This window comes from Nocardioides antri, from assembly GCF_008373765.1.
Classification (GTDB): Bacteria; Actinomycetota; Actinomycetes; order Propionibacteriales; family Nocardioidaceae; genus Nocardioides; species Nocardioides antri.
On record NZ_VUJW01000001.1, the window covers coordinates 224,145 to 677,644 of the forward strand.

Sequence of the window (453,500 nt, forward strand, 5' to 3'; positions counted from 1 at the left end):
ATGATCGGCCGCGTCATCGACATCGCGTCGCCGATCGGCAAGGGTCAGCGCGGCCTCATCGTGTCGCCAGCCAAGGCCGGCAAGACGATGATCATGCAGTCGATCGCCAACTCGATCACGACCAATAACCCCGAGTGCCACCTGATGGTGGTGCTGGTCGACGAGCGGCCGGAGGAGGTCACCGACTTCGAGCGCTCGGTCAAGGGCGAGGTCATCTCCTCGACGTTCGACCGGCCGGCCAGCGACCACACGACCGTCGCCGAGCTCGCCATCGAGCGCGCGAAGCGGCTGGTCGAGCTCGGCCACGACGTCGTCGTACTCCTCGACGGCATCACCCGGCTCGGGCGCGCCTACAACCTGGCCGCGCCGGCCAGCGGTCGGATCCTGTCGGGCGGTGTCGACTCGGCGGCGCTCTACCCGCCGAAGAAGTTCTTCGGCGCCGCGCGCAACATCGAGAACGGCGGCTCGCTGACCATCCTCGCCACCGCGCTCATCGACAGCGGCTCGAAGATGGACGAGGTGATCTTCGAGGAGTTCAAGGGCACCGGCAACATGGAGATCCGGCTGCGCCGCGACTTCGCCGACAAGCGCATCTTCCCGGCCATCGACGTCATCCAGTCCGGCACCCGCCGCGAGGAGCTCCTGCTGAGCAAGGAGGAGATGGCGATCATCTGGAAGCTGCGCCGGGTCCTGTCGGCCCTCGACAGCCAGCAGGCGCTCGAGGTGCTGCTGGAGAAGCTGAAGAAGTCGCAGACCAACATCGACTTCCTGATGCAGGTCCAGAAGACCACTCCGAGTCCCGGCACCGACGACTAGCCCGCGGAATAGGCACGCGCTCCCCAGCGCTCCTACACTGATCCGTCGGCACCGGTTCACGTCTGCACGAGGCGGACGACCCGGCGCCTCGAGAGATGAGGACACCATGAAGAAGGACATCCACCCCGACTACGTCGTGACCGAGGTGACCTGCACCTGCGGCAGCACCTTCACGACCCGCAGCACCGCGACCTCCGGCACCATCCACGCCGACGTGTGCTCGCAGTGCCACCCGTTCTACACCGGCAAGCAGAAGATCCTCGACACCGGCGGCCGCGTCGCCCGGTTCGAGGCCCGCTACGCCAAGGCTGCCAAGAAGTAGCTGCCTTCGAGCGCCGACCTTCCCGCTCCGCGGGTCGGTCGGCGCTCGTCATTTTGCTGGGGACGTCGACGAAGGGGACATCGTGTTCGAAGCCGTGGAGGGCATGCTCGCCGAGCACGCCGAGCTCGAGGGCCGGCTCGGGCTGCCCGAGACCCACGCCGACGCGCGGCTGGCCCGCACGCTGAACCGCCGCTACGCCGAGCTCGGCACGATCATCAGCGTCTGGCGCGAGTGGCAGCAGTACGGCGACGACGCCGGTGCCGCGCAGGAGCTGGCCGCCGACGACCCGGCGTTCGCCGAGGAGGTCACCGAGCTGCGCAAGCGGCAGGAGGAGGCCGCCGAGCGGCTCCGCCGGCTGCTGGTGCCGCGGGACCCCGTCGACGACAAGGACGCGATCCTCGAGGTGAAGTCGGGGGAGGGCGGCGAGGAGAGCGCGCTCTTCGCCGGCGACCTGCTCCGGATGTACACCCGCTACGCCGAGCAGCGCGGCTGGAAGGTCGAGGTGCTCGATGCGGCCGAGTCCGACCTCGGCGGCTACAAGTCGGTGACCGTCGCGGTGAAGGGCGGGTCCGCTGCGAGCACGGGGCCCGGCCAGGCGCCGTACGGCCTGCTCAAGTACGAAGGCGGCGTCCACCGCGTCCAGCGGGTCCCGGTGACGGAGTCGCAGGGCCGGATCCACACCAGTGCCGCCGGCGTGCTCGTCGTGCCCGAGGCGGAGGCCGTCGACGTCGAGATCCACGACAGCGACCTGCGGATCGACGTGTTCCGCAGCAGCGGGCCGGGCGGCCAGAGCGTCAACACGACCGACTCCGCGGTCCGGATCACGCATGTGCCGACCGGCATCGTCGTCAGCTGCCAGAACGAGAAGAGCCAGCTGCAGAACAAGGAGCAGGCGCTCCGCATCCTGCGGGCCCGGCTGCTCGCGGCCGCCCAGGAGGCCGCGGACGCCGAGGCCAGTGAGGCGCGCCGCAGCCAGGTCCGCACGGTCGACCGGTCCGAACGGATCCGCACCTACAACTACGCCGAGAACCGGATCGCGGACCACCGCACCGGCTACAAGGCCTACAACCTCGACCAGGTGCTCGACGGCGACCTCCAGCCGGTGCTCGACTCCTGTGCCGAGGCCGACATGGCAGGGCGGCTCGAGGCGCTCGAGCAGTGACCCCACGCGAGGCGATCGCGGGCGCGGTCGAGCGGCTGCGGGACGCAGGTGTCGCGAGCCCCGAGCACGACGCCGCGGCACTGCTCGCCCACGTCCTCGGCATGCCCCGGGGCCGGCTGACGTTGGTCGACAGCGTGCCCGAGCCGGCTGCCGTGGAGTTCGAAGGTCTGGTCCAGCGGCGGGCGTCCCGCGAGCCGCTCCAGCACCTCACCGGCCTGGCGGCCTTCCGGCACGTCGAGCTCGCCGTCGGGCCCGGGGTGTTCGTGCCCCGTCCCGAGACCGAGCTGCTGGCCGGATGGGCCGTCGAGCAGGCGCAGGCGCTCGCGGCGCCGGTCGTCGTCGACCTGTGCACGGGGTCCGGGGCCATCGCCCGGGCGGTCAGGGACGAGTGCCCCGAGGCCGAGGTGCACGCCGTCGAGCTCGGCGACGACGCGTTCCGGTGGGCCCAGGTCAATCTCTCCGGCTGCGACGTCGACCTGAGGCACGGCGACTTCGCGACGGCCTTCGACGACCTTCTCGGCACCGTCGACGTCGTGGTCAGCAACCCGCCGTACATCCCGCTCGAGGCCTGGGAGTCGGTCGCCCGTGAGGCCCGCGACCACGACCCGCACCTCGCGCTCTTCTCGGGTGCCGACGGCCTCGACGCGATCCGGGGGATCGCGGACCGCGCAGCCGCCCTGCTCCGTCCCGGCGGCGTGGTCGGGGTCGAGCACGCCGATGTGCAGGGGGAGTCGGCGCCCGCCGTGTTCGTCGCGCAGGGGAGCTGGGAGGAGGTCCGCGACCACCGCGACCTCAACGACCGGCCGCGGTTCGTCACGGCGCGCCGGACGGTTCGTGGCGCGGAGAACCCGGAGTGACAGGATGGACGCCGTGAGTCAGTCGGGTTCGGCACAGGTCTACGACGCCAGCGGCTCGGGGTCGGACGACGAGCGCGAGACCGCCGTCGCTGCGGCCGCGCTCGCGATCCAACGCGGCCGGCTGGTGGTGTTCCCCACCGACACCGTCTACGGGATCGCCGCCGACGCCTTCGACGCCGAGGCCGTCCAGCGGCTGCTGGACGCCAAGGGACGCGGTCGCGAGATGCCGCCGCCGGTGCTGGTCAGCACCGCGGGCACGCTCGACGCGCTCGCGACCAAGGTGCCGGACTACGCGCGGGTGCTCACCGACGCCTTCTGGCCCGGCCCACTCACCGTGGTCTGCCACGAGCAGCCGTCCCTGCGGTGGGACCTCGGCGAGACGCGGGGGACCGTCGCCGTACGCATGCCCGCCCACGAGCTCGCCCGGGAGATCCTCGACCGCACGGGCCCCCTGGCCGTCAGCTCGGCCAACCTGACGGGCAAGCCTGCGGCGACGACCGCCTCCGAGGCGGTGGCGATGCTCGGGGACCGGGTCGCGGTGATCGTCGACGGTGGCCCCAGCGGAGGTGCCGTGCCGTCGACCATCGTGGACGTGACCGCCGAGCGGCCCCGCCTGCTGCGCCTCGGGGCCATCTCGGTGGAGGAGCTCGACGAGGCCCTGCAGGAGACCGGGCTGACGGTCGACGCCGACGAGGCGACCGAGGCCTGAGCGGTGCGTGAGTACGTCCTCGTCTTCCTGGTCGCCGCGGCGGTCACCTATCTGCTGACGGTCGTCGCCCGGGAGATCGCGGTCCGCACCGGCGCCGTCGCGAAGGTCCGCGACCGCGACGTGCACGCCGAGCCGGTGCCCTACCTCGGTGGCCTGGCGATGCTCGGCGGGCTGTTCGCCGCCTTCGTGGTCGCTCGGGAGCTGCCGTTCCTCTCCGAGAGCAAGCCGTTCGTGTTCGAGGACACGCTCTCCGTCCTGGTCGCGGGCGCTCTCGTCTGCGCCGTCGGCGTCCTCGACGACATCTTCGACCTCGACGCGCTCACCAAGTTCGGCGGCCAGGTCGTCGCGGTGGGCGTCCTCGTCTACTCCGGGATCCAGTTCCGCTACTTCTTCTTCGCCGACGGCTGGCAGTTCGTCCTCGACCCGACCCAGGGGGCGTTGCTCACCGCCGGGATCGTGCTCGCCACCGTCAACGCGGTGAACTTCATCGACGGCCTCGACGGCCTCGCTGCGGGCGTCATCGGGATCAGCGCGCTCGCGTTCTTCGTGTTCTGCTACCAGCTCACGGTGTTCAACGAGGTCGAGCGCGCCACGACCGGAGCGCTGCTGTCGGCCGCGCTCGCGGGTGCGTGCGCCGGGTTCCTGGTCCACAACTTCCACCCCGCGCGGCTGTTCATGGGCGACAGCGGCTCGATGCTGATCGGGCTGGTCCTCTCGGCGACCGCGATCACCGTGACGACCCAGTTCTCGACCATCGACATCGCCCAGGGCGCCGACGGGGCGCGCGCGAGCCTGCTGCCGATGCTGCTCCCGGCCGCGCTGCCGATCCTGATCCTGGTGGTCCCGCTGGCCGACCTGGTGATGGCGGTCGTCCGCCGCACCGCCGCCGGCCGGTCGCCCTTCGCGCCCGACAAGCAGCACCTGCACCACCGGCTCCTCGAGATCGGGCACTCGCACCGGCGCGCGGTCCTCATCATGTGGATGTGGGCGGGCCTGATCGCCTTCGGCACCGTCTTCGTCAGCCTGATCGACGACCCGGCGGTCTGGATCGGCGTGGGAGCCGCGTTCGCGGTCACCGTCGGGCTCACCTTCCTGGTGCCCCTCCTGCCGGGTCGTGGGCACGTCCGCGGGGGGCGGGTCACCCCGGGACCGGACCCCGATTCGGAGACCGCGCAGACTTTGTGATAACTTTCACGAGCGCTCAGGGAGTACTCGGAAAGTGCCTCTGATCGCCCCCTGACCAGCCACGCTGAAGGGCGGCCGCCGATGCTGACGACCACCACCTCCGGACCGCTGGCCGTCGCGGCCGCGGTCACCACGGCGGTGGGCGCGGTCCTCGTTGTCGTGGCGGCTCTCGTGAGCGGCGAGGCAGCGGCGTACGGCGCCCTCCTCGGCACCGCGATCGCTGTGGTCGTCTTCTCGTTCGGCGGGTTCGCGGTGGACGCCGTTGCGCGGCTCATGCCGGTCGCCTCGCTCCTGGTCGCGCTCCTGACCTACACGATGCAGGTCCTGCTGATGCTGATGCTGTTCGTCGGCCTCAACCGGTCCGGTGCGCTCGACGACACCTTGGACCGGGGCTGGCTCGGCGGCGCGACCATCGTGGGGGTCCTGGTGTGGTCCGTGGTGCAGCTGACGGCGTCCGCGAAGGCCCGGATCCCGGCGTTCGAGACCCCCGGCGAACAGTCGGTGAACGGGTCCTCGGAGGGCATCGGTCCGGCAACGGAGGGCGGTGCGCGATGACCTTCACCCCCTGCTATTGTCCGGGGCGCAATGAGTCAGCCCGAGGAGAAGCCGAAGGGCGACCCGTGGCACGCGTTCGGCTACATCGTGGCCGGCGTCGCGTTCTATGGGCTGCTCGGCTGGCTCGCGGACCGTTGGCTCGGCACCGGGTTCCTCGTGGCGGTGGGCATCCTCGCGGGTGCCGCGCTGGGGATCTACATGACAGCCGCACGTTTCCGCGCGGACCCGCACGACAGCCCGAAATCAGACGAGCAGTGAACGCAGAGGAGACCTGGTGATCATGGCAGCCAGCGCCACCATTGCCGCCGAGGGAGGCGGTTTCCCCGCCCCGGGTCCGGGCATCTTCGACCTTCCGCCGGTCTTCGAGATCGCCGGCATCGGCGTGACGAAGCCGATGCTCCAGCTGGTGCTCGCCGCCGCGCTGGTCTTCGGGTTCTTGTACGTCGCCGCCCGCCAGCGGGCGATGGTGCCCGGCAAGCTCCAGTTCGCGGGGGAGGGCGCCTACGGCTTCGTCCGCAACAGCGTCGCCCGCGACATCATCGGCAGCCACGACTTCCAGCGGTTCGTGCCCTACCTGGTCGCGATGTTCTTCTTCATCCTGGTGAACAACCTGTTCGCCAGCATCCCGTTCATCCAGTTCCCGACGTTCAGCCGCGCGAGCATGGCCTACGCGCTGGCCGGGCTCTCCTGGATCATCTACAACGCCGTCGGCATCTGGAAGCACGGCTTCCTCGGCTACCTCAAGCTGCAGAGCGTGCCGTCCGGCGTCAGCCCGGCGATGTACCCGCTGCTGGTCCCGCTGGAGTTCTTCTCCAACATCCTGGTGCGGCCGGTCACGCTGGCCCTCCGTCTCTTCGCCAACATGTTCGCCGGCCACATCCTGCTGGTGCTCTTCGCCACCGGCGGTCTCTACCTCGTCGAGCACGTCGGCGGCATCGGCTACGTCGCCGGCCCGCTGGCGTGGATCCTCGCGGTCGCGGTGGCGTTCCTCGAGATCCTGGTGCAGGTCCTGCAGGCCTACGTCTTCGTCCTGCTGAACGCGATGTACATCCAGGGCGCGCTCGCCGACGAGCACTGACCGTCCGCTCCCGACCACAACCCCACAGTTCTCGCACGAGAAAACAACCCGAAAGGAAAGAAGCCATGGGTGGCTCTCTCAACATGATCGGTTACGGCCTGGCTGCCATCGGCCCGGGCATCGGCATCGGTCTCATCTTCGCCGCTTACATCAACGGCGTCGCCCGCCAGCCCGAGGCGCAGAGCCGCCTGCAGTCGATCGCGATCCTCGGGTTCGCGCTCGCCGAGGCGCTCGCCATCATCGGCATCGCCCTCGCGTTCGTCCTCACCGGCGAAAGCACTCAGTGACGTTCGTCGTCCCTGACGACGTCCGTTAGCTAGCGCACCCTGCGATCGACAAGGTCAGTTCCATGAAATCACTTTTCGTGATCCTCGCCGCCGAGGAAGGCCACGAGCCGAGCCCCCTCGCCGTCGAGTGGATCGAGGTGGTCCTCGCCCTGGTGGTGTTCGGCCTCCTCTTCCTCGCCATCTGGAAGCTCGTCGCTCCGAACTTCGAGAAGACGTTCTCCGAGCGCACGGCGGCGATCGAGGGCGGCCTGGCCGCGGCCGAGACGAAGCAGGCCGAGGCCGACGCCAAGCTGGCCGAGCTCGAGGCCCAGCTCGCCGACGCCCGGCACGAGGCCGCGCGCATCCGTGAGGAGGCGCGCGAGCAGGGAGCGGCGATCATCGCCGAGATGCGGGAGCAGGCCCAGGCCGAGGCCGGCCGCATCGTCGAGCACGGCAAGGCGCAGATCGAGGCGGAGCGCCAGCAGGCGGTCACCTCGCTGCGGGCCGAGGTCGGCTCTCTCGCGACCAGCCTCGCGGGCCGCATCGTGGGCGAGTCCCTCGACGACGACGCCCGCCAGGGCCGGGTCGTCGAGCGCTTCCTCGCCGAGCTCGAGACCGGGACCCCGGGGGCGAACTGATGGTGTCCTCGTTCCGAGGTGCGTCCGCCGACGCCGTCGCCGCGCTGACCGACCAGGTCGGCGACTCGGCAACGGTCGCCGAGGACCTGTTCGCGGCGGCGGCCACCTTCCGCTCCGAGGGCGCGCTCCGGCGGTTCGCCACCGACTCCTCGGTCCCGGTCGACGCCAAGACCGGCCTGGTGTCGCAGCTCTGGCAGGGCAAGGTCGACGCGGCCTCGCTCGAGCTCCTGAAGGACGCGGTCTCCCGTCGTTGGACGCGCACGCGCGACCTGGCCGACGGCCTCGAGCACGTGGGCGTCGTGGCGAGCGTCAACTCCTCGGGAGAGGACGCGGGCCGGCTCGTCGACGAGCTGTTCTCGGTGCGCTCGGTCGTCGCCGACAGCAGCGACCTCCGCAACGCCCTGTCGGACCCCGCCCGCAGCGGGGAGGACAAGGCGGCGCTGGTCGACACGCTGCTGGGAGGCAAGGTGCTCCCGGCCACGGTCACCTTGGTGAAGCAGGCGCTGTCCGGCGGCCACCGCACGATCACGGTGGCACTGGAGGAGTACGAGAAGGTCGCCGCCGACGTCCGGGGACGTGGCGTCGCCACGGTCCGGGTCGCCCGGCCGCTTCCCGAGGGCGACCTGCAGCGGCTGGCTGCGGCCCTGACCGAGCAGTACGGCCGCCCGGTGCACCTCAACGTCGTCGTCGACCCCGATGTCCTCGGCGGCATCAAGGTCGAGATCGGCGACGACGTCATCGACGGCACGATCGCCAGCCGACTCGACGACGCCCGCCGCAAGCTCGCCGGCTGACCGGCACCCACCTACGCCAGGCAACTGGCCAACGAAGACTTTCAGCAGAGAAGAGAGAAGGCGACTTCCGATGACAGAACTCTCCATCCGTCCGGACGAGATCCGCGACGCCCTCGCCAAGTACGTCGCCGACTACCAGCCCTCCGCGGCGGCCAAGGAGGAGGTCGGCACCGTCGCCTCCGCCGGTGACGGCATCGCCCGCGTCAGCGGCCTGCCGTCGGCGATGGCCAACGAGCTGCTCGAGTTCGAGGACGGCACCCGCGGCCTCGCCCTGAACCTCGAGGAGCGCGAGATCGGTGTCGTCATCCTCGGTGACTTCGACAAGATCGAGGAGGGCCAGACGGTCCGCCGTACCGGCGAGGTCCTCTCGGTCCCCGTCGGCAGCGGCTTCCTCGGTCGTGTGATCGACCCGCTCGGCACCCCGATCGACGGCCTCGGCGAGATCGAGGCCGAGGGTCGCCGCATCCTCGAGCTCCAGGCGCCCGGCGTGATGGCGCGGAAGTCGGTGCACGAGCCGCTCGCGACCGGCATCAAGGCGATCGACGCGATGACCCCGATCGGCCGTGGCCAGCGTCAGCTGATCATCGGCGACCGGTCGACCGGCAAGACCACGGTCGCGATCGACACGATCATCAACCAGAAGCAGAACTGGGACTCCGGCGACCCGACGAAGCAGGTGCGCTGCATCTACGTCGCGATCGGCCAGAAGGGCTCGACCATCGCGGCCGTCCGCGGTGCCCTCGAGGAGGCCGGCGCGCTCGAGTACACCACGATCGTCGCCTCGCCCGCGTCCGACAGCGCCGGCTTCAAGTACCTCGCCCCCTACACCGGCTCGGCCATCGGCCAGCACTGGATGTACGACGGCAAGCACGTCCTGATCGTGTTCGACGACCTGACCAAGCAGGCCGAGGCCTACCGCGCCGTGTCGCTGCTGCTGCGCCGTCCGCCGGGCCGTGAGGCCTACCCGGGTGACGTCTTCTACCTGCACTCCCGGCTGCTCGAGCGCTGCGCGAAGCTCTCCGACGACCTCGGCGCCGGATCGATGACCGGTCTGCCGATCATCGAGACCAAGGCCAACGACGTGTCGGCCTACATCCCGACCAACGTCATCTCGATCACCGACGGCCAGATCTTCCTGCAGTCCGACCTGTTCGCCGCCAACCAGCGGCCCGCGATCGACGTCGGCATCTCGGTGTCGCGCGTGGGTGGCTCGGCCATGACGAAGGCGATGAAGGCGGTCACCGGATCGCTGAAGGTCGACCTGGCGCAGTACCGCGCGATGGAGGCGTTCGCGATGTTCGCCTCCGACCTCGACGCGGCCTCGCGCCAGCAGCTCGACCGCGGCCAGCGGCTGATGGCGCTGCTCAAGCAGCCCGCCTACAGCCCCTACCCGCTGCCCGAGATGACCGTGTCGCTCTGGCTCGGCACCAGCGGTCGGCTCGACAAGGTCCCGACCGAGGACGTGCTCCGGTTCGAGCAGGAGTTCCTCGACTACCTCCGTCGCTCGCACGAGGGCCTCCTCGCCGCGATCCGGGAGACCCAGAAGTTCGAGGACGAGGACGGCGTGGCCGCGGCCTACGACAGCTTCCTGGACCAGTTCGAGACCTCCGAGGGCGGCAGCATCCGGGTCGGGCACGAGCCCGAGGCCGAGGCGCTGGCCGACGACGAGCTCGAGCAGGAGCAGATCGTCAAGCAGAAGCGAGGCTGACCCACCATGGCCGTATCGCTGCGGGAGTACCGCGCGCGGATCAAGTCGACAGAGTCGATGAAGAAGATCACGCGCGCCATGGAGCTCATCGCTGCGTCCCGGATCATCAAGGCGCAGCAGCGGGCCCAGCACGCCGCGCCGTACGCCCGGGAGCTCACCCGGGCCGTCTCGGCGGTGGCGACGTTCTCCAACGTCGACCACCCGCTGACCCGCGAGGAGGAGAACCCGAAGCGGGCGGCGGTGCTCGTGATCACGAGCGACCGCGGTCTCGCCGGTGCCTACTCCTCGAGCGTGCTCAAGGAGGTCGAGCGACTCTCGGGCCGGCTGCGTGACGAGGGCAAGGAGATCGACTACTTCCTCGCGGGCCGCAAGGCGGAGGCGTACTTCAAGTTCCGCCAGCGTCCGTTCGTCGACTCCTGGACCGGGTTCTCCGACCAGCCGTCCTACGACATCGCGGCCGAGATCGGCCGCGCGCTGATCGACGCCTTCCTGAAGGAGCAGGGCGAGGAGGGCGATGTGGACGAGGTCCACATCGTCTACACCCGGTTCCGCTCGATGCTGGTCCAGGAGCCGACCGCGGTCCGGCTGCTGCCGCTGGAGGTCGTCGAGGGGGAGGCGCCGCCCGAGGACGACGAGCTGCTGCCGCTCTACGAGTTCGAGCCGTCGGCCTCCCAGGTGCTCGACGGACTGCTGCCGCAGTACGTCCAGAGCCGGATCTTCTACAGCCTCCTCCAGGCGGCCGCCTCCGAGCTGGCCGCACGGCAGAAGGCGATGAAGTCGGCGACGGACAACGCCGAGGAGCTCATCAAGAAGTTCACGCGGATCGCCAACCAGGCCCGGCAGGCCGGCATCACCCAGGAGATCAGCGAGATCGTCGGCGGCGTCAACGCCCTCGCCGACGCCCAGGCCGCAGCGAACGACTGACCACCGACCGACTGACCCACGAAGTAATCGGAGAACACAATGACTGCAACCGCTGAAGAGGCTGTTGAGACTGGGACCACCGGTCGGATCGCCCGGGTCATCGGCCCGGTGGTCGACATCGAGTTCCCGGCCGACGCGATGCCGGAGATCTACAGCAAGCTCGAGGTCGAGGTCACCCTCGCCGGCGAGACCACGACGCTCCCGCTCGAGGTGGCCCAGCACATCGGTGACGGCCTGGTCCGCGCCATCTCGCTCAAGCCGACCGACGGCCTGGTCCGTGGCGCGCAGGTGACCGACACCGGCGGCCCGATCAGCGTCCCGGTGGGCGACGTGACGCTCGGCAAGGTGTTCAACGCCACCGGCGACTGCCTCAACCTGCAGGACGGCGAGACCCTCGAGGTCAAGGAGCGGTGGGGCATCCACCGCAAGGCGCCGGCGTTCGACCAGCTCGAGTCGAAGACCCAGATGTTCGAGACCGGCATCAAGGTCATCGACCTGCTGACGCCGTACGTCCAGGGCGGCAAGATCGGTCTGTTCGGTGGTGCGGGCGTCGGCAAGACCGTGCTCATCCAGGAGATGATCGCCCGCGTCGCGAAGGACCACGGTGGTGTGTCGGTGTTCGCCGGCGTCGGCGAGCGCACCCGTGAGGGCAACGACCTCATCGTCGAGATGGAGGAGGCCGGCGTCATCGGCCAGACCGCCCTCGTCTTCGGCCAGATGGACGAGCCGCCGGGCACCCGCCTCCGGGTCGCGCTGTCCGCGCTGACGATGGCGGAGTACTTCCGCGACGTGCAGAAGCAGGACGTGCTGCTGTTCATCGACAACATCTTCCGGTTCACCCAGGCCGGCTCCGAGGTCTCCACGCTGCTCGGCCGGATGCCGTCCGCGGTGGGTTACCAGCCCAACCTCGCCGACGAGATGGGCACGCTGCAGGAGCGGATCACATCGACCCGCGGTCACTCGATCACCTCGATGCAGGCGATCTACGTGCCGGCGGACGACTACACCGACCCGGCTCCGGCGACGACCTTCGCCCACCTGGACGCCACCACCGAGCTCTCGCGTGAGATCGCGTCGCTCGGTATCTACCCGGCCGTGGACCCGCTGACCTCGACCTCGCGGATCCTCGACCCGCAGTACATCGGTCAGGCGCACTACGACTGCGCGATCCGGATCAAGCAGATCCTGCAGCGCAACAAGGAACTGCAGGACATCATCGCGATCCTCGGTGTCGACGAGCTGTCCGAGGAGGACAAGATCATCGTCAGCCGGGCGCGCCGGATCCAGCGCTTCCTGTCGCAGAACACCTACGTTGCCAAGCAGTTCACCGGCATCGAGGGCTCGACCGTGCCGGTCGCCGACACGATCGAGGCGTTCAACAAGATCGCTGACGGTGAGTACGACCACGTCGCCGAGCAGGCGTTCTTCATGTGCGGCGGTCTCGACGACGTCGAGGCCAAGTGGGCCGAGATCCAGAAGAACCTCTGACATGGCAGACCGAACTGGCGCTGCCGACTCCGAGGCGCTGCACGTCGAGCTCGTCGCAGCGGACCGCACCGTGTGGTCCGGGGACGCGGCGATGGTGATCGCGCGGACGACCGAGGGCGACCTCGGCGTCCTGCGCGACCACGCGCCGGCTCTGTCGCTGCTGTCCGAGGCCGTGGTGGAGATCCAGGTCGACGGCACCGACGACGTGGTCGTCGCAGCGGTCGACGGTGGCTTCCTGTCCGTGGCCAACAACCGGGTCTCGATCCTCTCCGAGCACATCGAGCTCGGCGAGGAGATCCACGTCGACAAGGCGAAGGCCGAGCTCGAGGAGGCCCGCGGACTGATCGGCGCGAACAACGAGGCCGAGCGCCGTGTGCGTCGCGCCGAGGCGCGGCTCCGCGCTGCCGAGAAGGTCTCCTCGGGCGCTAGCCACTAGCGACGTCCTCGATGGCATGGTGGGAGTGGCTGGTCGATGTCGCGGGCATCGCGCTGCTCCTGCTGCTGGCGTACGGCGTCGGCCTGGTCGTCCGGCGCCGGATCCTGGCACGGCACGGCGGGACGTTCGAGCTCAGCCACCGGCTGACCGCTGACACCGACGGCCGCGGCTGGGTGCTCGGCCTCGGCCGCTACTCCGGCGAGAAGCTCGAGTGGTTCCGCATCTTCACGCTGTGGCCCAAGCCGAAACGGGTCTGGTACCGCGAGCAGCTGACGTACGACGGCCGGCGCGAGCCGGTCGGCGCCGAGCAGGCCTCGCTCTACCCCGACCACGTCGTGATCCGGTGCGCCTCTCGCTCCGGGGACGTGGAGCTCGCGATGAGCCTGGCCTCCCTCACCGGGTTCCAGGCCTGGCTCGAGGCCAAGCCGCCGGGGACGGACTGGAACCGCTAGGGAGCCCGCGGGTCACTCGTCGAAGAGCCCGCGGATGTCCTCGGCGTCGATGCCCTGACCCATGGCGCCCTCGCCGTCGATGACCCGGGCGAAGAGCTCGGCCTTGCGGTCCTTGAGCTCCATCACCTTCTCCTCGATGGTGTCGGCGGCGACGAGCCGGTAGACGTGGACGTGAGCGGTCTGCCCGATCCGGTGGGCACGGTCGACCGCCTGGGCCTCGGCCGCGGGGTTCCACCACGGGTCGAGCACGAACACGTAGTCGGCCTCGGTCAGGGTGAGCCCGACCCCGCCCGCCTTGAGGGAGATCAGGAAGACCGGGGCGCCGCCGGACCGGAACTCCTCGATGACGGCCCCGCGGTCGCGCGTCGAGCCGTCGAGGTAGGTCGCGCCGATGCCCTCGGTGGCCAGCCGCGCCCGCACCCGGGTGAGGAACGAGGTGAACTGGCTGAAGACCAGGGCGCGGTGGCCCTCGGCCGTGATCTCCTCGAGGTGCTCGACCAGCAGGTCGAGCTTGGCCGACCCCACCGTGTCGTGGGCGGGGTCGACCAGCGCCGGATCGAGCGCGAGCTGCCGCAGCTTCGTGAGCGCACTGAAGATGGCGACCCGGTTGCGGTCGAAGTCCTCGACCAGCCCCAGGATCCGCTGCCGCTCCTTCGCCAGGTGGGTGTCGTAGATCTTGCGGTGTCTCGGCTCGAGGACGACGTCGAGCACCTGCTCCTGCTTCGGCGGCAGGTCGTCGGCCACCAGCTCCTTGGTCCGGCGCAGCAGGAACGGCCGGATCCGTGCGCGGAACCGGTCGAGCGCAGCCCGGTCGCCACCCCGCTCGACGGGCCGGACCACCCGCTCGTTGAACAGGCGCGGCCAGGGGTAGAGACCCGGCACCGTGATCGAGAGCAGGGCCCAGAGCTCCATGAGCCGGTTCTCGAACGGCGTGCCGGTGACGGCGAGCTTGAACGGCGCGGCCACGGCCCGCGCAGCGGCGTAGGTCTTGCTCTGGTGGTTCTTCACCTGCTGCGCCTCGTCGAGCACGAGGCCGCCCCACGCCACCTCGGCGTAGCGCGCGCGGGCGAGCCGCAGCACGGTGTAGGTCGTCACCACGAGGTCGCTCTCGGCGGCGACCGCCGCGACGTCGTCGGTACGGCGACTGCACACGCCCACCCGCAGCCCGGGCGCATGCTGCGCGGCCTCGTGGACCCAGGCGGTGACGACGCTGGTCGGAGCCACCACGAGGAACGGCCCGGCTTCGGGCCGCCGCTCACGCGCGAGCCTGACCAGCGCGAGGACCTGGAGCGTCTTGCCGAGGCCCATGTCGTCGGCCAGGATCCCGCCCAGGCCGTGCTCCCAGAGGAACGCGAGCCACCAGAGCCCCTCGCGCTGGTAGGAGCGGAGCTCGGTCGCCAGCCCCACCGGCTCCGGCCGCGGGATCTCGACCAGGTCCCGCAGCGCCTGCGCGCGGGCCACCCACTCGGCCGCCTGGGCGTCCACGATCCCGGTCTCGGCGAGCTGCGCCCACAGACCCAGGTCGTGGGTCCCGACGCCGATGCGGTCGCCGTCGCTCTCCCGCAGCTCGGCGGCGGCCGCGACCACCTCCCGGAGGCGGTCGAACTCGGGACGGTCGGTGGTGATGAACAGGCCGCTCGGCAGGACCAGGAACTCGTGTCCGAGGGTGATCGCGGCGATCACGTCGGGCAGCGGGATCCGCTCGCCCTCGACGTTGACGGTCACCGCGAGGTCGAGCCAGTCGGTGTAGCCCTCCTCGGCGTCAGGCTCGACGACGTCGAAGCTGATCTCGGGCGCCGACGTCGCCTCGCGGAAGTCCGGCCGCTGCACCTCGACGACCTCGATGTCCGGCTGCTCCCGCAGGTGGGGGAGGTCGTGGATCGCGAGCGAGAGGGCATCGCCGTCGCGGACGGTCCGGCGGCCCAGGAGCTCTGGCGGCACGGTTGCCCGGACCGCCGCCTCCGCGCGGCGGTCGCGGAGGCCCTCGAGCAGGTCGCGGTCGTCGAGCGCGCAGCGATGGGCGTCGTCGTAGCGCCATTCCCAGGTGAGGTCGGCCTCGGTGGAGCTGCGCCAGCTGACGGTGACGACGAGGGTCGGCCGCACCGGCGCCGGCACCTCGACCGAGCCGTCGGGGGAGCGGACGGTCAGATGCCGCAGCAACGGCGCGACCCGGCCGCGGAAGCTCTCGAGGTCGGCGGCCGGCACCTCCAGCGGACCGTCCTCGATCAGCCGGCGGGCGACGGAGGGGACGTCACGGTCGAGCTCGGCGACCTGGAGACGGCCGTCGTCGAGCAGCGCGACGACCCGGTCGTGGCCGACCAGGATGACCTGCCTGCCCTGCCACATCAGGCCGTCCGCGTCGACGCCGAGGGTCAGCCGCGCCACCTCGCCGTCGCTCGTGATCTCGGCGGCCAGGCTGACGGGCTTCTCGCGGATCGTCACCGAGGTCAGCGGCGCCACCGGGACGAGCTCGACGCCCGCCGCCTCTGCGGCGCGGAGCATGCGCGGCAGGTGGGGGCCGAACTGCGACAGGGACGGAGCGGTGCCGGCGGCCTGGTAGCCGCGGTGCCGTTGGAGCGCGGCGTGGAGAGCACCCACGGCGTCGGCGTGCTCGGGCAGCAGGCTGCGCGCCAGGACGGCGCCCGGGATGTCGGACCAGTCGGCCCCCGACCTGATCCACGCCTGCTTGGCGCCGGGCCGCAGCGGCCGCAGGCCGACCACCGGGCCGTCGTCGCGGTAGGAGTAGATCCGCCGCTCGTCGAGCGTGAACTGCAGCGCGAGCGGGAACTGCTCGACCTCCCGGTCGGCGGTCCGGGAGAGGTCCTCGACCAGCGACCCCAGCTGGCGCTCCCACTCGGGGACCCGCCCCGCCGGCGCATGACCAGAGCGGATGCTCAGCGCGACCGCCGCGCCGTGCTTGCACATGTTGCGCACCGGGCAGGTGCACAGGCTGAAGATCCAGCCAGTCGTCGACGCCCGGCTGCGCCCGCTCGGCCGGCCGACCTCGCAGTGCAGCTGGACGTGGTACGGCGACGCGGCCGTGCCCTGGACGTAGGCGGTCGCCGTCACCGAGCCCGTGCTGAGCTGCTGCAGGTGGGGCGGCCCGTCCAGCCGGTCGAGGTAGCCGTGGGCGCGCTCGATCGTCTCGGGGGCGAAGTGCTCCTCGAGGAAGTCGTCGGTCAGGGCAGCGAGAACGTCCACGGCCCGACCATCGTGGCACGCGACCCGGACATCAGTCGGTCGCTGTCCCCAGGTGCCGTTCAGGGTGCTGCCGGACGTACTGACGCACGGGCACCGGCGCCGTCTCGCGGTAACCGACCGGCAGCCACAGGTCGCCGATGGTCGACACGTAGATGATCTGCCAGTTCACCAGGCTCCGCAGCGTCCGCGGGTCCTGCTCGAGGATGGCCGCGTAGGCGAGGATCCCGTCGACGTACCCCTGGTGGTTGTTGTAGCGGTAGAGGGCGTTCTCGACACCGGGCCCGGAGGTGGTGCCGGTGTCGCCGCCGTTCGCAGCGAGGTAGTTGGCCGCCCCGAGGATGGCGTCGTGCGGGTCGTTGATGTCCCCCTCGCCATAGGCCGCCCAGGTTGAGGGGATGAACTGCATCGGCCCCTGGGCGCCGGCCGTCGAGATGCCGTCGATCTTCCCGAAGCCGGTCTCGACGAGGTTGATCGCGGCGAGGAGCTCCCACGCGACGCCGTGGGTGCGCTCGCCCTCGCGGTAGTAGCGCAGCAGCTCGGCAGTCGGCTCCGGGTCGCGGATCTCCCACGCGGGCAGCTCGTCGGACAGCGTGGAGAGGACGCTGCGCAGCGATTGGCGGGCCTCGATGTGCAGCTCGGCGATCCGGCGGAGCCCGCCCAACCGGCCCAGCACCCGGTCCTGCCACTGCGGCGTGCGGGCGAGCTGGCGGTAGAGGATCTGGGACTCGAACGCCGCCGCTTCCAGCGTCTCGGGATCGGTGGTGTCCGACCGGACCAGCCGCTCGGCGGCGACGAGCCGGGTCGCGAGCTCATCCGGGCTGCCGGCCAGGTCAGTGCTCGGCCGCGGGGCCGTCTCGTCCTGCTCGTCCTGCTCGTTCTTCGGGTCCTTCGGGTCCTGGTCCGGTCGTCCCGGCCTCTCCTCGGAGGTGCGGTCCCCGTCCGGCGGATCGGTTTCGGTGTCGCTGCACCCCGAGAGGAGCAGTGCCACCACTGCGACCGCGACCAGCAGCGGCCTCACTTGCCGCGCTCGCCCCCGGGGACCCAGAGCACGTCGCCGTTCTCGCGGTTCGCGTAGCGGGCGAGGATGAACACCAGGTCGGAGAGCCGGTTGAGGTAGGTGATCGCCGGCTTGTTCATCGTCTCGCCGTGGACGGCGTAGGCCGCCCACGCGGAGCGCTCCGCACGTCGTACGACGGTCCGCGCGACGTGGAGGTGCGCGGCGGCCGGGGTGCCCCCGCTGAGGATGAACGAGCGCAGCTTCGGGAGCTGGTCGTTGTAGTGGTCGCACCAGGCCTCGAGCCGGTCGACGTAGGCCTGCTCGACGCGCAGCGGCGGGTACTCCGGGTTCTCGGTCACCGGGTTGCACAGGTCGGCTCCCACGTCGAACAGGTCGTTCTGCACGTGGACCAGGACCGCGACCACGTCGTCGTCGAGCCCGCCGGTCGCGATCGCGACGCCGAGATGCGCGTTGGCCTCGTCGACGTCGGCGTAGGCCTCGAGCCGCGGGTCCGTCTTCGTGGTCACGCTCATGTCGCCGAGACGGGTCTCGCCGGCGTCACCTGTGCGCGTGTAGATCCGGGTGAGGTTGACCATGCCCAGAGCGTACGGCGAGGGCGTGTGTGACCCACGACACACCGAAAGTGTTAGCGCTCCGCATGCAACCGAATCGGTCTGTCCCGCGTCATGGTGGGTAGAGACACCACCGAACGTCTCGGGCGAACGCACAACAGGCGGAAGGGGGAGGACATGCAGATCATGACCGATGGCCCGATCCTCCTGCTGAGCGGCGACTTCGACGTCCGCAGCACGGGTGAGGTCCGCAATGCGGTCTACGACCACCTGCGCGGCAACGACGAGGGCGCGATCACGATCGACATGACCGAGGTCGAGACGATCGACCTCACGGCGCTCAAGGTGCTCGCGGTCGCCAGTCGGTTCGCCCTCCGCAGGGGCCAGCGGATCGTGCTGCGTGGTACGTGTCCGGCGGTGCGCCGCATGCTCCACCTCAGCCACCTGGTGCGGTTCTTCGAGCTCGAGCGCGAGGCCATCCCCGCGTAGCAGACGTTTCGGCCGTGTCGGAAACCCCACATGTCCGGGGCGTTACCTGGCAGTAGCTCTAGCCCTAGGCTTCGCTGTATGAGCGAGTCGAAGAGCGTTCACCCCCAGAAGGACCGGCCCTGGGTGATGCGCACCTACGCCGGACACTCGACGGCTGAGGCGTCCAACGCGCTGTACCGGACCAACCTGGCGAAGGGCCAGACCGGTCTCTCCGTGGCGTTCGACCTCCCGACCCAGACCGGCTACGACCCCGACAGCCCGCTGGCCCGCGGCGAGGTCGGCAAGGTCGGCGTTCCCGTCCCGCACCTCGGCGAGATGCGCAAGCTCTTCAAGGACATCCCACTCGCCGAGATGAACACCTCGATGACGATCAACGCGACCGCCATGTGGCTGCTCGCGATGTACCAGGTCGTCGCGGAGGAGCAGAACCCCGACCTGTCGCCCGACGAGGTCGCCGCGCAGCTCGCCGGCACCACGCAGAACGACATCATCAAGGAGTACCTCTCGCGGGGCACCTACGTGTTCCCGCCCGAGCACTCGCTGCGGCTGATCGCCGACATGATCGCCTACACGGTCCACCAGATCCCCAAGTGGAACCCCATCAACATCTGCAGCTACCACCTGCAGGAGGCCGGCGCCACGCCCACGCAGGAGCTCGCCTACGCGCTCTGCACCGCGATCGCCGTGCTCGACCAGGTCAGGGACTCCGGCCAGGTGGACGAGGCCGACTTCGAGAAGGTCGTCGGCCGCATCTCGTTCTTCGTCAACGCCGGCGTCCGGTTCGTCGAGGAGACGTGCAAGATGCGCGCCTTCAACCAGCTGTGGGACGAGATCACCCGCGAGCGCTACGGCGTGCAGGACCCGAAGATGCGGCGGTTCCGCTACGGCGTGCAGGTCAACTCGCTCGGCCTGACCGAGGCGCAGCCGGAGAACAACGTGCAGCGCATCGTGCTCGAGATGCTCGGCGTGACCCTGTCCAAGAACGCCCGGGCCCGCGCCGTCCAGCTGCCGGCGTGGAACGAGGCGCTCGGCCTGCCGCGTCCCTGGGACCAGCAGTGGTCGCTGCGGCTGCAGCAGGTGCTGGCGTTCGAGTCCGACCTGCTGGAGTACGACGACATCTTCGACGGCTCCCACGTCATCGAGGCGAAGGTCCAGGAGCTGGTCAAGGGCGCCAAGGCCGAGATCGACCGGGTCCAGGCGATGGGCGGCGCGATCGCGGCCGTCGACTCCGGCTACATGAAGCAGGAGCTGGTCTCGGCCCACGCTGCCCGGCGCGCGCGGATCGAGGCCGGTGACGAGGTCATCGTCGGCGTCAACAAGTTCGAGACCACCGAGCCGAGCCCGCTGACCGCCGACCTCGACGGGGCGATCATGGCCGCCGACCCGGAGGCGGAGAAGTCCGCACTCGCCTCCGTCGAGGCGTGGAAGGAGCAGCGCGACGAGGCCGAGGTCGCCGACGCGCTCGCGAAGCTGGCCGAGGACGCCAAGAGCGGCGTGAACCTGATGACCGCCACCCTCGCCGCCGCCCGGGCGGGCGCGACGACGGGGGAGTGGGCGGGGACCCTGCGCGAGGTGTTCGGCGAGTTCCGGGCCCCGACGGGCGTCACCGGCGCGGTCGGCGTGGCCGAGGCGGGCGCCGAGCTCACCACGGTCCGCGAGGCCGTCAGGAAGACCGGCGAGGAGCTGGCCGGGCACTCCGGCGGCCGACTGCGGCTGCTCGTCGGCAAGCCCGGGCTCGACGGCCACTCCAACGGCGCCGAGCAGGTCGCCGTACGCGCGCGCGACGCGGGGTTCGAGGTCATCTACCAGGGCATCCGGCTGACGCCCGAGCAGATCGTCGCCGCCGCGGTGGCCGAGGACGTCCACTGTGTCGGGCTCTCGATCCTGTCCGGCTCGCACATGGAGCTCGTTCCCAGCGTGCTCGACGGCCTCAAGGAGGCCGGGATGGGCGACGTGCCGGTCATCGTCGGCGGCATCATCCCCGAGTCGGACGGGCGGCGCCTGGTCGAGCTGGGCGTGGCGGCCGTCTACACCCCGAAGGACTACGGCCTGACCGAGATCATGGGGGGCATCGTCCAGGTGATCCGGAAGGCCAACGGGCTCGACTGATCAGCCGGCGTCGATCACCCGGGCCAGCGAGTCCGGGTCGCGACCGACGACGGTGGTCCCGTCCGAGGCGGTGATGATCGGCCGTTGGATCAGCCGCGGCTGGTCGACCATGGCCTCGAGCCACGTGTGGCGGTGCTCGGCGTCCTTCGCCGGCAGCGTGACACCGAGCTTCTTGGCGTCCCCGGTGCGGGCGATGTCCCACGGCTCGAGCCCGAGCCGGGCGAGCACGTCCTCGAGCTCGGCGACGGTCGGCGGCTGCTCCAGGTAGCGCCGTACGACGTACTCCTTGCCCGAGGCCTCCACCTCGCTGACCGCCGTCCGGCACTTGGAGCAGGCGGGGTTCAACCAGATCTCGATCACCACAGCACCTTAGGACCGTCCTGCGATCTGTCACCCACGTGACAACATCCGGCCCCGTCCCGGCAACGGTTCGGTCGCACCGCCCCGGCTGCGCTGTGCTGGGCGAGCGTGCGTGTCGCATCGCTCCTACGCTCCGGAGGCACTAGGGAGCGAGAAGGGGGCCGTGGTGCGCCGACTGTCCGTGCTGACCTGCCTGCTGGCAGCGATGTTCCTCGCGCCGGTTCCGGCGCCCGGGTCGGCGGCCGCGTCCGCCTCGGCGGACTTCTACGTCCCGCCGTCCCCGCTGCCCGCCGGCGAGCACGGCACGCTCGTGCGGCACCAGCCGAGCGTGGTGCCCGCCACGCTGCTCGCGAGCGCCCGCCGGATCATGTACCTCAGCGAGGACGCGCGGGGGAGCGCGATCGCGGTGACCGGCACGGTCATCGTGCCGCTGGCGCCGTGGCTCGGCGGAGGTCAGCGTCCGGTGATCGGGTTCGCTCCCGGGACCCAGGGCCTGGGTGACGCCTGCGCCCCGTCGAAGCTGCTGCAGAGCGGGCTGGAGTACGAGGAGGTGATGATCGCGACCCTCGTCACGGCCGGGTACGCGGTCGTCGTCACCGACTACGAAGGCCTCGGGACGCCCGGGGTCCACACCTACATGAACCGCGCCTCGCAAGCGCACGCGCTGCTCGACGGCGTCCGCGCAGCGCAGGACCTGCCCGCCGTCCCGGACGCCGGACCGGTGGGGCTGTACGGCTACTCCCAGGGTGGCGGCGCGGCCGCTGCCGCGGCAGAGGTCGAGGCGGCGTACACGACCGAGCTGGACGTCCGCGGCGCCGCCATCGGCGCCCCGCCTGCGGACCTGGCCGACGTCGGCCGGTCACTCGACGGGAGCATGGCGGCCGCGTTCCTCGGCTACGCCGTCGTTGGCCTCGAGGCGGCGTACCCCGACCAGGTGAACCTCGACGACTACCTCAACGAGCGGGGAGAGGAGCTCGCCGACGCGGTCGTCGACGAGTGCGTCTGGGAGAGCCTGCCGCGGTACGCCTTCACCCGTAGCAGCACGCTGACCGAGGACGGCCGGCCGGTCGCGGACTACCTGGTGGAGGAGCCGTTCGTGTCGCTGGTCGCCGACCAGCGGATCGGGTCTCGCCCGCCGCAGGTCCCGACGTTCGTCGCGCACAGCCTCCTCGACGACATCGTCCCCTATCCCCAGGGCCGGCAGATGGCGCGCGAGTGGTGTGCGGGCGGTGCGCAGGTGCGGTTCGAGACCATCGGTGCGCCGACCCACGTCCTGGCGATGCCCGAGTTCGGCACCCGTGCCGTGCCCTGGCTCGCCCGGGCCCTCAACGGCCGGCCGGGTGCCGCCAACTGCGGCTTGTTCTGAGCGCACGAGGAACGGCCGCACGTGTGGCGGACCGTACATAGGCAAGCCTCACCTCCGCTGGTTACCCTTTCGTCATGGGCAAGGGCAAGAAGTCGCAGGCGCGCAAGCTGCCGAAGACGAAGTGCTGCGTGTCCAAGTCGAAGTGCGACCGGTGCCCGCTGCGCATGCTCAAGGAGGGCACGCTGCCCGACGGCTACACCGTCAAGAAGCGGGTCCTGGTGCGCGCCAAGGACGGCAAGAAGGTCTCGAAGAAGCACCTTCAGAAGGCGGCATGACGGGCCGATAGGGTTCGGCTCATGGCAGCCACCCGCTTCACCGATCAGCTCAACGTCCAGATCGGCAACGAGTTCGCCGCGCACAACCAGTACCTCGCCTGCGCCGTCTACTACGACGCGCAGACGATGCCGCAGATGGCGGCCTTCTTCTACAACCAGGCGCTCGAGGAGCGCGAGCACGCGATGATGATGGTGCAGTACCTCCTCGACACCGACGCTGCCGTGCAGATCCCGGGCGTGGAGGCGCCGACCTCGGAGTTCGCGGACGTCGTCGCGCCGATCCAGCTGGCGCTGGAGCAGGAGAAGCGGGTGACCGACCAGATCAACAACCTGGTCCGCATCGCGCGCGAGGAGAGCGACTTCGCCTCCGAGCAGTTCATGCAGTGGTTCATCAAGGAGCAGGTCGAAGAAGTCGCCACGATGAGCGACCTCCTCACGGTGGTCACGCGCAGCAAGAACGACGTCAACGACATCGAGGTCTACGTCGCTCGCGAGCAGGGTGCAGCGGGCGCCGACCCGACCGCGCCGCCGGCCGCAGGGGCCTGAGCGCCGGAGCGACGGCATGGCCAGGGTGATCGTCGTCGGAGCCGGCGTCGTCGGCCTGACCAGCGCCGTACGCCTCGCCGAGGCCGGCCACCGGGTCGACGTGGTCGGACGCGACCTCCCGCACGAGACCACCTCGGCCGTCGCCGCCGCGCTCTGGTACCCCTACCTCGCCCTGCCGCAGGAGCGGGTCGCCGCCTGGGGAGCGCAGGCGTACGACGTCTTCACCGGTCTCGCGACGGACCCCGCGACCGGTGTCCGGATGCTCCCCGGCACCGAGGTCTTCCGCACCATCGCCACCGATCCCTGGTGGCGCGGCGCAGTGCCGGCGCTGCGCCGGGTGACTCCCACCGACGGCCTCCCGCCCGGCTACGTCGACGGCTGGGCCTTCGTGGCGCCGGTCGTCGACATGCCGGTCTACCTGGCTTGGCTGGTCGCGCGGCTCGAGGCCCTCGGCGGCACCCTCACCCGGCTCAACCTCGCCGCGCTGCCGACGACCGGAGGCGCGGGCGCCGACGTGGTCGTCGACTGCGCCGGTCTGGGGACCCGGCTGCTCGCCGCGGACCAGACCGTCGTGCCGGTCCGCGGCCAGGTCGTGGTCGTCGAGCAGATCGGCCTCGAGGAGTGGTGGCTGGCCGGCGAGGAGGGGGCGCCGACGTACGTCGTCCCGCGGCGTGACGAGATCATCCTCGGCGGCACGGAGGAGCACGGCGAGTGGAGCCGCACCCCGGATCCCGCCACTGCCCGGCTCATCGTCGAGCGCGCCACCGCGCTGGTGCCGCCCCTCGGTGGGGCCAAGGTGCTGGGGCACAAGGTCGGCCTGCGCCCGGCCCGGCCGTCGGTCCGGCTCGAGCGGGAGGGCGACGTCGTGCACTGCTACGGCCACGGCGGCGCGGGGGTGACGCTCAGCTGGGGCTGCGCGGACGAGGTCGCGGCCCTCGTCGGAGCAGGCTGACTCAGCCGGGCGCGGGCGCGTCCCGGACGGGCACCGGGATCGCCTTCACGACCGCGTCGAGCGCGAGCGGCCCGTAGATGTGGGGAAAGGTCTCCGTCGCCCCCGGAGGCCGCTCCTCGAGGACGGGTACGTCGAGCCGGTCGGTGTCGATCTGGAGCAGCAGCAGCGGCTCGGCCACATCGGCGTAGAAGGCGTCGCGCACCGCCGGCCACTGGTCGCCGCGGCTGGCGTGGATGAAGCCCTCCTGGGCGAGGGTCCGCCCGCGGGTCGAGATCGTGTAGGCGCCGGCCTCCTGGGCAGCCGCCCAGTCCGAGGCGAGGGCGAGGTGGAAGATCGTGGCCATCGTGGACCCATCCTCCTCAGCGGGCGGATCGCCCGGGCCGTCACCTACCTCAGGACGTAGACCATGAAGGCCAGGGAGTGACGGCCGCCGAGCGCCGTGCTGCCCTGCGCATCGCGCTTCTGCGAGTCGTCGTGGAGATAGGCACTGTGGCGGTAGCACGGGTCGGTGTACACGACCCTGACGCCGGCGACGGCGGTGGCCGACCCGGTCGGGATGGCGTCGCAGGGGACGGTCGAGAGCCCGCTGATCAGCTCGCCCCGGGTGGCCATCGCCCACCACTTGGTGCCGCGCACTCCCTGCGGAGCCCGGTTCTTCTGGAGGTTGGCGAGGAATCGTGATCCCGGGGTCATCTCGGCGCACTGGGTGGTCTCCTTGCAGGAGGTGTCCGCCCAGCCCTTGTGGGGGGTCGAGATCGTCAGCACGACGGGCACGTCGATCTTGCCGGGGAAGCGCGGGTCGCCCGCCTGCACCCGGCGCAGCGCCTCCCGGATGACGAGCCCGCCCATGGAGTGGCCCACGGCCCGGACCGGCCGGCCCTTCCGGGTGAACTGGTTGTGGATGAACCACGCCAGGTCCTGGGCGATCCGGGTGATCGGTGTGTCGCTCGAGTGGCCGGCGCGGAGCTTCTGGATGCCGGAGGTCTTCGTGACGGGGTAGTTGGTCCCCGGCCCGGAGCCGGTGATGTCGACGCCCCCTCGGTCACAGCTGTAGTAGCTGACCGGGATGACGTCGGCAGGCGCAACCCCGGCCCGCGAGGTGAGCTGGGTCGTCGCGTTGCCCCAGTAGGTGTCGAGGTTGATGCCCTGGCAGCCGCCCGGGCGGTTGTTGTAGCCGTGGACGAGCATGACCGGTGCGCGGCTCGCAGCGGCGGCCGCAGCCGTGCTCCTCGAGGGGGACAGCTGGTCCGACAGGGAGAGGAGGCTGAACAGCAGGAGCAGTGCGACGGCGCCGGCGGCAGGTCGTCTTCTCGATGTCCTCACACAACCGACAACGCCGGTGTGCCGTCCGCCGTTACGTCCGCTAGAAGAGCCGGTCGGTCGGATCGTCCAGGCCGCGGAGCGCGTCGTAGTCGACGAGGGCGCAGGTGATCCCCCGGTCGCCGGCGAGGACCCGCGCCTGCGGCTTGATCTCCTGGGCGGCGAAGATTCCGCGCACGGGCGCCAGCAATGGGTCGCGGTTGAGCAGCTCGAGGTAGCGGGTCAGCTGCTCGACCCCGTCGATCTCCCCGCGCCGCTTGATCTCGACGGCCACGCTCACGCCGTCGGCGTCGCGGCACATCAGGTCGACCGGGCCGATCGCGGTGGGGTACTCGCGTCGTACCAGCGACAGCCCGGGCATCAGCGTCGCGGGGTGCTCGGCCAGCAGCTCCTGGAGGTGCTTCTCGACACCGTCCTTCTGCAGGCCGGGGTCGACGCCGAGCTCGTGGTTGGAGTCGTGGTGGATCTCCTCGATGAGGATCCGCAGCGTGTCCGGCGCCGCGCCCTTGGGGGCCTTGGCCGTGACGGTCCACTCGACCACGCCGTCCTCGGTGGTGCCCTCCCGGACGGTGCACGGCGGCGACATCCAGTTGAGCGGCTTGTAGGAGCCGCCGTCGGAGTGGACCAGCACCGACCCGTCGGCCTTGATCATCAGCACCCGGGTCGCCATCGGGAGGTGGGCGGTGAGGCGGCCGGCGTAGTCCACCTGGCAGCGCGCGACGACGAGTCTCACGATGGCCCAACCTACCGTGCGGCCGGTCGGGATCGGGCCGGGCCGTCTCGCATAGTTACCGTCGGGTACACGTCGTCCCGCGGTTTGCGACACTGCCTCCATGACCCAGTCCAGTGACCCGGCCAACGAGCAGATCTTCAGCACCCTCGTTCTGCCGTACCTGAACCACGCGGTGCGCATGTACGAGGCGTCGTACGCCACCAGCTCCGACATCGACGCCGCGATGCAGTACGGCTGCGGTTACCCGAAGGGTCCGCTGACCGTCATCGACGAGCTCGGCGCCGCGACCGTCCGCGACCGGCTCGCCGCGCGGTACGCCGAGACCGGCGACCACCTGCACGAGCCCGCCGAGCTCCTGGAGAAGCTCGCGACCGAGGGCCGGACGTTCGCCGAGGAGGCGGCCGGCGGGGAGAGCGCGGAGCCGCAGCTCAAGCTCGACATCCGCAAGGTCGGTGTGGTCGGCACCGGCACCATGGCCTCCGGCATCGTCCAGGTCTTCGCGCAGGCGGGCTACGACGTGGTGTTCGTCGGCCGCGGCGAGGACAAGGTCGCCGGGGTCGTCTCCTCCATCGACAAGGGCCTCTCGAAGCTCGTCGAGAAGGGCAAGCTCGACGAGGACGCGAAGTCCGACGTGCTCGGCCGGCTGACCGGAGCGACCGAGCGCGAGGCGCTCGCCGACGTCGACATCGTGGTCGAGGCCATCGCCGAGGACCTCGAGATCAAGACCCAGCTCTACAAGGACCTCGACCGGATCTGCAAGCCGGGCGCGATCCTCGCGACCACGACGTCGTCGATGCCGATCACCAAGCTGGGCGAGGCGACGTCGCGTCCCGAGTCGGTCATCGGCATGCACTTCTTCAACCCGGCCACGATCATGAAGTTGGTCGAGGTGGTGACGACGGAGGCGACCGCTGCCGACGTCAACGAGACCGTCCTCGCCCTGTGCGCCAAGGTCGGCAAGGTCGCGGTGTCGTGCGGCGACCGCTCGGGCTTCATCGTCAACTGCCTGCTGTTCCCCTACCTCAACGACGCGGTCAAGCTCCTCGAGTCGGGCGCCGCGTCGATGGACGAGATCGACGCCGCCATCAAGGAGGAGGCCGGCTTCCCGATGGGGCCGTTCCAGCTCCTCGACGTCGTCGGCAACGACGTCTCCCTCGCGATCCAGCGGGAGCTCTTCGCGGAGTTCAACGAGCCGGGCTTCGCGCCGGCCGCGACGCTTGAGCAGAAGGTCGCCGAGGGCGCCCTGGGCCGGAAGACCGGCAAGGGCTTCCACGACTACAGCTGAACCGCGTCCGTCGTACGACGAAGCGGCCCCGCACCGATCCGGTCCGGGGCCGTTGTCGTCGTCGGTCAGGTCAGCGGCTGCGCGTGGTGCACAGCCAGAAGGCGATCCGCACCTCACCCGGGCCACGGACCTTCGCCCGGGCCCTGGCCTTCGCGCCGGGCACGCCGTTCCTGGTCTCCGCGTGGTAGGCGTAGCCCGAGGCCCACTCGACGATCGCCTCGTGGTTGACGCGGAAGGCGGTGGCCATGCACTCGTTGCGGGCGAAGCCGACCCGCCTGCACTGACCGGGGAAGCCACCTTCGCGCTCGGAGCGCGTCTTGCAGCTGCGCTGCGCGGCGCTGACCGCCACCGTCCTGCGTCGCCTGTCGTTGGCCCAGCCGAACTGGCCGGTGCGGGTGTTGAGCGAGATCGCCCCGAAGCAGCGCTTGCGACGCCAGGCGCAGCTCGCACGCCGCTCGGCGTCGCCCGCGCGCTCGGCGGCCGGTTCGGACGCCCCCGACGGTGTCGCCGCCGCGGCGGTGGGCGCCGCGGCGAGCAGGGTGACACCCAGGAGTGCCGTGACAGCGAGGGCCAGGACCGACCGCGTCACGGCCGTCGATCGCACGGTCGCGGCCTCAGCCCTTGCGAGGCGGGCAGCTGTAGCCGGAGTCGATCGTGCCTTCGCCGCGGACAGCCGCCCGCGCGCGTCGCTGGGCGACGATCGGCCCGAACGCCTTGCCCTTGGCCCACTCGATCAGGCGGCCGTTGCGCAGGCGCCAGGCGACCGCGACGCATCCACCCTGGTTGAACACCCGGCGCTTGCCGGGCCAGATGCACGCGCGGGCGTGCCCCTCGTTCACGGTCCGCACCCGGCAGTGGTTGTGGGCGGAGGTCATCGCGCGCGTCTTGCTGCCCCACGCGCTCGACTGGGTCCACCCGCTCCGCAGGGTCTCGGGGTTGAACGCGATCGCGGTCCAACAGCGGCTCGGCAGGCAGCCGGGCGCGAGCGCGCTGACCCGGGTCGAGACGCGCTCGGCGGGAGCAGTAGGAGCTGAGGTGGCGGGCACCGTCAGCAGCGTGCCGCCGAGCACGAAGGCGGCGGCGAGCGCCAGAAGGGCGCGGACGAACAGTGCGGATCGCAAGACTTCTCCCCATGGGTCGTGGAAGGGACCTCAGGCTCCATCTTGACTCATTCCGGCCGAGTCCGCAGGAAGAGGGGGTGGTGTGTTAGCTAATGGTCGACGACGTCCTCCCACAGGACCGTCCCCTCGGGGTCCGTCACGCGCCCGATGACCGGTCCCTCCTCCGGGACCGGGAACTCGATGGCGTAGGCACCGCGGTGGGTCGTGGTCTCGGCGATGACCTCCCCGCCCGCAGAGAAGCTGACCACGTAGCCGTCCGGCAGCCCGGGCAGCACGCGCGCCTCGGTGAACGTCCCCGAGCCGAAGCTGGTGGCGACGGCGAGATCGTCGGGGTCGGCAGGGAGGGGGTCGCCGTCCTCGTCGAGGTACGGCTCGGGGTCGATCCGGAGGTCGGACAGCCAGCCTTCGTCCCAGACGGTGCAGGTGGCGACGTAGCCGTTCTCCGACATGGTGAGCGCGACGGTCTCGAACTCGAACGAGCGGACCAGCAGCACCTCCCACCCACGGAGGTCGTAGCCGGTCTGCGCAGAGCACAGCTCGACGACCTGGTCGGCACCGGCGTCCTCGGGGAGTGGGGTGTACAACGCGCCGGGGATCGCGGCCACCAGGTCGGCCTGGGGGATCACGCAGGCCATCTCGCCGACCAACATCTCGCCGTCGCCGTCGCCGCCGCCGTCACCGCCCGCAGAGCCGGACGCGACGGACTGCCTCGGCCCGCCGGCGTCGGAGCGGTACCGCGGCTCGCCTGCCGGCCATCTCTCCCCGACCGGCCTGAGGTACGCCGTCCACCCCTCGCGCGTCTCGACGAAGTGGTCGGCCTCGGTCCCGCTCACGGCCGTACCGTCGGGGGCCCTGCCGGTGACGTACGAGAGGTCGCCGGTGCCGTTGATCCCGTTCAGCACGATGCTGCAGCGGCGCTCGACCTCCTCGACCGGGATCCGCACCTCCTCGTAGGTCGAGCTGTGGTCGCCGGGCCCGTCGACCACGTCGGACGGGTCGGGCCGGTCGTCGCCGGTGGGCAGCCAGGTGACGACCGCGGCCGCGGCGACGACCGCCGCCGCGACGCCCCCGGCGACGGCGGCCCGCCGGTTGCGCACCCTCCTCCTGCCCGACGAGAGGAGCTCGCGAGGGTCGAGACGGTCCCCGTCGCCGGAGTCGGCCGCGTCGCGGAGCAGCTGGTCGAGGTCGTTCATCTCACGCTCCCATCGGGAGGGTCAGGGCCGGCATGCCGAGGGCGGTGAGCTCGCGCTTGAGCGCCGCGATCCCGTGGGACGTCTGGCTCTTGACGTTGCCCTCGGAGCACTTCAGCACGCTCGCGGTCTCGGTGACGGAGAGGTCCTCGAAGTAGCGCAGCACGATGCACGCCCGCTGCCGGTCGGGGACCTTGCGCAGCGCCTGCACGATCAGGGCCCGGTCGGCGCGGTCGCCGGAGCCGTCACCGAGACCCGGCTCGTCGTGGTGGTCGACGAGCACCTCGGGCCGGCGCGCCCGCTTGCGGTGATGGTCGATCGCAGCGGACACCACGGCCCGGCGCGCGTACGACGCCAGGCCGCCCTTGCGCTCCAGCTTCGGCCACGCGACGTACACCTTGATGAGGGCCTCCTGGGTGAGGTCGGCGGCCAGCGCCCAGTCGCTGGTCATCAGGTACGCCGTGCGCCGGAGCCGGTCCTGCACGGCCTCGACGAACTCGACGTACTCCGCGTCGTCCCGAGCCACGCCGCCTCCTTCTGTCCGGTTCCAGTATGGACAACGTCGACTGCGCGTCCGCGGTTGTACGTCGGCGAAGAATCCTCCTCGCGTGCAACCGGAGCGGGGGCCGGCGCCGTTTCCCGGGCATGGACGACGCTCCAGGACCTGCCCCTGAGGACGACGGAGCGCCGCGGCCGCGGATCCTGTGGCGTCCGGCTGCCCGGGTCGGCTCGGCGATCACCGCAGGAGTCGCCACGGTGGTCGACCTGTGGCAGCGGGTCAGCCACCGGGAGCCGCGCCGGCTCACCGACCTCGACCAGGCGCGCCGTGCTCGGGCGGCGCGCCTGATCGGCGGGCGGGGGCGCCTGAGAGACTGACGTCCGTGCCGCTCCACACCACGTCGTACGGCGACCACGGCAGCCGGATCGTCTTCTGCCACGGCCTCTTCGGGCAGGGCCGGAACTGGACCCAGCACGCGAAGGCGCTCGCGGCGCAGCACCGGGTGCTGCTGGTCGACATGCCCGACCACGGTCGGTCGCCGTGGAGCGAGCGGTTCGACTTCCTCGCGGCCGCTGACCAGGTGGCGGAGCTGCTGAGCGCCGACGACCCGGTCGCGCTGGTCGGCCACTCGATGGGCGGCAAGACCGCGATGGTGTTGGCCCTGCGGCACCCCGAGCTGGTCGAGCGGCTGTGCGTGGTCGACGTCGCACCGGTGGCCTACGAGCACGCCGGCGAGTTCGTCCGCTACATCGACGCGATGCTGGCGATCGACCTCACCACCCTGGCCGACCGCGCGCAGGCCGACGCCGCGTTACGCGAGGCGGTCCCGGACGACGGCGTCCGCGGGTTCCTGCTGCAGAACCTCCGCCGCGAGGGGGACGCCTGGCACTGGCAGCCCAACCTGGAGCTGCTGCGGGCCGAGATCGACGAGGTCGGCGGCTGGCCGGCCGCGGCGCTCGACGGGACGGCGTCGTACGACGGACCGGTGCTGTGGGTCGGCGGCGCGAAGTCGCGCTACGTGCTGGACGACTACGCGGCCGCCATGGAGCGCTACTTCCCGCGGGTGCGGCGGGTCACCGTCAAGGACGCCGGCCACTGGGTGCACTCCGAGCAGCCGCGGGTCTTCCTCGAGGTGCTGCGCCGCTTCGTGGACTGAGGATCGATCAGGTCGACGAGGCCTGGCGGGCGCGGTAGGCGGCCACGGCGTTGCGGTTGCCGCACGCCGTCGAGCAGAACCGGCGCGAGCGGTTGCGGGACAGGTCGAGGACCAGGCCCTCGCAGTCGTCGTCGGCGCAGACGCCGAGCCGCGACATCTCGTCGGCGCGGATGACGTCGATCATCGCCATCGCGGTCTCGACGATGATCCGGTCGGCGAGCGGCCGGTCCGGGGCGACCGCGTGGAGGTGCCAGTCGTAGCCGTCGTGGCGCGCGAGCTGGGGGAGTGCCTTGGCGGTGAAGAGCATCTCGTTCACGAGGCCGGCCGCGAGGTCGCGGTCGCTGGTCAGCAGGTCGCGGAGAGCGGGGAGGATCGCCCGGACGGAGTCGACCTCGGCCTGGTCGCCGTCGTGGCGCCCGGTGTAGCCGAAGTCGGAGAGGAACTCGTCGAGCTCGTCGGGCGTCGTCAGCGTGACCGGCTCGAGCTCGGCGTTGACGAGTGTCACGGCGGCCTGGAGCGCCATTGCGGTGTCATGAGCGAAAACCACGTTGACAGGTTACCGCACCGTGAGTACTGTCATGAGTCATGGCGACAATGACTCATGACGCACCGGTGGCGGTCCCGCCCCGGGCCGCGGCAGGGATCACCGTCGCCCTGTTCTCCGCTCTCTCGTTCGCACTGTCCGGCGCCCTGGCGTCGCCGATGCTCGACCACGGCTGGAGTGCCGGCGCCGTCGTGCTGGTGCGGATCGGCCTCGGCGCCCTGGTCGTGCTCCCGTTCGGCGTGGCCGCGCTGCGGGGCCGCTGGCGCCTCCTGCGGCGCAACCTGCCGCTGGTCGTCCTCTACGGCCTGCTCGCGGTCGCAGGCGCGCAGTTCTGCTACTTCTCCGCGGTCCAGCACCTCGAGGTCGGCCCGGCGCTGCTGATCGAGTACACCGCCCCCGCCGCGGTCGTCCTCTGGATGTGGCTGCGTCACGGCCAGCGCCCGGGGCGGCTGACCCTGGCCGGCGCTGCGGTGGCGGCCGTCGGTCTGCTGCTGGTGCTCGACGTGCTCGCCGGCTTCGGGCTGCACGCCGGCGGCGTGGCGTGGGCGCTCGCCGCGATGATCGGCGCTGCGGCGTACTTCGTCATCTCGGCCGACGACACCACCGGCCTCCCGCCGATCACGCTCGCCGCAGGCGGCCTGGTCGTCGGCGCCCTCGCGCTCGGCGCGCTGGCGTTGGTCGGCCTGCTGCCGATGCGCGCCGTTCGCACGTCGGTGACGTACGCCGACGTCGAGGTCGCCTGGTGGGTCCCGCTGGTGGCGCTCGGACTGGTGACGGCAGCGGTCGCCTACGTGGCCGGCATCGCCGCCGCGCGCCTGCTCGGCTCCCGGCTGGCGTCGTTCGTGGCGCTCTCGGAGGTCGTGGCCGGCGTGCTCTGGGCGTGGGTGCTCCTTGGCGAGCTCCCCGGCCCGCTGCAGGCCGTCGGCGGCCTGCTGGTCCTGGCGGGCGTGGTCGGCGTCAAGCTCGGCGAGAAGAAATCTGCGACCGAGGTGCAACAGATCGCCCTATGACGGCGTGTGTCGTGCGTGGATGTGGGGGTGACCGATCGCGCGGCTGACGCCGGGCCCGGCTTCGACGCATGGGTCGAGGCGCGGGTGCCGGCCCTCGTGCGGTTCGCCTACCTCGTGACGGGCTCGCAGGACGACGCCGAGGACGCGGTGCAGTCCGCACTGGCGAACGCCTGCGAGAAGTGGTCCTGGGTCGGCGGGCGCGAGGACCCGGACGCCTACGTGCGGCGGATGGTCGTGAACGCGCACATCTCCGCCTGGCGGCGGTCTGGCCGGCGCGAGTCGCCGGTGGCCGAGGTGCGCGGGACGGAGACCTCCGACCCGGCGGCCACCGTCGTGCGCCACGACGCCGTGTGGCGCACGTGCGCCGGGCTGCCGCCCCAGCAGCGAGCGGCGGTGGTGCTGCGGTTCTACGAGGACCTCGAGTACGCCGAGATCGCCGAGATCCTCGGGGTCGCCGAGGCCACCGTGCGCTCCCACGTCCACCGTGCGCTCGCGGCCCTGCGCCGCGAGCTCGAGGCTGCGGAGCGAGGAGAGGCGTGATGGACGAGCGCGAAGTGGAGCGGGTGTTCCGGGACGGGCTGCAGGCGCGGGCCGAGGATGCCGACGTCGCGGTGCCGGTCGTGGCGCGTGCCCTCGCCGAGGTGCGGCACCGGCGGCACCGGCGCTGGGCGGTGAGTGCCGCTGCCGCGGCCGCGGTGGTGCTCGTCGTCGGTGGTGTGGAGGTCCTGACCAACAGGAGTGACGACCCCGCGTCCCCGCCCGTCGTCGACGACGGGCCGTGGACCGAGGTCCGGCCGCCGACGGAGGACGACAAGTGGCGCACGGAGTACTGGCAGGGGGTCGCGGTCGACGTACCCGTCGAGTGGGGGTACGGCGGCGCGCCGACCGACGGAAGGACCGCCTGCTACCCCGAGGCGATGGTCGGTCCTGACGGCAGCCGCCTCGAGGGGGCGATCGAGCAGGGCTGGGTCGGGCGACCGATCGCGGTGACCGACGTCTGCGCCCTCGTCCCGGACGCGTGGGAGCCGACGGCGCCCTTCGCCTGGCTGGGTGCGGACGTCGAGCCCGGGACCTACGAGTACGCCGACGGCTACGTCCAGGAGACGATCGAGGTGGCCGGCACCACCGTGACCGTCGGCACCGACGACGCGGACCTCCGCGAGGAGATCCTGGCCTCGGCCCGGCCCGGCCACCTGTGCGAGCCGACGCTCGCGAAGATTCCCCGGGCGAGCGCCGGGGCCTCGATCGAGCGACGCGGCGGGTTGATCCTCGCCCAGGTCTGCGCGTACCGGCGCGAGGGACCGGGCGGGTTCGACCTGTCGTACGCGACGGAGCTCTCCCCGGCGGCCGTCGAGACCGCGTTCGCAGCGGCGGAGCGGGCGCCGGCGCCGCCCCCCGTCGACTGCGCCGGCCAGCGGTCCGAGTTCGTGGTCCTCCACGCCACCTACAACGACGAGTTCCCCAACGACGTCCTCGATCGCACCGCGGTCTACGACATGTTCTGTGGCGGGACCGTGGACCTCGGCCCGGGTCCCGGCCTCCGCGCCCTGACGCCCGCGGCGGTGGAGCCCTTGGCCCGCAACGGCATCCCGTCCGTGGTCTACGGCCCGTCCGGCGGCAAGGGCGCGATGATCGACTCGTTCATCGGCCCGCTCGGGTGACCTCCGGACGGGGCGGCGCTCAGCGCTGGTCCTGCTGCTTGACCGCGACCTCCCGGACCACCAGCAGGACCGCGGCCGCTGCCGGGATCGCGAGGAGGGCGCCGACCACGCCGAGCAGGGCGGCGCCGACCAGCGCGGCGATCACGATCACCGCGCCCGGGAGGTCGACCGTCCGGCCCATCACGCGCGGGTAGATGACGTAGTTCTCGATCTGCTGGTAGATCACGTAGAAGATCAGTGCTGCGATGCCGCTCTTGACGTCGGTGGCGAAGGCGATCGAGCACACCACGACGGCGCCGATGGTCGCGCCGATCATCGGGATGACGTCGAGCACGGCGACCACGAACGCGAGGGCGACGGCGTACTCGCGGACCTCGGTGAACCACAGGAAGATGAGCGACGAGATGCCCGCGCAGAGGGCGACGAGGAACGCTCCCGAGACGTAGCCGCCGATGTTGTGGATGATCTTGTCGCCGAGCTTGGTGACCCGATCGCGGCGCGAGTCCGGCGCGAGGCGGTAGATCGCGTGCGTCGTCGTGTTGAGCGACGCCAGGAAGTAGAGCGTCAGGACCAGGATGATGAACGCGTTGAAGAGCGCGGAGACGATCTTGAGCCCGAACCCGAGGGCTCCGCCGAAGAGCGTGGAGATGAAGTCGCCGCCGGTGACGAACTCCTTCGCCTTGTCGACGATCGCGTACTCCTCGTTGAGCCTCTGGACCCGCTTGTTCCGCTGGAGCTCGTCGAGCCACATCGGCGCGTTCTCGGTCAGGGTCCGGATCTGGTCGGCGATGACCGGCACGATCGCAACGATGAACAGCGCGAGCGTGGCGAGGGCGGCCACGATCACCAGCGCACAGGCGAACGAGCGCCGGATGCCGCGGCGCTCCAGGAACTCGACCGACGGGTTGAGCCCCGCCGCGAGGAAGAACGACACCACGACCAGCATCAGCACGGAGCCGATGCTGATCAGCGCTTGGAACAGCCAGTAGGCCAGGAGCGCGCCGAGCGCGCCGACGAAGCCGATGAAGAACGGCGACCGCCGGTCGAACGGCTCACCGGGCTCGCCGTACGGCTGGGACACGGCGGCCGCTTCGGCGCCGCCGGAGTCCTCGCCGCCCGGGTGGCCGGCTGCGGACGTCGCGCCCTCCTCGTGGGCGGCCGTCCGCCGCCGGCCCATTCTCAACCCTGGTCCTCGGTGTCGCCCTTGTCGAAGCCGGCCACGAGCTCGGCGAGCGACGACAGCTGCGCGGTGATCGCAGCCCGTCGCTTCGTCACCCGGTCCAGCTCGGCCCGGGTCGCGGCGAGCTGGCGCTGGGCCTCGGCCTCGCCGCTGGCCGTGATGGCCTCGGCCTGCGTGCGCGCGGACGCGACGATCTGCTCCGCCTCGCGCCGCGCCCGGCTCAGCAGGGCCTCGGACTCGGACTGCGCGGCCGCGCGGTTCTCGGCTGCCTGCCGGGACGCCTCCGCCGCCCGCTGCTCCGCAGCGGCGGCGCGCTCCTCGGCCTCCTCGACGAGCCGGCGCGTCTCGGCGACGGCGGTGTTGTGGTGGTCGGTCGCCTCGCGGGCGAGCCGCTCCTTCTCCACCGCGAGCATGCGGCGAGCCTCCTGGACCTCCCGGTCGGCGGCGGCGCGGGCCTGCTCGACCTCGCGCTGCACGGCGGCACGCTGCTCACCGGCCTCCTGCTGCGCGGCGAGCCGGAGCTGGTCGGCCTCGCGCTTCGCGCTGGCGAGCTCGTCGGCGGCCGTGCTGCGCGCCAGCGCGAGCTCCTGCTCGGCGTCGGCGAGCAGGCGGGTGCGGTTCTCCTCGAGCTCCCGCAGCTGGACGGCGCGCATGTCCTCCGCCTCACGGGCTGCCTCGGCGCGGATCGCCTTGGCGTCGCGCGTGGCCTGGTCGAGGATCTCGGCCGCGTCCCGCTCGGCCACGCCGCGGATCTCCTCGGCCTCCTCCTCGGCCAGCCGCAGCATCGCGCTCGCCCGGCCCCCCAGCCCGGCGTACGACGGGTTGTCCGTCTCGGCGAGCTCGGCCTTGGCGGCCTTCAGCGCGGCCTCGAGCTCGATCACCCGCTGCTCCGACTCGGTCAGGCTCGCCCCCAGTGCGGCCTTCTCGCTCGCCAGCTGCCGGATCTGCGCGTCCACCGCCGCCTGGTCGTAGCCGCCGCGCCGGACCACCGGCAGTGCGGCTGTCGACCCCCCGGGCGCGGGCGCGGGCGTGCGCGGAGGCGCAGGCCGCGGGCTCGCTGGGGGAGCGGAGGTCGTGCTGGTGGGCGTGGTCACGGGCATCACCTGGGTCGTCTCGTTGTCGGTGTGGGGGGTCTTCGCGGCGGGCTCGGGCGGGGCAGCGCCGGGCTCGTTGTCGAAGATGGACAGACCTTGGTCGCTCATGCTGGGGAAGCTCCCTTGCGGTCGAGGTGAACGAGGTCCGGTCCATGATCGCTGATCACCCGGGGAATCCCCACCCCCGACCCACGGAAATGGGCGAGCATTGCGTGTCGTCCGGCTCAGCGCGCAGCCTGGACGAACGGGGGAGCGGTGTCGGGCAGCCCGAGCGCGACCTCCAGGTCGGCGTGGAGCGCGCGCGGCCCGGAGTACCGGCGCGCGGGGTCCTTGCTCAGTGCGAGGCGGAGGACGCGGTTGGTGGCGAGCGTCAACGGCTCGCGCCCCGGCAGTTGGGGGACCGGCTCCCGCTGGTGTGCCTCCCGGACTGCCTCGAGCGTCGGACCGGTGAACGGTGCCCCACCGGTCGCGGCCGTCCAGAGCAGGCAGCCGAGCGCGTAGACGTCGGCCGTGGGCGTCGGGGTCGGGAGCGGCTCGGGCGGCGCGAAGGCAGGGTCGGGGCCGAACGCGCGGGTGGGGGGCGCGAGCAAGGCAGGCGGCGAGGAGCCCTCCGGCCGGATGAGTACGGCGCCCGGACGGATCTCGCCGTGCGCGCCGCCCGCCGGCGGGTGGTCGGCCAGGGCGAGAGCGATCGCGTCGACCGCCTCGACCGCCTTGCGGAGCCGGAGCGGGCCCGTCGCGCGCAGCTGCTGGCCGAGGTCGGTGCCGGTCGGCAGAGCGACGGGAGGCCCGGGCGGCGGTGGTGGTGGGGGAGGCAGGGGCGCCGCCAGCGCTGCGCCGCCGGTGGCCAGAGCCGGCTCCTCTCGGAAGCCGTAGCGCTCCCACCAGCGCCGGAGCGGGCCCGGAGCCCACCAGTTCAGGCGACCGAGGAGCGCCATCGTGGCCGGCACCATCAGGGCACGGACGATCGTCGCGTCGACGATCAGGGCCACGACCATCCCGACGCCGAGCATCTTCATCAGCACGATCTCGCCGGTCGCGAACGCGCCGATGACGACGCCGAGCAGCAGGGCGGCGGACGTGATGATCCGGCCCGTGGACTGGACGCCGCTCGCGACCGAGAGCTCGTGGTCGCCGGTGGCGTCCCACCTCTCCCGCACCCGGGAGAGCAGGAAGACCTCGTAGTCCATCGACAGCCCGAAGAGGATCGCCAGCATCAGGATCGGGTTCGTGGCCTCGAGGAAGCCGGGCGACTCGAAGCCGAGCAGGCCGGAGAGGTGGCCGTCGTTGAAGATCCAGGTGACGACGCCGAACGACGCCGTGATCGAGAAGGCGTTCATGACGACCGCCTTGATCGGCAGCACCAGCGACCCGAACGCGATGAACAGCAGCACCAGCATCACGGCCAGGACGATCCCGCCCATGAGCGGGAGGTGACCGTGGACGGAGTCGATCAGGTCGACCGTGTCGGCGGTGATCCCGCCGACGAGCGCCGACCCGGTCTCCGGCTCGATCTCCCGCAGGTCGGCGACGATCTCCTGGGACGGCTCCGACTGGCTGCCGCCCTCCCATGCGACCCGGACGAGCGCGGCGTCGCCGTCCTGGGCCAGGACCGTGACCTGGTCGACCCCGTCGACGCCCTCCGCCTCGGTCACGTACGACGCGACCGCGCCCGCGTCGACGTCCTGCAGGACCGCTGTGGCGAGCGAGGTCTCCGGGCCGAACGCGAGCAGCTCGTCCGCCGCGATCCTCGACGGGGCGTCCTCGGGAAGGATCCGGTGGTCGATGCCGCCCCATCGGGCGCCGAGGAACGGCGAGGCGATGGCCAGCAGGATCACCGCGGTCACGGCCAGCACCGCGACCGGGTGGCGCATGACGGCGCGGGCGAGGGTGGCCCAGCGGCCGTCGTCGCCGGCCGGCTCCGGCATGTCCCACGACCGCCGCCAGGGCAGCCGGCCGGAGTCGATCCGCCGGCCGAGCAGGACCAGGATCGCCGGGAGCACGGTGATCGCGGCCAGCATCGCGATGAGGACGGCCGCGATGCCGCCGTACCCCATGCTCCGGAGGAAGACCTGCGGGTAGACCAGGAGGCTCGACATCGAGGCGGCGACCACCAGCCCCGAGAACATGACGGTGCGTCCCGCCGTGGCCAGCGTCCGGGCGACGGCGGTGCGCGAGGACGCGGGATCGTCCGGTGGCAGCAGCGCGAGCTCCTCGCGGAACCGGCTCACGATGAACAGCGAGTAGTCGACCGCGAGGCCGATGCCCAGCAGCGAGATGACGTTGATCGAGAACATCGACACGTCGGTGACCAGCGTGAGCAGCCGCATCACCGCGATCGAGGTGAGGAGCGAGACGACGCCGAGCAGCGCCGGCATCGCCGACGCGGTCAGGCTGCCGAAGATGAGCAGCGCCAGCAGCACGACCAGCGGCAGCGAGAGCAGCTCGGCCTGCTTGAGGTCCTCCTCGGTGATGACGTTGACGTCGGCGTGCGCGGGGTAGAGCCCGGCGAGGTCGGTGTCCAGGCCGTCCGCGTGGAGCAGCGGCTCGATCTCGTCGTAGCTGATCAGCTGCTCGTTGAGCGTGTCGCCGGCGAGCGAGATGTGCACCTGCGCCGCGTGGCCGTCCGGGGTGGTGAGGCCCGCTTCCGGCGGGACCGAGTAGTAGGGGACGGTCCGCACGACCTCGGGTACGGCGAGGTCGGCGACCACCGCCTCGACTGCGGCCTGGAACTCGGGCTGGTCGGCGGTGAGCTCCTCGCTGGAGTAGATCGCGACGACGTCGACCTCGTGGTTGCCGAAGATCTCGCGCTCGGCCGTGAGCGCGCGGTAGCCCTCCGCGTCCGGGTCCTCGAACCCGCCCCGGCCGAGGGAGTCGAACACCCCGGCGCCGTAGACCGCCGCGACCGCGACGATCACCGCGGCGGCAGCCAGGACCAGCCGGGCGCGGCGCCCGACCACCTCCGCCCAGCGGTCGATCACCACCGCAATCTAATGCGCAAGAGCCCGCTGCGCGTCCGCCATTGGGCGGAATGCGCAGCGGGCTCTGCTACGAGCTCAGCGGGTGCTCAGACGCCGCGGAACAGGTTGATCTTGTCGATGTGCTGCTCGCGGAGCTCGTTGTCGAGCACGCCGAGGCCCTCCTCGGGGGAGAGGCACAGGACGCCGACCTTGCCCTGGTGGAGGTTGTGGTGGACGTCGAGGGCGGCCTGGCCGGTGTCCTCGAGACGGTAGGTGCGCGAGAGGGTGGGGTGGATCTTGCCCTGGGCGATGAGGCGGTTGGCCTCCCAGGACTCGCGGTAGTTGGCGAAGTGGCTGGAGATGATCCGCTTGAGGTTCATCCACAGGTAGCGGTTGTCGTACTCGTGCATGTAGCCCGAGGTGGACGCGCAGGTGGTGATGGTGCCGCCCTTGCGGGTCACGAACACGCTCGCGCCGAAGGTCTCGCGGCCGGGGTGCTCGAAGACGATGTCGATGTCCTCGCCGCCGGTCAGCTCACGGATGGCCTTGCCGAGGCGCAGCCACTCCTTGGGGTTCTGCTGGGTTCCGTCCTCGTTCCAGAACTTGAAGTCCATCTCGGAGCGGTTGATCACCTTGTCGGCGCCCATGTTGCGCACGATCTGGGCCTTCTCCTCGTTCGAGACCACGCAGATCGGGTTGGCGCCGCCGTTGAGGGCGTACTGGGTGGCGAAGCCGCCGAGGCCGCCGGAGGCGCCCCAGATCAGGACGTTGTCGCCCTGCTTCATGTTGCCACCGTTGGCGGAGACCAGCTGGCGGTAGGCCGTGCAGTTGACCAGGCCGGGGGAGGCGGCCTCCTCCCAGGTGAGGTGCTCGGGCTTGGGCATCAGCTGGTTGGCCTTGACCATCGCGACGTCGGCGAGGCCGCCGAAGTTGGTCTCGAAACCCCAGATCCGCTGCGAGGGGTCCATCATCGCGTCGTTGTGGCCATCGGGCGCCTCGAGCTCCACCGAGAGGCAGTGCGCGACGACGCGGTCGCCGGGCTTCCACTTGTTGACGCCGGGGCCGGTCTTGAGGACGACGCCGGAGAGGTCGGAGCCGACGATGTGGTACGGCAGGTCGTGACGCTTGGCGAGATCGGACTCGCGGCCGTAGCGCTCGAGGAACCCGAAGGTGGAGACCGGCTCGAAGATGGAGGTCCACACGGTGTTGTAGTTGATCGCCGACGCCATCACGGCGACGAACGCCTCACCCGGGCCGAGCTCGGGCAGCGGCACCTCGTCGACGTGCAGCGACTTGCGCGGGTCCTTCTCCTTGGCGGGCATGCCCTCGAACATGTCGACCTCGTCCTTGTGGACGGTGACGGCCCGGTAGGAGTCGGGCAGTTCGAGGTTGGCGAAGTCCTCCGCGGAGGTGCTGCCGGACTCGGCGGCGAGGATGGCGTCGAGGATGTGCTGCACGGTCGTTGTCTCCCTAGTTCCTGGTCGGGCTGGCAATCGAAGTCTGGGCACGGCCGCCGTGAAGATTACCCATGGGTAACCGTCGAGTGGGTGGTTCGTGACGGGCGTCTCACCGACGCACGGTGCGACGACCCGGCACCGTCGTGGGCTCAGCGATGCACTCGATGGGTCACGATATTCCCGTGACGTTGCACCCGGGTCGCCCGTCCACGGACATCAACGCCGACGTGGGGGAGTCGTTCGGCCGCTGGCGGCTGGGTGACGACGAGGCGATGCTCGGGATCGTCACCAGCGCGAACGTCGCCTGCGGGTTCCACGCGGGAGACCCGCTGACCCTGCGTCGTACCTGCATGGCGGCGGTGGAGCGCGGGGTCGCCATCGGCGCCCAGGTGGGCTACCGCGACCTCGCCGGCTTCGGGCGGAGGTTCGTCGACGTGGCGGCTCCGGACCTGACCGCCGACGTCCTCTACCAGCTCGGCGCGCTCGACGGGATCGCCCGCGCGGCTGGCGGCCGGGTCGCCTACCTGAAGCCCCACGGCGCGCTCTACAACGCGATCGTCACCCACGAGGAGCAGGCGCGGGCGATGGTCGAGGCGGTCCTCGCGTTCAACCGGGGGTACGACGCCGCGCTGCCCGTCCTCGGCCTGCCCGGCTCGGCATTCCTGGCGGTCGCCGAGGCGGCCGGGCTCACGGCGGTGCGGGAGGCGTTCGCGGACCGCGCCTACCGCGGGGACGGGACGCTCGTCCCTCGGAGCGAGCCGGGCGCGGTGCTCACCGACCCCGCCGCTGCCGCCGACCAGGCGCTGCGCCTGGTGCAGGCCGGCGGCGTCGACTCCGTCTGCGTCCACGGCGACTCCCCGGACGCCGTCGCCCTGGCGACCGCCGTTCGCACGCGGCTCACCGACGCCGGGTTCGGGCTCGGGGCCTTCACATGACCCCCGCCTGCCTCCCGTACGGCGACCGAGCCCTCCTCCTCGCGGTCCCCGACACCGCTGCCGTCGTCCGGCTCCTCGACGCCCTCCGCGCCGACCCCGCGTTGGCCGACCTGGTCGAGGACCTCGTGCCCGGCGCCCGCACGGTGCTGGTCCAGGCCCGCCCCGGGGTGACCCTCGGCGTGCTCCGGGAACGCCTCGCACCTGACGAGATCGGCGTCGGCGAGGCGGAGCCGGGCCGCGAGCGTCAGGTGCCTGGCGAGGAGATCACGGTCCCCGTCACCTACGACGGGCCCGACCTGGCGGAGGTCGCCCGACTGACCGGGCTCACCGAGGACGAGGTGGTCAGCGCCCACACCGGCAGGCCGTGGCGGGTCGCGTTCGGCGGGTTCGCGCCGGGGTTCGCCTACCTCGTCGGCGGCGACCCACGGCTGCACGTGCCGCGACGGGAGACGCCGCGCACGCGGGTGCCGGCCGGGTCGGTCGGGCTGGCCGGCGAGTTCAGCGGTGTCTACCCCCGGGAGTCGCCGGGCGGCTGGCAGCTGATCGGACGCACCGACCTGCCGATGTGGGACCTCGACCGCGACCCGCCTGCGCTCCTCGCGGCCGGTGCATCCGTCCGATTCGCCGTAGCATGAGCGTCCGCCCCAGGCTCCGCGTGCACCGCACGGGCGGGCCGTGCCTCGTGCAGGACGCCGGCCGTCCGGGGCTGGCGGCGATCGGGGTCGGCCGCTCGGGTGCGGCCGACCGGGCGTCGTACGCGCTGGCGAACCGGCTGGTCGGCAACGCACCCGGGGCCGCCGCGCTCGAGGTGACGCTGGGTGGCCTCGTGGTCGAGGCGGTGGAAGCGACGGTCTGGGTGGCGGTGACCGGTGCGCCGGTGCCCCTCACGGTCGACGGACGCGACGAGCCGACCGGCGCGGTGCTCGCCCTGCGCCCTGGGCGCCGGCTCGCGACCGGCCTGCCGGCGACTGGGCTCCGCTCCTACGTCGCCGTCCGCGGCGGGTTCGGCGTCCCCGCGGTCCTCGGCTCACGCGCGCGGGACACGATGGCGGGGATCGGCCCGGCGCTGGTCGCCGCCGGTGACCTGCTGCCCGTCGGTGACGAGATCGCTGACGACATCAGGGTCGACGCCGTCCCGGCGCAGCAGTACGACGACCGCCCCGTCCTCCGCGTGGTCCGCGGGCCCCGCGACGACTGGGCGCGCGACCTCGGCGTCCTGGTCGGCTCGACCTGGACGGTCGCCCCGGACTCCGACCGGGTCGGCGTGCGGCTGGCCGGCGCCCGGATCGACCTGGTCGACCCTGACCGGCAGCTCCCCAGCGAGGGTGCGCTCCGCGGCGCGATCCAGGTCCCGCCCGGCGGCGAGCCGGTCGTGTTCGGGCCCGACCACCCGGTCACCGGCGGCTACCCGGTGGTGGCGGTCGTCGTCGACGAGGACACGGACCGGCTCGCCCAGCTGCGGCCGGGGGAGCAGGTCCGGTTCGCGTTCGCTCAGTGAGCCTCGGCGGGCTCCACCAGCTCGACGAGCACGCCGCCGGCGTCCTTGGGGTGGATGAAGTTCACCCGGCTGTTCGAGGTGCCGCGCTTCGGCTCGTCGTACAGCAGGCGCAGCCCGCGCTCGCGGAGCGTCGCGGACACGGCGTCGATGTCGGCCACCCGGTAGGCGAGCTGCTGGAGGCCGGGGCCGTTGCGGTCAAGGAACTTGCCGATCGTGGACTCGGGAGAGAGCGGGGCGAGCAGCTGGATCATGGAGTCGGTCTCGCCGACGCGGACCATCGCCTCACGGACGCCCTGCTCCTCGTTCGTCTCCTCGTGTGCCACCGTCATGCCGTAGGTCTCGGTGTAGAACGCGATCGCCTCGTCCAGGTCGGGCACGGCGATGCCCACGTGGTCGATGGCGGTGAAGAGGTGCTGGAGGTCGCTCAGGCTCATGCGCTCATTGTGCCGATGGAGGGCTGTGACGAGCGACTCACCCCGCGCCGACTGAGACCCCTCGCCGGGTCTCGGGGGCCGCGAGTACAGTCACGAAGGTTCACCCGTTTGACTTCACGGAGGAAGAATGTCCGACAACCCCAGCGTCATCGTCGCCGGCGCCCGCACCCCCATCGGCCGTCTCAGCGGCGGTCTCAAGAGCCTCTCCGCCGCGGACCTCGGTGGCGTCGCCATCAAGGGCGCGCTGGAGAAGTCGGGCGTGAGCCCGGACCAGGTCGACTACGTGATCATGGGCCAGGTCATCCAGGCCGGCGCGGGCCAGAACCCCGCCCGCATGGCGGCCCACAAGGGCGGCATCCCGATGAGCGTCCCCTCGATCACCATCAACAAGGTCTGCCTCTCGGGTCTCAACTCGATCGCGGTGGCGGACCAGCTGATCCGCGCGGGCGAGGTCGACGTCGTGGTCGCGGGCGGCATGGAGTCGATGACCAACGCCCCCCACTTCCTGCCGAAGTCCCGTGAGGGCATCAAGTTCGGCGACGTGAGCCTGGTCGACTCGATGGCCTACGACGCCCTGTTCGACCAGTTCACCCAGCAGGCCATGGGCCTCCTCACCGAGGAGTGCAACGTCGCCGCGCAGAACCTCACCCGCGACGAGCAGGACGAGTTCGCGGCCCAGTCGCACCAGAAGGCCGCCGTGGCGTGGAAGAACGGCGTCTTCGACGAGGAGGTCGTTCCCGTCGAGATCCCGCAGCGCAAGGGCGACCCGGTCGTGGTCCGGGAGGACGAGGGCGTGCGGGGCGACACCACCGCCGAGTCCCTCGGCAAGCTGCGCCCGGCGTTCTCCAAGGAGGGCACCATCACCGCCGGCTCCTCCTCCCAGATCTCCGACGGCGCCTGCGCCGTTGTCGTCATGAGCAAGGCCAAGGCCGAGGAGCTCGGTCTCGAGTGGCTCTGTGAGATCGGCGCGCACGGCCAGGTCGCCGGCCCCGACTCGACGCTCCAGCTCCAGCCGGCCGCCGCCACGGCGAAGGCCTGCGAGAAGGAGGGCATCTCCCCGACGGACCTCGACCTGGTCGAGTTCAACGAGGCGTTCGCCGCGGTCGGCATCTCCTCGGCCCGTGAGCTGGGCATCGACAACTCCCTCGTCAACGTCAACGGCGGTGCGATCGCGCTCGGCCACCCGGTCGGCATGTCCGGCGCGCGGGTCGTCCTGCACCTCGCGCTCGAGCTCAAGCGGCGGGGCGGCGGCACCGGCGCGGCCGCGCTGTGTGGCGGCGGCGGCCAGGGCGATGCCCTGATCGTGCGTGTCCCGAAGAACTGAGGCACCTGACGAGCTGGTCGCCCGGGCCCGCGAAGGCGAGGCCCGGGCGATCGGTCGTCTGATCTCCCAGGTGGAGGACGGCTCACCGGTCCTCCGCGAGGTGATGGCCGCCCTGACGCCGTACGCCGGGAGAGCGCACATCGTCGGCCTGACCGGCTCGCCGGGCGTCGGGAAGTCCACCTCGACCAGCGCTCTCGTCGCCGAGCTGCGTCGGCGCGACCTGCGGGTCGGGGTGCTCGCCGTCGACCCGTCCTCGCCGTTCTCCGGAGGCGCCCTCCTCGGCGACCGGATCCGGATGTCCGAGCACGCGACCGACCCCGGCGTGTTCATCCGCTCGATGGCGGCGCGCGGCCACCTCGGCGGGGTCTCGCGGGCGACGCCGCAGGCCCTGCGCGTCCTCGACGCGGCCGGCTGCGACGTGGTCCTCGTCGAGACCGTCGGAGTCGGCCAGAGCGAGGTCGAGATCGCCCGCCTCGCCGACACCACCGTCGTGCTGCTCGCCCCCGGCATGGGCGACGGCATCCAGGCGTTCAAGGCCGGGATCCTCGAGATCGGCGACGTCTTCGCGATCAACAAGGCCGACCGCGACGGCGCCGACCAGGTGCGCCGCGACCTGCGGTCCATGATCTCGCTCGCCGACCGTCCCGAGGGCGCGTGGCGGCCACCGGTGATCAAGACCGTCGCGACCGAGGGGCAGGGGGCGGCCGACCTCGTCGACGCGGTCGACCAGCACCGGGCGTGGGCGGAGGAGAGCGGCGAGCTCGACCGCCGCCGGGTCCGGCGTGCGCGCGACGAGATCGAGGCGATCGCCCTCACCGCCCTGCGCGAGCGGTGGGGAGCGGTCGACGAGGGCAACCGGCTCGACGGGCTGGCGACCGCCGTCGTCTCCGGCGAGTCCGACCCCTACTCCGCCGCCGACGCGCTCCTCCGCGACTAGGTGTACCCGGCCATGAGGTTGGTAACAACTAGGCCCGCCGGGGCTCACGGCAGGGGCGCGGTGATCGTCACCGTCCCTACCCGGCCGACCCGGGCGTTGGCCGCCCGCACCACCTCGACCCGGAACGCCTCGTCCGGCTCCTCGACCGTGTCGGCCCGCACCGTCACCAGCAGCTCGGCGGTCGTCTCACCCGGCGCCAGGACGAACGCCTCGCGGGTGACGACGAAGTCGGTCCCGTCCGCGGTCCCCGCGAAGGTGCGCAGCACGATCCGGACCTCCTTGCCGCTCGGGCGCGCCAAGGTGAACGTCACCGGCACGACGGTGTCCGCTGCCGGCTCCGGTGCGGTCACGTCGGAGCCACGGATCAGGGGAGCGCGGTCGCGGTCGCGGATCCGGGCCATCGCGACGTCGTGCCCCAGCGTGAGACCACGGGGCCGACTGATCCGGACCGCGAACTCCTCGAGGGGCTCGTCGGTGCCGTCGCGCCGGACGTCGATCGGCATCCGGACCGAGAGCCGGCCCGCGGGGATCCGGACCCGCCGGGCGATCCGTACGACGTCGCTGCCGACCCGGGCTGACCGCGACACCGTGCGCACCCGCACCGACGTGGTGCGGCCGGGCGGCCTGGAGAGCGTGATGGTGGCGATGGCGCGGCCACCCTCGGCGGCGTCGGTCGCCGACACCGACACCCGCGGCGTCGGGAAGCCGGGCCGGCCGCTCTCGTCGAGTGCCGTGAAGCAGTAGCCGCGCCGCCGGGCACCTCGTACGACCGCAGGCACGGCGTCGACCGAGATCGGCGACCGGGTGACGCCGTCGTGCTGGAGCACGATGTTGTCACCGGGCCGTAGCCGGTCGAGGATCCGGGCCGCGATCTGGGCGGAGGTCCCGCCGGCCCAGTCCTGCGAGTCGACGTTCCACAGCACCGGGACCATCCCCGCGTCGCGGATCCCTGCCCGCGCGTCAGCGTCGAGCGCGCCGTACGGCGGACGCATCAGGCGGGTCGGGTGCGTGCCCACCCGGCGCAGGGCGCGGTCGGTGGCCCGCAGCGTCTCGGCCACCTGCGCCCGGGTCTGGGTCGTCATCCGCACGTGGGCGTAGGAGTGGTTGGCGATCAGGAACCCCTTGCGCTCCACCGCCCGCGCCAGCCGCGGCGCCGCCGCCACCCGCTGCCCGACCATGAAGAACGTCGCCGGGACCCGCCGCTCCCGGAGGATGTGCAGCAGGTCGTCGGTCGGACCCGCCGCAGGGCCGTCGTCGAAGGTGAGCGCGATCCGGCCGGTGCATCCGCCGCCGGCCCGGGCAGCCGCCGCCACCGACTCCATCCGGGGCGCTTCGAGGAGTGCGAGGAGCAGGGCGATCGCACCTAGGAGAGCGAGGGCGCGGGCGGCGCGGGGCACGGGTCGAGGGTCCCACGTCGGCGGCTGGAAGGATGGGGAACGTGAGAGACGTCGTCATCCTCGGCTCGACCGGGTCGATCGGCACCCAGGCGCTCGACATCGTGCGCGCCAACCAGGACCGGTTCCGGGTCGTGGGGCTGACCGCCGGCGGCAGCAACCCCGAGCTGTTCGAGCGGCAGGTGGCCGAGCTCACCACCCGGTTCCCCGGGCTCTACTCCGGGCTGGGCGAGGAGGCGTCGGTCGAGGCGGCCGAGCTGCCGTGCGACGTCGTGCTCAACGGGATCACGGGGGCCGTCGGGCTCCGGCCGACGCTCGCGGCCCTCGACGCGGGGCGCACGCTCGCGCTGGCCAACAAGGAGTCCCTCATCATCGGCGGGCCGCTCGTGAAGGAGCGGGCGCGGCCGGGCCAGATCGTCCCGGTCGACAGCGAGCACAGCGCGATCGCCCAGAGCCTGCGCGGCGGCCGCGCCGAGGAGGTACGACGCCTGGTGCTCACCGCGAGCGGCGGCCCGTTCCGCGGACGCACCCGGGCCGACCTCGCCGCCGTCACGCCGGAGCAGGCGCTCGCCCACCCCAACTTCGCGATGGGCCGGGTGATCACCACCAACTCCGCCACGCTCGTCAACAAGGGCCTCGAGGTGATCGAGGCGCACCTGCTCTTCGACGTCCCCTTCGACCGGATCGACGTGGTCGTCCACCCCCAGCAGCTGGTCCACTCGATGGTCGAGTTCACCGACGGCGCGGTCGTCGCGCAGATCGGGCTCCCGACGATGCTGGTCCCGATCGCGCTCGGCATGGCCTGGCCGGACCGCGTGGCCGACGCCGAGACCCCGGTCGACTGGACCAAAGCCGCGGACTGGCGGTTCGAGCCGCTGGACGACGTCGCCTTCCCGGCGGTCGTCCTCGCCCGTGAGGCAGGTGTTCGAGGCAGCACCGCGCCGGCGGTCTACAACGCCGCCAACGAGGTGTGCGTCGACGCGTTCCACGACGGCCGGCTGCCGTTCACCGGCATCGTCGACGTCATCGCCAGCGTGCTTGCCGCCCACGACGTACCCTCGGGGGAGAGGCTCACGCTCGAGGACGTCCTCGCGGCTGACGCCTGGGCACGCGAGACCGCCGCTGCCACCATCGACGCCCACTGATCAGAGGACCCGACCACCAGCATGGACGCGTTGCAGTACGCCATCGGCTTCCTGATCTTCTTCCTGCTCATCCTGGTGTCGATCGGGCTCCACGAGTTCGGCCACCTGATCCCGGCGAAGAGGTTCGGCGGGAAGGTGACGCAGTACTTCATCGGCTTCGGGCCCACGGTGTGGAGCAAGCAGATCGGCGAGACCGAGTACGGCCTCAAGGCGATCCCGCTCGGCGGCTACGTCAAGATCGTCGGGATGCTGCCGCCCGAGGCTACGGTGCTCGCCGACGAGATCACCTACGACGCCGAGGGCCGCCAGGTCACCCGGGTGCGCAAGTCCAACACCGGGATGTTCACGCAGCTGATCTCAGACGCGCGCGCCGCGGAGTGGGAGCTGGTCAAGCCCGAGGACACCGACCGGCTCTTCTACAAGATGTCGTGGTGGAAGAAGGTCGTCGTGATGGCCGGCGGCCCGTCGGTCAACATCCTCATCGCGTTCTTCCTGTTCAGCGCCGTCTTCGCCACCTACGGCAACGGCCAGGACCAGCAGACGACGACGACGATCGCCGAGGTCCAGGGATGCATCGTCCCGGCCGAGGAGTCCGGCCGGGTCTGCACCGAGGAGGAGATCCTCGAGCAGCCGACGCCCGCCTACCAGGCAGGCCTGGAGGCCGGCGACCGGATCGTGTCGTTCAACGGCGTCGAGGCCGAGAGCTGGGAGCAGGTCCAGCAGCTGATCCGCGACAACGGCGACGGCCGTGCCGCGATCGTCGTCGAGCGTGACGACAGGCTGTTGACGATCGAGACCAAGACGACGGTGACGCCCCGGATCATCGACGAGGACGCGGACCCCGAGCCGGTCGGCTTCCTCGGCGTCGCGCCGAGGACCTACGCGCCGACCGGCGGCCCGCTCTACACGCTCGAGCAGATGGGCGGGATGACCGTCGACGTCGTCAAGGCGCTGGCGACCCTCCCGGTGAAGGTCTTCGACGTCGCGCAGGCCGTCGTCGGCCTGGAGGAGCGCGACCCGGAGGGGCCGATCAGCATCGTCGGCGGCGGCCGGCTCGCGGGCGAGGTCGCTGCGCACGACGAGTCGACCGTCACCGACAAGGTGGTCTTCTTCACCGGCATGCTGGCGGGCTTCAACTTCTTCATCGGCATGTTCAACTTCCTGCCGCTGCTGCCGCTCGACGGCGGCCACATCGCCAGCGCGCTGTGGGAGGCCCTGCGCCGCGGGCTCGCGCGGCTCCGCGGTCGGCCCGATCCCGGCTACGTCGACGCCGCCAAGCTGCTCCCGGTGGCCTACGTCGTCGCCTCGGCGATGCTGGTCATGGGGGTCGTGCTGATCGTCGGCGACCTCGTGGTGCCGGTGCACCTCGAATCCTGATCCCAGCCGCTCCGGAAGTACCCTGGTCCCATGACCGCTATCGGCCTCGGCATGCCCACTGCACCCCCTCCGGTGCTGGCTCCTCGGCGCAAGACGCGCCAGATCCAGGTCGGCAAGGTCGGGGTCGGCAGCGACCATCCGATCTCGGTCCAGTCGATGACCACCACCCTGACCTCCGACGTCAACAGCACCCTGCAGCAGATCGCCGAGCTCACCGCCGCGGGCTGCGACATCGTGCGGGTCGCGTGCCCGTCGGCCGACGACGCCGAGGCGCTCCCCGAGATCGCCCGGCACAGCCAGATCCCGGTCATCGCCGACATCCACTTCCAGCCGAAGTACGTCTTCGCCGCCATCGACGCAGGCTGCGCCGCCGTACGCGTGAACCCCGGCAACATCAAGAGGTTCGACGACCAGGTCAAGGAGATCGCCCGGGCCGCCAAGGACCGCGGCACCAGCATCCGGATCGGCGTCAACGCGGGCTCGCTCGACAAGCGGCTGCTCGAGAAGTACGGCAAGGCGACCCCCGAGGCGCTCGTCGAGTCAGCGGTCTGGGAGGCCGGCCTCTTCGAGGAGCACGACTTCCACGACTTCAAGATCTCGGTCAAGCACAACGACCCGGTCGTCATGGTCCGGGCCTACGAGCTGCTGGCCGAGCAGGGCGACTGGCCGCTGCACCTCGGCGTCACCGAGGCCGGTCCGGCCTTCCAGGGCACGATCAAGTCGGCGACCGCGTTCGGCGCGCTGCTGTCCCGCGGCATCGGCGACACCATCCGGGTCTCGCTGTCGGCGCCGCCGGTCGAGGAGGTCAAGGTCGGCCTGCAGATCCTGCAGTCGCTGAACCTCCGCGAGCGCAAGCTCGAGATCGTGTCCTGCCCGAGCTGCGGCCGCGCGCAGGTCGACGTCTACACGCTGGCGGAGCAGGTGACCGCGGGCCTCGACGGGCTCGAGGTCCCGCTCCGGGTCGCCGTGATGGGCTGCGTCGTCAACGGTCCGGGGGAGGCCCGCGAGGCCGACCTCGGCGTCGCGTCCGGCAACGGGAAGGGCCAGATCTTCGTCAAGGGCGAGGTGATCAAGACCGTGCCCGAGTCCAAGATCGTGGAGACCCTCATCGAGGAGGCGATGCGGATCGCCGAGTCGATGGAGCCCGCCGACGGTGCCACGCCGTCGGTCACCGTCTCCTGACGGACCGCCCCCTGACGGTCAGCGCCAAGCCTTGGCGTAGTCGACCACCAATGCCGACGGGAACTCCGTCCGGTTGGTGATCCTGGTCTCCCGGTAGTACTGGGTCACTCCCATGTGCAGGATCATGCTGAACGGGTGGTCGAACGGCTGCGGCCGCTCCTGCGGGGGATTCGGCGTCCAGCTCCGCGCGAAGCACTGGCGCCCGTCGATGTAGAAGCGCATGATGTCGGGTCGCCACAGCACCCGGTAGGTGTGGAACCGGGCGACGTCACGGACCTTGCACTGCCGTCCGGAGTCGAACTTCTTGACACGGCCGTCGTAGTGCAGTGAGGGCATGACCAGGTGGGGGTAGCGCGACCACCACTCGGCGACATCGATCTCACCGGACTCCGGCCACTGGCCGTACTTCTTCTCGACCGGGTACATCCAGAACGCAGCCTGGAGGCCGGACTCCTTCGAGGCCGGGAACTTCGCGCGGACCTCGAACCGGCCGTAGGTCTGGGAGAAGTGGCCCTTGGTGCCGATCATGCCGCCGGTGAAGCGGGTGACGAGCGCCTTGTAGGCGCCGCAGACCTTCGTCGGGCCCTTCCGCGTGATCAGTCGGAGCTTCCCGCGGCGGACCTTGATGTTTCTCGTCGAGTCCATGTAGCACGTCAGCCCCGTGTTGAACCGGGACTTCGTGGACTCCTGGACGATCCACTTGTCCCTGTTGAGCTTGCGCCCCTTGAAGTTCTCGACGAAGGAGCACCTCCACCGGTTGCCGTTGGACTTCCTGAGGATCGGCCCGCACCGGTCCCGCGCCACGGCGGTGGCGGCCACCGTCGCCGTGTCGTGCGACGGCGCGGCCGCGGGCATGGGCACGAGGCCCGCCAGGCTGATCATGACGACGACCACCACGAGCCGCCGCACGTTGACGACGAGAGATGCCGGCACGGATCCAACCCCCATGAGCTGTGCGACCGACGTGTTGTCCGACCGCGGTGATCTCGGACGCGTCGTGGACCGAGAGAGTTCACGCTCTGTGAAGAGTAGCCGCTGTGGTGACCGTCGTCACCGCCATGCCTTGACGTGGTCGACCGTGTACGTCGCCGGCAGCTGGGTCGACGACGTGATGGCGTTGGACCCGGTCGGCGTGCCCACGCCCATGTTCAGGATCATGCTGAAGGGGTGGTCGAAGGGCTGCGGCGCGACCAGCGGGCTGTTGGGCACCCAGGACCGCGCGAAGCACAGCTGGCCGTCGATGAAGAATCGCATCTCCGTGGGCAGCCACTCGACGGCGTAGGTGTGGTAGCTGCTGACGTCGGCCACCCGGCAGCTCCAGCCGGAATCGTACCGACCGTCGCGACCGCTGTAGTGGAGGGAAGGGAGCACCAGGGACGGGTCGCTGGACCACCACTCGGCGACGTCGATCTCGCCCGAGGCGGGCCAGGCTCCGTAGGTCTGGCTGAGGGGGTTCATCCAGAACCCGCCGTGCACTCCCGAGGTCCGGGCGGTGGGGTACTTGGCGCGCACCTCGAACCGGCCGTAGGTCTGCGAGAACTTGCCGCGGGTGCCGATCATGCCGCCGGTGTACTTCGTGGTGAAGTCCCCTGAGGGACTGGCGCACACGAAGTTGCCGGGCATCACGCGAGCAGTCAGCTCCAGCACCCCGCGCCGGACCTTGATGCTCTTGTCGGACGCCGTGTAGCAGGTCGACCCGGTCCGGAAGCCGGTCTTCGCGGTCTCCTGGGTGATCCACTTGGTGGTGTTGAGCGACGTCCCGTCGAAGTTGTCGACGAACGAGCAGGTCCAGCTAGAGCCGTCGGACTTGGGCAGCAGCGCGCCGCAGGCGTCGGACGTGGCGGTGGCCGCAGCGGCACCTCCGGCCGGGACGACCGCCTGGAGCGGGACGAGGCCCGCGACCGCGGCGAGCGCGGCGCCCGCGGCGAGACGGCGCAGGGTTCGGACATGACGCAGCACGGTGTTCTCCCCATAGAAGCCCCGCTGTCTGCCGGGCGCACGGACAACGCTAACGAGGCCGGGCCGCGTCGTGACCGGGTGAGCGGTCAAGGGTCGCTTGGCCCTTTCGCACCACCTGGGCCGTCGGTCGGCTATCGCCAGGCCTTGGCGTACTGGACGACGTACCTGCCGGGGAACTGGGTCCGTGAGGTCACCTTGTTCGTGCCGGTGCTGGTGCCGACGCCCATGTTGAGGATCATGCTGAACGGGTGGTCGAACGGCTGCGGGGCAACCAGCGGGCTGTCCGGCGTCCAGGACCGCGAGAAGCACCGCTGGTCGTCGATGAGGAAGCGCATCGTCGTGCGCAGCCACTCGACCGCGTACGTGTGGTAGTTGCTCACGTCGGGGACCCGGCAGCCCCATCCGGAGTCGTGGTTGTGGTCGCGGCCGGTGTAGTGGAGGGACGGGAGGACCAGGGTCGGGTCGGAGGACCACCACTCGGCGACGTCGATCTCCCCCGAGGCGGGCCACGCTCCGTACTTGTGGCTGAGGGGGTACATCCAGAACCCGCCGTGCAGCCCCGAGGTCCGCGCGCCGGGGTATCTGGCGCGGACCTCGAACCGGCCGAACGTCTGCGAGAAGTGGCCGCGAGTGCCGACCATGCCGCCGGTGTAGCGGGTGGCGAAGTTGCGGAGCGGGTTCCTGCAGGTGAACCAGCGTCCCTCGTCGGCGACGAGGTGCAGCTCGCCGTCCCGGACCGAGACGTTCCGCGACGAGGCGGTGTAACAGGTCCGACCCGTCCGGAACCCGGTCCGCGCCGTCTCCTGGACGACCCACCTGTCCGGGTTGAGCGCGTTCCCGCCGAAGTTGTCGACGAACGTGCACGACCATCGGCTGCCGTCGGGCTTCGTCAGCGCGGGACCGCAGGCGTCGGACAGCGCGGTCGCACTGGTCGCCGCTGCGCCCTCGGTGGCCACCGTCTCGAACGGGGCCAGGCCGGCCGCCGCGACGAGCGCGAAACCGGCGAGCAGACGGCGGACATCTCGGTCTCGGAGCAGCATGGGTGATCTCCCGGGGCGAGCGGGCCCGGTCAGGGTGTGACGTCGCCACGTCTGCACGCGGCCAGGCCCGAGTGGCCGCGAGTGGGACAGACCGTACCGGTCAAGCGTCCTGATGCAGCGGGTGCTCAGCAGGTGAGCAACCACGTCTCCGGGTCAGCGCCAGGCCTTCGCGTAGTCGACGGTCAAGGTCGACGGCAGCGCGGTCGCCGCGGTCACGGCGTTGATCCCGCGCGCCGTACCCACGCCGAGGTTGAGGATCATGCTGAAGGGGTGGTCGAACGGCTGGGGCGCCACCAGCGGCGGGGCAGGGGTCCAGGACCGGACGAAGCACGTCTCACCGTCGATGAGGAAGCGCATCTCGGTGGGCAGCCACTCGACCGCGTAGACGTGGAAGGTGCTCACGTCCGCCACCCGGCAGTCCCAGCCGGTGTCGGTGCGCGGGTTGCGACCGTGGAAGTGCAGCGACGGCAGGACCAGGGAGGGCTGGTTGGACCACCACTCGGCGATGTCGATCTCGCCCGAGGCCGGCCATCGTCCGTAGGTCGGGCTGAGCGGGAACATCCAGAACGCCCCGTGCAGGCCGGGCGCCCGGCTGCTCGGCCACTTGGCCCGCACCTCGAACCGGCCGTAGGCCTGGGAGAAGTGGCCGCGGGTGCCCACCAGTCCGCCGGTGTACGGCGTGCGGAACACGCCGTACGGGTTGTCGCAGTTGAGCATCGCGCCCTCGTGGCGCGCCTCGAGCAACAGCGTTCCCGACCGGACCTCGACGTTGCTGGCGCCGCGGTAGCAGGTCAGGCCTGTCCGGAACCCCGTCCGGGCGGTGTCCTGGGTGATCCACTTGTCGGGGTCCAGCCGCGCCTCGTCGAACTCGTCGACGAACGAGCACGCCCAGGTGCCGCCGCCGGGCTTCTCCAGGAGCGGGCCGCAGTCGTCGCTCGGCACGTCCGGGGAGGCAGGGGACAGCGCCAGGGCCGGGAGGACGAGTGCCGCCGCAAGGAGGCGCCGGCCGCGCGGGGGGATCCTGATCATCGCAACGTCCATCCTCGCCGAACCTCGGCCGCGGGCGGACGGAGTCCGCCGAAGAGGGCTCGTACGTCGTAGGCTCGGGCCGTGCTGACGACCCGCCCCGGCGTGCGCGTCCTCGCGGCGGCCGACATGGAGGAGTTCCTGGCGCTTGCCAACCAGGACCCGGTCGTCAACGTGTTCGCCATCCACCGGGCCCGGACCACCAGCCTCGAGCCGCGGTGGCTGGGCGGCGAGATGTGGGGCCGGTTCGACGGTGGCCGGCTCGTCGCCGCGTGCCACGTCGCCGCAAACCTGGTGCCGGTCCAGGCGAGCCGGGAGGACGCGGTCGTCTTCGCGGAGCGTGCGCTCGCCCGGCGTCGTACGGCGTCGACGATCGTCGGCCCCCAGGACGCCGTCGTCCCGTTCTGGAACGCCGTCGCCGACACGTGGGGTAGCCCCCGCGACGCACGGTGGGACCAGCGGCACCTCGTCATCGACACCGACCCCGCGGTGGAGCCGGACCCCGCGGTGCGGCTCACCGCCCGCACCGACCTCGACGCGCTCTACCCGGCCTGCGTCGCGATGTACACCGAGGAGGTCGGGGTCTCGCCCGAGATCGGCGGCGGGTCCGACCTCTACCGGACCCGGGTGGTCCAGCTGATCAGCCGGGGCTGGTCCTTCGCGCGGTTCGACCGGGGCGAGCTCGTCTTCAAGGCGGAGGTCGCGTGCGCGACCCCGGACGCCGCGCAGATCCAGGGCGTCTGGGTGCCGCCGCACCGCCGTGGCGAGGGGCTGGCCATCGGCGGCATGGCCGCAGTCGTCGCCCTCGTGCGGAGCCGGGTCGCGCCCACCGTGTCGCTGTACGTCAACGAGTGGAACGCGCCGGCCCGCCGGGCCTACGAGCGCGTCGGCTTCCGGGAGACCGCCCGGTTCGCCACCGTCATGTTCTAGCCCGGAAGGCATCCCTGTGACCGCAAAGCTCCGACCTGACGCAAAGATCGTCGTCGGCGCGTTCCTCGCCTCGGGCACCGTGCACCTCGTGAAGCCCGACGTGTTCGCCCCGCTGATGCCCTCGTGGGTGCCCGCCCACCGCGAGGTCATCGTCGCCTCCGGGGTCGCCGAGCTCCTGTGCGCGGTGGGCCTGCTCGTTCCCGGCACCCGTCGGGCCGCGGGCGTCGCGAGTGCGGGGCTGCTGCTCGGAGTCTTCCCGGGCAACGTGAAGATGGCGGTCGACGCGCTCCACGGATCCAACCGGACGCTGCAGGCGGTGGCGCTCGCCCGCCTGCCGCTCCAGCTGCCGCTCATCCGCGGCGCCTGGCGCGCCGGCCGCGGCTGAGCGACGCCGTCGGCCGGGCGGGAACTGGTTTCCGGCGCGCGGTGGGCCCCGCCTACCCTGTGCGCATGATCTCCCGGATGTCGACCCTGTTCGTCCGCACCCTGCGCGAGGATCCCGCGGACGCCGAGGTCCCGAGCCACCGGCTGCTGGTCCGCGCCGGCTACATCCGACGCACGGCCCCCGGCATGTACACCTGGCTCCCGCTCGGGCTGCGCGTGCTGCGGAGGATCGAGACGATCATCCGTGAGGAGATGGACGCGATCGGAGCCCAGGAGGTCTCGTTCCCCGCGCTGCTGCCGCGCGAGCCCTACGAGGCGACCAACCGCTGGACGGAGTACGGCCCCAACATCTTCCGGCTCAAAGACCGCAAGGACGCCGACTACCTGCTCGGGCCCACTCACGAGGAGATGTTCACGCTCCTCGTGAAGGACCTGTACTCGTCGTACAAGGACCTGCCGCTCTCGATCTACCAGATCCAGACGAAGTACCGCGACGAGGCACGCCCCCGCGCCGGGCTGCTGCGCGGCCGCGAGTTCACGATGAAGGACTCCTACTCCTTCGACGTCGACGACGCCGGCCTCGACGCCAGCTACCAGGCGCACCGCGAGGCCTACATCCGGATCTTCGACCGGCTCGGGTTCGAGTACGTCATCGTCAAGGCGACCTCCGGCGCCATGGGCGGCTCGAGGTCCGAGGAGTTTCTCGCCAAGGCCGAGGTCGGCGAGGACACCTACGTCCGCTGCACCAACTGCGACTACGCCGCCAACGTCGAGGCCGTCGAAGTGCGCGCTCCCGAGGCCCTGCCGTACGACGATGCGCCTGCCGCACACGCGGAGCCGACCCCGGACACGCCCACCATCGCGACGCTGGTCGACCACCTCAACGAGGCGTACCCGCGATCGGACCGCCCCTGGGAGGCCGGCGACACCCTCAAGAACGTGCTGGTCGTGCTCCTCCACCCCGACGGCACCAAGGAGCCGCTCGCGATCGGCCTGCCCGGCGACCGGGAGGTCGACCTCAAGCGGCTCGGCGGCCAGCTCGAGCCGCTCGAGGTCGAGCCGATGGACGACGACGAGCTCCGGAAGCACCCCGACCTCGTCAAGGGCTACATCGGCCCCGAGGTGCTCGGCACCGAGGGCAAGAGCGGCATCCGCTTCCTCGTCGACCCGCGGGTCGTGACCGGCACCCGCTGGGTCACCGGTGCCAACGTCGACGGCAGCCACGTCATCGACCTGGTCGCCGGCCGGGACTTCACGCCCGACGGAACCATCGAGGCCGCGGACGTCCGCGACGGCGACCCCTGTCCGCGGTGCGAGGACGGCACGCTCGAGTCGGCGCGCGGCATCGAGATGGGCCACATCTTCCAGCTCGGCCGCAAGTACGCCGAGGCGCTCGACCTCAAGGTCCTCGACGAGAACGGCAAGCTGGTCACGGTCACGATGGGCTCCTACGGCATCGGCCCGTCCCGCGGCGTCGCCGCGATCGCGGAGAACACCCTGGACGAGATCGGGCTGTGCTGGCCGCGCAACGTGGCGCCGTACGACGTGCACGTGCTCGCCACTGGCAAGGACGACGCGATCTACGATGCCGCCGAGCGCCTCGCCGCCGACCTGGACCGGCAGGGCGTCGCGGTGCTCTACGACGACCGGCCCAAGGTGAGCCCCGGCGTGAAGTTCAAGGACGCCGAGCTGATCGGCGTGCCGACGATCGTCACCGTCGGTCGCGGACTCGCCGACGGGCTGGTGGAGGTCAAGGACCGCCGCTCCGGAGAGCGCACCGAGGTCGCGGTCGCGGACGCGGCCGCGCACCTGATCGGGGTCGTGCGAGGGTGATCGACGCCGTCATCTTCGACTGGGGCGGCACGCTCACCCGCTGGCACGACGTCGACTTCCATGCCGAATCGCTCGCGCTGGCGGCGGCCGTGGTCGCCACTCCAAACCCGGACGACGACCGCCACCTCCACGCCAAGCGGCTGCACGAGGCCGGCAACACGATCTGGGGGAGGAGCCGCGACCATCAGCAGAGCGCCACCATCGCCGACCTGTTCACGGTGGCTGGCCTCGAGCACGACCCCGACCTGCTGACTGCCTACTACGAGTTCTGGGTGCCGCACACCGAGACCGACCCCGAGGTCCGGCCGCTGTGGGAGTGGCTGCGTGCCGAGGGCATCAAGGTCGGCGTGCTCTCCAACACGGTCTGGCCGCGCGAGTGGCACGTCGGCTTCTTCGAGCGCGACGGCGTCGCCCACCTGATCGACGGCGACGTCTACACCAGCGAGATCCCGTGGACGAAGCCGTCCCCGCGCGCGTTCGCCGCGGCGATGGACGCGGTCGGCGCCCCCGACCCGGCTCGCTGCGTGTACGTCGGCGACCGCCTCTACGACGACGTCTGGGGCGCTCGGAACGCCGGGATGCGGGCGATCCACATCCCGCACTCGGCGATCCCCGCCGACCAGGTCGGGCACACCGAGGGCGAGCCGGACGCCGTCGCCGTACGCCTCTCCGATATCCCGGGCCTCATCGACGACTGGCGCTGACCGAACTCTTTGCCCCGAACTTCTTGCGCAACTGGTCGGCGGGGCCGGAAGATGCACGGGAATCGTCGCCCAACCAGGGCGATCTTGGACTCGGGAGGACGCACCCCGATGCGGACCCAGAAGCTACTCGCCCTCGCGATGGTGGTCGGAGCCACCTCGCTCAACGTCGTCCTCGCCTCGCCGGCACAGGCCCGGCCGGCCGAGGTCGGCACCGGCGCCTGCGTCGAGGGCGAGGGGCACAGCGCCTCGGCCCGCGGGGGCCACGGGGCCGACCACCGCGAGGTCTCGGCCAAGGAGCAGCGGGCCATCGCCCGCGAGACCAAAGCACGCCTGCGCGCGAAGGGCGTGACCAGGGCCGAGCTGAAGTCCCGGAGTGTCTCCGTGCCGGTCTACGTGCACGTGATGGCCGCCTCGGACGGCACCGGTGACGTGACCGACGCCCAGATCCAGGCCCAGATCGACGTCCTCAACACCACGTTCGCGGGCGGGGAGTCCGCGAACGCCGCCGACACCGGCTTCTCCTTCACCCTGGCCGGCACCGACCGCTACTACAACGACGCCTGGCACAAGGACCACTCGAGCTCGAAGTACCGGAAGGAGACCCGCCAGGGCGGCGCCGGTGCCCTCAACATGTGGCTCGTCGACTTCAAGTACCTCGGGATCGCCACGTTCCCCTGGGACTACCAGCGCAACGGCGCCATCGACGGCATCCGCGTCCACTGGGACTCGCTGCCCGGCGGCGGCATCGCCAACTACAACGAGGGCGAGACCGCGACCCACGAGGCCGGCCACTGGTTCGGGCTCTACCACACCTTCCAGGGCGGCTGCACCGAGCTGAACGACGAGGTCCACGACACGCCCGCCCAGGGCAGCCCCACCAACGGCTGCCCCATCGGCCGGGACTCGTGCGCGCTGCCGGGCCTCGACCCGATCCACAACTACATGGACTACAGCTACGACTCCTGCTACACGGAGTTCACCCCGGGCCAGGGCACGCGGGCCCAGTCCATGTGGGCGGCCTACCGCTCCTGAGAAGCGCGAACCTGCAACGGCACCTCCTCCGGGGGTGCCGTTGCAGGTTGTTGCACTGCAGAGATATGAGGATCGCCGGATCGGGCACGCCGACCGCTGTTCGTTGCATGATCGTGCACAGCGGTTCGGAGAGCCCCACCTCTCCGGACGTCACGCGATGACCGTTGTCCCCGGTCAGTGCGGTCCGCGACCCCGAGCTTCGGGGGACGTCTCGGGAGTTCCCCGAGGTCGGAGGTCGCGGACCGCTTTCTCGTTTTCGCGCCGCGATCAGAGGCCCGGCAGCCGCTCCGGCTTCCCGCCGAAGGCCAGCTCGCGCAGGGCGGTGTCGACCAGCGCGCTGATCGCCCACCGGCGCTGGTCGTCGCGGGTGGACGCCACGACGAAGGCGTACGTCGACGCGCACGCCCGCTCCAGCGTCAGCGCCCGGTCGGCGACGGCGACCGGCGTGGACAGGTCGGCCGGCAGGTCGTAGGCGGGCTCGGCCGCGACCGGCTCGCGCCCCTCGGCGGTGATCATCGCGATGAGCTCGTCGCGGCGGTCCCGGTGGGTGACGTAGGCGTCGGTGACCTCGCTCCACAGGGTCGGGTCCGACGACTGCGAGGTCTGGCCGCCCAGGGCGCCGTACACGAAGACGGCGGCGTGCTCGGCAGCGAGCGCGGTCTGCAGCGCGTCGTCCGGGCGGCTCATCGGGCCACCGCCCGCTCCTGGGCGACGGCCGCGGCCATCGACGCGAAGACCTGGGCGAGGGCCCCGCTCTCGGCCTTCAGCGCCGCGCGGGCGAGCCCGGCCTGGAGCCGCTCCTCGGCCCGCAGGAGCCGGGCGCGGGCGGTCGCGGGGCTGCCGGCGACCCTTCCTGCGGAGACGTCGCCGGACTGTCCGAGCTCGTCGAGGTGCGCGCGGTGCAGCGCTGCGAACCGCCGGGTGAGTGGTCGGACCGGGCGGACCGAGGCACCCGTGGAGAGCACGAGCGACAAGGTCTCGGCGAGCTGCTCGGCGACGGAGCTCACCAGGTCGCTGTCCGCGTCGACGGCGGGCGCGGTGGTGTCGACGGCGCCTGCGCTCTGCTCGTCCTCCCGGACCAGTCCGCACCCGGCAGCGGCCGCGGCGAGCGCGGCAGCGCCTGCTGCGGTGGTCCCGGCGAGAACGGCACGGCGCGACGCGGGGGTGGGCACGCGGGTGAGGTTACAACCGCTATCGTTGAAAGACCGCAGCACCACGAGCGGCTTCGCCACAACCAGCTTCGCCACAACAGGACACGGGGGTCTCACCCATGAGCTCGAGCCAGCGCCCCGGGGCAGACGCGACCGTGACGGCCGTGTCGGCAGCCGTGACCGGCCGGCTGGAGGTGCTGGGGCTCGACCTCGAGGCGGTGGAGCTGACCCCGGCGGGCAAGCGCCGGGTGCTTCGGATCGCCGTCGACACGGACGGCGGGGTGACCCTCGACGACGTCGCCGCCGCGACCCGCGCGATCAACGAGGTCATCGACGAGTCCGACGTGATGGGGGAGCAGCCCTACACGCTCGAGGTCACCTCCCGCGGCGTCGACCGGCCGCTGACCCTGCCCCGCCACTGGCGGCGCAACCGGTCGCGGCTGGTCAAGGTCACCCTGGCCGACGGCTCTGTCGTGACCGGCCGGATCGGGGAGTCCGACGACGCTCAGGTGACGCTCGACGTGGAGGGCGCGGACCGGGTGGTGCCGTACTCGGACGTGAAGAAGGCGCTGGTGCAGATCGAGTTCAACCGGAAGGACCGTGACTGATGGACATCGACCTGAGCATCCTGCGCATGCTGGAGCGGGAGAAGGAGATCAAGTTCGAGGTCCTCGTCGAGGCGATCGAGCAGGCGCTCCTGACCGCCTACCACAAGACCCCGGGCGCCCAGGAGCATGCGCGGGTCGAGCTGGACCGCAAGTCCGGGCACGTCACCGTGCTCGCGGCCGAGCTCGACGACGAGGGCAACAAGATCGGGGAGTACGACGACACGCCCGACGGCTTCGGCCGGATCGCGGCGACGACTGCCAAGCAGATCATGCTGCAGCGGCTCCGCGACGCGGAGGACGAGATCAAGTACGGCGAGTTCTCCGGCAAGGAGGGCGACATCATCTCCGGCGTGATCCAGCAGGGGCGCAACCCCGACGACGTGCTCGTCGACCTCGGCAAGATCGAGGCGCACCTGCCGGCGAGCGAGCGGGTCCCGGGTGAGGACTACCGCCACGGCACCCGCATCAAGTGCCTGGTGGTGTCGGTCCGCAAGGGCATGCGCGGGCCGCAGATCACCCTCTCCCGGTCCCACCCGAGCCTGGTGAAGAAGCTCTTCGCCCTCGAGGTCCCCGAGATCGCCGACGGCACGGTCGAGATCGCCGCGATCGCCCGCGAGGCCGGCCACCGCACGAAGATGGCCGTCCGGACGACGGTCGCCGGGGTCAACGCCAAGGGCGCCTGCATCGGCCCGATGGGGCAGCGGGTGCGCGCGGTGATGTCGGAGCTGCACGGCGAGAAGATCGACATCGTCGACTGGTCCGACGACCCGGCCGAGCTCGTGGCGCACGCACTGTCGCCGGCCCAGGTCAGCTCGGTCACCGTCGTCGACGCCGCAGCGAAGTCGGCGCGGGTCGTCGTGCCGGACTTCCAGCTCTCGCTCGCCATCGGCAAGGAGGGCCAGAACGCCCGCCTCGCTGCCCGGCTGACGGGCTGGCGCATCGACATCCACTCCGACGAGGAGTCCCCCGCCAACGGCTGAGGGAACGCCGGGGGCGAGTGCGCCGTCGTAGGAGCATGAAGGCCGCCCTCGCCCCTGTCCTCCTCCTCGCCTGTGGAGTGGTCGCCGGTTGCGGTGACCAGACCTCCGGGGCACCGCCCGGGAGCGCAGGGCCTGCGCGGTGGCAGACCGAGCACCTCAGGGGCGAGCTGTCGGTCGACTTCCCGACGCTCCTCGTGAGCGACGGAGAGGACACGGTGGTGCTGATGCTGTCCGACGAGGGGGTGCTGCAGTCGCACGTGTCGGAGGGCGGGGAGGCGTTCGTGGCGGGCGAGCCGCTCGAGCTCGGTGAGCGGTACGCGGCTCTGGGGGACGTCGTACGGCTCGACGACGGCAGCTGGTTCGCGCTCGGCAACGCCGGGGCGGTCGAGGTCAGGGGCGACACCGAGCCGACCTACGACCCGATGGCCCTCCGCAGCGACGACGGGCTGACATGGGAGCGGGTGGACGTCACCGGCTTCACCGATGCCGTGGAGCTCACCGCCCTGGAGGTCGTGGACGACAGGATCGTCGCGGTCGGGGGCTACCGGACCCTGAAGGACCCGTCGTCGGGCGGTTTCGAGGCTCGGACCTGGACCAGCGACGACGGCCGCGCCTTCGAGGAGGTGCCGCTGCCGGACGTGCCCGACTACCAGGGGTACGACGACGAGTCGTACGCCGGCGACGTCGTCATGGTCGACGGGGACCTGCTCGTGTCCGGTCGCATCGGCGACACCGCGGTGCTGTGGCGCTCCGAGGACGCCGGAGAAACCTGGGCGCGGGTGGAGGAGCGGTTGCTGCGGGACGCGTACTCGATCTCCGGACTGCACGCACGCGGGTCGACCGTCGTCGCGACCGCAGCCACCGACGACGCCCAGGCGATCCGCTCGGACGACGGCGGCTTCACCTGGGAGCCGGTCACGTCGCTGCCGGTCAACGAAGAGGCCGACGGCTGGGCGCCGCTGTGGAGCGGCGCCGGCCGGTTCTTCACTCTCACCGGCGTCGACGACATCTCCTGGTCCACGCCCGAGGTCTGCTACGCCGACCTCGATCAGTGCGGCCGCGACCCAGGTCCTCGGGTCGTCGCGAGTGAGGACGGCGCCGAGTGGACGGCCGTCGACCTCCCAGGGGGCGGTGAGGTCGACGAGATCGTCGGCACCGGCGACGGCCGGCTGCTCGTGATGGCCGCCGAGCAGGACGGGGTCGCAGTGCACACCTGGCCGGCCGGCACGGACCTGCCCGAGGCCGACGAGCCGGCGGTGCCGGAGACCGTCGACCTGGTCACCCTGGCCGACGGGGAGGAGCCCGAGGTCGGGGTCCGCTACCACCTGCCGCTCTACACCCACTGCGGGATCGAGCAGATCTCGTTCGGTGGCGAACCGTGGCGGCGCACGGACGACGGTCCTGGCTACGAGACCGGCGCCGGCGACGCGGCGCCTGAAGGCTGGCCGGTCCCCGAGGGCGGCGGGAACGTCTACGGCTACGCCACCGTGCGGGGCGACGCGACGCTCGAGTACACGGCGGAGGACGGCACGGTTCTGGCGACCTACGAGCGGGGCGGCCGCCCGTTCTGGTGCGACTGACGCCCCGGTTTCGGAAACCAGTGGCCCGAACGGGTAGAGTTGCTCGCTGGTGGCACACCGACGGAACATCTCGACGTCGCCGGACGATCTCCTCCCTGAGGGGCCGGTCCGGACGTGCATCGGATGCCGGAAGCGGGCCGCCAAAAGCGAGTTGTTGCGAGTGATCGCCGGCTCGGACACGACGACCGGGCAACCGGCCGTCTTGCCCGATCCCGACGGCACCGCGCCCGGTCGGGGAGCACACCTGCACCCCACCGCCGGGTGTTACGACCTCGCGGTACGCCGGAATGCCTTCGCTCGTGCCCTGTTCCCCCAGGGACCACGGAGTGCGGGTGGGCTCTCCAGCGCACCGGTGGGCGACTACCTCGACTCGCACCAGCACACGCAGTGACCGACCGACAAGAAACTGGAGCAGCAGCTCATGAGCACTCGATGAGTACTTCGCGATGAGCCAGTTCGACCTGCAGCATCCAACTACGGTCTGAGATCTCCCCCGACAAGGGTCTTGGGCCAGAAGGAGAAACGTGGCCAAGACCCGAGTCCACGAACTCGCCAAGGAGTTCGGAGTCGAGAGCAAGTTCGTTCTCGAGAAATTCAAGGAGATGGGAGAGTTCGTCAAGTCGGCGAGCTCGACCGTGGAGCTCCCTGCGGAGATGCGTTTCCGCAAGGAGTACGGCGAGGCGCTGAAGGCGTCCGCCTCCGCGGCGCCCGCGGCCGAGAAGCCGGCCGCCGAGAAGCCCGCCGCCAAGAAGGCCGCGGCCCCCAAGCCCGGTCCCAAGCCGAAGGCACCGGAGCCGGCCGAGCCCGTCGCCCCGGTCGAGGAGCCTGCCGAGCCGGCTGCTGCCGCGCCCGCGCCGGTCGCTCCCGAGGTGGAGCCGCCGGCCGCGCCCGAGGAGCCTGCCGCTCCGGCCGCGAAGCCGTCCGCTCCCAAGCCTGCCGCCCCCAAGGCACCGACGCCGAAGGCGCCCGCGCCCCGGCCAGTCGGCAAGCCCGGCGGCACCCCGCGTCCCGGCAACAACCCGTTCGCGTCGAGCCAGGGCATGGGACGTCGTCCCTCCGCCCCGCCGCCGCGCGAGGGTGAGGCCGGACCGGGTGGTCCGCGTCCGCCCGCCGGCCCCGGTCGCCCGGGCATGCCGCGCCCCAACCCGGCGATGATGCCGAAGAACCCGGCCACGTTCGGCCAGGGTCCCGGTGGCCGTGGTCCCGGTCGCGGTGGTCCCGGCGGCGGCCCCGGCGGTCCCGGTGGCCGCAGCGGCGCCCCGGGTCGCGGTGGCGCTCCCGGTCGCGGCGGCGTCGGCACCGGTGCTCCCGGTCGCGGTGGCCCCGGTGGTGGCCCCGGCTTCGGTCCCGGTGGCGGTGGCCGCCCCGGTGGCGGTCGCCCCGGCCAGCGTGGTCAGACCCAGGGTGCGTTCGGTCGCCCGGGCGGTCCCGCCCGGCGTGGCCGCAAGTCGAAGCGCGCGCGTCGCCAGGAGTTCGAGGCCATGGAGGCCCCGACGATCGGCGGTATGCGGGTCCGCAAGGGCAACGGCGAGACCATCCGTCTCGCTCGTGGGTCCTCGCTGTCCGACTTCGCCGACAAGGTCGGCGTCGACGCGGCTTCGCTCGTGCAGATGCTCTTCCACCTCGGCGAGATGGTCACCGCGACCCAGTCCGTGGGCGACGAGACCCTGGAGCTGCTCGGTGACGAGCTCAACTACAAGGTCGAGGTCGTCTCGCCCGAGGACGAGGACCGCGAGCTGCTCGAGTCGTTCGACCTCGAGTTCGGTGCCGACGAGGGCGACGAGAGCGATCTCGTCATCCGGCCGCCGGTCGTGACCGTCATGGGTCACGTCGACCACGGCAAGACCAAGCTCCTGGACGCCCTCCGCGACGCCAACGTCGTCGACAAGGAGGCCGGTGGCATCACCCAGCACATCGGTGCCTACCAGGTGCACACCGAGGTCGACGAGAACGACCGCCGGATCACCTTCATCGACACCCCGGGTCACGAGGCGTTCACCGCCATGCGTGCCCGTGGTGCGCAGGCGACCGACATCGCGGTGCTGGTGGTCGCGGCCGACGACGGCGTGATGCCGCAGACGGTCGAGGCGCTCAACCACGCGAAGGCGGCCGGTGTGCCGATCGTGGTCGCGGTCAACAAGATCGACAAGCCGGAGGCGGACCCGACCAAGGTCCGCGGCCAGCTGACCGAGTACGGCCTGGTGCCCGAGGAGTACGGCGGCGACGCGATGTTCGTCGACGTCTCGGCCAAGGCCGGTCTCAACCTCGACAAGCTGCTCGAGGCGATCGTCCTGACCGCCGACGCGTCCCTGGACCTGCGGGCCAACCCGACCCAGGACGCGCAGGGCCTCGTGGTCGAGGCGCACCTGGACCGCGGTCGCGGTCCGGTCGCGACGATCCTCGTCCAGCGCGGCACGCTGCGGGTCGGCGACTCGATCGTCGCCGGTCCGGCCTACGGCCGGGTGCGGGCGATGCTCGACGAGCACGGCGACGAGATGACCGAGGCCGACCCGGCGCGTCCGGCGATGGTCCTGGGTCTGTCGTCCGTGCCCGGTGCCGGTCAGAACTTCATCGTGGTCGAGGACGACCGGGTCGCCCGCCAGATCGCGGAGAAGCGGGAGGCGCGCGAGCGTGCGGCTCTCCAGGCGAAGCGGCGCGTGCGTCGTACCCTCGAGGACTTCATGGCCTCCATGGAGAAGGGCGAGAGCCAGGAGCTCAACCTCATCCTCAAGGGCGACGTGTCCGGTTCGGTCGAGGCGCTCGAGGATGCCCTCGCCGCGCTGGAGGTCGGCGACGAGGTGTCGCTGCGGGTCATCGACCGTGGTGTCGGTGCGATCACCGAGGCGAACGTCAACCTGGCCGCCGCCTCGGACGCGATCATCATCGGCTTCAACGTCCGGGCCCAGGGCAAGGCCGCCGAGCTCGCCGACCGCGAGGGCGTGGAGATCAAGTACTACTCGATCATCTACCAGGCCATCGAGGAGATCGAGGCAGCGCTCAAGGGCATGCTCAAGCCCGAGTTCGAGGAGTCGACCCTCGGTCAGGCGGAGATCCGTGCGATCTTCCGCTCGTCGAAGATCGGCAACATCGCGGGCTGCATGGTCATCGGCGGCGTCATCCGACGCAACGCCAAGGTGCGCGTGCTCCGCGACGGTGCGGTCGTCGCCGACAACCTCGACCTCGCCTCGCTCAAGCGGGAGAAGGACGACGCGTCGGAGGTCAGGGAGGGCTTCGAGTGCGGTCTCGTGCTCAAGAACTTCCAGGACATCAAGGAGGGCGACATCGTCGAGGCCTTCGAGATGAAGGAGATCCCGCGGAGCTAGTTGCTCCGCGCGCTACGCCGCCCGGCCCGGTGAGGGTCGGGCGGCGTAGCCTTCGTACTGATAGGAACTGAGAATGGCCAGCCCCCGCGTGCGCAAGATCGCCGACCGGATCCAGGTGATCGTCGCTGAGATGCTCGAGCGCCGGATCAAGGATCCGCGCCTCGGCTTCGTCACCGTGACCGACGTCCGGCTCACCGGTGACAGCCAGCAGGCGACGATCTACTACACGGTCCTCGGCGCCGAGGGCGACCTCGAGAGCAGCGCAGCCGCGCTGGAGTCCGCCAAGGGCCTGCTGCGCTCGGAGGTCGGCAAGCAGCTCGGCATGCGGCATGTGCCGTCGCTGAGCTTCGAGTACGACGGCATCCCCGAGGGCGCGCGGCACCTCGACGAGGTGCTGGCCAAGGCCCGCGAGGCCGACGCCGCGGTCGCGGCGGCCCGTGAGGGCGCCCGGCCGGCCGGTGAGGCCGACCCCTACAAGAAGCCGCGCGAGATCGTCGACGAAGAGGACGAGGACGACCTCGGATGAGTGCGCCCTCCGGCCTCGTCATCGTCGACAAGCCGGCCGGGATGACGTCGCACGACGTCGTGGCGCGGGTCCGCCGCACCCTCGGCACCCGCAAGGTCGGGCACGCCGGGACGCTGGACCCGATGGCGACCGGCGTGCTGGTCCTCGGCGTCGAGCGCGCCACCCGGCTCCTCGGTCACCTCATGCTCACCGAGAAGACCTACTCCGCCGTCGTCCGACTGGGCGCCGCGACGACGACCGATGACGCGGAGGGCGAGGTCACGGCGACCGCGTCGGCTGCGCAGGTGTCCGAGGAGGACGTCCGCAGCGCGCTCGCTGCCTTCAGGGGCGACATCGAGCAGGTGCCGTCGACCGTCTCGGCGATCAAGGTCGACGGGAAGCGGGCCTATGCGCGGGCTCGGGCCGGCGAGGAGGTCGAGCTCGAGCCGCGGACGGTGACCGTCCACGCCATCGAGGCGGGCGACTTCCGCCGCGAGGGCGACTACCTCGACGTCGAGATCCGGGTGCGCTGCTCCAGCGGGACCTACATCCGCGCGATCGCGCGCGACCTGGGCGCCGCGCTCGGCGTCGGAGGGCACCTCACGTCGTTGCGCCGCCACTCGGTCGGTCCCTACACGCTGGAGAGCGCCAACACCGATCTCGACCACCTCCACTTGATGTCGCTCGCGGACGCGGCGCGGGCGGCGTTCCCGTCGTACGACCTCGAGCCGGAGCAGGCGCAGGCGGTGCGGTACGGCCGCGCGCTGCCGCTCGAGCTGGACGACCTGACCGCCGTGTTCGCGCCGAGCGGCGAGTTCCTCGCGCTCTACCGTCCCGAGGGTGGCCGGGCCCGCCCGGCCGCGGTCTTTGTAGGGTGACCGGCGTGCACGTGTGGCGAGAGTTCGCTGAGGTCCCGGCCGACGACCTGGCAGCGCGCCGCACCGTCGTCACCATCGGCAACTTCGACGGGATGCACCTCGGGCACCAGCACGTCGTGCAGCGCGCCCGCGAGGTGGCGAGCGAGGTCGGCGCCGACACCGTCGTGGCCGTGACCTTCGACCCGCACCCCATCGCCGTGCTCCGGCCCGAGCACGCGCCCCCGACGCTCACCACGATCGACGAGCGGCTCCGGCTGCTCGGCGGAGCCGGCGTCGACGCGGTCCTGGTGGTCCCGTTCTCGCGGGACATCGCCGCCTGGACGCCGCAGGAGTTCATCGACCGGATCCTGGTCGGCGCCCTCCACGCGAAGGCGGTCGTCGTCGGCGCCAACTTCCGGTTCGGCAACCGCGCTGCCGGTGACTGTCAGACGCTGCGTGAGGCGGGCGCCGAGCGGGACTTCGTGGTCGAGGCGGTCCAGCTCGACGGCGGCCCCCAGGTGTGGTCGTCGACGTACGTCCGCACCTGCCTGGCGGCCGGCGACGTGGCCGGTGCCGCCGAGGCGCTCGGTCGCCCGTTCGTCACCCGCGGCACGGTCGTCGAGGGCGACAAGCGCGGACGCGACCTCGGGTTCCCCACGGCCAACGTCCCCGTCGTCCCCGGAGCAGCCGCGCCGGCCGACGGCGTCTACGCAGGCTGGCTGACCAGGCTCGACGGCGCCGACGGGGGAGTGCGGCACCCGGCCGCGATCAGCGTCGGCACCAACCCGACCTTCGACGGCCAGCGAGACCGGAGGGTCGAGGCCTACGTCCTCGACCGCAAGGACCTGGACCTGTACGACGTCGAGGTGGAGATCGAGTTCGTCGACCGGATCCGCGGCATGGTGAGGTTCGACGGCATCGACTCCCTGCTGCTCGCGATCGCCGACGACGTCGAGCGGACCCGAGAGATCCTCGGGGCCTGACCGATGCCCCCGCGCGAGACCCTCGACCCTGCCGAGCACTGGTTCGTCGCGCACGGGCTGCCCTACTTCGTCGACTCGTACCGCGCCACCGTGGCGGCCGGCCTGCGCCGCTCCCGGGTCGCGGCGGTCGTGCTGATCGCTGCCGTCGTCGGCGTCGTGGTCGGCGTCGTCGTCGCGGTGCCGCTCAGTGCGGCGGCAGGGGTCGGCGCGGCGCTCAGTGCGGCCGGGGTCGTCCTGGCGGCGTACGCCGTCGCGACGCTGCGTGCGTGGCTGATCGTCGGCTGGGCGGTGCGCCGTACGTTCCGCTCGCTCGGCCTCCTGGTGCCCCTGGTGACGCGGGCGCTCCCGCTGCTGCTGCTCTTCATCACCTTCCTCTTCATCAACGCCGAGGTGTGGCAGGTCTCGGCCGCGCTCGACGGCGGCGTGCTCTGGGTGACCGTGCTGCTGTTCGCAGCCGTGGCGGTGGGCTTCCTACTCACCCGGCTGCCCGAGGAGCTCGACACCGTCGACGAGGAGGTGGAGTGCCAGCAGCTGCTCGACGCGTGCCGCGGCACGCCGCTGGAGGCGGCCGCCGAGTCCATCGCCGCGCGGGTCGAGCGCGTGGGCGCGGTCGACGCCGAGGTGACCGGCCTGCAGAAGGCCAACCTGGTGCTGGTGCTCCTGGTCACCCAGACGGTGCAGGTGCTCCTGCTCGCGATCGCCGTCTTCGCGTTCTTCATCGTGTTCGGTGTGGTGGCGATGGACCCGGAGGTGGTGGGCTCGTGGACCACCGACGGCGTCGTGCACCCGCTCACCGGTCCCGCCGGCGACTGGATCGGGCTCCGGCTGAGCCAGGAGCTGGTCCGGGTGTCGGTCTTCCTCGCCGCGTTCAGCGGCCTCTACTTCACGGTGTACGCCGTCACCGACGACGTCTACCGCAAGCAGTTCTTCTCCACGGTGACCCGCGAGCTCGAGCGGGCGGTCAGCGCCCGGGTCGCCTACCGCTTCCTGAAGGACGGCGACGTCACGCGACCGTGACCGGCACGCCGGACAGCGCCGCGTTGCCGGAGACGTCCAGCCGCTCGGGGTCGGTGAGGTCGTTGATCGAGACGCCGGGCACCTGGTCCGCGACCCCGAGGCGTACGCCGTCGCGCCCGTGCCCGTAGCCGTGGGGGAGCGACACGACGCCGGGCATCACGTCCTCGGTCGCCTGCACGTCGACCTCCACCGTGCCGACCCGCGACGTCACCTTCACCGTCGCCCCGTCGGCCAGGCCGCGTGCCGCCAGGTCGTCAGGGTGCATGAGCAGCTGGTGGCGCGGCCGGCCCTTGGTGAGCCGCTCCGTGTTGTGCATCCAGGAGTTGCAGTCGCGCTGGTGGCGACGGCCGATGAGGAGCAGCTCGTCGTCGGCCGGCGCTGCCGCCGCGTCGAGACGCGGCAGGTCCTCGAGCACGAGGGCGGGGGCGAGGTCGAGCGACTTGTCCCGGGTGCGGAGGCGGTCGGGCAGCTGGCCTGGACGGAGCGGCCCTAGGTCGACGCCCTCCGGGCTCTTCCTCAGCCGGGTGAGGGTGGCCCCGGAGCCCCCGCGCGCCAGCAGCACCTGGATGAGCCGGGTCGGGCTGAGCGACATCCGGGCACGGAGCTTGAGCCGGTCGACGAGGCGTGCCCGCGGGCGCAGCCGATCGGTGACCCGGAGCGCGAGCTCGCGGTAGATCTGCCAGTCGTGCCGGGCACCGCGCTCCTTCGGGAACACCGCGGGGGTGAACCGCGCGGTGTTGCGCACCGCTAGGAGGTGGAAGACCAGGTCGTAGTGGTCGCGCTCGAGGGCCGTCGTCGGCGGCAGGATCACGTCGGCGTGCCGGGTGGTCTCGTTGATGTAGATGTCGACCGCGGCCATGAACTCGAGGCCGGCCAGGGCTCGGTCGAGCCGGGCGCCGTCGGGCGTGGACAGCACCGGGTTGCCCGACAGTGTGAGCATCGCGCGGATCTGCCCCTCGCCCGGCGTCTCGATCTCCTCGCGGAGCGCCGCGACGGGGAGCTCGTTGGCCGTCTCCGGGAGACCGCGGACCCGGGAGTGCCGGCGACCGTGGCCGCCGCGCCCCACCAGGCCGGTGCCGACGACGTCGATGGCGGGGGAGGTGAACATCGCCCCGCCCTCGCGGTCGAGGTTGCCGGTCAGCACGTTGAGGAGGTTGATCGCCCACTGGCAGACCGACCCGAACTCGTGGGTGGAGACGCCGACCCGCCCGTAGGCCACTCCGCCGTCGGCCGCGGCGAGCTCGCGGGCGATCCGCACGATCTCCCCGGCCGGGACGCCGCTGTGCTGCTCCGCCCGCTCGGGGGTGAACGACGCGACTGCTTCCCGGACGGCATCCACGCCGACGGCGTACGACGGAGCAGCCGCGGTGCCGTCCTCGAAGAGCTGGCGCACCATCGCCAGCAGCACCCACGGGTCCGAGCCGGGGCGCAGGAAGTGGTGCTCGGACGCGACCTTTGCGGTCTCCGTGCGCCGCGGGTCGAACACCACCATCCGCCCGCCGCGCGCCTTGAGCTCACGCAGCCGCGTGGGGAAGTCGGGCACGGTCATCAGGGAGCCGTTGGACGCCATCGGGTTGCCGCCGAACACCAGGAAGTACGACGTCCGATCGATGTCCGGCACCGGGAGCAGCAGCTGGTGGCCGAACATGAGGTGCCCGAGGAGCTGGTGGGGCAGCTGGTCGACCGACGTCGCGCTGAACGTGTTGGGCGTCCGCAGCGCCTTCACCAGCGCGGGGCCGTGGGTCATCGAGCCGAGGCTGTGCACGTTCGGGTTGCCGAGGTACATGCCCAGCGCGTGGCGACCGTGCTCGTTCATCACCCGCGCCAAGCCGTCGGCGACGAGGTCGAACGCCTCGTCCCACTCGATCTCGGTCCACTCGCCGGTCGCGCGGTCGCGCCGCACCGGGCGGCGCAGCCGGTCCGGGTCCGCGTGGACGTCGCCGATCGCGACGCCCTTCGGGCAGATGTGGCCCCGGGAGAGGGGATCCTCGGGGTTGCCCCGCGCACCGGTGACCCGGTCGCCCTCGATGGTCAGGACCAGGCCGCACATGGCCTCGCACAGGTTGCACACGCCTACTCGCTGTTCGACACCGCGCTGCTCCGCCATCTCGCCATCGTGGCAGAACCTAGGGTTCTCGCGTGACCCCGTTGATCCTGGACTGCGACACCGGCACGGACGACGCGGTCGCGATCCTGGTCGCGGCGCTGCACCCGGGTCTCGACCTGCTCGGCGTCACGACCGTCTGGGGCAACCACGACGTCGCGCACACGACCGACAACTCGCTGCGGGTGCTCGACCTGGTGGGCACCGCGGGGACCGGGGTCCATCCGGGCTGCAACCGGCCGGTGCGACCGCGGCTGGAGGAGCTGCCGAGCGGCCGGGCCGACCTGCCGGCCACGCTCCCGCTGCCGCCGCCGACGACCGCGGCCGGGGCGCCCGCGGTCGAGTGGCTGGTCGAGACCCTGCGCGCCGCTACGCAGCCGGTCACGGTCGTCCCGACCGGCCCGCTCACCAACATCGCCGCCGCCGTCGCCGCGGACCCGCGCATCGTCGACGCCGTGGGCGGCCTGGTCGTGCTCGGCGGCTCGCACCGGGAGCGGGGCGTCACGCCGTACGCCGAGCGCAACGCGTGGTGCGACCCCGAGGCGGCCCACGACGTCCTGACCGCCGGCTTCCGCGACGTCCTGCTCGTCACCATGGACGCGACCTTCTCCGCGCCGCTGACCGCGGCCGACACCGCCCGCCTGCGGGACGTCGGGACGGTCGCCGCTGCAACCGCTGCGGACTTCGTCGACGCCCGGATCGAGTGGTACCAGCGCGACCCCGCCATGGCCGCGCTCGGCGCCGCGCCGCTGCACGACCCGCTTGCCGTCGTCTGCCTCCTCGACCCCGGTGTCGTCGCGGTCCGCGAGGCGTCGGTCGGGGTGGAGCGCACCGACCCGACGACGTACGGCGCGACCCGGTTCGCCTTCGCCGACGAGGGTCCGGGCAGGCCCGTCCGGGTCGCGCTGAGCGCCGATCACGACCGCTTCCTGGACCTGTTGACCGAGGCGCTGGGCCGCGGTCCCTCGATTGGGTGATGTTTCCCACCGCTGTTAGCCTTGACCGGTTGCCGTAGAACGGCCGCGGACTCAGAGTGCCCCGGTGGACATGCCCGGGCGCGCCGCGCAACGAACCGGAAGGACCCCGACAAGCATGGCTATTGGTACCGACGCGGAGACCAAGAAGAAGATCATCGCCGAGTACGCCACGACCGAGGGCGACACCGGTTCCCCCGAGGTGCAGATCGCGCTGCTCAGCCACCGGATCAGCCACCTGACCGAGCACCTCAAGCAGCACAAGCACGACCACCACAGCCGCCGTGGCCTCCTGCTCCTCGTGGGTCAGCGCCGCCGGCTGCTGAACTACCTGAAGAAGACCGAGATCGAGCGCTACCGCGCGATCGTGGAGCGCCTCGGCCTCCGCCGCTGATCCTCGCGAAGGGATCCACCACATTGGTGGGTCCCTTCGCTACATTCCAACTGAATATCGAACAATCCACTGGAGCGATCCGCGTCACCACGATCCCGATCCTCGGTAGTGGCACTCAGGGCCTCGCTGACGTCGTTCAGCGTCCTGCATGCCTCGATCGAAGATCGGATTCACACGACGCGGGCGTCGCGGATCGCACCTTGATGCGAGAGAGTCAAAAAGTTGACTGAACCCGTCATTTCCGCCGTAGAGACCGTTATCGACAACGGCAAGTTCGGCACCCGCACCGTCAAGTTCGAGACCGGGCTGCTCGCCCGTCAGGCCGCCGGCTCGGTGACCGCCTACCTCGACGACGACACCATGCTGCTGTCGGCCACCACGGCCGGCAAGCACCCCAAGGACCACTTCGACTTCTTCCCCCTGACGATCGACGTCGAGGAGCGGATGTACGCCGCGGGCCAGATCCCCGGCTCGTTCTTCCGCTCCGAGGGCCGGCCGGGCGAGGACGCGATCCTCACCTGCCGCCTGATCGACCGACCGCTGCGCCCGACCTTCAAGAAGGGCCTGCGCAACGAGGTCCAGGTCGTCATCACGGTGCTGTCGCTCAACCCCGACACGCCCTACGACGTCCTCGCGATCAACGCCGCGTCGATCTCCACCCAGCTGTCCGGCCTGCCGTTCTCCGGCCCGGTCGGCGCCGCGCGCGTCGCCCTCATCGACGGCCAGTGGGTCGCCTTCCCGACCCACAGCCAGCTGGAGAACGCCGTCTTCGACATGGTCGTCGCCGGCCGCGTCACCGACAGCGGCGACGTCGCGATCATGATGGTCGAGGCCGAGGCCACCGAGACGGCGTGGACGCTGATCCAGGACGGCGTCCAGGCGCCGACCGAGGAGGTCGTCGCCGGCGGTCTCGACGCTGCCAAGCCGTTCATCAAGCAGCTGGTCGACGCCCAGGCGGAGCTCGCCAAGGAGGCCGCGAAGCCGGTCCAGGAGTTCCCGATCTTCCTCGACTACGAGGACGACGTCTTCGCCGCTGTCGAGAGCGCGGTCAAGAGCGACCTCGCCGAGGCGATGAAGATCGCCGACAAGCAGGAGCGCAACGACCGCACCGACGAGCTCAAGGACCAGGTCCTCGCACAGCTCGGTGAGCAGTTCGAGGGCCGCGAGAAGGAGATCGGCGCAGCGTTCCGCTCGCTCAACAAGCAGCTCGTGCGCGAGAGCATCCTGCGCGACAAGATCCGCATCGACGGCCGCGGCCTCGCCGACATCCGTCCGCTGCACGCCGAGGTCGGCATCCTGCCGCGGGTCCACGGCTCGGCGCTGTTCGAGCGCGGGGAGACCCAGATCCTGGGCGTCACGACGCTCGACATGCTGAAGATGGAGCAGCAGCTCGACACCCTCTCCCCGGAGAAGGCGCGCCGCTACATGCACAAGTACGTCTTCCCGCCGTTCTCCACCGGTGAGACCGGCCGCGTCGGCTCGCCGAAGCGGCGCGAGGTCGGCCACGGTGCGCTCGCCCGCCGGGCGCTGCTGCCGGTGCTGCCCACCCGCGAGGAGTTCCCCTACGCGATCCGCCAGCTCTCCGAGGCCATGGGCTCCAACGGCTCGACCTCGATGGGCTCGGTCTGCGCCTCGACCATGTCGCTGCTGCAGGCCGGTGTTCCGCTGCGGGCCGCCGTCGCCGGCATCGCGATGGGCCTCGTCTCCGGCGAGGTCGACGGTGAGACGCAGTACGTCGCCCTCACCGACATCCTCGGCGCCGAGGACGCGTTCGGCGACATGGACTTCAAGGTCGCCGGCACCCGCGAGTTCGTGACCGCGCTGCAGCTCGACACGAAGCTCGACGGCATCCCGGCCGAGGTCCTCGGTTCGGCGCTGACCCAGGCCAAGGAGGCGCGGCTCGCGATCCTCGACGTCATGGCCGAGGCCATCGACGAGCCCGAGGAGATGTCGGTCCACGCCCCGCGGATCATCACGATCCGGGTCCCCGTCGACAAGATCGGCGAGGTCATCGGGCCCAAGGGCAAGGTGATCAACCAGATCCAGGACGACACCGGCGCGACGCTGTCCATCGAGGACGACGGCACGGTCTACATCGGTGCGACCAACGGTGAGGCTGCCGAGGCGGCCAAGCAGGCGGTCAACGCGATCGCCAACCCGACGATGCCGGAGGTCGGCGAGCGCTACCTCGGCACCGTCGTGAAGACGACCAACTTCGGCGCGTTCGTCTCGCTCATGCCCGGCAAGGACGGCCTGCTGCACATCAGCAAGCTGCGTGACCTCGCCGGCGGCAAGCGGGTCGAGAACGTCGAGGACGTCGTCTCGGTCGGCCAGAAGATCCAGGTCCAGATCGCGGAGATCGACGACCGCGGCAAGCTGTCGCTGGTCCCCGTGGTCGAGGAGGCGGCCGAAGCTGACTCAGCCGCCGCCGAGGCCTCGGAGTGACCGTTAAGTGAGTGATTCCGTTCCGACGGCCGGCCAGCGCAACGCTGGCCGGCCGTCGGCGCTCCCGAGCTCCGCTGCGGGACGCGCCTCGACCCGCACCCTGGAGACCGTGCGCGACGCGGCCGGCCACGTGACCTCGCAGGTACGCCGGACGGTGCTGCCGTCCGGGCTGCGGATCGTGACCGAGCAGATGGCCGGCGCCCGGTCGGCGTCCATCGGAGTCTGGATCGGCGTCGGCTCGCGCGACGAGACGACGACGACCCACGGAGCCTCCCACTTCCTCGAGCACCTGCTGTTCAAGGGCACCGACGAGCGGTCCGCGCTCGACATCTCGATCGCCCTGGACGCGGTGGGCGGCGAGTTCAACGCCTTCACAGCCAAGGAGTACACCTGCTTCCACGCGCGGGTGCTCGGCGAGGACCTGGCGCTCGCGGTCGACGTCCTCGGCGACATGGTCACCGGGTCGCTGCTCGAGATCCACGACGTCGACGCCGAGCGTGACGTGATCCTCGACGAGATCGCGATGCACGAGGACGACCCCGACGACGTCGTACAGAACCTGCTGTCGGAGCTCGCCTGGGGCGACGGGCCGCTCGGCCGCCCCATCGCGGGCACCACGGCGTCGATCGAGGCGATGACCCGCACCCAGATCCAGCGCTTCTACCGCAAGCACTACCGGCCGGACAACATGGTCGTCTCCGTCGCCGGAGCGGTCGACCACGGCGAGGTGGTCCGGGCGATCCGCAAGTCCTTCCGGCGCCACGACTTCCTCGCGGGCGCCGCGGATCCGGTCGGCCCCCGCGCCGGCAAGCGGCACCCGCGGATCAAGGGCGGCGAGGGTCGCATCTCCCGGCCGTTCGAGCAGGTCAACGTCGTGCTGGGCGCCGAGGGCCTCCCGCGCGACGACGACCGGCGGTTCGCGCTCGGCGTGCTCAACACCGCTCTCGGCGGCGGCACCTCGAGCCGGCTGTTCCAGGAGGTCCGCGAGCACCGCGGCCTCGCCTACTCGGTCTACTCGTTCGCCAGCCACTACGCCGACTCCGGCCTGGTCGGCGTCGCGGTCGGCTGTCTGCCGGACCGGCTCGACGAGGTGCTCGAGGTCGTCCGGGTCGAGCTGTCCCGGATAGCGGCCCACGGCATCACGGCCGAGGAGCTCGCCCGTGGCAAGGGCCAGCTCGTCGGTGGCCTCGTGCTCGGGCTGGAGGACAGCGGCTCCCGGATGATGCGGCTCGGCAAGGCCGAGCTCGTCTATGCCGAGGTGCTGGGGATCGACGAGGTCATGGCGCGGATCGACGCCGTCACCCTCGAGGACGTGCGGGCCATCGCGCAGGACGTCTTCTCACGGCCCGAGCTGCTCGCGGTCGTCGGCCCCTGACGCTCCGGGAAGACCGGTCGCTACCTGCGGCCGATGATCCCGACGACCGGCGGCTTGTCGGACGTCGCGATGTAGACGCGGAACCCGCCCTCGGTTAGGGCCTCGGCGGACTTGGTGATGATCTCCGGGACCTGCTCGGGGCGGCTGGTGTCGAAGAACAGGTTGACCGAGCCTCCGGGGAGGACCCGCTCGTGCAGGAGGGCGACCTCGTCCTTGCAGTCGCGGACCCAGAACAGGTTGACGTCGAACGCGAAGACCTTGGTCAGGCGCTTCACCGGCACCCGGAGCGTGGCGAGGTCGATCTGGCGCACCGTCAGCTTGCCGGCGTCGATGTGAGCGGCGCACCGCTTCTTGGTGCGGTCGACACCGGCCTCCGAGCGGTCGATGGCGAACATCTTGCCGCGGCCCTCGAGACGCCGGCAGATGAGGTCGGCCGCATGACCCGACCCGCAGCCGATCTCCAGGACGTGGTCCTGGGGCTGCACGTCGATGAAGTCCACTGCCCAGCGGATCCGGGCCGGGATCGTCTGCACCGCCATGGGCCCAGCCTGCCAGAAGCCGAGCCCAGAGCGCGGGACCGACAGGGTGACGAGACCACCCAGGCACTAGTTTGGACGTCGTGGACAGCAGTCAGATCCGGGTCGGTGTGCTGGGTGCCCGCGGCAAGGTGGGGTCGGAGGTGTGCCGGGCCGTCGAGGGCGCCGAGGACCTGGCGCTGGTGGCCGCGATCGACCAGGGAGACCCGATCGACGCGCTCGTGTCCGAGGGCGCGCAGGTCGTGGTCGACTTCACGCACCCCGACGTGGTCATGGACAGCCTCGAGTTCTGCATCGACCACGGCATCCACGCCGTCGTCGGCACGACCGGCTTCGACCCGAACCGGCTCGACGTCCTCGGCGGCTGGCTCGGCAGCAGCCCGGCGACCGGCGTGCTGATCGCGCCGAACTTCTCCATCGGCGCGATCCTGATGATGCGCTTCGCCGCAGTCGCGGCGCCGTTCTACGAGTCGGTCGAGATCGTCGAGCTGCACCACCCGGACAAGGCGGACGCACCCAGCGGCACCGCACGACGTACGGCGGAGCTGGTGGCCGCCGCCCGGCGCGAGGCCGGCAGCCCGCCCGTGCCCGACGCGACCTCGACGTCGCTGGAGGGCGCCCGCGGCGCGGTGGTCGACGGCATCCACATCCACGGGCTGCGGATCCGCGGCCTGGTCGCGCACCAGGAGGTCGTCCTCGGCGGCGCGGGAGAGACGCTCACCATCCGCCACGACTCGCTTGACCGGGTGTCGTTCACCCCGGGCGTGCTCACCGGGGTCCGCCAGATCGCCGACCACCCCGGACTCACCGTGGGGCTCGAGCACTTCCTCGACCTGTAGGACACCTGACCCGAATTGCAGGTTCGTGCCGTGCAGGAACCTGCACCGCCGGATCGCTGGCCGTCCCGATGTCCTGGTGCGACAGGGCGACCGTCGCGGCGGCATGGACCGCCGTGAACGTGAGCTGACGACAGGCCTGCACCAGGGGTGCGTCGCCCACGGGCGGCGCACCCCTTCGGCGTACCGGGCCGTCTCAGGCCACGATCACCTCGATGCCGGCCTTCTCGAGCGCGGCGCGGTCCTCGGGGTCGATCCCGTCGTCGGTGACCAGCACGTCGAGCTGGTCGATGGTGGCGAACCGGGTCGGGCTCTCGACGCCGATCTTCGACGAGTCGGCGAGCACGACCACGCGGCGCGCGCTGTGCACCATCGCCCGCTTCACCGCGGCCTCCTCCATGTCGGGGGTGGAGAGGCCGTAGTCGAGGGTCAGGCCGTTGGTGCCGACGACGGCGAGGTCGGCCCGCACCTCGCCGAGCGCGGCGACCGTCCCTGCCCCGACCGCCGCCTGGGTGGTCGGCCGGACCCGGCCGGGCAGCAGGTGGAGGTCGATGGTGCCGCGGGCGGCCAGCCGGGCTGCGACCGGCACCGCATGCGTGATGACCACCAGCGACAGGTCGGACGGGAGCGCCGCCGCGAAGCGGGACGTCGTCGTTCCGGCGTCGAGGAGCACGGACCCGCCGGCGGCGGGCAGCTGGGAGACCGCGGCCTGCGCGATCCGGTCCTTCTCGTCCGCGTGGGCGATGTCCCGCTCACCGATCGCGGTGTCGATCACCGCGAGCCGGTCACCGGCGACCGCACCTCCGTGCACCCGTCGCACGAGCCCGATCCGCTCCAGCGTGGACAGGTCGCGGCGCACGGTCTCGGTGGTGACCCGGAACCGCGACGCGAGGTCGTTGACGGACCAGCGGCCGGTCTCGGTCACCAGCTGGGCGATGGCCTGCTGACGCTCCTCGGCATACACAGACGCTGTCCTATCACGGTGCTCAGGGCTCGACGGTGACCTTGATCGCCGCGCCCTTCTCCACGATGGCGAAAGCGTCGAGCACCCGCTCGAGCGGAACCCGCTCGGTGATCAGGTCGGTGACCGGCACCTGGCCGCTCGCGATGTAGTCGAGCGCGCGCTTGTTGTGCTCGGGAGCGGACCCGTTGGCGCCGTGGATGTGCAACTGGCGGTAGTGGACGACGTTCGAGTCGCAGGTGATCGTCGGGTTGGTCTTCGGCAGCCCGCCGAAGAAGGAGATCCGCCCGTTCCGGGCGGCCATCGCGATCGCCTGCTCCTGGGTGACGTTGGCGGCGGTCGCGGTGATCACGACGTCGGCGCCACGCCCCCCGGTCAGCTCGAGCACCCTCCGGACGACGTCGAGCTGCGACCCGTCGATGACCTCGTCCGGGTGCACCGCCTCGGCCGACATCGCGAGCCGGTCGGCGTTGACGTCGACGAGGTAGACGGCGCCGGCGCGGTGGACACCGCGAGCGAGCCGGATGTGCATGCACCCGATCGGGCCGGCGCCGAAGACGACGACGGTGTCGCCCTCCTCGATCCCGAGGAGCTCCTGGGCGTTGATCGCGCAGGCGAGCGGCTCCGCCGCCGAGGCCTCGGCGAACCCGACGCCGTCGGGGATCCGGTTGAGGCCGTCGACGGCCAGCACCTGGCGGGGGACGATCATGTACTCGGCGAACCCGCCGTCGTACTGGTAGCCGACCGAGGTCTGGTTCTGGCACACGGCCATCCAGCCCTTCCGGCACTCGTAGCACTCGCCGCACGGGACCGCGGCGATGACCTGCGCGCGGTCGCCGACGGTCCAGGAGACGCCGTACGTCGCGTTGACGTCGGCGCCCACCTCGACCACCTCGCCGGCGATCTCGTGGCCGGTGATCCGCGGCGGGGTGAGGTTCTGGTGGCCGTTGTGGAGGATCTTCACGTCAGTCCCGCACGTGGAGCAGTTGCGGACCTTGAGCTTGACCTCGTCCGGGCCGCACACCGGCTCCGGCACCTCCTCGACGCGCACGTCCTCGGGTGCATAGAAGCGAAGTGCCTTCATCGGTGTGCCCTCCTGTGGTGCCCGGATTCCGTTGCCTGCCCGGGCACGATACCGCATTTGTGTGGGTTTGGGCCTTCGAATTTGTGGCCTACGGGGCTTGACGGGCGAAAACGGGCGAGATACAAAGGCATTCACAGATCCTCGTGACGGGCGTCACGTCCGTCCAGCCCGGCAGGGAGCACAGCTATGGCCACGACGACTTCGCAGGCACCGACCCGAGGTGGCGTCCGCGTCCGGATCCAGCGGTTCGGCACCTTCCTGTCGAACATGATCATGCCGAACATCGGGGCGATCATCGCGTGGGGCCTGATCACCGCGTTCTTCATCCCCGACGGGTGGACCCCCAACGAGAAGATCGCGACGCTCGTCGGCCCGACGATCTTCTACCTGCTGCCGATCCTCATCGCCTACACGGGTGGCGTCCTCGTCTACGAGGTGCGCGGAGGCGTCGTCGGCGCGATGGCGACAATGGGCGTGATCATGGGCACCAGCGACCCGATCCTCATCGGTGCGGACGGCAACGCGGCGCCGATGTTCCTGGGCGCCATGATCATGGGCCCGCTGACCGCGCTCGTCATGAAGCGGCTCGACGGGCTGTGGCACCACAAGATCAAGCCGGGCTTCGAGATGCTGGTGAACAACTTCTCCGCCGGCATCCTCGCAGCGGTCATGGCGATCGCCGGCATGTTCGTCCTCGCCCCGGCGCTGCGGGAGGTCACCTCGTGGCTGGGCTCGATGGTCGACTTCCTGGTCGACAACAGCGTGCTCCCGCTGACGTCGCTCCTGATCGAGCCGGCCAAGGTCCTCTTCCTCAACAACGCGATCAACCACGGCGTGCTCACGCCCCTCGGCATCCAGGAGGCTGCCGAGGAGGGCAAGTCGGTCCTGTTCCTGCTCGAGGCCAACCCGGGTCCCGGTCTCGGCCTCCTCCTCGCCTACATGGTCTTCGGGTCCGGAGTTGCGAGGGCTTCGGCACCGGGCGCTGCGATCATCCACTTCTTCGGCGGCATCCACGAGATCTACTTCCCCTACGTGCTCATGAAGCCGAAGCTGATCGTCGCGATGATCGCCGGCGGCATGACCGGCGTGTTCGTCAACGTGGCCTTCGACGTCGGGCTCCGCGCTCCCGCTGCCCCCGGCTCGATCGTGGCGGTCTTCGCGCAGACGGCGAGCGACAGCTACGTCGGCGTGACGCTCTCCGTGCTGCTCTCGGCCCTGGTCACGTTCGCGGTCGCCAGCCTGCTGCTCAAGAGCGAGCGGCGTCCGGCCGGGGACGAGGACCTCGGAGCTGCCACCGCGCGGATGGAGGCGATGAAGGGCAAGCGGTCGCTGGCCTCCTCGGCGCTCGGCGCAAGCCGGGGCGACGGGCCGATCCGGTCGATCGTCTTCGCTTGCGACGCGGGCATGGGGTCCTCGGCGATGGGTGCGTCCGTGCTGCGGAGGAAAGTCCAGGCCGCGGGCTACCCGGACGTCACGGTGGTCAACAAGGCGATCGCCAACCTGACCGACACCTATGACGTGGTGGTCTCGCACGTGGACCTCACCGACCGCGCCCGGCGGCAGACCGGCTCGGCGATCCACGTGTCCGTCGAGAACTTCATGGACAGCCCGGCGTACGACGACATCATCGCGTTGCTCCAGGAGCGGAACTCTCCCGCGGACCCCGGGTCAGTTGGCGAGGCGGAGACCACCACCACCGACCTCGGCAGCACGCTCCTCGCACCTGAGTCGGTCGTCCTCGACCCCGCCTTCGGCTCCCGTGACGATGCCATCACCACCGCCGGTGAGCTGCTCGTGGCGGCTGGGGCCGTCGACGCGTCGTACGTCGCCGCGATGCACGCCCGGGAGAAGTCGGTGTCCACCTTCATGGGCAACGGGCTCGCGCTGCCGCACGGCACGAACGACGCGAAGTCGTCGATCCGGCGGACCGCGGTGTCCTTCGTCCGCTTCCCCGAGGGGATCGACTGGAACGGCAAGGAGGTGCGCTTCGTGGTCGGTGTCGCTGCTGCGGGTGACGACCACCTCAAGCTGCTCGCGCGGATCGCCGAGATCTTCCTGGACAAGGAGCAGGTCGCCCGGCTCGAGGCGGCGTCCTCTCCCGACGAGGTCGTCGCCGTCCTGGGGGCTGCGCAGCCGGCCTGAGGGACCGACCGGGGACCGCGGGCGCGGTCAGGCGATGGCGGTGTGGAGGCGCACCTGCTTGACCGTTCCCGCGCCGGTCTCGTCGGTCAGCTCGCGGCTGGCGCCGTCGGGGGCCCACCCGGCCCCGGTCAGGAAGGCCCGGGTGTCGTCGTCGGTGCTGTCCACCCAGCAGGCCACGCGCGTGAAGCCGTCGGCCTGCAGCGTCTCGACGGCCGCCTGGAGCAGCCGGGAGCCGTGGCCCAGGCGGGTGTGGTCGGGGTCGACCGTGAACTCACCGAGCTCGCCGTCGACGGCCGGGTCGGCGTCGGGGTCGGTGGCCGGGCCGGTCAGCGCGAAGCCCACCACCCGCACCCGCTCGAGCGCGACGAGCGCGCGGTGACGTGCCTCGGGCGGCCGGGCCAGTGTCTGCTGCCAGGCCGCGGCGTGGGTCTCCGGGTCGAGCCCTCGCTCGGCGAGGAGGCCCGGCAGCAGTGCGTCGTACCGCCGCTGCCAGGCACGGAGCTGCACGGCCGCGATGGCGGCGGCGTCCTGGGCCCAGGCCACGCGGACGGAGACGTCGGACGTGGTCATGCGCTCATCCTCGCAGGACCGGTTCGAGCGGCTGGATAGGGTCGGCGACATGGAGATCCGCAACCTCGGTGCGAGTGGCCTGAAGATCTCGGCCATCGCCTACGGCAACTGGCTCACCCACGGCTCCCAGGTGGAGGAGGACGCCGCCCTGGCATGTGTCCGGCAGGCCCTCGAGGAGGGCATCACGACCTTCGACACCGCCGACGTCTACGCCAACACCGCGGCGGAGAGCGTGCTCGGCAAGGCGCTGGCAGGGGAGCGGCGCGAGGGGCTCGAGATCTTCACCAAGGTCTTCTGGCCGACCGGCCCCGGCGCCCACAACGACAAGGGGCTCTCCCGCAAGCACATCATGGAGTCGATCGACGGCTCGCTGCGGAGGCTCGGCACCGACTACGTCGACCTCTACCAGGCGCACCGCTACGACCACGGCACCCCGCTCGAGGAGACGATGGTCGCCTTCGCCGACGTCGTCCGGGCCGGCAAGGCGCTCTACATCGGCGTCTCGGAGTGGCGCGCCGAGGAGATCCGGGCCGCCGCCGAGCTCGCCCGCGAGCTGCGGGTGCCGCTGGTGTCCAACCAGCCGCAGTACTCCATGCTCTGGCGGGTCATCGAGGCCGAGGTGGTGCCGACCAGCCGCGAGCTCGGGATCGGCCAGGTCGTCTGGTCGCCCATCGCGCAGGGCGTGCTGACCGGCAAGTACCTCCCGGGCCAGGCGCCGCCGGCCGGCTCCCGTGCGACCGACGACAAGGGCGGCGCTGACATGATCTCGCGCTGGCTCGAGGACGACGTGCTGGAGAAGGTCCAGCAGCTGCGGCCGATCGCAGACGAGGTCGGGCTCACCCTGGCTCAGCTCGCCGTCGCCTGGGTGCTGCAGAACGACAACGTCGCTGCCGCGATCATCGGCGCCTCGCGCCCCGAGCAGGTCACCGAGAACGTCAAGGCGGCCGGCGTCGTCCTCGACGAGGCGACGATGCGCGCCATCGACGACGTGGTCGGCCCGGTCGTGACCTCCGACCCGGCGCTCACCAGGTCGCCGCGGCTCTAGCGACGCGCTCGCGCCGGTCTAGCGGTAGTCGTCGGGGAGGGTCTGGCCGATCTTGACCTTTGCCTTGGGCATCCGCATGAACTTCATCTGCAGCGACCGCATCACGGCGTAGTAGGTCGTGCCGTTGAGCGGCTCGCCCGGGAACCGGCGGGTGAGCTCCCTCCGCAGCCGGAAGCGGAGGACCACCATGTCGACGATGACGAACAGGAACGTCGCCATCATGATCAGCGTGCTGGCCTGGCGGAGCGTGGGCTGGCCGGAGTAGCCGAGGACCATGCTGATGATGAGCAGCGGGATGAGCAGCTCGACCAGCGAGAACCGGCTGTCGACGTAGTCGCGGATGAACCGGCGGACAGGGCCCTTGTCGCGCGGCAGCAGGTAGCGCTCGTCGCCGGTCTTCATCGCCTGGCGGATCTTGCGGCTGTTCTCCGTCCGGACCTCGCGCTCACGCGCGGCCTGCTCCTTGCGCGTGCGCGGCGTCCGTGCCTTGGCCCGTGCGAGCGCCTCGGCCTCCTTGCGCTTCGGCGTCGGGCGACCCTTGCCGCCCGGCTTGGAGACCTCGGTCCCGACCGGCTCGGGCTCGGACTTGGTACGGCGGAACACGCTCATCGGCCCCTTTGTCAGCGGTCTGGTGTCAGTCGCGGTGGCTCTTGCCGGGCAGGTCCAGCATCCGCTGGAGCGCGACCAGCGCCTCCCGCTCGGTCGTCGGGTCGACCTCGATCCGGTTGACCACGACACCCTCGACCAGCGACTCCATCGCCCACACGAAGTGGGGGAGGTCGATGCGGTTCATCGTCGCGCAGTAGCAGACGTTGCGGTCCAGGAAGACGATGTTCTTGTCCGGGTGGGCGTCGGCCAGCCGCTGGACCAGGTTGAGCTCGGTGCCGATCGCCCAGCTCGAGCCCGCCGGGGCCGCCTCGACGGTCTTGATGATGTATTCGGTCGACCCGACGAAGTCGGCCTTGAGCACCACCTCGTGCTGGCACTCGGGGTGCACGAGCACGTTGAGGTCGGGGATCTTCGCGCGCAGCTCGTCGATCACGTCGGCGGAGAAGCGGCCGTGCACGGAGCAGTGGCCCTTCCACAGGATCATCTTGGCGTCGCGGAGCTCCTCGGCGGTCAGCCCGCCGTTGGGCTTGAAGGGGTTCCAGACGACGCAGTCGTCGAGGCTCAGGCCCAGCTTGAGCACGGCGGTGTTGCGGCCGAGGTGCTGGTCGGGCAGGAACAGGACCTTTGTGCCTGAGTTGTCAGCGCCCTTCTGCTCGAATGCCCAGTCGAGCGCCACCTCGGCGTTCGACGACGTGCAGACGACACCGCCGTTGCGACCGCAGAACGCCTTGATGTCGGCGCTGGAGTTCATGTAGGTGACCGGGACGACCTGGTCCTGGACGCCAGCCGCAGCCATGGCCTCCCAGGCCTTCTCGACCTGTGCGATCCGGGCCATGTCGGCCATGGAGCAGCCGGCCGCGAGGTCGGGGAGGATGACCTGCTGGTGCGGCCCGGTCAGGATGTCGGCGGACTCGGCCATGAAGTGAACGCCGCAGAAGACGATGTACTCCGCCTCCGGCCGGGCCGCCGCGTCGCGGGCCAACTTGAACGAGTCACCGGTCACGTCGGCGAACTGGATCACCTCGTCGCGCTGGTAGTGGTGACCCAGCACGAACACCCTGTCCCCGAGCGCCTCCTTGGCCGCGCGTGCCCGCGCGACGAGGTCGGGGTCGGAGGCCGCCGGCAGGTCGCCCGGGCACTCGACGCCACGCTCGGAGAGCTGGTCGGTGCCGCGGCCGAGCGGCAGCAGCGGGAGGTCGACGGTGGTCATGGTCGAATCCTATTCTGCGCCTGGGCGGGCGCCGATTCGTGGCTGAGCGCTGGGCAGCGCACGCCTAGAGCAGGGCACCGTTGTGAACGTACGGCGTGGGTGGTGCCATTCCGCGTACGCCGAGATAGCCCGACTGGGCGAGCTCGAGGCCGGCGGACATCCCGACGTCGACGGCCCAGAGGTTCGCCCCGGTCACGTGGGGGACCAGGTACTCCTCCCCGGCGCTGGCGAGGCAGGCCCACAGCAGGGAGCGCGCCGTCGCCTCGTCGGTCGCCGCGAGCACGGCGAGCCGGGCGCCGTCGGTGTAGGCGAACCCGCGCCCGCTGCGCGTCTCGGCGACCAGCGGGCGGGCCATCTCGGCCAGCCCCGCGTGGTCGGGGCCGTGGCCCCCGCCGCGCAGGTCGCGGGCGATCGCGTCCATCAGGGCGACGTCGTCAGGTCGGCCGTCGCGGACGCCCTCCGGGGCGGCCAGCCGGCGCCGGTCGACCCTGCCCCGCAGCAGCATCTGCGGGTGGAGCTCGAACCCGGCGCGCCAGTAGCGACGCACGGCGCGCGGGTCGACCGACGCGGAGAGCAGGCCGCCGGCGCAGTGTGCGCCGTAGGCGTCCGCGGCCGCGAGCAGCCGCGCGCCGACGCCCTGCCCCTGCAGGCCGGGGCGCACGGCGTACGTCGCCAGGCACCAGACCTGCTCGCGGACGAACGACGTCGCGAACCCGACCACGCCGGTCTCGTCCTCGGCGACCCAGCAGCCGCCGGGATCGTTCTCCAGGAAGCGGAGGGTCCGCGAGATCCAGCGCCCGGTGTGCTCCGGTGTCCGCCGCTCCGGCGCGGGCCAGTCGCGCGGGTAGGTGCGCGCGTCGAGCTCGTAGAACGCCTCGTCGCTGATCTGCTCCGCCGCCGCGACGTCGTCGGGGAGCATGGGTCGGATCCGCACCTCGGTCACCCGGCGACGCTACGGCTTGGGCAGGATGGCGCGCATGCGGATATTGGTGGCGCCGGACAAGTTCGCCGGGACGCTCAGTGCGGTCGAGGCCGCCGACGCGATCGCGGACGGCTGGCGGCGGCGGGCACCGGAGGACGAGATCGACCTGGCGCCGATGTCCGACGGCGGTCCCGGCTTCGTCGACGTGCTGCACGCCACGCTCGGCGGCGAGCTGCTCGTGACCGCGGTGCCCGGTCCGCTGGGGGCGGAGGTGCCGGCCACGCTGCTCCTGGTCGACGGGACGGCGTACGTCGAGAGCGCCCAGGCGTGCGGGCTCCAGCTCACCGGCGGCGAGGCCGGCGAGCGTGCCACCACGGTGGGGGTCGGCCGGCTGGTGGACGAGGCGGTCGCCGCCGGGGCGCGGCGGGTCGTGGTCGGCCTCGGCGGCTCGGCCTCGACCGACGGGGGCGCCGGCCTGCTGGCCGCGCTCGGCGCCCGCGCGGACGTGCCGCTCGACGGCGGCGGCGTCGCGCTCGAGGGCGTGACCGAGGTGGACCTGGCGCCTGCCCGGGCACGGGTGGACGGAGTCGAGCTGGTGGCAGCGTCCGACGTTGACAGCCCCCTCGCGGGCTTGTTCGGTGCCGCGAAGACCTTCGGCCCGCAGAAGGGCCTGTCCGAGGACCAGATCGCCCGACTCGACGGCCACCTCGAGCACTTGGCGGCGGTGACCGACCGGCGACTCGCGCTGGAGAAGGGAGCCGGCGCCGCCGGCGGGCTCGGCTTCGCGCTGATGCTGCTCGGCGCGGAGCGACGCTCCGGGATCGAGCTGGTCGCGGACGCTGTACGCCTGGCCGAGCGCGCCCGCGCCTCGGACATCGTCGTCACCGGGGAAGGGGCCTTCGACTTCAGCAGTCGCGCCGGGAAGGTGCCGGCCGGCGTCGCGGCGGTCGCCGCCGCGGCGCTGCGGCCGTGCGTCGCGCTCGCCGGCCAGGTGCTCGTGGGGTCCCGCGAGATGCGCGCGCTCGGGATGGACTCGGCGTACTCCCTCGTCGACCTGGTGGGGGAGGAGCGCGCGTTCTCCGACCCCGCAGGGTCGCTGGCCGCGCTCGCCGAGCGGGTCGCCAGGACCTGGTCGCGCTAGGTCGATCGCTAGAACATGTTCTAGATTTGCCCGGTGCAGACGACTGTTCTCCTCGCCGAGGCTCCGTTCACCGGGGCCGACCACCCGTTCACCCTCACCGAGGTCGAGCTCGACGACCCGCGTCCCGACGAGGTGCTGGTCCGGGTCATCGCGACCGGGCTTTGCCACACGGACCTGACGGTGCCGACGATGCTCCCCGCCGAGATGTTCCCGACGGTGATGGGCCACGAGGGGACCGGCGTGGTCGAAGCGGTCGGCGCCGACGTGACCGGCATCGAGGTCGGCGACCACGTCGTCATGAGCTTCCGCTCGTGCCGCGCCTGCTCCACCTGCACGGCCGGAGACGTCGGCTACTGCGAGCAGAGCCTGCTCCTCAACTACATGGGGATGCGCCCGGACGGGTCCACGACCATACGCCGCGGAGGCGAGACCGTGTTCGGGTCGTTCTTCGGTCAGTCCAGCTTCGCCCGGCATGCGCTGGCCTACGCCGACAACTGCGTGGTCGTGCCGAAGGACCTCGACCTCGCGCTCCTGGCCCCCTTCGGCTGCGGCTTCCAGACCGGGGCCGGCACGGTCCTCAACGTGCTGCGAGCGGGGCCTGACGACAGCCTCGTGGTCTACGGCGCCGGGGCCGTCGGGCTCGCGGCCGTCGCGGCCGCCTGCGGTGCCGGGGTGGGGACCGTGATCGCGGTCGACCCGGTGCCGGCGCGCCGCCGCCTCGCCGAGGAGTACGGCGCCCGCGCCCTCGACCCGACCGCGGACGAGCCCGGCACCGCGCCCGTGCCCGACCAGGTCAAGGAGCTGACCGGCGGCGGGGCGTCGTACGCCATCGACACGACGGCCATCCCGGCCGTGGTGCAGCAGGCCCAGCACTCGCTGCGGATGCGCGGGACGCTGGTCGCGCTCGGGCTCGGAGCGCCGGAGTACCCGATCGACGCGATCGACCTGCTCCAGTCCGGCAAGGTGATCCGCTCGTCCGTCGAGGGCGACGCCGACCCGCGGACGATGGTCCCCGAGCTGATCCGCCGGCGCTCGGAGGGGGCGTTCGACGTCGACCACCTGGTCACGAGGTACCCCTTCGAGCGGATCGCCGACGCGATCGAGGACGCGGCCAAGGGCTTGGTGGTCAAGCCGGTCCTCACCTGGTGATCGCCGCAACATGGGGAATAACCACAGATGTGGGACCATTGAGGTGTCGTAACGACCCGAGACTTGTCTGGAGAGAGCATGAGCGACCAGTGCGGATGCGGCGGACACGGCCACAGCCACGGTGCTGAGGGAGCCCCCGCGGCGAGCACGGCCAGCACGGCGACCGCGACGGTTGCCGCGCCGGTGACCGTCGACCGTCGTGAGGACCAGATCAACCTCAGCCCGGTTGCCGCGGCCAAGGTGAAGAGCCTCCTCGAGCAGGAGGGCCGCGACGACCTGTCGCTGCGGATCTCCGTGCAGCCCGGCGGCTGCAGCGGCCTGCGCTACCAGCTGTTCTTCGACGAGCGCTCGCTCGACGGTGACGTGGTCACCGACTTCGACGGCGTTGCCGTCGTCGTCGACCGGATGAGCGTTCCTTACCTCAACGGCGCGGTGATCGACTTCGTCGACACCATCGAGAAGCAGGGCTTCACGATCGACAACCCCAACGCCACGGGCTCGTGCGCGTGTGGAGACAGCTTCCACTGAGCGGTCCCAAGACGTTCGAATGACGAACGCCCCTGCCGCTCGGCAGGGGCGTTCGTCGTTCCGGGATCAGTCGAGGTGCAGGTGCAGCGCGTTGGCCAGCCGCTGCGCTGCCTCGGAGATCTGGATGTCCCGCTTCGGGACCTCGCGGGGGAAGTCGTCGAAGTGGATGCTCGGCGGCGCCTCGGTGACCTTGCGGGCCGCCCGGGCGAGCTGGCCGTTGACGGCCTCGCAGTCGGCCCGGAGCTGGGTGGGGGTGTCGAGCTCCTCGTAAGGGGTCATGTCGTCGACGCTAGGCGCTACTGATAGGTAGACCCAGCCGTACCGGCCGGTAGTGTTCCGTGTCGTGACTGACGCCACTGGCTCCCTCCTCATCGCGGCCTCCATCGCGACCGACCACCTCATGACGTTCGAGGGCAAGTTCGCCGACTCGCTCGTCGTCGAGCAGCTCGACAAGCTCTCGGTGAGCTTCCTGGTCAACGACCTGGAGGTACGCCGCGGCGGCTGCGCCGGCAACATCTCCTTCGGTCTCGGCGTCCTGGGGCTGCGCCCGGTGCTCGTCGGCGCCGTGGGCGAGGACTTCGGCGACTACCAGTCCTGGCTGGAGCGCCACGGTGTCGACTGCGACCACATCCACGTGTCGCCGACCCGTCACACCGCCCGCTTCGTGTGCACCAACGACTCCACGATGGCGCAGATCGCCTCGTTCTACCCCGGCGCGATGACCGAGGCGCGGGAGATCGAGCTCAAGCCGATCGTCGACGCGGTCGGCGAGCCGGCCTACGTCCTGATCGGGCCCGACGACCCCGAGGCCATGCTCCGGCACACCGAGGAGTGCCGCCAGCGCGGCTACCGCTTCGTCGCCGACCCGTCGCAGCAGCTCGCGTTCGGTGACGGCGACCTGATCCGGCAGCTCATCGACGGTGCGGACATCCTGATCACCAACGAGTACGAGTCCCACGTCATCGAGAAGAAGACCGGCTGGACCGGCGACGACGTGCAGGAGCGGGTCCGCCTCCAGGTGACCACGCTGGGCGCCCAGGGCGTCCGCATCCAGGGCACCGACCAGGCCGTGATCGAGGTCCCGGCCGCCAAGGACGTCACGCCCGTCGAGCCCACCGGCGTCGGCGACGCGTTCCGTGCGGGCTTCCTCGCCGCGCTGGGCTGGGGCCTGAGCCTCGAGCGGGCTGCGCAGACCGGCTGCGTGCTGGCGGCGTACGTCGTCGAGACGGTCGGCCCGCAGGAGTACTCCTTCACCGCGGCCGAGTTCGTGGAGCGGCTCCGGGCGTCGTACGGCGACGAGCCGGCCGCCGAGATCGGGAAGTACGTCAGCTGACCCGGCGCACGACGTAGCGGGGGGCGCCGTCGTCGGCCGACTCCTCGCCGACGTACTCCTGGCCGCGCATGCGGCACCAGGCGGGGACGTCGTGGCGCGCGGCGGGGTCGTCGGCGACCACGGCGAGCAGGTCGCCGATCGCGACGCCCGGCAGGGCGCGGGCGAGCTCGATGATGGGGCGCGGGCAGACCTGCCCGCGGCAGTCCAGCTCGGTCATCCGCGGGGTGGTCACAGGCCCGTCCCGGCGCGGATGTCGGAGACGACGTCGGTGAGTGCCGCGCAGAACTCGTCGACCTCGTCGTCGGTCGTGTCGCGACGCAGGGAGACCCGCACGTTGCCGTGGGTGAGTGCGCCCATCGCGGCCAGCACGTGGCTCGGCTCGAGGGTCGACGCCGTGCAGGCCGAGCCGCTGGCGACCCCGAACCCGCGCCGGTCGAGGCCGGTCACCAGCTCGTCGCCGCCCACGTAGAGACAGGAGAACGTCACGAGGTGCGGCAGCCGGTCGACCGGGTCGCCGACCACCTCGGTGTCGGGGAGCGCCGCGGCGGCGGCCCGGATCCGGTCGACGAGGCGGTGCTGCCGGGCAGCGGTCTCCTCCCGCTCGGCGAGCACCGCCTGGAGCGCGGCGGCGGCGGCCAGCGCGGCGGGCACGGCGGCCTCCCCGAGCTGGTCGAGGCCGTCGTCCCCGGGGAACGGGGTCGTCCAGCGCGCCGATCGGCGTACGGCGAGCACGCCCACGCCCGCCGGACCTCCCCACTTGTGCGCCGACGCCGCCAGCGCAGACCACCGGGTGGGCAGCGGGAGCCGGCCGACCGAGGCGGCGGCGTCGACGAAGAGCGGCACGCCGTCGGGCAGGTCGAGCTGGTCGACTGGCTGGACCGTGCCCACCTCCTGGTTGGCCGCCTGGAGCGCGACGACGGCGACGCCCGCCCGCCGTGCGGCGGCGTCGACGGCGGCCGGCTCCACCCGGCCGAGGGCGTCGACCGGGACCACCGCGTGGCCGGGGGAGTCCTGCCAGGCCACCGCGTGGAGCACGGAGGAGTGCTCGACGGCGCCGTGCACGATGCCGGTGGCCGAGCGGGCCCGGACCAGGCCCAGCAGGCCGCGGTGGACGGCGTCGGTGCCCGACGCGGCGAAGCCGACCTCGTCCGCGCGGGCGCCGAGGCACTCCGCGACGACGGCCCGGGCGTTGTCGAGCAGCAGGCGCGCCTCCCGGCCGGCCCGGTGGAGGCGGCGGGGGTCGGCGTACCCCCGTTCGAGCGCCGCGAGCAGGGTCTCCCGGGCGGCGGGATGCAGCGGCTCGGCAGACGCCGAGTCGAGGTAGCCACGGGCGCTGGTCACGCTCACAATGTAGTAGTGCCACGTTTCAGACCCGGCGCTCTGAGGGCGGTCGGGGTCCGCTAGTGTTCGCTGGAGTTGTGACCCTCGAGAGGAAGGCTCGTTCGTGGGCTTGAGGCACCCCGAGCGCACGGGTGGATCGGCCCGGCGCATGCGCCGCGCTGCCGTTCTGGTCGGCGTCGTCGTACTCGCGCTGGGCCTGACCGGCTGTTCGGATGAAACAGAGGCGGGCCGGCTGGCGATGCCCTCTCCGGTGACGGAGGAGGGGCAGCAGATCCTGGACCTGTGGCAGGGGTCGTGGATCGCCGCGCTCGCCACCGGGGTCGTCACCTGGGGGCTGATCCTCGGGGCGGTGGTCTTCTTCCGGCGGCGCAGCGACGACGAGATCCCGATCCAGACGCGCTACAACCTGCCGATCGAGATCTTCTACACGATCTTCCCGATCATCATGGTGATCGTGTTCTTCTCGCACACCGTGCGGGTGCAGAACGTCGCGCTCGAGGTCGAGCCCGACCCGGACGTCGAGGTGCTGGTCGTCGGCCAGAAGTGGCAGTGGACCTTCAACTACCCCGAGTCGGTCGACGCGGCGGAGGGCTCAAACGTCTTCGTGTCCGGCACGGGCGAGGACATGCCCGACCTGGTCCTCCCGGTCGACAGCCGGATCGAGTTCCAGCTCTACAGCCCCGACGTCATCCACGACTTCGGCATCCCGGCGTTCGCCATGCGGATGGACGTCGTCCCCGGTCGCGACAACATGTTCCAGGTCACGACCACCGAGACCGGTGAGTTCGCCGGCAAGTGCTACGAGCTGTGCGGCACCTACCACTCCCGGATGCTGTTCAACGTCAAGGTCGTCTCCCAGGAGGAGTACGACGCCTACCTGGCCGAGCTCGCCGCCGACCCCGACCACGTGAGCGAGGAGCCCGTCGTCGGCGGTGCCTACGCGAACACGCCGGTCCTCGAAGACGTGAACAACAGCGAGGAGGACACCGAGTGACCGCCACCGTCGCGCGTTCCGCGGAGCTCACCGAGCGCAAGCCGCTCGGCCAGATGGTGGTGCGCGTCATGACCACCACCGATCACAAGCTGATCGGCAACCTCTACTTCACGACGTCGCTCGCCTGGTTCATGGCCGGCGGCATCATGGCGCTGCTCATGCGCTCCGAGCTGGCCTACCCGGGCAGCCAGGTGGTGAACGAGGAGACGTTCAACCAGCTGTTCACGATGCACGGCACGATCATGCTGCTGCTGTTCGCGACGCCGCTGTTCTTCGCCTTCGGCAACGCGATCATGCCGCTGCAGATCGGCGCCCCCGACGTCGCGTTCCCGCGGCTCAACATGTTCAGCTACTGGCTCTACCTGTTCGGTGGCCTGATCGCCGCGGCCGGCTTCCTCACCCCGCAGGGCGCGGCGTCGTTCGGCTGGTTCGCCTACACCCCGCTGTCGGACTCGGTGAACAGCCCCGGCGTCGGCGGCGACCTGTGGATCATGGGCCTCTGGATGGCCGGTCTCGGCACCATCCTCGGCGCGGTCAACTTCATCACCACGATCATCTGCATGCGTGCCCCCGGCATGACCATGTTCCGGATGTCGATCTTCACGTGGACGGTGCTGATCACCAGCCTGCTCGTGCTGATCGCGTTCCCGGTGCTCGCCGGCGCGCTGCTCTCGCTCGAGGCCGACCGCCAGCTCGGGGCCCACGTGTTCGACCCGTCCCACGGCGGCGCGATCCTCTGGCAGCACCTGTTCTGGTTCTTCGGGCACCCCGAGGTCTACATCATCGCGCTGCCGTTCTTCGGCATCGTGTCGGAGATCCTGCCGGTCTTCAGCCGCAAGCCGATCTTCGGCTACGTCGGCCTGGTCGGCGCGACCATGGGCATCGCGATCCTGTCGGTGGCGGTGTGGGCGCACCACATGTTCGTCACCGGAGCGGTCAACCTGCCGTTCTTCTCCGGCATGACCTTCCTGATCGCGGTCCCGACCGGTGTGAAGTTCTTCAACTGGATCGGCACCATGTGGGGCGGCTCCGTGCGGATGGACACGCCGATGCTGTGGTCGGTCGGCTTCCTCACGACGTTCCTCTTCGGTGGCCTGACCGGCATCATCCTGGCCAGCCCGCCGCTCGACTTCCACGTCTCCGACTCCTACTTCGTGGTGGCGCACTTCCACTACACGGTGTTCGGCACGGTCGTGTTCGCGATGTTCGCCGGCTTCTACTTCTGGTGGCCCAAGCTCACCGGCAAGATGCTCGACGAGCGGCTCGGCAAGATCCACTTCTGGCTGCTGTTCATCGGCTTCCACACGACGTTCCTGATCCAGCACTGGCTCGGCGTCGAGGGCATGCCGCGGCGCTACGCCGACTACCTGCCGGGTGACGGCTTCACGACGCTCAACCAGATCTCGACGATCGGTGCGTTCATCCTCGCCTCGTCGATGCTGCCGTTCTTCTACAACGTCTGGATCACCCGGAATACGCAGCCCGTCGGCGTCGACGACCCGTGGGGCTGGGGCCGCTCGCTCGAGTGGGCGACCAGCTGCCCGCCGCCGCGCCACAACTTCCACAGCCTGCCCCGGATCCGCTCGGAGTCCCCGGCGTTCGACCTCCACCACCCGGAGATCGCGGCGATCGAGATCGACGCCAACCCGGCCGAGACCACCGGCAAGCTGGTGGACGCACCGGAGGCACGCGGCCGGGGGGAGCACATCGCCCAGCAGCAGGCCAAGAAGGACGCCGGCGACCCCGACAGCCACAGCTACCGTCACGACGCCACGGAGGATGAGGTCTGATGAAGGTCGAGGCATGGCTCTTCGGCATCACCACCGTCTTCCTGGTGCTGGTCACCCCGGCCTACTGGTTCATCACCGAGACCGGTGACACCGGCGCCGACTGGACCGGCACCTCCGCCCTGGTGATGACCACGCTGCTGACGGCGATGGTCACCCTGTACCTCGGGTTCCACGCCCAGCGGATGAACCCCCGGCCCGAGGACCGTACCGACGGTGAGATCGCCGACGGCGCCGGTGAGCTGGGTTTCTTCCCGCCGTACTCCTGGTGGCCGTTCTGGTGCGCCTGCACGCTCGGCATCATCGTGCTCGCCCTCGCCGTCACCGCCTGGTGGCTGGTGGTCCTGGGCTCGGCCCTCGGCGTCCTGGCGCTCTCGGGATTCATCTTCGAGTACTACCGCGGCGAGCACGCGCACTGAGCCACCTCGTCCGAGGGGCGGGTGACAGCATCACACCGGCGCCGGGTTGCCAGCGCGACGCGTGAGATAGGCGACGTGCGAGAAGTCAGGATCGCCTGGGGTGCCGGGTTACCCTTTTGGTCCGGCGACTCCGCCGGCTGACCACCCTCGCAAAGGACATCTCTCGCATGCATGCCCTGTCGACCCGCGCTCGTCGCACCCGCTCCGCGTACCGTCGCGGTCTTGCCGGGCTGGCCGTCACCGCTGTGCTGCTCAGTGGCTGCAGTGCTGCCGAGGATGCCATTTCGGCGGCCGGCGGCGGCGACGACAGCGAGACCACGGCTCCGGCGTCCGCACAGGCGCTGCTGAAGACGAGCGTCAAGAAGGGTGCGACCGACGTCCCCGTCGACACGGAACTGAAGGTGACGGCCAAGGACGCCACGCTGACCAAGGTCACCGTGAGCCAGCCGTCCGGCGAGCTGCCCGGCACGATCTCCGACGACGGCTCTCGCTGGACCGCCGACGACCTCCTCGAGCCGGGCGTCACCTACACCGTGAAGTCCGTGGGCAAGGACGCCGAAGGCGAGACCGTCCGCAGGACGTCCAGCTTCACCACCGAGACGCTCACCCTCGACCAGCAGACCTATCCCTCGGTCGCCCCGCTCGACGGCGAGACCGTCGGCGTCGGCATGCCGGTCGTCGTCACCTTCGACATCCCGGTGACCGACCAGGCGGCCTTCGAGCGCAACATGCACGTCACGACCACCCCGAAGCAGACCGGAATCTGGCGCTGGGTGAGCAGCACCGAGGCGCACTACCGGCCGAAGACCTACTGGCAGGCGGGCACCGAGGTCAGTGTCGACCTCGACATCAACGGTGTCGACGCGGGTGCCGGCATCTACGGCCAGGAGGACCGCCAGGTCGACTTCTCGGTCGGCGACGCCCACGTCTACGAGGTCAACGCGCAGACCCACCAGATGAAGGTCTATTCGAACGGCTCGCTGCTCCGCACGATCCCGATCACCACCGGCAAGGAGGGGTTCACGACCCGGTCCGGCGTGAAGGTGATCATCGAGAAGTTCGACGTGAAGCGGATGAACTCCGAGACGATCGGCATCCCGGCCGGCTCCGCGGAGGCCTACGACATCGACGACGTCCAGTGGGCGATGCGTCTCACCTACTCCGGTGAGTTCATCCACGCCGCCCCGTGGTCGGTGGGCTCCCAGGGCAACGCCAACGTGTCCCACGGCTGCACCGGCATGAGCACGGACAACGCCGCCTGGCTCTACGCCATGACCCTGCGGGGCGACGTGGTCGAGTACACCGGCACCGACCGGCCGATGGAGCCCGACAACGGCTACGGCGACTGGAACATCCCGTGGTCGGAGTACCAGGCGGGCTCCGCGCTCTGACCCGGTAGGGCGGCCTCGTCCGATGGGGCCAGCCCCTGGCAGAGATCATGCCTGCCAGCACGTTCAGGCCGTGCAGGACGGCCGCGTACGGCGTGATGTTCGTCATTCGTGGGAAAGGACGAAGGCCCGCCCCCTCTGGGAGGGAGCGGGCCTTCGGCGTGCCGGCGGGGACCTAGTGGTCCGAGCTCGGGCCGTGCTTGTTCGGGCCGGTCGCGATGTGGTGCTCCAGCTCGTGCAGCTCGTGCTCCGAGTGGTGCTGCGCCTCGTGCAGCTCCTCGGCGGTCGGCTTCTGCACGTTGTCGGCGAACATCAGCGCCGACAGCTTGGCCCGGATCTTCCTGGTCACCTCGGCCCGCTTGCCGCCCGGAGCGGCGACGCCCGTCCCGTCGGCCGAGCCGTTGGGGGAGTAGACCTCCTCCCGGTCGCGAGCGGTGAGGACGTAGGCCTTCGTCTCGTCGATCGGCAGGTGCTTCTCCGCGTAGCCGCCGTCCGGCGAACGGACGATGACACCGGTCTCGTAGCCGTGCAGGAGCTTCTCCTGGTCGTGCCGCTGGAGGGAGATGCACCAGCGGCGGGCGATGATGAACGCCAGGATCGGCCCGATGATGATCGCGGCCCGCAAGAAGTACGTGATCTGGTTGATGCTGAGGTGCATCTTGATCGCGATGATGTCGTTGCCGCCCGCGGCCCAGGCGAGGCCGTAGAAGGTGACCAGCGCGGCCATGACGGCCGTGCGGGTCGGGGCGTTGCGCGGGCGCTGGAGCAGGTGGTGCTCCCGCTTGTCGCCTGTCACCCACGCCTCGATGAACGGCAGCGCCATCAGCACCATGAGCAGCAGCGGCGGCGCGATGAGGATCGGCAGCATGATGTTCCACGAGAGCGTCACGCCCCAGATATGGGTCTCCCACGGCGGGATGATCCGGAGGAGGCCGTCGGGCCAGCCCATGTACCAGTCGGGCTGGGACCCAGCGGTGACCTTGGACGGGTCGTAGGGTCCGAACTTCCACACCGGGTTGAGCGTGAACAGGCCGCCGAGCAGCGCGGTCATGCCGAACACGATGAAGAAGAAGCCACCGGCCTTCGCCATGTAGATCGGCATCAGCGGGGGACCGACGACGTTGTCCTCGGTCTTGCCGGGCCCGGGCCAGTGCGTGTGCTTGTGGTAGACGACCAGGATCAGGTGGGCCGTGATCAGCGCGAGCAGGATGCCGGGGATGAGCAGGATGTGGATCGCGTAGAAGCGCGGGATGATCTGGTCGCCCGGGAACTCGCCACCGAAGAGGAAGAACGACATGTAGGTGCCGATGACGGGGCTGGCCTTCATGAAGCCGTCCGCGGCCCGGACGCCGGTGCCGGACAGCAGGTCGTCGGGGAGCGAGTAGCCGGTGAAGCCCTCGATCGTGCCGAGCAGGAGCAGCAGGCAGCCGATGAGCCAGTTGACCTCACGCGGCTTGCGGAACGCGCCGGTGAGGAAGACCCGCATCAGGTGGATCATCATCGCGGCGATGAAGATCATGGCCGCCCAGTGGTGCATCTGCCGCATCAGCAGGCCGCCGCGGACGTCGAAGGAGATCTCCAGGGTCGACGCCATCGCCCGCGACATGTGGACGCCGCGCAGCGGGTCGTAGGACCCGTTGTACTGGACCTCGGCCATGCTCGGGTCGAAGAACAGCGTGAGGAACACGCCGGTCAGCAGCAGGACCACGAAGCTCCACAGCGCGATCTCGCCGAGCATGAAGGACCAGTGGTCGGGGAAGACCTTGCGCAGGGACATGCCCTTGGTGGCCTTCGCGAGGCCGAGCCGTTCGTCGGCCCAGGTCGCGACGGCACCGGCAGCCTTGGCGCTCCGCTTCGGGGTCGCGGGCTCCGTGCCGTTCGTCGAAGCGACGTCAGCGGTCTTCATCATCAGTCACCTTCCGCAAAGCGGTCGCGTTCGTAGTCACGTTCCCAGTAGCTGGGTCCGACCGGTTCGGTGAAGTCGCTCTGCGCGACCAGGTAGCCCTGCTCGTCGATCTCGATCGGCAGCTGCGGGAGCGGCCGGCCGGCCGGGCCGAAGACGACTCGTCCGGAGTCGGCGAGGTCGAACGTCGACTGGTGGCACGGGCAGAGCAGGTGGTGGGTCGTCCGCTCGTTCAAGGAGATCGGGCAGCCGACGTGGGTGCAGATCTTCGAGTAGGCGACGATGCCGTTGACGTCCCAGTCCTCGCGGCCCTTGCCCGGCTTGATGTCGGCCGGCTCCATCCGGAGGAGGATGAGCGACGCCTTGCTCTTGTGGATCTGGAGCTCGGTGCCCTCGACGTCGGCGTGCTCCAAGTAGTAGCGGCCGGGGTTGAACAGCGCCTCCGGCTGCGCGTTGACGAGGTCGCCGATCTCGAGGTCCGACGCGAGAATCGGGGTGCCGATCGCGTCGCGCGAGATCCGCATCTTCGGGACCTGGACGGTGACTTCCTTGCCGTTCTCGACGATCTTGATCTCGCGGCCGCCCTGGCCCCAGATCGTGTGCTCGAGCTTGTCGCCCGGCAGCGTGCCGAGGTCGCGGAGCATCACCAGCGGGCCGATGCTGACCAGACCGAGTGCGGCGAGCGCGGAGTTGCGGACGAGCGGCCTGCGCGCGATGCCGGTCTCCTCGTAGCCGATCTTGAGGTCCGCGAGGGCCCGCTCCCGGTCCGCCTCCTCGGAGTAGGACGGGTGGCGCGCCTCGACGAGCTCGTGGTCGCCCATCAGCTTGCGCGCCCACTGGATGATCGCGATGCCGATGAAGAGCAGCGCGCCGGCGAGGGTGGCGCCGAGCGCGACGGTGGAGGCGCCGAGCCCACCGATCACGTGCCAGCTGTCGCCGACGTCGTAGGTGAAGTAGGCGACGACGAAGAGGACGGTGCAGAGCGCGGAGAGCCCGAAGAGCGCGGCGATCTGGATCTCGGCCCGCTTCTCCTTCGCCGGGTCGACGTCGGTCGGCCGCGGCTGGTGCACGGGGAGACCGGGGTTCGGGATCGGCTCCTCGGGATCGAGCTGGCCGCCGTGCCCGTGCGGCTCGATGGTGGTCACGCGTCCGCCCCGTCCTTCTTGTTCGTGCGTGTCGTCTGTGCGGCGATCCAGATCGCGAACGCGACCAGGCCGCCGATGCCGATGAACCAGGCGACCATGCCCTCGCTCACCGGGCCGAGGCTGCCGAGCGTGAAGCCGCCGTAATTGGGCTGCTCGTCCAGCGTCTCGAGGTAGGCGATGACGGCCTTCTTGTCGTCCGGCGGGATGTTGCCGTCGGAGAACGTGTCCATCGACTGCGGGCCCGTGAGCATCGCCTCGTAGATGTGCTTCGGCTCAACCCCGCGGATCTTCGGCGCGTAGCCGCCGCGCGGCATCGCGCCGCCGGAGCCCTCGAAGTTGTGGCACGCCGTGCAGTTGGCCAGGAAGATCTGTCCGCCGCGGACGACGTACTCCTCGTACTCCTCCTCCGACAGTGTGCTGGTGTCGTAGAGCTCGGGGTCCGGGATCTCAGGGCCGGTGCCGAGGCTGGCGACGTACGCCGACAGCGCCTCGATCTCCGCGTCGGTGTAGACGACCTCCTTGCGCGGGGCCTGGGCGCCCGGGGCGGCCATCGGCATCCGGCCGGTGCCGACCTGGAAGTCGACCGCCGCGGCGCCGACGTCGGTCAGCGCCGGGCCGTACTGGTCGCCGCCCTGGGTGAGGACGCCCTCACCGTTCTGGCCGTGGCAGAAGGCGCAGCCGACGAGGAAGAGCTCGCGGCCCTCCTTGACGAGCTCCTCCTGGCTCTCGGTGGAGTCGGCCTGCGCGGGCGCGAACGCGGCGTAGAGACCGCCGGTCAGCAGCAGACCGAGCAGGAGTACGACGAGGCCGGCGATCGGTCCGCGGCGGTACCGCGACAGGCGGCCGGCGGAGCGGTTCAGGAGGCGCACATTCAGTCCTTGCAGATCCGGAACGGACAGTTGGTCTTCGTCGGCAGTGTCGTGGGTGTCACGTCGCTCACTTGACGAGGTAGATCGTCGCGAACAGGCCGATCCAGACCACGTCGACGAAGTGCCAGTAGTAGGAGACGACGATCGCGCTGACCGCCTGCTCGTGGGTGAAGCGCTTGGCGAGGTAGGTCCGGCCGAGGACGAACAGGAACGCGATCAGACCGCCCGTCACGTGGATGCCGTGGAACCCGGTGGTCAGGTAGAACATCGTGCCGTAGCCGTCGTGCGGGATGGTGACGCCCTCGTGGATCAGCTCGGCGTACTCCAGCGCCTGGCCGCCGATGAAGATGGCGCCCATGATGTAGGTGAGGATGAACCACTCGCGCAGGCCCCAGCCGCTGACCTTGAGCATGGAGCCGGTGCGTCCCACCTGACCGCGCTCGGCCGCGAACACGCCCAGCTGGCACGTAAAGGACGACAGCACCAGGATCGTGGTGTTGATCGACGCGAACGGCACGTTCAGCAGGGCGGTGTTCTCCGCCCACATGTCGGGGCTCACCGAGCGGATCGTGAAGTACGACGCGAACAGGGCCGCGAAGAACATCAGCTCGCTCGAGAGCCAGATGATGGTGCCGACGGCGACCATGCTGGGTCGGTCGTGCTGGCCGTGCAGTCGCGAGGCCGGGAGAGATGCGGTTGCTGTGGTCGCCACGGGGTCATTATGTCGATACCGGACCCCGACGTCTCCCCGACCCCCTGGAATCGGACGGCCCCCCGCGAGGACGTACCGTCAGTACGTGGATCCGCTCTCCTGGGCGACGCTCGTGACCGAGTGGACGCTCGCCCCGCTGCCCCTGGTGGTGACGGTGTGGTCGGTCGGGCTCTACGCCCTCGGCGTGCTAGTCCTGGCCAAGCGCGGGGACCGGTGGCCGGTCGGGCGGTCGATCGCGTGGGGCGTCGGGATGCTCGCGTTCTACCTGGCGACCTCCTCGGGCCTCGCCGCCTACGACACCGTGCTGCTGAGCGTCCACATGGCGCAGCACATGGTGCTGTCGATGATCGTGCCGCTGTCCCTTGCGCTGGGCGCGCCGGTGACCCTGGCGCTCCGGACCCTGCCGAAGCGCCCCCGCGGCTGGCTGCTCGCGGTGCTCCACTCGCGGGTGGCGAAGGTGCTGTCCTTCCCGCCGCTCACGTTCCTGCTCTACGTGATCTCGCCCTGGGCCCTCTACTTCACCAGCTGGTACGACGCCTCCCTGTCGAACGCCTACGTCCACGAGATGATGCACGTCCACCTGGTGGCGGTCGGCGCCCTCTTCTTCTGGCCGATCGTCGGGGTCGACCCGCTCCCTGGGCGGGTCGCCCACCCGTTCCGGGTGCTGCTCACCGTGCTCACGCTGCCGTTCCACGCCTTCCTCGGGGTCACGATCATGGGTCAGAGCGCGCTCATCGGCGGCGACCACTACCCCGCCCTCCACGACGGCCCGATGGGCGCCTGGCTGCCCGACCCCCGAGCCGACCAGGAGCTGGCCGGCGGGATCCTGTGGGGTGCCGGGGACCTGGTCGGCATCGTCTTCTTCGTCGTTCTCTTCGTCCAGTGGGTGCGGGCCTCGATGAAGGAGGCCGAGCGCGAGGACAGACGCCTCGACCGGCTGGAAGCGCGCTCCGAGTAACATCCCGCACGTGACGGACTCCCAGGCACTCAAGGTCCTCGTCTACAGCGACGACGTGCACACGCGCGAGCAGGTCATCCTGGCGCTGGGGCGCCGCCCCCACCCGGACCTGCCCGAGGTGGAGTACGTCGAGGTAGCGACCGAGCCCGTCGTGATCCAGAACATGGACGCCGGCCACATCGACCTGGCGATCCTCGACGGCGAGGCGGTCCCGGCCGGCGGCATGGGCATCGCCAAGCAGCTCAAGGACGAGATCTACCAGTGCCCGCCGCTGCTGGTCCTGACCGGACGCCCGCAGGACGCCTGGCTCGCCACCTGGTCGCGCGCCGACGCCGCGGTACCGCACCCGATCGACCCGATCCAGCTCGCCGAGGCGGCCATCGCCCTGCTGCGCTCGCGCGTCCCCGCCTGATGGCGTCCGGTCACACCTGGCCGGAGGTCCTCAGCACGCTCGTCGCCGGCGGCGAGCTCACCTCCGCGCAGGTGGCGTGGGCCACGGGCGAGATCCTCGCCGGCGAGGCGACCGACGCCCAGATCGCCGGCTTCGCGGTCGCGCTGCGGGCCAAGGGTGAGACGGTTGCCGAGGTCACCGGCCTGGTCGACGCGATGTACGCCGCCGCGACGCCGATCTCGGTCCCCGGGCGGCTGCTCGACGTGGTCGGCACCGGCGGTGACCGCTCGATGTCGGTCAACATCTCGACGATGGCGGCGATCGTGGCCGCCGGCGCTGGGGCGAAGGTGGTCAAGCACGGCAACGTGTCGGCGAGCTCACAGTCCGGCTCGGCCGACGTGCTCCGCGCCCTCGGGATCCGGCTCGACCTGACGGCGGAGCGGGTGGCGGCCGTCGCCGACGAGGCGGGCATCACGTTCTGCTTCGCCAAGACGTTCCACCCGGCGCTCCGGTTCGCCGGCCCGGCGCGCAGCGAGCTCGGCATCGGCACCACGTTCAACATGCTCGGCCCGCTGACGAACCCCGCTCACGCCCAGGCGCGGGCCGTGGGCTGCGCCGACCCCCGGGTCGCGCCGATCATGGCGGGCGTCCTCGCGGCGCGGGGCATCGATGCCTGGGTCTTCCGCGGCGACGACGGCCTCGACGAGCTGACCACGACCACGACCTCGGCCGTGTGGGTCGCCCACGAGGGGAACGTCTCGACCACCTCGGTCGACCCCGGCCTGCTCGGCCTGCCCCTCGTCGACAGGGACGCGCTGCGCGGCGGGGACGCCGAGCACAACGCGGGCGTCGTACGCCGGCTGCTGGCGGGGGAGACCGGGCCGGTCCGTGACGCCGTCGTCCTCAACGCCGGCGCCGCGCTCGCTGTGTACGACGCACCCGGCGCCGACGTGCAGGAGGCGCTCGCCGCCGGCATGGCCCGCGCCGCCGAGGCGATCGACTCCGGCGCCGCCCGGGCGGCCCTGGACCGCTGGGTCGCCGCCGCCTCGTCCTGAGGCCTGCTGCTGACTAGTCCCAAGGGACTAGCAGGAGTGGCCTCCCGTCCGTCCCGGCGGGCAGCCGACTCCGCATACGGTCGCGGCGGGAGCAGACCCGAGGGACATGTGGCGTCTCCTCCCGGACGTGGGGACATCCATCGGAGGGAATCTCGTGACGACGCATCGACTGGTGCTGCCTGTTCTCGGAGCGGTGATCGGCAGCTCGCTGTCGGTGCTGGGGGTCGCGCCGTCCGCGCACGCCGCTCCGGACCCGACCACTGCGCTCGGTCTGCCAGCCGGCGTCACCGCGGTCACCACCGGCAGCGGGGTGGTGACGAACCGGCTGTTCAACGACTTCCCGTCTCAGGGCGCGGACTACTACGTGTTGTCCACCGGCCTCGCCGGCTCGGTCTTCCCCGCATCCCCGGACCCGGACGCGCAGCTGAGCACCGACCTCGGTGGCGACGGTGAACCGGACTCCTCGTCGATCACGCTGACCGTCGAGCCGTCAGCGGGCGTCCGCTGCCTGTTCGTGGACTTCGCGCTCGGCACCGAGGAGCCGGTGCAGAAGTACACCGAGACCGTGCCGGGGGACCAGCTGACCGTCGTCAACGACGGCGTCGACTACGCGACGAACGCCGGCCGCGGCTACTTCAACCAGGCCGCTTGGCCCGCGGAGCCGAAGCCGTACATGGTCAACGCTGTCAAGTACTGGCACCACCCCGGCGACCCGCTCGACCCCGTCCCGGGCACGGCCGAGGAGCCGTGGCTGCCCGAGGCGACGGCGCTCAACAGCGTCACCACCCGCGACACCGCGCGGGTACCGCTCGACTTCGCCAACGGTGCGGAGACCGTCGAGATCGAGATCGCGGACGCCCTCAACGGCGACCTCGACTCGGTCGCGATGCTCGACGACGTCCGGCTCGGCTCGAGCTGCTCCGCCGGAACCGGCGTCGAGCCCAACCCCGTGCACGATGGCGGCGTGATCGCCGGGATCCGCGGCGTCGGCAATGCGCTGGTCTACGACCCGATCCCGTCGACCGACTCGATCGAGCGCTACGACGACCCCGGCAACGGCTGGCGATCCCCGTCCGGCGTCCCCGTCGAGCTGCGCTTCCGGTGGTACCGCACGAATTCCTTCTACGCGCTCAGCGGTGACATGACCAAGTGGGCGGCGATCCCAGACGCCGATCGCCAGGCCTACGTGCCGACGGCGGGGGACGAGGGCCACGTCCTCATCGTGCTGGTGACCGGGGTCGTCGACGGGCGGCGCTACGAGACGTACCCGTCGACCGGCGAGTCGGCCAGGTGGTACGTCACGACGCCCATCGCCAACGGGACGTTCGTCGAGGGCGAGGCGCCCGTCATCACCGGCCCGTCCGACGGCAGTGCCGCTGCCGGTGACGTGCTCACCGCTCAGATCGGCCACACCGTCCCCCGGGAGGACACCTGGACGTGGCGGTGGTACGCCGACGGCTCGGCGATCTCCGGCGCGAGCGGTCAGTCCTTGACGCTGGCTGCCGGCCACGCGGGAAAGACGATCACGGTCGTCGCGACCGCCAAGCGCCTGAACTTCGACGACAAGGCATGGACGAGCGCGCCGTACGGTCCCATCGAGCTGCAGACGTGGACGTCGACGGGCACGCCGTCCATCGTCGTCGACGGCGTCGCGGAGTACGGCAAGACGCTCGCGGTCGACCCGGGGGTCTGGACACCGACGCCCGAGCGCTACAGCTACCAGTGGCTGCGCAACGGCAGCGTGATCTCCGGCTCGAACTTCGCCAACTACACGATCCGCGCTGAGGACGTCGGCGCACGGATCTCGGTGGCCGTCACCGGCTCGAAGGCAGGCTTTGCTCCTGTCCCGAAGGAGAGCGCCGCGGTCGACATCCTCGGTGCGACGATGGCGGGCGCGACGCCGGTGGTGACGGGCACGCCCAAGGTCGGACAGCGGCTCAACGGCAGCGTGACCGACTGGGACCCCAACGGATCCTCTCTGACGTACTCGTGGTTCGCCGGCACCACGTTGCTCGAAGAGGGCTCCAGCTACCTGACCGTGCCGCCGAGTGCCGTCGGTCAGCCGATCGTCCTCAAGGTCACCGGTCGCCGGCCGGGCTACACGCCTCGGACTGTCGCGAGTGCGCCGACGGCCCCCGTGACGCCCGGCCAGCTCACCGTGGGCCAGCCCTTCATCTCCGGATACGCGAAGGTGGGTGAGACGCTGACGGTCTCGCCCGGCTACTGGGGCCCGGAGGGCGTCAAGCTCAGCTACCGGTGGAAGATCGGCACGAACCGCGTCACCGGGAGGAAGGGTGCACGGTCGACGTTCGTGATCCCCCGCGCTGCGCGAGGCAAGCGGATCACCGTCTCGGTGACCGGCAGCCTCCTGGGTTACGAGACCGTCAAGCGCACCAGCCCACCGACGGCGAGGGTGATCCGCTGAGGGCGGAGCCGGCGAGCCGCCGCTAGTCGAGACCGAGGGAGAACGCGGACTCGAGGTCGTGCCGCGAGTAGGCGCGGAAGGCGATGTGGGTCTCGGTGCCGACGACGCCGGGGACCTTGTTGAGCTGGTCCGCGACGACCGCCGCGACCTCGTCGTGCCGGCGGACCCGAACGAGCGCGATCAGGTCGATCTGACCGGTCACGGAGTAGACCTCGCTGACGCCCTCGAGGGCAGCGATCCCCTCGGCGACCTCAGGGATCCGGGCGACGTCGGCCTTCACGAAGACGATGGCGGTGATCATGGGCCAAGGTTAGGGCGCCCCGCCCCACGGACGGGACAGGTCCACTCGCCATCGACCTCGACGAGCCGGACGCCGGGCAGCTCGAGCCAGCGCAGGATCCGCTCGGACTCCTCGGCGGTGGCCGCGGGGATCGGGCCGACGCTCGGCACGACGGTCTCGGCCGAGACCCGCAGCTGCTCGACGTAGGTCCGGGCGTCGACGTCCTTCGGGATGACGCCGGCGGCCGCGAGACGGCCGTGGCGGACCACGTGGACCTCCCAACGGACTCCGGTCCCTGAGCCTGTCGAAGGGTCCTCGCGGCGGGTGGCCACCACCTCCGGGCACCGGGTGAGCGACGTGAGCCGCTGGGTGCGGGCCGCGGCGCGCACGAACGACGCCAGCCGGTCGCGGTGGACCCCGGCCTCCTCGAACCGCTCCTGCTCGGCGAGCGCGGCCATCTTTTCGTTGACGAGCTCGACGACGTCGTCGGGCTGGCGCAGCAGCGCGTCGCGCAGCTGCCGGACGACGGCCGCGTAGGTGCCCTGGTCGACGCTGCCGTCACAGGGCGAGAGACACCTGCCCAGCTCGGCCAGGACGCACGCGGCGCGGGACGGCCGGCGCCCGAAGCGGTCGGAGCACTGCCGGATCGGGAAGGTCTCGTGCAGGGCCGCCAGGCAGCTCTCCGCGGCGGACCGGGACGAGAACGGCCCGAGGTAGTCGGCGTCGTCGTCGAGGACCCGTTTGACGAGGGAGAGCCGCGGCCACGGCTCGCGGGTCAGCTTGAGGAACGTGACCTTCTCCGGGAACCGGGACCTCCGGTTGTAGCTCGGCTTGTGCTCGGCGATGAGCCGGAGCTCCCGGACCTCGGCCTCCAGCGGGGTGGCGCACTCGATCCCGGTGACCGACGAGGCCAGCTGGACCATCTCGCCCATCCGGGACCGGGTCTCGGAGGCGGTGAAGTAGGAGCGCACCCGCCGGCGCAGGTCCTTGGAGGTGCCGACGTAGAGCACCCGTGACTGCTCGTCGCAGAAGAGGTAGACGCCGGGGGCGTGGGGGAGCCGGTCGGCGAGGTGCCGCTTACGCCGTTGGGCGGCTGCGACCTTCGAGGAGTAGGTCTGGAGCTCCTCGAGGGTGTGGACCCCGACGCTCCCGAGCCGCTCGAGGAGGCCGTGCAGGACGTCGACCGTCGCCCGGGCGTCGGCCAGGGCGCGGTGGTTGGGCGTGGTGCCCGAGCGGAAGACCCGCGCGAGCGACGACAGCTTGTGGTTGGGCGCCTCGTCGCGGGTCACCACCCGGCGGGCGAGCTTGACGGTGTCGACCACCTCGAAGTCGGGCCACGGGAGGTCCTGCTCGCGAGCGAAGTGGCGCAGGAAGCCGACGTCGAAGCCGGCGTTGTGCGCGACCAGCACCGAGCCGCGGGCGAACTCCAGGAACGCTGGGAGCGCGGAGGTGATCGGCGGGGCGTCGGCGACCATGCCGTTGGTGATGCCGGTGAGCACCGCGATGAACGCCGGGATCGAGGTGTGCGGGTTGACCAGGGTCTGGAACTCGCCCATCACCTCGCCGCCGCGGACCTTGACGGCCCCGATCTCGGTGATCATGTCGCCGGCGCCCGGCGAGCCGCCGGTCGTCTCGAGGTCGACCACGCAGAACGTCACGTCCCGGAGCGGGCGGCCGAGCTCGTCGAAGCTCCGCTGCTCCTCCCAGCGGCTGCGGACGGGCGCGGTGGTCATGTTCTGGACGTTAGGGCGCACCCCCGACACGACGCGGGAGGCTCGCTCCTAGACTCGCCGCCGTGATCGCACTCCCGGACTCCAGCCGGCGCTGGCGCTGCGGCGGCTGCGGAAACCTGACCCGGTTCGACGTGACCCGGAGCCGCCGTACGACGGAGTACTGGCACTTCGACCTCGCCGGTGACCACGCGGTCGACGACACCGTCGTCCTCGCGGAGACCGTGGAGTCAGTGCGCTGCCGCTGGTGCGGCCGGGACGACGCGATCGAGCTCGTCGACCGCACCGACGCCTGACGACGACCGTTGTGTCGGGGCCCCCTGTCACCGTCGGGCCATGACGAAGATCGACTGTGACACCTGCCTGGTCCGAGGCCTGGCGTGCCACGACTGCGTGGTCACCGTGCTCCTCGGACCGCCGCCGGAGCTGACGATCGACGACGAGGAGCTGCGGGCGCTCGACGTCCTGGCCGACGAGGGACTGGTGCCGCGGCTGCGGCTCGTGCGCCCCGTCGACGGTCCGGAGGTCGAGTCCGCCTGACACGCATGTGACTTGTGTGACAGTTGTGACACGAAGCGCTCGATCTTGCTCACATCACGGCGAGCCGGGGTTTGGCGTGGCCTGGGAGGCGGTCTAGGCTGCTCGCTCAGGTGTCCGTGGAAGTGGATCGACCGATCCGCGCGGGCACCGCGTCGAGTCCGGTGCCGCACAGCGGCCCCGGAGCCGGGGACCCAACCTTTCTGGGGTGAATCCCGTGCGAGGCGCGATCGTGGGACACGGTCGTGAGGAGCACGGGTAGGGCAAGTCGTGCCCGAACCCGTCAGCTCACCCGGTAGGCGTACGACACCAAGAGGGGACCGCCAGCACGTGCTGAACGGCCGCACACGTTTCACCACCGCGCTGAGCGCGCTCGCGCTCGTCGGCTCCATCGGGCTCATGGCCAGCGCCTCCGGGCCCGCCCAGGCCGAACCCGACATCGACGACGTCCGCGCCCGGGTCGACCGTCTCTTCCTCGAGGCGGAGCAGGCTCAGGAGCGCTACCACGACGCGAAGGTCGAGCTCGACGAGCTCAACGACGAGCTCGACTCGCTCGAGTCCGACGAGGTCCGGCAGGGCGACCAGGTCGCCGAGGTCCGGTCCGACGTCCGCAACGCGGTGATCCGCCAGTTCCAGGGCCAGACCCTCGGGCCGGGCGGACAGCTGCTCAACTCCGACGAGGACGCGTTCCTCAACGAGCTCTCGACGCTCACCACCGTCAGCGACCTCCAGGACTCGCTGCTCGCCGACTACAACGACGAGCTCAAGGCCTACACGATCCGTCGCACCGAGACCGCCGACCGGCGTGACCAGGTCGCCGACCTCGAGGCGGAGCTCCAGGACGAGAAGGAGACGGTCGACGACAAGCTGGCCGAGGCCGAGGGGCTCCTCGAGGAGCTCGAGGCCGAGGAGCGCGCGGCGATCCTCTCCCGCGACGGTGACGTCCGCGCCCCGTCCGACGTGCCGGCCGAGGGTCGCGCCGCGGCCGCGGTGGACTTCCTCATGGCCCAGATCGGCGACGCCTACGTCTACGGCGCCGCCGGGCCCGACGCGTGGGACTGCTCCGGCCTGACGATGATGGCGTGGGCCCAGGCCGGCGTCTCCCTTCCGCACTCGTCCAGCGCGCAGTACAGCAGCGGCACGCGCGTCTCGGAGAGCCAGCTCCAGCCCGGCGACCTGGTGTTCTACTACAGCCCGATCAGCCACGTCGAGATGTACATCGGCAACGGCCTGATCGCCGGCGCTGCCAACCCTGGTGCAGGGGTCCGGGTTGCCGACCTCCACTCGATGCCGTACGTCGGCGCAGTCCGCCCTGGCTGATCTCGCCGTGCCCCGGCGGGTGCGAGACTCCGGACGGCTGCTGCTCGCAGGAGTACTGCTCGCCGTCGGTGTGCTCACCGGATGTGAGTCTGAGGAGCCGTACGTCGCTCCGCCCCCCACGGCGTCGGCGGAGAGCATCGCACCGGCCACCGCCGCCGCGACCCTGGACGAGCTGCAGACGGCGCTGCGCCGCCACGACGACGACGCCGCGGCCGGACTCGGGGCCGACGAGGCTGCGAGCGGTGTCCTCCGCTCGATCGCGGAGACGGCCGCGACGCTCCGGCTCTCGGACGTGACGTTCCGCTACGTCGCGGAGAACGGGCAGGTGCTGTCCGACGGCACCTGGACGGCGGCCGTCGCGACGACGTGGCGGGTGTCCGGCTTCGAGTCGACCTCGGCCCGCGCCGAGGTGCAGTTCGCGTTCGCTGACGGCGGCACCCGGATCCGCGCGGTCGGTGGCGGCATCGGCAGCACGCCGGTGTGGCTCAGCGGCCTGACCGCCGCCCGTCGTACCGACGACACGGCAGTGGTCGTCGCCGGCGACGCCCTGCCGCTCGGGCCGCTGGCCGCCCAGGCCGACACCGCCCTGGCCGTCGCGCGACGGGTGCTCGGCGGACGTGCCGACCGGCTCGTGGTCGAGGTCCCCGCGTCCGCGGACGCGCTCCACGCCGCGCTCGCGCTCGCGCCCGGCACCTACGACGCGGTCGCGGCGGTCACGACCGCGGCCGATGGCGCCAACGTGCCGGGGTCGCCGGTCCACGTCTTCGTCAACCCGGACGTCTTCGGCCGCCTCGGGCCGCTCGCGGCCCAGATCGTGATGAGCCACGAGGCGGTGCACGCGCTCACGTCCGCTCCGACGGTTGCACGGAGCGTCGAGCCGTGGCTGCTCGAGGGCTTCGCCGACTACGTCGCGCTCCGCGACGTGGACCTGCCGCTCACCAAGACCGCCGGCCAGATCGCTGCCCAGGTGCGCGAGGACGGGGTGCCGACGACCCTGCCCGGCAGGCTCGAGCTCGACAGCAGCGCCGAGCACCTCGGCGCGGCCTACGAGGCTGCGTGGCTGGTCTGCGTGACACTGGCCGAGCACGGTGGTGAGGAGGCCCTGGTGAGCTTCTACGACGCGGTCCTGGGCGGCGCCGACCTCGAGGCAGAGCTGCGCACGCAGTTCGCCTGGACGGTCGCCGACCTCACCCGGGCCTGGCAGGACCGGCTCCTCTCGATCGCAGGGACCGACGGTGGCTGAGGCTCTCGAGACCGGCATCGACCGCCGGGTTGCCTACGGCACCACGATCATCGGCGCGGCGGCGTTCGTGCTGATCGCCACCTGGCTGGTGCCGTGGGAGCCGGTGCCCGGCGGGATGCCCGACGCGGTGGCGCCCGACTCGGTGTTCAAACGCGGCCAGATCCAGCGGGCCGAGGACTTCGCCCGCTGGGCGCGGGTCTGGGGCTGGAGCGCGCTCGCGGTCTCGCTGGCGGTGGCGTGCTGGCTGGGCTTCACCGACCGCGGCCGTCGCCTCGTCGACCGGCTGCCCGGCCCCTGGTGGGTGCAGGTGATCCTGACCGTGGCCGCGCTGAGCCTCATCGGCCGCATCGCCACCCTGCCGTTCAGCATCGCGAACCGGCTGCTCGAGCTCGACGTCGGCCTCACCACGTCGTCCTGGCCGGCCTGGGCCCTCGACGTGGTCAAGGGCGAGCTGGTCTCCATCGTGTCGACCTCGATCGCGGTGCTCGTCTTGGTCGGGATCGCGCGACGGTGGCCGCGGAGCTGGACCGCCATCGCGGGTGGAGTGCTGGCGGTCTTCGTGGTGCTCGCCTCGTTCGTCTACCCGGTGCTCGTGGAGCCGCTGTTCAACACCTTCACCCCGCTCGAGAACGGTTCGCTCCGCGCCCAGATCCTGGAGCTCGCCGAGGAGGAGGGCGTGGAGGTCGAGGACGTGCTCGTGGCCGACGCCTCACGCCGTACGACGACGCTGAACGCCTATGTGTCGGGCTTCGGCGGCACGCGGCGGGTGGTGCTCTACGACAACCTGGTCGAGGGCGTCTCCGAGGACCAAGCCCTCTCCGTCGTGGCCCACGAGCTCGCGCACGCCCGCCACGACGACGTCCTGATCGGGACGTCCCTCGGCGCAGCCGGTGCCCTCGTGGGTGTCGGGCTGCTCGGGCTGGCCTTCGGCGCCGCGGAGCGGCGCGGCGGGCGGCGCGTGGGAGACCCCCGCTCGGTGCCGATGGTCCTGGCGCTGGCCGCGCTGGCGACCGTGCTCGTGCTGCCGGTCCAGAACGGCATCAGCCGTCGGATCGAGGCGCGCGCCGACGTCGACGCGCTGGCGGCGACGGAGGACTCGTCGGCGTTCGCTGCTCTGCAGCGTCGCCTCGCGGTCAGGTCGCTCGCCGACCCGACCCCGCCGGAGTGGTCGCACTGGTGGTTCGGCTCCCACCCCACCGTGCTCCAGCGGATCGCCCTTGCTCGATCTGCGAAGGTGCGCTAGAGGACGACGAAGCCTTCCCGCGGGAGACCGGCGGAGGATTCCGCCTTGATCCGAGAATGGCAATGGCCGCGCGTCCGATCGGACGCGCGGCCATCAACCTCTGCTGAAGGTCAGAGACCAGCGGTGACCCTGTCGAACAGGGCGTCGAGCTCGGTGCCGAGAAGGCCGACGGCCACGATGATCGCCAGGGCGATCAGGGACACGAGGAGGCCGTACTCGACGGCGGACGCGCCCCGCTCCTCGTCGCGGCGGGCGTTGAGGAGGATCTGCAGGTACTGGATCATGGAAGTTTCCCCTTGAGTGGATGAATCTGGGTCCCCGGGGGTTTCCCCCGATGACCAGAATCTTGCCGCGAGAGAGGGGGCCGGCGAATCGGGAGTTCGTCTCGATGCCCGTAGTCCCTTCTGACTACCTCGGGGCCACGAAGCGTTGGGTGCTAACGCGCAGACGGCTGGACAGTCGATAGCAGGCCGATCCGCATCGCCGTGACCAGCGCCTGGGCACGGTTGGCGGCGCCGAGCTTCTGGTAGATCCGCGCGATGTGGGACTTCGTCGTGGACTCCGAGAGGTAGAGCTTCGCGCCGATCGCAGCGGCGTTGAGCCCTTCGGCCAGCAGGAGGAGAACGTCGTGCTCCCGCTCGGTGAGAGCGGTGACCTCGCCCGAGCGCCGTCGCATCATCGCCCCCACGAGGCCGGCGCAGACGAACGCCTTGGGAGAAACCGCTGCGTGCCGGGCCGCCTTGATGACCTCGGTCGCCGGAGCGTCCTTGCCCACGAAGCCCGACGCCCCGGCCTGCATCGCGGCGAAGATCTGGTCGTCGCCGGAGTGCATGGTCAGCACGATCAGACCGGTCGTGTCGCTCTGCTTGCGGATCGTCCGCACGATGTCGAGCCCGGTGCCGTCCTGCAGCTGCAGGTCCGCCACCACGACCTGCGGGCGCAGGCGATCGAACTCGGTGATGGCCTCCGCCACGCTGCCGGCCGTGCCCACCACGTCCATGTCGTCCTCGAGATCGAGAACCGCGCCGAGACCACTGCGGATCAGCTCGTGGTCGTCCACCAGCAGAATGGTGATCGTGTCACTCGTCATCGGGTCTCCTTGGTCAGGGTGTGGTCCGGGGCGGGAGCGTGGCCACCGGGAGCACGAAGCGCCACGGAGACGGTGAGTCCACGACTTGCATTGTCGCGCACCGTCAGCTGCGCTCCGATCAGTTTCGCGCGTTCTCGCATGATCTTCAGCCCGTGGGAGTCGGAGCGGCCGCCCTGTAGCCCGATGCCGTCGTCGGCGATCGTGATCCGGGCTTCCGGCGCGTAGACCTGGCAGCGCACGTCGATCGCCGTGGCTCGCGCGTGCTTCACGGCGTTGTTGAGCGCCTCCTGCGCGATCCGGAACAGCTCGGCCTCGATCTCGGGGCGGAGCCGGGTCGGCTGCTCGTCGAGCCGGACCCGGATCGGGATCCCCGAGGCCTCGGACAGGTGCCGCGCGACGGCGCTGATCGCGGCGCCGAGGCTCTCGTTCTCGCCGATGCTGGTGCGCAGGTTCATCACCGAGCGGCGTACCTCGGCGACGACCTTGGTGACCCGGTCCCGGAGCATCGCGAACTGCTTCGCCTGCTTCTCGTCGGCCGGGCGCGCGGCCAGCGCATCGACCAGGTAGCCGAGGGACGCGATGTCCTGGGCGACGCCGTCGTGCATCTCCCGGGCGAGGCGCTGACGCTCGTCGGCGGTGGCGATGTCGCGGAACTGGGAGAAGAGGAGCGCGGTGTCGAACTTGACCACGGTCGGCGCCAGGGCATCCGTCAGCTCGTCGAACGGCGGGGGTGTCTTGGTGCCCGATCCCGGACGGAGGCCTGCGATGATCGCCGCATCGCCGGCACCGAAGGCGAATCCCTGTCCCGCCGTGACCTGCTCCCCGCGAGCCCACGCATCGGTCGCGAGCTTCTCGCACGCGTCCGCGTCCTCCGGCTCCAGGTCCGTGCTCGACGCGACCGGCGTGAGGGCGTCACCCCGGGGCACGTAGAGGGCGAGGGCCCGGCTCGGCACCAGGTCTCCGACCACGCCGAGCATCTCGCCACCGAGGGCGGCGACGTCGAGGCCCGAGCTGAGGTCGCCGGAGAGCTCGATCAGCTGCTTGATCAGGTCCTGCGCCGCGTGGTACGGCGACAGGGCATCGCTGCCGTGGCGGTCGGAGTTGAACGTGAAGCTGGCCACCAGGCTGAGGCCGACCCCGGCCATCGACCAAGTGAAGATGGAGACGCCCTCCTCGGGCGTGATCTCCCGCCACCACATGAGCCCGAGGCTCACGACGGACACGAGCTGGAAGGCGACGGTGCGGATCATCGTGCGCAGCCCGACGAGCGCGGTCGCGAAGAGCGGTGGCACGACGAGCGCCGCCAGGATCGCTGGCGAGGCGTGCATGCTGAGCGCGCAGATCACGCCGACCGCGGCTGCTTCCACGGTGGGGGGCAGCGTGAGCTCGAGGTCACGCCGGGTGAGCGTGACCACCTGGTAGAGCCACACCAGGGTGAGTGCCAGCAGGCCCAGCAGTGCCTGGGCATCGCGGTACCACAGCGCTGGCGCGCCGATCGCGAGGAGGGTGAACAGGCGCGCAGCAGCAACGACGGCGAGAGCCTGGCTACTGGGCATGATCCGTGACCGTATCGGTTCCTTAGGGGGATTCCATGGTACCGATCACGGCAGGTCTCAGATCACGGCGAAGGGGAGAGGCGTATCAGAACGCCTTCAGCATGCTGATCACTGCCGGACCCATGATGACGGCCATGAGACACGGGAGGATGCAGATCACGAGAGGCACCATGATCTTGACCGGCACCTGCTGGGCCTTGGCCTCGGCGTACTGACGCCGCTTCACCCGGATCTCCGACGTCTGGACCCGTAGGACCTGCGCGATCGAGATGCCGAACGCATCTGCCTGGACCATGGCGCCTACGAAGGACTTGAGGTCGGGGACGTTCGACCGCTCGCTCAACGCCTTCAGAGAGTCGGCCCTTCCCTTTCCGAGCTGGATCTCCCGGAGCACCCGGGAGAACTCGTCGGCGAGGGGGCCGTCGGTCTTGCGCGCCACCTGCTGCAGTGCGGCATCGAATCCCAGCCCTGCTTCGACGCTGATGGTCAGGAGGTCGACCGAGTCCGCAAGCGTCCGGCGGATCGCCTCGGACCGCTCGTAGGCTCGCTGGTAGAGGTACAGGTCAGGTGCGAAGAACCCGACCGCGCCGGCGCCCGCTGCGATCAGCAACAGCGTCAGTAGCGACGCTCCGACCATTACGCCGTACGCCACGCCGACCACGGGGAGCATCACTGCGGCCAGCACCTTGAGACCCACCACGCGGTCGACCGACCAGTCGAGGGGGCTGCCGGCGAGATCGAGCTTGTGCCGGATGCGCTCCGCCTTGTCGGCACCGGTCAGCCGCTTCCCGACCTGGAGTGCACGCGCCTGGAGCGGTGCGAGCACGCGGTCGGCGAACGGTTCCTCGGGCTCCTCGACCAGCTCCTGGGAGCCGCGTGGGGACCGCTGCTCGAGGGTGGCGAGGGAGCGGGCGAGCCCCGTCGGTGTCGCGTCCCTCACGAGCCCGCGCCCCAGGACCGCGACCGCTCCGAGGAGGAGGACCAAACCAAGCACCAGCGTCATGTCACACCTCCACCTTCACCATGCGGCTCATCCAGAAGACCCCGATGCTCAGCCACAGAGTCGCACCGACCAGGATCACGATGCCGATCGTCTCCTTGAACAACGGCTCGATGTACTCGCCGTTGGTGAACAGCACGAACACGAAGACGGCAGGAGGCAGCAGCGAGAGGATGAGTGCCGACAGCTTGCCCTCGGCGGCAAGCGCGTTGACCTGGCGCCGGAGATACTCGCGTTCCCGCATGGTCGCCGCGACGGTCGTGAGCAGCTCGGCGAGGTTTCCCCCGACCTGGCGCTGGATCCGGATCGCCATGACGACCCAGGAGAAGTCCTTGCTCCCGAACCGGGCGGCGACGCCCTCGAAGGCATCCTCGAGGGGTACCCCGATCCGCGACTCGATCAGGACGCGCTTGAACTCCGACGCGATCGGCTCCTGCCCCTCGCGGGTGATGGTGTCGACCGCCTGGGTGAGCGACAACCCCGCCGAGAGAGAACCGGACAGGAGCTGCAGCGTGTCCGGCAGGGAGGAGTTGAAGGCCTTGCGGCGTCGGCTCGCCATGAACGAGAGATAGAGCCTCGGAAGGAGGAACCCCGGGATCAAGAACAGGATGCCGAGGATGATGCTGCCGCCTGACACGAGGAAGCCGAGCAGGCCGCTTCCGACCACGATGCCCACGTGGAGCAGGAGCCACTCCGACGGCTTGAAGCTGCTTCCCGCCGCCGTGAGTCGCGTGGCGAGCTTGTCCTCGAGGCCCTTGTTGCGATCGAGGACTCCGGCCGCTGCGGCTTTGGCCTGGTCGAGCATCGGGTCCGATGCAGGCTTCAAGTCGGGCGTCGCTGAGCCGGTGTTCCCGGTATAGGCGGTGAGCCGCTCGGCGATGGTCATCGGCTGTGGCTTCGCCGGGACCAGCAGGACTGCTGCCATCACCAGGCCGACGCCGAACACCACGATGCCGGCGTAGAGCGCCCAGGACGGCAGCTGTCGGCCGTCGTCGGGGTTGACCGGTTCGACCGAGGGCCCGGCGTCGCTCTCGGGTGCGTCCTGGATCTTCGCGAACGCACGGGCGACCAGGTCGCCGGCGGCGGTCGGCAGCGTGACCTCGACGGTCGCCTCCTCCGCGTCGAAGCCGGTCGGGAGGGGAGCGGTGACGAGGATCTGGTGGGCGAGCACGTCGGCCTCGGCGGCGAACGCGTCCGCGAGGGCATCCCCGGTCGACTCGATCACGTCGCCCTGTCCGGCCTCGGCCAGGTCGTTCAGGGCGGCAGTCGCCTTGGGCTTGTTCTCCTGGTCGAGCGACACCACGTCGACGAGCGTCGCGGACTCGTCGACCGCCGCGGTGACATCGGCCAGGTCGGTGTCCTTGCCGGTGTCGGCGCCGTCGGAGAGGACCAGGATCGAGCGCTGCCCGTCCCCGCCTGCGAGGGCCACCGCGGCCAGGACGCCGTCGTACAGCAGGGTGCCCTTGCTGAGCGTGAGCCCGTCGACCACGACCTGGGCGGTGCCGCGGTCCGTGGTCGGCTCGAGCGCCGTGGCCACTTCGCCGTCGAAGGTGACGATGCCGACGGCGACGTCGTCCGGAACGCTCTCGAGGAACGTCAGGGCGGCTGTCTTCGCCGCCGCGAACCGGCCGTTGCGGGCCATGGAGTCGCTGGTGTCGATGGCCAGGATCGTCGTCCGGGCGACCGTGGTGTCGGCCCCGGCCGAGGTCGCCTTCGCGTCGAGCTGGTTATCGTCGAGGGTGCCGGTGACGCCGGCCAGGTTGACCTTCGTGCCCGCGGGGACGCTGACCAGGACGCGCAGGCCGTCGTCGGTCGCCTCGACGTGGGCGATCGAGGGCTCGTCATCGGCGCTCCACGCCGTCGACGGCGAGAGAACGACGACGAGCGCGGCCACGACGGCCGCGAGCGCCGTCATCAGGTAGCGCCTCATTGCAGGTCCATCCGGAAGACCGCCGGGTCGACGGCGACGTTGGCGTAGGCGAGCTTCTCGATGAACTTCGGCCGCAGCCCGGTGCCGCGGAGCCGGCCGAGGACCTTGCCGTTCTCGTCGAAGCCGGGCGAGTTGTCGAACACGAACACGTCCTGGAGAGTGATGACGTCGCCCTCCATCCGCTCGACCTCGGTGATGTGGGTGATCCGCCGGGAGCCGTCCTTGAAGCGGGACTGGTGGACGATCAGGTCGACGGCCGAGGCCACCTGCTCGCGGATGGCGCGGATCGGCAGGTCCATCCCTGCCATCAGCACCATCGTCTCCATCCGGGCCAGCGTGTCCCGCGGGCCGTTGGAGTGGAGCGTGCAGATCGAGCCGTCGTGGCCGGTGTTCATGGCCTGCAGCATGTCCAGCGCCGATGCGTCACGGACCTCGCCGACGACGATCCGGTCGGGGCGCATGCGGAGGCTGTTCTTCACCAGGTCACGGATGGTGACCGCGCCCTTGCCCTCGATGTTCGCCGGGCGGGACTCGAGCCGGACCACGTGGTCCTGGTGCAGCTGCAGCTCGGCGGCATCCTCGATCGTGACGATCCGCTCGTCGGACGGGATGAACGACGACAGCACGTTGAGGGTCGTCGTCTTCCCGGCGCCGGTGCCGCCCGAGACGATGATGTTCAGCCGGCCCCGGACGCACGCGCTGAGGAAGTCCGCGGTCTGCGGGCTCAGTGATCCGAACGCGATCAGGTCGTCGACGGTGAGCGGGTCGGTGGCGAACTTCCGGATCGTGAGCGCCGAACCGTCGATGGCGAGCGGCGGGACGATGGCGTTGACACGGCTGCCGTCGGGCAACCGCGCGTCCACCATCGGGCTCGACTCGTCGACGCGACGGCCGATGCGCGACACGATCTTGTCGATCGTGCGCCGCAGGTGGGCCTCGTCGGCGAAGTGCGCTTCTGCCTTCTGGAGGCGGCCGTTCTTCTCCAGCCACACGTCGTTGTAGCCGTTGACCATGACCTCGGAGACCTCGGAGTCGCGGAGGTACGGGTCGATCGGGCCGTAGCCGAGGATGTCGTCGCTGATCTCCTGCGTGACCCGGACGCGGTCGCTGTTGCTCAGCGGACGGTCCTGGGCGCCCAGCACCTCGGCGAGCACCGTGCGGACGCGCTGGTCGAGCTCGGACTGGTCCATCTCGGCGTCGTACAGGTGCGGACCGAGCTCCCGGAGCAGCTCGGCGTGGACGCTGGCCTTCAGCTCCTCGATCCGGTCGGTCTCCTGGCTGGCCAGCACGCGCCGCTGTGCCGCGCGGTTGTCGGGCGCAGCCACGACTGCGGTGCGCTGTGCCATCGGGCCGGGAGCGACCGTGGCTGCTGGTCCGGCGGCCGGCACGACGTCCTCGGTGGCGCGGGGTGCGGCGGGCCGCGCCAGGTCGGACGGGTCGGGGTCACCGGCGTGCCGGCCTTGGGCCTCCCGGCGAGCGGCCTCGAGACGGTCGGACAGAGTCGACATGATCAGCTCCTCCCACGACGGAACAGGCCACGTGAGCGGCCGTTGCTGTCGGCGGCGTCGGAGAGGACGCCGGCTGCGACGAAGGACTCGCCGGCGACGATGGCTGCCAGCTCGTTGAAAGCACGGCTGGCGGGGTGCGTCGGCTGGGAGGTGACGATCGGCGTGCCGGAGTTGGTCGCGGCGACGATGTCGGTCGCGGTGCGAACCTGCGCCGAGACCGGCATTCCGAGGATGGCCTCCACCTTGTCGACGCCGATGCCGACCTCCTCGTCGGCCCGGTTGAGCAGCAGGTGCCGGTGGCCGCGGGCGATGTTGAGCATGTCCATGGTCTCCAGCGCGACCTTCACGTTCTTCAGCGTCGGTACGTCGAGGGTCGCCACGACCACGCACTCGTCGGTCTCGTCCAGCGCCGTCAGGGTGGCGTCGTCGAACGACGGCGAGGTGTCGACCACGACGTAGTCGAAGCCGTCCCGCAGGGCCCGCAGGATCCGGGAGATGAGCAGCGGGGTGACCCGCTCCCGCACGTCCGGGTGCGCCGGAGCGGCCAGCACGTTGAGCGAGTCCTCGTGGCGGGTGAGCAGTCCCTCGATCATGACCAGGTCGATCGAGTCCTCGGACCCGACGGCCTGCTCGATCGAGTGGGTCGGGAACAGCTGCATGGTGATCGCCACGTCGCCGAAGGCGAGGTCGAGGTCGACCAGGCACACCTTGCGCGCGCCCTTGTCCGCGAGGGCCAGTGCCAGGTTGACCGACCCCGTGGTCTTGCCGACCCCGCCCTTGGGGGAGAACACGGTGATGACCCGGCCCAGCTGGCGGGCGCCGCCCGGGCCGCGCAGGGCCAGATAGAGCTGGTGGGCACGTTCGACCGCCTTGGTGAGCCCCTTCTCGTCGTCGGTCGCGACCACGTCCCGTACCCCGGCGTGCATGGCGCGGGTCAGCGCCTCGGTGTCGAAGACGTCGCGCAGCAGGACCACGGTGACGGTGGGCTTGGCGATCCGGAGGTCCTCGGCGTAGCTGAGCGCGAGGTCCAGCGGGAGCGACGGACCGAGCGCGACGACGTACTCGTCGCTGTGCTGGTCCAGCCAGGCGTACATCCGGTCGGCTGCGCCGACGGCGTGGGAGCCGGCGGGCATCGCCCGCAGCAGGAACGGGACGACCCCGTTGTCGGTCTCGACGAGAACAGGCATCGCGGTTGTCCCTCAGTTCTTGAAGAGGTTGTCGGCGTCGACGCCGTTGTCGGGGTCGACCTCACTGGCGTCGTTCAGCAGCGCGGCCGAGAGCTGACCGGCCTTCTCGGCGAACCGGACCTGCTCGGCTTGACGCTGGGTGACTGCGATCGTCAGCAGCTGCTTGATGCCCGTCTCCGTGCCGTCTTCCTCTTCCTCGCTCGCACTGGTGTCCGTGATCGAGGAGGTGTCTCCCGCGGCCAGCACGGTCACCCGGTCGAGAAGCGTGCGGGTGACGATCGGCTCTTGCGTGAGGCGGTCGATCAGCGTCGAGATCACGGCGACCTCGGCACCGGGCCGGACGAAGTAGCCGACTCGTCCGGCGTCCTCGACCAGGATCGAGATGGCGATCTTGCCCTCCGGGATCGGCAGGGTCACGCCCGCCTCGACCTCCTCGGCTCCGCCGAACTTCGCCGGGATCAGCTGCTCGGACGGGTAGATGGTCGTGAGCGCGACCGTCCCCTCGAAGGGGGCGGACTCGTCGGCCGCGCCCTCGAGCACCTGGGCCTTGGCCACGTCGGTGAGCTTGAACTTCCCGCTCTCGAGGGCGTCGTCGAAGCTTTCGCCGGGCGCGACCTTCTTCGCAGCGACCAGAACCTCGACGGTGTCGAACTTCTCCGCTGCCCGGCTGTCCGCGCCCTTCGCGTAGACGAAGACCAGCGCGACGCCGAGCACCGCGATCACAGCGGCGACGGCCAGCATCAGTTTGCGACGATCCATGTTCTCGAGCCTCCCGCTCCCCATGTGGAGGCGTGCAGCACTGTGCTTCACGCCCCCGAGTTCCTGTCTGCCCTGCGCACCCTCCCTGGCGACACCGAGCAACTCGGACGCTAGCGGGGAACGGGCGCGCTGAGTGAGCGAAAGCGCAGACTCCGACCGAACGTCACGGGGTCCTAGTCACATCGGGTCAGGAGGTGACCCGATCGCACCAGATTTCGAGCTGTCAGACCTCGTAGAGAGCGGCGATCTCGTCCCGGCACTCGCGCATGACGACGTTGCGCTTGAGCTTGAGGCTGGGCGTCAGCTGACCGCCCTCCTCCGTCCAGTCGTAGGGGAGGATCTCGAACTTGCGGATCGACTCGGCCTTCGAGACCGCCTGGTTCGCGGACTCGATGGCCTCCTCGAGGGCGGCACGGACCTCGGGGTCGTTCGCGAGCTCCGCGACGGTGCCCGACTTGCCGTGCTGCTCGGCCCAGGCCGGCAGGGCCTCCTCGTCGAGCGTGACGAGCGCTGCGATGAACGGCTGGCCGTCGCCGACGACGAGGCACTGGCTGACCAGCGCGTGTGCCCGGACGCGGTCCTCGAGCACCGAGGGTGCGACGTTCTTGCCGCCCGCGGTCACCAGGATCTCCTTCTTCCGGCCGGTGATCCGGACGAAGCCCTCGTCGTCCACCTCGCCGACGTCGCCGGTGTGGAACCAGCCCTCGGCGTCGATCGCCTCGGCGGACGCCTCCGGGTTGGCCCAGTAGCCGGTGAAGACCTGACCGCCCTTGAACGCGAGCTCGCCGTCGTCGGTGACGCGCACCGCGGTCCCTGGCAGCGGCCGTCCGACGGTGCCGATCTTGAGGGCGTCGGGGAGGTTGACCGTCAGCGCGGCGGTCGTCTCGGTGAGGCCGTAGCCCTCGAGCACGGTGAGCCCGATGCCGCGATAGAAGTGCCCCAGCCGGTCGCCGAGCGGCGCGCCGCCGGACACCGCGAACTCGCAGCGCCCACCGAGCGCGGCGCGGAGCTTGCCGTAGACCAGCCGCGAGAACACGGCGTGCTGTGCGCGCACGGTGATCGGCACGCGGCCGGCGTCGAGCCCGCGGGAGTAGGCGATCGCCACGTCTGCGGCGCGGTCGAAGATCCGGCCCTTCCCGTCGGCCGTGGCGTTCTGGGAGGCGGTGTTGAAGACCTTCTCGAACACACGCGGGACCGCCAGGATGAACGTCGGCCGGAACGTCTGCAACTGGGGGATCAGGTTCTTGATGTCCGCGCTGTGGCCGAGCCGGGTGCGGGACTTCACCGCGCCGACCTGGATGATCCGGGCGAAGACGTGCGCGAGCGGCAGGAACAGCAGGGTCGACGCGTCCTCAGCGGCGAACAGCTGGTCGAGCTCGGCCACCGCCACGCACAGCTCCGACTGGAAGTTGTCGTGGGTGAGCATGCAGCCCTTGGGCCGCCCGGTCGTGCCTGAGGTGTAGATCAGGGTGGCCAGGTCGTCCGGCTGCGCCGTGGTACGACGCTTCTCGAGCTCGTCGTCATCGACGTCGGCGCCGAGCCGGGTGAGGACGCCGACCGCGTTGTCGGCGAAGGACCACACGTGGTGGAAGTCGGCCAGCTCGCGGCGGACGGCAGTGAGCTTCGCGACGTGGCGGTCGTCCTCGGCGATCGCGGCCTTCGCCCCCGAGTCACCGAGGATCCACGCGATCTGCTCCTCCGACGAGCTCTCGTAGATCGGCACCGTGACGGCGCCGGCGAACCAGATCGCGTAGTCGAGGACGGTCCACTCGTAGCGCGTGCGCGAGACGATGGCGACCCGGTCCCCGGGCTCGATCCCCGCTGCCACCAGGCCCTTCGCGACTGCGCTGACCTCGGCCAGGAACTCCGCCGCGGTCACGTCCGACCAGCCGTCCGACTCCGTCGACGGCCGGCTGAAGACCACGTCGTCGGGCGCCTCGGCGGCGTTGCGGACCACGTCGTCGGTCAGGTTCCCGCTGGTCGGGATGTCGACCGTCGGTGGCGTGGAGTACTCGCGCAAGGTGGTTCCTCCTGGGTTGGACCGCACGGCAGGTTACCGCCGCGCAGGGGTGGCACGCTTCTCCGGTAGCCTGCCGCTCATGGCAGAGCAGACGTCCTCGTCGATCGTCGTCGACGCCCCCGCGGCGGACGTGATGGCCGTGATCGCAGATTTCGCGGCCTACCCGGCCTGGGCCAAGGGCGTGAAGACGGCCGAGGTCAAGGAGACGTTCGACGACGCCGACCCGGCCGCCCGCGGACGCGCGCGCGAGGTCTACTTCGCGCTCGACGTACCTCCCATCAAGGACGAGTACACGCTCGCCTACGAGTGGGACGACGACCGGCAGGTGACCTGGACCCTCGTCGAGGGCAAGATGCTGCGCTCGCTCGACGGCGCCTACGTCCTCGACGAGACGTCGCCCGGCCGGACCGAGGTGACCTACCGGCTGGCCCTGGACGTGTCCATCCCGCTCATCGGCATGCTCAAGCGCAAGGGCGAGAAGATCCTGATCGACACCGCGCTGAAGGGCCTGAAGAAGCGCGTCGAGTCCGGCGCCTGATCACCCTGCGGCAACGACGGAGCTCCGGGGTGCGCATCGTCCTCTTCACCGGCAAGGGCGGTGTCGGCAAGTCGACCGTCGCCGCCGGCACGGCCGCGCTCGCGGCGGCGGGCGGTCTGCGCACCCTGATCCTGTCCACCGACGCGGCCCACTCGCTCGCCGACGCCTACGGCGCGGACTCCTCGGGCCCGACCCCCATCGGCGCCGAGCCGACCGAGATCGCCGACTGCCTCTTCGTGCACCAGGTCGACGCCCAGCTGCGGTTCGAGCAGTCCTGGGCCGACATCCAGCGCTACCTGCTCTCGGTCCTCGACGCCGCCGGGATGGATCCCGTCGCCGCCGAGGAGATGACCGTCATCCCCGGCGCCGAGGAGGTGCTGGCGCTGCTGGAGCTGCGGCTCCACGCCCGCTCGGGCGAGTGGGACGTGATCGTGGTCGACTGCGCCCCCACGGCGGAGACGCTCCGGCTCCTCGCCCTGCCGGAGGCGCTCGGCTGGTACATGGAGCGGCTGCTCCCCATCCAGCGCCGCCTCGTGAAGGCGCTGCGCCCGGTGCTCAACCGCGCGGCCGGGGTGCCGATGCCGGGCGACACCGTCTTCGACGCGATCACGCGGCTCCACGGCGAGCTCGACGAGGTGCAGGCCTTGCTCGCGGGCCCCGACGCCTCGGTGCGGCTGGTCCTCACGCCCGAGAACGTCGTCCTCGCCGAGGCGCGCCGGGCCTACACCAGCCTGTCGCTGTTCGGCTACCGCGTCGACGGCGTCATCGCCAACCGGGTGTTCCCCGCAGGCGACGGCGATGCGTGGCGGGCGGGCTGGGTCGACGCGCAGCAGACCGTGCTCAAGGAGGTCGACCAGTCTTTCTCCGGGCTCCCGGTGTGGCGCTCGGAGTACCAGCCCGGCGAGCCGGTCGGCGTACCCGCGCTGACGGACCTGGCCACCCGGCTGTACGGCGACGACGACCCGCTCGCCCCGCCCGAGGGCGACGGACCTTTCCGGGTGGTCCGGGAGGACAGCGGGGACGCCGTGGTGCACCTGGCGCTGCCGTTCGTGACCCGCGCCGAGGTCGACCTCGCCCGCAACGGCGACGAGCTCGTCGTCACCGTCGGCTCCTCGCGCCGGCTGCTCACCCTCCCGGCCGGGCTCGCGCGGCTGCGCGTCGCCGGTGCCCGGGTGGACGGGGGAGAGCTGCAGGTGCGGTTCCGCGGGCAGGACCCAACGCCCACCACGACGAGCAGGGAGACGGCGACGTGAGCGATCCGAACGAACCCCAGGAGCCGCCCGCAGTGGGCTCCGTCGGTGAGGAGGCGGCGAAGCTGTTCGGCGCGCTGGCCGACCTCGCCCGGCAGCAGGGTGCCGACCTCGGCGGCGGGCTCGGCGGCCTCGCCGACCAGGCCGCCTCGCTGGCGCAGGACGTCAACAGCCACATCGCGACCGGCAGCGCGGAGTGCCGGTACTGCCCCGTCTGCCGGGTCGTGCACGCGGTCCGGGAGACCTCGCCCGAGGTGCGGACCCACCTGCTGACCGCGGCCTCCTCGTTCCTCCAGGCGGCGGCGGGACTGCTCGAGACGGTCCCGCCGGCCGACCAGGGTGCCCCACAGCGGGGCCCCGAGGTGGAGCGCATCGACCTCGACGACGCCGGCGACGACACCACGGACGGTCCCTGGTGACGCCCCAGGTCACGTGCGGCATCGACATCGGCGGCACGAAGATCGCGGGTGCGGTGGTCGACGGTGCCGGCGTCGTGCTCGAGGAGGCGCGTGTCGTGTCGCCCGCGACCGATCCGGAGGCGATCGAGACGGCCGTGGCCGCGCTTGTCGTCGGCCTCGCGGGCCGTCACCCGGTGTCGGCCGTCGGCGTCGGTGCCGCCGGCTACGTCGACGCGTCCCGGGCGAACGTGCTCTTCGCCCCCAACATCGCGTGGCGCGACGAGCCGCTGGCCTCCGAGCTCACCCGGCTCACCGGCCTCCCGGTCGTGATCGAGAACGACGCCAACGCCGCCGCCTGGGGAGAGTTCCGCCACGGCGCCGGCCGCGACGTCGACGACCAGCTGATGGTGACCGTCGGGACCGGGATCGGTGGCGGCGTGATCGTCGGCGGCCGCCTGGTGCGGGGTGCGTTCGGGGTCGCCGGCGAGATCGGGCACCTCGGCCTGGTGCCGGAGGGACGGCAGTGCGGCTGCGGCAACCGCGGCTGCTTCGAGCAGTACGGCTCCGGCTCCGCGCTGGTCCGGGGGACCCGGGAGGCAGCCGCCGGGAGCTCGCTGCTCGCGCGGGACCTGCTCGAGCGGGCCGGAGGCGACCCGATGGCCATCACCGGTCCCCTCGTCACCGAGGCGGCACGCGACGGCGACCGGTTCGCGATCGAGCAGCTCCGCGAGCTCGGCCAGTGGATCGGGTACGGCGTCGCGTCCCTGACCGCCGTGCTCGACCCGGCGGTGATCGTGATCGGCGGCGGCGTGAGCGAGGCCGGCGACCTGCTGCTCGACCCGATCCGCGAGACGTTCGCGCGCCAGCTCCCCGGCCGCGGGTACCGGCCCCAGGCCGAGATCCGCGGTGCGATCCTCGGCAACCGCGCCGGGGTCATCGGCGCCGCCGACCTGGCCCGGACCTAGCAGGCCGGGATGTTCGTCGGGGTCGATGTCGGCGGCACCAAGGTGCTCGCCGTGGAGCTCAACGGTCGCGGCGAGGACCTTGCCGTCGCACGGGCCGCGCAGCTCCCGATGCCGGGCCGGACGGCTGCCGCAGGCGAGGTCGAGGAGGCGGTGGCGCAGGCAGTGCTCGAGGTCGCCGCCGAGCGGCCGCTGACCTGCGTCGGGGTCTCGGCGGCCGGGCTGGTCGACCGGGCGGGTGAGCAGGTCCGGTTCGCCGCGCACCTGCCGTGGCGGGACGCGCCCGTGCGGCTCCGGCTCGAGGAGCGGATCGGCGCGCCGGTCCTGCTCGACAACGACGCCAACTGCGCCGCCCGGGCCGAGCTGGTCGCCGGTGCGCTCCGCGGCGTCGACTCGGCGGTGCTGATCACGGTCGGCACCGGGATCGGTGGAGCCGTCGTCCTCGACGGGCGCGTCGTGCGGGGCGCCAACGGGATGGCCGGCGAGTTCGGGCACGTGCAGGTCGTCCCGGACGGCTTGGAGTGCGAGTGCGGCCTGCGCGGCTGCTGGGAGCAGTACTGCAGCGGTCGCGCCCTCGAGCGGGTCACCCGGGTGACCCTCGGCTCCCACCTCGACGGGCCGGAGGTCGCCGCCCTCGCCCGGGACGGCCACCCGGCCGCCCGGGAGGTGTTCGCCACGATCGGCACCTGGCTCGGCGTCGGGATCGCCGGCCTGGTCTCCGCCTACGACCCCGAGGTCGTCGTCGTCGGCGGCGGGGTCTCCGCCGTCGGCGACCTGCTCCTCGAGCCCGCCCGCCGCGGCCTCCTCGACGCGCTCCAGGCCACCGCGCACCGCGACGTCCCGCGCATCGTGCCGACCCGGTTCGGACCGGAGGCCGGTGCGGTCGGCGCGGCCTTGCATGCGGGCGCATAGGCGCTGCGCTGGGCTGTTCTTGGCTGCGCCGGTCGTGGGTGTCGCGCGTGGTTGGGGCGGTGCCGGGAGGTCGCCGCGGGACAAGAGCGGGGACCCCGCCGCCGGCCCCCTCAGATGGGGCCTGGTGCGACCTGCCCGGTGCGAACCGGGATCTGATGCGTTGAGAGGGGGTTGATGGGTCGGTTCGCCGGCGGCACCCCGATTGCCCCGCGGCGACCTCCCGGCACCGCCTACAGGCAACGCGCGAGACCCACGCGGCTCCGGCTCCTTTCGACGGGCAGCCACACCCAGCCCGCGCAGCGCGCCTGACTGTTAGAGAACGGCCCCGTCGTCCCACGGGGGACGGGGCTCGTCGGACATCTTGACGACGAGGTAGCCGAAGCCGCCGATGAACCCGGCGGCCATCAGGAGGCCGAACCAGGTCGGGACGCTGATCCCGACGACGATGCAGAACAGGACCACGGCCGGGATGCCGAAGACCCCGAACCAGGCCAGGAGCCGGTCGATCGGCGGGCGGGGGATCGGCGGCGGGGTCGGCGGCACGAACTCGTCGTCGGGGTGGATCTGGTCGCGGACCGGCGGGTCGTCGAGGTCCTCGTCCGGGACCTGCGGGCGCACGACGTCGACCTGCGGCTCCTCCTCGGGCTCGAGGACCACCCGTTCGCCGAAGTTCTCGACGATCTGCTGCCACTCCCGCTCGCGCTCGCGCGCCAGGTCGGCGGGCTCCGGGTCGTCGTCGCGGGCCATGCTCCCAGGGTACGGCGGGCCCGATGCGGCTCCTAGGAAGCGGTCACCCGGGCGATGAACTCGGCGGACCGCTCGAAGATGGTCGCAGCGTCGTTGTCGAGCGTGGCGACGTGGTAGGAGTCCGGCAGCCGCACGACCTCGACGTCGGTGGAGGAGATGCGGCCGAGGATGATCGGCTCCGAGGCCTCGTCGACCACGTGGTCATTCGCGGACCGGAAGTACACGAGCGGCGCCTTGACCTGCGGCAGGTCCGCGATCAGCGGCCGCCAGGCCTGGATCAGGGAGTGGATCGCCCGGAGCGGCGTCCGGGTGTAGCCGTGCTCCTCGACGCCCTCCTTCTTGATGTCGTTGGCGATCCCGGGAAGGGAGGCGACCAGGTGCTTCAGCACGGGCAGCGCCTTCACGTCGAGCCGCTTCGTCGCGACGGCGGGGTTCACGACCATCACGCCCGAGATGTCGTCGCCCCGGTCGGCGGTCAGCCGCAGGGCGAGCGCGCCGCCCATCGACAGCCCGCCCACGACCACCGCGTCGTGCTCGGCCACGAGCTCGTCGAAGGCGCGGGTGAGCTCGCCGTACCAGTCGTTCCAGGTCCTGGTGTTGAGGTCCTCCCACGAGGTGGCGTGGCCCGGGAGGAGGGGGATCCGGACGCCGTACCCGAGGTCGCCGAGGTGGCGGCCCCAGGGGCGCATCGAGGCGGGGGAACCGGTGAACCCGTGGCTCAGCAGCACGCCGATCCGGCGGCCGCCGGTCAGCTCGGGACGGGCGGCGACGGTCAGCGGCTCGTACTCCGGGTGACGGCTCATGCCGCGATTGTGCCGCAGTGTCGGTCCGCGCCGAGGAGGCACTAGGCTTTGGGCGTCGGTCGCAGGGGTTAGGGGTGCGTGGGGTGTTCTACTGGTTCCTCAAGTTCATCGCGCTGGGGCCGTTGCTGAAGGTTGTCTTCCGGCCGCGCGCGGAGGGCGTCGAGAACGTCCCGACCGAGGGCCCGGCGATCCTCGCCAGCAACCACCTGTCCTACGCCGACTGGCTGTTCATGCCGCTGGTCGTGCCGCGGAAGGTGAGCTTCGTGGCCAAGGCCGAGTACTTCACGACCCCCGGCGTCAAGGGCTGGCTGCAGAAGACGTTCTTCAGCGGCACCGGCAACATCCCGATCGACCGTGCCGGTGCCGACGCGGCGGCCGGCGCGCTGCTGTCGGCCAAGCGGGTGCTCGGCAACGGTGAGCTCTTCGGCATCTATCCCGAGGGCACCCGGTCCCACGACGGGCGCCTCTACCGCGGCAAGACCGGCATCGCCCGGCTCGCGCTGGAGACCGGCGTCCCGGTCGTCCCGGTCGCCGTCGTCGGCACCGACGTGGTCGCGCCGCCGGGCAAGAAGTTCGGCCGGTGGACCCGACCCCACGTGCGCTTCGGCAAGCCGCTCGACTTCTCGCGCTACGCCGGGATGGAGAACGACCGGTTCATCCTGCGCTCGATCACCGACGAGATCATGTACGAGATCATGCGGCTGTCCGGCCAGGAGTACGTCGACATGTACGCCACCCGCGCGAAGGAGGAGTCCAAGAAGGCGGACTCCGCAAAGGGTGACGAGCAGCGCAAGCCCGCTGCCTAGCCGGATGACCTGACCGATGACCGGTACGTCGGTCCGCGCCGTCGTCGCGGTCGAGAACCGGATGTTCCGCGCGCTCGCGGTGCTGCGGGTCGTCGTGCTCGTCAACGCGGTGGTGCTCGCCGTCTACCGCGACAACTTCGAGCACCCGGTCGCCGGCTGGTCCTGCGTCGCGCTGATGATCGTCTGGACCGGCTACGCGATCCTCACCTACGCCAAGCCGATCCGTCGCACCGTCCGGCTGCTCGTCGCCGATCTCGTCATCGCCGTCGGTCTCCTGGTGGCGACCCCGTTCGTCAAGGGTGAGTGGTTCAGCGCCACGATCCCCGGGTTCTGGATCATGGGCGCGTTGCTGGCCTGGGCGGTGCGCTACGGCTGGCGGGGCGGTCTGGTCGCCTCCGTGATCCTGGGGGGCACCGACCGGCTGATCCGGGCCGACTTCGACCAGGGCAACTACGGCTACGTCTTCCTCATCGTGCTCGGTGGCCCGATCGTCGGCTACCTCGTCGAGTCGCTCCAGCAGATGGCCGCCGACCGCGACCGGGCCGAGCGCGAGGCGGCGGTGGCCGGGGAGCGCGCGCGGCTGGCGCGGGTCGTGCACGACGGCGTGCTGCAGGTGCTGGCGCTGGTGCAGCGCCGCGGCGCCGAGCTGGGCGGTGAGGCGGCGGAGCTCGGCCGGCTGGCGGGTGAGCAGGAGGAGGCGCTGCGGACCCTGATCCGCACCCAGGACCGGGTGACCGGTGACGACCGGGCCGGCACGGAGGACCTGGCGGCCGCGCTGGGGACGCTGGGCCATCGGCCCGGGGTCGAGGTCGTGCTGCCGAGCGGGACCGTCGACCTCCCGGCGGACGTGGTCGCCGAGCTGGTCGCCGTGGTCGGTGCGTGCCTCGACAACGTTGCCCGCCACGTCGGCGAGGGCGCGCCCGCCTGGGTGCTGCTGGAGGACCTCGGTGACCGGGTCGAGGTCTCCGTGCGCGACGAGGGTGACGGCATCCCCGACGGGCGCCTCGAGGCCGCCCGGGCGGACGGCCGTCTCGGGGTGAGCGAGTCGATCAAGGGACGCATCCGCGACCTCGGAGGTACGGCGACGCTCAGCACCGGGTCGTTCGGCACCGAGTGGGAGTTCGTCGTACCCAAGCCCGTGAGTAAGCGGAGTCGATGACGGAGCCGTCGAGGATCGCGATAGACGGCATGCGGCGGACTGTAGGGCGGCAGGGACGTCCTCGGTAGCGGGATGTCCCTTCTCCTACGCTCGTCCTCGTGACGATCCACACCGGCCATCCCTTCGCCGACCCGGACCCCGACCCGGCGCGGCGGCTGCGGGGCCGGGTCGTCGGCGCCGTCACCCTCTGGACCGCCGGCGACCGAGCGGACCGGACAGGCCTCACCGTGACCTCGCTGATGGTCGCGCTGGGCCCGGAGCCCCGGGTGCTGGCGCTGCTGGACCCCGACAGCGACCTGCTCGCCGGCGTACGGGAGACCGGACGAGCCGTCGTCCAGGTGCTGACCTGGGGCGACCGGCAGCTCGCGGAGGCGTTCGCCGGCACCGCGCCCGCGCCGGGCGGGCCCTTCCGGCAGGCGGAGTTCGTGGCGACGTCGTACGGCCCGCGACTGGCCACGACCACCACCTACGCCGACGTCTCGCTCGTCGGCGAGCGCGAGGTCGGCTGGTCGGTCGAGGTCGAGGCGACCCTCGACGCGATCATCGTCGGCGACGACGCCGACCGGCCGCTGCTGCACCGTCGCGGCCGGTTCCACACGATCTGAGGGCCCCACCGACCGGCGTAGGCTGACGCTGAGGTCGCTGGTGCGATGAACGGATGCCTGCAGTCGGGGGCACGGCTGTTCGCGGCTGTGCTCGTGGTGGCTGTCGGTCTCGTCGGCTCCGGAGCGGGCGCCGCGGCGCCGGATGGCGACCGGCCGCGGGTGCTGGTCACGACGCTCGCGACCCCCATCACGCCGGTGGTGGCCGACCACGTCGAGGACGGCTTGCGCGACGCGGCCGAGGGTGGCTACGCGGCGTACGTCATCGAGCTCGACACCCCGGGTGGGTTGGTGGACGCGATGCGCGACATCGTCGCGGACATCCTGGCGAGCCCGGTCCCGGTCGTCGTCCACGTCGCGCCCGACGGCGCCAGGGCGGCGTCCGCCGGGGCAGTGATCACCCTCGCCGCGCACGTAGCCGTGATGGCTCCGGGCACCACGATCGGGGCAGCGACCCCGGTCGGCCTCGAAGGCGAGGAGGTCTCGGACAAGATCGTCAACGACCTGGCCGCGCAGGCCGAGTCCCTGGCCAAGCTCCGCGGTCGCGACCTGGAGTTCGCCTCCTCCATGGTCCGCGACGGCCACGCCGTCGACGTCGACACTGCCGTCGCCGAAGGAGTGGTGGACGCACGGGCGGGGTCGCTGACCGACGCGCTCGCAGCAGCCGACGGGCAGCAGGTGGCCGTCGCGGACGAGCGCACCGTCGTCGTGCGCACGGCCGGCGCTGCCGTGGACCGGCACGAGCTGGGCGCGTTCCGCACCCTGCTGCAGTTCCTGGCCGACCCCAACCTCGCCTTCCTGCTGCTGACCCTCGGCACCCTCGGGCTGATCTACGAGCTCGCCACGCCCGGCGTCGGGTTCGCCGGCGCGACCGGGGTCACCTGCCTCCTGCTCGCGCTCTTCAGCCTGTCGGTCCTGCCCGTCAACGCGGTCGGTCTGCTGCTGCTCGCGGTCGCTGCGGCTCTGTTCGCGGCAGAGGTGCTGGCGCCCGGCCTCGCGGGGTTCGGGTTCGGCGGCGCCGTGGTGCTCGTGCTCTCCGCCGTCTTCCTGTTCGACGACGCCGAGGGTGTCTCGGTCGACGTCTGGGCCGCGATCCCGCTGGCGGTCCTGATGTTCGTCCTGGTGGTCGGCGCCGGCCGGGTCGCGATGCGCACACGGCGGGCGCCGTCGGTCTCGACCGGGACGGATGTGCTGATCGGGCGACTGGTGCCTGTCCGGACGAGCGACGGGACGACGGGGAGCACCTTCACCGCCGGGGCGTGGTGGTCCCTGCGCAGCACCGGCCGCCCGCTGCGGACAGGCTCCGAGGCCCGCGTCGTCGGCGTGGACGGCCTCGTGCTCCTCGTCGACCCGGACGGCAACGAGGACGAAGCACCGGCCGCGCCCGAACGGGACGCGGAGGACGAGGAGAGAGGCGCGTCATGAGTGAAGCAGCACTGATCGGACTGGCCGTGGCACTCATCGCCGTGGTGGCGCTGGTCGCCGCGGCGGTGAAGATCCTGCCCGAGTACGAGCGCGCCGTGATCCTGCGGCTCGGCCGGATCCAGCCGCTCAAGGGCCCCGGTCTGATCCTCATCATCCCGGTCGTCGACCGGCTGATCCGGGTCAACCTGCGCACGCAGACCTACGACATCCCGCCCCAGGACGTCATCACCGAGGACAACGTCACCGTGCGGGTCAACGCGGTGGTGTACTTCAACGTGGTTGATGCGACGAGGTCCGTGCTGTCGATCGACGACTACCGGTTCGGCACCCAGCAGATTGCCCAGACCACGCTCCGCGGCGTGCTCGGCCGGGCACCGCTCGACGACCTGCTCACCAAGCGGGACGAGATCAACCAGCACCTCCAGCAGGTGATCGACCAGGTCACCGACCCGTGGGGCGTGAAGGTCACCCTGGTCGAGGTCAAGGACGTGATCCTGCCGGAGTCGATGCGCCGCGCGATGGCTCGCCAGGCGGAGGCCGAGCGGGACCGGCGCGCCAAGGTGATCCACGCGCTCGGCGAGAAGGAGGCGGCCGCCAACCTCGGTGAGGCGGCGGTGGTGCTGGAGGAGCACCCCGCCGCCATGCAGCTCCGCACGCTCGGCACCCTGCTCGAGCTCGGCGCGGAGAAGAACTCCACGATCGCCTTCCCGGTGCCGATGGAGCTGCTCAGGATGGTGGACAAGGTGGCGGCCGACGCGGCGCGGAGCGAGTGACCCCACCTGCCGGTGCGGGCGGGCACTAGGGTCTCGCCCATGGAGGAGGCTCGGCTGAGGCTGATGGTCGTCGACGACCACCCGATGTGGCGTGACGCCGTGGCCAAGGACCTCGAGGCGGCCGGGTTCGCCGTCGTTGCGACGGCCGCGACCGGCACCGAGGCGATCACGAGGTTCCGGGCCACCCGTCCCCAGGTGATCGTGCTCGACCTCCAGATCCCGGAGCCCGGCGGCGTGGAGGTGACCGGCACCGTCCTGCAGGAGGACCCGTCGGCCCGCGTGCTGATCCTGTCGGCGTCGGGGGAGCAGGACGACGTGCTGGAGGCGGTCAAGGCCGGCGCCACCGGCTACCTGGTCAAGTCGGCCTCGCGCGACGAGCTGATCACCGCCGTACGCCGGGTCAGCGTCGGCGACAGCGTCTTCACGCCCGGCCTGGCGGGCCTCGTGCTGGGGGAGTTCCGCCGGATGGCGCAGGACCCCGGGCCGGCCACGCTGCCGGGCGAGCAGCTCACCGAGCGCGAGACGGAGGTGCTCAAGATGGTCGCCAAGGGGATGTCCTACAAGCAGATCGCCGAGCGGCTCGTCCTCTCCCACCGCACGGTCCAGAACCACGTGCAGAACACGCTCCGCAAGCTCCAGCTCCACAACCGGGTCGAGCTCACCCGCTACGCGATCGAGCAGGGCCTCGATGAGTGAGAGCCTGCTCGAGATCGCCGACGAGCTCTACGCTCTGCCACCGGGCGAGTTCACGGCAGCCCGCGACGCGAAGGCGAAGGAGCTCAAGGGCACCGACCTCGCGGCCCCGGTCAAGGCACTGAAGAAGCCGGGCATCGCGGCCTGGGTCGTCAACCTGCTCGTGCGCCGCGAGACCGGCCAGGTCGACCAGCTGCTCAACGTCGGCGCGGCGCTCCGCGAGGCGCAGGCGGCGATGTCGGCCGGTGAGCTGCGGACGCTGACGAAGCAGCGGCGACAGGTCACCGCCGCAGTCACCCAGCAGGCCCGGCACCTGGCGGCCGAGGCCGGCCACAAGGTCACCCAGTCGGTCGCCGACCAGGTGGAGGCCACACTCACGGCCGCGATGGCCGACGCCGAGTGCGGCCAGGCGGTCCGCAGCGGACTGCTGGTGGCGCCCCTGCAGAGCAACGGGGTGGACCCGGTCGGCGAGGCCGCCCTCGCGGCGGCTCTCGCGGTGCCGGAGGCCCTCGGGTTCAGCGCCACGGCGCGGGAGGCCCCGGAGCCCCGGCCACCGGACCTGCGGGTGGTGCCCGACCCGGACGCTGCGGGCAAGGCGAGGCGAGCAGCCGAGGAGCGGCGCGACCAGGCCGCGGCGGCGTACGACGAGGCGCAGGCCGCCCATGCGGAGGCCGCGGCCGACGTGGACCGCCTGTCCGCCCGGTCCCTCCAGCTGCAGGCCGAGCTCGACGAGCTGCGGCGCAAGGTGGCGGAGCTGGAGTCGGAGCTCGACGAGGTCGACGACGAGCTGGGTGACGCCGAGGACGTCCGCGACGAGGCGTCGGCCGCCCTGCGCACCGCCACGGCCGAGCGCGACGCCGCTCAGGCCGCCCTCGACAAGCTCAGCTGATCTCGTCGGTCTCGCCGCGGACGATCGCGAGGACCCGCTCGTCGATCCAGGCGAGGTCGGGAGCGACCCGCATCTCGTAGTTCTCGTTGCCGACCCACTCGTGGAAGTCCCGGTGGCCGGCCTCGACGGCGAACGTCTCGAGCTCGGCGCGGAGCTCGTCGTCGACCGGCACCCGCTCCTCCTCGTTCGATGCGGTGAGGTAGAGGTCGTTGAGGTCGAGCAGGCGCGCGAGCTCGTCGATCGGGGTGGGGTGGTCGTCGACGCGCAGGTCCACGGCGACGTCGTCGCCGCCGGCGTACCCCGCCCCCTCCCGCACCACCAGGATCGCTGCGGACTGCCGGCCGCGCTTGTCGCCGCCCGCCGCATCGCCGGCGGCCAGCGCCGCGAGCAGCCGGTCGGCGAGCGGTGCCTCGGGGTCGCTGGCGAGCCAGGCCTCCTCCATCGCGTCGACCACCTCGGCGCCCGCGAGGCAGTTGCCCTGGATGGCGTAGCCGTCACCGGTCACGCCGCCCGCCCACGGGATGCACTGCTGGCCGGTGTGGGACGCCGCTCCTCCGTCGAGGTCGACGATGCCGACCTGGCGGTCGGCGCGGCCGTCGTCCTCCTCGAGCAGGCGCTGGAGCGCCACCGAGGCGGTGGCACCCTCGTCGAGGTGGGCCAGCGCGAGCCCCTTGTAGGCCACGTTGGCGTCGGCCTGGGTGGCGACCGCGCCCACCCCGGCCACCGCGGCCGGCACCACCGACCCGACGGCGAGGAACTTCGACGCCACCGCCACTCCCCAGGACTCTCCGTCGGCGGACCTGGCCACGATCGAGAACGTCATGAGGGAACGGTAGCGACCTGAGCCGCCGGGAGTAGGGTCGACTCATGCGCGTCGGTGTGCTCACGGGAGGGGGCGACTGCCCCGGACTCAACGCGGTGATCCGCGCGGTGGTGCGGAAGGGGGTGAAGGAGCACGGCTTCGAGTTCGTCGGATTCCGCGACGGCTGGAAGGGACCGCTCGAGGGCATCACGATGCCGCTCGGCATCGCCGAGTGTCGCGGGATCCTCCCACGCGGCGGCACGATCCTCGGCTCGTCCCGCACCAACCCGTTCAAGGTCGACGACGGGGTGCAGCGGATCAAGGACAACCTCGCGGTGGAAGGGGTCGACGCCCTGGTCGCGATCGGCGGCGAGGACACCCTCGGCGTCGCCACCAAGCTGGCTGACCTCGGGGTGAACGTCGTCGGCGTCCCGAAGACGATCGACAACGACCTGTCGGGCACCGACTTCACGTTCGGCTTCGACACCGCGGTCAACATCGCCACCGAGGCGATCGACCGGCTCCACACGACCGCCGAGTCGCACCACCGGGTGCTCGTCGTCGAGGTCATGGGCCGGCACGCCGGCTGGATCGCGCTCCACTCGGGCATCGCCGGGGGAGCGAGCATCGTCCTCATCCCCGAGCAGCCGTTCGACATCGACGAGGTCTGCGCGCTCGTGAAGAAGCGGTTCGAGTCGAGCTTCGCCCCGATCCTGGTCGTCTCCGAGGGCGCGGTGCCCAAGGACGGCAGCGGGATGACGCTGCAGAGCGGCGAGGTCGACGCGTTCGGCCACGTCCGCCTCGGCGGCATCGGCGACCGCCTCGCCAAGGAGATCGAACAGCGCACCGGCGCGGAGTCCCGCGCGGTCGTCCTCGGACACGTGCAGCGCGGCGGCACGCCCACGGCGTTCGACCGGTGGCTGGCCACCCGGTTCGGGCTGGGGGCGATCGGTGCGGTCGCCGACGGGGACTTCGGCGTCATGGTCGCCCTCCGCGGCAAGGACATCGTCCGGGTGCCGCTCATCGAGGGCACGGGCGAGCTGAAGGTCGTGAGCCCGGAGGAGTACGCCGAGGCGCAGGTCTTCTTCGGCTAGGAGACTCCGTCGAACGACGGATGACAGGCGCGGGCAGGCGGTCCAGACTCGACCCGTGCTCGCCCTTCGCGCCTCCCACGCGTTCGACGGTTCCCGGTTCGTCCCCGGCGGAGCGACCGTGCTGGTCGACGGAGCGCGGATCGTCGGTGTCGAGCCCGGCGACTTCCCCGTGCCCGACGGGTGCGAGGTGACGTCGTACGACGGCACGCTGCTGCCGGGCCTCGTGGACGCGCACGTGCACCTGGTGTCGGACGGCGGCGTCGGCTCGCTGGAGCGGGTCGGCTCGATGGCGGCCGAGGACATCGACGCGGCGATCACCAGGTCGCTGGCCGCGCAGGCGGCGCGCGGAGTGACGACTGTCCGGGACCTGGGGGACCGGGACTTCCGCACCCTCGCCTTCCGGGACCGCCGTGCCCCGGGCCAGCCGCGGATCGTGGCGGCCGGGCCGCCGATCACGGTGCCGGACGGCCACTGCCACTTCCTCGGGTGCACCGCCGCCACGCCCGACGAGCTCCGGCAGGCGGTCGCCGACCACCACGACCGTGGCGTCGACGTGATCAAGGTGATGGCCAGCGGCGGCTTCCTCACCCCCGGCACCGACATGTTCGGCGCGCAGTACGAGGTCGACGTGCTCCGCACCGTGGTCGACGCCGCCCACGAGCGCGGCCTCGAGGTGCTCGCCCACGCCCACTCCGTCCCCGGCATCGAGGCGGCGGTCGCCGCCGGCGTCGACGGCATCGAGCACTTCACCGGGTTCTGCGAGCAGGGCTCGGTGCTCACCGACGACCTGCTCGACCGGGTCGCGGCCGCCGGTATCGCCGTCGATCCCACGATGGGCAACGACTTCTCGCTGCTTGGCACGCTCCCGCCGCCACCGCCCCAGGTCGCCCAGCTCATGGAGAAGCTCGGGCTCGACATGATGCAGTTCTTCGCGCAGCGCTACACCGACACCGGCCGGATGCGCGAGCACGGCGTGCGCGTCGTACCCGGTGTCGACGCCGGTGCGATGCCGCTCAAGGCGCACGGCAACGCCTGGCTCGCCGTCACCGATCTGGTGAAGTGCGGCTACCCGGTCGACGAGGCGCTGGCCGCCGGCACCTCGGGTGCGGCGGACGCGTGCGGCGTCGGCGACGTCACCGGCCGGCTGGCCGTGGGGTACGACGCCGACCTGCTCGTCGTCGCCGGCGACCTCGCGAGCGACCCGGACGCCCTCGGCCGGCCGCAAACGGTCCTGGTCAGGGGACATCGGGTCGGGGCACTCGCGCCGTAGATCCTTCCCAAACCGGAAGACCTGCGGGAAGGTGGCCTTCTTGGGGCGGACCGACCTTCGGAGGATTCTCGGATGACGACCTTGTCGACCTCGACGGAAGAAGCGCCGGCCGGCGGTGAGCCGCACGAGCTCAGGCGGGTGATGGGACCCTGGCTCCTCCTGCTGTTCATCGTCGGCGACATCCTCGGCGCCGGTGTCTACGCGGTCACCGGGCAGATGGCCGGCTACGTCGGCGGCGTGCTGTGGCTCCCGTTCCTCCTCGCCTTCGTGGTCGCCATCATGACCGCGTTCTCCTACCTGGAGCTGGTCACGAAGTACCCCGCAGCGGCAGGTGCCGCGCTCTACACGCACAAGGCGTTCGGGATCCACTTCCTCACCTTCATCGTGACGTTCGCCGTCGCGTGCTCGGGCATCACCAGCGCCTCGACGTCCTCGGCCACCCTCGCCCAGAACTTCTTCGCCGGACTTGAGATCAACGGCTGGATGGACCTACCCGGCACCGGGGTCCAGACGGCGGTCGCGATGGGGTTCATCATCCTGCTCGCGCTGATCAACCTGCGCGGTGTGGGCGAGAGCGTGAAGTTCAACGTGGTGCTGACGGTCGTCGAGATGACCGCGCTGTGCATCGTGATCGGTGTCGGGATCGCCGTGATCGCCCAGGGTGACGCCGACATGGGCGAGCTGGTGCGGTTCGACGACTACCAGGACCTGGGGCTGCTGTTCGCGGTCACGGCGGCGACCTCGATCGCCTTCTTCGCGATGGTCGGCTTCGAGGACTCGGTCAACATGGTGGAGGAGACCAAGGAGCCGGAGCGGATCTTCCCGCGCACCATGTTCATCGGTCTCGGCGTGGCTGCCCTGCTGTACGTCCTGGTCGCCATCTCGGTCGTGAGCGTCCTCTCGGAGTCGCAGCTGGAGAACATCTACAAGTCCGAGGGCGCGGCCCTCGTGGAGGTCGTCCACATCGGCTCTCCCGACTTCCCGATCGACAAGCTCTTCCCCTTCCTCGCCGTCTTCGCGGTCGCCAACACCGCACTCATCAACATGCTGATGGCGAGCCGGCTCATCTACGGGATGGCGAAGCAGCGGGTGCTGCCGAAGCAGCTCGGCGGTGTCCTGGCCGGCAGGCGCACCCCGTGGGCGGCGATCCTGGCGTCGACGCTGCTCGCGCTGCTGCTGATCTGGTATGTCACCAGCGACCCGGACAGCAACATCGTGGCGAACCTCAGCAGCACCACCGCGCTGCTGCTGCTCTGCGTGTTCGCCCTCGTCAATGTCGCCTGCCTCGTCCTGAAGCGGAAGCGGGCCGACCACGACAAGACGTTCTTCACCGCCCCGATGGCGGTGCCGCCCGTGGCGGCCGTCCTGTGCCTCTACCTGGCCGGGCCGTGGGTCGACCGCGACCGGATCGTCTACGAGATCGCCGGTGGGCTGATGGTGATCGGCGTCGCGTTGTGGCTCGTGACCTGGCTGATCAACCTGGTGGCGAACAAGGACGACGAGCCCCCGCGGTTCGCTGACGTCGAGCACATGGACATCGATCCCACGGACGACCCGCGATAGCGCGTCGGCGGCGCGGGCGCCGTACCCTTGTGCGGTGAGCGAGATCCCGTCCCTCGAGCAGTTGCACGCCCTCGGCGCCGCGCAGCAGCCGACCTACGACGACCCGGCCGCTGTCGCGGCCGCCGTCGCCCGGCTGCGGACCATGCCGCCGCTGGTGTTCGCGGGTGAGTGCGACGACCTGAAGGCCAAGATCGCCGCGGCGAGCCGCGGCGAGGCGTTCATCCTCCAGGGCGGCGACTGCGCAGAGACGTTCGTGGGCGCCACGGCCGACAACGTCCGCAACAAGCTCCGGGTGCTCCTGCAGATGGCCGTCGTGCTGACGTACGCCGCCTCCGTGCCGGTCGTGAAGGTGGGCCGGCTCGCGGGCCAGTACGCCAAGCCGCGCTCGTCGGACAAGGAGACGCGCCAGGTCGATGGTGAGAGCGTCACCCTGCCGGCCTACCGCGGCGACGCGGTCAACGGGTTCGACTTCACCCCGGAGTCGCGTCGGCCCGACCCGCAGCGGCTGCTCGAGGTCTACCACGCGTCGGCCTCGACGCTGAACCTCGTGCGCGCGTTCACCACCGGTGGCTACGCCGACCTGCGCCAGGTGCACACCTGGAACTCCGAGTTCGTCCGCAACAGCCCCGTGGGCCAGCACTACGAGGCGATGGCCTCCGAGATCGACCGCGCGCTCACGTTCATGCAGGCGATCGGCGCCGGCGATCCCGACGAGTTCCACCGGGTCGACTTCTACTCCTCGCACGAGGCGCTGCTGCTCGAGTACGAGCACGCGATGACCCGGATCGACTCGCGCACCGAGAACCCCTACAACGTCTCCGGCCACATGGTCTGGATCGGCGAGCGCACGCGTCAGCTCGACGGCGCGCACGTCGAGTACTTCAGCCACATCAGCAACCCGATCGGGTGCAAGCTCGGCCCGACCGCCACCGCCGACGACGCGCTCGCGCTCGCGGCGAAGCTGAACCCGACCAACGAGCCGGGCCGACTGACCTTCATCACCCGGTTCGGTGCCGAGCGGATCCGGGACGGCCTCCCGCACCTGGTCGAGAAGGTCACCGCCGAGGGCGTGGACGTCGCCTGGGTCTGCGACGCCATGCACGGCAACACCTTCGAGACCTCCAACGGCTACAAGACCCGACGGTTCGAGGACGTCCTCGACGAGGTTCAGGGCTTCTTCGACGTGCACCGGGCGCTCGGCACGATCCCCGCCGGCATCCTGGTCGAGAACACCGGCGACGACGTCACCGAGATCATCGGCGGCGGCGAGGAGCTGGACGAGCTCGGCCTCGCCCATCGCTACGAGTCGGTCGTGGACCCGCGCCTCAACCGGGTGCAGTCCCTCGAGCTCGCGTTCCTCGTCGCGGAGATGCTGCGTCGGGCCTGACCGCGGGCCTACGCTGACCTGATGCGCCCCAGCTCGCCGGTCCGTCCCCGTCAGCTCTCGTGATCGACCTCCGCTCCGACACCGTCACCCGGCCGAGCGAGGGGATGCGCGCGGCGATGGCGCGCGCCGACGTCGGCGACGACGTCTACGGCGAGGACCCGACAGTCCGTGAGCTGGAGGAGCGGGTCGCCGGTCTCCTCGGGCACGAGGCGGCGCTGTTCACCCCGACCGGCTCGATGGCCAACGTGCTCGCCGTCGGCCTGCTCGTCGCTCCGGGCCAGGAGGTGCTCTGCGAGTCCCGCGCGCACATCGCCCGGGCCGAGCTCGGCGCGCACGGAGCGGTCAGCGGGCTGACCATGCGCACGTGGTCGCACCCCCGCGGCCAGGTCGACCTGGCCGCGGTCGAGGACCTGTTCGCCCCCGACCTCGGCCCGTTCTTCGTGCGCACCGCGGCGATCTCGGTCGAGAACACCCACAACTTCGCCGGGGGAGCGGTCCTCCCGATCGGCGAACTGCAGGCGCTCCGGGCCTTCGCGTCCGAGCGCGGAGCGGCCGTCCACCTCGACGGCGCTCGGCTCTGGAACGCGCACGTGGCGACCGGTGTCCCGTTCTCGGCGTACGGCGCCACGGCCGACGTCGTGGCGGTCTGCCTGTCCAAGGGGCTGGGCGCGCCGGTCGGCTCGCTGCTCGTGGGCCCCGCTGCCCTCGTCGCCGAGGCACGGGTGCGCCGGAAGCGGCTCGGTGGCGGGATGCGCCAGGTCGGCATCCTGGCCGCAGCCGGCATCTACGCCCTCGACCACCACGTCGAGCGGCTGGCCGACGACCACGCCCACGCCCGGCTCCTCGCCGAGGCCTGCGGCGTCGACCCGGCGACCGTCGACACCAACATCGTCGCCTTCGACCGCCCGGACGCCGTCGCCGTCGTCGAGAAGGCTCGCGCCGACGGCGTGCTCATCGGTGCCGTGGGCGCCCGGACCGTCCGCGTGGTCACGCACCTCGACATCAGCCGCGCCGACGCCGAGGCTGCGGCCCGGGTTCTCGCTGCGCTCTGACCCGGCGGTGCTCGAGGCGCGCCGGGTTCGGGATCAGCGCCAGTCGTCGATGAGCCAGGTGCCAGGGCGGCTGTAGCCCTCGTCGTCGGCCCGGTGCATGGTCACTCCGACCAGTGGTCCCGCCCGGTACCCGCGCGCCAGGACTGCGGCGTAGGCCTCGTGGCGCCCGGCGTTCGTCCCCAGCTCGACGTGATCTGCGTGGTGGTCGACCGCCAGCGCTTCGCACGCGTCGAGGAGCGTCCCGAAGCGCCGCTCAGCACCTGGTCCCGGCCGGGCCAACCCGAACTTGACGTAGCACCCTCGGCTGCCGGCCTCCGTGCCGGCGCCCAGATGACACACGGCCATGCCCGCCAGGCCTGCCGCGTCGTCCAGGAGGACGACCTCGCCGAGGTCCTGGCTCTCCACGGCGCGGATCTCGCGCTCGAGGTCGAGGCCCTCGTACGCCGTGGCGGTCAGATCCCGGCACGCGTCGAGGGCTCGGACCCGCTCGGCAGGCGGGAGCTCGGTGTAGCGGATGGCCTGGGATGACTGCTGCCCGGCTACCGCCGGCTTGGCCATCACCGGGGTCAGGAACCGGGGCCAGAACCCGAACTTCTGGTAGAGCCCGAGGTGCCTGGCGCTGTGGGCAAAGGTGAAGAGCCCCGCGTGTGCCGTGCCCCAGCGTTCGAACATCGCGACGGTGGCCTCCACCAGGCGGCTGGCGATGCCCTGGTCCCACAGCTCCGGGCGCACCGAGAGGGGACCGAAGAAGCCCACGCTTCCCCAGCTGGTGACGAGGTTCGTCCCCACCAGCTGTCCGTCGCGTTCGGCGGCCAACGCGGCGTCGGGATCGGCCAGCCAGCGGGTCCGGACATAGTCCTTGTCCCCGAACAGTGAGGACACGCCGGTGAACGTGTCGAACGCCGAGCGCAAGATGACATCGGCGAGGGAAAGGTCGCTCTCGCGCAGCTCGCGCACGATGAGGTCCGCCCGCTCGGCCGCCTCCAGGGTCCCGGTCTCGGTCATGGCCACTCCTTCGACGAATCGGTGTGGCCATGATTGGCGTCGTGCCCGCGCACCGGCATCGGGCAGGGCCCCATCTTTAGGTCATTCCGGTCCCCCGTGGTGGCGGGCCGCGTAGGCGACCAGCTCGGATCGGCCCCCGACGCCCACCTTGGCGGCCAGGTTGGCGATGTGGCGCTCGACGGTCTTCGGCGAGACATAGAGGCGGGCAGCGATCTCTCTGGTGGGGCGGCCCTCGGCGAGGAGCGCCAGCACCTCCGCCTCCCTCGGGGTGACCCCCAAGGCCGCCATCCGCTCCGGCAGGTCCGGAGCCGGGCGGCGGCGCCGGGGCACCGGTGCGCCAGCCTGGCGGAGCAGCGATCGGCACGCCGACGCCACGGCGGGCGGACCGGACGGGTCGAAGAAGGCCAGCGCGTCTGCCAGCCATCGCGTCGGGTCCCCCCAGCCGTCGGCGATGGCCGCCTCGGCCACCAACCGGCGGGCGTGGTGGCGGAACCAGTCGCACGGGGCGAGATCGGCGTCGGCCCGGATGAAGGCCTCCTCGGCCTCCGCAGTCCGCCCTCGCCGACCGAGGGTCACCGCCTTGGCGTGACCCACCCATCCTCGGATCAGCCAGTAGGTCGTCAGTCCCGACGCCTCCACCTCGGCCACCGCCGCCTCACCATCGCCGACGTCCAGGGCGTGGACGAGGGCCCACAAGCCCCGGCCTGGTGCGGTGACCAGCGTCCCCCGCAACAGCTCCATACCAGCGTCCAGCTCGCGCAGTGCCCGACCGCGGTCCTCCCGGACGACCCACAGCAGCGCCTGGGCCATGAGCAGAGCCACCCCTCGGACCTCGGGGTGGCCTCCCGACGAGGCGACGGCCTTGTCGATGGCCACCTCCATCTCGGCCCGCTGGTCCAGCAGGGCGTGAGCCACCGCCTGCACTGTGAACCCCAGTCCTTCGACGAGGGGGAGCCGCAGCCGCCGCGCCTCCGCGGCGCAGGACCGGCCGGCGTCGATGGTCGCCTCCGGGTCGGCATGGTTGATGAACCATGCGGCCATCTGGAGGCTGGCCGTGGCAGCGGTGGCCAGCGCGCCCGCGTCGAGCGCGGCCTTCCGAGCGTGGGCGAGCCGATCGAGCGGACCGCCGCCCAGCAGGTCGATGGTGCCCAGCTCGTGGAGGGCTCGCACGCGCCACAGGGTCAGGCCGTGCTGCTCGGCCAGGGCCAACGCAGCCGAGAACGCCCGGGCCGCTGAGGTGAGGTCGCGCAGGCGTTCCCGTTGGCCCAGAACCGCGAGGGCCTCGCAGGCGAGCTCGTAGCGCCGACCGGACTCTGCCGACGTCAACGCCCTCCCGGCGAGGGTCACCGCGTCGTCGAGGCGGCCCTCGCCGAGCGCCACCTGAGCCGCCAGGATCTCGAACTCGTTGGCGGCAACGCCACTGCTGGCCGCGAGCTCTCGCGCGTGGTGAAGCTGGTCGAGGGCAGACGCCCAATCGGCGGACACGACGGCTGAGCGAGCCAGCCACAGGTGCACCTGCGCCCTGCGTGCCGGCGGGGCCCCCAACCCTGCCAGCCGAGACAGCAGGCGCTGCCCCACCTCGCCCACCCGCTCGGCGTTGCCGGCCTTGACGAGCACCTCGCAGAGCGCCTCGTCGATCTCGACGGCCAGCTGCCGGTTGTCGCCCACCAGCCGTCGGGCCCGTTCCAGCTTCGCTTCGGAGCTCGTCAGCGCGGTGCTACCGAACGCCCGTCGTCCCGACTCGAGGTGGAACCCAGCGGCCCGCGACGGTTCCCCAGCCTGTTCGGCGAGCTCGGCCGCCAGCTCGCACCACTCTCCCGGAAGTCCCGGATGAGCGGCCTCGACCGCGCGGAGACCGCGTGCGGCGAGGGCTGCTCGCTCCGGCGGAAGAAGCTCCGCAAGGACGGCCTCCCGGGTCAGCGCATGGCGGAATCGGAAGCGTGGCCCGGGATCGGCGGCCTCCACGGACAGCAGCTGGGCATCGACTGCACGGCGCAAGCGCCCGACAACGGTGGCTTCGTCCTGGCCGGTCATGTCCGCCAGCAGTCGCCAGTCGAAGCTCCTGCCTTGGAGTGCCGCCGCGACGAGGACGTCCCGTACGCCCGGGCGTGACGCGAGACGGCGCCACACCGTCTCGGCAAACGTGGCGGGGACGGTCAGTCCCGGTGCCCGGTCGAGGACCCAGCCGTCTGCCGTCCTCTCCAGCTCGCGGGCCCGGACCATCTCCGCCAGCAGCTCCTCGACGAGAAAGGGCAGCCCATCGGCCCTGGCCACGACCACCTCGGCAAGCTCGCGGGGGATCACCGGAGTGTGCAGGCAGGCCGCGGCAACCGACACGGCCTCCTCGTCGCTCAGCCTCCGCAGCGACACCATGGTCGCGGCGCGCCGGGCGGCGAGGTCGTGAGCGCACGACAGGGCCTTGCTCGGTTCCTCGTCACGAAGTGAGATCACACAGAGGACCGGTTCCCCCGCGATGTTGTCGGCGAGGTACTCGACGACCTCGAGAGTCTCGGCGTCCGCCCAGTGCAGGTCCTCGAGCACGAGCACGCAGCCAGGACCGTCACCCACGGCGGCGAGCAGCCTGAGCACGGCTTCGCCCACCACCACGAGCGACTCCTCGCCGGGTGACTCGCCAGGAACGCGCCACTGCGGGACGAGGCGGCCGAGGATGTGCAGAAACGGTGTCAGCTCCGGAACCTGCGGTGGTCCCGACTGACGAAGGTGCGAGAACAGCGCCTCCGCCACCGGCCGGAAGGGGTGGGGGACGTCGCGCTCGACCGCCCGCCCGGTCAGCACCTGCGCCCCCCGACGAACACCTTCGGCGGCGACCTCCGACAACAACCGCGACTTGCCGACCCCCGCCTCGCCCGCAACCACCACTGTCGCGCCGTGTCCGTCGGGCAGGCGATCCAGGGAGCGTCGCAGCTCCTGCCACTCCGGGTCACGGCCGACAACCACGGGGCACCGTAGGTCCGGCACCAGACCAGTATGCCAACAGCACTTCTCGTCAGTGACGGTCAGCAACGACCCACGGTCCTCATTCCGAGTGTCGCAGGATCTCCACGAAGAGCGCCCCGAGCTCGATGCCGACGGCAACCGCGCAGCCGGTCACCACACCCCAGACCAGGCAACGCCGTTGCCCGCTCATGACCGCCGCGAAACTGACAGCGAGTCCCGAGATCACGATCGCCGTGAGCCAACCCCTGATGCCGTCGTTCGGGTAGTCCTCTCCACGGAACGCCCAGAACCACGCGACCACGGCGCACAGGAGATTCGCCCCCGCGCCGACGAGCCCGCCGACGAGGAGGTCCCGACCGCGCGACGGCCCGGCACCACGCAGGTCAGACGCCACGGGCCCAACGGTCGCACAGCCGGGCGACTCGGCAGGTGGATGCTGCCCATGCGGTTCACGACGATCCGCTGACCACCACGTCGCTGATCGCGGTGTAGTCCCGCGAGTCCGGACCGTCGCCGGGCTCGGTGACCTCGAGGATCCGCAGCTCGATCTCCTGGGTCTTGATCGCGTTGACCGGGACGCGCTGGAGCGAAGGTTCCTCGGCGAGGTCCTGGATCACCTCGCTGCCGTCGTCGAACACCCAGGCGACCTCGGTGATGCGGCGGTTGCCGGCGTACCAGTCATGGGGCGGGTCGGTCTTGGCGTACCCGTTGACCAGGCCGACCTCGGTGACCGTGACGGTCTCGTCGAAGGTGAAGGTGACGACTGACCCGGTGCCGTCGCCGGGCATCCGCCAGCAGGTCCGCGGGTCGGCGTCGAGCAGGTTCGCAGCCGTGTAGGTCACCGGGTTGCCGTCCTCGTCGACGCTGGGCGGGGCGATCCCGGGGACGGTGACGTCCGCAGGGTCCAGCTCGTCGACGGCCCCGGCGGGACCGTCATCGCGGCCGCCGTCGACACCCTCCTGCCCGTCGTCCTCGGACGGCCCGAGGAGCAGCAGGAGACCGCCGGTGACGGCGATGAGCAGGATCGCCAGGAGGGCAAGGAGCCACGGCAGGAGGGAGCGCCGCCCGCGACCGCCGCCAGACCGCGCCGCCGCCGGAGGGGGCGTTGCGACCGTGTCGGCGTAGAGCGGGTAGCGCGCCGACGTCGGCGGGGGACCGGGGTCCGGTGGTGGCGGCGGAGCGGCGACCGGGACGGGCGGGATCTCTCCGGCGCGTACGACGGTCGGGTGGTCAGCCTCGGGCTCGGGAGAGTCCGGGCGAATGACCCGGGCACCGCAGTTCGTGCAGTACCGGCCCACGCCGAGCCGGTGACCGCAGTTGGTGCAGTACCTCATGACCGGATCCAACGACTCCCCCCTTTGTCGCGGGCGACCCTAACCCGGGGGAGTGACCGTCGCCGCTTCGGCAGGACCACGGCCGACGAGCGGCGGGATCTGGCGGACGGCCTGCGCGAGCGCCCGGAGGTCCGGTCCGTGGAGGGCCTGCGGCCCGTCGCAGAGCGCGACCTCCGGGTCGGGATGGACGTCGACGATGATCCCGTCGGCGCCCACGGCGATCGCGGCGCGGGAGAGCGGCACGACCAGGTCCTTGCGGCCCGACGCGTGCGAGGGGTCGACGATGACCGGCAGGTGGCTCGCGACCTGGACGACCGGCACGGCCGAGATGTCGAGGGTGTTGCGGGTCGCCGGCTCGAACGTCCGGATGCCGCGCTCGCACAGCACGATGTCGAGGTTGCCGCGCTGGGCGACGTACTCCGCCGCCATCAGCCACTCCTCGATCGTGGCCGTCATCCCGCGCTTGAGCAGCACCGGCTTGCCGGACTCGCCGACCGCCTGCAGCAGCCCGAAGTTGGCCATGTTGCGGGTGCCGATCTGGAGCATGTCGGCCTGCTCGGCGACCTCGGCGACGTCCCGGGCGTCGACCACCTCGGTGACGATCGGCAGGCCGACCGCCGCGCCGACCGAGGCGAGGATGTCCAGACCGCGGCGGCCGAGCCCCTGGAAGGCGTACGGCGACGTCCGCGGCTTGTAGGCGCCGCCGCGGAGCAGGCTCGCGCCGGCGGCCTTGGCCATCGTCGCGGCCTCGAGGGTCTGCTCGGGCGACTCGACGGCGCATGGGCCGGCGACGAAGGTGAACGTCGCGGGGCCGACGGGTACCGTCGCGCCGGGCTTGCCGACCCACACGGTGGAGCGGGCCGGGTGGTGCTGGCGGCTGACGAGCTTGTAGGGGTCGGAGATCCGGTGCACCGCCGCGACGCCGCGCAGCGTGCGCAGGTTCAGGCCGTGGAAGCTGTCGATGTCGCCGACCAGGCCGATGATCGTCCGGTCCACGCCCTGGGACACGAACGCCTTGCCGCCGACCGCTTCGACCTTCTCGACGACGTGGGCGACGTCCTCGGCGGTGGCGTCCGGCGCCATGACCACGACCATGATCATCGAGGGTAGGCGGGGGTTCCTGACCCCAACCTCCGAATTCACGATCCGGACGTGGCGCCGCCGTTCAGCCGGCGAGCGTCCGCCGCTTCACCTCGGCTTCGACGTCGTCGAGGTCGTGCCGCAGCATCCGTCGCGTGCGGTCGTAGCTGAACCCGCCGAAGAAGTTCCAGGCCAGCTTCTCGAGCGCGGTCCGGTCGGTCGCGATCATCCGCGTGGTCATCGCGAGCCGGGTGTGGTCCTGGTCGGTGCCGAGCGGCGTCAGCCGGTACGACGTGCGCACGGTGTCGTGGCCGAGCCGGGTGTCGACGACCGCCCGCCGCGGGGCCTCGCACTCGACGACGTGCAGCTCCTCCTCGCCGTGGTGGCCGAAGAGGGTGCGTTTCTCGCGCCAGACGGTGCCGACGTCGTACGGCCCCTCCGTCAGCAGCTCGCTGCTGGAGACGCTGCGGTAGATCTCGTCCGCACGGTCGACGTCGGTGATCACGTCCCACACCACCTGCGGGGGAGCCGGGAGCGTGACGTTGAGGTAGATGATGTGAGCGGCCATCGGAGTGCCTTTCTTCCCTCCGCTTCCATGGTGCTCCTGCCGGCGCGCAGACGCCAGAGGTGCCGGGTCAGACGGCGAGGTGGGTGACCTCCGCCTCGACCTTCCGGCGCGGCAGGACCTCCACGAGCACCATCGCGCTCAGCACCATCAGCCCGCCGCCGACCATCCGGACCGTGATCGACTCGCCGCCCAGCAGTACCGCGAAGAACGCGGCGAACACCGGCTCCATGCTCATGATGATCGCGCTGCGGGTCGCCGGCAGGTGCGCCTGCGCCCAGGTCTGGGCGAGCATCGCGGCAGCGCCCGCGACGAGGGCCATGTAGACGACCGAGGCCCAGTCCGTGCCGCGCTCGGGCAGGACGACGCCCGTCTCGCCGGAGACCAGGGCGGCGACCAGGCAGATCGCCGCGATCACCAGCACCTGGAGGATGGACATGCCCAACGCATCCCCCGGCGTCGACCACGCACCCAGCCCGACGATGTGGCACGCGTAGAGGATCGCGGCGACCAGCGTGATCGCCTCGCCGTAGCCGATCGAGAAGCCATCGAGGGTGAGCACCCCGAGCCCGGCTGTCGCGAGCAGGACCGCCGCCCACGTCAGCACGCTGATCCGGGTGCGGAGCAGGAGCGCCGCGATCACCGGGGTCGCGACGACGTAGAGCCCGGTGATGAAGCCGCTGACGCTCGCGGGGGTGTGCGCCAGGCCGGCGGTCTGGAGGATCTGGGCGACGCCGTACAGGCCGCCCAGGAGGACGGCGTGGCGCCGGGTCTCGGGCGCCAGCCGGGCGAGCGCGCGCGGCGCCACCAGCAGCATCGCCGCGCCGGCGATCGCGAACCGGACGGCCAGGAAGTCCACGGTCGGCACCCGGTCGAGCAGGTCCTTGATCAGGAAGAACGTGCTGCCCCAGCACGCGGTCATGGCGAGCAGCGCCGCCGCGGCGAGCAGGGAGGTACGACGCCCGCTCACCGGCGCAGCTCCTTGAGCAGGGGGATGCCGGCGTCGTCCACCGACCGCGAGCCCGGCGTCTCGAGGATGAAGGGGACGCCCTCGGTCGCCGGGTGGTGGAGGAGCTCGGCGAACGCGCCGGTGCCGATGTGGCCCTCCCCGATCTTCTCGTGCCGGTCGGTGCAGGAGCCGCGGACGTCCTTGGAGTCGTTGGCGTGCACCAGCCGGAGCCGACCCGGGCCGCCGATCTCCAGGATCCGGTCGACCGTCGCGGTCGCCCCGCCGGGCTCGTCGAGCGGCGCCCCCGCCGCGAACACGTGGCAGGTGTCGAGGCAGATCCCGGCCTTGGGGTGGAAGTCGAGCGCGGTCAGGTAGCCCTCGAGGTCGTCGACGGTCGCGCACAGCGAGCGCCCCTGGCCGGCCGTCGGCTCCAGCAGGAGCCACGGAGCGTCGTCGCCCTCGATCCGCTCGAGCACCGGCAGGAGCGCCTCGCGGACCTGACGGAGGGCGGCCGCGTGCCGGCCGGCCGGGTCGCCGGGGCCACCCGGGTCGACGTACGAGCCGGTGTGCACCACCACGCCCTCGGCGCCGATCTCGACGGCCCGCCGGAGGTTGTGGGCGACCAGGTCGGCCGAGCTCCGGTAGGTGCCCGGCGTGGGGGAGCCGAGGTTGACGAGGTACGGCGTGTGGATCACCACCCGCATGCCGAGCGCGGACGTGCGGTCGCGGAACTCCCGGTCGACGGCCGGGTTCCCCGCGGACCGTGCCCAACCGCGCGGGTTGCCCACGAAGACCTGGACCGCCTCGCAGCCGAGCTCGACCGCGCTGGCCAGCGCACCGGTGACGAGGTTCTTGCCGACCAGGACGTGCGTGCCGATCGGGCGCGAGGGGGAGGCAGCGGGCATGGCCCGGCCACGCTACCGAGCGGACTTCAGACCACGTAAATGATGACGGTGCTGCCCTTCTCGGCGAGGCTGCCCGCCGGCGGGTCGGTGCTCCAGGCGCGGCTGCCGTTGAAGTAGATCTGCGCTCGTTCGGTGCGTACGACGAACCCGAGGTCCTCGAGCTTGTCGACGGCGTCGTCCGTCGGCTCGTTCCACACCGACGGGACCTCGATCAGCTCCGGCCCGTCCGAGACGACGAACTCGACCTCGTCGCCCTTGAAGAGGGTGCCGCTGGCCGGATCCTGGCTGATCACGGCGCCCTCGTCGATCGTGTCGCTGTTCTCCCGGCCGACGATCGTGACGACGAGGCCCTTGCCCTCCAGCCGTTCCTTCGCGGCCTCGAACGACTTGCCGACCCAGTCGCCGACGGCCAGCGGCCTGCGACCCTTGCTCACCACGAGCCGGACCACGGCGTCGACGGGCATGTCCTTGGCCTGCTCGGACCCGAACTCAGGGGTGCTGCTGATCACCCGGCCCTTGCCCACCTTCTCCGAGTAGGCCTCCTCGACCTTGCCGACGACCAGCTTGGCCTCGGCGAGCTCCTCGGTCGCCTGGTCGAGGGTCAGCCCGCGCAGCCGCGGAAGGTCGTGGACCTCCTCGCCGAGGGAGAGGACCAGGGTGATGGTGTCGCCAGGCAGGATCCGGTCGCCGTAGCCGGGGTTGCTCTCGACCACGTGGCCCTTGTCGACCGTCGTCGAGTAGACCGGGTCGCCGAGCTCCACGTCGAAGCCGGCGTCCTCGATCCGCTGCTCCGCCTCTGCTCTCGGCAGGTCGTGGACCGACGGTGCGGTCGTGTAGCGGGCCCACCCGAACCAGTAGGCGCCGCCGCCGACGCCGGCAGCGACGAGCGCAGCCACGAGCAGGAGCACGACGCCGCGCCGGCGCCGGCCCGGCCGCTCCGGCGCGGCGATCCCGCCCGCCGCGCTCGGCGGGGACGGGGGAGTGCGCCGCCGCGGCAGGACCGTCTCCAGGCGGGTGGTGCCCTCGGGAGCGGACGGCTCGGCGAGGTGGTGGGCGACCTCGGCCTCGTCCCAGAGCTCGCTGATCGGCTCGGGCATCGTGTCCGACCGGCTCCGGGTCGGCAGCAGGTCAGCGACGAGGTCGGCGTCCTCGCGCACCCCCTCGTGCAGGGCGTGGGTGACCCGGTGTGCGTGGTGCAGCAGCACGCCCGCATCGGCCGGGCGGAGCGTCCGGTCGCGGGTCGTCGCGCGGGCGACCAGCGCGTCGACGTATGCCGGGATGGTGGGCGCGACCTCCGACGGCGCCGGGACGTCCTCGTGGACGTGCTTGTAGGCGACCTGGATCGGGGACTCGCCGGTGTGGGGCTTCTGCCCCGTGAGCAGCTCGTAGAGGATCACGCCGGCGGCGTAGACGTCGGCCCGCGCGTCGGCCTTGCCGTCGACGACGAGCTCGGGCGCGAGGTAGGAGACGGTGCCGATCAGCACGCCGCCGGTCGCGGTGTGCTGCGTCTCGGCGCTGACCGCGCGGGCGAGGCCGAAGTCGGCGACCTTGATCCGGCCGTCGTCGGCGATGAGGACGTTCTCCGGCTTCACGTCGCGGTGGATCAGGCCGTTGCGGTGGGCCGAGGCCAGGGCGGACAGCACCGGGTCGAGGAGCGCGAGCGCCCGCTCGGGTGACATCGGCGCCTCCTTGGCGATCGTGTCGCGCAGGGTGTGGCCGGGGACCAGCTCCATGGCGAGATAGACAACGGGACCGGCGGCGGTTTCTTCGCGCCCTTGGTCGTAGACCGCCACCACGTTGGGGTGGGAGAGCCGCGCCGCGGCGCGCGCCTCGCGCACGAACCGGGCCGCGAACTCCTCGTCGCCGGACGTCGAGTCGCCGAGGCCGGCGTGCATGATCTTGACCGCGACCGCGCGGTCGAGCCGGATGTCGTGGGCCTCGTAGACGGCCGCCATGCCGCCCCGCGCGATCCTCGCGCCGATCCGGTAGCGGCCGTCGAGCAGTCGACCGATCTGGGGGTCGGAGTCTGCGGTGGCGGGGGTCGCGACACCGCCGCGGCTCCTGCCGCGCGCGTTCGTGTCCTCGTGCACAGCGACCCTCCTGTGCAGTGCGTCGGTGCTCCGGCGGGGAAGATCCGGAGCCCACAGGATACGTGGCCGCGTCCGGCCGCCCCCGCAACCACGCCGGGCCTCGTCGCCGGTCGCGCGGCTGGAATGATGGGTCCTATGAGCGACTCCGCACCCCGGCTGGCCGACCACGACCTGGCGGCCCTGGTCGACGAATGGCTGGACTGGGACGCCGCAGCCGCCCGGCTCGGCGTGACCCCGGCGAAGGTGCGCACGATGGTGCGCGACCACCAGCTGGCGAGTGCCGTCCCCGCTGCCGGCAGGCCGCCGATGGTCCCCGCGCTCTTCATCGACGACGAGGGACTGCCCGTCAAGGGTCTGCCCGGGCTGCTGACCCTGATGCACGACAACGGCTTCGACGACCGGGAGTGCATCGCCTGGATCTTCCTCGACGACGACCTGCCGGGCCGGCCGATCGACGCCCTGCGGGAGAACCGCGGCGCCGAGGTCAAGCGGCGCGCGCAGGCGATGGCGCTCTAGGCGCACGCCGTGGCTCTCCCGGCCTCGGGCAGGCGCACCGCGGCGGTCGCCGCGACCGCCCTGGTCGCCGTGCTGACCGCGGTCGTGTGGTGGCTCCAGGGCGGCACGGACGACGGCGGCTCCGCGGAGGATCCGGCGCCGTCGTACTCCACGAGCGCGCCCGAGATCGACGAGACGAGCGGCCTGCCGTACGTCGCGCTCGAGGACCTGCCACCCGAGGCGGCCGACACCGTTGCGCTCATCGACGCGGGCGGTCCGTTCCCCTACGAGAAGGACGGCAGCACATTCGGCAACTACGAGGGGTTGCTTCCGGACCATGAGGACGGCTATTACCGGGAGTACACGGTGGAGACACCGGGATCGCCCGACCGTGGCGCCCGTCGGATCGTGGGTGGCGCCGAGGGTGAGCTCTACTGGACCGAGGACCATTACGAGTCGTTCGAGGTGATCTGGAGATGACCGACGAAGTTTCGAGGCGGGCATGAGCGGCCTGGCCGCCGTCCTCGCAGGCCGGCACGATGCCGGCGTCCATCTCTGGCACAACGCCCTCCACGTCCCGGACATCCAGCACGCGGTCGAGCACGCGGGCTGGCAGTTCGGGTACGTCGACGGCGTGGCGCTGGAGACCAAGAAGGAGGTCCTCGGCGCGATCGGCGCCGCTCTCGATCTCCCGGAGCACTACGGCGGCAACCTGGACGCGCTCCGCGACTGCCTGCGTGACCTCTCCAAGCCCACCGTGCTCCTCTGGGACGGCTGGGGGAGCCTGGCCCGCGCCGAGCCGGAGGCGTTCCAGAAGGTCTGCCGGGTGCTCGAGCGAAGCGCCGACGACGACACGTCGTTCGAGGTGCTGCTGCGGGGTCCCGGTCCCACCGACGGGCTCGATTCGCTGGACTGAGCGGGTCTCAGAGGACCCGGCGGGTGGCGGAGGCTGCCAGCCCCTCGAGCACCGCACACGCGTGCGGGTCGAGGCCGACTGCCTCCCGCGCGTCGGCGAGCGCGCTCACCGCCTGCTTCGCCAGGTCGTCGATCATCGTCTCGACCTGGGCGTGCGCGCCCGAGCGGTCGATGATGCCGCGCAGCTCGGCGACCTCCCGCTCGTCGAGCGCCGTGCCGAGGGCGGCGTCGAGCCGCTCGGCGTCCGCGGCGGGAGCCGAGTCGAGCGCCAGCGCGACGAGGACCGTCCGCTTGCCCTCCACCAGGTCGTCGCCGGCAGGCTTGCCCGTCGTGGCCGGGTCGCCGAACACCCCGAGCAGGTCGTCGCGGAGCTGGAACGCCTCGCCCAACGGGAGGCCGAAGGCGGTCAGGGCCGCCAGGGTCTCCGGGCCGGCGCCGGCGAGGGCCGCGCCGACGTGGAGCGGCCGCTCGATGGAGTACTTCGCCGACTTGTAGCGCAGCACGGTCATCGCGTCCGCGACCGTTGCGCGGCCGCGGGCCTGCACCGACACGTCGAGGAACTGGCCGGCGATGACCTCGGAGCGGCACAGGTCGAGGACGTCGAGCGCGGGGCCGACCCGGTCCCAGGGGAGGCCGCACCGGCGGAGCAGCTCGTCGGACCAGGACAGCAGGAGGTCGCCGAGCAGGATGGCGGCCGCAGCGCCGTACTGGTCCGGGTCACCGGGCCACGACTGCTCGCCGTGCAGCACCGCGAAGCCCCGGTGCGTCGCCGGCCGGCCACGCCGGGTGTCGGAGGCGTCCATCAGGTCGTCGTGGACCAGCGCGCTGGCGTGGAGCAGCTCCAGCGACGCCGCCGCGCGCAGGACCGCGCGCTCGTCGTGCTCCTCCCGCGCGGCAGCGCGGAAGCCCCACGCGCAGAACGCCGCGCGGAAACGCTTGCCGCCGGTGACCGAGGCACGGCCCTCGGCGACGAGCCTGGAGGCGTCGTCGCCGAGGGGCGCCAGCCGCTCGGCCTGCTCGTCGAGGAAGTCGTCGATCGTCGCCTGGAGCTCGTCGCGGAACCGTTCCTGGTCGTCCTGGTCCCACGCCTGCCCGGTCACGGCCACGACTCTAGAGAGTGCACCGAGATTGGTATCGATCGGGCCTGGGACCGGTCTCGCCCCTAGACTCCCCGGCATGACAACCGGTCGTGGCCGTTCCCTCGGCGAGATCATCCGCGAGGGCGAGCGCTCGTTCTCGTTCGAGTTCTTCCCGCCCAAGGACGACGCGGGCGAGGAGCAGCTCTGGAACGCCATCCGCGCTCTGGAGCCCTACCGCCCCACGTTCGTGTCCGTGACGTACGGCGCCGGCGGCAGCACGCGCGACAAGACGGTCTCCATCACCGGCCGGATCGCCCGGGAGACCTCGCTGGTGCCGATGGCACACCTCACCTGCGTGGGCCACACCCGCGAGGAGCTCGAGGCGATCCTCGACTCCTACGTCGCCGAGGGCGTCTACCACGTGATGGCGCTGCGCGGCGACCCGCGCGAGGGGCCGCGCGCCGAGTGGACCCCCACCGAGGGCGGGCTCAACTACGCGCTCGACCTGGTCGAGCTGGCCCGGTCCCGCGGCGACTTCCGGATCGGCGTCGCCGCCTTCCCGGAGGGCCATCCCAGCGCCGAGTCGCTCGACGCCGACGCCGACGTGCTGGTGGCGAAGGCCAACGCGGGCGCGGAGTTCGCCGTGACCCAGATGTTCTTCCGTGCCTCCGACTACTTCGGGCTGGTCGAGCGCGTGCGGGCGCGTGGGGTCGACATCCCCATCCTCCCCGGCATCATGCCGATCCTGAACCTCAACGCGATCCGGCGGCAGGGCGAGCTGATCGGCACGTCGGTGCCCGACGAGATCGTCGACCGGATCACCGCGGCCGGCCCGGAGCCGGTCGCCGTCCGTGCGGAGGGCATCAAGCTCGCTGCCGAGCTGTGCGAGGAGCTCCTCGCCGGCGGCGCGCCCGGCCTGCACTTCTACACGCTCAACCGGTCCAAGGCGACGCTGGAGATCTTCGAGGCGCTCCGCATCACCGTCTGACGGTCGCTACTTCGCCGGCCCGATCGCCTGGGCGACCAGCGCCGCCGACTGGGTCACGAACGGGACACCGGCGCCGGGCGCCGCATGGGCGCCGGCGGCGTACACCCCCGTGATCGGCGTGGTCGGCCCGAGGCGGTAGCGCACGGTGCCGCGGCCCTGCCACAGCACGCCGCAGGGCGAGCCGTTCCACTGCTCGACCAGCTCCCGCGGGGAGAGGTCGACCCTGGTGACGACCTGCTCCCGGATGTCGATCCGGTGGCGGGCGAGAGCCTCGAGGAGGTCCTCCGCGATCTTGCCGCGGCCGTGGAGGGTCCAGGCCGTGCCTCCCTCGGGGGCACGGCCGCCGGTGCGGATGATCATGAGCGGCTCGGCGTGGAGCACCACCTCGGCCGGCAGGTCCGGGACCGGGCCGACCAGGCCGAGGTGGGAGACCACCGGGGGGATCGCGGGCATCGTCCGCTCGACCAGGGGGGCGAGGACGGGCAGCCGGCGCGGGTCGATCGCGACGACCACCGCGTCGACGTCGATCTCGCCGGTCTCGACCACGACCGCCGCCACCCGCTTGTCGCGGACGACCAGGTCGCGCGCCGCCGTGCCGGTGAGGACGGTGACGCCCCTGGTCTCGAGCCGCTTCTCCAGCAGGTCCACGAGCCGTGCCATCCCGCCGGGCAACCGCCACGCGCCGAAGATCTGCTCGAGGTAGTTGGTGACGCCGACCCAGGCCGGCACGTTGCGCAGGTCGTGGCCCTCGGCCACGGCGCGATGGCCGGCGACCAGCCCCAGCCGGTCGTCGCGGAAGTCGCGGCGCAGCCGCTTGTGCAGGGTCTCCCGGGCGCTGAAGAGCGAGTAGAGGTCCTTCGGCAGGTCCTGCGGGTTCCACGGCACCTCGACGTAGTGACGGCGCAGCACGTCCCACACCGGGGCGTAGGTGTCGACGTGGCGGACCCAGGCCTCGCCGAGGCCGGAGCCCAGCTCGTCGAACGCCTCGATCTGCGCGGCCCGCGACCCGCCCGGCACCCGGACCGAGGTGCGGTCCTCGAACCGGTGCTCGGTGATGACGTCCAGCGGCTCGAGCTCGCCGCCGAGCTCGGCCTCCAACGGCCGCCCGGACTTGCGGAAGAGGTCGCGCAGGGCCGCGGGCACGAGGGTCGACGTCGCCGATCCGTCCCACGTGTAGCCGTCCTGGCTCACGGCGCCGAGGGCGCCGCCCAGGGTCGGCGCGGCTTCGACGAGCACGACCCGGTGGCCGATCTTCGCGAGCCGCGCGGCCGAGGCCAGCCCGGCCAGGCCGCCTCCGATGACGACGATCCTCATGAGGCCACGGTCCTCCGCGTCACTCGACGTCGATCGGCTGCGCGCCGGTGAGGGCCAGGAGCTCGTCGTACGTCGTCGAGAACACGGCTGCCGGATGGCCGGCCGCTGCCCACACGACGTCGTAGCGCTGCAGCCAGGTGTCGAGGTAGGTCGGGACCGGCGCCGGGTGGCCGATCGGCGACACGCCGCCGATCACCTGGCCGGTGTGCTCGCGCACGAACTCGGGAGCCGCGCGGCGCAGCTTCGCGACCCCGACACCGGCCGCCGTCTTGGCGGTGTCGACGCGGTGCGCTCCCGAGGTGAGGATCAGCACCGGCGACCCGTCGGCGTCGAAGAGCAGGCTGTTCGCGATCGCGCCGACCTCGCAGCCGAGCGCCTCGGCGGCGAGTGCGGCGGTGTGGACGGCATCGGGCAGAATGACGATCTCGCCAGCTCCGCCGAGTCGGGCATGCTCGGCGCGGAACCGGCTGATCGAGGGATGGTCGGCCGACATGGGAGTGACCCTAGGGCACCCCGCTCTCGAGGAGGACGAATGGGCAAGCGGCCACCGTCGGTCGACCTGGCGTCGTGGCTGCTGTGGATCATGGTCGCCGCCGGGTTCGTGGTGTCGGTGCTGGTCGTGGTCTTCCGCGAGGACCTCCGGGACGCCTGGTCGCCCGGTCAGAGCGGCGACAGCACCGTCCAGCCGCTGGAGTTCGTCCCCGTCATCCTGGTCCTGTACGGCGTCGTCGCGGTCACGACGCTGACCCTGATCCCGATCATGCGGGCCGGGCACAACTGGGCCCGCCACGCGCTCGCCCTGATCTCGCTGGGCATCCTGCTGTCCACCCTGGCCACGGTGCGCACGATGCCGCCGCCGCTCTTCCGTGGGCTGATCATCGCCGCGGCGGTCGTCAGCGCGGTCAGCCTGGTCTTCCTGTGGCACCCCGACACGCGCCGCCACTGCCGGCTGCCCGACGAGGTCGACGCCTGACCCTCGCCCCTGCGGCGGGTCTTGACCCTCTGTCGGGGGAGAGGTGTACCTTGGTCGTGTTCGAACAGATGTTCGAACACGACCGGCGGGGACGACCTCGACCCCCGTCCCCGCCGGTCCTGGACACCCGACCGAGGAGTCAGCAATGGCCAGCGAGCAGCACCTGCGTCAGCACCCCGACCACCTGCCCGCCACGACCCACTCCTATCTCCTGCGTGCGGCGGAATCCCTCAGTGAGGCCGTCGCCGCGCGCGACGTCCCCGAGCGCTACGCCTGCGCCCACGTCGCCGCCCTGCGGGCGGCAGCGGCGCTGCTCGCGGCGCGGGCGAGGCCGGCCGCTCCCGGCCGCCGTCGCCAGAAGAACGCCTGGGTGCTGCTGACCGACGTGGCCCCCGAATTGGCGGAGTGGGCGGCTTTCTTCGCAGCGGGCGCCGCCAAGCGCGCTGCGGCGGAGACCGGCTCGACCCGGGCCGTGACCGAGCGGGAGGCCGACGACCTGGTCCGCGACGCCGACCGGTTCCTCGCGGTGATCGAGCAGTCGCTCGGGCTCACGCCCCACGTCCCCCTCGGTGACCAGCTCGCCGGCCGCGCCGCGGGCTGAGGATCCGCCCGCAGCACTAGTGTTGGAGCCATGGTCTCCCGTGAGCGGCCCGGCGAACGTCCAGGCTCCGTGCGCACTGCCGTGGTCTGGGACGCGCTCGGCCCGGTCCTGTCGGGGGCGCCCTGCGACGTGGTCGACATCGGTGGCGGGACCGGTGGTTTCGCCGTACGTGTTGCCCAGGCGGGCCACCGGGTCACCGTCGTGGACCCCAGCCCGGACGCGCTCGCCGCGCTGTCGCGGCGGGCCCGCGAGGTCGGGGTGGAGGTCGCCGGCCGCCAGGGCGACGTTTCGGGTCTGCTCGACGTGGTCGGGGAGGACAGCGCCGACCTGGTGCTCTGCCACGGTCTGCTCGAGGTCGTCGATGCGGGGGAGGCCCTCGCCACGATCCGGAAGGTGCTCCGGCCGGGCGGCACGGTCAGCCTCCTGGCCGCGCAGCGCCACGCCGCCGTCGTCGCCCGCGCGATGGCCGGTCATCTCCACCAGGCCCTGGCGCTGCTCGACGGCGACGAGCAGGTCGAGCGCCCGAGCGGACGCGCCACGCGTCCCGCCCGCCGGTTCACCGCCGACGAGCTCACGGCGCTCGCCGGGGAGGCCGGCTTCACCGTCTCTGCGGTCCATGCGGTCCGGGTCTTCACCGACCTCGTCCCCGGGTCGCTGCTCGACCAGGAGCCCGGGGCCGCGGCCGCGCTGGTCGACCTCGAGCGCGCGGTCGCGGAGCGGCCGGAGTACCTCCCGCTCGCCACGCAGATCCACCTGCTCGCCCACTGACCGCAGGCCGGCGCGGTGACCGCGCCGACGCCGCACCTGCTCCATGTCGACATGGACGCCTTCTACGCGTCGGTCGCGATCCGGGACCGCCCGGAGCTCGAGCACGTGCCGGTCGTCGTCGGCGGCGGCCACCGGGGAGTGGTCCTGTCGGCCAACTACCCGGCGCGCCGCTATGGCATCCGCTCCGGCATGTCGGGCGGTGAGGCCCGCCGGTTGTGCCCCCGCCTGGTCGAGGTGCCGCCGGACTTCGGCGTGCTGACGCCGGTGTCGAAGGCGATCATGGAGACGTTCCGCCAGTTCACGCCGGTGGTCGAGGTGATGTCCCTCGACGAGGCGTTCCTCGACGTCGGTGGTGCCGAGCGGCTGTTCGGACCGCCGGAGGTGATCGCCGAGCGGATCCGGTCGCGGGTCCGTGCCGAGCACGGCATCACCTGCTCGGTCGGCATCGCAGCCGCCGTGTCCGTGGCCAAGCTGGCGAGCCGGAGGGCGAAGCCCGACGGCGTGCTCGCCATCCCGCCGGAGCGCTTCGTGGCGATCGTGCACCCGCTCGACGTCGGAGAGCTGTACGGCGTCGGCGAGGCCACCCGGCAGCGTCTCCACCGCCTCGGGCTGGTGACCGTGGGCGACGTCGCTCGGATCCCCGTCGCCGAGCTGCGGCGGATGCTCGGCGGCCACCTCGGCGGCAAGCTCCACGCGCTCGCCTGGGGGGCGGATCGCAGCGAGCTCGCGCCGGGGGGAGCCGGGGCCTTCGGGTACGGGGAGGGCGTGCCGGAGGGCAGCATGGGGGCGCAGCACACCCTGGCTGCCGACACCCGCGACCGCGACCGGCTGGCTCGCGAGCTGCTCCGCCTGTCGGCCCGGGTCACCGCGCGGCTCCGCGCCGCGGACAAGGTCGGGCGCACGGTGGCGATCACGACCCGGTGGAGCGACTTCCGCACGATCTCCCGCTCGCGCACGCTGCCGGAGCCGACCGACGTCACCCACGACGTCTACGAGGCGGCGCTCCTGCTGCTCGACACCGTGTTCCCGCTGCGGCTCGCCGTGCGGCTGGTCGGCGTGCGCGTCGAGGGGCTCCGACCGAGGCGGGAGGGCGGCGGTCGCCAGCTGGCCATCGGGGAGGCCGACCCCGGGTGGCCCGATGCCGACCGTGCCGTCGACCGGGCGACGAGCCGTTTCGGACCCTCCGCGGTGGCCCGGGGAAGTCTTCTTGGAAGTGACTACCGCGCGCGGGGTCTGAGCCGTCTGAAGGATGGGTAGTCCTTCTGTCGACCACTCTTCGTGGTCACCCTGAGGGATTTCCGTGGTCGGCCTACCGGTCGGCGCAGAGGCTGCCTACACTGAAGATTCAGAACATCGACGTCATCGTCGACCGCACGCGTGGAGGATCCGGTGCCACTCTCCGAAGAGGAGCTGCGACTGCTCGAGCAGATGGAGCGCGCTCTCGTCGAGGAGGACCCGAAGTTCGCCTCCACACTTCGTGGCACGACCCTGCGCCAGGCAGCGCGCCGTCGCGCGATGCTCGCCGGTCTGGTGTTCGCCGGCGGGATCGCCGTCCTCATGGGCGGTGCGATCAGCGGCTACTGGCAGATCGGCATCGTCGGCTTCGTCATCATGCTGTTGTCCGCGACCATCGGGCTCAGCGCGCTGCGCGGCCAGAACCTGTCCGGGCAGCAGCGGGGCGCCGAGGCCGCCGCGGCCGCTCACCCCTCGGGCTTCGGTGTCATCGAGGGGGGCCGGGCGCACGGGCGCCGGCACGGTCGTTCCCGCACCTCCGGCTCCTTCATGGAGCGCGTCGAGGAGCGCTGGCGCCGTCGCCGCAACCGCGGCTTCTGACGCTGCTCGCGCGGCGCGCGAGGGCCGTCACACGCCCCCGAGGGCGGGCTTCGTCGCGGTCGACCGCGGTGCCCGCTGCCACACCGACCGCGGCAGCCACTTCGCCCGAAGCGCGGTCCGCCGGGTGACGCCTGCCTCGAGCGACGCGCAGCAGGTGAGCGCATCGTCGCCGAGCCCTGGCGGGGGAACCATCGTGCCCGGGCGCGCGTAGCGCGCGAGCTCCAGCGCGGCGACGAGCCGTTCGAGCGCGGCCGCAGCGTCCGGGTCCGCGTCGGGCCCGGTGCGGGGTCGCTCGGGTGAGTCCTCGTCGATGCGGCTGCCGAGGGCGTTGACCAGCACGCGACCGACCTCCTGGGGAGAGCGGCCCGCCGGCCAGGCCAGGTCGAGGTCGACGGCAGTCGCCCGCAGCTCGTCCCAGATGTCCTCCGGGCTCCCGGCCAGGCGCTGTCGGCGCTGCCGGCGCCGGAGGACCTGCGGCGCGCGGGCCAGGGCGACGAGGACCGCCAGCACCAGGAGGGCCAGGCCGACCCGCAGCACCACGGTGAGCCAGTCGATCCCCTCGTCCCCGCCCGAGCTGCCGCCATCGGCAGACTGGTCCTCCGGGGGAACCGTCGTCGTGACCTCGGTGGTCGCGGTCTCGCTTCGGGGTGGGTCGATGTCGGTCGGGTCGTTCGTCGGCAGCGCCTCGGTGTTGCGCGTGACGGGGACGTTCGTGTAGTCGGGGACGTCCTCCCGGACGCGGGAGTCCGGGGTCGGCTCGAACCTTGCCCACCCCGCGCCCTCGAAGTAGAGCTCCGGCCACGCGTGCAGGTCGTGGGAGCTGTACTCCCACTCGCCGTTGCCGAGGTCGGTCGGCTCGAGGAAGCCCACAGCCACCCGCGCCGGGATGCCGAGCATCCGCGCCATCACCGCCATGGCCGAGGCGAACTGCTCGCAGTAGCCACGGCGGCCGTCCTCCGCGGTGTCGCTGAGGAAGGTCTCGAACGCGTCGGCGCCCATGCCGGAGGGCGCCCGCTCGAGGCTGTAGCGGAACCCGCCCGTCTCGCGGAACCAGTCCTGGAGCAGGAGAGCCGCCTGGTAGTCGGTCCGGGCACCGTTCGTCGCCTCGAGTGCCTGGCTGCGCACGATGGGGGGCAGGCCGTCGGGCACCATCAGCAGCTCGTCGTCGACGGCGTCGATCGCGGAGTCCTGGAAGTACTCGCCGTCCGTCCCGTACTCCAGCTCGAGTCCGGTGACCTGCCAGTCGAGGCCGGCGGCCGTCAGGTCCTCGGGCACGGCGATGAAGTCCATCGCGTTGGGGTCGTAGCCCCAGTTGCCCTCCGCATCGACCGAGGTCGCCGGGAACTGCGTCGGGAGCCACCAGGAGTCGAACTGGTCGGTCGCCTCGAACGCGTAGGTGTACGGCGTACGCGGCACCTCGGGGGAGAGGCCGTCGGGCTCGGGCAGCGTGGTGCCGGTCGGGTAGTCGTCGACCTTGCGGTCGCCACTGCTCCACTCGTCGCCGGTGAACCGGTGGAGGACGGCGACCCGGAGGTAGTCGGGATCGGGATCGTCGGTGCGGACCCGGATCAGCGGCGTGTCGGCCTCCCGCTCGAGGTCCCGGCGGAGGTCGGTGCGGGGGTTGTGGATCTCGATGTCGTTGTCGCCGTCGCCGGGCCCGAAGCCGAGCAGGTCGAGCTCGAGCACCGGGATGAGCGGCGGGAGGAGGAGCGCGCAGACGACGGCGACGGCCCCGATGCGCCCGGTGCCGACCCGCATGGCGTCGGACATCGGGTTTCCGTCGGTCCACGGGTTGTGCTCGTCCGGCCCCAGCGGCCGCCCCCACTTGAGCAGCTGCTCGCGGCTGTCGAGGTGGAGGAGCGCCAGGAAGCCGACCGCGGCGAGGAGGAACGCGACGACGCCCGGCCCGGACTGCACGAGGCCGGCAGGGACCGAGTAGATCGCGAGCAGGCCGAGACCTGCCACCGGCACCCGGCGGAGCGTGCAGGCGAGGAAGTCGACGAGGAGCAGGAAGAACACGCCGCCGACCAGCAGCAGCGGCGCGACCGACGGCACGTTGGGCTCGATCGGCGCCGCGTAGGTGCGGGCCGACTCCATGGCCAGCTCCAGCGACCGCCGGATGTCGTCGCCCGCCGCGCCGAACGGGAGCGGACTGCCGCTCAGCTCGCTGCTCAGCATCGCCACCCCGACGAGGACCTGCGCGGCGACCGTGACGACGGCAGGACTGCCGATCCAGCGGAGGATCGCGCCTGTCGAGGCGATCACGACCGCGATGATCATGAGCGGAGCGAGGTAGTCGCGCGAGTCGGTGAGGAAGCCGCGCCAGGCCATCAGCGCGGCCCAGGTCGTCGCGGCCGCCACGAGCGCGACCAGCAGCGCGTAGCCGAAGGAGGGACGGCTCCTCATCGGTCGGCTCCGGTTGCCTTGAGCGCGGTGGTCACCGCTGCTGCCCGACCGGACGCGCGACCGAGGTCGCGCCAGGCCGAGTCGAGCCGATCCCGCGGGCCGAGGGTCACCGAGCGCCACCCGAGGCCGGCGACCGACGGGGGAGGACCGGCCGGCTGCGCGCTGCGCCCGGCCCACTCGTCGACGTCGAGCACCATCGCCAGGGCGGCGCCGGCATCGTGACGGATCTGCCGGAGCGCCAGCACGTCGGTCCGCTCCAGCCCGCCGAGGACCGCGACCACCAGGCCGCCGCGGGTCTGGTCGCCCGTCCAGCCGACGTCGAGGACCGGCTGCTGGGTGGTCGTCACCAGGGCGAGCCGCTCGAGCACCGCGGTCGACGTCTCGTCCGCGCCGGTGCCGTCGGCGAGCACGAGCCGCACGGCGTAGCCGTGCTGGTCGAGGTGGAGCACCAGCGACGCCGCGGCAACCACGGCGAACTCGAAGCTGGACCCCAGGCCCTGGCCGCGGTGGGCCCGCAACCGGTTGTCCAGCAGGACGGAGGCGCGCGCCTCCCACGGCTGCTCCTCGCGGCGCACCATCAGCTCGCCGACCCGCGCCGAGCTGCGCCAGTGGACCCGCCGGAGCTCGTCGCCGCGACGGTACTCACGGACGCTGACGTCCTCGGCGGAGCCGGCCGCGAAGGCCTGCGGCCGGTGCTCGCCCGAGCCGCTCCAGCCGCCCATCACCGGGATGGGCGGCAGCGTGACGGTCCGGGGCGTGACGACGAGCGGCGCGACCCCGGGGATCGACCGCCGGATCTCGACGAGGCCGAACGGGTCGGCCACCCGGATGGTCAACGGTCCGATCTCGAACCGGCCGCGCACGTCGGACCGGACCTGGTAGCTGACCCGCCGCCGCCACTGGCGCGAGATCCCCTGGAGCACGAACCGGGGCCGGGTGCCCAGCGCGTAGGGCACCTGGTCCTCGACCAGGACCGCGCCGGCGGGGGATCGTCCGTCGTTCGCGAGGTCGAGGTCGATCCGGGCCGGCTGACCGGCGGCGACCAGCCGCGGGTGGACCGAGCGGATCGCCGAGACCGCGTAGCGGCGGCGGCCGATGACGAACGCGGAGACGAGCGGCAGGACGAGGACGAGGACGCCGATGCGGGTGAGGGTCGTCTGGCCCAGGAGCACGGCGCAGCAGATCGCCGTCGTACCGGCGGCGAGGAACGCACGGCCACGAAGGGTGAGGCCGGCCATCCCGTCACGCATCGTCTGCCGCCGTACCGCAGGTCAGGAACGGATCTCGGGCACCGGGACCTGCGCCACGATGCCCTCGAGGATGGCGCTGGTCCCGCGGCCGCTCACCGCCGCCTCGGCGCTGGGGAGCAGCCGGTGGGCGAGGACGGGCTGCACGAGCGCCCGCACGTCGTCGGGGAGGACGTAGTCGCGCTGGTGGAGCGCAGCGAACGCCTTGGCCGCACGCACGAGGTGCAGCGTCGCGCGGGGCGAGGCGCCGAGGAGGACCTCGGGGTTCTCGCGGGTGGCCGACGTCAGGGCGACGGCGTAGCGCTGGACCGCCTCGGACACGTGGACGTGCCCGACGATCGCGCACAGCTTGCGGAGCTCGGCGGCGTCGGTGACCGGCTCGAGGTCGTCGAGCGGGTTGAGCTCGGTGTGCGAGTTGAGCATGGCGATCTCGGCCGCCGGCAGGGGGTAGCCGATCGAGACCCGCGCCATGAAGCGATCGCGCTGCGCCTCGGGCAGGGCGTAGGTGCCCTCCATCTCGACGGGGTTCTGGGTCGCGATGACCATGAACGGTGCGTCGAGGTGGTAGGTGACGTTGTCGACGGTGACCTGCCGCTCCTCCATGCACTCGAGCAGGGCCGACTGCGTCTTGGGGGAGGCGCGGTTGATCTCGTCGCCGATCACGATGTTGGCGAAGACGCCGCCGGGCCGGAACTCGAACTCGCGGGTCTGCTGGTTGTAGACCGAGACGCCGGTGACGTCGGACGGGAGCAGGTCCGGCGTGAACTGGATCCGGCGGACCGTCGAGTCGATGCTGCGGGCGAGCGACTTGCTGAGCATGGTCTTGCCGACCCCGGGGACGTCCTCGAGCAGGAGGTGACCCTCGGCGAGGAGCACGACGAGGGAGGCGGAGACGACCTCGCTCTTGCCCTCGATGACGCGCTCGATGTTGGCGCGGATCCGGCCGGCCACGCGGGCGACCGTCGCGACGTCCGCCCCGGTGGGGTCCGGCGTCTGCTGGGGGGGCGGCGACTCCACGTCCTGGTCTCCCGTCTCTTGCACGCCCATCCAGGTTACGGGCGCGCGATAGGGCAAAGGTACGGCGCCGGAGCAACCTGAGCCGCGGAAAAGCCCCCGAGGTCGCGACGCGGTCACGCAACGCGTCGCCCCGTCGACCGCCGCCGGCGGCCCTTCCTCCACTTTCCCCTCCACTCCGCTCCCCGGGCCCTGGCCTGCGGAAACGCAGGTGGATTGACCCGGAAACACCGGCGAAGGTGGTTGACGGTGGAGCAAAGTGGAGTACTGTGGGGGAAAGTGGAGGAAGCAGGAGGTGCCCGATGCTCTTCATGGGCACCTACACCCCGAAGCTCGACGAGAAGGGGCGCCTGTTCCTCCCGGCGAAGTTCAGGGATCGGCTGGCGGAGGGGCTCGTGGTGACGCAGGGTCAGGAGAACTGCCTCGTCGTCTGGCCTTCCGACGTCTTCGCCGAGGAGGCCGAGCGCGCAGCGTCCCGGCCGATGACCAACAAGGCCGCACGGCGCTACGCACGGGTGCTGTTCGCCGGCGGCGACGAGGGCACGCCGGACAAGCAGGGCCGGATCGGCATCCCGGCCCACCTGCGGGACTACGCCGGACTGGATCGCGACGTCGTCGTGATCGGCGTCCGGGACCGACTGGAGATCTGGAACCCCGACCGCTGGCGGGAGTTCCAGGAGGACGCGATGGGCGACTTCATCGACCTCGACGAGGACGACGACTAGACGCCGACCGGTCCGCGCCGACCAGCACGAGCCAGCACCAGCACAAATCGATAGCGATCCGCAGGACGAGGTCTCTGGCCCGCTCCCGCTGCCTTCTGGGGCACCTTCCCCGGCTCCAGACGGCTTCCGGGAGCGGGCGGGGGACCTGGCCCTGCGGATCGTTCAGCAACAGCCGTTCAGCATTTCGTCTTTCAGGTGGGGGCAGGGGTCGAACCGATGAGCGTGATGAACGCGAGCGCAGCCGGGCAGGCAGGCGCGAGGACAGGCAGCAGGGAGCCGAGGGTCCGTGAGCTGGCCCGCGAGGCCCTGGCCCTGATGGCCTTCTCGGCCGGGGTCTCGATCGCGATGGCCCTGGCGCTCCTGATCGCCTACGGGATCGGTCACTGAGGGCCGACGGGCGATGACCACTCCCCGACACGTCCCGGTGCTCCTCGACCGGGTCGTGGCGCTCCTGACACCTGCGCTCGACCACCCCGGCGCCGTCCTGGTCGACGCGACCCTCGGTCTCGGCGGCCACAGCGAGGCGCTCCTCGAGCGCTGCGAGCTGGCCCGCGTCGTCGGCGTCGACCGCGACCCCAAGGCGCTCGAGCTGAGCCGCGAGCGACTGGCGTCGTACGGCGACCGCTTCACCACCGTCCACGCGGTCTACGACGAGATCCCTGACGTGCTCTCCGACCTCGGGCTGACCGAGGTCGACGGGATCCTCTTCGACCTCGGCGTCTCGTCCATGCAGCTCGACCTCCCCGAGCGCGGCTTCGCGTACGCCGTCGACGCGCCGCTCGACATGCGGATGGACTCCAGCGGCAGGTCGCACCGCCCGACCGCGGCCGACGTGCTCAACACCTACGACGCCGCCGAGCTCACCCGCGTGCTGCGCGACTACGGCGAGGAGCGGTTCGCCCGGCGGATCGCCGACGCGATCGTGCGGGAGCGGGCCAGCGAGCCGTTCACCACCTCCGGGCGCCTGGTCGCCCTCCTGTACGACGTCATCCCGGCGCCGGCCCGACGTACCGGCGGCCACCCGGCCAAGCGCACGTTCCAGGCGCTGCGGATGGAGGTCAACGACGAGCTGCGGGTGCTGGAGCGGGCGATTCCGGCGGCGATCGACGCGATCGGCGTCGGCGGCCGGGTGGTGGTGGAGTCCTACCACTCGCTGGAGGACCGGCTCGTGAAGCGGGCCTTCACGGCAGCGACACGGAGCGACGTGCCCGACGACCTGCCGTTCGTCCCCGAGGGGCACGAGCCCGCGCTCCGCCTGGTGACCCGGGGCGCCGAGCAGGCGAACGCCGACGAGATCGCCGAGAACCCGCGCGCCGCCTCCGTCCGGCTGCGCGCCATCGAACGAGTCCGCCCCCGCGACGGCAAGGGAGCCGCCCGATGAGCAGTACCGCACCCCAGATCCGCTCCCGCCTGCCGAGGATCGCCGAGGTCGCCGTACGGCGAGCGCGGCTCACCGTGGTGCCGCGGCCGCGCACCCGGCCGCGGGCCGCCCGGGTCCCGTTCGTGACGCTGGTGAGCGTCATCCTCCTGGCCGGCGTGATCGGGCTGCTGCTCTTCAACACGTCGATGCAGCAGGCCTCCTTCCGCGCGACGACGCTCGAGCAGCAGGCGGCGGACCTCACCGCGCAGGAAGAGGCCCTCCGGATCGAGCTCCAGCAGCTCCACGACCCGCAGCGGATCGCCGACCTGGCGCAGCGGCGCGGCATGGTGGTGCCGACCGGGGCCTCGTGCGTGCTCTCGCTCGACGGCGGGATCACCGGGTCCTGCGCCCCCGCGCCGCCGGGCAACAAGCTGCCGATGGACCCGCCGGACCCGCAGCGTCCGGCCGCGCTGGACCCGGAGCCGGTCACCGTCTCCGCCGACGGTGCGGAGGGCCGCAATGGCGCCCGCAACGGCGTGCCGGGCCTGGATCGCCGGCGCTAGCCGCCTAGGTTTGAGGGTGTGACCGGACCGACCCGCCCGCGCACGCCGCGGAGCCCGCACCGCGCGTCGCCGCAGCTGCGGCTGCGGATCGGCTTCGTGCTGATCGCGATGGTGCTCTCGGTGTTCGCGGCCAGGCTCGTGCAGCTGCAGGGAGTGGATCCCGAGAACTACGCCGACATGGCCGCCGCGGAGGGATCGGACACCATCCTGCTGCCGGCCACCCGTGGCGACATCGTCGACCGCAGGGGCAACCCGCTCGCGGTGTCGATCGACGGCCGGATGATCGTGGCCGACCCGGCGCTGACCGCCGACGACGCCTCCCAGCTCGCGAGCTTCCTCGCCCGGCGCCTCGACCTCGACTACGTCGAGGTCCTGGAGCGGCTGCGGATGGAGGACAGCCGGTTCCAGTACATCGCGCGCCAGGTGCCCGCCCGGCGGGCGGCCGACGTCATCGCCGACGCCGAGGCGAAGGGCTTCGTCGGGCTGTTCACGCAGCGCGACCCGGTGCGGATCTACCCCTCGGGCGACCTGGCGGCGAACCTGGTCGGCTTCCTCGGCACCCCGCGCAAGGACGGCTCGGCCCGCGCCCTGGCCGGGCTCGAGGACGCGTTCGACGACTTCCTCTCCGGCGCGGACGGCGAGGCGCACTACGAGGTCGGCGCCGGCAACCAGCTCCCGCTCGGCGACCACACCGTCACCCCGGCCGTCGACGGCTCCGACCTCACCCTCACCATCGACCGCGATCTGCAGTTCTTCACCCAGAAGGTCCTCCAGCAGACCGTCGAGGGCGCGCACGGCGAGTCGGGCATCGCAGTCGTGATGGACAGCCGCACCGGCGAGCTGCTCGCCCTGGCCGACTACCCGACCTACGACGCCAGCCAGCCGCAGGAGTGGCCGAAGTCGCGCTACAAGTCCAGTGCCCTCACCGACGTCTACGAGCCGGGCTCGGTCCAGAAGGTCCTCACGCTCAGTGCGGTCATCGACGCGGGGCTCGGCCGGCCGCGGCAGCAGTACGTCGTACCGCCTGTCCTGAACCGGCAGGACCGGCCGATCCACGACCACTGGGTGCACGGGATCGAGCACCTCACCCTCGCCGGCATCCTCGCGAAGTCGTCCAACATCGGCACCGTGCTCGCCGCCGACGAGTTCGCGCCGGGCGTGCTGCGGGAGTACCTCACCGAGTTCGGGCTGGGCCGGCAGACCGACATCGGGCTGCGGGGCGAGACGAAGGGCATCCTCCCCGCAGGCGCGGAGTGGACCGACCAGGTCGACGACCGCATTGCCTTCGGCCAGTCGCTGTCGGTCAACGCCATCCAGATGATCGCCGCCGTCAACGCGATCGCCAACGACGGCGTCCGGATCGACCCGAGCCTGGTCAAGGGCAGCGCGACCCTCGACGACGGCACCGAGATCGGCACCGACCAGGCGGACCGGCGTCGCGTGGTCAGCGCGGAGGCCGCCCGCCAGACCGCGCTCATGATGGAGCGGGTGCTCGACCCCGACGACGGCGTCGCGTCGATCGCGCGGGTCGGCGACTACCGCATCTCGGGCAAGACCGGCACCGCGCAGCGGGTCTCGGACCGCTGCGGCTGCTACGACGGCAGTCGCACGTCGTCGTTCATCGGCTTCGGCCCGACCGACGACCCCCGGTTCACGATCTACGTCGTGGTCCACGACTCGCGGGCGGGCGGCGGCTCTGTGGTCGCCGGCCCTGCGTTCGCCAAGCTGATGGGCTACGCCCTCCGGAGGTACAGCGTGCCCCCGACCGAGACCGAGCCGTCGCGGCTCCCCGTCGAGTGGTGATGAACGCGGACCACTCGGGGGCCACCCGACCCCAGCGCCCGACCGCGTTGTCCTTCGACGACCTCGTCGCACTGGTGCGGGAGCAGGCGGACGCGCGTGCGGTGGGCGCCGGAGCGGCTGACGTCACCGGCATCACCCTCGACTCGCGCCGGGTACTGCCCGGCGACGTCTACGCCGCGCTGCCCGGGTCCCGGGCCCACGGCATCGAGTTCGTCACCCAGGCCGTGACGGCGGGCGCGAGCGCGGTGCTCACGGACGAGGCGGGCGCTGCCGCCGTACCTCCTGGGGTGGCGGCCGTCGTCGTGGAGTCGCCCCGGGCGGTGCTGGGCGCGGTGTCGGCCGGCATCTACGGCCACCCCGCCCGTGCGATGCGGATGATCGGCGTGACCGGCACCCAGGGGAAGACCACCGTCACGCGCGTGCTCGACGGGGGGCTCGGCGCTGCCGGCGTCACGTCCGCCGTGGTCGGCACGGTCGGCACCCGGATCGCCGGCGTCGACGTGAAGACCGCGCTGACGACGCCCGAGGCCCCGGACCTGCACGGCCTCTTCGCGCTGATGCGGGAGCAGGGCGTGACGTGCTGCGCGATGGAGGTGTCGAGCCACGCGCTCGTGCTCGGGCGGGTGGACGGTGTCGTGTTCGACGTCGCCGTCTTCACGAACCTCGGTCGCGACCACCTCGACTTCCACGCCGACGTCGACGACTACTTCGCGGCGAAGGCGATGCTGTTCACGCCCGAGCGCGCGCGGCTCGGGCTGGCCAACATCGACGACGAGCACGGCCGGCGGCTGGTGGAGACCGGGGCGATCCCGTTCCGGACGATGTCGACCCGGGGCGAGGCCGACTGGTCGGTGGCGGACGTCGACCTCGGGCCGGAGGGCTCGACGTTCACGGTCCGCGGGCCGGGTGGCCTGTCGCTCCCGGCCTCGGTCGGGCTGCCGGGCGACTTCAACGTCGCGAACGCGCTCTCGGCGATCGCGGCCGCGGTCGAGGTGGGGTTCGCACCCGACCTGGTGGCGGCGGGCATCGCCGAGCTCGGCGGCGTGCCGGGCCGGCTCGAGCGGGTGACCGGCGGGCGCGGCGGGCCGACCGTCTACGTCGACTACGCCCACAAGCCGGACGCCCTGACCGCTGTCCTGGCGACCCTCCGACCGGTGACCGCGGGCCGGCTCATCGCCGTTGTCGGCGCCGGGGGCGACCGCGACCGCGGGAAGCGGCCGGTCATGGGCGCGATCGCTGCTGCCCAGGCCGACCTCGTGATCATCACCGACGACAACCCCCGCAGCGAGGACCCGGCCGCCATCCGCGCCGAGATCCTCGCCGGCGTGGCCGAGGTCGACGCCGGGCAGCGCGCAGAGGTGCGCGAGATCGGCGACCGGCGCGCGGCGATCGCGGCTGCGATCGCCGATGCGGAGGAGGGCGACGTCGTGCTGGTCGCGGGGAAGGGGCACGAGACCGGCCAGGAGATCGCCGGTGTGGTCCACCCCTTCGACGACCGTGAGGTCGTGCGCGAGCTGCTGGGAGGCGACCGGTGATCCCGATGCGGCTGGACGAGGTCGCGGCGGTCGTCGGCGGTGAGGTGCACGGAGACCCCGCGGTGGTCGTCGCCGGTCCGGCGTACGTCGACAGCCGCTCGCCCGTCGCGGACGGCCTCTTCGTGGCGATCGTGGGGGAGCGGGTCGACGGCCATGCCTACGCCGCCGGCGCGCACGCCGTGCTCGGCAGCCGCCCCACGGACGCGCCGACCGTGGTGGTCGCCGACCCGGTCGTCGCGCTCGGCAGGCTCGCCCGTCACGTCGCCGACCACACGCCGGCGACACTGCTGGCGCTGACCGGCTCGCAGGGCAAGACCGGCACCAAGGACTACCTGGCCAGCGTGCTGGGCCGGCTCGCGGGGACGGGCCGCGTCGTCGCGACCGAGGGCAACGGCAACAACGAGATCGGGGTCCCGCTCACGGTCCTCCGCGCGGGTGCGGACACCGACTTCCTCGTCGTCGAGATGGGCGCCCGGGGGATCGGCCACATCGGCTACCTCTGCGAGATCGCGCCGCCACGGGTCGCGGCCGTGCTCAACGTCGGCACCGCCCACGTCGGCGAGTTCGGTGGCCGCGAGCAGATCGCGCAGGCGAAGGGCGAGATCGTCGAGGCGCTGCCGGCCGACGGGACCGCGGTCCTCAACGCCGACGACCCGCTCGTGGCCGCGATGGCGCCGCGCTCGGCGGCGCCGGTGATGACCTTCGGGAGCACCGGCGACCTGCGCTGGGAGGGCGTCGAGCTCGACGACCTCGGTCGTCCGTCCTTCACCCTTCTCCACGCGGGCGAGGCCCATCCGGTGCGGCTGCTCCAGACCGGGGCCCATCAGGTGCCCAACGCCGCCGCCGCTGCGGCGATGGCCGTCGCCGCGGGGCTTCCGCTCGCCGACGTCGCGGGAGCGCTGTCGGAGGCCGCGGCTGCCTCCCGCTGGCGGATGGAGGTCCACGAGCGCCCGGACGGGCTCGTCGTGGTCAACGACGCCTACAACGCCAACCCCGACTCGGTGCGCGCGGCGCTCGAGGCCCTGGTCGCCATCGGGCGGGCCCGCGGGCGCCGTACCGTCGCCGTGCTCGGACAGATGATGGAGCTCGGCAGCGAGCACGAGGCCGGTCACCGCTCGGTCGGCGCCGCCGCCGCGCGGCTCGGCGTCGACGTCGTCGTCGTGGTCGGCGAGGAGGCCGGCCCGATCGCGGACGCGGCGGGGGACGGGCCCGTCGTGGTCAGGACCGAGGGGCGCGACGAGGCGCTGACGTGGGTGCGGCAGAATGCCGGTCCGGAGGACGTCGTCCTCGTGAAGGCGTCACGGGGGGCGGCGCTCGAATGGGTCGCCGAGCGGCTGCTGGGTGACGCCGAGGACATTGATCGTGCTTGAGAGGACGACGCCGTGCTAGCGATCCTGCTCGGTGGGGGCATCTCCCTGCTGATCTCGCTGCTCGGCACCCGGGTCGCGATCCGCCTCTTCACGAAGTGGGGCTACGGCCAGGAGATCCGCGAGGACGGCCCGACCAGCCACCACACCAAGCGCGGGACGCCCACGATGGGTGGCGTCGTCGTCATCGCCTCCGTCGTGCTCGGCTACTTCCTCGCCAAGCTCCTGACGACCAACGCGCCGAGCGCGTCGGCGCTGCTCCTGCTCTTCCTCTTCGTCGGCATGGGCCTGGTCGGCTTCCTCGACGACTTCATCAAGATCTACAAGCAGCGCAACCTCGGCCTGCGGAGCAAGGCGAAGATGGTCGGCCAGACCCTCATCGCTCTCGTCTTCGGCGTGCTCGCGCTGTCGCCGTGGCTCGAGGACGAGAACGGCCGCACGCCCGGCTCCCACAAGGTCTCCTTCCTCCGGGAGCTCGACTGGTTCGTCCTGCCGACGATCCTCGCGCTGCTGCTGGTCTGGTTGCTCGTCACCGGCTTCAGCAACGCGGTCAACCTCACCGACGGGCTCGACGGCCTCGCCGCCGGCGCGAGCGTGATGGTGTTCGGCGCCTACACGTTGGTGAACATCTGGCAGAACAACCAGTTCTGCCAGGAAGCCCCCAGCGCCAGCTGCTACAACGTCCGAGATCCGCTCGACCTCGCGATCATCGCCGCGGCGCTCACGGGCGCCTGCTTCGGCTTCCTGTGGTGGAACGCCTCGCCGGCCAAGATCTTCATGGGCGACACCGGGTCCCTGTCGCTCGGCGGCGCCCTCGCGGGCTTCGCGATCCTCACCCGCACGGAGCTGCTGCTCGTGATCCTCGGCGGCCTGTTCGTACTCGAGACGGTCTCGGTGATGGCGCAGGTGACCTGGTTCAAGGCGACCAAGAAGTTCACCGGCGTGGGGCGCCGGATCTTCCGGATCGCCCCGATCCACCACCACTTCGAGATGCTCGGCTGGGAGCAGGTCACGGTCGTCATCCGGTTCTGGATCATCACCGGCCTCTTCGTCGCCACCGGGCTCGGGGTCTTCTACGCAGAGTGGGTGGCGCGACTTTGACCGACGTACGCACCCTCGGCCGCAAGGACTCCTGGGAGGGCGTCCGCGCGGTCGTGGCGGGCTTCGGCGCGAGCGGGTACGCCGCCGCCGACAACCTCACCCACCTCGGCGCCTCGGTGACGGTGCTGGCCGAGAACGCCACGGCGGCGCAGCTGGAGCGGGCCGAGCTGCTGGAGATCCTCGGCGCGACCGTCCACCTGCACGCCGGGGCGACGGACCAGCTGCCCGACGACGTCGACCTGGTCGTGACGTCGCCGGGATTCCGCCCGGACGCGCCGTTGCTGGCCCAGGCGGGGGAGCGGGGCGTCCCGGTGTGGGGCGAGGTCGAGCTCGCGTGGCGGCTGCGCGACCCCGACCACCCGGCGCCGTGGTTGTGCGTGACCGGCACCAACGGCAAGACCACCACCGTGCAGATGCTCGACTCGATCCTCCGTGCTGCCGGGCTGCGCAGCGTGGCCGCCGGCAACGTCGGCCTGCCGCTGACCGAGGCCGTTATGGACCCCGAGCCGTACGACGTCCTCGCGGTCGAGCTGTCGAGCTTCCAGCTCCACTACGTGTCGACGATGGCGGCCGAGTCGAGCGCCGTCCTGAACATCGCGGAGGACCACCTCGACTGGTACTCCGGTGAGGCCGGCATGGCCGGCTACGCGCGCGACAAGGGCCGCATCTACGAGGGTGTCGAGCGGGCGTGCGTCTACAACGTCGCGGACCCGGCGACCGAGGAGCTGGTCCGGGAGGCCGACGTCGTCGAGGGTGCACGGGCCATCGGGTTCACGCTCGGCATCCCGTCGGTGGGGATGGTCGGCGTGGTCGACGACATCCTGGTCGACCGGGCCTTCATCGACGAGCGGCAGACCAGCGCCGCCGAGCTGTGCGCCGTCTCCGACCTCGCCTCACCGGCCCCCCACTTCGTCGCCAACGCGCTCGCCGCTGCCGCGCTCGCCCTGGCGCACGGCATCAGCCGGTCCGCCGTACGCGAGGGCCTGCGGGCGTTCCGGCCCGACGGCCACCGGATCGCGGTGGTCGCCGAGCACGAGGGCGTGACCTGGGTCGACGACTCCAAGGCCACCAACCCGCACGCCGCGCAGTCGTCCCTCGCGGCCTACGACCCGGTCGTCTGGGTCGCGGGAGGTCTCGCCAAGGGGGCCACCTTCGACGAGCTCGTGCAGCAGGTGGGCAGCCGGCTGCGTGCCGTCGTGCTCATCGGCCGCGACCGCGCGGTGATCGCGGAGGCGCTTGCGCGACACGCGCCGGATGTGCCGGTGATCCAGGTGACCGCCGGAGAGACTGGCCCGGTAGACGGGGCTGACCTGATGGGTCGCGTCGTCGGGGCGGCGGCCGCGGCTGCCCGTCCCGGGGACACGGTGCTGCTCGCGCCGGGCTGCGCCTCGATGGACCAGTTCACCGACTACGCCGCGCGGGGCGATGCCTTCGCAGCAGCGGTCCGGGCGGCGATCGAGCAGGGCAGGACGCCGCACGACTGATGCCGAGGGAAAGGGGTCGCCATCACCACCGCGCTCCCTGACCGCCGCGAGGGCTCCCGGATCCCGTCGCCGCGCGCCGCTGCTGCTGCGCTCGGCCGGCTGCGGCCCTCGAGCCGGCCGGAAGCGGAGCGGACGTCCTGGCTGGCCGCGCTGCGCGACGCGATGTCGCGCCCGCTGACCAACTACTACCTGCTGCTCGGCTCGATCGCGCTGCTGCTGACGATCGGCCTGCTGATGGTCCTGAGCTCGTCGAGCGTCGATGCCTACCAGAGGTTCGGCGACTCCTACGCCACCGTCAAACGCCAGCTGCTGTGGGTCGTCGTCGGCGTCCCACTGGCGTGGGCGGCGTCGCGCGTCTCGCCGCTGTGGGTCCGCCGGCTGGCCTATCCCGCGTTCTCGGTCTCGCTCGCCCTCCTGCTGCTGACCGCGTTCATCGGCGTGGAGGTCAACGGCAACAAGAACTGGGTCGTGATCGGCCCGCTCCAGATCCAGCCGTCGGAGATCGCGAAGCTGTCGCTGATCATCTGGGCGGCTCACATCTACGCCAACAAGGACCGCCGGCTCCGCAGCCTCCACGAGATGATGGTCCCCGTCGTCCCGGGCATGCTGCTGGCGACCGGCCTGGTCGTCGCCGGGCGTGACCTCGGCACCGCGCTGGTGTTCTTCGCGATCCTCGTCGGCATGCTCTGGGTCGTCGGGGCCCCGGCCCGGCTGTTCGTGCTGTGCCTGAGCGTCGTCAGCGTCGTCGCCCTGGGACTGGCCGCCACCGACCCCGAGCGCCTGGAGCGGATCACGACGTTCGTCGATCCGTTCAAGGACTACCACGGCACGGGCTGGCAGCCCGCGCACGGCCTCTACGCCATGTCGAGTGGCGGCATCTTCGGCCAGGGCATCGGCGCCAGCCAGCAGAAGTGGGGCACCCTTCCCGAGGCCCACACCGACTTCATCTTCGCGGTCCTCGGCGAGGAGCTCGGGCTCGTCGGCACCTTGCTGGTCATCGGGCTCTTCCTCGCGATCGCCTACGCCACGCTGCGGATCGGCCGCGAGACCAAGGACCCGTTCGTCCGCTACTGCAGCTTCGGCATCGTGGTCTGGCTCCTCGGCCAGATGATGATCAACGTGGGCATGGTGCTGGCGCTGCTGCCGGTGATCGGCATCCCCCTGCCGCTGGTCTCGTACGGCGGCTCGAGCCTGCTGCCCACGCTGATCGCGCTCGGCCTGGTGGTCGGCTTCGCCCGCCGCGAACCTGCGGCCGCGCGGGCGCTTGCCCAGCGACGTCGTACCCGCGGCGTCGGTCCCCGCCCCCGCTCCACGGGGCTGTCCGCCCGCCGGTAACGTCCCGTGCCGGGTCACGGATCAGCGGTCGGTCGAGCAGTGCGGAGAAGGGGGACGGGGAGATGAAGGTCTTGTTGGCCGGGGGTGGGACCGCCGGCCACACCTCGCCGCTCCTCGCGACGGCGGACGCCCTGGTGCGGCTCGACCCGGCGACCGAGATCACCTGCCTCGGCACCCCGCGCGGCCTCGAGAGCACCGTCGTGCCGGCCGCCGGCTACCCGCTCGAGCTGATCCCGCCCGTCCCGCTGCCGCGACGACCGAACGGCGACCTGGCGCGGGTGCCGTCCCGGCTGCGGGGCGCGGTCAAGGCGACGCTCGAGGTCATCGACCGCGTGCGGCCGGAGGTGATCGTCGGCTACGGCGGCTACGTCTCGATGCCGGCCTACCTCGCGGCGCGCCGGCGCAGGCTGCCTCTGGTGATCCACGAGCAGAACGCGCTGCCCGGCCTCGCCAACAAGGTGGGCGCGCGGATCGCCGACCGGGTCGCCGTGAGCTTTCCCGACACGCCCCTGAAGAAGGCCGAGTACGTCGGTCTGCCGATCCGGCGGATGATCTCGCAGCTCGACCGCTCCGCGCTCCGCGCGGAGGCGCGGGCGTTCTTCGGGCTCGACCCCGACCTGCCGACGCTCGTCGTGACCGGCGGCTCGCTGGGCGCGTGGAAGCTCAACCGCGCGGTGTCCCGCGCGTCCGCAGCGCTCGGCACCGGCGGGGTCCAGGTGCTCCACGTGATCGGAGCGCGGGGCAAGGAGGACCCGGAGTGGGTCGACCCGGTCGACACCGGGACGCCGTACGTCGTCGTGCCGTTCGTCGAGCGGATGGACTACGCCCTCGCCGCCGCCGACCTGATGGTCTGCCGGGCCGGCGCGTCCAGCGTGGTCGAGGCCGCCGCCACCGGGGTGCCGGCGATCTTCGTGCCGCTCGCGCACGGCAATGGCGAGCAGGTCCACAACGCCCGGCCGGTGGTCGCCGCCGGGGGAGCGCTGATGGTCGAGGAGCCTGCCTTCACCGCCGACTACGTCGCTGACACCGTGCCTGCGCTGGCGACCGACCGCGCCCGGCTGGAGGCGATGGGCGCCGCGGCGGCCGGGCTCGTGCCCGCCGACGCCGACGACCACCTCGCGCGCATCGTCGCCGGGACGGCGGCGCGATGAGGATCCCCGTCCCGGAGGAGATCCCGGCCGCGGAGACCCTCGGCCGGGTGCACTTCGTGGGGATCGGCGGTGCCGGCCTCTCGGCGATCGCGCGCCTCATGCACCAGTCCGGCATCGCGGTCAGCGGGAGCGACGCCAACGACTCGGCCGTCGTGCGGGCCCTGCGGAGCGAGGGGATCACGGTGCACCTCGGCCACGACGCCGCGCACCTCGACGGCATCGACACCGTCATCGCCACGACCGCCGTTCGCGAGGACAACCCGGAGATCGTCGCGGCGACCGCCCGCGGCCTCCGGCTCTGGCCGCGGTCGGCAGGCCTCCAGTCGGTGCTGGTGGGCCGGACGGTGGTCGCCATCGCCGGCACCCACGGCAAGACGACGACCACGGCGATGACGACGGTGGCCCTCCAGGAGGCGGGCTTCGACCTCACGTTCGCGATCGGCGCCGAGGTCGAGTCCCTCGGCACCAACGCGCGGCTCGGCACCGGGACGGTCGCCGTCGTGGAGGCCGACGAGTCCGACGGCGCCTTCCTCGTCTACACCCCGGACGTCGCCGTGGTCACCAACGTCGACGCCGACCACCTCGACCACTGGGGCACCGAGGAGGCCTACGAGGCGGCGTTCGCGGAGTTCGCGCGGCGCGCCCGGGTCACCATCGCGGACCGCAGCGACCTGGCCGTCGTGACGGCGGGGTTCTTCGAGGGCGCCACGATCCGCGGCCGCGACCTGTCGACCGAGAACGGGGGCACCCGGTTCCGGGTCGAGGCCTACGGCGAGGACCTCGGCTGGGTCGAGCTCGCCGTGCCGGGACGGCACTACGCGCAGGACGCGCTGTACGCCCTCGCCGTCGGGCTGGAGCTCGGCGCCGACCCTGACGCTCTGATCCGCGGCCTGGCGCGCCACCGCGGGGCGAAGCGGCGGATGGAGCCCATCGGGGAGGTGGCCGGCGTCCGCGTCTACGACAGCTACGCCCACCACCCGAGCGAGATCCGGGGGGACCTGGAGGCCGCCCGGTCGCTGGTCGGCGACGGGCGGCTGGTGGTCTGCTTCCAGCCGCACCTGGTCTCGCGCACCCGGATCTTCGGCGCCGAGATGGGCGCCGCGCTCGGGGCGGCCGACGAGGTCGTCGTCCTCGACATCTACGTCGCCCGCGAGGACCCCGACCCGGAGGTCACCGGCAGGCTGGTCGCGGACGCCGTACCCCTGCCCGCGGAGCGGGTGGTGTTCGTTGCGGATCGTGAGCAGGCGCTCGACATGCTGCTCGAGCGGGTGCGACCCGGCGACGTCGTGCTCACGCTGGGAGCGGGCGACGTCACGACGCTCGCGCCGCGGCTGGTGACGGCGCTCGAGGAGCGGGCCGGTGGCTGACCGCTCCGTGCAGGACCGCAGCCGCCGCCGGTTCGCGCGGCGCCAGTGGGCCCGCCGGTGGCTGGCCTGGCGCCCGCTGCTCGCCCTGGTGCTGCTCCTCGGCGCGATCGGGTTCGCGGTCTACGGCATCTACTTCTCTCCCTGGTTGCGGGTCGAGGGCGCCGAGGTGACCGGGACGTCACAGCTGGCGGAGGCGGAGGTGCTCGCCGCCGCGGACGTCCCGACGGGGGACGCGCTCGCCCGGGTCGACCTGGCGGTCATCGAGGCCCGGATCGAGGGCAGGCTCACGGCGGTCAGGTCCGTCGACGTGTCCCGGCAGTGGCCCCACGACCTGCGGATCGAGATCGAGGAGTGGCGGCCGCTGGCCGTCGTCGACGGGGACAGCTCCTATGAGTTCCTGGCGCAGAGCGGCGACACGTTCACCTTCCAGGCGATGCCGACGCGCCCGCCGGCCGACCTGCCGCTGGTGCGGGTCGGCTCCGAGGCGGACCTCCGCGCGCTGGAGGAGGCCGCCGCGGTGGTGGCGTCCCTCGACGGGGAGGTGACGAAGCTGGTCGACCACATCGAGGTCGAGACCGCCGACCGGATCGTGCTTGCGCTGAGCGAGGGCCGGACCGTCCAGTGGGGGAGCTCGGCGCAGTCCGACGAGAAGGCCCGGGTTCTGCTCACCCTGCTCGACGAGCGCCCCCAGGCGACGACGTACGACGTCAGCGTGCCGGGTCTCCCCGCGACCCGGTAGCCGATCCGCGGCCACTGCGGCGATCCGACCGTCCTTCTCCGGCGTGTCTGCGGGGACCGGGGTGCCGTCGTACCTAATGTCATGGACACCACGAGGTTGACATAACTATAACCCTCAGGATGAGGGTAAGGGTTCCGGCGGGACAAGCTTTCAGGGGAAGGAAGACGGCGTGGCTGCTGCACAGAACTACCTGGCCATCATCAAGGTCGTAGGCATCGGTGGCGGCGGGGTCAACGCCGTCAACCGGATGATCGAGGTCGGACTCAAGGGCGTCGAGTTCATCGCGATCAACACCGACGCGCAGGCGCTGCTGATGAGCGACGCCGACGTGAAGCTCGACATCGGTCGTGAGCTCACCCGGGGACTCGGCGCAGGCGCCAACCCCGACGTGGGCGGCAGGGCCGCCGAGGACCACGCGGAGGAGATCGAGGAGGTCCTCAAGGGGGCCGACATGGTCTTCGTCACCGCCGGCGAGGGCGGCGGCACGGGCACCGGCGGCGCGCCGGTCGTGGCGCGGATCGCCCGTTCGCTGGGCGCCCTGACCATCGGCGTCGTCACCCGGCCGTTCGTGTTCGAGGGCGCGCGCCGCAAGAAGTCGGCCGACGAGGGCATCGAGCGGCTCCGCGAGGAGGTCGACACCCTCATCGTCATCCCGAACGACCGGCTCCTGCAGATCTCCGACCGCAACGTCTCCGTCATGGACGCGTTCCGGCAGGCCGACCAGGTCCTGCTCCAGGGTGTGTCGGGCATCACCGACCTGATCACCACGCCGGGCCTCATCAACGTCGACTTCGCCGACGTCAAGGCCGTCATGAGCAACGCCGGCTCGGCGCTCATGGGCATCGGCTCGGCCCGGGGCGAGGACCGCGCCGTCGCCGCCGCCGAGATGGCGGTGAGCAGCCCGCTGTTGGAGGCCTCGATCGACGGCGCCCACGGCGTGCTGCTCTCGGTGGCCGGCGGCTCCGACCTCGGCATCTACGAGATCAGCCAGGCAGCGGGGATGGTCCAGGAGGCCGTCCACGCCGACGCCAACATCATCTTCGGCGCGATCATCGACGACGCGCTCGGTGACGAGGTGCGGATCACGGTCATCGCCGCCGGCTTCGACGGTGGCACGCCGCCGAAGAAGCGCGAGGTCGGCAGCGCCCTGCGACGGGACACCCGTCCCCAGCAGACCCAGGAGGAGATGCGCGCCGCCGTCGCGCCTCGTCGCGAGGCCGCGGAGCCGGCCGCCGAGTCGCCCGCCCCGGCCAGGCAGGAGTCGCCGGCCGAGCAGCCGGCCGTTCCGGTGGGGGTGCGGCCCGCCGCGACGCCGATCCACTACGACGACGACGAGCTGGACGTGCCGGACTTCCTGAAGTAGGTCGTGTTCTCCTTCCGCGAAACCTGCAGACCCGACCCGGACTCTCCTGACGGGGTCCGGGTCGAGGTCGCGTTCACCGACGCCACCCTCGACCTCCAGGGGGAGAAGGACGGCTTCGCGCTGGCCCTCGAGGCCGTGGGGGAGGCGACCGGCGTCCCGTTCGCCCGGCTCAGCCAGGTGCACGGCGCCGATGTCGTGACCGTCGTCGACGACCCTCCGGTCGGTCCCTCCGACGACGTGCCGAGCGCCGACGCGTTGGTCACCACCCGACCCGGCACCGGTCTGATGGTCCGCGTGGCCGACTGCGTCCCGGTCGTCCTCGCCGACCCGGCGGCCGGGGTGATCGGCGCCGCCCACGCCGGCCGGCTCGGCATGGCGCTCGACATCGTGGGCAGGACCGTCGAGCGGATGCAGGCGCTGGGCGCTGCGGATGTCCGCGCCTGGATCGGCCCGCACGTGTGCGGCCGCTGCTACGAGGTGCCGGAGTCGATGCGCCGCGAGGTCGGCGCCGTCGTACCCGCCGCGATGTCGGAGACGTCCTGGGGCACGCCCGCCCTCGACCTCGGCGCCGGCGTCGAGGCCCAGCTGGCAGCCGCGGGGGTGACCGCGGTGCGCGTCGACCGCTGTACCCTGGAGGACGAGAGCCTCCACTCCTTCCGCCGCGACGGCGCCGCGGCCGGTCGGTTCGCCGGGCTGGTGTGGATCCGATGAGCTCCTCGCGACGGGCCGAGATCGCCGCCAACCTCGCCGCGGTGCGCGAGCGGATCGCCGTCGCGTGCGCGGCGGCCGCCCGCGACGCCGACGAGGTGACCCTCGTCGTTGTCACCAAGTACTTCCCCGCCTCCGACGTACGGCTGCTCGTCGACCTCGGGGTCGCCGACGTGGGCGAGAACCGCCACCAGGAGGCCGAGGCCAAGCACCGGGAGTGCGCCGACCTGCGCCAACCAGGGGGACCGGTGCTGCGGTGGCACTTCGTCGGTGGCCTGCAGAGCAACAAGGCCGCCGCGGTGGCGGCGTACGCCGACGTCGTGCACTCCGTCGACCGCGCCAAGCTCGTGCAGCGGCTCGACGCCGGGGCGCAGGACCGGCCGGGTCCGATCGACGTGCTCCTCCAGGTCAGCCTCGACCCGCCCGACCGGCCCGGCCGTGCGGGCGCCGACCCTGCCGACCTGCCGGAGCTGGCCGCCCTCGTCGAGGCCGCGAGCAGGCTCCGGCTGCGCGGCCTGATGGCGGTCGCCCCGCTCGGCGAGGACCCGGCGGCGGCGTTCGCCCGGCTCGCCGACGTACGTCGTGACTTCGTCGCTGCCCACCCCGCTGCGGACCGGCTCTCGGCCGGGATGAGTGGTGATCTGGAAGCGGCGATCAGGGCCGGCGCGACACACGTGCGCGTCGGCACCGCGGTCCTCGGATCGAGGCCCTCGGTCCAGTAATGTCCAAATACAAGAGTGCTCCCCGCGTGGGGGCAGACAACTCAGCAGACAGGCGGAGGCAACAGCCATGAGCGGTGCGATGCGCAGGATCGGTGAGTACCTCGGCCTGCTCGAGGACACCGGTTACGACGACTACGACAGCGATGCCTACGACGCCCAGGAGACCGCTCCTGCTCGTGAGGCCCGCGCGGAGCGGCAGGCCCGCGTCCGTCCCGCCCCCGTCGCCGACATCAACGAGCGCCGTCGTCCCGCGCCCGCGCCGGCCGTCGGCGTGGTCGCCGAGCTCTCGCGGATCACGACCCTGCACCCGCGCACCTACAACGAGGCCCGCGCCGTGGGGGAGCAGTACCGTGACGGCACGCCGGTGATCATGAACCTCTCGGAGATGGACGACGCCGACGCGAAGCGCTTGGTCGACTTCGCCGCCGGCCTGATCTTCGCCACCCGGGGCAGCATCGAGCGGGTCACCAACAAGGTCTTCCTGCTGTCGCCCCCCAACGTCACCGTGGCCGCCGCCGACAAGCAGCGCATCGCCGAGGGCGGCTTCTTCAACCAGAGCTGACTTGATTGTCCGAGCGTGTCGCAGACGGTGACCGGAGGCTGACCGGTCAGCCCGGCCGCGGCGGGTTGGGCGGCGCCCCCTAGGATCGCCGCAGCCCCGCCAGCCACCCCGAGGAAGTGTCGTTGTACGTCGCCGGCCAGATCATTCATGGCATCCTCTGGACCTTCATCGGCCTGCTCTGGGTGCGCTTCATCGTCGACTGGGTCCAGGTCTTCGCCCGGTCGTGGGAGCCCCGAGGTGTCCTGCTCGTGCTGCTGGAGATCGTGTACTCGATCACGGACCCGCCGATCAACGCGCTGAGACGGGTGATCAAGCCGATCCGGATCGGCAGTTTCGCCCTCGACCTGAGCTTCATCCTGGTCATGATCCTGGCCTATGTGGCCCTCTGGCTGACGACCGTCATCTTCTTCGCCTGAGTCGCCGAGTCTCGACCGACGCGGGTCAGGCGCTATTGTTCGCGGGACAGCAAGTGTCCGTTTCTAAATAGTTAGGTGAGGTCATGCCGCTGACGCCCGAGGACGTGAGCAACAAGCGCTTTACCCCCGTCCGGCTCCGTGAGGGCTACGACATGGGTGAGGTCGACCAGTTCCTCGATGAGGTTGAGGCCGAGCTCGCCCGTCTGACCGCCGAGAACGACGAGCTGCGCGCCAAGCTGGCCGCGGCCCAGTCCGGCTCCCCGACGACCGACACCTCGCCGGCCCTCGCGGCGGTTCCCGCGACGCCCGCGCCCGAGGTGGTCCCCACCCCCGCTCCCACGCCCGTTGCCGCCGCGCCGGTCACCGGCGAAGTCGCCGGCGGTGTCGAGACCATCCGCGTCGAGACCGTCCCCGAGGCGTCGAACGCCGCGGCCCGGCTGCTCGAGATCGCGACCCGCAACGCCGACGAGCTCGTCGAGGAAGCCAAGAACGAGGCCGACCGCATCGTCGGCGAGGCGCGCACCAAGGCCGAGCGGCTCGAGAACGAGTCGAAGGGCAAGGCGGACCGCCTGGAGTCCGACGCCCGTACCCGCGCCGAGATGCTCGACGCCGAGACCGCCGAGCGCCGTACCCAGCTCTTCGCGGACCTCGAGAAGGAGCGCGACCGTCTCAGCGTCGAGGTGGAGAACCTGCGCTCGTTCGAGCGCGAGTACCGCTCGCGTCTCAAGAGCTACTTCACCCAGCAGCTCGAGTCGCTGCAGACTCCGGGTGACTCCATCGCTCCGACTGACGAGTCGCCCGCGCCGAAGCGGCTGCGGTCGATCCTCGGCGAGGAAGAGCGCTGACCCACCGGTCACCTCTCGGACCAACGCCGGCCGGCCCCGCAGCTGCGGGGCCGGTCGCGTTTTTCGTCATGCTGAATCTCGGTGGGCGGAGTGGCTTCTTGGTGAGCGAGACCACAGCGGCTAACCTCCGTGCAGCCTGCAGCCCCCGCTGCGGGTGAATCCCTCCGGAGGAGGCCCCGCAGCATGGCCGCTACCACGAAGAAGTCGTTGGCCGGGCGCACCGCGTCCGCCGCCGGCAAGATCATCGGTCGGCGCCGTACGGCGGCCTCCGCGGCCGCCGCCGAGAAGGCCGCGGCGAAGAAGGCCGCACCGGCGAAGAAGAACGCGTCGACCGAGAAGAACGCTTCGACGAAGAAGGCCGCCCCGGCGAAGAAGAGCGCTCCGGCGAAGAAGGCCGCCCCGGCGAAGAAGAGCGCTCCGGCGAAGAAGACCTCCCCGGCGAAGAAGAGCGCTCCGGCGAAGAAGACCGCAGCTGCCAAGAAGAGCGCACCGGCCAAGAAGGCCGCTCCGGCCAAGAAGAGCGCTCCGGCGAAGAAGAGCGCTCCGGCCAAGAAGACCGCACCGGCCAAGAAGACCGCACCGGCCACGAAGACCGCTCCCGCCAAGAAGGCCGCTCCCGCCAAGAAGAGCGCACCGGCCAAGAAGACCGCACCGGCCAAGAAGGCTGCACCTGCGTCGCTGGTCGTGCTCGAGGGCGAGGAGGCGTGGTCGAAGGCCGAGCTGTCCGACGTCCTCGCGGAGCTCCACGAGCAGCGCGCCCACAGTGCCGAGATCGTGGCGGCGCAGGAGGAGGACCTCTCCGGGCTGCTGCGCGACGCCGGTGACGGCGCCGGCCAGGACCAGGCGGACATCGGGGCGACGAGCTTCGAGCGCGACCACGAGCTCACCGTGCTCAACCACGAGCGGGAGAAGCTGGCCCAGATCGACCGGGCGATCGCCCGCATCGCCGACGGCTCCTACGGGGTGTGCGAGTCCTGTGGCAACGCGATCGGGAAGATGCGGTTGATGGCCTTTCCGCGTGCCACACTGTGCATGACATGCAAGCAGCGCGAGGAACGTCGGTAGACAGCAGCGACAGCGGATCTGCCGACCGGCGGGGGAGCTTCCTCGCAAGCCGTGCGGCCTGGGTGCTGTTCGCGGTCGTGGCGGCCGTCCTGTACGCCGCCGACCAGCTCTCGAAGCGCGCCGCGGTCGAGCACCTCTCCCGGGGCGAGGACGTCCAGGTCGTCGGCGACCTGCTCCAGCTGCACCTGACCCGCAACCCCGGTGCGGCGTTCTCCCTCGGCACGCAGTTCACCATCGTCCTCACCTGCCTCGCGATCTGCGCGACGGCGGTCGTGCTGTGGGCGAGCCGCAACCTCGTGGACCGGGTGTGGGCGGCGGGGCTCGGTTGCCTCCTCGCCGGCATCACCGGCAACCTCACCGACCGGATGCTCCGCGAGCCCACGCCGTTCCGCGGCCACGTCGTCGACTTCCTCCAGCTGCCGAACTGGCCGATCTTCAACGTCGCCGACATCGCCATCAACGTCGGCGCCGGCCTCATCCTGCTGCAGGTCTTCCGCGGCGTCCGGATGGACGGGACCCGCCACCGGGACGACGAGGACGCCGCATGAACACTGTCGACCACCGGAGCCTGCGGGTTCCGGACGGCCTCGAGGGCGAGCGCGTCGACGTCGCGATGGCGCAGCTGTTCGGGGTCTCCCGCTCCCGCGCCGCGGAGCTCATCGCCGACGGCCGGGTGCGCCTGGACGGCGCCGACGTCAGCAAGAGCGAGCGGGTCCTCCCGGGCGCCGTGCTCGACGTCGAGATCCCGGTGGAGGCGGACCCGCTCGAGGTGGTTCCGGAGATCGTCGAGGGCATCAAGATCATCCACGACGACCCTGCGATCGTCGTGATCGACAAGCCGGTCGGCGTCGCCGTCCATCCGTCACCGGGATGGCGCGGTCCGACGGTCGTCGGCCACCTCGCCGGTGCCGGCTTCCGGATCTCGACGTCCGGCGCCAAGGAGCGCGAGGGCATCGTGCAGCGGCTCGACGTCGGCACCTCGGGCGTGATGGTGATCGCGAAGTCCGAGCACGCCTACTCGATCCTCAAGAACGCCTTCCGCCGGCGCACGGTCGACAAGACGTACCACGCGCTGGTCCAGGGCCACCCCGACCCGCTCTCCGGCACGGTCGACGCCCCGATCGGGCGGCACCCCGGGGCCGACTACAAGTTCGCGGTCATGGACGGCGGCCGGGCCAGCGTCACGCACTACGAGACGCTGGAGGCGCACCGTTTCGCCAGCCTGCTCGAGGTGCACCTCGAGACCGGGCGGACGCACCAGATCCGGGTCCACATGGCGGCGCTGCGCCACCCCTGCTGCGGCGACCTGACGTACGGCGCCGACCCGGTGCTCGCACGCCGGCTCGGCCTCAACCGGCAGTGGCTGCACGCCGTGCGCCTCGGGTTCGAGCACCCGGAGACCGGCGACTACGTCCAGTACGAGTCGACGTACCCCGACGACCTCCAGCACGCGCTCGACGTCATCCGCGACAGCGACTGACAGCGCTCTGGACCCCGCCGCTCCTGGGCTGGAGAATGGCCGCCGGGGACGAGGAGGTGCCCGGATGAGACGGCTGGCGGGCTTCGCGCTCGCACTCGTGGTCAGCTCCTGGTCGCTACCACCGGGACCTGCTGACGGCTCGTCGGTCGCCGGCGCGGGTGCTCCGGCCGAGACCGGCCAGCGCTACCGGGAGTACGTCGCACTCGGCGACTCGTGGACGGCCGGCATCCAGACCTCGACGCCGCCGAGCACGACGGGCCGCACACCGCGCGGCTGCCAGCAGTCCGGCGCCAATTACCCCCGCCAGGTGGCCGACGCCCTCGGCGTCACCAGGTTCCGGGACGCGAGCTGCGTGGGCGCGTCGACCCGCCACCTGCGCCGGCCGCAGTGGGTGGACGGCGAGCGGAACCCGCCTCAGCTCGACCGGCTGCGGCGGACCACCGACCTGGTCACCCTGGGCATTGGTGTCAACAACTCCAGGCTCTTCGCAGCGATCGGGAGGTGCATGACCCGCTTCGCCCTGGGGAGCTGCCGGTCGAACTACGTCCGGGCCGGCGTGGACGAGATGAGCGAGGCCATCGCGGCAACCCTCCCCAGGCTGGCTGCCGCGATCGACGGCATCCGGGCGCGCGCGCCCCGGGCCCGTGTCCTCGTGGTCAACTACCTCAACGGCCTGCCAGCCGACGGCAGCAGCTGCTCCGGGATCTCGCGCTCCGACATGCGGTGGTTCCAAGCACGGTTCCTCCAGCTGAACGGCATGCTGGCCAGGGCCGCACGTCGCAAGGGGGTCGAGCTGGTCGACACCTACAGGCTCTCGCTCGGGCGCGACATGTGCCAAGCGCCCACCGTGCGGTTCGTGGACGGGCTCGTGCCGTTGTCGTCCGGCGGCGTCGGACAGAGGTTCCACCCCAACCAGCGCGGAGCCGATGCCCAGGCACGGATCGTTCTGCGCGCCGTCCGCCGCTGAGCCGGTGACATCCGAAGTGGTGCTGAGGCACGCGACCGAGGAGGACCTCTCGGCGATCGCCGAGGTCTTCCTCGCCGCGCGCGCCGCGTCCTTCCCGGCGATGCCTCCGTCGATCCACCCGCCGGGCGAGGTGCACGCGTTCTACGGAGCCCTCGACCTCGTGTCGGGCGAGCGGGAGACGTGGGTCGCCGAGGACGCCCGGGGGATCGTGGCCTTCGTCGAGCTGAAGGGCGACTGGCTCGACGACCTCTACGTGCTGCCCGAGGCGCAGGGGGAGGGCATCGGCTCGGCGCTCCTCGACCTGGCCAAGTCACTGCGGCCGGACGGCTTCTCGCTGTGGGTGTTCGAGTCCAACACGCCCGCGCGGGCGTTCTACGCCGCACACGGACTGGTCGAGCGGGAGCTCACCGACGGCAGCGGCAACGAGGAGAAGGCGCCTGACATCCGGATGGAGTGGCCGGGCCGATCCGGTGTCGGTGGGTTGCCCTAGTTTCGGTCCCGAGGTCGCGTAGGCTGATGCCCTTCCCCGACCGCATCTCTGTCCAGGACCGCCGTCCACGACCCTTTCGAGGAGCCTTCAGCACCGATGGCAGCTGCCGGGGACTTCGTCCATCTGCACGTCCACACGGAGTACTCCATGCTGGACGGTGCGTCGTTGCTCGACGGCCTCTTCGCCCGGGTGAGCGACCTCGGCATGTCGTCGATCGCGATGACGGACCACGGCAACCTCCACGGTGCCTACGACTTCTACTCCAAGGCGAAGAAGCACGGCATCCGGCCGATCATCGGCATCGAGGCCTACCTCACGCCGCAGACCGACCGCTCCGAGCGGCGCAGGGTCAAGTGGAGCAAGGGCGGCGGTTTCAACGGGGCGGAGGAGGGCGGCGACGACGTTGCCGGTGGCGGTGCCTACACCCACATGACGATGTGGGCCGCGACCACCGAGGGCATGCACAACCTGTTCCGGCTCTCGTCGCGCTCGAGCCTCGAGGGGTTCTTCTACAAGCCGCGGGCCGACCGCGAGCTGCTCAACCAGTACGCCCAGGGTCTGATCGCGACGACCGGGTGCCCGTCGGGCGAGATCCAGACCCGGCTCCGCCTGGGGCAGTACGACGAGGCCCGCCGCTCCGCCGCGGAGTTCCAGGAGATCTTCGGCAAGGAGAACTTCTTCCTGGAGCTGATGGACCACGGTATCGACATCGAGAAGCGGGTCCGCGACGACCTCCTGCGCCTCGGCAAGGAGCTCGGCATCCCGCCGGTCGCCACCAACGACTCCCACTACAACAACCCCGACGACGCCGACGCCCACGACGCCCTCATCTGCGTCGCGTCCGGCAAGCGGCTGTCCGACACCAACCGGCTCAAGTTCGACGGCGGGGGCTACTACATCAAGTCCGCAGCCGAGATGCGTGAGCTGTGGGCCGACCGGTTCGGGATGCCCGAGGCCTGCGACAACACGCTGGCGATCGCGGAGCGGTGCGAGGTCGAGTTCACCGAGTCGACCGGCGGCTACATGGCCCGTGCCGACGTGCCGGCCGGCGAGACCGAGGAGTCCTGGTTCGTCAAGGAGGTCTGGCGCGGGATCGAGTCGCGCTACCCCGGGGACCAGCTGACGCCCGAGGTCAAGCAGCGCGTCGACATGGAGCTCGGCGTCATCGCGTCCAAGGGCTACTGCGGCTACTACCTCGTGGTCGCCGACTTCATCAACTGGGCCAAGGACAACGGGATCCGGGTCGGACCCGGTCGTGGGTCCGGCGCGGGCTCGATCGCGGCGTACGCACTCCGGATCACCGACCTCTGCCCGCTCGAGCACGGCCTGATCTTCGAGCGCTTCCTCAACCCCGAGCGCCCTTCGATGCCCGACTTCGACATCGACTTCGACGAGCGTCGGCGCGGCGAGGTCATCCAGTACGTCAGCGAGAAGTACGGCAGCGAGCGGGTCGCGCAGATCGCCACCTTCGGCCGGCTCAAGGCCAAGGCCGCCATCAAGGACGCCGCCCGGGTGCTCGACTACGGCTTCGCGGTCAGCGACCGGATCACGAAGGCGCTCCCGCCCGACATCATGGGCAAGGGCGTTCCGCTCAAGGAGATCTTCAACCCGGACCACAAGCGCTACGGCGACGGGGCGGAGTTCCGCTCGCTCTACGAGCAGGACACCGACGTCCGCACGATCTACCAGACGGCGGTCGGTCTGGAGGGCCAGATCCGCAACTGGGGCGTGCACGCGGCCGGCGTGATCATGTCGAGCGAGCCGCTGATCGACATCGTGCCGATCATGGCCCGTCCGCAGGACGGCGCGATCATCACCCAGTTCGACTACCCGATGTGCGAGGCGCTCGGGCTGGTCAAGATGGACTTCCTGGGCCTGCGCAACCTGACCGTTCTCGACGACGCGATCGACAACATCCGCGCCAACCGGGGCGAGGAGGTCGTGCTCGAGGAGCTCCCGTTCGACGACCCGGCGACCTACGAGCTCCTGTCAGCGGGCGACACGCTCGGCGTCTTCCAGCTCGACGGCGGCCCGATGCGCGCGCTGCTGCGCAGCATGCGGCCCGACAAGTTCGCCGACATCTCCGCGGTCGGCGCGCTCTACCGGCCGGGCCCGATGGGCGCCGACTCCCACAACAAGTACGCCCGCCGCAAGAACGGCCGGGAGCCGATCGACCCGATCCATCCCGAGCTGGCGACCGCGCTGGAGCCGGTCCTGGGAGAGACCTACGGCCTCATCGTCTACCAGGAGCAGGTGATGGAGATCGCCCAGGTCCTGGCGGGCTTCTCGCTGGGACAGGCGGACAACCTCCGCCGGGCGATGGGCAAGAAGAAGAAGGAGGAGCTGGACAAGCAGTACGCCGGATTCCAGAGCGGCATGCTCGAGCGGGGCTACTCCCAGGCTGCGATCACCGCCCTGTGGAACATCCTGCTCCCGTTCTCCGACTACGCCTTCAACAAGGCGCACTCCGCGGCCTACGGCGTGGTGTCCTACTGGACCGCCTACCTCAAGGCCAATTACACCGCCGAGTACATGGCCGCGCTCCTCACCTCGGTGAAGGACGACAAGGACAAGATGGCGGTCTACCTGGGGGAGTGCCGCCGCCTCAAGATCCAAGTGCTGCCGCCGGACGTCAACGAGTCCGCGAAGAACTTCACTCCGGTCGGCACGGATATCCGGTTCGGCATGACCGCCATCCGCAACGTCGGCGCCAACGTCGTCGAGCAGATCGTCGCCGCGCGGGAGAGCAAGGGCCGCTACGAGTCGTTCAACGACTTTCTCGACAAGGTGCCGGCGCTGGTCTGCAACAAGCGGGTCATCGAGTCCCTCATCAAGGCGGGCGCGTTCGACGACCTCAAGCACAAGCGCCGTGCGCTGGTCGCGATCCACGAGACGGCCGTCGACCAGTACGTCGACATCAAGCGCAACGAGGCGATCGGCCAGGACTCGCTCTTCGCCGGGCTCGACGACCTCGAGGGCGGCGACTTCGGGGTCACCGTGACCATCCCCGAGGTCGAGGAGTGGGACAAGACGACGCTGCTCGGTCACGAGCGCGACATGCTCGGCCTCTACGTCTCCGACCACCCGCTGCTCGGCCTCGAGCACGTCCTCGCCGGCAGTGCCGACTGCACCATCGGCGAGCTGATGACCGACCCCGATGGCACCGCTCGACCTGACGGCGCCACGGTGACCGTGAGCGGGCTGGTCACGGCCGTCCAGCGCAAGATCACCAAGAAGGGCGACCCGTGGGCCATGATCACCCTCGAGGACCTCGAGGGTGCGATCGAGGTGCTGCTCTTCCCGAGCGCCTACCAGCTCGCCAGCCCCCACCTGGTGCCCGACGCGATCATCACGGTCAAGGGCCGGCTCTCGCGGAGCAAGGAGCAGCCGGAGCTGCACGGTCAGGAGATCAGCGTCCCCGACCTCGAGTCGCGCACCGACGGCCCGGTCGTGATCAGCCTGCCGTCGACCCGTTGCACGGGTCCCGTCATCGCGCAGCTGAAGGAGGTGCTCGGCACCCATCCCGGCCTGACCGAGGTGCGGCTCCGGCTGCTGACCCGTGACGCCACCAAGGTCATGCGGCTCGACGACCGGTTGCGGGTCTCACCAAGCCCGGCGCTCTTCGCGGACCTCAAACAGCTGCTGGGTCCCGGGTGCCTGGCAGGATGACGGGGTGACCGAGCAACAGACCGTGCCACCGCCTCCTGCGCCGGCCGACGAACGCCGACGGGTGGCTTGGCGCGACGTCGCGGTCGTCGGCGGAGCGGTGGTCGTCGCCTCGGCAGCGGTCGGCGCCCTCGGGGGCTGGCTCTGGTACCTCTGGTGGGGCCCACCTGCCCCGGGGAAGATCTTCGAGACGGACAGCGGGATCAAGTGGTACCCCGACCCCTGGGACCCCGGACAGCACCAGGTCTTCGCCGGCACCGCCGAGTACGCCCTGATCGGGCTCGCCGGCGGCGTCCTGCTCGGCTTCGGCGCGGTCGTCGTCGGGCGACGACAGGCCTTCGCAGCGCTGGCCGCGCTGGTGGTCGGCAGTGCGCTCGCGGCGTACGTCGCCTTCCTCGTCGGCACCACGCTCAGCCCGCCGGACCCGCAGGGCTACGCGACCGCCGACCACGTCGGCGAGGAGTACCCCGCCGCGATCGAGGTGACCGGGTGGACGCCGTACCTCCTGTGGCCGGCCGGTGCGCTCATCGGGTTCTGCAGTGCGGTCGTGCTCCTCTCCGGTGCGGGCGAGGTGCGGCGCCAGCAGGTCGATCAGCAGCAGGCCGGCAACTGGCTGGAGCCGGTCAAGACCGCCCGATCGGAGCAGTCACCGCAGCCGTGAGGCGGACCAGGTCGCCCGGCGCGAGCTCGACCTCGAGGCCACGTCGGCCGGCAGACACGAAGACCGTCGGGTGCTCGAGCGCCGTCTCGTCCACGACGGTCGGGTGCGCCCGCTTCTGGCCGAGCGGTGAGATGCCGCCGACGACGTAGCCCGTCGCCCGCTCGGCGGCACGCGGCTCGGCCATCGCCGCCTTCCGGCCGTCCACCGCGCGCGCCAGCGTTTTGAGGTCGAGCTGTCTGGCCACCGGCACGACCGCGACCGTCAGGGTGCCGTCGACGTCGGCGAGCAGGGTCTTGAAGACGCGGGCGGGGGAGACGCCGAGTGCGGCGGCTGCCTCCTCGCCGTACGACTGCGACCGCGGGTCGTGGGGGTAGTCGTGCACCGTGAAGGGGACCGACGCGGCGGTCAGCGCAGTGGTGGCCGGCGTGCCGCCAGGACGTTGCTTCCGGGCCATCGGGTCAGTTGGGGGACCACCGGGTGCGGGCGACCTCCGTCGCCGGCAGCGACGTGATCACGTTCATCGCCTGGAGCTCGGTGCGCAGGAGCTCGGTCACGAGCACCAGCCGCTCCTCGGCGTCGGACGCCTCCAGCAGCTGCTGCCGCTCGGCCATCGGCAGCGGCGCGCAGGCGGCGAGCACCCACGACAGGTAGGCCGGGTCCGTCGGCAGCGAGCCACGGTAGGGATCGGCGGAGATCTCGCTGAGTGCCTGGCGGTACGCCGTGAACGTGGCGCGCGCCCGGTGGACCAGCTCCGCCGGCACGGAGACCGTCGGCTCGGGGAGGTCGTCGACCTCGCCGACGGGGAACAGGTCGCCGCGCTCGAGGCGGTCGAGCCGGATCCGGTCGCGGCCGACGGCGACGATGTCGAACGTCCCGTCCTCGTGCGCATCGACCTCGGTCAGCTGCAGCCGGACCCCCACCCGGAACAACGACTGGGCGCCGTGGTCCCCGACCTCGTAGCCCTCCCGGATCGCCACCGACCCGAACACCCGCTCCGCCGGGTCCTCGATCCGCAGCAGGTGGTGCATCAGCGCCCGGTACCGGTCCTCGAACACGCGCAGCGGCACGGTGACCCCCGGGAACACGACGGTGCTCAGCGGGAACATCGGCAGCCGGTCGGTCACGCTCCCAACCTAGCGAGGACGTGTCCAGCCGTCGTCACGACACGGAGCCGGGAGGTCACGACGAATAGAATCGGCCCATGTCCCTCATCCGTCGCATCGACCTGCGCGCGGCCGACCCTGCATCCTCGGGGGCCGACTACCGCGCAGCCGTGCCCCGCGCCGACTTCGACGTCGAAGCCGCGGTGCCTGCAGTGCATGCGATCTGCGAGGAGGTCCGCACCGGCGGGCTGGACGCCATCCGCGACCTGGGCGAGCGTTTCGACGGGGTCCGGGTCGACGACATCCGGGTGCCGGTCGCGACGATGACTGCCGCCCTCGAGCAGCTCGACCCGGCCGTCCTGGCGGGCCTCGAGGAGTCGATCGCGCGGCTCCGCGCGGCGAGCATCAACGAGCTCGAGGCCGACGCCGTCACCGAGCTCGGTCCCGGTGCGACCGTGACCCACCGCAAGGTGCCGGTCGGCCGGGTCGGTCTCTACGTCCCCGGTGGCCTGGCGCCGCTGGTCTCCACCGTGGTCATGAACGTCGTCCCCGCGCAGGTCGCCGGGGTCGAGTCGATCGCTCTCTCGAGCCCGCCCCAGCGGGAGTACGGCGGCCTGCCGCACCCGACGATCCTCGCTGCCTGCGCGCTGCTCGGCGTCGACGAGGTCTACGCCGTCGGCGGTGCCCAGGCGATCGCGATGTTCGCGTACGGCGTGGGCCCCTGTCCCAAGGTGGACCTGGTCACCGGCCCGGGCAACATCTACGTCGTCACCGCGAAGCGGATCCTCAAGGGCCTGGTCGGCATCGACTCCGAGGCAGGTCCGACCGAGGTCGCGATCCTCGCCGACGAGACCGCCGACCCGGTCTACGTCGCGGCCGACCTGGTCGCCGAGGCGGAGCACGACCCGTTGGCGGCCGCCGTCCTGGTGACGACGAGCGAGGAGCTCGCCGACGCCGTCGACGCCGAGCTCGAGACCCAGGTCGCGGCGACCAAGCACAGCGAGCGGGTCCGCACCTCGCTCGGCGGCTCGCAGTCCGCGGTCGTCCTGGTCCGCGACCTCGAGCAGGGACTGGCCGTCGTCGACGCCTACGCGTCGGAGCACCTCGAGATCCACACCGCCGACGCCGCGGCATGGGCGGCGCGGGTCCGCAACGCCGGTGCGATCTTCATCGGCCCGCACGCACCGACCGCCCTCGGCGACTACTGCGCGGGCTCCAACCACGTGCTGCCGACCGGCGGTTGCGCATGCCACTCGTCCGGCCTGTCGGTCCGCGCGTTCATCAAGTCGATCCACGTCGTCGACTACACGCGTGAGGGCCTGGCCGCGGTCAAGGACCACGTGATCACCCTCGCCGAGGCCGAGGACCTCCCCGGTCACGGCGCATCGGTCGCGGTGAGGTTCGAGTGAGCTTTCCGCCGATCCGCCCCGAGCTCGCCGGGATCGAGCCGTACGGGGCGCCGCAGCTGCCTGCCGACGTGGCGCCCGTCCAGCTCAACGTCAACGAGAACCCCTACGGGCCGTCGGACGAGTGCGTCGCCGACATCGCGGCCTCCGCGGCCGAGGCGGCACGCACGCTCAACCGCTACCCCGACCGCGAGTTCGTAGCGCTGCGGACCGCGCTGGCGTCGTACCTCTCGCGGGACGTGCCGGGCGAGATCACGCCCGACCGGGTGTGGGCGGCGAACGGCTCCAACGAGGTCATGCTGCAGCTGCTGCAGGCGTTCGGCGGGCCGGGACGCACGGCGCTGAGCTTCGCGCCGACGTACTCGATGTATCCGGAGTACGCCCGCGACACCATGACCACGTGGGTCGCCGGCCGCCGTGAGGACGACTTCTCGCTCGACCTGGACCGGGCGCGCGCGATGGTCGAGGAGGTCCGGCCGGACGTCGTGCTGCTGCCGAGCCCCAACAACCCGACCGGCACCGCGCTGCCGCCCGAGGCGGTCACGGTCCTCTGCGAGGCGGTGGGCGGCTCCGCCGGCTCCGGCGGAGGCATCGTCGTCGTCGACGAGGCGTACGGCGAGTTCCGCCGGTCCGGCGTACCCAGCGCCCTCGAGCTCCTGCCCGCGCACCGCAACCTGGTGGTCACCCGGACGATGAGCAAGGCCTTCGCGGCCGCCGGGCTGCGACTGGGCTACCTCGCTGCCGACCCGGCGATCTGCGACGCGATCCGGGTGGTACGGCTGCCCTACCACCTGTCCGCGGTGACCCAGGCGACCGCGCTGGCGGCGCTGCGGCACGCCCCGGAGCTGCTCGGCAACGTCGACCAGCTGCGCGCACAGCGCGACAAGACGGTGGCCTGGCTGCGGGACCAGGGACTCGAGGTCGCGGAGAGCGACGCCAATTTCTGCTTGTTCGGCACCTTCGGGGATCGTCATGCTGTCTGGCAGGGACTGCTCGACCGGGGTGTGCTGATCCGGGAGACCGGTCCCGACGGATGGTTGCGGGTGTCCATCGGGACCCCGACGGAGATGGCGGCGTTCGAGGACGCCCTCGTCGCAGTGATGAAGGAGCTCTGAGGATCCGAATGAGCAGAACTGCCCGCATCGAGCGGCAGACGAGCGAGTCCAAGGTGCTCGTCGAGGTCGACCTCGACGGCGCCGGTCGCCACGACGTCTCCACCGGGGTCGGGTTCTACGACCACATGCTCATCTCGTTCGCGCGGCACGCGCTGCTCGACCTCACGGTGCGGACCGAGGGCGACACCCACATCGACGCCCACCACACGGTCGAGGACACCGCGATCGTCCTGGGGCAGGCGCTGCGCGAGGCTCTCGGCGACAAGGTCGGCATCCGTCGCTTCGGCGACGCGACCGTGCCGCTCGACGAGGCGCTCGTCCAGGCGGTCGTCGACGTGTCCGGGCGTCCCTACTGCGTGCACACCGGCGAGCCGGAGGGACAGCAGTACGTCGCGCTCGGCGGGGGCGGTGACAACGTCCCCTACCTCGGCTCGCTGACCCGCCACGTCTTCGAGACGATCGCCTTCCACGCCCACCTCGCGCTCCACGTCCGGGTGCTCGCCGGCCGCGAGCCGCACCACATCGTGGAGACGCAGTTCAAGGCGTTCGCCCGGGCGTTCCGCGACGCGGTCGCCCTCGACCCGCGCGAGACGGGGATCCCCTCCACGAAGGGTGCTCTGTAGAGGTGTCGTCGCCGTCTGTGGTTGTCCTGGACTACGGCTCCGGCAACCTGCGGTCCGCCGTGCGCGCGGTCGAGCGCGCGGGTGCCGCGGTCACCCTGACCTCCGACCTCGACCTGGCGATGGAGGCCGACGGCCTGCTGGTGCCGGGTGTGGGCGCCTACGCCGCCTGCATGCGGGGCCTGCGTGCGATCCGCGGGGAGCGGGTCATCGCGCGCCGCCTGTCCGGCGGCCGCCCGGTGCTCGGCATCTGCGTGGGCATGCAGATCCTGTTCGAGCGAGGCATCGAGCACGGAGTCGAGACCGAGGGCTGCGGCGAGTGGCCGGGTGTCGTCGAGCGGATCCAGGCGCCGATCGTCCCGCACATGGGCTGGAACACCGTCGACGTGCCCGTGGGCACCCGCCTGTTCGCCGGCATCGAGGACGAGCGGTTCTACTTCGTGCACTCGTACGCCGTCCGCGACTGGACCCTCGTCACGAACGACCGCACGCCCGACTCCCACCAGCCGCGGGTGACGTGGGCGGAGCACGGCGGCGACCGGTTCGTCGCGGCGGCCGAGAACGGGCCGCTGTCCGCGACCCAGTTCCACCCCGAGAAGTCCGGCGATGCCGGTGCCGCACTACTGAGGAACTGGGTGAACTCACTTGTCTGACTACCTCGAGCTGCTCCCCGCCGTCGACATCAAGGGCGGGCAGGCTGTCCAGCTCGTCCAAGGTGTCGACGGCTCCGAGAAGCGCTTCGGCGACCCGATCGAGGCTTCCCTGCGCTGGCAGGAGGCCGGCGCCGAGTGGATCCACCTCGTCGACCTCGACGCGGCGTTCGGCCACGGCAACAACCGCGCGCTCCAGGCTCAGATCGTCGGGAAGCTCGACATCAAGGTCGAGATGAGCGGCGGCATCCGCGACGACGAGTCGCTGGAGGCGGCGATGGCGACCGGGTGCCGGAGGGTCAACATCGGGACGGCCGCGCTTGAGCGGCCGGAGTGGTGCGCGAAGGCGATCGCGACGTACGGCGACCGGGTGGCGGTCGGGCTCGACGTCCGCGGCCGCACACTGGCTGCCCGCGGCTGGACCCAGGAGGGCGGCGACCTCTACGAGACGCTCGCCCGGCTCGACTCCGAGGGCTGCGCCCGCTACGTCGTCACCGACGTCAACAAGGACGGGATGCTCCAGGGCCCGAACCTCCAGCTGCTGCGCGACGTCTGCGCCGCGACCGACCGTCCGATCGTCGCGTCCGGCGGCGTGACGACGCTCGACGACATCCGCGCGCTGATGGACCTGGTCCCGCTCGGGGTCGAGGGCGCCATCGCCGGAACCGCCCTCTACACCGGGCAGTTCACGCTCGAGGACGCGCTCGCGCTGACCCGCCCGGACCGCCCATGAGCCTCGCCGTCCGGGTCATCCCGTGCCTCGACGTCGACGCGGGGCGCGTGGTGAAGGGCATCAATTTCAAGGAGCTGCGCGACGCCGGCGACCCGGTCGAGCTCGCCCGGACCTACGACGCCGAGGGGGCCGACGAGCTGACGTTCCTCGACATCTCCGCCTCCCACGAGGGACGGGCAACGACGCTCGAGATCGTCTCCGCGACTGCGGAGCAGGTCTTCATCCCGCTCACCGTCGGCGGCGGCATCCGTAGCGTGGAGGACGTCGACCGCATGCTGCGGGCCGGCGCCGACAAGATCGCCGTCAACACCGCCGCCATCCACCGGCCCGAGCTGGTCGCCGAGATCGCCGACCGGTTCGGCAACCAGGTCCTGGTCCTGTCGGTCGACGCCCGTCGCGCGCCGGGCACGGACTCCGGGTTCGAGGTCACCACGCACGGCGGCCGCAAGTCGGCCGGGCTCGACGCCATCGCCTGGGCCGTGCAGGCGGCCGAGCTCGGATCCGGCGAGATCCTCCTCAACGCGATGGACGCCGACGGCACCGAGGACGGATTCGACCTCGAGCTGATCGAGGCCGTGCGGCGCGAGGTCTCCATCCCCGTCATCGCCTCCGGCGGAGCAGGCGCGGCCGAGCACTTCCCGCCCGCGGTGGAGGCAGGTGCGGACGCCGTCCTCGCCGCGACCATCTTCCACTTCGGCAAGGTGCGGATCGGCGACGTCAAGCAGTCGCTCGGCGACGCGGGCTATCCGGTGCGCTGAGTCCCGTTCGCCGTCGGCCGGGCATGGCTCGGCCGAGACTGAAGCTCGACCGCGCCCATCGTGGGCAGCTTCCCGTCGGCAAAGAGGACGTTGACGTTGCCGAGGAAGCCGTCCTCGGCGTGCGGAGCGGTGACCCACAGGACGATGTTGCTCGCCATCATCTGCTCGAACTGCTCGCGGGACATGCCCATCCGGTCGGTCAGGTCGTCCATGGTCGAGCTGTCGGAGAGTGCCTCCTGCATCTTGTCCCGGTCGAACTCCTCCCAGTCCGACGGGAGGTCGAAGGACACCTCCGCCTCGTCGACGGAGAACGAGCGGGTGTCCTCGGAGGCAGACCCGCCGGCCGACCGCATCGAGCCATCGCCCGAGCAGGCCCCGGCCAATGACAGGACGGCCAGGCACACACCCGTGGCGACGGCTCAGGGAAGGTCATTCACGCGCAGAAACCTGCGGTGCGTGTCCCTAGTCCTCGATCACGGTCTCGCAGTCGGCGGCGACGTCGTCGCGACCACCCTGGCCGTCGCCCCCCGCGTCGATGTAGACGATGTCAGTGCCGTCACCGCACGTGGCGGAGTCCTTCGTGTCGAAACGGTCCCGGTGCTGGAGGTCGATGACGTCGTCACCGGGGCCGCCCCGGACGACGTCGTCGCCGTTCTTGGCCGTGATGCTGTCGTTGCCGTCCCCGCCGGCGAGGACGTCGTCGCCGGTGCCGCCGTGGATGATGTCGTCGCCGTCCCCGCCGGAGACGTGGTCGGCCCTGGCCCCGGCGTCGAAGTGGTCGCCGCCGGCGCCGCCGTCCATGGTGTCGCGACCATGACCACCGTCGAGGGAGTCCCTCCCGCCGCTGCCGCGGAGGAGGTCCTGGCCGGCGCCTCCGACCAGCTGGTCCTGGCCGCTCCCGCCGCGGATGACGTCGTCGCCCTCCTGCCCGGACAGCACGTCGTGCCCACCCCACCCGCAGATGACATCGTCACGGTGGCCACCGCTGATCGTGTCGTCACCAGGTCCACCGGTGAACCGAGGCTGGCACGAGACCCCCGGTCCCGAGACCTCCCCGGCCTGAGCGGTCGCCGGGAAGAGGGACACGGCGAGCACCACGAGTGCGAAGGCGATGAGGTGGCGGCGCGAGTGGGCGCCCCGAGGACGCTGGAAGCGGTCCGACATGACAGGGGCCCTTTCGTCGGGATGTCTGGGCCCACGAAGGGGCAGCGACTGGCCACTACTATGCGCCCACCCCTGCCGGCCTGCGGGCTCTTTGACAGCCCTGCGCCGAGGTTCGTCCCGCTCAGATCCCGAGGCTGGCGTTCCTCAGGTTCGCGACGGCCTCGTCCGGCCCGTCGAACGCCAGGTCGTGAATCTGCTGCCGGCCGTAGAGGAACAAGACGAGCTCCGACGGCAGCCCGGTGACGACGACCGGGTCGTCTCCCCCGCGGAGTGTCGTCTCGGCGCCGGTGTCGGAGCGGCGGGCGACGACGGGCACGCCGGCGGGTCGGATCAGGCCCTTGCCGGACACCCGCACCACCCGCCAGAGGGCGTCCTGCTCGCCGGGCTCGAGGACCCGCGGCTCCCAGCCATCGGCCGCGCGGCGGATGTCCTCGTGGTGGACGTAGTACTCCGCGGTGTTGACCGCCTGGTCGATCCCCGGCAGCGCCAACGGGTTGCGCGCCTTCCGGACCCGGCCTACCAGCTTCTCGAACGACTTCTTGGCGACCCGCTCGGTCTCGCGGTCCGTGACCGACGCCAGCGGGGGCACCACGATGCCGACCGAGAGGGGGCTGTGCTCGCGCACGACCAGGTGCGCGACGAGCTCACGCACCGTCCAGTCGCCGCAGAGGGTGGGAGCGTCCGGACCGGTCTCGAGTGCGAGGTCGCAGAGGCGGAAGCGCTCTGCGCGCGCGAACGACGTCATGAGGGCAGGATGGCACGACGCCGGGGTCCTGGCCTGTCGGCGTCCGGGAATACGCTGCCCCTTCGCCCGGGTTGCGCACGGGGGCAGACAGGAGCAGGACCGAAGTGACGGACGAGCGGCAGAGCGGCGCCGGTACGACGAGCGCCGGCTTCGCCGTACTCTGGGTCGCGATCAAGCGGGAGCCGTGGATCTTCGCCGTGTCGACGGTCGGCAGCCTGCTCTTCGGAGCCCTCACCGTGGCCGACGCCTGGGTCCTGGGCTGGTCCACCGACCACGTCGTGCTGCCAGCGTTCCGCGACGGCGAGATCGGCGCCGGCATGCTCTGGGCGGTGCTCGGCCTGTTCCTCGGCGTCGCCATCCTGCGTGCGGTCGGCATCGTCGCCCGCCGGCTGGGCGCCGGCGTGATGCAGTACCGCATGCAGGCGCGGACCCGGCGCGCGGTCACCCGGCAGTACCTCTCGCTCCCCATGGAGTGGCACCAGCGGCACCCCACCGGTGAGCTGCTGTCCAACGCGAACTCCGACGTCGAGGCGGCCTGGGGGCCGATCGCGCCGCTCCCGATGGCGGTCGGCACGGTCGCGATGATGGTCATCGCCGTGGTCCAGATGCTGTTCGCCGACCTCGTCCTCGCGGTCGTCGGCCTGCTGGTCTTCCCGCTCGTGATCGCGACCAACGTCGTCTACCAGAACCTCGCCCAGGGCTGGGCGACCCGCGCGCAGCAACTCCGGGCGGAGCTCAGCGAGATCGCGCACGAGTCGTTCGACGGCGCCATGGTGGTCAAGACCCTCGGTCGCGAGCCGGAGGAGACCGCCCGGTTCCGCGCGAAGGCGACCGAGCTGCGCGAGACCAACATCAAGGTCGGCCGGATCCGCGCCGCGTTCGACCCCACGCTCGCCGCGCTGCCGAACCTCGCCGTCCTGGTCGTGCTCGTCCTCGGCGTCCACCGGGTGCTGTCCGGCGCCGCCGACGCCGGCGCTGTCGTCACCGTCGCCTACCTGCTCACGATCGTGTCGTTCCCGATCCGGTCGATCGGCTGGCTGCTGGGCGAGTTCCCGCGCAGCGTGGTCGGCTACCGCCGGGTCGACGCCGTCCTGCGCGCCAAGGGCGCGATGGAGTACGGCGACGCGCCCGCCCCGCTGGCGGCCGGCGGCGTGCGGCTCGAGGTCGACGGCCTGCGCTACGGCTACCAGCCGACCAGGCCGCTGCTCCGCGACGTGACGTTCACGGTCGAGCCCGGCCGCACGGTGGCGCTGGTCGGTGCCACCGCGTCCGGCAAGAGCACGCTCACCAACCTGCTGACCCGGCTGGTCGACGTCGACGGCGGCAGCATCCGGGTCGACGGGGTCGACCTGCGGTCGCTCGCCAAGGGCGAGCTGGCCCGGGTGCTGTCCGTCGTGCCGCAGACCGCGTTCCTCTTCGACGACACCGTGCGCGGCAATGTGACGCTGGGCGCGGACGTCCCCGACGAGGAAGTCTGGGCCGCCCTGCGCACCGCCCAGGCCGACGGCTTCGTCGCCGCCCTGCCCGAGGGGCTCGACACCCGGCTGGGTGAGCGCGGCACGTCGCTGTCCGGCGGCCAGCGGCAGCGGATCTCCCTCGCCCGCGCGCTGGTGCGCCGCCCGCGGCTGCTCGTGCTCGACGACGCCACGTCCGCGGTCGACCCCGAGGTCGAGGCGCGGATCCTGGCCGGCCTGAAGGGCGCCGACCGGGACGCGACGCTCGTGGTGGTCGCCTACCGCAAGGCCACGATCGGCCTCGCCGACGAGGTGCTCTTCCTCGCCGACGGCGTGATCGTCGACCGCGGCCCGCACCACGAGCTGGTGGCCCGCAACGATGACTACGCGCGCCTCGTCAACGCCTACGAGCAGCAGGACGCGGTCCTCGGCGAGCCCGAGGAGGTGACGACGTCATGACCACGATCTCCCCGGCCGGCACCCGGATGGTCACCGGCGAGGACATCGGCGCCATGGAGACCATCCGCCGCGGCATCGGTCACTCGCCGGAGCTCGTCGACGGCATCGGCAAGACCCTCACCCTTGCCGTCATCGCCTCGCTGGGCCAGGTCGTCGTGCCGATCGCGGTGCAGCAGACGATCGACCGCGGCCTGCGCGGGCCCGGCGGGCCGGATGCGACCTTCACCACCTGGATGGCGCTGGTCGCGGCCGTCGCGATCGGGCTGACCAGCTGGGCGTCGTACGCCATGACCGCGCGGCTCTTCTCGACCTCCGAGCGCGGGCTCGCGACGCTGCGGGTGAAGGCGTTCCGGCACGTCCACGACCTGCCGCTGCTGACCCAGAACACCGAGCGTCGCGGCGCGCTGGTCTCGCGGGTGACCAGCGACGTCGACCAGGTCAGCCAGTTCCTGGTGTTCGGCGGCCTGCTGTTCATCGTCAGCATCGGCCAGATCCTGGTCGCGACCGTGGTGATGGTCTTCTACAGCTGGCAGCTCGCACTGGTGGTGTGGATCTGCTTCGCGCCGCTGTTCCTCAGCCTGCGCTACTTCCAGCGCAAGCTCTCCGCCGCCTACGCGACCGTACGCCGCCAGGTCGGTGTGCTGCTGTCCGCGATCTCCGAGCCCGTGGTCGGCGCCGCCGTGGTGCGGTCCTACGCGGTCGAGGCGCGGACCCAGGAGCGGATCGACACCGCGGTCGCGACCCACCAGGCGGCGTCGACCCGCGCTCAGGGCTTCACCGCGTTCTCGTTCTCGCTCGGCGGCATCTCGGCCGGCTTGGCCAACGCCGGCGTGCTGATCGTCGGCATCTGGCTGGGCCAGGGCCATCTCTGGGCCGACGACACCACGGCCGGCGAGGTGCTGGCGTTCGCGTTCCTCGTGACGCTCTTCGTCGGCCCGGTGCAGTTCGGCACCCAGGTCCTGACCGACGCGCAGAACGCGATCGCCGGCTGGCGCCGGGTGATCGGCATCCTCGACACCCAGGCCGACCTGGTCGACCCGGGGCCGGACGGCCAGGTGCTGCCGGCCGGGGCTCTGGACGTCACGTTCGAGGGTGTCGGGTTCTCCTACCCCGGCGGGCCGCCGGTGCTGCGCGACATCGACCTGCACATCCCGGCCGGCCGCCGCGTCGCCGTCGTGGGCGAGACCGGCTCGGGCAAGTCGACCCTGGCCAAGCTGCTGACCCGGCTGATGGACCCGACCGCGGGCCGGGTGCTGCTCGACGGGGTCGACGTGCGCGACATCTCCGAGACGTCGCTGCGCTCGAGCGTCGTGCTCGTCCCGCAGGAGGGCTTCCTCTTCGACGACACCCTCGCCGCCAACGCGCGCTACGGCCGACTCGGTGCGACCGACGACGAGATCGCCGCCGCGGCCGCCGAGCTCGGCCTCGGTGACTGGCTCGCCGGGCTGCCCGACGGCCTGGCGACGCGGGTGGGCCAGCGCGGCGAGTCGCTGTCGGCGGGGGAGCGGCAGCTGGTCGCGCTGCTGCGGGCACAGCTCGCCGATCCCGACCTGCTGGTGCTCGACGAGGCCACGAGCGCCGTCGACCCCGAGCTCGAGACCCGGATCGGCCGCGCCCTCGACCGGCTGATGTCCGGCCGCACCTCCGTCACCATCGCCCACCGGCTGTCCACCGCGGAGGCCGCCGACGAGGTGGTCGTCGTCGACCGCGGGGGGATCGTGCAGCGCGGACCCCACGCCGAGCTGGTCCGTCAGGCCGGCTCCGTGTACGCCGGACTGCACGCCTCGTGGGTCGCCCAACAGGGCTGACCACCCCGACCGCGATAATGGCCGGGTGACCTCGCTCGACCCCGCCATCGCCGACCGGCTCTCCCGCAACGACGCGGGGCTGGTCCCTGCGGTCGTCCAGCAGCACGACACCGGTGAGGTGCTGATGCTGGCCTGGATGGACGACGAGGCCCTTCACCGCAGCCTGACGACCGGCCGGGCGACCTACTGGAGCCGCTCCCGGCAGGAGTACTGGGTCAAGGGCGAGACGTCCGGTCAGCGGCAGTGGGTCAAGGAGGTCCGGCTGGACTGCGACGGCGACACCCTGCTGGTCAAGGTCGACCAGGAAGGACCGGCCTGCCACACCGGCACCCGGACCTGCTTCGACGACGGGCTGCTCGCGTGAGCGCCGCGGACCCGGCGAGCCGGCGCCGCCGTACCTTCGTCCCCGTCGTCCTGGTCGGGCTCGGCGCCAGCGTGGTGACCGCCGTCGCCGGACACCAGCCGATGCTGCAGGTGTCGGCCTCCGACCTCTCCCGGTTCGGGATGTCGTCGTTCGCCGGCGAGGAGCAGGCCGAGGCGGGCTTCCCGCTCGCCGGTGCGCTCGCCCTCGTCGCGCTGGCCTGCTGGGGCGTCGTGCTCGTCGCGCGCGGCCGCTTCCGCCAGGTGGTGGCCGTCCTCGCCGCCCTCGCGGCCGGTGGCGTGCTCGCCGTCCAGGTCGTCGGCGGCTTCGTGCAGGACGACGAGGCGGCGGTCGCGATCTCCGAGCAGATCGGCGCCTCTCTGCTCGGCGACCGGCTGCCGCTCGAGTACACCGTGTGGTTCTGGCTCGCGACCGTGGCCTCGGTCGTCGCCGTCGCCGCAGCGGTCGCCGGCGCGCTCTCGTCGCCGGACTGGCCCGAGATGGGCAGTCGGTACGACGCCCCGGCGACCCACGAGCAGAAGGACTCCGAGGCCCCGCCCGAGGAGCGCACCAGCCTCGACCTGTGGAAGTCGATGGACCAGGGCGACGACCCCACGGACCAGTGACCGATCCGGCGACCTCGCCCACTAGACTCGGGGCCGTCAACCGAAGCCCCATCACCGAAGCGAGCGCCTGCATGTCTGACAACCACGGCAACACCCCTGCGGCCTGGACCGCCGTCATCGTGGCGCTGGTCGGCTTCGTGGTGGGCGGTGTCGGGCTCATGCTGAGCCCGGTCAGCATGCCGCTGTTCTGGGTCGGCGTCGTGATCGTGCTCGTCGCCGGTGTGGTGTTCGTGGTGATGGACAAGGCCGGGCTGCACCAGTCCGGCCACTGACCCGAGGAGCTGCCGTGAGCACGTCTGCGCCGATGCGCCCGGGGGACCGGGTGGCGGTTGCCGCGCGGTCGCTTCCCGGCTCGCGCTGGCGGCGGATGGCCCCGCCCGCGCTGGTCGCCGGCACGCTCGCCGCGGCGACGATCGCCCTCCACGTGCGCGACCCGCACGCCGAAGGGTCGTGGGGAGCCTGCCCGACGAAGGCGTTCTTCGGGATCGACTGTCCCGGATGCGGTGGTCTCCGCGCGGTCAACGACCTGACCAACCTCCAGCTCGTCGACGCCGGCTCCAGCAACCTGCTGTTCGTCGCGAGCCTGCCGGTCATCGCCTACGTCTTCGCCAGGTGGAGCATCGGCCGGTGGACCGGGCGCTCCTGGGACCCGTCGCACCAGAGCCTGACCGTCTGGTCCGTGCTGCTGGTCGTGGTGATGATCGCGTTCACCATTCTCCGGAACATGCCAGCGGGGTCATGGCTCGCGCCATGACCCCACTGTCGGAACGCTCGTCTCAGTAGTCGTAGACGCTGACGTTCCAGACGATGTTGAAGATCCAGTAGCCGACGCCGAGCACGAGCCCGACGATGCCCAGGATGAATCCGGCCTGGGCCATGCCCGCGCCGGTCTTCTGGCCGCCGGACTCGGCGATCTCCTTCTTGCCCAGGATGCCGAGCACCAGTGCCGCACCGGACGGGATGAAGCAGCAGCAGGACAGGATGCCGATGATGCCGGCGATCAGGCTGATGAGAGCCATGACCGACTGCTGCGGCTGGGCGCCGAAGCCGGGCTGCTGCCCGCCGTACCCGCCACCGGGCGGCGGCGGGGGAGCGCCGTAGCCGCCGCCACCACCGGGCGGGGGCGGGGGACTGCCGTAGTTAGGGGGTTCGTAGCTCACGCGTGGGGCCCTTCGGACTGGCCCGGGCACCTCCCGGGCGGGGGCAGCGAGACTACCGCTCCGAACCCCCGAATCAGCTGTTGGATGCCAGCAACACGAAGAAGATCAGGTAGACGATGCCGCCGAGCACCGACAGCACGGTGCCGATGATGCCGAGGATCCGCCCGATCTTGACCGTGCTCGTCTCGGCGTACTGCCCGGCGGCGATCTCCGACAACGCCTTGTTGCCCATGATGATCGCGGGGATGCCGGTCCAGAACCCGCAGCAGACGAGGCTGAGGATGCCGAGTACGAGGATCGTGGTGCCCTTCGGGTGCTCGCCCATCTGAGACGTCCTTTCAGTGGCCCGGCCGGATCGCGGGCGGTGCCGCGACCTTATCCGCGTCATGGGACACTGGAAACCCGTCGATCGAACGCAATTCCGCACGGATCGACACAGTTCAACGGAGGCGCAATGTCGGTGCTCGACGACATCGTCGCCGGTGTCCGGGAGGATCTCGCCGTCCGCGAGGCCGCCGTGCCGGCGACGAATCTGCGGGCCCTGCTGGCCGAGGCACCGGCGCCCCGCGACCCGATGCCGCACTTCCGCGCCCCCGGCTCGAGCGTCATCGCGGAGGTCAAGCGGCGCAGCCCCAGCAAGGGCGACCTCGCCGACATCCCCGACCCCGCCGCGCTGGCGCGGGAGTACGCCGCCGGCGGTGCCGCCGCGATCAGCGTGCTCACCGAGCAGCGCCGGTTCGGGGGGAGCCTCGACGACCTCCGCGCGGTCCGGGCTGCTGTCGACGTGCCCCTCCTGCGCAAGGACTTCATCGTCACCGACTACCAGCTGCTGGAGGCTCGCGCCGCGGGCGCCGACGTGGCGCTGCTGATCGTCGCGGCACTCACCGACGACGAGCTGCGCGGCCTCCACGACACCGCCCTCGAGCTCGGGCTGACCGTGCTGGTCGAGGTGCACGACGAGCTCGAGACGGAGCGCGCGGTCGCGCTGGGCGCCGAGCTGATCGGCGTCAACGCGCGCAACCTCAAGACGCTCGCGGTCGACCCGGACACCTTCAGCCGCCTCGCGCCCCTTGTCCCGGACGACCGCGTGCTCGTCGCGGAGTCCGGCATCAGCAGCCCGACCGACGTGAAGCGCTACGTCGGGGAGGGCGCGCGGGCCGTCCTGGTCGGCGAGGCCCTGGTCAAGGACGGCGCCCCCCGCGACGCCGTCGCGGCGATGACGGGAGTGGAGGCATGACGGATCTCGACAAGCTCGATCACCACGGGGCCGACGCACACGGGTGGTACGGCGGATCCGGCAGCTTCGGCGGCCGGTTCATGCCGGAGGCCCTGATCGCCGCCCTGGACGAGCTCGAGGTCGCGTGGCAGAAGGCGATGCTCGACCCGACGTTCCTCCAGGAGTTCGAGTCGATGCTCCAGAACTACGCCGGCGTCCCGAGCATGCTCTACGACGCGCACCGGCTGTCCGAGCACGCCGGCGCCCGGATCCTGCTCAAGCGTGAGGACCTGAACCACACGGGCGCCCACAAGATCCGCAACGTCCTCGGCCAGGCGCTGCTGACGAAGCGGATGGGCAAGACCCGCGTCATCGCCGAGACCGGCGCCGGCCAGCACGGCGTGGCGTCCGCGACGGCGGCGGCCTACCTCGGCCTCGACTGCACCGTCTACATGGGCGAGGTCGACACCGAGCGGCAGGCGCTCAACGTCGCCCGCATGCAGCTCCTCGGCGCCGAGGTCGTCCCGGTCAAGAGCGGCTCGCGCACGCTCAAGGACGCGATCAACGAGGCCCTGCGCGACTGGGTCGCCAGCGTCGACCACACCGCCTACCTCTTCGGCACGGCCGCCGGCCCGCACCCGTTCCCGAGCCTGGTCCTCAGCTTCGTGCGGGGGATCGGCGACGAGGCGCGCCGGCAGTGCCTCGACCTCACCGGGCGGCTGCCCGACGCGATCGCGGCCTGTGTCGGCGGTGGCTCCAACGCGATCGGGCTCTTCGCGGGCTTCCTCGACGATCCCGACGTCGCGATCTACGGGTTCGAGGCGGGCGGCGAGGGCGTCGACTCCGGGCGTCACGCGGCGACGATCTTCGCCGGCAGCATCGGCGTGCTCCACGGCGCGCGCACCTACGTCCTCCAGGACGACGACGGCCAGACCGTCGAGTCCCACTCGATCTCCGCCGGCCTCGACTACCCCGGCGTGGGGCCGCAGCACGCCGCGCTGTCGGCGAGCGGGCGGGCGTCGTACCTCCCGGTGACCGACGAGCAGGCGATGGACGCCATGGCCCTCCTGGCACGCACCGAGGGCATCATCCCGGCGATCGAGTCGGCCCACGCCGTCGCAGGCACCCTGCAGGTCGCGAAGGAGCGGCCGGGGGAGACCCTGCTGGTGAACCTCTCCGGTCGCGGCGACAAGGACATGGGCACGGCGCTGGAGTACTTCGGGCTCGGCAACGCCGAGGCGACGGCGGAGGAGGGCAGATGACCACCAGCGCCGGCGTCGCGTTCGAGAAGGCCCGGACCGACGGCCGGGCAGCGTTGGTCGGCTACCTGCCGGCCGGGTTCCCGACCGTCGACGGCGGCATCGCCGCTCTGTTGACGCTGGTCGAGGCCGGCTGCGACGTGATCGAGATCGGGCTCCCCTACAGCGACCCGGTCATGGACGGACCGACGATCCAGGCAGCCGCCCAGCAGGCCCTGGAGGCCGGCGTCCGCACCACCGACGTCCTGCGCACGGTCGAGGCAGTGGCCGCAACCGGCATCCCGACGCTGGTCATGACCTACTGGAACCCGGTCGAGCGCTACGGCGTCGAGCGCTTCGCGCAGTCGCTCGCCGACGCGGGTGGGGCAGGCCTGATCACCCCCGACCTCACCCCGGACTTCGCCCCGGAGTGGATCGCCGCCGCCGACGGCCGCGACCTCGACAAGGTCTTCCTGGTCGCCCCCTCGTCGACCGACGAGCGGATCGCGCTGACCACGGCCGCCTCCCGCGGGTTCGTCTACGCCACGGCGGTCATGGGCGTCACCGGCGCCCGCGAGTCCACCAGCGAGCTCGGCGGGCCGCTCGTGGCCCGCACGAAGCGGATCGCCGAGCAGACCGCGCCGGGACTGCCGGTCGGGGTCGGCCTCGGCGTCAGCAACGGTGCGCAGGCGGCCGAGGTGGCGTCGTACGCCGACGGCGTGATCGTCGGGTCCGCGTTCGTGCGGGCGCTGCTCGACCACCCCGGCGATCTCGACGCCGGGCGCCGGGCGCTGGCCGCGCTCACCGAGGACCTCGCCCAGGGAGTCCGGTCCTGACCGTGCGTCGCTCTGCCGCCGGCGGCCTCGCCGCCGTCCTGATCTGCCTCCTCTCCGCGTGCGGGGAGGACGAGCCCGCCACCTTCACGGGCGCGCGGCTGGACCAGCCCTACGCCGCGCCGACGGTGGAGCTGACCGACACCGAGGGGGAGCCGTACTCCCTGGCGGAGCACACCGACAAGCCGATGACGCTGGTGTTCTTCGGCTACACGCACTGCCCGGACCTGTGCCCGATGGTGATGAACAACGTCGCCGCCGGCCTCAACCGGCTCGACGAGGACGACCGCGAGCAGGTCGATATGGTCTTCGTCACCACCGATCCGGCCCGTGACGACGAGGCGGCGCTGCGCGGCTACCTCGACCAGTACGGCGAGGGGTACGTCGGGCTCACCGGCGACCTCGACGACATCGTCGCCGCCGGCGACCCGCTCCACCTCTACGTCAACGACGGCAAGCGGCTCCCGAGCGGGGGCTACGATCTCGGCGGGCACTCGACGTACGTTCTCGGGATCGACGAGAACGACGAGGCCGTGGTCGTCTGGAACCAGGAGACATCGGCGGTCGAGTTCGCGACCGACATCCACATCCTGCTGTCCGAGGACTGACCTTGCTCCCTGACCTGATCCCCGCGCTGATCTACACGATCCCGAGCCCGTCCGACGGGGTCTGGAACATCGGCCCGGTACCGATCCGCGGCTACGCGCTGTGCATCATCCTCGGCATCATCGCCGCGATCTGGATCGGCGAGCGCCGCTGGGTCGCCCGCGGCGGCCGCAGCGGCGACGTGCAGGACATCGCGATCTGGGCGGTCCCGTTCGGGATCATCGGAGCGCGGATCTACCACGTGGCCACCGACTGGAACCGCTACTTCGGCGCCGGCGAGAACCCGCTCACCGCGCTCTACATCTGGCGTGGTGGCCTCGGCATCTGGGGCGGTGTCGCGCTGGGTGCCCTCGGGGCCTACCTCGGGTGCCGGGCGAAGGGGATCAAGTTCCTGCCGATGGTCGACGCCCTCGCCCCCGGCTTGCTGGTCGCGCAGGCGATCGGGCGCTGGGGCAACTGGTTCAACCAGGAGCTCTACGGGCGTCCCACCGACCTGCCCTGGGGCCTGGAGATCGACCGTGCCCACTGGCCGACCGAGTGCGACCACCCCTACAACGGGCTCGCCTGTGGCTTCGCGCCCGGCACCACGTTCCACCCCACGTTCCTCTACGAGTGCCTCTGGAACCTCGCTGCGTTCGTCCTCGTGATCTGGCTGGAGCGACGCTTCAAGCTCGGCTACGGCCGGGTGATGGCCGTCTACGTGATGGCCTACACCCTGGGACGGGGCTGGATCGAGTACCTCCGCATCGACGACGTCCAGTACGACGACGTGCTCGGGCTCCGGTTCAACGTGTGGACCTCGATCGTGCTCTTCGTCGCCGCGGCGGTCTTCTTCGTCGTCTCCGCGAGACGGCATCCCGGCCAGGAGGAGGCCGTGTACCGCGAGGGCGCGGAGCCCGACGACGCGGAGCCGAAGGACACGGAGGTGGACGGGGCCGCGGAGGCCGAGGAGGACCGGACCGATGCGGCCGACGAGGCCGATCCGCAGGACGATCCGAGCGGCGACCAGCGCGCCGCCGGGAAGGTGTCCACCGAGGACTGACAAGTGACGTCGCGATGTCACGCGGTGGTAACCTGAAGCCTCCGCCGCGTGGGCCAGTGACGTCCCTTGCGCCCCACCTTCTGTGGACCCTGCCCTCGGCAGGCGCCACGGACGAAGCCGACGGGAGAACTCTGGTGCCCTACTCGCACGCGTTCCCGCCGCCCGAGGGTCTTTACGACCCGCGCAACGAGCACGACGCCTGTGGTGTCGCCTTCGTCGCGACCATGACCGGCGAGGCGAGCCACGACATCGTCGTGAAGGCGCTCACCGCGCTGCGCAACCTCGACCACCGCGGCGCCGCGGGCGCCGAGGTCAACTCGGGTGACGGCGCCGGCATCCTGATGCAGGTCCCGGACGCCTTCCTCCGCGACGTCACGCGCGAGGCGGGCTTCGAGCTGCCCGAGCGGTGGTACTACGCCGTCGGCACGGCCTTCCTGCCCGGCGATGAGGACGAGGTCTCCAAGACCCGGCGGCGCATCGAGGAGATCGCGGTGGAGGAGGGCCTCGTGGTCCTCGGCTGGCGTGACGTCCCGGTCAAGCCGGACATCCTCGGCACCATGGCGGCCAGCGTCATGCCGACGTTCAGCCAGCTCTTCGTCCAGGGCGCCGGCCAGCGCGTCACCGGGATGGCGCTCGAGCGTCGCGCGTTCTGCCTGCGCAAGCGCGCCGAGCGCGAGACCGACGTGTACTTCCCGTCGCTGTCGTCGCGGACCCTGATCTACAAGGGCATGCTGACGACCGACCAGCTCGACAGCTTCTTCCCCGACCTGGTCGACGAGCGGATCGCCTCGGCGCTCGCCGTCGTCCACTCGCGGTTCTCGACCAACACCTTCCCGAGCTGGCCGCTGTCGCACCCGTTCCGCTTCATCGCCCACAACGGCGAGATCAACACCGTCATGGGCAACCGCAACTGGATGCGGGCCCGCGAGGCGCTCCTGGACAGCGACCTGATCCCCGGCGACTTCGAGCGGCTCTACCCGATCTGCACCCCCGGCGCGTCGGACTCGGCGTCGTTCGACGAGGTGCTCGAGCTGCTCCACATGGGCGGCCGCAGCCTGCCCCACTCGGTGCTGATGATGATCCCCGAGGCGTGGGAGAACCACACCGAGATGGACGAGAAGCGACGCGACTTCTACCGCTTCCACTCCGCGCTGATGGAGCCGTGGGACGGCCCCGCGTGCGTGGTCTTCACCGACGGCTCCCAGATCGGCGCGGTCCTCGACCGCAACGGCCTGCGCCCCTCCCGGTTCTGGGTCACCGACAACGGCCTCGTCGTCCTGGCGTCCGAGGTCGGCGTGCTCGACCTCGACCCCGCCACGGTGGTCCGCAAGGGACGCCTCCAGCCCGGGAAGATGTTCCTCGTCGACACCGACGAGCACCGGATCATCGAGGACGAGGAGATCAAGGCGGAGCTCGCTGCCGAGCACCCCTACGGCGAGTGGCTGCACGCCGGCTTGATCCACCTCGACGACATCCCCGACCGGGAGCACATCGTCCATACCCACGCGTCGGTCACCCGACGCCAGCAGGTGTTCGGCTACACCGAGGAGGAGCTGCGCATCCTCCTCACGCCGATGGCCAACACCGGGGGCGAGGCGCTCGGCTCGATGGGCACGGACACGCCCATCGCCGCGCTGAGCGACCGGCCACGGCTGCTGTTCGACTACTTCAGCCAGCTGTTCGCCCAGGTCACCAACCCGCCGCTCGACGCGATCCGCGAAGAGCTCGTCACGAGCCTCAACGGCACCATCGGCCCCGAGGCCAACCTGCTCGAGCCGACGCCCGCGTCGTGCCGCCAGGTCGTGCTGCCGTTCCCGGTCATCTCCAACGACGACCTGGCCAAGATCCGCCACATCAACCGCGACGGCGACATGCCGGGCTTCATCACCCACGTGTCCCGCGGCCTCTACCCCGTCGAGGGCGGGGGAGCGGCGATGGCGCAGCGGCTCGACGAGATCTGCCAGGAGGTCAGCGAGGCGATCGCCGGCGGCGCCCGGATCATCGTGCTCTCCGACCGGCACTCGACGGCCGACCTGGCCCCGATCCCGTCGCTGCTCCTGACCGGTGCGGTCCACCACCACCTGGTGCGCGAGAAGACCCGCACCCAGGTCGGCCTGCTGGTCGAGGCCGGCGACGTCCGCGAGGTGCACCACGTCGCCCTGCTCGTCGGCTACGGCGCGGCCGCGGTGAATCCCTACCTCGCGATGGAGTCCGTCGAGGACCTCGCGCGGGAGGGCTATTTCGTCAAGACCGACCCCGAGCAGGCCGTCACCAACCTGATCAAGGCGCTCGGCAAGGGCGTCGTGAAGGTGATGAGCAAGATCGGCGTCTCGACGGTCGCGTCCTACACCGGCGCCCAGATCTTCGAGTGCGTCGGCCTGTCGCAGACCGTGGTCGACAGGTACTTCACCGGCACCACCTCGAAGCTCGGCGGCATCGAGCTCGACACGATCGCAGAGGAGGTCGCCCGGCGCCACGCCTCGGCGTACCCCCGCGGCGGCATCGCGCCCGCCCACCGGGAGCTCGAGATCGGCGGCGAGTATCAATGGCGGCGCCCCGGTGTTGGTGGAGACGCCGAGCCTCACCTCTTCAACCCGGAGACGGTGTTCCGCCTGCAGCACGCCACCCGCACGGGTCGCTACGACATCTTCAAGCAGTACACCCAGGCGGTCGACGACCAGTCCGAGAAGCTGATGACCCTGCGTGGGCTCTTCAAGTTCAAGGACCCGTCGGAGTTCGGCCGCGCGCCGATCCCGATCGACGAGGTCGAGCCGGTCTCCGAGATCGTCAAGCGGTTCTCGACCGGTGCCATGTCGTACGGCTCCATCAGCAAGGAGGCGCACGAGACCCTCGCCATCGCCATGAACCGGCTGGGCGCGAAGTCCAACACCGGTGAGGGCGGCGAGGACCCGGACCGCCTCTACGACCCCGAGCGCCGCAGCTCGATCAAGCAGGTCGCGTCGGGCCGGTTCGGCGTCACCTCGGAGTACCTCACGAACTCCGACGACATCCAGATCAAGATGGCGCAGGGCGCGAAGCCGGGCGAGGGTGGCCAGCTGCCCGGCAACAAGGTCTACCCGTGGGTGGCCAAGACCCGGCACTCCACGCCGGGCGTGGGCCTCATCAGCCCGCCGCCGCACCACGACATCTACTCGATCGAGGACCTGGCGCAGCTGATCCACGACCTCAAGAACGCCAACCCCGAGGCTCGCGTCCACGTGAAGCTGGTCTCCGAGGTCGGCGTCGGCACGGTCGCCGCGGGCGTGTCCAAGGCCCACGCCGACGTCGTCCTCATCTCGGGCCACGACGGCGGCACGGGTGCGTCCCCGCTGACGTCGCTCAAGCACGCCGGTGGTCCTTGGGAGCTCGGCCTCGCCGAGACCCAGCAGACCCTGCTGCTCAACGGCCTGCGGGACCGGATCGTGGTCCAGACCGACGGCCAGCTGAAGACGGGCCGCGACGTCGTGGTCGCCGCCCTCCTCGGCGCCGAGGAGTACGGCTTCGCCACCGCGCCGCTGGTGGTGTCGGGCTGCATCCTGATGCGGGTCTGCCACCTCGACACCTGCCCGGTCGGTGTCGCCACGCAGAACCCGGTCCTCCGCGCGCGCTACACCGGCAAGGCCGAGTTCGTGGTGAACTTCTTCGAGTTCATCGCCGAGGAGGTCCGCGAGCTGCTGGCCGCCCTGGGCTTCCGGACGCTCGACGAGGCCATCGGCCAGGTGCAGGCGCTCGACACCGTCGACGCCCAGCACCACTGGAAGGCCGCGGGGCTCGACCTGGCGCCGATCCTCCACAAGGTCGAGGTCGCCGACACGCACTTCCCCGACCAGGACGTGCGCAACACCGGCACCCAGGACCACGGCCTGGAGAAGTCGCTCGACGTCACCGAGCTCCTGCCGCTGGCGAAGCCGGCGCTGGAGCGCGGTGAGCCGGTGCGCGCCCAGTTCGCGATCCGCAACGTCCACCGCACCGTCGGCACGATCCTCGGGCACGAGGTGACGAAGAAGTACGGCGGCGCGGGCCTCCCCGACGGCACCATCGACCTCACGTTCGTGGGTTCGGCGGGCCAGTCGTTCGGCGCGTTCGTGCCCAGCGGCATCACGCTGCGGCTCGAGGGCGACGCCAACGACTACGTCGGCAAGGGCCTCTCGGGCGGGCGCCTCGCGATCCGCCCGGACCGGGCCGCGCCGTTCAAGCCGAACGAGCACATCATCGCCGGCAACACCATCGCCTACGGCGCGACCTCGGGTGAGATCTTCATCCGCGGCGGGGTGGGCGAGCGGTGCTGCGTGCGGAACTCGGGTGCCACCGTCGTCACGGAAGGCGTGGGCGACCACGGCTGCGAGTACATGACCGGTGGCCGCGTTGCCGTGCTCGGCCCGATCGGTCGCAACTTCGCGGCCGGCATGTCGGGCGGCATCGCCTGGGTGCTCGACCTCCACGAGATCCGCGTCAACCGCGAGCTCGTCGAGCTCGGCCCGGTGGCCGAGGCCCACGAGGAAGAGCTGCACGGGATGGTGCGGCGCCACTTCGAGGAGACGGGCTCCGAGGTCGCCGAGGAGCTCCTCGCCGACTGGGAGACCACGCTCACCCGGTTCACCGAGGTCATGCCGCGCGACTACCGCGTCGTGCTCGAGGCGAAGGCGAAGGCCGAGGCCGACGGGCTCGACGAGAACGGCGTGGCCCACGCGATGATGGAGGCACTTCATGGCTGACGGCCGATGCCATCATGTCTTTTCCTGCAGCGGCCGTCAGGCCATGAAGGAGGCAGCGCAGCATGGCTGACGGCCGATGCCATCATGTCTTTTCCTGCAGCGGCCGTCAGGCCATGAAGGAGGCAGCGCAGCATGGCTGATCCGAAGGGATTCCTGAAGCACGACCGGGAGGTCGCCGAGCGGCGCCCGGTCGAGGAGCGCGTCAACGACTGGCAGGAGGTCTATCCCGGCGGGATGGGCCGCGCGCTGCTGCCGATCATCACCGAGCAGGCCGGCCGCTGCATGGACTGCGGCATCCCCTTCTGCCACCAGGGCTGCCCGCTGGGCAACATCATCCCGGAGTGGAACGACCTGGTCTGGCGCGACGACTGGCGGGGCGCGATCGAGCGGCTGCACGCGACCAACAACTTCCCGGAGTTCACCGGTCGCCTGTGCCCGGCCCCCTGCGAGACCGCGTGTGTGCTCGGCATCAACCAGCCGGCCGTGACGATCAAGAACGTCGAGGTCTCGATCATCGACAAGGCGTGGGACGCCGGCTACGTCGCGCCCCAGCCGCCGGAGTGGCTGTCGGGCAAGACGGTCGCAGTGGTCGGGTCCGGCCCGGCCGGCCTCGCCGCCGCGCAGCAGCTGACCCGCGCCGGCCACACCGTCGCCGTCTACGAGCGCGAGGACAAGCCGGGCGGTCTGCTCCGCTACGGCATCCCCGAGTTCAAGATGGAGAAGCAGCACCTCGACCGGCGTCTCGACCAGATGAAGCGCGAGGGCACGGTGTTCCGCTCCGGTGTCGAGGTCGGCAAGGGCAAGCTGACCGGCAGTGCGCTCAAGGAGCGGTACGACGCCGTGGTGCTCGCCATCGGCGCGACCGTCCCGCGCGACCTGCCCGTGCCCGGCCGTGAGCTCAAGGGCATCCACCAGGCGATGGAGTTCCTGCCGCAGGCGAACCGGGTCGCTCTCGGCGAGTCTCTGCCGCCGGGCGAGGAGCAGATCCGGGCCGACGGCAAGCACGTCGTCATCATCGGCGGCGGCGACACCGGCGCCGACTGCCTCGGCACCTCGACCCGGCAGGGCGCGGCGTCGATCACGCAGCTGGAGATCCTCCCGGAGCCGCCTGAGTCGCGTCCCGACAACCAGCCGTGGCCGACGTACCCGATGATCTTCCGCGTCTCCTCGGCGCACGAGGAGGCGGGCGACCGCGTCTACTCGGTCTCCACCAAGGAGTTCCTCGGCGACGAGGACGGCAACGTCCGCGCGCTGCGCCTGGTGGACGTGAAGTTCGAGGGCGGCCAGCTGGTCGAGATCGAGGGCACCGAGCGCGAGATCCCGGCCGACCTGGTCCTCTTCGCGATGGGCTTCCTCGGCCCCGAGGGCCCCGGCCTGGTCGAGCAGCTGGGTGTGGAGCTCGACAACCGCAGCAACGTGGTCCGGGACAAGTCCTACATGTCCTCGGTCGACGGTGTCTTCGTCGCCGGCGACGCCGGTCGCGGCCAGTCGCTCATCGTGTGGGCGATCGCCGAGGGACGGGCCGCCGCGGCCGCCGTGGACGAGTACCTCACCGGTTCGACCACGCTTCCGGTGCCGATCCCGCCGACTGCCCGACCGCTCGTCGTGTGACGTGCACGGGCCGGACACGTCCGGTCCGTGCACCCGCGGGTTTGGAACGATCACATCGCCACTAGGGTTGTCTCCGTGCGGAGAGCGAAGATCGTGTGCACCCTGGGCCCGGCGACCAATTCGGAGCGTCGGATCCGCGAGCTCGTCTATGCGGGGATGGACGTCGCCCGGCTCAACATGAGCCACGGCGCCCACGCCGACCACGCCGAGGTCTACCGGCTCGTGCGGGAGGCGTCGGACGCGAGTGGCCACGGAGTGGCCATCCTCGCCGACCTGCAGGGACCGAAGATCCGCCTCGAGCGGTTCGCCGACGGGCCCGTGCTCTTGCGGCGCAGCCAGCGGTGGACGATCACCACCCGCGACGTCCAGGGCGACGACAAGATCTGCGGCACGACGTACAAGGGGCTGCCCGGCGACGTCGGCCCGGGCGACCCGATCCTCATCGACGACGGCAAGGTCCGGCTGCGCGTCGTGTCGGTGACCGACACCGACGTCGAGACCGAGGTGCTCGTCGGCGGCCAGGTGAGCAACAACAAGGGCATCAACCTGCCGGGTGTGGCGGTCTCGGTGCCGGCACTGTCCGACAAGGACGCTGACGACCTGCGGTTCGCGCTGAAGCTGGGCGTCGACTACATCGCACTGAGCTTCGTGCGCCACGCGGGCGACGCCGAGGACGTCCGCAAGATCATGCGCGAGGTCGGCGTCATGCTGCCCGTCATCGCCAAGATCGAGAAGCCGCAGGCGATCGACAACCTCGACGAGGTCGTCGAGGCGTTCGACGGCTTCATGGTCGCCCGCGGCGACCTCGGCGTCGAGTGCCCGCTGGAGGAGGTGCCCTTCCTCCAGAAGAAGGTCATCGTCGCCGCCCGGCGCAACGCGAAGCCGGTCATCGTCGCCACGCAGATGCTGGAGTCGATGGTGGCCAACCCGGCGCCGACCCGGGCGGAGGCGAGCGACGTCGCGAACGCCGTGCTCGACGGTGCCGACGCGGTGATGCTCTCCGGCGAGACGAGCGTCGGCGAGCACCCGATCCACACCGTCGAGACGATGTCGCGGATCATCGCCGCGACGGAGGGGCACGCGCTCGTCGACGAGACGTTCAGTCGGTTCGGCCGGATCGAGTGGGACCCGCACACCCGAGCCGGGGTCATCACCAAGGCCGCCGAGGAGGTCGCCCAGCGCGTCGGGGCGAAGTACGTCGTCGCGTTCACCCAGTCCGGTGACTCGGCCCGGAGGCTGGCGCGGCTGCGCAGCCCGATCCCGGTGCTGGCGTTCACCCCGGAGGCTCGCGCCCGCTCGCAGCTCGCCCTCAGCTGGGGGGTCGAGGCGTTCAAGACCTCCACGGTCGAGCACACCGACGAGATGGTCCGCCAGGTCGACGAGGAGCTGCTGCGCATCGGACGGGTCACCGAGGGGGACCTGGTGGTGATCGTCGCCGGCAGCCCGCCCGGCATCCCCGGCTCGACCAACGCGCTGCGGATCCACCGGATGGGCGACGCGATCAACGAGGTCGCTCCGGCATACCGCCGCGGCTGATCCTCACGTGGCAGGCCGGTTGGCCTTCGCGCTGAAGACCGAGACCGGTCGCTCGTGCGGCACGCCGTCGACGGTGATGTCGACGACCTCGTTGTAGAAGGCGATCCGGTCCTTGACCCGCGCGACGGCGGGGAACGGCGCGGCGTACGACCAGGCCACGTTGTCGCCGTCCTCGACCCCGGGGAGGCTCCAGTACTCCTCGGCGAACCCCTTGTAGGGGCAGACGCTGGTGTTCGACGTCGACACGAGCAGGTCGAGGCGGACGTCCTCGCGCGGGAGGTAGTAGCGCGTCGGCAGGTCGGTCTCGAAGAGCAGCACGGGGGAGTGGCTGTCGGCGACGACCGTGCCGCCGAGCGACACCCGGACATGGCGTGAGCTCGCGAGCGCCTCGACCCGCTTGTGCGGGTCACGCGGGTGGGCGAAGACCTCTTCCTCCTCCTCGAGCCAGCGGTCGAGCACGCCGGGCTCCCACGTCAGCACGATCCGGTCGCTGATGGCCGGGTCGTCTCGGACCCATGCCGCGTGCTCGACCACGCGGTCGCCGGCGACGACGTCGTACCACTGCGACACCGGGCCGTGCGGTCCGTAGAAGGAGAAGTCGGTCTTCGGGCCGGCCGCCGAGGGTCGCAACAGGTCGGTCCGCACGTCGGCCTGCGGGAAGGCATACCGGGGGACCGGCAGCGACGGCTCCCAGAACAGCAGGGCGTCGCGGCTGTCCACGACCGCGGTCGCGCCGACGTAGCCCCGGACCCACTTGTCGGTGCCCTCGGTGCGCATCACCATCTCGGCAGCGTAAGCGGAGTGCAGCGGATCGGTCAGGACTTCAAGCCGATCAGGGCGTCGAGCGCGGCCACCGCCTCACGGCGTGACACGCTGATCACTCGGGGGTTGGACTGCCGCCACGCCACGCCGGCGAGATCCAGCGCCCAGCAGCAGAGCGCACGGATGTCGGCCGACGCATTCACGAACTGCCACCTCGGATACTCGTAGCGTTTCGGTGCGCCCGCGATGACTTTGCAGGTCGAGTTGGTCACCCGGCAGCCGTCCGAGTGAAAGGGGCCGCGCAGGAAATGTGCCTGATGGTCCGCCACCACTCGTCGCTGCCAGTCTTCGAGGGCAATCGGACGCTCTTGCTTGCGCCCGGGACCATGCTGGGGGAACAAGCACGGCCAGTGCTGCCAGTTCGAGATCACGTCCACGGCACCGGGGTGGGAGCTCAGGAAGATCTTGCCGCTGGGCCGCACTGCTCCGATGCAGTCCACGACGTCGCGAATGATGCCCGGCATCGATTGGTCACACGTGATCCGCAGGCGGTAGTACCGAGGTGCCCGCGAGATGTGACCGTCTCCCAGGTAGAAGCCGAGGAGCGCTGAGTACTGCATGCGGGGTAGGAGCGCGTTCCCACAGCGATGGCAGGCGGCTCTTCTCCTGGCTACCGCGTCCGGGTCTCTGGACCAGAGGATGAGTTGCGACACGCTAACGCCAAGCGCGCGCGATATCGCCGACCAGGTTTCACCAGCCCGCCGCATCTCCGCGGCGCGCTCGCGCGTGTGTTGGGAGTACACACCGGGAGTCTCTGCCTGATGGCCGACACTTCATGGCCGACGAAGGGTGCCCCGGGTGAGATTCGAACTCACACTGGATGTGGTTTGAGCACATTGTCTCTGCCGTTGGACTACCGGGGCCGACAGCACCGGAAACCGTAACCGATGCCTCCCCGTCGCCCCGCACGCGGGCCGTCCGACCGATACGGGGACATCCAGACGAAACGCGGCCACCGATAACCTTTGCCCGTGAACGAGACGCCCGCTCCCCGCACCGTCGTCATAGCCGAGGACGAGACCCTGATCCGGATGGACCTGGCCGAGATGCTGGCGGAGGAGGGCTACGACGTCGTCGGGCAGGCGGGCGACGGGGCGAAGGCGATCGAGCTCGCCGAGGAGCTGAGGCCCGACCTGGTGATCCTCGACGTGAAGATGCCGGTGCTGGACGGCATTGCTGCGGCGGAGGCCATCGCCGGCAAGCGGATCGCGCCGGTGGTCATGCTGACGGCGTTCTCGCAGCGCGACCTCGTCGAGCGGGCCCGGGACGCGGGGGCCATGTCCTACCTGGTCAAGCCGTTCACCCAGTCCGAGCTGGTTCCCGCGATCGAGATGGCGGTCAGCCGGTTCGCCGAGATCGCCCAGCTCGAGGAGGAGGTCACCGACCTCAAGGAGCGGCTGGAGACCCGGAAGGCGATCGACCGGGCGAAGGGGATTCTCCAGGAGCAGCTCTCGCTGACAGAGCCCGAGGCGTTCCGCTGGATCCAGAAGACGGCGATGGATCTGCGGATGTCGATGCGCGAGGTCGCCGACGGAGTCGTCTCCCACGGGGTTCCCGGGGCGTCCTCCTGACCGGGCGTCGCGACTCAGTCAGGTAACGGAATTATCAGGATTCGTGGCGCGGCCGCACTTCTTCCTTCCAACTGCTCGTTGGTCGGTGTAGGTTCCGGCGGCAAAGCAGGCGCGATCCCGTGCGCCTGCGACCGAGTCTTCGCCCGTCCGTCGGGCGGAGCCGTCAAGGAAGTGGGAACGTCTTGAGGCGAAACAAGGTAGTCGGCGTCGGCGCGATTGCGCTCACGCTGGGTCTTGCACTGTCGGCCTGTGGCACGACCGAGGACGACAACGGTGGTGGCGGCGGCGGGGGAGAAGCCGCGTGTGACCTGACGTTGGCGTTCTTCGGCCCGGAGACCGGTCCGGCAGCAGGTCTCGGGCAGCCGATCATCCAGGGCGCGCAGCTCGCGATCGACCAGTACAACGAGGACGCCGAGTGCGAGGTCAACTACGAGCTCTTCGACTCGCAGGGCAGCCCCGACGAGGCGCCGTCACTGGCGACCGAGGTCGCCGGCGACGAGTCGATCATCGGCGTCGTCGGCCCCGCCTTCTCGGGTGAGTCCGCGGCCGCAGGTCCGATCTTCGCCGAGGGCGGCGTCCCGACCGTCACGCCGTCGGCCACCAACCCGACCCTCGCCGACAACGGCTGGGACACCTTCCACCGGGCGCTCGGCAACGACGCGACCCAGGGTCCGGCAGCGGCGAAGTACATCTCCGAGACCATCGGGGCCGAGGGCGTGTTCGTGATCGACGACGCGTCGGAGTACGGCGCCGGCCTGGCCGGCATCGTCGAGGAGGACCTGGCGGACACGGTGGTCGGCACGGACACCATCCAGGCCGGTGACACCGACTTCTCGGCGACGGTGACCCGCGTCAACGACTCGGGAGCGGACACCGTGTTCTTCGGCGGCTACTACGCCGAGGCGACGATCCTGATCGGCCAGCTCCGTGACGGCGGCTTCGACGGCACCTTCGTCGTTGCCGACGGCGTGAAGGACCCGGCCTACCTCGACGCCGGTGAGGCGGCCGAGGGCACGATCATCACGTGCCCCTGCATCCCCGCCACCGACCCGGGTGTCGCTGAGTTCGCGGAGGCCTACGAGGCGGAGTTCGGTGAGGAGCCCGGCACCTACGCGGCCGAGGCCTACGACGCGGCGAACATCTTCCTCGACGGCATCGCCGAGGGCATCGACAACCGGGCGGACATGCTCACCTTCGTCAACGAGTACGACGAGGCCGGCGTCACCAAGCAGCTGAGCTTCGCCGAGAACGGCGAGCCCAGCGAGGTGCACGTGTACGCCTACACCGTCGAGGGCGGCGAGATCGTCCCTGAGGGCGAGATCAGCTGATCATCTCTCGCAACTGAACCGTCACCGCGCGGTCTGGATCTGCGGCCGGGGAGGCCTTCCTCCCCGGCCGCAGCCCTGCGAGGCTGTCGCCTGAGGAGGCGCCGTGGAGTTCGACTACCAGTTCCTGTTCAGCAACCTGCCGGAGCTCACCATCACCGGCCTTGCGTTCGGCGCGATCTACGCGCTCATCGCCCTGGGCTACACGATGGTCTACGGCGTGCTGCAGCTGATCAACTTCGCCCATTCCGAGGTGTTCATGTACGGCACCTTCGCCACGCTGTGGACGGTGTGGGCGCTGACCGGCACCGGTGGCGGAGTGGGGGGCATCCAGCTGCTGCTGATCCTGCTCCTCGGCCTGGTCATGGCGATGGCGACCTCCGCACTCATCGCTCTCGCGCTCGAGCGCGTCGCCTACCGTCCGCTCATCAAGAAGGACGCGCCCCGCCTGATCGCCCTGATCTCGGCCATCGGCGCGTCGTTCGTCCTCGCGGAGCTGATGGGCCTCCGCGACAAGGTCACCGCCTGGGTCGGCCTCGACGACGACCTGGACCGCTACGTCTCCGGCGCCCGCATCAACCAGAGCATGGCGAGCGTCGTGAACATGCCGGACGTCAACATCGGCGGCCTGTCGATCAAGACGGTCGACCTCCTCGTGATCGCGGCGGCGATCGCGATGATGGTGATCGTCGACCAGTTCGTACGCCGCTCCAAGCTCGGCCGAGGCATCCGCGCCACCGCGCAGGACCAGGAGACGGCGGCGCTCATGGGCGTCAACCCGACCCGGACCATCCAGTACACCTTCCTCATCGGCGGACTGATGGCAGGTGCCGCAGCCTTCCTCTACATGCTCAAGATCGAGACGACGAAGTTCGACGTCGGCTTCCTGCTCGGCGTCAAGGCGTTCACCGCCGCCGTGCTCGGCGGCATCGGCAACCTCCGCGGCGCGCTGCTCGGGGGCCTGGTGCTCGGCGTGGCAGAGAACTGGGGTCAGGCGCTGTTCGGCGGCGAGTGGCGCCACGTCGTCGCGTTCGTGCTCCTCGTCGTGATCCTGCTGTTCCGGCCCACCGGTCTGTTGGGTGAGTCCCTCGGAAAGGCACGAGTATGAACAAGCTCAAGGCCCTGCCGAAGCCCGTCAAGCTCGCCTTCTGGGTGCTGCTCGCGATCCTCGCGTATGCCCTGCCGATCCTGGAGCCGCCGATCATCAGCACGCCCGGCGTGGACTTCGGCGGCGTGCTCTTCGTGGTGACGATGTACTGCCTGATCGCGCTCGGCCTCAACATCGTGGTCGGCTACGCCGGCCTCCTCGACCTCGGCTACGTCGGCTTCTACGCCGTCGGCGCCTACACGGCCGCGATCCTGACGTCGTTCCACGCCAACTGGCCGCTGCTGCTGTCCCTGCCTTTCGCTGTCGCCGCGACGACGATCGCCGGACTGATCCTCGGAGCGCCCACGCTGCGGGTGCGCGGCGACTACCTGGCGATCGTGACGCTCGGCTTCGGTGAGATCATCCGCCTGGTCGCGGTCAACACCGAGTGGCTCGGAGACCGGCGCGGCATCTCCAACATCGCCCGCCCGCCGAGCGTCATGACGGGGGAGGACGGCGGCGTCGTGGTCGGGGAGGCCGAGCCCGGCCTGAAGGGGATCTTCGAGATCCCGCACCTCTACTGGGGCGACGGCACCGTGCTCGTGGACACCGAGGACACGACCCAGTTCCTCGTGTTCGGCGTGCTCGACCAGATCCCGTACTACTGGCTCGGCCTCACGGTCGTCCTCCTGGTCCTCCTCGCGGACTACCTCATCAAGAACAGCCGCGTGGGACGCGCGTGGGAGGCGACCCGCGAGGACGAGGACGCCGCCGAGCTGATGGGCGTGCCGACGTTCAAGTTCAAGCTGCTCGCGTTCGCCACCGGCGCCTTCATCGGCGGTCTCGCCGGTGCTCTCTTCGCCAGTCGCCAGAGCTTCATCAACCCCGACTCGTTCCTGCTGCTCTTCTCGATCCTCTTCCTGGCGGCGGTCGTCGTCGGCGGGCAGGGCAACCGCTGGGGCGTTCTCGTCGGTGCCTTCCTCGTCGCCTACCTGCCGCAGCGGTTCCGCGACTTCGACGACTTCCGGGTGCTGGTCTTCGGCGCAGCGCTCGTGGCGCTCGCGATCCTCCGCCCGGAGGGGCTGTTCCCGCCGAGGCGGACGGTCCGGGCGAAACAGATGGAGCACGAGCTCGAGGTGCTGGAGACCGGCCACGACGACGGAGAGGAGGCCGCCCGTGTCTGACGCGACCACCCCGATCCTCGAGGTCCAGAACCTCACGCTCAAGTTCGGCGGGCTCACGGCGCTGGACGACGTGTCGTTCGGCATCAAGGAAGGCGAGATTCTCGGGCTGATCGGGCCCAACGGCGCCGGCAAGACGACCTGCTTCAACGCGGTCACCGGCGTCTACCGCCCGACCTCCGGGGACATCCGCTTCCAGGGCCGCTCGTTGACCGGCGTCAAGCGCTACCGGATCACCCAGCTCGGCATCGCCCGGACGTTCCAGAACATCCGGCTCTTCCCGTCGATGACGGCGCTGGAGAACGTCCTGGTGGGTGCGGACGCGCAGCACAAGACGGGCATGTTCAGCGCTCTCTTCCGGCTGCCGCGGCACCGGGCGGAGGAACGCGACGGCCACGAGCGGGCGATGGAGCTGCTGCGCTTCATGGGCATCCACAAGCGGGCCGACGAGCTCGCAGCGAACCTGTCCTACGGTGACCAGCGCCGGCTCGAGATCGCCCGCGCGATGGCGACCGGCCCGAAGCTGATCTGTCTCGACGAGCCGGCCGCCGGGTTCAACCCGCAGGAGAAGGTCCAGCTCATGGAGCTCATCCGCAAGGTGCGCGACCGGGGTTTCACCGTCCTCCTGATCGAGCACGACATGAGGCTCGTGATGGGCGTGACCGACCGGATCGTCGTGCTGGAGTTCGGCCGGCTGATCGCCGAGGGCACACCCGCCGAGATCCGTGACAACCCCGCGGTCATCGCGGCCTACCTGGGAGTGGACGAAGAAGATGCTTCTTGAGGTCGAGGGCCTGTGCGTCAACTACGGACATATCGAGGCCATCCGCGACATCAGCTTCGGCGTCCCGGAGGGCACCGTCACGACACTGATCGGGGCGAACGGCGCCGGCAAGACGACGACGCTGAAGACCGTCTCCGGGCTCCGCAAGGTGCGCGCGGGGACGGTCAGGTTCGACGGCAAGGACATCACGTCGCTGGCGCCGTACGAACGGGTGAAGCTCGGCATCAACCAGTCGCCCGAGGGACGCCGCTGCTTCGTCGGCATGACGGTGCGCGAGAACCTGGACATGGGTGCGTTCGTCCGGAAGGACCGCAAGACCCAGGCCTACCGTGACGACCTCGACCGGGTGCTGACCCTGTTCCCGCGGCTGCAGGAGCGGATCAACCAGCCGGCTGGCACGTTGTCCGGGGGTGAGCAGCAGATGGTGGCGATGGGCCGTGCGCTCATGTCGCGGCCGCGACTGCTGCTGCTCGACGAGCCCTCGATGGGTCTGGCGCCGAAGCTGATCCAGCAGATCTTCTCGATCGTGACCGAGATCAACGAGCAGGGCACCACCGTGCTCCTGGTCGAGCAGAACGCCGCGCAGGCGCTCAAGCGGTCCGACGAGGCGCACATCCTGGAGACCGGGGCGATCGTCCGGTCCGGCACCGGCGCGGAGCTCGCCGGCGACGAGGCCGTCAAGGCGGCGTACCTCGGCGGCGACGTCTAGGTCTCGGGACGGTCGCCAGGGCGACCTTTTCGAACCGGAGGTCTACAGCACCTTCGAGAGGAAGGCCTTCGTCCGCTCGTGCTGCGGCTCGCCGAGCACGGCGTCGGGCAGTCCCTCCTCCACGACGACCCCGCCGTCCATGAAGACCACCTTGTTGCCGACCTCGCGGGCGAAGCCCATCTCGTGGGTCACGACCATCATCGTCATGCCCTCGGACGCCAGGTCCTTCATGACGGCGAGGACGTCACCGACCAGCTCGGGGTCGAGCGCGCTCGTGCACTCGTCGAACAGCATCATGTCCGGGTCCATCGACAGCGCACGGGCGATCGCGACCCGCTGCTGCTGACCGCCGGACAGGTGGGCGGGGTACGCCGACTCCTTTCCGGCCAGCCCGACCTTGTCCAGGTTGCGGCGCGCGATCTCGACGGCCTCGTCCTTGCTGCGGCCCTTCACCGTGCGCTGCGCCAGGGTCAGGTTCTTCATCACGTTGAGGTGGGGGAACAGGTTGAACTGCTGGAAGACCATGCCGATCCGGGACCGGACCCCGTCGAGGTCGACCTCCGGGTCGCAGATGTCGATGCCCTCGACCAGGATCTCGCCCGACGTCGGCTCCTCGAGCCGGTTGACGCACCGGAGCAGCGTCGACTTGCCGGACCCGGACGGTCCGATCACGCAGACCACCTCGGCCTGGTCGACGTTGAAGTCGATGCCCTTGAGCACCTCGTTCTTGCCGAAGTACTTGTGCAGCGCGCGGACCTGGATCGCGGGTACGTCGGTGCGGGGCTGGGGTGCTGCGGTCATCGGGAGGCCCTTCTCTGGCGCCGCTCGAGCCAGGCCACGAGCTGGGTGAGCGGGATCGTGATGACGAGGTACAGGAGCGCGGCTTGGATGAGGCTGGTCGAGGTGCCCGCAGACGGGCCGGTGGTGGTGAGGTCGCGGGCGACCGTCGTGAGCTCGCGCTCGTCGAACTGCACGCCGATGATGAACAGCAGCGAGGTGTCCTTGAGGAGCAGCACGAACTCGTTGGTGAGCGGCGGCACCACGATCCGGATCGCCTGCGGCAGCACGACCCGGACGGTGGTGCTGCCCGCACCCATGCCGAGCGAGCGCGCCGCCTCGGTCTGCCCCTTCGGCACTGCCTGGATGCCGGCGCGGATGGTCTCGGCCATGTAGGCGCCCGCGACGATGACCAAGCCGATCAGTCCGGCGCCGACGATCCCCCCGGGCGGTGTCCACTGGAACGCGATCGGGATGCCGAACGCCATGAACAGCAGCACGACGAGCACCGGGAGCCCTCGGAAGAACTCGACGTAGATCGTCGCGAGCCACCGGTACGGCGCCACCGGGGACAGGCGCATCAACGCCGCCACCAGCCCGACGAGCAACCCCCCGCCGAACGCGATCGCGGTGTAGATCAGGGTGTTCTTGACCCCGATCGTGATCATGTCCCCCCAGTTGCCACCGGAGAGCGCCACGCCGCCGGGGTTCCAGAAGTTCTGCCGGATCGTCGGCCAGTCCGCGGCGAAGTACAGCGCGACGAGGAGGACGACGAAGAGGGCGTAGAGCGCCAGGCGGACCAGGCGCTGCTTGGTGGTTCGCTTCACGGGTTCGGACTACCGATCGCCGAGCGATCAGTTCGTGGCGAAGTACTTGTTGTAGATCTCGTCGTACGTGCCGTCCTCGCGCATCTCCTCGAGAGCGCCGTTGACGTCGTCGACCAGCTGCGAGTTGCCCTTCTTGATCGCCAGGCCGTACTCCTCGTCGGTGTCGTAGGTCTCGACGACCTCGAACTCGCCGCCCTTGGTGTGGTCGAGGTTGACCGGGAGGTCCTGGAGGAGCGCGTCGACCTGGCCCGCCTTGATCGCCTGGAACATCTCGGCGTCGCTCGGGAACGACGTCAGATCCGCACCTGAGGCGTTCTCTTCCGCGTAGGCCTTGCCGGTCGTGCCCTGCTGGACGCCGACCGTCTTGCCGTCGAGGTCGTCGATCGACTGGATGTCGCTGCCGGTCGGGACGAGGAGCGACTGCTGGGAGTCGTAGTAGCCGTCGGAGAAGTCGAGGTTGGCCTCGCGCTCCTCGGTGATCGTCATCGCGGAGGCCGCGAGGTCGCACTGGCCGGCGTTGAGCGCCTGGCCGCTCTGGAGCGCGTCGAACGAGGAGTCCTTGACCTCCAGGTCGAGCTCCAGCCGCTCGGCGATCTCGGCGACGACGTCGATGTCGAAGCCCTTGAACCCGATCTCGCTGCCCTTGTCGAAGTCCTCGAACGGCGGGTAGGGCACGTCGGAACAGACCGTCAGCGTGCCTTCCTTGATGACGTCGGCGCCGGTGGACGTCGTGCCGCCCTCGTCTGAGCCGCAGCTGCTGAGGACGATCGCGGCGAAGGTGGACAGGGCCAGGGCGGAGAGACGCGACTTCTGCATGGCGGCACTGTAGGCGTTCGTCCCGTTCGGCACGAGTGTCGGGCGGCGGACGGCGCGGGGATGTTCTCCGATCGTGACCTGCCTGCGAATCGGCACCTGTCGCTCAGGGCGGGTCCGGGCGTAGGGTGATCGCCGACCAGGAAGGGGTGGCATGAGCCGGTACAGCGTGACGCCGAGGATCGCGCGCCGCGAGGACGCCCCTGTGCTTGCTGAGCTCTGGTGCGACGTGCTGCGGCGCGTCGACCGGTCCGAGCAGATCGCCGATCTCGAGCTCGTCATCAAGGCGGCGGCCGCCTCTCCCGAGCAGCGCTTCGTCGTCGTCGAGTCCGACGGCCAGGTCGCCGGCGCCGTCTTCCTGCGGCTCGCCACGGTGTCACCGATCAACCTCGAGCCGTGCGTCCAGTCGATCCAGCCGCGGGTGTTCGACCAGTTCCGCCGGCGGGGCGTCGGTCGGGCACTGATGGAGGCAGCGGTCTCCTTCGCCGAGGAGAACGGCATCCTGCACGTCGCGACAGCGGTGCCGGCGACGGCCCGCGACGCCAACCGGTTCATGGCGCGCCTCTCGCTCGCGCCGGTCGGGACCTTCCGCCTGGCACCGACCTCGGTCGTGCGCAGCCGGATCACGCCGTCCACGGTGGCGGGCACCGGCCGCCCGACGCCGCGCGTGCTGGTCGCGCGCCGCAGCCAGCGACGGGCCCGTGCCGCCGGACACGTGCAGGTGCCGCTGCCCGGCCCGCGCGACCCCGTCGCGCCGGAGTAGCCGGGCGTCGTACAACCGGTCCTGGCACGCTGACGTTCTCAGTGGTGCGATGCCGCGTGTCTCAGGCGCGGTACGTCACCACGAGGAGATGTCATGCGCAGAATCAGTACTGCGATCGCCGGGCTGGCGATCGTGACCGGATCGCTGGCCGGCCCGACCGCGGGAGCATCCGAAGGGCCGGAGCCGGTCGCGAGGGGAGCCCAGCTTTGCGACCGGGACGTGTACGTCAGCAAGGTCCGCAACGTGACTGCCCACAAGCGGGTGGTCATCGGACACGCGTCCGGGCACACGATCCCGGGTGGGACGAGCGGCGCCGTCGAGCGGACGTCGTCGTTCCGTGATCGCTGGCGGGTCACCGCGGATGCGGCAGGCCGGATCGGGGTGAGCGTGGGCGGGATGCTCAGGAAGATCGGCGTGAAGGTCGAGGGCTCCATCGGGATCGACATCGCCACCCAGGTGACGGCCAACTCGGCGGAGGCGATCAGGGTGACCGACCGGGTCCGGGTCAGGCGCACCCAGACCTACGTCTTCTACGAGGGTGTCCGGCAGGCCTACGGCAGGTTCGACTACTCGACGTGCAAGACGCTCGACGGCCGCGAGCCGGACAAGGGTGTCGTCAAGTGGATCAACGACCGGCCATGGCAGTCGACGTTCTACCGCTCCCGCGGCGCCACGAGCTGCGCGGCCGACCCGGCCAACGTGGACATCGTGGCTCGCGCGGCGGCAGCGGTCGCGGGCTGCGGCTGAGCGTCCGGTCAGTCGACGGGGCGCGGGTCGATCAGCGCGCAGGTGATGCGCGAGGTGCAGACCCGCTTCCCGCGCTCGTCGACGATGACGACGTCGTAGGCGGCGCTGGTCCGGCCGAGGTGGATCGCGGTCGCCGTGCCGGTGACGGTGCCCGACGTCGCCGCGCGGTGGTGCGTCGCGTTGATGTCGACGCCGACCGACACCTTGCCGTACTGGGCCGCGTGCAGCCCCGAGCCGACCGATCCCAGCGTCTCCGCGAGCGCCACCGAGGCCCCGCCGTGGAGGAGGCGGAAGGGCTGGGTGTTGCCCTCGACGGGCATGGTCCCGACGACCTTCTCGGGCGAGATGTCGACGAGCTCGATGCCCAGCTTGTGGTTGAGCCCGCCCATCCCGTCGGGGAGGGAGGAGAGGAACTCGTCGATGTCGGTCATGGCCCCATTCTGCTGTCGGCGGCGATCGCTAGAGTCGTCGGGTGCCCGAAGCTTCCGCCGTACGCCCGCGCCTGCTGCTCCTCGACGGCCACTCGCTGGCCTACCGCGCGTTCTTCGCGCTCCCGGTCGAGAACTTCTCGACGACCACGGGACAGAAGACCAACGCGGTCTACGGGTTCACCTCGATGCTGGTCAACGTCCTGCGCGACGAGCAGCCCACCCATGCGGCGGTCGCCTTCGACGTCTCGCGCCAGACGTTCCGCCTGGCGGAGTACGCCGAGTACAAGGCCAAGCGCAACAAGACGCCGGTCGAGTTCAGCAGCCAGCTGCCGTTGATCGAGCGGGTCCTCGACGCGTTCTCGATCCCCTACCTCAAGGCCGAGGGCTACGAGGCCGACGACATCATCGCGACGCTGGTGACCCAGGCGCTCGCCGCCGATGACGCAGGGACCGACGGCTTCGAGGTCCTGATCCTGACCGGCGACCGCGACTCGCTGCAGCTGGTCACCGAGCGGTCGACCGTGCTCTACCCGATGCGCGGCGTCTCCGACCTGGCCCGGATGACCCCGACGGCCGTCCAGGAGAAGTACGGCGTGCCGCCGAAGCGCTACCCCGAGCTCGCGGCGATCGTGGGGGAGACCTCCGACAACCTGCCTGGTGTGCCGGGCGTCGGCCAGGGATTCGCCGCGAAGTGGATCAACACCTACGACGGCCTCGACAACGTGATCGCCCACGCCGACGAGATCACCGGCAAGAAGGGGGAGGCGCTGCGCGAGCACCTCGGCGACGTGATCCGCAACCGCCAGCTCAACGCCCTGGTCTGCGACCTCGACCTCGGGGTCCGGCCGTCCGAGCTGGTGCTCCAGCCCTGGGACCGCCAGGCCGCGCTGACGCTCTTCGACGAGCTCGAGTTCCGCGGCGAGCTCCGCACCCGCACGATCGAGACCCTCGCCGGCGAGGAACCGCTGGAGGAGGGCGGCTTCGAGCTCGTCGGGAGGACCCTCGGCGACGGAGAGGTCGCTGCCTTCCTCGACGGCCTCGGCGACCAGGTGGTCGGACTGCACGTCCGCGGCAGCTGGTACGCCGGCACCGGGACGGCCGAGGGCCTGGGCTTCGCCGTGTCCGACGGGCAGGCGGCGTACGTCGACATCGCCGCGCTCGGGCCCGACGACGAGGCCGCCCTCGCTGCCTGGCTGGCCGACCCGACCCGGCCGAAGATCCTGCACGACGCGAAAGGTCCCGAGCTCGCCCTCGCTGCGCACGGGTGGGTGCTCGGCGGCGTGGTGAGCGACACCGCCCTGACGGCGTACCTCGCCCGTCCGGACCAGCGCTCCTACGACCTCGCCGACCTGACGCTGCGCTACCTCCGCCGGGAGCTGAAGGGGGAGAGCGAGAGCGACCAGGCCGCGCTCTTCGACGACGGGGCGGACATCGCGTCCACCGCCATGCTCTACGCCCGCGCGGTCGTCGACCTGTCGACCGCTCTCGAGGGCGAGCTCGAGCGTGCCGGGGGATCGCAGCTGCTGACCGAGGTGGAGCTGCCGCTGGTGCACCTGCTCGCCCGGATGGAGCAGACCGGCATCGCCGTCGACCTCGACCACCTGACGTCGCTCGAGGAGCACTTCGGCGACGAGGTGCGCAACGCCGCCGAGGAGGCGTTCGCGGTCATCGGCAAGGAGATCAACCTCGGCTCGCCCAAGCAGCTGCAGGTCGTCCTGTTCGACGAGCTCGGCATGCCCAAGACCAAGCGCACCAAGACCGGCTACACGACCGACGCCGACGCGCTCCAGGGCCTCTACGCCAAGACCGAGCACCCGTTCCTGCTCCACCTGCTGCGGCACCGCGACGTGAGCCGGCTGCGGCAGACGATCGAGGGCCTGCTCAAGACCGTGCAGCCGGACGGCCGGATCCACACCACGTTCAACCAGATGATCGCGGCGACCGGACGCCTGTCGAGCACCGACCCGAACCTGCAGAACATCCCGGTGCGCACGGAGGAGGGGCGCCGGATCCGTGAGGGATTCGTCGTCGGGAGCGGCTACGAGTCGCTGATGACGGCCGACTACAGCCAGATCGAGATGCGGATCATGGCGCACCTGTCGGAGGACAAGCTGCTGATCGAGGCGTTCAAGTCCGGCCAGGACTTCCACTCGATCACCGCGTCGCGGGTCTTCGACGTGCCGGCCGACGAGGTCACGAGCGAGATGCGGGCCAAGATCAAGGCGATGAACTACGGGCTCGCCTACGGCCTGTCCGCGTTCGGGCTCTCCCAGCAGCTCGGCATCGAGCCGGGAGAGGCGCGGGGCCTGATGGACGAGTACTTCGAGACCTTCGGCGGCATCCGCGACTACCTCGCCGGCGTGGTCGACGAGGCCCGCCGCACCGGCTTCACCGAGACCATCATGGGCCGCCGTCGCTACCTCCCCGACCTGACCAGCGACAACCGGATGCGCCGCGAGATGGCCGAGCGGATGGCGCTCAACGCCCCGATCCAGGGCTCGGCCGCCGACCTCATCAAGGTCGCCATGCTGCACACCCAGCGGGCCGTCGACGAGCAGGGCCTGCGCTCCCGCATGCTGCTCCAGGTCCATGACGAGCTCGTCTTCGAGGTGGCCCCTGGTGAGCGGGAAGCGCTCGAGACCGTCGTCCGCGAGCAGATGGGCGGAGCGGCCGACCTGGCCGTGCCCCTGGATGTCTCCGTCGGCACCGGCGCCAGCTGGCACGAGGCTGCGCACTAGCAGGCGCTGCGCTGGGCTGGTGTGGGCTGCCGGTCGTGGGTGTCGCGCGTGGGTGGGGCGGTTCGGGAGGTCGCCGCGGGACAAGAGCAGGGACCCCGCCGCCGGCCCCCTCACCTGGGGCCTGGTGCGACCTGCCAGGCGCGAACCAGGATCTGACGCGCTGAGACAGAGCTGATGGGCCGGTTGGCCGGCGGCACCCCGATTGCCCCGCGGCGACCTCCCGGCACCGCCTGCATCGGGCGCGCGAGGCCCACCCGCGCAGCGTCAGAGCGTCTCCGTGCCCCTCCGCCCCCGAAACACCTGGAGCGCGACGAGCAGCGCGACCACGACCACGTCGACGACGGCGACGGTGACTGCGAGCTCGGTGACGCCGCTCGCGAGCGAGCCCACAGTGACGAGGGCGATGACGCCGAGCGTGACGAGGTACTTCGTCCAGCGGCCGCGCTTGGCGAGGCCGGCGTACACCAGGAGCTGCAGGACCGAGAGGAGCCCGCCGAGGCAGGCGAAGAGCCACAGCCGGCCCTGCACGTCGTCGTACTCGCCGCCGCCGATGAAGACCAGGGCGAGGTCGCTGAGCAGGTAGGTCCCGGCGACGCAGCAGGCGCCGAGGGCGGTGAGGAACGCCAGACCGCGCAGGACGGCGGTGCGGCTCTCGCCGGCGGTCGACATCGAGGGGAACAGGATCACGACCGCGAACTGCGGGAGGAAGAGGACCGCCTTGGTGACGATGAGGCCGCCCGCGTAGAGGCCGGCCTGGTGGTCGTCGAGGATGTTGCGGGCGACGACGACGTCGAGGTTGGAGAGCGCCACGAAGGCGAGCAGGGCGAGCGAGCTGCCGGCGGTCTCGCGGCGTACGTCGCGGCGGACCTCCCGGTCGTGCTCGGTGACGATCGCGTCGTGCGAGCGGTTGCGGAGCGTCCAGCTCCCGATGAGGACCGGCAGCCACGAGGCCGCCAGGACGCCGACCATCGCGCTCGCCTCGGTCGGCGACACCAGCAGGCACGCCCCGCCGATCAGGACCCGGGGGACGCCGACGGAGAGGTAGAGGAGGCTCAACGGGAGCCAGCGCCGCTCGCCCTGGAGCACGCCCGCCTGGCCGCCCATGACGGTCACCGGCACGACGCAGAGGCCGAGCAGCACCGCCGGGAGCAGCCCGTCGAGCCGTAGCAGCCACCACTCCGCCGGCGACGCGGCGACGGCCAGTGCACCGAGGGCGAGCGCCGCGCGCCACGTCGTCGTGAGCACGGTCTGCTCGATGGCCGCGACGTCCTCGGGCGCGGCGGCGATCCGACGCGCGGCAGTGGCCTGGAGGCCGAGCTGGACGACCGACAGCACCATGAGCAGCGCCATCATGCCCGCGACCGCGCCGTACTGGCTGGGGCCGAGGAGGCGCGCGGCGACCATCTGGAACGCGTAGGTCCCGATGTTCATGACGGCCATCGCGAGCGCGATGCCGGCGCTGCTGCGCAGCAGCCGGAGCAGGCGCGAACGGCCGGCCGGCGGGGGCGCGACGTCCCCTGGCTGCCCACGGTCGACCGCGCTCGTCACGGTCCGAGCGTAGACGCCGGTGCGTCGGCCGGACGAACCGCTGGGAGGCTGACGATGGCTGTCGGTCGACGGCCGCCCAATACAGTGACCTCCGCCACGGAGGAGGGGTGATGCGGGAGACGAGGGGGACGGCTACGACCCCGACGGGGGCGACGGGGGCGGCGATCGCGTCGTGCCTGTACGTCGTCGTCACCGTCTTCATGGTCATCCAGCAACCGGGCGCGACGACCTACGACACCCGCGCAGAGCTGACCGAGCGGCCGGGGAGCTTCCTCGTGGGGGCGTTCACGCTCTGGCACCCGGAGTCGAGCTTCGGGGAGTTCCAGAACCAGGCCTACGGCTACCTCTTCCCGCAGGGCACGTGGTTCGTGATGGCGGACGCGCTCGGGTCGCCGGGCTGGGTCAGCCAGCGGCTGTGGTCGGCGCTGCTGCTCATCGTCGCCTGCGAGGGGGCACGCCGGGTGGCCCGTGCGGTCGACCTCGACGACATCCCGGCCCTGCTGGCAGGTGTGGTCTTCGCGTTCTCGCCGCGCCTGCTCGGGACCGTCGCCGTACAGACCGGGGAGTCGCTGCCGGGCGCGGTGATGCCGTGGCTGGTGCTGGCGGTGGTCCTCCACCTGCGCGGCGTCCTCCCACCCGTGCGGACCGCGGTGCTCAGCGGCGCCGCAGTGGTGTGCATGGGCGGCGTCAACGCCGTCGAGACCGCCGCGTGCCTGCCGCTCGCGGTGATCCTCGTCGGGTGGGGCTGCCTCCGGGGGCTGACGAGCATGAGGTTCGCGGCGGGATGGCTGGCGACGGTGGGCGTGGCCTGCCTGTGGTGGGCGCTGCCGCTGCTCGTGCTCGCGCGGTACGCCCCGCCCTTCTACAAGTACGTCGAGAGCGCCCGCGACACGACCGCGATCATCGGGTGGTCGGAGGCCACCCGCGGCGACTCCTCCTGGATCGGCTACCTGGTGACGGGGGACCAGCCGTGGTGGCCGGCCGCGTTCCACCTCGCCACCGACCCGGCCCTCGTCGTCGTCGCGGCGGTGGTGGTCGGCACCGGCCTGTTCGGCCTCACCCTCCTCGACAGCGCGATCAAGCGCCCGTTCCTGCTGGCGGTCCTGCTCGGCCTGGCCTGCCTGACCGTCGCCCACGGTGGTGTCGCGGGGGCGCCCACGTCCGACCTGGTGCGCGGGCTTCTCGACGGCGCCCTGCAGATCTTCCGCAACGTGCACAAGATCGACCCGGTGGTCCGGCTCCCGCTGGCGATCGGCTTCGGCTGCGCGGTCGCGCACGGGGTCCAGGCGCTGCTGGTGCGGCGGCCCGCGCTCCAGAGCGCCGAGCGGATGATCCTGCTCGCGCCGCTCCTGGTGGTCCTGGTCCTCGGTCGCCCCTACCTGCAGTGGGACACCCGCACGCCGGGGTGGGACGAGATCCCGGGCCACTGGCAGCAGGCACAGGCGTACCTGGCCGAGCACGCGGCCGGTGGCGCCGACGGCGGGCGGACCCTGGTCGTGCCGGGGTCGCGGTTCGCCCAGCACCCGTGGGGCTGGACCCTCGACGAGCCGCTGGCGATCCTCGGGGGTGCGCCGATGGTGAGCCGCACCCAGGTGCCGCTGATCCCGGGCGAGTCGATCCGCTACCTGTCCGCGCTCGACCAGCTGATCGCCACCGGGCAGGCCACCGAGGCGCTCGTCGACCAGCTCGCCCGCGCGGGCATCACGCACGTCGTGCTCCGGCGCGACCTGCTGCGCTCGGTGACCGGGTCGCCACACCCCGGCGCGGCGGCGGTCTCGCTGTCCCGGGCGGGCCTGGATCGGGTGGCCGGCTTCGGCAGCGACGCCGAAGGGGCCGCGATCGAGGTGTTCGAGGTGCCCGAGCGGCTGCCGGTCCTCCGGGCGACCTCGCTGGAGGACGTGGTGACCGTGCGGGGCGCGGCCGAGAGCCTGCTCGCGGTCGAGGGCGGCGGCCTGGTGGCCACCGGCGTACCGACCGTGCTCGAGGGTGAGCCCGGCTGGGGACGCGAGGCCACGGTGGTGACCGACAGCGACCAGCGGCGGGAGCGTGCCTTCGGCAACAACGACGAGGCGGTGTCGGCCGTGATGACGGCCGACGAGCCGTGGCGGGTCGACCGCGCCGCGCATGACTTCCCCGGCGGACCGGGAGAACAGGTCGTCGCGGAGTACGACGGCCTCACCTCCGTCACGGCGTCGACCGCCCAGGGCTACGCCGACAACTACGGACCGGTCCTGGTGCAGGCCGGCCCGGCTGCGGCGATCGACGGCGACCTCGACACCCAGTGGGTCAGCTCCCAGTCCGGCGACCCGGAGGAGCAGTGGCTCCGTCTGGAGTTCACGGAGCCGCGAGCGGTCCACGAGGTGACGGTGACCCCGGTCGCGGACGACCCCGCCGTCGTGCCGATCCGCATGCTCGAGGTCGTTGCCGGGTCGCAGCGGGTCCGGGTGGACGTCAACACGTCGGGTGTCCCGGCGGTCGTCGAGCTCGACGGGAGCGAGGTCGGCGCGGTCGAGGTCCGGGTAGTGGCAGCAGCGAGCGCCGACCGCGGTGCCCGGGTGGCCCTGCGGGAGGTCGCGGTCGACCGACTCCGCCCGGACCGCACGCTCGTGCTGCCCGGCTCGGTCCCGGACTCGGCCTCGTGGTCCTTCAGCACCACGCCGGGACGCCGCGCGTGCTTCGTCGTGCTCGACGCTCCCGACTGCAACGTCGCGAGGATCCGGTCGCCGGAGGAGAAGTCCGGGCTCGACCGCACCTTCACGCTCGCGGGTCCGCAGCAGGTGACGCTCACCGGACACGTCGTCGCCCGCAGCACGCCCGCCGCCGCGAGCCTGCTCGACCGCGTCGAGCGGCGGCCGCCGGTGGGCGCGTCGTCGGCGTACGGCGGGGACCCCCGGGTCGCCGCGCGCTTCGCCTACGACCGTGAGCCCACGACGGCGTGGGTGTCCGCCAACGGCGACCTCTACCCGACCCTGACGTTCCGCTGGAAGCGGCCGCGGAGGATCACCGCGATCACCGTCGCCGCGGCCGACAACGCGCCCTCCGCGGCCGTCCTGACGGCGCACGGCGACACCCAGCAGGTGGCACTGACCGGCGACACCGCGGTCCGGATCGAGCCGGTCCGGACCCGCCGCCTGCTGGTGCGGTTCGAGAAGGCGCCGGACGCGCCGCACGTCGTGGTGCCCGAGATCGAGCTTGCCGGGTGGGACGTCACCCGGCCGGTGCTGGGCCACACCCGGACGGGGGCGGTCTGCGGGCTCGGGCCGGTGCTCCACCTCGACGGTGAGGAGATCGCGACCCGGGTCACCGGCACCATGGCCGACGTCGTCAACGGCAGCCCGCTCGCTCTCGAGGCGTGCGACGAGAGGACCGGCAAGCGTGCCGAGGTCGACCTCCGCGCGGGCGAGCACCGGCTGCACGCCACGCCGACGGCGGCGTTCGACGTGGTCGACCTGGTGGCGACCGACCGGCGCGCGTCCTCGCGCACGACGGAGCGGAAGGTGCGGATCGAGGCGTGGGGGAGCACGGAGCGCACCGCGGTCGTCGAAGCCGGCGACGAGTCGCTCCTGTCGCTGCCGGAGAACTTCAACGACGGCTGGGTGGCCGAGGTCGACGGCGAGGAGCTCACCCCGGTCCGGGTCGACGGCTGGCAGCAGGGCTGGATCCTGCCGGCGGGCGAGCGGACCACCGTCGAGCTGCGCTACCAGCCGCAGACGACGTACGACGTGATCCTGCCGCTCGGCCTGGTCGCGAGCGGATCGCTGCTGCTCGCCGCGCTCGTCCTCGGCCTGGTGTCCCTCGTCGGCCGCGTTCGCGGTCGCACGACGGCCGCAGCCGGCCCGGTCGCCTGGCCCGCGGAAGAGCCGGTCAGTCGCGTCCCGTGGGCGGTGGCCGTCGCCGCGGCGCTGCTCCTGCTCGGGCCGGTGGCGTCGCTCGGCATGGTCGCCGGCGCACTGGCCGGCCGGTGGCGGGTCGATCTCCGCGTCGCGGTCGGGGGCGGTGTGCTCGTCGCCCTCTCGGGCGTGCTCGACGCGCTCGGCCGTCCGGGGGCGTTCGAGGGGTCCGCCGACGTCGCCGCCGCGCTGGGCGTCGGCCTGGTCGCCGGCGTGGTGCTCCGGCTGCCGGGGAGCGCCCGTTGAGCAGCTGGCGCGGTCGCCAGGGCGCCGCGGCCCTCGGGGTGATCGCCGTGATGCTGGTGGTCCGCGGCCGGCTCCTGGCCGGCTCGTACTTCAACCAGGACGACTTCTCCCTGACCGGCCGGGCCTACCGGTCCGACCTGACCTGGGGCTACCTGTCCTCGGACCTTGAGGGGCACGTCAACCCGCTCCAGCAGCTCGCGCGGTGGGTGGTGGCGCACCAGGCGCCGTACGACTGGCCGGTCGTCGCCGTCGCGATCCTCGCCGTCGACCTCGCGGCGACCGTGCTGGTCTGGCTGATCCTGTCGCGCCTGCTGGAGGACCGCTGGTCCCGTGTCGTGCTGCTGGCGGTCTTCGCGTGGGCGCCGATGACCCTGGCGCCGACGCTGTGGTGGAGCGCCGCGATGCTCCTGTGGCCCCATGTGCTGTGCTCGCTCGCCGCGATCTGGCTGCTCGTCCGCTGGTGGCAGGGCGACGGCCGCGGCTGGGTCAACGCAGCGGGGATCGTGTCCGTCACCGCCGTCGGGCTGCTGTGGCACGAGCGCGCAGTGCTGATCCTGCCGCTGCTGCTCGGGGTCGCCGTCGCGCTGGCCGACGAGGCTGCCGGCTGGCGCCGGGTGCCGGCCGCGGCGGGCCGGTTCCGCTGGCTCTGGGTCGGCATGATGGCCGTCGTCGGCGGTTTCCTGGTGGTGCACAGCCTGCTCACCGATGTCGAGGGTGGCGGTGGTAGCGCACGCCACCAGCTCGACCTGTCGTGGTCCTTGGTCGGCGAGAACGTCGTGCCGGGTCTCGTCGGCGGGCCGTGGGCCGGGCGGGTGACCGGCGGTGCGGTCGTCCCCGCGACCTGGGTGACCGTGGTCAGCGTGCTGCTCGTGGTTGTCGTCGCCGCCCTCCTCCTGTGGCGCGGCGGTCCCGCCCGCCGCTGGGGCTTGGGGATGTTGGCCGGCTACGTCGCGACCGATCTCGTCCTGCTGCTGTCGGGCTGGTCCGCGTCCGGCGCGATCAGCGGCCTCGACCCGCGCCACTCCGCCCACACGCTCCACGTCGCCGTCGTCTGCGCCGCGCTGTGCCTCCGCGGCGCCTCGCTGCCGGCGCCGGCCACACGGCGCGGGCGGGCGGCCGTCGTCGGCGGCCTGCTGGCGTCGTACGGCGTCGCCGCGGCGTTCGGTACGGCGCTGCTCGTGCCGCACTTCCAGAACAAGGCGGACCGCGAGTTCGTCACGAACCTCCGCGCCGACCTCGCTCGCGACCCGACCCAGGTCATCCTCGACGGTCCCGCGCCCGCCGAGCTGGTGCTGCCGCTCGGCGGCGACGACAACCGGTACTCCGCGATCTTCGGGCAGCTGCCCGAGCGGCCGGCCTTCGACGGTCCGTCGCCGCGGCTGCGGACGGTCGGGCCCGACGGGACCCTCCGGCCGATCGAGCTGGTCCGCCGGGTCGTCAGCGAGCCGGGCCCGGACGACGAGTGCGGCTACGCGGTGGCGAGGCGACCCGTCCGGGTCGACCTCGAGCGGCCGTTGGCCGGGCGGGTCCTGCTGCGGGTGCGCTACTACACGGCCGCCGAGTCGACGGTCGAGGTGGCGGCCGCGGACTGGAGCGCCGAGTTCCTCGCCCGGCGCGGGCCGAACGAGGTGTGGCTGGTCCTGTCGGACCCTGACGACGCGGCCGGCGAGGTCGACGAGCTCGAGCTCGTCGGTGACGGGCCTGTCGACGTCTGCGTGACCGAGGTCGCCGCCGGGCTCCCGGAGGCCCCGTGAGCCCGGGGACACGGCTGCCGCGCGCCACGGTGGTCGACCTCGCGTGGAGCGCCGGGCTGGCGCTCCTGGTGTTCGGCCCGCTCCTCGTCGGACCGGGGTACTGGCTCTTCGGCGACATGGTGTTCGTCCCGGAGCAGCCGTGGAAGCCGGCCTGGCTCGGGCTCGACGGCGCCCTGCCCCGGGCGGTGCCGATGGACGCCCTGGTCTCGGTGGTGACCCAGGTGGTGCCGGGGAGCTGGGTGCAGCGCGGCCTGCTCGTCGGTGGCTTCCTCCTCGGCGGCGTCGGGATCGGCCGGGTGACGCGCGAGCACGCCTGGTACGCCCGGGCAGCGGCGATCACGCTGCTGCTGTGGAACCCGTGGGTCTACGAACGGCTGCTCATCGGGCAGTGGGCGATCCTCCTGGGCTACCTGGCGCTGCCGTGGGTGGTGCTCGCTGCCCGCCGGCTGCGCGCCGACCCGCGACAGGGCTGGGCCGAGGCAGCGATCGCGGTCACCGTGGCGGCCGTCTGCAGCCCGTCGAGCGGGGTGATGGCGGCGGTCGTGCTCGCCGTGCTGGCGCTCGGTCGCGACCGGCGCGCATGGGCGGCCACTGCTGCGGTCGGCGTGGCCGCGAACCTGACCTGGGCGGTCCCCGCCGTCACCGCGGAAGCGGTGCGGGTGTCGGCCGACGGGGTGTTCGCGAGCTTCGCTGCGCGCGCGGAGTCGGGTGCCGGCCTGTTGCCGAGCGTGGCGTCGATGGGCGGCATCTGGAAGTCGTCGATCCTGCCCGACAGCCGCACCAGCGCGGTGCTCGTCCTCCTGTCGTGCCTACTCTCGGTGGCGGCTGCGGCCGGACTGCGCCGGGGCGTGCGGGCGCACCCGGGGGAGTGGGGCCGGCTGGCCGCAGTCGGCCTGGGCGCGCTTCTCGTGGCGGTCGCTCCGGCCGTCCCCGGCGGCGCCGAGGCCCTCGAGGGCCTTGCCGACCGGCTGCCGGGACTGGCCCTGCTGCGCGACTCGCACCGGTTCCTCGCTCCGCTCGGCGTGGTTCTCGCGGTCGGCGCGGCCGGCGCCGTGACCGCGGTGCGGGAGCGGGTGCGGCCCGGACGCGAGGCGCTGTGGGCCGTGGTCGGCCTCGTCGTGGTCGCGCCGGTGCTGCTGCTCCCGGCGCTGGCCTGGGGGGCGGCCGGCGAGCTGGACCGGTCGTCGTACCCCGCGGAGTGGGCCGAGGTCGCCGCCGTGCTCGAGGACGAGCCGGGGCGCGTCGTCGTGCTGCCGTGGGCCGGGTCCTACCGCGGCTTCGACTGGAACCACCGCCGGGCGGTCCTGGACCCTGCGCCGCGCTACTTCCCCGGCGAGGTCCTCGTCGACGACCGGGTGCTGCTCGACGACGGCGTCGTGCCGGCCGAGGATCCCCGTGTCGAGGACGTACGACGCGCGCTCGGTGCCGCGGACCCCGCGGCCGCGCTCCGGGCGGCCGACGTGCGCTGGGTCCTGGTCGAGCGCGGCGTGGCGGACGTCGAGCCTCCCGAGGGGCGCGTCGTGCACGAGGGGGAGGAGCTGGTGCTCATCGACCTCGCCGAAGGAGATCCTGCGGCGTCCGCTCCGGATGACCGCGACACCAAGTCCAGGACAATTGTCCTGGTCATGGTCGGACACGCCGTCACGGCGGTTTGCCTTTTGGCCGGTGGTGCCGTCAGAATCCGACGCGGGAGAGATCTCCGTCACCTAAGGTGACGGGATCGCACGGCCGGGTGTCACCGGGCCGGGCAGGGTCTTTGGGAGGGGACCTTCGCATGAACATGCTCATTTCCGCGGCCGTGGGAGCACTGGCCGCAAGTGCACTGCTCGTGGGTGGCGTCAACGCCGCCAAGGGCGACCAGAAGCCGGTCTCGAACGCCGAGCTCTACACCTACTCGAGCGAGTAGGTCGCTCGGCCGCCCGCAGCTGGGGAGCACGCGGGAGGCCGATCAGAGCGACACGCCCCGGGGAGCGGGGTGGTCCGACGCAGACGGCTTGGGAGGGTCCGGATGCTGCACATCGTCATTCCTGCGTACAACGAGGAGCTACGGCTTCCGCGTACCCTGCGCGCCCTGCGCCGGTTCGTCGCCGAGCGCCGGCCGTTCCTCGGCGAGGTCGAGGTGCTGGTCGTCGACAACGACAGCACCGACCGCACGGCGGAGATCGGGCGCGCTGCGAGCACGCCCGGTCTGCCGGTGCGGGTCGTGCACTGCGCACGGCGTGGCAAGGGTGCCGCCGTCCGCGCCGGGCTGCTCGCGAGCGACGCCGACCTGGTCGCGTTCATGGATGCCGACGGTGCCACCGACCTCTCCGCCCTCGACGAGTCGTGGCGCCGGATCCGGCTCGGCGCCGACGTCGTGATCGGGTCGCGCGCGCTGGCCGGGTCGGTCGCCGACGTCCGCAGCTGCCGCGCCCGCGCAGCGGGAGCCGCCGCGTACCGGAGGCTCGCCCGCCGCCTCGTCCCGGGCGTCGCCGACACCCAGTGCGGATTCAAGGTGATGCGCGGCGACGTCGCCCGCGCCGCCGTCGCGGAGCTGACCGCCCGCGGGTTCTCCTTCGACGTCGAGCTCCTGGTGCGGCTGCGTGCGGCCGGCGCCCGGATCGACGAGATCCCCGTGACCTGGACCGACGTGCCCGGGTCCACCTTCGTGCCGGCGCGTCACGGCGCCGGCGCCTTCACCGAGCTCGTCGCGATCGCCTGGCGCACGCGGCACCTCGGCACCCCTGTCGCCGGCAGGGCGACGGCACGGCCGCGTACGCAGTCCCCCATCCCGCGTCCGGCCGCTGTCGCTCTGCCGGTTGCCATCGCCGTCCCCGCTGCCGCCTCCCTGCTGAGCGAGGCCTGAGATGACGCGCGCGCAGATGACGACGACGACCGGGCCCCTCGGGGGTCGACGGGTGGTCGTCGTCAACTGGCGCGACCTCGACCACTCGCTCGCGGGCGGCGCGGAGATCTACGCCTGGCACCTCGCCCGGGCGATGGTCGAGGGTGGCGCGGAGGTCGAGCTCCTCACCGCCCGGGAGCCGGGACAGGCGGCGACGACGGTCCGCGACGGCGTGACCGTACGCCGGCGCGGGGGCGCGCTCTCGTTCTACGTCCACACCGCGCTCCGGCTGCTCGCGCGGCGACGCCGGGTCGACGCGGTGGTCGACCCCTCGTGCGGGCTGCCGGTGTTCGCGCCGCTCTTCGTGCGCCGCCGCACGCCGGTGGTGCTGGTGATGCACCACGTCCACCAGGAGCAGTTCTCGACCCACTTCCAGGAGCCCGCTGCGGCGTTCGGCCGCTGGCTCGAGCGGGTCGCGATGCCGCTGGTCTACCGCCGCCGCACGGTGGTCGCCGTCTCGGCCTCGACCGCCGAGGAGATGCGCCGCCAGCTCGGCTGGTCCGGGGACATCGGGCTCCTCGAGAACGGCGCCGACCTGCCGCCGGTCGGCGTGGGCGACCCGGCAGCGAAGGACCCCGACCGCGTCGCCGTCCTGGGCCGCCTCGTCACCCACAAGCGCGTCGACCTGGTCGTCCGGGCCGTCGGCCGGCTGCGTTCCGAGCGACCGCGTCTCCACCTCGACGTCATCGGCCAGGGACCCGACCGGGAGCGGCTCGAGGCCCTCGTGGTCGCGCTCGGCCTCGAGGACCGGGTCACCTTCCACGGGTTCGTCGACGAGGACACCAAGGCCGCGCTCCTCGCCCGGGCGGCGGTGCACGTGTGCGCCTCCGACGCGGAGGGCTGGGGCCAGGCTGTGATCGAGGCCGCCGGGCACGGCGTACCGACCCTCGCCCGCGACGTCCCCGGCCTACGTGACTCCATCCGGCCCGGGGAGAGCGGCTGGCTGGTGGCCGACGCTCCCGACCTCGACGAGGTCGGGCGCCGGCTCACCGCCCGGCTGCGGACGGTGCTCGCGGAGGCCGCCGAGCCGATGAACCGCGCCCGCTGGTTCCAGAGCAGCCAGGAATGGGCCCACCGATTCGACTGGTCACGGATGCGCCGACAGGCGCTCGACCTCGTCGTCTGCGAACTCGCGGCGAGCACTCCCGTGCACGCCGCTCAACTCAGCCCGCGGGACCGCGTGGCCGTCATGGGAGGAACATCATGCGTCGACTGATCGGACCAGTGCTCGTCGGACTGGGGGTGTTCCTCATCGTCGCCGCGGCCCTCGTGCGCTTCTACGCCTACCCCGCGCTGGCCAAGGTGCCCCACGGCTACAACAGCACGACGCACCTCGAGGCGACCGGTGCCGAGGTGATCAACTACAGCACCTACGAGCCCGAGACCCACGACCTCGCGATCACGTCGGCGACCCATGAGGACGTCGAGGCCGACGCACCCGAGGGCGTCGTGGTCTGGATCAACCTCAACGAGGTCCTTCGCGGAGACGGCACCGAGTTCCAGAAGTCGACCGAGCGGGTCCCGTTCGACGAGGTGACGGGAGAGGCGGTGGACTGCGAGGAGTGCGGGCAGTTCGTCGAGTCCCGCAACAGCGACGGCAAGATCGAGCGGATCCCGACCACGTTCGAGGGCCAGGTCTACAAGTTCCCCTTCAACACCGAGAAGAAGGACTACGACCAGTGGGACGGCACCCTCGGTGAGGCGTTCCCGGCGACCTACGAGGGCGAGGAGGAGATCGACGGTCTCCCCGTCTACAAGTTCGTCCAGGTCATCGAGCCGACGGTGGTCGAGACCCGCGAGGTCCCCGGCTCGATGTTCGGCGTCGAGGACGCGGTCGAGGCCGACCTGGTCTACGCGATGACCCGCACGTTCTACGTCGAGCCGGTCACCGGGTCGCCGGTCCACCGGGTCGAGGAGCGCCGGCAGGAGCTCGTGCACGAAGGCGAGGCGGTGCCCGTGTTCGTCGGGACGGTGCAGTACACCGACGACCAGGTCGCCGACAACGTCGCGAAGGTCGACTCCAAGGCGACCCTCCTCGGCGGCACCCGGCTCCTGTTCCCGGTGGTCCTCCTGCTGATCGGTGGCGTCATGCTCGCCCTCGGCCGGGCCCTCAACAAGCGGCTGGAGGGCCAGCACAGCGACCACGCGACGAAGGACCGACCACTGGTCAACGCCTGAGCCCCAGAACTCCCAGGAGGGAGCGGGCGGGCCCGGCGTGCGCGACTACGCCAGCCTGCCCCCGACGGCCTCGAGCAACCGCTCGAGGCCGTCGGCGTCCCAGTCGGCAGCGCGGGCGCGCAGGGTGAGCACGGTCCGGCCGCGGTGGCCGACGGCGCCCAGCGAGATGCCGGTGCCGCCGGCGGTGACCGGGTGGAACGAGAGCCGATCGACGTGAGGCGCGCTGACCTCGCCGAGGTGCGAGACCAGCAGGGTGGAGCCCAGGCGCCGGGCGAGCATCCGCATGCCCGTCGTGGTCGCCCGCTCGACCGCCGGCGTCCACGGCCGCCGCCGGGCGGCGACCGGCGGTGTCTCCACCTGCGCCTCGCGCAGGGCCCGCTCGATGCCGAGCAGGTCGAGGCGCTCCACGTCGAGCAGGCGGAGCAGCGCGCTCCGGTCGGCGATGGAGTCGTCACCCGGCTCCGGGTCCCGGGATGCGCCGACGGCGACCGCGACCCGGTGGGCCCTCCGCCCCCGGCCGGCCTCGTGCTGCTCGATGGCCCGGACAGCCGCGTGCACGAGCGCGGCGGTCCGGAACGAGCCCTCCACCTCGACGTCGGCCATCACGTCGCCCCCGCCCGGGCCCTCGCCCGGGTGGGCCGGGGTGATCGTCGCGGGCGGGTGGAGCGCCGCCTCGCGGAGCCGCCGGGCGACGGTGCCCACGACACCGTGCGCCGCCGGCCGGTCGCCGACGCCCCGGGCGGTCGAGCGGACCGTTGCGAGACCGAGCTGCTCGAGCGCCTGGAGCAGCGCGAGGCCGTCGGCGGCGCCGTGGTGGGCCGACAGCACCAGGTCGTTGCCGCAGATCCCGACCAGCAAGGGAGCGGGATCCGGCGCGACCAGGCTGCGGCGCAGGTCGTCGACCGACGGCGCGGCCCTGACCGCGGGCGGCGGCGGCCAGCCCTGGCTCGTGGCGAGCGCCTCGAGCTGGACGGTGACCACGTCGGGCTGCGGCGGACGCGGCAGTGTCGCCGTGAGGAGGATCCGCCAGCCGATCGACGGGTCGGCGACCCAGCGCTCCGAGGGGGTCACGGCTTCCGTGCCGTCAGCACCAGGCTGACTCCGGGCAGCCGTCGCAGCGGGAGCACCCGCTCGAGGGCGACGGCCGTCCGCAGTCCGGAGTTGAGGACCGGGTTGACGGGCTCCATCTCGCTCTCCGCCTCGCTGCGCTTGCGCCGTCGCGCGCGCACCACCGGGCGCAGCAGCACGTTCCAGGACCAGACGTCGACGACCTCCAGGCCGGCGGCCGTGACCACGGCCGTCAGCTCGTCGCGCTCGTAGCGGCGGAAGTGCCCGAGGGCGACGTCGTGGCCGCTCCACAGCCGCATGCTGCAGGGGACCGCGACCAGGGCACGACCGCCGGGCCGCAGCACCCGGGCCGTCTCCCGCGCGACGGCGGCGTCGTCCTCGATGTGCTCCCACACGTCGGTCGCCATGACCAGGTCGAACGATGCGTCGGGGAAGGGCAGTGCGGTGGCGTCGCCCCGCACCACGTCGAGACCGCGCGACGCTGCGATCTCGGCGCCCGCGGGCGAGTACTCCAGCCCGGTCACCCGCCAGCCGAGGTCGCGCAGCACCGCGGTGTTGCCGCCGCCGGCGCAGCCGACGTCCAGCGCGCGCCCGGCCGGCCACTGCTTCGCCGTACGGCGCACCATCGCGCGCCGCTCGGCGTACCACCAGTGCCGCTGCTCGAGCCCCGCGGACTTGGCGATCTCCTCGTCGTCCACGCCGCGACTCTAGTCAGCGAGCAGGTCGGCCCCGAAGATCGCGGTGCCCGGCGTCACCCGGCCGCGGACCGCGGACCAGCCTCCCCACAGCCGGTCGTGCTCCTCCGGCCACTCGGGCTCGAGCAGCGTGGTGAGGCGGAACCCGGCGCCGGCGAGCAGCGAGACCCAGTCGCCGAGGGTGCGGTGGTGCTCGACGTAGGCGATCTCGCCGGTGACGTCGTCCAGCTCGACGTACGGCGTCCGGTCCCAGTAGGACTGGCTCGCCGTCAGGCCCTCCTCGGTCGGGTCGTCGGGGAACATCCACCGGGTCGGGTGTGTGATCGAGAAGGCGAACCTGCCACCCGGCCGGAGCACCCGCGCGGTCTCGGCGACCGCCTGCTCGATGTCCGCCACGAACTGGAGGGCGCCGAACGCGCAGAAGACGACGTCGAAGGTGGCGTCGGCGAACGGCAGCGCGGTCGCCGTGCCCCGCACGCTCGGCACGGCGACGCCGGTGGCTTCGTCGATCCGCAAGGAGTGCTGGAGCTGGCGGGCGGAGAGGTCGAGTCCGTAGGCCCGGCCGCCGACGCTGCGGATCCACCGCGAGCACTGGCCCGCGCCCGAGCCGACCTCGAGGACGTCCCGGCCCTCGAGCTCACCGAGGATGCCCGCCTCTGCCTCGGTGAGGCCCTCCGGACCCCACACGAAGCCGATGTCGCCGAGGAAGTCGCCGTGCGTCGCCTGGTACTCGTCGGCGTACCTGTCCCAGTCGGGGCCGTTGGCCCGGCGGGACTCCTCCTCGGTGACCGCCTGCCGGTGCGCGGTGACGGGAGGATGGGGCCAGTGCTCCTGCCTGGGTTGCCCGGGCTGCTCCACGCGGGAGAGGCTACCCGGGAACCGCACCGCCAGTTGGACTCGGTGCACCGCGCCCGCGTACTCTGGAACGTCCGCGGTCACCCGACCGTGTCCGTTTCATGCCCTCTACATCTGCCCATCCAAGGACTGTCCCTACTTATGACGAGCACCCTCTCGACCCCGCTGTACAGCCAGTATGACGACAACGCGCCCCAGGTGGCCGTCAACGACATCGGCTCCGAGGCGGACTTCCTGGCCGCGATCGACCAGACCATCAAGTACTTCAACGACGGCGACATCGTCGACGGCACCATCGTGAAGGTCGACCGGGACGAGGTTCTCCTCGACATCGGCTACAAGACCGAGGGCGTCATCCCTTCGCGTGAGCTGTCCATCAAGCACGACGTCGACCCGTCCGAGGTCGTCTCGGTCGGCGACAAGGTCGAGGCCCTGGTCCTCCAGAAGGAGGACAAGGAGGGTCGTCTGATCCTGTCCAAGAAGCGCGCCCAGTACGAGCGCGCCTGGGGCACGATCGAGGAGATCAAGGAGGCCGACGGCGTCGTCGAGGGCACCGTGATCGAGGTCGTCAAGGGCGGCCTGATCATCGACATCGGCCTTCGCGGCTTCCTCCCGGCCTCGCTGGTGGAGATGCGCCGCGTCCGCGACCTGCAGCCGTACGTCGGTCAGACCCTCGAGGCCAAGATCATCGAGCTCGACAAGAACCGCAACAACGTGGTCCTGTCGCGCCGTGCCTGGCTCGAGCAGACGCAGTCCGAGGTCCGCCACGGCTTCCTCACCCAGCTCCAGAAGGGTCAGATCCGCAAGGGCGTCGTCTCGTCGATCGTCAACTTCGGTGCGTTCGTCGACCTGGGCGGCGTGGACGGCCTCGTGCACGTCTCCGAGCTGTCCTGGAAGCACATCGACCACCCGTCCGAGGTCGTCGCCGTCGGTGACGAGGTCACCGTCGAGGTGCTCGACGTCGACATGGACCGCGAGCGGGTCTCGCTGTCGCTCAAGGCGACGCAGGAGGACCCCTGGCAGCACTTCGCCCGCACCCACCAGATCGGTCAGATCGTGCCCGGAAAGGTCACCAAGCTGGTGCCCTTCGGCTCGTTCGTCCGGGTCGAGGAGGGCATCGAGGGCCTGGTCCACATCTCCGAGCTGGCCGAGCGCCACGTGGAGATCCCGGAGCAGGTCGTCCAGGTCAACGACGACGTCATGGTCAAGATCATCGACATCGACCTCGAGCGTCGCCGGATCTCGCTCTCGCTGAAGCAGGCGAACGAGAACCCCGCCGCCTCGGACGTCGAGGAGTTCGACCCGACGCTCTACGGCATGCCGGCGACCTACGACGACCAGGGCAACTACGTCTACCCCGAGGGCTTCGACCCCGAGACCGGCGAGTGGCTCGAGGGCTACGAGGAGCAGCGTGCGGTCTGGGAGGACCAGTACGCCAAGGCGCACGCCCGCTGGGAGGCGCACGTCAAGCAGCAGGCCGAGGCCAAGCAGGCCGAGATCGAGGCCGGTGAGGGGACGTCGTACTCCTCCGGCGGCGACGCCAGCCCGGTCGAGGAGACCGGCGGTTCGCTCGCCTCGGACGAGGCGCTGCAGGCGCTCCGCGAGAAGCTCACGGGCGGCGGTGCCTGAGCCCGCTCCGGCGAGCGGCTCGAAGGACGGCTAGCGCAGCAACGCTGCGAAGGCCCGGTCACCTCACGGTGACCGGGCCTTCGGTCTTTTTTCGGGTGGACGGGGAGGGTTCAGTCGAACCAGGCGGCCCGGCCGTGGGTGGCCAGGACGTCGTGGCGTGCCCAGCGGCCGAGCATGAGCAGCGCGGTGATCAGGAGCAGAAGGGCGAGTGCGGTAGTCATGGCAGAAAGTCTGCTCTCATTGCAATTCTGCCACCAGTGGCAGAATTGCCGGAGTACGTTGATTTTCTGCCATGCGGCTGTCAGAGTTGTGCGCATGCTGACGAATGTGGCCGTGCTGGCGTTCGAGGGCCTCGCCCCGTTCGAGCTCGGCGTGCTGTGCGAGGGCTTCGGGATCGACCGCACCGCCCAAGGAGTCCCGGCGATCGACTTCGCAGTGTGCGCCGAGGACGACCGCCCGATGCAGACCTCCATGGGGTTCTCCATCCAGGCCGCCCACGGCCTCGACCGGGTCGCCGAGGCGGACCTGGTCGCGGTGCCGGCCATCCCGCGGGGCGGCATCCCCCCGGAGTCGGTGCTGCAGGTGATCCGAGACGCCTATGACCGTGGGGCTCGGATCCTCTCGGTCTGCAGCGGCGCCTTCACGCTGGGCGCCGCCGGGCTGCTCGACGGGCGGGAGTGCACGACGCACTGGCTCTACACCCAGGAGCTGCAGCGCCGGTTCCCGCTGGCCAAGGTCGTCCCCGAGGTGCTCTACGTCGACGCCGGCCAGATCGTCACCAGCGCCGGCACCGCTGCCGGGCTGGACGCCTGCCTGCACATCTGGCGGCAGGAGTACGGCGCAGCGGTCGCCAACATCGTGGCGCGGCGCGCCGTCGTACCTCCGCACCGCGACGGCGGGCAGGCGCAGTTCATCGCCCGCGCGGTGCCGGACTGCGACGTCGACACCCTCGGGCCGCTGCTGACCTGGATCGTCGAGAACCTCGGCGAGGACCACAGCGTCGAGTCGCTGGCCCGTCGCGCCCACATGTCGGCGCGCACGTTCGCCCGCCGGTTCCGCGACGAGACCGGCACCACGCCGCACAGCTGGGTCACGACGCAGCGCGTCGCGGCCGCGGAGGAGCTCCTCGAGACCACCGAGCAGCCGGTCGAGTGGATCGCGAGCCAGGTGGGCTTCGGCAACGCGGCCGCCCTGCGGCACCACTTCCAGCGGATCCGGGGCGTCAGCCCCCAGCAGTACCGCCGGACGTTCTGCCCCGCCCCGGCCGAGGCGACTGCCTGACCCGAATTGCAGCAGGACCCGCCCCGGCCGCCTAGCCTTGCGCGGGGAGGGAACACGAATGCGCGCGGCACTGGGACTCGCCGGCATGCTGCTGGTCGCCGGCTCGATGCCGGTGCCGGCGGCAGACGCCGTGCTTTCGGAGCCCCCGGAGCCGGTGCGGATCCTGCTGATCGGAGACTCGGTCACCCAGGGGTCGGCCGGTGACTGGACCTGGCGCTACCGGTTGGGGCGGCACTTCGCCGCGGCCGGCGTCGCGGTCGACTTCGTGGGCCCGCGGCAGGACCTGTGGAACAACGTCACCGACCAGCCCGGGTCGACGGACTACGCCGACCCCGCCTTCGACCAGGATCACGCCGCCCGCTGGGGGATGCAGGCCCTCGTGCCCGACGTCCCCGCGGGTCGACTGGTCGAGGAGCACCGTCCGGACGTGGTGGTGGAGATGCTCGGCGTCAACGACCTGCTCTACGGCGCCTCTGCGGAGACGGTCGCCGGACGCACCGCCGACCTCGTCGAGGAGGTGCACGCGGTCGACCCGGAGGTCGACGTCGTGCTCGCCGAGGCCACCCAGACCTGGTTCCCCGGCGTCGTCGGCTTCAACGGCCTCCTCCACGACGTGGCCGCCGCTGCCGACACTCCGACCGGCCGTGTCGTCGTGGCCCGGACCGCCGCGGGCTACGACCGCGACGCGGACACCTGGGACACCTCGCACCCGAACGCGCAGGGCGAGGTCAAGATCGCGGCTGCGGTCGCCGACACCCTCTCGGGGATCGGCGTCGGTCCTCCGGCCGCGCGTCCGCTGCCCGACGTACCCGTCGGACCGCGCACCGGGGCCGAGGTCGCTGCCGTCGCGGGCGACGGCTACGTGACCCTCGCCTGGGCCGGACCGTCCGGGGCAACGGCGCAGTACGTCTGGACGAGGGACGCCAGCAGCAGCGAGCCTTGGCGCCGCCTGCCGTTCCGCGTGACCGGTCAGTCGTGGACCGGCTTCTACCTCACCAACGGCCACCGCTACCAGTACCGGCTGCAGCCGGTGAAGGGCGACGACGAGCCCGAGGGGGCGGTTTACTCCAACGTGGTCGAGGCGGTGCCGTTCCGCCCGCCGGCGGCGCCCGCCGGGCTGCGCGCGACGGCAGGGCGCCGATGCGCTGTGCTGACCTGGCGGGAGCCTGCGTTCGCCACCCGCTACCGGGTCGCGCGTCAGACCGCCGCGGGCTGGTCCGCCCTCGGCTGGGTCCGCCGACCCCGCTTCGCCGCAGAGCGCCTGCCCGCCGCGCACGCCTGGCGGTTCCGGGTGACCGCGTGGCACCTCGACGTCCGTGGGGAGGCGGCGCGCATCACGGTCCGGCGAGCTCCGTCCGGCGGACCTTGCCGGTGAGCGTGCGGGGCAGGTCGTCGCGGAAGTCGTAGGTCTTCGGGCGCTTCGGTGGCGCCAGGTGGCTGCGGGCGTACGACGCCAGGTCGGCCTCGTCGACCTCGCCCACCACCGCGGCGCAGACCCGTTGTCCCCAGGCCGGGTCCGGGACGCCGTACACGGCGATGTCGGTGACACCGGGGCACGCACCGAGCACCTGCTCCACCTCGGCGGGGTAGACGTTGACCCCGCCGCTGATGATGAGATCCTCCCGCCGGCCGTCGAGGTAGACGTAGCCGTCGGCGTCGATCCGACCGTGGTCGCCGACGGTGAACGCCGGCCCCTCGGGCGTCTCCCGCCACGCCGCGGCGGTCTTCTCCGGATCGCCGTAGTAGGTGAACCGCGCGTGCTCGGGCACGACGCACCACAGCGTCCCGTCGGGGTCGGCGGTCATCAGGCGTCCCGGCCGGGCGCGGCCCACGGTGCCCGGTCGCTCGAGCCACTCCTCGCTCCGGCACGCGGTGAACTGTCCCTCGGTGGAGCCGTAGAACTCCCAGGTGGAGCTCGGTGGGAACAGCTCGATCAGCAGTCGCTTCACGTCGTTCGGGCAGGGCGCGCCGGCGTGCGCCACCAGACGGAAGGACGAGAGGTCGGGGACGCCCACGTCGTCCCAGTGGGCGAAGAGCCGCTGCAGGTGGGTGGGGACGCAGAACATGCTCGTCGGGCGCTCTGCGGTGATCGCCGCGGTGACGGCGGCCGGGTCGAACGGTCCGGGGATCACCACCCGGCCCCCGGCGAGGACCGTTCCGGTCGCGAACCGCAGCGGCGCCGAGTGGTAGAGCGGGCTCAGCACCAGGTTGACGTCGTCGGGCCGGAAGTCCCAGAGCTCGCGCTCCTCGGCGACGAGCGCCTCCGCCGAGGCCTCGTCGAGCAGGCCGGAGTACACGCCCTTCGGGGTGCCCGTCGTGCCGCTCGTGCAGTGCATCGGCCGGCCACGGGGGAGCCCCGGCGCGGGAAGGGCCGCGGCGAGAGCCGCGAGGTCGTCCTCGGTGTCGACCACCAGCGTCGGGTCCAGGCCCGCCAGGATCCGCTCGCGCTCGGCGGTGGTGAGCCGCGGATCGAGGGGGATCGGGAAGACCCCGGCGGTCAGCAGGCGGAGCACGGCGTCGAGGTAGGCGTGGGAGCCGGGCACGAGCAGCGCCACCCGGTCGCCCTCGGTCGGAACGCGCTTCTCCACGGGGTCACAGTAGGGTCCGGGTGTGCGCATCGGACTGACGGGGGGAGTCGCCTCGGGGAAGAGCACGGTCTCCGGGATCCTCCGCGAGCTGGGCGCGGTGGTCATCGACGCCGACCTGCTGGCGCGCGAGGTGGTCGAGAAGGGCTCACCGGGCCTGGAGCGGGTCGTCGAGGCCTTCGGGCCGGAGATCCTGACCGTCGACGGCGAGATGGATCGCGCCAAGGTGGGGGCGATCGTCTTCGCCGACGAGCCGCAGCGGCGGGTCCTCGAGAGCATCGTGCACCCGCTGGTCTTCGAGCGGATCGTCGCGCTCGAGGAGGCCGCGACCGAGGACGACCTGGTCGTCCACGACATCCCGCTGCTGGCGGAGTCCGGCCGCGCCGCCACCTTCGACGCCGTGATCGTGGTCGACGTGCCGCCGGAGGTCCAGGTCGAGCGGATGGTGCGCGACCGCGGCTGGACCCGGGAGGAGGCCGAGGCGCGGATCGCCGCTCAGGCCGGCCGGGAGGACCGGCTGGCCATCGCGACGTACGTCATCGACAACACCGGGACGCTCGACGACCTCCGTCAAAGGGTGACGGAGGTCGCCGAGGAGCTGCGGTCGCGGGCTGAGAGCTAGGCAGCCAGGTCCGGGTCGCCCAGGCGGCGCAGCTTCTGGAGCGCCTCGCGCTCCAGCTGCCGCACCCGCTCGGCGGAGATGCCGTGCTTGGCGCCGATGTCGGCCAGCTTGTGCTGGCGGCCGTCCACCAGGCCGTAGCGCGACCGGATGATGTCGGCGGCCCGCTCGTCGAGCTGGTTGACGAGGCTGTTGAGCCGGTCGCGCGACTCGGTGTCGAGCACCGTGAGGTCCGGCCCCGGGGACGTCTCCTGCGCCATCAGGTCGCCGAGCGACGTGTCGCCGTCCTCGTCGACGGGGGTGTCGAGGCTGACGTGCTCGCGGCCCCACGACATCAGGTCCAGCACCCGCTCCAGGTCCATGCCGAGCTCGTCGGCGATCTCCTTGGGGTCGGGCTCGCGGCCGAGCTGGCGCTCGAGGGTCCGGCGGGCACCGCCGACCTGGTTGAGCTCCTCGACGACGTGCACGGGCAGGCGTACGACGCGGGCCTGCTGCGCGATCCCGCGGGTGATCGCCTGGCGCACCCACCAGGTGGCGTAGGTGGAGAACTTGTAGCCCTTGGCGTAGTCGAACTTCTCGACGGCGCGGATCAGGCCGGTGTTGCCCTCCTGGATGAGGTCGAGCATCGGCATCTGCGCCCGACCGTACTTCCGGGCGATCGAGACGACCAGCCGGAGGTTGGCGTTGATGAACTCGGTCGTCGCCTTCCGGCCCTCCTCGGCCAGCCACTCGAGCTCCTCGCGGGTCGCGCGCTTGGGCGCGCCGCCCTTGGCCCGGGCGACCCGGCCCTCGTCGAGCAGGTGCTGGGCGTAGAGACCGGCCTCGATGGTCTTGGCGAGCTCGACCTCTCGGGCAGCGTCGAGCAGGGGGGTGCGAGCGATCTCGTCCAGGTACAGCCCGACGCTGTCGCGGCCCTCGATCTCACGGCCGGTCGACGGGCGGGGTCGGCTCTGCGTCCCCGAGCTCCTGGTCACCACTGTTGCAGCCATCGCGACCCTCCTTCGCGTACCGACCCCACCGGGTGCCGGTACTTCGTCTCCAACGCACTGCCACGGCGCGGTGTTCCCTGGTGGGTCGCTCCGGAGAAGTGCTCTCGACTGCTCAGACGTCCCAGCGGGCCTCAGAGTTGCGGCGCGTGGCAACTCTCAGGGACTTCTCAGTCAGCGACAGTCGATCCGCCCTGGGCTGCAGGAGGGATACCCACGCCTGCGAGGCCCATCCGGTCGAGGATCCAGGCGAGGGTGAAAGCCCGGTCACGCCAGGCGCGGTAGCGACCGGAGACGCCCCCGTGGCCAGCTGCCATCTCGGTGCGGAGGAGGACGTCGGCCGCCGGCGCGGTGGCGCGCAGGCGCGCGACCCATTTCGCCGGCTCGACGTACAGCACCCGGGTGTCGTTGAGGGACGTCTCGGCGAGGATCGGCGGGTAGGGCAGGTCGGCGACGTTCTCGTACGGCGCGTACGACGCGATCAGGTCGTAGGCTGCCGGGTCGTCCTCGGGGTTGCCCCACTCGTCGTACTCGGTGACCGTCAGGGGCAGGCTCGCGTCGAGCATCGAGGTGAGGGTGTCGACGAACGGCACGCCGGCCACGATCCCGCCGAAGTCGTCGGGCGCCTGGTTGGCGACCGCACCGACCAGCAGCCCGCCCGCGCTCGCGCCCTCGGCGACCAGCCGGTCCGCCGTCGTCCAGCCGGTCGCCACCAGGTGCCGGGCGCAGGCGATGAAGTCGTCGAACGTGTGCTGCTTGTGCTCGAGCTTGCCGTCGTCGTACCAGTGCCGGCCGAGCTCGCCGCCGCCGCGCACGTGCGCGATCGCGAACGCCGCGCCGCGGTCGAGCAGCGAGAGCCGGCCGACGGAGAAGTAGGGGTCGATCGAGGCCTCGTAGGCGCCGTAGCCGTAGAGCAGCAGGGGGACCGGCCGGGTGTCGCCGGCGCCGTCGGGGTCGCGGGCGTCCTTGCGGACGACGAGGGAGATCGGGACGCGGGCGCCGTCGGGGGCGGTCGCCCAGAGCCGGTGCTCCTCGTAGGCATCGGGGTCGTATCCCCCGAGCACGGGCGCCTGCTTGAGCAGGGTGCGCTCCCGGGTCCTCACGTCCACGTCGTAGACCGACGACGGCTCCACCATGCTCGTCATGCCGACCCGGATCGTCGGCTGGTCGAAGGACGGGTTGGCGCCGGCGCCACTGGTCGCCAGCTCCCCGGGGAACTCGACGAGCCAGTCGTCGGCCACTCCGTCCGGCCCGAGGTCGAGCACCCGGACGCGGGGCAGGCCGCCGCTGCGCTGCTGGACGACCAGGTGGGTCGCGAACGCGTCGACGTCCTCGAGCCGTACGGCGGGGTCGTGTGCCAGCAGCGGCGCCCAGTCCGCGCGCCGGGTCGGCCGCGGGGGAGCGGTCGCCAGCTCGAACTCCGGGCCGCTGGCGTTGTGGAGCACCAGGAAGGTGTCCTCCCCGGCGATCACGGCATGCTCGAGGGAGTACTCCACGCCCTCCTCGCGCTCGGCGAAGCACCACGGCTCCGCCGCCCGGTCGGCCGCGTCGAGGACGTAGTACTCCGAGGTGTTCTTGGCCGACGTCGCGATCACCACGTAGCGCCGGCTGCGGGTCCGCCCGACGCCGACCCAGAACCGGCCGTCGGGCTCATGGAACATCAGCTCGTCGGCGGCCTGGTCGGTGCCGAGCCGGTGCCGCCACACCTTGTCGGCGCGCCAGGTGTCGTCGATGGTCGAGTAGTAGAAGTGGTCGGGGGTCGCGCCCCAGGTGACGCCGCCGAGGACGCCGCTGAGCTCGTCGGGCAGCAGCTCGCCGCTCGCCAGGTCCTTGACCCGCACGGTGTAGCGCTCGTCGCCCACCACGTCGGTCGCGTAGGCCAGCAGCCGGTCGTCGGGGCTGATCGAGGACCCGCCGAGGGAGAAGAAGTCGTGGTCTCCGGCGAGGCCGTCCAGGTCCAGCAGGACCTCCTCGCCCGGGAGCGCCGGCTCGTCCGGCCTGGCGGCCTCCGCCGGGCGCGGCGGCACCCAGCTGGTCGGGTCCGCGACCGGCACCCGGCAGCTGGCGCCGTACTGGCGACCCTCGAAGGAGCGCCCGTAGTACCAGTAGCCGCGGACCCGGGTCGGCACCGACAGGTCGGTCTCGAGCGTGCGCGACTTGATCTCGTCGAAGATCTGCTCGCGCAGGTCGGCGAGGTGGGCGGTGCGGGCCTGCGTGTAGTCGTTCTCGGCCTCGAGGTGGGCGATCACCGCCGGGTCGTCCTTGGCCCGGAGCCACTCGTAGTCGTCGGTGCGGGTGCGGCCGTGGTGCGTGGTCGTGACCGGCCGGCGGACGGCGGCCGGAGGCGCTGCGTCGAGGCGGGTGTCGAGGTGGGGTGCAGGCACGTCGGCCACCGTATCCGGCGGCTGTGGATCCACAGGCACTGGTGGATTCCCTGTGGAGTTCGCGGCGTACCTGTGGACGGGAGCGGTCTTGCTGTGGAGGAGCCTGTGGGACTCGAAGAATGTCGGAAATCTTCGCCAGAAACCCTTGTGCCGGGGTTCCGGCGCAGCGTAGAACTCTCCCTACCGAGACGGATCGCAGGGCCTCCGGGCCAGGCGAGAAGGATCGGGGAGTCGGACGGAAGTCCTCTCTTTCCTGCGGGGCAACCTGTAGGCGTCGGCCCCGGTGGGGCCTGACGGAGAGGGTGGAGGTCCGGCTCGACCGGAGCCACCGAAGCCGGTCAAGCCGAGGGCCTCCTGATGCTCATACCATCAAGAGGCCCTCACCCTTTTTGCGCCACCGCGCCGGTGCGAGCGTGTCGCCCCGGGCGATGGGTCCATGGTGGCCCGCCTGACGTCACCCGGCAACGAGCGGTTCGTGACGACCGCGTGAACTCCTGCTCACTCGCTCTCGGGCGCTGGCGCCTGCCAGCGGGTGAGCGCAGCGTCGTCGATGGCGAAGGTGCGCACCGGCCCGGGCGGTGTCTCGGCCGTCTCGAAGCGGACCGTGACGACGCCCTTGCCCGCGCCCCAGACCCAGCCCCGGCCGTGCTCCTCGTGGACCACGTCCATGCCCGGCCGGTAGCCGCCGGTGGGGTCGGGAGGGACGGGAGCGGCGGCGTACGGCGCGGCTGGCGCGTCGGTCCCCGGCTGGCCGGGCTCGTCGGGACCGGCGTCGTCCTCGTCGCCGGTGCCGAACAGCTCGTCCTGGACCCAGTCGGCGAGCCCGGACACGCCGACGCCGAGCAGTCGGACGCCGCCGGAGGTGTCGAGGTCCTCGAGCAGACGCCGGGCCATCCGGGCGATGAGCGCCTCGTCGTCGGTGGGGGACGGCAGCGTGGTCGACCGGTTGAGCGTGGTGAAGTCGTAGAGCCGGACCTTGATGGTGACCGTGCGGCCGGACAGGCCGTTCTTCCGCAGCCGCCGGGCGACGTCCCCGGCCTGCCGGGTCAGCAGCTGCTCCATCAGCCGGCGGTCGGTGAGGTCGTGCTCGTAGGTGCCCTCGACACTGACCGACTTGGCCTCCCGGTCCGCCTCGACCTGCCGGTCGTCGCGTGCGTACGCGAGCTGGTGGAGGCCGTGGCCGTGAGCCCGACCGAGCATGCGGACCAGCTCGTCCTCGCTGAGCTGCTGGAGGTCGGCGATGGTGTGCACACCCGCCCGCCGCAGCCGGTCGACGGTCGCCGGGCCGACCCCGGGGATGACCGAGACGTGCATCGGCCGCAGCAGGTCGAGCTCGGTTCCGGGCGCGACGACCACCAGGCCGTCCGGCTTGTCGAGGTCGCTGGCCACCTTGGCGACGAACTTCGAGCTGGCGATCCCCACCGACGCGGTGAGGCCGCCGGTCACCTCGACGACCTCCCGCCGCAGGTCCTCGGCGAAGCGGGTCACGGTCGCGACCTCGAGATCGGGCAGGTCGGCGCGGGCCAGGTCGACGAACGCCTCGTCGAGCGACAGCGGCTCCACGAGCGGCGACCGCGACCGGAGCAGACGCATGACCGCCGCGCTGGTCGCGCGGTAGGCCTCGAACCGTCCGGAGAGGTAGGCGGCATGAGGACACCGGGCCCGGGCCTCCCGCGTCGACATCGCCGAGCGGACGCCGTACACCCGCGCCTCGTAGGACGCCGTCGACACCACGCCGCGGTTGCCCACGCCGCCGACGATGACGGGCTTGCCGCGCAGGGAGGGCTTGTCGCGCTGCTCGACGGCCGCGAAGAAGGCGTCGAGGTCCAGGTGGAGGACCGAGGCCTGCGCGCGCACGGGTGAACCGTACGACGGGCCACCTGTCGTCCACAGACGCTCCTCCGGTCCGGGCTCTCCACAGCCCGGCGGCGGACGGCGGGCCGTCGTCGCCGCTCCCCGCGAGGGTGGCGCTCATGACCTCGATGCCTGCCGCCGTCCCCGACCCGACGCCGACCTTCCGGGTGCGCTCGCCTGACGACCTGATCGCCCTCGCGCCCGTGGTGATCGGCTTCCACCCGGCCGACTCCGTCGTCATGCTCGCCAGCGACGGGGAGCGGCCGTTCCACGCCCGGCTCGACCTGCCGCCCCGGTCGGCGGGGCGCGACGTCGCCGGCGAGGTGGCCGAGATGCTGCTCGCGCCCGCCCGGCGCCACCGCGTCCGCGGCCTGGCGTTCGTCTTCTTCAGCGAGGACGAGGTGACGGTGCGGCGGGTGTGGTCGGCCCTGCGGCACGGCACCGACCGGGCCGGCATCCACGTCCAGGACGCCCTGCGGGTCGACGGTCGTCGCTACTACCCGCTGCTCGCGGGGGCGCGGTTGCGCGAGGTCGGCGTCGCCTACGACGTCTCCGCACACCCGTTCCAGGCGGAGGCGGTCCTCCACGGCCTGGTCGTCGAGCGGGACCGGGAGGCGCTCGTGGCCTCCGTGGTGCCGGACGAGACCGCTCAGCAGGGCGTCGAGGCGGCGCTTTCCGGGGCGGGACTGGTCGACCGGGACCCGCCGGCCACCGGTGCGGACCGGCGGCGCTGGGGCGAGTGGGTGCGCGGGCTGGTCGCCCGCCACGTCGCCAGCCGCAGCCGGCTGTCCGACGACGACGTCGCGCGGCTCGCCTGGGCGGTGCAGGACCTGCGGGTCCGCGACGCGGCCTGGGAGCTGATCTCCCGGCCCGGTGCCCGGCCCCACCAGGAGCTCTGGCTCGACGTGGCCCGCCGGGTGCCCGACCGGCTCGTCGCGGCGCCTGCTGCGCTCCTGGGCTGGTCCGCGTGGCAGGCCGGCAACGGGGCGTTGGCGTGGATCGCCGTCGACCGGTGCCGCGAGGTCGAACCCGCCTACGGCCTGGCTGCGATCCTCGCCCGGTGCCTCGAGCAGGCGCTCGCACCCGACTCGGTCACCTGCCCCGCCGCGTGGGACGAGGGCTTGCCAGCGTGACCCCGGCCCCGTCAGTGTCGTGCCATGGGCGAGGAGGTCGATGCACAGGAGTTCACCGGCGCGGACCGGACCAGGCACCGGGAGAAGGTCCGCCGCTGCCTCGACGTCTTCGAGCGGATGCTGCGGGAGTCGGCGTTCGACACCGACGATCCGATGACCGGGTTGGAGGTGGAGCTCAACCTCGTGGACGACGCCGGCGACCCGGCGCTGCGCAACGAGGAGGCGTTGAACGCGATCGCCAACCCCGACTTCCAGACCGAGCTCGGGCAGTTCAACATCGAGATGAACTCCGCGCCCGCGACCCTGCGCGACGGCGGGCTGACCGGGTTCGAGGACGGTCTCCGCCGCAGCCTCAACGAGGCCGAGCGGCGGTCCGCCGGGGTCGGCGCCCACCTCGTCATGATCGGCATCCTGCCCACCCTGACGAGCGAGCACCTCTCGATCGAGGCGATCAGCAGCAACCCGCGCTACCGCCTCCTCAGCGAGCAGGTCCTCAACGCGCGGGGCGAGGACATCAGCATCGACATCCGCGGCACGGACCTGCTGCGGACGACCGCTGACTCGATCCTCCCGGAGGCGGCGTGCACGAGCACCCAGCTCCACGTCCAGACCACGCCCGAGCGGTTCGCGGCCTACTGGAACGCGTCGCAGGCGATCGCCGGGGTGCAGCTCGCACTGGCGGCGAACTCGCCGTACCTCCTCGGCAAGCAGCTGTGGCGCGAGACCCGAGTCCCCCTGTTCGAGCAGGCGACGGACACCCGCAGCGAGGAGCTCAAGGCCCAGGGCGTGCGCCCGCGGGTGTGGTTCGGCGAGCGCTGGATCACCTCGGTCTTCGACCTGTTCGAGGAGAACGTCCGGTACTTCCCTGCGCTGCTGCCGGTGACCGACGACGAGGACCCGCTCACCGTGCTCGAGGCCGGCGGCACGCCGAACCTCTCCGAGCTCCGGCTCCACAACGGCACGATCTACCGGTGGAACCGCCCGGTCTACGACATCGCCGGCGGCCGGCCGCACCTGCGGGTCGAGAACCGGGTGCTCGCGGCAGGACCGACGGTGGCCGACATCGTCGCGAACGCGGCGTTCTACTTCGGGCTGGTGCGCACCCTTGCCGAGAGCGAGCGGCCGCTCTGGTCGCAGATGTCGTTCAGCGCCGCCGAGGAGAACTTCCACCACGCGGCCCGCGAGGGGATCGACGCGGAGGTCTACTGGCCCGGCGTCGGCCGGGTCCGGGCGACGGAGCTGGTCCTACGGCGGCTGCTGCCGATGGCCTACGACGGGCTCGCGGCCTGGGGCGTCGAGCCGACCGAGGCCGAGCGCTACCTCAGGATCATCGAGGGTCGCTGCCTGGGCAACGTCAACGGCGCCGAGTGGTTCTGCCGGCAGATGGCGAAGCGCGAGGACGATGACCGCTATGACGCGATCCGGGCGGTCCTCGCCGCCTACCGCGAGGGCATGGACGCCAACGAGCCCGTGCACACCTGGTGAGCAGCCCGCCGCTCAGCGCGCCCGGATCCGCTTCCAGGTCCGGCAGACGCCGGTCCGCGGGTCGTGCCAGCTGCGGCGGGTGACGACCACCAGGCCGAGCGCGAGACCCAGCTCGCCGCCCGCGGCCTGCACGGCCGTCGACCAGCGGCCGTCGACGTCGTGGGGCGCGGCGTCGCCGCGACGGGTCAGCCAGAGGAGAGGGACCACGCCCTTCCCGACAGCCGGGCGGAGCATGGCCTCGACGATGTCGGTGCGGATCGCGTGGTCGAGCTCCTCCTCGACCTCGAAGCGACGCGACCGGACCCCGGGCACGCCGACGTGCAGGGCCGGCGGGTAGCACCTGCGCTGCTCGAGGACGGCGTGGTCGAGCACGGCCCGTCGCAAGAGCTGCAGGACGAGCCGGTCGACGGGCTCGCGCAGCCCGCCCCTGCCGTCGTACCCCATGCGGGCAGCCTGCCCGAATCGACGCCGGGCGGGGCCGGTCCTCCACAGCCCGCGAGGCTACCTGCGGACGTTGAGGCGGGCTGCCTGGCGGGTCAGGTGGTCGCGCTCGGCGAGGTTGGTCGCAGCCCGCGCGGCGTCGGCGTAGAGGCGCGCAGCGGTGGCCAGGTCGCCGTCGCGCTCGTGGAGGTACGCCGCGACGGCCGTGTAGCGGGGGAGAGAGGGGTCGAGCGGGGCAAGTGCGGCCAGGCCGGCGCGGGCGCCGTCGGCCTCACCGACCGCCACCGCCCGGTTGAGGCGGGCGATCGGGCTGTCGGTGATCCGGACGAGCTCGTCATACCACTCGACGATCTGCACCCAGTCGGTCTCCTCGGCCGTCCGGGCGTCGGCGTGGAGGGCGGCGATCGCGGCCTGGGCCTGGAACTCACCGAGCCGGTCGCGGGCCAGCGCTGCCTCCAGGATCTGGACGCCTTCGGCGATGAGCCGCGTGTCCCACCGGCTGCGGTCCTGCTCGGCGAGGGGGACGAGGCTCCCGTCGGGGCGGGTGCGTGCCGGGCGGCGGGCGTGGTGGAGCAGCATCAGCGCCAGCAGTCCGGCGACCTCCGGGTGGTCGGTGTGCGCCGCGAGCTGCCGGGTCAACCGGATCGCCTCGGCGGCGAGGTCGACGTCGCCGGAGTAGCCCTCGTTGAAGACCAGGTAGAGGACCCGCACGACCGTGGAGACGTCGCCGGGCTGGTCGAACCGGACGTCGGAGACGGTGCGCTTCGCCCGGCTGATCCGCTGTCCCATCGTCGCCTCGGGCACGAGGTAGGCCTCGGCGATCTGCCGGGTCGTGAGGCCGCCGACGGCCCGGAGCGTCAGTGCCACCGCCGACGCCGGCGTGAGGGACGGGTGGGCGCAGAGGAAGAACAGCTGGAGCGTGTCGTCGACCGCTCCGCCGACGCCCGGGTCCGGCTCCGCCTCGAGGCGCTCCTCGCGGCGGCGACGGGACTCCTCGGCGCGGGTGGCGTCCAGGAACTTGCGCCACGCAACCTTGACCAGCCAGGGCTTGGGGTCCCGCGGCGGGTCGTCCGGCCAGACCCGCAGCGCCTCGATGAGGCTCTCCTGCACGGCATCCTCGGCCGCCGCGAAGTCTGCTCCGCGGCGGACGAGGATGCCGATGACGGCAGGCGTGAGGGACCGCAGCAGCGCCTCGTCGGAGGTGGGGTCCACCGTCACTCCGTGACGGTGGGCGGCTCGGTCATGAACGGCCGGACCTCGAGCCACTCGTGGATCGGCTTGCCGCCGGCGCCCGGCGCGGCGGACAGCTGGCCGGCCAGCTCGAGCGCACGGTCGTAGGTGTCGACGTCGATCACCATCCAGCCGGCGATCAGGTCCTTCGTCTCCGCGAACGGGCCGTCCGTGACCGGCGGTCGCCCCTCGCCGTCGAAGCGCACCCAGGCGCCCTCGGGGGCGAGCGCCTGCGCGTCGACGAACTCGCCGGTCTGCACGAGCCGGTCGGCGAAGTCGCTCATGAACCGGATGTGGTCCGAGACCTCCTCCGGCGTCCACTGGTCCATCGGCACGTTGTTGACCGGGTCCGGCGCGCCTCGGTAGTGCTTCAGCAGCAGGTACTTGGCCATCTGTCTCTCCTCGGTGTGGTGCGGCCCATTCTGGCCGCGCTCGACGAGGAGACGGAGCCGCCGTGGCCTTCTCGACATCGGCCCGGAAGTTTTTCTCCGGCCTCTACTAGGGTGAGGAACATGGCGACGGTCGTGATCGGGTACGTCCCGAAGCCGGAGGGCGATGCTGCCCTGCTGGCCGGGATCGAGGAGGCTCGGCGCCGCGACGCGCGGCTGGTCGTCGTGCACGCGCTGCTCGACCACGACCGGGCTCCTTCCTACCTCACCGAGGTGGAGACCGCGCTCGGCGAGTCCGGGCTCGAGCACGACCTCCGGGTCGTGGAGCGCACCGACGACGCCTCCGACGACCTCGTCGACGTTGCGGAGGAGGTGGACGCCGACCTGATCGTGATCGGGCTGCGGCGCCGGTCGCCGGTCGGCAAGCTCATCCTCGGCTCCAACGCCCAGCGCGTGCTGCTCGACGCCCCGTGCCCGGTCCTGACGGTGAAGCCGCGGACGGGGCGGCATTGAGCGCGGGCCCGCTGGTCGACGTCCCCACGCTCGCCGACCTGCTCGGCACCGTGTCCGTCCTCGACGTCCGCTACCGAATGGGCGGCGGGCCGGCTGGTCCTGGCGAGTACGCCGCGGGTCACGTGCCCGGCGCGTCGTACGTCGACCTCGACACCGCCCTCGCTGCCCCGCCCGGCGCCGCGGGTCGGCACCCGCTGCCGGACACCGCGGTGTTCGAGGCGGCGATGCGGGCCGCGGGGGTCTCCGGCGACCGTCCGGTCGTCGTCTACGACGACTGGGCCGGCCACGCTGCCGCTCGCTGCTGGTGGCTGCTGCGCTACCACGGGCATCCGGACGTGCGCGTCCTCGACGGCGGTTGGTCGGCGTGGGCCGCAGCGGGCCAGCCGGCCGAGACCGGGCCGGGCCCCGACGTGGAGCCGGGCTCCTTCACCGCGAGGCCGGGAGCGGCGCCGATGGTGACCGCCGACGACGTCGGCTCGGTCGACGTGCTGGTCGACGCCCGCGCGGCCGTGCGCTACCGCGGTGAGAGCGAGCCGATCGATCCCGTCGCCGGCCACATCCCGGGAGCGGTCAACGTGCCGACGTCGCTCAACCTGGGGGAGGACGGCCGGTTCCGCCCGGCGGCCGAGCTCCGGGAGGTCTACACCGCCGTGGGCGCGACGGAGGGCGCGAGGGTGGCGGCGTACTGCGGCTCCGGGGTGACAGCGGCACACGACGTGCTCGCCCTCGAGGTAGCGGGCATCACCGCCGCGCTCTACCCCGGCAGCTGGAGCGAGTGGATCGCCGACCCGTCACGACCGGTCGCGACGGGCGACACCCCCTGACGGTCTCGATCCAGCCGGCTACCAGTGGACGCCCGGGAAGAGGCGTGCCATCAGGATCTGCTCGGACTCGCGCCCGCCCGCCACGGGGACGTCGGCGACGACCTCCGGCGCCGGCGTGGGCTGGGCGTCCGACGGGCCCGCCTTCGCCTTCGCCGCGGCGCTGTCGGGGAAGACCTGGTAGGCGAGGTTCAGGATCCGGAAGGCCGCCTTCGGGGCGAACGTGTGGGCCACCGCGCCGGCGTTGCCGGCGAACGTGTTGATCTCGTGGGGCTTCTCGACCATCGCCCGGACCACCAGGTCCGCGGCCTGGGCGGGGGACAGGGTGGGGAACTTGTCGTACATCTTCGTCGGCGCGATCATCGGCGTCCGCACCAGCGGCATGTGGATGTTGGTGAAGGAGATGCCGTGGCCGACCACCTCGGACGCGACGACGTTGCTCCAGGAGTCGAGCGCGGCCTTCGAGGCGACGTACGCCGAGAACCGCGGCGGGTTGGTCTGGACGCCGATCGAGCTGATGTTGACGATGTGGCCGGACTTCTGCTCGTGCATCTTCGGCATCAGGCCCATGATCAGCCGGATCGCGCCGAAGTAGTTGAGCTGCATGGTGCGCTCGAAGTCGTGGAACCGGTCGTGCGACAACCGCAGTGACCGCCGGATCGACCGGCCGGCGTTGTTGACGAGGAAGTCGACCGTCGGCAGCTCGCTCGAGAGCCGCGCGCACAGGTCGTCGATCGCCCGGAGGTCGGACAGGTCGCAGGGGAAGACGTAGGCCTGGCCGCCGCGCATCTCGATCGTGGCCTTGGTCTCCTCGAGCTTGTCCTTGCCGCGCGCGACCAGCACCGGGATGCCGCCTGCCTGGGCAACCTTGAGCGCGGTCACCTTGCCGATGCCGGAGGAGGCGCCGGTGATGACGACGTGCTTGCCCTTGAGCGCCGCGCGGTTGCGCCTGTCGCGCCCGGTCGTGTCGTCGAGGTTCTCCTCCCAGTACGACCACAGGGCGCGGGCGTAGGACTCGAGATCGGGGACCGCGATCCCGCTGCCGGCCAGCGCCTTCTCCGTGATCCGCGAGTCGAAGACCGAGGGGAACGACGTGTGGCCCACGACCTCGGCGGGGATGCCGAGCCGGCCGAGCGTCTGGTCGAGCATGATCTTGGCGGGAGCGGTCCGGACCGCGGCGCTGAACAGGTTGCTGGGCCGCAGCGGCCGGGGGAGCAGCCGGGTGGCGCCGCCGGTGACGTTGCGGTCGATCGGCGTCGCGAAGCGTGGGGCGCCGGCCGCCGCGCAGAACGCGTTGATCATGTCGACCACGGGCTGCGGCTCGGGGTTGACCAGGTGGAACGCCTCGCCGTTTCGGTCGGGCAGGTGGGCGATGTGGTCCATCGCCTTCGCGACGTAGTCGACCGGAACCAGGTTCGTGTCACCGAGGTCGACGCCGACCAGCGGCAGCCAGCCGGGCAGGTTGTCGCGCATCCGCTTGATCATCGGGAAGAAGTAGTAGGGCCCGTCGATCTTGTCCATCGCGCCGGTCTCGGAGTGACCGACGACGATGGCGGGGCGGTAGATCCGCCACGGCACCGGCGACTCCTCGCGGACGATCTTCTCCGACTCGTACTTCGTCCGGTGGTACGGCGAAGGCAGCGGCTGCCCCTCCTCGAACATGGTCTCGTCGAAGTGGCCGTGGTAGTCGCCGGCGGCCGCCACCGACGACACCTGGTGGAAGCAGCCGACGTCGAGCGCCGACGCGAGCGCGAGCGCGTTGCGGGTGCCGCCGACGTTCATCGCGTCGTTGGTGGCGTCGTCCGCGGTCATGTCGTAGATCGCCGCCAGGTGGAAGAAGTGGTCGATCTTCCCCGCGTGCTCGGCGACCCAGTCGGCGTCGACGCCGAGGCCCGGCTCCCGCAGGTCGCCGACGACCGGGACGACGCGAGAGGACCCCGCGCCGCCGGTCCACTGGGTGATCAGCGTCTCCATCCGGTGGAGCGACGACTGCCGGACGAGCACGAAGATGGGCCCGTCGCGGTGGTCGACCAGCTCGCTGACGAGGAAACGGCCGATGAAGCCGGTGGCACCGGTCACGAAGGAGGACATGCAGGGCAGAGTACGCCGATCCGGGGATGCCGTGATCCCCGATCGACCAGCGTCTCAGAACTACTGGTCGCTGCCGCCGAACATGATCTCGTCCCAGCTCGGGACCGACGCGCGGCCGCGTTTCTTGGCCACCGGACGGCGGTGCTTGGACGGGTCGACAGCGGTCTCCCCCGTCGCGGCGACCGGGTCGGCGACGGCGTCGGCCGAGGTGTCGCGCAGCGGGTCGTCGTAGGTCGGACGCAGGGCAGGCGCGTCCACCATGGCCTCGGCGGCCTCGCCCGTCACCAGGTCGAGGGCGTCGTCGCCCAGCGGAAGCTCGTCGGCGGGGACCGCGGCCAGTCGGCGCTCGCGCACCTGCTGGAGGTCGTCGGGGCGCGGGCCGGCGACGACCATGAGGTCGCCGACCAGCCACTTCGCGTCGTCGTTGTCGGCGACGACATAGTTGCCGGGCGCGTCGTAGGTGAACCGCGCGGTGCCGGAGCGCTGGGTGGTCTCGAACGCGCCGGTGAGCTCCCAGCGGCCGTCGTCGCGGCGGAAGGCGTCCCACTCGACCTGCTCGGCCTTCGCCCGCTGCATCGCCAGGTGGGCACTGACGGCGTCGCCGAGCGCACGCGTGCCGGAGCCGGAGTCGCCGGCGGGCCGACGGAGGGAGGACCGCTGGGCGCGCTCGGCCACGTGCTGGCGCTCGGCCAGCACCGGAGCCACGAACGACATGATCGCGTCGACCGTCGTCCCCGCCGCGGTGGCGACCGCCTCGGGCGTCTCGCCTGCTCGGATCCGGACCTGGATCTCGCGGGGGCGGAGGGTGCTCGTCATCTGGATCTCCAACTGTCCGATGCGGGTGGTCTCGCCACGGAGCGCGGCGCGCAGTGCAGGGGTGATCTGGAGGGTGAACTCCTCGCCCTGCCTGCCCACGAGGAGCAGGCGACGTCCGTCGGCGCTGACGCCTGCGAGGTCGAGGTGCGCCATGCTCCGTCCTTCCGGACCCGTCGCCGGGCCCGTCGTGCTCCTGGTTGATGTTCTCCGGTGGGCCGAGACTACGCCCGGGGACCTCCCGGATCCGGTTGCGTCTCCGGCGTGTGGCGATCTGTCGACATTTCTGTCCGCCCCCGCACGTAGAGCCACTGCTCGCCCTGCCGGCGGAACCGGCTCACCTCGTGCAGGACGCCCGACTCGCGACCGGTCCGGTGGTGGGCTCGGAACTCCACGATCCCGTTGACGTCGTCCGGTCCGCCGGCCTCGGTGGCCAGGACCTCCAGCCCTTCCCACGCCAGTCGGGGGTCCAGGTCGAGGCTCGGCGGGCGGGTGGCCGGGTGCCAGGTCCGGAGCAGGTAGCCCGCGTCGTGCACGGCGAACGCGCTGTAGCGAGACCGCATCAGCTGCTCCGCGGTCGCCGCCCGACGGTCGCCGCGATGGAGCGGCCGGCAGCAGGCGTCGTACGACGCCCCTGAGCCGCACGGGCAGCTGCGCCTGGCCATGCGTCGCCCTCAGCTCCCGAGGACGCGGCGGAGGTAGTGGTTGGTGAAGACCCGGCCGGGGTCCAGCCGGTCGCGGAGCGCCAGGAACTTGTCGAAGTGGGGGTAGAGCCCGGCGAGCTCCTCGGCGTCACGCGTGTGCAGCTTGCCCCAGTGCGGTCGGCCTCCGTGGTCCTTCATCACCGCCTCCATCAGCGCGAAGTAGCGGACGTGGTCGGTGGCGCGATGGACGTGGAACGCGAGGTAGAGGGAGTCGCGGCCGTAGGCGGTCGAGAGGGGTACGTCGTCGGCCGGCGCCACCCGGATCTCCACCGGGAACGAGACGTTCAGCCCGGAGGCCTCGAGCAGCTGCCGCGCCTCGGCCAGCGCCGTGAGCCCGGCCTCGCGCGGGACGGCGTACTCCATCTCCCGGAACACCACTCGACGCTCGGTGGTGAAGACCTTGTGCGCGACGTCGGTGTAGGTCCGTGCGCCGAGCAGCCGCGACGCCAGCAGGTTGGCGCGGGGGATGGCCCGCGGGAAGCGGTTGAGCGCGGCGGTCTGGAGCCCGAACACCGAGTTGGACAGGAAGTCGTCGTCGAGCCGGTGCCGCCAGCGGGGGAGCGGGTCGGCCTGCGACAGGTCGGTGCCCATCCGGGTGTTGCGCTTCGTGAGGAGCCGGTCGGTGTGGGGGAACCAGTACATGTCGACGTGGTCGTGGCCCGCGACGAGCTCGTCGAACGTCGCGAGGCCCTCGTCCCACGACAGCGGCTGCTCCTCGGCCCGGAGCAGGAACAGCGGCTCGACGGCGAAGGTGAGCGACACCAGGACGCCGAGCGCGCCGAGGCCGACCCGGGCGTGGTCGAGGACGTCCGGGTTCTCGTCCGCGCACGCGCGCACCAGCTCGCCGGTCCCGGTGACCAGCTCCAGGCCCACGACCTGGGCAGCCAGGCCGGCGGCACGGCCGCCCGTCCCGTGGGTGCCGGTGGAGGTCGCGCCGGCCAGCGTCTGCTCCGCGATGTCGCCCATGTTGTGCAGGCTCAGCCCGAGCCGCTCGAGCTCCGCGTTGAGCACCTTCAGCGGGGTGCCGGCGAGCGCGGTGACGGTCATCGCCTCCCGGTCGACCGAGGTGATGCCGGTCAGGCCACCGGGCAGCAGCAGGGTGTGCTCGGGACGGGCGATGCCGGTGAAGCTGTGCCCGGTGCCGGCCACCTTGACGGTCTCGCCCCGCCCGGCTGCGCGTCGTACCTCGGCGACGACGTCGTCGACGCCGGCCGGAGTGACCGCGCGCAGGCCGTGCGCGGTCTCCAGGCCGCACCAGTTACGCCAGGTTGCGCTCGACCCCGTCGGCGCTGTCGACCTCGTCGCCATGGGACCGCACCGTAGCCGGGACCCGGGTGGCGAGGGCGGCGCCGAGCGCCAGCAGCCCGCCGCCGAACGAGACCAGGTAGGCCGCCGAGGCGCCCGACTCCTCGATCACGACGCCGGCGAGCGCCGCGCCGGGAGCCAGCCCGAGCGCGACGCCGGTCTGCAGGATCATCATGCCCTCGGTGAGCCGGGCGGGCGGCAGCACGTTCTCGGCCAGCGACATGGCAGCGATCAGCGTCGGCGAGATCGCGATGCCGCCGACCAGCAGGACCAGGCCCATGGCCGGGATGGTGGGGACCAGGAACAGGGGAGCCATCGTCGCCGCCATCCCGAGGGCGCCCCAGCGCAGCCGCACCAGCGGTCCCTGCCGCCAGGTGACGGCCCCGGAGACCAGGCCGGCGAGGAGGCTGCCGAGCGCCCAGACCGCGAGCAGGAAACCGGCGGCGCCCTGGCGACCCTCCTCCTCGGCGAAGGCGACGGTGCTGACCTCGGCGGCGCCGAAGAGGACCCCCAGCGCGAAGGTGAGGACGGCGAGCGGGCCGACCGCGAGCCACGGCATGGCCGGGCGCGTGGTCCCGGCGGCGGGCTCCGGGTGGACCGGGGGCTCGGTCGACCGCAGGCCGGCGAACACGTAGGTGCCGACCAGGCCGAACGCGAGCGCCGCGCCGAGGCCGACGACGGGGTGCACGCCCGTCGCGAGCATGGTCACGATGATCGGGCCGAGCAGGAAGACGGTCTCGTCGGCGACCGCCTCGAACGAGAACGCCGTGTGCAGCCCCGCCGGGTCGTCCTTGAGGCAGTGGGCCCAGCGCGCCCGCACGCAGGTGCCGACCGAGGGGAGCGACGCGCCGGCGACCGCGGCGAGGACGTACGTCGTCCAGACCGGCCACTCCGCGGTCAGCGACAGCATGGCGGCGGCGAGGCCGACGCCCCACAGGGTGATCAGGGCGGGCAGCACCCGTCCCTGCCCGAGCCGGTCCAGCAGCCGGCCCTGCAGGACGGCGAACCCTGCGTTGGCGAGCAGCGCGGTCGCCGACACGGCGCCGGCGAACGCGTAGGAGCCGGTCTCGTGCTCGGCCAGCAGGACGATGCCGAGGCCGACCATCGAGATCGGCAGGCGCGCGACCAGGCCGGTCAGGCTGAACAGGGCGGTGGCCGCCGAGAAGATCCGGCGGTAGGGGGCGAGAGCGCCAGGGAGGATCGCGAGCATGGCGGTGCGATCCTCCTCCCTACGATGGTCCGGTGACGAATCCTTTAGGGCCACCGGCCGATCAGCCGTACGACGCCCTGCTGCTGCTGAGCTTCGGTGGGCCGGAGGGGCCCGACGACGTCGTGCCGTTCCTCGAGAACGTCACCCGGGGCCGGGGGATTCCGCGCGAGCGGCTGGTCGAGGTCGGCCAGCACTACTTCCTCTTCGGCGGCCGGTCGCCGATCAACGACCAGAACAAGGCGCTGATGGCGGCCCTGGAGGCCGACCTCGCCGCCGCCGGGATCGACCTGCCGGTCTACTGGGGCAACCGCAACTGGGAGCCCTACCTCGTCGACGCCGTCCGGCAGATGGCGGCCGACGGTCGCCGGCACGTCGCGTGCATCGCGACCAGCGCCTACTCGTCGTGGTCGAGCTGTCGCCAGTACCTCGACAACATCGCGGAGGCGGTCGCCGCCGTTCCCGACGCTCCCCGCATCGACAAGGTGCGCTGGTTCGCTCACCACCCCGGGTTCGTCGCCACCGTCGTGGACCGGACGGTCGAGGCGGTGAAGGCGCTCCCGGCGCAGCTGCGGGACGACGCCCGTCTCGTCTTCGTCACCCACTCGATCCCGACGGCGATGAACGAGGAGAGCGGGCCGGAGGGCGGCGCCTACCTCGCCCAGCACCGCGACGTTGCTGCGGCCGTGGCCGCTGGGGTCGCGGCCGTGACCGGGCAGCAGCGCCCGCACGAGCTGGTCTTCTGCTCGCGGAGCGGGTCGCCCCGAACCCCATGGCTCGAGCCCGACGTCAACGACCGCCTCGAGGAGCTCGCGGCGGACGGCGTCAGGGCCGTGGTGATGGTGCCCGTCGGGTTCGTCTCCGACCACATGGAGGTCGTCTACGACCTCGACACCGAGGCCCTGGCCACCGCGGAGAAGCTCGGCATCGAGGCCCGCCGGGCCGGCACCGCCGGGACCGACCCGCGGTTCGTCGCCGCCCTGCGCGAGCTCGCGCTGGAGCGACCGATCGAGGCGTGCCCGGCCCACTGCTGCCTCCCGCGGACGACCGCATGACCGCGCAGCCACGTGAGCTGGCCGACCTGGCGCTGAAGGTCGCGCAGGAGGCCGCGGCGCTGGTCCTCGACCACAAGGCGCGTGGCGGCGGGTCCGACTGGGTCGCCGACACGAAGTCCAGCGACGTCGACGTGGTGACGCTGGCCGACCGCGCCTCCGAGGACCTGATCCGCGACCGCCTCCTGTCGGCGCGCCCGGACGACGCGCTGCTGGGGGAGGAGGGCGACGACGTGGTGGGCACGAGCGGCGTCCGGTGGATCGTCGACCCGATCGACGGCACCGTGAACTTCCTCTACGGCCTGCCGGAGTTCTCCGTCTCGATCGCGGCCGAGGTCGACGGCGAGGTCGTCGCCGGAGTGGTCCTCGACGCTGCCAAGGAGCGCTCCTACGTCGGCTTCGTCGACGCAGGCCTGCCCGGCGGCGGCGCGGCGACCCGGAACGGCGTCCCGCTGGCCGTGCGCGGCCCGGCTCCGGTGAGCCAGCGGCTGCTCGCCACCGGCTTCTCCTACAGCGCCGAGAAGCGCGCCGTCCAGGCCGCCGCGACCGCCCGGATGCTGCCGCTCGTGCGGGACATCCGGCGGCACGGCTCGTGCGCGCTCGAGCTCTGCCACGTCGCGGAGGGCGCCCTCGACGGCTACGTCGAGGAGGGCGTGAACCTCTGGGACTTCGCCGCCGGCGGGTTGATCGCGAGGCTGGCAGGAGCGCAGCTCGTCGTACTTCCCGGCGCCGGCGGCACCGACCTCGTGGTGTGTGGGCCGGATCACGGGTTCGAGGAGCTCGTCGCCCTCGCCCGGAAGTCCGGTTTTACCAGGGAATAGCCTGCCTCCTCGCACTGTTGCGGAGACTCGCCCGGCCCCGAGGTATCGCCCGGCACCGGGATAGTGCACAATCTGCCGCGCCGATCAGAACTTCGCCGGTCCGGGGCGGGGGGACCGATGGACGAGGACGAAGAGGAGGCAGCGTCATGGCGACCGATTACGACGCACCGCGCAAGAACGAGGACGAGCAGTCCGAGGAGAGCATCGAAGAGCTCAAGGCGCGCCGCCACGACAAGAACTCCGGCAAGGTCGACGAGGACGAGGCCGAAGCCGCCGAGTCCTTCGAGCTGCCCGGTGCCGACCTCTCCCACGAGGAGCTGGCCGTCGAGGTGAAGCCCAAGCAGGAGGACGAGTTCACCTGCATGAGCTGCTTCCTGGTGCACCACCGCAGCCAGCTGGCCGACCAGAAGAAGATGATCTGTCGCGACTGCGCCTGAGCAACCCCAGCAAGAAACGACAAAGCGTGTCGCACCGCTGGTGCGACACGCTCTGTCGTTTTCAGTTGGAGGTCACTGGCCGTCCTTGCGGAGCGGCGGCGGCAGGGTGCCGGTCGACTTGAAGTAGTAGGACGCGGCACGGCGCTGCGCGTACATCCGGGCGAGGGCGACGACGGCTCCGGTCGTCGCAGCCCAGGCAACGGCCTCCCAGATGTCGATGTCCGGGTCGGCCGGGTTCTCCGGCGGCTTCTTCCCGGTGCCCACCTGCCAGGACTTGTCGATCGCCTTGCGTGCGACCGCCGTCGCGCCGAGCGCTGCCACCAGCGAGAAGACTGACCACACCTTGGAATTGTCGCCCTTTGCCATGCGGCCGAGCCTAGCGAGTCCGGGGGAGCGCGGTGAGGGCGTCCGCCAGCGCCTCGGGGTGGCGCGAGCTGACGAGCCAGTACGGCGTGGGGTCGGCCGGGTCGACGATCTCGACCTTGACCGCGCGGTGCAGGTAGGGACGGAGCAGCAGGTAGGCCCGCGCGTCCGCGTCCCGTCCGGCGACCAGCCGGGTCTGGTCGGCATCGAGCGCGGCGACCTCGCCGACGTGCGCGACCTCGATCCGCGCGCGCCCGGCCTGGAACCAGCCGTCGCGGACGATCACCCGCGCGTCGCCGTACCAGAACAGGGCGAGGCCGACCAGGACCAGCGCCACCGCGGTGACCACCCACGCCGTCGGGCCGGGGACGGCGACGACGACGGTGAGCCACAGGGTCGCGACGAGCATCGTGCCCTGGGCCCACCAGCGCAGGGGTACGGCGAGCCGCTCGTCGTACTCGGTGCCGTTGCTCACGGGAGGAAGGATCCCATCCGGGCCGGCGCAGGCGCTCTATAGGGTCGGTCCGTGCCCCACGACCCCGACGACCGGCTCGACGACCGGCTCCCTGACCGGGACGACCTCGAGATCCCGGTCACGCTCCTCGACCCCGACCTGCCGCTCCCGGCGTACGCCCACCCCGGCGACGCGGGTGCCGACCTGGTGACGACCGTCGACATCACGCTCAAGCCCGGCGAGCGGATGCTCGTGCCGACCGGGGTGGCGATCGCGCTGCCGGAGGGCTACGCCGCCTTCGTGCACCCGCGCAGCGGCCTCGCCGCGCGCCACGGGCTGTCGATCGTCAACACGCCGGGCACGATCGACGCGGGCTACCGCGGCGAGATCAAGGTGCTGCTGATCAACCACGACCCGGTGGAGCCGATCGTGCTGAACCGTGGCGACCGGGTCGCCCAGCTGGTCGTCCAGCGCTTCGAGACGGCCCGGTTCGTCGCCGTCTCCGACCTTCCCGGGAGCGCGCGTGGCACTGGCGGCTACGGTTCTACTGGAGGCTTCGGCCGTCCAGGTCAGCAGTGAAGGAGAGCAACACGTGAGGTTCCGTCGCAAGTCCGACGAGGCTGGTCCGGAGGACACGCCCGACACGGCTGTCGACGATGCCATCGGGGCCGTCGAGGCGCAGGCCGAGGCCGGTGACGACGCCGCCGAGGGCCCGTTCGACGCCGACGACCTCCCCGAGGACGGCGTCGCCCGCATCGACCTCGGCGCCCTGCTGGTCGCCCCGGTCGAGGGGCGCGACCTGAGGGTTCAGATCGACGAGAAGTCCGGCAACGTCCGCTCGGTCGTGCTGGCGGGCCCGGACGGTGCCGTCGAGCTCCGTGCCTACGCCGCGCCGCGCAACGGCGACCTGTGGAGCGAGGTGCGCCCGCAGATCGCCGCCGACGCCGCGCGACGGGGCGGCACCGCGACCGAGAACGACGGGCCGTTCGGCACCGAGCTCTACTGCGAGGTCCAGGTGACGACGGCGGAGGGCAAGGTCGGCAGCCAGACGTCGCGCGTGGTCGGGTTCAACGGCCCGCGGTGGCTGCTGCGCGCCACCTTCCTCGGCCGCCCGGCCCGCGACCCGGAGGCGCTGGCCGAGTGGCGGAGCGCGGTGACCTCGGTCGCCGTCCGCCGCGGCAACCAGGCGATGCCGGTGGGCGAGCAGCTGCCGCTCACCCTGCCCGAGGACGTGAAGGCGCAGGCAGAGGCCGCCCGCGCCTCGGCGCAGGGACAGCAGACCGAGGCCTAGCCGTGGCGACCTCGAGCCGGTTGCGGCGCACGATCAACAGGTGGGCCAACCCTGCCGAGGAGGAGGCCCGCGACCTCCGGCGGACCTATGCCAGCAGTGCCGAGGTCACCATCGCCGACGCGCCTGACCGGACGCCGGTCCAGCTGCGCGGCAGGCTCCGGACCGTCACGCTGCGGCCGCGCGGTGGCGTCCCCGCCCTCGAGGCGGAGCTGTACGACGGCACCGGCACCCTGACGCTGATCTGGCTCGGCCGGCGCCGCATCGCCGGCATCGGGCCGGGCCGCGCGATCGAGGTGTCGGGGCGGATCGGAGAGCACGACGGACAGCGGGTGTTGTACAACCCGCGCTACGAGCTCCTGTGAGCGAAGCGCGAAGCCGCTGGGGCCGGAAGGCAGGAGCCGACCGCGACGATGCGGCTGAGCTGCGAGGTCACCAACAGCCTGTGAGGGAAGAGGAGAGCGCGGTGGCCGACCCGGAGTCCGAGGACCACTCGCTCACGACCGCCGCCGCCAAGAGGATCGGCGTCGACACCGTCGAGGCGCTGGTGCGCCACCAGCTCTCGGCGTCGCTCGGCGGCAAGCGGGGCATGCTGGAGGCGGCCATCCCGGGCGTGGTGTTCAGCGCCGTCTGGCTGCCGACCAAGGAGCTTCAGGCCGCCCTGATCGCGAGCCTGGCCGTCGCGGCACTCGCGCTCGTCGTACGCCTGGCCCAGCGGAGCTCGACGCAGTACGTGTTCAACGCCATCTTCGGCATCGGCATCGGCTGGGTGTTCGTGCGCTGGGCCGAGTCGTCCGGCGGGTCGGAGTCGGACCAGGCGCTCGCGTTCTTCCTGCCCGGGATCCTGCTGAGCCTCGGCTACACCGTCGTCATGGCGACGTCCTGCCTCGTGGGCTGGCCCGTCCTCGGGTTCATGCTCGGCGCCGCGACCGAGGACCCGGTCGGCTGGCACCGCAACCCGCAGATCGTCAAGCTGTGCAGCCGGCTCACCTGGGTGATGCTGGTGCCCGGCGCGATCGGGGTGCTCGGCCAGGGACCGATCTGGCTCCTCGGGCACTACGGGACCATCGATGCCGCCAAGGCGGTCGTGATCATCCTCGTGCTCCGCACGGGGCTCGGGTGGGCGCTGCGGATCGGCTCGTGGAGCCTGATGATCTGGCTGCTCGCCCGCAACGCCACCCCGCTGGAGGCCGAGGGCGAGCCGGCGAGCCCGCAGGACACAACCGACGGCTGAGCAGCGTCCGGTCCGGCCCCTAGCCCGGGTGGGCGGCAGGCGCGAGGAGCCGCTCCAGCGCGTCCTCGGCCTCGGCGGGCACGACGAACAGCAGCTCGTCGCCGGACTCGACCGGCTGCTCGGGGGTCGGCACGTAGACCTGCCCGTCGCGGAGGATCGTGACCAGGGCGCAGTTCTCGGGGAGCGGGATCAGCCCGGACGCCTTGCCGACGAACGGGGAGTCCGCGGGAAGCGTCATCTCGACCAGGTTGGCGTTGCCCTGGCGGAAGGTGAAGAGGCGCACCAGGTCGCCCACGGTGACCGCCTCCTCGACGAGGGCGGACATGATCCGCGGGGTCGACACGTTGACGTCGACGCCCCACGCCTCGGTGAAGAGCCACTCGTTGTTGGGGTGGTTGACCCGGCCCACAGTGCGCGGCACGCCGAACTCGGTCTTCGCGAGGAGCGCGGTGACCAGGTTGGCCTTGTCGTCACCGGTCGCCGCGATCACGACGTCGCACTTGTCGAGCCGTGCCTCCTCCAGGGAGGACAGCTCGCAGCTGTCGGCCAGCAGCCACTCGGCGTCCGGCACCCGCTCGGGGTGGATGGAGCTCGGCGACTTGTCGATGAGCAGCACCTCGTGGCCGTTCTCGATCAGCTCCCGGGCGATGGACCGGCCGACGGCGCCGGCGCCGGCGATGGCGACTCGCATCCCAGACCTCCTAGTCCCCGTGCTCCGGGCCGGCCTCGAGCACCTCGTAGGCACGGCCGGCGTTCTCCTGGCGGACGACCACGTGCAGCATGTCGCCCTCCTGGATGACGCTGTCCCGGGTCGGCAGCATGCCCTCACCGAGCCGGTCGATCCAGGCGACCCGCGCCCGCGCCTCCTCCTGGAACGTCCCCACCGACGAGCCGACCCACTTCTCCGGCACCATCATGTGGTCCATCCGGATGGTGCCGGACGGGTCGCGGAAGTCGGGCTCGGCACCGGCCGGCAGCATCCGTCGCAGCACCTGGTCGGCGGTCCACTTCACCGTCGCGACCGTGGTGATGCCGAGCCGCTGGTAGACCTCGGCGCGGCCGGGGTCGTAGATCCGCGCCACGACCTGCTGGATCCCGAACGTCTCCCGGGCCACCCGCGCGGCGATGATGTTGGAGTTGTCACCGCTCGACACGGCGGCGAAGGCATCGGCGCGTCGGATTCCGGCCTTCTCCAGCACCTGCTGGTCGAAGCCGATGCCGGCGACCTTGTCGCCGTTGAACCCCGGCCCGAGCCGGCGGAACGCGTCCGGCTCGCTGTCGATGACGGCCACCGTGTGGTTGCGGTCCTCCAGGCTCCGGGCGAGCGTCGAACCGACGCGGCCGCAGCCCATGATCACGACGTGCACAGGTGAACGCTATAGCAGCGGCCCACGTCGTGGGGCACGGCACAACGGCCGCGCGCGCCGCATGCCCTAACGTTGTCGCTCGTGGGTGTCGGCGACGTCTCGAAGCGGATCCTGCTCGGACGCAAGCTCAGGAGCGCACAGCTCGGTGAGACGCTGCTTCCCAAGCGGATCGCGCTGCCGGTGTTCGCGAGCGACGCCCTGTCGTCCGTGGCCTACGCACCGGACGAGGTCTTCATCATGCTGGCGATCGCCGGCGCGTCGGCGTACGTCTGGTCCTGGAAGATCGCGATCGCCGTCGCCCTGGTGATGGCGGCGGTCATCGCGTCGTACCGCCAGACCGTCCACGCCTACCCGTCGGGCGGCGGCGACTACGAGGTCGCCACCGTCAACCTCGGTCGCACGGCCGGCACCACGGTCGCGAGCGCGCTGCTCGTCGACTACGTGCTGACCGTGGCGGTGTCGATCTCGTCGGGCGCGCAGTACGCCGCGGCGGCGATCCCGGCGTTCCTGCACCACGAGGTGATGGTCGCCGTCGTGATGGTCGTGCTGCTGACGGCGATGAACCTCCGCGGCATCCGGGAGTCCGGCACGTTCTTCGCGGTGCCGACGTACCTCTTCATGTTCGCCATCCTCGGGATGTGCCTCTACGGGTTCGTCCAGATGGCCTCCGGGACCCTGCCCGACGTCGAGAGCGCCAACCTCGAGATCGCGCCCGACGAGGGTTGGGAGCAGCCGCTCACCACGATCGGGCTGCTGTTCCTGCTCGCGCGGGCGTTCTCCTCCGGATGCGCGGCGCTCACGGGCGTCGAGGCGATCTCGAACGGCGTGCCGGCGTTCCAGCGGCCGAAGAGCAAGAACGCCGCGACGACGCTGCTCCTGCTGGCGATGATCGCGATCTCGATGATGGTGAGCGTCATCGTCCTCGCGAAGCAGATGGGGCTTCGGTACGTCGACCCGCACGACCTCGAGAAGCTGACCCTCAACGGCGAGCCGCTGCCCGGGAACTACGACCAGCACACCGTGATCGCGCAGATCGCGCGGGCGGTCTTCATCGACTTCAGCCCGGGCTTCTACTTCGTCGTCACCGTGACCGGCGTGATCCTCGTGCTCGCCGCGAACACCGCGTTCAACGGCTTCCCGGTGCTCGGCTCGATCCTCGCCAAGGACGGCTACGCCCCGCGCGCGCTCGGCGCCCGCGGCGACCGGCTCGCCTACAGCAACGGCATCGTCTTCCTGGCCGTGCTGGCGATCGTGCTGATCATCGCCTTCGACGCGGAGACCACGAAGCTGATCCAGCTCTACATCGTCGGGGTCTTCGTCTCCTTCAACCTGAGCCAGCTCGGGATGATCCGGCACTGGACCCGGGCCCTCGCCACCGAGCGGGACCCGCAGGAGCGCCGCCGGATGTTCCGCTCGCGGGTGATCAACGCGGTCGGCCTCACGTTCACCGCGGTCGTGCTGGTGGTCGTGCTGATCACGAAGTTCCTCGCCGGCGCCTGGATCACGATCCTGGCGATGGGGTTCTTCTTCGTGGTGATGCGCGGGATCAAGAGCCACTACAACTCGGTCGAGCTGGAGCTGGCCGCCGACGAGACGGACAAGGCTCTGCCGACCCGGGTCCATGCGATCGTCCTCGTCTCCAAGCTGCACAAGCCGACGCTCCGCGCACTGGCGTTCGCGAAGGCCACCCGGCCCAACTCGCTCGAGGGCGTCTACGTCTCCGTCGACGCGGCCGAGACCGCGCGGCTGCTGGAGGAGTGGGACGACCGCAACACCGGCGTGCCGCTCAAGGTGCTGCACTCGCCGTACCGCGAGGTCGTCAAGCCGATCGTCGAGTACGCCACCGCGATCCGGGGGGCCAACCCGCGCGCCGTCGTGGCCGTCTACATCCCGGAGTACGTCGTCGGCCGGTGGTGGGAGCAGCTGCTGCACAACCAGACCGCCCTCCGGCTCAAGGGCCGGCTGCTGTTCACACCGGGCGTCATGGTCACCTCCGTGCCCTACCAGCTGCGGTCGTCCCAGATCGCTCGTGAGCGCGAGGAGCGCGAGGAGACCCGGGTGCGGCCCGGGGACCTGCGGCGGGGCCGGGCCGAAGACCGGGACCGGCAGGTCCAGTGAGCCGTCCGCCGCGCCGTCCCCGGGCCCGGCAGCAGCGCGGGCAGTCCCACGTCGGCGAGCGGTTCGAGGCCGAGGTCGGCCCGGTCGCCCACGGCGGCCACTGCGTCGTGCGGGTCTCGACAGGCTCGACCAGCACCGAGCGCGTCGTCTTCGTGCGGCACGCACTGCCGGGCGAACGGGTGGTCGTCGAGGTCACCGAGGGGACCGAGGGCGACCGGTTCTGGCGAGGGGACGCGGTCGAGGTGCTCGAGGCGTCGCCGGACCGGGTGGTCGCGCCCTGCCCGTACGCCGGGCCCGGCCTCTGCGGGGGCTGCGACTTCCAGCACGTCACCCTCCCGCGGCAGCGCGAGCTCAAGGCCGCTGTCGTGCGCGAGCAGCTGCGGCGCCTGGCCGGGCTGGACGTCGACGTCGAGGTGGAGGCGGTGCCGGGCGACGTCGAAGGGCTGCGCTGGCGGACCCGCCAGCGCTACGTGACGCTGCCGAACGGTGGCCGCGCGATGCGCAAGCACCGCTCGCACGACGTCGTGCCCGTGGACGAATGCCTGCTGGAGGCTCCCCGGGGTCCGTCGTACGAGGTCCGGGGCAGCTGGTTCGAGGTCGCGGACGGCGGTTTCTGGCAGGTCCACCCGGGCGCGCCCGAGGCCCTGGTGGGTGCGGTGCTCGAGGCGCTCGCACCCCGGTCGGGGGAGTCGGCGCTCGACCTCTACGCAGGGGTCGGCCTGTTCAGCCGGTTCCTGCTCGATGCCGTGGGTCCGGGCGGCCGGGTATGCGCCGTCGAGGGGGACGCGGCCGCCGTACGCCTGGCCAGGCGGAACTGCCCCGGTCTCCAGGCATCCTCCGGTGACGTCGGGACGGTGCTGGAGACGGACTACGACGAGCCGTTCGACCTGGTGGTGCTCGACCCGCCGCGGGTCGGCGCCAAGCGGAAGGTCGTCGAGCAGGTCGTCGACCGCCGGCCGCGGGCCATCGCGTACGTCGCCTGCGACCCCGCCGCACTCGCCCGCGACGTCGCGATCTTCGCCGAGCACGGCTACGGCCTGGTGGGCCTGCGGGCCTTCGACCTGTTCCCGATGACGCACCACGTCGAGTGCGTGGCGCTGCTCGAGCCGCGTCCCGCCCGTCAGCGCACGACGTCGTAGACGAGCTTCTGCACGCCGTTGGCGTAGGACTCGCTCTCGGCCATGCTCAGCTTCTGCTTGTCGGGGGAGGAGTCGGAGAAGAGCCGCTTCCCCGAACCGAGGACGATCGGGAAGACCAGGAGGTGGTAGCGGTCGACGAGGCCGGCCGCGGCGAGCGACTGGGCGAGCCGCGAGCTGGCGTGGACCGAGATCGGCCCGCCGTCGGTCTCCTTGAGCGCAGCGACCTCGTCCATGCTCCGCAGGATGGTGATGTCGCCCCAGTTGTCGACCAGCTCGTCCTGCTTGAGGGTCGTGGAGACGACGTACTTCGGCACGGCGTTGTACTTCGGGAACTCCTCGGTCATCGTCGGCCACACCGGGGCGAACAGGTCGTAGCTGACCCGACCGAGCATCAGCGCGCCGGCCTCCTCCTGCTCCTGCTCCTTCATCGCGTAGACCTCGGGGCGGAACTCGACGTCCTTGAACGACCAGCCGGCGTGGGGGTGTCCCTCGTTGCCGCCGGGCGAGTCGATGACACCGTCGAGGGTGATGAACTCGGTGACGTAAAGGGTGCGCATCTCAGATCTCCTTGGGTGGGGGGCTGCTTTACCTCACCACGAACGGGGTGGCCCGGATACGACACTGCCCGTCGAGATCTCGCTGTCTGGGGTTGCTGGAGCTAGCGGCGCGCGGCGTAGATCCGGCGTACGACGTCCTCGATGTCGGGCTCCTCGACGGTGAGGTCGAGCACCTCCGCCCGTTCGCTCACGGCCGCGAGCACCCGGGCGGCGGTGGTCGTCTCGGCGTCGAAGGCGAGCCGCTGCCGCAGGCCGTGGCCCTCGGAGGCGAGGTGCCGGGTGGCGGTGATGCCGGTCAGGTCCTCGGTCGCCTCGGCGAGGTCGACCACCAGGACCCGCTCGGCGCCGACGGTCCGGGACAGGCCCAGCAGGTCGCCGTCGTAGGCGAGCCGGCCGCGGTCGATGACGAGGATCCGGTCGCAGAGCCGCTCGACGTCGCCCATGTCGTGGGTCGTGAGCAGCAGGGTCGTGCCGTGGGTGCGTCGCTCGGCGACGAGGAACTCGCGGAGCCGCTGCTTGGAGAGCACGTCGAGGCCGATCGTCGGCTCGTCCAGGATCACCAGGCGGGGGGAGTGGAGCAGGGCGGCCGCGACCTCGGCCCGCATCCGCTGGCCCAGGGACAGCTGCCGCACCGGCGTCCCGAGGAACTCCGCCATCTCGAGCCGCTCGACCAGCTCGTCGGTCCGCTCCTGCTCGGCGGTCGCGGACAGGTCGTGGATGGCGGCGAGGATCCGGAACGACTCGCGCACCGGCAGGTCCCACCACAGCTGGGAGCGTTGGCCGAACACGACGCCGACCTGGCGTGCCAGCCGGCGCCGGTCCTGTACCGGCCGCAGGCCGCAGGTCGTCACCGACCCGCGGGTCGGCACCAGGATCCCGGTCAGCATCTTGATGGTGGTGGACTTCCCGGCACCGTTGGCGCCGATGTAGCCGACCGCCTCGCCGGGCCCGACCCGCACGGACAGCTCGTCGACGGCGACCAGGGTGCGGCGCTTCAGGGCGCGTTGCACTGAGCCTGTCGAAGTGTCCCGGACGCGGAACTCCCGGGTGAGCCCGCTCGTCTCGATGATCGGGTCGGTCATCCCCATCTAGCCTCCGCCTCCTTGGTAGTGCCGTACGCCGAACCGCCAGCTCAGCAACGCCATCGTCCACGTCCACACCGCAGCCAGGGGTGCGCACCAGCCGACCCAGTCGGGCATCCCGTACGGCGGCTCGACCCCGAGCAGCCACAGCGCCGGGAGGAACCCTGTGAACGCCATCGGGAAGAAGAACCCGAACACCGCCCACAGCGGGCGGTTCCAGACCGAGGCCGGCTGGGTCGCCGCGTAGCGGCCGCCGTACACAAAGGCGTTGGTGGTCTCGGCGCCCTCGATGAGGAAGAACTGGACGCCGCCCGCCCACACGAACATGCCGGCGAAGGTGGCGTAGCCGCTCACGATCGCGAGCACGAGCAGCAGCACGTGCGCGGGACTCCAGGCGATGTCGTTGAGGGCGAGCCCGGCGACCAGCGCCACCGCCCCGACGCCGGCGCGCGCGAGGCGGCGCAAGGAGATGTCGCTGGTGACCAGCTGGAGCAGGAGCGGCTGCGGGCGGAGGTAGAAGACGTCGAGCGTGCCCGCGCGGAGGTACATCGGCAGGTTGTCGCAGTGCCCGAAGGTCATGTCGGCGAGGGAGAAGCAGAGGTCGGCGAGCCCGAACACGAGCAGGATCTGGGAGAACTCCAGCCCGCCGAGCTCGACGACGTTGTGGAACAGCACCCAGATCTCGGCGAGCTCGATCACCCCGACCAGCATCGAGCTGGCGAGGTCGAGGGCGAAGCTCGCCCGGTAAGAACTCTGCGACCGGGCCCGCGAGGCGAGCACGGCGCGGTAGGGGCGCATCCGGGCACGGAGGGTGAGGCCGTCAGCCACCCTGCACCTCCAGGTGTCGTCGTCCGGCACGGGTGAGGGCCTGCCCGACGGCGCCGACGCCGGCGAGCCAGGCGAGCTGGACGGCGAGCAGGAGCAGGGCCCCGCTGACGTCGACACGACCGGAGATGATGTCGACCGGGTACATCAGCATCGAGGGGAACGGCGTCGCCTGGGCGACGACCTCGAGCCACGTGGGGAAGATCCAGATCGGCACGAACAACCCGGCGAGGAAGCCCGACACCACCATGTAGAGGATCTGCAGGCCGCGCGTCTCGACCAGCCAGAACCCGGGGGCCGCCACCATCAGGTAGACGGTGGCGGCCGAGACCGTGATGCCGAGCACGATGCTGACGGCGCCGAGGAGGTACGCCGTCGGGTGGTCCGGCAGCGCCATGCCCACCACCAGCCCGCCGATGAGCACCGACGGGATGCCGCGCGGGATCAGGTTGAAGAGCGAGCGGCCGACCTCGGTCGTGATGGCCGCCGCCTGCACGTCGAGGGGCCGGAGGAAGTCGACGGCGACGTCACCGTCCTTGATCCGGTCGGCGATGTCGATCCGGCCGAACAGGTTGACCGAGCCCAGGAGGCCCTGGGAGACCCAGATGTAGGTGCTCATCAGGGCGACGTCGTACCCCTCGAGCTCGCCGCCGGCGGCGCGCACGGTCGCGAACAGGACCGCCACCTTGAGCAGGCCGAACGTCGTGTTGGCGACGAGGCCCCCGAACGCCGCCATGAGGTAGGCAGACTGCCGCCGGAACCCGGCGACGAGGAGTCGCCAGTAGACCCGGATCGTCGCGCGCATGAGGAACAGCAACCTATGGCTGCTCGGGGCCCCGCGCCAAAGTCCGACCGGTGCGCCGGAAACTTGTCTTCAAGTCGACTTGAAGTCCTAGGGTCGTCGCATGAGCATGGAGTCGATCGCGTGGAACCAGATGTACCGGCGGATGAGTGCGCCGGACGAGCGGCGCGCGTTCAGCGCCGCGACCGCTCGCCGGATCCTGGAGTTCGCGCGGCCGCACCGCCGCAGGCTGATCGGCTTCATCGTGCTCAGCATCACGGGAGCCGCGCTCGCGGTGGCGACGCCGGTCCTGGCCGGCCGGGTGATCGACGCGGTCGTCGCCGGCTCCGAGCCCCGGGTCGTGGTCCTGCTGGCGCTGGTGATCGCCGGCGTCGCCGTGCTCGACGCGGCGATCGGCCTGGTCACGCGATGGCTCTCCTCGAGCATCGGTGAGGGGCTGATCCTGGACCTGCGGACCGCCGTGTTCGACCACGTGCAGCGGATGCCGGTCGCCTTCTTCACCCGGACCCGGACCGGTGCGCTGGTCAGTCGTCTCAACAACGACGTGATCGGCGCCCAGCGGGCCTTCAGCAGCACCCTCTCAGGAGTGGTCGGCAACCTCGTGATGCTCGTCCTCACCCTGGTGGTGATGCTCGGCATCTCGTGGCGGGTGACGCTCCTGGCGCTGCTGCTGCTCCCCGTCTTCGTCATCCCGGCGCGCCGGATGGGCAACCGGCTCGCCGGCATCCAGCGCGAGGCGGCCGACCACAACGCCGCGATGGGCAGCCAGATGACCGAGCGCTTCTCCGCGCCCGGTGCGACCCTGGTCAAGCTGTTCGGCCGGCCGGACCAGGAGTCCGCCGAGTTCGCCGCCCGGGCGCGGCGGGTGGCGCAGATCGGCGTCCGGACCGCCATGGTGCAGACGACGTTCGTGACCGCTCTCACGCTGGTGTCCGCGCTCGCGGTGGCCCTGGTCTACGGCCTCGGCGGCTACTACGCCCTGACCGGCGGGCTCGACGCCGGCGACGTCGTCGCGCTGTCCTTGCTGCTGACCCGGCTCTACGCCCCGCTCACCGCCCTCGCCAGCGCGCGGGTCGAGGTGATGGGGGCGCTGGTGAGCTTCGAGCGGGTCTTCGAGGTGCTCGACCTCGAGCCGCTGATCCAGGACCGACCGGGTGCCCAGGACGTGCCGGCGGGACCGGTGTCCGTGCAGCTCGACGACGTCCGCTTCTCCTACCCGTCGGCGGAGCGGGTATCGCTCGCGTCGCTGGAGGACGTGGCGACGCTCGACACCCGCGGCGGCGAGGAGGTCCTGCACGGGGTCTCGCTGCGGGCGGAGCCGGGCCAGGTGGTCGCGCTCGTCGGCTCGTCCGGCGCCGGGAAGTCCACGATCGCGCAGCTGGTGTCCCGGCTCTACGACGTCGACTCGGGCGCCGTACGTCTCGCCGGCGTCGACGTGCGGGACCTCTCCGCGGCGGCGATCCGCGGTGCGGTGGGCATGGTGACCCAGGACGGGCACCTGTTCCACGACTCTATCCGCGGCAACCTGCTGTTCGCGCGGCCGGAGGCGACGGAGGAGGAGGTGTGGGACGCCCTCGAGCGCGCCCGCCTCGCCGACCTCGTGCGGTCGCTGCCCGACGGCCTCTCCACGGTGGTGGGCGAGCGGGGCTATCGGCTGTCCGGGGGCGAGCGGCAGCGGCTGACCATCGCCCGGCTCCTGCTGAAGCGACCGCGGGTGGTCGTCCTCGACGAGGCGACGGCGTCCCTGGACTCCACCTCCGAGGCGGCGGTGCAGGCCGCGCTCACCGAGGTGCTCGCCGGGCGGACGGCGCTCGTCATCGCGCACCGGTTGTCGACGATCCGCGCCGCCGACCGCATCCTGGTGGTCGAGGACGGGCAGATCGTCGAGCAGGGCACCCACACCGAGCTGCTGGCGGCCGGCGGCCGCTACCAGGAGCTCTACCGCACCCAGTTCGCGGAGACCGCCGACGAGGTGCCCGTCTGAGCGGTCCGGTGTCAGTCGACGCGACCTCCGTCGAATCGGGACCTCTGGTGGGTCGAATCCGGAGTCGTTGGGGGACCCACCACCACTCCTGAGTCGGGCCACCACCAGGCCGGATTCGGCCCACCACAAGACCCGATTCAACCGACGGCGCAGGCGAGTACCGGCCTGAGCGGTCCTGAGACGGCGTGCGTGCCACGCGACGAGACGCGATGGAGGATCCCTTCGCTGTCGTGTATCTTGATATCAAGAGACATAGGAATATCGATCGCTCAGACTTAGGGCAGCCTCACTATCCGCCCGCCCCGGGGCGGCGGCAGGATGGCAGGCGGACCAACCCGACTGAACGGTTGTCGACGAGGACGGAGACCCGGATGGCCAGCAAGGACAGCTTCGGCGCCAAGAGCACCCTGGACGTGGACGGCAGGTCCTACGAGATCTTCCGCCTCGATGCGGTCACCGGGGAGGGTCTGGACGCCAACTCTGTCCGGTCGCTTCCTTTTTCTCTGAAGGTGCTGCTGGAGAACCTCCTCCGCACCGAGGACGGTGCCGACATCACCGCCGAGGACATCAAGGCGCTGGCCGGCTGGGACGCGGACGCCCAGCCCGACAAGGAGATCCAGTTCACCCCCGCGCGGGTGATCATGCAGGACTTCACCGGCGTGCCCTGCGTCGTCGACCTCGCCACGATGCGTGAGGCGATGGCCGACCTCGGCGGCGACGCGACCAAGATCAACCCGCTGGCCCCGGCTGAGATGGTCATCGACCACTCCGTCATCGCCGACGTCTTCGGCACGCCCGAGGCCTTCGAGCGCAACGTCGAGATCGAGTACGAGCGCAACCGGGAGCGCTACCAGTTTTTGCGCTGGGGGCAGACGGCGTTCTCCGACTTCAAGGTCGTCCCGCCGGGCACGGGCATCGTCCACCAGGTCAACATCGAGCACCTGGCCCGCGTCGCCTTCACCCGTGAGGTCGACGGGGTCGTCCAGGCCTACCCCGACACCTGCGTCGGCACCGACTCCCACACCACGATGGTCAACGGCATCGGCGTCGTCGGCTGGGGCGTGGGTGGCATCGAGGCCGAGGCCGCGATGCTCGGACAGCCGGTCTCGATGCTGATCCCGCGCGTGGTCGGCTTCAAGCTGTCCGGCGAGCTCCCCGAGGGCTCCACCGCCACCGACCTGGTGCTCACCATCACCGAGATGCTGCGCAAGCACGGCGTGGTCGGCAAGTTCGTGGAGTTCTACGGCCCCGGCGTCACCGCGCTGCCGCTGGCCAACCGGGCCACCATCGGCAACATGTCGCCGGAGTTCGGGTCCACGATCGCGGTCTTCCCGATCGACGAGGAGACCGTCAAGTACCTCAAGCTCACCGGCCGCTCCGAGGAGCAGCTCGCGCTGGTCGAGGCGTACGCCAAGGAGCAGGGCCTCTGGCTCGACCCCGATGCGGAGCCGCGCTACTCGGAGAAGCTCGAGCTCGATCTCTCCACCGTGGTCCCGTCGCTGGCCGGGCCGAAGCGTCCGCAGGACCGGGTCCTGGTCTCCGAGGCCAAGCAGTCGTTCCGCGCCGCGCTGGTCGACTACGCCGGTCAGCCCCAGGACAGCAAGGGCTACGACGAGGCCGTCGAGGAGTCCTTCCCGGCCTCCGACTCCCCGTCGCACGACGCGTCGCAGCTGAACGGCGAGGACGCGCCCAGCGACCGGCAGTCCGCCGCGCCCACCGACGGCGGTCGCGCGTCGAACCCGATCGACGTCACCTTGGCCGACGGCCAGACGTTCACGCTCGACCACGGGGCGGTCACGATCGCCGCGATCACGTCGTGCACGAACACGTCGAACCCCTCGGTGATGATCGGTGCCGCGCTGATGGCCAAGAAGGCGGTCGAGAAGGGCCTCCAGCGCAAGCCGTGGGTCAAGACCACGCTCGCGCCGGGATCGAAGGTCGTTTCGGACTACTACGAGAAGGCCGGTCTGACGCCCTACCTCGACAAGCTCGGGTTCAACCTCGTCGGCTACGGCTGCACCACCTGCATCGGCAACTCCGGCCCGCTGATCCCCGAGGTCTCGGCCGCCGTGCAGGAGAACGACCTCGCGGTCGTCTCGGTGCTGTCCGGCAACCGCAACTTCGAGGGCCGGATCAACCCGGACATCAAGATGAACTACCTGGCGTCGCCGCCGCTCGTCGTCGCCTACGCGCTCGCCGGCTCGATGGACGTCGACCTGTTCGACGACCCGCTGGGCCAGGACAGCACAGGCGCCGACGTCTACTTGACGGACATCTGGCCGTCGCCGTCGGAGGTCGAGGAGACCATCGCCATGGCGATCACCTCCGAGATGTTCACCGACTCCTATGAGGACGTCTTCGCCGGCGACGCGCAGTGGCAGTCGCTGCCCACGCCCGAGGGCAAGACGTTCGACTGGGACCCGGAGTCGACGTACGTCCGGAAGCCTCCGTACTTCGACGGCATGCCGGACGAGCCGGCCCCGGTCACCGACATCGAGGGCGCGCGGGTGCTGCTCAAGCTGGGTGACTCGGTGACCACCGACCACATCAGCCCGGCCGGCGCCATCAAGAAGGACTCGCCCGCGGGCAAGTACCTCGCCGAGAACGGTGTCGAGGCCCGTGACTTCAACTCCTACGGCTCGCGCCGGGGCAACCACGAGGTCATGATCCGCGGCACGTTCGCGAACATCCGGCTGCGCAACCAGATCGCTCCCGGCACGGAAGGCGGCTTCACGCGGGACTTCACCCAGGACGACGCCCCGGTGACCACCGTCTACGACGCCTCGGTGAACTACCAGGAGGCCGGCATCCCGCTGGTCGTCCTGGCCGGCAAGGAGTACGGCTCCGGCTCGTCCCGTGACTGGGCAGCCAAGGGCACCTCGCTGCTGGGCGTCAAGGCCGTCATCGCCGAGTCCTACGAGCGGATCCACCGGTCCAACCTGATCGGCATGGGTGTCATCCCGCTGCAGTTCCCCGAGGGCGAGAACGCCGAGTCGCTCGGGCTGACCGGCGAGGAGACGTTCACGATCACCGGCATCACCGAGCTCAACGACGGCACCACGCCGCGGACCGTCAAAGTCAAGGCGGACCCTTCGACAGGCTCAGGACAAGCGACGGAGTTCGACGCCCTCGTCCGGATCGACACCCCCGGCGAGGCGAACTACTACCGCAACGGCGGCATCATGCAGTTCGTCCTGCGCAACCTGCTGCGCAGCTGACGTCCGACCGATGGCCCGTCACCCGGTGTGGTGACGGGCCATCGGCGTCCCCGGTTGGGACGATGGCGCCATGCGTTTCATCGGTACGACGAGCCTGCTCATCGCGTTGACGGTCCTGACCGGCTGCGGGTCCGACGGCGACGACGCCGAGGAAGTGCCGACCATCACGACACGGCCCTCGGCGACCGCCTCCAGCACCGCGACCCCGTCGCAGGAGCCGCCCTCGTCCACCACCACCACCACGTCGCCGAGCGAGCCGACGACGCAGACCTCGCAGCCCTCGTCGCCGCCGACGGAGACCGGGCCCTCGCCGGAGCCACCGACCGACGACCCGGTGGGGCCGACGACGTACCAGGCCGCGCTCGCGCGGATCGACGCCCGCGGCGACGGGACGACCCGCCTGGGGCGGTTCTCGACGCCGGACGACGTGATCTACTGCCTGCTCGACGACCCGGTGATCGGACCCGCGTGCGAGCTGCGCCGCGGCTTCGTCAAGGACCCCGACGTGTGCGGCGGAGCGGCCGAGGGTGTCGGCCGGATCGAGACCTACCAAGGTCGGGCCCGTCCGGTCTGCAACACCGACACCATCCGGGAGCCGGGCGCCGAGGAGGTGGCCGGCGACGGCGTGGTGATCACCAGCGGCGCTCAGGTCGAGTGCCTCGTCGAGGCGGTCGGCGTGACCTGCGTCGACCGCGGACCGGAGACCGGGTTCTTCCTGGCGCCGGGGGAGTACCACACGTTCTAGGAGCCGCCGCCGACTACGGTGAGCCGCATGCTCGTCGCCTTCAGCATCTCCCCGACCGACGCCGCCGACGAATCCGGCAGCGTGTCCGAGGCCGTCGCCGCAGCGGTGCGGGTGGTCCGTGAGTCCGGGCTCCCCAACGAGACCAATGCGATGTTCACCAACATCGAGGGGGAGTGGGACGAGGTGATGGCCGTGGTCAAGCGCGCCCTCGACGTCGTCGCGGAGGTCTCGCCGCGGGTCGGGCTGGTGCTCAAGGCGGACATCCGGCCGGGCTACACGGGTCAGCTGTCCGCCAAGGTCGAGCGCATCGAGAAGGCCCTCGAGGGTTGACCGAGGCAGGATCGGACCATGGAGAGCGAGACCTTCACCTTCCGGACCGGCGGTGACGAGCGGGTCCTCGACATCACCCGGGACTGCACGGAGTTCGCCTCGGGGCGGGGCGACGGCCTGCTGCACGTCTTCGTCCCGCACGCCACCGCGGGCATCGCGATCATCGAGACCGGCGCGGGCAGCGACGACGACCTGCTCGCCGCGCTCGCGGACCTGCTGCCGGCCGACGACCGCTGGCGGCACCGACACGGGTCGCCCGGCCACGGGCGGTCGCACGTGATGCCGGCGCTGGTCCCGCCCTACGCCTCGGTGCCGGTGCTCGGTGGCCGCCTCGCCCTCGGCACCTGGCAGAGCGTCTGCCTGGTCGACCTCAACGTCGACAACGCCGAGCGCGAGGTCCGCCTCAGCTTCCTCGCCGGCTGAGGAGCGCGTCAGCCGGGCGCGTAGCCGAGCCCCGCAGCGGTCAGCGCCGCCTCCAGCTGGTCGAGCGCGATCGGCCCGACGCCGTGGAGTGCGGCGAGGTCGCTCCGGGTCCACCTGCTGGCAGCCTCGAGGGAGTGGACGTCGACGGCGCGCAGGGCGCGCGTCGCCGGCGCTCCGATGGTCCGGGGCAGCGGAGTGCCGTCGCGGCGTGGAGCGCGTTCGCGGGGACCGTCCACGTGGTCGAGCACGGCCTCGCCGCGCGGTGACAGGCGGTAGCCGATCGCGAGCGACTCGGTGAGCCCCCGCTCCTTGAGCTTGCGGACGTCCCGCTTGAACTCGGCGGTCGGCCGGCCCAGCCGGGCGGCGAGCTCGGGCGCGCGCACCTCCGGGTTGGCGTCGATGATGCGGAGGGTGTCGCGGGTCCAGGGTCCGATCGTCGAGGCCGCGTCGAGGCGGTCCAGGCCGGCGAGGATCTCGGCGGTCTCCTCGGGGCCCGGCAGAGTCTCCCGCAGGGTCTCGCGCGGGTCCGCGCCGGCGTACGCCAACCCGACGCGGTAGACCGGCCGGTCGGCGTACGTCGACAGCGCGGCCTTGAGCGCAGCGAGTGACGTGGCGCCGGACCGGCGGGCGTCCTCGGCGCGCAGGGCCGACAACGGGACGCGGTCGACGCTGACGACCTCGACCAGCCCGACCGCCGTCCGCATCCGGGTCCCCACCTTGACGCGGGGCCGGTCCCACCGGCGGAACGCCAGGTCGACCTCTCCTCTGCGGATCGCCTCGAGCTCCGCGGGTCGCATCAGCACACCCGGAGGATACGGTGACGCGCGTGAGCCGCTTCTCCTCGATCGCCCTCGTCGATCCGCGCGGCTGGGTGCTCCTCCAGGAGCGGGACGAGCACCCGGTCATCGACCCGGAGAAGTGGGGATTCCCGGGGGGCGGCGTCGAGCCGGGCGAGTCGTGGGAGCAGGCCGCCTACCGCGAGCTCGAGGAGGAGACCGGGATCGCGCTCGAGGACGGGCTGGAGCTGTTCGGCGAGTATTCCGTGCGCCACGCGCACCGCGACGAGGACGACCGGTTCTGCCTCTTCGTCGGCGCGACCAGCCGCACCGACGCCGACATCGACTGTCGTGAGGGCCGCCGGATCGTGTTCGTCGACCCGGCGACGATCGAGCGCCTCGACCTGACCGTGTCGGCGGCGCAGGTGCTGCCGGTGTTCCTCGCCTCGGACCGCTACCGGAGGCTCCTCCGATGACCTTGAGCGTGATCCCCGTGCCCGGCCACGGCACCGAGGACGTCTGCGTCGCGACCTCGGGCTCCCACGCAGGGTGGGTCTACACGGGCACGGCGGACGGCGCGATCCTCCGGGTCTCGCCCGACGGCGCGAAGGTCGACCGGGTGGCGCTCACCGGAGGGCGTCCGATGGGGATCGAGCTCGCGCCCGACGGCCGGCTGCTCGTCTGCGACGCTCGGCGCGGCCTGCTGTGGGTCGACCCGGCGAGCGGGGCGGTCGAGCTGATCGCCGACAGCGTCGACGGCGTCAAGATGCGGTTCTGCAACAACGCCGCGGTCGCCGCCGACGGCACCATCTGGTTCAGCGACTCCTCGCAGCACTTCGGCTTCGACCGGTGGAAGGACGAGCTCCTCCGCGACACGCGCACGGGCCGGCTCCTCCGCCGCGACCCGGACGGCTCGATCACGACGGTGCTCACCGGCCTCGCGTTCGCCAACGGTGTGGCGCTCGCCGCGGACGAGTCGTTCGTCTGTGTGGCAGAGACCGGCGCCCGGACCGTGGTCCGGCACTGGCTGGCCGAGCCCCGCACCGGCATGCGCGATAAGCTGTGCTCTGACCTGCCGGGCTACCCCGACAACATCGCGCTCGGCAGCGACGGGCTGGTGTGGGTCACGATCAGCAGCCCGACCGACCCGCTCGTCGAGCGGATCCAGCGCGGTCCGATGGTGCTGCGCAAGGTGGCTGCCAGGATCCCCGAGGCGCTGCAGCCGGGGCCGAAGCGGCTCGCCTGGGTGCGGGCGTACGACGCCACCGGCGCCCTCGTGCACGACCTCCGCGTGGACGCGGCCGACCACGGCGCGTCGTACCAGATGGTGTCGGGCGTTCGCGAGCACGAGGGACGGGTCTGGCTGGGCAGCCTGGAGGAACCGGCGATCGCGGTCATCGACCTGTGACCTCCTAGACTTCCTCCATGGCCATCCTCGACCGGATCACCTCGCCCCGTGACCTGCGGGACCTGTCCGAGGACGATCTGGCGACGGTTGCGAGCGAGATCCGTGACCTGTTGATCCGGACCGTCGCGACGAACTCGGGCCACCTCGGGCCGAACCTCGGCGTCGTCGAGCTCACCCTGGCGATCCACCGGGTCTTCGACAGCCCGCGCGACCGGGTGGTCTTCGACACGGGCCACCAGGCCTACGTGCACAAGCTCGTGACCGGGCGGGTCGCCGACTTCGGGACGTTGCGCCGTGAGGGCGGGATCAGCGGCTACCCGAGCCAGGCCGAGTCCGAGCACGACATCGTCGAGAACTCCCACGCGTCCACCGCGCTCAGCTACGCCGACGGGCTCGCGAAGGCCTACGTCATCCGCGGCGAGGACCGCCACGTCGTCGCGGTGATCGGCGACGGCGCGCTCACCGGCGGCATGGCCTGGGAGGCGCTCAACAACATCGCGATCGCCAAGGACTCCCGGCTCGTCATCGTCGTCAACGACAACGGCCGCTCCTACACGCCCACGATCGGCGGCCTCGCCACCGCGCTGACCGGCCTGCGCACCAACCCGCGCTACGAGCAGGTGCTCGACGTCCTCAAGAAGCGGGTCAACGCGGTCCCGGCGGTCGGCCCGACTGCCTACGACGCGCTGCACGCGGTCAAGAAGGGCCTCAAGGACGCCATCGCCCCGCAGGGGCTGTTCGAGGACCTCGGCCTCAAGTACGTCGGCCCGGTCGACGGCCACGACAGGTCCGCGATGGAGCACGCCCTCCAGCAGGCGAAGAGGTTCGGCGGCCCGGTGATCGTGCACGCGATCACCCGGAAGGGCTTCGGCTACGACCCGGCCGAGCGCCACGAGGCCGACCAGTTCCACGCGCCCGGCCCGTTCGACGTCCAGACCGGCGCCGAGAAGCCCAAGGGGCTCATCTGGACCGACCACTTCGCCGACCACATCGTCCGCATCGGTGAGCGACGTCCCGACGTGGTCGGGATGACCGCGGCGATGATGCACCCGGTCGGGCTCGACAAGTTCCAGGCCCGGTTCCCCGACCGGACCTTCGACGTCGGCATCGCCGAGCAGCACGCGGCGACGTCCGCGGCCGGCCTCGCGCTCGGCGGCCTGCACCCGGTGTTCGCGGTCTACGCCACCTTCCTCAACCGGGCCTTCGACCAGGTGCTGATGGACGTCGCGCTGCACAAGTGCGGGGTCACGTTCGTGCTCGACCGGTCCGGGGTCACCGGCGACGACGGCGCCAGCCACAACGGCATGTGGGACATGTCGATCCTCCAGGTCGTGCCGGGCCTGCGGCTCGCCGCGCCCCGTGACGTGACGCGGATGCGCGAGCAGCTGGACGAGGCGGTCGAGGTCGCCGACGCGCCGACGGTCGTGCGCTTCCCGAAGGGGCCGCCGCCGGACGACGTCGACGCCATCGACCGGATCGGCGGTGTCGACGTGCTGGCGCGCCACGGCCGCAAGGACGTGCTGGTCGTCGCCGTCGGCTCGATGGCCGAGGTCGGCGTCGACGTCGCGCAGCGGCTCGGCGCCCAGGGGATCGGCGTCACCGTCGTCGACCCGCGATGGGTCAAACCGGTCGACCCGGCGCTGCTCGAGCTCGCGGCCGCCCACCGGCTGGTCGTGACGATCGAGGACAACGGCGTCGTGGGCGGCGTCGGTGCGGTCCTCCTCCAGACGATGGCCGCGGCCGGCATCGACACGCCGGTGCGGCTGCACGGCATCCCGCAGGAGTTCCTCGGGCATGCGAAGCGCGCCGTCATCCTCGACCGCGTGGGGCTGTCGGCCCAGGCGATAGCGCTGTCGATCGTGCACGAGATCGCCGGAAGGACGAGCGACGACGAGGCTGCGGCAGGGGACCGGGCGCTCCTCGATGTCGACGGGAGCTGACCGGTCCCGAAGCCGGATCGTCCCGGCGCTGCTGCTCGCCGCGCTCCTGGCCGGCGTCCTCGCGGCCTGCGGCGACGACTCGCCGGCTCCCAGCTCCGACCCGGAGGCGGAGGTCGTCGCCGGGATCGAGCGCACCCTCCGCCAGCGGGCTCGAGCGCTGGTCGCGCATGACGAGGCCGGTTTCGACCGCACCATCCGGGCACGCGACCCTGAGTTCGTCGCCGAGCAGACGACCTACTTCGACAACCTCGGCCAGCTGCCGCTCGAGATGCTGCGGTTCGACCTGGCCGCCGACACCGTGGAGCGCGACGGCAAGGCCTACTGGGCCGAGATCACGGTCCGGCTCCAGCTGCAGGGGTACGACGCCACGCCCGTGGTCACCCGCGACCGCTGGCGGTTCGCGCCGACCCGCAACGAGCGCCGCTACCTGCTGACCTCGACCACCGACACCGCCTGGGAGAAGAAGACGTCCGGCGCCCAGCCGCAGCCCTGGGACCTGGGGGAGGTCGAGGTCCGGGAGGGACCGGGCGTGCTCGGGATCTTCGACGCGACCACCGTCGCGACGGCCGAAGCCGTCGTCGCGTCGGTCTCGGAGGGACGCTTCCAGGTGAAGGCCGTCCTTCCCGGCGACATCGGGGACCCCGGCGGTGTGGTCGTCTACACGCTCGCGGACCCCACCTACGTCGAGTCGCTGGACTCGCTCCCGGTGAGCGACCCCGACCGCCTCGACGCCGTCACCCTGCCCGTCCCACGCAACGCGGCCGACGCCGGCGGGCCGGTGGCGTCGTACCGGATCCTGCTCGGCCCCCACGTCCTCGACGAGGACGGTGAGGTGCTCGACCGCCTGGTCCGGCACGAGCTCACCCACGTGGCGCTCGGGGACCACGCGCGGGGCGTGCCGATGTGGCTCACCGAGGGGCTGGCCGAGTACGTCTCGGTGCGGCCGATCGCCCCTGCGGAGCGGCGCCTGCAGACCGAGGCGCTCAACCTGGTCGCCTCCGGCGTCGACGACCTCCCGGCGGACGAGGCGTTCGGAGGGGAGGACGCGGAGGGCTGGTACGCCCTGTCGTGGTGGGTGTGCGAGTACATCGCCGCCACCTACGGCGAGCCGGCCCTCTGGGAGCTCCTCGACGGCCTCGCGAACGGCGCCGACCAGGACGAGGTCATCGGCGACCAGCTGGGCGTCTCCACCGCCGACCTCCTGCAGGGTGGCGCGGACCTGATGCGGCGCACCTACGGCTGATCAGTATCGTTCTGTTGTGACCTCCCCACCGCGCCTCGTGCACATCGTCGACGACGTGCCCGAGCTGGCGGGGGTCGAGGAGCTGCGGATGGTCGTCGCGCTCGACGGCTTCCTCGACGCGGGCAACGCCGGCGCCATCGCCTGCCGGCACCTGGCGGCCGAGGGCAGCGGTGTCGGGGTCGGTGCCGGTGGCGGGGTGGTCGTCGCCACGTTCGACGTCGACCAGCTCCACGACTACCGCGCCCGCAGACCTCCGATGTCGTTCGTGCGCGACCACTACGAGGCCTACGACGCCCCGCGGCTCGTGGTCCGGCTGCTCCACGACACCGGCGGCACGCCGTACCTCCTCCTCCACGGGCCCGAGCCCGATACCCGCTGGGAGGCCTTCTGCCGCGGCGTGCTCGAGGTCATCGAGCGGTTCTCGGTGACCCTCGTCGTCGGCATGGGCTCGGTGCCGATGGCGGTGCCGCACACCCGGCCGATCGCGATCACCCACCACGCCAACAACCCCGAGCTGCTGACCGGCACGAGCCCGTGGCGCGGCGAGCTGCGGATCCCGAGCAGCGCCCAGGCGCTCCTCGAGCTGCGCCTGGGGGAGTGGGGCCACGACGCGCTCGGGTTCGTCGCGCACGTGCCCCACTACCTCGCCCAGCTCGACTACCCGCGCGCCTCGCACGCCCTGCTCGAGCAGGTCGAGCTCGCGGCCCGGCTGACGATCGACCTCAGCGACCTCGGCATCCTGGCCGAGGAGCGCGAGGAGGAGATCGCTCGCTACCTCGCCGCCAACAGCGAGGTCGGTGACGTGGTGGCCGCGCTCGAGCAGCAGTACGACGCGTTCGCCCGTGCCGAGGAGAGCGGCTCCAGCCTCCTCGCGGAGGACCAGCCGCTGCCGACGGGCGAGGAGATCGGGCAGCAGTTCGAGCAGTTCCTGGCCGGCCTGGAACGGCCCGACGAGACCGGAGGTGGGGCATGACCCAGGAGGCCGCGCCGGAGACGGCGCCCGACGGCGACGAGGCGACCCGCCAGTTGGTGTCGCTGCTCGACCTCGAGCAGCTCGACCTCGACCTCTACCGGGGCAAGCAGCCGGAGAGCGTGCGGCAGCGGGTCTACGGCGGTCAGGTCGCCGCCCAGGCGCTGATCGCCGCCTCCCGGTCGGTGGGTCCGGACTTCCACGTGCACTCGCTGCACTCGTACTTCCTGCTGCCCGGCGACTACAACGTGCCGATCATCTACGACGTCGAGCGGATCCGCGACGGGAAGTCGTTCGCCACCCGCCGGGTGCTCGCGCGCCAGCACGGCCGGCCGATCTACTACCAGTCGCTCAACTTCCAGCGTGCCGAGGAGGGCCTCGAGCACCAGGACGTGATGCCGGAGGTCAAGGCGCCGGACGAGGGCCTCAACCTGCTGGACCTCATGGAGGAGCGCGGCTCCGACGACGGGCTCGGCAAGGAGTGGGCCGCCCTCGACGTGCGGTGGCTCGGCAACTCGCGCCACGGCCTCGAGCCCGACCCGATGCACCCCTCGAAGACCCAGCTCTGGATCAAGATCGGCGGGCGTCTCTCCGACGACCCCCTCGAGCACCTCGCGGCGTTCACCTACGCCAGCGACGTCTCGCTGCTCGGGGCCGCGCTCGCGGCGCACGAGGCCGACCCGACCACGGTCCAGATGGCGTCCCTCGACCACACCATCTGGTTCCACCGGCCGTTCCGGGCCGACGAGTGGTGGCTCTACGACCAGTGGTCCCCGTCGGCCGGCGGCGCGCGCGGGCTCGCGCTCGGCCGGGTCTTCACCGAGCACGGGACGCTCGTCGCAACGACCGCCCAGGAGGGCCTGATCCGCCTTCGCACCCGCTGAGCGGTCGTCCCTGAACGAACGCACAACGACCCGGCTCGTCGGAACGAGCCGGGTCGATGCGTCTGCGGATCGGTCAGAGCGCCGTTGTACGTCCCACCAGGTGAGGGGCACCCGACTTCGGGTTCACCAGGGTGAAGTCCCAGCCGGTCGGGTTGGCCTCGGCGCCGAAGCGGGCCTTGCCGGGCAGGAAGATCGGCTTCTTGAACGCGACCTCCACGGTGACCTTGTCGGGCAGGCGGTTCTCCAGCGCCGCGATGCAGCGGGCCTTGCTCCACATCCCGTGGGCGATGTGCCGCGGGAAGCCGAGCGCCTTGGCGGTCAGCGGGTAGAGGTGGATGGGGTTCCGGTCGCCGGAGACCGCGCCGTAGGTGCGGCCGATGTTCTCCGGGATGCTCCAGACCGGGCCCTTCGCCTCGACCGCGGTGAACGACCTGCCGGGGTCGCCGCTCTCCTTGTCACCCTTGCCGACCCGGAGGTACGTCGACACCGACTCCCACACGACCTCGCCGCCGACGGTGGCGGTCACGTTCATGTCCCACGCGCGGCCCTTCGTGCTGGTCCGCAGGTTGTCGGCCGTGAGTGACAGCGACACGGTCTCGCCGATCGCCACCGGACGGTGCTGGGTGATGGAGTTCTCCAGGTGCACCGAGCCGATCGCGGGGAACGGGAAGCTCGCGTCGGTCATCAGCGCCATGTGGAGCGGGAACGCCAGCATGTGCAGGTAGGGAACCGGCGCCACGTCCTTCTTCGGGAACCCGCAGACCGCCGCGTAGCGGTCGACCTCGGCCCGGGTGACGGTGACGTCCACACGCCGGAGCTCGAGGGCCGGGAGCTCGCTGCCGGTCTTCTTCACGCCGGGCAGCAGGTTGACACCGGGGAGGGCGGGGAGGGCGGCCTTGACCATCGTGCCGACGCCGCCGCCTCCCTCGACGAGACGCACGTCCTGTGCATTCTCAGCCATGTCAGGCGCCCAGCATCATCTGGCCGCAGACCCGGACCACGTTGCCGTTGACCAGGCTGGAGGCCGGGTTGGCGTACCAGGCGATGGTCTCGGCCACGTCGATCGGCAGGCCGCCCTGCGCCATCGCGTTGAGGCGCTGGCCGACCTCGCGGGTCGCGAACGGGACGGCGGCGGTCATCTGGGTGATGATGAAGCCCGGCGCGACGGCGTTGATCGTGATGCCGTCCGCGAGCTCGTCGGCGAGCGAGTCGACGAGACCGATGACGCCGGCCTTCGAGGCGGCGTAGTTGGTCTGGCCGACGTTGCCGGCGATGCCGGCGATGCTCGCCACGCCGATGATCGATCCACCCGCGTTGATGACGCCCTGGTCGAGCAGCTCCCGGGTGATCCGCTCGGGAGCGGTCAGGTTGACGCCCAGGACCTGCGCCCAGCGGTCGCCCTTGTCGTTGGGCGACATGTTGGCGAGCTTGCGGTCGCGGGTGATGCCGGCGTTGTGCACGACCACGTCGACGCCGCCGTGCTTCTCGGTGAGGTGGTGCGCGATCCGCTGCGGGGCGTCGTCGCCGCTGATGTCGAGGGTCAGCCAGTCGCCGTCGAGCTCCTTCATGAGCGCCTGGAGCTCGCTCGCCGCCTGCGGCACGTCGAGGCCGACGACCTTCGCACCGTCACGGTGCAGGGTGCGGGCGATCGACTCGCCGATGCCCCGGCTGGCTCCGGTGACGAGCGCGACCTTGCCGGCGAGCGGCTGGGTCTGGTCGGCGACCTCGGTCACCTCGGCCTTGCCGTGCACACCGATCCGGACGACCTGGCCGGACACGTAGGCCGACTTGGGGGAGAGGAGGAAGCCGAGCGTGCTGCTCACGCCGGCCTCGGCGCCCTCGGCGACGTAGACCAGCTGGACGGTGCCGCCCTTGCCGATCTCCTTGCCGAGGCTGCGGGTGAAGCCCTCGAGCGCGCGCTGCGCGACGCGCTCCGGGCCCTTGACCAGCTCGGGCGGGGTGCCGATGACGACCACGCGGGGGCAGTCCTCGAGGCTGCGAAGCAGGGGGGTGAAGAAGTCCCGCAGCGCGACCAACTCGGTGGAGTCCTTGAGGCCGGTCGCGTCGAACACCAGACCCTTGAAGCGCTGGCTCTCGCCCGCAGTGGTGGCGGACGCGATGCCGAGCACGTCGAGCAGACCGGGCAGCGACTCGGCCAGCCGACCGGTGCCGCCGACGAGGACGGTCCCGTCCACCAGCGGGTCGCCGGCCTCGTAGCGCTCGAGCTTGGTCGGGTTGGGGAGCCCGAGGTTCTTGACCAGCAGCTTGCCGATCGGGGACGAGACGAAGCCCTGGTACTTGTCGCTCATGATGAGGTGTGCCTCCACGGGTGAGGTCGGCGCCCGCCTGGTCTGTAGCTCTGCTGCAGGGCCACGCGGGCGCGTCGGATCGAGGTCCACGGGCCGAGCCCGCTCCCTGCGTATGTAACAGGATGTGTAACTCTGAGTCCACATTTCGTGATCTGGCCCTCAAACGGTTCTCTCGCGGGGCCTGAAGCCTGAGGATAGGAAACATGGCTGACTCTGCTAATCCTTCGGTACGCCGCGCTGCGGTCGTCGGCGGTAACCGCATCCCCTTCGCCCGCTCCAACGGCGCGTACTCCACCGCCTCAAACCAGGAGATGCTGACCGCCGCCCTCGACGGCCTGGTGGCGCGCTTCGGGCTTGAGGGCGAGCGCATCGGCGAGGTCGCCGGCGGCGCCGTGCTCAAGCACAGCCGCGACTTCAACCTGGTTCGCGAGTCCGTGCTCGGCACCAAGCTCGCGCCCGACACCGCAGCCGTCGACCTCCAGCAGGCCTGCGGCACGGGCCTCCAGGCGATCAACTACATCGCCAACAAGATCAAGCTGGGCCAGCTCGACTCCGGCATCGGCGGCGGCGTGGACACCACGTCCGACGCGCCGATCGCGATCTCGGAGAAGCTCCGCAAGAAGCTGATCCAGCTCAACAACGCCCGTTCGATGAAGGACCGGCTCGCGGTGCTGGCCACGACCCGCCCCGGCGACATCGGCCTCGCGATCCCCTCCAACGGGGAGCCGCGCACGAAGCTGTCGATGGGTGACCACCAGGCGCTCACCGCCCTGGAGTGGCAGATCACCCGCGAGGCCCAGGACGAGCTCGCGGTCACGTCGCACCACAACCTCGCCAGGTCCTACGACGAGGGCTGGCAGGACGACCTGGTCACGCCGTTCCGCGGGCTCGAGCGCGACAACAACCTGCGCGCCGACTCCTCGCTGGAGAAGCTCGCCAAGCTCAAGCCGGTCTTCGGCAAGGGTGAGGCTGCCACCATGACCGCCGGCAACTCCACGCCCCTGACCGACGGTGCGTCCGCCGTGCTCCTCGCCTCCGAGGAGTGGGCGGAGGAGCACGGGCTGGCTCCGCTGGCCTACTTCGTCGACTCCGAGGTCGCCGCGGTCGACTTCGTCAACGGCCACGAGGGCCTGCTGATGGCGCCGGCCTACGCCGTGCCGCGGATGCTGGCCCGCCACGGCCTGACGCTGCAGGACTTCGACTTCTACGAGATCCACGAGGCCTTCGCCTCGCAGGTTCTGTCGACCCTCGCCGCGTGGGAGAGCCCGGTGTTCTGCAAGGAGCGGCTCGGCCTCGACGCGCCGCTCGGCTCGATCGACCGCAGCAAGCTCAACGTCAAGGGCTCCTCGCTCGCCGCGGGCCACCCGTTCGCGGCGACCGGCGGCCGCATCGTCGCGAACACCGCCAAGCTGCTCGCCGAGAAGGGCTCCGGCCGCGCGCTGATCTCGGTGTGCGCCGCCGGTGGCCAGGGCGTCGTCGCCATCATGGAGCGCTGACCCCCAGCACCGTCGTACGACGCACAGGCCCGCCCGGTGATCCGGGCGGGCCTGTTGCGTTGGATCGCTCGTCGCGACCTCAGGGGACGCGGGCGGGCTGCGCGACCAGCGCGAGCGCGGACGACACGACGTAGACGCGGACCTGGTCGGCCGAGAGCTCGGAGACCGTCGGGATCCCTGGCGCCGTCTCGGTCACGAGGATCCCGAGCCGTGCGAGCTGGAGGGCGCCGAGACCGCTGGCGTACATGGTGTTGGCGACGATGGCCGGGTCGCCGGCAAGGGTGAAGTCGCCGGACCCGATGCCGTCGGACAGCACCTGCGACAGGATCGTCATGCACGAGGTGATGCCGCGACCGAGGCGGAACATCGCCCCCTCCGACACCTCGTCGAGGAGCTCGTCGCCCGGGCGGACCATCAGCGCGAGCGCGCAGTCGACGAACGCCGGATGCGCGACGCCGTAGTCGAAGAACGCGCCCACGACGGCAGCGAGCCGGGTCGGGGCGTCCTCACTCGTGCCCGCCGCCTCCAGCATCGCGTCGTGGAGCTCGTCGAGGTAGCCCACCAGGGTCAGGGCGAAGAGCTCTTCCTTGCCGGTGAAGTGGCGGTAGACGATCGCCCGGTTGATGCCGACCGCGGTCGCGATCTCCTCGATCTGGACGTCGCGCACGCCGCGGGAGTCGAACAGCTCCCGCGTCGCCGCGATGATCTGCTCCTTGCGGGCACGACGCCGGGCTGCCGCCGCCCTGCGGCGGCCGTCGACCTGCGGTGCACCTGTCGTCATGGGCAAACTGTACGAGATGTGCAACTCGGAGTTGCACGAGTGTGACGATTGCGACTCCCGGCCGACGCCCACCTGGTCCAGAACCAAGTGGGCGCCGCGCGTACCAGCCGCGGTCAGGGCACTCCGGTGACCGTCTCGCAGGCGGTCTGGGTGTCGACGCCGGTGCTCCCGTGGCAGTCGTCCTGACCCGCGTCGCCGAACAGCCGGTCGTCGTTCTCGTTGCCCTGCAGGAAGTCGTCGCCGGTGCCGCCCCGCATGAAGTCGTTGCCCAAGCCGCCGAGCAACCGGTCGTCCTGAGCCGACCCGCGGATGATGTCGGCGCCGGCGAGACCGGCCAGGACGTTGATGACCGCGTTCCCGTCGATGGTGTCGTTGTGGGGCGACCCGGTGACGTCCTCGATCCCGGCCAATGCATCGGTACCCTCACCCGTGGCCGTGCCAGAGATCAGGTTCACGGTCACGCCGGCGGGGGAGACCGCGAACGACACCAGGTCGGCCAGAGCTCCTCCGTTGACGGTGTCGTCGCCGCCACCAGGGATCAGCGTGTCGACGTCCGCCCCACCGAGCAGCTCGTCGTTGCCGCCGAGGCCGCCGAGCTTGTCACTCCCCAGCTGGCCGTTGAGCTGGTTCGCGGCGCCGTCTCCGGTGAGCGAGTCGTCGAACGCGGATCCGAGCAGGTTCTCCACCCCGAAGAAGTCGTCGCTGCCGTGTCCGCCGCTGCTGGAGCTGTTGGTCAGGTTCACAGTCACGGCCGAGGGTGAGCCGCCGTACTCGGCGATGTCGGTGCCGTCCGCGCCGACGAGGGAGTCGTTGTCCTCACCGCCGATCAGCCGGTCGTTCCCGACCCAGCCGTCCAGGGTGTCGTCGCCCGCTCCGCCGTTGAGCGTGTCGCCGACGTCGTCCAAGTCGCCACCACCCTGGTTGCCGAGCAGCACGTCACTCCCCGGGCCGCCTTGGATGGTGTCGGCCTCGGGGCCCCCGTACACCGTGTCGTTGCCGCCGCCGCCGTTGACGGTGTCATCGCCCTCGTCCCCGCAGACCCGGTCGTTGCCGCCGCCGGAGTTGATGACGTCCTCACCCTCGCCGGCGACGATCACGTCGTCGCCCGCAGTGCCGGTGATCGTGTCGTCGCCCGCGGTGCCGAACACCGTGGGCGTGGCGCCCTGGCAGGTGACCGGGTTGATCTCCGAGTGCAGGTTCAGCAGCCCGGTTGCGGCGCCGAACCCGTCCACCTTGATCCGGTACGTCGTACCGGCGTTCGCGAGGAAGGTGACCAGGCTGCGGAGCCCTGTCCCGCTGTCGTCGTCGGCCTCGACGACCTCGAGAGTGCCCAGGGTGTTGCCGGTGTAGACCGTCAACGTCGTGTCGAATGTGGTGACGTTGCCGCCGCCGTCCTCGGTGGAGACCGTGGCGAGACCGGTCGTGGTGGGCGTCCAGTTCCACCAGACTCCGTTGTCGAGGCTGAACGGTCCCGGCTCTCCCGGCTCCGTGTCGGAGCAGATGTTGAAGTCGAAGTCGTTGAACGCGGTGGCCGGCAGGGTCTCGGCATTGGCGAAGTCGTTGTTGTTGACCAGTCCGGTCGCCGCGTCGAGGACGTTGATCCGCCGTCGGGTGGCGCCGTTGTCGGTCACGTTCACCCCCGTGGCGTTGAGCCGTGCGACCGCATTGGCATTGGTGATCTGGACACCGTTGCCGTCGACGCACTCACGCAGCAATCCGAAGGCGCCCGCCACGTGCGGGGCAGCCATCGAGGTGCCCGACTTGTTGGCGTGGGTGTCCGTGCCGGGGACCGCAGCGTCGATGTCCACGCCGGGTGCCCACCAGTCGGTGGACGTGCCGGAGTTCGTGAAACCGGCGGGCACGTCGGAGTCGTTCGTCGCGCTGACCGAGTACACGCTGGTGAGGCAGGCGGGGTAGCTGGAGCCGACCAGGTTGCTGTTCCCGGCCGCAGCGATGACCGCGACCCCACCGTTCTGGAGGTTCGCGGCGACCGCTTGGGTCGCCGTGAAGTTGGCGTTGTTGCTGTCGCAGACCCCCTCCTGGGCGAAGCCGTCGATCCCGATGCTCATGTTGGCCGAGACCACGTTCGCCCCGCTGTTGCGGCGGTCGAGCACGAACTGGAGTCCGGCGATGATGTCGGAGAAGAAGGCCGTCCACTGGCTGCCGGAGCCGTCCGAGGCGACGTTGACCGCGATGATGCGAGCACCGCGGGCGACGCCCTCGTGGCCACCGGTGAACGACGTGCCTGCGGCGATCGACGCCACGTGGGTGCCGTGGTCGCAGTCGGTCGAGTGGGTGCAGTTCTCGCCGGCGTCGGCGCCGTCCTGCGTGGTGGCCCCGTTGGGACAGTTGGAGTTCGCCGAGCGGCAGGCTTCGGCTACCACGCGGCCGGCGAACGCGGCGTGGTCGTTGTCCACGCCACTGTCGATGATCGCGACCTCCTGTGCACCGACCGGGCTGCCACTCCAGCCGTCGCCATTGGTGCCGGCGGCGTTGAGCAGGTCGGAGTCGATGACCCCGGTCGAGACGTCGAGGGTGGCGGTCGCAAACCCGTCCTCGGCGACCGAGGTCACCTCGGGATCGGCGAGCAGTCGGTTGAGGCCGGCACCGGTCACCCGGTAGGTCGCGAAGGGGTAGACCTTGATCCGGCTCAGCTCGCGGGCACCGCGGCCGGCCACGCGCTGCGCGAGCGCGTCGAGCGCCCTGGCGACGTCGGCCTGCTGGGCCCGGCCGGCGCGAGTGGTGAGACTGCGCGGCGGGGTCACCGTCACGTTGACCCGTGCCCACCCGTTGGCGGAGATGGTCTCGCGGATCTTGGCGACCTCGCGCTGCGAGACGCCGTCCGGGTTGGCGAGCGGGATGAGGGGCTCGTCGGGCGAGACGGACCTCTCGCCAGGAACGTCAGGCCGTGGGTCAGCGGACGGCTCGTCGAACGCCTCGGCCTCCGGAACCGGGGGCTTCTTGCCGTCCTTGCCCTTCGTGTCCCCGTCACCACCTCGGTGCGGGCTCTCCGGACCGTCCTGGGTGTCGGACGCCGCTGCCTGATTGTCGCTGCCGCGACCGTCAGGCGCTGCCCCCTGCGCGGTCAGGGTTGCTGGCCCTGTCCCCGCGAGGAGAATCGACAGCAATGCGACGGGGATGAAAGCGGGCCGTCCGGATGGTGCGCATATCGATGTCTCCCTGCTGATGGCGATTGCGGGAACGTAGCAGCGGGGGACGAGATCCGCAGGAGAACGGCGGAACTCGCAGCAGTCCGGTGCGTGTCAGAGCAGGGCGCGGATGGTGCTGATGGTGTCCGCCTCGTCGGGTCGCTTGTCGTCCCGGTAGCGGACGACCCGGGCGAACCGCAGGGCCACGCCGCCCGGGTAGCGCGACGAGCGCTGCACCCCGTCGAAGGCGATCTCGACGACCTGCTCCGGCCGGACGTGGACCGTCCAGTCGTCCTCGTGGGTCTTCAGCTCCTGGAACCGCTCGGTCTGCCACGCCAGCATCGCGTCGGTCATCCCCTTGAACGTCTTGCCCAGCATCACGAAGTGGTCGGGGTCGTCGGGGTCCCGGGCGCCGAGGTGGATGTTGGACAGGAACCCGCGGCGCCGGCCGGAGCCCCACTCGACGGCGAGCACCACCAGGTCGAGGGTGTGGACGGGCTTGACCTTGACCCAGGCCGAGCCGCGGCGGCCGGCGGCGTACGGCGCCGACGCCGCCTTGACGACCACGCCCTCGTGGCCGTCGGCGAGCACCCGCTGGACGAAGCCGGCGGCCTCCTCGGGGTCGGAGCCGATCCACCGCGGCACCCGGTGGTCCTCGGGAACCAGGCGCTCCAGCGCCGCCCAGCGATCAGCCGCGGGCAGGTCGAGGAGGTCGTCACCGTCGAGGTGGAGCACGTCGAAGAAGTACGGCGTCACCGCGGTGATGCCGTCGGCCGCGGAGGCCGTGCGGGCCGCCGTCTCCTGGAACGGTCGCGGGCGGCCGGCCTCGTCGAGGGCGATCGCCTCGCCGTCGAGGACCAGCTCGGACGCCGGCAGCGTCCGGACCGCGTCGACGACCTCCGGCAGGCGGCCGGTGATGTCGTCGAGGCTGCGGGTGGCGATGAGGACCTCGTCCCCGCGCCGGTGCACCTGGATCCGGATGCCGTCGAGCTTGGCGTCCACGGCGATGCCCGCCACGTCGCCGCCGACCTTGTCGATCGCGGCCTCGAGGTCGGGAGCCGAGGAGGCCAGCATCGGCTGGACGGGCCGCCCGACGGTGAGGCCGATCGCGGCCAGCGCCTCGGGACCGGAGAAGGCGGCGTCGACGACGTACGTCGCCCCGCCGGCGAGCATGGCCGCGCGGCGCACGTCCGCGACGGGGACGTCGGCCGCCGCGGCGACACCCTCGGTCATCACGGCCTCGAGCGCACCCTGGCGCACCTCGCCGAGGGCGACCGACCGGAGCCACCGCTGCTCCACCTCGGTGGCGCGGCCGAAGAGCTCGACGACGGCGGCCGCCCGGACCGCGACCGATCCCGCGCCGGCGAGCGATCCCAGGTGCTCGAAGGCAGCGTCGACCTCGTCGACCTCGAGCGACGGCGTCGCGGCCGGGTCGGGCAGTGACTGGAGGCCACGCCAGCCGAGGCCGGTACGGCGCTGCCGGAGCCGGCCGCTGAGGTACCACGCGACGAGCTCCCGCTCCGCGGGCGGCGTGCGGGCGAGGAGCTCCGCGATCAGCCGGGTCTTCTCCTTGCGCGACCGGGTCGCGCCCACCTGGGCGGACACCTCGACGACCTCGTGCAGCAACACGTTGCCGACGCTAGCGCCGACCACCGTCAGCCGTGCGTGGCTTCGAGGACCGCAGCGGTGACGGCGCCGCGGATGACCATCTCGTAGACCGCGTCGAGGTCGTCCTCGACCCCGCCGAAGTAGCCGGCGACCTCGAGCGAGACGAACCCGTGCAGGGCCGCGAAGACCGCCATCCCGGTGGGCAGGAGGCGCTCCTCGGGCAGCCCGGCCGACCGGACCATGACGGCCAGCGCCTCGATGGTGTCGGCGGCGGCGGCGAAGAAGGCCTCGGGGTCGATCGGAGGCCTCGTGATCGCCGCGTAGCGCTGGGGGTGCGACCGCGCGAACGCGCGCAGCTCGTGGCTCAGCACCCGCAGGCCGTCGGCGCCGGAGTGCCCCATCGCCGCGCGCCGGACGTGCTCGCCGAGCAGCCGCATCGCCCGGACCTGGACCAGGGCCCGGAGGTCCTCCAGGTTGGCGACGTGGTTGTAGAGCGAGGACACGCGGGTGTCGAGCTCCGCTGCCAGCAGCGTCATGGTGAGGGCGTCGTACCCCTCGCGGTCGACGACGTTCTCAGCCGCCTGCAGGACTGCGCCCTGGTCGAGGCGGGGGCGGCGGGCCTCCGGAGCGGACGTCACCTCGTGTCTCCTCCCGGATGGCTCTCGTCTGACGACGAAAGGGTTTCGTGTCGGAGACACAGCCTAGTGTGGTCACTCGTGGAGCGGCCGGACGTGATGCGGGTGTGGCGCCCCGACTGGCCCTGCGCGGTGCGGCGCGTGCTGGCCCAGCAGCGGCGGGGCGCGGGCGATCCCACGCTGCGGCTGGCGCCGCCGGGGGAGCGCGGACCGCACTGGCGGGCCAGCCGCACGCCCGAAGGGCCGGTCACGCTCGCCATCGAGTCACGCAATGCCGACGGCGAGGTCCACGCCCGCGCCTGGGGACCCGGCGCGGAGTGGGCGAGCGACCAGCTGCCCGAGCTGCTCGGCGCGGCCGACGACTGGACCGGGTTCGAGCCGCGTCACCCGGTGGTCCGGGAGGCCTGGCGGCGGAACCCGCACGTCCGGCTGGGACGGACGAGCCGTCCGCTCGAGGCTGTGGTGCCGTCGATCATCGAGCAGAAGGTGACCGGCAAGGAGGCGTTCGCGGGTTACCGCGCGCTGGTCCTGCGGTACGGCGAGCCCGCCCCCGGTCCGGCAGCCGATGTCGGTCTCCGGCTCCCGCCCACACCCGCGGTCCTGCAGAGCATCCCGTCGTGGGAGTGGCTGGGGATGCACATCGACCCGGCACGCTCGCGTGCGGTGGTGACCGCCGCGCGCCATGCCACGGCGCTGGAACGGATCGCGAGCCGGGGGCCGGTCGCCGCCCCGGAGCTGGACCGGGCGCTTCGGAGCCTCCCCGGGCTCGGGATCTGGACGAGCGCGGAGGTGCGCCAGCGGACCCTCGGCGACCCCGATGCCGTCTCCTTCGGCGACTTCCACGTGGCCAAGGACGTGGGCTGGGCGCTGTCGGGCCGGGAGATCGACGACCGTGAGCTCGCGGAGCTGCTCGAGCCCTGGCGCCCCCACCGGGGGCGGGTCCCGCTGGTGCTGGGCGCCGCCGGGCTCCGGCGTCCGAGGCGTGGTCACCGGGCGTCTCTCCGTGGACACCTTCCGCGCGTGTGACGTTTCGTCGTGATATCTGTTACACCGAGCAACAGGCAATCGCCTGGGACGGCAGGCGGAGCGACGGGGGTGGCGCATGGGACCGGTGAGCCTTCGCGCGCTCGCACACGCCACTGCCGACGACGTTCGCGTCCTCCTCGTCGAGGCCGAGGCTGCCGCGCTCGTCGCCGCCGTCCGTGACGCGTCGGACGCCGAGGTCCAGGCCGTGGTCGACCGCGACGAGGTCCGCCACGCCGCGATCGCCGCGATCCTCGGGAGACTGGCCGACTTCGCGCTCCCGCACCGCCTGGCCGGCCTGTCGGGCACCGCCCGGGTGGACCTCGAGCACGGCGGACGCGTCGTCGCCAGCGAGGTGCTGCGCGTGGCCGACGGCACCATCACCGTCGTCGGTGCCGACGCCGCAGGCGGTGACGTCGACGTCACCCTCCGCACGAGCGTCCTCGGGTTCGTGCGCCTCGCCTCGGGCGAGCGCAACGCCGGCCTCGAGCACCTCGCCGGCCGGCTCGCGATCGAGGGTGACCCCGAGCTCGCCCTCGGGCTCGGCGGCATCTTCGCCGCTCCGGGTCCGGCCGGCGCCCCGCCGGTCGCGGTCGACCCCCGGGCCCTCGACCCGGTCGACGTCGCCCGCGAGCTCGCCCACGTCGACCCGGACCACCTCTACGCGGTCCTGGCGTCGGGCTTCCGCCCGGTCGTCCTCGACGAGATCTTCAGGCGCCTGCCCGAGTTCGTGAACCCCCGGAAGGCGCAGGGCCTGCGCCTCGTCGTGGGCTTCCGGCTGAGCGGTCGCCCGGACGACCAGCTCGACCGGTTCGTCGTACGACTCGAGGACGGAGCGGTCGAGGTGCTCTCGGGGGTGGCCGCCGACGCCGTCGGCCGCGACGAGCGGAGCGCGACCGTGACCTGTGGTGCCCACGACTTCCTCAGGCTGGCCACCGGGCACCTCAGCCCCGTGACGGGCGTCCTCCGGGGCCAGCTCAAGGTCCGCGGCGACAAGGCAGCAGCGCTCCGGCTCGCCGGGGCGTTCGACATCCCTACGGCGGTGGCCGGATGACGCCGGCCACGAGGTCCGGCTCCCGACCTTCGTGCTCCCGCCTGTTGAACGAGAAGGGGACGCGATGACGGCAGTGATGATCGGGGGACGGTCGATCTTCGACAACCTCGTCGGCCGGATGAAGGTCGGGGTGCAGACGACCGGCAGCCTCGTGATCCTCGCGGTCGAGTCGACGCGGTTCATCGTGACCGACATCGTCGCCCGGCGGTTCTCCTGGACGGAGTTCCTGCTCCAGTGCTGGTTCATGACCCGGGTGTCGTTGCTCCCGACGATCCTCGTGTCGATCCCGTTCGGCGTCATCACATCGGTCCAGATCGGCGCGGCGGCCAACCAGATCGGTGCCCAGTCGTTCATCGGTGCGGTCAACGGCATCGGCGTGCTCCGACAGGGTGCACCGCTGGTGACCTCGCTGATGATCGCCGGAGCCGTGGGATCGGCGATCTGCTCCGACCTCGGCGCCCGGACGGTGCGGGAGGAGACCGACGCCCTCATGGTCATGGGCATCTCGCCCGTCCAGCGCCTCGTCGCGCCGCGCGTCCTTGCGGCACTGCTGATCGCCATGCTGCTCACCGTGATCGTCGCGATGTCGGCGATGACGACCGCCTTCATCATGGTGGTCGGCACCGGACAGATCTCGGCGGGCACCTATCTGGAGTCCTTCGTGGGGCTCAGCCAACCGTCCGACCTGTTCCTCGCCGAGCTCAAGGCCCTGATCTTCGGGTTCATCGCGGTCATCGTGGCCGCCAACAAGGGTCTCCAGGCGCGGGGCGGCCCGAAGGCCGTGGCCGACGCCGTGAACCAGTCCGTCGTCCTCAGCGTGATCCTGCTGGCCGTCGTCAACGTCGGCATCACCCAGGCCTACGTGATGCTCGTTCCGCAGGGGGTGGCCTGAGCCATGGCCAGCGTCCAGCCACGAGCCAGGGGACTCGGCGAGCGCCTCTCCGACAGCATGGTCGGCGTCACCGACTCCGTGATGAACACCCTGGCGCTGATCGGGTTCTTCGCGTCGTTCTCCTGGGACGTCATCAAGGCCATCCCGTCGACGCTCGCGCTCTATCCGAAGGAGATGCTCCGCCAGCTCAAGGACATCGCCTGGGGCAGCGGTGCGCTCCTCGTCGGCGGCGGCACCGTCGGCGTCATGATCCTGCTGTCCATCGCGGCCGGCACGTCGATCGGCATCGAGGGCTTCAACGGCCTCGAGATCGTCGGCCTGGCGCCCCTCACCGGATTCATCTCCGCCAGCGCCAACACCCGTGAGCTCGCGCCCCTCATCGCCGCGCTCGCGCTCGGGGCCCAGGTCGGCTGCCGCTTCACCGCGCAGATCGGCTCGATGAAGATCTACGAGGAGATCGACGCGCTCGAGGTGATGGCGGTCAGCCCGATGCGCTACGTCGTCACGACCCGCGTGATCGCCTGCATGCTCGCGATCCTGCCGCTCTACCTGATCGGCCTGATCGGCAGCTACGCGGCCTCGCAGGTGTCGGTCGTGGTGCTGTTCGGGCAGTCACCCGGTCAGTACGACCACTACTTCTCGACCTTCATCCAAGGACGAGACGTGTTCCTGTCGGTGATCAAGATCCTGATCTTTGCGCTCGCGATCGCGCTGATCCACTGCTGGTACGGCATGAAGGTCGGTGGCGGCCCACAGGCGGTCGGGGAGGCCACTGGTGCCGCGATCCGCGCCAGCATCGTGTCCATCGTCGTGCTCGACATGGTCCTCACCCTCATCTTCTGGGGTGGCGATCCTGGCTTCCGGATCTCGGGGTGAGGTGACAGATGGCAAGGGAGCTCTCACGGCACACGCTCGCGCGACGCGGCATGATCGTGCTCGTCGCGCTGGCGGTGGTCGGCGCGCTGATCTCGTTGCGGAGCAACGGCACGTTCGGGTCGAAGCCGCACGTGACCACGGTCGTCAAGGACGCCGGCGGCGCCCTGCGCAAGGGGTCCGACGTCAAGATGGACGGCGTCATCGTCGGCAAGGTCAGCTCGGTGCAGCGTGACGTCGACTCCGGCGGCGTCGCCATCGACATGGAGATGTCGGACGAGGACCTCGACCACGTGCCGTCGAACGTGGTGGCGCGCGTGCTGCCGGCGACGGTGTTCGGCACGACGTTCGTCGACCTGGTCGTGCACGGGTCGGCGGCGGAGGAGAACCTCGAGGCCGGGTCCGTGGTGAAGGCCGACGAGACACAGGAGACCCTGGAGTTCCAGCAGGCGCTCGACGACATCGACCGCCTCGTCGCGGCGTTGGGACCGCAGGAGCTGGCCTCGGCGATCGGCTCGGCGTCCCAGGCGCTCCAGGGCCGCGGCGGCCGGCTCGCCGCCACGGTCGACACGCTGAACTCCTACCTCGGTCGCCTGAACCCGCGGATGCCCGCGGTGCGCAGGGACCTCGAGGCGCTGGCGACAACGACCCGCGTCGTCGACGAGATCGCGCCGGACCTGCTCGACGCGACCGACGACGCGCTGGTGTTCCTCGACAGCCTGGTCCGCCAGGAGGCCGCGCTGACCTCGCTCATCGCCGGCGGCACCGACCTCGCGAACACCGCGCGGCGGTTCCTGTCCGAACACGAGCAGCGGCTGGTGCGGTGGATCCGCGGCACCGGCGGCTACATCGACATCCTCTACGACAACCGCCGGGCCGGCATCACGGACGCGATCAGCATCAACCTGGCGCTCGGCAACACCCTGCCCCGCATCGTCAGGGAGGGCTTCGTCCAGGCGGACGCGGTGATCAACACCGACCTGCCGTCGTACTACGGTCCGGGCAACCGGCCGGCGTACGCCTTCAGCTCGATCGTGGGGGGCGCCCGGTGACCGGGATCAGGTCCGTTGCCGCGAAGGTCGCGGCCTTCGCGCTGGCCAGCATCTTGTTGCTGATCCTGCTCGTGAACACCATGAACAACGGCGTGCCAGGGGACACCCTCGAGTACTCCGCGGAGTTCACGGACGTCAGTGGGCTGCGCGTCGGTGACGACGTCAAGGCGGCGGGAGTCCGGGTCGGCCAGGTGACCGAGATCGAGGCGACCGAGGACGGCGCGAGGATCGAGTTCGTCGTCGTCGACGACCAGGAGATCTACGACACGACCAAGATGATCATGCGCTACCAGAACCTCCTCGGGCAGCGCTACATCCAGCTGGACCAGGAAGGCGCCCGCGGCGCCGAGCTCGAGGAGGGCGCGGAGATCCCGATCGCGGTCGACCACGGCCCCCTGAACGATCGGTGGCGCACCGACCCGGGCTTCGACCTCACCGAGCTGCTCAACGGGTTCCGGCCGCTGTTCGAGATCCTGCAGCCCGCCGACGTCAACAACCTGGCGACCTCGATGATCAAGGTCCTCCAGGGCGAGGGAGGCACGATCGAGGGGCTCCTCCAGCAGACCGGCGAGCTCACGAGCTTCGTCGCCGACCGCGACGACGTGCTCGGCGAGCTCATGACCAACCTGACCCCCGTCCTCGAGAACCTGGCCGGCCAGGGTGACGAGCTGCGGGCGACGGTGGTCGAGCTCAAGGACCTGATGACCGGGCTGGCCCGGGACCGCAAGTCCATCGGTGCGTCGATCGACGGCATCAGCCAGCTGGTCGGCGCGACCAGCTCGCTGCTGCGCGAGGTGAAGGCGCCGATGACGCGGACCACGGACCGGCTCGCGACGGTGGCGGCCATGCTCGCCGACTCGAGGGGCGACCTCGAGGACGCGATCCCCGCGTTCGGAACGATCTTCGAGTCGCTCGGTCGGGCGATGTCCTACGAGAACGCTCTCAACGTCTACGCGTGCTCGTTCGCGATCGCGCTGGGCAACACGGCGGTCAACCCCGCCGGCGGGAACGGCCCCTGGTCGGAGGTCTGCCGATGAAGGCGATGAACGCGCGGGACCCGTTCAAGGTCGGACTGATCGCCATCGCGGTCATCGGCCTGATCGGCGTCCTGGTGATCGTGCTGAGCGTCGCCAACTTCGGCACGAAGACCTACACCGCGGTGCTCGAGCACACCGGCGGCCTCCGGACCGGCGAGGACGTGCAGGTGCACGGCGTCTCGGAGGGCGAGGTCACCGGCATCGAGCTCGAGGACGACCACGTGATCGTGACCTTCGTGCTCGACGGCGACATCGACCTGGGGTCGCGGACCACGGGGACGGTCAAGGTGGCGACCCTGCTCGGCTCGCACTACCTCGAGGTCGACCCGAACGGCACCGGCGAGCTCGCCGACGACCGGATCCCGCTCGCCAACACCTCGGTGCCCTACAACCTGCAGGACGTGCTCGAGAGCGGGGCCGGCGCGCTCGAGGAGCTCGACCCGCAGGTCCTCGCGGAGGCGCTGAGCGAGATGGCCGGGACGCTGGGTGCGTCGCAGGACCAGGTCCGGCCCGCGCTCGAGGGCGTGGCCCGGCTCTCCGAGGTGATCGCGACCCGGTCCGACCAGGCCGGAGCGCTCCTGACCGCCGCCCGCAGCGTCACCGACCAGCTCGCGGCGAGCAGCGACGACATCATCGCCATGATGAGCCAGACCAACCTGGTCATCACCGAGGTGACGGCACGGCGGCAGGCCATCCACCGGCTGCTGGTCGAGACCACCGAGCTGTCCCGGGCGCTGGTGGCGATCGTCGACTCGACCAAGGGCAAGCTGCAGCCCGCCCTGCGCGACCTCAACGACGTCATCACCTTCCTCAACCAGCAGGACGAGGACCTCCAGCACGTGCTCGAGGTGATGGCACCTGCGGTGCGCTACGTCGCCAACGCCACCGGCAACGGCCAGTGGCTCGACCTCTATGTCGACGACCCGGCACTGCCGGCCGACGACGTGGGCTGCCGGCTGCGGGGTGACTGCTCGTGACGACGCAGACGAACCGGACGACGGCCGTGAAGGTGGCCGTGAAGGTGGTCGACGACGTGCAGCGAGCTGCTCCGGCTGGGCTCAGCCGGCCGCTTCGACTGGCGCTCCTCGCTGTCGCGCTCCTGTTCACGTCGGCGTGCGGTGCCCTGCCGGGCGCGCCCGCCGGGAAGATGGAGGTGGTCGCCTACTTCCAGGACTCCGCAGGCCTCTTCGTCGGCAACGACGTCGGCATCCTCGGCGTCCCGGTCGGTGAGATCACCTCGATCGAGCCCGACGGCGAGCAGGTCAAGGTGACCATGGAGATCGACGACGACTACCAGGTCCCGGCCGACGCCGGAGCCGTCGTGGTCGCCCGCTCCGTCGCGACCGACCGCTACATCGAGCTGACCCCGGTCTACGCGAAGGGGCCTACGCTCTCCGACGGCGACGAGATCCAGGCCGACCGCACCCGGTCGCCCGTCGACTTCGACCAGGTCCTGGCCGCCCTCAACGACTTCGCGACCGGCATCGCCGGCTCGAAGGACGCGACGAGGGCGATCCAGCGGTTCATCAACCAGGGCGCCGGGGCGCTCAAGGGCAACGGACCCCTGATCAACCAGACCGTCCACGCGCTGCAGGAGGGTGTCGACGGCATCCACGCCCAGCGCGGCAACATCACGTCGACGCTGAAGTCGCTGGACGTGCTGCTGGCTGCCGTCTCGGCGAACGAGGCGACCGCGCGGACCTTCATCCGTCAGGTGACCGAGGCTGCGGACCTCCTGGCCGACGAGCGGAAGAACTTCCGCACGGCGCTCCGCTCGCTGGACGACGCGGTGACGGTGGTCGCCGAGTTCGCCGTCGACAACCGCGAGCAGATCGTCCAGGCGCTCGACGGTTCGACCCGGTTGGTGCGCAGCCTCCTGGAGAAGCAGGGCGCGCTGACCGAGATCCTCCGCGTGATGCCGCTGGCGCTGCAGAACCTCGAGCTCGCCCGCGACGGTGACCGGCTCCCGGTCATCCTCGACCCGGTCGCCCTCGACCCGCTGGGCGGCGTCCTGCGCGACATCTGCGACCGGCTGCCGGCCCAGATCTGCCAGCTGCTCGGCACCGACCCGGGGGGCAACTGATGACGACGCGCAGGATCAGGACGGCCATCGCTGCCGCGGCGGCCGCCGGACTGCTCGTGACGGGGTCGGGCTGCTCGACGTCGATGCGGGACCTGCCGATCCCCGGCACCGGGGTGTCCGGCGACACCATCGAGATCGAGGCCGAGTTCGAGGAGGCGCTCAACCTCGCCCAGGGTGCGCCGGTGAAGGTCAACGGAGTCGACAGCGGCAAGGTCACCTCGATCGAGATCGGCGACTACACCGCCATCGTGACGATGGACGTCCGCACAGACGCCAAGCTCCACGACGGTGCCACGGCGCGGTTGCGCTACACCACGCCGCTCGGCGAGCTCTTCGTCGACATCACGAACCCGCCCCGGGGCGAGGAGCTGTCCGACGGAGGAAAGCTCACCCTGAAGAACACGGACACCGCGCCGACCGTCGAGGACGCGCTGGCGCAGGCGTCGCTGCTCGTCAACGGCGGTGGCCTGGCGCAGCTCCAGACGATCACCGAGGAGCTCAACGCCGCGCTCGGGGGCAACGAGGAGGACATCCGCCTGCTGCTCGGCCAGGCGTCGACGTTCCTCACCGAGGCCAACAGCACGACGGCCAGCGTCGACGCGGTCCTGACGTCGCTCAACTCCCTGTCGGGCACCCTGGGATCACGCGAGCGGCTGATCAACCGCGCCATGAAGGAGATACGGCCGGCCGCGCAGGTGCTGCGCAGGGCCACGCCGGAGCTCACCGAGCTCCTCAACGCGGTCGAGCGGTTCTCGGCAGCAGCGAACGACACCGTCAACGCCACGCGCTCCCAGCTGCTGGCGCTGCTCGGCGAGTTCGAGCCCGTGCTGGCCGAGCTCGCGTCCAACCGCGGCCGGTTCAACGAGATGCTGAGGAAGATCGTCACGGCAGCGGACACGCTGCGCGGGGTGATCCCCGGTGACTACCTCTCGATCTCGCTCGACCTGCACCTCGACGGCATCCAGGCGGGCAACCTGCCGGTCCTCCAGGACCTGCTCGACATCCTCGACATCACCGCCCCGATCGGTGACGTGCTGGACGAGCTCGGCCTGGGCAACCTGCTGCCGCGGCTCCCGGCCGACCCGGCCTCGCGGACGGGGAACGACTCCCGCTCCGGCGGGCCCGGTGGCGGTGGCGGTGGTGGCTCGAGCGGCAACCCGTTGTCGCTCGACGGCGTGGTCACCGGGCTGCTCGGGGGAGGGAGCTGACATGCAGAGCCTGCGCAACATCCTCACTGACCGCCTGTACCTGAGCGCGGTGGGCGTCGTCGTCGTGTTCCTGGTCGCGATCGCCTACCTGTTCGCCGCCGTCCTCGACCAACCGCTGACCTCGCGTCCGCTGACGCTCAAGGTCGAGCTGGAGCAGACCGGCGGACTGTTCGAGGGTTCCGCGGTGACCTACCGCGGCATCAAGGTCGGCAAGGTCACCGAGATCGTGCCCGCCGACGAGGGCGTCCTCGCCACTGTGCGGCTGAGCTCCGGCACGGACATCCCGAAGGAGTCACGGGTCCGCGTGCGGAGCCTCTCGCCGGTGGGCGAGCAGTACCTCGACTTCCAGCCCAAGAGCGCCGACGGGCCCTACCTGGAGGACGGGGCGACGATCCCGGCGGAGTCCACCGACATCCCGGAGAGCCTGAGTGCCACGGTCGTCGCGGTCAACGAGGTGCTGCGCCAGATCGACGACCGGAAGCTGCGGGTCGTCCTCGGTGAGCTGAGCACGGCGCTCGCGGGCACCGGCGACGACATCGGCCGGATCCTCGACCAGGGGACCGACCTGCTCGCCACGCTCGACCGGGTGTGGCCCCAGACCAACCGGGTGATCACGAACGCCGGCACCGTGCTCCGCATCGTGAGCGACAACGCCGCCACCCTCAGCACGCTCGGCACCAAGGCCAAGCAGTTCGCGTCGTTCCTCCGCAGCTACGAGCCGGAGTGGCGTCGGGTGCTCGAGCGCGCGCCCGGCCAGCTCGAGGACCTCGAGGCGCTGGTCCGGGACGCCGACGAGGTGCTGCCGGGCTTCCTCGACGCCGGCGTGAGCTTTACTGATGTCGTGATGTCCTACGAGCCGCACATGCGGGCGCTCCTGCGGGAGTACGCCCGCGGTCTCGGCGCGGTGCTGGCCGTGCTCCGGGACGGCGAGCTGCGCATCCAGCTGATCCCGGTCCGCACCGCGCGCTGCGACTACGGCACCACCCGGCACGAGCCGTACGACCCGGAGCGCCATGCCTTCCAGAAGGACGGCGCCTGCCCGGCGTCGTTCGGTCGGCTGAAGCGGGGCGCCGCGCACGCGCCCGGTCCCGTCCGATGAGCGCGCAGAAGGTGCGGATCCTGGAGGACACCCCGGAGCGGAGGTACCAGCTCGCCATCGTGGTGCTGCTGGTCCTCGTGCTGGTGGTCGCCTCCCTGGCGATCTGGCTGGTGTCGAAGAAGAACGCCGCCGAGGACGACCTCGAGAAGGCGGAGGCGGACATCGAGACCTACCAGGCCGGCCCCGACGCGCGGGACGCGGCGGAGGAGATCCTCCTCGAGATGACCTCCTACGACTACCGGAGGATCGAGGACGAGTACGCCTGGCTCGACCACTTCGCCAACGACGAGCTTCGCGGCCGGTTCGAGAAGCAGGTGCCGAACCTCAAGAAGGTGATCCGCAGGTCGAAGGCGAGGGCGCGGGGCGAGGTCGTCCAGTCGGCCTACAACACGATCGACAGCACCTCGGCGACCGTGCTCGCGTTCGTCCGGCAGCGGCTGACGGACGCGACGAACAGGCGCGGCGTGCTCGAGGACCAGTGGACGACCCTGACGCTCGTGCGTGAGGGTGACGAGTGGTTGATCGAGGACATCGACATCGTCACCGTCCCGCCTCCGTCGTGACCCGCCGGGTCGCTGCGCCGGCGGTGTTGGCCCGCCCACTAGATTGACTGGCGTGGGACGGCGGGGTGCGACGGGCGACAGGCTGTCGCTCTCGCGCGTGCTCCGCCGGCTCCTGCTGACGGTCCTCGGGATCCAGGTCGGCCTGGCGGTCGGGATGTCGCTGGTCGACTCCTACCGTCGCCGCGGCAAGCGGCCCAAGCCGTTCCCGACCCGGGACCCGGAGACGGTCGCCGTCGGTGAAGGCGAGGTCACCACCTACACCTACGGTCGCGACCTGTACGACGACATGCTCGCCGCGATCGACGGAGCCCAGCGGCAGGTGCTGTTCGAGACCTACATCTGGAAGGGCGACGCGACCGGCGAGCGCTTCAAGCAGGCGCTGGCCGCGGCTGCGGACCGTGGTGTCGAGGTCTACTGCATCTACGACGGCTTCGCGAACCTCGTGGTGGCGCCGCCGTTCAAGCGGTTCCCGTCGTCGATGAAGGTGCTGCGCTACCCGGTCTACGCGGCGGGCTGGCGCTTCTTCGACCTCCGCCGCTACGGCCGTGACCACCGCAAGATCCTCGTCGTCGACGACCACACCGGGTTCATCGGCGGCTACAACATCGGCTCCGCCTACGAGACGGAGTGGCGCGACACCCACGTCCGGGTCACCGGCCCGGCCGTCTGGGACCTCAAGCGCGCCTTCGCGGACTTCTGGAACCTCAACCGGCGGCGCCGGCTGCGCGGCTCGGAGCGGCCGCTGCTCCTCGAGACCGCGTCCACCTGGGAGCCGTCGATACGCATCCAGCGGAACATCCCGAGGCTGTGGGTCTTCCCCATCCGGGGCATGTACCTCGAGGCGATCAACCGGGCGAGCCGGAACGTCTGGCTCACGCAGGCCTACTTCCTGCCGGACCAGGACTTCGTCGACGCCCTCAGGGACGCGGCGAGGCGTGGGGTGGACGTCCGCCTGCTGCTGCCGCTCAAGTCCAACCACATCGTGGCCGACTGGATCTCCCGCGGCTACTTCAGCCAGCTCCTCGACGCGGGCGTCCGCGTCCTGCGCTACCGCGACGCCATGGTCCACGCGAAGACCGCGACCGTCGACGGGACCTGGTGCACGGTCGGGACGGCCAACATCGACCGGCTCAGCCTCCAGGGCAACTACGAGATCAACCTCGAGGCGATCGACCAGGAGCTGGCCAAGCAGCTCGAGGAGATCTTCCTCGTCGACCAGTCCCACTGCCTCGAGCTCACGAGCGGCGAGTGGGAGGCCCGGGACCTCCACCGCAAGTTCACCGAGGCGTTCCTGAAGCCGTTGCGCCCGCTGCTCTGAGCCCGACGTGACCCGGCGGGTGTGAGGCGCGTTACACCAGCGACCGCGCCGACCCCGAGGTGAGCCCGATGGCCCGCGACGTACCCCGCCACGTATACGCGCGACGCGGGCTCATCGTGCTGGTGGGGCTCGCCGTTCTCGGCGTGCTGGTCACCTTGCGGAGCAACGGCACTCTCGGCGACAAGCCGCACGTGACCACGGTCGTCAAGGACGCGGGTGGTGCCCTGCGCAAGGGCTCCGACGTCAAGATGAACGGCGTCATCGTTGGCAAGGTCCGGTCCGTGAAGCGCGACGAGGCGTCCGGTGCGGTCGCGATCGACATGGAGATGTCGGAGGACGACCTCGAGCACGTGCCGGCCAACGTGGTCGCGCGCGTGCTGCCGGCCACGGTGTTCGGCACGACCTTCGTCGACCTCGTCGTGCACGGGCCGCCGGCGGGCGACAGCCTCGAAGCCGGATCGGTGGTGAAGGCCGACAAGACGCAGGAGACGCTGGAGTTCCAGCAGGCGCTCGACGACATCGACCGGCTCGTCAGCGCCCTCGGCCCGGCCGAGCTGGCCTCGGCGATCGGCTCGGCGTCGCAGGCGCTGCAGGGTCGCGGTCGGCAGATCGCGGCGAACGTCGACGCGCTCAGCTCCTACCTCGCGCGGCTGAACCCGCGGATGCCGGCGGTGCGGAACGACCTGGAGGAGCTGGCGACCGCCACCCGGGTGGTCGACGAGATCTCTCCCGAGCTGCTCGACGCGACCGAGGACGCGCTGGTGTTCCTCCACAGCCTGGTCCGGCAGGAGGCCGCAGTGACGTCGCTCATCGCCGGCGGCACCGACCTCGCGGACACCGCGCGGCAGTTCCTGACCGACAACGAGCAGCGCCTGCTGCGATGGATCCGCGGCACGGGCACGTTCACCGACGTGCTCTACGACTACCGGCGGGTCGGCATCACGGACGCGATCAGCCTCAACATCGCCCTCGGCGCCCGGCTGCCCACGGTGGTGAGGAAGGGCTTCGTGCGCTCCGACGGCATCTTCCGGACTGACCTGCCGGAGTACTACGACCGGTCCGACCGGCCGTCGTTCGCCTCCATGGTCGGACAGGACGGATGAGGCCGCCGGCCCCGACGCTGACTCCCCGGCAGCGGTGTCGGCGCGCCGCCGTACGCTCGTAGCATGCGTCCGATCACCGACCTCGAGCGCCGAGTCGCCCCGTTCAAGGTGGAGTCCGACTACCAGCCTTCCGGCGACCAGCCGGCCGCGATCGCGGAGATCACCCGCCGGATCCAGGCGGGCACCCAGGACGTCGTGCTGCTCGGCGCGACCGGCACCGGCAAGACCGCGACCGTCGCCTGGGTCGCGGAGCAGGTGCAGCGGCCGCTGCTCGTGATGCAGCCCAACAAGACCCTTGCCGCGCAGTTCGCCAACGAGCTGCGGCAGCTGTTCCCGCGCAACGCGATCGAGTACTTCGTCTCCTACTACGACTACTACCAGCCCGAGGCCTACGTCCCCCAGACCGACACCTACATCGAGAAGGACAGCTCGATCAACGAGGAGGTCGAGCGGCTGCGCCACTCGGCGACCAACAGCCTGCTGACCCGGCGGGACGTGATCGTGGTGTCGACGGTGTCCTGCATCTACGGCCTCGGCACCCCGCAGGAGTACGTCGACCGGATGGTGCGGCTGAAGGTGGGGGAGGAGCACGACCGCGACTCGGTGCTGCGCCGGCTGGTCGACATCCAGTACACCCGCAACGACCTGACGTTCACGCGCGGCACCTTCCGGGTGCGGGGCGACACGCTCGAGATCTTCCCGGTCTACGAGGAGATGGCCGTGCGGGTCGAGTTCTTCGGCGACGAGATCGAGCGGCTGATGACCCTCCACCCGGTGACGGGGGAGGTGCTCACCGAGGACAACGAGCTCTACATCTTCCCGGCGAGCCACTACGTCGCCGGCCCGCAGCGCATGGAGCGCGCGATCCGGGGCATCGAGGCCGAGCTCGCCGAGCAGCTGGCGACGTTCGAGCGCCAGGGCAAGATGCTGGAGGCGCAGCGGCTGCGGATGCGGACGACCTACGACATCGAGATGATGCGCCAGATCGGCACCTGCTCGGGCATCGAGAACTACTCGATGCACATCGACGGCCGCTCGCGCGGCTCGGCGCCCAACTGCCTGCTCGACTACTTCCCGGAGGACTTCCTGCTCGTCATCGACGAGTCGCACGTGGCGGTCCCGCAGATCGGCGGCATGTACGAAGGCGACATGTCCCGCAAGCGCAACCTGGTCGAGCACGGCTTCCGGCTGCCGAGCGCGATGGACAACCGGCCGCTGCGGTGGGAGGAGTTCCTCGACCGGGTCGGCCAGACCATCTACCTGTCCGCCACGCCGGGCAACTACGAGCTCGACAAGGTCCAGGGCGACGTCGTCGAGCAGATCATCCGGCCGACCGGCCTGGTCGACCCCGAGGTGGTGATCAAGCCGACGAAGGGCCAGATCGACGACCTGATCCACGAGATCCGGCTCCGCACGGAGCGCAACGAGCGCGTGCTCGTGACGACGCTGACCAAGAAGATGTCGGAGGACCTCACCGACTACCTCCTCGACGCCGGCATCCGCACCCGCTACCTCCACTCGGAGGTCGACACGCTCAAGCGGATCGAGCTGCTGCGCGACCTGCGGCTCGGCGCCTACGACGTGCTCGTCGGCATCAACCTGCTCCGCGAGGGCCTCGACCTGCCCGAGGTGTCGCTGGTGGCGATCCTCGACGCCGACAAGGAGGGCTTCCTCCGCTCCGACAAGTCGCTGATCCAGACGATCGGTCGGGCCGCCCGCAACGTGTCCGGCCAGGTCCACATGTACGCCGACCGGGTCACCCCGTCGATGGCGGCGGCCGTCGACGAGACGAACCGCCGGCGCGCGAAGCAGATCGCCTACAACGAGGCCCACGGCGTCGACCCGCAGCCGCTGCGGAAGAAGATCGCCGACATCACCGAGATGCTCGCCCGCGAGGACGAGACCACCCAGGCGCTGCTGCAGACCTGGGCGGACGCCGGGGTCAGCGGCCGCGCCGGAGGGGTCAAGGGGCGGCGGGCGCCGGTCCCGACGCTCGGCGAGAGCGCGGCCGGTCAGCACGCTCCCGAGCTCGCCGGCCTGCCCAGCTCCGACCTGGCGGCGCTGATCCAGGACCTCACCGACCAGATGCGCGCCGCCGCGGCGGAGCTCCAGTTCGAGCTGGCGGCCCGGCTCCGCGACGAGATCTCCGAGCTCCGCAAGGAGCTTCGCCAGATGGTTGAAGCGACGAAGTAGGGACCCTCAGCCCGGTGGCCGGCGGGCGTGGGCCAGGCCCACGAAGCGGGCGATCACCAGGGCGACGTACAGGATGCCGGCGACCTGCTCGACCATGACCAGCGACCGGGCGTGGTCGCGCACCGGGTAGATGTCGGAGAGGCCCACGCTGGTGAGCGTGGTGAAGGACAGGTAGAGCAGGTCGAACCACAGGAGGTCCTCGCTGGCGTCGGGGCTGCTGTAGCCGACGAACGACCCGGGCCACAGCACCTGCGCGGCCGCATAGACGTAGGCGAAGGCCCAGGCGACGACGGTGAACGCCGCCCCCACCGCGTACAGCTCGTCGCGGGTGATCACGTTGTCCTCGAAGAGGTAGCGGACCATCGCGTAGGAGACGAAGAAGTAGAACGGGACGTGGAACGCCGCGGATGCGAGGACGACCGCCTCGGTCTCGGGCGAGATCGCCTCCGCGATGGTGAGCACCATCGCCGGACCGCCCAGCACGATCGCCACCCAGCTGAGCACCGGCGTCGACCGCACCGCCCAGACGGCGATCAGGACGACTGCCATCTGGACCACGCCGACCACGGCGCGCCCCGCCGTCGTGTGGTCGAGGAACGGGTAGATCAGCACCACGACGAGCTGGGCGCAGAGGAGCACACCGGAGGGATGGCGCCCGACGGTCCGGATGCCTGCGGCAGAGGTGGTCACGTTGCGGCATCGTACGGGGCCGCTGTCCGCGAACAGCGGACGCGGCGACTCCAGGACAGCTGACCCAGTAGCGTGACCGACGCTGTTCAGGGGTCGTTAGCAGAGTTGTGTAACGGGTCACAGTGTGGTTCGTTGTTCCAAGAACAAGAACACGTTCTAGTATGGCGTCGTCGGCGGGGAAACGAGCTGGGAGGTGACCGGGTTGGCGTTCAACGCTGCATCGGTCATCCGGGGACCCGGGGAGCTCGCCCTGATGACCGTCGAGGTGACGAAGCGCATCTTCACCCGCCCGTTCCAGTTCCGCGAGTTCGTGGAGCAGGCGTGGTTCGTCACGAGCGTGACCCTGATGCCGACCATCCTGGTGTCGATCCCCTTCGGCGCGGTCATCTCGCTCCAGGTGGGCAACCTCACCGGCCAGCTCGGTGCCCAGTCCTTCGCCGGCGCCACGGCGGTGCTCGCCACCGTCCGCGAGGCCGCCCCCATCGCCGCGGCCATGATCATCGCGGGCGCCGCCGGGTCGGCGATCTGCTCGGACCTCGGCGCCCGGAAGATCCGCGAGGAGATCGACGCGATGGAGGTGCTCGGCATCGATCCGCTCGAGCGTCTGGTCGCGCCCCGCGTGGTCGCCACGATGTTCGTGGCGTTCATGATCAACGGGATCGTCATCTGCGCCGGTATCGGCGGAGGCTACTTCTTCACCGTCATCGTGCAGGACGGCTCCGCCGGCGCGTTCCTCTCGTCGTTCACCGCCCTTGCGTCGCTGCCCGACCTCTACATCGCGATGGTCAAGGCGATCATCTTCGGCTGGCTGGCCGCGATCGTGGGGGCCTACAAGGGTCTCAACGCCGGCGGCGGGCCGCTCGGCGTCGGTCGCGCCGTGAACGAGGCGGTGATCGTCGCCTTCATGCTGCTGTTCTTCCTGAACGCCGTCATCTCGGCGATCTACTTCCAGGTCGTCCCTCCGGTGGGGCTCTGACATGGCCACGGTCACCGAGGTCGTCGGCGAGGTCGTCCAGGGGCGACGCCGCGCGCTGGAGCAGTACGGCGACCAGCTGATCTTCTACATCAAGGCCATCCTCTGGGTGCCCAGGGCGATCAAGCGCTACCCGCGGGAGATCTGGAACACCTTGGCCGAGGTCGCGTTCGGCGCGGGCGGCCTGAGCGTCATCGCCGGCTCGGTCGGCGTGATCGCCTTCATGTCGTTCTTCGCCGGCACCGAGGTCGGCCTCCAGGGCTATGCCTCGCTGAGCCAGATCGGTGTCGCGAAGTTCAGCGCGTTCATCTCGGCGTACTTCAACACCCGTGAGGTGGCACCGCTCGTCTCGGCGATCGCGCTGGCGGCGACGGTCGGCTGTGGCTACACGGCCCGCCTCGGCGCGATGCGGATCTCGGAGGAGATCGACGCGCTCGAGGTGATGGCCGTGCCGTCGCTGCCGTTCCTCGTGACGACCCGGATCATCGCGGCGTTCATCGCGGTGATCCCGCTCTACATCGTGGCCCTCTGCGCGTCCTACCTCTCGCCGCGCCTGATCGTCGTCTACATCTACGGGCAGTCGGCCGGCACCTACGACCACTACTTCCTGCAGTTCCTGCCACCGATCGACATGCTCTGGTCGTTCTTCAAGCTGCTCTTCCTCGCGGTCGCGGTGATCCTCATCCACTGCTACTACGGCTACACCGCCTCCGGCGGGCCGGCGGGCGTCGGTCGCGCGGTCGGCCAGGCGATCCGGACCAGCATCGTCACGATCGTGGTGGCGGACTTCTTCCTCAGCTTCGCGATCTGGGGCTCGACCACGACAGTCAGGATCACCGGCTGATGTTGGTCAACGTCCACCACGACTCTGCCAAGGAGCACAACCGGCTGCTCGTCGCCGGGATCGGCTTCCTGCTCTCGATCCTGCTGCTGGTCTGGCTCTCGATCGCGATCTACAACAAGGAGTTCGACCGGGTCACGATGGTGACCCTCAAGGCCGACCGGGCGGGCCTGCAGCTCGCCAAGTACGGCGACGTGCGGTTGAACGGCGCCCTGGTCGGTCACGTGCGCGAGATCTCGCAGGACGGGAAGGAGGCCGAGATCCGCATCGCGCTCGACCCCGAGGCTGCGAAGGAGATTCCCGCCAACGTCACCGTCGAGATCCTCCCGACGACCCTCTTCGGGCAGAAGTACATCGCCTTCAAGCGGCCGGACTCGCCGTCCTCGGACTCCATCAGCGACGGCGACGTGATCCCCGCCGAGCGGGTGAGCACCAACGTCGAGCTGAGCCAGATCCTCGCCGACCTGTTCCCGCTGCTACGGGCAGTGCGGCCGGCAGACCTCAACGTGACCCTGAGCGCGCTCGCCACGGCGCTCGAGGGCAGGGGTGAGCAGATCGGCCAGACGATGGACGACCTCGGGACCTACCTCGGCGTCATCGACGACCACCTGCCGACCCTCCGCCAGGACCTGATCGCCCTGGCCGACGTCGCCGACGCCTACGACCTCGCGGCCCCCGACCTCCTCGACGTCCTCGACAACGTCACGGTGACCAGCAAGACGATCTCCGAGAAGGCGAAGGACCTCGACATCTTCTTCTCGGACCTGGCGGGGCTTGCCAACACCTCCACCCGGATCCTCCGGACCAACGAGCAGAACCTGATCGAGATGGGCCGGGTCACCGAGCCGATCCTCGCGCTGCTCCGCACCTACTCGCCGGAGTTCCCGTGCCTCATCAAGGGCGCTGCGGCGTACGCCCCGATCCTCTCCAAGACGTTCGAGGGCAACGTCGTCAAGCAGTTCATCGAGATCGGCAACGCGCAGTACCGCAACTTCGACGAGCGCGACCTTCCCACCCACGGTGAGGTCGGGCACGGGCCGTGGTGCCTGGGACTTCCGCACTTCAAGGTGCCGGCGACGCCGCACGCGCTCGAGCAGGGGTCGCCCATCGACGAGAACCGGCCGTCCTCGCCGTTCCCCGGACCGCCGGCGCTGCCGAGCGGGTACGCCGGCAGCGAGGGCGACCAGCAGGTGGTCAACGCCCTCCTGGCGTCCAGCTCCGGCGAGGAGCCGGAGACGTACGGCGCCCTCGGCTCGCTGCTCTACGGACCGGTGGTCCGTCAGGGGGAGCCGGCCCGATGAGCCTCATGTCGCGCCGCAACGCGGTGTTCTACTCCGCCGGGATCAAGCTCAGCATCTTCACGGTGGTCTCGATCCTCCTGACCGGGCTGCTCGCGGTGATCATGGGCAACATCGGTCTCGGGGGCGGCAAGACCTACCAGGCCGTCTTCACGAACGCGAGCACCCTCGACAAGGGCGACGACGTGCGGGTCGCCGGCGTCAGCGTCGGGGAGGTCAAGGACGTCGAGCACCACGAGCGGTCGATGGCGCTGGTCACCTTCCGGATCGACGACGACATCGAGCTGACCACCGCGTCGACGGCGGAGATCCGCTTCCTCAACCTGGTCGGCGACCGGTACCTGGCGCTCGAGGAGGGTCGGCAGGCGAAGGGCGCCGACACGCTCGACGAGGGCGACACGATCCCGGTCGACCACACGCGTCCCTCGCTCGACCTCACGGTCCTGTTCGACGGGTTCAAGCCGCTCTTCCAGGCGCTGACCCCGGACCAGGTCAACGAGCTGAGCATGAACCTGGTGCAGGTGCTGCAGGGGGAGGGCGGCACGGTCCGCGGGCTCCTGGAGCACACCGCCTCGCTGACCACTGCCCTCGCCGACCGTGACCAGCTCATCGGCGAGGTGGTCACGAACCTCAGCGAGACCCTCGACACGGTCAACCGGCGCCACGAGCAGCTGAGCAACCTGGTCATCGAGCTCAAGGACTGGATGACGGACCTCGCGCGGGACCGCAGGACGATCGGCGGCTCGCTCGACAACATCTCCGACCTCACCGTGACGGTCGCCGACCTGCTGCGCCGCGGTCGGCCGCTCGTGAAGAAGGACATCGCGGCGCTGCGCGACCTCGCCGAGCTCCTCAACTCCCCGGACCAGCGGAAGGAGCTCATCGAGGTGCTCGACCGGATGCCCGAGGTGATGTCGGACCAGATCCGGACCGGCACCTACGGGTCGTGGTACCAGTACTACATCTGCGCGGTCTCGGCCCGGGTCGACCTGCCCGCCATCGGTGGCCTTCCCGTGGTCCGGCAGATCCAGGAGTACCTCTCCCGCATCGAGTTCCACTCCGACGTACCCAGGTGTCAGGACCGAGGATGAAGAACGACGACGCACGCATCATGCGGCTGGGCGTCATCACCCTGGTGGTGATGGCGGTGATCTCGGCTGCCACGTTCAACCTCTCCAAGTTCCCCGGCTTCCGCGGCACGACCTACTACGCCGAGTTCAGCGACGCCAGCGGCATCCACAAGGGCAACATGGTCCAGGTCGGCGGGATGCGCTCGGGCCGGGTCAGCGAGGTGGTGCTGGAGGAGGACCGGGTGGTGGTGAAGTTCGAGATCGACGACGGCGACGTCGAGCTCGGCCCCGAGACCACTGCATCGGTGGAGGTTCTGAACCTGCTGGGCGAGAAGTTCCTCGACGTGCAGCCGCAGGGGGAGGGCGAGCTGGAGGCCGGCGACACGATCCCGCTCGAACGGACCGAGGCCGCCTACGACATCGTCGGCGTCTTCGGCGACCTCGCCACCACGACCGAGGAGATCGACACCCGCCAGCTGTCCGAGGCTCTCGACGTGGTCGCGGGGACCATGGACGACTCCGCGCCGGAGATCGCGGCCGCGTTCGACGGCATCGCCCGGCTGTCGCGGAGCGTCTCCCAGCGCGACGAGCAGATCCAGACCCTCTTCCGGAGCTCGCAGCAGGTGACCCGTGTGCTCGAGCGCCGCGGCCAGGACATCGTCGACCTCATGCGCAGCAGCGACCTGGTCTTCAAGGAGCTGCAGAAGCGGAAGGCGGCGGTCCACCGGCTCCTCGTGAACGCACGGATCCTTGCCGAGGAGCTGGAGGGTCTGGCCGAGGACAACGCGGAGCAGATCGGTCCGGCGCTCGCCGAGGTCGACGAGCTGCTCGGGATGCTGGTCTCCAAGAAGGAGCAGCTGCAGGACACGCTGCACCACCTCGGGCCCTACGTCGAGATCCTCAGCAACATCATCGGCACGGGGCCCTGGTTCGACGCCCTTGCCATCAACCTCGCCGGTTTCCCGACCGGCGAGTTCTCCCCCGGATTCTCGGAGTGATGGCGATGGTGGCGAAGGTGTGGAAGGGCATCGACCGGCGGGTCGTCCTGCTGGTCGTGGTGCTGATCGTTGCGGGTGCCCTGCTCAACGTCGCGCGGTCGCCGGCGGACACCAAGACGGTGACCGCGCACTTCCCGCGGGCCGTGAGCGTCTACAAGGGCACCGACGTCCGGATCCTCGGCGTCAACGTCGGCGAGGTCACGGCGGTGACCCCTGCCGGCAACTCGGTGCGCGTCGAGATGGAGTACGAGGCGACGTACCGGATCCCGGCGGACGCCAAGGCGGTGATCGTGACGCCGACCCTGGTCGCCGACCGCTTCATCCAGCTCACCCCGGTCTACGAGGGCGGCGAGGTCATGGCCGACGACGCCGAGATCGAGCTGCCCGACACGGGGGTGCCGGTGGAGCTCGACCGCATCTACAGCAGCCTCCAGGCGCTGACCCGCGCGCTGGGACCGAACGGCGTCAACAAGGACGGCACGCTCAACAACCTCCTGCGCGCCGGTCGGAAGGCCCTCCAGGGTCAGGGCGCGGCCGGCAACGAGATGATCCGCGAGCTCGCGCTGGCCGCGGAGACCTTCGGCGACGGGGCGGGACCGTTGTTCCAGACGGTCACCCACCTGGCGTCGTTCACCTCCACCCTCGCCGACAACGACGCGCTGGTCCGGGCCTTCATGACCGACCTCGCGGGCGTCTCACGGACGTTGGCGACCGAGAGCGACGAGCTGCAGCGGGCGGTCGCGGCCGTGGCCAGCGCCGTCGGCAGCGTCGAGTCGTTCGTGCGCGACAACCGCGACGCCCTGGCGAAGGACCTGCGCCAGCTGTCGACGGTCATGTCGACGATCGCCTCCGAGAAGGAGAACCTCGACACGGCCCTCGAGATCGCGCCGACCGCGATGAACAGCCTCGCGCTCGGGTTCGACCCCGGCTCGGGGTCCCAGAACTCCCGGGTCGGCATCGCCGGCAACATCTGGGCCGCTGACGGCGTGATCTGCGGCGTGATCCAGCAGCACCCGGAGATGCCCAGGGCGTTGAAGGACACGGCGTGCGACCTGGTCGCGCAGCTGCTGAGCCCGCTGGTCGACGGCCTCCCGCAGCTCCCGCCGGGGCCCCCGGAGGAGCGCAACGCGGCCGAGCCGGCCCTGAACGAGCGCGGACGGCTCAGGGTGCCGGTCCCCCATGACGTGGACCACCGCGAGGAGAGCGACCCGTCGCTCGCGACCCTTCTCGGGGGTACGTCATGAAGACGACCCTGCGGTGGCTGCTGGCGACGGCCCTCGGCGCTTCGATGCTGAGCGGCTGTGACTTCGACGGCGCCTACGACCTGCCCCTGCCCGGTTCGCCGGTCGACGAGGACGAGGCGTTCGAGGTCACTGCCGAGTTCGCGGACGTGCTGAACGTCGTGCCCCGGTCGCCGATCATGGTCGACGACGTCGTCGTCGGCGAGGTGACCGAGGTCGAACGGGTCGGGTGGCACGCCAAGGTGGAGCTCCGGATCCAGGAGGACGTCGTCCTCCCGGACAACGCCATCGCCGACATCCGGCAGGTCTCGCTGCTCGGCGAGAAGTACGTCGCGCTCGAGGAGCCCACCGAGCAGGAGCCGGTCGGTCGGCTCGAGGACGGCGACGAGATCCCGCTGTCGGTGACCGGACGGAACCCCGAGGTCGAGGAGGTCCTGGGCGCGCTCTCCTTCCTGCTGAGCGGGGGCGGCGTCGCCCAGCTCGGCACGATCACCCGCGAGGCCAACCTCGTGATGACCGGTCGCGAGGACCGGCTCAAGGCACTGCTCGGGTCGCTCGAGGGCGTCGTCGGGACCCTGGACCGGCAGAAGGCCGACATCATCAACGCGATGGAGTCGATGAACAACCTCGCCGCGACCCTCAACGCCGAGAAGGACACCATCGGCGAGGCGCTGGACGCCGTCGGACCGGCGATCGACGTGCTCGCCGACCAGCACGACGAGCTGATCGACATGCTGGGGGCGCTCGAGCGGCTCGGCCGGGTCGGGACCCGGGTGATCAACGCGAGCAAGGAGGACCTGCTCAAGATGCTCGAGCACCTCTACCCGGTGCTCACCAAGCTCCGTCAGGCGGACCACCAGCTCGGCCCCGGGCTGAACCTGATGGTCAGCTTCCCGTTCCCCGAGGCGGCCAACTCGATCGTCCAGGGCGACTACGCCGACACGATCGCCCGCATGGACTTCGACCTCGACAACCTGTTCAACAACATCGGGGTCCCGCCGATCGACCTGCCGAACCCGGGAGACGTCCTGACCAAGGTCGAGCGGTGTCTCCGGAGCGGCAGCCTGAGCAGCGCGGCGTGCGCGGCCGTGCTCCAGGACGCCGTGCTGCTGGGAGACCTCAAGGACACCTGCCGGCAACGCGAGTACCGCGACAGCCCGGTGTGCCGAGTCCTCAACTCACTCCCCGGCGTCAACCTCGGGGGGCTCGACCCCAATGCGCTGACCGACCGTCTCAACGGCTACGCCGACGGCGTGAACGAGCTGTCGAGCGAGCTGGTTCGCGGCGGCGGGTCCGCCGAGGCGCCGGAGCCGAGTGACCTGATGGGGGTGACCACATGAGTCGCGGCGTACGGATCCGGCTGGTCGCCTTCATCATCCTGAGCGCGGTCGGCATCTCCTACATCACGGCGACCTACCTCGGCCTGGTGGACCGGATCACCGGCAGCGGGCACACGGTGACCGCCACCCTGCCGGGCTCCGGTGGTCTCTTCGAGGGCAGCGAGGTCACCTACCGCGGGGTGAAGATCGGCAAGGTCACCGAGATGACCCCGACCGCCGAGGGCATCGAGCTCCAGCTCGCGATCACGGAGGACACCAAGCTCCCCACCGACTCGAAGATGTACGTGCACAACCTGTCCGCGGTCGGCGAGCAGTACCTCGACTTCCAGCCGCCCGACGAGGACGGGCCGTACGCCGAGGACGGCACCGTGTTCCACGGCGACGAGTCGTCGCTGCCGGTCGACGAGACCGACCTTCTGATCGACCTCGACGAGTTCGTGCAGTCCGTCGACAAGCGCGACCTGCAGGTGCTGGTCGAGGAGCTCGGCGTCCTGTTCGGCGACACGGGCCGCGACCTCCAGGCGATGCTGGACAACGGGTCCGCGTTCATCGAGGAGGCCTCTGCCCACACCGACGAGACCATTGCGCTCCTGCAGAACGGGCTCACGGTCCTGCGTACGCAGCAGGGCCAGAAGGAGAACATCCGCTCGTTCGCCCGGGACCTCGCGACGCTGACCGCCGCGCTCCGCGGAAGCGACAAGGACCTCCGCAAGGTGCTGACGAGCACGCCCGGCGCCGCCCGCGAGCTGCAGGCCATGCTGGAGCAGCTCGAGCCGACGTTGCCGGTGCTCCTGAGCGACCTCATCGCTGTGGACCAGGTCGTGCTCGCCAACCTGGACGGCCTCGAGCAGCTCCTCGTCACCTACCCGGTCCTGATCGCGGGTGGTCCGACCGGCAGCACCCGGGACGGATGGGGTCACGTTAACCTGCAGTTCGACAACGACGTCCCGCCGTGCACCCAGGGCTACCTGCCGCCCTCGCGGCACCGCTCTCCGCACAACCTCACCGACAAGCCGTACTTCCACGCAGAGTGCAAGTCCGGACCGCCGTACGTGATGCGCGGCCCGAAGTACGTCCCCGCCCGCCGCGGCAACGCGTCAGTGCCGCGCGTCTACAGTGGCACGTACGACCCGGTGACAGGGGAGGTGCCGGGCGTGCGTGATGACGCGGGCCGGCAGGTGCGGTTCCGTCAGACGGGGAACCTGTCGGTCCTTGGAGGGGATGCGTGGAAGTGGCTGCTCGTGGGTCCGGTGGCGCGTTGACGCCTGGTACGTCGAAGGAGCAGGAACGCCGCAGAAAGGTCCGTCTCAACATCGTCCTCGCGATCGTCGCGGTGGCGTGCTTGGTCGCCGTCGCTCTCGGTGGCCGGATGATGGGCGAGCAGTACGGCGACCGGGCGGATGCCGTCGAGGACGGCGGGTGGCTGGACCGGACCTGGTCCCTGCTCTCCATCGAGCGCGCGGATGAGTCGGCCTCGTCCCGGGCCGGCGAGGACGTCGGCAACGGGACGGTCGAGGCCTTGGCCCTCGCCCCCGAGGAGGAGCAGGAGCAGACCGCGGCGCAGCTCGAGGCGGCGACCAAGATGGCCAACGCGTTCCTGAACCTCCAGCACGAGGAGATCGAGGCCAACATCGAGGCCGTCAAGTCCCTGGCCACCGGACCGTTCCTCCGCCAGTACACCCGCGCGTCCGACGACCTGGTCACGCTGATCCGGCGGGCCCAGGCCACCCAGACCGGCGAGGTCGTCTGGGCGGGCCTGGTCGCGGGCGACGCGGACGATGCCACCGTGATCGTGGCGACCACCGGGACGGTGGCCAACAAGGTCACCGACTTCGACCCCACGGCGCGGAGCTACCGGCTGCAGCTCGACCTCGAGCTCGTCGACGGCCGGTGGCTGACCAGCGATCTCCAGTACGTGAAGTGAGGTGGAGCCGATGAGCAAGCCTGCGCCCCGCCGACCCTCGCGGACGACGACGCCGAGGCCGCGCAAGATCGCGGGCAGGGACGTGTCGCCGGCCGACGCTGTCGAGCCGGCGGAGGCACCCCCGGCCGAGGCACCTGAGGCAACCCAGACACCCCGACCGGCTGGCACGTCCGAACGGCCCCGGCCCCGGCCGCAGACGAAGCAGGCGCGGGACGAGGTGGACGCGCCGGCTGGCGACGGGTCGGATGCCCTGGCCAGCACCCGGCTCTTCCGAGCCCTGCTCGTGCTGGTCGGCGTGCTCGTGGTGGTGCTCGTGCTCCAGGGCCTCTGGTTCTACCTCCTGGGGAGGACCGACGACGACCGGGCCCCGGCCGCAGACTCCTCGACGTCGGAGGACGGCGAGTACGTCCCGATCTCCGTGACGTCGGGGCGCCCTGTCGTGCTCACGCAGCTCGCCGTCCAGGAGGGTGTCGAGGCGGCCGCCGCTGCCGCGCAGATCATGTTCTCGCGCGACTACCAGACCTACGACGAGGGCGTCGACAACGCGGTGACCCTGATGACGGAGTCGTTCGCGGAGCAGTACCGCGGAACCGCGGCCGACGTCCGCCGGGAGTCGATCCAGGCGAAGACCGTCGTGCAGATCCGCGTCGTCGCCCAGGGCGTCGTGCGCACGACCGACACCGAGCTCGAAGCGCTGGTCTTCCTCAACCAGTACACGACCAACGGTGGTGAGGGTCCGGGCGCCACCACGACCTACACGCCTTACCGCGCCCTCCTGAAGATGGTGCACACCGACAAGGGCTGGCTGGTCGACGGGGTCGACACGAAGTAGAGAGGCGGGTCATGTCCCACGAGGAAGTAGAACACGTTACAGTTTCTTCTGTGGAGCATGACCTGGTCATCGTGGGCGCCGGCCCGACCGGGCTGTTCGCTGCCTACTACGCGGGGTTCCGCGGCCTCAGCGTCGCGGTGGTCGACTCGTTGCCGGAGCTCGGCGGCCAGATCACCGCGATGTACCCCGAGAAGGCGATCCTCGACGTGGCCGGCTTCCCGACCGTCAAGGGCCGCGACCTGGTCGCCGGTCTCGTGGAGCAGGCCGGGACCGCGTCGCCGACGTACCTCCTCGACCGCACGGCCACGACGCTGGAGCACGACGCCGACGGCGTGACCCTCGGGCTCGACGACGGCACGACCGTGCGGGCCAAGGTCATGCTGATCACGGCGGGGATCGGCAAGTTCAGCCCGCGCCCGCTGCCGGCCGGCGACGGCTGGCTGGGGCGGGGCGTGGAGTTCTTCGTCCCCAGCTTCGAGCCGTACGCCGGCAAGGACGTCGTCATCGTCGGAGGCGGTGACAGCGCGTTCGACTGGGCGCTCCACCTGGAGCCGGTCGCGAACTCGGTCGCCCTCGTGCACCGGCGCGACGCCTTCCGCGCGCACGCCCGGACGGTGGAGCAGGTGCGGGCCTCGTCGGTGGAGATCATCACGAAGGCCGAGGTCAGCGCCCTGCGCGACGCCGACGGCGGCAGCGAGGGCACGCTCGCCGAGGTCGAGATCACCGTCGACGGCGAGGTGACGTCACGGAAGGCGCAGGCCGTCGTCGCCGCCCTCGGGTTCATCGCCGACCTGGGACCCCTCCAGCAGTGGGGGATCGAGACCCGCAAGCGCCACATCGTCGTCGACTCGTCCATGCGCACCAACCTGGAGCGGGTGTTCGCGGCCGGTGACATCACCGACTACCCCGGCAAGGTGCGGCTCATCGCTGTCGGCTTCGGGGAGGCGGCCACGGCCGTCAACAACGCTGCGGTCGTGATCGACCCGTCCGCCCACGTGTTCCCCGGTCACTCCTCGGAAGGGTCCTGAGCCATGGGTAGCGGACGCGACGCCGTCAAGCTGGACGACGACGAGGTGCAGGCGCTCCTCGGCGAGAACATCAAGGTGCAGGTCGCGAGCAACGGCCCCGACGGGGTCCCGCACCTGACGACGCTCTTCTACATCGTGCGCGACGGGAAGATCGTGTTCTGGACCTACGGCCGCAGCCAGAAGATCCGCAACCTCGAGCGCGACCCGCGGGTGAGCGCGCTCGTCGAGGACGGAACCGACTACTTCGAGCTGCGCGGGGTCTCGATCAAGGGCAAGGCCGAGATCGTGCGCGACTACGACGCGATCTACTCGATCGGCTCCGAGGTCGCGACCCGGATGGTGAACGCCGAGTCGTTCGAGGCGCTCGGTGACTTCGGCCGCGAGACCGTGGAGAAGCAGGCGCAGAAGCGCGTCGGCGTGATCATCCATCCCGATCACGTCGCCACCTGGGACCACCGCAAGATGGTGTGAGGAGAGTCAGATGAGGATCAAGGTCGACTTCGACCTCTGCGAGTCGAACGCGATGTGCGAGGCGCTGGCGCCCGACGTGTTCGAGCTGGACGACGACGACTTCCTGCAGCTCAACACCGACGAGGTGACCGACGAGAACGAGCAGCGGGTGCGCCAGGCGGTTGCGGCGTGTCCGCGGGCCGCGATCTCGCTGGTGGAGGACGACGCGTGAGCACGAACCTGGACGGCAAGGTCGCGATCGTCACCGGTGCGGGAGCGGGGCTGGGGCGTGCCGAAGCGCTGGCCCTGGCCGATGCCGGTGCCCGGGTCGTCGTCAACGACCTGCCCGGCGCCGGCGACGAGGCGGCGGAGGAGATCCGCAGCCGCGGCGGCGAGGCCACGGTCGTGGCCGGCGACGTCAGCGAGCGGGCGACCGCGGACGCCATGGTGGCGGCCGCCGTCGACGGGTACGGCGGGCTCGACGTCGTCGTCAACAACGCCGGGATGACCCGCGACCGGATGCTCTTCAACATGGCCGACGAGGAGTGGGACGCCGTGATCGCGGTCCACCTCCGCGGCCACTTCCTGCTGAGCCGCAACGCGGCGTCGTACTGGCGCGCGAAGTCGAAGGAGGCGGGCGCGCCGGTCTACGGCAGCGTCGTCAACACCGCGTCCGAGGCGTTCCTCGGCGGCTCGCCCGGCCAGCCCAACTACGCCGCGGCCAAGGCCGGCATCGCCGCCCTGACGCTCTCCACGGCCCGCGGCCTGTCCCGGATCGGCGTGCGCGCCAACGCCATCTGCCCGCGTGCGCGCACGGCGATGACCGCCGAGGTCTTCGGTGAGGACACGTCGGGCCGGTCCGTCGACCCGTACTCACCCGAGCACGTCGCGCCGCTCGTCGCCTACCTCGCCTCGCCCGCGGCCGAGCGGATCACCGGCCAGGTCTTCGTCGTGTACGGCGGGATGGTGGCTGTCGTGGCCGCGCCGGTCGTGGCGCAGCGGTTCGACGCGTCCGGCGAGCTGTGGACCACCGACGACCTCGACAAGCAGCTGGGCGGGTTCTTCGCCGAGCGCGACCCCTCCGTCGGCTTCGCCGCCGACTCGATCATGCAGCTCAGCATCTAAAGGAGAACCACCCATGGGCCGGCTCGACAACAAGGTCGCCATCGTCACCGGAGGAGCGATGGGGCAGGGAGCCGCGATCGCGACCGCCTTCGTCGCCGAGGGTGCCAAGGTGGTCATCGCCGACGTCGCCAAGGAGGCGGGCCAGGCGCTGGCCGACCAGCTCGGGGAGAGCGCCCACTTCGCCCACCACGACGTGAGCGACCCGGCGTCGTGGGCGACCCTGGTCGACGACACCAACAGCCGGTTCGGCCCGGTGAACGTGCTCGCCAACAACGCGGGCGTGCTGCGGTTCGGGCGGATCGAGGAGATGCCGCTGGAGGAGTTCCAGCTGCTCGTCAACGTCAACCAGGTCGGCTGCTTCCTCGGCATGCAAGCGGTCTCGCGCACCATGCGCAAGAACGGTGGCGGCTCGATCATCAACGCGTCCTCGATCGAGGGCATCGCCGGAATGCCGTCGTGCACGGCGTACGCCGCCACCAAGTGGGCGATCCGGGGCATGACCAAGTGCGCGGCGATGGAGCTCGGCCCGAAGGGGGTCCGGGTGAACTCGGTGCACCCCGGCATGATCGACACCCCGATGACGCGCGTGCACGGTGGCGACGCAGCGATGGAGTACGGCGCCTCGAAGGTGCCGCTGCGCCGGGTCGGTCACCCGGAGGACATCGCGCCGGTCTACGTGTTCCTGGCCAGCGACGAGTCGGCCTACATCAACGGCGCCGAGATCGCCGTCGACGGGGGAGTGACCGCCACCCACGCCTTCGGAGCCTGAGACGTCGCTGTCGACGGAGAACGGACCAAGAGCACCAGGCACCAGTCAGCAGGCACCTCTGTCGCACCACAGGTCACAGGAGTCCCGAACGGTACGTTCGGCGGAGGGTGTCGCGTGGTCAAACCGGCGTGATCGGAAGTGACCGGCGTTCCTCGAACGCGAAGTCCACGCCGCTGCTGAACTTGGTCACCGTGACCTCCTGGGCCTCGGGCGCAGGCTGAGCACGGCGGACCACGGTGAGCGACCAGGCGTCGTCGCCGACCGGCTCGACTGCGACGTCGAGGTGCGGGTCGAGCACCTGCACGGCGGCCGCCAGCGCGCCGGCCCACTCCGGCCCGCAGAGGGAGATCCAGGCGCCGTCCTCGTGGGCCGCTGAGCGGCGGACGACGATCCGCTCGTCTCCGATCTCCGCGTCGACGTAGGCCGCGGGGTTGAGCATCGGGTGGCTCGCCAGCAGGCGCCGGGCTCCCTCCTCGTCGCCGCTGATGCCGAGCGCCCGGGCGATCCGGAGCGCACCCACGCCCGCGGCGCCGGTGAGCTGCTGGCGACGGATCCGGGTGAGCTGCTCCTCGCTCTCGCAGCGCTTCTCCAGTGCGAGCGCGAACGCCCGGTCGAGCAGGTGCATCTGGAGGCAGACCTCGTCGGCGATCCGCACCAGCGCCGAGTGGGAGAACGCGGTGAAGTCGAGATCGCTGACGAGCGGTCCGGCGTAGTCGCCGGCACCGTCGTCGGACGGGTCGATCGGTGCCAGGTCGAGCGTGGCCGCTCGGGACCGCTCGTTGACCGCGAGCGCCGGGATGCCCTGCGCCTCGGGGTGATCGTCGTCGATGATGACCGTCCAGGCGCAGTGAGGCCGGCGATCGGCCGGGACCCGCGGCGGCCGGTGGATCGGGCGCACCTGTGCCCGCGGGTGTGTCGCGATCGCTGTGGCGTCGAACGTCGGGTCCTCGATGTCGTGGCACATGCCCTTGACGTAGTCCGTGCCCATCGGCTCGACGTCCATCAGCGCGCCGCAGTGGTCGAGGTGGAACTCGCCGTGCCGGGGGTCGTGGACGGTGTAGCGGAAGTCCATGAACTGCGGGGGAGCACCGATGTCGAGCTGCAGCCCCTTGAATATCGTGATCACGTCGCCCTGGCCGGGCACGGCCGGCGCGTAGCCCAACGCTCGCTGCATCCGCCGCGTGTAGATCGGGCTCGCCGCCGCCCACTCCTCGATCGCGATCTGGAGCATCTCGTCGCGGCCGAACTCGGAGATGCACCAGGCCATGCCGGAGCGGTCGATCAGCTGCCCCATGAGCAGCAGCTCGGGCACGAGGACCGCCAGGTCCGCGCGGGAGAGGTCGGCGTAGCGGCTGGTGGTCACCCTGATCAGCCCGCCAGCCCCAGCCGGCCGGCCATCTTGTCGAGGTAGCCGAGCACGGCGTCCTTGTCGGAGTCGGGGACGCCCCAGATCAGCTCGGACGGACCGGCGGCGGTCCAGTCCGCGAAGTCCTCCGCGGACGGTCGCTTCGCGACGAGGATCCGGATGTCCGGCTCTCCCTCGCGACCGGCCTCCGCCCACGCCTTGCGCAGCAGGTCGGCGTTGGCGGCGACGTCGGTCGTGGTCGGGGTGGTCATCCAGCCATCGGCGTTCCGCGCGATCCAGGCGAACGTCTTCGGGCCGGCGCCGGCGCCGATGATGACGGGGACCCGGCCCTGCGGCGGCTTGGGATAGGCCCACGAGGGCCCGAACGAGACGAACTCGCCGTCGTACGACGCCTCCTCCTCGGTCCAGAGCGCACGCATCGCCTCGAGGTACTCCTTGAGCACGGTGCGGCGCTGGGCGGCGGGGACGTGGTGGTCGGTGAGCTCGTCGGTGTTCCAGCCGAAGCCGGCGCCGATGGTGACCCGGCCGCCGGAGAGGTGGTCGAGGGTGGCGATGGTCTTCGCGAGCGTGATCGGGTCCGACTCGACCGGCAGGCAGACCGCCGTGGAGAGGCCGATCCGCTCGGTGACCGCCGCGCACGTCGCCAGGGAGACCCAGGGGTCGAGGGTGCGCAGGTAGCGGTCGTCCGGCAGGTCCTCCCCGCCGGTCGGGTGCAGCGCGTCCCGGCGGACCGGGATGTGGGTGTGCTCGGGCACGTAGATGGTGTCGAAGCCGCGTTCCTCCGCGGCCACGGCGAGCTCGGCCGGCGTGATGCCGCGGTCGGAGGTGAAGAGGACGATCCCGTTGCGCATGACCCAACAGTAGAACGAGTTCTAGAAATGGTCTTGTGCCCGGCCGGATCGTCTCCTATGTTGGACACATGTCCAGTCAGGTGTCCGACGCCCCGCGGCGCGTTCTCAACGCTCGCCAGGCGACGACCGTGGAGCGCCTCCTCGTCGCCGGTCTCGCGGAGCTCCGCGAGGTCGGCCACGAGGCGCTGACCGTGCGCAACGTCGCGCAGCGCGCCGGCGTGTCACCGGCGACGGCCTACACGTACCTCGCGTCCAAGAACCACCTCTTCGCCGAGCTCTTCCTGCGCCACCTCACCACCGGGCAGGCGGTCTCGAGCCGTGCCTCGTCGGCGACGGAGCGCGTCCAGGCGGCCGCCCGTGCGCTGACCGAGCGGATCGTCGAGGAGCCGGCCCTGGCGGCGGCCGTGACGCCCGCCCTGCTCGGGACCGACCCCGACGTCGAGCGGCTGCGGCTGCGGATCGGCGGGGAGATCTTCGCCCGCTTCGAGTCGGCCCTCGTCGACCCGGCGGAGCCCGACCAGCCGGCGGACCCGGCCGTCCTCGAGGTCCTCGTGCTCACCTTCACCGGCGCGCTGCTCCAGGCCGGCGTCGGCGTCATCACCTACGAGGAGCTGTCGGACCGGATGGAGAGCTGTGTGGACGTGATCTTGCGAGGCAACTCATGAGCGCCCTGGTCTTCGACCCCTACGACTACGACTTCCACGAGGACCCGTACTCCCTCTACCGCCGGTTGCGCGACGAGGAGCCGGTCCACCACAACCAGGCCGACGACATCTGGGTGATCTCCCGGCACGCCGACGTGTTCGCCGCGCTCCGCGACGACGTCACCTTCTCCAACCGGATGGGCGTCTCGCTGGACGCCAGCGCGTGGAGCCCCGACGCCCACCGGGTGATGTCGTTCCTCGCGCTCGACGGCGCCGAGCAGGCCCGGATCCGCAAGCTGGTCTCCGCCGCGTTCACGCCCCGCCGGGTGCGGGAGCTCCGGCCGGAGGTGCAGCGGCTCACCGAGCACTACCTCGACTCCACCCTCGCCCGGAACGCCGACGAGGGCGAGGCCGACTGGATCGTCGACTTCGCCGGCAAGCTCCCGATGGACGTCATCTCCGAGATGATGGGCGTGCCCGAGGCCGACCGCGACGAGGTACGACGCCTTGCCGACCTCGTGGTGCATCGTGAGGACGGCGTCCGTGACGTGCCGCAGGCCGGCATGGACGCGTCGATCGAGCTGATGACCTACTACTCGGCCATGGTCAAGCAGCGCCGGAAGCACGCCAGCGACGACCTGACCTCGGCCCTCGTGGAGGCGGAGCTCGACGGCGACCGGCTGCGTGACGGCGAGATCATGGCGTTCCTCTTCCTCATGGTGGTCGCCGGCAACGAGACCACGACCAAGCTCCTCGGCAACGCGCTCTTCCACCTCTCGGCGCACCCCGAGCAGCTCGCCGAGGTCCTCGCAGACCCGGGGGACCCGGGCACCCTCGTCGTGCCGTGGATCGAGGAGACCCTCCGTCACGACACGTCCAGCCAGATGCTGGCGCGCTACGTCGTCGACGACGTCGAGGTCTGCGGCACCACGATCCCCGCCGGCTCGAAGGCGCTGGTGCTGCTCGGCTCGGCCAACCGGGACGAGCGGGTCTTCACCGAGCCGACGGTCTACGACATCCACCGCGACCGGGCCGAGCTGAGCCAGATCCTCAGCTTCGGCACCGGCCGCCACTTCTGCCTCGGCGCCAACCTCGCCCGGCTGGAGGCCAGGGTGGTGCTGGAGGAGCTCGTGCGCCGGGTCGGGCACTTCGAGGTGCACGCCGAGCGGGCGGTCCGGGTGCACTCCACCAGCGTGCGCGGGTTCGCGTCCCTGCCGACGACCTTCAAGGAGCGCGTCTGATGGGGAAGTACGACCAGCCGACCCGCCGACCGGCGGTGGTGGCCGGCGCGTCGTCCGGGATCGGCGCGGAGACCGCGCGGTCCCTCGCCGCTGCGGGCTTCCCGGTCGCGCTCGGTGCGCGCCGGCTCGACCAGTGCGAGGAGATCGCGGCGGGCATCCGTGCCGAGGGCGGCGAGGCCGTGGCCCACCGTCTCGACGTCGGTGACGAGCAGTCGGTGGAGGACTTCGCTGCCAAGGCCGCCGCCGACCTCGGTGACGTCGAGGTCGTGGTCAGCAACGCGGCCCTGATCGGGCCGGGTGCGTTGCTCGACACCGACGCCGAGCGGCTCCGCCAGGAGCTCGACGTCAACCTGCTCGGTCCCCACCGGCTGGTCCGCACGTTCGTGCCGGGCATGGTCGAGCGGCAGCGGGGCGACATCGTGTTCGTCTCCTCCGACGTCGCGCTGCGGCCTCGGCCGTTCATGGGCGGCTACAGCGCGACCAAGGCCGGGCTGGAGGGCCTGGTCGGCTCGCTCCAGATGGAGCTCGAGGGCACGGGGGTCCGGGCGTCCGTCGTACGCCCTGGTCCGACGTGGAGCGAGATGGGCATGGACTGGGACCCGGAGGCCGCCGCCATGGTGCTCGAGCAGTGGGTCAAGTGGGGTCACGCCCGCCACTCGCACTTCCTCAAGGCCCGCGCCATCGCGGACGCCATCACGACGGTCGTCAGCGCGCCCCGCGGCGTCCACATCAGCCCTGTCGACGTCAACCCCGAAGCCCCAGTGGAGAACCAGTGACCGTGACCCACCAGCTCACCGAGATCCCGGAGGTCTCGACCGTTCTCGACGACCAGAGCCCCGAGGTGCCGGAGATCATCCGGGGCACCGGCCACCTGCCGGAGATGCGGGTCGACCCGATCGGCCTCTTCACGCGGGTCCGGGAGGAGTGCGGCGACGTCGGCCGGTTCCGCCTGGCCGACAAGGACGTCGTCCTGGTGACCGGCGCCGAGGCCAACGAGGCGTTCTTCCGGGCGCCCGACGACGTGCTCGACCAGGCGGCGGCGTACCCCTTCATGACGCCGATCTTCGGCAAGGGCGTCGTCTTCGACGCCTCACCCGAGGAACGCCAGCAGATGCTGAAGAACCAGGCGCTGCGGGGCGACATGATGCGCGGGCACGCGCAGACGATCGAGGCCGAGATCAGCCGGATGGTGGCTGGTTGGGGGGACGAGGGGGAGATCGACCTGCTCGACTTCTTCGCCGAGCTCACGATCTACACCACCTCGTCCTGCCTGATCGGCAAGCCGTTCCGGGAGGAGCTGGACGCGTCGTTCGCGCAGCACTACCACGAGCTGGAGCGAGGGACGGACGCGATCGCGTACGTCGACCCCTATGCCGACATCGACAGCTTCCGGATGCGCGATGCTGCGCGGGAGAAGCTGGTCGCGCTGGTGCAGGACATCATCGACCGCCGGAAGAAGCGCGGAACCGTGCCGCGGGAGGAGCGCGACCTCCTCGACGTCCTCATCTCGATCGACATGACTGCCGACGTCGTCACCGGGATCTTCATCTCGATGATGTTCGCGGGCCACCACACCAGCAGCGGCACGGCGTCCTGGGCGATGATCGAGCTCCTCCGCCACCCTGACGTGATGGCCGACGTGGTCGCCGAGCTCGACGCCCTCTACGCGGACGGCTCGGAGGTCTCGTTCCAGGCGCTGCGGTCGATCCCCGTCCTCGAGTCCGCGCTCAAGGAGACGCTGCGGCTGCACCCGCCGCTCATCATCCTGATGCGGCTGGTCCGCGAGGAGCTGGAGCTCGCCGGCCACACCATCCCGGCCGGCACCGTCGTGGCCGCGTCGCCGCGGGTGTCGAACCGGATCGAGGACGACTTCCCCAAGGCCGACGAGTTCGACCCCGGGCGCTACCTCGACCCGCGGCAGGAGGACCTGCAGAACCGGTGGACCTGGATCCCGTTCGGTGCCGGCAAGCACCGCTGCGTCGGCAACGCGTTCGCGATGATGCAGATGAAGGCGATCTTCTCGGTGATCCTCCGCGACTTCGAGTTCGAGGCCGCGCAGCCGCTCGACTCCTACCGCGACGACTGCTCGAAGATGGTGATCCAGCTCGAGCAGCCGTGCCTGGTCCGTTACCGCCGGAGGTCGCGATGAGGGTTGTCGCCGACACCGGCCTGTGCCAGGGCCACCAGCTCTGCCAGGGCGAGGCCCCCGACGTGTTCGGGTTCGACGAGGACGCCGACGTGGTGGTCCTGCTCGAGGAGCGCCCGGACGAGTCGCGCCGCGCCGCCGTCCAGACCGCCGTGAAGTACTGCCCCGCGTTCGCCCTGTCCCTCGAGGAGGACTGATGGTCTCGACAAGCTCGACCACCGGATTGACCCGTGCAGAGATCGAGGAGTTCTGGGACTCCTGGCTCGCGATCAACCGCGAGGCGGAACGCACCGGCGACTGGCGGGTGATGGCCGAGTGGTACGCCGAGGACGCGTCGTACGGCTGGATGTACTCGCCCGACGAGCACTTCATGGCGGTGGGCCGCGACCAGATCCGGGACTGGGCGATCGGGATCGAGATGGACGGGCTCGACGGCTGGCACTACGACTACCAGGCCACCGTGATCGACGAGAAGAACGCCATGATCGTGGGCTTCTGGAAGCAGCGGTCGGGGATCGTCAACGACGAGACCGGTGAGGAGTACGAGATCCTCGGGATCGGCGGCTCGTGGTTCGGGGTCGAGCGCCAGACGTCCGGCGGCGACGCGGGGACGCTCAAGATCGCGTGGCAGCGGGACTGGTTCGACATGCCGTCGACCGCCCACACCTTCCTCGAGATCATCAACGCCGGCAAGGCTCCGGACACGCTGCTCAAGCGGATGTCGGTCACCGGCCACGACGTGCCCGGCCACTACCACCACAAGGACCTGCCCTCGCCCGTGTGGCCGCCCCCGGTCGAGCGCGGCGACTACCTCACCCAGTCACCTGCGGAGGCCGACGCATGACGATCTCGACAGGCTCGATCACCGTGCCGCCTGCCCAGCAACTGGTCGACGGCAAGCTGAGCGGCGCCGGCGACGGTGCGTCGTACCCGATCCTGAACCCGGCGACCGGCGAGCAGATCGGCGTCGCACCCGACAGCACGGCTGCCGACGTCGACGCCGCGATCGGGGCGGCCCGCCGGGCGTTCGACGAGACGGAGTGGTCGACCGACGTCGGGCTGCGGGTGCGGTGCCTGCGGCAGCTCCACCAGGCCCTGCTCGACCACGCCGACGAGTTCCGCGCCCTGACGACGGCCGAGGTCGGCATGCCGAGCTTCATGATGGGCGCCGCCGGCTTCGACGTGCCGGTCGAGGGGCTGAAGTGGGTCACCGACCTGCTGGAGACCTACGACTGGGAGTCCGACCTCGGCGTCGCCCAGCCGATGGGCATCCCGACCCGCCGGACGGTCCGCCGCGAGGCGGTCGGCGTCGTCGCGGCGATCACCCCCTGGAACGTGCCGAACCAGATCAACCTGGCCAAGATCGGCCCGGCGCTGGCGGCGGGGTGCACCGTCGTGCTGAAGCCCGCGCCGGACACGCCGTGGGTCGCGTGCGAGCTCGGGCGGTTCGTGGCCGAGCACACCGACATGCCCGCCGGCGTCTTCAACGTCGTCACGCCGCGGTCCAACGAGGTGGCCGCCCTGCTCGCGTCCGACCCGCGGGTCGACATGGTGTCGTTCACCGGCTCCACCGCGACCGGCCGCGCGATCATGGCTGCAGCGGCACCGACGCTGAAGAAGGTGTTCCTCGAGCTGGGCGGCAAGTCCGCCGCCGTCGTTCTCGACGACGCCGACGTCGCGGCCTCCGCCGGGGCGACCGCGTTCGCGGCCTCCATCCATGCCGGCCAGGGCTGCGCGCTGACAACGCGGCTCGTCGTACCCCGGGAGCGCTACGACGAGGCCGTCGAGGTCGCCGCCGCCACGATGGAGTCGATCGGCGTCAAGGACCCCGCCGACCCGGGGGCGATCTGCGGCCCGGTCATCAGCCAGGTCCAGCGCGACCGGGTCGAGAGCTACCTGCGCCTCGCCGAGGAGGAGGGCGGCCGGATCGTCACCGGCGGTCGCGTCGTGGACCGGCCCGGCTTCTGGGTGGAGCCGACCGTCGTGGCCGGCCTCGACAACAGCTCGCGGCTCGCGCAGGAGGAGATCTTCGGGCCGGTGCTCGTCGTCATCCCGCACGACGGCGACGACGACGCGATCCGGATCGCCAACGAGAGCGAGTACGGCCTGTCCGGCTCGGTCGACTCCGCCGACCTCGAGCGGGCCAAGGCGGTCGCCCGGCGGATCCGCACCGGCACCCTCGCGGTCAACGGGGGCGTGTGGTTCAGCCCCGACGCGCCGTTCGGCGGCTACAAGCAGTCCGGGCTCGGCCGCGAGATGGGCGTGGCCGGGTTCGAGGAGTACCTCGAGACCAAGACCATCGCAGAACCGGCATGACCACCACCACGAGGAGCGAGATGCGTTTCCAGGACAAGGTCGTCGTCGTCACCGGCGCGGCGCAGGGGATCGGCGAGACCTACGCGAAGGCCCTCGCGGCTGAGGGGGCGCGGGTGGTCGTCGCAGACCTCAACGCCGAGGGCGGGGAACGGGTCGCCAAGGAGATCGAGGCCGAGGGCGGCGTGGCGGTCTTCGTGCCGTGTGACGTGTCGGCTGCTGCGTCGGCCGCGGCGCTCGTCGAGCGGGTCGAGGCGGAGTACGGCGGCATCGACGGGCTGGTCAACAACGCCGCGATCTACGGCGACATGCAGTTCGACCTGCTGGTCACGGTCGACTGGGACTACTACCGCAAGTTCATGAGCGTGAACATGGACGGCGCGCTCGTGATGACCCGGGCCGTCTTCGGGTCGATGCAGAAGCGGGGCGGGGGAGCGATCGTCAACCAGTCGAGCACCGCGGCGTACCTCTACTCCGGCTTCTACGGCCTCGCCAAGGTCGGCGTGAACGGGCTCACCCAGCAGCTCGCGCACGAGCTCGGCGGCATGAACATCCGGGTCAACGCGATCGCTCCCGGCCCGACGGACACCGAGGCGACCCGCACCCAGGCCGGCGACGCCGCCCAGGACCTGGTGAAGGGTCTCGCCCTCAAGCGGATGGGCCAGACCTCGGACATGGTCGGCGCCTGCCTGTTCCTGCTCTCCGACGAGGCCTCGTGGGTCACCGGCCAGATCCTGGCCGTCGACGGCGGACAGACCTTCCGACTATGAGCCGCATCGGGTTCGTCGGCCTCGGCAACATCGGGAAGCCGATGGCGCTGCGGCTCGCCGCCGCTGCGTCGTCGGGCGACGTCGAGCTGTGGGTGTACGACGTCGCCCCCGACCCCGTCGCCGAGCTGACGGCAGCCGGGGCGAAGGCCGTCGGCAGCGTCCGCGAGCTGGGCGCCCTGGTCGACGTGGTCTGCGTGATGGTCCGCGACGACGACCAGGTGCGCGCGGTGGCCGAGGACGTCGGCGCCGGGCCGGTGCTGGTGGTCCACTCGACGGTCGCCCCGGACACGCCGGCAGAGCTCGGCGCGGGCGGGCTGACCGTGCTCGACGCCCCGGTCAGCGGCGGCCCGATGGGCGCGGCCGACGGCTCGCTCGCGATCATGGTCGGCGGCTCCGACGAGGCGTTCGCGTCCGCCCGCCCGGCTCTCGAGGTGATGGGGTCGAAGGTCGTGCACGCCGGGCCGCTCGGCGCGGGCACGCGGATGAAGCTCGCCCGCAACCTGATCCACTTCGTCGCCTTCACCGCCGTCACCGAGGCCCAGCGCCTCGCCGAGGCGGCGGGCCTCGACCTGCGGGACCTGGGCGAGGTGGTCCGCCACACCGACGCCATCACCGGCGGCCCGGGCGCGATCATGCACCGCGACACCGCGGCCCCGATCGAGCCCGGCGACTTCTGGTACGACGTGTTCGACCACGTCCGGGCGCTGGGGGAGAAGGACCTGTCCTTCGCGATCGCGCTCGCCGACGAGCTGGGCGTCGACGTACCACTCGCGCGCGAGGCGCTGCCACGACTGGGGAAGGGGCTGGGACTGACATGAGCACGTCCGACAAGTTCGAGGGGCTGCCGGAGGCGAGGCGGCGCGGCCTGGAGAAGATGGAGGAGGTCTACGGCTTCGACATGACCGACGGCGAGGGGGACTTCTTCCGCTACACCGCCGACCACCTGTTCGGCGACATCTGGCAGCGACCCGGCCTCTCCGACCGCGACCGCCGGCTCCTCCTGATCGGCCTGCTCGCCGGCCAGGGAGCGGCCGACGTCCTCGGCATCCAGGTCCCGGCCGCCCACGCGAACGGCGAGCTCGATGACGAGGCGCTCCGCGAGATCGTCGTGTTCCTCAGCCACTACGCCGGCTGGCCGAACGGCGCCCGGCTCAACGCGATCGTCGAGGACACCATCGCCAAGGCGCGCCGGGGCTGAGCGGCGGCCCGCGCAAGCGCCGCCAAGGCGGCCGAAGGCATCTCTCGGCGGCGGCCCTCGCTTCACACGCGAGCAGGTCAGCTTCCTCGCGTCTCGGGTGCCGACGTCACGGCGTGGGCGGAGGGGAAGGCCGAGTGGGATTGCTTGTCCAGTGCCTTGACCGCGTACATCGCGGCGTCGGCCTGGCGCAGCAGGGTGTCGGCGTCGGCGTCGCGATCGGCGATCGCGATACCGATGCTGCCGGCAACCTCGACTTGGTTGCCCTCGATGACGGTGGGATGGCGCAGTTCGGCCTCGATGCGCTGGGCGGCCTGGGTGGCGATGTCGAGGTCGGCCTGGTCGCAGAGCACCGCGAACTCGTCTCCACCGAATCGCGCGATGGTGTCGGTCTCGCGGACCGCCCTGCGGAGCCGTCCGGCCACCTCCTGCAACAACGCGTCGCCCGCGGTGTGACCGTAGCTGTCGTTGATCTCCTTGAAGTCATCGAGGTCGATGAACAAGATGGCGAAGGTCCCGTCGCTGCGTCTCAGCTGAGCGAGCGCATGGTCGAGTCGGTCCAGGAACAGCCGACGGTTGGCGAGGGCGGTCAGGGGGTCGTGGAACGCCAGGTGGGTGATCTCCTCCTGCAGCTGTTTGCGTTCGGTCACGTCGTGACAGGTGCCGCTCATCTGCGTCACTTCGCCGTTCACGTCCCTTCGTGTTTCGCCGAGGGCATGGATCGTGCGAACGGTGCCGTCGGGTCGAACCAGGCGGCACTCATAGTCCAGGTCGGCCTGGGTCTCGTACGCGCTCTGGATCAGCTTGCCCACCCGGTCGCGGTCCTCGGGGTGGACCACTGCGAGGAACGACTGGATAGAGGGAGTGAACTTCTCGGAGTCTGCTCCGGCGAGGGAATACATGTGGTCGGACCAGGTGACGGTGTCCGAGGCCACGTGCCAGTCCCAGCTGCCCATCCCGGAGAGCTCCTGCGCGCGGGCGAGGTCGCGATGGGCATCCTGCGCCGCGAAGCGTGCCTCGCGCTCGCGGTCGAGGGCCTGCTCGCTGGCCCGCCAGTACACCAGGCACGCCACGCTCTCGGCCAGGATGAACCCGCCGTGCACCAGACCCCACAGCCACGGGTTGCTCACCGCGGCCGGGTGGTTGTAGACCGCATCCGGTGCGAAGGTCCCGGTCAGGCTGTGGTGCAGCACCACGAAGATCAGCGCCAGCAGGAACGGCATCCAGGCCTGGTACAGGGCCACGACTGCCACCATTACGAAGAAGTGGAAGTGCATCTCGATCAGACCGCCGAAGAAGTGCACAACCACAGCGGAGCTGGTGAGCAGGCCCAACGTGGCCAGTGCCGATCTGGCCGGGACACTGAGCCAGCGGACCTGGGCGCCGAGCGCGAACCAGGCCACCACCGCGGCCTCCGCCAACACGTGCATCAGGCTTTGTCCGCGGAGTAGTCCGATGAACGGCAGGGCCACGGCGTGCGTCCACAGCAGGACGCAGATGGCCCGATGACGCGCCTCCCACTCCTCCAACCCCAAGGCTCCGCCCCGCGGCAGCCAACCAGCCGCGGTCGTCCACAGCGCCCGTGGACGGCTGCCGGCGAAGACGTGCATGCAGACAGTGTGACCTCGACGGCGCGGGAACCGGGGCAGAATCGCCTCGCTCGTTCGGGTTGAGTCGATGACAATGAAGAACTAGTGCGAGGTGCTCGTGCATCTCCTCAGGACCGCTGACGCCGCACTCCCGACCGGGGGAGGACTACGGCGAAGGTGGCGGGCTCAGCGCAGGATGAGCCGGACGGCCGTCTCCATGTGGGCAGCGGTCTCGGGAGCGGTGGACCGGCCGGTGACCCACGCCATCAGCGCGGAGAGCCACACGTCGCCGATGACCCGGGCGAGGACGACGTCCTCCTCGGTGATGGTCTCGCTGTCCGGCACGGTCCCGTGCATGGCGTGGGTGACGATCGACGTCATCGACATGCCGACCGCGTGGATCTCGTTGGCGACGCTGGCGTCGGCGAACATGAACGCCCGGGTCAGCGCCTCGGTGAGCTTGGGGTCGCCCTGCATGCCGCGGGTGAGCCGCTTGAGGACGTAGAGCACCCGCTCGCCGGCGTTCTCACCAGGGATCTCGCGGTTGCTGAGCCGCTCCTTGGCGTCCTCGAACTCGCGGTCGAGAGCGGATACGAGCAGGTGGATCTTCGAGGGGAAGTAGCGGTAGAGGGTGCCGAGCGCGACGTCGGCCTGCTCGGCCACGGCGCGCATCTGGACGGCGTCGAAACCGCCCTCCTTCGCCAGCTCGTAGGTGGCGTCGAGGATGCGCTTGCGACGGTCGCGCTGCGCGGCGCTCCCGGCGCTGTCCGCACGCTCGTCGGTCGTCAGCGAGTTGGCAATGGTCACGACTGTCTCTCCTGCGACGTCGGCGAGCCCGGGATGTGCCTCACGTCACTGGAATGGCGCATCCGAGCCTGGATGTTGAGTTCGTCGGCGCCCGCCGCGATGGCTCGTGGTTGGACGCTCGAAGATAGGCTACTCGTACGTATCCCATAATAGGAACACGTTCTAGGTTCTGTCGGCCCCGCTCCTCGGAGCTCGGCGCCGCGACTCAGCGCAACGAGCCAGCGCCGGGATAGAGGAAGAGGAGTCGGCATGCGGATCGCGATGCTGTCATACCGCAGCAAGCCCCACGTCGGCGGCCAGGGGGTCTACCTGCGCCACCTGAGCAGGGAGCTGGTGCGTCTCGGCCACACGGTCGAGGTGTTCTCCGGTCAGCCGTACCCCGAGCTCGACGAGGGGGTGAAGCTGACCAAGGTCCCCAGCCTGGACCTCTACCGGGAGCCCGACCCGTTCCGGGTGCCCAAGCTGAAGGAGTTCCGCGACCTGATCGACGTCCAGGAGTTCTTGATCATGTGTACGGCGGGCTTCCCCGAGCCGCGCACGTTCAGCAGGCGGATCGCGAAGGTGCTCGCGGAGCGGGTCGACGACTTCGACGTCGCCCACGACAACCAGGTCCTCGGGCACGGCATGCTGGAGATCGAGAAGCTCGGCCTGCCGCTGCTGACAACGATCCACCACCCGATCACGTTCGACCGACGGATCGACCTCAGCCAGACCCGGAACCCGTGGCGCAAGCTCACCGTCAGCCGCTGGTACGGCTTCCTGCGGATGCAGAAGCACGTCGCACGCAAGGCGCGGTGGATCCTCACGCCGTCCGAGGCGTCGAAGCGCGACATGGTCCGCGACTTCGGGGTCGACCCGAGCCGGGTGCAGGTGATCCTGCTCGGCGTCGACGACAACTTCGTCCCGCCGACCAAGCCGCGCGTCCCCGGCCGGATCATGGCGATGGCCAGCGCCGACGCGCCGATGAAGGGCATCGCGACCCTGCTCGAGGCGTTCGCGAAGCTCCGCACCGAGCGCGACGTCGAGCTCGTGCTGGTCACGTCGCCCAAGCCGGGGGGCCGCACCGACCGGCTCATCGACAAGCTCGGCATCGCCGAGCACGTCCGCTTCGCGAGCGGGCTGAGCGACGACGAGCTGGTCGAGCTGATGGGGTCCGCCGAGGTGGCCTGCGTGCCGTCGCTGTACGAGGGCTTCTCGCTGCCCACTGCGGAGCTGATGGCGTGCGCGACCCCGCTCATCGTCAGCCGCGCGGGTGCGATTCCCGAGGTCGTCGGCCCCGACGGCGAGTGCGCCGACCTGGTCACCCCGGGCGACGTGGGCGAGCTGCTCACCGCGCTCGAGCGGATGCTCGACGACCCCGAGCGCCGGGCCCGGATGGGTGCCGCCGGCCGCAAGCGGGTCGAGGAGCTGTTCAGCTGGCGCGCCGTCGCGCAGAAGATGGCCGACGCCTACCAGCACGTCATCGACGACTACACGGCCGAGGTCTCGACAGGCTCGACCACCGAGGAGAACTGATGCTGACCGTTGACTTCGACCGGCTCGGCCTGCAGCCGGGTGACCGCGTCCTCGACATGGGCGCCGGGGCCGGCCGCCACAGCTTCGAAATGTACCGCCGAGGCGCCGACGTGATCGCGTTCGACATGGACGCCGACGAGCTCGACGGCGTCAAGAACCTCTTCGTCGCGATGGAGGAGGCGGGCGAGGTGCCGGCGGGTGCCGAGGCCGACGTCAAGCAGGGCGACGCCCTGGCGCTGCCGTTCGGTGACGGCGAGTTCGACCGGATCGTCGCCGCGGAGGTGCTCGAGCACATCCCGGCCGACATCCAGGCGATCGAGGAGCTGGCCCGGGTCCTGCGGCCGGGCGGCACCCTCGCGGTGTCGGTGCCGCGCTGGTTCCCGGAGATCGTCAACTGGAAGCTGTCGGCCGACTACCACAACACGCCTGGTGGCCACATCCGGATCTACACCAGAGAAGAGCTGGTCGACAAGGTCACCAAGCGGGGCCTCGTCTACGACGGTGTCGACTACGCGCACGGGCTGCACTCGCCGTACTGGTGGATCAAGTGCGCCGTCGGGGTCGGCAACGACAGCCACCCGCTCGCCAAGGCGTACCACAAGCTCCTGGTCTGGGAGATCATGAAGCAGCCCACCGCGCTGAAGCTGGCCGGGAAGGTGCTCGACCCGCTCATCGGCAAGAGCATGGTCCTCTACTTCACGAAGCCGCTCGAGGCCGTCGTCCCCGACGCGCTGGGAGAGGCGCAGAGTGCCTGAGGTCTCGGAGGTCCCCCTCGCCCGCCTGCCGTACGTCGAGGGTGTGCTCAACGCTGTCGACATCGCGGAGACGGCGGCGTCGATCGCTGCCATGCAGGAGCCGTGGGGCGCGGTCCCGTGGACGGTCGGGGAGCACGTCGACATCTGGAACCACGTCGAGGGCGCGATGGCGATGCTCGTGGGCGGCCAGGTGACCGCTGCCGAGCAGGCCTACGCGTGGATCCCGACGATGCAGCGCCCGGACGGCTCGTTCCCGATGAAGATCGTGGCCGGCCGGGCCGAGGACGAGCGCGGCGAGGTCAACATGTCGGCCTACTTCGCGGTGGGCCTCTGGCACCACTGGCTGGTGCGGCGCGACATCCGGTTCGTCCAGGAGTACTGGCCCTCCGTGCGTGCGGCGCTCGACTGGGTGGTCTCGCTGCAGGAGCCGTTCGGCGGCATCCGGTGGACGCCGGTCGACGACTTCTGCCTGCTGACGGGCAGCTCCTCGATCTACCACTCGCTGCGCGCCGGGGTGGCGCTCGCGGACCTGCTGGACGACCCCCAGCCGGAGTGGGAGCTCGCCGGCGGGCGCCTCGGCCACGCCGTACGACGCCACCGCGACCTGTTCGCCGACAAGAGCACGTTCTCGATGGACTGGTACTACCCGGTCCTCGGCGGCGCCGTGCGCGGCCGCGAGGCTTTCGAGCTGCTCGAGTCCCGGTGGGACGACTTCGTCGTGCCTGACCTCGGCATCCGGTGCGTCGACACGAACCCCTGGGTGACCGGCGCCGAGACCTGCGAGCTCGCCATGGCGCTCGACACGCTCGGTGACCACCGTCGGGCGCTGCGGCTCTTCACCGACATGCAGCACCTGCGCGGCGAGGCGGGCAAGTACTGGACCGGCTGGGTCTACGGCGACACCGCCGACGCGGTCGCCGTCACGAACGAGAAGGGCGAGGTCGAGCCCCGCAACGTGCACTGGCCCGACGAGCACACGACCTACACCGCTGCGGCCGTGATCCTCGCGGCCGACGCGCTGGGGGAGACCTTCGGCCACAGCACGCCCGGCTCCGGGATCATGCGCGGGACGTCGCTGGCACCGCACTTCCAGGAGATCGCCTTGGAGTGCGACTGCACCTCAACCTCCGAGCGGGTCGCCCGCCGTTCCTGACACCCGGCGCAGCACCCGCATCGAGCCGAGGGCGTCGACCTCCTCGTAGGCGCCGCTCTCGAGGGCGGGCAGGTAGATCTGCTCGTACGGCGGCCGCCCGCCGTCGGCAGGATCGGGGAAGACGTCGTGGATGGCGAAGAGCCCGCCCGGCATCACCCAGTGGGCCCAGCCGCGGAAGTCGTCCCGCGCCGGCTGCTCGCCGTGGCCGCCGTCGATGAAGAGCAGCGACAGCGGCGTCCGCCAGTGCGCGGCGACGGTCGTCGAGCGGCCGACGACGGCGACGACCTGGTCCTCGAGGCCGGCGGCCGCGATGGTCCGCCGGAACGTCGGCAGGGTGTCCATCATCCCGACCTCGGGGTCCACGACGGTCGGGTCGTGGTGCTCCCAGCCCGCCTGGTTCTCCTCCGAGCCGCGGTGGTGGTCGACGGTGAACACCACAGCGGACCCGCCGGCTGCATTGACCTGGCGCGCCGCGGCACCGAGGTAGATCGCGGACTTCCCGCAGTAGGTGCCCACCTCCAGCGCAGGCCCGTGAGGGAGTCGCTCGCGCGCGACCCGGTGCAGGAGCTCACCTTCGTCGGGCGGCATGAACCCCTTCGCAGCGAGCGCGTGCTCGAGCAGGTCGGGCGGCATCGTGTCGGTCACGGCTCGACTCTAGTAGTCTTAGAACAGGTTCTAGTTTTCGCCCATTCTCGACCAAGGAGCGCGATGTCGATCGGGATCACCGACGAGCACGAGGAGCTCGCCGCGAGCCTGCGCAAGTGGGCGGCCAGCCTGGGGACGATCGAGGCGACCCGGGCCGCCGAGGGTCGCGTGGACGAGCGCTTCGACGAGATCTGGTCGGCCGTCGAGGAGATGGGCGTGGCGGCGATCGCCGTCCCCGAGTCCGCCGGCGGCGGGGGCGGCACTGTCCTCGACCAGGCGGTGGCGCTCGAGGCGTGTGCCTACGAGCTGGCGCCCGGCGGGCTGCTGGCTGCCGCGACCGGCGCGGCCGTGACCGGCCGCCCGGGTCGGCACGCCGTGCAGGCGCGGCAGGGCGGCATTGTCTGGGACGGCGGCACGTCCGGCGAGACCGAGCCGGTCGCCGGGATCGACCTGAGCGCGCGCCACGGCGCCGCCACGGACCGCGGGGAGGTCGACGAGCGGCTGCGTCGTACCGCCGTGACGCTGGCTGCCGCAGAGGCGTCCGGCGTCGCGCGCTGGTGCCTCGACACCGCGGTGGAGTACGCCAAGGTGCGCGAGCAGTTCGGGCGGCCGATCGGGTCGTTCCAGGCGATCAAGCACCTGTGCGCGGAGATGCTGGAGACTGCTGAGGCGGTGACCGCCGCCGCCTGGGACGCTGCGTGCGCGGCGGACGCAGGTGACGACGAGCAGTGGGCCTTCGCGGTCGACGTCGCGCAGTCGGTCTGCTTCGACGGCGCCGTCGACGTCGCGAAGTCCTGCATCCAGGTGCTGGGCGGGATCGGGTTCACCTTCGAGCACGACGCCCACCTGTACCTCCGCCGGGCGGTGTCGCTGCGGGCGCTCGTGGGCCCGGCTGACGACGCGGCCGCGCGGTTGACGGCCGCCGCCGTCACCGGAGTACGACGCCGCGTCGATGTCGACCTCGGCGGGCTCGACGAGCCGGTCCGTCCCGAGGTCCGGTCGACGGCCGAGCGGATCGCGGCGCTCCCGGCCGCGGACCAGCGCGCCGAGCTGGTGGAGACCGGCTACCTCATGCCGCACTGGCCGGCGCCGTACGGCCTCGGCGCGGACGCGGTCACCCAGGTCGTCATCGACCAGGAGCTGGCGCGTGCCGGCGTGACCAGGCCCGACCTCGTCATCGCCGGCTGGGCCGTGCCGACGATCCTCCAGCACGGGACCGACGCCCAGCGCGACCGGTTCGTGCGCCCGTCGCTCCTCGGTGAGCTGACCTGGTGCCAGCTGTTCTCCGAGCCGGGATCGGGCTCCGACCTCGCCTCGCTGCGCACGAAGGCCGTGCGGACCGAGGGCGGCTGGCTGCTGAGCGGCCAGAAGGTCTGGAGCTCGGTCGCCGAGCGGGCGGACTGGGCGATCTGCCTCGCGCGGACCGACCCGGACGCGCCGCAGCACAAGGGCATCACGTACTTCCTCGTGGACATGCGGTCGGACGGCATCGACGTGCGGCCGCTGCGGGAGATCACCGGTGAGGCGCTCTTCAACGAGGTGTTCCTCGACGAGGTGTTCGTGCCGGACGAGTGCGTGGTCGCCGAGCCGGGTGACGGCTGGCGGCTGGCGCGCACCACGTTGGCCAACGAGCGCGTCGCGATGGCGAGCGCCCGGCTCGGCAAGAGCGTCGAGCGGGCCGTCGAGCTGGCTGTCGCCGGCCTCGGGCCGGTCGAGAACGTCCGGGTGGGGCACGCCGTCGCCCTGGCCACCGTGTGCGGCCTGCTCGGGGTGCGCACCACGCTCCGCGCGATCGGCGGGCACGGGCCGGGCGCCGAGTCCAGCGTGGCGAAGCTCCTCGGCGTGCGCAGCCGTCAGTCGGCGTCGGCGCTCGTCGTCGAGCTGCAGGGCGACGCGGTGGCCGCGGTCGGCGAGATCGAGCGTGCCGTCGACGGCCTGGCCGCCGACGTGTGGGAGATGCTCAACACCCGCTGTCTCTCGATCGCCGGTGGTACGACGCAGATCCTGCGCAACGTCGCGGGCGAGCGGATCCTCGGCCTGCCGCGCTAGCTCGGCGAGGAGGGAGTGCGCTCGCGGCGCCAGCTGTTCCAGTGCCAGTGCAGGTAGCGGTCGATGGCGCGCACGATGTGCTGCGACCGGATCGACGGGAACACGTCGAATGCGTGCTGCGCGTGCGGGAGCTCGACGTAGACGACGGTCCGCTTCGAGGTCTCGCGGAGGCGCGCGACCAGCTGGCGCGCCTGCTCGACTCCGACCAGGGTGTCGTTGCGGCCGTGGAGCACGAAGAAGTCGGGGGAGTCGGGGGTGACCCGGAGGATCGGTGAGGCCGCCTCGTAGACCTCGGGGACGGCGTCGTACGGCTGCTGGACGATCCGCTTGGCGAGGAAGTGGTCCCGCATCAGCTCCACGTTGCGGAGCCCGCTGGCCCCGGCGAAGTCGTAGACGCCGTAGTGGGGCACGGCGACCTGGACGCTCGTGTCGGCGTCCTCGAAGCCGGGCTGGTAGGCCGGGTCGTTCGCCGTCAGCGCAGCCAGCGCGGTGAGGTGCCCGCCGGCGGAGCCGCCCGTGATCGCGATGTAGTCGGGGTCGCCGCCGTAGTCGGCGATGTGCTCCTTGATCCAGGCGATCGCCTGCTTCACGTCGACGATCTGGGCAGGCCACGGGTCGCGCGGCGCGAGCCGGTAGTTGACCGCGACGCACACCCAGCCCTTGGCGGCGAGGTGCTCCATCAGGGCGAGGCCCTGCTCCTCCTTCTTGCTGATCATCCAGGCGCCGCCGTGCACCTGGAGCAGGACCGGCGCGCCGGACTCGGGCGTGTTGGTCGAGGTGTAGATGTCGAGCATGCCGCGCTTGCCGTACGGCGCGAACGGCACGTTGCGGTGCACCTGGACGCCGGCACGCTTGCGCGCCCGGCCGAACATGAACGGGTTGACCACCCGGCTCCACGGGATCGCCAGGTCGGCAGGTGACGGCGCCTGGTCGAGCTGCTCGACGTAGTCGGCCCCGAGCGCCTCGGTCAGCGCGTCCTCCGCCACCTGCACGGCGCGCCGGCTCTGGCCGATCAGGTAGCCGAGGCCGGCGAGGTTGATGCCGGCGAGCGCGAGGCCGAGCGGGTCGCGGCGTCCGCGCATGAGGTGGCCGGTGGTGTCGGCCGCGGTGGCCGCGAGGACGTGGGGGGCCAGCTCGCTGGTGAGCCAGCCGGCGGCGAACGCCGGGACCCCGAGCCGAAAGCCGGGCAGCGGGCGGATCGCGTTGGCGGTGAGCGCTGCGGTGACCGCCTGGCGTGCGACGTAGCCGTTGACCATGATGAGGAGATTAACGGGTTCTTGGTGCAGAATAGAACCGGTTCTACTTGATGAGGGGGACGCCATGGATCGGCTCTCGGGACTCGACGCAAGCTTCCTCTACCTCGAGACGCCCGCGCAGCTCATGCACGTGTGCGCCGTGATGGTCCTCGACCAGGGCACCATGCCGGCGCCGTACACCTTCGACGCGCTGATGGCCCACGTCGACGAGAACGTGCACGACGTGCCGGCCTTCACCCGCAAGATCCGCGGCGTGCCGCTCGGCCTGGACCACCCGGTGTGGGTGCGCGACCAGCAGTTCGACATCGAGCGGCACGTCCACCGGCTGGCCGTCCCGAGCCCCGGCAGCTATCGCGAGCTGATGGACCTCTGCGCCCACCTCGCCGCGCTGCCGCTCGACCGGTCCCGGCCGCTGTGGGAGATGTGGGTGATCGAGGGCTACCGGCCCGACGACCCCGACGGTGCCGCCGGCGACGAGCGGGTGGTGGTCTTCGCGAAGATGCATCACGCGACGGTCGACGGCGTCTCTGGGTCCAACCTGATCTCCCACCTCTGCTCGCTCGAGCCGGACGCGGAGCCGATGGCGCAGGAGTCCGAGAAGGGCCGTCCCCGTGACCCCAGTCGCGCCGAGCTGCTCGGGCGCGCGATGGTCAGCACCGCGACCAAGCCGGTCACCCTGGTCAAGGTGCTGGGACCGTCGGCGGAGCTGATCACCAAGAGCATCGGCCGGGCCCGCGAGGGTACGGCGATGGCCGCGCCGTTCTCGGCGCCGAGAACGTCGTTCAACGGCACCATCACGGCCCACCGCTCCATCGCGCTCGCGGACGTGAGCCTCGATGACATCCGCGAGATCAAGAACGCCACCGGGACGACGGTCAACGACGTCGTGCTGACCCTCTGCGGCGGTGCGCTCCGGTCGTACCTCGACGAGCGCGGCGAGCTCCCGCCGACGTCGCTGATGGCGACGGTCCCGGTCAGCGTGCGCGAGTCGTCGCGGCGGTCCCTGGGGGCCAACAAGGTCTCTGCGCTCTTCACGAAGCTCGGCACCGACATCGCCGACCCGCTCGAGCGCCTGGAGATGCTGGCCGAGCGCAACCGCCACGCGAAGGACCACCACAACGCGATCAGCGCCGACGCGCTCCAGGACTGGGCGGAGTTCGCGGCGCCGCGCACCTTCGGCCTCGCGGTCCGCACCTACGCCAACCTGCGGCTCGCAGAGAAGCACCCGGTCGTGCACAACCTGGTCATCTCCAACGTGCCCGGCCCGCCGGTCCCGCTCTACTTCATGGGCGCCCGGATCGAAGCGCTCTACCCGCTCGGCCCGGTCTTCCACGGCGCCGGCCTCAACATCACCGTGATGTCGAACGCCGGGCAGGTCCACGTCGGCGCGATCGCCTGTCGGGAGTCGGTGCCGGACGGCGACGCGCTCGTGCGCCACTTCCCGGGTGAGCTCGAGCGGCTCCGGAAGGCCGTGGCGGGGAAGCGCTAGGGGCCACCGCGCCGCGGGAAGTCGCGGCGGCGGGCGTTGACGGTCTGTGCCGCCTCCAGGACCGCAGGCACGAACCGCTCCGCGCTGAGGATGCAGGCCGCGTGGCCCGCCCGGACCTCGTGCATCGTCGCCCCGGGGACGGAGCGGGCGAGCCGGACCTGGCGGTCGGTCGGGACGACCTTGTCCCGGGTGGTGACCACCACCGCGGTCGGCACGTCGATCCGGCCGATCCACGGGCGGGAGTGGTGGCGGCCGAGAGCGGCGAGCGCCTGGCCGACCGCCCACGGGCTGGTCGAGCGGAACTCCCGCAGCGCCCACTCGTGCATGTCGGTGGGGTCGAGGTCGAGGCGCCCCGACGCGGCACGGGCGGCGGCGAGCGCCGTACGGCTGCGGGAGATGCCGCGGGTCACCACCATGCTCGCGCCCATGCCGGTGAAGAACGCGCGCTCGGCCGGGTTCAGCTGGAACCGGTCGGTCGTCGCACAGAGCACCAGCCCGGCGACCTTCTCGGGGTGCTGGCGCCACATCCGCTGCGCCACGACGGAGCCCATCGAGTAGCCAGCGACGATGACGTCCTCGAGGTCGAGCACGTCGAGGAGGGCAGCGACGTCGTCCGCGCAGTCGGCCAGCGAGAAGTCCTCGCTGCGGATGCCCTGCCCGTGCCAGCGCTGGTCGAGCGTGACCACCCGGAACCGTTTCGCCAGGGGCCGGATCGCCGGGAACCAGGTGAGCAGGCCGGTGCAGCCCAGGGCGTGGAGCAGCACGATCGTGGGGGAGCGGGGGTCGGGACCCGGAGTGTCGGTGACGTACGTCGACCCGCCTCGGCCGGGCAGCTCGACCAGCCGGCCGTCGGGGATGGGTGCCCACGGGAGGTAGACCCGCTTGCGGACGACCGTGAGCGGCGAGACCCCCATGCGTCGGATACTAGAACACGTTACAGTTCTGTCCGTGGAACCTGATGAGATCAGCGCGGTGCGCACCGTCGTCACCGAGGTGCTCGACCGTGCCGGCGACTGGGCGGCCTGGCAGGCCGCAGGGCTGACCACGCTCCCCGTCCCCGAGGAGCACGACGGCGACGGCCTCGGCCTCGAGGCGATCGCGGTGCTGCTCCGCGAGTCGGGCCGGTGCGGGCACCGGCTCCCGGTCTGGGAGACGCTCTGCTGCGCGGCCCTCACCATCGCCGCGCACGGCACCGAGGCCCAGCGCAAGGAGCACCTGCCCGCGATCGCGGAGGGAGCCGTGCTGTCACCGGCCCTGCGCGACGCACCCGGCTCGACGACGACCTACGCCGGCGGGCGGGTGACCGGCCGCAAGACCGCCGTCACCTACGCCGACACGGCCACGGCGCTCCTCGTCGTCGCCCGGGACGGTGCCGCCGAGGTCGTGGCGCTCGTCGACCCGCAGAGCCCCGGCGTCACGCTGCTGCCGGCCAGTGCGTCGACCGACACGCCGACCTTCACCGTGGTGCTCGAGGACGCAGCCGCCGAGCCGCTCGAGGGTGACGCGGCGTCCTACCTCCGCGACCTCGCGGTCGCCGGCCTCGCCGTCACCGCGGCCGGCGTGCTCGCCGGAGCGCGGGACCTGACCGCCGACTACGTGAAGGGACGCGAGCAGTTCGGGCGCGCGCTCGCGCAGTTCCAGGCGGTCTCGCTGCAGATGGCCGACGTCTACGTCGCCAGCCGGACGCTCGACCTGGCCGCCGACAACGCCGTCTGGCGGGTCGCGAACGGCCTGCCGGCGACCGACGACCTCGCCGTCGCCGGCTACTGGGTCAGCCGGGTCGCGCCCGCCGCGTTCCGCACCTGCCACCACCTGCACGGCGGCATGGGCGTCGACGTCACCTACCCGCTCGTCGGCTTCACGAGCTGGGGCACCGACCTGGCGCACGCCCTCGACACCCTCCCCGGCCAGGTGCCGGTCGAGTACCCGGCGAGCAAGAACCTCGAGCTCACCGACGAGCAGCGGGCCCTCAAGGCCGAGCTGCGGGAGTGGTTCGCCGGCCTGGCCGAGGAGTTCGGCCACCCGGCCGACCCAGGCGCGGTCGAGGGAGCCTGGGACCGGCACGGTCCGTCGTACCAGAAGCTCATCAAGCGGATGGGCAAGGACGGCTGGATGGGCGTCGGCTGGCCGAAGGAGTACGGCGGCCACGGGCTCGGCGAGGTCGAGCAGACGATCTTTGCCAACGAGGCGCAGTACCACGACGTCCATCTGCCGGCGGTGACGCTGCAGACCGTCGGGCCGACCCTGATCCGGTACGGCACCGAGAAGCAGAAGGAGATGTTCCTGCCGCGGATCCTCGCGGGGGACGTCCACTTCGCGATCGGCTACAGCGAGCCGGACGCGGGCACCGACCTGGCGTCGCTGCGGACCACTGCGAGGCGGGATGGGGACCACTACGTGGTCAATGGCCAGAAGATGTGGACCACCGGAGGCCACCAGGCCGACTACCTCTGGCTCGCGGTCCGTACCGATCCCGACGCGCCCAAGCACAAGGGCATCTCGATCCTGATCGTCGACACCAAGGATCCCGGCTACAGCTGGACGCCGATCATCACCGCCGATGGCTCGCACCACGTCAACGCGACGTACTTCAACGACGTCCGCGTGCCCGTCGACATGCTCGTCGGCGAGGAGAACGAGGGTTGGAAGCTGATCACCACCCAGCTCAACCACGAGCGGGTGATGCTCGGCCCGGCAGGCCGGATCGAGGGCCTCCGGGACCGGGTGATCCGCTGGGCGGAGACCGCCGGCGTCCGCGACGAGCCGGACCTCGTCGCGCTGCTCGGCGAGGCCACCGCGATCTTCCGCGTCAACGAGCTGCTCAACTGGGCGGTCGCCCGGGCGGCCGAGGGCGGATCCATCTCTGTCGCCGACGCGTCCTCCTCCAAGGTGTTCGCCTCGGACCACGTGCAGCACCTGGTGGCCGACCTGATCGCCGCCGTGCACCGGTACGGCGACGCGGGCGATCCCGCGACCAAGGACCTGCTCGACTACCTGGACTCCCAGGCGAAGCGCAACCTGGTGCTGACCTTCGGCGGCGGCGTCCAGGAGGTGCAGCGCGAACTGATTGCGATGTTCGGGCTCGGCCTGCCGAGGGTTCCCCGATGAGCGGCTCTCCGGTGGTCGAGCGGGTCGAGACCGACGACGAGCGCCACGAGCGGATCATGGCGGCGGCCGAGCGGATCATGGCCCTCGGCGAGGCGTCGGAGTCGGTGGCGCCGTACCCGGTCAACCAGCCGACGATCGGCACCTGGATGGACGCGCTGGGCTACGACAACGAGCGCTTCCGCAACGGCGAGGCGCCGCCGTCGATGGCGCAGGTGTGGACGATGCCCGGCCTGGGTCGCAAGCGCCCGGACGACGACCCGCTGCACGCGATGATGGAGGTCCTCACGGCGGAGGGCTACACCGCCGTGCTCGGCACCAACTGCGAGCAGACCTACGAGCGCTACCTGCGCGTCGGCGAGCACCTCCGGGTCACCACCGCGCTCGACTCGGTCGTCGGGCCGAAGAGCACCGGGATGGGCCTCGGCTACTTCGTGACCTCGCGCAACCGGTGGTACGTCGCCCATCCCGAAGGGCACAGCGAGCTGGTCGCGACCATGCTGTTCCGGGTGCTGAAGTTCGTCCCCAAGGGGGCCTCGTGATCCGGCCGATGGTCAACCGCGACTCGGCGTACTTCTGGGAAGGCACGCAGAAGGGCGAGCTGCGGATCCAGAGCTGCAACGCCTGCGGCGCGCTCCGGCACCCGCCCGGCCCGGCGTGTCCGTCGTGCGGGGCGCTCGACCGCGGCTACGTCGTGGCGTCCGGCCTCGGCACCGTCTTCTCCTACGTCGTGCACCGCCACCCACCCGTTCCCGGCAAGGAGCTGCCGATCGTGATCGCGCTCATCGACCTCGACGAGGGCGTGCGGATGGTCGGCGAGGTGGCCGACGTGGCCGATGACGAGATCGAGATCGGGATGCGGCTGCAGGTCGACTTCGACCGCGTGGACGACGAGCTGACTCTTCCGGTGTGGAGGCGAGCATGAGAGCTCTCGAGGCCGGCCAGGTGATCCCCGCGTGGAGCCTGCCGATGACGCCGACGACGATCGTGAGCACCGCGATCGCCACCCGGGACTGGCAGGACGTCCACCACGACCGCGACGTCGCCCAGGCGGCGGGGTCCAAGGACATCTTCATGAACATCCTGACGACCAACGGCCTGGTCGAGAAGTACGTCGCCGACTGGGTGGGCCACGACTGCGAGCTGAAGGGCATCGCGATCCGGCTGGGTGCGCCCGCGCACCCCTACGACACGCTGACGTTCAGCGGCGCCGTCGCCGAGGTCGCCGACGGTCTCGCGACCATCGAGGTCGTCGGCCGGGTCTCCCTCGGCGAGCACGTCACCGGCACGGTCAAGGTGGCGGTGTGAGCGGGCTCAGCGGCAAGGCCGCGATCGTCGGCATCGGCGCCACCGAGTTCTCCAAGGAGTCGGGGCGCTCGGAGCTTCAGCTGTCGGTCGAGGCCGTCCAGCACGCCCTGGCGGACTGCGGCCTTACGGTCGCCGACGTGGACGGCATGACGACGTTCACGATGGACACCTCGTCGGAGATCGCCGTCGCCCGCGAGCTCGGCATCCCGGAGCTGCGGTTCTTCAGCCGGATCAACTACGGGGGCGGCGCCGCGTGCGCCACCGTGCAGCAGGCAGCGATGGCGGTCGCCACCGGGGTGGCCGACGTCGTCGTCGCCTACCGCGGGTTCAACGAGCGCTCCGGCGCACGCTTCGGGCAGGTGTCGGTGGCGGCAGCGACCCAGGTCAACACCAACGGGCTCGACAACGCGTGGACCTACCCGATGGGGCTCGGCACGCCGGCGGCGACGGTTGCCATGCAGGCACGCCGCTACATGCACGACTACGGCGCCACCTCCGAGGACTTCGGTCGGGTGGCGGTCGCGGACCGCCGGCACGCGGCGACCAACCCGAACGCGTTCTTCCACGGCAAGCCGATCACCCTCGAGGACCACCAGGCCTCGCGGATGATCGCCGACCCGCTGCACCTGCTCGACTGCTGCCAGGAGAGCGACGGTGCCGTCGCCCTGGTCGTCACGTCCGCGGAGCGGGCGCGGGACCTGGCCCAGACGCCGGCGTACGTCGCCGCCGCGGCGCAGGGGAGCGGACGCGATCAGTTCGTGATGACGTCGTACTACCGCAACGACATCGGGATCCCCGAGATGGGCGTCGTCGGCCGCGAGCTGTGGCGCCAGTCCGGGCTGGCACCGGACGACATCGCCACCGCTGTGCTCTACGACCACTTCACGCCGTACGTCCTCATGCAGCTGGAGGAGCTCGGGTTCTGCGGTCGCGGCGAGGCTCCCGACTTCGTGAGGGACGGTGCGATCGAGATCGGCGGCCGGCTGCCGATCAACACCCACGGCGGCCAGCTGGGCGAGGCCTACATCCACGGCATGAACGGCATCGCCGAGGGCGTGCGCCAGATCCGCGGCACCTCGGTCAACCCGGTGGACGACGTCCACCACGTGCTCGTGACGGCGGGCACCGGGGTGCCGACGAGCGGGTTGATCCTCGCCGCCTCGTAGCGCCGCTACGGACCGGCTCGGTCCTCCGGGGCGCGCCACGGGGTGACCCGGGGCCGCCAGCGCGGCACGGCGGCAGCGTAGGCGTCGTACGACGCGCCGTAGGTGCGGCGCAGCGTCGGCTCCTCGTAGACGAGGGTGAACGTCGTGGTCGCGAGCACGAAGACCGCCAGCCACAGCCCGACCCCGACGCTGGCGAACATCACGGCCTGGCCGCCGATCGCGGCGCTGACGCCGAGGTACATCGGGTTGCGGACCCAGCGGTAGAGGCCGCCGACGACGAGCTCCTGGGTCGGCGCGACCGGTGCAGGCGTGCCGCGGCCCTCGAGGACGAACTGCGCGAACGCCGCGACCACCAGGAGCGCGCCGGCCAGCACGATCGCCGCGCCCGTCGCTCGTGCCCACTCCGGGGCGTCGCCCTCCCACCTGGTGATCAGCCACGGGACCAGCCCGGCGGTCCCGCCCGGGGCCACGACGAAGAACACGATGGTGCCCACCGCCGCAGGGACGCGGGAACGGGCCATGGAGGAACGGTACGCCGGGGGAGCGGCGGCCGGTTGCGGCATGATGGCGCCCATGGAGACCCGTGCGGTCGCCGTCACCGTCACCGGCGTGGTGCAGGGCGTGTTCTTCCGCGCTCAGTGCGCCGAGCAGGCGACGCGTCTCGGCGTGCGGGGCTGGGTGAGCAACGAGAGCGACGGGTCGGTGCGCGGGCACTTCGAGGGACCCGCCGACGCCGTCGACGAGCTGGTCGCCTGGTGCCGCGTGGGCAGCCCGCGCGCCGTGGTCGATCGGGTCGAGACCACGGAAGCCGACGTCGAGGGGTGCGACGGGTTCGACGCCCGCTGACAGTTGCGGGGTCAGTCGGCCGAGTCGACCCAGTGGTTGTCGTGCTCGGCCATGAAGGCGTCATACTCCTCCTTCGACCACTCCTCGCCCCGCGCCAGCCGGGCGAGACCCTCGAAGTACTGCTCGCGGGGTGCGCCCGGCGCGAAGTGCAGCAGCATCGACGCCTCGGCGCCCGACTCGTTGCGGAAGCCGTGCAGCCCGCCCGGCGGCACATGGAGGAAGTCGCCGGGTCGCGCCGTCACCCACTCGCGGCCGTCGTACACCTTGACCTCGCCGGTGAGGATGTAGAACGACTCCGCGATCGTGCGGTGGAAGTGAGCGCCCGGCCCGCTGACCGCGTCCGAGAACTCCCACTTGTAGAGCCCGAACAGCCCCGCTGTCGTCGCACCGGTGGCGAGGTAGCTGACGCGGTTGCCGTTCGGGTAGACGAGCTCGGGCGGTTGGTGGCCGGGCCGGACGTGCGCCGAGACCTCGCCTGTGTCGCCTTCGTAGAGTCGCGGGGGATAGGACATGGGGGCAACCGTACGTTCCGCTGGGAGCGCGTCGCCTTCGGTATTTCGCGCCGTGGGTGGCGGTGCCGGGAGGTCGCTCCGGGCCAAGAGCGGGGTTCCCGCCACCGGTCTGCCGGGGACCGGATCGGTTCCTGGGATGGGTGACGGGGTTGGTGGTTGAGGGGTGGGGCGCGCTAGCGCCGAGCCTCGAATCCACCTCTGGGCATGCCGACGGCCCCGCACGTTGGCGGGGTGTGGGGCGGGGTCGCTATTCGTCGGGCGGAGACGAGCTGAGGTCGTGGGTGCCGGTGGGGTCGACCAGCCATTGTCCGGTGGGTCCGGTCCACAGGTAGGTGCCCGGGGTGAGCATCCGGTAGGTCATTCGGCCGGCGGTCTTCAACCGGTGGTGGCCGCGGCACAGTGGGGCGAGGTTGCAGGGGCAGGTCGCGCCGCCGTTGGCGTGGGCTCGGGTGTGGTCGAGGTCGCAGCGTGAGGTCCGGTCGGTCGGGCTTGTCGAGATCGTGCAGTGGGGGAAGACGCAGTGGTGGTCGCGCAGGGTGACCTGGCGGCGGATCCGGTCGGGGATCTCGTAGGAGTCGACGGGCTGGTGGCCGGCCAGGTCGAGGACCGGGCGGACGATCACGGTCGTGCCGGGTGTGCCCGTCCATTCGCGGATCTGCTCGGCGGAGATCGGGGTGCGGGTGTTTGCGAACCGGCCGACGTTGGTGGTCGAGCTTGTCGAGACCTCGGTCGCTGAGAGGTGGAGGACGAGCTCGACCTTGCGACCGGGGACGGTGCGGGTTGTCTCCCCGGTGTCGGGGTCGGGGATCTGGAGGTCCAAGGCGAGGTCGTGGCGGGCGAGTTCACCGGCCGCGATGGAGCGGCGGATGTCGAGGGTCTCGTGGCAGCCGAGCTGGCCGAGGACCTTGGCCCGGCGGGCGATCGCGTGCTCGAGGTCGAGGGCGTCGGCGGCGTCGAGCAGACCGGAGACGTGGGCGACGCCCTCGTAGCCGACCTGGGCCAGGTCGATGTCGAAGTGCCGGTGGTCCTGCGCCTTCCGGCGCTTCTCCTCGGCGGCGTCGGGGTCGAACCGGGCCAGGGCTTCCTCGACCAGCCGGTCGACCTGGGCCCAGGTGATCCCGTGCGCGAACGGGGCGAGGTGGCGGTCCACGAACCCAACGGCGTCTTCGGGGAGGGTGCGGGTGGTGTCGGCGATCCGGAGCGCTTTCCACACCGGCACCCGACCCTCCAGCACCCGGGCCCAGGTCTTCGGCAGCCGGTAGGCGAGCTCGACGACCTGTCCGACGTAGGACCGCCCGGAGTCCAAGGACCGGCCGAGGAGCGCGGCGAGCTCCATGACCGCGAAGTCACTGATCAACGGCGCACCGGGGCCGGCGACCGGAAGCCCCGTGTCCAGGCCACGCTCGGTCAACGTCGACGCCTCACCGGACACCTCGTCCACGACGTGCTCGCCGGCCCATTCGGCGATCGCACGGACGGTGGCGATCTCCCGCTCCGCGATAACGGTGCGGTGGGCGCGGATCTCGGCCAGCAGCTCCTGCGACCGCGAGGCGTCGGCCGGGTGGAGGAGTGGTGTGGTTCCGAGATCCATGACGCCTATTCAACCGCCGCGAACCGACATCTCCATGCGCCCGGAACCCCGCCTGTGGACAGCTGATCCGCTGGCCGCGACCTGTGCACGACTAGTGGCCTCCCCCCACCACCCGTAAGCCCGGAAGCCACCGCAACCCACCGTCCTCCACGTCGGCTCCGCCACCACAGCGAGCACCTCAGGCCTCCCGCAGCCTGGGCAGGCGCGCGACCGAGTGCCGCAACCACGACGGCGCGCCACACCGTTCTTCAAGAATCCAGAACCCGCCGCCCGACGACGGCGGTCGCGCTTGCCGGACACCGCGTCGCGACCAGAGCCAGGTGGTTTCGAGGCTCGGCGCTGGCGCGCCTCACACCTCAACCACCGGCCGCCCGGCAAACCACCCCTCAAGCCATCCCGTATACGCAACCACAGCGAGCACCCCAGGCCTCCCGCAGCCTGGGCAGGCGCGCGCCCAAGTGCCGCAACCAACGACGGCGCGCCACCACCGTTCTTCAAGAATCCAGAACCCGCCGTCCGACGACGGCGGTCGCGCTTGCCGGACACCGCGTCGCGACCAGAGCCAGGTGGTTTCGAGGCTCGGCGCTGGCGCGCCTCGCACCTCAACCACCGGCCGCCCGGCAAACCACCGGAACCACCCGTCAAGCCATCCGTATGCGCAACCACAGCGAGCACCCCAGGCCTCCCGCAGCCTGGGCAGGCGCGACCAAGTGCCGCAACCAACGACGGCGCGCCACCACCGTTCTTCAAGAATCCAGAACCCGCCGTCCGACGACGGCGGTCGCGCTTGCCGGACACCCGGCCGCGACCAGAGCCAGGGTGGTTTCGAGGCTCGGCGCTGGCGCGCCCCGAACCTCAACCACCGGCCGCGTCCGCCGGCCGACCAGGGACGCCGCGGCCGCCGCGCACCGGGTTGCGCCGCGTCGTACCCTGCTCCGAGTGAACAGCGAGCGACCCGACACGACCGCGTCGGAGCGGAAGACCCTCGTCGACCTGTTGGCCGACAACCGAGCGGAGATCCTCCGGCTGTTGGACGGCGTGACGGAGGAGGAGGCGCGGCGGAGCCTGGTGCCGTCGCTGACCACGCTGCTGGGGCTGGTGAAGCACGCGGCCTTCGCCGAGCAGGTGTGGTTCCACGTCACGCTGACCGGCCGGACCCGCGCCGAGGTGGGCGTGCCGAACGACATCGACGACAGCTTCCGGCTTGCACCGGACGACACGATCGCGTCGGTGAGCGAGAGCTTCCGGCAGGTGTGCGCCGAGTCCGACCGACTGGCGTTCGACCACGACCTCGAGGACACGGGGACCCATCACCGGCTGGGGCCGGTGAACCTGCGCTGGATGTATGTCCACATGATCGAGGAGCTCGCCCGGCACGCCGGCCACGGCGACATCCTGCGCGAGCAGATCATCGCTGCCCGCGACGCCAAAGCAGGCTAGGCCGAGAGCGACGCGACGATCTCCGCAGCCGGGAGCAGGCGGTCGATGCGGGTGACCGTCTCGCCGGCGTAGAGCGGCCCGGCGCGAACGAGGCTGGCGGGACGGTCGTCCGTCGCGGTCTGCGGGGTGAGCAGCCGGCTCTCCGGGCGCTGGCGAGCGACGAGGCGCGCCTGGACGGCGGCAGGGATGTGGCGCGCGCCGACCCCGCTCATCCGGTTCACCACCCGGTTCGTCCACGGCGCCTCACCGTCGGCGCCGAGGTGGCGCTCCGTGGCCTCGTTCGGTACGACGCGGTGCGCCGCCGGCCAGCCGAGACCGAACAGGCCGGTCAGGATCGTCCGGTCGGCCTCGAGCAGCCGTTGCTTGTACTGCGGATGGGCGTGGCTCTCCTCGGACAGGAGGAACCGGGTGCCTGCGACCGCGGCTTCCGCGCCTGCGTCGAGAGCCCGGTCGACGTCCGTCCTCGTCGCGATGTCGCCGGCGAGCAGCAGGGGGAAGCCGCTCGGCAGGGCAGTCCTGACCTGCTCGAGCAGCTGGAGTGCCGGCGTCGTGCCGCGGACGTGGCCGCCGGCCTCGATGCCCTGGACGATCACGGCGTCGGCGCCGGCGGCGTGGGCGGCACGGGCTTCCTCGACCGAGCCCGCCTGGTGCATCCAGACGCCGGGGGTACGCCGCTGCGGCCGGCCCCAGAACGTGACGACGACGTCGGCTCGGGCCGCCGCTGCGAACCAGCTGGGCTGCGCGAACGGCAGCAGCACGTTGACGGCGATCGGCCGGTCGGTCAGGGCCCGTACCGCGGCCAGCTCCCGCCGGATCGCCGCGGGCCCGCTGACGGCGATCGTGCCGAGCCCGCCGGCCTCCGAGACCGCCGCGGCCAGCTCGTGCCGGCTGATGCCGCCACCCATTCCGGCTTGGACGACGGGCTTGTCCACGCGCAGGCGCTCGAGGATGGACACACGGCGATGATCTCCCATGACCGGTCCTGCGGACCCGACCGGCCACCCGCGACAATGATCTGGTGACTCCGACCGTCATCGCGATCCACGTCGCCAAGGCCCGTCGGCTGCCGATGCAGGCGAGGGAGCAGGTCGAGATCGAGGCGGGCAAGGGGATCGTGGGGGACCGCCACCACGGCACCCGGCACCGCCACGTGACGGTGCAGAGCCGGGAGAGCCTGGACGAGGCGGCCGCGGTGTTCGGCCAGGTGGTGCCGTCGCACCTGACCCGGCGCAACATCACGGTCAGCCACGGCGTGGTCCCGCGCGACCCGGGCGCGCTTCTGCGGGTCGGTGACGTGCTCCTCGAGGCGGTGCGGATCGCGGCGCCGTGCAAGCTGCTCGACGACACGATCGGAGACGGTGCGCAGGAGGCGCTCCGGCGCCGGGCCGGCACGGTGTTCCGCGTCCTCGAGGGCGGCTCGATCGCGGTGGGCGACGAGGTGCGGTCAGGTTGACGCCCGGCCCAGCACGTACGCCCGCTCGGTGCTCTCGCCGCGTGCGGTGACCGGCGCCCGGCGGTACCACTCCACGTCGACGAGCCCCGCGCGCTCGAAGAGCGTGGCCACCGCGGCGGGCTCCTGGAGGACGAAGTCCAGGTCGACCTGCTCGTCGAACCAGTCGTCGCGGTGCACCAGCCCGTTGCCCGCGTGACCTGCGTAGACCAGCCAGCCACCGGGCCGCAGCGGGCGCACGAGAGCCGCCAGGATCTCGGGCATCTCGGCGGGGGTGGTGTGGACGAGGGAGTACCACGCGAGCACGGCGCCCCAGCCATCCGCGGCCGGCGGGCGCATCAGGCGGCGCAGGTCGCCGACGTCGTACGACGCCTGCGGGAACCGCGCCCGGGCCTGCTCGACCATCCCCGGCGCCACGTCGATCCCAGTCGCCCTGGCTCCACGGTCGGCCAGGTAGGCGGTCACGTGTCCCGGGCCACTGCCCACCTCGACCACCGGAGCGCCGGCGGCGAGCTCGAGGACGCGGTCGAGGACCCAGCGCTCGAAGGGCAAAGCGTCGAGCTCGTCGACGAGTGCGTCGGCGTACGCCCCCGCGACGCGGTGGTACGACGACCGCACCCGCTCGTCGCGCGTGGCGAGGTCGATCGCGGGCACTGCCGGGGCGGGCGTGGCGGCGGCCTCCTCGACGACCGGCGGTGCACCCAGCAGGTGGACCCAGCGCGGGTCCCGCTCGCCCGCCCGGCGCGGCAGCACCCGCACCAGCGGCTCCGGCGCAGCCGCCATCCGCTCGAGCGTCTCCTCCACGTCCCGCCGGTCGGGGAACGCGTGCAGCCGCTCGGTGCGCGCCCTCAGCTCGCCGGCGGCCTGCGGCCCCCGGAGGAGCAGCACGGTGAGGAGCGCCCGCTCGTCCTCGGCGAGGTCGAGGAGCTCCGCGAGCACCTGGTGGTACTTCAGCGTCCGCGGCCCGCGATCGGCCCACACGATCCGCACCAGCCCGCGTTCCTTGAGGTCGCGGCAGGACTTCTCGACCAGCTCCTCGTCGTACGACACCACCGGGTCGCGGCTCGACGTCTGGTTGCAGGCGGTGCGGAGGGCGTTCAGCGTCATCGGGTACGACGCCGGCACTGTCCGCTCCTTCTCGAGGAGGCAGCCCAGGATCCGCTGGTCGACGGCGCTCAGGACAGGGAGTTCGGCCACGGCAGGACCCTAGACCCCGGCCGGTCGGACCTCAGCGCAGCTTCTCGCCGAGGAACGCCAGGACCCGGTCGACGCCCTCCTGCTGCCGGTGCCGGGTGACGGTCGCGTGGAGCCGTCCGGGGAAGTCGACCCGGATGAACGCGTCGCCCAGCTCCCGCTCGAGGGTGTCGAACCGCTTGCCCGTCGTCGGGTCGCCGGCGTACTGCAGACCCAGGACCTGGCAGCCGCCGGCCGCCCGCTGCTTGACCGCGGTCAGGTCGCCCGGCGACAGGTTGACGTCCCGCGCGCGGCCGGGCGTGACGGCGTACGGCACCGACGGCTGGCACAGCACGGGAGCGGCGACGGCCTCGTCGACCATCATCCCGAGCGCGAAGCCGCCGGTGAAGCACATGCCGATCGCGCCGACACCAGGGCCGCCCACCGCGGCGTGGAGCTCGCGCGCGAGGCTCCGCAGCCACCCCGCGATCGGCGACGTCCGCCGGGTGGCCAGGGTGACGAACTCGCGCCGCACGCAGACCTGGCCGAGCCGTGCCGCCGTGTTCACCGTGCCGAACGGCTCGCCCGGCGTGCCGAACAGGTGCGGGAGCACCACGGTGAAGCCGGCGGCCACGACCTCCTCGGCGAACCGGATGAACTCCGGTGTCATCCCCGGGATCTCGTGGATCACGATCACCCCGGGCCCGCTCCCCTTGCGGTAGGTCGGGAAGGTCAGCGACACGCCGTCGAGGCCGTCAGCGGTGTGCTCGCCGACCGTCCACGTCGTCAGCAGGTCGGTCGCCAAGGACGGCGCGCCGCTCAGCCTTCGAGCGCGGCGTCGAGCGTGATGTCCGGGACGGCCGCGAGCGCCTTGCTGATCGGGCAACCCGCCTTGGCCTTCTCGGCGCACTCGAGGAACGTCGCCTCGTCGACGCCCTCGACCTCGCCGCGGACCGTGAGCTTGATGCCGCTGATGTGGAACCCGCCCGCGGGGTCCGGGCCGAACTCCACCTCGGCGGTCACGTCGAGCGACCGGGGCGTGCCGCCAGCCCGGCCGAGCTCGCCGGAGAACGCCATCGAGTAGCAGGACGAGTGGGCCGCGGCGACGAGCTCCTCCGGCGACGTGACGCCCTGGGGGTCCTCGGTGCGCCGGGGCCAGGACACGTCGAACGTGCCCACGCCGGACGAGGTCAGCTCGACCTGGCCGGAGCCGTCCTTGAGTCCGCCGTTCCATGCAGTGCGTGCAGTGCGAGTAGTCATGACTCGAACCTAGGGGTTCGGACCTCGTCCGTCAGCAGGGAGTCGGCACCCATTCAGGACACAGTCAGGACACAGTCGGCGAGCACGGGCGACCCGTCGCGGTCGCCGCCGGCGATCGCGACCGACGCGACGACCCGGTCGTCCTCGCGCCAGCCGGTGACGCGGATCGTCTCGCCCGGAAACACCACGCCGGCGAACCGGGCGGTGAACCCGCGGACCTGGGTCGCGTCGCCGCCCACCAGGCCGTCGGTCAGCTCGCGCAGGACGATGCCGTAGGAGCACAGCCCGTGCAGGATCGGCGCCGGGAAGCCGGCAGCCTTCGCGAAGTCCGGGTCGGCGTGCAGCGGGTTGCGGTCGCCGCACAGGCGGTAGAGCAGCGCCTGCTGCGGGGTGACGTCGTACGACGACTCGTGGTCGGCCTCGCGATCCGGGAGTGCCACGGGGTCGGATGAGCCGCGATCGCCGCCCCAGCCGCCCTCGCCGCGGACGAAGATCGACGACCGGGTGCGCCACAGCTCCTCGCCGGACTCGTCCCGCGCCACCCCCTCCTGCCAGATGACCGCGGCCTTGCCCTTGTCCCAGATGTCGGTGAGCGTGGTCGAGACGGTCGCCGTCCCGGAGGTCGGCAGCGGCCCGGCGACGGAGATCGACTGCGACCCGTGGACGACCTGCGCGAGGTTGATGTCACACCCGGGCAGGTCGAGCGGCGGCGGGTCGGTCTCGTGGAACGTCGGCACGACCACTCCGAACGACGGCAGCACCTGCAGCGCCGGGCCGTCGAGCGTGAAGCGCAGCGCGGCGGGGGAGAGGTTGTCGCCCTCCCGGGCTCCGGCACCGATGGCCAGGTGGTAGAGCAGGACGTCGCTCTCCGTCCACGAGAACGTGGTGGAGCCGAGATCGGCACCGATCGCGACGGAGGCGTCGATGGGCATTCAGTTCCCTCCGGTGGTTGAGCTTGTCGAAACTGTGAGGTCGAGGGCGGCGAGGTAGCCGAACACGATGGCTGGGCCGATGGTCCCGCCGGGGCCGGGATAGGTGTTGCCCATGACGGCAGCGGCCACGTTGCCGGACGCGTAGAGGCCCTCGATCACCGAGCCGTCCTCGCGCAGCACCCGTGCCCGCTCGTCCGTCACCAGGCCGCCCTTGGTGCCGAGGTCGCCCGGCACGATCTTCACGGCGTAGAACGGGCCCTTCTCGATCGGCGCGAGCGAGCAGTTCGGCTTGACCGTCGGGTCGGAGTAGTACTTGTCGTAGGCGCTCTCGCCGCGGCGGAAGTCCTCGTCGACCCCGCTGCGGGCGAACCCGTTGAACCGCGTCACGGTCTCCTCGAGCGCGGCGGCGGGCAGGCCCACCTTCTCCGCGAGCGCCGCCAGGGAGTCGGCCCGCGTCACGACGCCCTCCTTGTACCAACGGCCCGGGAACGGCTGTCGCCCCGCCACGCCGGCGAACAGGTAGCGGTTGCGGTAGGTCTGGTCGAAGACCATGTACGACGGCACGTGGCTGACGCCGGTCGCCTCGCCCTTGTAGATCTCGTGCGTCGCCTCGACGTAGGGGAGCGCCTCGTTCATGTAGCGACGACCGGCCGAGTTCACGATGATCGAGCCGGGCAGGTTGCGCTCGGCGAGGCAGAACCACGCGCGGCCCGGCAGCGGGATGGTCGGCCCCCACCAGGCGTCGTCGAGCAGGTCGGTCGCCGCGCCGGCCGCGGTCCCTGCGAGCAGCCCCGCTCCGGTGTTGGACGGCGCCCCGGTCGACCAGCCGGTCGACGTCGGGTGCGGCAGGAACTTCTCGCGCAGCTCCTGGCTGTGCTCGAACCCGCCGGAGCCGAGGATCACGCCGCGCGCGGCACCGATCTCGCGTCGTACGCCCTCGTTCTCGACGACCACGCCGGTCACCCGCCCGTCGGTGACGACCAGGTCGACGAGCGGGCTGTCGTAGACGACCTCCACCCCGGCGTCCTCGAGCCCCTTGCGGAGGCCGATGGCGATGGCGTTGCCCATCGCGAACATCTTCTTGCCGGTCACGATCGCCCAGAAGCGCAGCAGCATGACCTTGAGCATCGTCAGCGGGCCCTTGATCGTGCGCAGCCCGAGGCTCATCTTGCGGAAGTCCGCCTGGGTGACGATCAGGTTGGCCGGCGCCTTGGTGTACGGCGGGTGGAGCCGGTCCAGCTCGTCGCCGAGGAAGCGCGCGTCCAGCGGCACCGGCTCGACGCTGCGGCCGCGCGCCCGGCCGCCGGGCTTCTCGGGGAGGTAGTCGGAGTACTCCGGCACCCACTGGAACCGGACCGGGGTGTGCTCCTTGAGGAAGTCCATGACCTCGGGCCCGCGGTCGATGTAGGTGTCCCGACGCACCTTGGGCACGACGTCGCCGACGATCGCGTCGAGGTAGGTCTTCGCCGCGTCGAGGTCGCCAGGCTCCGCCTGGCCCGCCTCGGCGAGCGCATAGTTGCCGGGGATCCACACGCCGCCGCCGGAGCGGGCCGTCGAACCGCCGAAGTAGCCGCTCTTCTCGACGAGAACGGTGTCGAGGCCCTGGCGTGCCGCCGTGAGCGCTGCCGTCATCCCGGCTGCTCCGGCGCCCACCACGACCACGTCGTAGGAGTCCCTCATGGCAGAAAACTGTAACAGGTTCTAGTATCTCTCCTGTGACCTCCCACGACGCGATCTCGGCAGCCGTCGAGCGCCTGGCCCACGCCCAGGAGACGCGGGTGCCCTGCGCTCCGGTCCGGGACCTCATCGGCACCCACGACCTGGCGGCGGCGTACGCCGTGCAGCAGGGCCTCGTGCAGCGCCGGCTCGCCGGCGGGGTGACCGTCGTCGGTCGCAAGATCGGCGCGACGTCGGAGGCGGTGCAGCGTCAGCTCGGGGTGGACCAGCCCGACTTCGGCTACCTGCTGAGCGACATGGACGTCAGCCATGGTGTCGACGGCACTCCGATCTCCATGCGCACGCTGGTGCAGCCGCGGGTGGAGGCGGAGGTCGCGTTCGTGCTCGGCACCGACATCGCACCCGACGACGAGGCCGACATCACGCTCGACAACGTCCGGGCCGCCGTCGACGTCGCCCTTCCCGCGCTCGAGATCGTCGACTCGCGGATCGCCGACTGGAAGATCGGGTTCACCGACACCGTGGCCGACAACGCCTCCAGCGGCCTCTTCGTCGTCGGCCGCGACGGGCGCAAGCTCGACGACCTGGAGCCGCGCGACGTCGTCATGTCACTGACCATCAACGGCGAGGAGCGGTCCGCCGGCACCGGCGCCGCCTGCCTGGGCGACCCGCTCGAGGCGCTCCGCTGGCTGGCCGTGCAGGCCTGGCGCTTCGGCGACCCGCTGCGTGCCGGCCACCTGATCCTGTCCGGGGCCCTGGGCCCGTTCGTGCCGTTCGCGCCGGGTGACCGGGTGGCGGCGTCGATCAGCGGGTTCGAACCGCTGATCGTGGAATTCGAGGAGTAGAACCTTGGTCTCGACAAGCTCGACCAACGGCCGAGTCACGGCCGCGATCGTCGGTCCCGGCAACATCGGGACCGACCTGATGTACAAGCTGCTCAGGTCCGAGGTGATCGAGCCGCGCTGGATGATCGGGGTCGACCCGGCCAGCGAGGGGCTCAAGCTCGCCGCCGACCAGGGCCTGGTGTCCACCCACGAGGGTGTGGACTGGTTGCTCAAGCAGGACGAGCTGCCGGACCTGCTGTTCGAGGCGACGTCGGCCTACGTGCACCGGGAGTACGCGCCGCGCTACGCCGAGGCCGGCATCCGGGCGGTCGACCTGACCCCCGCCGCCGTCGGCCCGGCGGTCATCCCGCCGGTGAACGGTGAGGAGCACGTCGCGGCGCCGAACGTCAACATGATCACCTGCGGTGGGCAGGCCACGATCCCGATGGTCGCGGCGGTCTCGCGGGTCACCCCGGTGTCGTACGCCGAAATCGTCGCCTCGGTCTCCTCGGTGAGCGCGGGTCCCGGGACCCGCGCCAACATCGACGAGTTCACCCGCACCACCGCAGCTGGCGTGGAGACGATCGGCGGCGCGGAGCGGGGCAAGGCCATCATCATCCTCAACCCCGCCGAGCCGCCGATGATCATGCGCGACACGATCTTCTGCGCGGTGGACCCCGACGCCGACACCGACGCGATCGCCGCGTCGATCCACGAGATGGAGCAGGCGGTGCAGGAGTACGTGCCCGGCTACCGGCTGCTCCAGGAGCCGCAGTTCGACGGGCCGTCCGACTTCACGAAGGGGATGCGCCGGGTCTCGATCTTCGTCGAGGTCGAGGGCGCCGGCGACTACCTGCCGCCGTACTCCGGGAACCTCGACATCATGACCGCCGCCGCGACCCAGGTGGGTCAGCACATCGCGCGCAACCTGCTGGGAGGCAACTGATGCCTGAGAACGACGCCCTCAACACCCTCGAGCGGACCTGGTCCGGCATCCACGGCGACGAGCCGTTCGGCAAGCTCGACCTCCGCCTGACCGACACCTGCCTGCGCGACGGGTCGCACCACAAGCGTCACCAGTTCACGGCCCAGGAGGTGCACGACATCGTCGCCGCCCTGGACGAGTCCGGGATTCCGGTGATCGAGGTGACCCACGGCGACGGGCTGGGAGGCAGCAGCTTCAACTACGGGTTCTCCCGTACGCCAGAGCAGGAGCTGATCAAGATCGCGGCCGAGACCGCGAAGCGCGCCAAGATCGCGTTCCTGATGCTGCCCGGTGTCGGCACCAAGGACGACATCCGCGCCGCACAGGACAACGGCGGGCAGATCTGCCGGATCGCGACCCACTGCACCGAGGCCGACGTCTCGATCCAGCACTTCGGGCTGGCGCGGGAGCTGGGCCTGGAGACGGTCGGGTTCTTGATGATGAGCCACACCCAGCCGCCGGAGGTGCTGGCCAAGCAGGCGCGGATCATGGTCGACGCCGGCTGCCAGTGCGTCTACGTCGTCGACTCAGCCGGTGCGCTGATCATGGAGCAGACCGCCGACCGGGTCTCCGCCGTGGTCGCGGAGATCGGCGGCCAGGCCGACGTCGGCTTCCACGGTCACGAGAACCTCGGCCTCGGCGTGGCGAACACTGTGATCGCGGCGCGCGCCGGAGCGACCCAGATCGACGGCTCGGTGCGCCGGTTCGGAGCCGGTGCTGGCAACACGCCGTTGGAGGCGTTCATCGGCGTCTGCGACAAGCTCGGCTGGACCACCGGGGTCGACTTCCTCAAGATCGTCGACGCCTCCGAGGATGTCATCAAGCCGGCGATGCCCGAGGAGTGCCAGCTCGACCGGATGACGCTGATGATGGGCTACGCCGGCGTCTACTCGTCCTTCCTCAAGCACGCCGGCAACGCCGCCGAGCGCTACGGCGTCTCCGGCGCCCAGATCCTCCTCGAGGCCGGCAGCCGCAAGCTGATCGGCGGCCAGGAGGACCAGCTGATCGACATCGCCCTCATGCTCAAGGCGAAGCAGGACGCCAATGCGTGACGAAAACTAGAACCTGTTCTAGTATTGGTCACATCGAACTTCTGACAGGAGCTCCCAGATGAACCGAAGCCCCGAGGCACAGGCAGTCCTCGACGGTGTGCGCGACCTGCTGCCCACGTTCCGCGAGCGGTCCGACGAGGGCGAGCGCCTGCGGGTCGTGCCCGAGGCGTCGATCAAGGAGCTCGAGGAGACCGGCTTCTTCAGGCTGCTGCAGCCCAAGCGGTACGGCGGCCTCGAGGCCGACCCGGTCGACTTCTACACCGCCGTGCGCGACATCGCCTCGGCCGACGGGTCGACCGGCTGGGTGGCGAGCGTGGTGGGCGTCCACCCGTGGCAGGTGGCACTGTTCGCCGACGAGGCGCAGCAGGCAGTGTGGGGTGACGACCAGAGCGTGCGGCTGAGCTCGTCGTACGCCCCGACCGGCAGGGCGGTGCTGGCCGAGGGCGGCTTCAAGCTGTCGGGCAAGTGGAGCTTCTCCTCCGGCTGCGACCACTGCAGCTGGGTGCTGCTGGGCGGCCTGGTGTTCAACGAGGAGGGTCAGGTCGTCGACTTCCGCACCTTCATGGTCCCGCGGGAGAAGTACCAGATCGTCGACGTCTGGAACGTCGTCGGACTGCGGGGCACCGGCTCCAACGACATCGTGGTCGAGGAGACCTTCATCCCCGAGGCGTTCACGCTGTCGATGGGGGAGACCGGCCAGTGCCGCGGCCCGGGCCAGGCGGTGAACGACAGCGACCTCTACAAGCTGCCGTTCCACTCGATCTTCACCAGCACCATCGCCACCCCGATCATCGGAATGGCCAAGGGCGCCTACGCCGAGCACGTCGAGATGCAGCAGAAGCGGGTGCGGGCGGCGTACCTCGGCGAGAAGGCCTCGCTCGACCCGTTCGCTGCTGTGCGCATCGCGCGCAGCTCCTCGGAGATCGACGCGGCCTGGGCGCTGCTCATGAACAACATCCGTGAGGAGCAGGACCTGGTCGCCCGTGGCGAGACGATCCCGCTCGAGCTCCGGCTGCGGGTACGCCGCGACCAGGTGCTCGGCACTGCGCGCGCCATCGAGGCGATCGACACCCTGTTCGAGGCGTCCGGCGGCCGTGCGCTCGCCGAGGGCACCTACCTCCAGCGGGCATGGCGCGACGCACACGCCGGGCGGGTGCACGCGGCCAACGACCCCGAGCGCGCGCTCCAGATGTACGGCGCCCAGCAGTTCGGGCACAAGGTCGACCCGGGGATGTACTGATCCGTGGCTGACTACGACAAGGAGAGCGTCCGGCGTACCGCCCAGGTGAAGACCGAGGCGGCCGGCGAGATCACGCTGCAGTACTACGAGGCGGGCGCAGGAGAGGGGCGCCTGCCACTCGTGATGCTCCACGGTGGCGGGCCCGGTGCGTCGTCCTGGTCGAACTTCGGCAGCGCGCTGCCCGGCTTCGCCGCGGAGTACCGCACGCTGCTCGTCGACCAGCCCGGCTTCGGCGGGTCCGACAAGCCGACGGTGGTTGGCAACTACTACCGGTTCTCCGCCGACGCGGTGGTCGCGCTGCTCGACGAGCTCGGCCTGGAGAAGGTCCACCTGCTCGGCAACAGCCTCGGCGGCGGTACGGCGATGCGGCTGGCGTTGTCCTACCCGGACCGGGTCGGCCGGCTGGTCCTGATGGGGCCGGGCGGTCTGTCGCTCAACCTGTTCCACGCCGACCCGACCGAAGGCGTCCAGCGGCTGATGGACTTCGGGGCGAACCCGTCCAAGGAGGCGCTCCGCGCGTTCATCTCGACGATGGTCGTCAACCAGGACCTGGTGACCGACGAGCTGGTCGAGGAGCGGTTCGCGGACGCGACCGCCCCGGGAGCGCGCGAGGCGATGGCCTCGATGGGCTGGTCCTTCTGGAACCCCGAGACCGCCGAGGACGGCATGCTGTGGCGCGAGGCGCACCAGCTGCGCCACCACACCCTGCTCACCTGGGGCCGCGAGGACCGGGTCAACCCGCTCGACGGCGCGCTGGTGGCGCTCAAGCTGATCCCGAAGGCCCAGCTGCACGTCTTCCCGCGCTGCGGCCACTGGGCGCAGATCGAGGCCGCTGACGAGTTCCGCGACGTCGCGGTCAACTTCCTCGCGCGCCACAAGGAGCGTTCATGACGATCGACATCAAGTCCATGGGCTACGTCCGCGTGGCCAGCACCGACCTGGGCGAATGGGAGAAGTTCGCCGGCAAGGTGCTCGGCCTGGCTGCAGGTCGCGGCCCGAACCCCGACCACCAGTACTGGCGGATCGACCAGGTCTCCGCCCGGCTGGTCGTCTTCCCGTCCGACGTCGACCGGCTGGACTGCTCCGGCTGGGAGGTGGCCGACCACCAGGCACTCCAGGCGGCGCGCGAGCACCTGCAGAAGGCCGGTGTCGAGTTCGAGGAGGGCACGAAGGACGAGCTCGACGAGCGCCGGGTCCAGGAGCTCATCCGGTTCCGCGACCCGTGGGACAACGTCTTCGAGCTGTTCCACGGCATCACCTACGAGTCGCGACCGGTCGTGACGCCGTACGCCGCGAAGTTCGTGACCGGCGACCAGGGGATGGGCCACCTCGTCGTACCCGTCCTCGACGACGTCGAGGCGCTCCGCTTCTACACCGAGGTGCTGGGCTTCCGGCTACGCGACTCGATGAGCATGCCGGGGGAGTTCGTCGGCAAGGAGCCCGGCAGCAAGGTGTGGCTGCGGTTCCTCGGCGTCAACCCGCGCCACCACTCACTGGCGTTCCTGCCGATGCCGAACCCGTCGAAGTGCGTCCACATCATGTTCGAGGTGGACGAGCTCGACCACGTGGGCCGCGCGCTCGAGCGCGTGCGCAAGCACGGCGCCAAGCTCTCCGCGACGCTCGGCCGCCACATGAACGACGAGATGATCTCGTTCTACGTGAGGTCGCCCGGCGGCTTCGACGTCGAGTTCGGCACGGAGGGCCTGCGGGTGGACGACGAGCGCTGGGTCGCTCGTGAGTCGACGGCCGTCTCGTACTGGGGCCACGACTTCGGCGGCGGGAACTAGGCGGATACCTTGGCACGCATGCCCGCGGAGCCGTCCCACCCCTCGCCCGGCAGGGTGCCGGAGGGGGAGATCCCTGAGGGCATGAGCCCGGACGCGCGCGAGACGTGGCCGCACCCGGCGCTCATCGACTCCTGGCTCGGCGACGCCGAGATCGACTTCGAGTTCCGTCCCGGCGAGGACGTCGCCGTCCACGACGACCCGGAGGCCCGGGCCGCCGCCCGTCGGTTCCGCGACGTGCTCGGAACGTTCGCGTCCGGCATCACCGTGATCACCACGGTCAGCAACGGCCAGCCGGTCGGCATGACCTGCCAGTCGTTCTCGAGCGTTTCCCTCGACCCCCCGCTGGTGCTCTTCGTCCCGGCGCGGTCGTCGCGCGCGTGGCCGGTGATCCAGCGGGTCGGCCGGTTCTGCGTCAACGTGCTGGCGGCCGACCAGGAGCACGTCTCCGCGCAGATGGCGAGCAAGGGCGCCGACAAGTTCGCGGGCATCGACTGGCGCCCCGCGGAGGTCACCGGCTCACCGGTCATCGCGGGCACGCTGGCCCACCTCGACTGCACGATCCACACCGTCCACGAGGGCGGCGACCACTACGTCGTGGTGGGCCGGGTCGAGCACCTGGAGACGACCGGCGGCGACGACGCGGAGCCGCTGCTCTACTTCCGCGGCAGCTACCGGACGACGGACTGCTGACTGCGGGCCCGTGCGGGGGCGGCAGGTAGAGTCCGACCGCATGGGGCTTGGACGCAGGGTGGCTGTGCTCGCTGTCGGTGTTCTCGTCTCGGGGACACTGTCGGTCGCGACCACGACGGCCGACGCGGGAGCGCCGACCCGGAAGGCCGCGACGGCCTCGTCCGACGACGGGGCGGTCCTCGCGGCCCCGGCGGCTGACGCCACTGCCCGGGAGGTCCGCCGCTACTGGACCGTCGAGCGGATGGCCGAGGCGATCCCCCTCGACCTCCTCGGTCCGGGCGGTGTGGTCGACACGGCCAGCGACCCCGCCACCGAGACGACGGCGGCGAAGACCGCCGGACGGGTGCGCGTCCCCAGGACGACCGGCAAGCTGTTCTTCAGCGACGCAGGCGGCAACTACGTCTGCTCCGCGGCCACGATCAGGACGCGCCGCCGCGACCAGGTGATCACCGCCGGCCACTGCGTCCACACCGGTCCCGACGTGGGCCTCCTCGCGCAGCCGCACTTCTACCGCAACTTCCTGTTCGTGCCGCGCTACCGCCACGGCCGGGCGCCGCTCGGTCGGTGGGCCGGCCGCAACGCCTGGGTCTTCAAGGGCTGGGCCGAGAACGGCGCGACGCGGTTCGACCAGGCGATCATCGCGTTCAAGCGGCGCGACGGCCGCAAGCTCGTCAACCACGTCGGCGGCAACGAGGTCGTCTGGGGCAAGCGCGCGAAGCAGCGGGGCGTGCGGATCTGGGGCTGGCCCGCCCAGGCGCCGTACGACGGCGAGACGGCGCGCCGCTGCGACGGCCGCACCACCCGCAGTGACGCCTACGCCGACCGCGGCGGCGACGCGGTGATGCACCGGTGCAACCTCACCGGCGGGGCGAGCGGCGGCCCGTGGTTCCTTCCGAAGGACCGCACCCGCAACACGGGGCGGATCTTCGCCGTCACCTCGCGGCGCGACCTGGTCCGCCCGAACCTCATCGCGCACCCGATCACGCGTGACATCCGTCGCATGATCCGCACGGCGAACGGGCGGTAGTTCCGCCGCGGATCGCCTTGCTGGCAGCATCGTCCTGCCATGCGCAGCCTGGACCCGACCGAAGACTTCGCCATCCAGCTCGTGAGGCGGTTCCTCGCCCTCTGTGAGCACCCGCTCACGAGCGAGCGGATGCTGCGCATCGTCGCGCGGTCGTCCCAGTCCGGCGACGACGCCCCGCGGATCCTGCGCTGGCTGAACCGGGCCCTCCTGCTGCCGCTGATGCGCCGCGGCAGCCGGCCGGTCTCGATGATGAAGTGGGAGCTGGTCACCGCCCAGCTGTTCGGGATGGCGACGATGCGCTACCTCCTCGAGCTGGAGCCGATCGCGTCGGCCACGCGGGAGGACGTCGTGTCGATGACAGCGCCCGGGGTCCTGGCCGTGCTCCAGGGCCCGGACCACGTGTTCAGCGGCCTCGTCGTGGACGAGGACGACGCCCTGTCGGACATCGGCGACCTCGTGTAAATGGGTCGCTCCGCCCAGGAGCCATCTCCTAGGCTGCTCGCACCATGCTGATCCACGGCTGACCCAGACTCGCGCCCGCGGCCGCCCGCCCGGCGAGTCCTCCTCGTTCTCCGAAGGTCCCGCCGTGTCAGCACCCACCAGCAGCACCGCATTCGCCCCGGTCGTCGTCCGCGACCTGAGCGTGGCGTTCGGGCGTCGTACCGTCCTCGACGGCATCGACCTCGTCGCCCAGCCCGGTCGGCGGATCGGGCTGATCGGCGAGAACGGCGCCGGCAAGTCGACCCTGCTCCGCGCGGTCGCCGGTGTGCTCCCGCGAACGGCCCACGTGGCCGGCGAGGTCGAACGGCCGGGCGACCTGGCGTTCCTCACCCAGGAGCCGCCGTTCCGCGACACCGACACCATCGCCGATGCACTGGCGACCACGTTGCGCCCGTTGCGCGACGCCGTGGCGAAGGTCGAGCGACTGGCCGACCGCCTCGACGACCCCGCAGCGGCGGAGGAGTACGCCGACGCGCTCGAGGAGGCGCTCGCGCACGACGCTTGGGACGCCGACCGCCGGGCCCTCCTCGCGGCCGAGCAGCTCGGTCTCGACGGGCTCGAGCAGGACCGTCCGATCGGGACCTTGTCGGGCGGGCAGCGGACCCGGCTCGCGGTGGCCACCCTGATCACCCGTCGGCCGCGGTGCCTGCTGCTCGACGAGCCGACCAACCACCTCGACGACGACGCGGTCGCGATCCTGGTCTCGTTCCTCCGTGACCTGCCGGGCGTGGTGCTGCTCGCGACCCACGACCGGGTCTTCCTCGACGAGGTCTGCACCGACCTGGTCGACCTCGACCCCGTGGGCCCGGGGTCCGACGGTCGCGGCGGCAGGAGGCACGGCGGCGGCTGGACGGCTTACGCCGAGGAGCGCGCTGCGGCTCGGCGCCGGTGGGAGGAGACCTACGCCGCCCAGCAGGAGGAGCTCGAGCGGTTGCGTGCGGCCGCCCGCGTCGACGGCTCGGCGGTCGCCCACAACCGCGGTCCGCGCGACAACGACAAGTTCATCTACTCCTTCAAGGGGCAGAACGTCGACCGCACGGTGGCGCGGCGGAAGCGCGACGCGCAGCGCAAGCTGGAGGTCGCGGAGCGTGACCAGGTCCGCAAGCCGCCGGCACCCCTTCGCTTCCGTGCCGACCTGGGGAGTACGCCGCCCGGCGGCCGCGTCGTCACCGTCCGTGACCTCGTGGTGGCCGACCGTCTCGCGCTGAGCACGCTCGACGTGGCGCCAGGTGAGCACCTGCTGGTCACCGGCGCGAACGGGTCGGGCAAGTCGACCCTGCTCGGGGTGCTGTCCGGCCGCATCGCCCTGACGAGCGGAACCGTGCAGGTCTCGGCGCAGCGGGTCGCCGAGCTGACCCAGGACCCCGAGTTCCCCGACCTGACGGCTCCCGCCGGGGCGGCCTACGAGACGCTCGTCGGGGCCGATCTCGCGCAGCGACGGCCCCTCCGCGACCTCGGCCTGCTCCATCCCCGCGAGCACAGGAAGCCTGTCGTACTCCTCTCGGTCGGCCAGCGCCGCAGGCTCGCGCTCGCGGTCGCCGTCGCCACCGGGCCGGACCTGCTGCTCCTCGACGAGCCGACCAACCACATCTCGCTGACCCTCGTCGGTGAGCTGGAGGAGGCGATCGGGCGGAGTCCCGGCACCATCGTGGTCGCGTCGCACGACCGTTGGCTGCGGCGGCGGTGGCAGGGGAGGAGCCTCCGGCTCAGCGGATGAGGCCCCGGTCGTCGAGCCCGCGGCTCACCTCAGGACCCGGAAGCCGTCCAGCACCGGTTGGTAGAAGCGCTCCAAGCGCGCCGGATCGATGTCGCGTGCGGCGAACAGCACCACCGACCACGTACGCCGCCCCTGGGCGGCTGTGGTGACGGAGAAGAGCACCTGGTCGCCGCGGGCGCGTCGGACGACTCCGACACTGCGGCGCGCCTCGAGGCCGCCCATCGTCGTACCCACCTCGCGGTCGACGCGCATCTCGGGGTACGTCCCTCGGATGACGTCGAGGGTGGCCGCATGACCGGCGCGCAGGCCGGCCTCGCTGCTCGGTGCGACGGTGATCACCAGGTCGTCGTTCTGGCTCGTGAGCTTCACACCCCGGCCGACCTGGTCGCCCACGAGAACGTCGGGGGCCGAGACGGCGAAGTCACCGGCTCGGGAGACCACCTCGACCAGCTTGTCTCGTGGACGGTTCGGCGCGGCGTCCTCCGTGTCGTCGCTCCAGGCGACGATCGCGGCAGCTGCCACTGCCGCGATCACGCCTGTGACGATCAGTACGACGACGCCGCGCCGTCCCTTCAGCCGGTCGTCAAGCAGACCCATCGATCAGTTCTCGACGGCGGGCCCAGGCGACGAGGAAGGCGCCCATGGCGACGGCGAGGAAGCCGATCGCGAGCAGTCCGCTCCAGAAGCCACCGGTGTCCGGCAGGATGTCGCCGCCACCGCTGGGCGGGCCGGCGTTGTCACCAGGACCACCACCGGGACCGTTAGGTCCGTTGGGACCGTTAGGCCCGTTGGGACCGTTGGGGCAGTTGGGCTTGCCCGGGCACTTCGGGCCGCCGTTACGCGCCCCGGCCTTGTGGACCAGCGTCTCCGACTGCGCCGCGTGGGCCAGGATGTTGCCGTCGAGTGCGCTGAGGTGGAGCGCCTCCACGGCGTGCCCGGCTGCGGTGTTGGACAGGTAGGTCTCTCCCTGGTTCAGGAAGAGGCACACCAGGCTGGGGCTGGTGCAGCCCGGCGGGATCGCGATCGCCGTCGGGTCCCGGAAGTCGCCGGCAGTCTGGCCACCGAGCTGGAGCCCGATGACGTTCGACTCCTTCTCGGCGTTGCCGCGGGAGTCGGACGAGCCGGAGGACTGGAGGGCGTCGATACCGACGGCACAGGTGCCGAGGATCGGGTCGCGAGCCACGCAGACGGAGGCGACCGACGAGCCGGACTCTGCCTCGGTGTGTCCGCTCGGACCACGGTGGATCGCGCTCCAGCTCTCGATCACGCCGGCGTCGATCGGACCGTCACAGGTGTCGCCCGACGGGTCGCTGCCGCCGAGGCAGGCCGAGGCGACGCCGCTCTGGGCGGAGCTGTCCGAATGGGTGCGGCCCTCGTTCGCGTGCGCCTCCGAGTAGAGGAGCGTCGCGCAGACGCCACCGTCGCTGCCGTCGCACAGCGGCGCCAGCGGGTCACCGTCGGAGTCGTTGCGGTCGCCGTCGGAGTCGGCGTGGGAGCCGATCACCTCCTGGCCGCCGATCGCCAGCGCGGTCGCATCGGCGCTGGAGGAGTGGTTGTCCTCGATCTCGGATTCAGTCGTTGCGACCGACACGAGGTCGTTGTCCGCGATGGTGGCCTCCAGGCCGGCGGACGACCCGTGGTCGGGTGCCGTCGGGTCGGGGGTCTCGTGGCCGTCGGAGTCGTCGTCCTGGGCAACGGGTGGAGCGGCCGCTCGACGCTCGGTCGCGCCTGAGGACTGGCCGCCGGACTGGCCGCCGGACTGGTCGCCGTTGTGCTGGCGAATCTCGTTCACGGTCTGCTGGGTGCGCTGGCGGATGTCGTCGAGTGGTTTCGGGTCGTCGGCGCCGGCGGGAAGGGCGCCGATCACAAGGATGCCGCCCGCCAGGAGCGCCGCGAGCGGCGCGCGTCGTCGTACAGGCCTCGGTTGATGGTCAGTCATTCCGGATATCCCCCTATTGGATATGGCTGAGGCGATGCCGGTCGTGGCTGGAGCGTCACGACCAAAGCCCCGAATTGTTAACGGTCGACGACGTGTTTCGACACGCGAACCGCGTCGTCATGCCGGCCGGCCTTGGCTGGTGGTCAGAACTTCGGGAGCTCCTCTTGGATGTGGTCGGGCAGTACGTGTCGTGGCTCTTCGCCACGACCAAACCCCTCCCCATCCGCGCATCCCTCGCAGCCCGAGCGCGTGCAATGTGCAGACCGGCCCGGAGTCCGCCGTGGTCGACGGCAGACAACTGACCGATAAGGGGATACCCCTTCGCGGCAGGCGCAACCCTGATGGCAAAGCCGGTCCGACTCGGAATCGCGAAAATCCGGGCGCCGGGATGGCGACGAATAGCCGACATGAGCCAGCTTGCCGTTAAGCCGCGGTCCTCGACGTCACGGTTGCAGACCCATGTCGCACGCCTGGAGCAGGAGCATCCGCCGCTGGACGTGGCGTCGGTGGACTTCACCGTCCGCCGGCCGCGGAAGGTCATCGAGCGCTACGGACGCGTGCTCGACTACATGGCGCGCACGGAGCTCGAGGTCGAGCGCAACGTGCGCGAGCTCGACGTCCTCATGCCGGACCCTCCCGAGCTCGACCAGTACTTCTACCGGCACGTGTGGGGCCCCCAGGAGCTCCAGCACGGGCTCATCCTGGACCGGCTGCAGGCCGAGCTCGGTCTGCCGCTGTCGGCGCCCAACGTGTCGACGATCCCGCTGAAGCTACGGGTGCTCGGGGGCATCGCCCACGTAGCGGCGGTCCAGGACGTCGTCCGGATGCTCTACTACCTGACTGGCATGACCACCGAACGCTCCGCCGTGCTCGCCTACCAGCATCTCCACGAGGGCCTGGTCGCGATGGGAGAGGACGCCATCGCGGACACCGCCGTCGCACCCATCCGTCGGCAGGAGCCCGGCCACTACGCCTACTACCAGATGTCTGCCCGCCAGCTCTGGGCGCGCTTGTCGCCGTGGCAGCAGTGGCTGACCCGCCGGCTGCGGTCGATCTCGTTCGCCCCGGTGGGCGCCAACTCGTCCCAGGAGCTGCGCCAGGTCGGCGACATGATGCTCGCGTTCGACATCCGCGAACGGGCCGAGATCGACGAGTTCGCCCGGACCGTGGCGCGGTCCGAGACCGAGCTGCTGTGGGCGCAGGAGGCGGGGCTGGGCGCTCCGTCGTACGTCGCCGACGCGTTCGCACGGTGCCTCGAGCTGGCCCGGACGCAGCCGCCGCTGCACGAGCCGTGCTTCCATGGTCGTGTCGCCCTCCTCGACGCGGAGGATGCGTAGAGACGACCGTAAGGAGCTCCACCATGGGAGTAGTACACGGCTCGCCCTACCTGCCGATGGATGAGGACCCCGACGACTATCGGCCGACCTCCTCCTGGTCGCTCCACGTCGACCCCGACCAGCGCACCGGCCTGAGTGTCATCTGGGAGACCATCGGCGTCGGTGACCGCATCCCGCGCCACTGGCACGACATCGACGAGGTGGTGCTCTACGAGGGTGGACGTGCCCTCGTCTCCCTGGACGGCGTCGAGACCGAGGTGGAGGGCGGAGCAACCGTCTTCATCCCGGCGGGAGTCATCCACGGCACGATGAACGTCGGCGACGAGCCGGTCCGGGTCCGCGCCATCTATCCCTCGACGGTCGTCCGGATGGACCTGGTCGAGCGCAATCCCATGCCAGGAACCGAGGAGCAGCGCCCTCGTGCGTCCGTCTACGACATGGCCACGGGCACCTTCACGGTCCTTCACGAGACGGAGGTTCCGCCGGAGCGCAGGTAGAGCTCGCCGGAACATCTTCTGGCGGCCTCGAGGTCCGGGGCGATGCGGTCATGGGACGCCTTCGACGGCGAACGGCTGGTACCGGGGTCGGCCGCGGGGAGGTCGCGTACACTGGAGTAGCCGAGGAACCCGCAGACGCCGAGTATCCGTCGTCATTTCGCGGTGATCGTCATTCATGCCTCAGCCGTCGTACGGCTGGCAGGATCGGTTCCTTTGTCTTCTCACCGCACGCCGGCCCTGGTCGCCCGCGCCGAGTCCGAAACCGCTGCCGACGAGCCGCACCGCCCGAGCCTGGTGGCGGTGATCCAGCGGGTCTCCATGAGCCTGCTGATCGCCGTCATCGTCCCGGCCGTGGTCTTCTACAGCGTCTTCGTGCTGGCCGGCATCTGGCCCGCGATCGGCGCTGCGCTGGCGTGGTCGTACGGCGCGATCGCGTGGCGTGCGGCGACCGGGCGGCGGGTCTCCGGTCTCCTGGTGCTCGCCGCGATCCTGCTCACGGGCCGGACCGCGCTGTCGGTGGTCGCGGACAGCACGTGGCTGTACTTCCTCCAACCGATCATCAGCGACGGCCTCGTCGCTGCGCTGTTCCTGCTGTCGCTCGCGAGCACCCGGCCGATGGTGGCGCGGCTGGCTGGTGATTTCTACCCGATGGACCACGAGCTGGCGTCGCGCCCGCGGGTCCGGCGGCTCTTCTGGCACCTGACCGTCCTCTGGGCGCTGCTCGGGCTCGCGAAGGCCACGATGACACTCTGGCTGCTGCAGTCGCAGTCGCTGGACACCTTCGTGCTGGTGAAGAGCGTCGCGACCCTGTCGATCAACGTCCTCGCCGCGGTCGCGACCATCGGGCTGGCTGCCCTCGTCGCACGCAAGGAAGGGCTGATCGGCGCGCCGCGCCTGGTCGCCGCCGGCGCACGCGCCTGACGGCTGGGCTGGCGCCCCTGCCGTGGCGGCGCGTACCGTTTGGTACATGAACAGGATTTTTGAGACCACCAGACACATCGATGCTCCGACAGACGCTGTCTGGCGAGTGATGTCCGACGTCGCTCGATGGCCGGAGTGGACTCCTACGGTGACCGGTGTCGACCGTCTCGACGACGGCCCGCTGCGGGTCGGATCGCGGGCCAAGCTGCGTCAGCCCCGGTTGCCGGCCGCGGTGTGGGAGGTCACCCACCTCGTCGAAGGTCGCGAGTTCACCTGGGAGGCGAAAGGTCCCGGGGTGAGGACGATCGGCCGGCACGAGGTCGTTGCTGACGGGAGCGGCTCGAAGGTCACGCTCAGCATCGAGCAGGCCGGTCCGATGGGCGCGGTGGCGGCCCTGGTGTGGCGTCGACTCACGCAGCGCTACGTCGAGCTCGAGGCCGAGAGCCTGGACCAACGCGTCAGTCGGACGTCCTCGGCGTGAGCTGAGGGGACTACCGGCCACGTTCGAGGTGCTCGCCGTACCAGTCGAGGAACAGTGCCATTGCTCGGTCGACCGCTCGCCGGTCACCGGTCGCGAGCAGGTCGAGAAGCAGCCCGCGAACGACGGCTACGCCTAGCCGCGCCTGCGTGCGCGCAGCGGCGAGCGGTTGACCGCTTGCCCGATGGATCTCGGTGAGCAGCTCGAACCAGGGCTCGAGGACCTGGTTCAGGAAGTCGCCGGTGTGGTCGCGTTGCCGCAGAGCCTGGGCGTAGAGCTCGAAGAACAGGCGTTCCTGGGGCCACATCGCGGGATCAGCGACCTGCTTCCACAGGCGCCGCGCGAGGTCGATCGGAGAGATGTCCGCATCACGGTGATACTCCGCCACCACCTCCCGCTGCCGGCGCTCGACCTCACCGACGACAGCTGCGAGCAGGCCTTGCTTGGACCCGAAGTGGTAGATGAGCATGCGATGGCTCGTGCCGAGCCGGTCGGCCAGCTGGCGAAGGCTGAGGTCGGACAGTCCGTCAGCATCCGCCACTTCGAGCGCTGCAGCCAGGAGTAGCTGCTGTTGCGTCTGCTCCACGCCGTCGTAGCCCGGACCTGGACCTGTCACTGCGAGACGCCCCCGCAGCCCTCGACGTCCATCTCTTTCCTCCCGGGTACCTCGGCCGCTACTGCCGGCCGTTGGGTCGCGCGTCTCGAACCGTGTGCAGAGACCGTAGCGAACCGGGGCGCGGCCGAGCCTTCAATAGCCTGTCGGCATGCTGAAGGCTTGCCTGAACGGCGCACGGCTCCCCGACGAGCATCACGCGCTGCCAGTGACTCCGGACGAGGTCGCAGCCGATGTCGTAGCCGCGCGGAGCGCTGGTGCGGCGATGGTGCACGTGCACGTCAAGGATGCGGCGGGTAGGGACACCTTCGATGCGGACGCGGTCACGGCGACGCTCGACGCGGTACGGGCGGCATCGCCGGACACACCGGTCGGGATCACGACCGGAGCGTGGGCAGCACCTGCGGTCGAGGACCGCTTGACGGCCATCGCCTCGTGGTCGGTGCTCCCGGCCTTCGCCTCCGTCAACTGGCACGAGGACGGCGCCGAGTCAGTTGCCCAAGCCCTCCTGCAGCGGGGAGTCGAGGTCGAGGCCGGCCTGTGGACTGAGGCCTCCCTGCACGCCTGGCTGGAGTCGCCCCTCCGAGACCGCTGCATCCGCGTGCTTCTCGAGCTTCCGGACGAGCCCGACGAGGCTCGAAGCCTCGATCTCGCGAACAGCATGCTGGCCACCTTGGAGAACGCAGGCAACGCGACTCCCGTCCTGCTCCACGGTGAGGATCGAAGCGCGTGGGTGGTGCTCAGGCATGCGAAGCGGCTGGGCCTCGACACTCGGATCGGCCTCGAAGACACCCTCACTCTGCCCGACGGCACGCCTGCCGCCGACAACGCCGACCTCATCCGCGCGGCCCTCGGTCTCTGAGCAGCAGGCGGATGTCCGCTCCCCGCGGGATCGCTCTGCCACCGGACCAGCTACGGGTTCGACGAGCGCGAAACGGCACGATGTTGCGCAGGCAGGGCGGCGCTAGCGGACTTCCTCGTAGGAGCGCTCCATCGGTGTCCCGCAGGCAGCGGCGAAGTCGTTGACGAGCCGGTCGCCGCGTCGGATCAAGAGGAGCATCTGTGATCGGTCGTGGTCATCGATCGTCGCCTCTTCGAACCCATCGACCTCCGGCTCGAGCGCGTCAACCACGTCGGGCTGTGACTTGGCAAGGACCCTTCTCGCTCCAGTGACCAACGCATCCCATGACTTGCCGACTGGCGTGTCACCGTGGCGCCTGAGCAGGTCCCAGATTCGAGAGCATGCAGCGTCCAGGGAGAGCAGACCTGACGCATCGGGTGGCGTTGCATCCACACGCTCAGCTGCATCAGGGGAGGCCGAACGTCCAGCACTGGAGGCCTGGTCGGCATCGTCCCCGCAAGCCGCGAGCGTGCCCAGGACGAGAAAGACCAAGCAAGCGGCTGCGACGCGCATGAGCGCACTCTAGGTCGGAACACACGATGCGCGCTCAACTCGGACTCCGCGCACGCGGTGGCCGAACCGGGCAACTACCGTGGAGCTGTTGTCACTACCCGGGTGGTCGACCACCCGGACACGGACCACAACACCCGGGCAGTCCGCGGCGTCGCGCTCTCCTCGGCAACAGATCGCTCGGCGCACTTGAGTGCGACCCCGATCCCACCCAGGCTGTGAAGCGGTTGATCGATGAGGTGATGAACCAGGGCAACCTGGACGTCCTCGACGACTTGTACGTTCCCCGTCTCGCCGCGGTTGCCCGCCGCTGCGTCGAACCCTTCTTGAGCTCGTTCAGTGACATCCGTATGCGGATCGTCGAGTTGGTGGGGCCTTGAGGACACCGCAGCTCGACTTCGCCAACTGGACCTCAGCCTGGCCGGCGACTAGATCAAAGCCGCCGAGCTGACGCGTGCACATTCGGCAGGACCGTCCGATCGGCGGCAGTAGCGTGCAGTTGCCGCGAGCACACAGGGCGGCAGTAGCTCGCACTCAGCACAGCAATTTCAGTCATTGTCAGGTGCCGAGGTCGTACGCAACGCTTGCGATGGGACTGTCTCGTTGATCCTGGAGTTCGCCGATGAAGTACGGCCTGGCCTTGCCCACCGGCGGGGAGTGTGGCGACCCGACCTTCGTCGTCGAGTTGGCCGTCCTCGCTGAAGCAACAGGGTGGGATGGCGTGTTCCTCGAGGACTACATCTGCTTTCAGGGCGATCCGACGGCACCAACCTGCGATCCTTGGACCGCTCTTGCCGGGATCGCCGTCGCAACCCAATCCGTCCGCGTTGGCACCATGGTCACTCCGTTGAGCCGTCGCCGACCATGGAAGGTCGCACGCGAGGTCGCCGGTATCGATCTGCTTTCGCAGGGTCGCATGGTGCTAGGGGTGGGGATCGGAGATACCGGCGAGCACGTGGTGGGCGACAGCAGCTTCACCGCCTTCGGTGAGACACGGAACCCTAGGCTTCGCGCGGAGATGCTCGACGAGGCCTTGACGATCATCGCCGGCCTGCTCGGGGACGGGACGTTCTTGTTCACCGGGAGGCACTACCAGGTCGAACCAGTCGATTTCACGCCCAAGCCCGTCCAGCGGCCCAGGGTGCCGATCTGGGTCGGCGGTGGGTATCCAAATCCTGGGCCAACCGAGCGCGCCCTGAGATGGGATGGCTCCTGCATGTATGGCGTCCGTACCCACGACCTGTCAGTCGAGGACGTGACGGACCTTCGGCAACGGGCTGGTGATCGCCCCTTCGACATCTGCGTCGGCGGCCGTGAGCGACGCGAGGGTGACGAGGAATGGTTGGCCGCCGTCGCTGGCGCAGGCATGACGTGGTGGACGGAGTACGTCCCGGCACAGGACCGCGAAACGATGCGCGAGGCGATCCAGCGCGGCCCACTCCGCATCGACTGACCGCTATCTCGCGACGCCCTCATCTCGGCAGATGAGCGCGGTCTCCGATGAGGAAGCGGACGTGCGGCTATCCCGTGTGCGGGACGGCGTCCCTGATCGCTCCGGCGTCGGCGTCGAGGAGGGCTCTGTCGCGTTCCTTCCACTCGGCATCCACCGAGAAGCCGTCCCCCGCGTACCGGGGGAAGACGTGCAGGTGGAAGTGGAACACCTCTTGGAACGCGACCTCGCCGTCGGCGAGGAAGACGTTGATCCCGTCGCAGCGCAGGCCCGAGCGCCGTAGCGCCCGTGCCATCTGGTGGCCGACGGACCACACATGAGCGCTGGTCGCTTCATCGAGGTCTTCGAGGCCCACCGCGTGCTTGCGAGGCACGACGAGGAGGTGTCCGGGCGTGACGGGGTTGAGGTCCATGAAGGCGACGGCGGTGTCGTCCTCGTAGACCACGCTGGCTTCGGCTTGCCGTGCCGCGATGGCGCAGAAGATGCAGCTGGCCACCGCTGCCGCTGGAGTCTCGGTCATGGGCGTGATCGTTCCAGGGGCGTTGAGATCAGAGCGAGACGGAGGCCCGGTGCTGGTGCGGCGGCCCGAAGAGCTGCCCGAGCGCGTGCGCGCGCTTGAACACCAGGTGGGCGTCGTGCTCCCAGGTGATCGCGATGCCGCCGTGCAGCTGGATGCACTCGCCGGTGAGGTGGGAGGCGGCTTCCAGGCAGTACGACGCCGCGGTGTGCGTCAGGTCCACGGCGTCGGGCGCGTCCGTGGCCAGCGCGTAGGAGGCGGCCCACGAGGCGGAGCGGCCGATCTCGAGCCGCGCCAGCATGTCGGCCATCCGGTGCTTGAGCGCCTGGAACGAGCCGATCGGGCGGCCGAACTGGACCCGCTCCTTGCTGTAGTCGACGGTCATCCGCAGCGCCCGGTCGCACAGGCCGACGGCAAGAGCGGCGGTGGCGGCGGGGCCGACCACCTCGGCGCGGGCGCGAGCAGCAGTGCCGTCGCCGATCGGTGTGACCGTCGCGGCGCTGCGATCGAGGTGGGCGAGCCGGATCGTCTGGTCCATCGATTCTGCCCAGGTCGCCGTGGCGCCGGTGAGCTCCACGAGGTCGTCGCCGGCGAGGGCGAGCACGATCGCCGCCCGGTCGGCGTCGAGCACCGGACCGTCGCCGAGGACGATCGTGGCGACCTCGCCGGCGGCGATCCGTGGGAGCAGCCGGGCCTTGGCCTCGTCGGTCCCACCCGCCAGCAGCGCCTCGGTCGCGATCACGGTGGCGAGGAGCGGTGTCGGCGCCAGCGAGCGGCCGAGCTCCTCGAGCACGACCGCGGTCTCGAAGAAGGACGCGCCGGCTCCGTCGTACTCCTCAGGAACGGCGAGAGCCGCCACCCCGACCTGCTCGCAGAGCGTCGCCCAGAGCGCGGGGTCGTAGCCATCCTCGGAGGCGATCGCGGCGCGGACGGCAGTGGAGCCGGACTGCTTCGACAGCACTGTCCGGACGGTGGCCGCGAGCTCCGCCTGCTCCTCGCTAAGCGCGAACTCCATCACGCCCCCACGAGGGAGTCGAGGATGCGCGCCCGGTGGAACGCCGGGGTGCCCCAGGCGGTGACGAGCGCGCGGATCTTGGTGATCCAGATGCTGAGGTCGAACTCCTGCGTGTAGCCGATCGCGCCGTGGACCTGCAGTCCCGTGCGCGAAGCGAGGTACGCCGCGTCCGCGCACATCACCTTCGCCGCCGACACCGCCCGTGGCGTGGTCTCGACCGGCTCGGCCAACGACAGCGCGGCGCCGTAGACCAGCGGCCGCGCGAAGTCGAGCGCGATCCGCACGTCGGCGAGCTGGTGCTTGATCGCCTGGTAGGAGCCGATCTCGCGGCCGAACTGCCGACGCTGCTTCGCGTAGGTCACCGTGTCGGCGAGCACCCGCTCGCCGAGGCCCAGCAGCTGGGCAGCGGTGGCGAGGGCAGCCAGGTCGAACGCGGAGTCGCCGGAGGTCTCGAGGCTCGGCGCCCCGCCCACCTCGACCGCCGGCGCGAACAGACGTCGCGCCCGGTCGACCGAGGCACGCTGCTCGCCGACCTCCGCCTCGGCGAGCCCGTCAGGCCCGGCGAGATAGACGGTGTCGGCGACATCGGCGTCGAGGGCGTAGGGCACGCGCGGGGGAGCGGCGACGGTGGCGACACCCTCGACCTCGTGACCGAGCGCGATCGGGAGGTAAGCGGCCGACTCGACCCAGGGGCCGGGTACGGCGTGCCGCCCGAGAGCCTCGAAGGCGATGCAGACCTCGACGGCGGTGGCCTCGGTCGCCAGGACGGTCAGGCCCTGGTCCGCGAGCCGCGCCCAGAGCTTGAGCCCCGGTCCGGTGTCGCCGTCGGCCCATGCCCGGGCGACGGCTGCGGTGTCGGCCGCGGACAGCAGGCCGTCGAGCGCCTCGCCGAACGCGCGCTGCTCGTCGGTGAGCTCGAACCTCATCGCTGTGCTCCCTTGGGCTCGCGCGGCAGGCCGAGGATCCGCTCGGCGATGATGTTGCGCTGGATCTCGTTGGTGCCGGCGTAGATCGGTCCCGAGAGCGCGAACGTGTAGCCGTCCAGCCATCGTGACTCCACCTCCGCCTCCGGCCCGAGCAGGTCGAGCGCGGTCTCGTGGAGCGCGATGTCGAGCTCGCTCCACCAGACCTTGTTGACCGAGCCGGCGGCGCCCATCTCGCCACCATCGGCGAGGCGCGTCACGGTGCCCCAGGTGTAGAGGCGGTAGGCCTCGGCCTTGAGCCACGCGTCGACGACCCGGTCACTGACGCGCGTGTCGGGGCGCTCCCGGTAGAGCTCGACGAGCCGGTCGACAGCGGCGCAGAACCGGCCGGGGGAGCGGAGCGAGAGCCCGCGCTCGTTGCCCGCCGTGCTCATCGCCACCCGCCAGCCGTCGCCCGGCGCGCCGAGCACGTCGGCGTCAGGCACGAAGACCTCGTCGAAGAACACCTCGGCGAAGCCGGCCTCGCCGTCGAGCTGGGCGATCGGGCGGACGGTGATCCCGTCGGCGTCCATCGGGAACAGGAAGTAGGTCAGCCCGTGGTGCCGCGCCGCCTCGGGGTCGGAGCGGAACAGCCCGAAGCCCCAGTGGGCGTACGTCGCCCGCGACGACCACGTCTTCTGGCCGTTGAGCACCCAGCCCCCACGCGCGTCGTCGCGGCGGGCGGTCGACTTGAGGGACGCCAGGTCGGACCCGGCCTCGGGCTCGGACCAGCACTGGGCCCAGACCTTCTCACCGGTCGCCATCGACGGGAGGTACCGGTCCTGCTGCTCCTTCGTGCCGTGCTCGAAGATGATCGGCGCCAGCAGGAAGATCCCGTTCTGGGAGACCCGGCCGGGGGCGCCGGCACGGTAGTACTCCTCCTCGAAGATCACCCACTCGACCAGGGACGCCTCGCGCCCGTGGTAGTCGCGTGGCCACGACACGACCGACCACCGGTCCGCCGCCAGCCGGGCCTCCCACTCCTGGTGGAGACGCCAGCCCTCGGCGGTGTCCATCGAGGGCAGGGGCTCGGCCGGGACGTTGGCGGCCAGCCAGGCCCGCGCCTCGTCGCGGAAGGCGACCTCGGACTCACTCAGATCCAGATCCACTTATGTGTTCCTCAACTCGGTCTTGAGCACCTTGCCGGACAGGTTGCGCGGGAGCGCGTCGACCGTCTCCACGGACCGCGGCACCTTGAAGTTGGCGAGCCGCTCCTTCGCGAACGCGATCACCTCGTCGGCCGTCGCCGTACCGACGATGAAGGCCTTGCCCACCTCGCCCAGCCGCTCGTCGGGGACACCCACGACGGCGACGTCCTGGACGCCGTCCATCCGCATCAGGGTCTGCTCGACCTCGGCGGGATAGACGTTGAAGCCGCCGGAGATGTACATGTCCTTGAGGCGGTCGGTGATCCGCAGGTTGCCGTGCTCGTCGAGCACGCCGACGTCGCCGGTGTGCAGCCAGCCGTCCTCGTCGATCGCCTCGGCCGTCGCCGCCGGGTCGTCGAGGTAGCCGAGCATCACGTAGTCGCCGCGCACCAGCAGCTCGCCGGCCTCCCCGTCGGAGGCATCGATGCGCGTCTCCATCCCGGGGATCGCCCGTCCGCAGGTCGTCGCGACGGTCTCGGCGGAGTCGCCCTCGCGGCACATGGTCACGACGACGGCCTCGGTCATGCCGAACGCGGTGACGACGTGGTCGATGGCGAGCTCGTCGCGCATGCGCTCGATGAGCACGACGGGTACGACGGCCGCGCCGGTCACGGCCAGCCGCAGCGACGACAGGTCCCGCTCGGACCGGCCGGGCGCGGCGAGCAGCGACTGGTAGATCGTCGGCGCCCCCGGCAGCAGCGTGATCCGCTCGGACTCGATCAGGCGCATGGTCTCGTCGATGTCGAACGTCGCGACCGGGTAGAGGGCGCAGCCGGTGATCAGCCCGACCAGGATCCCGATCTTGTAGCCAAAGGAGTGGAAGAACGGGTTGACGACGAGGTAGCGGTCGTCGGCGCTGACGCCACCGAGCTCGGCCCACGCACGGGCGACACCGATGCTCTGCAGGTGTGCGCTCATCGCCCCCTTCGGCCGTCCGGTGGTGCCGGAGGTGAAGAGGATGTCGGCCACGTCGTCGGCGGAGACCGCGTCGGCGCGGGCCTCGACCTCCGCGAGCGTGGCCTCACGGACGTGTCGCTCCTCGCCCCGGTGGTCGAGGGAGAGCGTCGACAGCTCACCGATCACCCGGACGGAGGGGAGCTCACTGGCCGCGCGCAGCTCCTCGAGCTGGCTGCGCCCGAGGAACCCGTCGGCGAGCAGCACGGTGGTCGCGCCGGTGCGGTCCACCAGGTCCGCGACCTCGTGCCCGGTGTAGCGGGAGTTCGCCGGCACCAGGGTCGCGCCGGCGTACGTCGTCGCCAGCGCGGCGATCGCCCACTCGATGCTGTTCGGCCCCCACACCACGACCCGCTCGCCGGCCGCCAGGCCGTGGCCGACGTAGCGGCGCGCCAGCTCCCGGACCCGGTCGACCAGGTCGGCGTAGGACAGGGTCCGGTCGCCGTCGACGTAGGCAGGCTTGTCGCCGTACGCCTCCGCAGCGGCGCGCAGGATCGCCGGGATGGTGTCCATGCCCACAGCCTACCAAGCATTTGCTTGGTATGGCTGGCGCGGGCTCAGCCGACGGGCGCCGGCACCTTCTCGGGCTGACGGACGGCGGTCATCGCCAGCGCCGCGACCGCCGCGAGGACCGAGCATGCCGCGACGAAGAGCCACGCGGCCCGCACGGCGTCGGTGTCGGCAGCGCCGTGGCCGAGGATCGCCACCAGGACGCTGACGCCCAGGGCGAAGCCGACCTGGCGCGCCATGCTGACGATCCCGCTTCCGGTCGCGCCCTGCGCGGGCGGCAGGGTCGCGGTCGCGGCGGCGACGAGGTTCGGGAACGCGAGGCCGACACCGATGCCGCCGACGATCCACGCGGGGACGAAGGTGGACCAGTACGCCGGCTCGGTGCTCAGCGCGAAGAGCTGCCACAGGGCGGCCACCGCGTAGAGGATCCCGCCCGCGGCGATCAGCCGCGACGGGTGCAAGTGCCCGAGGCGGCGCGCCGCGATGATCGAGGTGGGAGGTACGACGAGCGGGCCGATCGCGATCGCGAAGCCGGTCTCGAGCGCGGAGAACCCCCAGACCTGCTGCATCCACAGGATGCCGAGCAGCAGGGACGCTCCGAACCCGGTGTTGAAGACCAGCGTGGCGACGTTCGCCCACGCGAAGGACCGGACGCGCACGAGGGCCGGGTCGATGACGGGGGAGGGGTGGCGGGCGGAGAGGCCGGCGAACGCGGCGACGCCGACCAGTGCCGCGGCGAACGCGGTGAGCGTCGCGCCCGACGTCCAGCCCCACTCCTCTGCCTGGACGAGCCCGAGCACGAGCGCCCCGATCGCCGCCGCGAGGACCGCGGCGCCCACCAGGTCCGGCCGCGGGGCGCTCGTGTCGTTCCGTACGTCGGGGACGAAGCGGATGGCGGCGACCACCAGGAAGGCACCGATCGGCACGTTGATCCAGAATGCCCAGTGCCACGAGAGCTGGACGAGCCCGCCGCCGGCGGCGGGGCCGAGGGCGGCAGCGATGGCGCCGGTCAGCGCCCACAGCCGGGCTCCGGCGGCCCGCTTCTCCGCCGGGAGCGCGGCGAGGAGCAGGCCGAGGCTGGCGGGGGTCATCGCGGCGGCGCCGACGGCCTGGAGGACCCGGGCGGCGACCAGCTCCCAGACACCGGGCGCGAAGCCGCACGCGAGGCTGGCGAGCGTGAAGACGGCGAGGCCGGCGACGAAGCCGGGTTTCCGGCCGTAGCGGTCGGTCAGGCGTCCCATCGGGACGAGGAGGGCGGCGTACACGACGGCGTACGCGCTCAGGATCCAGCTCAGCTCGCTCAGCGTCGGGCCGCCGGACGCAGTCGTGAAGTCGCGCCCGATCTCCTCGAAGGCGACGTTGACGATGAAGAGGTCGAGGCCGGCCAGGAAGGTCGCCCCGGTGAGGATCGCGGTCACGGCGGCGGTGTGCGCCCGCGGCTGGCTTGAGATGTCCATAGCCAGGACGATAAGGGTCTGACTATGGATTACGCAAGGCAGATCCCCTAGAATGTCCGTTATGACGGTGCAACTGGCTGGACGGCTCGCGAGACGGGGCGACGTCGCCCTGGGGGACCGCTGTGCGGTCGACCGGACCTTCCAGGTGGTCGGCAACCGGACCGCGATGCTGCTGCTGCGCGAGGCGTTCTACGGCGCCACCCGGTTCGAGCAGCTCGTGAAGCGGGTGGGCGTGACAGAGGCGGTCGCGTCGCAGCGGCTCAAGGAGCTCGTCGCCGCCGGCGTCCTGGCCAAGCAGCCCTACCGCGAGCCGGGCCAGCGCACCCGGTTCGAGTATGTCCTCACGCCGGCGGGCCACGAGCTCGTGCCGGTGCTCCTGGGTCTGCTGCAGTGGGGCGTGCGGCACCTGCCGGACCCGACGGGGCAGGTCGCGGTCACGCACGACGGGTGCGGCGCCGAGGTTCGGGCCGCGCTGCGCTGTGCCGATGGGCACGACGTCGAGGAGGACGAGGTCGTCATCCGCGGCGACGTGGCACGGTGACCCCTACCAAGCATTTGCTTGGTACGCTGGTCGGGTGGACCTGACCGAGAGCGCCGCGGACCGCGCCTTCCGTGACGAGGTGCGCACCTGGCTGGCCGAGCACCTGGTCGGCGAGTGGTGCGACCTCCAGGGCCTGGGCGGGCCGGGCCGTGACCACGAGGCCTTCGAGGAGCGGCTCGCCTGGAACAGGCTGCTCGCCGAGCACGGCTGGACGTGCCTCGGCTGGCCGGAGGAGTACGGCGGCCGCGGGCTGTCGCTGTGGCAGCAGGTGATCTTCCACGAGGAGTACGCCCGCGCCGACGCACCGCACGGCGTCAACCACCTCGGCGAGACGTTGCTCGGGCCGACGCTGATCGCGTTCGGGAGCGACGCGCAGAAGGAGCGGTTCCTCCCGAGGATCCGGGCGGTCGAGGAGCTGTGGGCGCAGGGCTACTCCGAGCCCGATGCCGGCTCCGACCTGGCCAACGTGCAGACCAAGGCCCGCCTCGAGGGGGACGAGTGGCTGGTCGACGGACAGAAGGTGTGGACCTCCAACGCGCACCTCAGCGACTGGTGCTTCGTGATCGCCCGCACCGAGCCCGGCTCGACCCGGCACCACGGACTGTCCTTCCTGCTGGTCCCGCTGCGCCAGGACGGCGTCGAGATCCGGCCGATCGAGCAGCTCACCAGCGGCTCTGAGTTCAACGAGGTCTTCTTCACCGGCGCCCGCACCAGCGCCGACCTGGTGGTCGGCGAGCCCGGCCAGGGCTGGGGCGTGGCGATGGGCCTGCTCGGGTTCGAGCGCGGTGTCTCGACGCTCGGCCAGACCGTCGGCTTCGCCCGTGAGCTCGACGACGTGGTCGCCCGCGCTCGGCAGAACGGCAGCATCGACGACCCGGTCGTCCGCGACCGGCTGGCGCGGCTCAAGGTCGAGCTGAGCGCCATTCGCAGCTTCGCACTGCGGGCCCTCGCGTTGGTGGAGGGCGGCCAGGACTCAGCCGCCGGTGGGGGAGCGGGCTCGATCTTCAAGCTGGCCTGGGCGAACTGGCACCGGCAGCTCGGCGAGGTGGCGATGGACGTCGCCGGCGCGTCCGGACTGCTGACCCAGGGCACGAGCACGCCCTACGACCTCGACGAGCACCAGCGGCTCTACCTCTTCTCGCGCTCCGACACCATCTACGGCGGCAGCGACGAGGTCCAGAAGAACATCCTCGCCGAGCGCGTTCTCGGCCTACCCAAGGAGCCGCGCGGATGACCGCAACCAGAGCCGAGCAGCCGACGCCGGACTACGTGCCCGGCCACGGCCTGCTGGCGGACAAGGTGGTCGTCGTGACCGCTGCCGCCGGCGCCGGCATCGGCGCGGCCGTCGTACGCCGGGCGCTGGAGGAGGGTGCGAAGGCGGTCGTCTTCAGCGACACGCACGAGCGGCGCCTCGCGGAGGCCGAGGAGGTCCTCGCCAAGGAGTTCGGCGCCGATCGCGTCCGCCAGCTGGTCTGCGACGTCACCGACGAGAGCCAGGTCGCCGCGCTGCTCGACGCCGCCGAGGAGTTCGGCGGCGTCGACGTGATGATCAACAACGCCGGCCTCGGGGGGACCGCCAGCGTGCTCGAGATGACCGACGACCAGTGGTCGAAGGTCCTCGACATCACCCTCACCGGCACGTTCCGCTGCGTCCGGGCCGCGGGGCAGCGGATGGTGGCCGCAGAGAAGTCGGGGATCATCGTCAACAACGCCTCGGTGGTCGGGTGGCGGGCGCAGGAGGGCCAGGCCCACTACGCAGCGGCGAAGGCCGGCGTGATGGCGCTGACCCGCTGCTCGGCGATCGACCTGGCGCCCCACGGCATCCGGGTGAACGCCGTCTCCCCGAGCCTGGCCATGCACCCGTTCCTGGAGAAGGTCACCTCGCCGGAGCTGCTGGACGAGCTCAAGCAACGCGAGGCCTTCGGGCGTGCCGCCGCGCCCTGGGAGGTCGCGAACGTGATGGTGTTCCTCGCCAGCGGCTACTCGTCGTACCTGACCGGTGAGGTGATCAGTGTCAGCAGTCAGCACGCCTGAGTCGCGGCGGGACCAGCTGCTCGCCATCGCGGCGCGGCTGTTCGCCGAGAAGGGCTTCAAGAACACGACGGTCCGCGACATCGCGGACGCCGCCGGGATCCTGTCCGGCAGCCTCTACCACCACTTCGACTCCAAGGAGTCGATGGTCGACGAGATCCTCTCGACCTTCCAGGAGGCGCTGTTCGCGCAGTACGACGAGATCCTGGCCAGCGACGAGGACGCGCGCACGAAGCTCGAGAGGGCCGTGCGGGTCTCCTTCGAGGCGATCGACCAGCACCCGTTCGAGGTCGCGATCTACCAGAACGAGGCCGACTACCTCGGAAAGTTCGACAGGTTCCGCTACCTCGCCGACCGCAACACCCAGTCCCGCCAGGTCTGGGTCACCCTGATCGAGGAGGGCGTGCGCACCGGTGTGCTCCGCAACGACCTCGACGTGACCCTCACCTACCGCTTCATCCGCGACACCGTGTGGGTCGCCGTGCGCTGGTACCGCCCCGGCCGCGGCCACACCCACACCGAGGTCGCCGACCAGTACGTCCGCATCCTCCTCGACGGGATCTCCACATGACCTATCCGGACTCGCGCAACACCGCCTACATCGTCGACGCCGTCCGCACCCCGGTCGGCAAGCGCGGCGGCGCCCTCGCCGGCGTCCACTCCGCCGACCTCGCCGCCCACACCATCGCCGCGCTGATGGACCGCACGGCCGTCGACCCCGGTGCGGTCGACGACGTGATCCTCGGCTGCTGCGACACGATCGGCTCCCAGGCCGGCGACGTCGCGCGCACGGCCTGGCTGGTGGCCGGCCTGCCCGACCACGTGCCCGGCGTGACCATCGACCGGCAGTGCGGCTCCTCGCAGCAGGCGGTGCACTTCGCCGCGCAGGGCGTCATGTCCGGCACCCAGGAGCTCGTGGTCGCGGGCGGCGTGCAGAACATGAGCGCGATCCCGATCTCCGCGGCGATGCTGGTCGGCCAGCAGTACGGCTTCTCGACGCCCTTCGCCGAGTCGCCCGGTTGGCAGAAGAGGTACGGCGACCAGGAGGTCAGCCAGTTCCGCTCCGCCGAGATGATCGCGGAGAAGTGGGACATCTCGCGGGAGGAGATGGAGGAGTACGCCCTCGCCTCCCACGAACGGGCGCGGACCGCGATCGCCGAGGGCCGGTTCGCCAAGGAGCTCGTGCCCTACGTGCTGCCCGACGGGACCGCGTTCACGACCGACCAGTGCCCTCGCGAGACGTCGCTGGAGAAGATGGCCGGCCTCGAGCCGCTCGCGCCGGGCGGCCGGATCACCGCGGCCGTCGCGTCTCAGATCTGCGACGCGTCGTCGGCGGTGCTGATCGCCTCCGAGGCAGCGCTCGCGGCGCACGGGCTGACGCCCCGCGCCCGCATCCACCACCTCTCGGTGCGCGGTGACGACCCGGTCTGGATGCTGACCGGCCCGATCAACGCGACCAGGCACGCGCTCGCCAAGACCGGCATGAGCATCGACGACATCGACCTCTTCGAGTGCAACGAGGCGTTCGCGTCGGTCGTCCTCGCGTGGATGAAGGAGACCGGTGCGCCGCACGACAAGGTCAACGTCAACGGCGGCGGCATCGCCCTCGGTCACCCGATCGGTGCGACCGGCACGCGGCTGATGACGACGTTGCTCAACGAGCTCGAGCGAACCGGCGGTCGCTACGGCCTGCAGACGATGTGCGAGGGCGGCGGTCAGGCCAACGTCACCATCATCGAGCGCCTCTGAGGCGGGGTCGGTCCCGGGGTCGGTCCCGGGGTCAGTCCTCCCAGGGCGCGGTGTCGTCCATCTTGGCGTAGTACTTCGCCAGGTGGCTCTTGACCCGGTCGACGTCCTTGTCCGGCAGGTCGACCCCGCCGCGGGCGCCCTGCATGACCCCGGCAGCGGCCATCACGCCACGAGGAACGGCCTTCAACCGGCCGTCGACGACGTCGGCGATCAGCAGCTTGTACGCCGTGAAGTTGCCCTTGTTCTCCGCGTCGTACCAGACATGGGCATCGCGGTACTTCTCGTTCGGCTCGTCCTCGGCGCCGGCCCAGCGTCGTACGCGCTTCTCTGCGGCGTCGCCGTCCCACTCGCGGTCACGGTCCGCCAGCGGCAGGTCCTGGAACGCTGTGACAGCCATGGGTCACACCTCCACGGTCTCGAGCTGTCGGAAGAGGAGCAGTACCCGGATCGCGGGAGCTGCACGCACCTCAGCGCAGGACGACCCACCAGAGCCCGGCCGCGACCGGCACCAGACCGGTCAGCATCCACCAGGTCAGCAGCGGCTTCTTGTTGATCGCCCGCACCGCCGCGATGCCGACGACGTAGAAGGCGGCCCCCAGCACGATCAGGGCCAGCTGGGCGTCGCGACGGTCGTCCGGCACGGCGTCGGCGGCCAGGACCAGGCCGACGGTGAGGTGGATCAACGTCGTGATGATGAGCACCGAGATCACCCGGCGCTGGACGCGGTGCAGGCGCTCGAGGTCCTTCGCATCCGCGACCTGGCGAGGGGCGTGCGGGTCCATCAGGTGCCGGCGACGGGGCGGCGACGACTGATGGCTCACGACCCTCACGGTACCGGCGCGTTAATCCAGTGGCGCAGTCGTGATAGCCGATGGATGCTTGCGAGTCATGGACATCACACGGTTCGGTCCCGACGACGCGGCCGCCCTGAAGGAGTGGGTCGACCTCCAGAACGCGGCGAGCCGGGTCGACTCGCCCTGGGAGGTCGAGGCGACGCTGCTGCGGGCGGAGGCGCGCTTCCGCCACGGCTGGGACGGCGAGCCGGCGGTGCCCTACCTCGCCCGCGTCGAGGGGACCGTCGTCGGAGGCGGCACCATCGCCGTCAGCGAGTACGACAACCTCCACCTCGCCTGGCTGGGCGTGACCGTCCACCCCGACCAGCGGCGTCGAGGCCACGGCAGCGCGATCCTCGCCTTCCTGGAGGACGAGGTACGCCGGATGGGGCGGACCAGCGTCGGCATCGGCGGCTGGGAGTCGGAGGCGACCTCAGCGTTCGCCGCGAAGCACGGCTACGAGAAGAAGCACCAGGCGATCAACCGTCGGCAGTACCTCGCCGACATCGACCGCGCCGAGCTCGACAGGCAGTACGAAGAGGCGCTGGCCCACGCCACGGACTACGTCCTCGAGCGCCGCCGCCTGCCCACGCCCGACGACGAGCTCGACGAGATCGCCGAGATGGCCTCCGCCATCAACGACGCCCCGACCGACGACCTCGACATCGAGGACGAGGTGTTCAACGCGGACCGGATGAAGGCCTACGAGGAGGCCTGCGAGTTCCGGCGTGAGCGTGCCTACCGGGTGGTCGCGCGCCACGTGCCGTCCGGCCAGCTCGCGGGCCAGACCGTCGTCGTGGTCGAGTCGGAGCGCCCGGCGTACGGCGACCAGCACGACACCTCCGTCGTCGGCGCTCACCGTGGCCACCGGCTCGGCCTGCTGCTCAAGGCCGAGATGCTCCGCTGGCTCGCGGAGGAGGAGCCGCAGCTCGAGCAGGTCGACACCTACAACGCCGAGTCCAACGACCACATGATCGGCGTCAACGAGGTGCTGGGCTACCGGGTCATGGGCCGGGAGCTCGCCTTCCAGAAGTCGCTCTAGGAGAGGTAGGAGCCCGCCCGCCGCAGCTCCTCGGCGGCGCGGGTCACCACGCGGTCGATCAGCTCCTCGCACGAGGGGAGGTCGTCGATCACGCCGACCACCTGGCCGCTGGCCAGGACGCCGGCGGAGGTGTCGCCCTCGACCAGGCCGGCCTTGAGCATCGTGGGGGTGTTCGCGGCCAGCGCCATCTGGCCGAGGGTGCGCCCCTGCTGCTTCTTCATCTCGCGACCGTCCTTGGCCAGCTCCCGCCAGCTCATGCCGGAGTCGCGCTTGAACTCGAGGGTACGGCGGAGGGTCGGCCCCATCCGCCGGACGGCGCTGCTCTCCTCGAGCTCCTCGACGAGGGCGGTGCGCAGCATCCGGTGCGGCATGCCGTCGACCTTCGCGGTCACGACGGTGTCGGTCAGCCCGCGCTCGAGATAGAGCCGCTTGACGGCGTCGGGCACCGCCGAGTCGGAGGTCAGCAGGAACCGCGTGCCCATGCCGACCCCTGCGGCGCCGTACGACAGCGCGGCGGCGAGGCCGCGGCCGTCGAAGAACCCGCCGGCCGCGACGACCGGGATGTCCACCGCGTCGAGCACGGTCGGCAGGAGCAGGGTCGTCGGCACCGGCCCGGTGTGGCCGCCGCCCTCGCCGCCCTGCACCATCACCGCGTCGGCGCCCCAGCCGGCGACCTTCTTCGCATGCTTGGCGGCGCCGATCGACGGCATGACGACGACGTCGTGCTCCTTGAGCCTGGCGATCAGCTCGGGCTTGGGTGCGAGCGCGAACGAGGCGACCTTGACGCCGTACTCGATCAGGAGGTCGCACCGCGCCGCGGCGTCGCCGGCGTCGGCGCGCAGGTTGACGCCGAACGGCTCCTCGGTGCGGCCCTTGACCTCGACGATCGCCTTCTCGAGCTCGTCGAACGTCATCGTGGCGGACGCGAGGATGCCGAGGCCGCCGGCGTTGGCGGTCGCCGAGACCAGGCGGGGGCCGGAGACCCAGCCCATCCCCGTCTGCACGACCGGGTGCCGGACGCCGACCAGGTCGGTCAGCGGGGTGCGCAGCAGCTGCTCGATCACTTGGCGGCTTCTTCCTGGGGGACTTCCTTGAAGCGCAGGCCCTTGGGGTCGAGCATCTCCCGGATCAGGACCAGCTCCTCGGTGGTCGGCTCGCGGGTGGTCGGCACGTCGGCCGGCGCGTCGAGCGTGAAGCCGGTCTGCGCGACCACGTCGTCGACCGTGACGCCGGGGTGCACGCTGACCAGCCGCACCGTGTCGTCCGGCCCGCCGACGTCGAGCACCGCGAGGTTGCTGACGATCCGGTGGATGTCGTTGAAGCGCGCGGCGGCAGGTCCGGCCGCCTTCGCCCGACGCGGGCCGACGCCGGAGACGACGTCGACCTGCTCGACGAAGACGCGGGGGGAGTGCTTCGGCACCCAGTACGACGTCCGGTTGTTGACCGTGTTGCCCGGCGCGCCGCGCGAACCGAGCAACTGCCGGGTCGGCTGGGCGAAGTCGCCGATCGCGGAGATGTTCTGGTTGCCGTGCCGGTCCACCTGGGTGGCGCCCATCATCACGTGCCGCTTGCCGTAGGCGACGACGTCGAAGACCTTGCGGAACGGGATCCAGCCCTCGACGACGTCGCCCTTCGCGAAGAGCGGCGGCACGCCGGCCAGGAAGAGCGACTCGCCGTCACTGATCACCAGGTCGGGGTTCGACGTGAGCTTGGCCAGCCGGACGCCGAGCATCGGCAGCAGCCCCATCGGACTGGCGAAGATCTCGCCGTCGTCCTTGAAGGCGTCGGCGATCGCCGACGCGCAGACGTCCGCTCTCGTCCAGTCGCTCATCGGTCTGCCTCCTCGTGGAATGCGCGGACTGCTTCCTGGTACGACGCCTCGTCGCCCGCGAGGAAGCGGTCGTGGAACGCCTGCCAGTCCTCGTCGGAGCCGCCGGCCGCGGCGGCGTACGCCTTCTGGAACCTCTCGTCGCGCTCGTAGTCCGGCGTGCAGGTGGTGAAGTGCGCGCCGTTCGGGGTCTCCACGACGCCGTCGACCAACATCCGGCTCACCAGCAGCCGCTGGACGGGAGAGTCGACCGTCAGCCCGGCGGTGTCGACGACCTGCTCGACACTGAGGTAGGTCTTCTCCGCGGCCATCGCGAAGAGGTCGTCGAAGTACGGGTCCGGACCGAGGTACGACGCGTTGCCGTGCTCGTCGGCCCGGTTGAGGTGGACCAGGGCGGCGTCGAGCTCCAGGGCGGGCACGGCGACGAGCTCCTCGACAGCGCCGTCAGTGGTGTACGGACTGGTGACGGTCCTGATCCACGGGTTGTTGACGAGCACGTCGGAGCCCAGGCCGGCCCGCATCGGGAGGAACGGCAGCCGCTGCGCCGCTGCGCGGAGGCCGGTCTGGAACATGCCCTCGTCGAGCTCGACGATCTCGGGGATCGCCTTGCTCTGCCGTGCCCGCTGGAAGTTGGGCTCGAGCGGGATCGAGTCGAGCGACACGAAGGCGTAGACGAGGCGGCGGATCTTGCCGGCGCGGGCGAGGAGCCCGACGTCCGCGCCACCCCAGCTGACGATGGTCAGGTCGGTGAGGTCGGAGCGGTAGAGCGCCCGGACCAGGGCCATCGGCTTGCGACGCGGCCCCCAACCACCGATGCCGATGGTCATCCCGCTCTCGAGGCTGCCGATCACCTCGTCGATGGACATCCGCTTGTCACGCGGCTTGCGAGTCACGCCTTGCCTCCCTTGTTGGTGCCCGCGAAGTCGTCGCGTAGCTCGTCGCTGACACCCATCAGGTTCAGCTCGTAGGTGAAGCCCTGCTCGAAGCGGTAGCTCTTGTTCACGTCGATCGGGTCGATGCCGTTGAGCGCGGCCTTCGCCGCCCGGATCACCCGGCCGTCCTTGGCGGCGATCTCGCCCGCGACCTCCAGGGCCGCCTCGTCGAGCCGGTCGCGGGGGACCACCTCGAGGACGGAGCCGAACTGCACCAGGTCGGCGGCCTTGATCGTGCGCGCGGTGAAGTAGAGGGTCCGCATCATGTGCTGCGGCACCAGCCGCGCCATGTGGGTCGCCGCGCCGAGCGCGCCCTGGTTGACCTCGGGGACCCCGAAGTAGGCGTCGTCGCTGGCGACGATGCAGTCGGCGTTGCCGACCAGCCCGACGCCGCCCCCGACGCAGAAGCCGTTCACCGCGGCCACGACCGGGACCGCGCACTCGTAGACCGCCTTGAACGCCGCGTAGCAGCCGCGGTTGGCTCCGAGCAGGGCGTCGAACCCGGTCGTGTGCTGCATCTCCTTGATGTCGACGCCGGCGTTGAAGCCCTTGCCCTCCGCGCGCAGGACGACGACCTTCGTCGCCAGGTCCCGGCCCGCCTCGTCGAGCGCCGTCGCCAGGTCGAACCAGCCCTGCACGGTGAGGGCGTTGACCGGCGGGGCGTTCATCGTCACGAGCCGGACGCCGTCCGGCCTGAGCTCACTGGTGATGGGCATCTGTCCTCTTTCGGTGGCTGAGCTTGTCGAAGCCTACCAAGCATTTGCTTGGTAGGGTGCGGGCATGGCACTCACGATCGACCTGGCCGGCCGCGTCGCGCTGGTCACCGGCGGCAGTCGCGGCATCGGCCGCGGCATAGCGGAGGTGCTGATCGAGGCCGGAGCGACGGTCGTGACCTGCGCCCGGTCCGAGGCGGACCCGCCGTCGGGTGCCACCCACGTGACGTGCGACGTGCGGGACCCGGAAGCAGTGCAGGCGATGGTGGCCCACGTCGTCGAGCAGCACGGCCGTCTCGACGTTCTGGTGAACAACGCGGGCGGTGCGCCGTACGCCCTGGCGGCGGAGGCCTCGCCGCGCTTCCACGACAAGATCGTCGGGCTCAACCTGATGGCGACCCTGACCTGCGCGCAGGCCGCCAACGCGGTCATGCAGCAGCAGGACGGCGGCGGCGCGATCGTCAACATCTCCTCGGTCTCGGGCGTCCGCCCGTCACCCGGCACGGCGGCGTACGGCGCTGCGAAGGCCGGCGTGGACTCGCTGACCGGCTCGCTCGCCCAGGAGTGGGGACCGCGGGTGCGGGTCAACGCGGTCGACGTCGGGCTGGTGCGGACGGCGGACACCGCCGACCACTACGGCGGTGACGCGACCGTCGCCGCGATCGAGCGCACGATCCCGGCCGGCCGGATGGCCGACGTCGCGGAGATCGGGCGGGTCGTGGCGTTCCTGGCGAGCGACCTCGCGTCGTACGTCTCCGGCGCGAGCGTCGCCTGCCACGGCGGCGGCGAGCAGCCGGTGTTCCTCTACCTCGCCCAGAGATCAGGGCAGAACCAGCAAGGAGAAGCCACGTGAGCAAGCTGTTGGAGGGCCGGGTCGCGATCGTCACCGGCGCCGGACGCGGGATCGGCCGCGCCCACGCGCTGGAGCTGGCGCGGCACGGCGCGAAGGTCGTCGTCAACGACTACGGGGTGTCGCTCGCCGGGGAGGACGCCGGCGACTCGCCGGCCCACCAGGTCGTCGCCGAGATCGAGGCGATGGGCGGTGAGGCGGTCGTGAACGGCGCCGACGTCGCCGACTTCGATGCGGCCGCGGCGATGGTGCAACAGGCGATCGACACATACGGCGGGCTCGACATCCTGGTCAACAACGCCGGCTTCGTCCGCGACCGGATGCTCGTCAACACCTCCGAGGAGGAGTGGGACGCCGTGATCCGGGTGCACCTCAAGGGCCACTTCGCTCCGCTGCGCCACGCCGGCGCCTACTGGCGCGCGGAGTCGAAGGAAGGGCGCCAGCGCGTCGCGCGCGTGATCAACACGTCGTCGGGGGCCGGCCTGCAGGGATCGATCGGCCAGGCGACGTACTCCGCGGCGAAGGCCGGGATCGCCGGCCTCACCCTGGTCGCTGCCGCCGAGATGGGCCGCTACGGCGTCACCGTCAACGCCATCGCCCCCGTCGCGAAGACCCGGATGACGGAGGGCGCGTTCGACACCTCCGCCATGGCCCTGCCCGAGGACAATGCCCCGATCGTGGCGTGGCTGGCCTCGGAGGACGCCGGTGACGTCACCGGTCGCGTGATCGAGATCGACGGCAGCCGGCTGACCGTCGAGAACGGCTGGTCCCACGGACCTTCGGCCGTCGCCGACGGCCGGTGGGTGGCCACCGAGGTCGGCCCGTCGCTCCGCAAGCTGCTGGAGGAGGCTCCGGTGCCGGAGCCGGTGTACGGGGCTTCGTAGGGCTCCGGGCGGGAGACAGTTTCACCGGCCGGCCGGTGAAACTGTCGCTGGGCCGATAAAACTTCATCGGCCAAGCGACAGTTTTGTCGTCCAAGTTCGGCAGTCGTGCAGTTCGCAGACTCTCAGGCCACTGCCTGGGCGAACGCCCGCCAGATGCGGTTCGCCGTCTCGGTAGGGAAGTCGAGATCGGCCCAGATCAGCCGCACCATCAGCCAACCGGTGAGCTCGCGAAGGTGATCCTCGCGAGCCTTCTCCCGGAGGATCGTCTGCTCGATCGACTCGTCCTTGCGACGAAGACGGAGGTACTTCTGGTATCCGTCGAACTCCAGCATCACCCTCCGCTCCGGCCATGCGAAGTCCACGCGGCCCGCTACGTGGCCGGCCGGGTGCCGTACCTCGAACTGCGGGACAGGCGCCGGCAGTCCCTCGTCCCTGAAGAGCAGCCGACTCCGGGTCTCCCCGACGGACTCGGCCTTGCCGTCGGAGAGCCGAAGCTTGAGCAGCAGGTTCAACGTGTCCGGGGTCGATCGCATCGACGCAAGGATCTGCTCGAGCTGGTCCCGCGTCGCCAAGCCTCGATGCTGGAAGTCATCGAGTACGGCGACGCCCGCGTCACGCGACGCGATGCATGCGGTGTCCATGGCCGTTCGCGGCGGTGACGTGATCCAGCCGCCGTCGAGGCGCGTGACGTCGTCGACCCGGCACACGCCGCGGTGGTGGACGACCTTCGCGGCTCTGCGTTCGCCGATGCCGTAGAGGTTGGTCACGTGCGCCGCGCTGAGGTCGAGGCCCCAGGTGGGGCCACCCTGCTCGATGCACGCACTCGTGTGCGAGAGAGCCACGTCGTCGCCGTACTGCCTTCGGACGGCGAGGACCAGCAATCGGTGGCGGCCGACCCGGTCGGAGGACTGCCAGACGGGGCCGAGCACGTAGGCGCCTTGTCGCAGGCGAACGATGCGCCCGCTCTGGACGGCGCGCCTCAGGGCGTTGTCATCGATTCCGTTGTCGACGGCGTCCCTGCGAAGCAGCACTCCGTGCGCGTCTGCCAACCACTCGAGCATGGCGAAACGCTGCCCGGGAAACTGCTTCCGCGCACCCAGCGGTCGGCGTACCTGTGGATAAGTCCTCGTCGACGGTCCGGCCGTCGTACTTGGCCGAGAAAACTCTCGCTTGGCCGATGAAACTTCGTACTCCAAGCGACAGTTTCACCGGCCGGCCGGTGAAACTGTCTCCAGCCCGCCCGCAAATCCTCAGACCCGCTCCAGCACCGTCCCCGTCGCCATGGCGCCCCCGGCGCACATCGAGACCAGGGCGGTGGACTGGTCCCGGCGCTCGAGCTCGTGCAGCGCGGTGGTGAGAAGGCGTACGCCGGTCGCGCCGACCGGGTGGCCGAGGGCGATGGCGCCGCCGTTGACGTTGACCCGGTCCATGTCGATCCCGTGGACGCCGGCCCAGGAGAGCACGACGGACGCGAAGGCCTCGTTGACCTCGAACAGGTCGAAGTCGCTGATCGCCATGCCGGTCTTGTCGAGCACCCGCTGGGTCGCGTCGACCGGACCGTCGAGGTGGTAGTAGGGGTCGGAGCCGACCAGGCAGTGGTAGGCGATCCGGGCGCGGGGCTTGAGCCCGAGCTCGGCGGCCCGGTCCTCGTCCATGATGAGCAGTGCCGCCGCGCCGTCGGAGATCTGCGACGACGTGCCCGCCGTGTGGAGCCCGTCGGGCAGGACGGACTTCAGGCCGGCGAGGCCTTCCAGGGTGGTGTCGCGCAGGCCCTGGTCGGTGTCGACGAGTCGGGTCTCGCCGGTGGGCTCGCCCTCCTCGTCGAGGACGGGCGCCTCGAGCGGAGCGATCTCGCGCTTGAACCGGCCTTCGTCGACCGCGGTGCGGGCCTTCTGCTGCGAGGCGAGGCCGAACGCCTCGAGGTCGGCGCGCGTGATGCCGCGGTTCTTCGCGATGCGGTCGGCGCCCTCGAACTGGTTGGGCATGTCGATCGACCAGTCGTCGGGGCGCGGGTCGCCCAGGCCCGGCGGGACGTTGCCGCCGAGCGGGATCCGTGACATCGCCTCGACGCCGCAGGCGATGCCGACGTCGATGCTGCCGGCCGCGACCATGTCGTGCACGAGGTGGGCCGCCTGCTGGCCGGACCCGCACTGCGCGTCGATCACGGTGCCGCCGGTGTGCTGGGGGAGCCCCTGGTAGAGCCACGCGCGACGCACCATGTCGTTGGACTGCTCGCCTGCCTGGGTGACGCACCCGCCGACGACCTGCTCGACCAGGGCGGGGTCGACGCCGGCCCGGCGGAGCACCTCCTCCTGCACGAACCCGAGCAGCTGGGCGGGGTGCAGGCCGGCCAGCCAGCCCTTGCGCTTGCCGAGAGGGGTGCGGACGGCGTCGATGATCACGGGGTTGCCCATGACACCAAAGTAGAACAGGTTCTCATTCCTGCCAAGAACACGACACGAAACTCTTTCGTATTTGGCCGACGGTCTGTAGTCTCCGGTTAGAACGTGTTCCAGCCAGGCGCGCCCAGGCTGCCCCGTGATCGAAAGGTTCCACCGCCGTGACCGCTGTTGACCCTCTGTCTCCCGGCTTCGACTTCACCAAGCCCGACCTGATCGAGGACGGAGGCATCCCGCACGACCAGTTCAAGGCAGTCCGCCAGACCGAGCCCGTACGCTGGGTCGAGCAGCCGCAGGGATCGCGCGACGGCATGTCGCCGGAGTCGGGGACCGGTTACTGGGCCGTGACGAAGCACGCCGACGTGTCGGCCGTGTCGAAGGACTCGAAGCGCTTCTCCAACATGGAGAACGGGGCGATCATCCGCTTCGCGGAGGGCATGGAGCGCGAGCAGGTGGAGCTGCAGCGGGTCATGCTGATCAACCAGGACGACCCCGAGCACGTGTTCTTCCGTCGCATCATCAGTCGCGGCTTCACCCCGCGCGCGGTCGGAGGCCTCGACGACGCCATGCAGCGCCGCGCCGCGGAGATCGTCCAGGAGGCGAAGATTAGGGGCACGGGCAACTTCGTCGACGACGTGGCCGCCGAGCTCCCGCTGCAGGTGATCGCCGACTTCATCGGGGTGCCGCAGGAGGACCGCCACAAGCTCTTCCACTGGTCCAACCAGATGATGTCGTACGACGACCCCGAGGTCGACGGTGAGCCGGACGTCGCGGCGGCCGAGATCCTCGGTTACGCCATGGGCCTGGCGGCGGAGCGGAAGGAGAGCCCGCGCGACGACATCATCACCAAGCTGATCAGCGCCGACAAGGACGGCCGTGGGCTCACGGACGACGAGTTCGGCTACTTCGTGATCATGCTCGCCGTGGCCGGCAACGAGACCACCCGCAACGCCATCACCCACGGCATGAACGCGTTCTTCGACCACCCGGACCAGTGGGAGCTCTTCAAGCGTGAGCGTCCCGAGACGGCTGTGGACGAGATCATCCGCTGGGCGACGCCGGTCCTCTGCTTCCAGCGCACCGCGATGGAGGACGTCGAGGTGGGCGGGAAGTCGGTTAAAAAGGGCGAGCGGGTCGGGATCTTCTACTCCAGCGGCAACTTCGACGAGGACGTCTTCGAGGACCCGTTCTCGTTCAACATCCTGCGCGACCCCAACCCGCACCTGTCCTTCGGCGGGCACGGCGCCCACTACTGCATCGGCGCCAACCTCGCTCGCAAGGAGATCAACTTCATGTTCAACGCGTTGGCCGACCACGTCCCGGACATCACCAAGCTCGCCGAGCCCCGGCGCCTCCGCCACGGCTGGATCCACGGCATCAAGGACCTCCAAGTCGCCTACAAGTGAGCCGCCGGTGGCGCTACCGTGCTGGGAGAAGAACGATTTCCGCGCGTCAGGAGCACTTCATGAGTGACACCGACACCGAGAAGTTCCCGGGATACTCGGAAAACCACTACCAGCACACCATGCACACCTACGCCTGGATCTCGCTGTGGCTGATCGTCGGCATCGGCGTGGCCTTCGGGGTCTACGGGTTCGTGGTGGGGCTCGACTGATCGACGAGGGCGGCTGGGACCCGCTCGCTCCCGATCTGCTGCCCGGGGCGCTGGCGGCGTTCACCGGCCGCTGGTGGCTGGCCGGCGGCTGGGCGCTCGACCGGCACCTCGGGCGACAGACGCGCGAGCACGGCGACACCGACGTCCTGGTCCTGCGTCACGAGCAGCGCGCGCTGCGGGAGGCGCTGGCCGACTGGGACGTGCATGCCGCCGACCCGCCTGGCCACCTGCGCCCGTGGGCGCCGGGGGAGCAGCTGCCGGACGGCGTGCACGACGTGTGGTGCCGGCGTACGCCGACCGCGCCCTGGTCCCTCCAGGTGATGATCGACGACGCCGACGAGGGCGTGTGGCGCTACCGGCGGGACGTCCGGGTCACGCGCCCGGTTGGCGACCTCGACGGACCGGCATCGACCGACGCGATGCGCGTGCTCGCGCCGGAGGTCCAGCTGCTGCAGAAGAGCAAGCAGCCGCGTCCCAAGGACGAGGCCGACTTCGCCGCCGTCGTACCCGTCCTCGAGCCGGAGCGGCGCACGTGGCTCGCCGAGGCGCTGCGGATGGTCTCGCCGAGCCACCCGTGGCTCGCGGCGCTGTGACCGCCGTCAGTCGCGCGCGGTGAGGACGATCGGGTCGCCGTCGGTGATGGCGACCGTGTGCTCGACGTGAGCGCCGCGGGAGCCGTCGGCGCTGCGGATGGTCCAACCGTCGGGATCGAAGCGGATCTCGTCGGTGGAGTGGAGGAACCACGGCTCGATCGCGATCACCAGGCCTGGGCGGAGCTTGAGGCCGCGGCCCGCCTGGCCGTCGTTGGGGACGTGCGGGTCGCCGTGCATCGTGCGGCCGACGCCGTGACCGCCGAACTGCAGGTTGGCCTTGAGCCCCTCGGACCGGGCCACCGACCCGATGGCGTGCGAGATGTCGCCGAGCCGGTTGCCGCCGCGGGCGGCGGCGATCCCGGCGTCGAGCGCGCGCTGGGCGACCTCGATCAGGCGGACGTCCTCGGGGCGCGGTGTGCCGACGATCACCGACAGGGCCGAGTCGGAGACCCAGCCGTCCACGGACGCCGCGAAGTCGACGGACAGCAGGTCGCCGTCCTGGAGGGTGTAGTCGAACGGCAGGCCGTGGAGCACCGCGTCGTTGACCGAGGTGCAGAGCACCTTGCCGAAGGGCATCGCACCGAACGACGGGTGGTAGTCGATGTAGCACGAGGTCGCTCCGGCGTCCTTGATCATCCGGTGCGCCAGCTCGTCGAGCTCGAGGAGGTTCACCCCGACGTCGGCCTTCTCGGCGAGGGCGCTGATCACCGAGGCCACGAAGCGCCCGGCCGGGCGCATCTGCTCGATCTGGGTCGGGGTGCGGAGCTCGATCACGCGGACAAGGGTACGGCGCAGGGGGCTCAGTCGAGGAACCGCGGCTCGCGCTTCTCCTTGCGCGCCGCGATGGCCTCCTCGAAGTTCTGGGTGAGCAGCCGCACCAGGAGCTGGCCGACCCCCTCGGCGTGCATGTGCTGCTCGAGGCTCGCGGCGTCGAGGCTGTCCTGCAGGGTGCGCTTGGTCAGCTCGACACCCGGCCGGCTCCAGCGGGAGATGTCGGCGGCGGTCTCCAGGCAGCTCTCGAGCAGCTGGTCGTCGGGCACGACCCTCGACACCAGCCCGATCGCGGCCGCCTCGGTCGCGTGGACGTCGCGCCCGGTCAGCATGATCTCCGAGGCGCGGGAGGTGCCGATGGCGCGGGGGAGCAGGTAGCTGAGGCCGAGCTCGCTCGCGGTGAGGCCGTTGTTGATGCCGGCGGCGCGGAAGTACGCCGACTCCGCGGCGACCCGCACGTCACAGGCCAGCGCCAGACACAGCCCGCCGCCGATGGCCGGCCCGTTGACGGCTGCGATCACCGGCTGGTGCAGGCGCCGGAGCGTGACGATGATGTCGTCGAGCAGCTCCATCGCGCGGAGCGCGATCGTCACGCCGGTGAGGCCGCCGATGTTGGGCATCCGGCCCCGCTCGCCGCTCTGGTCGGCTCCGGAACAGAAGCCGCGGCCGGCGCCGGTCAGCACGATCACCCGGACCGCGTTGTCGTCACCGAGCCGCCGCAGCTCGTCGCGGAACGGCACCATGACGTCGAACGACATCGAATTGACCCGCTCGGGACGGTTGAGCGTGACGACTGCGACGTCCTCGCGCGGCCGGTCGACCAGGACGAAGCCGTCGGAGCCGTCGGAGCCGTCGGTGCTCTCCGCCATCAGTTCGTGGGCTTCTCGGAGCCGACCACCCACATCGAGAAGAACTGCGAGCCACCGCCGTAGGCGTGACCGAGCGCCCGTCGTACGCCGTCGACCTGGTGCTCACCCGCGGCGCCCCGGACCTGCAGCGCCGCCTCGCCGAACCGGAGCATCCCGCTCGCGCCGATCGGGTTGGACGACAGCACGCCGCCGCTCATGTTGATCGGGAGCTTGCCGTCGATCGCGGTCTCACCGCTCTCCGTGAGCTTCCAGCCGTCGCCCTCCGCCGTGAAGCCCAGGTTCTCGATCCACATCGGCTCGAACCACGAGAACGGCACGTAGATCTCGGCCGCGTCGATCTCCTCGAGCGGGTTCGTGATGCCGGCCTGCTTCCACAGCGCGGCTGCTGCCTCGCGGCCCGCCTGCGGGTTCACCTGGTCGCGCTCGGCCGCCGTGGTCGGCTCCGAGCGCATCACGGTCCCGTGGATCCAGGCCGGGTTCGGCGAGGCCGCGGCGGCCTTCTCGGACGCGATGACGAGTGCGCACGCGCCGTCGGAGGACGGGCAGGTCTCGTCGTACCGGATCGGGTCCCAGAGCATCTGCGACCCCATCACCTGGTCGACGGTCTTCTGCTCGCGCAGGTGCGCGTAGGGGTTCTTGAGAGCGTTGGTCCGGTCCTTGGCCGCGACGATCGCGCCGACATGGGTGGGCGCGCCGGACCGTCGGATGTAGGAGCGCACGTGCGGCGCGAAGTAGCCGCCGGCGCCGGCGTGAACCGGCATGATGAACGGCACCGGCACCGAGAGCGCCCACATGGCGTTGGACTCCGACTGCTTCTCGAACGCGACGGTCAGGACCTTGTCGTGCACGCCCGCCTGCACCAGCGACGACGCGACGATCGCCGTGGAGCCGCCGACCGAGCCGGCGGTGTGCACGCGCAGCAGCGGCTTGCCGGCCGCTCCGAGTGCCTCGGCGAGGTAGAGCTCCGGCATCATCACGCCCTCGAACAGGTCGGGCGCCTTGCCGACCACGATCGCGTCGATCTCGTCGAGGGTCATGCCCGCGTCCTCGAGCGCGCGGTCCATGGCCTCGCGGCACAAGCCCGCCATCGAGACGTCCTCGCGCTTCGCGCGGTGGTGGGTCTGGCCCACGCCGACCACTGCGGCTGGCAGCTTGCCCATCAGTTGTTCCTACCTTCCATCACGCACACGAGGTTCTGCTGGAGGGCCGGGCCGCTGGTCGCGTGCCCGAGCACCTTGTCGGCGGTGCCGTCCCAGATCCGGCGAGCGGCCTCCCCGATCCGGATCGCACCGCCGGTGAACATCGGGTTGCCGGCCAGCGGACCGCCCGACGGGTTGAGTCGTACGTCGTCAGCCAGCCCGAGCTCCTTGCGCAGGATCAGCTCCTGGTGGCTGAAAGGCGCGTGCAGCTCGGCGATCTCCACGCCGTCCAGGCCGCCGAGGGCAGCCGCCGCGCGGGCCGCCGACTCGGATCGGGTCAGGTCGCGGGTGTTGAGCTGCAGTCCGTCGCTGAACGTCGACAGCCCCGTGATCCAGGCCGGCCGCTCACGCACCTCGTGCGCGCGGTCCCCGGTGGCGAGCACGATGGCGGCGGCGCCGTCGGTGACCGGAGCGCAGTCGTGCTTGCGCAGCGGGTCGGCGAACATCGGCCGCGCGAGCAGGTCCTCGACGGTGGAGCCGCCCGCCCGGATCGCGTACTCGTTCTTCTCGGCGTCCGTGAGCGAGCGGTTCACGACCTCGGCCATCGCCGACTCGTCCCACTGACCGGCGTCGATGCCGAGCCGCGCCTGCAGGGCCGCCAGCGAGACCGTGTCGGGCCACAGCGGGGTCATCGTGTAGGGGTCCAGCTGCAGGGCCAGGGTCCGCCGCAGCACGCCGGCGGACGCCTTGCCGAAGCCGAACACGATCGCAGTGTCGACCTCGCCGGTCTGGATCTTCAGCCAGGCCTCGTAGAGCGCCCAAGCGGCGTCCATCTCGACGTGCGACTCGTTGACCGGCGGCAGCACGCCGATGGAGTCGATCGCCGACACGAACGAGAACGCACGTCCGGCCAGGTAGTCGGACGACCCCGAGCACCAGAAGCCGACGTCCTTGCGGGTCCAGCCCGTCTGCTCGTAGCACTCCGCGAAGAGCGGGACGAGCAGCTCCACACACTGGGGCGACCCGTCGAAGTTCTGCATCTGCCGCTGGGCGAACCCGACGACCGCAACGTCTCTCATCGTCCGCTTCTCCTCAGAGGTGGTGCTTGTAGGTGTCGTAGTCCGCGTCCGGCTCGTCGGCGGGCGCGAAGTGGCTGATGTTCTCGATCGACGTGCCCCACTCGTCGCGGGGCTTCCAGTGCGCCTTCACCCGCAGGCCCATGCGCACCTCGTCGGCCGGGATGTCGAGGATCAGGTGCTGGAGCGCGATGTCCGCGCCGTCGAGCAGGATGTACGCCGAGACGTACGGCGGCGTGATCTTCTGCCCCAGGAACGGCACATTGACGATGCAGAACGTCGTGACCGTGCCGATGTCCGGGAGCTCGACCTCCTCGGTGGTCGGCACGCCGTCGACCGGGCAGGCGCTCCGCGGCGGCACGTAGACCTTGCCGCACGCGGGACACCGCTGACCGAGGATCCGGCCCTCGCTGAGACCGCGGAAGAACGCCGACTCCTCGGGTGAGGCGGCGTACGTGTAGTCGACGCTGGTCGGCGTGATGATCCCGGTGACGGGGTCGTCGGACGCCACCGACGTCTCGGGCGCGGCCCCGGTCGCGGCGTCGGAGGTCGGCTCCCAGCACGCGATGTCGGTGAGGTGGCCCTGGGTCTCCTCGGCCCAGCGCACCTTCACCCGCATGCCGGTGCTCATCTCGTCGGCCGAGGCGACGTCGACCGCGTGCAGGATCGGGGCGTCGGCACCGTCCGGCGTCACCAGGGCGAAGGCGAACGGCCGGTCGAACGGCTGACCGGCGACCGGCTCGCTCACCCAGGTCCAGGAGGTGACCGTCCCGGTGTCCGGCAGGTCGACGAACTCGGCGACGGCGGCGTGGGTCGTGGGGTCGAACTCGGGAGGCGGTACGACGACCCTCCCGTCGGACAGGCGGGCGCCGACCAGCCGGCGGTCGCGCAGCCCGGTGAAGAAGCGGCCCAGCACAGGGCCCACGGATCGCGTGTAGTCGAAGGCGACCGTGACGGGCGCCTGGAGGGTCCGGGTCATGGGCGAAAGTGAAACACGTTCTAGTTTCCGCATCAAGTGCGGCATGATGTGTCGCATGAAGCTCGGACTGCAGCTGGGTTACTGGGGCGCGCAGCCGCCGGAGGGTGTCGGCGAGCTGGTCGCGGCCGCCGAGGACGCCGGCTTCGACGCTGTGTTCACCGCCGAGGCGTGGGGGAGCGACGCGTTCACCCCGCTTGCCTGGTGGGGTCGCCAGAGCTCCCGGGTCCGGCTCGGCACCTCGATCGTGCAGATGTCCGGCAGGGCGCCGACGTCGATCGCCATGCACGCGCTGACGCTCGACCACCTCAGCGGCGGCCGGGTCATCCTCGGCATGGGCGTGAGCGGCCCGCAGGTCGTCGAGGGCTGGTACGGCCAGCCGTTCTCCAAGCCACTGGCCCGCACCCGCGAGGTCGTCTCGATCATCCGCCAGGTGCTGGCCCGCGAAGCTCCGGTGACGAACCTGGGTCCGCACTACCCGCTGCCGTACGACGGTCCGGGCTCGGTCGGTCTCGGCAAGCCGCTCAAGCCGATCGTGCACCCGCTGCGCGCCGACATCCCGATCTGGCTCGGCGCCGAGGGTCCCAAGAACGTCGCGCAGACCGCGGAGATCGCCGACGGCTGGATCCCCATCTTCTACACGCCGAAGAGTGCCGGGATGTACCAGCCGTGGCTGGACGAGGGGTTCGCGCGCGACGGGGCGCGTCGAACCCGTGCGGACTTCGAGATCGCCGCCACCTGCCATCTCCAGATCACCCGGAGCGAGGACGAGCGGCGCGCCGTCGTCGAGGCGATGAAGCCGGTGATCGCGCTCTACATGGGCGGCATGGGCGCGAAGGACCAGAACTTTCACAAGTTCGTGTTCGAGCGGATGGGGTACTCCGCGATCACCGACCAGGTCCAGGAGCTGTTCCTCGCGCAGAAGCGCGACGAGGCGGCCGCGCTCATCCCCGACGAGCTGGTCGAGGAGATGCACATCATCGGCGACGCGTCGTACGTCAAGGAGCGCGTCGCCGCCTGGGAGCAGACCGGCGTGACGACGCTCCTGCTCAGCTGCCGCAACGCCGACGAGGTCCGTGAGGTCGCCGAGCTACTTGCCTGACGAGCGTCGCCGGTAGGCGTTAACGTGCGGGGATGCGGCTGCCGCACGAGAACGTCGCCACGGTCCTGGTGGACCCGCGCGCGCTCGAGGACCTGGAGCTCGAGCTGATGGAGCTCGACCTGCGGGTGTGGCCGGTGGCCACGGCGCCCATCTGCGCGGACGGCCCGAGGCAGGCGTTCCAGATCCGCCGCACGCTGCTGATGCGACAGCGCGGCGCCTGGGACGTCGCCGCCGAGTGGACGCCGGTCTGGATCAGCTTCGGCGAGAGCTGGTACGACGGCGCCGAGCCGCTGCCGTGGGCGGCGCACGAGACGTTGTGGCGCACCCTCGAGGCGCACGGCGCCCACGTCCGCTACCAGCGCCGCCTCGGCGGGGTCAGGCCGCTGCACGTGCCGCTCGAGGCCACCGGCTAGTGGTTGCCGAGAACTAGAACAGGTTCTAGTCTTGCCCCCATGGACGACACCCTGCGGATCGGCGCCCACAACGGTCACCTCATGGTCGCGGCTCTGAAGCGGCACAAGGACCGTCCCGTCATCCACCTCGGCGACGTGACGTTGACCGGCGGTGAGGTCGCCGAGCGGATCAGCCAGTACGTGCAGGCGTTCGAGTCGCTCGGCGCCGGCACCGGCGCGCCGGGCGCCCTGCTCGCGCTCAACCGGCCCGAGGTGCTGTTCATCCTCGGCGCCGGCCAGACCCAGGGGTACCAGCGGACCTCGCTCCACCCGCTCGGCTCCGCCGACGACCACGCCTACGTCATCAACGACGCCGGCATCACCACCCTGATCATCGACCCGTACTTCGCCGACCGCGCCGTGGAGCTGCTCGAGAAGTGCCCGGGCCTCAAGCAGGTGCTGACGATCGGGCCGGTGCCCGACGCGCTTGCCGCGGTGGGCTCGGACCTGACCGCCGTCGCGGCGACCTTCGAGCCGCAGCCGCTCCACGCCCGCACCCTGCCGCCCGACCACATCGTGTCGCTCGTCTACACCGGTGGCACGACGGGCAAGCCGAAGGGCGTCATCGGCACTGTCCAGGCGATGAACACGATGAGCCAGATCCAGCTCGCGGAGTGGGAGTGGCCGGAGAACCCGCGGTTCCTCATGTGCACCCCGCTCTCCCACGCCGGGGCGGCGTTCTTCGTCCCCACCGTGATCAAGGGCGGCACGCTCTTCGTCTCCGCGCGGTTCGACCCGGCCGAGGTGCTGGCGACGATCGAGGAGAAGAAGATCAACTCGCTCATGGTCGTGCCGACCATGCTCTACGCGCTGATGGACCACCCGGACTCGCACACCCGCGACCTGTCGTCGCTCGAGACCGTCTACTACGGCGCGTCCGCCATCAACCCGGTGCGGCTGAAGGAGGCCATCGAGCGGTTCGGCCCGATCTTCGCCCAGTACTACGGCCAGTCCGAGGCGCCGATGGTCATCACGTACTTCCCGAAGGGCGACCACGTCGACGCCGACGGGAAGCCCTACGAGAAGCGGCTGACGTCGTGCGGCCGGCCCGCCGCCTTCCTGCGGACCGCGTTGCTGGGCGAGGACGGCAAGCCCGTGAAGCAGGGGGAGCCGGGGGAGATCTGCGTGGCCGGACCGCTGCTCGCCGGCGGTTACTGGCAGCTGCCCGAGCAGACCGCGGAGACCTTCCGCGACGGTTGGATGCACACCGGCGATGTCGCCCGTGAGGACGAGGACGGCTTCTGGTACATCGTCGACCGCACCAAGGACATGATCGTCACCGGCGGGTTCAACGTCTTCCCGCGGGAGGTCGAGGACGTCGTCGCAGAGCACCCGATGGTCGCGCAGGTGGGCGTCATCGGCACGCCGCACGAGAAGTTCGGCGAGGCGGTCACCGCGATCGTCGTGCTCCGTCCGGACGCGGCGCGCGACGACGAGTCCGTCGCGCGGATGATCGATGATGTCAAGGCCGCGGTGAAGGAGCGCAAGGGATCGGTGCACGTCCCCAAGGACGTGATCGTGGCCGACGCGCTGCCGCTGACCCCGCTCGGCAAGCCCGACAAGAAGGCGCTGCGTGCGCAGTACTGGGAGGGCCAGGGCCGCACCGTCGGCTGAGGGTCGCGCTGATTCGGCGGCCCTAGCGGGGTTGCTCGCCGATCAGGCGCGCCCGCACGTGCTCGGGGATCCGGTCGAGCACGGCGTCCATGAAGTGGAGCTTGGCCTCGATCTCCTGCGGGGAGTGCTGGCCCTCGCGGATGACGAGCATCGAGTCGCCCTCGAGGCGCCACGCGAGCTCGGGGTGGTGCATCACCACCTCGACGACGGCCGGGTGGAGCACGTCGAGCGCGAACTCCGGGGACGGCGACGTCACCGTGAAGGCCTCGTCGAAGAACGGGTTGCCGATCTGCACGTCGCGCCCGGTGACCGCGTTGACCAGCCTGCCGAACGTGCTGGTAGGCCCGACGGCCAGCCCGGGCGTGGGCAGGCCGAGGTTCAGCGCGAGGACCGAGTAGTGATGGTGCTGCGTGCTCCGGTCGCTACCGGTTCCCGAGCTGGTGACGTACGCGTAGTCGAAGGCCACGAAGTGGCGTCCGTCGTGCTTGCCGAGGAGCACGTTCGTGGCGCTGCGGCTGTACCCGCGGTCGAAAGGCGCCCCGCCGAACCTGGTGACCAGCGAGTCGTCGCTCGGGCGGTACTCCCACTCCCGGTGCGTGGCGTAGCCCGCCATGCCCGCCTTGCGCTCGGCGGCCCGCTTCTGGGCGCGGACCGCGCCGACGATGCCGAGAGCGAGGATCCCGGCGCAGAAGACGAGACCGAAGAGGGTGCCGAGCAGCGAGGACAGCTCCACCCGCGGCAAGGTACCGCGACTACCGGCCCTTGAACTCGGGTTTCCTCTTCTCCATGAAGGCGCGGGGGCCCTCCTTGGCGTCCTCGGACGCGAAGACCGCGGCCCCGACCCTGGCGTCGTCGGCCCAGCAGTCGTCCTCGTGCTTGCCCTCGGAGTCGCGCATGGTCCGCAGGATCGCCTGGACGGCGAGCGGGCCGTTGGCGGCGATCATGTCGGCGATCTCGTGCGCCTTCGCGAGGGCCTGGCCGTCGGGCACGACGTGGCCGATGAGGCCCAGCTCCTTGGCCTCCGGCGCCTTGACGTGGCGACCGGTCAGCAGCAGCTCGGCGGCGACGGTGTAGGGGATCTGACGGGGAAGTCGTACGGCGGACCCGCCCATCGGGTAGAGGCTCCACCGCGCCTCGGACACCCCGAACTTCGCGGACTCCCCGGCGACCCGGATGTCGGTGCCCTGCAGGATCTCGGTGCCGCCGGCGATCGCCGGTCCCTCCACGGCGGCGATGAGCGGCTTGGTGAGCCGGAACCCCTTGAGGAGCCCCTTGATGACCGAGGGGTCGTACTCCCCGGACTCGAAGCTCTCCGTCGGCGGCTTGCGGCTCATCGACTTCAGGTCGGCGCCCGCGCAGAACGCTCCGCCGGCACCGGTGAGGATGCAGACCCGCACCTCCGGATCGGAGTTCACCCGGTCCCAGGCCTGCTCCATGATCGCGAGCATCTCCCCGGACAGCGCGTTGCGCACCTCGGGCCGGTTCATGGTGACCACGAGGGTGTGGCCGACGAGCTCCACCAGGCAGTGAGGGCTCTCCTGTTGCGTATCGGTCGTGACATCCGTGGTCGTCATACGAACGAATCTAGCGAAAAAGTGAAACGTGTTCTAGTCTCGGGTCGTGGCCCTGAACATCGCTGATCTCTTCGAACACGCCGTGGACGTAGCCGCCGAGAAGCCTGCCGTGAAGGTGGGCGACCGGGTGATCACCTACGGGGAGCTGGAGTCCGAGAGCAACAAGCTCGCCCACTTCCTCGCCGACCGGGGGATCGGCGCCGGCGACCATGTCGGCCTCTACGCCAAGAACAGCATCGAGCACGTGATCGCCCTGCTGGCGATCCTCAAGGTGCGCGCCGTCGCGATCAACGTGAACTACCGGTACGTCGCCGGCGAGCTCGACTACATCTTCGACAACGCGGACCTCAAGGGCCTCGTGCACGACCGGGTCTACAGCGACCTGGTGGCCGAGGTGGCCCCCAAGCACGACAAGCTGCAGACGTTCGTCGTGCTGCCGGACCCGATCGAGCCCGACAACGCCAGCGACTGCTCGTCGTACGGCGGGGTGCTGCTGGCCGACGCGATCGCCGACCAGAGCGACGCCCGCGACTTCGGCGAGCGCAGCGCCGACGACCTGCACATCATCTACACCGGCGGCACCACCGGCTACCCGAAGGGCGTCATGTGGCGCCACGAGGACTTCTGGCGGGTGCTCGGCGGCGGTATCGACTTCGTCACGGGCGAGCCGCTCGAGGAGTACGACCAGTCCAAGAAGGCGACCCAGGAGAGCCTGGTCACCTTCCCGCTGAGCCCGCTCATGCACGGCGGCGCCCAGGCGAGCCTGCTGATGCACCTGTTCTCCGGGCAGCTGACGATCCTCGAGCCCAAGTTCGACCCGGTGCGCACCTGGGAGATCGTGGACCGCGAGCAGGCACAGATGATGTTCATGACCGGCGACGCCATGGCGCGGCCGCTGATCGAGGCCTACGAGGCGGGCGACTTCAGCGGCCAGTCGCTGTTCGCGATCGCCAGCAGTGCCGCGATCTTCAGCAAGGCCGTCAAGGAGCGCTGGATGGCGCGGTTCCCGAACGCGATCTTCACCGACTCGATCGGGTCGTCGGAGACCGGCTTCCAGGGCACGGGGATGCAGGACGCGAGCGCGCTCTCGACCGACGGCCCGGTCGTCTCGATCGGCCCCAGCACCGCGATCATCAGCGACGACGGCACGGTCCTCGACCCCGTCGCCGACGTCGGGAAGGTCGGCCGCACCGCGCGGGCCGGCAACGTCCCGGTCGGCTACTACAAGGACCCCGAGAAGTCCGCCCGCACGTTCCTCGAGATCGACGGCGTCCGCTACTCGATCCCCGGCGACTACGCGCGGATCGAGGAGGGCAACCGGATCACGTTGCTCGGCCGTGGGTCGAACTGCGTCAACACCGGCGGCGAGAAGGTCTACCCCGAAGAGGTCGAGATGGCCATCAAGGGCCACCCGGCCGTCTACGACGTGCTCGTCGTGGGCCTGCCGGACGAGAAGTACGGCCAGACCGTCGCCGCCGTCGTCCAGCCGCGGGAGGGTCAGAAGGTCGAGCTCGACGACCTGCGCTCGTTCCTCCGCACCCACCTGTCCGGCTACAAGCTGCCGCGGGTGCTCACCCTCGTCGACGAGATCCCGCGCAACGCCACCGGCAAGGCGCAGTACCCGCGGGCCAAGGAGCTCGCGCTCAGCGCCCAGCAGGCCGGGACAGCCCAGACCGCGATCAACGGAGCCAACGCCTGATGCACACCGCCCTCTGCGATGCCTTCGGCATCGAGTACCCGATCTTCGCGTTCACCCCGTCCGAGCACGTCGCCGCCGCGGTGTCACGGGCCGGCGGCCTCGGCGTGCTCGGCTGCGTCCGGTTCAACGACGCGGAGGAGCTCGACCGGACGCTGACCTGGATGGACGACAACACCGACGGCAAGCCGTACGGCGTCGACGTGGTCATGCCGATGAAGATCCCCACCGAGGGCACGTCGACCGACCTGTCGACGTACATCCCCGAGGACCACAAGAAGTGGGTCGACGAGACCCTGCTCAAGCTGGGGGTGCCGCCGCTGCCGGAGGGGGAGGGCCGCGAGGGCGTCCTCGGCTGGCTGCACTCGATGGCGCGCTCGCATGTCGACGTCGCGCTGCAGCACCGGCCGGTGCTCATCGCGAACGCGCTCGGGACGCCGCCGAACGACGTCATCGAGCAGTGCCACGACGCGGGCCTCAAGGTGGCCGCGCTCGCCGGCGCGCCGAAGCACGCCGTCAGCCACGTCCAGAACGGCGTCGACATCATCGTCGCCCAGGGCTACGAGGCCGGCGGCCACACGGGTGAGATCGCCTCGATGGTGCTCACCCCCGACATCGTCGATGCCGTCGGACCCGACGTTCCGGTGCTCGGGGCCGGCGGCATCGGCTCGGGCCGGCAGATCGCCGCGTCGCTCGCGCTGGGTGCCCAGGGCGTGTGGACCGGGTCGATCTGGCTCGGCACCGAGGAGTACCGCAACCTCGCCGGCGACGTTGGTCGAAGTGGTGCCTGGGAGACAGCTTTCACGCGCGCCACGTCGTCCGACACGGTGCGCACGCGGATCTACACCGGGAAGCCGGCGCGGCTGCTCAAGACGAAGTGGACCGAGGCCTGGGCGGAGGAGGACGCTCCGGCGCCGCTCCCGATGCCGCTCCAGAACCTCCTGGTCGCCGAGGCGCACAACCGCATCAACGCCTCCGGGGACCCCGACGTGATCTCCATGCCGGTCGGCCAGATCGTGGGCCGGATGAACGAGGTGCGCCCGGTCGCCGAGGTGATGGCCGACCTGGTCGCGGAGTTCGAGGCGACGACCAAGAGGCTCGACGGGATCGCCGGCCTCTGACCTGATCCGGTCTCGCCGGTCGGGGCCATAGGTTGTGGCCATGACCACCACCGTGACCGGCCCCGGGCCGCGCTGGCTGGGCGACGTCGGCCAGCTGGCGCTGGCGGGGCTGCTGGCGCTGGTCGTGCTCCCGGTCGGCTGGACGTCCGTCGTCGAGGGCGAGGTGGCCCGGCCGTGGCAGGTCGCGCTGCTCGCCGCGCTGCTGGCGCTGCACGCGGCGGTCGCGACCGCACGACGGTGGCCGTTGCCGTCGTACGCCGTGGGCGCGGTCGCGGAGCTGGTCCTGGTCGCCGGGCCCGACCTGGGCGGACCCACCGCGACGGCGGCCGGGAGCGACTACGGCCCGGTGCTGCTCCCGAGCAGCATGTGCTTCTTCGTGCTGCTGTACGCCGTCAGCGCCTGGGCGCCTCGGCCGTGGCCGACCGCCGCGCTGGCCGGCGGGCTGGTCGGCTGCCTGCTGACCGTCGTGCGGCTCTGGGGGTTCGCCGGCGCCGCGCTCGAAGGCTGGACCTGGTGGTTGATGCTCGGCACCGCCACCGTGGGCGGGACGGTCGCCGCGTGGGCGCCGGGGCAGTTCCGCGCCACCCGCGCGGCGTGGGTCGCGCAGCTGGCCGAGCGCGGCGCCGCCGACGAGCGGCGCCGGATCGCACGGGAGATGCACGACGTCGTCGCCCACTCGCTCGCCGTGGTCGTCAGCCACGCCGAGGCGGGACGGATGGTGGTGGCCCAGTCACCCGACCGCGCGCCGGAGATCCTCGAGACGATCGCCGGCACCGGCCGCGAGGCGCTCACCGAGATGCGCGGCCTGCTCGGCGTGCTCCGCGACGACGAGGTCGGCACCGATCCCCAGCCGGGCCTGGCCGACATCCCGGCGCTGGTCGGACGGATGCGGGCGGCCGGCCTGGCGGTGGAGTACGACGATGCGCCCCTGCCGCCGGTGCCGCCCGGCGTCGGGCTCACGGCCTACCGCGTGGTGCAGGAGGCCCTCACCAACGTCGCCCGCCACGCCCGTCCCGGTGCGGTGGCGACGGTCCGCGTGGAGCGGGCGGCGGACGGACTGCGGGTGTCGGTAGCCGACGACGGCGGGGCGTCCCCGGTCCCGACGGCCCCGGGCCGCGGTCTCACGGGGATGCGGGAGCGGGTCGAGGCGGTCGGCGGCACCCTCGAGGCGGGGCCGGCCGCGACCGGCTGGCAGGTGAGCGCGAGGATGCCGGTGTGAACGCCCCCGACCCCATCAGGGTGGCCGTCGTCGACGACCAGGAGCTCATGCGCTCCGCGCTGCGGATGATGGTCGAGAGCCAGCCCGACCTCGACCTGGTCGGCGAGGCGGCGGACGGGCACGAGGCCCTCGCCCTCGTGCGGGCGCGGCGGGTCGACGTCGTGCTGATGGACCTGCGGATGCCGCGGATGGGCGGCATCGAGGCGACCGAGGTCATCGCCCGCGAGCAGCCGGGGACCCGGGTGCTCGCGCTGACCACGTTCGACCTCGACGAGTACGCGTTCCCCGCCATCCGCGCCGGTGCGAGCGGGTTCCTGCTCAAGGACGCCCGCGCGGAGGAGATCGTCGAGGCGATCCGCACGGTGCACGCCGGCCACGGCGTGGTCGCCCCGTCGACCACCCGCCGTCTCATCGAGCACGTGGCGGCCAGTCCCGGCGGCACCGGTGCCGAGGCGGACGCGGTGCGTGCCCGGTTGACACCGCGCGAGCTCGACATGCTGCTGGAGCTGGCGACCGGCGAGAGCAACGCCGAGATCGCCCGCCGGCTGCACCTGTCCGAGAACACCGTGAAGACCCACGTCGGCCACGTGCTCGCCAAGCTCGGCCTGCGCGACCGGGTGCAGGCCGTCGTGCTCGCCTACGAGTCGGGCCTGGTCGGCCGTTCGCCGCGCTGACGCCCGCCATCTGTCTGCCGAGGCTGATCTCACCCTGCAGGGTGAGAAGCGCGCGACCAGCGAGCGACGTGCGGCGGGGTGCTCCCGAAGCACGGTAGGTCCATGACAGAGAAGCTCCTTCGCACCCGACCGCTTCCGCCCGAGGCCCACACCGGCCGGCCGTGGCGGATCCACGAGATCGCCCCGGACTTCCGGCTCGAGGACGTCTGGGCGCTGCCGACGCCGGGAGGCCCCGACGACCTCCCGCGCCTGGTGCGTCTGATGACCGACCGCGACGACGACCGCGAGTTCCCGCTGCCGTACCGCGTCCTGTTCGCGATCCGCTGGTGGCTGGGCAGCCTGCTCGGCCTGGACGACGAGGACGACGGCCTCGGCGAGCGCGTGCCGTCCATTCGGGACCGGCTGCCGGCCGACCTCCGGGACACGACCGGTCCTGGGTTCACGAACGTCCCGTTCGACGCGGTGTACCTGACCGAGGACGAGTACGTCGCCGAGATCGCCAACCGCACCGTGCACGGCCTGATGCACGTCGGCTGGGTGGCGGACGACGCCGCCGACGGCGGCTACTGCGCCCAGATGGCGGTGCTGGTCAAGCCGAACGGGGTGCTCGGCGAGGCCTACCTGACCTTCATCAAGCCGTTCCGCTACCTGGTCGTCTACCCCGCCCTCCTGCGGACGATCGCCAAGATCTGGGCGCGCGGGAACGAGGTGGCGGCATGACCGCGCTGCTCGACCGCGCCCCTGTCCGGCCGGGCGTGCTGCACGCGACGCCGTGGGTCGCCGCGACCTGGGCGATCGTCTTCCTGGCGCTGTCCGTGCTGGCCCTCGTCGGCCGCACCTCCCACCCGTGGTCGCCGGAGGCCGCCTCGCCTCTCGGGGGACTCACGGGTGCGCAGATGTCCTGGGCGCTCGTGGCGACAGCGACCCTCGTGCTCGCCGCGCAGGTCGCCGCCGCCCTGGCGCGCACCCCGGCGTCCCTCCGGCTCGCCGGTTGGCTCCTCGTCGGTCTCGGGATCCTGGTGACCGTCGCCATCTCCGACGTCCGGGCGCTGGCGTTCCTCGGCTACCTGCCGATGTCGCTGCTGGCACTCGTCGGCCTCGGCCCGGCGGCCGGCCATCTCGACATCAGCATCTTCATCGACTCGGCCGCCGCGATGGGCCACGCCGTGGGCGGAGTGGCGATCGCGGTGGCCGGCTTCCGCGTGTTCGAGCGGGCGACGACGGCGGCCGGTGGCGGCGGTCCCGGCGACCTCGCGCGGTGGGTGCGCTGGGGTCCTGCGGCGGTCGGGGTCTCGGTCGTCGTACCCCTCCTCTACGCGGTCACCCGGCTCGCGTGGGCGCTCGACATCCCGCTGGGGATCCGGCGCTCGATGCTCGAGGACCTCGGGTCGGCGAAGTACGCCGGGCTCGGGCTGGCCCTGTTCGCCGTCGTCGGCGCCTGGCTCACGACCGGCCTGCAGGCGCGCTGGGGCGAGGTGTTCTGGGACTGGGTGCCGCGGGTCGGCGGGCGACCGGTGCCGATCGCGCTGGCGCTCGTGCCCGGCCTGCTCGTCGCGGGTGCCGTGATGTCGGCCGGGCTCTCGTTCTGGAGGCTCGTCCTCGTCGGCGAGCTGGCGAAGGTCCCCGGCGCGACGTCGGACTGGGCGGCCTGGGCACCCGAGCTGCTGTGGCCGGTCTGGGGCGCGGCACTGGCTGTCGCCTGCCTGGCGTACGTCGCCAGGAGGACCGCATGAGCAGGCGACTGCTGAGCTGGGCGAGTGGGCTCCTGGTCCTGCTCGGCGTCGGCCATGTCGTGGTGTCGGTCCTCGTCGACCATGCCCGGGTCGCGGACTGGCTGGGGGACGGCCTCTGGGCGACCGTGCCCCTCGTGCCGGAGCAGACTGTCGACGAGCAGGCGACCGTCGCAGCGTTCTGGGGCGGCGTCGGCAGCTTCGCCGTACCACTGGTGCTGCTGGGCCTTCTGGTCCGGCACCTGGCGGCGCGCGGCGTCCCCGTGCCGGCGTGGGTCGGCTGGGGTGTCGCCGGTTGGTGCGTGCTCGGCGGGGTGATGCTGGTGCCGTCGCCGTTCTTCGTCGGCGTGGTCCCCGGCCTGCTGATCGTGCTGGCAGCGCGCGACGAGCGGCCCCTGCCTAGCCGGCCAGCGCCCGCCCGATCGTCAGCGCCTGGTCGGTAGCGCCGCCGAACAGGAACTCGAAGCGCTTCGCGGACGTGAAGTAGCGGTGGGCCTCACCGTCGAGGTCGATGCCGACGCCACCGTGCACGTGCACCGTCGTGTGCGCGAGCCGGTGGCCGGCATCGGCCGCCCACAGCTTCGCGACCGCGACCTCGGTGGCGGCCGGCAGGCCCTCGTGCATCCGCCAGACGGCCTGCCACAGCGTGAGCCGCTGGCCGAGGACGTCGATGAACCCGTCCGCAAGCCGCTGCGACACCGCCTGGAAGGTGCCGATCGGGCGGCCGAACTGCTCGCGCGTCTTGGCGTACGACGCCGTCAGTGCGAGAGCCCCCTCCGTCACGCCCAGCTGCTCGGCGGCGGCGCACACGGTTAGCAGCTGACCCAGCAGCCCGGCCGCAGCCTCGTCGCCGATCCGGGTGGCGGGTATCGCGTCGAAGGTGACGAGTGCGGTGACGTCGCCGTCACTGGTGTGCTGCGGCTGCCGGTCGAGGCCTGCCGCGTCGACGAGGTAGACACCGGTGCCCTGGGGCCCGGTCGCCGTGACGAGGAACGCGTCGGCGGCCATCCCCGCCCGGACCAGGGTCTTGGTCCCGGTCAGCGCATCCGCCTCGTCGGCGACGACGGTCGGTGCGGCCGGGAGGTGGTCCCGCTCCTCGGCGACGGCGGCGGCGTACAGCGCCCGGTCGGTGGGCAGGCCCAGCCCGCCCAGGAACGCGACACACGCCCCGTGGACCGCCAGCGGGACGGGCGCCACCTTGCGGCCGACCTCCACCAGCACGCGGGTGAGCTCGAGGAGGTCCAGCTCGGTCCAGTCGAACGCGTCGCCGAGCGTCGCCCAGAGGTCGCGGTCGAAGCGGTCGCCCGCGGACTCGACCGCCAACATGTGCTCCGGGGTCGCCTTGTCCGTGAGGATCTCGGCCGCCAGGGCGGCTGCCTCGTCCTGCTCGGGGGTGAACAGAAAGTCCATTGTCTGCCTTTCGGTGATCGAGCTTGTCGAGATCTACCTCTTCGCCGCGGGCAGGCCGAGACCCACGTAGCCGATGATGTCGCGCTGGATCTCGTTGGTGCCGCCGCCGAACGTCATCACCAGCGCGGACCGGTGGAACCGCTCGAGCCGGCCGGCGAGCACGGCGCCGGGGGAGTCCGCGGCGACGCCGGCGTGCGGGCCGACGACCTCCATCAGGGTGCGGTAGACCTCGGTCGCCAGCTCGGAACCGTAGACCTTTGTCGCCGACGCCTCGGCGGGGGAGAGCGCGACGCCGTGGTCCGCGTCGGCGGCGAGCTTCCAGTTGATGAGGGAGAGCGCCTCGACCCGGGCGTGTGCGCGACCCAGCGCGATCTGCACCCACTCCGTGTCGATCACCCGCCTGCCGTCGGGGTTGCGGGTCTCGCTCGCCCAGTCGCGTACCAGCTGCAGCGAGTGCACCAGCGGCGCGGCCGAGGTGAGCGCGACCCGCTCGTGGTTGAGCTGGTTGGTCATCAGCGCCCAGCCGCCGCCGCGCTCGCCGACCAGGTTGCCGGCCGGGACCCGGACGTCCTCGTAGTAGGTCGCCGACGTCCCCACGCCGGCGACGGTGTGCACCGGGGTGTAGGAGAACCCCGGCGCGTCGGCCGGCACCAGGATCATCGACAGCCCCTTGTGGCGCGGCTGGTCGGGCTCGGTCCGGCAGGCCAGCCAGATCCAGTCGGCGTACTGGATCAGCGACGTCCACATCTTCTGGCCGTTGATGACCCACTCGTCGCCCTCGAGGACGGCCTTGGTCTGCAGGGACGCCAGGTCGGTGCCGGAGCCGGGCTCGGAGTACCCGATGGAGAAGTGCAGGTCGCCGGCCAGGATCTTCGGCAGGAACAGGTCCTTCTGCGCAGTCGTGCCGAACCGCATGATCGTCGGGCCCACCGTGTTGAGCGTGAGGTAGGGGATCGGCACGCCGGCGACGGCAGCGGCGTCGGTGAAGATCAGCTGCTCGATCATCGAGCGGTCCTGCCCGCCGTACTCCTTCGGCCAGCCGATGCCGAGCCAGCCGTCCCGGCCGATCCGGCGGATGACGTCCTTGTAGACGCCGGCCTCGCCGAACTCGCCGGTGGCGGACGACAGCCCGGCCCTGATCTCGGGCGTCACCAGGTCGGCGAAGTACTCACGCAGCTCTTCCCGCAGGGCGACCTGCTGCGGCTCCAATTCGACGTGCACGAGGCCTCCCTGGTTGGCGCGGTGTGGCGTGGATCAAACCGGATCCCACGCGGTGTTCGTTGTCAGACTACCGGCAAAACTGTAACGTGTTCTACATGAGTGACACCCGCATGCTCGACCACGGGACCACCCCGCTGCGCTACGCGCGCGGGTGGCACTGCCTGGGACTCGCCTCCTCGTTCGCGGACGGCAAGCCGCACGCGGTCCACGGCTTCGGCACGAAGCTCGTCGTGTGGCAGGACAGCCAGGGCAAGCTCAACGTGCTCGACGGCTACTGCCGCCACATGGGCGGCGACCTCACCCAGGGCGAGGTCAAGGGCGACCACGTCGCCTGCCCGTTCCACGACTGGCGCTGGGGCGGCGACGGCAAGTGCAAGGAGATCCCGTACGCGCGCAGGGTGCCGCTGCGGGCGCGCACGCACCGCTACGAGACGGCCGTCCGCAACGGCCAGCTGTTGATCTGGAACGACCCCGAGGGCTCGGCCGCCGACCACGACATCCTGCCGCCGGAGCTGCCCGGCGTGGCCCAGCAGCTCGGCGAGACCAGCGACACCTACACCGACTGGCGCTGGGAGGTCGTCCCGATCGAGGGCTCGCACTGCCGCGAGCTCATCGACAACGTGGCGGACATGGCGCACTTCTACTACGTGCACTTCTCGTTCCCGACCAGTTTCCGCAACATCTTCGAGGGCACGCGCGCCACGCAGTTCATGGAGTCGAAGGGCCGGCCCGACAAGAGCGAGGGGTACGGCGACGCCGAGCTCTTCCTCAAGTCCGAGGCCACCTACTACGGACCGGCGTACATGATCAACTGGCTCGAGGTCGACTACAAGGGCTTCGAGACCGAGGTCATCCTCATCAACTGCCACATCCCGACCGGGCCCGACTCGTTCACGCTGATGTACGGCATCACGGTCAAGAAGCCCGAGGGCATCGACGACAAGACGGCCGACTACATCTCGAAGAAGTACGCCGAGATGTTCGGCGGAGGCTTCCTCCAGGACGTGCACATCTGGCAGAACAAGGTGCCGGTCCAGAACCCGCTCCTCTGCGAGGAGGACGGGCCCGTCTACCAGCTCCGCCGGTGGTACGAGCAGTTCTACACCGACGTCGCCGACCTCAAGCCGGAGATGACCGACCGGTTCGAGTTCGAGGTCGACACGACCAAGGCCAACGAGTACTGGCAGGCCGAGGTCGCCGCCAACCTCGCCAAGCGGGAGTCGGCCGAAGTCTGATGCCGTCCTTCGTCCCGACCAGCCCCACCACCCTGGAGGAGCAGCGCCTCTACACCCAGGCGCGGCTGGTCGAGGTCGCGTGCCTCGACTGCCTGGCGAAGGTGGCCGTGAAGAAGAACAGCGAGCACCACACGTCGATCCAGTGGAACGCCGAGGCCGTCGAGGCGTGCCCGGAGCTGGGGCGCCGGGAGGGAGCATCCGGTAGTCGGGACGGGCACCGGGGGTGCCCCCGGTTGCTGGCTAGCATCGATGTCGCCGTGCGGGAGGGTCAGATCCCGATCGGCGCCGAAGACGGCTACTGAGCAGCGCCACTCCATAGCCTCCGACCGCCCCTCACAGCGAAGAGAGACCAGCCTTCGTGGACATCGAGTCCTACCTGCTCAAAGTCGTCGCCATCGTCGACGAGACGGCCGACGCGCGCTCGGTCAGCTTCGAGGTGCCGGCCGAGGCGCCGGAGAAGTTCACCTACAAGCCCGGCCAGTTCCTGACCGTCGCGGTGCCGAGCGACCAGACCGGCCTCGCGGCGCGGTGCTACTCGCTCTCCAGCAGCCCGCACGACGGCGGACCGCTGACGGTCACCGTGAAGCGCACGGCCGACGGCTACGCGTCGAACTGGATCTGCGACAACCTGAAGGTCGGCGACACGCTGCGGGCGCTGCCGCCCTCCGGCATCTTCACGCCGGCCTCGCTGGACGCCGACCTGCTGCTGTTCGCCGGCGGCAGCGGCGTCACGCCGATCATGTCGATCACCCGCACGGCCCTCTCCGAGGGCAAGGGCAAGATCGTGGTCTTCTACGCCAACCGGGACGAGAAGTCGGTGATCTTCGCCGACGAGCTCACCCGTCTTTCGGCGGAGTACCCCGAGCGGCTCCAGGTGACCCACTGGCTCGAGTCGGTGCAGGGCCTCCCGACCCCCGAGCAGGTCAAGGCGTTCGTCGAGCCCTACCTCGCCTACGACGCGTTCGTCTGCGGCCCGGCGCCGTACATGAAGATGGTCACGACCGTGCTGCGCGAGCTCGACTTCCCGCGCGACCGGCGCCACCAGGAGAAGTTCGTCTCGCTCGGCGGCAACCCGTTCGGCGACGTCGAAGAGCTCCAGAGGGCCGAGGAGGAGATCGCGCTCGCCGAGTCCGACGAGGACGGCTCCGCCGCGGACGTGTTCGCGGGCGGTCCGGCCGGGCCGGTCAAGGTCGAGGTCGAGCTCGACGGTCAGGACCACACCTTCGACGACTGGGACCCGAAGGTGAAGCTTCTCGACTTCCTCGAGAGCAAGGGCGTCAAGGCGCCCTATTCCTGCCGCGAGGGGGAGTGCTCCGCCTGCGCCGTCCGCCTGCTCGAGGGCGAGGTGCGGATGCTGCACAACGACGTCCTCGACGACGAGGACCTCTCCGACGGCATCCGCCTCGGCTGCCAGTCGCTCCCCATGACCGACACCGTGCGGGTGACCTACAGCTAGCTGCTGTAGAGGTGCGGCCGCCGGTCGGCGAAGCGGTCGTTGTGCCGGGACAGCGCCTTGTCGCGGGCGCTGGCCAGGTCGCAGTCGGCGAGCAACGTCTGGGAGCTGCCGTCGAGCCGGCTGACGACGAGCGGGTAGCCGTCCGGGCCGGCGATGACCGAACCCCCGATCCAGCGGGTGCCGCGCTCGTCGCCCACCCGGTCGGCCACGGCGACGTACACCCGGTTCGTCGCCGCCGCGACCTGGGCCGTGAGCGTCTCGACCGGTCGCTCACCGTCGGGCCGGCCCGGGTCCGGCCAGTTCACCGGGACGCACACGAGCTCGGCGCCGTCGAGCGCGGCCCGGCGGACCCACTCGGGGAACTCCAGGTCGTAGCAGACCATCAGCCCGACCCGACCGTGCCGGGTGGCGACGACCGGAGGAGGCGCGTCGCCCGCGGTGAAGACGTCGGGCTCCCGGCCCCACAGGTGCACCTTGTCGTAGACCGCCGCCGGGCCGTCGCCGTCGACGAGCACCGCGGAGTTGCGCAGCCTCCCCTCGGGATCGAGGAGGGCGAGCCCCACGACCACGACCAGGTCGTGCCGGGCGGCGAGGTCGGTCAGTGCGCGGACCGTCGGCCCGTCCACCGGCTCGGCGAGCGCCCGTGCCTGCGCGGCGTCGGTGAAGCAGTAGCCGGTCGTGGCGAGCTCCGGCAGCACCACCACGCGGGCTCCCGCGGCGGCCGCCTCGTCGACGGCCGCCAGCAGCCGCCGCCGGTTGCCCGCGAGGTCGCCCAGCACCGGAGCGAGCTGGACGACCGCCACCGCGACCGTCATGCCTGGCTCACGAGGTCGGGCTCGACGTCGTCCTCGGTGAGGTCGAGGGCGGGCGGCCGGCGGGTGAGGCCCCGGGTGAGCACGAGGAGGTAGACCAGGCCGACGGCGAGCCAGGTCAGGCCGACGGTGAAGGTGGTCGCCGTCAGGCTCGTCCACAGCCAGGCGCAGAGGACGAACCCGACCAGGGGCACGAGACCGTGGCGCAGCAGCGATCCGGTGGACCGGTCCCCGTCGTCGACGAGGTAGTGCTTGATGACGGCCAGGTTCACGATCGAGAAGGCGACGAGGGCCCCGAAGCTGATCATGGCGGCGGCGAGCTCGAGCGTGATCACCAGGGCGGTCAGCGAGACCGCGCCGACGATGACGACGCCGGTGGCCGGGGTCCGGAACCGCGTGTTCAGCCGGCCGAACACGGCGCGGGGCAGTACGCCGTCGCGGCCCATCGCGAACAGGATCCGCGCCACGCTCGCCTGGGAGGCCATCGCCGAGGCGAAGCAGCCGGCGACGTACGCCGCGGTGAAGAAGGAGACCAGGAAGGCCCCGCCCGCGCGGCGCATCACGTCGGTCGCGGCGGCGTCGACGCTGGTGAACTGAGTGAGGTCGGGGAAGACCAGGTGGCCGACCCACGCGAGCGCGATGAAGAGCAGGCCGCCGTACAACGTGACCAGCATGATCGCCCGCGGGATGGAGCGCCGCGCGTCGTTGGCCTCCTCCGACAGCGTGGAGATCGCGTCGAAGCCGAGGAACGACAGGCACAGGATCGCGGCGCCACCCGCCAGCGACGACAGCGAGGCGCCGTCACCGAAGAACGGCGCCGTCAGCGACGGCGTGCCGGAGTCGGCCAGGTGGGCGAAGGCCGACGCGACGAAGACCACGATGAAGGCGGCCTGCGCTCCGACCAGCACGAGGTTCATCCGCGAGACCATCTTGATGCCGAGGACGTTGAGCGTGGTCACGACGACGATGGAGACCACGATCCAGACCCACGCGGGCACGGCCGGCCAGGCGGCCTCCAGGAAGATGCCGATGACGAGGTAGTTGAGCATCGGCAGGAACACGTAGTCGAGCAGCAGGCTCCAGCCGGCGAGGAACCCGACGTGGCTGCCGAAGGTCTTCTGCGTGTAGGTGTACGCCGACCCGGCGTACGGGTGCGCCACCACCATCCGGCCGTAGCTGTAGGCGGTGAACAGCATCGCGGCGAGGGTCAGCACGTAGGCGCCGGGGAGGTGGCCACCGGTCGCGTCGGTGACCACGCCGTAGGTCGTGAAGACGGTCAGCGGGACCATGTAGGCGAGGCCGAACAGGATCAGCTCCGGCGTGCCGAGGACGCGCTGGAAGCGGTCGGTGGGGTTCATCGTGGGCTCCTGGGGTGGACGGTCAGGATCGGTGGACGACGCGCCCCGACGCGACCGTGAGCGTGACGCGGGCGTCGGTCGGCAGCACGTCGGTGCCGTCGAGCAGGTCGGTGTCGAGCACGGCGAGATCGGCGCGGGCGCCGACCCGGAGGACACCGGCGTCGTCGTCGTGGTTGACGAAGGCGGAGCCGGCGGTGAAGGCGCGCAGGGCGGTGGCCACGTCGAGCGCCTGGTGGGGCAGGAAGGGCGGGCTGCCCCGGCGTGAGGGGTCGGTGCGGGTGACCGCGACCTCGACCTGCGGCAGCGGGTCGGCGGTGGTGACCGCCCAGTCGCTGCCCATCGCGAGAAGGGCGCCGTGGCGAACCAGGTCGGCGAAGGGGAACTGCAGCCGGGCACGCTCCTCGCCGAGGAACGGCACGGTGAGCTCGTCCATCTGCGGCTCGCTCTGCGCCCAGTACGCCTGGCAGTTGGCGACGACGCCGAGCTCGGCGAAACGGGGCAGGTCCGCGGGCTGCACCAGCTGCAGGTGCGCGATGTGGTGGCGCAGGTCGTTGGGGCCGTGGGCCGCGCGGGCGGCGGCGACGGCGTCGAGGCAGTCACGGACGGCGCGGTCGCCGATCGCGTGCATGTGCACCTGGAAGCCCTCGTCGTCCAGCGCGGTCACGGCGCGGACGAGCAGGTCGCGGTCGACGTAGCTGAGCCCGCGGTTGTCGGTCTGCCCACCGCAACCGTCGCAGTAGGGCTCGAGGAGAGCGCCCGTGTAATTCTCCATGACGCCGTCGGCCATGATCTTCACGCTGGTGGGGTGGAAGCCGCCGGCGCCGCCCGTCGCCCGGCGGTGCACCAGCTCGTCGACCTGCTCGAGGCCGCGGTGCCGGTCCCACCAGAGGGCGCCGACGACGCGGGCGGTGAGCTCGCCGTTCTTGGCCAGCGATTGGTAGGCCGCCTGCGTGTCCGGGGTGACCCACGCGTCCTGCCAGCCGGTGATCCCGAGCGAGTGCAGGTGCCGCTGGGCGACGAGGATCGCCTCCTCCCAGTCCGCCCGGCCGGGGCGGGGCACGAAGCGGTCGTTGAACGTGTACGCCGCACCCTCGTGCAGGGTGCCGGTCGGGTCGCCGGTCAGCGGGTCGCGCTCGATCCGGCCGTCGGCCGGGTCCGGGGTGTGCCGGTCGATACCGGCGACCGCCAGGGCACGGGAGTTGACCCAGGCGCCGTGCACGTCGCGGTTGAACAGGAAGACCGGCCGGTCGGGGACGACGGCGTCGAGGTCCTCCTTCGTCGGTGTGCCTCCGGGGAAGTGCTCCATCGCCCAGCCGCCGCCGACGATCCAGGCTGCGTCCGGGTGGGCGGCCGCGTAGCCGGCGAGGTGGGCGAGGTAGGCGTCCCGCCCCTCGAGGTCGTGGAGCCAGACGCGAAGCAGGTCGTGGCCGGCGAACGGCGCGTGCACGTGCGCGTCCTGGAAGCCAGGGAGGACCATCCCGCCGGTGACGACCTCGGTGCGCGGCCCGGTGACGGCGGCGGCCTCCTCGGCTCCGATCGCGACGATCCGGTCGCCCCGGACGGCGACGGCGGTGACGGGGTCCGGGCGGTCCGGGTCCCAGGTGACGACGCGGGCGGCGCGGACGACGAGGTCGGCGGGCTGAGGCATGGGGCTCCTCGGGTGGGGGCGAACGTGACGCGGAACACATGACAGCATGTGCGGAAACGTTTCCGCAAGAGCGCCGGTCCGCGGAATCCGAGGTCGATAGGTTGTGGCCATGCCCGCCCGTCGAGTCACCATCCGCGACGTCGCCCGCGCTGCGGGGGTCTCCACGACCACGGTGTCGGCCGCGCTGACAGGCAACGGGCGCGTCTCCCCGGAGACGCGGGACCGGATCATGCGCGTCGCCGAGGAGTGCGGGTACGTCGCGAGCGCGGCGGCCCGCAGCCTCCGCCTCGGCCGCTCGGGCGCGATCGGCCTCTACGTCCCTGACCGCACGGTCGGCTTCGAGTACTACGCCCACCTCTCCCGGGGAGCGGCGGAGGCCGCGCTCGCCCACGGCTTCGCGCTCACCCTGCTGCCGGCGTGGCCCGATGCCGCGCCGCTGCGGACCCTCCACCTCGACGGGCTCATCGTGTGTGACCCCGCGCTCGGCGACCCGGTGGCGGAGGTGCTCCGGTCGCTGCCGGTCCCGATGGTCACCTGCGAGCGGGACCCCGAGCCGGGAGCGAGCCCGGCCGGCGTCGTGGCCTCCGACCACGTCGCGGGGACGACGGTCCTGCTCGACCACCTCGCCGGTCAGGGTGCCGCGTCGATCGCGGCCCTGGTGCCGGGGGAGGAGACCAGCTTCGGGCAGGAGACGCGTCGGGCGTGCCGGGAGTCCGACCACGACGTCCGCATGGTCGAGGTCCCGCTCGCCTACGACCCCGACGACATCGCTCGTGCCCTCGCCGAGGCGCGGGCAGACGAGCCGGACGCGATCATGGTCGTGCCGGACGGTGGGGCGCTGGTCGCGCTCCACCTACTGCAGGCCGAGGGGGTCCGGGTGCCCGAGGACCTGCTGCTGGCGTCGTACGTCGACGCGCTCTCGCTCCAGGTCGCGCGCCCGACGGTCACCGCGGTGGACATCGATCCCCGGGCGACCGGCGCGTCGGCCGTCAACGCCCTGGTCGACCTCGTCGTCGGCGAGGTGTCGGGCCCGGTCCTGACGTCGGTGCCGACGCACCTCCGGGTCCGCGAGTCGACGTCACCGGCGTGACGCCGGGCTCGCGGCCCGGCCGTGGGTGCTGGGATGCTCAGCCCTGCGCGATCCAGGGCGTGAAGGAGCGACGTTCGCCGACCCAGTCGACGAGCCCGTCGGAGGTGCCGTCGGTGCGGGTGCCGGAGGCGCGGACGGCGACCCGGATCTCGCCGGGGTCACCGAGGGCGGCCCGCGAGATGGTGACGTGCACGCGGTCGGCCTTGTAGCGCACGCGCATGGTGTAGTCGCCGTGCTCGACCCGGTCGCCCCACTTCTTCGGGCCGAACCCTTCCGTCTCCGACAACGCGTAGTCGGTGCCCTCGAAGTAGCCGGCGGTGAAGACGTACTCCGGCCCCTTGTCGTCCTTGTCGGTGTCGACGTAGATGATGCCGCCCGAGCCCGTGGCGGGGTCCCGGCGCAGGTTGTCGTGGATCGTCGTGACGTGGACGTTCTCGCCGCCGTTGAGGACCTGGAGGGCCAGGATGTCGGAGCCGTGGGCGGTGTCCGAGGGGTCGTCGATGCCGTAGAGGTCGGCGTGAGCCGGGCCGCCGAGGCCGACGACGAGGCCGGCCGCCAGGGCAGCCGCGGTGCTCGCGATGGTGGTGCGCATGGTTTTCTCGTTCTCTCGTGAGGGTGACCCCCTCGAAGGGGCTACGGGCACGAGACGCGAGAACGAGCGGAAAGGTTGCAGAGCACCCGGTCCCGACTAGGCCCTGAACTCCACGACGCCGTCGTCGATCTTGCTCGACCGCAGGAACTTCTTGTCGAAGTACCAGTTGTGCTTGAGCCGCCACGGGTCCTTGTCGCCGGCGACCGGCAGCTTGCCCGCGGCTCGCTTCAGGTAGCCCGAGGTCAGGTCGAAGACCGGCTCCGGCTTCAGGTCGTCCCGCACCTTGGGCACGACCACGCGGTGCCCGTGCTTGTCCATGTGCTTCAGCAGGCGTACGACGTACTCGCAGACCAGGTCGGCCTTGAGCGTCCAGGACGCGTTGGAGTAGCCGATGATGAAGGCGAAGTTCGGGACGCCGCTCAGCATCAGTGCTTTGTAGGTGAAGGTGTCGCCCAGGTCGACCAACTCGTTGTCGACCACGAACTCGGCACCGCCCATGGCGACCACGTCGAGCCCGGTCGCGGTGACGACGATGTCGGCCTTCAGCTCCTCGCCGGACTGCAGGAGGATCCCGTCGCTGGTGAAGCGCTCGATGTGGTCGGTGACGACATCGACCTTGTGGCTGTGGATGGCGCGGAACAGGTCGGCGTTCGGCACCACGCAGAGCCGTTGGTCCCACGGGTCGTACGGCGGCGTCAGGTGCTTGTCGTAGTCGAAGTCCTTCGGCAGGTGCATCCTCGCCCAGCGCTTGAGGATGACCTTCGCGGCCCTCGGGTTGCGGCGGCAGAACTCGTAGAACCCGATGGTGATCGCCGCGTAGCGGGCGTGGATGAGCTTGGCCTGCTGCTTCCTCGGCGCGATCTTCTTGATCGTCTCGGCCACCGGGTCGATCTTCGGCTGGCTGACGATGTAGGTCGGCGTGCGCTGCAGCATCGTGATGTGACCGGCCTCGTCGGCCATCGACGGGATCAGCGTGACGGCGGTGGCGCCCGACCCGATGACCACGATCCGCTTGTCCTTGTAGTCGAGGTCCTCCGGCCAGTGCTGCGGGTGGACCAGCTCACCCTGGTAGTCGTCGATCCCCGGCCAGTCCGGCGTGTAGCCGGCGTCGTAGTTGTAGTAGCCGCTCGTGCCGAAGAGGAAGTCGCACGTCAGGGTCTCGGTCTCACCGGTTTCGCTGTTCTCGACGGTGACGGTCCAGCGCTTCTCGTCGGACGACCACTCGAACGTGGTGGCCTTCCGGTGGTAGCGGATGTGCTCGTCGACGCCGTACTCCGCTGCGGTCTCCCGGAGGTAGTGGAGGATGTCGGGGCCGTCGGCGATGGCGTGCTTGCCGTCCCACGGCCGGAAGCCGAAGCCCAGGGTGTACATGTCGGAGTCGGAGCGGATGCCGGGGTACTTGAACAGGCTCCACGTGCCGCCGAGCTCGCCGCGCTGCTCGAGGACGGCGTAGCTCTTGTCCGGGAACGCCCGGCTGATGTGGACAGCGGCGTCGATGCCCGACAGGCCGGCGCCGACGATGAGGACCTCGACATGGGTGGCCTCGGGCTGGGTCATCGCTGGGTCACTCCTTCGGTTCGACGACGGCGGCGGCCGGGTTGGCGTCGTTGGCGACGTTGCGGGCGCTGGTCGCGCGTCCGAGCGCGGCGACCTCGGCATCCATCCGAGGAAGGATGTCGGGCACGTAGGGGAGCACCGCTCTCGCGCCGGCGGCGGAGTTCACGACATTGCGGTTGAGACCGACGCCGCGGACCCAGCCGGGGCAGTAGATGTGCCGGGACCGCTTCTCGATGCCCTTCACGAAGGCCCGGACGCACGCGTCGACCGACGTCGTCCTCCCGAGCGGGTAGGGCAGCTTCGAGAGCAGCTCGTTGAACGACGAGAGGTCCTTCTTCGCGTCGCGGACCAGCGGGGTGTCGATCCACGACATGTGCGCGCAGCCGACCTTGACGCCCTGGTGGTGCATCTCCAGCCGGAGGGCGTTGGCGAAGTGCTCGGCGCCGGCCTTGCTGGCGTTGTAGGCGGCGAGCCCGGGAGCCGCCGCGAAGGCGGCGAGCGAGGAGACGACGAGGAAGTAGCCCTTGCTCTCGACCAAGGCCGGCAGGGACGCGCGGGCGGTGTGGAAGACGCCGAGCACGTTGATGTCGAGCACCCGCTTGAACGCGGCGGGGTCGGTGTGCATCACCGAGCCGTACGACGCGATGCCGGCGTTGGCGACCGCGGCGTCGAGGCGGCCGAAGCGCTCGATCCCCGCGGTGACGGCAGCCTCCATCGAGGCCAGGTCGCAGACGTCGGCGACGACGGCGAGGCACGCGTCGCTGCCGATCGCCGCGGCCGTCTCGTCGAGGGCGCCCTGGTCGAGGTCGGTCAGGATCAGCCGAGCTCCCTTCGCGGCGAGCGCCTTCGCCGTCTCGGCGCCGATGCCGCGGGCACCGCCGGTGATGAGGACGACGTGTCCCTCGAGGCTCATACGGTCTCCTTCGTCTTCGCCGGCACCGGCGCGACCGGCGAGGCCGCGCGGTTGTAGCACCAGCCGTAGAACAGGATCAGCGCCAGCCAGGTCGCGATCACGATGAGGTAGGCGACGGTCCACCACCAGGTGGGCACGTCCTCACGCTTCTCACGCTGGAGGAACTTGCTCTCGAGGACGGTCTCCACCGTGTCGCCGTTCTCGACGATCACAGCCCGGCCCTGCGGACCCTCGATCGCCGGGTCGTCGGGGGCGTACATCGGGAACGAGATCATCTCGCTGGGTGCGATGTGGAGGCGCAGCAGGGTCTTCCAGTTTCCGTAGAGCGGCACCGGGTGCTCGGTGCGGTACTCACCAGGCGTCCCGGTCGGCTCGAGGGCGGTCCGGACGATGCCGGGCA

447 protein-coding genes, 1 tRNA gene, 2 pseudogenes and 1 riboswitch (2 of these 451 cut by a window edge) are annotated in these 453,500 nt (G+C 71.3%); of the genes and pseudogenes, 285 read left to right on the forward strand and 165 right to left on the reverse strand.

Going from position 1 to position 453,500, the window contains the following annotated elements:
- From rho to F0U47_RS01165, 17 genes are all read left to right on the forward strand, one after another.
- Positions 1-816 carry the 3' end of a transcription termination factor Rho gene (gene rho, locus F0U47_RS01085; protein WP_149748465.1) on the forward strand. The gene continues 1,005 nt to the left of window position 1, outside the view, so the window shows 816 of its 1,821 coding nt (coding positions 1,006-1,821); its start codon lies off the left edge, out of view; its stop codon occupies positions 814-816.
- A 106-nt stretch (positions 817-922) separates the two neighbouring features.
- A complete protein-coding gene (gene rpmE, locus F0U47_RS01090) occupies positions 923-1,138 on the forward strand; it encodes a 50S ribosomal protein L31 (protein ID WP_149748466.1) in 216 nt (71 codons plus the stop codon).
- Between the two features lie 82 nt (positions 1,139-1,220).
- The gene (gene prfA, locus F0U47_RS01095; RefSeq protein WP_149748467.1) at positions 1,221-2,300 is read left to right on the forward strand and encodes a peptide chain release factor 1; all 1,080 of its coding nucleotides are present in this window, start codon (positions 1,221-1,223) and stop codon (positions 2,298-2,300) included.
- Complete coding sequence (prmC, locus tag F0U47_RS01100) at positions 2,297-3,157, forward strand: peptide chain release factor N(5)-glutamine methyltransferase (RefSeq protein ID WP_149748468.1); 861 nt, start codon at positions 2,297-2,299, stop codon at positions 3,155-3,157. Before prfA ends, prmC begins: the two co-directional genes overlap by 4 nt.
- 13 nt (positions 3,158-3,170) lie before the next feature.
- Positions 3,171-3,866 carry an L-threonylcarbamoyladenylate synthase gene (locus F0U47_RS01105; protein WP_246159360.1) on the forward strand — a complete coding sequence of 232 codons (696 nt, stop codon included), beginning with the start codon at positions 3,171-3,173 and terminating at the stop codon, positions 3,864-3,866.
- A 3-nt stretch (positions 3,867-3,869) separates the two neighbouring features.
- Positions 3,870-5,051, forward strand: coding sequence for a glycosyltransferase family 4 protein (locus tag F0U47_RS01110; protein WP_149748470.1), 1,182 nt, complete (start codon positions 3,870-3,872; stop codon positions 5,049-5,051).
- Positions 5,052-5,132: 81 nt separating this feature from the next.
- Entirely contained in the window at positions 5,133-5,606 is a 474-nt protein-coding gene (locus tag F0U47_RS01115; protein ID WP_149748471.1) for a hypothetical protein, read from the forward strand.
- A 30-nt stretch (positions 5,607-5,636) separates the two neighbouring features.
- Positions 5,637-5,864 carry an AtpZ/AtpI family protein gene (locus F0U47_RS01120; protein ID WP_149748472.1) on the forward strand — a complete coding sequence of 76 codons (228 nt, stop codon included), beginning with the start codon at positions 5,637-5,639 and terminating at the stop codon, positions 5,862-5,864.
- A gap of 22 nt (positions 5,865-5,886) precedes the next feature.
- On the forward strand, positions 5,887-6,684 hold the full coding sequence (gene atpB / locus F0U47_RS01125) for a F0F1 ATP synthase subunit A (protein WP_149748473.1): 798 nt from the start codon (positions 5,887-5,889) through the stop codon (positions 6,682-6,684).
- 65 nt (positions 6,685-6,749) lie between these two features.
- Positions 6,750-6,971 carry an ATP synthase F0 subunit C gene (gene atpE / locus F0U47_RS01130; RefSeq protein ID WP_118925418.1) on the forward strand — a complete coding sequence of 74 codons (222 nt, stop codon included), beginning with the start codon at positions 6,750-6,752 and terminating at the stop codon, positions 6,969-6,971.
- 62 nt (positions 6,972-7,033) lie between these two features.
- The gene (locus F0U47_RS01135; RefSeq protein WP_149748474.1) at positions 7,034-7,588 is read left to right on the forward strand and encodes a F0F1 ATP synthase subunit B; all 555 of its coding nucleotides are present in this window, start codon (positions 7,034-7,036) and stop codon (positions 7,586-7,588) included.
- The gene (locus tag F0U47_RS01140; protein ID WP_149748475.1) at positions 7,588-8,382 is read left to right on the forward strand and encodes a F0F1 ATP synthase subunit delta; all 795 of its coding nucleotides are present in this window, start codon (positions 7,588-7,590) and stop codon (positions 8,380-8,382) included. The genes F0U47_RS01135 and F0U47_RS01140 overlap by 1 nt, the downstream gene beginning before the upstream one ends.
- Positions 8,383-8,452: 70 nt before the next feature.
- Positions 8,453-10,090, forward strand: coding sequence for a F0F1 ATP synthase subunit alpha (atpA, locus tag F0U47_RS01145; RefSeq protein ID WP_149748476.1), 1,638 nt, complete (start codon positions 8,453-8,455; stop codon positions 10,088-10,090).
- 6 nt (positions 10,091-10,096) lie between these two features.
- Positions 10,097-11,014, forward strand: a complete 918-nt coding sequence (locus tag F0U47_RS01150; protein WP_149748477.1) for a F0F1 ATP synthase subunit gamma — start codon at positions 10,097-10,099, stop codon at positions 11,012-11,014.
- A gap of 39 nt (positions 11,015-11,053) precedes the next feature.
- Complete coding sequence (gene atpD / locus F0U47_RS01155) at positions 11,054-12,502, forward strand: F0F1 ATP synthase subunit beta (protein ID WP_149748478.1); 1,449 nt, start codon at positions 11,054-11,056, stop codon at positions 12,500-12,502.
- Between the two features lies 1 nt (position 12,503).
- Positions 12,504-12,938 (forward strand): F0F1 ATP synthase subunit epsilon, encoded by a 435-nt coding sequence (locus F0U47_RS01160; protein WP_149748479.1) that lies wholly within the window; start codon positions 12,504-12,506, stop codon positions 12,936-12,938.
- 11 nt (positions 12,939-12,949) lie between these two features.
- The gene (locus tag F0U47_RS01165; protein ID WP_149748480.1) at positions 12,950-13,390 is read left to right on the forward strand and encodes a DUF2550 domain-containing protein; all 441 of its coding nucleotides are present in this window, start codon (positions 12,950-12,952) and stop codon (positions 13,388-13,390) included.
- A gap of 12 nt (positions 13,391-13,402) precedes the next feature.
- Here the strand turns inward: F0U47_RS01165 and F0U47_RS01170 are convergent, their stop codons facing one another.
- From F0U47_RS01170 to F0U47_RS01180, 3 genes are read right to left on the reverse strand one after another with little or no spacing between them, the layout of a single operon-like run.
- Positions 13,403-16,591, reverse strand: coding sequence for a DEAD/DEAH box helicase (locus F0U47_RS01170; protein WP_149748481.1), 3,189 nt, complete (start codon positions 16,589-16,591; stop codon positions 13,403-13,405).
- Between the two features lie 31 nt (positions 16,592-16,622).
- Positions 16,623-17,609: a lytic transglycosylase domain-containing protein gene (locus tag F0U47_RS01175; RefSeq protein ID WP_149748482.1), complete on the reverse strand. Its 987-nt coding sequence runs from the start codon at positions 17,607-17,609 to the stop codon at positions 16,623-16,625.
- Complete coding sequence (locus F0U47_RS01180; protein WP_149748483.1) at positions 17,606-18,184, reverse strand: cob(I)yrinic acid a,c-diamide adenosyltransferase; 579 nt, start codon at positions 18,182-18,184, stop codon at positions 17,606-17,608. Before F0U47_RS01180 ends, F0U47_RS01175 begins: the two co-directional genes overlap by 4 nt.
- 153 nt (positions 18,185-18,337) lie before the next feature.
- Between F0U47_RS01180 and F0U47_RS01185 the strand changes: the two genes are divergently transcribed.
- Both F0U47_RS01185 and F0U47_RS01190 read left to right on the forward strand, forming a co-directional pair.
- Positions 18,338-18,649 carry an STAS domain-containing protein gene (locus tag F0U47_RS01185; protein ID WP_149748484.1) on the forward strand — a complete coding sequence of 104 codons (312 nt, stop codon included), beginning with the start codon at positions 18,338-18,340 and terminating at the stop codon, positions 18,647-18,649.
- A gap of 78 nt (positions 18,650-18,727) precedes the next feature.
- Entirely contained in the window at positions 18,728-20,758 is a 2,031-nt protein-coding gene (locus F0U47_RS01190) for a protein meaA (protein WP_149748485.1), read from the forward strand.
- On the opposite strand, the gene F0U47_RS01195 is transcribed toward F0U47_RS01190, so the two are convergent.
- Positions 20,759-21,118 carry an ArsC/Spx/MgsR family protein gene (locus tag F0U47_RS01195; protein ID WP_246159361.1) on the reverse strand — a complete coding sequence of 120 codons (360 nt, stop codon included), beginning with the start codon at positions 21,116-21,118 and terminating at the stop codon, positions 20,759-20,761.
- Between the two features lie 166 nt (positions 21,119-21,284).
- Here F0U47_RS01195 and F0U47_RS01200 point away from each other — a divergent pair, with 166 nt between their 5' ends.
- The 4 genes from F0U47_RS01200 (at position 21,285) to F0U47_RS01215 (ending at position 24,257) form a co-directional block, all read left to right on the forward strand.
- The gene (locus F0U47_RS01200; RefSeq protein WP_223162613.1) at positions 21,285-22,484 is read left to right on the forward strand and encodes a lipase family protein; all 1,200 of its coding nucleotides are present in this window, start codon (positions 21,285-21,287) and stop codon (positions 22,482-22,484) included.
- A gap of 74 nt (positions 22,485-22,558) precedes the next feature.
- Positions 22,559-22,759, forward strand: coding sequence for a hypothetical protein (locus F0U47_RS01205; RefSeq protein ID WP_149748486.1), 201 nt, complete (start codon positions 22,559-22,561; stop codon positions 22,757-22,759).
- A gap of 21 nt (positions 22,760-22,780) precedes the next feature.
- Positions 22,781-23,305 carry a ferritin gene (locus F0U47_RS01210; protein WP_149748487.1) on the forward strand — a complete coding sequence of 175 codons (525 nt, stop codon included), beginning with the start codon at positions 22,781-22,783 and terminating at the stop codon, positions 23,303-23,305.
- A gap of 16 nt (positions 23,306-23,321) precedes the next feature.
- On the forward strand, positions 23,322-24,257 hold the full coding sequence (locus F0U47_RS01215) for an FAD-dependent oxidoreductase (protein WP_149748488.1): 936 nt from the start codon (positions 23,322-23,324) through the stop codon (positions 24,255-24,257).
- A gap of 1 nt (position 24,258) precedes the next feature.
- Here F0U47_RS01215 and F0U47_RS01220 read toward each other — a convergent pair whose 3' ends face one another.
- From F0U47_RS01220 to nucS, 3 genes are read right to left on the reverse strand one after another with little or no spacing between them, the layout of a single operon-like run.
- On the reverse strand, positions 24,259-24,600 hold the full coding sequence (locus F0U47_RS01220) for a DUF952 domain-containing protein (RefSeq protein ID WP_149748489.1): 342 nt from the start codon (positions 24,598-24,600) through the stop codon (positions 24,259-24,261).
- A gap of 44 nt (positions 24,601-24,644) precedes the next feature.
- Positions 24,645-25,580, reverse strand: a complete 936-nt coding sequence (locus F0U47_RS01225; RefSeq protein ID WP_149748490.1) for an esterase/lipase family protein — start codon at positions 25,578-25,580, stop codon at positions 24,645-24,647.
- A 40-nt stretch (positions 25,581-25,620) separates the two neighbouring features.
- A complete protein-coding gene (nucS, locus tag F0U47_RS01230; RefSeq protein WP_149748491.1) occupies positions 25,621-26,310 on the reverse strand; it encodes an endonuclease NucS in 690 nt (229 codons plus the stop codon).
- A 100-nt stretch (positions 26,311-26,410) separates the two neighbouring features.
- Here nucS and F0U47_RS01235 point away from each other — a divergent pair, with 100 nt between their 5' ends.
- Entirely contained in the window at positions 26,411-27,595 is a 1,185-nt protein-coding gene (locus F0U47_RS01235; protein ID WP_149748492.1) for a 3-hydroxyacyl-CoA dehydrogenase NAD-binding domain-containing protein, read from the forward strand.
- 70 nt (positions 27,596-27,665) lie between these two features.
- Here the strand turns inward: F0U47_RS01235 and F0U47_RS01240 are convergent, their stop codons facing one another.
- From F0U47_RS01240 to F0U47_RS01255, 4 genes are all read right to left on the reverse strand, one after another.
- Positions 27,666-28,199 carry a DUF4189 domain-containing protein gene (locus F0U47_RS01240; RefSeq protein ID WP_188111118.1) on the reverse strand — a complete coding sequence of 178 codons (534 nt, stop codon included), beginning with the start codon at positions 28,197-28,199 and terminating at the stop codon, positions 27,666-27,668.
- Between the two features lie 10 nt (positions 28,200-28,209).
- The gene (locus F0U47_RS01245) at positions 28,210-28,716 is read right to left on the reverse strand and encodes a hypothetical protein (protein ID WP_149748494.1); all 507 of its coding nucleotides are present in this window, start codon (positions 28,714-28,716) and stop codon (positions 28,210-28,212) included.
- Between the two features lie 89 nt (positions 28,717-28,805).
- Entirely contained in the window at positions 28,806-29,909 is a 1,104-nt protein-coding gene (locus F0U47_RS01250) for a hypothetical protein (protein ID WP_149748495.1), read from the reverse strand.
- A gap of 1 nt (position 29,910) precedes the next feature.
- Positions 29,911-30,432, reverse strand: coding sequence for a SigE family RNA polymerase sigma factor (locus tag F0U47_RS01255; RefSeq protein WP_149748496.1), 522 nt, complete (start codon positions 30,430-30,432; stop codon positions 29,911-29,913).
- 119 nt (positions 30,433-30,551) lie between these two features.
- On the opposite strand from F0U47_RS01255, the gene F0U47_RS20955 reads away from it, so the two are divergent.
- Complete coding sequence (locus tag F0U47_RS20955) at positions 30,552-30,782, forward strand: hypothetical protein (RefSeq protein ID WP_188111168.1); 231 nt, start codon at positions 30,552-30,554, stop codon at positions 30,780-30,782.
- A gap of 5 nt (positions 30,783-30,787) precedes the next feature.
- Positions 30,788-31,561: an alpha/beta fold hydrolase gene (locus F0U47_RS01260; RefSeq protein WP_246159362.1), complete on the forward strand. Its 774-nt coding sequence runs from the start codon at positions 30,788-30,790 to the stop codon at positions 31,559-31,561.
- Positions 31,562-31,568: 7 nt separating this feature from the next.
- Here F0U47_RS01260 and F0U47_RS01265 read toward each other — a convergent pair whose 3' ends face one another.
- On the reverse strand, positions 31,569-32,108 hold the full coding sequence (locus F0U47_RS01265) for a CGNR zinc finger domain-containing protein (protein WP_149748497.1): 540 nt from the start codon (positions 32,106-32,108) through the stop codon (positions 31,569-31,571).
- Positions 32,109-32,146: 38 nt separating this feature from the next.
- Here F0U47_RS01265 and F0U47_RS01270 point away from each other — a divergent pair, with 38 nt between their 5' ends.
- Genes F0U47_RS01270 through F0U47_RS01280 form a run of 3 tightly spaced genes read left to right on the forward strand, consistent with a single transcriptional unit; the run spans position 32,147 to position 34,776 of the window.
- On the forward strand, positions 32,147-33,115 hold the full coding sequence (locus tag F0U47_RS01270) for an EamA family transporter (RefSeq protein WP_149748498.1): 969 nt from the start codon (positions 32,147-32,149) through the stop codon (positions 33,113-33,115).
- Positions 33,116-33,142: 27 nt separating this feature from the next.
- Positions 33,143-33,655 (forward strand): SigE family RNA polymerase sigma factor, encoded by a 513-nt coding sequence (locus tag F0U47_RS01275; RefSeq protein ID WP_188111119.1) that lies wholly within the window; start codon positions 33,143-33,145, stop codon positions 33,653-33,655.
- Positions 33,655-34,776 carry a hypothetical protein gene (locus tag F0U47_RS01280; RefSeq protein ID WP_149748500.1) on the forward strand — a complete coding sequence of 374 codons (1,122 nt, stop codon included), beginning with the start codon at positions 33,655-33,657 and terminating at the stop codon, positions 34,774-34,776. Before F0U47_RS01275 ends, F0U47_RS01280 begins: the two co-directional genes overlap by 1 nt.
- A gap of 19 nt (positions 34,777-34,795) precedes the next feature.
- Here the strand turns inward: F0U47_RS01280 and F0U47_RS01285 are convergent, their stop codons facing one another.
- From F0U47_RS01285 to ccrA, 4 genes are all read right to left on the reverse strand, one after another.
- The gene (locus F0U47_RS01285; protein WP_149748501.1) at positions 34,796-35,953 is read right to left on the reverse strand and encodes an AI-2E family transporter; all 1,158 of its coding nucleotides are present in this window, start codon (positions 35,951-35,953) and stop codon (positions 34,796-34,798) included.
- A 2-nt stretch (positions 35,954-35,955) separates the two neighbouring features.
- The gene (locus F0U47_RS01290; protein WP_149748502.1) at positions 35,956-37,158 is read right to left on the reverse strand and encodes a coiled-coil domain-containing protein; all 1,203 of its coding nucleotides are present in this window, start codon (positions 37,156-37,158) and stop codon (positions 35,956-35,958) included.
- Between the two features lie 116 nt (positions 37,159-37,274).
- Positions 37,275-40,031: an efflux RND transporter permease subunit gene (locus F0U47_RS01295; protein ID WP_149748503.1), complete on the reverse strand. Its 2,757-nt coding sequence runs from the start codon at positions 40,029-40,031 to the stop codon at positions 37,275-37,277.
- An 86-nt stretch (positions 40,032-40,117) separates the two neighbouring features.
- The gene (ccrA, locus tag F0U47_RS01300; RefSeq protein WP_149748504.1) at positions 40,118-41,467 is read right to left on the reverse strand and encodes a crotonyl-CoA carboxylase/reductase; all 1,350 of its coding nucleotides are present in this window, start codon (positions 41,465-41,467) and stop codon (positions 40,118-40,120) included.
- A gap of 188 nt (positions 41,468-41,655) precedes the next feature.
- On the opposite strand from ccrA, the gene F0U47_RS01305 reads away from it, so the two are divergent.
- Genes F0U47_RS01305 through F0U47_RS01315 form a run of 3 tightly spaced genes read left to right on the forward strand, consistent with a single transcriptional unit; the run spans position 41,656 to position 43,900 of the window.
- A complete protein-coding gene (locus F0U47_RS01305) occupies positions 41,656-42,402 on the forward strand; it encodes a LamB/YcsF family protein (RefSeq protein ID WP_246159427.1) in 747 nt (248 codons plus the stop codon).
- On the forward strand, positions 42,399-43,037 hold the full coding sequence (locus tag F0U47_RS01310; RefSeq protein WP_149748506.1) for a 5-oxoprolinase subunit B family protein: 639 nt from the start codon (positions 42,399-42,401) through the stop codon (positions 43,035-43,037). The genes F0U47_RS01305 and F0U47_RS01310 overlap by 4 nt, the downstream gene beginning before the upstream one ends.
- Complete coding sequence (locus F0U47_RS01315; protein WP_149748507.1) at positions 43,034-43,900, forward strand: 5-oxoprolinase subunit C family protein; 867 nt, start codon at positions 43,034-43,036, stop codon at positions 43,898-43,900. The genes F0U47_RS01310 and F0U47_RS01315 overlap by 4 nt, the downstream gene beginning before the upstream one ends.
- Here the strand turns inward: F0U47_RS01315 and mce are convergent.
- Positions 43,894-44,334: a methylmalonyl-CoA epimerase gene (gene mce, locus F0U47_RS01320; RefSeq protein WP_149748508.1), complete on the reverse strand. Its 441-nt coding sequence runs from the start codon at positions 44,332-44,334 to the stop codon at positions 43,894-43,896. The genes F0U47_RS01315 and mce overlap by 7 nt on opposite strands.
- A 127-nt stretch (positions 44,335-44,461) precedes the next feature.
- Here mce and F0U47_RS01325 point away from each other — a divergent pair, with 127 nt between their 5' ends.
- Together F0U47_RS01325 and meaB are read left to right on the forward strand one after the other, a co-directional pair.
- On the forward strand, positions 44,462-45,658 hold the full coding sequence (locus tag F0U47_RS01325; RefSeq protein ID WP_149748509.1) for an acetyl-CoA C-acetyltransferase: 1,197 nt from the start codon (positions 44,462-44,464) through the stop codon (positions 45,656-45,658).
- A complete protein-coding gene (meaB, locus tag F0U47_RS01330; RefSeq protein WP_149748510.1) occupies positions 45,642-46,595 on the forward strand; it encodes a methylmalonyl Co-A mutase-associated GTPase MeaB in 954 nt (317 codons plus the stop codon). The genes F0U47_RS01325 and meaB overlap by 17 nt, the downstream gene beginning before the upstream one ends.
- Positions 46,596-46,639: 44 nt before the next feature.
- On the opposite strand, the gene F0U47_RS01335 is transcribed toward meaB, so the two are convergent.
- Positions 46,640-47,992: a polysaccharide deacetylase family protein gene (locus tag F0U47_RS01335; RefSeq protein ID WP_149748511.1), complete on the reverse strand. Its 1,353-nt coding sequence runs from the start codon at positions 47,990-47,992 to the stop codon at positions 46,640-46,642.
- A 32-nt stretch (positions 47,993-48,024) separates the two neighbouring features.
- Between F0U47_RS01335 and dxr the strand changes: the two genes are divergently transcribed.
- Genes dxr through ispG form a run of 3 tightly spaced genes read left to right on the forward strand, consistent with a single transcriptional unit; the run spans position 48,025 to position 51,693 of the window.
- A complete protein-coding gene (gene dxr / locus F0U47_RS01340; RefSeq protein ID WP_149748512.1) occupies positions 48,025-49,134 on the forward strand; it encodes a 1-deoxy-D-xylulose-5-phosphate reductoisomerase in 1,110 nt (369 codons plus the stop codon).
- Positions 49,135-49,155: 21 nt separating this feature from the next.
- Entirely contained in the window at positions 49,156-50,511 is a 1,356-nt protein-coding gene (locus F0U47_RS01345; RefSeq protein ID WP_149748513.1) for a M50 family metallopeptidase, read from the forward strand.
- Positions 50,512-50,541: 30 nt separating this feature from the next.
- The gene (gene ispG, locus F0U47_RS01350; protein WP_149748514.1) at positions 50,542-51,693 is read left to right on the forward strand and encodes a flavodoxin-dependent (E)-4-hydroxy-3-methylbut-2-enyl-diphosphate synthase; all 1,152 of its coding nucleotides are present in this window, start codon (positions 50,542-50,544) and stop codon (positions 51,691-51,693) included.
- An 18-nt stretch (positions 51,694-51,711) separates the two neighbouring features.
- Here ispG and F0U47_RS01355 read toward each other — a convergent pair whose 3' ends face one another.
- From F0U47_RS01355 to F0U47_RS01370, 4 genes are all read right to left on the reverse strand, one after another.
- Positions 51,712-52,626, reverse strand: coding sequence for a glycoside hydrolase family 16 protein (locus tag F0U47_RS01355; RefSeq protein ID WP_188111120.1), 915 nt, complete (start codon positions 52,624-52,626; stop codon positions 51,712-51,714).
- A 117-nt stretch (positions 52,627-52,743) separates the two neighbouring features.
- The gene (locus F0U47_RS01360) at positions 52,744-53,652 is read right to left on the reverse strand and encodes a glycoside hydrolase family 16 protein (protein WP_149748516.1); all 909 of its coding nucleotides are present in this window, start codon (positions 53,650-53,652) and stop codon (positions 52,744-52,746) included.
- 131 nt (positions 53,653-53,783) lie between these two features.
- Positions 53,784-54,692, reverse strand: a complete 909-nt coding sequence (locus tag F0U47_RS01365) for a glycoside hydrolase family 16 protein (protein WP_149748517.1) — start codon at positions 54,690-54,692, stop codon at positions 53,784-53,786.
- A 153-nt stretch (positions 54,693-54,845) separates the two neighbouring features.
- Positions 54,846-55,721 carry a glycoside hydrolase family 16 protein gene (locus F0U47_RS01370; RefSeq protein ID WP_188111121.1) on the reverse strand — a complete coding sequence of 292 codons (876 nt, stop codon included), beginning with the start codon at positions 55,719-55,721 and terminating at the stop codon, positions 54,846-54,848.
- A gap of 81 nt (positions 55,722-55,802) precedes the next feature.
- Between F0U47_RS01370 and F0U47_RS01375 the strand changes: the two genes are divergently transcribed.
- The 5 genes from F0U47_RS01375 (at position 55,803) to F0U47_RS01395 (ending at position 60,601) form a co-directional block, all read left to right on the forward strand.
- On the forward strand, positions 55,803-56,648 hold the full coding sequence (locus tag F0U47_RS01375; protein ID WP_149748519.1) for a GNAT family N-acetyltransferase: 846 nt from the start codon (positions 55,803-55,805) through the stop codon (positions 56,646-56,648).
- Between the two features lie 16 nt (positions 56,649-56,664).
- The gene (locus F0U47_RS01380; RefSeq protein WP_149748520.1) at positions 56,665-57,033 is read left to right on the forward strand and encodes a DoxX family protein; all 369 of its coding nucleotides are present in this window, start codon (positions 56,665-56,667) and stop codon (positions 57,031-57,033) included.
- Between the two features lie 65 nt (positions 57,034-57,098).
- Complete coding sequence (locus tag F0U47_RS01385; RefSeq protein ID WP_149748521.1) at positions 57,099-58,865, forward strand: proline--tRNA ligase; 1,767 nt, start codon at positions 57,099-57,101, stop codon at positions 58,863-58,865.
- The gene (locus F0U47_RS01390) at positions 58,862-59,569 is read left to right on the forward strand and encodes an HAD family hydrolase (protein ID WP_149748522.1); all 708 of its coding nucleotides are present in this window, start codon (positions 58,862-58,864) and stop codon (positions 59,567-59,569) included. The genes F0U47_RS01385 and F0U47_RS01390 overlap by 4 nt, the downstream gene beginning before the upstream one ends.
- Positions 59,570-59,677: 108 nt before the next feature.
- Positions 59,678-60,601, forward strand: coding sequence for a zinc metalloprotease (locus F0U47_RS01395; RefSeq protein WP_149748523.1), 924 nt, complete (start codon positions 59,678-59,680; stop codon positions 60,599-60,601).
- A 267-nt stretch (positions 60,602-60,868) separates the two neighbouring features.
- Here F0U47_RS01395 and F0U47_RS01400 read toward each other — a convergent pair whose 3' ends face one another.
- On the reverse strand, positions 60,869-61,288 hold the full coding sequence (locus F0U47_RS01400; RefSeq protein ID WP_149748524.1) for a ferritin-like domain-containing protein: 420 nt from the start codon (positions 61,286-61,288) through the stop codon (positions 60,869-60,871).
- Positions 61,285-61,773 (reverse strand): hypothetical protein, encoded by a 489-nt coding sequence (locus F0U47_RS01405; protein ID WP_149748525.1) that lies wholly within the window; start codon positions 61,771-61,773, stop codon positions 61,285-61,287. Before F0U47_RS01405 ends, F0U47_RS01400 begins: the two co-directional genes overlap by 4 nt.
- A gap of 98 nt (positions 61,774-61,871) precedes the next feature.
- On the opposite strand from F0U47_RS01405, the gene rimP reads away from it, so the two are divergent.
- From rimP to F0U47_RS01450, 9 genes are all read left to right on the forward strand, one after another.
- Positions 61,872-62,360: a ribosome maturation factor RimP gene (gene rimP / locus F0U47_RS01410; RefSeq protein WP_149748526.1), complete on the forward strand. Its 489-nt coding sequence runs from the start codon at positions 61,872-61,874 to the stop codon at positions 62,358-62,360.
- Positions 62,360-63,340, forward strand: coding sequence for a transcription termination factor NusA (nusA, locus tag F0U47_RS01415; RefSeq protein ID WP_149748527.1), 981 nt, complete (start codon positions 62,360-62,362; stop codon positions 63,338-63,340). Before rimP ends, nusA begins: the two co-directional genes overlap by 1 nt.
- A 35-nt stretch (positions 63,341-63,375) precedes the next feature.
- Entirely contained in the window at positions 63,376-64,920 is a 1,545-nt protein-coding gene (locus tag F0U47_RS01420; protein ID WP_149748528.1) for a beta propeller repeat protein, read from the forward strand.
- A 49-nt stretch (positions 64,921-64,969) separates the two neighbouring features.
- On the forward strand, positions 64,970-65,311 hold the full coding sequence (locus F0U47_RS01425) for a YlxR family protein (protein ID WP_281290954.1): 342 nt from the start codon (positions 64,970-64,972) through the stop codon (positions 65,309-65,311).
- 133 nt (positions 65,312-65,444) lie between these two features.
- Positions 65,445-68,243 carry a translation initiation factor IF-2 gene (gene infB / locus F0U47_RS01430; RefSeq protein WP_149748529.1) on the forward strand — a complete coding sequence of 933 codons (2,799 nt, stop codon included), beginning with the start codon at positions 65,445-65,447 and terminating at the stop codon, positions 68,241-68,243.
- Positions 68,244-68,316: 73 nt separating this feature from the next.
- Complete coding sequence (rbfA, locus tag F0U47_RS01435; RefSeq protein WP_149748530.1) at positions 68,317-68,769, forward strand: 30S ribosome-binding factor RbfA; 453 nt, start codon at positions 68,317-68,319, stop codon at positions 68,767-68,769.
- Positions 68,766-69,626: a tRNA pseudouridine(55) synthase TruB gene (truB, locus tag F0U47_RS01440; RefSeq protein WP_149748531.1), complete on the forward strand. Its 861-nt coding sequence runs from the start codon at positions 68,766-68,768 to the stop codon at positions 69,624-69,626. The genes rbfA and truB overlap by 4 nt, the downstream gene beginning before the upstream one ends.
- 5 nt (positions 69,627-69,631) lie before the next feature.
- Positions 69,632-70,588 carry a bifunctional riboflavin kinase/FAD synthetase gene (locus F0U47_RS01445; RefSeq protein ID WP_149748532.1) on the forward strand — a complete coding sequence of 319 codons (957 nt, stop codon included), beginning with the start codon at positions 69,632-69,634 and terminating at the stop codon, positions 70,586-70,588.
- Positions 70,589-70,591: 3 nt separating this feature from the next.
- A complete protein-coding gene (locus F0U47_RS01450) occupies positions 70,592-71,605 on the forward strand; it encodes a hypothetical protein (RefSeq protein ID WP_149748533.1) in 1,014 nt (337 codons plus the stop codon).
- Here the strand turns inward: F0U47_RS01450 and F0U47_RS01455 are convergent.
- A complete protein-coding gene (locus F0U47_RS01455; protein WP_149748534.1) occupies positions 71,592-73,712 on the reverse strand; it encodes a molybdopterin-dependent oxidoreductase in 2,121 nt (706 codons plus the stop codon). The genes F0U47_RS01450 and F0U47_RS01455 overlap by 14 nt on opposite strands.
- Before the next feature lie 32 nt (positions 73,713-73,744).
- Here F0U47_RS01455 and F0U47_RS01460 point away from each other — a divergent pair, with 32 nt between their 5' ends.
- The 4 genes from F0U47_RS01460 to F0U47_RS01475 all read left to right on the forward strand — a co-directional run bounded on the left by F0U47_RS01460 (position 73,745) and on the right by F0U47_RS01475 (position 78,897).
- The gene (locus tag F0U47_RS01460) at positions 73,745-74,686 is read left to right on the forward strand and encodes a nucleoside hydrolase (protein ID WP_149748535.1); all 942 of its coding nucleotides are present in this window, start codon (positions 73,745-73,747) and stop codon (positions 74,684-74,686) included.
- A 115-nt stretch (positions 74,687-74,801) separates the two neighbouring features.
- The gene (rpsO, locus tag F0U47_RS01465; protein ID WP_149748536.1) at positions 74,802-75,077 is read left to right on the forward strand and encodes a 30S ribosomal protein S15; all 276 of its coding nucleotides are present in this window, start codon (positions 74,802-74,804) and stop codon (positions 75,075-75,077) included.
- A gap of 222 nt (positions 75,078-75,299) precedes the next feature.
- Entirely contained in the window at positions 75,300-77,522 is a 2,223-nt protein-coding gene (locus tag F0U47_RS01470) for a polyribonucleotide nucleotidyltransferase (RefSeq protein WP_149748537.1), read from the forward strand.
- A gap of 7 nt (positions 77,523-77,529) precedes the next feature.
- Entirely contained in the window at positions 77,530-78,897 is a 1,368-nt protein-coding gene (locus F0U47_RS01475) for a M16 family metallopeptidase (protein WP_149748538.1), read from the forward strand.
- A gap of 20 nt (positions 78,898-78,917) precedes the next feature.
- Here F0U47_RS01475 and F0U47_RS01480 read toward each other — a convergent pair whose 3' ends face one another.
- Entirely contained in the window at positions 78,918-79,436 is a 519-nt protein-coding gene (locus F0U47_RS01480) for a class I SAM-dependent methyltransferase (RefSeq protein ID WP_149748539.1), read from the reverse strand.
- 80 nt (positions 79,437-79,516) lie between these two features.
- Here F0U47_RS01480 and dapB point away from each other — a divergent pair, with 80 nt between their 5' ends.
- On the forward strand, positions 79,517-80,272 hold the full coding sequence (gene dapB, locus F0U47_RS01485; protein WP_246159364.1) for a 4-hydroxy-tetrahydrodipicolinate reductase: 756 nt from the start codon (positions 79,517-79,519) through the stop codon (positions 80,270-80,272).
- Positions 80,273-80,465: 193 nt separating this feature from the next.
- On the opposite strand, the gene F0U47_RS01490 is transcribed toward dapB, so the two are convergent.
- The gene (locus tag F0U47_RS01490; protein ID WP_149748540.1) at positions 80,466-81,233 is read right to left on the reverse strand and encodes a DeoR/GlpR family DNA-binding transcription regulator; all 768 of its coding nucleotides are present in this window, start codon (positions 81,231-81,233) and stop codon (positions 80,466-80,468) included.
- 22 nt (positions 81,234-81,255) lie between these two features.
- On the reverse strand, positions 81,256-82,314 hold the full coding sequence (locus F0U47_RS01495) for a zinc-dependent dehydrogenase (RefSeq protein WP_149748541.1): 1,059 nt from the start codon (positions 82,312-82,314) through the stop codon (positions 81,256-81,258).
- Between the two features lie 186 nt (positions 82,315-82,500).
- Between F0U47_RS01495 and F0U47_RS01500 the strand changes: the two genes are divergently transcribed.
- Positions 82,501-84,456 (forward strand): PTS mannitol transporter subunit IICBA, encoded by a 1,956-nt coding sequence (locus tag F0U47_RS01500; RefSeq protein ID WP_149748542.1) that lies wholly within the window; start codon positions 82,501-82,503, stop codon positions 84,454-84,456.
- Between the two features lie 27 nt (positions 84,457-84,483).
- Here F0U47_RS01500 and F0U47_RS01505 read toward each other — a convergent pair whose 3' ends face one another.
- Positions 84,484-85,026, reverse strand: coding sequence for a GNAT family N-acetyltransferase (locus F0U47_RS01505; RefSeq protein ID WP_149748543.1), 543 nt, complete (start codon positions 85,024-85,026; stop codon positions 84,484-84,486).
- Between the two features lie 49 nt (positions 85,027-85,075).
- Here F0U47_RS01505 and F0U47_RS01510 point away from each other — a divergent pair, with 49 nt between their 5' ends.
- Positions 85,076-86,071, forward strand: a complete 996-nt coding sequence (locus tag F0U47_RS01510; RefSeq protein ID WP_149748544.1) for an aldo/keto reductase family protein — start codon at positions 85,076-85,078, stop codon at positions 86,069-86,071.
- 18 nt (positions 86,072-86,089) lie between these two features.
- Here the strand turns inward: F0U47_RS01510 and F0U47_RS01515 are convergent, their stop codons facing one another.
- The 3 genes from F0U47_RS01515 to F0U47_RS01525 form a co-directional block, all read right to left on the reverse strand.
- Complete coding sequence (locus F0U47_RS01515) at positions 86,090-86,680, reverse strand: DUF3043 domain-containing protein (RefSeq protein ID WP_246159365.1); 591 nt, start codon at positions 86,678-86,680, stop codon at positions 86,090-86,092.
- Between the two features lie 25 nt (positions 86,681-86,705).
- The gene (gene nadA / locus F0U47_RS01520) at positions 86,706-87,890 is read right to left on the reverse strand and encodes a quinolinate synthase NadA (RefSeq protein ID WP_149748545.1); all 1,185 of its coding nucleotides are present in this window, start codon (positions 87,888-87,890) and stop codon (positions 86,706-86,708) included.
- Between the two features lie 64 nt (positions 87,891-87,954).
- Positions 87,955-88,833 carry a GNAT family N-acetyltransferase gene (locus F0U47_RS01525; protein ID WP_223162614.1) on the reverse strand — a complete coding sequence of 293 codons (879 nt, stop codon included), beginning with the start codon at positions 88,831-88,833 and terminating at the stop codon, positions 87,955-87,957.
- 34 nt (positions 88,834-88,867) lie between these two features.
- Here F0U47_RS01525 and F0U47_RS01530 point away from each other — a divergent pair, with 34 nt between their 5' ends.
- The 3 genes from F0U47_RS01530 to erpA all read left to right on the forward strand — a co-directional run bounded on the left by F0U47_RS01530 (position 88,868) and on the right by erpA (position 91,630).
- Positions 88,868-89,953 carry a glycerate kinase family protein gene (locus F0U47_RS01530; RefSeq protein ID WP_149748546.1) on the forward strand — a complete coding sequence of 362 codons (1,086 nt, stop codon included), beginning with the start codon at positions 88,868-88,870 and terminating at the stop codon, positions 89,951-89,953.
- 33 nt (positions 89,954-89,986) lie between these two features.
- Positions 89,987-91,102 (forward strand): NAD(P)-dependent alcohol dehydrogenase, encoded by a 1,116-nt coding sequence (locus F0U47_RS01535; protein WP_246159366.1) that lies wholly within the window; start codon positions 89,987-89,989, stop codon positions 91,100-91,102.
- A 183-nt stretch (positions 91,103-91,285) separates the two neighbouring features.
- The gene (gene erpA, locus F0U47_RS01540) at positions 91,286-91,630 is read left to right on the forward strand and encodes an iron-sulfur cluster insertion protein ErpA (RefSeq protein ID WP_149749076.1); all 345 of its coding nucleotides are present in this window, start codon (positions 91,286-91,288) and stop codon (positions 91,628-91,630) included.
- Positions 91,631-91,696: 66 nt separating this feature from the next.
- On the opposite strand, the gene F0U47_RS01545 is transcribed toward erpA, so the two are convergent.
- Positions 91,697-91,909, reverse strand: coding sequence for a P-loop NTPase family protein (locus F0U47_RS01545; protein WP_149748548.1), 213 nt, complete (start codon positions 91,907-91,909; stop codon positions 91,697-91,699).
- A gap of 64 nt (positions 91,910-91,973) precedes the next feature.
- Between F0U47_RS01545 and F0U47_RS01550 the strand changes: the two genes are divergently transcribed.
- The gene (locus tag F0U47_RS01550; protein WP_306439271.1) at positions 91,974-92,963 is read left to right on the forward strand and encodes a carbohydrate kinase family protein; all 990 of its coding nucleotides are present in this window, start codon (positions 91,974-91,976) and stop codon (positions 92,961-92,963) included.
- Here F0U47_RS01550 and F0U47_RS01555 read toward each other — a convergent pair.
- The gene (locus F0U47_RS01555) at positions 92,956-93,180 is read right to left on the reverse strand and encodes a sulfurtransferase TusA family protein (RefSeq protein WP_223162615.1); all 225 of its coding nucleotides are present in this window, start codon (positions 93,178-93,180) and stop codon (positions 92,956-92,958) included. The genes F0U47_RS01550 and F0U47_RS01555 overlap by 8 nt on opposite strands.
- A gap of 11 nt (positions 93,181-93,191) precedes the next feature.
- Positions 93,192-94,304, reverse strand: a complete 1,113-nt coding sequence (locus tag F0U47_RS01560) for a cysteine desulfurase family protein (RefSeq protein ID WP_149748550.1) — start codon at positions 94,302-94,304, stop codon at positions 93,192-93,194.
- 103 nt (positions 94,305-94,407) lie between these two features.
- On the opposite strand from F0U47_RS01560, the gene ctaC reads away from it, so the two are divergent.
- From ctaC to F0U47_RS01580, 4 genes are all read left to right on the forward strand, one after another.
- Entirely contained in the window at positions 94,408-95,298 is an 891-nt protein-coding gene (gene ctaC, locus F0U47_RS01565; RefSeq protein WP_246159367.1) for an aa3-type cytochrome oxidase subunit II, read from the forward strand.
- A 53-nt stretch (positions 95,299-95,351) separates the two neighbouring features.
- Positions 95,352-97,088: an aa3-type cytochrome oxidase subunit I gene (gene ctaD, locus F0U47_RS01570; protein WP_149749079.1), complete on the forward strand. Its 1,737-nt coding sequence runs from the start codon at positions 95,352-95,354 to the stop codon at positions 97,086-97,088.
- Positions 97,088-97,504, forward strand: a complete 417-nt coding sequence (locus F0U47_RS01575) for a cytochrome c oxidase subunit 4 (RefSeq protein WP_149748551.1) — start codon at positions 97,088-97,090, stop codon at positions 97,502-97,504. The genes ctaD and F0U47_RS01575 overlap by 1 nt, the downstream gene beginning before the upstream one ends.
- Positions 97,505-97,671: 167 nt before the next feature.
- Positions 97,672-98,895, forward strand: coding sequence for a L,D-transpeptidase (locus F0U47_RS01580; RefSeq protein WP_149748552.1), 1,224 nt, complete (start codon positions 97,672-97,674; stop codon positions 98,893-98,895).
- A gap of 172 nt (positions 98,896-99,067) precedes the next feature.
- Here F0U47_RS01580 and qcrB read toward each other — a convergent pair whose 3' ends face one another.
- The 4 genes from qcrB to ctaE form a co-directional block, all read right to left on the reverse strand.
- On the reverse strand, positions 99,068-100,798 hold the full coding sequence (gene qcrB, locus F0U47_RS01585) for a cytochrome bc1 complex cytochrome b subunit (protein WP_149748553.1): 1,731 nt from the start codon (positions 100,796-100,798) through the stop codon (positions 99,068-99,070).
- A 2-nt stretch (positions 100,799-100,800) separates the two neighbouring features.
- On the reverse strand, positions 100,801-101,940 hold the full coding sequence (gene qcrA, locus F0U47_RS01590; protein ID WP_149748554.1) for a cytochrome bc1 complex Rieske iron-sulfur subunit: 1,140 nt from the start codon (positions 101,938-101,940) through the stop codon (positions 100,801-100,803).
- Positions 101,937-102,809, reverse strand: a complete 873-nt coding sequence (gene qcrC, locus F0U47_RS01595; protein ID WP_149748555.1) for a cytochrome bc1 complex diheme cytochrome c subunit — start codon at positions 102,807-102,809, stop codon at positions 101,937-101,939. Before qcrC ends, qcrA begins: the two co-directional genes overlap by 4 nt.
- 67 nt (positions 102,810-102,876) lie before the next feature.
- Positions 102,877-103,521, reverse strand: coding sequence for an aa3-type cytochrome oxidase subunit III (ctaE, locus tag F0U47_RS01600; protein WP_149748556.1), 645 nt, complete (start codon positions 103,519-103,521; stop codon positions 102,877-102,879).
- A gap of 85 nt (positions 103,522-103,606) precedes the next feature.
- Here ctaE and F0U47_RS01605 point away from each other — a divergent pair, with 85 nt between their 5' ends.
- From F0U47_RS01605 to F0U47_RS01620, 4 genes are all read left to right on the forward strand, one after another.
- Positions 103,607-104,479, forward strand: coding sequence for a cytochrome c oxidase assembly protein (locus F0U47_RS01605; RefSeq protein ID WP_246159368.1), 873 nt, complete (start codon positions 103,607-103,609; stop codon positions 104,477-104,479).
- A 10-nt stretch (positions 104,480-104,489) separates the two neighbouring features.
- The gene (locus F0U47_RS01610; RefSeq protein WP_188111123.1) at positions 104,490-104,891 is read left to right on the forward strand and encodes an Rv3143 family two-component system response regulator; all 402 of its coding nucleotides are present in this window, start codon (positions 104,490-104,492) and stop codon (positions 104,889-104,891) included.
- A complete protein-coding gene (gene trpD, locus F0U47_RS01615; RefSeq protein WP_149748559.1) occupies positions 104,891-105,925 on the forward strand; it encodes an anthranilate phosphoribosyltransferase in 1,035 nt (344 codons plus the stop codon). The genes F0U47_RS01610 and trpD overlap by 1 nt, the downstream gene beginning before the upstream one ends.
- Positions 105,926-106,079: 154 nt before the next feature.
- Positions 106,080-108,350, forward strand: a complete 2,271-nt coding sequence (locus F0U47_RS01620; protein WP_149748560.1) for a hypothetical protein — start codon at positions 106,080-106,082, stop codon at positions 108,348-108,350.
- A gap of 22 nt (positions 108,351-108,372) precedes the next feature.
- On the opposite strand, the gene F0U47_RS01625 is transcribed toward F0U47_RS01620, so the two are convergent.
- Together F0U47_RS01625 and F0U47_RS01630 are read right to left on the reverse strand one after the other, a co-directional pair.
- Positions 108,373-108,651 carry an Lrp/AsnC family transcriptional regulator gene (locus F0U47_RS01625; RefSeq protein WP_149748561.1) on the reverse strand — a complete coding sequence of 93 codons (279 nt, stop codon included), beginning with the start codon at positions 108,649-108,651 and terminating at the stop codon, positions 108,373-108,375.
- Positions 108,648-110,363: a DEDD exonuclease domain-containing protein gene (locus tag F0U47_RS01630; RefSeq protein ID WP_149748562.1), complete on the reverse strand. Its 1,716-nt coding sequence runs from the start codon at positions 110,361-110,363 to the stop codon at positions 108,648-108,650. Before F0U47_RS01630 ends, F0U47_RS01625 begins: the two co-directional genes overlap by 4 nt.
- Before the next feature lie 62 nt (positions 110,364-110,425).
- Here F0U47_RS01630 and F0U47_RS01635 point away from each other — a divergent pair, with 62 nt between their 5' ends.
- From F0U47_RS01635 to F0U47_RS01655, 5 genes are all read left to right on the forward strand, one after another.
- The gene (locus tag F0U47_RS01635) at positions 110,426-110,656 is read left to right on the forward strand and encodes a hypothetical protein (RefSeq protein ID WP_149748563.1); all 231 of its coding nucleotides are present in this window, start codon (positions 110,426-110,428) and stop codon (positions 110,654-110,656) included.
- A 40-nt stretch (positions 110,657-110,696) separates the two neighbouring features.
- Positions 110,697-110,900, forward strand: a complete 204-nt coding sequence (locus F0U47_RS01640; protein ID WP_149748564.1) for a hypothetical protein — start codon at positions 110,697-110,699, stop codon at positions 110,898-110,900.
- Positions 110,901-111,052: 152 nt separating this feature from the next.
- A riboswitch (cyclic di-AMP (ydaO/yuaA leader) is annotated at positions 111,053-111,214 on the forward strand.
- Between the two features lie 13 nt (positions 111,215-111,227).
- Complete coding sequence (locus F0U47_RS01645; RefSeq protein WP_149748565.1) at positions 111,228-112,217, forward strand: C40 family peptidase; 990 nt, start codon at positions 111,228-111,230, stop codon at positions 112,215-112,217.
- Positions 112,218-112,224: 7 nt separating this feature from the next.
- Complete coding sequence (locus F0U47_RS01650) at positions 112,225-113,460, forward strand: hypothetical protein (RefSeq protein WP_188111124.1); 1,236 nt, start codon at positions 112,225-112,227, stop codon at positions 113,458-113,460.
- Positions 113,453-114,703, forward strand: a complete 1,251-nt coding sequence (locus F0U47_RS01655) for a M48 family metallopeptidase (protein WP_149748567.1) — start codon at positions 113,453-113,455, stop codon at positions 114,701-114,703. Before F0U47_RS01650 ends, F0U47_RS01655 begins: the two co-directional genes overlap by 8 nt.
- A 110-nt stretch (positions 114,704-114,813) precedes the next feature.
- Here the strand turns inward: F0U47_RS01655 and F0U47_RS01660 are convergent, their stop codons facing one another.
- The 9 genes from F0U47_RS01660 to F0U47_RS01700 all read right to left on the reverse strand — a co-directional run bounded on the left by F0U47_RS01660 (position 114,814) and on the right by F0U47_RS01700 (position 125,753).
- The gene (locus F0U47_RS01660; protein WP_149748568.1) at positions 114,814-114,987 is read right to left on the reverse strand and encodes a Flp family type IVb pilin; all 174 of its coding nucleotides are present in this window, start codon (positions 114,985-114,987) and stop codon (positions 114,814-114,816) included.
- Between the two features lie 152 nt (positions 114,988-115,139).
- Positions 115,140-115,793 carry a response regulator gene (locus F0U47_RS01665; RefSeq protein WP_149748569.1) on the reverse strand — a complete coding sequence of 218 codons (654 nt, stop codon included), beginning with the start codon at positions 115,791-115,793 and terminating at the stop codon, positions 115,140-115,142.
- Positions 115,790-117,349, reverse strand: coding sequence for a sensor histidine kinase (locus tag F0U47_RS01670; protein WP_149748570.1), 1,560 nt, complete (start codon positions 117,347-117,349; stop codon positions 115,790-115,792). The genes F0U47_RS01665 and F0U47_RS01670 overlap by 4 nt, the downstream gene beginning before the upstream one ends.
- Before the next feature lie 85 nt (positions 117,350-117,434).
- Positions 117,435-118,352, reverse strand: coding sequence for a type II secretion system F family protein (locus tag F0U47_RS01675; RefSeq protein WP_149748571.1), 918 nt, complete (start codon positions 118,350-118,352; stop codon positions 117,435-117,437).
- 1 nt (position 118,353) lies between these two features.
- Positions 118,354-120,279 (reverse strand): type II secretion system F family protein, encoded by a 1,926-nt coding sequence (locus tag F0U47_RS01680; RefSeq protein ID WP_149748572.1) that lies wholly within the window; start codon positions 120,277-120,279, stop codon positions 118,354-118,356.
- Complete coding sequence (locus tag F0U47_RS01685) at positions 120,276-121,787, reverse strand: TadA family conjugal transfer-associated ATPase (RefSeq protein ID WP_246159369.1); 1,512 nt, start codon at positions 121,785-121,787, stop codon at positions 120,276-120,278. The genes F0U47_RS01680 and F0U47_RS01685 overlap by 4 nt, the downstream gene beginning before the upstream one ends.
- 2 nt (positions 121,788-121,789) lie before the next feature.
- Positions 121,790-122,974: a CpaE/TadZ family protein gene (locus tag F0U47_RS01690; protein WP_149748573.1), complete on the reverse strand. Its 1,185-nt coding sequence runs from the start codon at positions 122,972-122,974 to the stop codon at positions 121,790-121,792.
- A 12-nt stretch (positions 122,975-122,986) separates the two neighbouring features.
- Positions 122,987-123,733 carry a Flp pilus assembly protein CpaB gene (gene cpaB / locus F0U47_RS01695; RefSeq protein ID WP_188111125.1) on the reverse strand — a complete coding sequence of 249 codons (747 nt, stop codon included), beginning with the start codon at positions 123,731-123,733 and terminating at the stop codon, positions 122,987-122,989.
- 223 nt (positions 123,734-123,956) lie between these two features.
- Positions 123,957-125,753 carry an AMP-dependent synthetase/ligase gene (locus F0U47_RS01700; RefSeq protein WP_149748575.1) on the reverse strand — a complete coding sequence of 599 codons (1,797 nt, stop codon included), beginning with the start codon at positions 125,751-125,753 and terminating at the stop codon, positions 123,957-123,959.
- 79 nt (positions 125,754-125,832) lie between these two features.
- Between F0U47_RS01700 and F0U47_RS01705 the strand changes: the two genes are divergently transcribed.
- From F0U47_RS01705 to F0U47_RS01725, 5 genes are read left to right on the forward strand one after another with little or no spacing between them, the layout of a single operon-like run.
- Positions 125,833-126,291, forward strand: a complete 459-nt coding sequence (locus F0U47_RS01705; RefSeq protein ID WP_149748576.1) for an SRPBCC family protein — start codon at positions 125,833-125,835, stop codon at positions 126,289-126,291.
- A gap of 29 nt (positions 126,292-126,320) precedes the next feature.
- Positions 126,321-127,544, forward strand: a complete 1,224-nt coding sequence (locus F0U47_RS01710) for an ArsA family ATPase (RefSeq protein WP_149748577.1) — start codon at positions 126,321-126,323, stop codon at positions 127,542-127,544.
- On the forward strand, positions 127,541-127,960 hold the full coding sequence (locus F0U47_RS01715) for a hypothetical protein (protein ID WP_149748578.1): 420 nt from the start codon (positions 127,541-127,543) through the stop codon (positions 127,958-127,960). The genes F0U47_RS01710 and F0U47_RS01715 overlap by 4 nt, the downstream gene beginning before the upstream one ends.
- Entirely contained in the window at positions 127,957-128,904 is a 948-nt protein-coding gene (locus F0U47_RS01720) for an ROK family glucokinase (protein WP_223162616.1), read from the forward strand. The genes F0U47_RS01715 and F0U47_RS01720 overlap by 4 nt, the downstream gene beginning before the upstream one ends.
- Before the next feature lie 9 nt (positions 128,905-128,913).
- On the forward strand, positions 128,914-129,813 hold the full coding sequence (locus tag F0U47_RS01725; RefSeq protein WP_149748579.1) for an ROK family protein: 900 nt from the start codon (positions 128,914-128,916) through the stop codon (positions 129,811-129,813).
- A 312-nt stretch (positions 129,814-130,125) separates the two neighbouring features.
- Here F0U47_RS01725 and F0U47_RS01730 read toward each other — a convergent pair whose 3' ends face one another.
- Both F0U47_RS01730 and F0U47_RS01735 read right to left on the reverse strand, forming a co-directional pair.
- A complete protein-coding gene (locus tag F0U47_RS01730) occupies positions 130,126-130,560 on the reverse strand; it encodes a hypothetical protein (RefSeq protein WP_149748580.1) in 435 nt (144 codons plus the stop codon).
- A 32-nt stretch (positions 130,561-130,592) separates the two neighbouring features.
- Entirely contained in the window at positions 130,593-131,363 is a 771-nt protein-coding gene (locus F0U47_RS01735) for an alpha/beta hydrolase (protein ID WP_149748581.1), read from the reverse strand.
- 83 nt (positions 131,364-131,446) lie between these two features.
- Here F0U47_RS01735 and F0U47_RS01740 point away from each other — a divergent pair, with 83 nt between their 5' ends.
- From F0U47_RS01740 to F0U47_RS01770, 7 genes are all read left to right on the forward strand, one after another.
- On the forward strand, positions 131,447-132,169 hold the full coding sequence (locus F0U47_RS01740) for a lysophospholipid acyltransferase family protein (protein ID WP_149749082.1): 723 nt from the start codon (positions 131,447-131,449) through the stop codon (positions 132,167-132,169).
- 16 nt (positions 132,170-132,185) lie between these two features.
- Complete coding sequence (macS, locus tag F0U47_RS01745) at positions 132,186-133,328, forward strand: MacS family sensor histidine kinase (protein WP_149748582.1); 1,143 nt, start codon at positions 132,186-132,188, stop codon at positions 133,326-133,328.
- Positions 133,329-133,426: 98 nt separating this feature from the next.
- Positions 133,427-133,933 carry a flavin reductase family protein gene (locus F0U47_RS01750; protein ID WP_149748583.1) on the forward strand — a complete coding sequence of 169 codons (507 nt, stop codon included), beginning with the start codon at positions 133,427-133,429 and terminating at the stop codon, positions 133,931-133,933.
- A 45-nt stretch (positions 133,934-133,978) separates the two neighbouring features.
- Positions 133,979-135,355 carry an NfeD family protein gene (locus tag F0U47_RS01755; RefSeq protein ID WP_149748584.1) on the forward strand — a complete coding sequence of 459 codons (1,377 nt, stop codon included), beginning with the start codon at positions 133,979-133,981 and terminating at the stop codon, positions 135,353-135,355.
- Positions 135,352-136,128 (forward strand): slipin family protein, encoded by a 777-nt coding sequence (locus F0U47_RS01760; RefSeq protein WP_149748585.1) that lies wholly within the window; start codon positions 135,352-135,354, stop codon positions 136,126-136,128. The genes F0U47_RS01755 and F0U47_RS01760 overlap by 4 nt, the downstream gene beginning before the upstream one ends.
- Before the next feature lie 39 nt (positions 136,129-136,167).
- A complete protein-coding gene (locus F0U47_RS01765; RefSeq protein ID WP_223162617.1) occupies positions 136,168-136,824 on the forward strand; it encodes a response regulator in 657 nt (218 codons plus the stop codon).
- A complete protein-coding gene (locus F0U47_RS01770; protein WP_149748586.1) occupies positions 136,817-137,710 on the forward strand; it encodes a hypothetical protein in 894 nt (297 codons plus the stop codon). Before F0U47_RS01765 ends, F0U47_RS01770 begins: the two co-directional genes overlap by 8 nt.
- Here F0U47_RS01770 and F0U47_RS01775 read toward each other — a convergent pair.
- Positions 137,703-138,533 carry a DUF1028 domain-containing protein gene (locus F0U47_RS01775; protein WP_149748587.1) on the reverse strand — a complete coding sequence of 277 codons (831 nt, stop codon included), beginning with the start codon at positions 138,531-138,533 and terminating at the stop codon, positions 137,703-137,705. The two genes, F0U47_RS01770 and F0U47_RS01775, sit on opposite strands and share 8 nt — an antisense overlap.
- A gap of 44 nt (positions 138,534-138,577) precedes the next feature.
- On the opposite strand from F0U47_RS01775, the gene F0U47_RS01780 reads away from it, so the two are divergent.
- The 5 genes from F0U47_RS01780 to F0U47_RS01800 all read left to right on the forward strand — a co-directional run bounded on the left by F0U47_RS01780 (position 138,578) and on the right by F0U47_RS01800 (position 144,878).
- The gene (locus tag F0U47_RS01780) at positions 138,578-139,606 is read left to right on the forward strand and encodes a 6-phosphofructokinase (RefSeq protein ID WP_149748588.1); all 1,029 of its coding nucleotides are present in this window, start codon (positions 138,578-138,580) and stop codon (positions 139,604-139,606) included.
- Between the two features lie 55 nt (positions 139,607-139,661).
- Positions 139,662-140,876 carry an amidohydrolase family protein gene (locus F0U47_RS01785; protein WP_149748589.1) on the forward strand — a complete coding sequence of 405 codons (1,215 nt, stop codon included), beginning with the start codon at positions 139,662-139,664 and terminating at the stop codon, positions 140,874-140,876.
- A gap of 72 nt (positions 140,877-140,948) precedes the next feature.
- Entirely contained in the window at positions 140,949-142,439 is a 1,491-nt protein-coding gene (locus F0U47_RS01790; protein WP_149748590.1) for an APC family permease, read from the forward strand.
- Positions 142,440-142,473: 34 nt separating this feature from the next.
- Entirely contained in the window at positions 142,474-143,826 is a 1,353-nt protein-coding gene (locus F0U47_RS01795) for a class II 3-deoxy-7-phosphoheptulonate synthase (protein WP_149748591.1), read from the forward strand.
- A 59-nt stretch (positions 143,827-143,885) separates the two neighbouring features.
- Positions 143,886-144,878, forward strand: a complete 993-nt coding sequence (locus tag F0U47_RS01800; RefSeq protein WP_149748592.1) for a threonine aldolase family protein — start codon at positions 143,886-143,888, stop codon at positions 144,876-144,878.
- 33 nt (positions 144,879-144,911) lie between these two features.
- Here F0U47_RS01800 and F0U47_RS01805 read toward each other — a convergent pair whose 3' ends face one another.
- The 9 genes from F0U47_RS01805 to pknB form a co-directional block, all read right to left on the reverse strand.
- Complete coding sequence (locus tag F0U47_RS01805; RefSeq protein WP_149748593.1) at positions 144,912-145,883, reverse strand: GNAT family N-acetyltransferase; 972 nt, start codon at positions 145,881-145,883, stop codon at positions 144,912-144,914.
- A gap of 81 nt (positions 145,884-145,964) precedes the next feature.
- Positions 145,965-148,841, reverse strand: a complete 2,877-nt coding sequence (locus F0U47_RS01810) for a helix-turn-helix transcriptional regulator (RefSeq protein WP_188111126.1) — start codon at positions 148,839-148,841, stop codon at positions 145,965-145,967.
- A 79-nt stretch (positions 148,842-148,920) separates the two neighbouring features.
- Complete coding sequence (locus tag F0U47_RS01815; protein WP_149748595.1) at positions 148,921-149,235, reverse strand: hypothetical protein; 315 nt, start codon at positions 149,233-149,235, stop codon at positions 148,921-148,923.
- Between the two features lie 55 nt (positions 149,236-149,290).
- Positions 149,291-150,175 (reverse strand): zinc ribbon domain-containing protein, encoded by an 885-nt coding sequence (locus F0U47_RS01820; RefSeq protein ID WP_149748596.1) that lies wholly within the window; start codon positions 150,173-150,175, stop codon positions 149,291-149,293.
- 39 nt (positions 150,176-150,214) lie between these two features.
- On the reverse strand, positions 150,215-151,270 hold the full coding sequence (aroF, locus tag F0U47_RS01825) for a 3-deoxy-7-phosphoheptulonate synthase (RefSeq protein WP_149748597.1): 1,056 nt from the start codon (positions 151,268-151,270) through the stop codon (positions 150,215-150,217).
- A gap of 70 nt (positions 151,271-151,340) precedes the next feature.
- Positions 151,341-151,823 (reverse strand): SRPBCC family protein, encoded by a 483-nt coding sequence (locus F0U47_RS01830; protein WP_149748598.1) that lies wholly within the window; start codon positions 151,821-151,823, stop codon positions 151,341-151,343.
- A 67-nt stretch (positions 151,824-151,890) separates the two neighbouring features.
- Complete coding sequence (locus tag F0U47_RS01835) at positions 151,891-152,790, reverse strand: DMT family transporter (RefSeq protein ID WP_246159370.1); 900 nt, start codon at positions 152,788-152,790, stop codon at positions 151,891-151,893.
- Positions 152,787-153,674: a deoxyribonuclease IV gene (locus tag F0U47_RS01840; RefSeq protein ID WP_149748599.1), complete on the reverse strand. Its 888-nt coding sequence runs from the start codon at positions 153,672-153,674 to the stop codon at positions 152,787-152,789. Before F0U47_RS01840 ends, F0U47_RS01835 begins: the two co-directional genes overlap by 4 nt.
- 26 nt (positions 153,675-153,700) lie before the next feature.
- The gene (pknB, locus tag F0U47_RS01845) at positions 153,701-155,764 is read right to left on the reverse strand and encodes a Stk1 family PASTA domain-containing Ser/Thr kinase (RefSeq protein WP_246159371.1); all 2,064 of its coding nucleotides are present in this window, start codon (positions 155,762-155,764) and stop codon (positions 153,701-153,703) included.
- 135 nt (positions 155,765-155,899) lie between these two features.
- Between pknB and F0U47_RS01850 the strand changes: the two genes are divergently transcribed.
- Genes F0U47_RS01850 through F0U47_RS01860 form a run of 3 tightly spaced genes read left to right on the forward strand, consistent with a single transcriptional unit; the run spans position 155,900 to position 157,175 of the window.
- The gene (locus tag F0U47_RS01850) at positions 155,900-156,280 is read left to right on the forward strand and encodes an Rv2175c family DNA-binding protein (protein ID WP_246159372.1); all 381 of its coding nucleotides are present in this window, start codon (positions 155,900-155,902) and stop codon (positions 156,278-156,280) included.
- A gap of 9 nt (positions 156,281-156,289) precedes the next feature.
- On the forward strand, positions 156,290-156,739 hold the full coding sequence (locus F0U47_RS01855; RefSeq protein WP_246159373.1) for a guanyl-specific ribonuclease: 450 nt from the start codon (positions 156,290-156,292) through the stop codon (positions 156,737-156,739).
- A gap of 22 nt (positions 156,740-156,761) precedes the next feature.
- Positions 156,762-157,175, forward strand: a complete 414-nt coding sequence (locus F0U47_RS01860; RefSeq protein WP_149748601.1) for a barstar family protein — start codon at positions 156,762-156,764, stop codon at positions 157,173-157,175.
- A 7-nt stretch (positions 157,176-157,182) separates the two neighbouring features.
- On the opposite strand, the gene F0U47_RS01865 is transcribed toward F0U47_RS01860, so the two are convergent.
- Positions 157,183-158,274, reverse strand: coding sequence for a polyprenyl synthetase family protein (locus tag F0U47_RS01865; RefSeq protein ID WP_246159374.1), 1,092 nt, complete (start codon positions 158,272-158,274; stop codon positions 157,183-157,185).
- A gap of 76 nt (positions 158,275-158,350) precedes the next feature.
- On the opposite strand from F0U47_RS01865, the gene metF reads away from it, so the two are divergent.
- Complete coding sequence (gene metF / locus F0U47_RS01870) at positions 158,351-159,241, forward strand: methylenetetrahydrofolate reductase [NAD(P)H] (RefSeq protein WP_149748603.1); 891 nt, start codon at positions 158,351-158,353, stop codon at positions 159,239-159,241.
- A gap of 6 nt (positions 159,242-159,247) precedes the next feature.
- Here metF and F0U47_RS01875 read toward each other — a convergent pair whose 3' ends face one another.
- Both F0U47_RS01875 and F0U47_RS01880 read right to left on the reverse strand, forming a co-directional pair.
- Positions 159,248-160,555, reverse strand: a complete 1,308-nt coding sequence (locus F0U47_RS01875; protein WP_149748604.1) for a phytoene desaturase family protein — start codon at positions 160,553-160,555, stop codon at positions 159,248-159,250.
- 19 nt (positions 160,556-160,574) lie between these two features.
- Positions 160,575-161,048: a YbaK/EbsC family protein gene (locus F0U47_RS01880; RefSeq protein WP_149748605.1), complete on the reverse strand. Its 474-nt coding sequence runs from the start codon at positions 161,046-161,048 to the stop codon at positions 160,575-160,577.
- A gap of 39 nt (positions 161,049-161,087) precedes the next feature.
- Here F0U47_RS01880 and F0U47_RS01885 point away from each other — a divergent pair, with 39 nt between their 5' ends.
- The 5 genes from F0U47_RS01885 to F0U47_RS01905 all read left to right on the forward strand — a co-directional run bounded on the left by F0U47_RS01885 (position 161,088) and on the right by F0U47_RS01905 (position 164,730).
- Complete coding sequence (locus F0U47_RS01885) at positions 161,088-161,528, forward strand: hypothetical protein (protein ID WP_149748606.1); 441 nt, start codon at positions 161,088-161,090, stop codon at positions 161,526-161,528.
- Between the two features lie 145 nt (positions 161,529-161,673).
- Positions 161,674-162,129: an SAV_6107 family HEPN domain-containing protein gene (locus tag F0U47_RS01890; protein WP_149748607.1), complete on the forward strand. Its 456-nt coding sequence runs from the start codon at positions 161,674-161,676 to the stop codon at positions 162,127-162,129.
- A gap of 30 nt (positions 162,130-162,159) precedes the next feature.
- Positions 162,160-162,897 carry a methyltransferase domain-containing protein gene (locus F0U47_RS01895; RefSeq protein ID WP_149748608.1) on the forward strand — a complete coding sequence of 246 codons (738 nt, stop codon included), beginning with the start codon at positions 162,160-162,162 and terminating at the stop codon, positions 162,895-162,897.
- A 15-nt stretch (positions 162,898-162,912) separates the two neighbouring features.
- Positions 162,913-164,154: a DNA polymerase IV gene (gene dinB, locus F0U47_RS01900; protein WP_246159375.1), complete on the forward strand. Its 1,242-nt coding sequence runs from the start codon at positions 162,913-162,915 to the stop codon at positions 164,152-164,154.
- 132 nt (positions 164,155-164,286) lie between these two features.
- Positions 164,287-164,730 (forward strand): SCO2097 family morphological protein, encoded by a 444-nt coding sequence (locus tag F0U47_RS01905; protein WP_149748609.1) that lies wholly within the window; start codon positions 164,287-164,289, stop codon positions 164,728-164,730.
- Between the two features lie 27 nt (positions 164,731-164,757).
- On the opposite strand, the gene F0U47_RS01910 is transcribed toward F0U47_RS01905, so the two are convergent.
- From F0U47_RS01910 to F0U47_RS01920, 3 genes are read right to left on the reverse strand one after another with little or no spacing between them, the layout of a single operon-like run.
- A complete protein-coding gene (locus F0U47_RS01910; RefSeq protein ID WP_149748610.1) occupies positions 164,758-167,136 on the reverse strand; it encodes a transglutaminase TgpA family protein in 2,379 nt (792 codons plus the stop codon).
- Positions 167,133-168,386, reverse strand: coding sequence for a DUF58 domain-containing protein (locus tag F0U47_RS01915; protein ID WP_149748611.1), 1,254 nt, complete (start codon positions 168,384-168,386; stop codon positions 167,133-167,135). The genes F0U47_RS01910 and F0U47_RS01915 overlap by 4 nt, the downstream gene beginning before the upstream one ends.
- Positions 168,387-168,407: 21 nt before the next feature.
- Positions 168,408-169,430 carry an AAA family ATPase gene (locus tag F0U47_RS01920; protein ID WP_149748612.1) on the reverse strand — a complete coding sequence of 341 codons (1,023 nt, stop codon included), beginning with the start codon at positions 169,428-169,430 and terminating at the stop codon, positions 168,408-168,410.
- A 269-nt stretch (positions 169,431-169,699) separates the two neighbouring features.
- On the opposite strand from F0U47_RS01920, the gene mraZ reads away from it, so the two are divergent.
- From mraZ to F0U47_RS02045, 26 genes and pseudogenes are all read left to right on the forward strand, one after another.
- The gene (gene mraZ, locus F0U47_RS01925; protein ID WP_149748613.1) at positions 169,700-170,122 is read left to right on the forward strand and encodes a division/cell wall cluster transcriptional repressor MraZ; all 423 of its coding nucleotides are present in this window, start codon (positions 169,700-169,702) and stop codon (positions 170,120-170,122) included.
- A gap of 216 nt (positions 170,123-170,338) precedes the next feature.
- On the forward strand, positions 170,339-170,509 hold the full coding sequence (locus tag F0U47_RS20960; RefSeq protein ID WP_188111128.1) for a hypothetical protein: 171 nt from the start codon (positions 170,339-170,341) through the stop codon (positions 170,507-170,509).
- 13 nt (positions 170,510-170,522) lie between these two features.
- On the forward strand, positions 170,523-171,503 hold the full coding sequence (gene rsmH / locus F0U47_RS01930) for a 16S rRNA (cytosine(1402)-N(4))-methyltransferase RsmH (RefSeq protein ID WP_149748614.1): 981 nt from the start codon (positions 170,523-170,525) through the stop codon (positions 171,501-171,503).
- Complete coding sequence (gene ftsL, locus F0U47_RS01935) at positions 171,500-172,045, forward strand: cell division protein FtsL (protein ID WP_149748615.1); 546 nt, start codon at positions 171,500-171,502, stop codon at positions 172,043-172,045. The genes rsmH and ftsL overlap by 4 nt, the downstream gene beginning before the upstream one ends.
- An 18-nt stretch (positions 172,046-172,063) precedes the next feature.
- The gene (locus F0U47_RS01940; protein ID WP_246159376.1) at positions 172,064-173,848 is read left to right on the forward strand and encodes a peptidoglycan D,D-transpeptidase FtsI family protein; all 1,785 of its coding nucleotides are present in this window, start codon (positions 172,064-172,066) and stop codon (positions 173,846-173,848) included.
- Positions 173,848-175,383 carry a UDP-N-acetylmuramoyl-L-alanyl-D-glutamate--2,6-diaminopimelate ligase gene (locus F0U47_RS01945; protein WP_149748616.1) on the forward strand — a complete coding sequence of 512 codons (1,536 nt, stop codon included), beginning with the start codon at positions 173,848-173,850 and terminating at the stop codon, positions 175,381-175,383. The genes F0U47_RS01940 and F0U47_RS01945 overlap by 1 nt, the downstream gene beginning before the upstream one ends.
- 5 nt (positions 175,384-175,388) lie before the next feature.
- Positions 175,389-176,753, forward strand: a complete 1,365-nt coding sequence (locus F0U47_RS01950; protein ID WP_223162647.1) for a UDP-N-acetylmuramoyl-tripeptide--D-alanyl-D-alanine ligase — start codon at positions 175,389-175,391, stop codon at positions 176,751-176,753.
- A 12-nt stretch (positions 176,754-176,765) separates the two neighbouring features.
- Positions 176,766-177,851 carry a phospho-N-acetylmuramoyl-pentapeptide-transferase gene (gene mraY / locus F0U47_RS01955; RefSeq protein WP_149748618.1) on the forward strand — a complete coding sequence of 362 codons (1,086 nt, stop codon included), beginning with the start codon at positions 176,766-176,768 and terminating at the stop codon, positions 177,849-177,851.
- Positions 177,848-179,335, forward strand: coding sequence for a UDP-N-acetylmuramoyl-L-alanine--D-glutamate ligase (gene murD / locus F0U47_RS01960; RefSeq protein ID WP_149748619.1), 1,488 nt, complete (start codon positions 177,848-177,850; stop codon positions 179,333-179,335). The genes mraY and murD overlap by 4 nt, the downstream gene beginning before the upstream one ends.
- A gap of 162 nt (positions 179,336-179,497) precedes the next feature.
- Positions 179,498-180,670: a putative lipid II flippase FtsW gene (gene ftsW, locus F0U47_RS01965; protein WP_149748620.1), complete on the forward strand. Its 1,173-nt coding sequence runs from the start codon at positions 179,498-179,500 to the stop codon at positions 180,668-180,670.
- 62 nt (positions 180,671-180,732) lie between these two features.
- Positions 180,733-181,821, forward strand: a complete 1,089-nt coding sequence (gene murG / locus F0U47_RS01970; protein WP_149748621.1) for an undecaprenyldiphospho-muramoylpentapeptide beta-N-acetylglucosaminyltransferase — start codon at positions 180,733-180,735, stop codon at positions 181,819-181,821.
- On the forward strand, positions 181,818-183,188 hold the full coding sequence (gene murC, locus F0U47_RS01975; RefSeq protein WP_149748622.1) for a UDP-N-acetylmuramate--L-alanine ligase: 1,371 nt from the start codon (positions 181,818-181,820) through the stop codon (positions 183,186-183,188). Before murG ends, murC begins: the two co-directional genes overlap by 4 nt.
- Entirely contained in the window at positions 183,181-183,927 is a 747-nt protein-coding gene (locus F0U47_RS01980) for a cell division protein FtsQ/DivIB (RefSeq protein ID WP_149748623.1), read from the forward strand. Before murC ends, F0U47_RS01980 begins: the two co-directional genes overlap by 8 nt.
- A 169-nt stretch (positions 183,928-184,096) precedes the next feature.
- A pseudogene (ftsZ, locus tag F0U47_RS01985) lies at positions 184,097-185,042 on the forward strand (cell division protein FtsZ); the annotation flags it as partial.
- A 251-nt stretch (positions 185,043-185,293) separates the two neighbouring features.
- Entirely contained in the window at positions 185,294-186,001 is a 708-nt protein-coding gene (locus tag F0U47_RS01990) for a purine nucleoside phosphorylase YfiH/LACC1 family protein (protein ID WP_149748625.1), read from the forward strand.
- Positions 185,998-186,720, forward strand: a complete 723-nt coding sequence (locus F0U47_RS01995) for a YggS family pyridoxal phosphate-dependent enzyme (RefSeq protein WP_149748626.1) — start codon at positions 185,998-186,000, stop codon at positions 186,718-186,720. Before F0U47_RS01990 ends, F0U47_RS01995 begins: the two co-directional genes overlap by 4 nt.
- Positions 186,721-186,787: 67 nt before the next feature.
- Positions 186,788-187,282 (forward strand): cell division protein SepF, encoded by a 495-nt coding sequence (locus tag F0U47_RS02000; protein WP_149748627.1) that lies wholly within the window; start codon positions 186,788-186,790, stop codon positions 187,280-187,282.
- Positions 187,283-187,398: 116 nt separating this feature from the next.
- A complete protein-coding gene (locus F0U47_RS02005) occupies positions 187,399-187,698 on the forward strand; it encodes a YggT family protein (RefSeq protein WP_246159377.1) in 300 nt (99 codons plus the stop codon).
- Between the two features lie 83 nt (positions 187,699-187,781).
- Positions 187,782-188,543, forward strand: coding sequence for a DivIVA domain-containing protein (locus F0U47_RS02010; RefSeq protein WP_149748628.1), 762 nt, complete (start codon positions 187,782-187,784; stop codon positions 188,541-188,543).
- A 183-nt stretch (positions 188,544-188,726) separates the two neighbouring features.
- Positions 188,727-189,608, forward strand: a complete 882-nt coding sequence (locus F0U47_RS02015; RefSeq protein ID WP_149748629.1) for a TraR/DksA family transcriptional regulator — start codon at positions 188,727-188,729, stop codon at positions 189,606-189,608.
- Positions 189,581-190,156, forward strand: coding sequence for a signal peptidase II (lspA, locus tag F0U47_RS02020; protein WP_149748630.1), 576 nt, complete (start codon positions 189,581-189,583; stop codon positions 190,154-190,156). Before F0U47_RS02015 ends, lspA begins: the two co-directional genes overlap by 28 nt.
- Positions 190,153-191,088, forward strand: a complete 936-nt coding sequence (locus F0U47_RS02025; protein ID WP_149748631.1) for an RluA family pseudouridine synthase — start codon at positions 190,153-190,155, stop codon at positions 191,086-191,088. The genes lspA and F0U47_RS02025 overlap by 4 nt, the downstream gene beginning before the upstream one ends.
- A gap of 64 nt (positions 191,089-191,152) precedes the next feature.
- Entirely contained in the window at positions 191,153-192,055 is a 903-nt protein-coding gene (locus F0U47_RS02030; RefSeq protein WP_149748632.1) for an SGNH/GDSL hydrolase family protein, read from the forward strand.
- Positions 192,056-192,059: 4 nt separating this feature from the next.
- On the forward strand, positions 192,060-192,545 hold the full coding sequence (locus F0U47_RS02035; protein ID WP_246159378.1) for a GNAT family N-acetyltransferase: 486 nt from the start codon (positions 192,060-192,062) through the stop codon (positions 192,543-192,545).
- A 96-nt stretch (positions 192,546-192,641) separates the two neighbouring features.
- Positions 192,642-196,214: a DNA polymerase III subunit alpha gene (gene dnaE, locus F0U47_RS02040; protein ID WP_149748633.1), complete on the forward strand. Its 3,573-nt coding sequence runs from the start codon at positions 192,642-192,644 to the stop codon at positions 196,212-196,214.
- Positions 196,215-196,218: 4 nt separating this feature from the next.
- Positions 196,219-196,872, forward strand: a complete 654-nt coding sequence (locus tag F0U47_RS02045) for a hypothetical protein (RefSeq protein ID WP_149748634.1) — start codon at positions 196,219-196,221, stop codon at positions 196,870-196,872.
- Here F0U47_RS02045 and ybaK read toward each other — a convergent pair.
- Entirely contained in the window at positions 196,835-197,326 is a 492-nt protein-coding gene (gene ybaK, locus F0U47_RS02050) for a Cys-tRNA(Pro) deacylase (RefSeq protein ID WP_149748635.1), read from the reverse strand. The genes F0U47_RS02045 and ybaK overlap by 38 nt on opposite strands.
- Positions 197,327-197,330: 4 nt before the next feature.
- Complete coding sequence (locus F0U47_RS02055; RefSeq protein WP_149748636.1) at positions 197,331-197,996, reverse strand: LON peptidase substrate-binding domain-containing protein; 666 nt, start codon at positions 197,994-197,996, stop codon at positions 197,331-197,333.
- Positions 197,997-198,073: 77 nt separating this feature from the next.
- On the opposite strand from F0U47_RS02055, the gene hisD reads away from it, so the two are divergent.
- From hisD to hisF, 6 genes are read left to right on the forward strand one after another with little or no spacing between them, the layout of a single operon-like run.
- Positions 198,074-199,384 (forward strand): histidinol dehydrogenase, encoded by a 1,311-nt coding sequence (gene hisD, locus F0U47_RS02060; RefSeq protein ID WP_149748637.1) that lies wholly within the window; start codon positions 198,074-198,076, stop codon positions 199,382-199,384.
- Positions 199,381-200,496, forward strand: a complete 1,116-nt coding sequence (locus tag F0U47_RS02065; RefSeq protein ID WP_149748638.1) for a histidinol-phosphate transaminase — start codon at positions 199,381-199,383, stop codon at positions 200,494-200,496. The genes hisD and F0U47_RS02065 overlap by 4 nt, the downstream gene beginning before the upstream one ends.
- Positions 200,497-200,504: 8 nt before the next feature.
- The gene (hisB, locus tag F0U47_RS02070) at positions 200,505-201,119 is read left to right on the forward strand and encodes an imidazoleglycerol-phosphate dehydratase HisB (protein WP_149748639.1); all 615 of its coding nucleotides are present in this window, start codon (positions 200,505-200,507) and stop codon (positions 201,117-201,119) included.
- A 2-nt stretch (positions 201,120-201,121) separates the two neighbouring features.
- Entirely contained in the window at positions 201,122-201,769 is a 648-nt protein-coding gene (gene hisH / locus F0U47_RS02075) for an imidazole glycerol phosphate synthase subunit HisH (RefSeq protein WP_149748640.1), read from the forward strand.
- Positions 201,762-202,499, forward strand: coding sequence for a bifunctional 1-(5-phosphoribosyl)-5-((5-phosphoribosylamino)methylideneamino)imidazole-4-carboxamide isomerase/phosphoribosylanthranilate isomerase PriA (priA, locus tag F0U47_RS02080; RefSeq protein ID WP_149748641.1), 738 nt, complete (start codon positions 201,762-201,764; stop codon positions 202,497-202,499). The genes hisH and priA overlap by 8 nt, the downstream gene beginning before the upstream one ends.
- Positions 202,496-203,257, forward strand: a complete 762-nt coding sequence (gene hisF, locus F0U47_RS02085) for an imidazole glycerol phosphate synthase subunit HisF (protein WP_149748642.1) — start codon at positions 202,496-202,498, stop codon at positions 203,255-203,257. The genes priA and hisF overlap by 4 nt, the downstream gene beginning before the upstream one ends.
- On the opposite strand, the gene F0U47_RS02090 is transcribed toward hisF, so the two are convergent.
- The 3 genes from F0U47_RS02090 to F0U47_RS02100 all read right to left on the reverse strand — a co-directional run bounded on the left by F0U47_RS02090 (position 203,242) and on the right by F0U47_RS02100 (position 205,166).
- Positions 203,242-203,610, reverse strand: coding sequence for a hypothetical protein (locus tag F0U47_RS02090; RefSeq protein ID WP_149748643.1), 369 nt, complete (start codon positions 203,608-203,610; stop codon positions 203,242-203,244). The genes hisF and F0U47_RS02090 overlap by 16 nt on opposite strands.
- Before the next feature lie 109 nt (positions 203,611-203,719).
- Positions 203,720-204,421 (reverse strand): calcium-binding protein, encoded by a 702-nt coding sequence (locus tag F0U47_RS02095; RefSeq protein ID WP_149748644.1) that lies wholly within the window; start codon positions 204,419-204,421, stop codon positions 203,720-203,722.
- 121 nt (positions 204,422-204,542) lie between these two features.
- Entirely contained in the window at positions 204,543-205,166 is a 624-nt protein-coding gene (locus tag F0U47_RS02100; RefSeq protein ID WP_149748645.1) for a TIGR03085 family metal-binding protein, read from the reverse strand.
- Between the two features lie 104 nt (positions 205,167-205,270).
- On the opposite strand from F0U47_RS02100, the gene F0U47_RS02105 reads away from it, so the two are divergent.
- The 6 genes from F0U47_RS02105 to F0U47_RS02130 all read left to right on the forward strand — a co-directional run bounded on the left by F0U47_RS02105 (position 205,271) and on the right by F0U47_RS02130 (position 210,628).
- Positions 205,271-207,079 (forward strand): ABC transporter ATP-binding protein, encoded by a 1,809-nt coding sequence (locus F0U47_RS02105; RefSeq protein WP_149748646.1) that lies wholly within the window; start codon positions 205,271-205,273, stop codon positions 207,077-207,079.
- Positions 207,076-208,887 (forward strand): ABC transporter ATP-binding protein, encoded by a 1,812-nt coding sequence (locus tag F0U47_RS02110; protein ID WP_149748647.1) that lies wholly within the window; start codon positions 207,076-207,078, stop codon positions 208,885-208,887. Before F0U47_RS02105 ends, F0U47_RS02110 begins: the two co-directional genes overlap by 4 nt.
- Before the next feature lie 25 nt (positions 208,888-208,912).
- Positions 208,913-209,251: a phosphoribosyl-AMP cyclohydrolase gene (gene hisI, locus F0U47_RS02115; protein WP_149748648.1), complete on the forward strand. Its 339-nt coding sequence runs from the start codon at positions 208,913-208,915 to the stop codon at positions 209,249-209,251.
- Positions 209,248-209,874, forward strand: a complete 627-nt coding sequence (locus tag F0U47_RS02120; RefSeq protein WP_188111129.1) for a Trp biosynthesis-associated membrane protein — start codon at positions 209,248-209,250, stop codon at positions 209,872-209,874. The genes hisI and F0U47_RS02120 overlap by 4 nt, the downstream gene beginning before the upstream one ends.
- A gap of 71 nt (positions 209,875-209,945) precedes the next feature.
- Complete coding sequence (locus tag F0U47_RS02125) at positions 209,946-210,146, forward strand: HGxxPAAW family protein (RefSeq protein WP_149748650.1); 201 nt, start codon at positions 209,946-209,948, stop codon at positions 210,144-210,146.
- A 14-nt stretch (positions 210,147-210,160) separates the two neighbouring features.
- Positions 210,161-210,628: a DUF2752 domain-containing protein gene (locus F0U47_RS02130; protein WP_223162619.1), complete on the forward strand. Its 468-nt coding sequence runs from the start codon at positions 210,161-210,163 to the stop codon at positions 210,626-210,628.
- Positions 210,629-210,650: 22 nt separating this feature from the next.
- On the opposite strand, the gene F0U47_RS02135 is transcribed toward F0U47_RS02130, so the two are convergent.
- Both F0U47_RS02135 and F0U47_RS02140 read right to left on the reverse strand, forming a co-directional pair.
- Complete coding sequence (locus F0U47_RS02135; protein ID WP_149748651.1) at positions 210,651-211,034, reverse strand: DUF4190 domain-containing protein; 384 nt, start codon at positions 211,032-211,034, stop codon at positions 210,651-210,653.
- A 73-nt stretch (positions 211,035-211,107) separates the two neighbouring features.
- Positions 211,108-211,359, reverse strand: coding sequence for a DUF4190 domain-containing protein (locus F0U47_RS02140; RefSeq protein ID WP_149748652.1), 252 nt, complete (start codon positions 211,357-211,359; stop codon positions 211,108-211,110).
- A gap of 129 nt (positions 211,360-211,488) precedes the next feature.
- Here F0U47_RS02140 and trpC point away from each other — a divergent pair, with 129 nt between their 5' ends.
- The 8 genes from trpC (at position 211,489) to pyk (ending at position 223,831) form a co-directional block, all read left to right on the forward strand.
- A complete protein-coding gene (gene trpC, locus F0U47_RS02145) occupies positions 211,489-212,271 on the forward strand; it encodes an indole-3-glycerol phosphate synthase TrpC (protein ID WP_149748653.1) in 783 nt (260 codons plus the stop codon).
- Positions 212,268-213,512 carry a tryptophan synthase subunit beta gene (trpB, locus tag F0U47_RS02150; RefSeq protein ID WP_149748654.1) on the forward strand — a complete coding sequence of 415 codons (1,245 nt, stop codon included), beginning with the start codon at positions 212,268-212,270 and terminating at the stop codon, positions 213,510-213,512. Before trpC ends, trpB begins: the two co-directional genes overlap by 4 nt.
- The gene (gene trpA / locus F0U47_RS02155; RefSeq protein ID WP_149748655.1) at positions 213,509-214,324 is read left to right on the forward strand and encodes a tryptophan synthase subunit alpha; all 816 of its coding nucleotides are present in this window, start codon (positions 213,509-213,511) and stop codon (positions 214,322-214,324) included. Before trpB ends, trpA begins: the two co-directional genes overlap by 4 nt.
- Positions 214,325-214,326: 2 nt before the next feature.
- Positions 214,327-214,929 carry an SCO family protein gene (locus F0U47_RS02160; protein ID WP_149748656.1) on the forward strand — a complete coding sequence of 201 codons (603 nt, stop codon included), beginning with the start codon at positions 214,327-214,329 and terminating at the stop codon, positions 214,927-214,929.
- Between the two features lie 2 nt (positions 214,930-214,931).
- Entirely contained in the window at positions 214,932-215,969 is a 1,038-nt protein-coding gene (lgt, locus tag F0U47_RS02165; RefSeq protein WP_223162620.1) for a prolipoprotein diacylglyceryl transferase, read from the forward strand.
- A 134-nt stretch (positions 215,970-216,103) separates the two neighbouring features.
- Entirely contained in the window at positions 216,104-220,684 is a 4,581-nt protein-coding gene (gene gltB, locus F0U47_RS02170; protein WP_246159379.1) for a glutamate synthase large subunit, read from the forward strand.
- Positions 220,685-220,816: 132 nt separating this feature from the next.
- Positions 220,817-222,295 carry a glutamate synthase subunit beta gene (locus F0U47_RS02175; protein WP_149748658.1) on the forward strand — a complete coding sequence of 493 codons (1,479 nt, stop codon included), beginning with the start codon at positions 220,817-220,819 and terminating at the stop codon, positions 222,293-222,295.
- Positions 222,296-222,370: 75 nt separating this feature from the next.
- Positions 222,371-223,831, forward strand: coding sequence for a pyruvate kinase (pyk, locus tag F0U47_RS02180; protein ID WP_149748659.1), 1,461 nt, complete (start codon positions 222,371-222,373; stop codon positions 223,829-223,831).
- A 3-nt stretch (positions 223,832-223,834) separates the two neighbouring features.
- Here pyk and F0U47_RS02185 read toward each other — a convergent pair whose 3' ends face one another.
- The 3 genes from F0U47_RS02185 to F0U47_RS02195 form a co-directional block, all read right to left on the reverse strand.
- On the reverse strand, positions 223,835-224,614 hold the full coding sequence (locus F0U47_RS02185; protein ID WP_223162621.1) for a DUF427 domain-containing protein: 780 nt from the start codon (positions 224,612-224,614) through the stop codon (positions 223,835-223,837).
- Positions 224,615-224,646: 32 nt separating this feature from the next.
- Complete coding sequence (locus tag F0U47_RS02190; RefSeq protein WP_246159380.1) at positions 224,647-225,213, reverse strand: transcriptional regulator; 567 nt, start codon at positions 225,211-225,213, stop codon at positions 224,647-224,649.
- Between the two features lie 230 nt (positions 225,214-225,443).
- Positions 225,444-225,516 (reverse strand) — tRNA-Leu (locus F0U47_RS02195).
- Positions 225,517-225,624: 108 nt separating this feature from the next.
- Between F0U47_RS02195 and F0U47_RS02200 the strand changes: the two genes are divergently transcribed.
- From F0U47_RS02200 to F0U47_RS02225, 6 genes are all read left to right on the forward strand, one after another.
- On the forward strand, positions 225,625-226,224 hold the full coding sequence (locus tag F0U47_RS02200) for an ANTAR domain-containing response regulator (RefSeq protein ID WP_149748660.1): 600 nt from the start codon (positions 225,625-225,627) through the stop codon (positions 226,222-226,224).
- 182 nt (positions 226,225-226,406) lie between these two features.
- Entirely contained in the window at positions 226,407-227,552 is a 1,146-nt protein-coding gene (locus tag F0U47_RS02205) for a branched-chain amino acid ABC transporter substrate-binding protein (protein WP_223162622.1), read from the forward strand.
- Between the two features lie 103 nt (positions 227,553-227,655).
- Positions 227,656-228,657, forward strand: a complete 1,002-nt coding sequence (locus F0U47_RS02210) for a branched-chain amino acid ABC transporter permease (RefSeq protein WP_246159381.1) — start codon at positions 227,656-227,658, stop codon at positions 228,655-228,657.
- Positions 228,654-229,820 carry a branched-chain amino acid ABC transporter permease gene (locus F0U47_RS02215; RefSeq protein ID WP_149748661.1) on the forward strand — a complete coding sequence of 389 codons (1,167 nt, stop codon included), beginning with the start codon at positions 228,654-228,656 and terminating at the stop codon, positions 229,818-229,820. The genes F0U47_RS02210 and F0U47_RS02215 overlap by 4 nt, the downstream gene beginning before the upstream one ends.
- Positions 229,813-230,601 (forward strand): ABC transporter ATP-binding protein, encoded by a 789-nt coding sequence (locus F0U47_RS02220; protein ID WP_149748662.1) that lies wholly within the window; start codon positions 229,813-229,815, stop codon positions 230,599-230,601. The genes F0U47_RS02215 and F0U47_RS02220 overlap by 8 nt, the downstream gene beginning before the upstream one ends.
- Complete coding sequence (locus F0U47_RS02225) at positions 230,591-231,310, forward strand: ABC transporter ATP-binding protein (protein WP_149748663.1); 720 nt, start codon at positions 230,591-230,593, stop codon at positions 231,308-231,310. Before F0U47_RS02220 ends, F0U47_RS02225 begins: the two co-directional genes overlap by 11 nt.
- Before the next feature lie 42 nt (positions 231,311-231,352).
- Here the strand turns inward: F0U47_RS02225 and F0U47_RS02230 are convergent, their stop codons facing one another.
- From F0U47_RS02230 to F0U47_RS02240, 3 genes are read right to left on the reverse strand one after another with little or no spacing between them, the layout of a single operon-like run.
- The gene (locus F0U47_RS02230) at positions 231,353-232,111 is read right to left on the reverse strand and encodes an amino acid ABC transporter ATP-binding protein (protein WP_149748664.1); all 759 of its coding nucleotides are present in this window, start codon (positions 232,109-232,111) and stop codon (positions 231,353-231,355) included.
- A complete protein-coding gene (locus F0U47_RS02235; RefSeq protein ID WP_149748665.1) occupies positions 232,108-232,914 on the reverse strand; it encodes an amino acid ABC transporter permease in 807 nt (268 codons plus the stop codon). Before F0U47_RS02235 ends, F0U47_RS02230 begins: the two co-directional genes overlap by 4 nt.
- Positions 232,915-232,941: 27 nt before the next feature.
- Entirely contained in the window at positions 232,942-233,730 is a 789-nt protein-coding gene (locus F0U47_RS02240) for an ABC transporter substrate-binding protein (protein WP_149748666.1), read from the reverse strand.
- Positions 233,731-233,881: 151 nt separating this feature from the next.
- On the opposite strand from F0U47_RS02240, the gene F0U47_RS02245 reads away from it, so the two are divergent.
- Both F0U47_RS02245 and F0U47_RS02250 read left to right on the forward strand, forming a co-directional pair.
- Positions 233,882-234,490, forward strand: coding sequence for a GNAT family N-acetyltransferase (locus F0U47_RS02245; protein ID WP_149748667.1), 609 nt, complete (start codon positions 233,882-233,884; stop codon positions 234,488-234,490).
- Between the two features lie 93 nt (positions 234,491-234,583).
- Positions 234,584-235,237, forward strand: coding sequence for a hypothetical protein (locus F0U47_RS02250; RefSeq protein WP_149748668.1), 654 nt, complete (start codon positions 234,584-234,586; stop codon positions 235,235-235,237).
- A gap of 8 nt (positions 235,238-235,245) precedes the next feature.
- On the opposite strand, the gene F0U47_RS02255 is transcribed toward F0U47_RS02250, so the two are convergent.
- A complete protein-coding gene (locus F0U47_RS02255; protein WP_149748669.1) occupies positions 235,246-235,668 on the reverse strand; it encodes a hotdog fold thioesterase in 423 nt (140 codons plus the stop codon).
- Positions 235,669-235,709: 41 nt separating this feature from the next.
- Between F0U47_RS02255 and polA the strand changes: the two genes are divergently transcribed.
- The gene (gene polA / locus F0U47_RS02260) at positions 235,710-238,406 is read left to right on the forward strand and encodes a DNA polymerase I (RefSeq protein WP_223162623.1); all 2,697 of its coding nucleotides are present in this window, start codon (positions 235,710-235,712) and stop codon (positions 238,404-238,406) included.
- Positions 238,407-238,670: 264 nt separating this feature from the next.
- On the opposite strand, the gene F0U47_RS02265 is transcribed toward polA, so the two are convergent.
- Entirely contained in the window at positions 238,671-239,954 is a 1,284-nt protein-coding gene (locus F0U47_RS02265) for a lipopolysaccharide biosynthesis protein (protein WP_246159382.1), read from the reverse strand.
- Positions 239,955-240,064: 110 nt separating this feature from the next.
- Here F0U47_RS02265 and F0U47_RS02270 point away from each other — a divergent pair, with 110 nt between their 5' ends.
- The 7 genes from F0U47_RS02270 to pgfA all read left to right on the forward strand — a co-directional run bounded on the left by F0U47_RS02270 (position 240,065) and on the right by pgfA (position 250,906).
- Positions 240,065-244,090 (forward strand): alpha-(1->3)-arabinofuranosyltransferase domain-containing protein, encoded by a 4,026-nt coding sequence (locus F0U47_RS02270; RefSeq protein WP_149748670.1) that lies wholly within the window; start codon positions 240,065-240,067, stop codon positions 244,088-244,090.
- Positions 244,087-245,844, forward strand: coding sequence for a hypothetical protein (locus F0U47_RS02275; protein WP_149748671.1), 1,758 nt, complete (start codon positions 244,087-244,089; stop codon positions 245,842-245,844). Before F0U47_RS02270 ends, F0U47_RS02275 begins: the two co-directional genes overlap by 4 nt.
- Positions 245,841-247,559, forward strand: coding sequence for an MmpA family trehalose lipid delivery protein (locus F0U47_RS02280; protein ID WP_149748672.1), 1,719 nt, complete (start codon positions 245,841-245,843; stop codon positions 247,557-247,559). Before F0U47_RS02275 ends, F0U47_RS02280 begins: the two co-directional genes overlap by 4 nt.
- A 59-nt stretch (positions 247,560-247,618) precedes the next feature.
- Positions 247,619-247,750, forward strand: coding sequence for a hypothetical protein (locus tag F0U47_RS21970; protein WP_281290956.1), 132 nt, complete (start codon positions 247,619-247,621; stop codon positions 247,748-247,750).
- A gap of 102 nt (positions 247,751-247,852) precedes the next feature.
- The gene (locus F0U47_RS02285; RefSeq protein WP_149748673.1) at positions 247,853-248,689 is read left to right on the forward strand and encodes a glycosyltransferase; all 837 of its coding nucleotides are present in this window, start codon (positions 247,853-247,855) and stop codon (positions 248,687-248,689) included.
- Between the two features lie 16 nt (positions 248,690-248,705).
- Positions 248,706-249,944: a glycosyltransferase family 4 protein gene (locus F0U47_RS02290; protein ID WP_188111130.1), complete on the forward strand. Its 1,239-nt coding sequence runs from the start codon at positions 248,706-248,708 to the stop codon at positions 249,942-249,944.
- Positions 249,932-250,906 (forward strand): cell envelope lipid trafficking protein PgfA, encoded by a 975-nt coding sequence (pgfA, locus tag F0U47_RS02295; protein WP_188111131.1) that lies wholly within the window; start codon positions 249,932-249,934, stop codon positions 250,904-250,906. The genes F0U47_RS02290 and pgfA overlap by 13 nt, the downstream gene beginning before the upstream one ends.
- Positions 250,907-250,951: 45 nt before the next feature.
- Here the strand turns inward: pgfA and F0U47_RS02300 are convergent, their stop codons facing one another.
- The 3 genes from F0U47_RS02300 to F0U47_RS02310 are packed head-to-tail and all read right to left on the reverse strand — an operon-like array spanning position 250,952 to position 253,527.
- On the reverse strand, positions 250,952-251,977 hold the full coding sequence (locus tag F0U47_RS02300) for a hypothetical protein (RefSeq protein ID WP_149748676.1): 1,026 nt from the start codon (positions 251,975-251,977) through the stop codon (positions 250,952-250,954).
- The gene (locus F0U47_RS02305; RefSeq protein ID WP_149748677.1) at positions 251,974-252,672 is read right to left on the reverse strand and encodes a class I SAM-dependent methyltransferase; all 699 of its coding nucleotides are present in this window, start codon (positions 252,670-252,672) and stop codon (positions 251,974-251,976) included. The genes F0U47_RS02300 and F0U47_RS02305 overlap by 4 nt, the downstream gene beginning before the upstream one ends.
- 9 nt (positions 252,673-252,681) lie before the next feature.
- On the reverse strand, positions 252,682-253,527 hold the full coding sequence (locus F0U47_RS02310) for a class I SAM-dependent methyltransferase (RefSeq protein ID WP_149748678.1): 846 nt from the start codon (positions 253,525-253,527) through the stop codon (positions 252,682-252,684).
- A gap of 138 nt (positions 253,528-253,665) precedes the next feature.
- Between F0U47_RS02310 and rpsA the strand changes: the two genes are divergently transcribed.
- The 3 genes from rpsA to F0U47_RS02325 all read left to right on the forward strand — a co-directional run bounded on the left by rpsA (position 253,666) and on the right by F0U47_RS02325 (position 257,809).
- Complete coding sequence (gene rpsA, locus F0U47_RS02315; protein ID WP_149748679.1) at positions 253,666-255,153, forward strand: 30S ribosomal protein S1; 1,488 nt, start codon at positions 253,666-253,668, stop codon at positions 255,151-255,153.
- Positions 255,154-255,468: 315 nt separating this feature from the next.
- Positions 255,469-256,434 carry a helix-turn-helix domain-containing protein gene (locus F0U47_RS02320; RefSeq protein ID WP_149748680.1) on the forward strand — a complete coding sequence of 322 codons (966 nt, stop codon included), beginning with the start codon at positions 255,469-255,471 and terminating at the stop codon, positions 256,432-256,434.
- A gap of 58 nt (positions 256,435-256,492) precedes the next feature.
- Positions 256,493-257,809, forward strand: a complete 1,317-nt coding sequence (locus tag F0U47_RS02325; protein ID WP_149748681.1) for a GDSL-type esterase/lipase family protein — start codon at positions 256,493-256,495, stop codon at positions 257,807-257,809.
- Here F0U47_RS02325 and F0U47_RS02330 read toward each other — a convergent pair.
- On the reverse strand, positions 257,769-259,022 hold the full coding sequence (locus F0U47_RS02330; RefSeq protein WP_246159383.1) for a class I adenylate-forming enzyme family protein: 1,254 nt from the start codon (positions 259,020-259,022) through the stop codon (positions 257,769-257,771). The two genes, F0U47_RS02325 and F0U47_RS02330, sit on opposite strands and share 41 nt — an antisense overlap.
- 22 nt (positions 259,023-259,044) lie before the next feature.
- On the opposite strand from F0U47_RS02330, the gene coaE reads away from it, so the two are divergent.
- Positions 259,045-259,641 (forward strand): dephospho-CoA kinase, encoded by a 597-nt coding sequence (gene coaE / locus F0U47_RS02335; protein WP_149748683.1) that lies wholly within the window; start codon positions 259,045-259,047, stop codon positions 259,639-259,641.
- Here coaE and F0U47_RS02340 read toward each other — a convergent pair.
- The 3 genes from F0U47_RS02340 to F0U47_RS02350 all read right to left on the reverse strand — a co-directional run bounded on the left by F0U47_RS02340 (position 259,638) and on the right by F0U47_RS02350 (position 264,865).
- Entirely contained in the window at positions 259,638-260,627 is a 990-nt protein-coding gene (locus F0U47_RS02340; protein WP_149748684.1) for a sigma-70 family RNA polymerase sigma factor, read from the reverse strand. The genes coaE and F0U47_RS02340 overlap by 4 nt on opposite strands.
- A 167-nt stretch (positions 260,628-260,794) precedes the next feature.
- Positions 260,795-263,008: a S9 family peptidase gene (locus F0U47_RS02345; RefSeq protein WP_149748685.1), complete on the reverse strand. Its 2,214-nt coding sequence runs from the start codon at positions 263,006-263,008 to the stop codon at positions 260,795-260,797.
- Positions 263,009-263,506: 498 nt separating this feature from the next.
- Positions 263,507-264,865 (reverse strand): DNA polymerase IV, encoded by a 1,359-nt coding sequence (locus F0U47_RS02350; protein WP_149748686.1) that lies wholly within the window; start codon positions 264,863-264,865, stop codon positions 263,507-263,509.
- A 116-nt stretch (positions 264,866-264,981) separates the two neighbouring features.
- Between F0U47_RS02350 and F0U47_RS02355 the strand changes: the two genes are divergently transcribed.
- Positions 264,982-265,995 (forward strand): DUF4192 domain-containing protein, encoded by a 1,014-nt coding sequence (locus F0U47_RS02355; protein WP_149748687.1) that lies wholly within the window; start codon positions 264,982-264,984, stop codon positions 265,993-265,995.
- Positions 265,996-266,019: 24 nt separating this feature from the next.
- Entirely contained in the window at positions 266,020-267,480 is a 1,461-nt protein-coding gene (locus F0U47_RS02360) for a glutamate-cysteine ligase family protein (protein WP_149748688.1), read from the forward strand.
- A gap of 12 nt (positions 267,481-267,492) precedes the next feature.
- Here F0U47_RS02360 and F0U47_RS02365 read toward each other — a convergent pair whose 3' ends face one another.
- The 3 genes from F0U47_RS02365 to F0U47_RS02375 are packed head-to-tail and all read right to left on the reverse strand — an operon-like array spanning position 267,493 to position 269,543.
- Positions 267,493-267,924 carry a hypothetical protein gene (locus F0U47_RS02365; protein WP_149748689.1) on the reverse strand — a complete coding sequence of 144 codons (432 nt, stop codon included), beginning with the start codon at positions 267,922-267,924 and terminating at the stop codon, positions 267,493-267,495.
- Between the two features lie 57 nt (positions 267,925-267,981).
- Positions 267,982-269,139, reverse strand: a complete 1,158-nt coding sequence (locus F0U47_RS02370; RefSeq protein ID WP_246159384.1) for an RNA polymerase sigma factor — start codon at positions 269,137-269,139, stop codon at positions 267,982-267,984.
- Positions 269,136-269,543, reverse strand: coding sequence for a YciI family protein (locus tag F0U47_RS02375; RefSeq protein ID WP_149748690.1), 408 nt, complete (start codon positions 269,541-269,543; stop codon positions 269,136-269,138). Before F0U47_RS02375 ends, F0U47_RS02370 begins: the two co-directional genes overlap by 4 nt.
- Positions 269,544-269,663: 120 nt before the next feature.
- Here F0U47_RS02375 and F0U47_RS02380 point away from each other — a divergent pair, with 120 nt between their 5' ends.
- Both F0U47_RS02380 and F0U47_RS02385 read left to right on the forward strand, forming a co-directional pair.
- On the forward strand, positions 269,664-270,053 hold the full coding sequence (locus F0U47_RS02380; RefSeq protein ID WP_149748691.1) for a universal stress protein: 390 nt from the start codon (positions 269,664-269,666) through the stop codon (positions 270,051-270,053).
- Positions 270,050-270,877, forward strand: coding sequence for a sulfurtransferase (locus F0U47_RS02385; RefSeq protein WP_246159385.1), 828 nt, complete (start codon positions 270,050-270,052; stop codon positions 270,875-270,877). Before F0U47_RS02380 ends, F0U47_RS02385 begins: the two co-directional genes overlap by 4 nt.
- An 18-nt stretch (positions 270,878-270,895) precedes the next feature.
- Here the strand turns inward: F0U47_RS02385 and F0U47_RS02390 are convergent, their stop codons facing one another.
- From F0U47_RS02390 to F0U47_RS02410, 5 genes are all read right to left on the reverse strand, one after another.
- Positions 270,896-272,965 carry an SDR family oxidoreductase gene (locus F0U47_RS02390; RefSeq protein WP_149748692.1) on the reverse strand — a complete coding sequence of 690 codons (2,070 nt, stop codon included), beginning with the start codon at positions 272,963-272,965 and terminating at the stop codon, positions 270,896-270,898.
- A gap of 60 nt (positions 272,966-273,025) precedes the next feature.
- A complete protein-coding gene (gene sepH / locus F0U47_RS02395; RefSeq protein ID WP_149748693.1) occupies positions 273,026-273,934 on the reverse strand; it encodes a septation protein SepH in 909 nt (302 codons plus the stop codon).
- A gap of 68 nt (positions 273,935-274,002) precedes the next feature.
- Entirely contained in the window at positions 274,003-274,443 is a 441-nt protein-coding gene (locus tag F0U47_RS02400; protein ID WP_149748694.1) for a YchJ family protein, read from the reverse strand.
- Positions 274,444-274,452: 9 nt separating this feature from the next.
- Positions 274,453-275,790 (reverse strand): D-arabinono-1,4-lactone oxidase, encoded by a 1,338-nt coding sequence (locus tag F0U47_RS02405; protein WP_149748695.1) that lies wholly within the window; start codon positions 275,788-275,790, stop codon positions 274,453-274,455.
- A complete protein-coding gene (locus F0U47_RS02410) occupies positions 275,741-276,997 on the reverse strand; it encodes an MFS transporter (RefSeq protein ID WP_149748696.1) in 1,257 nt (418 codons plus the stop codon). Before F0U47_RS02410 ends, F0U47_RS02405 begins: the two co-directional genes overlap by 50 nt.
- A gap of 32 nt (positions 276,998-277,029) precedes the next feature.
- On the opposite strand from F0U47_RS02410, the gene F0U47_RS02415 reads away from it, so the two are divergent.
- From F0U47_RS02415 to F0U47_RS02425, 3 genes are all read left to right on the forward strand, one after another.
- On the forward strand, positions 277,030-278,049 hold the full coding sequence (locus F0U47_RS02415) for a ferrochelatase (protein WP_149748697.1): 1,020 nt from the start codon (positions 277,030-277,032) through the stop codon (positions 278,047-278,049).
- Entirely contained in the window at positions 278,046-278,867 is an 822-nt protein-coding gene (locus F0U47_RS02420) for an inositol monophosphatase family protein (RefSeq protein WP_149748698.1), read from the forward strand. Before F0U47_RS02415 ends, F0U47_RS02420 begins: the two co-directional genes overlap by 4 nt.
- 146 nt (positions 278,868-279,013) lie before the next feature.
- On the forward strand, positions 279,014-279,304 hold the full coding sequence (locus tag F0U47_RS02425; RefSeq protein ID WP_149748699.1) for a DUF4193 domain-containing protein: 291 nt from the start codon (positions 279,014-279,016) through the stop codon (positions 279,302-279,304).
- A 72-nt stretch (positions 279,305-279,376) separates the two neighbouring features.
- Here F0U47_RS02425 and F0U47_RS02430 read toward each other — a convergent pair whose 3' ends face one another.
- Together F0U47_RS02430 and F0U47_RS02435 are read right to left on the reverse strand one after the other, a co-directional pair.
- On the reverse strand, positions 279,377-279,670 hold the full coding sequence (locus F0U47_RS02430; RefSeq protein ID WP_149748700.1) for a DUF4235 domain-containing protein: 294 nt from the start codon (positions 279,668-279,670) through the stop codon (positions 279,377-279,379).
- 10 nt (positions 279,671-279,680) lie between these two features.
- A complete protein-coding gene (locus F0U47_RS02435; RefSeq protein ID WP_149748701.1) occupies positions 279,681-280,142 on the reverse strand; it encodes a DUF3093 domain-containing protein in 462 nt (153 codons plus the stop codon).
- 111 nt (positions 280,143-280,253) lie between these two features.
- Between F0U47_RS02435 and dut the strand changes: the two genes are divergently transcribed.
- The 4 genes from dut to F0U47_RS02455 all read left to right on the forward strand — a co-directional run bounded on the left by dut (position 280,254) and on the right by F0U47_RS02455 (position 282,643).
- Positions 280,254-280,700, forward strand: a complete 447-nt coding sequence (gene dut, locus F0U47_RS02440) for a dUTP diphosphatase (RefSeq protein ID WP_438362048.1) — start codon at positions 280,254-280,256, stop codon at positions 280,698-280,700.
- A gap of 13 nt (positions 280,701-280,713) precedes the next feature.
- A complete protein-coding gene (locus F0U47_RS02445; RefSeq protein ID WP_149748703.1) occupies positions 280,714-281,412 on the forward strand; it encodes a DUF3710 domain-containing protein in 699 nt (232 codons plus the stop codon).
- A gap of 2 nt (positions 281,413-281,414) precedes the next feature.
- Positions 281,415-281,774, forward strand: coding sequence for an OB-fold nucleic acid binding domain-containing protein (locus tag F0U47_RS02450; protein ID WP_149748704.1), 360 nt, complete (start codon positions 281,415-281,417; stop codon positions 281,772-281,774).
- Positions 281,775-281,875: 101 nt separating this feature from the next.
- Positions 281,876-282,643 (forward strand): DUF3159 domain-containing protein, encoded by a 768-nt coding sequence (locus F0U47_RS02455; RefSeq protein WP_246159386.1) that lies wholly within the window; start codon positions 281,876-281,878, stop codon positions 282,641-282,643.
- 19 nt (positions 282,644-282,662) lie between these two features.
- On the opposite strand, the gene F0U47_RS02460 is transcribed toward F0U47_RS02455, so the two are convergent.
- Both F0U47_RS02460 and F0U47_RS02465 read right to left on the reverse strand, forming a co-directional pair.
- Positions 282,663-283,334 (reverse strand): potassium channel family protein, encoded by a 672-nt coding sequence (locus F0U47_RS02460; RefSeq protein WP_149748705.1) that lies wholly within the window; start codon positions 283,332-283,334, stop codon positions 282,663-282,665.
- Positions 283,335-283,344: 10 nt separating this feature from the next.
- A complete protein-coding gene (locus tag F0U47_RS02465) occupies positions 283,345-284,010 on the reverse strand; it encodes a potassium channel family protein (RefSeq protein WP_149748706.1) in 666 nt (221 codons plus the stop codon).
- Positions 284,011-284,091: 81 nt separating this feature from the next.
- Between F0U47_RS02465 and F0U47_RS02470 the strand changes: the two genes are divergently transcribed.
- Both F0U47_RS02470 and F0U47_RS02475 read left to right on the forward strand, forming a co-directional pair.
- Complete coding sequence (locus tag F0U47_RS02470) at positions 284,092-286,128, forward strand: APC family permease (RefSeq protein ID WP_188111133.1); 2,037 nt, start codon at positions 284,092-284,094, stop codon at positions 286,126-286,128.
- Positions 286,125-287,267, forward strand: a complete 1,143-nt coding sequence (locus F0U47_RS02475; RefSeq protein WP_149748708.1) for a class I SAM-dependent RNA methyltransferase — start codon at positions 286,125-286,127, stop codon at positions 287,265-287,267. Before F0U47_RS02470 ends, F0U47_RS02475 begins: the two co-directional genes overlap by 4 nt.
- On the opposite strand, the gene F0U47_RS02480 is transcribed toward F0U47_RS02475, so the two are convergent.
- The 4 genes from F0U47_RS02480 to F0U47_RS02495 all read right to left on the reverse strand — a co-directional run bounded on the left by F0U47_RS02480 (position 287,249) and on the right by F0U47_RS02495 (position 290,536).
- Complete coding sequence (locus tag F0U47_RS02480) at positions 287,249-287,824, reverse strand: dihydrofolate reductase family protein (protein ID WP_149748709.1); 576 nt, start codon at positions 287,822-287,824, stop codon at positions 287,249-287,251. The genes F0U47_RS02475 and F0U47_RS02480 overlap by 19 nt on opposite strands.
- Positions 287,825-287,925: 101 nt before the next feature.
- Positions 287,926-288,906, reverse strand: a complete 981-nt coding sequence (locus F0U47_RS02485; protein ID WP_149748710.1) for an ABC transporter ATP-binding protein — start codon at positions 288,904-288,906, stop codon at positions 287,926-287,928.
- Positions 288,907-288,912: 6 nt separating this feature from the next.
- A complete protein-coding gene (locus tag F0U47_RS02490; RefSeq protein ID WP_246159387.1) occupies positions 288,913-289,734 on the reverse strand; it encodes an ABC transporter permease in 822 nt (273 codons plus the stop codon).
- Positions 289,727-290,536, reverse strand: coding sequence for an ABC transporter permease (locus F0U47_RS02495; RefSeq protein WP_149748711.1), 810 nt, complete (start codon positions 290,534-290,536; stop codon positions 289,727-289,729). The genes F0U47_RS02490 and F0U47_RS02495 overlap by 8 nt, the downstream gene beginning before the upstream one ends.
- A 100-nt stretch (positions 290,537-290,636) precedes the next feature.
- On the opposite strand from F0U47_RS02495, the gene F0U47_RS02500 reads away from it, so the two are divergent.
- The 5 genes from F0U47_RS02500 (at position 290,637) to F0U47_RS02520 (ending at position 297,233) form a co-directional block, all read left to right on the forward strand.
- Positions 290,637-292,517, forward strand: a complete 1,881-nt coding sequence (locus F0U47_RS02500) for an ABC transporter ATP-binding protein (RefSeq protein ID WP_149748712.1) — start codon at positions 290,637-290,639, stop codon at positions 292,515-292,517.
- A 371-nt stretch (positions 292,518-292,888) separates the two neighbouring features.
- Positions 292,889-295,735, forward strand: coding sequence for an aconitate hydratase (locus tag F0U47_RS02505; RefSeq protein WP_149748713.1), 2,847 nt, complete (start codon positions 292,889-292,891; stop codon positions 295,733-295,735).
- Positions 295,736-295,805: 70 nt separating this feature from the next.
- Positions 295,806-296,480, forward strand: coding sequence for a hypothetical protein (locus F0U47_RS02510; RefSeq protein ID WP_149748714.1), 675 nt, complete (start codon positions 295,806-295,808; stop codon positions 296,478-296,480).
- A gap of 27 nt (positions 296,481-296,507) precedes the next feature.
- Complete coding sequence (locus F0U47_RS02515; RefSeq protein WP_149748715.1) at positions 296,508-296,810, forward strand: thiamine-binding protein; 303 nt, start codon at positions 296,508-296,510, stop codon at positions 296,808-296,810.
- A gap of 18 nt (positions 296,811-296,828) precedes the next feature.
- Positions 296,829-297,233 (forward strand): YjbQ family protein, encoded by a 405-nt coding sequence (locus F0U47_RS02520; protein ID WP_149748716.1) that lies wholly within the window; start codon positions 296,829-296,831, stop codon positions 297,231-297,233.
- 8 nt (positions 297,234-297,241) lie between these two features.
- Here F0U47_RS02520 and F0U47_RS02525 read toward each other — a convergent pair whose 3' ends face one another.
- Positions 297,242-298,036, reverse strand: a complete 795-nt coding sequence (locus F0U47_RS02525; protein WP_149748717.1) for a hypothetical protein — start codon at positions 298,034-298,036, stop codon at positions 297,242-297,244.
- 23 nt (positions 298,037-298,059) lie between these two features.
- Between F0U47_RS02525 and F0U47_RS02530 the strand changes: the two genes are divergently transcribed.
- Genes F0U47_RS02530 through F0U47_RS02555 form a run of 6 tightly spaced genes read left to right on the forward strand, consistent with a single transcriptional unit; the run spans position 298,060 to position 304,454 of the window.
- Positions 298,060-298,485: an NUDIX domain-containing protein gene (locus tag F0U47_RS02530; protein WP_149748718.1), complete on the forward strand. Its 426-nt coding sequence runs from the start codon at positions 298,060-298,062 to the stop codon at positions 298,483-298,485.
- Positions 298,482-299,417: an SMP-30/gluconolactonase/LRE family protein gene (locus F0U47_RS02535; protein ID WP_149748719.1), complete on the forward strand. Its 936-nt coding sequence runs from the start codon at positions 298,482-298,484 to the stop codon at positions 299,415-299,417. The genes F0U47_RS02530 and F0U47_RS02535 overlap by 4 nt, the downstream gene beginning before the upstream one ends.
- 17 nt (positions 299,418-299,434) lie before the next feature.
- Positions 299,435-301,357, forward strand: coding sequence for a 1-deoxy-D-xylulose-5-phosphate synthase (dxs, locus tag F0U47_RS02540; RefSeq protein WP_149748720.1), 1,923 nt, complete (start codon positions 299,435-299,437; stop codon positions 301,355-301,357).
- Complete coding sequence (locus F0U47_RS02545) at positions 301,341-302,600, forward strand: gluzincin family metallopeptidase (RefSeq protein WP_149748721.1); 1,260 nt, start codon at positions 301,341-301,343, stop codon at positions 302,598-302,600. Before dxs ends, F0U47_RS02545 begins: the two co-directional genes overlap by 17 nt.
- A 16-nt stretch (positions 302,601-302,616) precedes the next feature.
- Positions 302,617-303,573 carry a PAC2 family protein gene (locus F0U47_RS02550; RefSeq protein ID WP_246159388.1) on the forward strand — a complete coding sequence of 319 codons (957 nt, stop codon included), beginning with the start codon at positions 302,617-302,619 and terminating at the stop codon, positions 303,571-303,573.
- Positions 303,570-304,454 (forward strand): acyl-CoA thioesterase, encoded by an 885-nt coding sequence (locus F0U47_RS02555; RefSeq protein ID WP_149748722.1) that lies wholly within the window; start codon positions 303,570-303,572, stop codon positions 304,452-304,454. Before F0U47_RS02550 ends, F0U47_RS02555 begins: the two co-directional genes overlap by 4 nt.
- A 73-nt stretch (positions 304,455-304,527) precedes the next feature.
- Here the strand turns inward: F0U47_RS02555 and F0U47_RS02560 are convergent, their stop codons facing one another.
- Together F0U47_RS02560 and F0U47_RS02565 are read right to left on the reverse strand one after the other, a co-directional pair.
- The gene (locus F0U47_RS02560; RefSeq protein WP_149748723.1) at positions 304,528-305,415 is read right to left on the reverse strand and encodes a MaoC/PaaZ C-terminal domain-containing protein; all 888 of its coding nucleotides are present in this window, start codon (positions 305,413-305,415) and stop codon (positions 304,528-304,530) included.
- A gap of 1 nt (position 305,416) precedes the next feature.
- On the reverse strand, positions 305,417-306,763 hold the full coding sequence (locus F0U47_RS02565; protein ID WP_149748724.1) for a 3-oxoacyl-ACP reductase: 1,347 nt from the start codon (positions 306,761-306,763) through the stop codon (positions 305,417-305,419).
- 203 nt (positions 306,764-306,966) lie between these two features.
- Between F0U47_RS02565 and F0U47_RS02570 the strand changes: the two genes are divergently transcribed.
- The gene (locus F0U47_RS02570) at positions 306,967-308,259 is read left to right on the forward strand and encodes an acetyl-CoA C-acetyltransferase (protein WP_149748725.1); all 1,293 of its coding nucleotides are present in this window, start codon (positions 306,967-306,969) and stop codon (positions 308,257-308,259) included.
- A 79-nt stretch (positions 308,260-308,338) separates the two neighbouring features.
- Here F0U47_RS02570 and F0U47_RS02575 read toward each other — a convergent pair whose 3' ends face one another.
- The 4 genes from F0U47_RS02575 to F0U47_RS02590 all read right to left on the reverse strand — a co-directional run bounded on the left by F0U47_RS02575 (position 308,339) and on the right by F0U47_RS02590 (position 314,435).
- Entirely contained in the window at positions 308,339-309,040 is a 702-nt protein-coding gene (locus F0U47_RS02575) for a TetR/AcrR family transcriptional regulator (protein WP_149748726.1), read from the reverse strand.
- Between the two features lie 113 nt (positions 309,041-309,153).
- Entirely contained in the window at positions 309,154-312,168 is a 3,015-nt protein-coding gene (locus F0U47_RS02580; RefSeq protein WP_149748727.1) for a S8 family serine peptidase, read from the reverse strand.
- Between the two features lie 135 nt (positions 312,169-312,303).
- Positions 312,304-313,818, reverse strand: a complete 1,515-nt coding sequence (locus tag F0U47_RS02585) for an ATP-dependent DNA ligase (protein WP_149748728.1) — start codon at positions 313,816-313,818, stop codon at positions 312,304-312,306.
- Between the two features lie 26 nt (positions 313,819-313,844).
- Positions 313,845-314,435 carry a TetR/AcrR family transcriptional regulator gene (locus F0U47_RS02590; RefSeq protein WP_188111134.1) on the reverse strand — a complete coding sequence of 197 codons (591 nt, stop codon included), beginning with the start codon at positions 314,433-314,435 and terminating at the stop codon, positions 313,845-313,847.
- Positions 314,436-314,513: 78 nt separating this feature from the next.
- Between F0U47_RS02590 and F0U47_RS02595 the strand changes: the two genes are divergently transcribed.
- The 14 genes from F0U47_RS02595 to uvrB all read left to right on the forward strand — a co-directional run bounded on the left by F0U47_RS02595 (position 314,514) and on the right by uvrB (position 329,930).
- A complete protein-coding gene (locus tag F0U47_RS02595) occupies positions 314,514-315,458 on the forward strand; it encodes a DNA-3-methyladenine glycosylase family protein (RefSeq protein WP_246159389.1) in 945 nt (314 codons plus the stop codon).
- A 76-nt stretch (positions 315,459-315,534) separates the two neighbouring features.
- Positions 315,535-316,509, forward strand: coding sequence for an SCP2 sterol-binding domain-containing protein (locus F0U47_RS02600; RefSeq protein WP_149748730.1), 975 nt, complete (start codon positions 315,535-315,537; stop codon positions 316,507-316,509).
- A 64-nt stretch (positions 316,510-316,573) separates the two neighbouring features.
- The gene (locus F0U47_RS02605; RefSeq protein WP_246159390.1) at positions 316,574-317,401 is read left to right on the forward strand and encodes an MlaE family ABC transporter permease; all 828 of its coding nucleotides are present in this window, start codon (positions 316,574-316,576) and stop codon (positions 317,399-317,401) included.
- A 3-nt stretch (positions 317,402-317,404) separates the two neighbouring features.
- Positions 317,405-318,277 carry an MlaE family ABC transporter permease gene (locus tag F0U47_RS02610; RefSeq protein WP_149748731.1) on the forward strand — a complete coding sequence of 291 codons (873 nt, stop codon included), beginning with the start codon at positions 317,405-317,407 and terminating at the stop codon, positions 318,275-318,277.
- A gap of 8 nt (positions 318,278-318,285) precedes the next feature.
- Complete coding sequence (locus F0U47_RS02615) at positions 318,286-319,326, forward strand: MCE family protein (protein WP_149748732.1); 1,041 nt, start codon at positions 318,286-318,288, stop codon at positions 319,324-319,326.
- On the forward strand, positions 319,323-320,363 hold the full coding sequence (locus F0U47_RS02620) for an MCE family protein (RefSeq protein WP_188111135.1): 1,041 nt from the start codon (positions 319,323-319,325) through the stop codon (positions 320,361-320,363). The genes F0U47_RS02615 and F0U47_RS02620 overlap by 4 nt, the downstream gene beginning before the upstream one ends.
- Positions 320,360-321,340: an MCE family protein gene (locus F0U47_RS02625; protein WP_149748734.1), complete on the forward strand. Its 981-nt coding sequence runs from the start codon at positions 320,360-320,362 to the stop codon at positions 321,338-321,340. Before F0U47_RS02620 ends, F0U47_RS02625 begins: the two co-directional genes overlap by 4 nt.
- A complete protein-coding gene (locus tag F0U47_RS02630; RefSeq protein WP_188111136.1) occupies positions 321,337-322,446 on the forward strand; it encodes an MCE family protein in 1,110 nt (369 codons plus the stop codon). The genes F0U47_RS02625 and F0U47_RS02630 overlap by 4 nt, the downstream gene beginning before the upstream one ends.
- Complete coding sequence (locus F0U47_RS02635; RefSeq protein ID WP_149748736.1) at positions 322,446-323,654, forward strand: MCE family protein; 1,209 nt, start codon at positions 322,446-322,448, stop codon at positions 323,652-323,654. Before F0U47_RS02630 ends, F0U47_RS02635 begins: the two co-directional genes overlap by 1 nt.
- Before the next feature lies 1 nt (position 323,655).
- Entirely contained in the window at positions 323,656-324,753 is a 1,098-nt protein-coding gene (locus F0U47_RS02640) for an MCE family protein (RefSeq protein ID WP_149748737.1), read from the forward strand.
- On the forward strand, positions 324,750-325,316 hold the full coding sequence (locus F0U47_RS02645; RefSeq protein ID WP_149748738.1) for an Rv1363c family protein: 567 nt from the start codon (positions 324,750-324,752) through the stop codon (positions 325,314-325,316). The genes F0U47_RS02640 and F0U47_RS02645 overlap by 4 nt, the downstream gene beginning before the upstream one ends.
- 52 nt (positions 325,317-325,368) lie before the next feature.
- Positions 325,369-326,634 carry a phospholipase D-like domain-containing protein gene (locus F0U47_RS02650; RefSeq protein ID WP_246159391.1) on the forward strand — a complete coding sequence of 422 codons (1,266 nt, stop codon included), beginning with the start codon at positions 325,369-325,371 and terminating at the stop codon, positions 326,632-326,634.
- A gap of 68 nt (positions 326,635-326,702) precedes the next feature.
- Entirely contained in the window at positions 326,703-327,737 is a 1,035-nt protein-coding gene (locus tag F0U47_RS02655; RefSeq protein ID WP_149748739.1) for an MCE family protein, read from the forward strand.
- 63 nt (positions 327,738-327,800) lie between these two features.
- Positions 327,801-329,930 carry an excinuclease ABC subunit UvrB gene (uvrB, locus tag F0U47_RS02660; RefSeq protein ID WP_149748740.1) on the forward strand — a complete coding sequence of 710 codons (2,130 nt, stop codon included), beginning with the start codon at positions 327,801-327,803 and terminating at the stop codon, positions 329,928-329,930.
- A 6-nt stretch (positions 329,931-329,936) separates the two neighbouring features.
- On the opposite strand, the gene F0U47_RS02665 is transcribed toward uvrB, so the two are convergent.
- Positions 329,937-330,620, reverse strand: a complete 684-nt coding sequence (locus F0U47_RS02665; RefSeq protein ID WP_246159392.1) for a potassium channel family protein — start codon at positions 330,618-330,620, stop codon at positions 329,937-329,939.
- Between the two features lie 253 nt (positions 330,621-330,873).
- Between F0U47_RS02665 and F0U47_RS02670 the strand changes: the two genes are divergently transcribed.
- The 15 genes from F0U47_RS02670 to F0U47_RS02740 are packed head-to-tail and all read left to right on the forward strand — an operon-like array spanning position 330,874 to position 344,509.
- A complete protein-coding gene (locus tag F0U47_RS02670; protein WP_149749107.1) occupies positions 330,874-331,596 on the forward strand; it encodes an MlaE family ABC transporter permease in 723 nt (240 codons plus the stop codon).
- 1 nt (position 331,597) lies between these two features.
- A complete protein-coding gene (locus tag F0U47_RS02675) occupies positions 331,598-332,437 on the forward strand; it encodes an MlaE family ABC transporter permease (protein WP_149748741.1) in 840 nt (279 codons plus the stop codon).
- Entirely contained in the window at positions 332,437-333,735 is a 1,299-nt protein-coding gene (locus tag F0U47_RS02680) for an MCE family protein (RefSeq protein WP_149748742.1), read from the forward strand. The genes F0U47_RS02675 and F0U47_RS02680 overlap by 1 nt, the downstream gene beginning before the upstream one ends.
- Complete coding sequence (locus F0U47_RS02685; protein WP_246159393.1) at positions 333,732-334,823, forward strand: MCE family protein; 1,092 nt, start codon at positions 333,732-333,734, stop codon at positions 334,821-334,823. Before F0U47_RS02680 ends, F0U47_RS02685 begins: the two co-directional genes overlap by 4 nt.
- Entirely contained in the window at positions 334,820-335,800 is a 981-nt protein-coding gene (locus F0U47_RS02690; RefSeq protein ID WP_149748743.1) for an MCE family protein, read from the forward strand. Before F0U47_RS02685 ends, F0U47_RS02690 begins: the two co-directional genes overlap by 4 nt.
- Positions 335,800-337,044, forward strand: a complete 1,245-nt coding sequence (locus tag F0U47_RS02695) for an MCE family protein (protein WP_149748744.1) — start codon at positions 335,800-335,802, stop codon at positions 337,042-337,044. The genes F0U47_RS02690 and F0U47_RS02695 overlap by 1 nt, the downstream gene beginning before the upstream one ends.
- A complete protein-coding gene (locus tag F0U47_RS02700; RefSeq protein WP_149748745.1) occupies positions 337,041-338,381 on the forward strand; it encodes an MCE family protein in 1,341 nt (446 codons plus the stop codon). Before F0U47_RS02695 ends, F0U47_RS02700 begins: the two co-directional genes overlap by 4 nt.
- Positions 338,378-339,643: an MlaD family protein gene (locus F0U47_RS02705; protein ID WP_149748746.1), complete on the forward strand. Its 1,266-nt coding sequence runs from the start codon at positions 338,378-338,380 to the stop codon at positions 339,641-339,643. The genes F0U47_RS02700 and F0U47_RS02705 overlap by 4 nt, the downstream gene beginning before the upstream one ends.
- Entirely contained in the window at positions 339,613-340,305 is a 693-nt protein-coding gene (locus F0U47_RS02710) for a hypothetical protein (RefSeq protein WP_149748747.1), read from the forward strand. Before F0U47_RS02705 ends, F0U47_RS02710 begins: the two co-directional genes overlap by 31 nt.
- A gap of 10 nt (positions 340,306-340,315) precedes the next feature.
- Positions 340,316-341,137, forward strand: a complete 822-nt coding sequence (locus tag F0U47_RS02715) for a hypothetical protein (protein WP_149748748.1) — start codon at positions 340,316-340,318, stop codon at positions 341,135-341,137.
- Between the two features lie 50 nt (positions 341,138-341,187).
- Positions 341,188-342,165 carry an NAD(P)/FAD-dependent oxidoreductase gene (locus tag F0U47_RS02720; RefSeq protein ID WP_246159394.1) on the forward strand — a complete coding sequence of 326 codons (978 nt, stop codon included), beginning with the start codon at positions 341,188-341,190 and terminating at the stop codon, positions 342,163-342,165.
- A 3-nt stretch (positions 342,166-342,168) separates the two neighbouring features.
- Entirely contained in the window at positions 342,169-342,636 is a 468-nt protein-coding gene (locus F0U47_RS02725; protein WP_149748750.1) for a pyridoxamine 5'-phosphate oxidase family protein, read from the forward strand.
- Between the two features lie 10 nt (positions 342,637-342,646).
- Positions 342,647-342,847 carry a ferredoxin gene (locus tag F0U47_RS02730; RefSeq protein WP_149748751.1) on the forward strand — a complete coding sequence of 67 codons (201 nt, stop codon included), beginning with the start codon at positions 342,647-342,649 and terminating at the stop codon, positions 342,845-342,847.
- A complete protein-coding gene (locus F0U47_RS02735; RefSeq protein ID WP_149748752.1) occupies positions 342,844-343,740 on the forward strand; it encodes a 3-oxoacyl-ACP reductase in 897 nt (298 codons plus the stop codon). Before F0U47_RS02730 ends, F0U47_RS02735 begins: the two co-directional genes overlap by 4 nt.
- A 13-nt stretch (positions 343,741-343,753) precedes the next feature.
- Positions 343,754-344,509, forward strand: coding sequence for a glucose 1-dehydrogenase (locus F0U47_RS02740; protein ID WP_149748753.1), 756 nt, complete (start codon positions 343,754-343,756; stop codon positions 344,507-344,509).
- 118 nt (positions 344,510-344,627) lie between these two features.
- Here the strand turns inward: F0U47_RS02740 and F0U47_RS02745 are convergent, their stop codons facing one another.
- Together F0U47_RS02745 and F0U47_RS02750 are read right to left on the reverse strand one after the other, a co-directional pair.
- Complete coding sequence (locus tag F0U47_RS02745) at positions 344,628-345,872, reverse strand: hypothetical protein (protein WP_149748754.1); 1,245 nt, start codon at positions 345,870-345,872, stop codon at positions 344,628-344,630.
- A 5-nt stretch (positions 345,873-345,877) separates the two neighbouring features.
- Positions 345,878-346,726 carry an LLM class F420-dependent oxidoreductase gene (locus F0U47_RS02750; RefSeq protein WP_149748755.1) on the reverse strand — a complete coding sequence of 283 codons (849 nt, stop codon included), beginning with the start codon at positions 346,724-346,726 and terminating at the stop codon, positions 345,878-345,880.
- Between the two features lie 68 nt (positions 346,727-346,794).
- Between F0U47_RS02750 and F0U47_RS02755 the strand changes: the two genes are divergently transcribed.
- The 10 genes from F0U47_RS02755 to F0U47_RS02800 are packed head-to-tail and all read left to right on the forward strand — an operon-like array spanning position 346,795 to position 355,038.
- Positions 346,795-347,391 carry a TetR/AcrR family transcriptional regulator gene (locus tag F0U47_RS02755; protein WP_149748756.1) on the forward strand — a complete coding sequence of 199 codons (597 nt, stop codon included), beginning with the start codon at positions 346,795-346,797 and terminating at the stop codon, positions 347,389-347,391.
- Positions 347,388-348,611, forward strand: a complete 1,224-nt coding sequence (locus tag F0U47_RS02760; protein ID WP_149748757.1) for a cytochrome P450 — start codon at positions 347,388-347,390, stop codon at positions 348,609-348,611. The genes F0U47_RS02755 and F0U47_RS02760 overlap by 4 nt, the downstream gene beginning before the upstream one ends.
- On the forward strand, positions 348,611-349,387 hold the full coding sequence (locus F0U47_RS02765) for an SDR family oxidoreductase (protein ID WP_149748758.1): 777 nt from the start codon (positions 348,611-348,613) through the stop codon (positions 349,385-349,387). Before F0U47_RS02760 ends, F0U47_RS02765 begins: the two co-directional genes overlap by 1 nt.
- A 2-nt stretch (positions 349,388-349,389) precedes the next feature.
- A complete protein-coding gene (locus F0U47_RS02770) occupies positions 349,390-350,760 on the forward strand; it encodes a cytochrome P450 (RefSeq protein ID WP_281290958.1) in 1,371 nt (456 codons plus the stop codon).
- On the forward strand, positions 350,757-350,954 hold the full coding sequence (locus F0U47_RS02775) for a ferredoxin (RefSeq protein ID WP_149748759.1): 198 nt from the start codon (positions 350,757-350,759) through the stop codon (positions 350,952-350,954). Before F0U47_RS02770 ends, F0U47_RS02775 begins: the two co-directional genes overlap by 4 nt.
- Positions 350,954-351,601 (forward strand): nuclear transport factor 2 family protein, encoded by a 648-nt coding sequence (locus F0U47_RS02780; RefSeq protein ID WP_149748760.1) that lies wholly within the window; start codon positions 350,954-350,956, stop codon positions 351,599-351,601. Before F0U47_RS02775 ends, F0U47_RS02780 begins: the two co-directional genes overlap by 1 nt.
- Positions 351,598-353,073 carry an aldehyde dehydrogenase gene (locus F0U47_RS02785; protein WP_149748761.1) on the forward strand — a complete coding sequence of 492 codons (1,476 nt, stop codon included), beginning with the start codon at positions 351,598-351,600 and terminating at the stop codon, positions 353,071-353,073. The genes F0U47_RS02780 and F0U47_RS02785 overlap by 4 nt, the downstream gene beginning before the upstream one ends.
- The gene (locus F0U47_RS02790) at positions 353,070-353,840 is read left to right on the forward strand and encodes an SDR family oxidoreductase (RefSeq protein WP_246159395.1); all 771 of its coding nucleotides are present in this window, start codon (positions 353,070-353,072) and stop codon (positions 353,838-353,840) included. Before F0U47_RS02785 ends, F0U47_RS02790 begins: the two co-directional genes overlap by 4 nt.
- Positions 353,837-354,658, forward strand: coding sequence for an NAD(P)-dependent oxidoreductase (locus tag F0U47_RS02795; protein ID WP_149748763.1), 822 nt, complete (start codon positions 353,837-353,839; stop codon positions 354,656-354,658). The genes F0U47_RS02790 and F0U47_RS02795 overlap by 4 nt, the downstream gene beginning before the upstream one ends.
- Positions 354,655-355,038 (forward strand): carboxymuconolactone decarboxylase family protein, encoded by a 384-nt coding sequence (locus F0U47_RS02800; protein ID WP_149748764.1) that lies wholly within the window; start codon positions 354,655-354,657, stop codon positions 355,036-355,038. Before F0U47_RS02795 ends, F0U47_RS02800 begins: the two co-directional genes overlap by 4 nt.
- A gap of 77 nt (positions 355,039-355,115) precedes the next feature.
- On the opposite strand, the gene F0U47_RS02805 is transcribed toward F0U47_RS02800, so the two are convergent.
- Positions 355,116-356,645, reverse strand: a complete 1,530-nt coding sequence (locus F0U47_RS02805; protein ID WP_149748765.1) for a sensor domain-containing diguanylate cyclase — start codon at positions 356,643-356,645, stop codon at positions 355,116-355,118.
- 165 nt (positions 356,646-356,810) lie between these two features.
- On the reverse strand, positions 356,811-357,431 hold the full coding sequence (locus tag F0U47_RS02810; RefSeq protein ID WP_149748766.1) for a TetR family transcriptional regulator: 621 nt from the start codon (positions 357,429-357,431) through the stop codon (positions 356,811-356,813).
- 249 nt (positions 357,432-357,680) lie between these two features.
- On the opposite strand from F0U47_RS02810, the gene F0U47_RS02815 reads away from it, so the two are divergent.
- Genes F0U47_RS02815 through F0U47_RS02825 form a run of 3 tightly spaced genes read left to right on the forward strand, consistent with a single transcriptional unit; the run spans position 357,681 to position 360,854 of the window.
- Entirely contained in the window at positions 357,681-358,946 is a 1,266-nt protein-coding gene (locus F0U47_RS02815; protein WP_149748767.1) for a glycosyltransferase family 4 protein, read from the forward strand.
- Entirely contained in the window at positions 358,946-359,701 is a 756-nt protein-coding gene (locus F0U47_RS02820) for a class I SAM-dependent methyltransferase (RefSeq protein WP_149748768.1), read from the forward strand. The genes F0U47_RS02815 and F0U47_RS02820 overlap by 1 nt, the downstream gene beginning before the upstream one ends.
- A complete protein-coding gene (locus F0U47_RS02825) occupies positions 359,694-360,854 on the forward strand; it encodes a prenyltransferase/squalene oxidase repeat-containing protein (RefSeq protein ID WP_149748769.1) in 1,161 nt (386 codons plus the stop codon). The genes F0U47_RS02820 and F0U47_RS02825 overlap by 8 nt, the downstream gene beginning before the upstream one ends.
- Here the strand turns inward: F0U47_RS02825 and F0U47_RS02830 are convergent.
- On the reverse strand, positions 360,822-361,499 hold the full coding sequence (locus F0U47_RS02830) for a class I SAM-dependent methyltransferase (RefSeq protein ID WP_246159396.1): 678 nt from the start codon (positions 361,497-361,499) through the stop codon (positions 360,822-360,824). The genes F0U47_RS02825 and F0U47_RS02830 overlap by 33 nt on opposite strands.
- Before the next feature lie 63 nt (positions 361,500-361,562).
- On the opposite strand from F0U47_RS02830, the gene F0U47_RS02835 reads away from it, so the two are divergent.
- The gene (locus F0U47_RS02835) at positions 361,563-363,548 is read left to right on the forward strand and encodes an acyl-CoA dehydrogenase family protein (protein WP_149748770.1); all 1,986 of its coding nucleotides are present in this window, start codon (positions 361,563-361,565) and stop codon (positions 363,546-363,548) included.
- Here F0U47_RS02835 and F0U47_RS02840 read toward each other — a convergent pair.
- Positions 363,545-364,804, reverse strand: a complete 1,260-nt coding sequence (locus tag F0U47_RS02840) for an alpha/beta hydrolase (RefSeq protein WP_149748771.1) — start codon at positions 364,802-364,804, stop codon at positions 363,545-363,547. The genes F0U47_RS02835 and F0U47_RS02840 overlap by 4 nt on opposite strands.
- A 64-nt stretch (positions 364,805-364,868) precedes the next feature.
- On the opposite strand from F0U47_RS02840, the gene F0U47_RS02845 reads away from it, so the two are divergent.
- Complete coding sequence (locus F0U47_RS02845) at positions 364,869-366,293, forward strand: WS/DGAT/MGAT family O-acyltransferase (protein ID WP_149748772.1); 1,425 nt, start codon at positions 364,869-364,871, stop codon at positions 366,291-366,293.
- On the opposite strand, the gene F0U47_RS02850 is transcribed toward F0U47_RS02845, so the two are convergent.
- Complete coding sequence (locus F0U47_RS02850; RefSeq protein ID WP_149748773.1) at positions 366,290-367,207, reverse strand: alpha/beta fold hydrolase; 918 nt, start codon at positions 367,205-367,207, stop codon at positions 366,290-366,292. The two genes, F0U47_RS02845 and F0U47_RS02850, sit on opposite strands and share 4 nt — an antisense overlap.
- A 34-nt stretch (positions 367,208-367,241) precedes the next feature.
- Here F0U47_RS02850 and F0U47_RS02855 point away from each other — a divergent pair, with 34 nt between their 5' ends.
- Genes F0U47_RS02855 through F0U47_RS02870 form a run of 5 tightly spaced genes read left to right on the forward strand, consistent with a single transcriptional unit; the run spans position 367,242 to position 371,872 of the window.
- Positions 367,242-369,401, forward strand: coding sequence for an acyl-CoA dehydrogenase family protein (locus tag F0U47_RS02855; protein WP_246159397.1), 2,160 nt, complete (start codon positions 367,242-367,244; stop codon positions 369,399-369,401).
- Complete coding sequence (locus F0U47_RS20965; RefSeq protein WP_188111137.1) at positions 369,398-369,940, forward strand: FAS1-like dehydratase domain-containing protein; 543 nt, start codon at positions 369,398-369,400, stop codon at positions 369,938-369,940. The genes F0U47_RS02855 and F0U47_RS20965 overlap by 4 nt, the downstream gene beginning before the upstream one ends.
- Positions 369,937-370,323: a Zn-ribbon domain-containing OB-fold protein gene (locus F0U47_RS20970; RefSeq protein WP_246159398.1), complete on the forward strand. Its 387-nt coding sequence runs from the start codon at positions 369,937-369,939 to the stop codon at positions 370,321-370,323. Before F0U47_RS20965 ends, F0U47_RS20970 begins: the two co-directional genes overlap by 4 nt.
- Entirely contained in the window at positions 370,320-370,706 is a 387-nt protein-coding gene (locus tag F0U47_RS02865; RefSeq protein ID WP_149748775.1) for a MaoC family dehydratase, read from the forward strand. The genes F0U47_RS20970 and F0U47_RS02865 overlap by 4 nt, the downstream gene beginning before the upstream one ends.
- Positions 370,703-371,872 carry a lipid-transfer protein gene (locus F0U47_RS02870; protein ID WP_149748776.1) on the forward strand — a complete coding sequence of 390 codons (1,170 nt, stop codon included), beginning with the start codon at positions 370,703-370,705 and terminating at the stop codon, positions 371,870-371,872. Before F0U47_RS02865 ends, F0U47_RS02870 begins: the two co-directional genes overlap by 4 nt.
- 5 nt (positions 371,873-371,877) lie before the next feature.
- Here the strand turns inward: F0U47_RS02870 and F0U47_RS02875 are convergent, their stop codons facing one another.
- Positions 371,878-372,393, reverse strand: coding sequence for a methyltransferase family protein (locus F0U47_RS02875; protein ID WP_149748777.1), 516 nt, complete (start codon positions 372,391-372,393; stop codon positions 371,878-371,880).
- Here F0U47_RS02875 and F0U47_RS02880 point away from each other — a divergent pair.
- Positions 372,392-372,718, forward strand: coding sequence for an acylphosphatase (locus tag F0U47_RS02880; protein WP_246159399.1), 327 nt, complete (start codon positions 372,392-372,394; stop codon positions 372,716-372,718). The two genes, F0U47_RS02875 and F0U47_RS02880, sit on opposite strands and share 2 nt — an antisense overlap.
- Before the next feature lie 11 nt (positions 372,719-372,729).
- Here F0U47_RS02880 and F0U47_RS02885 read toward each other — a convergent pair whose 3' ends face one another.
- Both F0U47_RS02885 and F0U47_RS02890 read right to left on the reverse strand, forming a co-directional pair.
- A complete protein-coding gene (locus F0U47_RS02885) occupies positions 372,730-373,230 on the reverse strand; it encodes a cupin domain-containing protein (RefSeq protein ID WP_149748778.1) in 501 nt (166 codons plus the stop codon).
- Between the two features lie 247 nt (positions 373,231-373,477).
- A complete protein-coding gene (locus F0U47_RS02890) occupies positions 373,478-374,821 on the reverse strand; it encodes an HNH endonuclease signature motif containing protein (protein ID WP_149748779.1) in 1,344 nt (447 codons plus the stop codon).
- A gap of 939 nt (positions 374,822-375,760) precedes the next feature.
- Between F0U47_RS02890 and F0U47_RS21770 the strand changes: the two genes are divergently transcribed.
- Entirely contained in the window at positions 375,761-376,261 is a 501-nt protein-coding gene (locus tag F0U47_RS21770) for a DinB family protein (protein WP_246159400.1), read from the forward strand.
- Here the strand turns inward: F0U47_RS21770 and F0U47_RS02900 are convergent.
- Positions 376,258-377,217, reverse strand: a complete 960-nt coding sequence (locus F0U47_RS02900; protein ID WP_188111138.1) for an NAD(P)H-dependent flavin oxidoreductase — start codon at positions 377,215-377,217, stop codon at positions 376,258-376,260. The genes F0U47_RS21770 and F0U47_RS02900 overlap by 4 nt on opposite strands.
- A gap of 62 nt (positions 377,218-377,279) precedes the next feature.
- Here F0U47_RS02900 and F0U47_RS02905 point away from each other — a divergent pair, with 62 nt between their 5' ends.
- The gene (locus tag F0U47_RS02905; RefSeq protein WP_223162625.1) at positions 377,280-377,714 is read left to right on the forward strand and encodes an MOSC domain-containing protein; all 435 of its coding nucleotides are present in this window, start codon (positions 377,280-377,282) and stop codon (positions 377,712-377,714) included.
- Here the strand turns inward: F0U47_RS02905 and F0U47_RS02910 are convergent.
- From F0U47_RS02910 to kstD, 5 genes are read right to left on the reverse strand one after another with little or no spacing between them, the layout of a single operon-like run.
- Positions 377,706-378,908 carry a DUF480 domain-containing protein gene (locus F0U47_RS02910; protein WP_149748782.1) on the reverse strand — a complete coding sequence of 401 codons (1,203 nt, stop codon included), beginning with the start codon at positions 378,906-378,908 and terminating at the stop codon, positions 377,706-377,708. The two genes, F0U47_RS02905 and F0U47_RS02910, sit on opposite strands and share 9 nt — an antisense overlap.
- Before the next feature lie 31 nt (positions 378,909-378,939).
- Positions 378,940-379,689: a dienelactone hydrolase family protein gene (locus F0U47_RS02915; protein WP_246159401.1), complete on the reverse strand. Its 750-nt coding sequence runs from the start codon at positions 379,687-379,689 to the stop codon at positions 378,940-378,942.
- A 14-nt stretch (positions 379,690-379,703) separates the two neighbouring features.
- Complete coding sequence (locus F0U47_RS02920; protein ID WP_149748783.1) at positions 379,704-380,144, reverse strand: OsmC family protein; 441 nt, start codon at positions 380,142-380,144, stop codon at positions 379,704-379,706.
- A gap of 53 nt (positions 380,145-380,197) precedes the next feature.
- Positions 380,198-381,076: an enoyl-CoA hydratase ChsH3 gene (chsH3, locus tag F0U47_RS02925; RefSeq protein WP_149748784.1), complete on the reverse strand. Its 879-nt coding sequence runs from the start codon at positions 381,074-381,076 to the stop codon at positions 380,198-380,200.
- Positions 381,077-382,756, reverse strand: coding sequence for a 3-oxosteroid 1-dehydrogenase (gene kstD, locus F0U47_RS02930; protein WP_149748785.1), 1,680 nt, complete (start codon positions 382,754-382,756; stop codon positions 381,077-381,079).
- 35 nt (positions 382,757-382,791) lie between these two features.
- On the opposite strand from kstD, the gene F0U47_RS02935 reads away from it, so the two are divergent.
- The 10 genes from F0U47_RS02935 (at position 382,792) to F0U47_RS02980 (ending at position 392,576) form a co-directional block, all read left to right on the forward strand.
- Entirely contained in the window at positions 382,792-383,598 is an 807-nt protein-coding gene (locus F0U47_RS02935; protein ID WP_246159402.1) for a 2-keto-4-pentenoate hydratase, read from the forward strand.
- A gap of 4 nt (positions 383,599-383,602) precedes the next feature.
- A complete protein-coding gene (locus tag F0U47_RS02940; protein WP_149748787.1) occupies positions 383,603-384,523 on the forward strand; it encodes an acetaldehyde dehydrogenase (acetylating) in 921 nt (306 codons plus the stop codon).
- Entirely contained in the window at positions 384,523-385,614 is a 1,092-nt protein-coding gene (gene dmpG / locus F0U47_RS02945) for a 4-hydroxy-2-oxovalerate aldolase (RefSeq protein WP_149748788.1), read from the forward strand. The genes F0U47_RS02940 and dmpG overlap by 1 nt, the downstream gene beginning before the upstream one ends.
- Before the next feature lie 58 nt (positions 385,615-385,672).
- A complete protein-coding gene (gene hsaA / locus F0U47_RS02950) occupies positions 385,673-386,854 on the forward strand; it encodes a 3-hydroxy-9,10-secoandrosta-1,3,5(10)-triene-9,17-dione monooxygenase oxygenase subunit (protein ID WP_149748789.1) in 1,182 nt (393 codons plus the stop codon).
- Positions 386,855-386,857: 3 nt separating this feature from the next.
- Complete coding sequence (hsaD, locus tag F0U47_RS02955) at positions 386,858-387,745, forward strand: 4,5:9,10-diseco-3-hydroxy-5,9,17-trioxoandrosta-1(10),2-diene-4-oate hydrolase (RefSeq protein ID WP_149748790.1); 888 nt, start codon at positions 386,858-386,860, stop codon at positions 387,743-387,745.
- Entirely contained in the window at positions 387,742-388,641 is a 900-nt protein-coding gene (hsaC, locus tag F0U47_RS02960) for an iron-dependent extradiol dioxygenase HsaC (RefSeq protein WP_149748791.1), read from the forward strand. The genes hsaD and hsaC overlap by 4 nt, the downstream gene beginning before the upstream one ends.
- Positions 388,642-388,659: 18 nt before the next feature.
- Positions 388,660-389,331, forward strand: a complete 672-nt coding sequence (locus F0U47_RS02965) for a flavin reductase family protein (RefSeq protein ID WP_281290959.1) — start codon at positions 388,660-388,662, stop codon at positions 389,329-389,331.
- 40 nt (positions 389,332-389,371) lie between these two features.
- On the forward strand, positions 389,372-390,358 hold the full coding sequence (locus tag F0U47_RS02970) for a trypsin-like serine peptidase (protein WP_149748792.1): 987 nt from the start codon (positions 389,372-389,374) through the stop codon (positions 390,356-390,358).
- A gap of 39 nt (positions 390,359-390,397) precedes the next feature.
- On the forward strand, positions 390,398-390,820 hold the full coding sequence (locus F0U47_RS02975; RefSeq protein WP_149748793.1) for a TetR/AcrR family transcriptional regulator: 423 nt from the start codon (positions 390,398-390,400) through the stop codon (positions 390,818-390,820).
- A gap of 124 nt (positions 390,821-390,944) precedes the next feature.
- The gene (locus tag F0U47_RS02980; RefSeq protein WP_149748794.1) at positions 390,945-392,576 is read left to right on the forward strand and encodes an ABC-F family ATP-binding cassette domain-containing protein; all 1,632 of its coding nucleotides are present in this window, start codon (positions 390,945-390,947) and stop codon (positions 392,574-392,576) included.
- A 24-nt stretch (positions 392,577-392,600) separates the two neighbouring features.
- Here the strand turns inward: F0U47_RS02980 and F0U47_RS02985 are convergent, their stop codons facing one another.
- Together F0U47_RS02985 and F0U47_RS02990 are read right to left on the reverse strand one after the other, a co-directional pair.
- The gene (locus F0U47_RS02985; protein ID WP_149748795.1) at positions 392,601-393,173 is read right to left on the reverse strand and encodes a hypothetical protein; all 573 of its coding nucleotides are present in this window, start codon (positions 393,171-393,173) and stop codon (positions 392,601-392,603) included.
- Positions 393,160-394,515 carry an LPXTG cell wall anchor domain-containing protein gene (locus tag F0U47_RS02990; protein WP_149748796.1) on the reverse strand — a complete coding sequence of 452 codons (1,356 nt, stop codon included), beginning with the start codon at positions 394,513-394,515 and terminating at the stop codon, positions 393,160-393,162. The genes F0U47_RS02985 and F0U47_RS02990 overlap by 14 nt, the downstream gene beginning before the upstream one ends.
- 407 nt (positions 394,516-394,922) lie before the next feature.
- On the opposite strand from F0U47_RS02990, the gene F0U47_RS02995 reads away from it, so the two are divergent.
- From F0U47_RS02995 to F0U47_RS03010, 4 genes are all read left to right on the forward strand, one after another.
- Positions 394,923-395,852 (forward strand): GTP-binding protein LepA, encoded by a 930-nt coding sequence (locus F0U47_RS02995; protein WP_188111139.1) that lies wholly within the window; start codon positions 394,923-394,925, stop codon positions 395,850-395,852.
- 23 nt (positions 395,853-395,875) lie between these two features.
- Positions 395,876-396,349: a cupin domain-containing protein gene (locus F0U47_RS03000; RefSeq protein WP_149748797.1), complete on the forward strand. Its 474-nt coding sequence runs from the start codon at positions 395,876-395,878 to the stop codon at positions 396,347-396,349.
- Positions 396,350-396,562: 213 nt separating this feature from the next.
- Positions 396,563-397,270, forward strand: a complete 708-nt coding sequence (locus F0U47_RS03005) for a VC0807 family protein (protein WP_149748798.1) — start codon at positions 396,563-396,565, stop codon at positions 397,268-397,270.
- Positions 397,271-397,316: 46 nt separating this feature from the next.
- Positions 397,317-397,751, forward strand: a complete 435-nt coding sequence (locus tag F0U47_RS03010; protein WP_149748799.1) for an SRPBCC family protein — start codon at positions 397,317-397,319, stop codon at positions 397,749-397,751.
- 10 nt (positions 397,752-397,761) lie between these two features.
- On the opposite strand, the gene F0U47_RS03015 is transcribed toward F0U47_RS03010, so the two are convergent.
- Complete coding sequence (locus F0U47_RS03015; RefSeq protein ID WP_246159404.1) at positions 397,762-398,217, reverse strand: TetR/AcrR family transcriptional regulator; 456 nt, start codon at positions 398,215-398,217, stop codon at positions 397,762-397,764.
- 12 nt (positions 398,218-398,229) lie between these two features.
- Positions 398,230-398,364, reverse strand: a pseudogene (locus F0U47_RS22095) (hypothetical protein); the annotation flags it as partial.
- A 148-nt stretch (positions 398,365-398,512) separates the two neighbouring features.
- Here F0U47_RS22095 and F0U47_RS03020 point away from each other — a divergent pair.
- On the forward strand, positions 398,513-399,223 hold the full coding sequence (locus F0U47_RS03020; protein ID WP_149748801.1) for a 3-keto-5-aminohexanoate cleavage protein: 711 nt from the start codon (positions 398,513-398,515) through the stop codon (positions 399,221-399,223).
- A gap of 102 nt (positions 399,224-399,325) precedes the next feature.
- Here F0U47_RS03020 and F0U47_RS03025 read toward each other — a convergent pair whose 3' ends face one another.
- Positions 399,326-399,775 carry a hypothetical protein gene (locus F0U47_RS03025; protein WP_149748802.1) on the reverse strand — a complete coding sequence of 150 codons (450 nt, stop codon included), beginning with the start codon at positions 399,773-399,775 and terminating at the stop codon, positions 399,326-399,328.
- A 619-nt stretch (positions 399,776-400,394) separates the two neighbouring features.
- Here F0U47_RS03025 and F0U47_RS03030 point away from each other — a divergent pair.
- Positions 400,395-401,225, forward strand: coding sequence for an LLM class flavin-dependent oxidoreductase (locus tag F0U47_RS03030; protein ID WP_149748803.1), 831 nt, complete (start codon positions 400,395-400,397; stop codon positions 401,223-401,225).
- A gap of 67 nt (positions 401,226-401,292) precedes the next feature.
- Here F0U47_RS03030 and F0U47_RS03035 read toward each other — a convergent pair whose 3' ends face one another.
- The 6 genes from F0U47_RS03035 to F0U47_RS03060 are packed head-to-tail and all read right to left on the reverse strand — an operon-like array spanning position 401,293 to position 407,785.
- Positions 401,293-401,742 (reverse strand): HIT family protein, encoded by a 450-nt coding sequence (locus F0U47_RS03035; RefSeq protein ID WP_149748804.1) that lies wholly within the window; start codon positions 401,740-401,742, stop codon positions 401,293-401,295.
- A 28-nt stretch (positions 401,743-401,770) separates the two neighbouring features.
- Entirely contained in the window at positions 401,771-402,754 is a 984-nt protein-coding gene (locus tag F0U47_RS03040) for an acyl-CoA dehydrogenase family protein (protein ID WP_149748805.1), read from the reverse strand.
- Positions 402,754-403,680 carry an acyl-CoA dehydrogenase family protein gene (locus tag F0U47_RS03045; protein WP_149748806.1) on the reverse strand — a complete coding sequence of 309 codons (927 nt, stop codon included), beginning with the start codon at positions 403,678-403,680 and terminating at the stop codon, positions 402,754-402,756. The genes F0U47_RS03040 and F0U47_RS03045 overlap by 1 nt, the downstream gene beginning before the upstream one ends.
- On the reverse strand, positions 403,677-404,825 hold the full coding sequence (locus F0U47_RS03050) for an acyl-CoA dehydrogenase family protein (RefSeq protein WP_149748807.1): 1,149 nt from the start codon (positions 404,823-404,825) through the stop codon (positions 403,677-403,679). The genes F0U47_RS03045 and F0U47_RS03050 overlap by 4 nt, the downstream gene beginning before the upstream one ends.
- On the reverse strand, positions 404,826-406,331 hold the full coding sequence (locus F0U47_RS03055) for a FadD3 family acyl-CoA ligase (RefSeq protein ID WP_149748808.1): 1,506 nt from the start codon (positions 406,329-406,331) through the stop codon (positions 404,826-404,828).
- Between the two features lie 44 nt (positions 406,332-406,375).
- Positions 406,376-407,785 (reverse strand): MFS transporter, encoded by a 1,410-nt coding sequence (locus F0U47_RS03060; RefSeq protein ID WP_188111140.1) that lies wholly within the window; start codon positions 407,783-407,785, stop codon positions 406,376-406,378.
- A gap of 61 nt (positions 407,786-407,846) precedes the next feature.
- Between F0U47_RS03060 and F0U47_RS03065 the strand changes: the two genes are divergently transcribed.
- The 5 genes from F0U47_RS03065 to F0U47_RS03085 are packed head-to-tail and all read left to right on the forward strand — an operon-like array spanning position 407,847 to position 412,106.
- The gene (locus tag F0U47_RS03065; protein WP_188111141.1) at positions 407,847-408,326 is read left to right on the forward strand and encodes a winged helix-turn-helix transcriptional regulator; all 480 of its coding nucleotides are present in this window, start codon (positions 407,847-407,849) and stop codon (positions 408,324-408,326) included.
- A gap of 34 nt (positions 408,327-408,360) precedes the next feature.
- Positions 408,361-409,560, forward strand: coding sequence for an acyl-CoA dehydrogenase family protein (locus F0U47_RS03070; RefSeq protein ID WP_246159405.1), 1,200 nt, complete (start codon positions 408,361-408,363; stop codon positions 409,558-409,560).
- Positions 409,557-410,360 (forward strand): SDR family oxidoreductase, encoded by an 804-nt coding sequence (locus F0U47_RS03075; RefSeq protein WP_149748811.1) that lies wholly within the window; start codon positions 409,557-409,559, stop codon positions 410,358-410,360. Before F0U47_RS03070 ends, F0U47_RS03075 begins: the two co-directional genes overlap by 4 nt.
- Positions 410,338-410,928, forward strand: a complete 591-nt coding sequence (locus tag F0U47_RS03080) for a TetR/AcrR family transcriptional regulator (RefSeq protein ID WP_149748812.1) — start codon at positions 410,338-410,340, stop codon at positions 410,926-410,928. The genes F0U47_RS03075 and F0U47_RS03080 overlap by 23 nt, the downstream gene beginning before the upstream one ends.
- Positions 410,925-412,106: an acetyl-CoA C-acetyltransferase gene (locus tag F0U47_RS03085; protein WP_149748813.1), complete on the forward strand. Its 1,182-nt coding sequence runs from the start codon at positions 410,925-410,927 to the stop codon at positions 412,104-412,106. The genes F0U47_RS03080 and F0U47_RS03085 overlap by 4 nt, the downstream gene beginning before the upstream one ends.
- 31 nt (positions 412,107-412,137) lie before the next feature.
- On the opposite strand, the gene F0U47_RS03090 is transcribed toward F0U47_RS03085, so the two are convergent.
- Both F0U47_RS03090 and F0U47_RS03095 read right to left on the reverse strand, forming a co-directional pair.
- Positions 412,138-412,503, reverse strand: a complete 366-nt coding sequence (locus F0U47_RS03090; RefSeq protein WP_149748814.1) for a hypothetical protein — start codon at positions 412,501-412,503, stop codon at positions 412,138-412,140.
- A gap of 70 nt (positions 412,504-412,573) precedes the next feature.
- Positions 412,574-412,927: a hypothetical protein gene (locus F0U47_RS03095; protein ID WP_149748815.1), complete on the reverse strand. Its 354-nt coding sequence runs from the start codon at positions 412,925-412,927 to the stop codon at positions 412,574-412,576.
- A 67-nt stretch (positions 412,928-412,994) separates the two neighbouring features.
- On the opposite strand from F0U47_RS03095, the gene F0U47_RS03100 reads away from it, so the two are divergent.
- Positions 412,995-413,981: a GNAT family N-acetyltransferase gene (locus F0U47_RS03100; protein WP_149748816.1), complete on the forward strand. Its 987-nt coding sequence runs from the start codon at positions 412,995-412,997 to the stop codon at positions 413,979-413,981.
- Here F0U47_RS03100 and F0U47_RS03105 read toward each other — a convergent pair.
- From F0U47_RS03105 to F0U47_RS03120, 4 genes are read right to left on the reverse strand one after another with little or no spacing between them, the layout of a single operon-like run.
- Positions 413,978-415,045: an NAD(P)H-dependent flavin oxidoreductase gene (locus F0U47_RS03105; RefSeq protein WP_149748817.1), complete on the reverse strand. Its 1,068-nt coding sequence runs from the start codon at positions 415,043-415,045 to the stop codon at positions 413,978-413,980. The two genes, F0U47_RS03100 and F0U47_RS03105, sit on opposite strands and share 4 nt — an antisense overlap.
- Positions 415,042-415,812, reverse strand: a complete 771-nt coding sequence (locus F0U47_RS03110) for a CoA-transferase subunit beta (RefSeq protein ID WP_149748818.1) — start codon at positions 415,810-415,812, stop codon at positions 415,042-415,044. Before F0U47_RS03110 ends, F0U47_RS03105 begins: the two co-directional genes overlap by 4 nt.
- On the reverse strand, positions 415,809-416,702 hold the full coding sequence (locus tag F0U47_RS03115; protein WP_223162626.1) for a CoA transferase subunit A: 894 nt from the start codon (positions 416,700-416,702) through the stop codon (positions 415,809-415,811). The genes F0U47_RS03110 and F0U47_RS03115 overlap by 4 nt, the downstream gene beginning before the upstream one ends.
- Positions 416,699-417,457 (reverse strand): enoyl-CoA hydratase family protein, encoded by a 759-nt coding sequence (locus F0U47_RS03120; RefSeq protein ID WP_149748819.1) that lies wholly within the window; start codon positions 417,455-417,457, stop codon positions 416,699-416,701. The genes F0U47_RS03115 and F0U47_RS03120 overlap by 4 nt, the downstream gene beginning before the upstream one ends.
- Positions 417,458-417,521: 64 nt before the next feature.
- On the opposite strand from F0U47_RS03120, the gene F0U47_RS03125 reads away from it, so the two are divergent.
- Positions 417,522-418,307: an SDR family oxidoreductase gene (locus tag F0U47_RS03125; RefSeq protein ID WP_149748820.1), complete on the forward strand. Its 786-nt coding sequence runs from the start codon at positions 417,522-417,524 to the stop codon at positions 418,305-418,307.
- On the forward strand, positions 418,304-419,188 hold the full coding sequence (locus tag F0U47_RS03130; RefSeq protein ID WP_149748821.1) for an SDR family oxidoreductase: 885 nt from the start codon (positions 418,304-418,306) through the stop codon (positions 419,186-419,188). Before F0U47_RS03125 ends, F0U47_RS03130 begins: the two co-directional genes overlap by 4 nt.
- Positions 419,189-419,310: 122 nt before the next feature.
- On the opposite strand, the gene F0U47_RS03135 is transcribed toward F0U47_RS03130, so the two are convergent.
- Positions 419,311-420,249 carry a type IV toxin-antitoxin system AbiEi family antitoxin domain-containing protein gene (locus tag F0U47_RS03135; protein WP_149748822.1) on the reverse strand — a complete coding sequence of 313 codons (939 nt, stop codon included), beginning with the start codon at positions 420,247-420,249 and terminating at the stop codon, positions 419,311-419,313.
- Positions 420,250-420,438: 189 nt separating this feature from the next.
- Entirely contained in the window at positions 420,439-421,602 is a 1,164-nt protein-coding gene (locus F0U47_RS03140) for a steroid 3-ketoacyl-CoA thiolase (protein WP_149748823.1), read from the reverse strand.
- 146 nt (positions 421,603-421,748) lie between these two features.
- Between F0U47_RS03140 and F0U47_RS03145 the strand changes: the two genes are divergently transcribed.
- The 3 genes from F0U47_RS03145 to F0U47_RS03150 are packed head-to-tail and all read left to right on the forward strand — an operon-like array spanning position 421,749 to position 423,795.
- Positions 421,749-422,993, forward strand: coding sequence for a cytochrome P450 (locus F0U47_RS03145; protein WP_149748824.1), 1,245 nt, complete (start codon positions 421,749-421,751; stop codon positions 422,991-422,993).
- Positions 422,994-423,052: 59 nt separating this feature from the next.
- Positions 423,053-423,202 (forward strand): hypothetical protein, encoded by a 150-nt coding sequence (locus F0U47_RS20975; protein ID WP_188111142.1) that lies wholly within the window; start codon positions 423,053-423,055, stop codon positions 423,200-423,202.
- Positions 423,139-423,795 (forward strand): nucleotidyltransferase domain-containing protein, encoded by a 657-nt coding sequence (locus tag F0U47_RS03150; RefSeq protein WP_246159406.1) that lies wholly within the window; start codon positions 423,139-423,141, stop codon positions 423,793-423,795. The genes F0U47_RS20975 and F0U47_RS03150 overlap by 64 nt, the downstream gene beginning before the upstream one ends.
- 6 nt (positions 423,796-423,801) lie before the next feature.
- Here the strand turns inward: F0U47_RS03150 and map are convergent, their stop codons facing one another.
- From map to F0U47_RS03175, 5 genes are read right to left on the reverse strand one after another with little or no spacing between them, the layout of a single operon-like run.
- On the reverse strand, positions 423,802-424,569 hold the full coding sequence (gene map, locus F0U47_RS03155) for a type I methionyl aminopeptidase (protein ID WP_149748825.1): 768 nt from the start codon (positions 424,567-424,569) through the stop codon (positions 423,802-423,804).
- Between the two features lie 26 nt (positions 424,570-424,595).
- Positions 424,596-425,435 carry an enoyl-CoA hydratase gene (locus tag F0U47_RS03160; RefSeq protein WP_149748826.1) on the reverse strand — a complete coding sequence of 280 codons (840 nt, stop codon included), beginning with the start codon at positions 425,433-425,435 and terminating at the stop codon, positions 424,596-424,598.
- On the reverse strand, positions 425,435-426,595 hold the full coding sequence (locus tag F0U47_RS03165) for a thiolase family protein (protein ID WP_149748827.1): 1,161 nt from the start codon (positions 426,593-426,595) through the stop codon (positions 425,435-425,437). Before F0U47_RS03165 ends, F0U47_RS03160 begins: the two co-directional genes overlap by 1 nt.
- The gene (locus tag F0U47_RS03170; protein ID WP_149748828.1) at positions 426,595-427,653 is read right to left on the reverse strand and encodes a thiolase family protein; all 1,059 of its coding nucleotides are present in this window, start codon (positions 427,651-427,653) and stop codon (positions 426,595-426,597) included. Before F0U47_RS03170 ends, F0U47_RS03165 begins: the two co-directional genes overlap by 1 nt.
- A 13-nt stretch (positions 427,654-427,666) precedes the next feature.
- Positions 427,667-428,629, reverse strand: a complete 963-nt coding sequence (locus F0U47_RS03175; protein ID WP_149748829.1) for a Zn-ribbon domain-containing OB-fold protein — start codon at positions 428,627-428,629, stop codon at positions 427,667-427,669.
- Positions 428,630-428,675: 46 nt separating this feature from the next.
- Between F0U47_RS03175 and F0U47_RS03180 the strand changes: the two genes are divergently transcribed.
- The 3 genes from F0U47_RS03180 to fadD8 are packed head-to-tail and all read left to right on the forward strand — an operon-like array spanning position 428,676 to position 431,794.
- On the forward strand, positions 428,676-429,728 hold the full coding sequence (locus F0U47_RS03180) for an LLM class F420-dependent oxidoreductase (protein ID WP_438362049.1): 1,053 nt from the start codon (positions 428,676-428,678) through the stop codon (positions 429,726-429,728).
- A gap of 32 nt (positions 429,729-429,760) precedes the next feature.
- Positions 429,761-430,141, forward strand: coding sequence for a hypothetical protein (locus F0U47_RS03185; protein ID WP_149748831.1), 381 nt, complete (start codon positions 429,761-429,763; stop codon positions 430,139-430,141).
- A 39-nt stretch (positions 430,142-430,180) separates the two neighbouring features.
- Complete coding sequence (gene fadD8, locus F0U47_RS03190; protein WP_149748832.1) at positions 430,181-431,794, forward strand: fatty-acid--CoA ligase FadD8; 1,614 nt, start codon at positions 430,181-430,183, stop codon at positions 431,792-431,794.
- Between the two features lie 22 nt (positions 431,795-431,816).
- On the opposite strand, the gene F0U47_RS03195 is transcribed toward fadD8, so the two are convergent.
- On the reverse strand, positions 431,817-432,527 hold the full coding sequence (locus F0U47_RS03195) for a type III secretion system chaperone family protein (RefSeq protein ID WP_149748833.1): 711 nt from the start codon (positions 432,525-432,527) through the stop codon (positions 431,817-431,819).
- 19 nt (positions 432,528-432,546) lie between these two features.
- Positions 432,547-433,368, reverse strand: a complete 822-nt coding sequence (locus F0U47_RS03200) for a crotonase/enoyl-CoA hydratase family protein (RefSeq protein ID WP_149748834.1) — start codon at positions 433,366-433,368, stop codon at positions 432,547-432,549.
- A gap of 46 nt (positions 433,369-433,414) precedes the next feature.
- Between F0U47_RS03200 and F0U47_RS03205 the strand changes: the two genes are divergently transcribed.
- The 7 genes from F0U47_RS03205 to F0U47_RS03235 all read left to right on the forward strand — a co-directional run bounded on the left by F0U47_RS03205 (position 433,415) and on the right by F0U47_RS03235 (position 440,251).
- Positions 433,415-435,067, forward strand: a complete 1,653-nt coding sequence (locus F0U47_RS03205) for an acyl-CoA synthetase (protein ID WP_149748835.1) — start codon at positions 433,415-433,417, stop codon at positions 435,065-435,067.
- Entirely contained in the window at positions 435,067-436,185 is a 1,119-nt protein-coding gene (locus F0U47_RS03210) for an NAD(P)H-dependent flavin oxidoreductase (RefSeq protein ID WP_149748836.1), read from the forward strand. Before F0U47_RS03205 ends, F0U47_RS03210 begins: the two co-directional genes overlap by 1 nt.
- Before the next feature lie 40 nt (positions 436,186-436,225).
- Complete coding sequence (locus F0U47_RS03215) at positions 436,226-437,404, forward strand: sensor histidine kinase (RefSeq protein WP_149748837.1); 1,179 nt, start codon at positions 436,226-436,228, stop codon at positions 437,402-437,404.
- Positions 437,401-438,078: a response regulator gene (locus F0U47_RS03220; RefSeq protein WP_281290960.1), complete on the forward strand. Its 678-nt coding sequence runs from the start codon at positions 437,401-437,403 to the stop codon at positions 438,076-438,078. The genes F0U47_RS03215 and F0U47_RS03220 overlap by 4 nt, the downstream gene beginning before the upstream one ends.
- Before the next feature lie 102 nt (positions 438,079-438,180).
- A complete protein-coding gene (locus tag F0U47_RS03225) occupies positions 438,181-438,798 on the forward strand; it encodes a DUF2867 domain-containing protein (RefSeq protein ID WP_149748838.1) in 618 nt (205 codons plus the stop codon).
- Positions 438,795-439,811, forward strand: a complete 1,017-nt coding sequence (locus F0U47_RS03230) for a hypothetical protein (protein WP_149748839.1) — start codon at positions 438,795-438,797, stop codon at positions 439,809-439,811. Before F0U47_RS03225 ends, F0U47_RS03230 begins: the two co-directional genes overlap by 4 nt.
- Positions 439,808-440,251 carry a DUF6463 family protein gene (locus F0U47_RS03235; RefSeq protein ID WP_149748840.1) on the forward strand — a complete coding sequence of 148 codons (444 nt, stop codon included), beginning with the start codon at positions 439,808-439,810 and terminating at the stop codon, positions 440,249-440,251. Before F0U47_RS03230 ends, F0U47_RS03235 begins: the two co-directional genes overlap by 4 nt.
- On the opposite strand, the gene F0U47_RS03240 is transcribed toward F0U47_RS03235, so the two are convergent.
- Both F0U47_RS03240 and F0U47_RS03245 read right to left on the reverse strand, forming a co-directional pair.
- Positions 440,208-441,218, reverse strand: a complete 1,011-nt coding sequence (locus F0U47_RS03240; RefSeq protein WP_149748841.1) for an acyl-CoA dehydrogenase family protein — start codon at positions 441,216-441,218, stop codon at positions 440,208-440,210. The two genes, F0U47_RS03235 and F0U47_RS03240, sit on opposite strands and share 44 nt — an antisense overlap.
- 33 nt (positions 441,219-441,251) lie before the next feature.
- A complete protein-coding gene (locus F0U47_RS03245) occupies positions 441,252-442,439 on the reverse strand; it encodes an acyl-CoA dehydrogenase family protein (protein WP_149748842.1) in 1,188 nt (395 codons plus the stop codon).
- A 95-nt stretch (positions 442,440-442,534) separates the two neighbouring features.
- On the opposite strand from F0U47_RS03245, the gene F0U47_RS03250 reads away from it, so the two are divergent.
- The 3 genes from F0U47_RS03250 to F0U47_RS03260 are packed head-to-tail and all read left to right on the forward strand — an operon-like array spanning position 442,535 to position 445,130.
- Positions 442,535-443,674: a 3-ketosteroid-9-alpha-monooxygenase, oxygenase component gene (locus tag F0U47_RS03250; RefSeq protein ID WP_149748843.1), complete on the forward strand. Its 1,140-nt coding sequence runs from the start codon at positions 442,535-442,537 to the stop codon at positions 443,672-443,674.
- Positions 443,674-443,976, forward strand: coding sequence for a hypothetical protein (locus tag F0U47_RS03255; RefSeq protein ID WP_149748844.1), 303 nt, complete (start codon positions 443,674-443,676; stop codon positions 443,974-443,976). Before F0U47_RS03250 ends, F0U47_RS03255 begins: the two co-directional genes overlap by 1 nt.
- Before the next feature lie 56 nt (positions 443,977-444,032).
- Positions 444,033-445,130, forward strand: a complete 1,098-nt coding sequence (locus F0U47_RS03260; protein ID WP_149748845.1) for a ferredoxin--NADP reductase — start codon at positions 444,033-444,035, stop codon at positions 445,128-445,130.
- On the opposite strand, the gene F0U47_RS03265 is transcribed toward F0U47_RS03260, so the two are convergent.
- The 3 genes from F0U47_RS03265 to F0U47_RS03275 are packed head-to-tail and all read right to left on the reverse strand — an operon-like array spanning position 445,127 to position 448,948.
- Positions 445,127-445,945, reverse strand: coding sequence for a nitrilase-related carbon-nitrogen hydrolase (locus F0U47_RS03265; protein ID WP_149748846.1), 819 nt, complete (start codon positions 445,943-445,945; stop codon positions 445,127-445,129). The two genes, F0U47_RS03260 and F0U47_RS03265, sit on opposite strands and share 4 nt — an antisense overlap.
- Positions 445,942-447,300 (reverse strand): APC family permease, encoded by a 1,359-nt coding sequence (locus F0U47_RS03270; protein WP_149748847.1) that lies wholly within the window; start codon positions 447,298-447,300, stop codon positions 445,942-445,944. Before F0U47_RS03270 ends, F0U47_RS03265 begins: the two co-directional genes overlap by 4 nt.
- Positions 447,301-447,322: 22 nt before the next feature.
- A complete protein-coding gene (locus F0U47_RS03275; RefSeq protein WP_149748848.1) occupies positions 447,323-448,948 on the reverse strand; it encodes an amidohydrolase in 1,626 nt (541 codons plus the stop codon).
- A gap of 109 nt (positions 448,949-449,057) precedes the next feature.
- Here F0U47_RS03275 and F0U47_RS03280 point away from each other — a divergent pair, with 109 nt between their 5' ends.
- Positions 449,058-450,038 (forward strand): LacI family DNA-binding transcriptional regulator, encoded by a 981-nt coding sequence (locus tag F0U47_RS03280; RefSeq protein WP_149748849.1) that lies wholly within the window; start codon positions 449,058-449,060, stop codon positions 450,036-450,038.
- A gap of 37 nt (positions 450,039-450,075) precedes the next feature.
- Here the strand turns inward: F0U47_RS03280 and F0U47_RS03285 are convergent, their stop codons facing one another.
- The 4 genes from F0U47_RS03285 to F0U47_RS03300 all read right to left on the reverse strand — a co-directional run.
- The gene (locus F0U47_RS03285; protein ID WP_149748850.1) at positions 450,076-450,630 is read right to left on the reverse strand and encodes a hypothetical protein; all 555 of its coding nucleotides are present in this window, start codon (positions 450,628-450,630) and stop codon (positions 450,076-450,078) included.
- A gap of 96 nt (positions 450,631-450,726) precedes the next feature.
- The gene (locus F0U47_RS03290; protein ID WP_149748851.1) at positions 450,727-452,187 is read right to left on the reverse strand and encodes a flavin-containing monooxygenase; all 1,461 of its coding nucleotides are present in this window, start codon (positions 452,185-452,187) and stop codon (positions 450,727-450,729) included.
- A 7-nt stretch (positions 452,188-452,194) separates the two neighbouring features.
- Positions 452,195-453,100: an SDR family oxidoreductase gene (locus tag F0U47_RS03295; protein ID WP_149748852.1), complete on the reverse strand. Its 906-nt coding sequence runs from the start codon at positions 453,098-453,100 to the stop codon at positions 452,195-452,197.
- Positions 453,097-453,500: the 3' portion of an ABC transporter permease gene (locus F0U47_RS03300; RefSeq protein ID WP_149748853.1), read on the reverse strand. It continues 1,510 nt past the right edge of the window; only the last 404 of its 1,914 coding nucleotides appear in the window; its start codon lies off the right edge, out of view; it ends in the stop codon at positions 453,097-453,099. The genes F0U47_RS03295 and F0U47_RS03300 overlap by 4 nt, the downstream gene beginning before the upstream one ends.

Coding starts and splice junctions, on each gene's coding strand:
- rpmE (WP_149748466.1), top strand. CDS start 923: ATGAAGAAGGACATCCACCCCGACTACGTCGTGACCGAGGTGACCTGC.
- F0U47_RS01115 (WP_149748471.1), top strand. CDS start 5,133: ATGCTGACGACCACCACCTCCGGACCGCTGGCCGTCGCGGCCGCGGTC.
- F0U47_RS01120 (WP_149748472.1), top strand. CDS start 5,637: ATGAGTCAGCCCGAGGAGAAGCCGAAGGGCGACCCGTGGCACGCGTTC.
- atpB (WP_149748473.1), top strand. CDS start 5,887: ATGGCAGCCAGCGCCACCATTGCCGCCGAGGGAGGCGGTTTCCCCGCC.
- atpE (WP_118925418.1), top strand. CDS start 6,750: ATGGGTGGCTCTCTCAACATGATCGGTTACGGCCTGGCTGCCATCGGC.
- F0U47_RS01135 (WP_149748474.1), top strand. CDS start 7,034: ATGAAATCACTTTTCGTGATCCTCGCCGCCGAGGAAGGCCACGAGCCG.
- F0U47_RS01140 (WP_149748475.1), top strand. CDS start 7,588: ATGGTGTCCTCGTTCCGAGGTGCGTCCGCCGACGCCGTCGCCGCGCTG.
- atpA (WP_149748476.1), top strand. CDS start 8,453: ATGACAGAACTCTCCATCCGTCCGGACGAGATCCGCGACGCCCTCGCC.
- F0U47_RS01150 (WP_149748477.1), top strand. CDS start 10,097: ATGGCCGTATCGCTGCGGGAGTACCGCGCGCGGATCAAGTCGACAGAG.
- atpD (WP_149748478.1), top strand. CDS start 11,054: ATGACTGCAACCGCTGAAGAGGCTGTTGAGACTGGGACCACCGGTCGG.
- F0U47_RS01160 (WP_149748479.1), top strand. CDS start 12,504: ATGGCAGACCGAACTGGCGCTGCCGACTCCGAGGCGCTGCACGTCGAG.
- F0U47_RS01165 (WP_149748480.1), top strand. CDS start 12,950: ATGGCATGGTGGGAGTGGCTGGTCGATGTCGCGGGCATCGCGCTGCTC.
- F0U47_RS01180 (WP_149748483.1), bottom strand. CDS start 18,184: ATGGTCAACCTCACCCGGATCTACACGCGCACAGGTGACGCCGGCGAG.
- F0U47_RS01185 (WP_149748484.1), top strand. CDS start 18,338: ATGCAGATCATGACCGATGGCCCGATCCTCCTGCTGAGCGGCGACTTC.
- F0U47_RS01190 (WP_149748485.1), top strand. CDS start 18,728: ATGAGCGAGTCGAAGAGCGTTCACCCCCAGAAGGACCGGCCCTGGGTG.
- F0U47_RS01205 (WP_149748486.1), top strand. CDS start 22,559: ATGGGCAAGGGCAAGAAGTCGCAGGCGCGCAAGCTGCCGAAGACGAAG.
- F0U47_RS01210 (WP_149748487.1), top strand. CDS start 22,781: ATGGCAGCCACCCGCTTCACCGATCAGCTCAACGTCCAGATCGGCAAC.
- F0U47_RS01215 (WP_149748488.1), top strand. CDS start 23,322: ATGGCCAGGGTGATCGTCGTCGGAGCCGGCGTCGTCGGCCTGACCAGC.
- F0U47_RS01220 (WP_149748489.1), bottom strand. CDS start 24,600: ATGGCCACGATCTTCCACCTCGCCCTCGCCTCGGACTGGGCGGCTGCC.
- F0U47_RS01235 (WP_149748492.1), top strand. CDS start 26,411: ATGACCCAGTCCAGTGACCCGGCCAACGAGCAGATCTTCAGCACCCTC.
- F0U47_RS01250 (WP_149748495.1), bottom strand. CDS start 29,909: ATGAACGACCTCGACCAGCTGCTCCGCGACGCGGCCGACTCCGGCGAC.
- F0U47_RS20955 (WP_188111168.1), top strand. CDS start 30,552: ATGGACGACGCTCCAGGACCTGCCCCTGAGGACGACGGAGCGCCGCGG.
- F0U47_RS01270 (WP_149748498.1), top strand. CDS start 32,147: ATGGCGACAATGACTCATGACGCACCGGTGGCGGTCCCGCCCCGGGCC.
- F0U47_RS01280 (WP_149748500.1), top strand. CDS start 33,655: ATGGACGAGCGCGAAGTGGAGCGGGTGTTCCGGGACGGGCTGCAGGCG.
- F0U47_RS01285 (WP_149748501.1), bottom strand. CDS start 35,953: ATGGGCCGGCGGCGGACGGCCGCCCACGAGGAGGGCGCGACGTCCGCA.
- F0U47_RS01290 (WP_149748502.1), bottom strand. CDS start 37,158: ATGAGCGACCAAGGTCTGTCCATCTTCGACAACGAGCCCGGCGCTGCC.
- F0U47_RS01310 (WP_149748506.1), top strand. CDS start 42,399: ATGACCCCCGCCTGCCTCCCGTACGGCGACCGAGCCCTCCTCCTCGCG.
- F0U47_RS01315 (WP_149748507.1), top strand. CDS start 43,034: ATGAGCGTCCGCCCCAGGCTCCGCGTGCACCGCACGGGCGGGCCGTGC.
- mce (WP_149748508.1), bottom strand. CDS start 44,334: ATGAGCCTGAGCGACCTCCAGCACCTCTTCACCGCCATCGACCACGTG.
- F0U47_RS01325 (WP_149748509.1), top strand. CDS start 44,462: ATGTCCGACAACCCCAGCGTCATCGTCGCCGGCGCCCGCACCCCCATC.
- dxr (WP_149748512.1), top strand. CDS start 48,025: ATGGGGAACGTGAGAGACGTCGTCATCCTCGGCTCGACCGGGTCGATC.
- F0U47_RS01345 (WP_149748513.1), top strand. CDS start 49,156: ATGGACGCGTTGCAGTACGCCATCGGCTTCCTGATCTTCTTCCTGCTC.
- ispG (WP_149748514.1), top strand. CDS start 50,542: ATGACCGCTATCGGCCTCGGCATGCCCACTGCACCCCCTCCGGTGCTG.
- F0U47_RS01365 (WP_149748517.1), bottom strand. CDS start 54,692: ATGCTGCTCCGAGACCGAGATGTCCGCCGTCTGCTCGCCGGTTTCGCG.
- F0U47_RS01370 (WP_188111121.1), bottom strand. CDS start 55,721: ATGATCAGGATCCCCCCGCGCGGCCGGCGCCTCCTTGCGGCGGCACTC.
- F0U47_RS01385 (WP_149748521.1), top strand. CDS start 57,099: ATGATCTCCCGGATGTCGACCCTGTTCGTCCGCACCCTGCGCGAGGAT.
- F0U47_RS01395 (WP_149748523.1), top strand. CDS start 59,678: ATGCGGACCCAGAAGCTACTCGCCCTCGCGATGGTGGTCGGAGCCACC.
- F0U47_RS01400 (WP_149748524.1), bottom strand. CDS start 61,288: ATGAGCCGCCCGGACGACGCGCTGCAGACCGCGCTCGCTGCCGAGCAC.
- rimP (WP_149748526.1), top strand. CDS start 61,872: ATGAGCTCGAGCCAGCGCCCCGGGGCAGACGCGACCGTGACGGCCGTG.
- nusA (WP_149748527.1), top strand. CDS start 62,360: ATGGACATCGACCTGAGCATCCTGCGCATGCTGGAGCGGGAGAAGGAG.
- F0U47_RS01420 (WP_149748528.1), top strand. CDS start 63,376: ATGAAGGCCGCCCTCGCCCCTGTCCTCCTCCTCGCCTGTGGAGTGGTC.
- rbfA (WP_149748530.1), top strand. CDS start 68,317: ATGGCCAGCCCCCGCGTGCGCAAGATCGCCGACCGGATCCAGGTGATC.
- truB (WP_149748531.1), top strand. CDS start 68,766: ATGAGTGCGCCCTCCGGCCTCGTCATCGTCGACAAGCCGGCCGGGATG.
- F0U47_RS01450 (WP_149748533.1), top strand. CDS start 70,592: ATGCCCCCGCGCGAGACCCTCGACCCTGCCGAGCACTGGTTCGTCGCG.
- F0U47_RS01455 (WP_149748534.1), bottom strand. CDS start 73,712: ATGGCGGAGCAGCGCGGTGTCGAACAGCGAGTAGGCGTGTGCAACCTG.
- rpsO (WP_149748536.1), top strand. CDS start 74,802: ATGGCTATTGGTACCGACGCGGAGACCAAGAAGAAGATCATCGCCGAG.
- F0U47_RS01480 (WP_149748539.1), bottom strand. CDS start 79,436: ATGGCGGTGCAGACGATCCCGGCCCGGATCCGCTGGGCAGTGGACTTC.
- F0U47_RS01495 (WP_149748541.1), bottom strand. CDS start 82,314: ATGAAGGCACTTCGCTTCTATGCACCCGAGGACGTGCGCGTCGAGGAG.
- F0U47_RS01500 (WP_149748542.1), top strand. CDS start 82,501: ATGGCCACGACGACTTCGCAGGCACCGACCCGAGGTGGCGTCCGCGTC.
- F0U47_RS01505 (WP_149748543.1), bottom strand. CDS start 85,026: ATGACCACGTCCGACGTCTCCGTCCGCGTGGCCTGGGCCCAGGACGCC.
- F0U47_RS01510 (WP_149748544.1), top strand. CDS start 85,076: ATGGAGATCCGCAACCTCGGTGCGAGTGGCCTGAAGATCTCGGCCATC.
- F0U47_RS01515 (WP_246159365.1), bottom strand. CDS start 86,680: ATGAGCGTGTTCCGCCGTACCAAGTCCGAGCCCGAGCCGGTCGGGACC.
- nadA (WP_149748545.1), bottom strand. CDS start 87,890: ATGACCACCGTCGACCTCCCGCTGCTGCCGCTCGGCCGCGGCACCGAC.
- F0U47_RS01530 (WP_149748546.1), top strand. CDS start 88,868: ATGCGGATATTGGTGGCGCCGGACAAGTTCGCCGGGACGCTCAGTGCG.
- F0U47_RS01545 (WP_149748548.1), bottom strand. CDS start 91,909: ATGACCCCTTACGAGGAGCTCGACACCCCCACCCAGCTCCGGGCCGAC.
- F0U47_RS01555 (WP_223162615.1), bottom strand. CDS start 93,180: ATGACCGAGCTGGACTGCCGCGGGCAGGTCTGCCCGCGCCCCATCATC.
- ctaD (WP_149749079.1), top strand. CDS start 95,352: ATGGTGGTGCGCGTCATGACCACCACCGATCACAAGCTGATCGGCAAC.
- F0U47_RS01575 (WP_149748551.1), top strand. CDS start 97,088: ATGAAGGTCGAGGCATGGCTCTTCGGCATCACCACCGTCTTCCTGGTG.
- F0U47_RS01580 (WP_149748552.1), top strand. CDS start 97,672: ATGCATGCCCTGTCGACCCGCGCTCGTCGCACCCGCTCCGCGTACCGT.
- qcrB (WP_149748553.1), bottom strand. CDS start 100,798: ATGAAGACCGCTGACGTCGCTTCGACGAACGGCACGGAGCCCGCGACC.
- trpD (WP_149748559.1), top strand. CDS start 104,891: ATGGCGTCCGGTCACACCTGGCCGGAGGTCCTCAGCACGCTCGTCGCC.
- F0U47_RS01625 (WP_149748561.1), bottom strand. CDS start 108,651: ATGATCACCGCCATCGTCTTCGTGAAGGCCGACGTCGCCCGGATCCCT.
- F0U47_RS01630 (WP_149748562.1), bottom strand. CDS start 110,363: ATGACCACCGCGCCCGTCCGCAGCCGCTGGGAGGAGCAGCGGAGCTTC.
- F0U47_RS01640 (WP_149748564.1), top strand. CDS start 110,697: ATGACGAAGATCGACTGTGACACCTGCCTGGTCCGAGGCCTGGCGTGC.
- F0U47_RS01660 (WP_149748568.1), bottom strand. CDS start 114,987: ATGATCCAGTACCTGCAGATCCTCCTCAACGCCCGCCGCGACGAGGAG.
- F0U47_RS01665 (WP_149748569.1), bottom strand. CDS start 115,793: ATGACGAGTGACACGATCACCATTCTGCTGGTGGACGACCACGAGCTG.
- F0U47_RS01670 (WP_149748570.1), bottom strand. CDS start 117,349: ATGCCCAGTAGCCAGGCTCTCGCCGTCGTTGCTGCTGCGCGCCTGTTC.
- F0U47_RS01675 (WP_149748571.1), bottom strand. CDS start 118,352: ATGACGCTGGTGCTTGGTTTGGTCCTCCTCCTCGGAGCGGTCGCGGTC.
- F0U47_RS01680 (WP_149748572.1), bottom strand. CDS start 120,279: ATGAGGCGCTACCTGATGACGGCGCTCGCGGCCGTCGTGGCCGCGCTC.
- F0U47_RS01685 (WP_246159369.1), bottom strand. CDS start 121,787: ATGTCGACTCTGTCCGACCGTCTCGAGGCCGCTCGCCGGGAGGCCCAA.
- F0U47_RS01690 (WP_149748573.1), bottom strand. CDS start 122,974: ATGCCTGTTCTCGTCGAGACCGACAACGGGGTCGTCCCGTTCCTGCTG.
- cpaB (WP_188111125.1), bottom strand. CDS start 123,733: ATGGATCGTCGCAAACTGATGCTGGCCGTCGCCGCTGTGATCGCGGTG.
- F0U47_RS01705 (WP_149748576.1), top strand. CDS start 125,833: ATGGCAGAGCAGACGTCCTCGTCGATCGTCGTCGACGCCCCCGCGGCG.
- F0U47_RS01725 (WP_149748579.1), top strand. CDS start 128,914: ATGTTCGTCGGGGTCGATGTCGGCGGCACCAAGGTGCTCGCCGTGGAG.
- F0U47_RS01730 (WP_149748580.1), bottom strand. CDS start 130,560: ATGGCCCGCGACGACGACCCGGAGCCCGCCGACCTGGCGCGCGAGCGC.
- F0U47_RS01735 (WP_149748581.1), bottom strand. CDS start 131,363: ATGAGCCGTCACCCGGAGTACGAGCCGCTGACCGTCGCCGCCCGTCCC.
- macS (WP_149748582.1), top strand. CDS start 132,186: ATGACCGGTACGTCGGTCCGCGCCGTCGTCGCGGTCGAGAACCGGATG.
- F0U47_RS01755 (WP_149748584.1), top strand. CDS start 133,979: ATGAACGGATGCCTGCAGTCGGGGGCACGGCTGTTCGCGGCTGTGCTC.
- F0U47_RS01760 (WP_149748585.1), top strand. CDS start 135,352: ATGAGTGAAGCAGCACTGATCGGACTGGCCGTGGCACTCATCGCCGTG.
- F0U47_RS01765 (WP_223162617.1), top strand. CDS start 136,168: ATGGAGGAGGCTCGGCTGAGGCTGATGGTCGTCGACGACCACCCGATG.
- F0U47_RS01770 (WP_149748586.1), top strand. CDS start 136,817: ATGAGTGAGAGCCTGCTCGAGATCGCCGACGAGCTCTACGCTCTGCCA.
- F0U47_RS01775 (WP_149748587.1), bottom strand. CDS start 138,533: ATGACGTTCTCGATCGTGGCCAGGTCCGCCGACGGAGAGTCCTGGGGA.
- F0U47_RS01780 (WP_149748588.1), top strand. CDS start 138,578: ATGCGCGTCGGTGTGCTCACGGGAGGGGGCGACTGCCCCGGACTCAAC.
- F0U47_RS01790 (WP_149748590.1), top strand. CDS start 140,949: ATGACGACCTTGTCGACCTCGACGGAAGAAGCGCCGGCCGGCGGTGAG.
- F0U47_RS01805 (WP_149748593.1), bottom strand. CDS start 145,883: ATGACCGAGACCGGGACCCTGGAGGCGGCCGAGCGGGCGGACCTCATC.
- F0U47_RS01820 (WP_149748596.1), bottom strand. CDS start 150,175: ATGAGGTACTGCACCAACTGCGGTCACCGGCTCGGCGTGGGCCGGTAC.
- aroF (WP_149748597.1), bottom strand. CDS start 151,270: ATGGTCGTGGTCATGGCGCCGGACGCCACCGCCGAGGACGTCGCCCAC.
- F0U47_RS01830 (WP_149748598.1), bottom strand. CDS start 151,823: ATGGCCGCTCACATCATCTACCTCAACGTCACGCTCCCGGCTCCCCCG.
- F0U47_RS01840 (WP_149748599.1), bottom strand. CDS start 153,674: ATGCCCGCTGCCTCCCCCTCGCGCCCGATCGGCACGCACGTCCTGGTC.
- F0U47_RS01850 (WP_246159372.1), top strand. CDS start 155,900: ATGAGCGACTCCGCACCCCGGCTGGCCGACCACGACCTGGCGGCCCTG.
- F0U47_RS01860 (WP_149748601.1), top strand. CDS start 156,762: ATGAGCGGCCTGGCCGCCGTCCTCGCAGGCCGGCACGATGCCGGCGTC.
- metF (WP_149748603.1), top strand. CDS start 158,351: ATGACAACCGGTCGTGGCCGTTCCCTCGGCGAGATCATCCGCGAGGGC.
- F0U47_RS01875 (WP_149748604.1), bottom strand. CDS start 160,555: ATGAGGATCGTCGTCATCGGAGGCGGCCTGGCCGGGCTGGCCTCGGCC.
- F0U47_RS01880 (WP_149748605.1), bottom strand. CDS start 161,048: ATGTCGGCCGACCATCCCTCGATCAGCCGGTTCCGCGCCGAGCATGCC.
- F0U47_RS01885 (WP_149748606.1), top strand. CDS start 161,088: ATGGGCAAGCGGCCACCGTCGGTCGACCTGGCGTCGTGGCTGCTGTGG.
- F0U47_RS01890 (WP_149748607.1), top strand. CDS start 161,674: ATGGCCAGCGAGCAGCACCTGCGTCAGCACCCCGACCACCTGCCCGCC.
- F0U47_RS01895 (WP_149748608.1), top strand. CDS start 162,160: ATGGTCTCCCGTGAGCGGCCCGGCGAACGTCCAGGCTCCGTGCGCACT.
- F0U47_RS01910 (WP_149748610.1), bottom strand. CDS start 167,136: ATGAGGAGCCGTCCCTCCTTCGGCTACGCGCTGCTGGTCGCGCTCGTG.
- F0U47_RS01915 (WP_149748611.1), bottom strand. CDS start 168,386: ATGCGTGACGGGATGGCCGGCCTCACCCTTCGTGGCCGTGCGTTCCTC.
- F0U47_RS01920 (WP_149748612.1), bottom strand. CDS start 169,430: ATGGGCGTGCAAGAGACGGGAGACCAGGACGTGGAGTCGCCGCCCCCC.
- mraZ (WP_149748613.1), top strand. CDS start 169,700: ATGCTCTTCATGGGCACCTACACCCCGAAGCTCGACGAGAAGGGGCGC.
- F0U47_RS20960 (WP_188111128.1), top strand. CDS start 170,339: ATGAGCGTGATGAACGCGAGCGCAGCCGGGCAGGCAGGCGCGAGGACA.
- rsmH (WP_149748614.1), top strand. CDS start 170,523: ATGACCACTCCCCGACACGTCCCGGTGCTCCTCGACCGGGTCGTGGCG.
- ftsL (WP_149748615.1), top strand. CDS start 171,500: ATGAGCAGTACCGCACCCCAGATCCGCTCCCGCCTGCCGAGGATCGCC.
- F0U47_RS01945 (WP_149748616.1), top strand. CDS start 173,848: ATGAACGCGGACCACTCGGGGGCCACCCGACCCCAGCGCCCGACCGCG.
- F0U47_RS01950 (WP_223162647.1), top strand. CDS start 175,389: ATGCGGCTGGACGAGGTCGCGGCGGTCGTCGGCGGTGAGGTGCACGGA.
- ftsW (WP_149748620.1), top strand. CDS start 179,498: ATGTCGCGCCCGCTGACCAACTACTACCTGCTGCTCGGCTCGATCGCG.
- murG (WP_149748621.1), top strand. CDS start 180,733: ATGAAGGTCTTGTTGGCCGGGGGTGGGACCGCCGGCCACACCTCGCCG.
- murC (WP_149748622.1), top strand. CDS start 181,818: ATGAGGATCCCCGTCCCGGAGGAGATCCCGGCCGCGGAGACCCTCGGC.
- F0U47_RS01995 (WP_149748626.1), top strand. CDS start 185,998: ATGAGCTCCTCGCGACGGGCCGAGATCGCCGCCAACCTCGCCGCGGTG.
- F0U47_RS02000 (WP_149748627.1), top strand. CDS start 186,788: ATGAGCGGTGCGATGCGCAGGATCGGTGAGTACCTCGGCCTGCTCGAG.
- F0U47_RS02010 (WP_149748628.1), top strand. CDS start 187,782: ATGCCGCTGACGCCCGAGGACGTGAGCAACAAGCGCTTTACCCCCGTC.
- F0U47_RS02015 (WP_149748629.1), top strand. CDS start 188,727: ATGGCCGCTACCACGAAGAAGTCGTTGGCCGGGCGCACCGCGTCCGCC.
- lspA (WP_149748630.1), top strand. CDS start 189,581: ATGCAAGCAGCGCGAGGAACGTCGGTAGACAGCAGCGACAGCGGATCT.
- F0U47_RS02025 (WP_149748631.1), top strand. CDS start 190,153: ATGAACACTGTCGACCACCGGAGCCTGCGGGTTCCGGACGGCCTCGAG.
- F0U47_RS02030 (WP_149748632.1), top strand. CDS start 191,153: ATGAGACGGCTGGCGGGCTTCGCGCTCGCACTCGTGGTCAGCTCCTGG.
- dnaE (WP_149748633.1), top strand. CDS start 192,642: ATGGCAGCTGCCGGGGACTTCGTCCATCTGCACGTCCACACGGAGTAC.
- ybaK (WP_149748635.1), bottom strand. CDS start 197,326: ATGGCCCGGAAGCAACGTCCTGGCGGCACGCCGGCCACCACTGCGCTG.
- hisD (WP_149748637.1), top strand. CDS start 198,074: ATGTCCCTCATCCGTCGCATCGACCTGCGCGCGGCCGACCCTGCATCC.
- hisB (WP_149748639.1), top strand. CDS start 200,505: ATGAGCAGAACTGCCCGCATCGAGCGGCAGACGAGCGAGTCCAAGGTG.
- hisF (WP_149748642.1), top strand. CDS start 202,496: ATGAGCCTCGCCGTCCGGGTCATCCCGTGCCTCGACGTCGACGCGGGG.
- F0U47_RS02090 (WP_149748643.1), bottom strand. CDS start 203,610: ATGCGGTCGGCCGGCGGGTCTGCCTCCGAGGACACCCGCTCGTTCTCC.
- F0U47_RS02095 (WP_149748644.1), bottom strand. CDS start 204,421: ATGTCGGACCGCTTCCAGCGTCCTCGGGGCGCCCACTCGCGCCGCCAC.
- F0U47_RS02100 (WP_149748645.1), bottom strand. CDS start 205,166: ATGACGTCGTTCGCGCGCGCAGAGCGCTTCCGCCTCTGCGACCTCGCA.
- F0U47_RS02110 (WP_149748647.1), top strand. CDS start 207,076: ATGACCACGATCTCCCCGGCCGGCACCCGGATGGTCACCGGCGAGGAC.
- F0U47_RS02125 (WP_149748650.1), top strand. CDS start 209,946: ATGTCTGACAACCACGGCAACACCCCTGCGGCCTGGACCGCCGTCATC.
- F0U47_RS02140 (WP_149748652.1), bottom strand. CDS start 211,359: ATGGGCGAGCACCCGAAGGGCACCACGATCCTCGTACTCGGCATCCTC.
- trpC (WP_149748653.1), top strand. CDS start 211,489: ATGTCGGTGCTCGACGACATCGTCGCCGGTGTCCGGGAGGATCTCGCC.
- trpB (WP_149748654.1), top strand. CDS start 212,268: ATGACGGATCTCGACAAGCTCGATCACCACGGGGCCGACGCACACGGG.
- trpA (WP_149748655.1), top strand. CDS start 213,509: ATGACCACCAGCGCCGGCGTCGCGTTCGAGAAGGCCCGGACCGACGGC.
- F0U47_RS02175 (WP_149748658.1), top strand. CDS start 220,817: ATGGCTGATCCGAAGGGATTCCTGAAGCACGACCGGGAGGTCGCCGAG.
- F0U47_RS02185 (WP_223162621.1), bottom strand. CDS start 224,614: ATGGTGATGCGCACCGAGGGCACCGACAAGTGGGTCCGGGGCTACGTC.
- F0U47_RS02190 (WP_246159380.1), bottom strand. CDS start 225,213: ATGCAGTACTCAGCGCTCCTCGGCTTCTACCTGGGAGACGGTCACATC.
- F0U47_RS02215 (WP_149748661.1), top strand. CDS start 228,654: ATGAACAAGCTCAAGGCCCTGCCGAAGCCCGTCAAGCTCGCCTTCTGG.
- F0U47_RS02225 (WP_149748663.1), top strand. CDS start 230,591: ATGCTTCTTGAGGTCGAGGGCCTGTGCGTCAACTACGGACATATCGAG.
- F0U47_RS02230 (WP_149748664.1), bottom strand. CDS start 232,111: ATGACCGCAGCACCCCAGCCCCGCACCGACGTACCCGCGATCCAGGTC.
- F0U47_RS02240 (WP_149748666.1), bottom strand. CDS start 233,730: ATGCAGAAGTCGCGTCTCTCCGCCCTGGCCCTGTCCACCTTCGCCGCG.
- F0U47_RS02245 (WP_149748667.1), top strand. CDS start 233,882: ATGAGCCGGTACAGCGTGACGCCGAGGATCGCGCGCCGCGAGGACGCC.
- F0U47_RS02250 (WP_149748668.1), top strand. CDS start 234,584: ATGCGCAGAATCAGTACTGCGATCGCCGGGCTGGCGATCGTGACCGGA.
- F0U47_RS02255 (WP_149748669.1), bottom strand. CDS start 235,668: ATGACCGACATCGACGAGTTCCTCTCCTCCCTCCCCGACGGGATGGGC.
- F0U47_RS02270 (WP_149748670.1), top strand. CDS start 240,065: ATGCGGGAGACGAGGGGGACGGCTACGACCCCGACGGGGGCGACGGGG.
- F0U47_RS21970 (WP_281290956.1), top strand. CDS start 247,619: ATGAACATGCTCATTTCCGCGGCCGTGGGAGCACTGGCCGCAAGTGCA.
- F0U47_RS02285 (WP_149748673.1), top strand. CDS start 247,853: ATGCTGCACATCGTCATTCCTGCGTACAACGAGGAGCTACGGCTTCCG.
- F0U47_RS02290 (WP_188111130.1), top strand. CDS start 248,706: ATGACGACGACGACCGGGCCCCTCGGGGGTCGACGGGTGGTCGTCGTC.
- pgfA (WP_188111131.1), top strand. CDS start 249,932: ATGCGTCGACTGATCGGACCAGTGCTCGTCGGACTGGGGGTGTTCCTC.
- rpsA (WP_149748679.1), top strand. CDS start 253,666: ATGACGAGCACCCTCTCGACCCCGCTGTACAGCCAGTATGACGACAAC.
- F0U47_RS02320 (WP_149748680.1), top strand. CDS start 255,469: ATGCTGACGAATGTGGCCGTGCTGGCGTTCGAGGGCCTCGCCCCGTTC.
- F0U47_RS02325 (WP_149748681.1), top strand. CDS start 256,493: ATGCGCGCGGCACTGGGACTCGCCGGCATGCTGCTGGTCGCCGGCTCG.
- F0U47_RS02340 (WP_149748684.1), bottom strand. CDS start 260,627: ATGGCTGCAACAGTGGTGACCAGGAGCTCGGGGACGCAGAGCCGACCC.
- F0U47_RS02355 (WP_149748687.1), top strand. CDS start 264,982: ATGACCTCGATGCCTGCCGCCGTCCCCGACCCGACGCCGACCTTCCGG.
- F0U47_RS02360 (WP_149748688.1), top strand. CDS start 266,020: ATGGGCGAGGAGGTCGATGCACAGGAGTTCACCGGCGCGGACCGGACC.
- F0U47_RS02365 (WP_149748689.1), bottom strand. CDS start 267,924: ATGGGGTACGACGGCAGGGGCGGGCTGCGCGAGCCCGTCGACCGGCTC.
- F0U47_RS02375 (WP_149748690.1), bottom strand. CDS start 269,543: ATGGCCAAGTACCTGCTGCTGAAGCACTACCGAGGCGCGCCGGACCCG.
- F0U47_RS02380 (WP_149748691.1), top strand. CDS start 269,664: ATGGCGACGGTCGTGATCGGGTACGTCCCGAAGCCGGAGGGCGATGCT.
- F0U47_RS02390 (WP_149748692.1), bottom strand. CDS start 272,965: ATGTCCTCCTTCGTGACCGGTGCCACCGGCTTCATCGGCCGTTTCCTC.
- sepH (WP_149748693.1), bottom strand. CDS start 273,934: ATGGCGCACCTCGACCTCGCAGGCGTCAGCGCCGACGGACGTCGCCTG.
- F0U47_RS02400 (WP_149748694.1), bottom strand. CDS start 274,443: ATGGCCAGGCGCAGCTGCCCGTGCGGCTCAGGGGCGTCGTACGACGCC.
- F0U47_RS02405 (WP_149748695.1), bottom strand. CDS start 275,790: ATGGCGACGAGGTCGACAGCGCCGACGGGGTCGAGCGCAACCTGGCGT.
- F0U47_RS02410 (WP_149748696.1), bottom strand. CDS start 276,997: ATGCTCGCGATCCTCCCTGGCGCTCTCGCCCCCTACCGCCGGATCTTC.
- F0U47_RS02420 (WP_149748698.1), top strand. CDS start 278,046: ATGACCGCGCAGCCACGTGAGCTGGCCGACCTGGCGCTGAAGGTCGCG.
- F0U47_RS02425 (WP_149748699.1), top strand. CDS start 279,014: ATGGCGACCGATTACGACGCACCGCGCAAGAACGAGGACGAGCAGTCC.
- F0U47_RS02430 (WP_149748700.1), bottom strand. CDS start 279,670: ATGGCAAAGGGCGACAATTCCAAGGTGTGGTCAGTCTTCTCGCTGGTG.
- F0U47_RS02460 (WP_149748705.1), bottom strand. CDS start 283,334: ATGCGAGTCGCCATCGCCGGCGCCGGCGCCGTCGGCCGGTCCATCGCC.
- F0U47_RS02480 (WP_149748709.1), bottom strand. CDS start 287,824: ATGCGCACCCTTTACGTCACCGAGTTCATCACCCTCGACGGTGTCATC.
- F0U47_RS02485 (WP_149748710.1), bottom strand. CDS start 288,906: ATGACCGACCCGATCATCGAGACGAGCGGGCTCACCCGGGAGTTCCGC.
- F0U47_RS02495 (WP_149748711.1), bottom strand. CDS start 290,536: ATGCGCGCGACGATCCGGGTCTACTGGCGACTCCTCGTCGCCGGGTTC.
- F0U47_RS02500 (WP_149748712.1), top strand. CDS start 290,637: ATGAGCATGGAGTCGATCGCGTGGAACCAGATGTACCGGCGGATGAGT.
- F0U47_RS02505 (WP_149748713.1), top strand. CDS start 292,889: ATGGCCAGCAAGGACAGCTTCGGCGCCAAGAGCACCCTGGACGTGGAC.
- F0U47_RS02510 (WP_149748714.1), top strand. CDS start 295,806: ATGCGTTTCATCGGTACGACGAGCCTGCTCATCGCGTTGACGGTCCTG.
- F0U47_RS02515 (WP_149748715.1), top strand. CDS start 296,508: ATGCTCGTCGCCTTCAGCATCTCCCCGACCGACGCCGCCGACGAATCC.
- F0U47_RS02520 (WP_149748716.1), top strand. CDS start 296,829: ATGGAGAGCGAGACCTTCACCTTCCGGACCGGCGGTGACGAGCGGGTC.
- F0U47_RS02535 (WP_149748719.1), top strand. CDS start 298,482: ATGACCTTGAGCGTGATCCCCGTGCCCGGCCACGGCACCGAGGACGTC.
- dxs (WP_149748720.1), top strand. CDS start 299,435: ATGGCCATCCTCGACCGGATCACCTCGCCCCGTGACCTGCGGGACCTG.
- F0U47_RS02545 (WP_149748721.1), top strand. CDS start 301,341: ATGTCGACGGGAGCTGACCGGTCCCGAAGCCGGATCGTCCCGGCGCTG.
- F0U47_RS02555 (WP_149748722.1), top strand. CDS start 303,570: ATGACCCAGGAGGCCGCGCCGGAGACGGCGCCCGACGGCGACGAGGCG.
- F0U47_RS02560 (WP_149748723.1), bottom strand. CDS start 305,415: ATGGCTGAGAATGCACAGGACGTGCGTCTCGTCGAGGGAGGCGGCGGC.
- F0U47_RS02565 (WP_149748724.1), bottom strand. CDS start 306,763: ATGAGCGACAAGTACCAGGGCTTCGTCTCGTCCCCGATCGGCAAGCTG.
- F0U47_RS02570 (WP_149748725.1), top strand. CDS start 306,967: ATGGCTGACTCTGCTAATCCTTCGGTACGCCGCGCTGCGGTCGTCGGC.
- F0U47_RS02575 (WP_149748726.1), bottom strand. CDS start 309,040: ATGACGACAGGTGCACCGCAGGTCGACGGCCGCCGCAGGGCGGCGGCA.
- F0U47_RS02600 (WP_149748730.1), top strand. CDS start 315,535: ATGGGACCGGTGAGCCTTCGCGCGCTCGCACACGCCACTGCCGACGAC.
- F0U47_RS02605 (WP_246159390.1), top strand. CDS start 316,574: ATGACGGCAGTGATGATCGGGGGACGGTCGATCTTCGACAACCTCGTC.
- F0U47_RS02610 (WP_149748731.1), top strand. CDS start 317,405: ATGGCCAGCGTCCAGCCACGAGCCAGGGGACTCGGCGAGCGCCTCTCC.
- F0U47_RS02615 (WP_149748732.1), top strand. CDS start 318,286: ATGGCAAGGGAGCTCTCACGGCACACGCTCGCGCGACGCGGCATGATC.
- F0U47_RS02625 (WP_149748734.1), top strand. CDS start 320,360: ATGAAGGCGATGAACGCGCGGGACCCGTTCAAGGTCGGACTGATCGCC.
- F0U47_RS02635 (WP_149748736.1), top strand. CDS start 322,446: ATGACGACGCGCAGGATCAGGACGGCCATCGCTGCCGCGGCGGCCGCC.
- F0U47_RS02640 (WP_149748737.1), top strand. CDS start 323,656: ATGCAGAGCCTGCGCAACATCCTCACTGACCGCCTGTACCTGAGCGCG.
- F0U47_RS02645 (WP_149748738.1), top strand. CDS start 324,750: ATGAGCGCGCAGAAGGTGCGGATCCTGGAGGACACCCCGGAGCGGAGG.
- F0U47_RS02655 (WP_149748739.1), top strand. CDS start 326,703: ATGGCCCGCGACGTACCCCGCCACGTATACGCGCGACGCGGGCTCATC.
- uvrB (WP_149748740.1), top strand. CDS start 327,801: ATGCGTCCGATCACCGACCTCGAGCGCCGAGTCGCCCCGTTCAAGGTG.
- F0U47_RS02670 (WP_149749107.1), top strand. CDS start 330,874: ATGACCGTCGAGGTGACGAAGCGCATCTTCACCCGCCCGTTCCAGTTC.
- F0U47_RS02675 (WP_149748741.1), top strand. CDS start 331,598: ATGGCCACGGTCACCGAGGTCGTCGGCGAGGTCGTCCAGGGGCGACGC.
- F0U47_RS02680 (WP_149748742.1), top strand. CDS start 332,437: ATGTTGGTCAACGTCCACCACGACTCTGCCAAGGAGCACAACCGGCTG.
- F0U47_RS02685 (WP_246159393.1), top strand. CDS start 333,732: ATGAGCCTCATGTCGCGCCGCAACGCGGTGTTCTACTCCGCCGGGATC.
- F0U47_RS02690 (WP_149748743.1), top strand. CDS start 334,820: ATGAAGAACGACGACGCACGCATCATGCGGCTGGGCGTCATCACCCTG.
- F0U47_RS02695 (WP_149748744.1), top strand. CDS start 335,800: ATGGCGATGGTGGCGAAGGTGTGGAAGGGCATCGACCGGCGGGTCGTC.
- F0U47_RS02700 (WP_149748745.1), top strand. CDS start 337,041: ATGAAGACGACCCTGCGGTGGCTGCTGGCGACGGCCCTCGGCGCTTCG.
- F0U47_RS02705 (WP_149748746.1), top strand. CDS start 338,378: ATGAGTCGCGGCGTACGGATCCGGCTGGTCGCCTTCATCATCCTGAGC.
- F0U47_RS02715 (WP_149748748.1), top strand. CDS start 340,316: ATGAGCAAGCCTGCGCCCCGCCGACCCTCGCGGACGACGACGCCGAGG.
- F0U47_RS02725 (WP_149748750.1), top strand. CDS start 342,169: ATGGGTAGCGGACGCGACGCCGTCAAGCTGGACGACGACGAGGTGCAG.
- F0U47_RS02730 (WP_149748751.1), top strand. CDS start 342,647: ATGAGGATCAAGGTCGACTTCGACCTCTGCGAGTCGAACGCGATGTGC.
- F0U47_RS02740 (WP_149748753.1), top strand. CDS start 343,754: ATGGGCCGGCTCGACAACAAGGTCGCCATCGTCACCGGAGGAGCGATG.
- F0U47_RS02750 (WP_149748755.1), bottom strand. CDS start 346,726: ATGCGCAACGGGATCGTCCTCTTCACCTCCGACCGCGGCATCACGCCG.
- F0U47_RS02755 (WP_149748756.1), top strand. CDS start 346,795: ATGTCCAGTCAGGTGTCCGACGCCCCGCGGCGCGTTCTCAACGCTCGC.
- F0U47_RS02760 (WP_149748757.1), top strand. CDS start 347,388: ATGAGCGCCCTGGTCTTCGACCCCTACGACTACGACTTCCACGAGGAC.
- F0U47_RS02765 (WP_149748758.1), top strand. CDS start 348,611: ATGGGGAAGTACGACCAGCCGACCCGCCGACCGGCGGTGGTGGCCGGC.
- F0U47_RS02775 (WP_149748759.1), top strand. CDS start 350,757: ATGAGGGTTGTCGCCGACACCGGCCTGTGCCAGGGCCACCAGCTCTGC.
- F0U47_RS02780 (WP_149748760.1), top strand. CDS start 350,954: ATGGTCTCGACAAGCTCGACCACCGGATTGACCCGTGCAGAGATCGAG.
- F0U47_RS02785 (WP_149748761.1), top strand. CDS start 351,598: ATGACGATCTCGACAGGCTCGATCACCGTGCCGCCTGCCCAGCAACTG.
- F0U47_RS02790 (WP_246159395.1), top strand. CDS start 353,070: ATGACCACCACCACGAGGAGCGAGATGCGTTTCCAGGACAAGGTCGTC.
- F0U47_RS02795 (WP_149748763.1), top strand. CDS start 353,837: ATGAGCCGCATCGGGTTCGTCGGCCTCGGCAACATCGGGAAGCCGATG.
- F0U47_RS02800 (WP_149748764.1), top strand. CDS start 354,655: ATGAGCACGTCCGACAAGTTCGAGGGGCTGCCGGAGGCGAGGCGGCGC.
- F0U47_RS02805 (WP_149748765.1), bottom strand. CDS start 356,645: ATGCACGTCTTCGCCGGCAGCCGTCCACGGGCGCTGTGGACGACCGCG.
- F0U47_RS02815 (WP_149748767.1), top strand. CDS start 357,681: ATGCGGATCGCGATGCTGTCATACCGCAGCAAGCCCCACGTCGGCGGC.
- F0U47_RS02820 (WP_149748768.1), top strand. CDS start 358,946: ATGCTGACCGTTGACTTCGACCGGCTCGGCCTGCAGCCGGGTGACCGC.
- F0U47_RS02835 (WP_149748770.1), top strand. CDS start 361,563: ATGTCGATCGGGATCACCGACGAGCACGAGGAGCTCGCCGCGAGCCTG.
- F0U47_RS02840 (WP_149748771.1), bottom strand. CDS start 364,804: ATGGTCAACGGCTACGTCGCACGCCAGGCGGTCACCGCAGCGCTCACC.
- F0U47_RS02845 (WP_149748772.1), top strand. CDS start 364,869: ATGGATCGGCTCTCGGGACTCGACGCAAGCTTCCTCTACCTCGAGACG.
- F0U47_RS02850 (WP_149748773.1), bottom strand. CDS start 367,207: ATGGGGGTCTCGCCGCTCACGGTCGTCCGCAAGCGGGTCTACCTCCCG.
- F0U47_RS20965 (WP_188111137.1), top strand. CDS start 369,398: ATGAGCGGCTCTCCGGTGGTCGAGCGGGTCGAGACCGACGACGAGCGC.
- F0U47_RS02865 (WP_149748775.1), top strand. CDS start 370,320: ATGAGAGCTCTCGAGGCCGGCCAGGTGATCCCCGCGTGGAGCCTGCCG.
- F0U47_RS02880 (WP_246159399.1), top strand. CDS start 372,392: ATGGAGGAACGGTACGCCGGGGGAGCGGCGGCCGGTTGCGGCATGATG.
- F0U47_RS02875 (WP_149748777.1), bottom strand. CDS start 372,393: ATGGCCCGTTCCCGCGTCCCTGCGGCGGTGGGCACCATCGTGTTCTTC.
- F0U47_RS02885 (WP_149748778.1), bottom strand. CDS start 373,230: ATGTCCTATCCCCCGCGACTCTACGAAGGCGACACAGGCGAGGTCTCG.
- F0U47_RS02890 (WP_149748779.1), bottom strand. CDS start 374,821: ATGGATCTCGGAACCACACCACTCCTCCACCCGGCCGACGCCTCGCGG.
- F0U47_RS02920 (WP_149748783.1), bottom strand. CDS start 380,144: ATGACTACTCGCACTGCACGCACTGCATGGAACGGCGGACTCAAGGAC.
- chsH3 (WP_149748784.1), bottom strand. CDS start 381,076: ATGCCCATCGACGCCTCCGTCGCGATCGGTGCCGATCTCGGCTCCACC.
- kstD (WP_149748785.1), bottom strand. CDS start 382,756: ATGAGGGACTCCTACGACGTGGTCGTGGTGGGCGCCGGAGCAGCCGGG.
- dmpG (WP_149748788.1), top strand. CDS start 384,523: ATGCCTGAGAACGACGCCCTCAACACCCTCGAGCGGACCTGGTCCGGC.
- hsaA (WP_149748789.1), top strand. CDS start 385,673: ATGAACCGAAGCCCCGAGGCACAGGCAGTCCTCGACGGTGTGCGCGAC.
- hsaC (WP_149748791.1), top strand. CDS start 387,742: ATGACGATCGACATCAAGTCCATGGGCTACGTCCGCGTGGCCAGCACC.
- F0U47_RS02965 (WP_281290959.1), top strand. CDS start 388,660: ATGCCCGCGGAGCCGTCCCACCCCTCGCCCGGCAGGGTGCCGGAGGGG.
- F0U47_RS02970 (WP_149748792.1), top strand. CDS start 389,372: ATGGGGCTTGGACGCAGGGTGGCTGTGCTCGCTGTCGGTGTTCTCGTC.
- F0U47_RS02975 (WP_149748793.1), top strand. CDS start 390,398: ATGCGCAGCCTGGACCCGACCGAAGACTTCGCCATCCAGCTCGTGAGG.
- F0U47_RS02985 (WP_149748795.1), bottom strand. CDS start 393,173: ATGGGTCTGCTTGACGACCGGCTGAAGGGACGGCGCGGCGTCGTCGTA.
- F0U47_RS02990 (WP_149748796.1), bottom strand. CDS start 394,515: ATGACTGACCATCAACCGAGGCCTGTACGACGACGCGCGCCGCTCGCG.
- F0U47_RS02995 (WP_188111139.1), top strand. CDS start 394,923: ATGAGCCAGCTTGCCGTTAAGCCGCGGTCCTCGACGTCACGGTTGCAG.
- F0U47_RS03000 (WP_149748797.1), top strand. CDS start 395,876: ATGGGAGTAGTACACGGCTCGCCCTACCTGCCGATGGATGAGGACCCC.
- F0U47_RS03010 (WP_149748799.1), top strand. CDS start 397,317: ATGAACAGGATTTTTGAGACCACCAGACACATCGATGCTCCGACAGAC.
- F0U47_RS03015 (WP_246159404.1), bottom strand. CDS start 398,217: ATGCTCATCTACCACTTCGGGTCCAAGCAAGGCCTGCTCGCAGCTGTC.
- F0U47_RS03020 (WP_149748801.1), top strand. CDS start 398,513: ATGCTGAAGGCTTGCCTGAACGGCGCACGGCTCCCCGACGAGCATCAC.
- F0U47_RS03025 (WP_149748802.1), bottom strand. CDS start 399,775: ATGCGCGTCGCAGCCGCTTGCTTGGTCTTTCTCGTCCTGGGCACGCTC.
- F0U47_RS03030 (WP_149748803.1), top strand. CDS start 400,395: ATGAAGTACGGCCTGGCCTTGCCCACCGGCGGGGAGTGTGGCGACCCG.
- F0U47_RS03035 (WP_149748804.1), bottom strand. CDS start 401,742: ATGACCGAGACTCCAGCGGCAGCGGTGGCCAGCTGCATCTTCTGCGCC.
- F0U47_RS03040 (WP_149748805.1), bottom strand. CDS start 402,754: ATGGAGTTCGCGCTTAGCGAGGAGCAGGCGGAGCTCGCGGCCACCGTC.
- F0U47_RS03045 (WP_149748806.1), bottom strand. CDS start 403,680: ATGAGGTTCGAGCTCACCGACGAGCAGCGCGCGTTCGGCGAGGCGCTC.
- F0U47_RS03055 (WP_149748808.1), bottom strand. CDS start 406,331: ATGGACACCATCCCGGCGATCCTGCGCGCCGCTGCGGAGGCGTACGGC.
- F0U47_RS03060 (WP_188111140.1), bottom strand. CDS start 407,785: ATGGACATCTCAAGCCAGCCGCGGGCGCACACCGCCGCCGTGACCGCG.
- F0U47_RS03065 (WP_188111141.1), top strand. CDS start 407,847: ATGACGGTGCAACTGGCTGGACGGCTCGCGAGACGGGGCGACGTCGCC.
- F0U47_RS03075 (WP_149748811.1), top strand. CDS start 409,557: ATGACCGCAACCAGAGCCGAGCAGCCGACGCCGGACTACGTGCCCGGC.
- F0U47_RS03085 (WP_149748813.1), top strand. CDS start 410,925: ATGACCTATCCGGACTCGCGCAACACCGCCTACATCGTCGACGCCGTC.
- F0U47_RS03090 (WP_149748814.1), bottom strand. CDS start 412,503: ATGGCTGTCACAGCGTTCCAGGACCTGCCGCTGGCGGACCGTGACCGC.
- F0U47_RS03100 (WP_149748816.1), top strand. CDS start 412,995: ATGGACATCACACGGTTCGGTCCCGACGACGCGGCCGCCCTGAAGGAG.
- F0U47_RS03110 (WP_149748818.1), bottom strand. CDS start 415,812: ATGAGCGACTGGACGAGAGCGGACGTCTGCGCGTCGGCGATCGCCGAC.
- F0U47_RS03120 (WP_149748819.1), bottom strand. CDS start 417,457: ATGCCCATCACCAGTGAGCTCAGGCCGGACGGCGTCCGGCTCGTGACG.
- F0U47_RS03125 (WP_149748820.1), top strand. CDS start 417,522: ATGGCACTCACGATCGACCTGGCCGGCCGCGTCGCGCTGGTCACCGGC.
- F0U47_RS03135 (WP_149748822.1), bottom strand. CDS start 420,249: ATGCTCGAGTGGTTGGCAGACGCGCACGGAGTGCTGCTTCGCAGGGAC.
- F0U47_RS03140 (WP_149748823.1), bottom strand. CDS start 421,602: ATGGGCAACCCCGTGATCATCGACGCCGTCCGCACCCCTCTCGGCAAG.
- F0U47_RS20975 (WP_188111142.1), top strand. CDS start 423,053: ATGAGTGACACCGACACCGAGAAGTTCCCGGGATACTCGGAAAACCAC.
- F0U47_RS03160 (WP_149748826.1), bottom strand. CDS start 425,435: ATGGCGGAGAGCACCGACGGCTCCGACGGCTCCGACGGCTTCGTCCTG.
- F0U47_RS03165 (WP_149748827.1), bottom strand. CDS start 426,595: ATGGGCAAGCTGCCAGCCGCAGTGGTCGGCGTGGGCCAGACCCACCAC.
- F0U47_RS03170 (WP_149748828.1), bottom strand. CDS start 427,653: ATGAGAGACGTTGCGGTCGTCGGGTTCGCCCAGCGGCAGATGCAGAAC.
- F0U47_RS03175 (WP_149748829.1), bottom strand. CDS start 428,629: ATGACCCGGACCCTCCAGGCGCCCGTCACGGTCGCCTTCGACTACACG.
- F0U47_RS03180 (WP_438362049.1), top strand. CDS start 428,676: ATGTGTCGCATGAAGCTCGGACTGCAGCTGGGTTACTGGGGCGCGCAG.
- F0U47_RS03185 (WP_149748831.1), top strand. CDS start 429,761: ATGCGGCTGCCGCACGAGAACGTCGCCACGGTCCTGGTGGACCCGCGC.
- fadD8 (WP_149748832.1), top strand. CDS start 430,181: ATGGACGACACCCTGCGGATCGGCGCCCACAACGGTCACCTCATGGTC.
- F0U47_RS03200 (WP_149748834.1), bottom strand. CDS start 433,368: ATGACGACCACGGATGTCACGACCGATACGCAACAGGAGAGCCCTCAC.
- F0U47_RS03210 (WP_149748836.1), top strand. CDS start 435,067: ATGCACACCGCCCTCTGCGATGCCTTCGGCATCGAGTACCCGATCTTC.
- F0U47_RS03215 (WP_149748837.1), top strand. CDS start 436,226: ATGACCACCACCGTGACCGGCCCCGGGCCGCGCTGGCTGGGCGACGTC.
- F0U47_RS03225 (WP_149748838.1), top strand. CDS start 438,181: ATGACAGAGAAGCTCCTTCGCACCCGACCGCTTCCGCCCGAGGCCCAC.
- F0U47_RS03230 (WP_149748839.1), top strand. CDS start 438,795: ATGACCGCGCTGCTCGACCGCGCCCCTGTCCGGCCGGGCGTGCTGCAC.
- F0U47_RS03235 (WP_149748840.1), top strand. CDS start 439,808: ATGAGCAGGCGACTGCTGAGCTGGGCGAGTGGGCTCCTGGTCCTGCTC.
- F0U47_RS03240 (WP_149748841.1), bottom strand. CDS start 441,218: ATGGACTTTCTGTTCACCCCCGAGCAGGACGAGGCAGCCGCCCTGGCG.
- F0U47_RS03250 (WP_149748843.1), top strand. CDS start 442,535: ATGAGTGACACCCGCATGCTCGACCACGGGACCACCCCGCTGCGCTAC.
- F0U47_RS03255 (WP_149748844.1), top strand. CDS start 443,674: ATGCCGTCCTTCGTCCCGACCAGCCCCACCACCCTGGAGGAGCAGCGC.
- F0U47_RS03265 (WP_149748846.1), bottom strand. CDS start 445,945: ATGACGGTCGCGGTGGCGGTCGTCCAGCTCGCTCCGGTGCTGGGCGAC.
- F0U47_RS03270 (WP_149748847.1), bottom strand. CDS start 447,300: ATGAACCCCACCGACCGCTTCCAGCGCGTCCTCGGCACGCCGGAGCTG.
- F0U47_RS03275 (WP_149748848.1), bottom strand. CDS start 448,948: ATGCCTCAGCCCGCCGACCTCGTCGTCCGCGCCGCCCGCGTCGTCACC.
- F0U47_RS03280 (WP_149748849.1), top strand. CDS start 449,058: ATGCCCGCCCGTCGAGTCACCATCCGCGACGTCGCCCGCGCTGCGGGG.
- F0U47_RS03285 (WP_149748850.1), bottom strand. CDS start 450,630: ATGCGCACCACCATCGCGAGCACCGCGGCTGCCCTGGCGGCCGGCCTC.
- F0U47_RS03290 (WP_149748851.1), bottom strand. CDS start 452,187: ATGACCCAGCCCGAGGCCACCCATGTCGAGGTCCTCATCGTCGGCGCC.
- F0U47_RS03295 (WP_149748852.1), bottom strand. CDS start 453,100: ATGAGCCTCGAGGGACACGTCGTCCTCATCACCGGCGGTGCCCGCGGC.